At 64.3% G+C, this 461,373-nt stretch carries 374 protein-coding genes, 6 tRNA genes, 4 other RNA genes and 6 pseudogenes (2 of these 390 cut by a window edge); 139 read left to right on the forward strand and 251 right to left on the reverse strand.

All coding sequences use genetic code 11. The features are described 5' to 3' along the window. On the forward strand, window positions 1-2,033 hold the 3' portion of the coding sequence (locus tag HLH45_RS15825; protein ID WP_046932261.1) for a PAS domain S-box protein. It extends 1,369 nt beyond the left edge of the window; only the last 2,033 of its 3,402 coding nucleotides appear in the window; its start codon lies beyond the left edge, outside the window; its stop codon occupies window positions 2,031-2,033. A gap of 180 nt (window positions 2,034-2,213) precedes the next feature. Here HLH45_RS15825 and HLH45_RS15830 read toward each other — a convergent pair whose 3' ends face one another. Together HLH45_RS15830 and HLH45_RS15835 are read right to left on the reverse strand one after the other, a co-directional pair. After that, window positions 2,214-4,577 (reverse strand): Tex family protein, encoded by a 2,364-nt coding sequence (locus HLH45_RS15830; protein ID WP_008573244.1) that lies wholly within the window; start codon window positions 4,575-4,577, stop codon window positions 2,214-2,216. A 102-nt stretch (window positions 4,578-4,679) separates the two neighbouring features. Then, window positions 4,680-4,907, reverse strand: a complete 228-nt coding sequence (locus HLH45_RS15835) for a hypothetical protein (protein WP_008573245.1) — start codon at window positions 4,905-4,907, stop codon at window positions 4,680-4,682. Between the two features lie 192 nt (window positions 4,908-5,099). Here HLH45_RS15835 and HLH45_RS15840 point away from each other — a divergent pair, with 192 nt between their 5' ends. Next, complete coding sequence (locus tag HLH45_RS15840) at window positions 5,100-6,311, forward strand: NAD(P)/FAD-dependent oxidoreductase (RefSeq protein WP_046932263.1); 1,212 nt, start codon at window positions 5,100-5,102, stop codon at window positions 6,309-6,311. Here HLH45_RS15840 and HLH45_RS15845 read toward each other — a convergent pair. The 5 genes from HLH45_RS15845 to HLH45_RS15865 form a co-directional block, all read right to left on the reverse strand. Further along, window positions 6,269-6,745 (reverse strand): hypothetical protein, encoded by a 477-nt coding sequence (locus HLH45_RS15845; RefSeq protein ID WP_033478715.1) that lies wholly within the window; start codon window positions 6,743-6,745, stop codon window positions 6,269-6,271. The two genes, HLH45_RS15840 and HLH45_RS15845, sit on opposite strands and share 43 nt — an antisense overlap. A gap of 8 nt (window positions 6,746-6,753) precedes the next feature. After that, entirely contained in the window at window positions 6,754-6,951 is a 198-nt protein-coding gene (locus tag HLH45_RS15850) for a PspC domain-containing protein (RefSeq protein WP_008573210.1), read from the reverse strand. Between the two features lie 115 nt (window positions 6,952-7,066). After that, a complete protein-coding gene (locus tag HLH45_RS15855; protein ID WP_008573208.1) occupies window positions 7,067-8,143 on the reverse strand; it encodes a class III poly(R)-hydroxyalkanoic acid synthase subunit PhaC in 1,077 nt (358 codons plus the stop codon). Further along, a complete protein-coding gene (phaE, locus tag HLH45_RS15860; protein WP_008573206.1) occupies window positions 8,140-9,369 on the reverse strand; it encodes a class III poly(R)-hydroxyalkanoic acid synthase subunit PhaE in 1,230 nt (409 codons plus the stop codon). The genes HLH45_RS15855 and phaE overlap by 4 nt, the downstream gene beginning before the upstream one ends. A gap of 54 nt (window positions 9,370-9,423) precedes the next feature. After that, a complete protein-coding gene (locus HLH45_RS15865; RefSeq protein WP_008573204.1) occupies window positions 9,424-10,086 on the reverse strand; it encodes a CDP-alcohol phosphatidyltransferase family protein in 663 nt (220 codons plus the stop codon). An 84-nt stretch (window positions 10,087-10,170) separates the two neighbouring features. Between HLH45_RS15865 and HLH45_RS15870 the strand changes: the two genes are divergently transcribed. Beyond that, window positions 10,171-10,929, forward strand: coding sequence for a 3-hydroxybutyrate dehydrogenase (locus HLH45_RS15870; protein ID WP_008573202.1), 759 nt, complete (start codon window positions 10,171-10,173; stop codon window positions 10,927-10,929). A gap of 359 nt (window positions 10,930-11,288) precedes the next feature. Here HLH45_RS15870 and HLH45_RS15875 read toward each other — a convergent pair whose 3' ends face one another. The 3 genes from HLH45_RS15875 to ppsR form a co-directional block, all read right to left on the reverse strand. Then, the gene (locus HLH45_RS15875; RefSeq protein WP_008573201.1) at window positions 11,289-11,777 is read right to left on the reverse strand and encodes an NUDIX hydrolase; all 489 of its coding nucleotides are present in this window, start codon (window positions 11,775-11,777) and stop codon (window positions 11,289-11,291) included. A gap of 70 nt (window positions 11,778-11,847) precedes the next feature. After that, window positions 11,848-12,357 carry a DUF1249 domain-containing protein gene (locus HLH45_RS15880; RefSeq protein ID WP_008573198.1) on the reverse strand — a complete coding sequence of 170 codons (510 nt, stop codon included), beginning with the start codon at window positions 12,355-12,357 and terminating at the stop codon, window positions 11,848-11,850. 188 nt (window positions 12,358-12,545) lie between these two features. Beyond that, window positions 12,546-13,367 (reverse strand): posphoenolpyruvate synthetase regulatory kinase/phosphorylase PpsR, encoded by an 822-nt coding sequence (gene ppsR, locus HLH45_RS15885; RefSeq protein ID WP_003482830.1) that lies wholly within the window; start codon window positions 13,365-13,367, stop codon window positions 12,546-12,548. A gap of 142 nt (window positions 13,368-13,509) precedes the next feature. Between ppsR and ppsA the strand changes: the two genes are divergently transcribed. Both ppsA and HLH45_RS15895 read left to right on the forward strand, forming a co-directional pair. Then, window positions 13,510-15,888 (forward strand): phosphoenolpyruvate synthase, encoded by a 2,379-nt coding sequence (gene ppsA / locus HLH45_RS15890; RefSeq protein ID WP_046932266.1) that lies wholly within the window; start codon window positions 13,510-13,512, stop codon window positions 15,886-15,888. After that, window positions 15,888-16,880 (forward strand): mechanosensitive ion channel family protein, encoded by a 993-nt coding sequence (locus HLH45_RS15895; RefSeq protein ID WP_008577156.1) that lies wholly within the window; start codon window positions 15,888-15,890, stop codon window positions 16,878-16,880. Before ppsA ends, HLH45_RS15895 begins: the two co-directional genes overlap by 1 nt. 220 nt (window positions 16,881-17,100) lie before the next feature. Here the strand turns inward: HLH45_RS15895 and orn are convergent, their stop codons facing one another. The 3 genes from orn to mntR form a co-directional block, all read right to left on the reverse strand. Next, the gene (orn, locus tag HLH45_RS15900; protein WP_008577153.1) at window positions 17,101-17,685 is read right to left on the reverse strand and encodes an oligoribonuclease; all 585 of its coding nucleotides are present in this window, start codon (window positions 17,683-17,685) and stop codon (window positions 17,101-17,103) included. Between the two features lie 71 nt (window positions 17,686-17,756). After that, window positions 17,757-18,272, reverse strand: a complete 516-nt coding sequence (gene tadA / locus HLH45_RS15905; RefSeq protein WP_008577150.1) for a tRNA adenosine(34) deaminase TadA — start codon at window positions 18,270-18,272, stop codon at window positions 17,757-17,759. After that, window positions 18,269-18,736, reverse strand: coding sequence for a manganese-binding transcriptional regulator MntR (mntR, locus tag HLH45_RS15910; RefSeq protein ID WP_011347418.1), 468 nt, complete (start codon window positions 18,734-18,736; stop codon window positions 18,269-18,271). Before mntR ends, tadA begins: the two co-directional genes overlap by 4 nt. A gap of 141 nt (window positions 18,737-18,877) precedes the next feature. Here mntR and HLH45_RS15915 point away from each other — a divergent pair, with 141 nt between their 5' ends. After that, window positions 18,878-20,212 carry an Nramp family divalent metal transporter gene (locus HLH45_RS15915; protein ID WP_008577147.1) on the forward strand — a complete coding sequence of 445 codons (1,335 nt, stop codon included), beginning with the start codon at window positions 18,878-18,880 and terminating at the stop codon, window positions 20,210-20,212. A 770-nt stretch (window positions 20,213-20,982) separates the two neighbouring features. Next, window positions 20,983-21,807, forward strand: coding sequence for an alpha/beta fold hydrolase (locus HLH45_RS15920; protein ID WP_033479267.1), 825 nt, complete (start codon window positions 20,983-20,985; stop codon window positions 21,805-21,807). 304 nt (window positions 21,808-22,111) lie between these two features. On the opposite strand, the gene HLH45_RS15925 is transcribed toward HLH45_RS15920, so the two are convergent. From HLH45_RS15925 to HLH45_RS15955, 7 genes are all read right to left on the reverse strand, one after another. Beyond that, window positions 22,112-22,270: a XapX domain-containing protein gene (locus tag HLH45_RS15925; RefSeq protein ID WP_008577142.1), complete on the reverse strand. Its 159-nt coding sequence runs from the start codon at window positions 22,268-22,270 to the stop codon at window positions 22,112-22,114. After that, complete coding sequence (locus HLH45_RS15930) at window positions 22,267-22,497, reverse strand: DUF1427 family protein (RefSeq protein ID WP_008577140.1); 231 nt, start codon at window positions 22,495-22,497, stop codon at window positions 22,267-22,269. Before HLH45_RS15930 ends, HLH45_RS15925 begins: the two co-directional genes overlap by 4 nt. 4 nt (window positions 22,498-22,501) lie before the next feature. After that, a complete protein-coding gene (locus HLH45_RS15935; RefSeq protein WP_046932269.1) occupies window positions 22,502-24,130 on the reverse strand; it encodes an MFS transporter in 1,629 nt (542 codons plus the stop codon). Between the two features lie 94 nt (window positions 24,131-24,224). Beyond that, window positions 24,225-26,072 (reverse strand): amidohydrolase, encoded by a 1,848-nt coding sequence (locus tag HLH45_RS15940; protein WP_142803182.1) that lies wholly within the window; start codon window positions 26,070-26,072, stop codon window positions 24,225-24,227. Window positions 26,073-26,185: 113 nt separating this feature from the next. Further along, on the reverse strand, window positions 26,186-26,620 hold the full coding sequence (locus HLH45_RS15945) for a DoxX family protein (protein WP_011347412.1): 435 nt from the start codon (window positions 26,618-26,620) through the stop codon (window positions 26,186-26,188). Continuing rightward, window positions 26,617-27,273: a hydrolase gene (locus HLH45_RS15950; protein ID WP_011347411.1), complete on the reverse strand. Its 657-nt coding sequence runs from the start codon at window positions 27,271-27,273 to the stop codon at window positions 26,617-26,619. The genes HLH45_RS15945 and HLH45_RS15950 overlap by 4 nt, the downstream gene beginning before the upstream one ends. Beyond that, a complete protein-coding gene (locus tag HLH45_RS15955) occupies window positions 27,270-27,692 on the reverse strand; it encodes a helix-turn-helix domain-containing protein (protein ID WP_029819527.1) in 423 nt (140 codons plus the stop codon). Before HLH45_RS15955 ends, HLH45_RS15950 begins: the two co-directional genes overlap by 4 nt. Window positions 27,693-28,209: 517 nt before the next feature. On the opposite strand from HLH45_RS15955, the gene HLH45_RS15960 reads away from it, so the two are divergent. The 4 genes from HLH45_RS15960 to HLH45_RS15975 all read left to right on the forward strand — a co-directional run bounded on the left by HLH45_RS15960 (window position 28,210) and on the right by HLH45_RS15975 (window position 33,983). Next, the gene (locus HLH45_RS15960) at window positions 28,210-31,302 is read left to right on the forward strand and encodes a sensor histidine kinase (RefSeq protein WP_029819528.1); all 3,093 of its coding nucleotides are present in this window, start codon (window positions 28,210-28,212) and stop codon (window positions 31,300-31,302) included. Beyond that, complete coding sequence (locus HLH45_RS15965; RefSeq protein ID WP_008577924.1) at window positions 31,295-31,936, forward strand: response regulator; 642 nt, start codon at window positions 31,295-31,297, stop codon at window positions 31,934-31,936. The genes HLH45_RS15960 and HLH45_RS15965 overlap by 8 nt, the downstream gene beginning before the upstream one ends. A 254-nt stretch (window positions 31,937-32,190) precedes the next feature. Further along, the gene (locus HLH45_RS15970; RefSeq protein WP_008577923.1) at window positions 32,191-33,318 is read left to right on the forward strand and encodes a Cache 3/Cache 2 fusion domain-containing protein; all 1,128 of its coding nucleotides are present in this window, start codon (window positions 32,191-32,193) and stop codon (window positions 33,316-33,318) included. 44 nt (window positions 33,319-33,362) lie between these two features. Next, a complete protein-coding gene (locus tag HLH45_RS15975; RefSeq protein ID WP_008577922.1) occupies window positions 33,363-33,983 on the forward strand; it encodes a DUF8082 domain-containing protein in 621 nt (206 codons plus the stop codon). A 209-nt stretch (window positions 33,984-34,192) separates the two neighbouring features. Here HLH45_RS15975 and HLH45_RS15980 read toward each other — a convergent pair whose 3' ends face one another. Continuing rightward, window positions 34,193-35,116 (reverse strand): LysR family transcriptional regulator, encoded by a 924-nt coding sequence (locus HLH45_RS15980; protein ID WP_008577921.1) that lies wholly within the window; start codon window positions 35,114-35,116, stop codon window positions 34,193-34,195. A gap of 115 nt (window positions 35,117-35,231) precedes the next feature. Here HLH45_RS15980 and HLH45_RS15985 point away from each other — a divergent pair, with 115 nt between their 5' ends. From HLH45_RS15985 to HLH45_RS16005, 5 genes are all read left to right on the forward strand, one after another. Then, window positions 35,232-36,362 carry a YeiH family protein gene (locus HLH45_RS15985; RefSeq protein ID WP_033479442.1) on the forward strand — a complete coding sequence of 377 codons (1,131 nt, stop codon included), beginning with the start codon at window positions 35,232-35,234 and terminating at the stop codon, window positions 36,360-36,362. 182 nt (window positions 36,363-36,544) lie between these two features. Further along, a complete protein-coding gene (locus HLH45_RS15990; RefSeq protein ID WP_008577918.1) occupies window positions 36,545-37,456 on the forward strand; it encodes a helix-turn-helix domain-containing protein in 912 nt (303 codons plus the stop codon). 132 nt (window positions 37,457-37,588) lie between these two features. Next, window positions 37,589-38,770 carry a cytochrome P450 gene (locus HLH45_RS15995; protein WP_008577917.1) on the forward strand — a complete coding sequence of 394 codons (1,182 nt, stop codon included), beginning with the start codon at window positions 37,589-37,591 and terminating at the stop codon, window positions 38,768-38,770. A gap of 9 nt (window positions 38,771-38,779) precedes the next feature. Next, entirely contained in the window at window positions 38,780-39,088 is a 309-nt protein-coding gene (locus HLH45_RS16000) for a 2Fe-2S iron-sulfur cluster-binding protein (RefSeq protein ID WP_008577916.1), read from the forward strand. Between the two features lie 22 nt (window positions 39,089-39,110). Next, window positions 39,111-40,331, forward strand: coding sequence for an NAD(P)/FAD-dependent oxidoreductase (locus HLH45_RS16005; RefSeq protein ID WP_008577915.1), 1,221 nt, complete (start codon window positions 39,111-39,113; stop codon window positions 40,329-40,331). A 156-nt stretch (window positions 40,332-40,487) separates the two neighbouring features. Here HLH45_RS16005 and HLH45_RS16010 read toward each other — a convergent pair whose 3' ends face one another. After that, entirely contained in the window at window positions 40,488-41,378 is an 891-nt protein-coding gene (locus HLH45_RS16010) for a LysR family transcriptional regulator (protein ID WP_008577914.1), read from the reverse strand. A gap of 109 nt (window positions 41,379-41,487) precedes the next feature. Here HLH45_RS16010 and HLH45_RS16015 point away from each other — a divergent pair, with 109 nt between their 5' ends. From HLH45_RS16015 to HLH45_RS16025, 4 genes are all read left to right on the forward strand, one after another. Further along, window positions 41,488-43,059 carry a proton-conducting transporter transmembrane domain-containing protein gene (locus HLH45_RS16015; RefSeq protein ID WP_008577913.1) on the forward strand — a complete coding sequence of 524 codons (1,572 nt, stop codon included), beginning with the start codon at window positions 41,488-41,490 and terminating at the stop codon, window positions 43,057-43,059. A 27-nt stretch (window positions 43,060-43,086) separates the two neighbouring features. Next, window positions 43,087-45,525 (forward strand): YbcC family protein, encoded by a 2,439-nt coding sequence (locus tag HLH45_RS16020; protein WP_046933267.1) that lies wholly within the window; start codon window positions 43,087-43,089, stop codon window positions 45,523-45,525. A gap of 597 nt (window positions 45,526-46,122) precedes the next feature. Further along, window positions 46,123-46,326, forward strand: a complete 204-nt coding sequence (locus HLH45_RS21835; protein WP_008571370.1) for an aldo/keto reductase — start codon at window positions 46,123-46,125, stop codon at window positions 46,324-46,326. Beyond that, entirely contained in the window at window positions 46,323-46,859 is a 537-nt protein-coding gene (locus HLH45_RS16025; protein ID WP_008571369.1) for an aldo/keto reductase, read from the forward strand. Before HLH45_RS21835 ends, HLH45_RS16025 begins: the two co-directional genes overlap by 4 nt. Window positions 46,860-47,021: 162 nt before the next feature. Here the strand turns inward: HLH45_RS16025 and HLH45_RS16030 are convergent, their stop codons facing one another. After that, window positions 47,022-47,927, reverse strand: coding sequence for a LysR family transcriptional regulator (locus tag HLH45_RS16030; RefSeq protein WP_008571367.1), 906 nt, complete (start codon window positions 47,925-47,927; stop codon window positions 47,022-47,024). A gap of 96 nt (window positions 47,928-48,023) precedes the next feature. On the opposite strand from HLH45_RS16030, the gene HLH45_RS16035 reads away from it, so the two are divergent. The 4 genes from HLH45_RS16035 to HLH45_RS16050 all read left to right on the forward strand — a co-directional run bounded on the left by HLH45_RS16035 (window position 48,024) and on the right by HLH45_RS16050 (window position 50,935). After that, a complete protein-coding gene (locus tag HLH45_RS16035) occupies window positions 48,024-48,359 on the forward strand; it encodes a nuclear transport factor 2 family protein (RefSeq protein WP_031422926.1) in 336 nt (111 codons plus the stop codon). Then, a complete protein-coding gene (locus HLH45_RS16040; RefSeq protein ID WP_008572364.1) occupies window positions 48,350-49,135 on the forward strand; it encodes an SDR family oxidoreductase in 786 nt (261 codons plus the stop codon). The genes HLH45_RS16035 and HLH45_RS16040 overlap by 10 nt, the downstream gene beginning before the upstream one ends. A gap of 108 nt (window positions 49,136-49,243) precedes the next feature. Further along, entirely contained in the window at window positions 49,244-49,813 is a 570-nt protein-coding gene (locus HLH45_RS16045; RefSeq protein ID WP_031422928.1) for a DNA-3-methyladenine glycosylase I, read from the forward strand. 150 nt (window positions 49,814-49,963) lie between these two features. Further along, on the forward strand, window positions 49,964-50,935 hold the full coding sequence (locus tag HLH45_RS16050) for a zinc-binding dehydrogenase (RefSeq protein WP_008572368.1): 972 nt from the start codon (window positions 49,964-49,966) through the stop codon (window positions 50,933-50,935). Window positions 50,936-51,096: 161 nt separating this feature from the next. Here HLH45_RS16050 and guaA read toward each other — a convergent pair whose 3' ends face one another. The 3 genes from guaA to folD form a co-directional block, all read right to left on the reverse strand. Then, window positions 51,097-52,662, reverse strand: coding sequence for a glutamine-hydrolyzing GMP synthase (gene guaA, locus HLH45_RS16055; protein ID WP_008572370.1), 1,566 nt, complete (start codon window positions 52,660-52,662; stop codon window positions 51,097-51,099). A 121-nt stretch (window positions 52,663-52,783) separates the two neighbouring features. After that, window positions 52,784-54,241: an IMP dehydrogenase gene (guaB, locus tag HLH45_RS16060; protein WP_008572372.1), complete on the reverse strand. Its 1,458-nt coding sequence runs from the start codon at window positions 54,239-54,241 to the stop codon at window positions 52,784-52,786. A 181-nt stretch (window positions 54,242-54,422) separates the two neighbouring features. Beyond that, complete coding sequence (gene folD / locus HLH45_RS16065) at window positions 54,423-55,334, reverse strand: bifunctional methylenetetrahydrofolate dehydrogenase/methenyltetrahydrofolate cyclohydrolase FolD (RefSeq protein ID WP_008572374.1); 912 nt, start codon at window positions 55,332-55,334, stop codon at window positions 54,423-54,425. 49 nt (window positions 55,335-55,383) lie between these two features. On the opposite strand from folD, the gene HLH45_RS16070 reads away from it, so the two are divergent. After that, on the forward strand, window positions 55,384-55,704 hold the full coding sequence (locus tag HLH45_RS16070; protein ID WP_008572376.1) for a DUF1244 domain-containing protein: 321 nt from the start codon (window positions 55,384-55,386) through the stop codon (window positions 55,702-55,704). A gap of 270 nt (window positions 55,705-55,974) precedes the next feature. On the opposite strand, the gene HLH45_RS16075 is transcribed toward HLH45_RS16070, so the two are convergent. The 9 genes from HLH45_RS16075 to cmk all read right to left on the reverse strand — a co-directional run bounded on the left by HLH45_RS16075 (window position 55,975) and on the right by cmk (window position 66,289). Beyond that, window positions 55,975-57,825 carry a monovalent cation:proton antiporter-2 (CPA2) family protein gene (locus tag HLH45_RS16075; RefSeq protein ID WP_008572378.1) on the reverse strand — a complete coding sequence of 617 codons (1,851 nt, stop codon included), beginning with the start codon at window positions 57,823-57,825 and terminating at the stop codon, window positions 55,975-55,977. Window positions 57,826-57,998: 173 nt separating this feature from the next. Next, window positions 57,999-58,892, reverse strand: coding sequence for a UTP--glucose-1-phosphate uridylyltransferase GalU (galU, locus tag HLH45_RS16080; protein ID WP_008572379.1), 894 nt, complete (start codon window positions 58,890-58,892; stop codon window positions 57,999-58,001). Then, window positions 58,892-60,799: a polysaccharide biosynthesis protein gene (locus tag HLH45_RS16085; RefSeq protein ID WP_046931922.1), complete on the reverse strand. Its 1,908-nt coding sequence runs from the start codon at window positions 60,797-60,799 to the stop codon at window positions 58,892-58,894. Before HLH45_RS16085 ends, galU begins: the two co-directional genes overlap by 1 nt. Before the next feature lie 13 nt (window positions 60,800-60,812). Beyond that, window positions 60,813-61,781: an MraY family glycosyltransferase gene (locus tag HLH45_RS16090; protein WP_008572384.1), complete on the reverse strand. Its 969-nt coding sequence runs from the start codon at window positions 61,779-61,781 to the stop codon at window positions 60,813-60,815. Next, window positions 61,781-62,959, reverse strand: a complete 1,179-nt coding sequence (gene lapB / locus HLH45_RS16095) for a lipopolysaccharide assembly protein LapB (RefSeq protein WP_003489647.1) — start codon at window positions 62,957-62,959, stop codon at window positions 61,781-61,783. The genes HLH45_RS16090 and lapB overlap by 1 nt, the downstream gene beginning before the upstream one ends. Window positions 62,960-62,965: 6 nt before the next feature. After that, a complete protein-coding gene (locus HLH45_RS16100) occupies window positions 62,966-63,271 on the reverse strand; it encodes a LapA family protein (RefSeq protein ID WP_008572386.1) in 306 nt (101 codons plus the stop codon). Between the two features lie 66 nt (window positions 63,272-63,337). Beyond that, window positions 63,338-63,649, reverse strand: a complete 312-nt coding sequence (locus tag HLH45_RS16105) for an integration host factor subunit beta (protein WP_008572387.1) — start codon at window positions 63,647-63,649, stop codon at window positions 63,338-63,340. Window positions 63,650-63,737: 88 nt separating this feature from the next. Beyond that, on the reverse strand, window positions 63,738-65,423 hold the full coding sequence (gene rpsA / locus HLH45_RS16110; protein ID WP_003489652.1) for a 30S ribosomal protein S1: 1,686 nt from the start codon (window positions 65,421-65,423) through the stop codon (window positions 63,738-63,740). Window positions 65,424-65,605: 182 nt separating this feature from the next. Beyond that, entirely contained in the window at window positions 65,606-66,289 is a 684-nt protein-coding gene (cmk, locus tag HLH45_RS16115) for a (d)CMP kinase (protein WP_008572390.1), read from the reverse strand. A 172-nt stretch (window positions 66,290-66,461) separates the two neighbouring features. Here cmk and ykgO point away from each other — a divergent pair, with 172 nt between their 5' ends. The 6 genes from ykgO (at window position 66,462) to HLH45_RS16145 (ending at window position 71,206) form a co-directional block, all read left to right on the forward strand. Next, the gene (ykgO, locus tag HLH45_RS16120; protein ID WP_005913193.1) at window positions 66,462-66,587 is read left to right on the forward strand and encodes a type B 50S ribosomal protein L36; all 126 of its coding nucleotides are present in this window, start codon (window positions 66,462-66,464) and stop codon (window positions 66,585-66,587) included. Between the two features lie 240 nt (window positions 66,588-66,827). After that, window positions 66,828-67,169 carry a hypothetical protein gene (locus HLH45_RS16125; protein WP_007970129.1) on the forward strand — a complete coding sequence of 114 codons (342 nt, stop codon included), beginning with the start codon at window positions 66,828-66,830 and terminating at the stop codon, window positions 67,167-67,169. A gap of 236 nt (window positions 67,170-67,405) precedes the next feature. Then, window positions 67,406-68,440, forward strand: a complete 1,035-nt coding sequence (locus tag HLH45_RS16130; RefSeq protein WP_011347667.1) for an agmatine deiminase family protein — start codon at window positions 67,406-67,408, stop codon at window positions 68,438-68,440. A 125-nt stretch (window positions 68,441-68,565) separates the two neighbouring features. After that, a complete protein-coding gene (locus HLH45_RS16135) occupies window positions 68,566-69,450 on the forward strand; it encodes a carbon-nitrogen hydrolase (RefSeq protein ID WP_033478929.1) in 885 nt (294 codons plus the stop codon). A gap of 3 nt (window positions 69,451-69,453) precedes the next feature. Then, window positions 69,454-69,993: a GNAT family N-acetyltransferase gene (locus tag HLH45_RS16140; protein ID WP_008575050.1), complete on the forward strand. Its 540-nt coding sequence runs from the start codon at window positions 69,454-69,456 to the stop codon at window positions 69,991-69,993. After that, window positions 69,974-71,206 carry a TraB/GumN family protein gene (locus HLH45_RS16145; RefSeq protein ID WP_046931923.1) on the forward strand — a complete coding sequence of 411 codons (1,233 nt, stop codon included), beginning with the start codon at window positions 69,974-69,976 and terminating at the stop codon, window positions 71,204-71,206. Before HLH45_RS16140 ends, HLH45_RS16145 begins: the two co-directional genes overlap by 20 nt. A 221-nt stretch (window positions 71,207-71,427) precedes the next feature. On the opposite strand, the gene HLH45_RS16150 is transcribed toward HLH45_RS16145, so the two are convergent. The 10 genes from HLH45_RS16150 to HLH45_RS21840 form a co-directional block, all read right to left on the reverse strand. Further along, window positions 71,428-72,321, reverse strand: coding sequence for an endonuclease/exonuclease/phosphatase family protein (locus tag HLH45_RS16150; protein ID WP_033478931.1), 894 nt, complete (start codon window positions 72,319-72,321; stop codon window positions 71,428-71,430). A 62-nt stretch (window positions 72,322-72,383) separates the two neighbouring features. After that, the gene (locus HLH45_RS16155) at window positions 72,384-75,521 is read right to left on the reverse strand and encodes a discoidin domain-containing protein (RefSeq protein ID WP_008575056.1); all 3,138 of its coding nucleotides are present in this window, start codon (window positions 75,519-75,521) and stop codon (window positions 72,384-72,386) included. Window positions 75,522-75,547: 26 nt separating this feature from the next. Then, window positions 75,548-76,384, reverse strand: coding sequence for a carbohydrate ABC transporter permease (locus HLH45_RS16160; protein ID WP_008575057.1), 837 nt, complete (start codon window positions 76,382-76,384; stop codon window positions 75,548-75,550). Next, window positions 76,381-77,265, reverse strand: a complete 885-nt coding sequence (locus HLH45_RS16165) for a carbohydrate ABC transporter permease (RefSeq protein ID WP_008575059.1) — start codon at window positions 77,263-77,265, stop codon at window positions 76,381-76,383. Before HLH45_RS16165 ends, HLH45_RS16160 begins: the two co-directional genes overlap by 4 nt. Beyond that, window positions 77,262-78,632 (reverse strand): sugar ABC transporter substrate-binding protein, encoded by a 1,371-nt coding sequence (locus HLH45_RS16170; RefSeq protein ID WP_031422949.1) that lies wholly within the window; start codon window positions 78,630-78,632, stop codon window positions 77,262-77,264. Before HLH45_RS16170 ends, HLH45_RS16165 begins: the two co-directional genes overlap by 4 nt. Window positions 78,633-78,635: 3 nt before the next feature. Beyond that, on the reverse strand, window positions 78,636-80,255 hold the full coding sequence (locus HLH45_RS16175; RefSeq protein WP_041469659.1) for a glucoamylase family protein: 1,620 nt from the start codon (window positions 80,253-80,255) through the stop codon (window positions 78,636-78,638). Between the two features lie 103 nt (window positions 80,256-80,358). Next, on the reverse strand, window positions 80,359-83,337 hold the full coding sequence (locus HLH45_RS16180; protein WP_008571807.1) for a TonB-dependent receptor: 2,979 nt from the start codon (window positions 83,335-83,337) through the stop codon (window positions 80,359-80,361). 133 nt (window positions 83,338-83,470) lie between these two features. Continuing rightward, window positions 83,471-84,493, reverse strand: coding sequence for a LacI family DNA-binding transcriptional regulator (locus tag HLH45_RS16185; RefSeq protein WP_008571806.1), 1,023 nt, complete (start codon window positions 84,491-84,493; stop codon window positions 83,471-83,473). A 377-nt stretch (window positions 84,494-84,870) separates the two neighbouring features. Beyond that, entirely contained in the window at window positions 84,871-85,140 is a 270-nt protein-coding gene (locus HLH45_RS16190) for a BolA family protein (protein ID WP_008571805.1), read from the reverse strand. After that, window positions 85,137-85,436, reverse strand: a complete 300-nt coding sequence (locus HLH45_RS21840) for a YciI family protein (RefSeq protein WP_014090321.1) — start codon at window positions 85,434-85,436, stop codon at window positions 85,137-85,139. Before HLH45_RS21840 ends, HLH45_RS16190 begins: the two co-directional genes overlap by 4 nt. A 228-nt stretch (window positions 85,437-85,664) precedes the next feature. Here HLH45_RS21840 and HLH45_RS16200 point away from each other — a divergent pair, with 228 nt between their 5' ends. The 3 genes from HLH45_RS16200 to HLH45_RS16210 are packed head-to-tail and all read left to right on the forward strand — an operon-like array spanning window position 85,665 to window position 89,476. Beyond that, window positions 85,665-86,693, forward strand: coding sequence for a segregation and condensation protein A (locus HLH45_RS16200; protein WP_029819552.1), 1,029 nt, complete (start codon window positions 85,665-85,667; stop codon window positions 86,691-86,693). A gap of 13 nt (window positions 86,694-86,706) precedes the next feature. After that, complete coding sequence (gene scpB, locus HLH45_RS16205) at window positions 86,707-87,843, forward strand: SMC-Scp complex subunit ScpB (RefSeq protein ID WP_008571801.1); 1,137 nt, start codon at window positions 86,707-86,709, stop codon at window positions 87,841-87,843. Continuing rightward, the gene (locus tag HLH45_RS16210) at window positions 87,836-89,476 is read left to right on the forward strand and encodes a pseudouridine synthase (RefSeq protein WP_046931924.1); all 1,641 of its coding nucleotides are present in this window, start codon (window positions 87,836-87,838) and stop codon (window positions 89,474-89,476) included. Before scpB ends, HLH45_RS16210 begins: the two co-directional genes overlap by 8 nt. 341 nt (window positions 89,477-89,817) lie before the next feature. Here HLH45_RS16210 and HLH45_RS16215 read toward each other — a convergent pair whose 3' ends face one another. After that, the gene (locus HLH45_RS16215; RefSeq protein ID WP_003487019.1) at window positions 89,818-90,255 is read right to left on the reverse strand and encodes a hypothetical protein; all 438 of its coding nucleotides are present in this window, start codon (window positions 90,253-90,255) and stop codon (window positions 89,818-89,820) included. A gap of 163 nt (window positions 90,256-90,418) precedes the next feature. On the opposite strand from HLH45_RS16215, the gene HLH45_RS16220 reads away from it, so the two are divergent. After that, window positions 90,419-91,189: a glutaminyl-peptide cyclotransferase gene (locus HLH45_RS16220; RefSeq protein WP_008573815.1), complete on the forward strand. Its 771-nt coding sequence runs from the start codon at window positions 90,419-90,421 to the stop codon at window positions 91,187-91,189. Between the two features lie 86 nt (window positions 91,190-91,275). On the opposite strand, the gene HLH45_RS16225 is transcribed toward HLH45_RS16220, so the two are convergent. Beyond that, window positions 91,276-92,076 (reverse strand): amidohydrolase, encoded by an 801-nt coding sequence (locus HLH45_RS16225; RefSeq protein WP_008573814.1) that lies wholly within the window; start codon window positions 92,074-92,076, stop codon window positions 91,276-91,278. 140 nt (window positions 92,077-92,216) lie between these two features. Next, window positions 92,217-93,365, reverse strand: coding sequence for a pyridoxal phosphate-dependent aminotransferase (locus HLH45_RS16230; protein WP_008573813.1), 1,149 nt, complete (start codon window positions 93,363-93,365; stop codon window positions 92,217-92,219). A 226-nt stretch (window positions 93,366-93,591) separates the two neighbouring features. Between HLH45_RS16230 and ccmA the strand changes: the two genes are divergently transcribed. The 11 genes from ccmA (at window position 93,592) to HLH45_RS16285 (ending at window position 102,824) form a co-directional block, all read left to right on the forward strand. Continuing rightward, complete coding sequence (gene ccmA, locus HLH45_RS16235; protein WP_008573812.1) at window positions 93,592-94,236, forward strand: heme ABC exporter ATP-binding protein CcmA; 645 nt, start codon at window positions 93,592-93,594, stop codon at window positions 94,234-94,236. Then, on the forward strand, window positions 94,233-94,928 hold the full coding sequence (gene ccmB, locus HLH45_RS16240) for a heme exporter protein CcmB (protein ID WP_008573811.1): 696 nt from the start codon (window positions 94,233-94,235) through the stop codon (window positions 94,926-94,928). The genes ccmA and ccmB overlap by 4 nt, the downstream gene beginning before the upstream one ends. A gap of 94 nt (window positions 94,929-95,022) precedes the next feature. Further along, the gene (gene ccmC, locus HLH45_RS16245; RefSeq protein WP_008573810.1) at window positions 95,023-95,775 is read left to right on the forward strand and encodes a heme ABC transporter permease CcmC; all 753 of its coding nucleotides are present in this window, start codon (window positions 95,023-95,025) and stop codon (window positions 95,773-95,775) included. Continuing rightward, complete coding sequence (locus HLH45_RS21845) at window positions 95,772-95,942, forward strand: heme exporter protein CcmD (RefSeq protein ID WP_008573809.1); 171 nt, start codon at window positions 95,772-95,774, stop codon at window positions 95,940-95,942. The genes ccmC and HLH45_RS21845 overlap by 4 nt, the downstream gene beginning before the upstream one ends. After that, window positions 95,939-96,409 carry a cytochrome c maturation protein CcmE gene (gene ccmE, locus HLH45_RS16255; protein ID WP_011347685.1) on the forward strand — a complete coding sequence of 157 codons (471 nt, stop codon included), beginning with the start codon at window positions 95,939-95,941 and terminating at the stop codon, window positions 96,407-96,409. Before HLH45_RS21845 ends, ccmE begins: the two co-directional genes overlap by 4 nt. 171 nt (window positions 96,410-96,580) lie before the next feature. Further along, window positions 96,581-98,518, forward strand: a complete 1,938-nt coding sequence (locus tag HLH45_RS16260; protein ID WP_008573807.1) for a heme lyase CcmF/NrfE family subunit — start codon at window positions 96,581-96,583, stop codon at window positions 98,516-98,518. Beyond that, window positions 98,511-99,113 (forward strand): DsbE family thiol:disulfide interchange protein, encoded by a 603-nt coding sequence (locus tag HLH45_RS16265; protein ID WP_008573806.1) that lies wholly within the window; start codon window positions 98,511-98,513, stop codon window positions 99,111-99,113. Before HLH45_RS16260 ends, HLH45_RS16265 begins: the two co-directional genes overlap by 8 nt. Further along, window positions 99,110-99,541, forward strand: a complete 432-nt coding sequence (locus HLH45_RS16270) for a cytochrome c-type biogenesis protein (RefSeq protein WP_008573805.1) — start codon at window positions 99,110-99,112, stop codon at window positions 99,539-99,541. The genes HLH45_RS16265 and HLH45_RS16270 overlap by 4 nt, the downstream gene beginning before the upstream one ends. Next, complete coding sequence (locus HLH45_RS16275; RefSeq protein ID WP_008573804.1) at window positions 99,541-100,554, forward strand: tetratricopeptide repeat protein; 1,014 nt, start codon at window positions 99,541-99,543, stop codon at window positions 100,552-100,554. Before HLH45_RS16270 ends, HLH45_RS16275 begins: the two co-directional genes overlap by 1 nt. A 301-nt stretch (window positions 100,555-100,855) precedes the next feature. Beyond that, window positions 100,856-102,058, forward strand: a complete 1,203-nt coding sequence (gene metX, locus HLH45_RS16280) for a homoserine O-acetyltransferase MetX (protein ID WP_008573803.1) — start codon at window positions 100,856-100,858, stop codon at window positions 102,056-102,058. Window positions 102,059-102,209: 151 nt separating this feature from the next. Continuing rightward, a complete protein-coding gene (locus HLH45_RS16285; RefSeq protein WP_008573802.1) occupies window positions 102,210-102,824 on the forward strand; it encodes a DUF1294 domain-containing protein in 615 nt (204 codons plus the stop codon). A gap of 72 nt (window positions 102,825-102,896) precedes the next feature. Here the strand turns inward: HLH45_RS16285 and cydC are convergent, their stop codons facing one another. Next, complete coding sequence (gene cydC / locus HLH45_RS16290; protein ID WP_008573800.1) at window positions 102,897-104,582, reverse strand: thiol reductant ABC exporter subunit CydC; 1,686 nt, start codon at window positions 104,580-104,582, stop codon at window positions 102,897-102,899. Next, on the reverse strand, window positions 104,579-106,315 hold the full coding sequence (gene cydD, locus HLH45_RS16295) for a thiol reductant ABC exporter subunit CydD (RefSeq protein WP_008573798.1): 1,737 nt from the start codon (window positions 106,313-106,315) through the stop codon (window positions 104,579-104,581). Before cydD ends, cydC begins: the two co-directional genes overlap by 4 nt. A 151-nt stretch (window positions 106,316-106,466) precedes the next feature. On the opposite strand from cydD, the gene HLH45_RS16300 reads away from it, so the two are divergent. The 5 genes from HLH45_RS16300 (at window position 106,467) to HLH45_RS16320 (ending at window position 110,941) form a co-directional block, all read left to right on the forward strand. Continuing rightward, entirely contained in the window at window positions 106,467-108,089 is a 1,623-nt protein-coding gene (locus HLH45_RS16300) for a cytochrome ubiquinol oxidase subunit I (RefSeq protein WP_046931928.1), read from the forward strand. A 16-nt stretch (window positions 108,090-108,105) separates the two neighbouring features. Next, complete coding sequence (cydB, locus tag HLH45_RS16305) at window positions 108,106-109,257, forward strand: cytochrome d ubiquinol oxidase subunit II (protein ID WP_008573378.1); 1,152 nt, start codon at window positions 108,106-108,108, stop codon at window positions 109,255-109,257. Window positions 109,258-109,345: 88 nt separating this feature from the next. After that, on the forward strand, window positions 109,346-109,456 hold the full coding sequence (cydX, locus tag HLH45_RS16310; protein WP_008573380.1) for a cytochrome bd-I oxidase subunit CydX: 111 nt from the start codon (window positions 109,346-109,348) through the stop codon (window positions 109,454-109,456). Window positions 109,457-109,515: 59 nt separating this feature from the next. Then, a tRNA-Pro gene (locus HLH45_RS16315) sits at window positions 109,516-109,592 on the forward strand. A gap of 83 nt (window positions 109,593-109,675) precedes the next feature. Next, window positions 109,676-110,941, forward strand: coding sequence for a CynX/NimT family MFS transporter (locus tag HLH45_RS16320; protein ID WP_008573382.1), 1,266 nt, complete (start codon window positions 109,676-109,678; stop codon window positions 110,939-110,941). Here the strand turns inward: HLH45_RS16320 and HLH45_RS16325 are convergent. Continuing rightward, window positions 110,922-112,835 carry a CocE/NonD family hydrolase gene (locus HLH45_RS16325; RefSeq protein ID WP_033478746.1) on the reverse strand — a complete coding sequence of 638 codons (1,914 nt, stop codon included), beginning with the start codon at window positions 112,833-112,835 and terminating at the stop codon, window positions 110,922-110,924. The genes HLH45_RS16320 and HLH45_RS16325 overlap by 20 nt on opposite strands. A 323-nt stretch (window positions 112,836-113,158) precedes the next feature. Between HLH45_RS16325 and HLH45_RS16330 the strand changes: the two genes are divergently transcribed. Next, window positions 113,159-115,570: a glycoside hydrolase family 95 protein gene (locus HLH45_RS16330; RefSeq protein WP_033478739.1), complete on the forward strand. Its 2,412-nt coding sequence runs from the start codon at window positions 113,159-113,161 to the stop codon at window positions 115,568-115,570. 100 nt (window positions 115,571-115,670) lie between these two features. Here the strand turns inward: HLH45_RS16330 and HLH45_RS16335 are convergent, their stop codons facing one another. From HLH45_RS16335 to HLH45_RS16390, 12 genes are all read right to left on the reverse strand, one after another. Continuing rightward, window positions 115,671-116,915, reverse strand: coding sequence for a glutamate-5-semialdehyde dehydrogenase (locus HLH45_RS16335; protein ID WP_008573386.1), 1,245 nt, complete (start codon window positions 116,913-116,915; stop codon window positions 115,671-115,673). Window positions 116,916-117,075: 160 nt separating this feature from the next. After that, window positions 117,076-118,230 (reverse strand): glutamate 5-kinase, encoded by a 1,155-nt coding sequence (gene proB, locus HLH45_RS16340; RefSeq protein WP_008573388.1) that lies wholly within the window; start codon window positions 118,228-118,230, stop codon window positions 117,076-117,078. A 13-nt stretch (window positions 118,231-118,243) separates the two neighbouring features. Then, the gene (locus HLH45_RS16345; RefSeq protein ID WP_008573390.1) at window positions 118,244-118,504 is read right to left on the reverse strand and encodes a YciI family protein; all 261 of its coding nucleotides are present in this window, start codon (window positions 118,502-118,504) and stop codon (window positions 118,244-118,246) included. Further along, a complete protein-coding gene (locus HLH45_RS16350; RefSeq protein WP_008573392.1) occupies window positions 118,501-119,799 on the reverse strand; it encodes an argininosuccinate lyase in 1,299 nt (432 codons plus the stop codon). The genes HLH45_RS16345 and HLH45_RS16350 overlap by 4 nt, the downstream gene beginning before the upstream one ends. Before the next feature lie 75 nt (window positions 119,800-119,874). Beyond that, a complete protein-coding gene (argC, locus tag HLH45_RS16355; protein WP_008573394.1) occupies window positions 119,875-120,825 on the reverse strand; it encodes an N-acetyl-gamma-glutamyl-phosphate reductase in 951 nt (316 codons plus the stop codon). Continuing rightward, window positions 120,822-121,433, reverse strand: coding sequence for a GNAT family N-acetyltransferase (locus tag HLH45_RS16360; protein ID WP_008573396.1), 612 nt, complete (start codon window positions 121,431-121,433; stop codon window positions 120,822-120,824). The genes argC and HLH45_RS16360 overlap by 4 nt, the downstream gene beginning before the upstream one ends. Window positions 121,434-121,438: 5 nt before the next feature. Further along, complete coding sequence (locus HLH45_RS16365; RefSeq protein WP_014090341.1) at window positions 121,439-122,782, reverse strand: acetylglutamate kinase; 1,344 nt, start codon at window positions 122,780-122,782, stop codon at window positions 121,439-121,441. A 44-nt stretch (window positions 122,783-122,826) separates the two neighbouring features. Next, window positions 122,827-123,927, reverse strand: a complete 1,101-nt coding sequence (locus HLH45_RS16370) for an acetylornithine deacetylase (RefSeq protein ID WP_008573399.1) — start codon at window positions 123,925-123,927, stop codon at window positions 122,827-122,829. 5 nt (window positions 123,928-123,932) lie between these two features. Then, the gene (locus HLH45_RS16375; protein ID WP_008573401.1) at window positions 123,933-124,385 is read right to left on the reverse strand and encodes a GNAT family N-acetyltransferase; all 453 of its coding nucleotides are present in this window, start codon (window positions 124,383-124,385) and stop codon (window positions 123,933-123,935) included. A gap of 240 nt (window positions 124,386-124,625) precedes the next feature. Beyond that, window positions 124,626-125,864, reverse strand: coding sequence for an argininosuccinate synthase (locus HLH45_RS16380; RefSeq protein WP_008573402.1), 1,239 nt, complete (start codon window positions 125,862-125,864; stop codon window positions 124,626-124,628). Window positions 125,865-125,915: 51 nt separating this feature from the next. Beyond that, window positions 125,916-126,947 (reverse strand): N-acetylornithine carbamoyltransferase, encoded by a 1,032-nt coding sequence (locus HLH45_RS16385; RefSeq protein ID WP_008573404.1) that lies wholly within the window; start codon window positions 126,945-126,947, stop codon window positions 125,916-125,918. A 312-nt stretch (window positions 126,948-127,259) separates the two neighbouring features. Next, window positions 127,260-127,754: a hypothetical protein gene (locus HLH45_RS16390; protein WP_008573406.1), complete on the reverse strand. Its 495-nt coding sequence runs from the start codon at window positions 127,752-127,754 to the stop codon at window positions 127,260-127,262. 177 nt (window positions 127,755-127,931) lie between these two features. Here HLH45_RS16390 and cysS point away from each other — a divergent pair, with 177 nt between their 5' ends. The 3 genes from cysS (at window position 127,932) to HLH45_RS16405 (ending at window position 131,305) form a co-directional block, all read left to right on the forward strand. Then, entirely contained in the window at window positions 127,932-129,356 is a 1,425-nt protein-coding gene (cysS, locus tag HLH45_RS16395) for a cysteine--tRNA ligase (RefSeq protein ID WP_033478740.1), read from the forward strand. A 264-nt stretch (window positions 129,357-129,620) separates the two neighbouring features. After that, a complete protein-coding gene (locus HLH45_RS16400) occupies window positions 129,621-130,058 on the forward strand; it encodes a SufE family protein (RefSeq protein WP_008573408.1) in 438 nt (145 codons plus the stop codon). After that, window positions 130,055-131,305 (forward strand): MFS transporter, encoded by a 1,251-nt coding sequence (locus tag HLH45_RS16405; RefSeq protein WP_008573410.1) that lies wholly within the window; start codon window positions 130,055-130,057, stop codon window positions 131,303-131,305. Before HLH45_RS16400 ends, HLH45_RS16405 begins: the two co-directional genes overlap by 4 nt. Window positions 131,306-131,519: 214 nt before the next feature. Here HLH45_RS16405 and dksA read toward each other — a convergent pair whose 3' ends face one another. Continuing rightward, entirely contained in the window at window positions 131,520-132,008 is a 489-nt protein-coding gene (gene dksA, locus HLH45_RS21850; protein ID WP_223866281.1) for an RNA polymerase-binding protein DksA, read from the reverse strand. Between dksA and HLH45_RS21855 the strand changes: the two genes are divergently transcribed. From HLH45_RS21855 to eutC, 8 genes are all read left to right on the forward strand, one after another. After that, window positions 131,998-132,645, forward strand: a complete 648-nt coding sequence (locus HLH45_RS21855; protein ID WP_033478741.1) for a hypothetical protein — start codon at window positions 131,998-132,000, stop codon at window positions 132,643-132,645. The genes dksA and HLH45_RS21855 overlap by 11 nt on opposite strands. Then, the gene (gene yidD, locus HLH45_RS16415; protein ID WP_011347711.1) at window positions 132,645-132,938 is read left to right on the forward strand and encodes a membrane protein insertion efficiency factor YidD; all 294 of its coding nucleotides are present in this window, start codon (window positions 132,645-132,647) and stop codon (window positions 132,936-132,938) included. Before HLH45_RS21855 ends, yidD begins: the two co-directional genes overlap by 1 nt. Continuing rightward, entirely contained in the window at window positions 132,935-134,284 is a 1,350-nt protein-coding gene (locus tag HLH45_RS16420; RefSeq protein ID WP_008573418.1) for a dihydroorotase, read from the forward strand. Before yidD ends, HLH45_RS16420 begins: the two co-directional genes overlap by 4 nt. Next, window positions 134,284-135,126 (forward strand): M23 family metallopeptidase, encoded by an 843-nt coding sequence (locus HLH45_RS16425; protein ID WP_008573419.1) that lies wholly within the window; start codon window positions 134,284-134,286, stop codon window positions 135,124-135,126. The genes HLH45_RS16420 and HLH45_RS16425 overlap by 1 nt, the downstream gene beginning before the upstream one ends. Before the next feature lie 118 nt (window positions 135,127-135,244). After that, on the forward strand, window positions 135,245-135,745 hold the full coding sequence (locus HLH45_RS16430) for a VOC family protein (RefSeq protein ID WP_046931930.1): 501 nt from the start codon (window positions 135,245-135,247) through the stop codon (window positions 135,743-135,745). A gap of 417 nt (window positions 135,746-136,162) precedes the next feature. After that, on the forward strand, window positions 136,163-137,527 hold the full coding sequence (gene eat, locus HLH45_RS16435; protein WP_008573423.1) for an ethanolamine permease: 1,365 nt from the start codon (window positions 136,163-136,165) through the stop codon (window positions 137,525-137,527). Continuing rightward, window positions 137,524-138,933 carry an ethanolamine ammonia-lyase subunit EutB gene (locus HLH45_RS16440; protein WP_008573425.1) on the forward strand — a complete coding sequence of 470 codons (1,410 nt, stop codon included), beginning with the start codon at window positions 137,524-137,526 and terminating at the stop codon, window positions 138,931-138,933. The genes eat and HLH45_RS16440 overlap by 4 nt, the downstream gene beginning before the upstream one ends. Continuing rightward, complete coding sequence (eutC, locus tag HLH45_RS16445; RefSeq protein ID WP_008573427.1) at window positions 138,930-139,745, forward strand: ethanolamine ammonia-lyase subunit EutC; 816 nt, start codon at window positions 138,930-138,932, stop codon at window positions 139,743-139,745. Before HLH45_RS16440 ends, eutC begins: the two co-directional genes overlap by 4 nt. A 54-nt stretch (window positions 139,746-139,799) precedes the next feature. On the opposite strand, the gene HLH45_RS16450 is transcribed toward eutC, so the two are convergent. The 3 genes from HLH45_RS16450 to HLH45_RS16460 all read right to left on the reverse strand — a co-directional run bounded on the left by HLH45_RS16450 (window position 139,800) and on the right by HLH45_RS16460 (window position 141,688). Next, the gene (locus HLH45_RS16450; protein WP_008573429.1) at window positions 139,800-140,090 is read right to left on the reverse strand and encodes a hypothetical protein; all 291 of its coding nucleotides are present in this window, start codon (window positions 140,088-140,090) and stop codon (window positions 139,800-139,802) included. Window positions 140,091-140,183: 93 nt separating this feature from the next. After that, window positions 140,184-141,065: an MBL fold metallo-hydrolase gene (locus tag HLH45_RS16455; protein ID WP_033478743.1), complete on the reverse strand. Its 882-nt coding sequence runs from the start codon at window positions 141,063-141,065 to the stop codon at window positions 140,184-140,186. Window positions 141,066-141,184: 119 nt separating this feature from the next. Further along, a complete protein-coding gene (locus HLH45_RS16460) occupies window positions 141,185-141,688 on the reverse strand; it encodes a pyridoxamine 5'-phosphate oxidase family protein (protein ID WP_008573434.1) in 504 nt (167 codons plus the stop codon). 461 nt (window positions 141,689-142,149) lie between these two features. On the opposite strand from HLH45_RS16460, the gene HLH45_RS16465 reads away from it, so the two are divergent. Then, window positions 142,150-143,289, forward strand: a complete 1,140-nt coding sequence (locus tag HLH45_RS16465) for a putative acyl-CoA thioester hydrolase (protein WP_031423040.1) — start codon at window positions 142,150-142,152, stop codon at window positions 143,287-143,289. A 330-nt stretch (window positions 143,290-143,619) separates the two neighbouring features. On the opposite strand, the gene HLH45_RS16470 is transcribed toward HLH45_RS16465, so the two are convergent. The 6 genes from HLH45_RS16470 to efp form a co-directional block, all read right to left on the reverse strand. Then, window positions 143,620-144,309 carry an isoprenoid biosynthesis enzyme family protein gene (locus HLH45_RS16470; RefSeq protein WP_008573439.1) on the reverse strand — a complete coding sequence of 230 codons (690 nt, stop codon included), beginning with the start codon at window positions 144,307-144,309 and terminating at the stop codon, window positions 143,620-143,622. A 28-nt stretch (window positions 144,310-144,337) separates the two neighbouring features. Then, a complete protein-coding gene (locus HLH45_RS16475; protein ID WP_008573441.1) occupies window positions 144,338-145,030 on the reverse strand; it encodes a phosphoglycolate phosphatase in 693 nt (230 codons plus the stop codon). 85 nt (window positions 145,031-145,115) lie between these two features. After that, on the reverse strand, window positions 145,116-145,835 hold the full coding sequence (ubiG, locus tag HLH45_RS16480) for a bifunctional 2-polyprenyl-6-hydroxyphenol methylase/3-demethylubiquinol 3-O-methyltransferase UbiG (protein ID WP_008573443.1): 720 nt from the start codon (window positions 145,833-145,835) through the stop codon (window positions 145,116-145,118). A 30-nt stretch (window positions 145,836-145,865) separates the two neighbouring features. Continuing rightward, window positions 145,866-147,203 carry a TRZ/ATZ family hydrolase gene (locus HLH45_RS16485; protein WP_033478744.1) on the reverse strand — a complete coding sequence of 446 codons (1,338 nt, stop codon included), beginning with the start codon at window positions 147,201-147,203 and terminating at the stop codon, window positions 145,866-145,868. A gap of 17 nt (window positions 147,204-147,220) precedes the next feature. After that, window positions 147,221-148,201 carry a PA3715 family protein gene (locus tag HLH45_RS16490; protein WP_455772834.1) on the reverse strand — a complete coding sequence of 327 codons (981 nt, stop codon included), beginning with the start codon at window positions 148,199-148,201 and terminating at the stop codon, window positions 147,221-147,223. Between the two features lie 5 nt (window positions 148,202-148,206). Further along, window positions 148,207-148,773 (reverse strand): elongation factor P, encoded by a 567-nt coding sequence (gene efp, locus HLH45_RS16495; RefSeq protein ID WP_007962665.1) that lies wholly within the window; start codon window positions 148,771-148,773, stop codon window positions 148,207-148,209. Window positions 148,774-148,875: 102 nt separating this feature from the next. Between efp and epmB the strand changes: the two genes are divergently transcribed. Further along, window positions 148,876-149,904: an EF-P beta-lysylation protein EpmB gene (gene epmB, locus HLH45_RS16500; RefSeq protein WP_008573447.1), complete on the forward strand. Its 1,029-nt coding sequence runs from the start codon at window positions 148,876-148,878 to the stop codon at window positions 149,902-149,904. A 99-nt stretch (window positions 149,905-150,003) separates the two neighbouring features. Here the strand turns inward: epmB and HLH45_RS16505 are convergent, their stop codons facing one another. Genes HLH45_RS16505 through HLH45_RS16515 form a run of 3 tightly spaced genes read right to left on the reverse strand, consistent with a single transcriptional unit; the run spans window position 150,004 to window position 153,863 of the window. Continuing rightward, complete coding sequence (locus tag HLH45_RS16505) at window positions 150,004-152,121, reverse strand: putative bifunctional diguanylate cyclase/phosphodiesterase (protein ID WP_008573449.1); 2,118 nt, start codon at window positions 152,119-152,121, stop codon at window positions 150,004-150,006. Next, complete coding sequence (locus HLH45_RS16510) at window positions 152,118-153,047, reverse strand: phosphate/phosphite/phosphonate ABC transporter substrate-binding protein (RefSeq protein WP_033478490.1); 930 nt, start codon at window positions 153,045-153,047, stop codon at window positions 152,118-152,120. Before HLH45_RS16510 ends, HLH45_RS16505 begins: the two co-directional genes overlap by 4 nt. A 51-nt stretch (window positions 153,048-153,098) precedes the next feature. Beyond that, entirely contained in the window at window positions 153,099-153,863 is a 765-nt protein-coding gene (locus tag HLH45_RS16515) for an RNA methyltransferase (RefSeq protein WP_033479051.1), read from the reverse strand. Between the two features lie 117 nt (window positions 153,864-153,980). Here HLH45_RS16515 and HLH45_RS16520 point away from each other — a divergent pair, with 117 nt between their 5' ends. After that, window positions 153,981-154,814: an inositol monophosphatase family protein gene (locus HLH45_RS16520; protein ID WP_005913068.1), complete on the forward strand. Its 834-nt coding sequence runs from the start codon at window positions 153,981-153,983 to the stop codon at window positions 154,812-154,814. A 197-nt stretch (window positions 154,815-155,011) separates the two neighbouring features. Here HLH45_RS16520 and HLH45_RS16525 read toward each other — a convergent pair whose 3' ends face one another. Next, complete coding sequence (locus HLH45_RS16525; protein ID WP_003486056.1) at window positions 155,012-155,623, reverse strand: superoxide dismutase; 612 nt, start codon at window positions 155,621-155,623, stop codon at window positions 155,012-155,014. Between the two features lie 251 nt (window positions 155,624-155,874). Here HLH45_RS16525 and HLH45_RS16530 point away from each other — a divergent pair, with 251 nt between their 5' ends. Together HLH45_RS16530 and HLH45_RS16535 are read left to right on the forward strand one after the other, a co-directional pair. Then, entirely contained in the window at window positions 155,875-156,315 is a 441-nt protein-coding gene (locus HLH45_RS16530) for a guanyl-specific ribonuclease (protein ID WP_008576167.1), read from the forward strand. Next, window positions 156,312-156,737 (forward strand): barstar family protein, encoded by a 426-nt coding sequence (locus HLH45_RS16535; protein WP_008576164.1) that lies wholly within the window; start codon window positions 156,312-156,314, stop codon window positions 156,735-156,737. The genes HLH45_RS16530 and HLH45_RS16535 overlap by 4 nt, the downstream gene beginning before the upstream one ends. Window positions 156,738-157,027: 290 nt before the next feature. On the opposite strand, the gene HLH45_RS16540 is transcribed toward HLH45_RS16535, so the two are convergent. Then, window positions 157,028-158,917: an ATP-binding cassette domain-containing protein gene (locus HLH45_RS16540; protein WP_011347735.1), complete on the reverse strand. Its 1,890-nt coding sequence runs from the start codon at window positions 158,915-158,917 to the stop codon at window positions 157,028-157,030. 110 nt (window positions 158,918-159,027) lie between these two features. Between HLH45_RS16540 and dbpA the strand changes: the two genes are divergently transcribed. Then, window positions 159,028-160,404 (forward strand): ATP-dependent RNA helicase DbpA, encoded by a 1,377-nt coding sequence (gene dbpA, locus HLH45_RS16545; RefSeq protein WP_008576161.1) that lies wholly within the window; start codon window positions 159,028-159,030, stop codon window positions 160,402-160,404. Window positions 160,405-160,505: 101 nt separating this feature from the next. On the opposite strand, the gene HLH45_RS16550 is transcribed toward dbpA, so the two are convergent. Both HLH45_RS16550 and HLH45_RS16555 read right to left on the reverse strand, forming a co-directional pair. After that, on the reverse strand, window positions 160,506-161,066 hold the full coding sequence (locus HLH45_RS16550; RefSeq protein WP_014090366.1) for an adenine phosphoribosyltransferase: 561 nt from the start codon (window positions 161,064-161,066) through the stop codon (window positions 160,506-160,508). A 94-nt stretch (window positions 161,067-161,160) separates the two neighbouring features. After that, on the reverse strand, window positions 161,161-162,717 hold the full coding sequence (locus HLH45_RS16555) for a protein adenylyltransferase SelO (RefSeq protein WP_081397844.1): 1,557 nt from the start codon (window positions 162,715-162,717) through the stop codon (window positions 161,161-161,163). A 281-nt stretch (window positions 162,718-162,998) separates the two neighbouring features. Here HLH45_RS16555 and HLH45_RS16560 point away from each other — a divergent pair, with 281 nt between their 5' ends. Further along, window positions 162,999-163,874: an alpha/beta hydrolase gene (locus HLH45_RS16560; RefSeq protein WP_033479047.1), complete on the forward strand. Its 876-nt coding sequence runs from the start codon at window positions 162,999-163,001 to the stop codon at window positions 163,872-163,874. 213 nt (window positions 163,875-164,087) lie between these two features. Here HLH45_RS16560 and HLH45_RS16565 read toward each other — a convergent pair whose 3' ends face one another. Both HLH45_RS16565 and HLH45_RS16570 read right to left on the reverse strand, forming a co-directional pair. Then, window positions 164,088-164,786: a glutathione S-transferase family protein gene (locus HLH45_RS16565; protein ID WP_008576154.1), complete on the reverse strand. Its 699-nt coding sequence runs from the start codon at window positions 164,784-164,786 to the stop codon at window positions 164,088-164,090. Between the two features lie 171 nt (window positions 164,787-164,957). Further along, window positions 164,958-165,167 (reverse strand): cold-shock protein, encoded by a 210-nt coding sequence (locus HLH45_RS16570; protein WP_008576153.1) that lies wholly within the window; start codon window positions 165,165-165,167, stop codon window positions 164,958-164,960. A gap of 552 nt (window positions 165,168-165,719) precedes the next feature. Between HLH45_RS16570 and HLH45_RS16575 the strand changes: the two genes are divergently transcribed. The 3 genes from HLH45_RS16575 to HLH45_RS16585 all read left to right on the forward strand — a co-directional run bounded on the left by HLH45_RS16575 (window position 165,720) and on the right by HLH45_RS16585 (window position 169,732). Next, complete coding sequence (locus tag HLH45_RS16575) at window positions 165,720-166,268, forward strand: YaeQ family protein (protein WP_008576151.1); 549 nt, start codon at window positions 165,720-165,722, stop codon at window positions 166,266-166,268. Continuing rightward, complete coding sequence (locus tag HLH45_RS16580) at window positions 166,265-167,446, forward strand: BaiN/RdsA family NAD(P)/FAD-dependent oxidoreductase (RefSeq protein WP_008576149.1); 1,182 nt, start codon at window positions 166,265-166,267, stop codon at window positions 167,444-167,446. The genes HLH45_RS16575 and HLH45_RS16580 overlap by 4 nt, the downstream gene beginning before the upstream one ends. 216 nt (window positions 167,447-167,662) lie before the next feature. After that, window positions 167,663-169,732 carry a GGDEF/EAL domain-containing response regulator gene (locus tag HLH45_RS16585; RefSeq protein ID WP_008576147.1) on the forward strand — a complete coding sequence of 690 codons (2,070 nt, stop codon included), beginning with the start codon at window positions 167,663-167,665 and terminating at the stop codon, window positions 169,730-169,732. 99 nt (window positions 169,733-169,831) lie between these two features. Here HLH45_RS16585 and htpX read toward each other — a convergent pair whose 3' ends face one another. Then, entirely contained in the window at window positions 169,832-170,710 is an 879-nt protein-coding gene (htpX, locus tag HLH45_RS16590) for a protease HtpX (protein ID WP_008576145.1), read from the reverse strand. Window positions 170,711-170,807: 97 nt separating this feature from the next. Here htpX and gluQRS point away from each other — a divergent pair, with 97 nt between their 5' ends. The 4 genes from gluQRS (at window position 170,808) to HLH45_RS16610 (ending at window position 173,396) form a co-directional block, all read left to right on the forward strand. Then, window positions 170,808-171,707 (forward strand): tRNA glutamyl-Q(34) synthetase GluQRS, encoded by a 900-nt coding sequence (gene gluQRS / locus HLH45_RS16595; RefSeq protein WP_008576143.1) that lies wholly within the window; start codon window positions 170,808-170,810, stop codon window positions 171,705-171,707. Between the two features lie 82 nt (window positions 171,708-171,789). Further along, window positions 171,790-172,530 (forward strand): beta-ketoacyl-ACP reductase, encoded by a 741-nt coding sequence (gene phbB, locus HLH45_RS16600; RefSeq protein WP_011347745.1) that lies wholly within the window; start codon window positions 171,790-171,792, stop codon window positions 172,528-172,530. Window positions 172,531-172,689: 159 nt separating this feature from the next. Next, entirely contained in the window at window positions 172,690-173,265 is a 576-nt protein-coding gene (gene phaR, locus HLH45_RS16605) for a polyhydroxyalkanoate synthesis repressor PhaR (RefSeq protein ID WP_007965709.1), read from the forward strand. Between the two features lie 56 nt (window positions 173,266-173,321). Beyond that, a non-coding RNA gene (locus tag HLH45_RS16610) (sX9 sRNA) lies at window positions 173,322-173,396 on the forward strand. Between the two features lie 53 nt (window positions 173,397-173,449). Here HLH45_RS16610 and HLH45_RS16615 read toward each other — a convergent pair. The 6 genes from HLH45_RS16615 to HLH45_RS16640 all read right to left on the reverse strand — a co-directional run bounded on the left by HLH45_RS16615 (window position 173,450) and on the right by HLH45_RS16640 (window position 181,164). Continuing rightward, entirely contained in the window at window positions 173,450-174,424 is a 975-nt protein-coding gene (locus HLH45_RS16615) for a TraB/GumN family protein (protein ID WP_033479045.1), read from the reverse strand. Window positions 174,425-174,457: 33 nt separating this feature from the next. After that, window positions 174,458-175,393 (reverse strand): DUF1684 domain-containing protein, encoded by a 936-nt coding sequence (locus HLH45_RS16620; RefSeq protein WP_008576137.1) that lies wholly within the window; start codon window positions 175,391-175,393, stop codon window positions 174,458-174,460. Continuing rightward, a complete protein-coding gene (mutL, locus tag HLH45_RS16625) occupies window positions 175,393-177,270 on the reverse strand; it encodes a DNA mismatch repair endonuclease MutL (protein WP_014090376.1) in 1,878 nt (625 codons plus the stop codon). The genes HLH45_RS16620 and mutL overlap by 1 nt, the downstream gene beginning before the upstream one ends. Window positions 177,271-177,408: 138 nt before the next feature. Beyond that, window positions 177,409-179,109 (reverse strand): N-acetylmuramoyl-L-alanine amidase, encoded by a 1,701-nt coding sequence (locus HLH45_RS16630; protein WP_046931940.1) that lies wholly within the window; start codon window positions 179,107-179,109, stop codon window positions 177,409-177,411. 70 nt (window positions 179,110-179,179) lie between these two features. Beyond that, window positions 179,180-179,680, reverse strand: coding sequence for a tRNA (adenosine(37)-N6)-threonylcarbamoyltransferase complex ATPase subunit type 1 TsaE (gene tsaE / locus HLH45_RS16635; protein WP_008576131.1), 501 nt, complete (start codon window positions 179,678-179,680; stop codon window positions 179,180-179,182). Further along, window positions 179,677-181,164: a bifunctional ADP-dependent NAD(P)H-hydrate dehydratase/NAD(P)H-hydrate epimerase gene (locus HLH45_RS16640; RefSeq protein ID WP_008576129.1), complete on the reverse strand. Its 1,488-nt coding sequence runs from the start codon at window positions 181,162-181,164 to the stop codon at window positions 179,677-179,679. The genes tsaE and HLH45_RS16640 overlap by 4 nt, the downstream gene beginning before the upstream one ends. Before the next feature lie 24 nt (window positions 181,165-181,188). Between HLH45_RS16640 and queG the strand changes: the two genes are divergently transcribed. Both queG and xseA read left to right on the forward strand, forming a co-directional pair. Continuing rightward, window positions 181,189-182,256: a tRNA epoxyqueuosine(34) reductase QueG gene (queG, locus tag HLH45_RS16645; protein WP_008576127.1), complete on the forward strand. Its 1,068-nt coding sequence runs from the start codon at window positions 181,189-181,191 to the stop codon at window positions 182,254-182,256. Window positions 182,257-182,379: 123 nt separating this feature from the next. Continuing rightward, complete coding sequence (xseA, locus tag HLH45_RS16650) at window positions 182,380-183,717, forward strand: exodeoxyribonuclease VII large subunit (protein WP_008576126.1); 1,338 nt, start codon at window positions 182,380-182,382, stop codon at window positions 183,715-183,717. A 292-nt stretch (window positions 183,718-184,009) separates the two neighbouring features. Here the strand turns inward: xseA and HLH45_RS16655 are convergent, their stop codons facing one another. The 4 genes from HLH45_RS16655 to HLH45_RS16670 all read right to left on the reverse strand — a co-directional run bounded on the left by HLH45_RS16655 (window position 184,010) and on the right by HLH45_RS16670 (window position 187,665). Continuing rightward, window positions 184,010-185,272, reverse strand: coding sequence for a virulence factor (locus HLH45_RS16655; RefSeq protein WP_008576125.1), 1,263 nt, complete (start codon window positions 185,270-185,272; stop codon window positions 184,010-184,012). Between the two features lie 54 nt (window positions 185,273-185,326). Further along, window positions 185,327-185,587 carry a hypothetical protein gene (locus HLH45_RS16660; protein WP_216598959.1) on the reverse strand — a complete coding sequence of 87 codons (261 nt, stop codon included), beginning with the start codon at window positions 185,585-185,587 and terminating at the stop codon, window positions 185,327-185,329. A gap of 181 nt (window positions 185,588-185,768) precedes the next feature. Next, the gene (locus HLH45_RS16665) at window positions 185,769-187,514 is read right to left on the reverse strand and encodes a formylglycine-generating enzyme family protein (protein WP_008576124.1); all 1,746 of its coding nucleotides are present in this window, start codon (window positions 187,512-187,514) and stop codon (window positions 185,769-185,771) included. Window positions 187,515-187,589: 75 nt separating this feature from the next. Next, window positions 187,590-187,665: non-coding RNA, sX9 sRNA (locus tag HLH45_RS16670), on the reverse strand. A 207-nt stretch (window positions 187,666-187,872) separates the two neighbouring features. On the opposite strand from HLH45_RS16670, the gene rnd reads away from it, so the two are divergent. Further along, window positions 187,873-188,964: a ribonuclease D gene (gene rnd, locus HLH45_RS16675; protein ID WP_008576122.1), complete on the forward strand. Its 1,092-nt coding sequence runs from the start codon at window positions 187,873-187,875 to the stop codon at window positions 188,962-188,964. Window positions 188,965-189,165: 201 nt separating this feature from the next. Here rnd and ligD read toward each other — a convergent pair whose 3' ends face one another. Beyond that, window positions 189,166-191,784: a DNA ligase D gene (ligD, locus tag HLH45_RS16680; protein WP_008576121.1), complete on the reverse strand. Its 2,619-nt coding sequence runs from the start codon at window positions 191,782-191,784 to the stop codon at window positions 189,166-189,168. A gap of 14 nt (window positions 191,785-191,798) precedes the next feature. Then, the gene (locus HLH45_RS16685; RefSeq protein WP_008576119.1) at window positions 191,799-191,975 is read right to left on the reverse strand and encodes a DUF3606 domain-containing protein; all 177 of its coding nucleotides are present in this window, start codon (window positions 191,973-191,975) and stop codon (window positions 191,799-191,801) included. A gap of 219 nt (window positions 191,976-192,194) precedes the next feature. Here HLH45_RS16685 and HLH45_RS16690 point away from each other — a divergent pair, with 219 nt between their 5' ends. The 4 genes from HLH45_RS16690 (at window position 192,195) to HLH45_RS16705 (ending at window position 194,479) form a co-directional block, all read left to right on the forward strand. Next, window positions 192,195-192,596: an H-NS histone family protein gene (locus tag HLH45_RS16690; protein ID WP_003485983.1), complete on the forward strand. Its 402-nt coding sequence runs from the start codon at window positions 192,195-192,197 to the stop codon at window positions 192,594-192,596. 92 nt (window positions 192,597-192,688) lie between these two features. Beyond that, window positions 192,689-192,764 (forward strand) — tRNA-Ala (locus HLH45_RS16695). A 149-nt stretch (window positions 192,765-192,913) separates the two neighbouring features. Then, entirely contained in the window at window positions 192,914-193,090 is a 177-nt protein-coding gene (locus tag HLH45_RS16700) for a hypothetical protein (RefSeq protein ID WP_008576117.1), read from the forward strand. A 282-nt stretch (window positions 193,091-193,372) separates the two neighbouring features. After that, entirely contained in the window at window positions 193,373-194,479 is a 1,107-nt protein-coding gene (locus tag HLH45_RS16705) for a sensor domain-containing diguanylate cyclase (RefSeq protein WP_008576112.1), read from the forward strand. A gap of 42 nt (window positions 194,480-194,521) precedes the next feature. On the opposite strand, the gene HLH45_RS16710 is transcribed toward HLH45_RS16705, so the two are convergent. Together HLH45_RS16710 and HLH45_RS16715 are read right to left on the reverse strand one after the other, a co-directional pair. Then, entirely contained in the window at window positions 194,522-195,031 is a 510-nt protein-coding gene (locus HLH45_RS16710) for a chemotaxis protein CheW (RefSeq protein ID WP_008576110.1), read from the reverse strand. Window positions 195,032-195,042: 11 nt separating this feature from the next. Beyond that, window positions 195,043-196,701: a methyl-accepting chemotaxis protein gene (locus HLH45_RS16715; protein ID WP_014090388.1), complete on the reverse strand. Its 1,659-nt coding sequence runs from the start codon at window positions 196,699-196,701 to the stop codon at window positions 195,043-195,045. Between the two features lie 297 nt (window positions 196,702-196,998). Here HLH45_RS16715 and HLH45_RS16720 point away from each other — a divergent pair, with 297 nt between their 5' ends. Then, window positions 196,999-197,619, forward strand: a complete 621-nt coding sequence (locus HLH45_RS16720) for a DNA-3-methyladenine glycosylase (protein ID WP_033478434.1) — start codon at window positions 196,999-197,001, stop codon at window positions 197,617-197,619. Here the strand turns inward: HLH45_RS16720 and HLH45_RS16725 are convergent. Beyond that, on the reverse strand, window positions 197,559-201,953 hold the full coding sequence (locus HLH45_RS16725) for a DEAD/DEAH box helicase (RefSeq protein WP_008571308.1): 4,395 nt from the start codon (window positions 201,951-201,953) through the stop codon (window positions 197,559-197,561). The two genes, HLH45_RS16720 and HLH45_RS16725, sit on opposite strands and share 61 nt — an antisense overlap. A 189-nt stretch (window positions 201,954-202,142) precedes the next feature. On the opposite strand from HLH45_RS16725, the gene HLH45_RS16730 reads away from it, so the two are divergent. Both HLH45_RS16730 and HLH45_RS16735 read left to right on the forward strand, forming a co-directional pair. Then, window positions 202,143-202,219: non-coding RNA, sX9 sRNA (locus HLH45_RS16730), on the forward strand. 76 nt (window positions 202,220-202,295) lie between these two features. Continuing rightward, a complete protein-coding gene (locus tag HLH45_RS16735) occupies window positions 202,296-202,676 on the forward strand; it encodes a DUF3301 domain-containing protein (RefSeq protein ID WP_008571309.1) in 381 nt (126 codons plus the stop codon). Window positions 202,677-202,868: 192 nt separating this feature from the next. On the opposite strand, the gene HLH45_RS16740 is transcribed toward HLH45_RS16735, so the two are convergent. The 8 genes from HLH45_RS16740 to HLH45_RS16775 form a co-directional block, all read right to left on the reverse strand. Continuing rightward, window positions 202,869-203,201 (reverse strand): hypothetical protein, encoded by a 333-nt coding sequence (locus tag HLH45_RS16740; RefSeq protein WP_008571310.1) that lies wholly within the window; start codon window positions 203,199-203,201, stop codon window positions 202,869-202,871. Between the two features lie 190 nt (window positions 203,202-203,391). After that, a complete protein-coding gene (locus HLH45_RS16745; protein WP_008571311.1) occupies window positions 203,392-203,832 on the reverse strand; it encodes a ClpXP protease specificity-enhancing factor in 441 nt (146 codons plus the stop codon). A gap of 78 nt (window positions 203,833-203,910) precedes the next feature. Then, window positions 203,911-204,546 carry a glutathione S-transferase N-terminal domain-containing protein gene (locus HLH45_RS16750; RefSeq protein ID WP_005915265.1) on the reverse strand — a complete coding sequence of 212 codons (636 nt, stop codon included), beginning with the start codon at window positions 204,544-204,546 and terminating at the stop codon, window positions 203,911-203,913. Window positions 204,547-204,955: 409 nt separating this feature from the next. Then, a complete protein-coding gene (locus HLH45_RS16755) occupies window positions 204,956-205,714 on the reverse strand; it encodes a cytochrome c1 (RefSeq protein ID WP_033478436.1) in 759 nt (252 codons plus the stop codon). Then, window positions 205,707-206,966, reverse strand: a complete 1,260-nt coding sequence (locus HLH45_RS16760; RefSeq protein WP_008571315.1) for a cytochrome b — start codon at window positions 206,964-206,966, stop codon at window positions 205,707-205,709. Before HLH45_RS16760 ends, HLH45_RS16755 begins: the two co-directional genes overlap by 8 nt. After that, window positions 206,966-207,610 (reverse strand): ubiquinol-cytochrome c reductase iron-sulfur subunit, encoded by a 645-nt coding sequence (gene petA, locus HLH45_RS16765; protein WP_011347774.1) that lies wholly within the window; start codon window positions 207,608-207,610, stop codon window positions 206,966-206,968. Before petA ends, HLH45_RS16760 begins: the two co-directional genes overlap by 1 nt. 506 nt (window positions 207,611-208,116) lie before the next feature. Further along, window positions 208,117-209,100, reverse strand: a complete 984-nt coding sequence (locus HLH45_RS16770; protein WP_033478438.1) for a lytic transglycosylase domain-containing protein — start codon at window positions 209,098-209,100, stop codon at window positions 208,117-208,119. Between the two features lie 190 nt (window positions 209,101-209,290). Continuing rightward, the gene (locus HLH45_RS16775) at window positions 209,291-210,256 is read right to left on the reverse strand and encodes a helix-turn-helix transcriptional regulator (RefSeq protein ID WP_033478440.1); all 966 of its coding nucleotides are present in this window, start codon (window positions 210,254-210,256) and stop codon (window positions 209,291-209,293) included. 103 nt (window positions 210,257-210,359) lie between these two features. On the opposite strand from HLH45_RS16775, the gene HLH45_RS16780 reads away from it, so the two are divergent. From HLH45_RS16780 to HLH45_RS16820, 9 genes are all read left to right on the forward strand, one after another. After that, window positions 210,360-211,004: a glutathione S-transferase family protein gene (locus tag HLH45_RS16780; RefSeq protein WP_008571319.1), complete on the forward strand. Its 645-nt coding sequence runs from the start codon at window positions 210,360-210,362 to the stop codon at window positions 211,002-211,004. A gap of 38 nt (window positions 211,005-211,042) precedes the next feature. Then, a complete protein-coding gene (gene miaB / locus HLH45_RS16785) occupies window positions 211,043-212,497 on the forward strand; it encodes a tRNA (N6-isopentenyl adenosine(37)-C2)-methylthiotransferase MiaB (protein WP_033478441.1) in 1,455 nt (484 codons plus the stop codon). A 423-nt stretch (window positions 212,498-212,920) separates the two neighbouring features. Further along, window positions 212,921-213,904 (forward strand): PhoH family protein, encoded by a 984-nt coding sequence (locus tag HLH45_RS16790; RefSeq protein ID WP_008571321.1) that lies wholly within the window; start codon window positions 212,921-212,923, stop codon window positions 213,902-213,904. A gap of 2 nt (window positions 213,905-213,906) precedes the next feature. Continuing rightward, window positions 213,907-214,452, forward strand: coding sequence for a hypothetical protein (locus HLH45_RS16795; RefSeq protein ID WP_033478442.1), 546 nt, complete (start codon window positions 213,907-213,909; stop codon window positions 214,450-214,452). A 99-nt stretch (window positions 214,453-214,551) separates the two neighbouring features. Beyond that, window positions 214,552-215,037 (forward strand): rRNA maturation RNase YbeY, encoded by a 486-nt coding sequence (gene ybeY / locus HLH45_RS16800; RefSeq protein WP_008571323.1) that lies wholly within the window; start codon window positions 214,552-214,554, stop codon window positions 215,035-215,037. Further along, window positions 215,037-215,555 carry a hypothetical protein gene (locus HLH45_RS16805; protein ID WP_008571324.1) on the forward strand — a complete coding sequence of 173 codons (519 nt, stop codon included), beginning with the start codon at window positions 215,037-215,039 and terminating at the stop codon, window positions 215,553-215,555. The genes ybeY and HLH45_RS16805 overlap by 1 nt, the downstream gene beginning before the upstream one ends. Before the next feature lie 95 nt (window positions 215,556-215,650). Beyond that, window positions 215,651-216,529 carry a CorC family transporter gene (locus HLH45_RS16810; protein ID WP_008571326.1) on the forward strand — a complete coding sequence of 293 codons (879 nt, stop codon included), beginning with the start codon at window positions 215,651-215,653 and terminating at the stop codon, window positions 216,527-216,529. 14 nt (window positions 216,530-216,543) lie between these two features. Continuing rightward, the gene (locus tag HLH45_RS16815) at window positions 216,544-217,797 is read left to right on the forward strand and encodes a lipoprotein N-acyltransferase Lnb domain-containing protein (protein ID WP_134813184.1); all 1,254 of its coding nucleotides are present in this window, start codon (window positions 216,544-216,546) and stop codon (window positions 217,795-217,797) included. A gap of 15 nt (window positions 217,798-217,812) precedes the next feature. Continuing rightward, on the forward strand, window positions 217,813-218,814 hold the full coding sequence (locus tag HLH45_RS16820) for a magnesium and cobalt transport protein CorA (RefSeq protein WP_033478448.1): 1,002 nt from the start codon (window positions 217,813-217,815) through the stop codon (window positions 218,812-218,814). Window positions 218,815-218,986: 172 nt separating this feature from the next. Here the strand turns inward: HLH45_RS16820 and HLH45_RS16825 are convergent, their stop codons facing one another. The 12 genes from HLH45_RS16825 to HLH45_RS16880 form a co-directional block, all read right to left on the reverse strand. Then, the gene (locus HLH45_RS16825; RefSeq protein WP_008571330.1) at window positions 218,987-220,378 is read right to left on the reverse strand and encodes an NAD-dependent succinate-semialdehyde dehydrogenase; all 1,392 of its coding nucleotides are present in this window, start codon (window positions 220,376-220,378) and stop codon (window positions 218,987-218,989) included. A 182-nt stretch (window positions 220,379-220,560) separates the two neighbouring features. Beyond that, the gene (locus tag HLH45_RS16830) at window positions 220,561-221,409 is read right to left on the reverse strand and encodes an ABC transporter permease subunit (RefSeq protein WP_008571331.1); all 849 of its coding nucleotides are present in this window, start codon (window positions 221,407-221,409) and stop codon (window positions 220,561-220,563) included. Next, on the reverse strand, window positions 221,406-222,317 hold the full coding sequence (locus HLH45_RS16835) for an ABC transporter permease subunit (protein WP_029819636.1): 912 nt from the start codon (window positions 222,315-222,317) through the stop codon (window positions 221,406-221,408). Before HLH45_RS16835 ends, HLH45_RS16830 begins: the two co-directional genes overlap by 4 nt. After that, a non-coding RNA gene (locus tag HLH45_RS16840) (sX9 sRNA) lies at window positions 222,309-222,384 on the reverse strand. Before HLH45_RS16840 ends, HLH45_RS16835 begins: the two co-directional genes overlap by 9 nt. 61 nt (window positions 222,385-222,445) lie before the next feature. Then, window positions 222,446-223,579, reverse strand: a complete 1,134-nt coding sequence (locus tag HLH45_RS16845; RefSeq protein WP_008571333.1) for an ABC transporter ATP-binding protein — start codon at window positions 223,577-223,579, stop codon at window positions 222,446-222,448. A 113-nt stretch (window positions 223,580-223,692) separates the two neighbouring features. Beyond that, entirely contained in the window at window positions 223,693-225,183 is a 1,491-nt protein-coding gene (locus tag HLH45_RS16850) for an efflux transporter outer membrane subunit (RefSeq protein ID WP_008571334.1), read from the reverse strand. Window positions 225,184-225,187: 4 nt separating this feature from the next. Further along, window positions 225,188-226,774 (reverse strand): MDR family MFS transporter, encoded by a 1,587-nt coding sequence (locus tag HLH45_RS16855; RefSeq protein ID WP_008571335.1) that lies wholly within the window; start codon window positions 226,772-226,774, stop codon window positions 225,188-225,190. Then, on the reverse strand, window positions 226,771-227,973 hold the full coding sequence (locus tag HLH45_RS16860) for an HlyD family secretion protein (RefSeq protein ID WP_008571337.1): 1,203 nt from the start codon (window positions 227,971-227,973) through the stop codon (window positions 226,771-226,773). Before HLH45_RS16860 ends, HLH45_RS16855 begins: the two co-directional genes overlap by 4 nt. Before the next feature lie 249 nt (window positions 227,974-228,222). Then, window positions 228,223-229,338: a polyamine ABC transporter substrate-binding protein gene (locus HLH45_RS16865; protein ID WP_008571338.1), complete on the reverse strand. Its 1,116-nt coding sequence runs from the start codon at window positions 229,336-229,338 to the stop codon at window positions 228,223-228,225. 219 nt (window positions 229,339-229,557) lie between these two features. Beyond that, complete coding sequence (locus tag HLH45_RS16870; RefSeq protein WP_008571339.1) at window positions 229,558-230,925, reverse strand: aspartate aminotransferase family protein; 1,368 nt, start codon at window positions 230,923-230,925, stop codon at window positions 229,558-229,560. Window positions 230,926-231,140: 215 nt separating this feature from the next. Further along, window positions 231,141-232,526 carry a glutamine synthetase family protein gene (locus HLH45_RS16875; protein WP_008571340.1) on the reverse strand — a complete coding sequence of 462 codons (1,386 nt, stop codon included), beginning with the start codon at window positions 232,524-232,526 and terminating at the stop codon, window positions 231,141-231,143. A gap of 6 nt (window positions 232,527-232,532) precedes the next feature. Next, window positions 232,533-233,288: a gamma-glutamyl-gamma-aminobutyrate hydrolase family protein gene (locus HLH45_RS16880; RefSeq protein ID WP_031423098.1), complete on the reverse strand. Its 756-nt coding sequence runs from the start codon at window positions 233,286-233,288 to the stop codon at window positions 232,533-232,535. Window positions 233,289-233,430: 142 nt separating this feature from the next. On the opposite strand from HLH45_RS16880, the gene HLH45_RS16885 reads away from it, so the two are divergent. From HLH45_RS16885 to HLH45_RS16900, 4 genes are all read left to right on the forward strand, one after another. Beyond that, entirely contained in the window at window positions 233,431-234,810 is a 1,380-nt protein-coding gene (locus HLH45_RS16885; RefSeq protein WP_031423099.1) for a glutamine synthetase family protein, read from the forward strand. Continuing rightward, on the forward strand, window positions 234,807-236,126 hold the full coding sequence (locus HLH45_RS16890; protein WP_171309849.1) for an NAD(P)/FAD-dependent oxidoreductase: 1,320 nt from the start codon (window positions 234,807-234,809) through the stop codon (window positions 236,124-236,126). Before HLH45_RS16885 ends, HLH45_RS16890 begins: the two co-directional genes overlap by 4 nt. A gap of 84 nt (window positions 236,127-236,210) precedes the next feature. Next, entirely contained in the window at window positions 236,211-237,509 is a 1,299-nt protein-coding gene (locus tag HLH45_RS16895; RefSeq protein WP_033478445.1) for a diguanylate cyclase, read from the forward strand. A gap of 129 nt (window positions 237,510-237,638) precedes the next feature. Next, window positions 237,639-238,100 (forward strand): bacteriohemerythrin, encoded by a 462-nt coding sequence (locus HLH45_RS16900; protein ID WP_005915313.1) that lies wholly within the window; start codon window positions 237,639-237,641, stop codon window positions 238,098-238,100. A 119-nt stretch (window positions 238,101-238,219) separates the two neighbouring features. Here HLH45_RS16900 and HLH45_RS16905 read toward each other — a convergent pair whose 3' ends face one another. From HLH45_RS16905 to HLH45_RS16925, 5 genes are all read right to left on the reverse strand, one after another. Next, window positions 238,220-239,500, reverse strand: coding sequence for an MFS transporter (locus HLH45_RS16905; protein ID WP_008571345.1), 1,281 nt, complete (start codon window positions 239,498-239,500; stop codon window positions 238,220-238,222). A 387-nt stretch (window positions 239,501-239,887) separates the two neighbouring features. Further along, window positions 239,888-240,166 carry a hypothetical protein gene (locus tag HLH45_RS16910; protein ID WP_008571346.1) on the reverse strand — a complete coding sequence of 93 codons (279 nt, stop codon included), beginning with the start codon at window positions 240,164-240,166 and terminating at the stop codon, window positions 239,888-239,890. Next, window positions 240,156-242,504: an FdhF/YdeP family oxidoreductase gene (locus HLH45_RS16915; protein WP_008571347.1), complete on the reverse strand. Its 2,349-nt coding sequence runs from the start codon at window positions 242,502-242,504 to the stop codon at window positions 240,156-240,158. Before HLH45_RS16915 ends, HLH45_RS16910 begins: the two co-directional genes overlap by 11 nt. Further along, window positions 242,501-243,346 carry a formate dehydrogenase accessory sulfurtransferase FdhD gene (gene fdhD, locus HLH45_RS16920; RefSeq protein ID WP_033478446.1) on the reverse strand — a complete coding sequence of 282 codons (846 nt, stop codon included), beginning with the start codon at window positions 243,344-243,346 and terminating at the stop codon, window positions 242,501-242,503. The genes HLH45_RS16915 and fdhD overlap by 4 nt, the downstream gene beginning before the upstream one ends. Before the next feature lie 6 nt (window positions 243,347-243,352). Beyond that, window positions 243,353-245,032 carry an OFA family MFS transporter gene (locus HLH45_RS16925; RefSeq protein WP_008571350.1) on the reverse strand — a complete coding sequence of 560 codons (1,680 nt, stop codon included), beginning with the start codon at window positions 245,030-245,032 and terminating at the stop codon, window positions 243,353-243,355. Window positions 245,033-245,547: 515 nt separating this feature from the next. Here HLH45_RS16925 and HLH45_RS16930 point away from each other — a divergent pair. The 6 genes from HLH45_RS16930 to HLH45_RS16955 all read left to right on the forward strand — a co-directional run bounded on the left by HLH45_RS16930 (window position 245,548) and on the right by HLH45_RS16955 (window position 256,593). Further along, window positions 245,548-246,912: an omega-aminotransferase AptA gene (locus tag HLH45_RS16930; protein ID WP_008571353.1), complete on the forward strand. Its 1,365-nt coding sequence runs from the start codon at window positions 245,548-245,550 to the stop codon at window positions 246,910-246,912. Between the two features lie 134 nt (window positions 246,913-247,046). Next, complete coding sequence (locus tag HLH45_RS16935) at window positions 247,047-247,895, forward strand: hypothetical protein (protein WP_008571354.1); 849 nt, start codon at window positions 247,047-247,049, stop codon at window positions 247,893-247,895. Window positions 247,896-248,126: 231 nt separating this feature from the next. Then, the gene (locus tag HLH45_RS16940) at window positions 248,127-249,431 is read left to right on the forward strand and encodes a DUF445 domain-containing protein (protein WP_014090415.1); all 1,305 of its coding nucleotides are present in this window, start codon (window positions 248,127-248,129) and stop codon (window positions 249,429-249,431) included. Between the two features lie 143 nt (window positions 249,432-249,574). Next, window positions 249,575-253,669, forward strand: a complete 4,095-nt coding sequence (locus HLH45_RS16945) for a CHASE domain-containing hybrid sensor histidine kinase/response regulator (protein ID WP_008571356.1) — start codon at window positions 249,575-249,577, stop codon at window positions 253,667-253,669. 30 nt (window positions 253,670-253,699) lie between these two features. Continuing rightward, window positions 253,700-254,686: an HD-GYP domain-containing protein gene (locus HLH45_RS16950; RefSeq protein ID WP_008571357.1), complete on the forward strand. Its 987-nt coding sequence runs from the start codon at window positions 253,700-253,702 to the stop codon at window positions 254,684-254,686. A 479-nt stretch (window positions 254,687-255,165) separates the two neighbouring features. Continuing rightward, complete coding sequence (locus HLH45_RS16955) at window positions 255,166-256,593, forward strand: DHA2 family efflux MFS transporter permease subunit (protein WP_008571358.1); 1,428 nt, start codon at window positions 255,166-255,168, stop codon at window positions 256,591-256,593. Between the two features lie 229 nt (window positions 256,594-256,822). Here the strand turns inward: HLH45_RS16955 and HLH45_RS16960 are convergent, their stop codons facing one another. Then, on the reverse strand, window positions 256,823-261,832 hold the full coding sequence (locus tag HLH45_RS16960) for an NAD-glutamate dehydrogenase (protein WP_008571359.1): 5,010 nt from the start codon (window positions 261,830-261,832) through the stop codon (window positions 256,823-256,825). A gap of 278 nt (window positions 261,833-262,110) precedes the next feature. On the opposite strand from HLH45_RS16960, the gene HLH45_RS16965 reads away from it, so the two are divergent. The 3 genes from HLH45_RS16965 to HLH45_RS16975 are packed head-to-tail and all read left to right on the forward strand — an operon-like array spanning window position 262,111 to window position 267,275. Beyond that, a complete protein-coding gene (locus HLH45_RS16965) occupies window positions 262,111-262,770 on the forward strand; it encodes a TetR/AcrR family transcriptional regulator (RefSeq protein ID WP_008571360.1) in 660 nt (219 codons plus the stop codon). 14 nt (window positions 262,771-262,784) lie between these two features. After that, on the forward strand, window positions 262,785-264,092 hold the full coding sequence (locus tag HLH45_RS16970; RefSeq protein WP_008571361.1) for an efflux RND transporter periplasmic adaptor subunit: 1,308 nt from the start codon (window positions 262,785-262,787) through the stop codon (window positions 264,090-264,092). A gap of 12 nt (window positions 264,093-264,104) precedes the next feature. Next, window positions 264,105-267,275 carry a multidrug efflux RND transporter permease subunit gene (locus HLH45_RS16975; protein ID WP_011347809.1) on the forward strand — a complete coding sequence of 1,057 codons (3,171 nt, stop codon included), beginning with the start codon at window positions 264,105-264,107 and terminating at the stop codon, window positions 267,273-267,275. Between the two features lie 344 nt (window positions 267,276-267,619). Here HLH45_RS16975 and HLH45_RS16980 read toward each other — a convergent pair whose 3' ends face one another. Further along, the gene (locus HLH45_RS16980; RefSeq protein WP_008571279.1) at window positions 267,620-268,618 is read right to left on the reverse strand and encodes a LacI family DNA-binding transcriptional regulator; all 999 of its coding nucleotides are present in this window, start codon (window positions 268,616-268,618) and stop codon (window positions 267,620-267,622) included. Between the two features lie 161 nt (window positions 268,619-268,779). Between HLH45_RS16980 and ptsP the strand changes: the two genes are divergently transcribed. The 4 genes from ptsP (at window position 268,780) to HLH45_RS17000 (ending at window position 275,594) form a co-directional block, all read left to right on the forward strand. Continuing rightward, entirely contained in the window at window positions 268,780-271,296 is a 2,517-nt protein-coding gene (ptsP, locus tag HLH45_RS16985; RefSeq protein WP_033478426.1) for a phosphoenolpyruvate--protein phosphotransferase, read from the forward strand. After that, the gene (gene pfkB / locus HLH45_RS16990; RefSeq protein ID WP_008571277.1) at window positions 271,293-272,249 is read left to right on the forward strand and encodes a 1-phosphofructokinase; all 957 of its coding nucleotides are present in this window, start codon (window positions 271,293-271,295) and stop codon (window positions 272,247-272,249) included. Before ptsP ends, pfkB begins: the two co-directional genes overlap by 4 nt. 153 nt (window positions 272,250-272,402) lie before the next feature. Further along, complete coding sequence (locus tag HLH45_RS16995; protein WP_008571276.1) at window positions 272,403-274,145, forward strand: PTS fructose transporter subunit IIC; 1,743 nt, start codon at window positions 272,403-272,405, stop codon at window positions 274,143-274,145. Window positions 274,146-274,316: 171 nt separating this feature from the next. Continuing rightward, the gene (locus HLH45_RS17000) at window positions 274,317-275,594 is read left to right on the forward strand and encodes a carbohydrate porin (protein WP_008571275.1); all 1,278 of its coding nucleotides are present in this window, start codon (window positions 274,317-274,319) and stop codon (window positions 275,592-275,594) included. 234 nt (window positions 275,595-275,828) lie between these two features. On the opposite strand, the gene HLH45_RS17005 is transcribed toward HLH45_RS17000, so the two are convergent. The 15 genes and pseudogenes from HLH45_RS17005 to HLH45_RS17070 all read right to left on the reverse strand — a co-directional run bounded on the left by HLH45_RS17005 (window position 275,829) and on the right by HLH45_RS17070 (window position 292,055). Beyond that, complete coding sequence (locus HLH45_RS17005; RefSeq protein WP_033478427.1) at window positions 275,829-276,479, reverse strand: hypothetical protein; 651 nt, start codon at window positions 276,477-276,479, stop codon at window positions 275,829-275,831. A 40-nt stretch (window positions 276,480-276,519) separates the two neighbouring features. Further along, window positions 276,520-280,527 (reverse strand): hypothetical protein, encoded by a 4,008-nt coding sequence (locus HLH45_RS17010; RefSeq protein ID WP_074053098.1) that lies wholly within the window; start codon window positions 280,525-280,527, stop codon window positions 276,520-276,522. Between the two features lie 35 nt (window positions 280,528-280,562). Next, on the reverse strand, window positions 280,563-281,201 hold the full coding sequence (locus HLH45_RS17015) for a DUF1629 domain-containing protein (protein ID WP_008571680.1): 639 nt from the start codon (window positions 281,199-281,201) through the stop codon (window positions 280,563-280,565). 198 nt (window positions 281,202-281,399) lie between these two features. Next, the gene (locus tag HLH45_RS21940) at window positions 281,400-281,525 is read right to left on the reverse strand and encodes a hypothetical protein (RefSeq protein ID WP_267459826.1); all 126 of its coding nucleotides are present in this window, start codon (window positions 281,523-281,525) and stop codon (window positions 281,400-281,402) included. Window positions 281,526-281,558: 33 nt separating this feature from the next. Beyond that, complete coding sequence (locus tag HLH45_RS17020) at window positions 281,559-282,200, reverse strand: DUF1629 domain-containing protein (RefSeq protein ID WP_171309886.1); 642 nt, start codon at window positions 282,198-282,200, stop codon at window positions 281,559-281,561. A 320-nt stretch (window positions 282,201-282,520) separates the two neighbouring features. Beyond that, a pseudogene (locus HLH45_RS21860) lies at window positions 282,521-282,691 on the reverse strand (IS5/IS1182 family transposase); the annotation flags it as partial. Window positions 282,692-282,759: 68 nt separating this feature from the next. Continuing rightward, window positions 282,760-283,368, reverse strand: a complete 609-nt coding sequence (locus HLH45_RS17030) for a DUF4145 domain-containing protein (RefSeq protein WP_008571684.1) — start codon at window positions 283,366-283,368, stop codon at window positions 282,760-282,762. A 70-nt stretch (window positions 283,369-283,438) separates the two neighbouring features. Further along, a complete protein-coding gene (locus tag HLH45_RS17035) occupies window positions 283,439-283,984 on the reverse strand; it encodes a hypothetical protein (protein ID WP_008571685.1) in 546 nt (181 codons plus the stop codon). An 83-nt stretch (window positions 283,985-284,067) separates the two neighbouring features. Beyond that, entirely contained in the window at window positions 284,068-284,901 is an 834-nt protein-coding gene (locus tag HLH45_RS17040) for a DUF4238 domain-containing protein (protein WP_008571686.1), read from the reverse strand. 681 nt (window positions 284,902-285,582) lie between these two features. Continuing rightward, window positions 285,583-286,551 (reverse strand): protein translocase subunit SecF, encoded by a 969-nt coding sequence (gene secF, locus HLH45_RS17045; protein WP_008571687.1) that lies wholly within the window; start codon window positions 286,549-286,551, stop codon window positions 285,583-285,585. Window positions 286,552-286,640: 89 nt separating this feature from the next. Then, window positions 286,641-288,485, reverse strand: a complete 1,845-nt coding sequence (gene secD / locus HLH45_RS17050) for a protein translocase subunit SecD (protein WP_014090428.1) — start codon at window positions 288,483-288,485, stop codon at window positions 286,641-286,643. Window positions 288,486-288,675: 190 nt separating this feature from the next. Further along, window positions 288,676-289,029 carry a preprotein translocase subunit YajC gene (yajC, locus tag HLH45_RS17055; RefSeq protein WP_003489768.1) on the reverse strand — a complete coding sequence of 118 codons (354 nt, stop codon included), beginning with the start codon at window positions 289,027-289,029 and terminating at the stop codon, window positions 288,676-288,678. Between the two features lie 131 nt (window positions 289,030-289,160). Next, window positions 289,161-290,306, reverse strand: a complete 1,146-nt coding sequence (gene tgt, locus HLH45_RS17060) for a tRNA guanosine(34) transglycosylase Tgt (protein ID WP_008574416.1) — start codon at window positions 290,304-290,306, stop codon at window positions 289,161-289,163. 81 nt (window positions 290,307-290,387) lie between these two features. After that, the gene (gene queA, locus HLH45_RS17065) at window positions 290,388-291,458 is read right to left on the reverse strand and encodes a tRNA preQ1(34) S-adenosylmethionine ribosyltransferase-isomerase QueA (RefSeq protein ID WP_008574413.1); all 1,071 of its coding nucleotides are present in this window, start codon (window positions 291,456-291,458) and stop codon (window positions 290,388-290,390) included. Between the two features lie 165 nt (window positions 291,459-291,623). Next, window positions 291,624-292,055: an Lrp/AsnC family transcriptional regulator gene (locus HLH45_RS17070; protein WP_008574410.1), complete on the reverse strand. Its 432-nt coding sequence runs from the start codon at window positions 292,053-292,055 to the stop codon at window positions 291,624-291,626. 122 nt (window positions 292,056-292,177) lie between these two features. Here HLH45_RS17070 and HLH45_RS17075 point away from each other — a divergent pair, with 122 nt between their 5' ends. Then, entirely contained in the window at window positions 292,178-293,674 is a 1,497-nt protein-coding gene (locus tag HLH45_RS17075) for an aminotransferase class III-fold pyridoxal phosphate-dependent enzyme (RefSeq protein ID WP_008574408.1), read from the forward strand. Between the two features lie 351 nt (window positions 293,675-294,025). Here HLH45_RS17075 and HLH45_RS17080 read toward each other — a convergent pair whose 3' ends face one another. From HLH45_RS17080 to HLH45_RS17095, 4 genes are all read right to left on the reverse strand, one after another. Beyond that, on the reverse strand, window positions 294,026-294,733 hold the full coding sequence (locus HLH45_RS17080; RefSeq protein WP_008574407.1) for a glycosyltransferase family 32 protein: 708 nt from the start codon (window positions 294,731-294,733) through the stop codon (window positions 294,026-294,028). 369 nt (window positions 294,734-295,102) lie between these two features. Further along, window positions 295,103-296,482 carry a purple acid phosphatase family protein gene (locus HLH45_RS17085; RefSeq protein WP_033478844.1) on the reverse strand — a complete coding sequence of 460 codons (1,380 nt, stop codon included), beginning with the start codon at window positions 296,480-296,482 and terminating at the stop codon, window positions 295,103-295,105. Next, window positions 296,479-297,600: a phytase gene (locus HLH45_RS17090; protein ID WP_008574403.1), complete on the reverse strand. Its 1,122-nt coding sequence runs from the start codon at window positions 297,598-297,600 to the stop codon at window positions 296,479-296,481. Before HLH45_RS17090 ends, HLH45_RS17085 begins: the two co-directional genes overlap by 4 nt. Then, window positions 297,597-300,155, reverse strand: coding sequence for a TonB-dependent receptor (locus HLH45_RS17095; RefSeq protein WP_033478843.1), 2,559 nt, complete (start codon window positions 300,153-300,155; stop codon window positions 297,597-297,599). Before HLH45_RS17095 ends, HLH45_RS17090 begins: the two co-directional genes overlap by 4 nt. 151 nt (window positions 300,156-300,306) lie before the next feature. On the opposite strand from HLH45_RS17095, the gene upp reads away from it, so the two are divergent. Then, entirely contained in the window at window positions 300,307-300,939 is a 633-nt protein-coding gene (upp, locus tag HLH45_RS17100) for a uracil phosphoribosyltransferase (protein WP_008574400.1), read from the forward strand. 375 nt (window positions 300,940-301,314) lie between these two features. Here upp and HLH45_RS17105 read toward each other — a convergent pair whose 3' ends face one another. From HLH45_RS17105 to rsmD, 7 genes are all read right to left on the reverse strand, one after another. Continuing rightward, window positions 301,315-303,075 carry a glycoside hydrolase family 9 protein gene (locus HLH45_RS17105; RefSeq protein WP_008574398.1) on the reverse strand — a complete coding sequence of 587 codons (1,761 nt, stop codon included), beginning with the start codon at window positions 303,073-303,075 and terminating at the stop codon, window positions 301,315-301,317. A 289-nt stretch (window positions 303,076-303,364) separates the two neighbouring features. Beyond that, entirely contained in the window at window positions 303,365-305,143 is a 1,779-nt protein-coding gene (ggt, locus tag HLH45_RS17110; RefSeq protein WP_033478840.1) for a gamma-glutamyltransferase, read from the reverse strand. Next, on the reverse strand, window positions 305,140-305,424 hold the full coding sequence (locus HLH45_RS17115; RefSeq protein WP_033478838.1) for a YfhL family 4Fe-4S dicluster ferredoxin: 285 nt from the start codon (window positions 305,422-305,424) through the stop codon (window positions 305,140-305,142). Before HLH45_RS17115 ends, ggt begins: the two co-directional genes overlap by 4 nt. Next, a complete protein-coding gene (locus HLH45_RS17120) occupies window positions 305,415-305,597 on the reverse strand; it encodes a hypothetical protein (RefSeq protein WP_033478847.1) in 183 nt (60 codons plus the stop codon). Before HLH45_RS17120 ends, HLH45_RS17115 begins: the two co-directional genes overlap by 10 nt. Before the next feature lie 58 nt (window positions 305,598-305,655). Further along, window positions 305,656-306,153, reverse strand: coding sequence for a hypothetical protein (locus HLH45_RS17125; RefSeq protein ID WP_005931897.1), 498 nt, complete (start codon window positions 306,151-306,153; stop codon window positions 305,656-305,658). Window positions 306,154-306,199: 46 nt separating this feature from the next. Further along, window positions 306,200-306,706: a pantetheine-phosphate adenylyltransferase gene (gene coaD / locus HLH45_RS17130; RefSeq protein WP_008574388.1), complete on the reverse strand. Its 507-nt coding sequence runs from the start codon at window positions 306,704-306,706 to the stop codon at window positions 306,200-306,202. Then, the gene (gene rsmD / locus HLH45_RS17135; RefSeq protein ID WP_031423154.1) at window positions 306,703-307,392 is read right to left on the reverse strand and encodes a 16S rRNA (guanine(966)-N(2))-methyltransferase RsmD; all 690 of its coding nucleotides are present in this window, start codon (window positions 307,390-307,392) and stop codon (window positions 306,703-306,705) included. The genes coaD and rsmD overlap by 4 nt, the downstream gene beginning before the upstream one ends. 174 nt (window positions 307,393-307,566) lie before the next feature. On the opposite strand from rsmD, the gene htpG reads away from it, so the two are divergent. Then, window positions 307,567-309,471, forward strand: coding sequence for a molecular chaperone HtpG (htpG, locus tag HLH45_RS17140; protein WP_008574384.1), 1,905 nt, complete (start codon window positions 307,567-307,569; stop codon window positions 309,469-309,471). A gap of 90 nt (window positions 309,472-309,561) precedes the next feature. Here the strand turns inward: htpG and HLH45_RS17145 are convergent, their stop codons facing one another. The 9 genes and pseudogenes from HLH45_RS17145 to HLH45_RS17180 all read right to left on the reverse strand — a co-directional run bounded on the left by HLH45_RS17145 (window position 309,562) and on the right by HLH45_RS17180 (window position 332,289). Continuing rightward, the gene (locus HLH45_RS17145; RefSeq protein ID WP_155767287.1) at window positions 309,562-310,890 is read right to left on the reverse strand and encodes a hypothetical protein; all 1,329 of its coding nucleotides are present in this window, start codon (window positions 310,888-310,890) and stop codon (window positions 309,562-309,564) included. A 292-nt stretch (window positions 310,891-311,182) separates the two neighbouring features. Then, window positions 311,183-311,480, reverse strand: a pseudogene (locus HLH45_RS21865) (integrase core domain-containing protein); the annotation flags it as partial. Between the two features lie 256 nt (window positions 311,481-311,736). Then, window positions 311,737-314,112 carry a glycoside hydrolase family 127 protein gene (locus HLH45_RS17150; protein WP_008574382.1) on the reverse strand — a complete coding sequence of 792 codons (2,376 nt, stop codon included), beginning with the start codon at window positions 314,110-314,112 and terminating at the stop codon, window positions 311,737-311,739. Between the two features lie 147 nt (window positions 314,113-314,259). Next, on the reverse strand, window positions 314,260-317,154 hold the full coding sequence (locus HLH45_RS17155) for a TonB-dependent receptor domain-containing protein (protein WP_008574380.1): 2,895 nt from the start codon (window positions 317,152-317,154) through the stop codon (window positions 314,260-314,262). Window positions 317,155-317,645: 491 nt separating this feature from the next. After that, window positions 317,646-319,958, reverse strand: a complete 2,313-nt coding sequence (locus HLH45_RS17160; RefSeq protein ID WP_008574379.1) for a S9 family peptidase — start codon at window positions 319,956-319,958, stop codon at window positions 317,646-317,648. Window positions 319,959-320,295: 337 nt separating this feature from the next. Continuing rightward, window positions 320,296-321,882 carry a family 43 glycosylhydrolase gene (locus tag HLH45_RS17165; protein ID WP_033478836.1) on the reverse strand — a complete coding sequence of 529 codons (1,587 nt, stop codon included), beginning with the start codon at window positions 321,880-321,882 and terminating at the stop codon, window positions 320,296-320,298. After that, window positions 321,879-326,237, reverse strand: a complete 4,359-nt coding sequence (locus HLH45_RS17170) for an Ig-like domain-containing protein (RefSeq protein WP_033478846.1) — start codon at window positions 326,235-326,237, stop codon at window positions 321,879-321,881. The genes HLH45_RS17165 and HLH45_RS17170 overlap by 4 nt, the downstream gene beginning before the upstream one ends. A gap of 397 nt (window positions 326,238-326,634) precedes the next feature. Further along, window positions 326,635-329,451, reverse strand: a complete 2,817-nt coding sequence (locus HLH45_RS17175) for a TonB-dependent receptor domain-containing protein (protein WP_033478835.1) — start codon at window positions 329,449-329,451, stop codon at window positions 326,635-326,637. Window positions 329,452-329,931: 480 nt separating this feature from the next. Continuing rightward, entirely contained in the window at window positions 329,932-332,289 is a 2,358-nt protein-coding gene (locus HLH45_RS17180; protein ID WP_033478834.1) for a glucosidase family protein, read from the reverse strand. 478 nt (window positions 332,290-332,767) lie between these two features. Between HLH45_RS17180 and HLH45_RS17185 the strand changes: the two genes are divergently transcribed. Then, a complete protein-coding gene (locus HLH45_RS17185; RefSeq protein WP_014090446.1) occupies window positions 332,768-334,339 on the forward strand; it encodes a S53 family peptidase in 1,572 nt (523 codons plus the stop codon). A 286-nt stretch (window positions 334,340-334,625) separates the two neighbouring features. Here the strand turns inward: HLH45_RS17185 and HLH45_RS17190 are convergent, their stop codons facing one another. The 13 genes from HLH45_RS17190 to HLH45_RS17250 form a co-directional block, all read right to left on the reverse strand. After that, window positions 334,626-334,922 carry a hypothetical protein gene (locus HLH45_RS17190; protein ID WP_008574369.1) on the reverse strand — a complete coding sequence of 99 codons (297 nt, stop codon included), beginning with the start codon at window positions 334,920-334,922 and terminating at the stop codon, window positions 334,626-334,628. A 90-nt stretch (window positions 334,923-335,012) separates the two neighbouring features. Beyond that, window positions 335,013-336,650 (reverse strand): DUF5597 domain-containing protein, encoded by a 1,638-nt coding sequence (locus HLH45_RS17195; RefSeq protein WP_074053404.1) that lies wholly within the window; start codon window positions 336,648-336,650, stop codon window positions 335,013-335,015. Beyond that, complete coding sequence (locus HLH45_RS17200; RefSeq protein ID WP_033478833.1) at window positions 336,650-338,989, reverse strand: S9 family peptidase; 2,340 nt, start codon at window positions 338,987-338,989, stop codon at window positions 336,650-336,652. The genes HLH45_RS17195 and HLH45_RS17200 overlap by 1 nt, the downstream gene beginning before the upstream one ends. Then, on the reverse strand, window positions 338,979-340,565 hold the full coding sequence (locus HLH45_RS17205; protein ID WP_008574362.1) for an APC family permease: 1,587 nt from the start codon (window positions 340,563-340,565) through the stop codon (window positions 338,979-338,981). The genes HLH45_RS17200 and HLH45_RS17205 overlap by 11 nt, the downstream gene beginning before the upstream one ends. A gap of 62 nt (window positions 340,566-340,627) precedes the next feature. Beyond that, window positions 340,628-342,505, reverse strand: coding sequence for a DUF885 domain-containing protein (locus tag HLH45_RS17210; RefSeq protein ID WP_008574360.1), 1,878 nt, complete (start codon window positions 342,503-342,505; stop codon window positions 340,628-340,630). Next, entirely contained in the window at window positions 342,502-344,319 is a 1,818-nt protein-coding gene (locus tag HLH45_RS17215) for a DUF885 domain-containing protein (RefSeq protein WP_033478832.1), read from the reverse strand. Before HLH45_RS17215 ends, HLH45_RS17210 begins: the two co-directional genes overlap by 4 nt. 115 nt (window positions 344,320-344,434) lie before the next feature. After that, window positions 344,435-345,634 carry a M24 family metallopeptidase gene (locus HLH45_RS17220; RefSeq protein WP_008574355.1) on the reverse strand — a complete coding sequence of 400 codons (1,200 nt, stop codon included), beginning with the start codon at window positions 345,632-345,634 and terminating at the stop codon, window positions 344,435-344,437. Beyond that, window positions 345,631-347,247, reverse strand: coding sequence for an aldehyde dehydrogenase (NADP(+)) (locus HLH45_RS17225; protein ID WP_008574353.1), 1,617 nt, complete (start codon window positions 347,245-347,247; stop codon window positions 345,631-345,633). Before HLH45_RS17225 ends, HLH45_RS17220 begins: the two co-directional genes overlap by 4 nt. Window positions 347,248-347,457: 210 nt before the next feature. Then, a complete protein-coding gene (locus HLH45_RS17230; RefSeq protein WP_031423185.1) occupies window positions 347,458-348,366 on the reverse strand; it encodes a dihydrodipicolinate synthase family protein in 909 nt (302 codons plus the stop codon). Beyond that, window positions 348,363-349,676, reverse strand: coding sequence for an NAD(P)/FAD-dependent oxidoreductase (locus tag HLH45_RS17235; RefSeq protein WP_008571373.1), 1,314 nt, complete (start codon window positions 349,674-349,676; stop codon window positions 348,363-348,365). Before HLH45_RS17235 ends, HLH45_RS17230 begins: the two co-directional genes overlap by 4 nt. Next, window positions 349,669-349,914 (reverse strand): 2Fe-2S iron-sulfur cluster-binding protein, encoded by a 246-nt coding sequence (locus HLH45_RS17240; RefSeq protein WP_008571374.1) that lies wholly within the window; start codon window positions 349,912-349,914, stop codon window positions 349,669-349,671. Before HLH45_RS17240 ends, HLH45_RS17235 begins: the two co-directional genes overlap by 8 nt. Next, window positions 349,911-351,071 carry an NAD(P)/FAD-dependent oxidoreductase gene (locus HLH45_RS17245; RefSeq protein ID WP_008571375.1) on the reverse strand — a complete coding sequence of 387 codons (1,161 nt, stop codon included), beginning with the start codon at window positions 351,069-351,071 and terminating at the stop codon, window positions 349,911-349,913. Before HLH45_RS17245 ends, HLH45_RS17240 begins: the two co-directional genes overlap by 4 nt. 116 nt (window positions 351,072-351,187) lie before the next feature. Then, window positions 351,188-352,126 carry a proline racemase family protein gene (locus HLH45_RS17250; protein WP_008571377.1) on the reverse strand — a complete coding sequence of 313 codons (939 nt, stop codon included), beginning with the start codon at window positions 352,124-352,126 and terminating at the stop codon, window positions 351,188-351,190. Window positions 352,127-352,286: 160 nt separating this feature from the next. On the opposite strand from HLH45_RS17250, the gene HLH45_RS17255 reads away from it, so the two are divergent. From HLH45_RS17255 to HLH45_RS17270, 4 genes are all read left to right on the forward strand, one after another. Further along, window positions 352,287-353,003: an AraC family transcriptional regulator gene (locus tag HLH45_RS17255; RefSeq protein ID WP_007965956.1), complete on the forward strand. Its 717-nt coding sequence runs from the start codon at window positions 352,287-352,289 to the stop codon at window positions 353,001-353,003. Between the two features lie 205 nt (window positions 353,004-353,208). Next, window positions 353,209-354,828 carry a signal recognition particle-docking protein FtsY gene (gene ftsY / locus HLH45_RS17260; protein WP_033478456.1) on the forward strand — a complete coding sequence of 540 codons (1,620 nt, stop codon included), beginning with the start codon at window positions 353,209-353,211 and terminating at the stop codon, window positions 354,826-354,828. A gap of 337 nt (window positions 354,829-355,165) precedes the next feature. Next, window positions 355,166-356,239 carry an A/G-specific adenine glycosylase gene (gene mutY, locus HLH45_RS17265; RefSeq protein ID WP_008571380.1) on the forward strand — a complete coding sequence of 358 codons (1,074 nt, stop codon included), beginning with the start codon at window positions 355,166-355,168 and terminating at the stop codon, window positions 356,237-356,239. Window positions 356,240-356,262: 23 nt separating this feature from the next. Continuing rightward, window positions 356,263-356,538, forward strand: coding sequence for an oxidative damage protection protein (locus tag HLH45_RS17270; protein WP_008571381.1), 276 nt, complete (start codon window positions 356,263-356,265; stop codon window positions 356,536-356,538). Between the two features lie 374 nt (window positions 356,539-356,912). Here the strand turns inward: HLH45_RS17270 and HLH45_RS17275 are convergent, their stop codons facing one another. Further along, window positions 356,913-358,535 (reverse strand): hybrid sensor histidine kinase/response regulator, encoded by a 1,623-nt coding sequence (locus tag HLH45_RS17275; RefSeq protein WP_008571382.1) that lies wholly within the window; start codon window positions 358,533-358,535, stop codon window positions 356,913-356,915. A 130-nt stretch (window positions 358,536-358,665) separates the two neighbouring features. Beyond that, the gene (locus HLH45_RS17280; protein ID WP_077708967.1) at window positions 358,666-359,277 is read right to left on the reverse strand and encodes an FG-GAP repeat domain-containing protein; all 612 of its coding nucleotides are present in this window, start codon (window positions 359,275-359,277) and stop codon (window positions 358,666-358,668) included. Between the two features lie 335 nt (window positions 359,278-359,612). Between HLH45_RS17280 and HLH45_RS17285 the strand changes: the two genes are divergently transcribed. Next, complete coding sequence (locus HLH45_RS17285) at window positions 359,613-359,813, forward strand: KGG domain-containing protein (protein WP_005914053.1); 201 nt, start codon at window positions 359,613-359,615, stop codon at window positions 359,811-359,813. A gap of 241 nt (window positions 359,814-360,054) precedes the next feature. Beyond that, window positions 360,055-360,909: an excinuclease Cho gene (gene cho, locus HLH45_RS17290; RefSeq protein WP_074053093.1), complete on the forward strand. Its 855-nt coding sequence runs from the start codon at window positions 360,055-360,057 to the stop codon at window positions 360,907-360,909. A gap of 152 nt (window positions 360,910-361,061) precedes the next feature. Here the strand turns inward: cho and HLH45_RS17295 are convergent, their stop codons facing one another. Beyond that, a complete protein-coding gene (locus HLH45_RS17295; protein ID WP_005914051.1) occupies window positions 361,062-361,337 on the reverse strand; it encodes a hypothetical protein in 276 nt (91 codons plus the stop codon). 247 nt (window positions 361,338-361,584) lie between these two features. Further along, window positions 361,585-361,660: transfer RNA gene (locus HLH45_RS17300), tRNA-Phe, on the reverse strand. A gap of 182 nt (window positions 361,661-361,842) precedes the next feature. Here HLH45_RS17300 and HLH45_RS17305 point away from each other — a divergent pair. The 5 genes from HLH45_RS17305 to dxs all read left to right on the forward strand — a co-directional run bounded on the left by HLH45_RS17305 (window position 361,843) and on the right by dxs (window position 368,092). Beyond that, window positions 361,843-362,379, forward strand: a complete 537-nt coding sequence (locus HLH45_RS17305) for a lipocalin family protein (protein WP_008571386.1) — start codon at window positions 361,843-361,845, stop codon at window positions 362,377-362,379. A gap of 114 nt (window positions 362,380-362,493) precedes the next feature. Then, on the forward strand, window positions 362,494-362,970 hold the full coding sequence (locus tag HLH45_RS17310) for an LEA/WHy family protein (RefSeq protein ID WP_008571387.1): 477 nt from the start codon (window positions 362,494-362,496) through the stop codon (window positions 362,968-362,970). A 37-nt stretch (window positions 362,971-363,007) separates the two neighbouring features. Continuing rightward, the gene (locus HLH45_RS17315; RefSeq protein ID WP_008571388.1) at window positions 363,008-364,801 is read left to right on the forward strand and encodes an acyl-CoA dehydrogenase C-terminal domain-containing protein; all 1,794 of its coding nucleotides are present in this window, start codon (window positions 363,008-363,010) and stop codon (window positions 364,799-364,801) included. Window positions 364,802-365,087: 286 nt separating this feature from the next. Continuing rightward, window positions 365,088-365,744 (forward strand): HNH endonuclease, encoded by a 657-nt coding sequence (locus tag HLH45_RS17320; RefSeq protein WP_008571389.1) that lies wholly within the window; start codon window positions 365,088-365,090, stop codon window positions 365,742-365,744. Between the two features lie 431 nt (window positions 365,745-366,175). Beyond that, window positions 366,176-368,092, forward strand: coding sequence for a 1-deoxy-D-xylulose-5-phosphate synthase (gene dxs / locus HLH45_RS17325; protein ID WP_011347886.1), 1,917 nt, complete (start codon window positions 366,176-366,178; stop codon window positions 368,090-368,092). Between the two features lie 34 nt (window positions 368,093-368,126). On the opposite strand, the pseudogene HLH45_RS17330 reads toward dxs, so the two are convergent. From HLH45_RS17330 to HLH45_RS17425, 20 genes and pseudogenes are all read right to left on the reverse strand, one after another. Beyond that, window positions 368,127-369,384, reverse strand: a pseudogene (locus HLH45_RS17330) (glycosyltransferase). Continuing rightward, window positions 369,374-369,985 carry a hypothetical protein gene (locus tag HLH45_RS17335; RefSeq protein WP_008571392.1) on the reverse strand — a complete coding sequence of 204 codons (612 nt, stop codon included), beginning with the start codon at window positions 369,983-369,985 and terminating at the stop codon, window positions 369,374-369,376. Before HLH45_RS17335 ends, HLH45_RS17330 begins: the two are co-directional and overlap by 11 nt. Beyond that, complete coding sequence (locus HLH45_RS17340) at window positions 369,963-371,117, reverse strand: glycosyltransferase (RefSeq protein WP_046931934.1); 1,155 nt, start codon at window positions 371,115-371,117, stop codon at window positions 369,963-369,965. The genes HLH45_RS17335 and HLH45_RS17340 overlap by 23 nt, the downstream gene beginning before the upstream one ends. Beyond that, a complete protein-coding gene (locus tag HLH45_RS17345) occupies window positions 371,108-372,067 on the reverse strand; it encodes an NAD-dependent epimerase/dehydratase family protein (protein WP_008574543.1) in 960 nt (319 codons plus the stop codon). The genes HLH45_RS17340 and HLH45_RS17345 overlap by 10 nt, the downstream gene beginning before the upstream one ends. Next, window positions 372,064-372,912, reverse strand: coding sequence for an MBL fold metallo-hydrolase (locus HLH45_RS17350; RefSeq protein WP_008574545.1), 849 nt, complete (start codon window positions 372,910-372,912; stop codon window positions 372,064-372,066). Before HLH45_RS17350 ends, HLH45_RS17345 begins: the two co-directional genes overlap by 4 nt. Continuing rightward, complete coding sequence (locus tag HLH45_RS17355; RefSeq protein ID WP_008574546.1) at window positions 372,912-373,910, reverse strand: 3-oxoacyl-[acyl-carrier-protein] synthase III C-terminal domain-containing protein; 999 nt, start codon at window positions 373,908-373,910, stop codon at window positions 372,912-372,914. Before HLH45_RS17355 ends, HLH45_RS17350 begins: the two co-directional genes overlap by 1 nt. A gap of 200 nt (window positions 373,911-374,110) precedes the next feature. After that, the gene (locus tag HLH45_RS17360) at window positions 374,111-375,127 is read right to left on the reverse strand and encodes a TraB/GumN family protein (RefSeq protein WP_008574549.1); all 1,017 of its coding nucleotides are present in this window, start codon (window positions 375,125-375,127) and stop codon (window positions 374,111-374,113) included. Between the two features lie 91 nt (window positions 375,128-375,218). Next, the gene (locus HLH45_RS17365; protein ID WP_008574552.1) at window positions 375,219-375,680 is read right to left on the reverse strand and encodes a cupin domain-containing protein; all 462 of its coding nucleotides are present in this window, start codon (window positions 375,678-375,680) and stop codon (window positions 375,219-375,221) included. Between the two features lie 34 nt (window positions 375,681-375,714). Further along, window positions 375,715-376,509: a WecB/TagA/CpsF family glycosyltransferase gene (locus HLH45_RS17370; RefSeq protein ID WP_008574554.1), complete on the reverse strand. Its 795-nt coding sequence runs from the start codon at window positions 376,507-376,509 to the stop codon at window positions 375,715-375,717. Window positions 376,510-376,513: 4 nt separating this feature from the next. Further along, on the reverse strand, window positions 376,514-377,308 hold the full coding sequence (locus tag HLH45_RS17375; protein WP_008574556.1) for a polysaccharide pyruvyl transferase family protein: 795 nt from the start codon (window positions 377,306-377,308) through the stop codon (window positions 376,514-376,516). Between the two features lie 36 nt (window positions 377,309-377,344). Continuing rightward, window positions 377,345-378,541, reverse strand: coding sequence for a GumK N-terminal domain-containing glycosyltransferase (locus HLH45_RS17380; protein ID WP_008574558.1), 1,197 nt, complete (start codon window positions 378,539-378,541; stop codon window positions 377,345-377,347). 63 nt (window positions 378,542-378,604) lie between these two features. After that, window positions 378,605-380,095, reverse strand: a complete 1,491-nt coding sequence (locus tag HLH45_RS17385; RefSeq protein WP_033478864.1) for a lipopolysaccharide biosynthesis protein — start codon at window positions 380,093-380,095, stop codon at window positions 378,605-378,607. A 17-nt stretch (window positions 380,096-380,112) separates the two neighbouring features. Continuing rightward, window positions 380,113-381,162 (reverse strand): glycosyltransferase, encoded by a 1,050-nt coding sequence (locus tag HLH45_RS17390; protein ID WP_033478865.1) that lies wholly within the window; start codon window positions 381,160-381,162, stop codon window positions 380,113-380,115. Continuing rightward, a complete protein-coding gene (locus HLH45_RS17395; protein ID WP_008574563.1) occupies window positions 381,159-382,301 on the reverse strand; it encodes a glycosyltransferase family 4 protein in 1,143 nt (380 codons plus the stop codon). The genes HLH45_RS17390 and HLH45_RS17395 overlap by 4 nt, the downstream gene beginning before the upstream one ends. Window positions 382,302-382,365: 64 nt before the next feature. Next, complete coding sequence (locus HLH45_RS17400; RefSeq protein WP_033478866.1) at window positions 382,366-383,454, reverse strand: acyltransferase family protein; 1,089 nt, start codon at window positions 383,452-383,454, stop codon at window positions 382,366-382,368. A 13-nt stretch (window positions 383,455-383,467) separates the two neighbouring features. Next, window positions 383,468-384,562 (reverse strand): acyltransferase family protein, encoded by a 1,095-nt coding sequence (locus HLH45_RS17405; RefSeq protein WP_008574566.1) that lies wholly within the window; start codon window positions 384,560-384,562, stop codon window positions 383,468-383,470. After that, complete coding sequence (locus HLH45_RS17410) at window positions 384,559-385,848, reverse strand: hypothetical protein (protein ID WP_050541577.1); 1,290 nt, start codon at window positions 385,846-385,848, stop codon at window positions 384,559-384,561. Before HLH45_RS17410 ends, HLH45_RS17405 begins: the two co-directional genes overlap by 4 nt. 94 nt (window positions 385,849-385,942) lie before the next feature. Then, the gene (locus HLH45_RS17415) at window positions 385,943-387,397 is read right to left on the reverse strand and encodes an undecaprenyl-phosphate glucose phosphotransferase (protein ID WP_005920304.1); all 1,455 of its coding nucleotides are present in this window, start codon (window positions 387,395-387,397) and stop codon (window positions 385,943-385,945) included. A gap of 243 nt (window positions 387,398-387,640) precedes the next feature. Beyond that, a complete protein-coding gene (locus tag HLH45_RS17420) occupies window positions 387,641-389,080 on the reverse strand; it encodes a GumC family protein (RefSeq protein ID WP_126952708.1) in 1,440 nt (479 codons plus the stop codon). Further along, on the reverse strand, window positions 389,062-389,760 hold the full coding sequence (locus HLH45_RS17425) for a polysaccharide biosynthesis/export family protein (RefSeq protein ID WP_005914015.1): 699 nt from the start codon (window positions 389,758-389,760) through the stop codon (window positions 389,062-389,064). The genes HLH45_RS17420 and HLH45_RS17425 overlap by 19 nt, the downstream gene beginning before the upstream one ends. On the opposite strand from HLH45_RS17425, the gene HLH45_RS17430 reads away from it, so the two are divergent. After that, the gene (locus HLH45_RS17430; RefSeq protein WP_162483012.1) at window positions 389,669-390,001 is read left to right on the forward strand and encodes a hypothetical protein; all 333 of its coding nucleotides are present in this window, start codon (window positions 389,669-389,671) and stop codon (window positions 389,999-390,001) included. The two genes, HLH45_RS17425 and HLH45_RS17430, sit on opposite strands and share 92 nt — an antisense overlap. 229 nt (window positions 390,002-390,230) lie before the next feature. Here the strand turns inward: HLH45_RS17430 and HLH45_RS17435 are convergent. From HLH45_RS17435 to thrS, 9 genes are all read right to left on the reverse strand, one after another. After that, window positions 390,231-390,307: transfer RNA gene (locus tag HLH45_RS17435), tRNA-Pro, on the reverse strand. Between the two features lie 61 nt (window positions 390,308-390,368). Then, on the reverse strand, window positions 390,369-390,725 hold the full coding sequence (locus tag HLH45_RS17440) for a MerR family transcriptional regulator (RefSeq protein WP_005995911.1): 357 nt from the start codon (window positions 390,723-390,725) through the stop codon (window positions 390,369-390,371). Continuing rightward, complete coding sequence (locus tag HLH45_RS17445) at window positions 390,706-391,005, reverse strand: integration host factor subunit alpha (protein WP_002811076.1); 300 nt, start codon at window positions 391,003-391,005, stop codon at window positions 390,706-390,708. The genes HLH45_RS17440 and HLH45_RS17445 overlap by 20 nt, the downstream gene beginning before the upstream one ends. Before the next feature lie 21 nt (window positions 391,006-391,026). Then, a complete protein-coding gene (gene pheT / locus HLH45_RS17450; RefSeq protein ID WP_008574579.1) occupies window positions 391,027-393,405 on the reverse strand; it encodes a phenylalanine--tRNA ligase subunit beta in 2,379 nt (792 codons plus the stop codon). 126 nt (window positions 393,406-393,531) lie between these two features. Continuing rightward, window positions 393,532-394,527 (reverse strand): phenylalanine--tRNA ligase subunit alpha, encoded by a 996-nt coding sequence (pheS, locus tag HLH45_RS17455; RefSeq protein WP_008574581.1) that lies wholly within the window; start codon window positions 394,525-394,527, stop codon window positions 393,532-393,534. 262 nt (window positions 394,528-394,789) lie between these two features. After that, window positions 394,790-395,149, reverse strand: coding sequence for a 50S ribosomal protein L20 (rplT, locus tag HLH45_RS17460; protein ID WP_003484828.1), 360 nt, complete (start codon window positions 395,147-395,149; stop codon window positions 394,790-394,792). A 10-nt stretch (window positions 395,150-395,159) separates the two neighbouring features. Next, entirely contained in the window at window positions 395,160-395,357 is a 198-nt protein-coding gene (gene rpmI, locus HLH45_RS17465) for a 50S ribosomal protein L35 (RefSeq protein ID WP_002811096.1), read from the reverse strand. A gap of 246 nt (window positions 395,358-395,603) precedes the next feature. Beyond that, on the reverse strand, window positions 395,604-396,146 hold the full coding sequence (gene infC / locus HLH45_RS17470) for a translation initiation factor IF-3 (RefSeq protein ID WP_077708941.1): 543 nt from the start codon (window positions 396,144-396,146) through the stop codon (window positions 395,604-395,606). 48 nt (window positions 396,147-396,194) lie between these two features. Next, the gene (thrS, locus tag HLH45_RS17475; RefSeq protein ID WP_008574582.1) at window positions 396,195-398,099 is read right to left on the reverse strand and encodes a threonine--tRNA ligase; all 1,905 of its coding nucleotides are present in this window, start codon (window positions 398,097-398,099) and stop codon (window positions 396,195-396,197) included. Between the two features lie 322 nt (window positions 398,100-398,421). On the opposite strand from thrS, the gene HLH45_RS17480 reads away from it, so the two are divergent. After that, the gene (locus HLH45_RS17480; protein WP_008574584.1) at window positions 398,422-399,543 is read left to right on the forward strand and encodes a LacI family DNA-binding transcriptional regulator; all 1,122 of its coding nucleotides are present in this window, start codon (window positions 398,422-398,424) and stop codon (window positions 399,541-399,543) included. A 124-nt stretch (window positions 399,544-399,667) separates the two neighbouring features. On the opposite strand, the gene HLH45_RS17485 is transcribed toward HLH45_RS17480, so the two are convergent. From HLH45_RS17485 to HLH45_RS17495, 3 genes are read right to left on the reverse strand one after another with little or no spacing between them, the layout of a single operon-like run. Continuing rightward, entirely contained in the window at window positions 399,668-401,293 is a 1,626-nt protein-coding gene (locus HLH45_RS17485; protein ID WP_033478868.1) for an alpha-amylase family glycosyl hydrolase, read from the reverse strand. Window positions 401,294-401,340: 47 nt separating this feature from the next. After that, window positions 401,341-402,819, reverse strand: a complete 1,479-nt coding sequence (locus HLH45_RS17490; protein ID WP_008574586.1) for an MFS transporter — start codon at window positions 402,817-402,819, stop codon at window positions 401,341-401,343. Beyond that, a complete protein-coding gene (locus HLH45_RS17495; RefSeq protein ID WP_046931938.1) occupies window positions 402,816-405,002 on the reverse strand; it encodes a glucosidase family protein in 2,187 nt (728 codons plus the stop codon). The genes HLH45_RS17490 and HLH45_RS17495 overlap by 4 nt, the downstream gene beginning before the upstream one ends. Before the next feature lie 243 nt (window positions 405,003-405,245). Between HLH45_RS17495 and HLH45_RS17500 the strand changes: the two genes are divergently transcribed. After that, window positions 405,246-407,327, forward strand: coding sequence for a glycoside hydrolase family 97 protein (locus HLH45_RS17500; RefSeq protein WP_008576077.1), 2,082 nt, complete (start codon window positions 405,246-405,248; stop codon window positions 407,325-407,327). Between the two features lie 3 nt (window positions 407,328-407,330). Here the strand turns inward: HLH45_RS17500 and HLH45_RS17505 are convergent. Next, window positions 407,331-407,656: pseudogene (locus tag HLH45_RS17505) on the reverse strand (hypothetical protein); the annotation flags it as partial. Between HLH45_RS17505 and HLH45_RS17510 the strand changes: the two are divergent. Continuing rightward, window positions 407,645-410,419, forward strand: a complete 2,775-nt coding sequence (locus HLH45_RS17510) for a TonB-dependent receptor (RefSeq protein ID WP_008576076.1) — start codon at window positions 407,645-407,647, stop codon at window positions 410,417-410,419. The pseudogene HLH45_RS17505 and the gene HLH45_RS17510 overlap by 12 nt on opposite strands. A gap of 628 nt (window positions 410,420-411,047) precedes the next feature. Here the strand turns inward: HLH45_RS17510 and HLH45_RS17515 are convergent. After that, on the reverse strand, window positions 411,048-412,664 hold the full coding sequence (locus HLH45_RS17515; protein ID WP_008576074.1) for an alpha-amylase family glycosyl hydrolase: 1,617 nt from the start codon (window positions 412,662-412,664) through the stop codon (window positions 411,048-411,050). 472 nt (window positions 412,665-413,136) lie between these two features. Between HLH45_RS17515 and HLH45_RS17520 the strand changes: the two genes are divergently transcribed. After that, a protein-coding gene (locus HLH45_RS17520) for an IS3 family transposase (RefSeq protein ID WP_409350108.1) occupies window positions 413,137-414,251 on the forward strand; the annotation gives its coding sequence in 2 pieces (ribosomal slippage) (window positions 413,137-413,391 and window positions 413,394-414,251; 1,113 coding nt in all). Between the two features lie 15 nt (window positions 414,252-414,266). Here the strand turns inward: HLH45_RS17520 and HLH45_RS17525 are convergent. The 23 genes and pseudogenes from HLH45_RS17525 to uvrB all read right to left on the reverse strand — a co-directional run. Further along, window positions 414,267-414,881 (reverse strand): annotated as a pseudogene (locus HLH45_RS17525) (type IV secretion system protein); the annotation flags it as partial. A 39-nt stretch (window positions 414,882-414,920) separates the two neighbouring features. Further along, entirely contained in the window at window positions 414,921-416,216 is a 1,296-nt protein-coding gene (locus tag HLH45_RS17530) for a peptidoglycan-binding protein (RefSeq protein ID WP_126952760.1), read from the reverse strand. 104 nt (window positions 416,217-416,320) lie between these two features. Then, the gene (locus HLH45_RS17535; protein ID WP_223866256.1) at window positions 416,321-417,124 is read right to left on the reverse strand and encodes an XAC2610-related protein; all 804 of its coding nucleotides are present in this window, start codon (window positions 417,122-417,124) and stop codon (window positions 416,321-416,323) included. A 108-nt stretch (window positions 417,125-417,232) separates the two neighbouring features. Next, on the reverse strand, window positions 417,233-417,721 hold the full coding sequence (locus HLH45_RS17540) for a DUF4189 domain-containing protein (protein WP_005914223.1): 489 nt from the start codon (window positions 417,719-417,721) through the stop codon (window positions 417,233-417,235). 1 nt (window position 417,722) lies between these two features. Further along, window positions 417,723-418,795, reverse strand: a pseudogene (locus tag HLH45_RS17545) (type IV secretion system protein). A 39-nt stretch (window positions 418,796-418,834) separates the two neighbouring features. After that, complete coding sequence (locus HLH45_RS21870; RefSeq protein ID WP_223866255.1) at window positions 418,835-420,148, reverse strand: peptidoglycan-binding domain-containing protein; 1,314 nt, start codon at window positions 420,146-420,148, stop codon at window positions 418,835-418,837. A gap of 35 nt (window positions 420,149-420,183) precedes the next feature. Continuing rightward, entirely contained in the window at window positions 420,184-420,699 is a 516-nt protein-coding gene (locus HLH45_RS17555) for a hypothetical protein (RefSeq protein WP_126952779.1), read from the reverse strand. A 116-nt stretch (window positions 420,700-420,815) separates the two neighbouring features. Continuing rightward, window positions 420,816-421,307, reverse strand: coding sequence for a DUF4189 domain-containing protein (locus HLH45_RS17560; RefSeq protein ID WP_074053087.1), 492 nt, complete (start codon window positions 421,305-421,307; stop codon window positions 420,816-420,818). Between the two features lie 19 nt (window positions 421,308-421,326). Further along, on the reverse strand, window positions 421,327-422,403 hold the full coding sequence (locus tag HLH45_RS17565) for a TrbL/VirB6 family protein (RefSeq protein WP_008571010.1): 1,077 nt from the start codon (window positions 422,401-422,403) through the stop codon (window positions 421,327-421,329). 107 nt (window positions 422,404-422,510) lie between these two features. Continuing rightward, window positions 422,511-423,233 carry a hypothetical protein gene (locus HLH45_RS17570; protein ID WP_033478371.1) on the reverse strand — a complete coding sequence of 241 codons (723 nt, stop codon included), beginning with the start codon at window positions 423,231-423,233 and terminating at the stop codon, window positions 422,511-422,513. A 100-nt stretch (window positions 423,234-423,333) separates the two neighbouring features. After that, window positions 423,334-425,787, reverse strand: a complete 2,454-nt coding sequence (locus HLH45_RS17575; protein WP_005914226.1) for a VirB4 family type IV secretion/conjugal transfer ATPase — start codon at window positions 425,785-425,787, stop codon at window positions 423,334-423,336. Window positions 425,788-425,887: 100 nt separating this feature from the next. Then, window positions 425,888-426,199, reverse strand: a complete 312-nt coding sequence (locus tag HLH45_RS17580; RefSeq protein WP_005914227.1) for a VirB3 family type IV secretion system protein — start codon at window positions 426,197-426,199, stop codon at window positions 425,888-425,890. Then, window positions 426,192-426,602, reverse strand: a complete 411-nt coding sequence (locus HLH45_RS17585; RefSeq protein WP_008571006.1) for a TrbC/VirB2 family protein — start codon at window positions 426,600-426,602, stop codon at window positions 426,192-426,194. Before HLH45_RS17585 ends, HLH45_RS17580 begins: the two co-directional genes overlap by 8 nt. Before the next feature lie 57 nt (window positions 426,603-426,659). Next, window positions 426,660-427,490 carry a lytic transglycosylase domain-containing protein gene (locus HLH45_RS17590; protein ID WP_033478369.1) on the reverse strand — a complete coding sequence of 277 codons (831 nt, stop codon included), beginning with the start codon at window positions 427,488-427,490 and terminating at the stop codon, window positions 426,660-426,662. A gap of 62 nt (window positions 427,491-427,552) precedes the next feature. Further along, window positions 427,553-428,602: a P-type DNA transfer ATPase VirB11 gene (gene virB11 / locus HLH45_RS17595; protein ID WP_005914233.1), complete on the reverse strand. Its 1,050-nt coding sequence runs from the start codon at window positions 428,600-428,602 to the stop codon at window positions 427,553-427,555. Between the two features lie 5 nt (window positions 428,603-428,607). Next, a complete protein-coding gene (locus HLH45_RS17600; RefSeq protein ID WP_008571004.1) occupies window positions 428,608-429,777 on the reverse strand; it encodes a TrbI/VirB10 family protein in 1,170 nt (389 codons plus the stop codon). Next, entirely contained in the window at window positions 429,774-430,541 is a 768-nt protein-coding gene (locus HLH45_RS17605; protein WP_008571003.1) for a TrbG/VirB9 family P-type conjugative transfer protein, read from the reverse strand. Before HLH45_RS17605 ends, HLH45_RS17600 begins: the two co-directional genes overlap by 4 nt. Continuing rightward, window positions 430,538-431,569: a VirB8 family type IV secretion system protein gene (locus HLH45_RS17610; protein ID WP_008571002.1), complete on the reverse strand. Its 1,032-nt coding sequence runs from the start codon at window positions 431,567-431,569 to the stop codon at window positions 430,538-430,540. Before HLH45_RS17610 ends, HLH45_RS17605 begins: the two co-directional genes overlap by 4 nt. A gap of 125 nt (window positions 431,570-431,694) precedes the next feature. Then, window positions 431,695-432,105, reverse strand: coding sequence for a TcpQ domain-containing protein (locus HLH45_RS17615; RefSeq protein ID WP_005914237.1), 411 nt, complete (start codon window positions 432,103-432,105; stop codon window positions 431,695-431,697). Between the two features lie 332 nt (window positions 432,106-432,437). Next, window positions 432,438-434,111, reverse strand: a complete 1,674-nt coding sequence (locus HLH45_RS17620; protein ID WP_008571001.1) for a type IV secretory system conjugative DNA transfer family protein — start codon at window positions 434,109-434,111, stop codon at window positions 432,438-432,440. Window positions 434,112-434,147: 36 nt separating this feature from the next. Continuing rightward, window positions 434,148-434,390 carry a hypothetical protein gene (locus HLH45_RS17625; RefSeq protein WP_008571000.1) on the reverse strand — a complete coding sequence of 81 codons (243 nt, stop codon included), beginning with the start codon at window positions 434,388-434,390 and terminating at the stop codon, window positions 434,148-434,150. Window positions 434,391-434,932: 542 nt separating this feature from the next. Beyond that, window positions 434,933-435,007 (reverse strand) — tRNA-Val (locus tag HLH45_RS17630). A gap of 98 nt (window positions 435,008-435,105) precedes the next feature. After that, window positions 435,106-437,127 carry an excinuclease ABC subunit UvrB gene (gene uvrB, locus HLH45_RS17635; RefSeq protein WP_008570998.1) on the reverse strand — a complete coding sequence of 674 codons (2,022 nt, stop codon included), beginning with the start codon at window positions 437,125-437,127 and terminating at the stop codon, window positions 435,106-435,108. Window positions 437,128-437,268: 141 nt separating this feature from the next. Between uvrB and HLH45_RS17640 the strand changes: the two genes are divergently transcribed. Next, window positions 437,269-437,811: a GspH/FimT family pseudopilin gene (locus HLH45_RS17640; RefSeq protein ID WP_008570997.1), complete on the forward strand. Its 543-nt coding sequence runs from the start codon at window positions 437,269-437,271 to the stop codon at window positions 437,809-437,811. Between the two features lie 46 nt (window positions 437,812-437,857). On the opposite strand, the gene HLH45_RS17645 is transcribed toward HLH45_RS17640, so the two are convergent. The 7 genes from HLH45_RS17645 to HLH45_RS17675 form a co-directional block, all read right to left on the reverse strand. Continuing rightward, window positions 437,858-437,934 (reverse strand) — tRNA-Asn (locus HLH45_RS17645). Between the two features lie 58 nt (window positions 437,935-437,992). Beyond that, the gene (locus tag HLH45_RS17650) at window positions 437,993-438,403 is read right to left on the reverse strand and encodes a type IV pilin protein (RefSeq protein WP_008570996.1); all 411 of its coding nucleotides are present in this window, start codon (window positions 438,401-438,403) and stop codon (window positions 437,993-437,995) included. Further along, window positions 438,403-442,113: a pilus assembly protein gene (locus HLH45_RS17655; protein WP_033478368.1), complete on the reverse strand. Its 3,711-nt coding sequence runs from the start codon at window positions 442,111-442,113 to the stop codon at window positions 438,403-438,405. The genes HLH45_RS17650 and HLH45_RS17655 overlap by 1 nt, the downstream gene beginning before the upstream one ends. A gap of 9 nt (window positions 442,114-442,122) precedes the next feature. Then, window positions 442,123-442,695 (reverse strand): pilus assembly PilX family protein, encoded by a 573-nt coding sequence (locus HLH45_RS17660; protein WP_008570993.1) that lies wholly within the window; start codon window positions 442,693-442,695, stop codon window positions 442,123-442,125. After that, window positions 442,692-443,666, reverse strand: a complete 975-nt coding sequence (locus HLH45_RS22015; protein ID WP_033478367.1) for a PilW family protein — start codon at window positions 443,664-443,666, stop codon at window positions 442,692-442,694. The genes HLH45_RS17660 and HLH45_RS22015 overlap by 4 nt, the downstream gene beginning before the upstream one ends. Further along, window positions 443,663-444,121, reverse strand: coding sequence for a type IV pilus modification protein PilV (gene pilV / locus HLH45_RS17670; protein ID WP_008570992.1), 459 nt, complete (start codon window positions 444,119-444,121; stop codon window positions 443,663-443,665). The genes HLH45_RS22015 and pilV overlap by 4 nt, the downstream gene beginning before the upstream one ends. Before the next feature lie 15 nt (window positions 444,122-444,136). After that, window positions 444,137-444,748 (reverse strand): GspH/FimT family pseudopilin, encoded by a 612-nt coding sequence (locus HLH45_RS17675; RefSeq protein WP_306460193.1) that lies wholly within the window; start codon window positions 444,746-444,748, stop codon window positions 444,137-444,139. A 188-nt stretch (window positions 444,749-444,936) separates the two neighbouring features. Here HLH45_RS17675 and HLH45_RS17680 point away from each other — a divergent pair, with 188 nt between their 5' ends. After that, entirely contained in the window at window positions 444,937-445,881 is a 945-nt protein-coding gene (locus HLH45_RS17680) for a sensor histidine kinase (protein WP_223866254.1), read from the forward strand. Here HLH45_RS17680 and ppnN read toward each other — a convergent pair. The 5 genes from ppnN to grxD form a co-directional block, all read right to left on the reverse strand. Next, window positions 445,863-447,248: a nucleotide 5'-monophosphate nucleosidase PpnN gene (gene ppnN, locus HLH45_RS17685; RefSeq protein ID WP_008570990.1), complete on the reverse strand. Its 1,386-nt coding sequence runs from the start codon at window positions 447,246-447,248 to the stop codon at window positions 445,863-445,865. The two genes, HLH45_RS17680 and ppnN, sit on opposite strands and share 19 nt — an antisense overlap. 106 nt (window positions 447,249-447,354) lie before the next feature. After that, window positions 447,355-450,579: a TonB-dependent receptor gene (locus HLH45_RS17690; protein ID WP_031423301.1), complete on the reverse strand. Its 3,225-nt coding sequence runs from the start codon at window positions 450,577-450,579 to the stop codon at window positions 447,355-447,357. A 627-nt stretch (window positions 450,580-451,206) separates the two neighbouring features. Further along, window positions 451,207-451,806 (reverse strand): YhgN family NAAT transporter, encoded by a 600-nt coding sequence (locus HLH45_RS17695; RefSeq protein ID WP_003485603.1) that lies wholly within the window; start codon window positions 451,804-451,806, stop codon window positions 451,207-451,209. After that, a complete protein-coding gene (locus HLH45_RS17700) occupies window positions 451,803-452,546 on the reverse strand; it encodes an SDR family NAD(P)-dependent oxidoreductase (RefSeq protein WP_008570988.1) in 744 nt (247 codons plus the stop codon). Before HLH45_RS17700 ends, HLH45_RS17695 begins: the two co-directional genes overlap by 4 nt. After that, window positions 452,543-452,863, reverse strand: a complete 321-nt coding sequence (gene grxD, locus HLH45_RS17705) for a Grx4 family monothiol glutaredoxin (RefSeq protein WP_003485599.1) — start codon at window positions 452,861-452,863, stop codon at window positions 452,543-452,545. The genes HLH45_RS17700 and grxD overlap by 4 nt, the downstream gene beginning before the upstream one ends. A 121-nt stretch (window positions 452,864-452,984) precedes the next feature. On the opposite strand from grxD, the gene HLH45_RS17710 reads away from it, so the two are divergent. Further along, window positions 452,985-453,563 (forward strand): superoxide dismutase, encoded by a 579-nt coding sequence (locus HLH45_RS17710; RefSeq protein WP_008570987.1) that lies wholly within the window; start codon window positions 452,985-452,987, stop codon window positions 453,561-453,563. Between the two features lie 140 nt (window positions 453,564-453,703). On the opposite strand, the gene HLH45_RS17715 is transcribed toward HLH45_RS17710, so the two are convergent. Continuing rightward, window positions 453,704-454,849: a 5-(carboxyamino)imidazole ribonucleotide synthase gene (locus HLH45_RS17715; RefSeq protein ID WP_008570986.1), complete on the reverse strand. Its 1,146-nt coding sequence runs from the start codon at window positions 454,847-454,849 to the stop codon at window positions 453,704-453,706. After that, entirely contained in the window at window positions 454,846-455,349 is a 504-nt protein-coding gene (gene purE / locus HLH45_RS17720; RefSeq protein WP_008570985.1) for a 5-(carboxyamino)imidazole ribonucleotide mutase, read from the reverse strand. Before purE ends, HLH45_RS17715 begins: the two co-directional genes overlap by 4 nt. Window positions 455,350-455,407: 58 nt before the next feature. On the opposite strand from purE, the gene HLH45_RS17725 reads away from it, so the two are divergent. The 3 genes from HLH45_RS17725 to HLH45_RS17735 all read left to right on the forward strand — a co-directional run bounded on the left by HLH45_RS17725 (window position 455,408) and on the right by HLH45_RS17735 (window position 457,677). Continuing rightward, window positions 455,408-455,677 carry a Trm112 family protein gene (locus HLH45_RS17725; protein WP_008570984.1) on the forward strand — a complete coding sequence of 90 codons (270 nt, stop codon included), beginning with the start codon at window positions 455,408-455,410 and terminating at the stop codon, window positions 455,675-455,677. After that, window positions 455,674-456,561: a carboxylating nicotinate-nucleotide diphosphorylase gene (gene nadC / locus HLH45_RS17730; protein ID WP_008570982.1), complete on the forward strand. Its 888-nt coding sequence runs from the start codon at window positions 455,674-455,676 to the stop codon at window positions 456,559-456,561. The genes HLH45_RS17725 and nadC overlap by 4 nt, the downstream gene beginning before the upstream one ends. Window positions 456,562-456,624: 63 nt before the next feature. After that, on the forward strand, window positions 456,625-457,677 hold the full coding sequence (locus HLH45_RS17735) for a DUF2272 domain-containing protein (protein WP_008570981.1): 1,053 nt from the start codon (window positions 456,625-456,627) through the stop codon (window positions 457,675-457,677). A gap of 411 nt (window positions 457,678-458,088) precedes the next feature. Here HLH45_RS17735 and pnp read toward each other — a convergent pair whose 3' ends face one another. From pnp to truB, 3 genes are all read right to left on the reverse strand, one after another. Further along, window positions 458,089-460,203 carry a polyribonucleotide nucleotidyltransferase gene (gene pnp, locus HLH45_RS17740; protein WP_008570980.1) on the reverse strand — a complete coding sequence of 705 codons (2,115 nt, stop codon included), beginning with the start codon at window positions 460,201-460,203 and terminating at the stop codon, window positions 458,089-458,091. A 168-nt stretch (window positions 460,204-460,371) separates the two neighbouring features. Then, the gene (rpsO, locus tag HLH45_RS17745) at window positions 460,372-460,632 is read right to left on the reverse strand and encodes a 30S ribosomal protein S15 (protein WP_003485583.1); all 261 of its coding nucleotides are present in this window, start codon (window positions 460,630-460,632) and stop codon (window positions 460,372-460,374) included. A 156-nt stretch (window positions 460,633-460,788) separates the two neighbouring features. Next, on the reverse strand, window positions 460,789-461,373 hold the 3' portion of the coding sequence (gene truB, locus HLH45_RS17750) for a tRNA pseudouridine(55) synthase TruB (protein ID WP_074053084.1). Its footprint extends 342 nt past the window's final position; the window shows 585 of its 927 coding nt (coding positions 343-927); its start codon lies beyond the right edge, outside the window — the gene reads right to left on this strand; its stop codon occupies window positions 460,789-460,791.

Raw genomic sequence — 461,373 nt, forward strand, 5'->3', positions numbered from 1 at the left:
ACGCGCAAGGCGATTGCGTGTACTGGAATCCGCGCTGGTACAACTTCACCGGACAGGGGGAAGACCAGGCACTGGATCAGGGCTGGTGGGATGTGATGCATCCGGACGATGCAGCACGCGTGCGGCATGCCTTTGAACAGGCACTCGAGCAACGCGGCGAATTCCTCGCCGAATACCGCGTGCGCCGCCACGACGGGCAATACCGCTGGTGCATCGACACCGCATCCCCGCACTTCGCCAGCGACGGACGGTTTCTTGGGCACATCGGCTCGCTCACCGACATCTCCGAACGCAAGCACATCGAAGATGCCACCGCTTCGGACCGCGCGATCCTGAGTTTGATCACCACCGGCGCACCATTGCCGGTGGTGCTGGATGCGATCGCATTGAGTGTGGAGGCACGCGGTGAAATCCCGTTGTACTGCTCGGTGATGGTGCGCGATGAGGTCCGCCACACCTTGAGTTTCGGCTCGGCACCGCATTTTCCGATCGAGTACCGCGGGCACTTCGAGCCATCGCCGATCGGGCCGGATGGTCCGCCGTGCGCCCTGTCGGCGCACCTGGGTCGTCAGGTGATCTGCAGCGATCTCCAGGCCGATGCAAGCTTCAGCAGCCACCATGCGATCTCGGCAACGATGGGCATCGCCGCGTGTTGCGTTACCCCGATCCTGGCCAGCAACGGGCAGGTATTGGGCACGCTCAATATCTATTACGACCGCCCTCACCTACCGTCCTTGCGCGAGCAGGCGATGGCGCGCTCGGCCTCGCACCTGGCCGGCATCGTGATCGAACGCACCCGGGTGGATGCCAAGCTCAAGCTGTCGTTGCAGGCGGAAACCGCCGCGCGCGCGCAGGCCGAGCATGCCAACCGGGTCAAGGACGAATTCCTGGCCACGCTCAGCCATGAGTTGCGCACACCCCTCAACGCGATCCTGGGTTGGTCGCGGTTGATGCAATCGGACATCGCCGATCCGGCCAATATGGGCCGGGGCCTGGTGATCATCGAACGCAGTGCGCGCGCGCAGACGCAGATCATCGACGACCTGCTGGATATGAGCGCGATCCTGTCCGGCAAGATCCGCCTGCAGGCCGAGCATTTCGATATCGCCGGGTTGGTGCGCAGCGTGCTGGAACTCATGCAGCCGACCGCGTTGGCGCGCAAGATCGCACTGGAGCTGGATGCGCCTTGCGATGGCGAGCTGTGGTTCTTCGGCGATGCCGGGCGGCTGCAGCAGGTGCTGACCAACCTGCTCAGCAATGCGCTCAAGTTCACCCCTGCCGGCGGTACGGTGCGAGTGGCGATGGATGTCGAAGACGAGCGGCTGCGCCTGTGCGTACAGGACACCGGGATCGGCATTGCGGCGGATTTCCTGCCGCATGTGTTCGACCGTTTTCGTCAGGCCGATGCAGGCACTACACGGCGCGTGGGCGGCCTGGGGTTGGGCCTGTCGATCTCGCGTCAGTTGGTGGACCTGCATGGCGGCAGTCTGGGCGCCTCCAGCGCGGGCGAAGGCCAGGGCGCGCTATTTACCATCGTGTTGCCGTTCCAGCACGGGGTCAGCGATCTGCGGCCTGCCTCGGCAGACACCACCCACGCGGGCGCGCTGCCGGACGAGTGCCGCGACCGCCTGGCTGGCGTGCGCGTCCTGCTGGTCGACGACGATCAGGATTCGCGCGAAGCGGTGATGCAGTTCCTGATGCTGGCCGGGGCGCAGGTGCAGGCTGCCGGGTCGGTGGACGCGGCCGAGCACTGCTTGGCGAACGCGCACTTCGATGTATTGGTCAGCGATATCGCGATGCCCTTGCGCGATGGCTACGACTTGATCCGCACCGTGCGCTCGGGCCGCGCCGATCTGCCGCGGCATATTCCGGCCGTCGCCCTTACCGCCTATGTCCGCGAAGAAGACCGCGACCGCGCGGTAGTAGCCGGCTTCGATGCGCACATGGGCAAGCCGGTGGAACCACCCGGCCTGGTCGACCTGATCGAACGCTTGATCTTGCCCACGCGCGCGGTGCGGGCTGCAGTGGAATAGAAGTGGAGTAGCAGTGGAGCGTGCTCGGTCGATGACTTCGTCACCGATCGGCACACTGAGGATGCTTGCCTGCACCGAAGGCTTTTACTTATAAGCCAAACCGCAGACCATCCATCGCCACAATAGATCCGCGCCACGCCACCCAACCACGCCGATCAACCGACAGATCAAAAACGCGACCTAGCTACGCTTGGCACGCGCAAACGCCGCTGCCAGCGCATTGTCCGCCGGCGGCGCGGTGATCCGCGGTTTGCTATTGGCCTGCGCCTGACCGCGTCCACCACCGTCGCGCCTGCCCTGCCCCGGACCGCCGCTGCCACGGGCTTCGCGCGGCTGCGCTGCGCCATCTGCCGCTGGCGGCGTGTCGGACAGACGACAGGTCAGCGCGATGCGCTTGCGCGCCACATCCACCTCCAGCACCTTGACCTTGACTATGTCGCCGGCCTTGACCACATCGCGCGGATCCTTGACGAAGGTCTCCGACAAGGCCGAGATGTGCACCAATCCATCCTGATGCACGCCGATATCGACGAACGCACCGAACGCGGCCACATTGCTGACCACACCTTCGAGCACCATGCCCGGCTTGAGGTGCTTGATGTCCTCGATGCCTTCGGCGAACTGCGCTGCCTTGAACTCCGGGCGCGGATCGCGGCCGGGTTTTTCCAGCTCTTTCAGGATGTCGCGCACGGTCGGCACACCGAATTGGTCGTCGGTGAACATCTCCGGCTTCAGGCCACGCAGAAAACTGCCGTCGCCCAGCAATGCCTTGATCGGCTTGCCGGTGCTGCTCACGATGCGTTCCACCACCGGATACGCTTCCGGATGCACCGCCGACACATCCAACGGCTCCTCGCCATCGGCAATGCGCAGGAAACCGGCGCATTGCTCGAAGGTCTTCTCGCCCAGCCGCGGCACCTTGAGCAGGTCCTTGCGTCGCTTGAACGGGCCATTGTCGTCGCGGTGACGCACGATATTTTCCGCCACCGTGCCTGACAGCCCGGACACGCGCGACAACAACGCCGCCGAGGCCGTATTGACGTAGACACCGACCGCGTTGACGCAGTCTTCCACCCGCGCTTCCAATGCCTTGGCCAGACGGTATTGATCCACATCGTGCTGGTACTGGCCCACGCCGATCGCCTTGGGCTCGATCTTCACCAGTTCGGCCAATGGATCCTGCAGACGGCGCGCGATCGACACGGCGCCACGCAGCGACACATCCAGATTCGGGAATTCTTTGGCCGCGAACTCCGAGGCCGAATACACCGATGCGCCCGCCTCGCTCACCACCACCTTCTGTACCTTGGCAGCGCCGCACAGCGCAATCGCCTCACCGGCCAGCTTGTCGGTCTCGCGGCTGGCGGTGCCGTTGCCGATCGCGATCAGCTCCACGTTGTGCTGCATGCACAACTTTTTGATGGTCTGCAGCGACTGATCCCACTGCCGCTTGGGTTCGTGCGGATAAATCGTTTCGGTGGCCACCAGCTTGCCGGTGGCATCGACCACGGCGATCTTGCAACCGGTACGGATGCCCGGATCCAGCCCAAGCACCACCCGCGGACCGGCCGGCGCTGCCAGCATCAGGTCCTTGAGGTTGTCGCCGAATACCGCGATCGCTTCGGCCTCGGCCTTTTCGCGCGCCTGGTTGAACAGGTCCAACAGCAAGTGCATATGCAACTTGGCGCGCCAGGTCAGCCGGCACGCGTCCAGCAACCAGCGATCGGCTGGACGGCCTTCGTTGGAGATACCGGCATTGCGCGCCACACGGCCTTCGGCGTACTGGTGGCCAGCCTCGGCATCGCTGCCCGGATCCAGATCCAGATACAGGATTTCTTCGCGGCGTGCGCGAAACAGCGCCAGCAAGCGGTGCGAAGGAATCTTCGCCAATGTTTCGGCGTGATCGAAGTAGTCGCGGTACTTGGCACCGGCCTCTTCCTTGCCCTCGGCGACCCGTGCGCGGATCACGCCATTGTCGCTCAGCCAACTGCGCAGCTCACCGACCAGCGCCGCATCTTCACCCCAGCGCTCCATCAGGATGGCGCGCGCGCCTTCCAGCGCCGCCTTGCTGTCGGCAACGCCTTTCTCGGCATCGACGAAGGCTGCCGCGGCCACGTCCGGGGATTGCGTCGGGTCCGCCAACAGGCCATCGGCCAGTGGCTCCAGCCCGGCTTCGCGCGCGATCTGCGCGCGGGTGCGGCGCTTGGGCTTGTAGGGCAGGTACAGGTCTTCCAGCCGCGACTTGGTGTCGGCTGCCAAGATCTCGTTGCGCAATTCGTCGCTGAGCTTGCCCTGCTCGCCGATGCTGGACAGGATCGCCGCGCGGCGCTCTTCCAGCTCGCGCAGATAGGTCAGGCGCGTTTCCAGGTTGCGCAGCTGAGTGTCGTCCAGCCCGCCGGTGACTTCCTTGCGGTAGCGGGCGATGAAGGGGACGCTGGCGCCTTCGTCGAGCAAGGCGATGGCGGCGTGCGCCTGGGCGGGCTGGGCACCGATCTCATCGGCGATGGTGCGAGCAATCTGCTGGGCGAGCTGGCTATCGTGCATGACGGCGCGGGGTGACCCGCTTCACTGAAAAACGCATTTTCGCAGTGCCGGCCCGCCACGGAAACCCGTTGACAACGCCGCCGTAAACCTATGCTGCCGCGCTCAGCTGACCTGACGAGCGTAATGGGTGGCGGCACGTTCGACCAGAATGCTTTCGTGCAGCGACTCCAGCGCCATCACGCGGATCTTGCCGACATCCTTCAGCGGCACCATGCGTTCGACATACACCTCAGGGCCAGCATCGGTCATCGCACGCGACTTGCTGAAACCGTAAGGCACCACGCCCTTGTCGCCATCTTTGCTGCCACCGACGTACAGGACAATCGACATACCCACACCCTCTTCTGCTGCTGTTGCTGCGTTGTGGCGGCAGGATAACCAGCACGCCGTGAGGAGCTTTCCACGCACGTTAACGCTGGCTGTTTGCCGTTTGGTGACGGCGGCAAGGCCGGGCTCGCCTCACGGCCGCTTCACCCCGCTTGGCGGTCAATCGCCGTCCATCCGCTCGCTGCTCGACACCGCATGGACCTCAAAAGTGGCTACCCGTTCTGGTCGATCCGCAACGGGTTGATGCGCGCGTACCCGCGCCTGGAGCAAGACACCGTCTGCGAAGTGGCCATCGTCGGTGGTGGGGTGACCGCCGCGCTGATTGCCCACGAATTGGTGCGCCATGGGCACGAAGTCGCGGTAGTCGAACAGCGCGACATCGGCTGGGGCAGCACCTCGGCCAGCACCGCATTGCTCCAGTACGAAATCGATACACCGATGATCGAACTGGCCAGACAGCACGGCATGCAGGCAGCGGCACTGGCCTATGGGGCGTGCGCGCAAGCCATCCTCGACCTGCAGGGCCTGTGCAATACCTTCGGCGGCACCGACTTCACGCGCCAGGACAGCCTGTACTACGCCAGCCGCTCGCGCGATATCAAAGACCTGCGCAGCGAGCTGGAGACCCGCCAGGCGCAGAGACTGCCGGTGGAGTGGATCGAACGCGAGCCGCTCTGGCACAACTACGGCGTGCATTCGGATGGCGCGATTCTGAGCCGCCTGGCCGCCAGCGTAGACCCGTACCGCCTGTGCTACCGCCTGTTTTCCGAGTGCGAGCAATACGGCGCACGCATCTATGACCGCACCGCCATTGCCTCGATCGATCCGCACGACGCACATGTCGACCTGCGCACCGAAGACGGTGTGAGCGTGCGCGCCCGTCACGTGATCCTGGCAGCCGGCTATGGCAACCAGCGCTGGCTCTCGCAGCCGGTGGCGCGCAATCGCAGCAGCTACGCCTTCGTGACCGACACCCTGCACGACAGCGAAATGGGCGCGCTTAAGCACACCATGATGTGGGAGACCGCGCGCCCGTATCTGTACCTGCGCAGGACACCAGACGGGCGCGTGGTCGCGGGTGGCGAAGACGACAACATCGACATTCCCCCTCGCCGCGACGCACGCGTGCAGGGCAAGCTCAGGACGTTGCTGAAGAAAATTGGCAAGACCATGCCCGATATGCGCCTGCGCCCGGCGTTCGCATGGGCTGGCACCTTCGCAGAAACTGCCGATGGATTGCCGTTCTTCGGGCCGCATGCCGAACTGGGGCCACGTGTATCGTTCGCGATGGCCTATGGCGGCAACGGCATTACCTATAGCGCCATTGGCGCAGGCTTGTTGCGTGCACAACTAGAGGGCACGCCTCACCCGCTGTCCGAATTGTTCGGCTTCGCGCGCCTGGGTTGAATCCCCCACGGCCACCAACCGTGGCCGTGCATCGCATAGGTATCGGCAGCCCGCTCCAGCGGATTGCGCACGTGGATGCCGCCGCACAGAACATACATGGGCAGGAACAGCGGCCCAAGCAGCATGTACTGATAGACATGCGCGCGCTCGTGGTCGCCCAGGCGCACCGGCGGATGCTGGCAACGGCCTGCGGCGTGCGCGTAGGTGCTGCACTGCAGGTCCAGCGATGCACCTTTCAGCAAGATCACGTTGCCCAACGTCATTGCGCCCCCCGGACCCCACGGCCAGGCGTGGAAGACCACGGCATGTTCCCGCGGCGACCAGACGGGACGCGCACCGAAACACCAGCCGGCCGCGCCGATCGCGAGCCCGATCAAGGTATTGGGCAGCGTCCACAACGCGCCCAGCACCTGCAATGCAGGCAGGCCGCGCATTACCGGCTTCAATCGGCCTGGTTGGGGATCAGCAGCCACAGAATCAGATACACCAGGATGCCGGGAAACGCGGCCGAGGCAATCGACACGATGACGAAAAACACACGCAGCAGCGTCGAGCTCCAGCCAAAACGACGCGCAATGCCGCCAACGACACCGGCGATCATGCGGTCGTTGAGGGAGCGGGACAACGTGGTGGTAGACATGGCAGGACTCCTGCAAGACGTAGCCAACAGTCTAGAAAACGCGGCCGCTGCAGATCGTGATGGCCGCCCGGCCTGCTTGGCGCAGCATCACCTGCGCGGCGTGCAGGCAGCCATCTCAGGCATTGCCGCCGCGTTCCTGCAACCAGCGATGGATTGCCACCGGCACCTCGCGCTGCGCACGCCCGGAGACGTAGATTCCGATGTGCCCGCCACGGAAGCTCAATTCGCTGTAGTCGTCGCTGCCGACCAGCCCTCCTAGCGCCCGTGAGGCATCCGGCGGCACCAAGTGGTCGTGTTCGGCGTAGATATTCAGCACCGGCATGTCGAGCGCCTGCAGATCGACTGCCTGTCCCCCGATGCTCACCTGCCCGGTGACCAACCCGTTGCGCTGATAGAACAACGTGACGAATTCGCGGAAGGCCTCACCGGCCAGGTCGGGCGAATCGAAGATCCACTTTTCCATGCGCAGGAAATCCTCCAGCGCCTGCTTGTCGTCGAGGATGTCGAGCAGGCCCACGTACTTCTGCAGATTCAGCCGGAACGGCTTGAGCATCAGGTAACTGGCGTTCATCAGGTCCGCCGGCACGTTGCCCATCGTGTCCACGAACAGATCCACATCGACCATGCGCGCCCAGTTGGACAGCATGTTGTCGGGAGTATGGAAATCCACCGGTGTCACCATGGTGATCAGGTTGCGCACCTTGTCGCGTTGCAGCGCGGCGTAGCACAACGAAAACGTGCCGCCCTGACAGATGCCGAGCACATCGACCGCCTCCAGCCCGGATTGCGCGCGCAGGTGATCCACCGCGCCATCGATATAGCGCAGCAGATAATCTTCCAGCGTGAGGTAGCGCTCGGAGCGGTCCGGGTAGCCCCAATCCAGCACGTAGACATCCTGGCCGTGACTCAATAGCCCCTTCACCAGCGAGCGATCCGCCTGCAGATCGACCATGTAGGGGCGATTGACCAATGCATAGACAATCAGCAGCGGTGTCTTTGCCACCGGTGCCTGCTCGCCGATGAAGCGGTATAGCACCACCTTGCCATCGCGCCAGATTTCTTCGCGCTCGGTGACGCCATAATCCACATCGTCCACGCCCGGCAGCAACTTGAGCCCTTCGCGCAACTTGCGTTGCATCGACAAGGTTTCCTGCATCAGGTCTTCGGCACTGAATCCCAACGGACCTTTCATGCCTGCGCTCCACGTTTTTTACCTGCAGCGGGTTTACGGTCCGCAGGCTTGGGCGGGGATTTCGCCCCACCGCGCTTCTTGACCGAGGTCGTTTTCGTCGACTTGGAGACCGCTGGCGCCTGTTTCGGAGCCGCCTTTTTCGTCGCGGTCCTCTCGACGGACGCCTTCTTGGATGCACCCGGCTTGACTGCCCGTGCTGCCTCCGCCGGCCGCGCTGCCGCCGCACTGGCGCTGGCGGACGACGCGCGCTTGCCCGCCGCCGATGTCACCGTTTCAGGCTGCGGCGCCGCAGCGGGCTTGCTTGCCGGTGAAGCTGCGTTACGCAGCATCCGCCTGACCAGGCGTTCCAGTTCGGCAATGCGCCGATGCGCGGCGTCCATCTCCGAACGTGTGGGCATGCCGAAGCGTTCGCTGAGTTGCTCGACCTCTTCCTGCAGCGCAGCGCGCAGACGCATGTGCGCATTGGCAAAACCGCCGTACACCTTGCGGAACTGCTCCGACAAGGCGACATCGGCATAGGACTCTTCGGCCGCCTCGATCCACAAATCGAACAGGGCGCGGGCGCTGGTCAGCTGGCTACCGCTGCTCTCGTGCTCGCTCAGCTTGGACGCGAAGCGCGCGAACGCCTGCTCGATCGCCGCCTTGAGTTGCTCGCCATAGGCCTCCGACTGGGCCTGGAACTCCTGCTGTGCGCGTGCCAGTTTCTGCAGGCGCGACTGGTGATTGCGGTTCAATCCGAACGCCGGCATGTCCAGCCAGGGCGCATTTTCCTCGCGCCACTTCTGCAGCGCCTGCGCCGCGTCCTGCAGCCACGGGTCGAACCCGCCCGGGCTGCCGCCGCGCAGCGAACCCAAGGTCCACTGCATCAGCTGTTCGCCCTGCCCTTGTACGGCCTGGCGCCAGGCCTCGGCCACTTCATTGGCCGAGGTGTCGCGCCCGGCAAACTGCGCGGCCACCTGCTGCATGGTCCCGAACCAGTCGCCGGCCTGGGTGCGAAAGCGGTCGATGGCCTCCTGCGCCTGCGGGGCGGCCTGGGTGGGCAGCAACTGCGACCACCAATCCACGGCCTTGCGCCAATCCTGCGGAGCATCGCTACCGGACGCGGGCGGTGGTTGTTGCGCGGCGGCGCCGGCCTGGCCGTGGCGCATGGCATCTCCCCAGGCAGCCCAATACTGGCGCGCCTTGTCGTCGAAGTTGCCTTTGTCCGAACCGCTGCTTGCCATCATCCCGTCCAGTGACCTTTACCCAGCCATCCTACCGCGTGCGTGGCGGTGTGCCGCTCAGGGCTTGGGGATACGCAGCGTCTTGCTGATCATCAGCGAGCCGGACACCGCAAACAGCAGCACCAGCGGATGGAACTGCCACGGCCCCAGTTGCCATTGCCCCCACCACAAGGTGTCGCCGATATGCCCGCTGCTGGCGGCAACGGCGAGCAGGATCACCAATACCAGGCTGGTCGGAATGGGCGTTCCTTCGAAATACGGCACCTTGTCGGCCTCGCCAGCGATCTCTTCGGCGGTGACGTTGTAGCGCGCCAGCCGGCTGACCCCGCAGCAGACGAAGTAGCTCAGCACCAGCCAGTCCCAACCGCCGCGCATGCCGCAGGCGTAGCCCAGCGCCGCCGGCGCCACGCCGAAGGAGATCACGTCTGCCAGCGAATCCAGTTCGCGGCCCAGTGTGGAAGACGCCTTGCGCCAGCGCGCCACGTGCCCGTCCAGCGCATCGAACACGAACGCCAGCGGGATCAAGGCCATGCCAAGCAGCAGATCGCCGCGATGCCCCTCTTGCAGGAACCGCATGGCCGCAAACACCGCGCCGGTGCCGCAGAACGCGTTGGCAAGCGTGAACCAGTCCGCGAGTTGGAAATCGCGCAGCATCGAAAAATGGCGTTTCATGCGGAGCCTGAGGTGAGCAATGCACAAAGGGTAACGCGCGCGCGCCATGCAGGCGACCGTTTCGCTGCACTCGGCTAGGCTGGCGATCCGCGTGACCGCTCCCGGCCGCGCACCACTTCACGAGGACATCCGATGCGCAGCATCCTGATTACCGGCGCGGGCAGCGGCATTGGCGCCGGTATCGCCAGCCAACTGGCGGCCGATGGCCATCATCTGCTCGTCAGCGATGTGCAGCTGGCGGACGCCGAGCGCACGGCCGAGGCGTTGCGCCAGGCAGGCGCCTCAGCCGAGGCGCTGGCGTTGGACGTGACCGATGCAGACAGCATTGCGCAGGCACTGGCCAACGCATCACGCGCCCCGCAGGTACTGGTGAACAATGCCGGCCTGCAGCATGTGGCCACACTGGAGGAGTTCCCGATGCAGCAGTGGGCGCTGCTGGTGGATGTCATGCTCACCGGCGCCGCACGCCTCAGTCGCGCCGTGCTGCCCGGCATGCGTGCAGCCGGCTATGGCCGCATCCTCAATATCGGCAGCATCCACTCGCTGGTGGCCAGCCCATACAAAAGTGCGTATGTCGCCGCCAAGCATGGCCTGGTCGGCCTGGCCAAGGTCATCGCGCTGGAAACCGCCGATTGCGACATCACCGTCAACACGCTCTGCCCCAGCTATGTGCGCACACCGCTGGTGGAGCGGCAGATTGCCGATCAGGCGCGCACCCGCGGCATCGCCGAGGACGCGGTGGTGCGCGATGTGATGCTCAAGCCGATGCCCAAGCGCGCCTTCATCGAGTACGACGAGCTGGCCGGCACGGTGGCGTTTCTGATGTCGCATGCCGCGCGCAACATCACTGGGCAAGCCATCGCCATCGACGGCGGATGGACGGCCCAATGATCACGCTGGCGAAATTTTGACCAGCCCTCGCGCATGCCAGATGGCGCAAGGGGTGCGCGCACTTGTCCACAGACTTGCGCAGCGTCCATCCACAGGGGGTGTGGAGAACTGGGTGAGGCCTGCCGTTCCTTAGAGAGCCGAAAGGCTCTCCAACGTTCGATGTTCAACTCCGGACGGTTGAGCCTGGCTGGAATTGGTGCTGCGCTGCGAGCCGGCACGGCTCGCCGATCGGATGGGAAGCGCTGCTCCGCTGCCCCGTCGCACGTCGAGGACATCGCCCTACAACAGTCGGGCTCGGTTGGGCAGCTGCCGGAACGGTGTCGGCGTCACGTCCCCATCGCGTTGTGCACGCGCAGCGATCAGATCCGCGAATACGTCCACGACTGCATGCGCCCGTCGCGATACGGCATGACGCCGTGGAACGGGCGCGGGTCGCCATCGAACACCAGCGGCAGGAAATGGCGGTCGCCTTCCCACATTGGCACCTGGTCCATCCGCTCGATCGCGATCCACTCCAGCGTCCCCTCCGGATTGGAGGTGTGGGGCGTGCCGTCGAAGCTGTGGATCAGGAACACGAAGCCCAGCCAATCTTCGCCCTGCTTGCCGAAGCCGGGCCAGCTGATGGTGCCGCGCAGCTGCATCTGCCCGCAGTCGACGCCGGCTTCCTCGCGTATCTCGCGGCGCATGCAGGCCAGCACGTCTTCGTCCGGCTCCATCTTGCCGCCCAGGCCGTTGTATTTGCCCAGATGCTGGTCGCCGGGACGGGCATTGCGATGGATCATCAGCACCTGGGTGCCGTCCGGCGACAACAGGTAGCCGAGCGTGGCGACAATCGGGGTATAGGGCATGGCATGCGATCTGACACGAAGCGCATCAGTATGACCGAAGCGGCACGCCGCACGCGGCGGTAACGCCGGCTCAGCCGACGGCAGCCTGCGGATTCGGGCGCGGCGGTGCCACGTGATCGGTATCCAGGCGGAGGGTCGCAACGCCATGGCCGCGTTCGGCCAGGTACTCCAGCCACTTGCCCAGGAACGTATTCATGCGCATGCGGTGGCTGATCAGCTCGGCCGGCGGCGGGAACATGCCCATCACGTCCTGCCAGCGCCGACCGACATAGCAATGCGTGGTCTCGGCCTGGCGCGCATCGCGGTACAGTCGCACATACGCCGATGGGTCCGGCTCGCCGGTAACCGGGTCGCACAGGTCGTAGGTCAGGCGCAGCTCCACCGTGTAGCGGTGGCATTCGATCACGTCCAGCCGCAGGTTCAGGCCATCGCCGATCGAGGACACGTACGAGCCCGGCGCAAGATCGGCCGGGGCGAACAACCGGGTCAGATGTTGGAAGTTTTCTGCATACAAGCCCATCAGCCAGCCGAAGCGGCTCAGTTTGGGAATGCGTTCGAGTTTGCTCAGTGCTTGCGCCATGGACCGATCCTACACGCTGCGCCGCCGCACGGGCAGCATTGACGAGGGCCCAACGGCAGGCCTACCTTGGCGGAGCACTGCCCCGCCCGCTTTGCTCCCACAGCCACCGCCGCAACCGCACCGTTCGCTCTCCGTCCGATGCGCACGCTCGCAAGACCGGCGGGCCGGCGACCACGCCTGATCTCCGATCAAAACATCTCGCGTTGCAGGCCCAGGGTGGACAACACCTTGCTGGAGATTTCTTCGATCGAGGTATTGGTGGTGCTGAGCGAGGGAATGCGCTCCATCTGGAACATGCGCTCGGCGATCGCGACTTCGCGCCGGCAGGTCTCTGCCGCGCTGTAGCGCGAATTGGCGCGCCGCTCCTGACGAATTTGCTGCAACCGCTCAGGGTCAATGGTCAAACCGAACAACTTGCTGCGGTAGTTACGCAACCGCGGCGGCAACTGCTCGTTTTCCAGATCTTCGTCGGTCAGCGGATAGTTGGCGGCGCGGATGCCGTAATGCAAGGCCAGATAGATGCAGGTGGGTGTCTTGCCCGCGCGCGACACTGCCACCAGGATCACATCGGCCTCGTCGTAATTGAGCGCAATGCCATCGTCGTGACTGAGCGCGAAGTTCATCGCGTTGATGCGGCGGTGATAGGTTTCGAAGTCGACCATGCCGTGCGCGCGGCCCACACGCGAATGGCGTGGCGCATTGAGCTCGCGCTCCAGCGGCTCGATGAAGGGCGCGAACACATCCAGCATCAGCGCGCCACTTTCGGCCAGGATCATGCTCAATTGTGGATCGACGCACGAATTGACCACGACCGGCCGCACCTGGTACCGCTCGCCTGCGGCGCGCACACGCATGGCGGCGTCGCGCGCTTTATCTGCATCATCGATGAACGACATGCGGTCGGTGACGAAGTTGAAACCGCTGAACTGCGTGAGCAGGCTATGCCCAATCGTTTCAGCGGTGATACCGGTTCCATCGGAGACGTAAAACACCGGCCGAATTGTTGACATCAAGACCACCTCTTTGAACTGGTGTCCAAAACTTACGGATTCATGCTTGTGCAGGCTCCGCTGTGCACTGCATCATAGCGGCTTCTTCCTACGGTCGCGGCCATTCAGCCCGCTCGGGCGATGGCCTTACGGAGCATCGCGCTTGAACGAGAATATCCTGTGGTTGCATGAGCTACGCCTGGCCGACCTGGCCCGCGTAGGCGGTAAAAATTCCTCACTTGGCGAGATGATCGGCAACCTGGCTGGGTTGGGCGTCTCGGTTCCCGGTGGATATGCGACGACCGCGGAAGCTTTCAAGGACTTCATCGCACACAACGATCTGTCCAAGCGCATCTTCGACAAGCTGGCGACGCTGGATGTCGAGGACGTCAATGCACTCACGCTGGCCGGCAAGGAAATCCGCGGCTGGGTGATCGATGCCCCGCTGCAGCCGGAACTGGACCGCGACATCCGCACCGCCTACGCCCAGTTGTGCGCCGAGAACGGCGGCGGTGACGTTGCCGTGGCCGTGCGCTCCTCGGCAACCGCCGAAGACCTGCCGGACGCCTCGTTCGCAGGCCAGCAGGAGACCTTCCTCAATGTGACCGGCGCCGACGATGTGGTGCACAAGGTCAAGGAAGTGTTCGCCAGCCTCTACAACGATCGTGCGATCGCCTATCGCGTGCACCACGGCTTCAAGCATGAAGACGTGTTCCTGTCGGCCGGCGTGCAGTTGATGGTGCGCTCGGGGGTAGGTGCGGCAGGCGTCTTGTTTACGCTTGACACCGAATCCGGTTTCCGCGACGTGGTGTTCGTCACCTCCAGCTTCGGTCTGGGCGAAATGGTCGTGCAGGGCGCGGTCAACCCGGACGAGTTCTACGTCTACAAACCCACGCTGACCGCGGGCAAGCCGGCAATCCTGCGCCGCTCGCTCGGCAGCAAGGCCATCCGCATGGTCTATTCGGACGTGCCCGGCGAGCGTGTGCGCACCGAAGACACCCCGGTGGAACTGCGCAACACCTTCTCGATCAGCGACGAAGACGTGCATGAGCTGTCCAAGCAGGCGTTGGTGATCGAAACGCATTACGGCCGCCCGATGGATATCGAGTGGGCCAAGGATGGCGTCAGCGGCAAGTTGTTCATTGTGCAGGCGCGTCCGGAGACGGTGAAGTCGCGCAGCCATGCGACCCAGATCGAACGTTTTGCGCTGGAAGCCAAGGACGCCAAGATCCTGGCCGAAGGCCGCGCGGTCGGTGCCAAGATCGGTAGCGGCGTGGCACGCGTGGTGCGTTCGTTGGACGACATGAATCGTGTCCAGGCTGGCGATGTGTTGATCGCCGACATGACCGATCCCGATTGGGAGCCGGTGATGAAGCGCGCCTCGGCCATCGTCACCAACCGCGGCGGCCGTACCTGCCATGCAGCGATCATCGCGCGTGAGCTCGGCGTGCCGGCCGTGGTCGGATCGGGCAATGCCACCGCCGTGATCAAGGACGGCCAGGAAGTTACCGTCAGCTGCGCCGAGGGCGACACCGGCTTTATCTACGAAGGCAAGCTGGCGTTCGAGCGCACCACGACCGATCTGGGCAACATGCCGCCTGCCCCGCTGAAGATCATGATGAACGTCGCCAACCCGGAACGCGCGTTCGACTTCGGCCAGCTGCCCAATGCCGGCATCGGCCTGGCGCGCCTGGAAATGATCATCGCCTCGCACATCGGCGTGCATCCCAACGCTCTGCTGGAATACGACAAGCAGGATGCCGATGTCCGCAAGAAGATCGACGCCAAGATCGCCGGCTATGGCGATCCGGTCAGCTTCTATGTCAACCGCCTGGCCGAAGGCATCGCTACGCTGACCGCATCGGTCGCGCCGAATACCGTGATCGTGCGTTTGTCGGACTTCAAGTCCAACGAGTACGCCAACCTGATCGGCGGTTCGCGTTACGAGCCGCATGAAGAGAACCCGATGATCGGCTTCCGCGGCGCCAGCCGCTACGTCGACCCGTCCTTCACCAAGGCCTTCGCGCTGGAGTGCAAGGCGGTGTTGAAGGTGCGCAACGAGATGGGCCTGGACAACCTCTGGGTGATGATCCCGTTCGTGCGTACGCTGGAAGAAGGCCGCAAGGTGATCGAAGTGCTGGAGCAGAACGGGCTCAAGCAAGGCGAGAACGGTTTGAAGATCATCATGATGTGCGAGCTGCCGTCCAATGCGCTGCTGGCCGACGAGTTCCTGGAGATCTTCGACGGCTTCTCGATCGGCTCCAACGACCTGACCCAGCTCACCCTGGGCCTGGACCGCGATTCTTCGATCGTGGCGCACCTGTTCGATGAGCGGAACCCGGCGGTCAAGAAGCTGCTGTCGATGGCGATCAAGTCGGCGCGCGCCAAGGGCAAATACGTGGGGATCTGCGGCCAGGGGCCGTCCGACCACCCGGAACTGGCCGAGTGGCTGATGCAGGAAGGAATCGAATCGGTGTCGTTGAATCCCGACACCGTGGTCGACACCTGGCTGCGTCTGGCCAAGCTCAAGAGCGAGGGCTGATGGGACTGATGGGTGCGATGTGGGCAGCAGCTGCAGGAGCAGCTGCTGCAAGACCGGTTGCTGCAGCAGGAGCGGCAGCCGCGAAGCCCGCCGCGACCAGCGAGCCGGCATTCAATTGGGCCGCCATTCCGTGGGCGCAGTACGCGGTCAACTGGGGAGTGGCGCTGCTGATCGTCGTGGTCGGCATGTGGCTGGCCCGGCAACTCAGCCAGTGGTTGCACCGCGCGCTCACCCGCGCACGCGTCGAGATCACGCTGACCAACTTCCTGCGCAACGTGATGTACGCGTTGTTGCTGGTGCTGGTCTTCGTCAGCGCATTGAGTCAGATCGGTGTGCCACCGACCTCACTGATCGCAGTGCTCGGCGCAGCAGGCCTGGCGGTCGGCCTTGCCCTAAAGGATTCGCTGTCCAACATCGCTGCTGGCGTGATGCTGATCGTGCTGCGGCCGATGCGCGATGGCGACCACGTGTTGATCGCCGGGCAGGAAGGCATCGTCGACGAGATCCGGATCTTCCAGACCCGGATCCGTTCGTTCGACGAACGCATGATCACCCTGCCAAACAGCACGATTACCACCGCCCCCATCGTCAACTACAGCACCCTGCCCAACCGCCGCCTGGAAGTGACGGTCGGCGTGGGCTACCAAGACGATCTGAAGAAGGCGCAGCAGCTGTTGCTGCAGATCGCCAAGGACAACCCGAACATCCTGGAGTCGCCTGCACCCTTCGTGCAGGTGACCAACCTGGGCGAGAGTACGGTGGACCTGATGTTGTTCGCGTATGCGACCAACGGCAATTTCGGCGCCGCCAAGAGCACCACGCTGGAGCAGATCCGCAACCAGTTGCTGGAAAACGGACTCAACATCCCCTACCCGCAGCGCGACCTGCACGTGTATCACCACGATGCCGATGGCAAGCCGATCTCCGACCTGTTGCTGAAAGGCATCGCCGACGATGGCGACCTGAGCAAGGGGCCTTCGTTGGCGCGCTGACGTACACAATGGCGCGATGGAAAGGCAGAAAAGGCCGCATCGAACGATGCGGCCTTTTTGTTGATGCCTTTCTTGTTGGATGCTTTTGTTGGATGGGTCGCCATCGCGTGGCCTGCACCCCGCGCAGTCGGCTGAGGAGTCAACTGGCGCACGCATGCGTGCCATTGGAATGGGACACCGGCGACACGCCAACAGCCTGCAACAACGCCGTGGCCAACGCTCAGCCCTCCACACCCGCCGCAGCATCGCCACCGAGCGCACCCATGAACTGACGGTAGTGGCGCAACTCGTCGATCGAATCGCGCACATCGCTCAGGGCGGTATGCGCCGAACTCTTGGCAAACCCGTTCGCCACCGAGGGCGCCCAACGTCGCGCGAGTTCCTTGATGGTGGACACGTCCAGATTGCGGTAATGGAAATAGCGTTCCAGGCGCGACATCTGACGGTGCAGGAAGCGGCGATCCTGGCAGATCGAGTTGCCGCACATCGGCGAGGCGCCGGCACGGATCCACTCGCTCAGGAATGCCACCGTCTGCGCTTCAGCCTGCGCGTGGGTCACCTGGCTGTCGAGCACGCGCTGCCACAGACCCGAACGGCGGTGCTGATTGCGGTTCCATTCGTCCATCGCTTCCAGGGTTTCCAGCGGATGCGCAATGGCCAGTTCCGGCCCCTCGGCAAGCACGTTCAACTGCGCATCGGTCACGATGGTGGCGATCTCGATGATGGAATCGCGATCGGTATCCAGGCCGGTCATTTCCAGATCGATCCAGATCAGTCGGTCGTTGCCTGCAAGGTTCTCTGCCATATCGCCGTCCTGTGGAGGCCGTCGCCGGCCGGATGCTGAAGAGGGCGCGCATCATACCGCGGCCACGTCGCTCAGGGCGCAAGTGGTGGCTTGCCGCGCTTGGCCCTGAAGTAATTGGTCAGCCGCAGGCTCGCCTCGGCCGCAAGCACGCCACCGCACACCTGCACGCGATGATTGTGGCGCGGGTCGGCAAGCAGGTCGAAGACGCTGCCGCAGGCGCCGGTCTTGGGATCGCTGGCGGCGAACACCACGCGCGCGATCCGCGCATGAATCATCGCCATCGCGCACATCGCGCACGGCTCCAGGGTGACGTACAGCGTGCAGCCGATCAGACGGTGATTGGCCAGACGGCGCCCGGCTTCGCGCATTGCCACGATTTCGGCATGTGCGCTGGGGTCGTGGCTGGCGATATTGAAATTCCAGCCTTCGCCAAGCACGTTGCCTTGCGCATCGACCAGCAGCGCGCCGACCGGGATTTCGTCATAGTCGCGCTCGGCACGCTCGGCCAATTGCAAGGCATGCCGCATCCAGTGCTCATCGATCGCCGCGTACGGCGTTTCGGTCGGCGCATCGATGGGCACACTCACGTGGCCGCACCGCCCTGGCGGTCCAGGAACGCGGCGAACGCGGCAACCGTGGCTTCGCTGACATGGTGTTCGATGCCCTCCGCGTCGCGGCGCGCGGTGGCTTCGTCGATGCCAAGCGCAAGCAGGAAGCGCTCCACGATCTGGTGGCGCTGCCGGCTGGAGGCGGCCAGCGCCTCGCCGGCCGGGGTCAGGAACACTCCGCGGTAGGGGCGCTGCACGACCCACCCATCGCGCACCAGCCGCTTGAGCATCTTGGCCACGGTGGGCTGCGCCACACCCAGGCGCGCCGCGATATCGACCTGGCGTGCCTCGCCGCCATCCACCAGCAGATCGGAGATGAGCTCCACGTAGTCTTCGACCAGCTCGGCGCGGCGCGCTTCGCGTACCTGACGGAAGCTCTCCATGTGCACCTGCGCATCGATCAGGACCGGCGCGGCCGCTTCCACCTTTTCGCTCTTGCCCACCCTCGTCCTCGTCATCGTCGCCGGCGTCGATGCCGGGCGCATAGTTTGAAGCACACGGCAGATCAATACGATTCAAATTGCCAATGCTCAACAGCATAGCAACTGCTATATGATGCATTGACCCCGTTGTGACCCGAGTGCATGTCCGCCAACACCGCCGCCTCAGCGCCATCGCCAGCCACCGCCAACGGCGGCCTGGGCGACCACCAGGCCAGCGTCTCCGTGCCCAAGGGCGGCCATTGGTGGTTCCGCCTGCTGGCCTTCCTGGGACCGGGCTACATGGTGTCGGTGGGCTATATGGACCCGGGCAACTGGGCTACCGATCTGGCCGGCGGCTCGCAGTTCGGCTACCTGCTGCTGTCGGTGATCCTGTTGTCGAACCTGATGGCGATCGTGCTGCAAGGCCTGTCGGCGCGGCTGGGCATCGCGACCGGGCTGGATCTGGCGCAGGCCTGTCGCGTGCGTTATCCGCGTGGCGTCAATCTGGCGCTGTGGGGCATTTGCGAGCTGGCCATCATCGCCTGCGATCTGGCCGAGGTCATCGGTACCGCGATTGCGTTGAAGCTGTTGTTCGGGATTCCGCTCACCATGGGCGCGATCATCACCGCGGTGGATGTGGTGCTGGTGTTGCTGCTGATGAACCGCGGCTTCCGCGCGCTGGAAGCCTTCGTGATCGCGCTGCTGCTGATCATCTTCGTGTGTTTCGGCATCCAGATCGCGCTGGCCGCACCGCCGGTTGCGGCAGTCCTGGGCGGTTTCATTCCGCGTGCGCAGGTGGTCACCGACCCGCAGGCGCTGTATCTGGCGATCGGCATCATCGGGGCGACGGTGATGCCACACAACCTGTATCTGCATTCCTCGATCGTGCAGACGCGCGCGTATCCGCGGACCGATGTCGGCCGGAAATCGGCGCTGCGTTGGGCGGTCACCGACAGCACCGTGGCGTTGATGTTCGCGTTGTTCATCAATGCCTCGATCCTGATCCTGGCTGCGGCGGTGTTCCATGCGCAGGGCCGCACCGACGTGCAGGAGATCGAACAGGCGCATGCGTTGCTGGCGCCGATGCTGGGCGTCGGCCTGGCCTCGACGCTGTTTGCGGTGGCGCTGCTCGCCTCGGGCATCAACTCCACCGTGACCGCAACGTTGGCCGGGCAGATAGTGATGGAAGGTTTCCTGCAATTACGCCTGCCGCCGTGGATACGGCGCTTGCTCACCCGTGGTATCGCCATCGTGCCGGTGGTCATCGTGACCTGGCTGTATGGCGAAGCCGGTACCGCACGGTTGTTGGTACTCAGCCAGGTGGTGTTGTCGATGCAGCTGCCGTTTGCGGTGATTCCGCTGGTGCGCTTCGTGTCCGACCGGCAATTGATGGGCGCGCTGGTAGCGCCAGCGTGGCTGGTACGCATCGCGTGGGTGATCGCGGCAGTGATCGTATGCCTCAATCTGAAGCTGCTGTGGGATACCGCGCTGCATTGAGATGCGGCATCGGCTCGGGTGTTGCACCGGCGTTCGATCAATTGTTTCGTATCGCCCGGACAGCTGGAAGACGACGTCGCGCTTTCTTGCCTTCAGCGCGCACCATCGCTGTTGGTGATGCTTGAGAGCTTACCCAGCGTGTCCTGCCATGATGGCTGAACACGCTCTCGGCAGCAGACTCGACTGACTCGAGGTGGCGGTGCCCTCGCCGCTCGCAGGACACGCCGCAAGTACCTCCCATGTAGGCTCGATGGCGGGATCCATGCCGCCAACGGTGACCACACCGCACCAGACAGGTGCTCGGTGAGGCGATCGAAGAGCGAAACATCACGCTACCGCTTGAGCCCGTCGCCAGCGCTGTGCGCATGTTTACGCTTCTTCCATTACGGGCTGCGCATCGCTCGAATCGATCACATTCTGCGCCAGTTCGCGCACTGCGCACGCATGTGCAATCTGCCTCGTGCCCCACGCGCTCTACTTGGCGCATGCACCGGTGTGTCTTTTGCCTGCAGTGGCCTTGCGCTGCGTAGGCATGCCTTGCATGACGCGCCAACGCGCGCATGCGACCGTCGGGCTGCATGCCCTCGCCTGCAGGAGTTCTTATGGATCCGTTCGAGGCGTATCCGGCCGATGCCGGGCGCCGCCACTTTCTCATTTCCGGCACGGCAGCCGTGGCAGCGTTATCGCTGCCACATCTCGCCAGCGCTGCCGCGGCCACGCGCATGCCATCCACCTCCTCGCCCCACTCGTCCACTCACGGAGTCAAGCAGATGTCCAATTTCGTCAAACGTCCCGACGGCGCCAACATTTTCTACAAGGACTGGGGCAAGGGCCAACCGGTCGTGTTTTCGCACGGCTGGCCGCTCAGCGCCGATGCCTGGGATGCGCAGATGTTGTTCATGGGCCAGCACGGCTTCCGCGTGATTGCGCATGACCGCCGCAGCCACGGCCGTTCGTCGCAGACCTGGGATGGCAACGATATGGACACCTACGCCGACGATCTGGCCGCGGTGATCGAGGCGCTGGATCTGAAGGATGCGATCCTGGTGGGCCATTCCACCGGCGGTGGCGAAGTGGCGCATTACGTTGGCCGCCATGGCAGCAAGCGCGTGACCAAGGTGGTGCTGGTGGGCGCCGTGCCGCCGCAGATGGTCAAGAGCCCGACCAACCCGGGCGGCCTGCCGATGAGCGTGTTCGACGGCATTCGTGACGGTGTGGCCAAGGATCGTTCGCAGTTTTATCAGGACCTGACCACGCCGTTCTTCGGCGCCAACCGCGATGGCCACAAGGTCACCCAGGGCATGCGCGATGCGTTCTGGCTGCAGGGCATGCTGGGTGGGCATAAGGGTCAGTACGACTGCATCAGGGAATTTTCCGAAGTCGATTACACGCCCGACCTGAAGAAGATCGATGTGCCGGCGCTGGTGGTACATGGCGACGACGATCAGATCGTGCCGATCGATGCGTCCGGCAAGATGTCGGCCAAGATCATCAAGAATGCAGAATTGAAGATCTATGCCGGCGCGCCGCACGGCCTGACCGTGACCCATGCGGACCAGTTCAACAAGGATCTGCTGGCGTTCGCAAAAGCCTGATCGAAGTTGGATGGATCGGCGAAAGGCCGGCTCGACAGAGCCGGCCTTTTTTGATCTGGCGCTAGTGATCGCGCAAGCACCGCTCACGCCCGGACAGGTTGTTGTCGGGCGGTATCGACGCTGCGCTCGGACCTACACCTTGCCAGTGATGGATCCCGATTCGCACACCGGCCAGGTCTGCCTGACGGTGAGAGTCGTTGCTGTTCGCTGCGCTTCTCAGGCTCAGTCGAGATCTTGGTTGACTGAGGGCATCATGCGCTCGCTGCTCTCAGGACACGCCGCATGCTCCCGACACCGTGGCGCTTCAGCGCAGCAACCAGTCGGCCAGCAGGAACCCGACGCTCATCGCCACGACGAGCAATGCACCGGTCAGACGTGGCGGAGCGGGCAACGGCAAGTCAAGCAACCGGCAGCCGATGCCGATCGCCAATGCGAGCAGGACCCCGAGCACTGCCAGGCTCATGCATCGCCCTGCCGGCCAACGCGGCCGCTGGGTCCGCCGCAATGCTCTAAATTCCTCGCGGCACGCCGGGCCAGAAAGTGGTCGGCCAGTGCATAGCCGCACGTCATTGCCAGCACCAGCAGCGCGCCGACGAAGGCCGTTGGTGCAGGCGATGGAATGCCGGCCACACGGCAGCCGAAGCCGATTGCCACACCCAGCGCGACACCGCTGATGAACTTCCAATTCATGGCATCAGATATCCGAGTGCGCGTGCGGCGGCAGCGCAGCACCGCCGCCACCGACGAAGTGGCGCACCACCGGCGCGCGCTCGCCGTGATGCAGGGCGCGGATCTGTTCTTGCAATTGGCGGTCGTCGCCGGTGACGCGTTCGTGCTGCCGCAGATGCTCCAGCCATGAGGCGACGATGAAGTATTCCAATTGCACACCCGGCGTTGCAGCGTCTTCGGCAATGCCCCAGACCACGGCGCCGTCGCGGCGGCGCGCGTTGCCCAGTTGCGTCATCAACTGCAAGAACGCGACGCGTGCCTCGGCAGCGATACGGTATTCCACCGTGACCAGCACCGGGCCGCGGTCGTGCTCGACGCGATCGGTTTGCGCAGGTGCAGGCCAATGTCCGCCGGGGGCGAGGTCCAGCTGTTCGGTTCCGGCAATCCGCGCGCGTTTGACCAATAGCGCGGCGATCACTGCACCGGCAGCGGCGATCTGCAGTGCTGTCGCAATCGACGTGCGTTGCGCCAACGCACCCCATAACAGCGAACCGCCGGCCATGCCTGCGGAAAACACCACGATGTACAGCGACAATGCACGCGCACGCACCCACGCAGGGACGGCGGTCTGTGCGGCGATCTGCAACGACGACAGCACCGTGATCCAGGCCAGACCATTCACCACCATCACCACGCACAACACGCCAAGCAGCCGCGACAACGCCAACCCCAGCAGCGATGCGGCGCACACCAGGGTGGCAACGAACACCAGCAGATCGCGGTCGTAGCGCGCACGCAGGCGCGGCAACAGCAAGGCGCCGCTGATTGCGCCCATGCCGATGCAGCCCAGCAAAATGCCGTAGCTGCCGGCGCCCAGTTGCATATCGCGGCGGACCACCAGCGGCAGCAACGCCGTCAACGCGCTGGCGAACACGAAAAAACCCGCAGCCTTGATCAGCACCGCCTGCAGGCGACCGGCGCGCGCGGCGTAGCGCAACCCTGCGCGCAGGCCTGCGCCAAAGCTCTCCGGCGGCAGCGCCGAGGCACGCACATCGCGGCGCCACCGCCACAGCACGTACAGCATCATCCCAAAGGTCAGCCCGTTGAGCAGGAAGGCCCATGGCGGGCCGAATTGCGCCACGATCAGCCCACCCACGGCCGGGCCGATCGATCGCGCGATGTTCATGCCGATCGAATTGAGCGCCACCGCCGAAGCCAGCATCGGGCGCGGCACCAGTTCCGACACGATCGCTGCCTGCGCCGGCATCGCCATTGCTGCGCCCACGCCCATTGCAAAGGTGAGCGCCACCAAGACCCACGGCGTCAGCAACTGCAGATGCGCCAATAACGCGAGCATACCGGCCACCAGCAGCATCCAGGCCTGGGTCAACAGCAGGTAGCGACGACGGTCGACGATGTCGGCCAGCGTGCCGGCGACCAGTGCCAATAGCACCACCGGCAAGGTGGTGGCCGACTGCACCGCCGCCACCATCAATGGCGAGCCGGTCTGTTCGGCCATCACCCAGGACGCGGCGACATCATTGATCCAGGTACCGACGTTGCTGCCCAGGATCGCCAGCCACAAGGCACGGAAGACCGGCTCACGCAGCGGCGCCCAGGCACCACCTTCGGCAGGTGCGGCAGAAACAGTCATCGCGGCAAGGCTCCAGGCAATGGGACGAAACAGACAACGCACAGGTGTGCCGCGCGCAACGCACAGGCACGCAGATGTGCTGGCGATACCGCCATCAGAACGCGAAGCACGCGCATCCCAAGGCGCCCCAGAAACTACGTAGATCATCGGTGGGGACCGCATGTTGCCCGGCGTGCGCGTGCGCGCCGTGGGCACGACACGCGTGGCCGTGTGCATGCGTGTGCGTTGCAGCGGACAGCCCGCTTACCGCGCCTCCAACCTGATAGCCGTCGAACCGATTCACCGGCGACCAGTCCGGCATGGCAGGCGGCAGCGTGGGAGCGAGCGCGGCAAAGTCGCCATCGCCATGCACAACACGCCCGCCCAGCACGGTCAGCACGCTGGTGATGTCGGCGATGGCCGCATCGTCGATGCGGAAGTAATCGTCAGACAACACGATGAAGTCGGCCAACTGCCCTACCGCCAAGGTGCCCTTGCGGGTCTCGTCGCCGGAAAACCAGGCGCTGCCCTGCGTCCACAAGCGCAACGCTTGTTCGCGATCGAGCAGATTGTCCTCGCCATACAGGGCCAGACCGCCCACCGTGCGGCCGGTGACCAGCCACGACAGCGCCACCCACGGGTTGTAGCTGGCCACGCGCGTGGCATCGGTGCCTGCGCCGACCGGAATTCCCGCTGCGAGCATGCGTCGCACTGGCGGCGTCTGTTTTGCAGCCTGCACACCGTAGCGCTGCACGAACGCCTCGCCCTGGTAGGCCATACGATGCTGCACGGCGATGCCGCCGTTCAAGGCGCGGATGCGGTCGATATTGCGCGGGGTAATCGTTTCGGCATGGTCGATGAACCAATGCAGGCCGTCGAACGGGATGTCGGCGTTGACCTTTTCATAGACATCGAGAATGCGCGCGATGCTTTGGTCGTATGTCGCATGGATACGAAATGGCCAGCGCTTTTCCACCAATAGCCGCACCACCTGCTCCAGCTCGGGCTCCAGCGCCGCCGGCAGCTCTGGGCGCGGCTCGCTGAATTGTTCGAAGTCTGCCGCGGAAAACACCAGCATCTCGCCGGCGCCGTTGTGACGCAGCAGGTCATCGCCCTTGCGCACCGGCAGTAAGTCGGTCCAGCCGCGGAAGTCCTCGACCTCCCTGCCCTTGTTCTGGGTGAACAGGTTATAGGCAATGCGCACGCTCAGTTGGCCGGCTGCGTGCAGCTGTTCGATGACCTGGTAATCCTCCGGATAATTCTGGAAACCACCACCGGCGTCGATCACTGAGGTGATCCCGAGCCGGTTGAGCTCGCGCATGAAATGGCGAGTGGAATTGGCCTGGTATTCCAGCGGCAGACGCGGGCCTTTGGCCAGACTTGCGTAAAGGATCAACGCGTTGGGCTTGGCCAGCAGCAACCCCGTGGGGTTGCCCAACTTGTCGCGCTCGATGCGCCCGCCCGGCGGATCCGGCGTGGTCTTGTCGTAGCCGCAGGCTCGCAGCGCGGCACGATTGAGCAAGGCACGGTCGTACAGATGCAACAGAAACACCGGCGTGTCCGGCGCGATGGCGTTGATCTCCTCGAGCGTGGGCAGGCGCTTTTCAGCGAACTGATGCGCAGTGAAACCGCCAACCACGCGCACCCACTGCGGCGCTGGCGTGCGATCGACCTGCACCTTCAGCATGGCCATGGCGTCGGCCAGCGGGCGCACGCCATCCCAGCGCAGCTCCAGGTTGTAGTTCAGACCACCACGGATCAGATGGGTGTGGCTGTCGTTGAGGCCGGGCAGCAACCGCCGCCCCTGCGCATCGATGGTGCGCATGCCCTGCGCCAAGGCCATGATCTGCGCATCGTCGCCGACTGCCACGATGCGTCCATCGGCAACGGCGATGGCAGTGGCACTGGGCTGGCGCGGATCGAGCGTGGTAATGCGCGCATTGCGAACGACGAGATCGACCATGGGAGACTTCCCTGACGCAGACGAGGCAGCCGGCAATGCACCCAACGCAAGACCGGCTGCGGCGCCCTGCATCCACAAGCGTCGACCGGCATCGTGATTGCCCGCAGTGGGGCTCATGCCGCGCGCCTACGCAGACGATCCAGCGACCAGTCGCCACCACCGACTGCAGCCAGTGACAGCAAGACGACCATCCACATCAGCGGATACTCCATGCCGCCGTGCATCCAGAACCATCCGTTGGGAATGGCAACCAGCACGGTGGTTGCGATGAACAGCGCTGCCAATGCGGCGCTGGCACGCGTCCACATTCCCAGCAAGACCGCCAGCCCGGAGAGGGTCTGCATCAGGGCCAGCAGCAGCGGTAACGGTGCAGCGGATGGAAGGCCGAACTGCTGCAACTCGGCGGCGAACCCGGTCAGGCCCGGTCCACCGAACCAGCCCAGCAACTTGCCCAGCCCATGCGGCAGCAGGAAGCCGCCGCCGGCGATGCGCAGCATCAGCAACGCTGACGAAAGTCCGGCGGTGCCACGTGGTGCCGATAGGTTCAATGCCCGCCTTCCTGCGCACCGAACATGCTCTTGGCGTACTGGATGCCGATCCCGTAGCCGCCAGCATGCGCGCGTGCAATGCCGGTGGTCAGCGCATAGGTGTCGCTACGTGCCCAGTCGCGCTGCAATTCCAGCAGGTACTGCACACTGGTCATGGGCGCAGCGCCGGCCTGCACCATGCGCATAACGGCACGTTCGTGCGCCTCGTCGCTCACGTCGCCGCAAGCATCGGTGATGACGTACACCTCGAACCCTTGGTCGATCGCCGACAGTGTCGGGCCTACGATGCACACGCTGGTCCACAGACCGGCGATCACCAGACGCTGCTTGCCGAGTGCGTTGATGCGATCGATCACGCCCTGGTCTTCCCAGGCGTTCATGCTGGTGCGATCCAATACCGGCTCATCCGGAAAGATGTCCGGCAACTCCGGGAACAACGGGCCGGAGAACGATTTTTCTGCGACGGTGGTCAGGATCACCGGCACCTTGAAGCCTTTGGCGCCCTTTGCAATCAAGGACACATTGTTGCGCAGCGCCGAAATGTCGATGGTGTGCGTGGCGAACGCCATCTGCGATTGATGGTCGATCAGAATCAGGGTGTGATCGCCAGGCGATAGCAAGGATGTGCCGGGCACGGCAATTGCAGTGGTCATGCGGGTTGCTCCATGGAAAGTGACACCGATTCATCGCCGCGCCGCTGCGATGAGGGCATGTGTGCAGCCCCGCATGTCTCCATCGCCGTCTGCGCGGCGAAACGCGCCGGCGTGCACCCGGTGGCGTTGCGAAAGCTGCGAACGAAGTGGCTTTGATCGAAGAAGCACAGATCGGTGGCGATCTGGCTGATGGTGTGGCGGCCTTCGCGCAACATCGCCTGGGCACGTTCGAGCCGACGATGACGCAGGTATTCCATTGGACTGGCGCCGACCGCATCGCGAAATACGCGGGCGAAATGGAAGCGGCTCAGACAGGCAGCTTGCGCGAGATGCGCCACGCTGACAGGTTCGTACAGATGCGTGTCGATGTACTGCATTGCGCGCGCAACAGCGCGCACACGCGGCGCCTGCGTTTGCATGCGTCCTGCAGCACGCGTCTCGGGGCAAGCGATGGCAGTCAGAGGTGCCACGGGGCGTCTCCGGGGGGAATGACCGCATGGTGCCGGGGACAGCCTCGTTGCCCTACCCCTGATGGTGAGGCGAATCTTTCCCTCTTTCGGGGGAGCGCTTGCACGTCTTCGCCACGGGCAGCGGCCTGGATGCAATGCGCGTTCGATCGAGCGCGGCGTCATGCCCCGATGCAGTGCCAGTGCGATCCAGAGAGCGCAGACGCATCGCCACACATCGCGCTGATCAGACGGCGCGCGGTTGTTCAATATCGCGATCAACATGCAACAGCGCGTCGCGGCGACCGCCAAGCAACCGCAACCGCAACGCGGTGCAGTGAGGCTGCAGCATGCCGAGGCGTTGCGCGCCGCCCTACGGTTCGCGCATCACGCGCGCGGCCTGAGTCAGTCGCTAAACGAATTCTTCCCGCACGTCCCTCCCCCGAAAGAGGTGGTGGTGCTTCCCCCGATCCCGCCCGACAATGATGCGATGCCGCATGCGTCCGTCATCCATTCGCTTTGCTTGTCGCGCTTGCGCGCGGCAGCGGTGGTGGCGCTGTGGTGGCTACTCCTGCTCTGTCGTCCTGCCTGCGCAGCCGGCATCGCCGCGACTCGCGACGGGCTGCTGCAGTTCCACCACACGGCCTGGAGCATCGAGCGCGGTGCGCCGGCCGACATCTGGGACATCCAGCAAGCCGATGGCGGCGCGCTGTGGCTGGCGACTGGCTTCGGGCTGTTCAAGTTCGACGGCGAACACTTCACCCGGCAGGCAGCGCCGGAGGGCGAAGCCTATGCATCGCACAACATGACCGCACTGTCGCTGACCACCGACGACGGCGCGTGGATCGGCTATTTCAATGCCGGCATCGATCGCCTGGCCGACGGCCATCTCACCCATTTCGTCCCCGGCAAGGATGTGCCGGATGGAATGGTCTTTCGCATCGAGCGCGATGGCAGCGGCCGTCTGTGGGCCGCCATCGATGGCGGGCTGTGCTGGTTTGACGGACAACGCTGGCATCGCGCCGGTGCCGACTGGGGCTACCCGGAATCCAGCGCGCAATGGCTGCTGCGCGATCGCCGCGGCATCTTGTGGGTGAGCGATGGCAGCCGCATCCTGTCGCTGCAACCGGGTGCACGACGCTTCGAATCCAGTGGCCAGCAGGTCGGGCACTTCACCACCATGGCCGAGCACCCGGGCGGCGCGATCTGGGTCGCCGATCCGCACCGCGGCGTGTTCGCGCTCACCGATGCGCATGGCGTGGTGTTACCCGCCGTGGCACGCAACCGGCTGCAGTTTCCCGGCTTGTTCGCGCACCGCATCCGTTTCATGCGCGATGGCGCGCTGTGGGGCAGCGACTACATCGCAGGCGGGGTGTTCCGTGTCGCCCAACCCACATCGCCGGCGCCGGTGCTCGAACGCTATGGCCCGCTGCAGGGTCTGACCTCCTCCACTGCCGGCCCGCTGCTGGAAGACCACGAAGGCAACCTCTGGGCCGGCACCAATCTGGGGCTCAACCGCTTTCGCCATCGGGCCCTGCTGCCGCTGGCGGCATTGCTGCCCGGCCAGACCACGGCGGTGGCGGTCTTTGCAACCGTCGCCACGCCAAGTGCACCGGTGTTGCTGGCGGTCCTGCGCGACGAGCGCCAGCTGGCATTGACGCGGACCGGCATCCAGGCCCTGCAACGCGGCGCGCCTGTCGGCGTGCTCCAGGTGCCGTCCAACGCCAACGGCTGGTTGCTCGGCGACAACCGCCTGCTGCGCCTGCACGCAGGCCGCACTCACTCCCTGCCCCTGCCGCAGGATGCGCGCACCGGATCGATCCGCGCGTTTGCCGTCGATGCCCAGGGCTCGCCCTGGGCGTGTCCCGATGCCAGCGGCCCGCAGCGCTGGGACGGCCATCGCTGGCAGCCGATTGCGAGCTTGCAGGACCAACCCTGTTCGGTCCTGGTGGCCGCGCCCGATGGCGCGCTGTGGGTAGGCAGCGTCACAGGCGAGCTCAGCGTGCTGCGTGGCGGGCAGGTGCAGCACTACACCGCCAACAACGGCTTGTCGGTCGGCCCGATCACCGCCATTTGGCGCAGCGCAGCCCTCACCCTGGTGGCCGGCGAAAGCGGGCTGGCAGTGCTCGGCAGCGATGGCCGCTTCCAGCAGGTGGCCGATCAGGCCAATCCGGTGTTGCAGGGCATCACCGGCATCGCGCGCGACCGTCACGACACCTTCTGGTTGAACGGCAATCGTGGCGTCGTGCAAATCGGCCGGCAGGCATTGCTGCGCAGCCTGCGCAGCGGCCTGGTCAGCCCCACGCTGCGCCTGTACGACATCATGGATGGCCTGCCCGGCGTCGCCCAGCAGGCCACCCCGGTGCCCACCGCGATCGCCGCGGCCGATGGCCTGCTCTGGTTCACCACCAACCAGGGCCTGGCCTGGCTCGACCCCGAGCAAACCTATCGCAACACAACCGCGCCGAAGGTCTTCATCACCGAGGTGGTTGCCAACGACCGCCCTTACCCGCGTCAGGACGGCCTGCACCTGCCCAAGTGGACCGACCGTCTGCGCATCGGCTACGACGCCATCAGCCTCACCCGCCCGGAGCGCGTGCGGTTCCGCTACCGGCTGGAGGGGGTGGATGCACGCTGGCAGGACGCCGGCAACCGCAACGAGGCCTTCTATACCAACCTTGCACCGGGGCGTTACCGCTTCCGTATTGCGGCCGCCAACAACGACGGCCTGTGGAATGCACGCGGCGACACCCTGGCCTTCGTCATCGAACCGGCCTTCATCCAGACCTGGCAGTTCAAGGCCTGCTGCGCGCTGGCGTCGCTACTGGCGCTGGGTGTTGCCTGGCGCATGCGGACCCGGCAGGTGGCCGGGCGCCTGCGCGCGCGTCTGGAAGAGCGCTACCGCGAACGCGAACGCATCGCCCGCGAATTGCACGACACCTTACTGCAGGGCACCCAGGGGCTGATCCTGCGGCTGCATGCTGCCAGCCGCTCGCTTCCCTGGAACGATCCGCGCCGGCTGGAGCTGGAACAGGCGGTGGATCTGGCCGAAAACGCGCTTGCCGAAGGCCGCGATCGCGTCAACGGCTTGCGCGACAGCCAGTCCCTGCACGAAGACCTGGCCGCCGCCCTGCAACGGGCGCGCAACGCCAGCATGCCGCCGCCAACGGCCGCACTACAGGTCTGCGTCGAAGGCCGGCCCATGCGCCTGCGTCCCCTGGTGGCCGACGAGCTGTTCCAGCTCGGGCGCGAAGCGCTCGCCAATGCCGACCGGCACGCCAACGCCACCGGCATCGCGCTGGAACTGCGTTACGGTTCTCGTGACTTCACGCTGCGCATCCGCGACGATGGCCGCGGCCTGGACCCGGACGTGCTGCACGGCCACGCCCGCACCGGGCATTGGGGCCTGACCGGCATGCAGGAACGCGCGCAGCGCATCGGCGCCAAGATGCAGCTGTGGTCGCGTCCCGGCAGCGGCACCGAAATCCAGATCACCCTGCCCGCCCGTGCCGCCTACCTGCGCGCCAAGCGGTGGTGGTGGCCATTTCACACCGCACGACCCACGGAGAGTTCCAATGGCTGAGATGGCCCGACCAACCGGGGTGCTGGTGGTAGACGACCATCCGCTGCTGCGCGATGGGCTCAGTGCCATGCTCGCCGCCGAGCACGACATGCGCGTGGTCGGCGAAGCGGAAGACGGCGAGCAGGCAGTAGCCTGCTACATCCGCCTGCGCCCGGACGTGGTGTTGATGGATCTGCAGATGCCACGCGTGGACGGGGTCGAGGCCATCCAGCGCATCCGCCAGGTCGACTCCGCCGCCAAGGTCATCGTGCTGACCACCTATACCGGCGACGTGCGCGCGGTGCGCGCCCTGCAGGCAGGCGCCTGCGGCTACCTGCTCAAGAGCGCGCTGCGCCGCGAGCTGGTCGACACCATCCGCGACGTGCGCCGCGGCCAGCGCCGGCACGTGCCGGCCTCGGTTGCCGAAAACATCGCCGCCCATGTGCTCGACGATGCCCTGTCCGCGCGCGAGACCGAAGTGCTGAACCTGGTCGCCACCGGCTGCTCCAACAAGCAGATCGGCAGTGCCTTGAGCATCTCCGAAGAAACCGTCAAGGCCCATATGAAGAACATCCTGGGCAAGCTCGGCGTGCGCGATCGCACCCATGCGGTTACCGTCGCGCTGCGGCGGGGGATCCTGTCGCTGGAGACCTGAGCGGCGGCTCGCCCATCCTGGGCCCAGCCAGCGGCGGCTTTTGCTACGCGGTCGACCATTCTTGAACGCGAGGCGACACGCGCGATAGCTCCGCACGCTCAAACCGATCGGCTTACGCTATCGTATGCACCGCCAAGCGGCATGGGGGCCGCTTCAGCATCTGGTTCGGCAGCCGATAACGGCTACGTCCAACCGCTGCACTGCGCTGCGGCGGCACTCGACTCACTCATTTAAACGCGTTCAGGGGAATTGCGATGCTTCGTCACTCTTTGCGGGTGCGCCTGCTGTTGCCGGTGCTGGCCTTGGTGCTGGTTGTGGTGGTGGCACTGACAGTCGTCCTGTCCATCACGGAAGCCAACCGGGTCCGATCCGAGGCAGAAGCCGCAATCGGCCGGCAATCGCTTTCGCTACAAACGTTGTTCGCTGTCACGCGCACGATGATCCTCGATCGCGTCAATTCTTCGATGCGCCAGCTGCGCAAGGAAGCCGGTACACAAGGCAGCCCCAGCCTGGGTGGCGAAGTTCGCGTAGCCGACCGTAGTGCCAACGATCTGCTGCTGGGCCAGAAGCCGCAGGCCAACAATTTCACCCTGCTGGACGAAGTGACGGCAATCCACGATGGCACCGCGACGTTGTTTTCGCACACCGGCGAAGACTTTGTGCGCATTTCCACCAACGTCAAGAAGAACGACGGCAGCCGCGCGATCGGCACCGTGCTCGACCCAAGCGGCCAGGCGGCCGCCAAACTTCGCAATGGCGAGAACTTCTACGGTGTGGTCGACATCCTCGGCTCACCTTATATCACCGGCTACGAGCCGATCTTTGGCGGCAACGATCGCAAGGTCATCGGCGCCTGGTACGTCGGGTACGAGGCCGATACGCAGGCATTGGAAAACGTGGTCAGCAGCCGTCGCGTGCTCGAGTCTGGCTTCATCGCCGTGTTCGACAGCAAGAACAAGCTGCGCTTCCACTCTTCCACAGGCGCGACCACCGATGCGGCCACCATCGAGCGCATCGTCAAGGAGATGCCCGACGATTGGGTCGTGACCAAGCAGGAAGTACCCGATTGGGGATTTACTCTGGTGTCGGCCTATCCTGAAAGCGACATCAATGGCGTGATCATTCGGCAGTCGCTGTGGATCGCCGGCATCGGCCTGCTGATCTGTGCGCTGCTGGTCGGCGTGCAGTGGGCACTGATCTGGAGCCGGGTGTTGCGCCCCATCCAAAACCTCACCACCGTGGCCGAAGAATTGAGCCTCGGCAAGTGGAACCACACCATCGCAGAGGTCAACCTCAAAGATGAAATCGGTACGCTGGCGCGCGCCATCTCCCGCTTGTCCAACAGCGTCCGGTTGGCCATGGAGCGCCTCAGCAAACGCTGAGTCGCTGTCACCCATTCCGTACCTGATGCTGCAAGGAAGACGCCATGTCCACTGAATTCCGTCCGCTGATCGAGATCCTGCGCGAGCTCAAAGCGCTGGCATTGAAGAAGGCGTCCGGCTTTCTGTTCATCGTCACCGAGGAAAACCACTCCTGCATCGTCCGCATCAACAGCGGGCAGATCGAAGAAGTGGTGTTCCGCATGCTGCGCAATGACGAGGCGGTGCAACGCCTCACCATGGTCAACGCAGCCAAGGCGCGCTTCCAGGCCGACCCCGGGGCGGGCCTGGGCAAACCCTCGCTGTTGAGCGACGACTCGCGGCAGTGGTTGATGGGCGGTTTTGAACAGGATCTCGGCGGCGCACCGTCGCCGGTGCGTGCGCCGGTTGCCCCGACACCGGCTCCTGCCGCAGCTGTCGCAAGCGCGAGTGCGGCGCCGGTCGCCAGTGGCGACAACGCCGGGCCCGACGAGCGCGTTCGCAGTGCACTGGAATCGGTCGCATTGAACTACCTCGGCCCGATCGCCGGCATGCTGTGCGATGAAGCCTGGGACGCCTCCAGCGACATCGAGCAGGTGCTCAGCCAGCTCGCCGCCAACCTGGCGACACCCCAGGAAGCACAGAAGTTCATGGCCGACGCCCGCGTGGCATTGGCCAAGGTTCGCTGAGGAGCATCTCAGTTCGGCTCCTGCATCAAGGCCGCGCACTGCGCGGCTTTTTTTTGTGGGCGCGGCAAGGGCGCCGGCCATGCGTTGCAACATCAAGCCACGTCGAGGAAGGCCGAACATCGGCTATGCGTTGCTGGTCTGCGAGGCGTGCGCAGTGGCCAGCGTGACGATAGATCATGGCATCCGACCCAGGCTCGGCCTGTCGGCTATCAGCAAACGTGCAGCTCATGCAGATCGCAATGCGCCACGAAGCGCTGCAGATTGCCCGACAGACGTTTTTGCCGGTGCTGGATCCGGTAGAAGCGACGGGTCAGCCGCGGCAAGGTGGTCTGCAGAATCACCAGCCGGCCCAGCGTCACCAGGTCCTGCACCGCGCACAGCGATAGGCAGGCCAGCCCCAGTCCTTCCGCCGCCGCCTGCTTGATCGCCTCGGTGCTGCCCGGCTGCAGATCGCTGTGCAGATGATGCAGGTGCGGCAGCAAGACCTGTTCTACCGCCTCGCGCGTGCCGGAGCCGGGCTCGCGAAGCAGCCAGTGCGCCTGTCGCAAGGCCTTCAACGGAACCCGTGCCTGCATGGCGGCCTGCGCCACTGCATGCGTCGGTGCCGCCACGATCACCAACTCGTCCTGTCGCCAAGGCACGACCTGGAGGTCTGCCTCATGGCACGGGCCTTCGATCAAGCCGATATCCACCTCCAACCGGCTCACCGCGGCGGCCACCTCGCGTGTGTTGCCGATGATCACGTCCACCGCCGCGCCCGGCCACGCGCTTCGATAGCTGGCAATCAGCGACGGCAACACATAGTTGCCGATGGTGGTGCTGGCCCCCACGCGAAGGCGCGTGAGCAACGGCGCAGCCGCGGCAGCGGCACTCCCAAGGCCGAACTGGCCTTCGATCTGCTGCATGCCATCGAGCAACGCCCTGGCCTGCGGCAGCAATGCACGGCCATTGTCGTTGAGCATTAAACGCTTGCCGATGCGGTCGAACAGCTGCGCGCCGAGCAGGCTCTCCAGTTCGTTGAGCGCACCGCTGGTAGCCGACTGCGATAGCGCCACGCGCTCTGCGGCCGCGGTAGTACTGCCGGTATCGGCCACGGCCGTGAAGATCAGGAGTTGCCGCAGGGTCAGGCGCATGGGGCTATCGATTACCTGTTTTATCGATAGGTTATAACGAAATTATCCGTTTGTTGGATAGTTCCGGGCAGTCCACAGTGCGCTCCTGCCTGCCGCGCGTTGCGATGAAACCACCATGTACAGCACTCCTGCCCCACCCAACCTTTTGCAAGGCCATGCCGCTGGGGCCACCCGGCGCCTGCGCCACTTGGTGCCCGGTCTTGCATTGACGGGCCTGCTGGCTGGCGCGTCGATGCAGCTGGGCAAGATCGGCGGGCTGCAGGCCAACGGCGTCAGCGCGCTGACCCTGGCCATCCTGCTCGGCATGCTGGCCGGCAACACGTTCTATCCGCGCCTGGCTGCGAACGCCGACCCGGGCGTGCGTTTTTCCAAGGCCACCCTGCTGCGGCTGGGCATCGTCCTGTACGGCCTGCGCCTGACCTTCCAGGACATCGGCAACGTCGGCTGGACTGGCGTTGCCATCGACGCGGCGGTGCTGTGCAGTACCTTCGGCCTCGCCTGTTTCGTTGGCACGCGCGTGTTCGGCCTGGACCGCACCACGGCGATGCTGATCGGTGCGGGTAGCTCGATCTGCGGTGCAGCCGCCGTGATGGCCGCCGAACCCGTCGTCCGCGGCCGCGCCGATCAGGTAATGGTCGCGGTGGCCACGGTGGTGGTGTTCGGCACGCTGGCGATGTTCCTGTACCCGGTGCTGTATCACCTGGTCGCGCACTCCCGCGGGTTCGCCCTGTCGCCGGCGGCATACGGCGTCTTTGCCGGTTCCACCATCCATGAAGTGGCACAGGTGGTCGCTGCGGGTCGCGCCATTGGCGAGCAGGCCGCAAATACCGCAGTGATCGCCAAGATGGTGCGGGTGATGCTGCTGGCGCCGTTTCTTATCGCCCTGTCGGCCTATCTTTCTCGAACCAGGGGACAGCACGCAGATCCCTCAAAGTGCGATGGCGGTACCGACCAGAACGCGCGCACGCAGCCCGGCAGCGTCGTGATGCCCTGGTTCGCGCTTGGGTTCATCGCGGTTGCTGGACTCAACTCGCTGGCGTTGCTGCCACCGACGCTGGTGCACCAGGCGATCGACATCGATACCGTCCTGCTGGCGATGGCCATGGCCGGCCTGGGATTGACGACGCACGTCTCGGCCATCCGCAAGGCCGGCATCAGGCCGCTGGCGCTTGCAGCCATTCTGTTTGCATGGCTGGTTTGCGGCGGCTTTGCCCTCAATGTGGGCATCACCGCAATGTTCCACTGACGTGGAATTCGTGATGGGTGCATCCCATCACGGCATGTGGATCTCACCCCCGCGGAATCAGCCAGCCGCTCGCCAACCTGCAGATTGATGCGCCGCAAAACGACAGGGGCGCAATCGCGTGCATCATCTTGCGACCCGCCCCGGGTCAGCCAGCCGTTGCTTCCGTTCCGGAGGACGTCGCCATGCCAACCACCGAGCTGTTCGACACCACGGCGATCCAGGCCGGCGCGCGCCTGCGCTATTGGAAAGACCTGGTAAGAACGGCCTTCGACAACATGGAGATCGAGCCGGCATCGCAACGCTTCTGCGCGCGCATGCAGAGGCGAGGCTTCGGTTCGATGCACCTGACCACCGTCGAGTCGACTCCCGTGGCGATCGATTCCAGGCGCAGCAGCAAATACGATGGCATCTACCTGATGCGCAACGAGCATGGCAGCTGCGACGTCTATCAGCATGGCCGGCAGGCGCGTTTGCAAGCCGGCGAACTGGTCGTGTTGCGCGCGCGCGATCCGTATCGCATCGAATGCAGCCGCGATCACCGCACACGCGTGCTCTACCTGCCCGGCACCGATCTGGCCGATCAGTTGGCTGCGCAGAGCGCCACCGCTTATCGCGGCGAACAGTTCCAGTTGCTCGGCAATTTCATCACGCATCTCGATCACCTCGGCGCCGGGCAGCACGTCTCGACGCTGCTGACCACCGCCTGTGCCCTGTTGGCGCTGACCTGGCCTGCGGCTGCCGGCACGCATTCGGGAAGGAGCACCGCGCTCGCCTGGCAGGCGCGCCTGCGCCAGCATGTGCATCAGCATCTCGCCGATCCGGGGCTCGGTGCGCAGAGCATCGCCCGGCATTTCGGCATCACGCCCCGCTATGTGCAACTGCTGTTCGCTGCCGCGCACACCTCCCTCGGTGCCTATGTGCTCGAACAGCGCCTGCAGTGGGTGGCCGAGCGCCTGCGCGATCCGGTCGCCGCGCCCATCGGCGAGATCGCGCTGGAGGCAGGCTTCAGCGACGTCTCGCATTTCTGCCGCTGCTTCCGCAAACGCTTCGGCAGCAGCGCACGTGCCTACCGCAACGGCGCAAACGCCGGTTAGCGTGCAGCGCTGGATGCCGATTTCGCTCCTGGTCAAGTTTGCTTCGTCGCTCGCCAAGCGCTGCCGCCGTCGCGCTCTCTAAGCTGCGCGTGCCCATGTCGGGTACGAACCACCAGCCGGAGGCGGCACCGCATGAATGCCTTGAGTCGCATCAGCAGCGATATCGATCTGTTTACCGACGACGCGTTGCACGACCCCTACCCGCTCTATGCCGAACTGCGCAATCTCGGGCCTGCCGCCTACCTGCGCACCTATGACCTCTACTACCTGGGCCGCTACGAGCAGGTGCGCAAGGCGCTGATGGATTGGCAGACGTTTTCGTCCGCGCAGGGCGCCGGGCTCAATCCGGTCATCAACAAGCAGTGGGAACACGCGCTGATCTGCGTCGATCCGCCCATGCACGGTGGCACCCGCAAGCTGTTCACCGAACGTCTCGGTCCACGCCATCTGCAGCACGTCCAAGACACCATCCATCAACGCGCCGACGAACTGGCAAGAAGCCTGCAGCAGCGCGAGCAGTTCGATGGCGTACGCGACGTCGCTCACGATCTGCCGGTCAATGTGATTTTCGATCTGATCGGATGGCCGGAAGAAGCGCGCGGCGAACTGGCGGCGCTGGCCGCCGGCTGCTTCGATGCCTGTGGCCCGGACTCTTTACGCATGCGCGCGGCCCTGCCGCGCCTTGAAGCGATGCGGGCATTCGTCGCCGACACCTACGACCGCGATCGGCTTACGCCCGGTGGCTTCGGTTCCACGGTCGCCGCCGCCGGCAAGCGCGGCGAGATCCCGCGCGAAGCGGCCATCGGCCTGATGGAGGGCTATGTCATCGCCGCCTTCGACACCACGATCAATGCCATCAGCAATGGGCTATGGCAGTTCGCGCAACATCCCGAGCAGTGGGAAAGGTTGCGCCAGGATCCGGGCAAAGCACCTGCCGCCTTCCAGGAGATCATCCGCATCGACAGCCCGCTGCAGCACCTCTCGCGCGTGACCACCCGCCAGGTCGATCTGGGCGAAGGTGTCGTGCTTCCCGCAGGCGCGCGGGTGATCGTGAGCTATGCCTCGGCCAATCGCGACGAACGCCATTATCCGGAACCGAACCGCTTCGATATCGAGCGCAATCCCGTCGATCACCTGGGATTTGGGCTGGCGACGCACAATTGCGCAGGCCAGGCGCTCGCCAAGCTGGAAGGGATGGCCACATTCGCAGCGTTGGCCCGCTACATCGACCACTTCACGCTGACCGGGCCGGTGCAACGCATTCCCAACAGCATCACCCGTGGGCTGTCGCATCTGCCCATGCGCGCGCACTAGGAAGCGACCATGCCCACCATCACCTATATCGAACCGAGCGGCGAGACCGTGGCGGTCGACCTCGCGCCGGGATGGACCCTGATGCAAGGGGCCATGCATCACGGCATCGATGGCATCGAAGCGCAGTGCGGCGGCTCCTGTGCGTGCGCCACCTGCCATTGCTACGTGGAGGCCGGCGGCCAGGACCTGCCACTGCTGGACATGGAGGCCGGCATGCTCGACAGCGTGGCGGCCGAACGGCGCAGCAACAGCCGCCTGGCGTGCCAGCTCGTACCGACATCGGACATGACCGTACGCTTTCCGGATCGGCAGACATGAGCCTGCGCACGGCAGGTGCGCGATGAGCGGCATGGTCATCGTCGGTGCGGGTCAGGCGGGCCTGCAGACCGCCGAATCCCTGCGCAGCGGCGGCTATACGGGCTCCATCGTCTTATTGGGGGACGAGCCCTGCGCGCCCTATCACCGTCCACCGCTCTCCAAGGGGTTTCTGCTGGGCGAGGTGAGCGACACCCAGCTGTACATTCGCGCACCCGAGGCCTTGAACCGCAAGGGCATCCAGTGGCATGCCAGCGCCCGGGTGATGCGCATCGAACACGCCACCCGCACGCTGCACCTGGATGACGGCAGCACCCTGGGCTACACGGGGCTGTGTCTAGCCACCGGCGCACGCGCCCGCCGGCTGGAGGTCCCAGGCGCCGGGCTCGACCATGTCTGCATGTTGCGCGGCATGGCCGACACTCGCGCGCTTGCCGCGATCCTGCCGCACACCTCGCGGGTGGTGGTGATCGGTGGCGGCTTCATCGGGCTGGAATTCGCCTCCATCGCCAGGCGGCTCGGCAAGCAGGTCGTTGTGCTGGAGGCGGCCGATCGGCTGATGGCGCGCGTCGTCAGCCCGCAACTGGCGGACTTCTTCCTTCGCCTGCATCGAGACAACGGCGCGACCATCGAACTGGGCAGCAACGTCAGCGCATTGAGCGGCAATCGCGGCGTGGTGACTGCCGTCCACACCGCGGACGGGCGCGTGTTCCCGGCAGACCTGGTCGTCGTCGGGATCGGCGTCATCCCCAACGGCGAACTGGCCCAGCAGGCCGGATTGGCTTGCGATCGCGGGGCATTGATCGTGGACGCGTGCGCACGCAGTAGCAGCCCCGGCATCGTCGGTGCCGGCGACTGCACGGTGCGGCAGCGTGCAGGCAGCGGTTTGCTGCGGCTGGAGTCGGTCCAGAATGCAATCGAACAAGCCAAATCCGCTGCCGCCTCACTGCTGGGCGAGCATCGCCCCTACCCTGCGTTGCCCTGGTTCTGGTCGGAGCAGTACGAGGTCAGGCTGCAAATGGCCGGCTTTGCCGCAGGCCACACGCAGGCGGTGGTGCGCGGCGACCTGGCGACCAGCACGTTCTCCCTCTTCTACTACGTCGATGGCGAACTCTGCGCCGTGGACTCGATCAATCGGCCACAGGATCATCTGGCGGCCCGCAAGCTGCTCGAACTGGGACGCTCGCCGACGCCGCAGCAAGCCGCCGACCCCAACTTCGCGTTGACCAGCCTCATCCCCGCCTAGCAATGCGGCTGGTCGATCCGGCTCGAGCCCGCGCGCCTGCGCTTCGGCGGTGCGGCTGCACGCGCGCCTTGCGTTCAAGACCGCACTGCAGCGGCTTGGCGCCCCCTGTCAATGCATGGGTCTGCATGCCTGCCCGCAGATGGCAACCGAGCGGCATTACGGGCTGTCTGGCCTGGTCGAGGGCTGCAGCAGAAGCCGGAGCAGAGGATTCGGGAAACGTCGCGACATGGTCACCGCATGGAAAGTCTCCACGATGTCCGGCAATTGATCGCCTTCCATCAACGCGCCAGCGGCGATCTCGTCCTTGACCACGATCGGCGGAAGAACCGCCAGGCCGATGTCCTCGCGGGCAAGCAGTCGCATCATCGCCATGTCCTCCACTTCCGCCACGATCTGCGGCCGCACGCCCAGCCGGTCGGCCAATGCGTCGAAGCCGATGCGCACGCTGCTATCCACCGTCGGCAGGATGATGGGGTGGCTGCGAAGGCGGTCGGCGAAGCTGGCCGCATGGCCCAGGCGATCCGGCGTCCCCACCAGGCTGACCGGGTACTCCGCGAGCCGGTGAGTGACGAAGGGGGACAGCGCGTCGCCGGCAGGTGCCCGATTCAGCAGCACCACGTCGAGATTGAGCGCCTCCAGTGCGCGCAGCAGTTCACCCGCGCTGCCCGAACGCAAAATGAGGTCGATGTCGGTGCGGCCCAGCAGCGGCCGCAGGAATTCCATCTGGAAGTTGCGCGACAGCGTGGCAAGCGAGCCGACCCGCAGCGCCTGCCGCGCCGCACCTGTCTGCCGCAGCGTGCCGAGCAGTTCATCGCCGGTGGCAAAAATCGCATCGGCATGGTCGAGCACGATCTGTCCGGCCTCGGTCAGATGCAGTTGTCGCCCGCGGCGTTCGAACAGCGCATGGCCCAGGCGCTCCTCCAGCTTGCGGATTTGCACCGAAAGCGCCGACTGGGTGAGGTTGAGACGCTCGGCAGTACGGGTGAGGTTGCCGTCGTGCGCGACCGCCCAGAAGTAGCGCAGATGGTTGTAGTTCAAGGCGGCCATATCATTCGATAATAACGAACGAATCTGCAAGAACAATGAATTTTTATTCAACCCCACCGATCGCTATCGTGGCGCGGCCCGCCACCACGTTCGTTCTTAGGGGATTGCCTTGTCGCTCTATCTACTCCCACTGTTCGCACCACTCCTGTTGCTGACCGCCGCTGTCGTCGCCTTGGGGCGCGGCGGTCGGCCTCCACTGAAGATTCCCCTCCTCGCCGAAGGCGCCGCGCTCGGCGCGCTCTGCATCGCGATCGCATCGCTGGCGCTGGTGCTCTTGCGAGGCACCGGCGCCAGCCCGCTGATCGGATGGGGCGATATCGGCCTGTCCGCGCGGCTGGACGCGGTCAGCGTGACGATGCTCCTGCTGGTGGCCTTCGTTGGCTGGATCGTGGTGCGGTACGCGCGCACCTATCTCGACGGCGAGGCACGCCAGGGCTATTTCACCGGGTGGCTGTGCATGGCGCTGGCAGCGGTGCTGCTGCTGGTGCAGGCCGGCAACCTGGTCCAGGTCGTCATCGCCTGGATCGCCACCAGCATCGCGATGCATCGCCTGCTGCTGTTCTACCCCGAGCGCGTCGAGGCGCAGCGCGCCGCACGCAAGAAGCGCGTGTTCTCCACCACCGGCGGTATCGCCCTGACCTGCGGCGCGGTGCTGATCTGGAAAAGCATGGGCACGACCGATATCGCCACGATCAATGCGCTGGCCGCGCGCGGGCAGCACTCCTGGGCGCTGGTCGCGGCGGCCGCCCTGATCGCACTCGCGGCGGTGCTGAAATCGGCGCAGTTCCCGACCCACGGCTGGCTCACCGAGATGATGGAAGCGCCCACGCCGGTATCGGCCTTGCTGCACGCCGGCGTGGTCAACGGCGGCGGCTTCCTGCTGATCCGCTTTGCCGACCTGATGCTCGCCGCCCCCGGCGTGCTCGCCGTGCTGGCCATGCTGGGCGGGTTCACCGCCTTGTTCGGCGCGCTAGTGATGCTGACCCAGCCGGCGGTCAAGACCTCGCTGGCCTGGTCCACGGTCGCGCAGATGGGATTCATGATGCTCCAGTGCGGTCTGGCGCTGTTTCCGCTGGCCCTGCTGCACATCGTGGCGCACTCGCTCTACAAGGCGCACGCGTTCCTGGCCTCCGGCGGCGCGGTCGAGCAAGTGGCGGCCATTCGCCGGCCCGGGCCGGTCGCCGTTCCGAACGGGTCGGCGGTCGGCCGCGCATTTTTGATCGCACTGGCGATCTATATCGGCATCGGCACTGCCTTCGGGTTCACCTTCGGCTTCGAGCACAAGTCGCCACAGGCGCTGGCACTGGGCGCGATCCTGATCTTTGGTGTCGCCTACCTGCTGGCCCAGGGCCTTGCCGATGCCGCGCCACGCCCTCTCACCCGCAGGACGGCGATCTACGCCAGTGCCGCAGCGATCGGCTACTTCGCGCTGCAGACCGCTGCCGAATGGCTGACGGCCGGCGTGCTGCCGGGCACGCCCGCACCGGGGCGGCTGGAGTGGACACTGATGACGCTTGCGGTACTGAGCTTCGGGCTGGTGGCGGTGGCGCAGGCGCTGTTCCCGCTCTGGGCCTCGCACCCCGCTGCCGCCGGGCTCCGCGTCCACCTCTCCAATGGGCTGTATGCCAACGCCACGATCGACCGCCTGCTCGGCGGCTGGTCCATTCGCAAGACCTCCTGAACCCCTTCACCCCAGGCCCCCACGCTGATGACCACCACGCCCACCGCCATGCCTGTGTCCCTGTCCCACGATGTGATCATCGCCGCCGCCCAACGTGCGGCACGCGCCATCCCGCCGCTGTGGCCGCTCGCCTCCAGCGTTGCGGTCAACCCCTTCCTCGGCCAGGCCAGCGAGCCGTTGGAAATGGCGGGGGCGCGACTGCGGCGCGCGTCCGGTATCGCGATCACCATGCCGCGGTCCTGGTATGCAGAGCGGCTACAGTCCGGCCAGATCGCCGAGCAGGATCTGCAAGCCGCCTTGCAGAACGCGCCGGCAGCCCTGCGGCCGCCGAACTTGCCCGCACTGAAACAGGCGATCCAAGCCGCACGCCCTGCCCCGCAGGCGCTCCCCACGGTCGCCGAGCTGGCCCGCGACGCGGATGCGGTCGACTGGCCCGGCATCGTCAACGAGCGCATCGGTCACTGGGCAGCCGGCTATTTCGACCAGGGCCAGGCGCTGTGGGCGGTCGGCCAGTCCGGTGGCGCCTACAGCACCTGGCGGATCATCGCGACCCACGATCTGACTCCGGAAATCGCCGGCCTGGCAGGTTTCGCACGGTATGTGGCGGAGGCGCCAGCCAATGCCGAAGACGCCATCGTCGACTGCGTCGCTCGCCTGGGACTTTCGCAGGACGCACTGGACGGTTATTTCCACCGCTTGCTGACCACGTTGGGCGGCTGGGGCCAGCTCGCCCGGTATCGGCTCTGGCAGGCAGAGTTGAGCGGCGCAACCGATGCATGCGTCACCGATCTGCTCGCCATCCGCCTGCTCTGGGAAGCCGCGCTGCTGGGCAACGGCGCCTGCACGCTGGTGCCTGGCTGGCAGAGGGCCGTTGCCGCCTACGCCGAGCCGGTCGCTGCAACGTCGGACGATGTCATCGACAGCATCCTGCAGGAAGCGGCCGAACGTGCCGCGCAGCGCAAGCTCAACGCCGTGCTGGCCGCGCCATCGCCGGCCCAGGTCGCATCTGGGCGTGTGAAGCTGCAAATGGCGTTCTGCATCGATGTGCGCTCGGAAGTCTTCCGCCGCGCGCTGGAAAGCCTCGATTCGGGCATCCAGACCCTCGGGTTTGCAGGGTTTTTCGGCTTGGGCATCGGGCATCGCCGGTTTGCCTCGGACGTGGTCGAAGCGCGCCTGCCCGTATTGCTCACGCCAGGTGTGACCACCTGCGCGGGAAATGCAACGTCGTCGGCAGCCGCCTCCGACCTCAGCGCACGGATCGCGGCACGTGCCAAGCGCGCCTGGGGCCGCTTCAAGCTGGCGGCCATTTCCTCGTTCGCCTTCGTCGAGGCCACCGGCCCGATCTACGTTGCCAAGCTGCTGCGCGACGGGCTGGCGCTGGCCCGCCCGCATGCACCGGACGAGCCAGCGCCACGCCCTGCCGACGGGCTGGACCTGGAGACCCGGCTGACCATGGCCACGCGCATCCTCAAGGCGATGTCGTTCACCGGCGGCTTCGCCCGGCTGGTGGTACTCGCCGGCCATGGTGCGAAAGTGGTCAACAACCCTCATGCGAGCGCGCTGCACTGCGGCGCATGCGGCGGCTATTCGGGCGAAGTGAACGCGCGGTTGCTCGCGTCGCTGCTCAACGACAGCCAGGTGCGCGCCGGTCTTGCCGCACGCGGCATCGTCATTCCCGCCGACACGTTATTTCTGGCTGCACTGCACGACACCACGACCGATGCGGTCACCCTCTACACCGCCGATCACCCTTCGCCTGGGCATGCCGACGATCTCGCCCAAGCGAGGCAGTGGCTGGCCGCAGCCGGGGCGCTGGCGCGCGGGGAACGTGCCGTGCGCCTGCCCCGCGCGCATCGCAGCCAGGACATCGCACATCGCGCCCGCGACTGGGCCGAGATTCGCCCCGAATGGGCACTTGCCGGCTGCCAGGCCTTCATCGCCGCACCGCGCTCGCGCACTGCCGGGCGCGATCTGGCCGGACGCGCCTTCCTCCATGACTACGACTGGCGCTACGACGACGGCTTCGGCGTGCTGGAGTTGATCCTGACCGCACCGGTCGTCGTCGCCAGCTGGATCAGCCTGCAGTACTACGGATCCACCGTCGCGCCCGAGAGTCTTGGTGCCGGCAACAAGCTGCTGCACAACGTCACCGGCGGCATCGGTGTGGTCGAGGGCAACGGCGGGATCCTGCGCACCGGGTTGCCGTGGCAATCGGTGCATGACGGCCAACGCCTGACCCACGAGCCGCTGCGGCTCTCCGTGCTGATCGAAGCACCGCCCGAAGCGATCGCCACCATCCTCGAACGCCACCCGCAGGTCCGCGCCCTGTTCGACAATCGCTGGCTGCACCTGTTCGCGCTGGACGACGAAGGCCGCATGGCGCAGCGCTATGCAGGCGACCTGCGTTGGGAGCAGAACGCCAGCGGCGCACGCAGCTGCGATCACTCCGTGCCGATGCTTGCATGACACACACTCGCCTACCCCGCCACCGGACCGGAGGCGGGAGGGCAGGAAGTGGATTTTCTCCAAGCCAACGAAAACCCCGCCGGATCGGATCAACACCTTGGAATGATGGGTTGTCCGCCGGCAATGGCCGAAAGCAGCTGAGTTCGTTCAACCCCATCCTCGGCAGAGCTCCGAATCCACATCCTTGAAGAAGTGGCCGTGATGGGCATAGGCCTCTGCCGTCAGCAGCACAGGTCTTGCATTCGTGGGAGATACAGCGAGCCGGCCGGGCAGCGACAGGCTAACGTCAGTGTCTCGTACCACGGCAGCTTTCAATATTCGCTTGGCAGACGGCACGCGTGAGATTGTTGCGGGTGCACTCACCAGCATCTCCGTCTACCGACAGGATGGGAACGCCGTGTCCGGCGCCCCTGCGCATCCCTGCGTGGTCAGCAGGCTGCCGAAGCGGAGCAGCGAGAAGGCGTCGAACAGGGTCCATGCCTGGCCGGTGGATGATGAAATGCGTCGCTTCGATAATGGATTGGAGAGGGCTGCCGCTCGATAATGTGATCTCCCCGTGTCCTGCGATCCTCTTCCCTACGGCAGCGAGGACCTCTCATGCACTACGCCCAGTTTGGTCGCACCGGTCTTTTCGTGTCGAAGTTCTGCCTCGGCGGCATGACCTTCGGTGGTGCCACGACGCCTGCGGGTGCAGCCATTGGGCGCCTGTCGCAGCAGGAGACGAACGCCATCGTCGACCAGGCCCTCGATGCCGGCATCAACTTCATCGATACAGCGGACGTCTACGGCGGCGGCGATTGACGCGGTGCGCCTCCCTTCAGGCCTACTACTCCATCGCGGGGCGGGACATCGAACATGAGCTGGTGCCTGCGGTCATGGATGCACAGATCGGCCTGCTATGTTGGAGTCCGCTGGCCGGCGGACTGCTCTCCGGCAAGTTCGATCGCCATGGTCACACAGACAACACCGCGCGCCGCGCGTCGATCGCCTTTCCGCCGGTTGACGAAACACGGGTGCACGACATCATCGACACCTTGAAGACCGTGGCCGCGCGGCATGACGCGACCGCTGCCCAGATCGCGCTCGCATGGCTGCTCTCTCGTCCGGCGGTCACCAGCGTCATCGTCGGCCTCAAACGCCCCGAGCAACTGACCGAGAACCTCGGAGCGCTGGAACTGACGCTTTCGAGCGAGGACCTGGCCGAACTCGACCAAGTCAGCCGACCCGCTGCCGCATACCCGGGTTGGATCCAACGCTATAACGCCAGAAGCCGGGTTCCAGCCGGTCATGCATTCGAGGGACCGAGTTGGAGCCTTGGCGAGCGTCCGCTCTAGCCCGACCTGCCTGCGTCTGGAGCGGACGTGGTCCGGGCCTAGACGGCGAGAACGCCACGGAGCAGTGAGAAGGATGGCAAGTCCGGGATGCAGCTCCAACACGGAGAGGTCGGCGCACCATCCACAAGTTCCAGGACTAGACGCACGTGATGCCGAAGCGGGCTACGCAAGCCGTCCGGCCGTGTAGTCACGTGCCAGCGCGATGAAGGCCTGGAAGGCCGCAGAAGAATTGCGCCGGTTGTAGTAATACAGGCACAGCGGCGCGAGCGGCGGCGTCCAGTCTTCGAGGATGCGCACGAGCCGCCCTGCGGCGATGTCTTCGCGGATATCGGCCTCCATGAAATAGCCGATCCCCACCCCATTGGCCACCGCGATCCGCGCCAGCGATGCCTCGTCGAGCGTGATCGGTCCCTGGACCTCCAGCTGCAGCTCTTCACCGCCCTTCTCGAACCGCCACCGGAGCAATGTGCCATCAGGAAGCCGCCCGCGAACGCAGGGGTAAACGAGCAGATCCTGCGGCACTTTCGGGATAGCCCGGTTTTCGAAGAAGGCGGGAGAGGCAGCCACCGCCATGCGCCGCCTCTGCCCCAGCGGTATGGCGATCGCGTCGCTGGGCACCAGATCGGCACTGCGCACGGCCAGATCGAAGCCCGCCGCCACCACGTCAACCAGTCGCCCCTCGGTGACGATGTCGACATGCACCAGCGGATAGCGCTGCAGGTAGCTCAACACCAGCGGCGCCATGATCTCCCGCGCGGCGGTGGCAAAAGCATTGATGCGCAAGGTACCGGATGGCGTCTCCTGATGGGAGCGCACCGCGTTCAGCGCATTCTGGATGCCCTCGAAGGCAGGCTTGATGCGGTCGACGAACATCCGCCCCGCATCGGTAAGCGAGACGCTGCGCGTGGTGCGGTTGAACAACCGCACGCCAAGGTCTCGCTCGAGCTTGCCTACCGCGCTGCTGATAGCCGTGGTTGACATGTCCAGTTCCAGTGCCGCCGCACGAAACGAGCCGCAGCGCACGATGGCGAGAACCGCTTCAAGCTCGATCAGCGAATGACGCGTCATTATCCCGCTTTCCGTGATACTCCATGCGCCTTTATCTGGCTTATCAGGCGAAAAGTCCACCGCTAAATTGACGCCATCACCGCCGAGGAGATGACCATGTCAATCAAGCTACCCAATCCGATCGCCGACTACATCGAGGCAAACACCCGTCTCGATCTCGACGGCATGATGAAACACTTCCACGAGGACGCCGTTTTCATCGACAACGGCAAGCAATACGTGGGGCAGGCCACAATCCGCCAACTGCTCGAGGAAGAAGGGATCGCGGTGAAGGCGATCTTCGAGCCCGATACCGTGCGTGAAGAGGACGGCGCCGTGGTCCTCGAAGGCCCCACCCATGGCGACTTCCCCGGTAGCCCGCTGCGCTTCACCTATCGTTTCACGATGGTCAACGATGCCATCAAGACCCTGGAGACAAGGGTATGGGCATGAAGGCAGATCCGACCGAATTCGCCGGCAAGCGCGTGCTCGTCAGCGGTGGCACCAAGGGGCTGGGCCGTGCCACGGTCGAGCGCTTCCTCGCTGGCGGCGCCCGTGTCATCACCGCGGCTCGCACGATCAACGCCCCTATCGAAGGCGTCGAATACGTGCAGGCCGACCTGACGACCGCGGAAGGCGGCCAGGCGTTTGCCACGGCGGCGCTTGAGCGGCTGGGCGGCGTCGACATCCTGGCCCATGTCGTCGGTGGCTCCTCTTCGCCAGCCGGAGGTTTCGCCGCGCTGACGGACGAGCACTGGCTTGCCGAACTGAACCTCAACCTGCTGGCGACCGTGCGACTCGATCGGCTGTTGATTCCGCAGATGCTGGAGCGTGGCAGCGGCGTTGTGGTGCACATCACCTCGATTCAGTCGGTTCTGCCGTTGCCCGAGTCGACGACAGGCTATGCCGCCGCCAAGGCCGCGCTGCGGACCTACAGCAAGTCGATTTCCAAAGAGCTCGGCCCCAAGGGCGTGCGGGTCAATGCCGTCTCACCGGGCTGGATCATGACCGAGGCCACGCAGGACTTTCTGGAAACGCTCAGCAAATCTGGCGGCACGATCGAGCAAGCGCGTCAGTCTGTGCTCGATGCCCTGGGCGGTATCCCGATCGGGCGCGCAGCCGAACCTGAAGAGGTGGCCGATCTTATCGCCTACCTCGCTGCCGATCGTGCGGCGGCGATCCACGGCGCCGAGTTCGTCATCGATGGCGGCACGATCAGGACGGTGTAGGCATGGCTTTGCGGTATTCCCGCAAGCGCGCCGCTCACCTCCCCTTGCCGGTGGATGAAGTGGTTGCCCAATGCCAGCCCGCGGATTGATTGAAGAGAGGCCAACACCATGCCTGAGAACCCATCTTGCGAACGCTGCAGCTGGGCCCAGAACGACCCGCTGATGCGCGACTACCACGATGCCGAATGGGGCGTGCCCCAGCGCGACCCAAGGATGCTCTGGGAGATGCTCATGCTGGAAGGGTTCCAGGCAGGTCTGGCCTGGATCACCATCCTGCGCAAGCGCGAAGCCTTTCGCGCTGCCTTCGCGGGTTTCGATCCGGTCAAGGTCGCCGCTTTCGACGAGCAGGATATCGAGCGGCTGATGGCGAACCCCGGCATCGTGCGTGCGCGGGCCAAGATCGAAGCCACCATCAAGGGCGCGCGAATCTACTGCGACATGCAGGATCGCGGCGAAGACTTCTCGGCCTTCTGCTGGTCCTTCACGGCTGGCGTTCCCATCCTGGGTGACGGTGTAAGCCTGGTGGCCAGTACGCCACTGTCCGAGAACATCTCCAGGGAACTGAAGCGACGCGGCTTCAAGTTCGTCGGACCGACCATCATCCACGCCTGGATGCAGGCGGTCGGCATCGTCAACGACCATTCGCTTGGCTGCTTCCGACGCCATCTCGAGCACTAAGGAACCCGCTAGGGCGCAGGGCTCATCAGCTGGACCCATGGAAGCCAGATTTCAACTGCGGTACCGCAGGGCAAACCCTGTGCGCCAGCGCTCACTTCGACTTCACGTGCGCGCCGCACAAAACGTCCAACCGACTGAAGGAGAACGACCATGTTTGCCGTCTACGCCAAAGAAGCCAACGTCGACGACCCGCTTGCCTCCGTCGTCGTCGGAGAGCGCCCCGAGCCTATCGTGCAAGAGGGCTGGGTACGCGTGAAGGTGACCCACGCCAGCCTTAACCGGCACGACATTTTCACCCTGCGCGGCATGACCTCCCAGGAGCAGCCGATCCCCTTCCCGATGATCCTGGGCAACGATGCCGCAGGCGTGCTCGAAGACGGCACGCCCGTCGTGCTCTATCCGGTACTGGGCAGCGACGACTGGAAAGGCGACGAGACCCTCGACCCGCACTGGCACGTTATCAGCGAACTCGTGCCCGGGACGATGGCCGATTATGTCGCCGTCCCGAAACGCAACGCGGTCCCTATTCCTGACGGTTTGACACCGCTTCACGCCTCGCTGCTCGGCACCGCGTGGCTCACGGCCTATCGCTCGCTCTTTACCAAATCACGGTTGATTCCGGGGCAGACGCTTCTCGTACAGGGCGCTTCGGGCGGTATGTCGACGGCGCTCATACAGATGGGCCGTGCTGCCGGCTTCGAAGTGTGGGTCACCACCCGCAATGATGAAGGAGCCGCCATTGCCGAACGCCTTGGCGCCAACCGGGTATTGCGACATGGCGAGCCCTTGCCACGCCGCGTTGACGCAGTCGTCGACAACGTCGGCGCGGCGACATGGGCAGATAGCCTGAAAGCGGTCAAGCGCGGTGGCGTCCTGGTGATCAACGGCATCACCACCGGGAACATCGCCGAAACCGACGTGCTGCGCATCTTCGTCGAACAGATCGACATCCGCGGCACCATCATGGGCACGCTTGAGGAAATGAAGGCCATGATGCAATTCGTCATCCGCAACAACATCGCCCCCGAAGTCGGAGCGGTGGTGCCGATGACCGAAGCCCGCGACGCGATCCGCAACATGATCGACGGTCGCACCCAGGGCAAGACCGTGTTCACGAGATAATTGGTAGAGCAGCGTAAAGCACAGAAGCAAAAGCCCGCCCAACGGAGCTTTCGCTGGCTAAAACACTACCCGAACTTGCCAGACCCAAAAACCCAAAGCCCGCAGTTACGCGGGTCTCAGGACATTTTGCTAGACCGTGCCGGGCAGTGCCGCACGCGGGATCACTCCCACTCGATCGTCGCCGGCGGCTTGCCGGAGATGTCGTAGACCACGCGCGACACACCACGCAGTTCGTTGATGATGCGGTTGCTCACGGTGCCGAGGAAGTCGTACGGCAGGTGCGCCCAATGCGCGGTCATGAAGTCGATGGTCTCCACCGCGCGCAGCGCGATCACCCATTCGTAGGCGCGGGCGTCGCCGACCACGCCGACCGACTTCACCGGCAGGAACACGGCGAAGGCCTGGCTGGTCTTGTCGTACAGGTCGGCCTTGCGCAGTTCGTCGATGAAGATCGCGTCGGCCTTGGCCAGCAACTCGGCGTACTCGCGCTTCACCTCGCCCAGAATGCGTACGCCCAGGCCGGGGCCCGGGAACGGGTGGCGATACACCATGGTGCGCGGCAGGCCGAGTTCCACGCCAAGGCGACGCACCTCGTCCTTGAACAATTCGCGCAGCGGCTCGACCAGGCCCAGCTTCATGTGCTCGGGCAAGCCACCGACGTTATGGTGGCTCTTGATCACGTGCGCCTTGCCGGTCTTGCTGCCCGCCGACTCGATCACGTCCGGATAGATCGTACCCTGCGCCAGCCACTTGGCATTGGCCAGCTTGTTGGATTCTTCGTCGAAGATCTCCACGAACAGGTTGCCGATGATCTTGCGCTTGGCTTCCGGGTCGCTGACGCCTTCCAGCTTGGCGAAATAACGGTCGGCGGCGTTGACGCGAATCACCTTGACGCCCATGTGCTTGGCGAACATCGCCATCACCTGGTCGCCTTCCTGCCAACGCAGCAAGCCGGTATCGACGAACACGCAGGTCAGCTTGTCGCCGATCGCCTTGTGCAGCAGCGCGGCCACCACCGACGAATCGACGCCGCCGGACAACCCAAGAATCACTTCATCGTCGCCCACCTGTTCGCGCACGCGCGCGATCTGGTCCTCGATGATGTTGGCCGCGGTCCACAGCGTCTGGCAGCCGCAGACATCCACCACGAAGCGGCGCAGCAAGGTCTGGCCCTGCAAGGTATGCGTCACCTCAGGATGGAACTGCACGCCGTACCAACGCTTGGCTTCGTTGGACATGGCCGCCACCGGAATGCGGTCGGTCGTGGCGGTGATGGTGAAGCCCGGTGGCACCTGCGACACGTGGTCGCCGTGGCTCATCCATACATTCAGGCGCGAGGCGCCGGCGTGGTCGGTGAGGCCGGAGAACAAGGCATCTGCCGCCACCACGTCCACTTCGGCATGGCCGAATTCGCGTTGATCCGCTGCCTCGGTCGCACCACCCAATTGCGCGGCGAGGGTCTGCATGCCGTAGCAGATACCGAACACCGGCAGGCCGCTATCGAACACTTCCTGCGGCGCCACCGGTGCGCCCGGCAACGTGGTCGACTCCGGGCCGCCGGACAGGATGATGCCCTTGGCACCGAAACCGGCAATCTCCGACGGATCGTGATCCCACGCCCAGATCTCGCAGTAGACCCCGATCTCGCGAATACGCCGCGCAATCAGCTGGGTGTACTGCGCACCGAAATCGAGGATGAGGATCTTGTCGGTATGGATGTTGGTCATTGAGAGCCGGGAATCGAGAATCGGGATGAGGGAATCGCAACAGCAAACGCAGCGCCGACCGCTATCGGATGAGGAGGCGGCGGGCTCTTACGATTCCCGATTCGCGATTCCCCATTCCCGGTTACCCGGCGCGATAGTTCGGCGGCTCTTTGGTGATCTGCACGTCGTGCACGTGGCTTTCGCGCTGGCCGGCGCCGGTGATCTTGACGAACTTGGGCTTGGTCCGCATGTCTTCGATGGTGGCGCAGCCCACATAGCCCATGGTCGCGCGCAGGCCACCGATGAGCTGATGGATGATGCCGCCGACCGGCCCGCGATACGGCACGCGGCCCTCGATGCCTTCGGGAACCAGCTTGTCGGCATCCGAGGCATCCTGGAAGTAGCGGTCCTTGGACCCCTTTTCCATCGCACCCAGGCTACCCATGCCGCGGTAGCTCTTGTAGCTGCGGCCCTGGAACAGTTCGACCTCGCCCGGCGCTTCTTCGGTACCGGCCAACAGGCCGCCGACCATCACCGTCGAGGCACCGGCCACCAGCGCCTTGCCGATGTCGCCGGAATAGCGGATGCCGCCATCGGCAATCAAGGGGATGCGGTCCTGCAGCGCTTCGGCCACCATGTCCACCGCAGTGATCTGCGGCACGCCCACGCCGGCAACCACTCGCGTGGTGCAGATCGAACCCGGGCCCACGCCGACCTTGACCGCGTCCGCACCGGCATCCATCAACGCCAATGCCGCATCGCCGGTGACGATGTTGCCGCCGATCACCTGCAACTGCGGATAGGTCTTCTTGACCCACGCCACGCGATCGATCACGCCCTGCGAATGGCCATGCGCGGTATCGACAATCACCACGTCCACGCCGGCTGCAGCAAGCAGCTCGATGCGCTGCTCGGTATCGCCGCCCACGCCCACCGCCGCGCCCACCAGCAAACGCTTGGCGCTGTCCTTGGCGGCATTGGGGTTGTCGGTCTTCTTCTGGATGTCCTTGACCGTGATCAGGCCGCGCAGCTCGAAGCTGTCGTTGACCACCAGGACCTTTTCGATCCGGTTGCGATGCAGCAGCTCGAGCACTTCCTCATCGCTGGCGCCTTCGCGCACGGTAATCAGGCGGTCCTTCTTGGTCATGATGTGGCGGACCGGATCGTCGAGCTTCTTTTCGAAGCGCATGTCGCGGCTGGTGACGATACCGACCAGTTCGCTGCCATCCACCACCGGCACGCCGGAGATGTTGCGCGCGCGCGTCAGTGCCAGCACTTCGCCGATGGTCGTGTCCGGGCTGACGGTGAACGGCTCGGTGATCACGCCGGACTCGAACTTCTTGACCCGAGCCACTTCGCCGGCTTGCTGCTGCGGGGTCAGGTTCTTGTGGATGATGCCGATGCCGCCCAGCTGGGCCATGGCCACCGCAAGACGGTGTTCGGTCACTGTGTCCATTGCCGCCGACAGAATCGGCAGTTTCAGGCGCAGGTCGCGCGTCAGCCGGGTTTCCAGGCTGACGTCCTTGGGCAGGACGATCGAATGAGCGGGGACGAGCGAAACGTCGTCGTAGGTGAGAGCTTCAGCCTGGATGCGTAGCATCGGCGGACCCGAGTTTTGGGGAAGCGCGGCATTTTAACGCATTGGAGCCGGGATTGGGGAGTCGGGATTCGCAACGGCGGGCCCTGCACCGTTCGCCGTTCGCTTGTTTGTCAGGATGCCGATGGCCGGCCGATCTCGGATGCAATCCGGATGGGCCGACGCGTGCGCGTGGCCGCTGCGGTTAACCAATCCCCAATCCCGAATCCCCACTCCCGGCGGCATCGGCGGCCTCGATGGTGTTCTGCATCAGCGTTGCCACGGTCATTGGCCCTACCCCGCCCGGCACCGGGGTGATCCAGGCCGCGCGCTGCGCGGCGGCGTCGAAGCCGACGTCGCCCACCAGGCGGCCATCATCGAGCCGGTTGATGCCGACATCGATCACCACCGCGCCCGGCTTGACCCATTCGCCCGGAATCAGGCCCGGGCGGCCCACCGCCACCACCAGGATGTCGGCATTGCGCACGCTCGCTTCCAGCACATCGGGCGGGGTGAATTTGTGGCAACTGGTGACCGTGCAGCCGGCGATCAATAGCTCCAACCCCATCGGCCGGCCCACGTGGTTGCTCACCCCCACGATGGTGGCATTGCGGCCGCGCACCGGTTGGTCGGTATGCCCGAGCAAGGTCACGATGCCGCGCGGCGTGCACGGGCGCAGCCCGAATTCGCGCAAGGCCAAGTGCCCGACATTCTGCGGATGGAATCCGTCCACGTCCTTGCGCGGGTCGATGCGCTGAATCAGCCGGTTGGCATCGGGGATGCCCGGCAGCGGCAGCTGGATCAGAATGCCGTGGATCTTGGGGTCGGCATTGAGCTCATCGATCAGCGACGCCAGCTGGGCTTCGCTGGTGCCCTGCGGCAGGTCGTAATCGAAGGCTTCGATGCCGACCTTCTCGGCCGCGCGCCGCTTGTTGCGCACATACACCGACGATGCCGGATCGCCACCGACCAGCACCACCGCCAGCCCGGGTCGCGCCTTGCCGGCGGCCAGCCGCGCATCCACCCGCAGCTTCAATCCGTCGAGCAATTCCTCGGCAATGCGGCGACCATCGAGAAGGCGGGCCGAAGCGGAGGCGGCTGGCGCAGAAGCGGTCATGGGGCGTCAGGTGTAGAGTCGAAGGCCGTCTATTGTCCCCGATTCCGCCATGACCGACACCACCTCACGCACCGATTCAAGCACCACTTCGATCGAAGCGGCAGCATTTCGCCGGCTCTTGCAGCATCTCAACCAGGACCGTACCGATGTGCAGAACATCGACCTGATGATTCTCGCCGGCTTCTGCCGCAACTGCCTGGGCGATTGGTACCGCGAAGCGGCCGAAGCGCAAGGCCAGGCCATGACCAAGGAACAGGCGCGCGAAGCCGTTTACGGCATGCCATTTGCCCAGTGGAAACAGCAGCATCAGAAAGATGCCACGCCCGAGCAGTTGGAAGCCTTTGCCGCTGCCCAGCGCAAGCATGGCTAGTAGGCATCGGTGAGCGCGGCTGCCAGAACGTCCCGTCAATCTTTGGCGGGATGTGGGCGCACTGAGGAGCCGGAGCGCCCGAGCGATCCGTACCGCATCGAGCAGGGGTGGCGCACCCGACGCCTGCGCAGGCGTGTGTGCCCGCTCCTGGCGGCCAACAAGACCTAGTGAGCAGTCGTCCAATCGCGGCTATCGCGCCGGACGACTGGCGCACCGCATCGCGCACTGGCCATGCCGCGGAGCGCCTGCGCAGCGGTTTGTGGGCCGCCCTTAGTCGCGCGTCTGTGTCTCTGCTGGCTCAGCCTGCGGCACCGCATCGGGATTCAACGTGCGGCTGCCGCGACGCGGCCGCGTGAACGGCGTGGGCCGGGGCGCGGTCGGCACGGTGTTGCCATACATCAGCTTGGCTCCGGCGCGTGCATCGCCGGCAGCAATCTCCAGTTCGAAACGCTCGGCATCGCGGCGGCGGATCTGACGCGAAATCATGCCGGCTTCGTCCTCGTCCACCCCCAGCTCCACCAGCGCCACTTTGCCGAAGAGCACCGCCGACTCGAAGGTCTCGCGGATCTGGTAATCCACTCCCGCAGCGACCAACTGCAGCGAATGCTGGCGGTCGTACGAACGCACCAGCAGCTTGGCATGCGGGAACTCGCGCGTTGCCAGCTCGACGATGCGATTGGCCGCCTCCTGGTTGTCGACGCACACCGCAATCGCACGTGCGCTGTGCGCGCCGGAGGCGTGCAACACATCGAGCCGGGTGCCGTCGCCGTAGTAGATCTTGAAACCAAATTCTTCCGCGCTCTGGATCATCTCGATGTCGTTATCGATGATGGTCACATCCACGTCGCGCGCCAGCAGCGACTGACTGGCCACCTGTCCAAAGCGCCCGAAGCCGATGATCAGCACGCTGCCGGTCTGGCCACTGGCTGCTTCCACGCCATCCAGCGAGACCGCCGCCGCCGGCGTCAGCCGCCGTTGCAGCAGCACGAACAATGGCGTCAGTGCCATCGACAACACCACAATCGCTGTCAGGCTGGCATTGACCTGGGCATCGATGACGCCGGATGCCGACGCGGCGGCAAACAGCACGAATGCGAATTCGCCGCCTTGCGCCATCAACACACCACGGTCCAGTGCCTGGCGATGGTCGCTGCGCATCAGCCGCGCCACCGCATAGATGCACACGCCCTTACCCACCATCAGGGCCAGCACGCCCACCACGATCAGGCGCCAGTCCGCCGCCACCACGCGCAAGTCCAGGCTCATGCCGACACCGAGAAAAAACAGCCCCAGCAGGATGCCGCGAAAAGGTTCGATATCCGCTTCGATCTGATGCCGGAACGTGGACTCGGACAACAGCACGCCGGCCAGGAACGCCCCCATCGCCATCGACAGCCCGCCCACCTGCATCAACAGCGCGGCGCCCAGTACCACCAGCAATGCTGCTGCCGTCATCACCTCGCGCGCCTTGGATGCGGCCAGGATGCGGAACAAGGGATTGAGCAGCCAACGCCCGGCCGCCAGCAAGCCGACGATGCAGGCCAGACCGATGCCGATTCCCTGCCAACGCTGCGATGCCGCCTGCGGGTCGCCGCTGGCTCCCATCCAGGCCACGATCGCCAGCAACGGCACGATCAACAGGTCTTCGAACAGCAGGATCGCCACGATCTTCTGCCCCGGCGGCAAGGCGACGTCGCCACGCTCTACCAAGAGCTGCATCACCACGGCAGTGGATGTCAGCACGAAACCGGACGCCGCCACGAAGGCCACCGGTAGCGCAAAGCCGAGCAACATGCCGACGCCGGTCAACACCAGCGCGCAGACCGCGATCTGCAGCGTGCCGAGTCCGAAGATTTCCTTGCGCAAACTCCACAGGTGCGAGGGGCGCATTTCCAGCCCGATCACGAACAGAAACATCACCACGCCCAACTCGGCCACATGCAGGATGGCTTGCGGCTCGTTGAACAGGCCCAACCCGAACGGACCAATTGCCAGTCCCGCCGCCAGATAACCCAACACCGAGCCCAGGCCCAGACGACGGAACAACGGGATTGCCACCACGGCAGCGCCGAGCAGCACTACCACGTTGATCAGCTCACTGGATTCGGCAGGTTGGCTCATGCCCGGATTCTAGCGGCACTTGCGCGGCCCCAGCCTGCATCAGGGTGCGCATCTTCGTCCCCGCTTGGGCTTGCCAAGCCGAGCTCTGCCGGCGCGGCAAAGCATACGGCAAGCCCCTAAACGACGAACGACGCCAGCTGGCGTCGTTCGTGGAAACAGCGATCAGGCAACACTCAGCCGCGCGCGTCGGCCTGGGCCAGTGCATTGCGCAGGATTTCCTTCGCTGGGCCGCCATGCTTTTCGTGCTCAAGCGCGAAATGCACGGTGGCTTCGATCAGGCCGATGTGCGCGCCGCAATCGAAACGGCGACCTTCGAAACGGAAGGCATCGACTTGCTCTTCCTTCAGCAACTCGGCAATCGCATCAGTGAGCTGGATTTCGCCGCCCGCGCCTGCACCGGTGGCTTCGAGCAGGTCGAAGATCTTGGGGCTCAGCACGTAACGACCGACCACGGCCAGATTGCTTGGCGCGACTTCCGGCTTGGGCTTTTCGACGATCGCGTTGATGCGTCCCTTGCGGCCGTCGAACGCGTCGGTGGAAACGATGCCGTAGCTGGCGGTCTTGTCGTGCGGCACGTCTTCCACGGCGATCACGCTGCCGCCCGAGGCCTCGGCCACATTGGCCATCTGGGTCAGCGCAGCATCGCCGCGGTTCCACATCAGATCGTCCGGCAGCAACACCGCGAACGGCTCGTCACCGACAACGGCCTTGGCACACAACACCGCATGGCCCAGGCCGAGCGCCTCTGCCTGCGTGACAAAAATGGCGCGGACGCCCTCGGGCAATGCATGGCGCACCAGCTCTAGCTGCTCCAGCTTGCCTGCGCGCTCCAGCTTCTGCTCGAGCTCATAGGCTTTGTCGAAGTAATCGGCAATGGAGTGCTTGTAGCGGTTGGTAACGAAGATCAGCGTATCGCAACCAGCCTGGATGGCTTCGTCGACGGCGTACTGGATCAATGGCTTGTCGATGATTGGCAGCATTTCTTTCGGCACTGTCTTGGTTGCCGGAAGAAAGCGGGTCCCAAGACCTGCGACGGGGAATACGGCCTTGCGAATACGCTGGCTCATTACAGTCTTCTGACCTCACGTGCGGGGAATGGAACGACCGTATCAGATCGCGCGTCGACTTTCCGTCGAGCAGCCGCGAAATCCGGCATCAGGCTGCCCAATACAGTCTCCATCGCGTTGATGTCATAGCGGTTAACGGCCTCGCGCAAGCGCGTCACCAGCTGCAGCACCTGCTCATGCGAGAACTCGCGCACACCGGCTTCCAGAATCTTGGGGTGCGCGGTGGGACGATAGTCTTCGTCGGAATAGAACAGCGTCTCATGCAGCTTCTCGCCCGGCCGCAGGCCGGTATAGAGAATCGCCACGTCCTTGCCCGGCTGCTTGCCGGCCAGACGGATCATCTGCTCGGCAAGCAAGCGAATCGGCACCGGCTCGCCCATGTCCAGCGTATAGATCGCACCATGCGATGCAGATGCAGCCGCCTGGATGACCAACTGGCAGGCTTCGGGGATGGTCATGAAGTAACGCGTGACATCCGGATGCGTCACGGTCACCGGCCCGCCCTGGCGGATCTGTTCGCGGAACAACGGCACCACGCTGCCGGCCGAATCCAGCACGTTGCCGAAGCGCACCGTGATGAAGCGCGTCGGCGCATCGCGCGCGTCAAGGCTCTGGCAGATCATTTCTGCATAGCGCTTGCTTGCGCCCAGCACATTGACCGGCTCGACCGCCTTGTCGGTGGAAATGAAGACGAACGTCTCGATACGTGCCCGCTGGCAGGCGCGCGCCACGTTCTCGGTCGCCAGCACGTTGTTGCGCACCGCCTCGCGCAACTGCTCTTCCAGCAACGGCACCTGCTTGTACGCAGCCGCATGGAAGACCGCGTCCGGCGTGGCAGTATTCAACGCATGCGCCACGACCGCCGGGTCGCCGCAATCGCCCAACACGCGCACCACTTCGATATCCGGAAACAGCCGGCGCAGATCCGAGTCGATGGTCAGTAGCGCCAGCTCGTCGATTTCCAGCAGCACGATCCGGCGCGCGCCATGGCGTGCGCACTGGCGGCAGACTTCCGAACCGATCGAACCGCCGGCGCCGGTCACCATCACGGTCTTGTTGGTCAGCCAGTCGCGGATCAGGCGCCAATCGGGCGTGACCGGCTTGCGGTTGAGCAGGTCCTCGATCGCGACCTCCTTCAACTCGCCCGGCAAGGAGCGCCCCTCCAGCACGTTGATCAGCTTGGGCACCATGCGGAACGGCAGGCCGGTGCTTTCGCAAATCGCCACCACGCGCTGCATGCCGGAGGCATCCAGCGATGGAATCGCGATCACCAGCAATTTGGCAGCGGTCTCTTTGGCGATCGCGGCGGCCTGGTCCAGATTGCCCAGCACATTGAGGCCCTGGATCTTGGCGCCATGCAGGTTGCTGGCATCGTCCAGATAGCCAATCGGCACAAACGCGCCGGTACGGCGAAGATCGCGCACCAACCCTTCGGCGGCGCGCCCGGCGCCGAGGATCAGCACGCGCCGCCCCGCATCACCGGAATGCGCGATCTGGTAGTCCTTCCAAGCGCGATACAGCAGACGCGGCGTACCCAGCATGGCCGACAACGCAAAGGGATAGACCACCAGCACCGACAGCGGCACGCCATCCAGACGGTCGTACGCCAACGCCAGCACGATTGCGACCAATCCGAGAAAACTCGACTTGAAGATGTTCCACAGGTCCGGCACCGAGGCGAAGCGCCACAACCCGCGATACAACCCCATCTTCCAGAACACCAGGCCCTGCGCCACCAGCACCACCGCGGTGCGCCAGTCCCACAGCGGCAGATCCGGCGCGTCGCGTAGCATCGAGTAGCGGCCGGCATGCAGGAGCTGCCAGCATACCCACACCATCAGCAGATCATGTACCACGACCGCTATCTGCGGCAGGGCCTTGGTCAAACGGTCACGCCAGGAAATCATAAAAGTCCATTAGTCAGGAATTGCGCAATCCATCGCGCAGAAAATGCCAGATTGCAGTGGTGCCCATGCCCCATGCCAGCGCGCCGGACACCTGCAGCCAGAACGGATCATGACGGATTAACAGGTACAAGCAGACGGCAATGAGGCTGAAAGCGAAATAAACGCACGTTACCGGGACGTGCGTCTCAAGACGACGCGCCAGACGTTGATAGACGTGCTGGGCATGCGGTTCCCACCAGCGTTGCCCGGAAAGCATGCGAGCAAGCAGTGTGAAGCCGGCGTCTACAAGAAAGGCTGTCAACGGGAACCAGCTGATCCACCAGCTCACCTGACCACTCGCTACGTTCAGCGCCAATAGCGCCGCCAGCACATAGCCGAGCGCACCGCTGCCGCCATCGCCCATGAAGATGCGTGCACGTGGGAAATTGAACGGCACAAACCCAAGGCACGCCGCTGCAACCGCCAGACCTGCCCACGACGAGCCGGCAGGCGCTACCAGCGAGAATCCGAGCGCGGCCAACGCCGCCTGGGTGCTGGCCAGCCCATTGATGCCATCCATGAAATTCCAGACATTGATCAATACCACGGACGCAGCAGCAGTCAGCAATCCATCCCACACGCTGCCCGTGTCATGCCAAACCAAGGCGCCCAATGCCGCCGACGCGGCCAGGTGAATCGAAAACCGCAGCCTTGCCGAAAGCGGACGATGATCGTCCCACCACCCTACGCCGGCCACGGCGATCAGGCCCGCTGCGAACCAGCAGACCGTCAGCCGCGACGTCGGCCACAGCGCGCAAGCTGCAACGCAGCCCAGCAAGATCGCCGCCACAATCGCCATACCGCCGCCGCGCGGGGTAGCGACCACGTGGCTACGCCGTTCACCGGGATGATCGAGCAGGCGGCGGTGCAAGGCATAGCGCCGCAGCCCCCAGGTCCCCAGTGCCGCGACCAGCAGGTGCAGCGCGCACCACAGCCACGCCATCAGACCACCGCGTAGTTCAACAGCGGTTTGACCGTACCCCATTCCTTGCAGCTCGGGCATTGCCAATGATGCGTCTTGGCACCGAAGCCGCAGCGCGTGCATCGGTAGCTCGGATTGCGCACCAGCAATTGGTCGGTGATGTGCTTGAGGTCCTGCAAGGTGCCGACCGGGTCGCTTCCCTCGGCCAGGGTGAGATCGATCAACGCCGACTCACCACGCACCGACGGCCGATCCTTGAGCTGGCGGCCAAGATAGGCCAGCGCAGGCGCGACGCCATCCTGGGCTTCCATCAACTGGGTCAGCGCCAGCACCGGAGCGATGCCGCGATAGTGCTCGGTCATCTCCGACAGGAAGTTGCGCGCCCCAGCGATATCGCCGACCCGTCGATACGCGGCCATCAATGCAGGAATGATCTCGGGCAGGTATTCCGGATCATGCCGGGCCGCCCGTTCGAAAGCGCGCACTGCCGCTTCGTCGTGACCGCGCTCGGCTTCGATGCGCCCTTCCAGAATGCCGGCGCGCACGGAGGTGCCATCGGCCTGGTAGGCACGTGCGATGGCTTGTAGCGCATCGTCGGTCTTGCCCAGGCCGCGATAGCGATCAGCCAGTTCGCATTCGAATTGCGAGATCAGTTTGCCCATCGGCTCGCCGGTCACTTCTTCATAGCGGGTGGCGTTGTCGATCGCCTTTTCCCAATCGCGCTCGGCCTGATAGATGCCGATCAGATGGCGCAGCGCCTGCGGCGCACGCTGGTCCAGTTGCGCCAACTCGGTAAAGACCGTTTCGGCACGATCCAGCAGACCCGACTTCATGTAGTCCTCGCCGAGCGCCAGCAAGGCCTGCACGCGCTGCTGATCGGTCAGGTCGCCACGCTGCACCAGGCCCTGGTGCAGGCGGATCGCACGGTCCACTTCACCACGGCGACGGAACAGATGCCCCAACGCGACCTGGGTCTCGAAGGTTTCCTTGTCCAGTTCGGCGATATGCAAGAACAGCTCGATCGCCTTGTCCGGCTGCTCGTTGAGCAGATAGTTCAACCCACGGAAATAAGTACTGGAAAGACGACTGACCTGCGTGTCGCCATGGCGTTGGCCGCCACGACGGCCCACGATCCAGCCACCTAGCGCAGCCAGCGGCACGAACAGGAAGAACCAGATCCACTCGGTCAGAAAGTCCATACGTCGTTACAGTCCATCGATGGGGCGCGGCTCGACGGTCGCAGGCGTGACAGGCCTGGCGTCGCCGCGACTGACCGCAACAGCCTTGTTGGCCTGGCGCAGTTTGGAATAGAGGGGAATGACCACACTGACCAGCACCATGCCGGCACCGATCAACACACCGACCAGCAGCGCGACGATGATCGCGACGCCTGAACTGGTATGCACGCTGGAGAACAGGAAGTCGAGCGTGACGTCCTGGCAATTGACCGCACCGATGATCAGACCGACCAACAGGAAGGCCAACATCACCAGCAAGCGAAGCACCTTCATGGCGAGACTCCGTCGGGAAGCATGCTAGCTTAACCGAGACGACATAAACGCAGCGCCAGACGGGCTTCAGTCTGCCGTATCGACCACATCCACGGGCACCACGGAGCTGACCCGCTCACGCAATTCCTTGCCCGGCTTGAAGTGGGGAACATGCTTGCCCGGCAGCGCGACCGACTCGCCGGTCTTGGGATTACGTCCCAGACGTGGCGGACGGTAATGCAGCGAAAAACTGCCGAACCCGCGAATTTCGATCCGATCGCCATCGGAGAGCGCCTGCCCCATCATTTCCAGCAGCGACTTCACTGCCAGATCCACGTCGTCCGACTTCAGATGCGCTTGGCGTCGCGCCAGGATTTCAATCAATTCGGACTTGGTCATGGGAAGACTTGTTTTTTTCGACTGACACATCGGAATCGGCCCGGGCAAGCCCGGGCCGATCCATTACGCTCTTGCGAGCGCTACGCGCTTACTCGGACTTGTTGTTGTTCAACTGTGCACGCAGCAGCGCGCCCAGCTGAGTCATGCCGCCCGACGCGGAGGCGGACTGGTAGTCCTCCAACGTTTCGCGCATTTCGGCATCGTCCTTGGCCTTGATCGACAGCTGCAGGGTGCGGCCCTTACGGTCCATGCCCACGAACTTGGCTTCGATCTTGTCGCCGACCTTCAGGTGCTGAGTGGCGTCGTCGACGCGCTCGTTGGCGATGTCGCGTGCAGCGACGTAGCCTTCGATGCCATCGGCCAGGTCGATCGTGGCGCCCTTGGCATCCACTTCACGCACCACGCCTTCGACCTTCGAGCCCTTCGGGTTGGACGCCATGTACTGACCGAACGGGTCCTGCTCCAGCTGCTTGACGCCCAGGCTGATGCGCTCGCGCTCCGGGTCCACTGCCAGCACCACGGCTTCCAGCGTGTCGCCCTTCTTGTAATTGCGCACGACATCTTCGCCGGTGGTGTTCCAGCTGATGTCGGACAGGTGGACCAGACCGTCGATGCCGCCGTCCAGACCGATGAAGATGCCGAAGTCGGTGATCGACTTGATCTGACCGGACACCTTGTCGTTCTTCTTGTGGGTGGCAGCGAAGGTTTCCCACGGATTGGCGGCAACCTGCTTCATGCCCAGCGAGATGCGGCGACGCTCCTCGTCCACGTCCAGGACCATGACTTCGACTTCGTCACCGACCTGCACGACCTTGGACGGGTTGACGTTCTTGTTGGTCCAATCCATCTCGGAGACGTGCACCAGGCCTTCCACGCCCGGCTCGATCTCGACGAACGCGCCGTAATCGGTGACGTTGGAGACCTTGCCGAACACGCGGCTGTTGGCCGGGTAACGACGCGCGATGTTGTCCCACGGATCTTCGCCCAGCTGCTTCAGGCCGAGGCTGACGCGGTTACGCTCGCGATCGAACTTCAGCACGCGCACGTCCAGCTCGTCGCCGACGTTGACCACTTCGGACGGATGGCGCACGCGCTTCCAGGCCATGTCGGTGATGTGCAGCAGGCCGTCGATACCGCCCAGGTCCACGAACGCGCCGTAGTCGGTCAGGTTCTTGACGACACCCTTCAGGATCGCGCCTTCCTGCAGCTTGTCCATCAGCTGCTCGCGCTCTTCCGAGTGCTCGCTTTCGACCACTGCACGACGCGAGACAACGACGTTGTTGCGCTTGCGGTCCAGCTTGATCAGCTTGAACTCGAGTTCCTTGCCTTCCAGGTAGGCCGGGTCGCGCACCGGGCGCACATCCACCAGCGAACCGGGCAGGAACGCGCGGACATCCTTGATGTCCACGGTGAAACCACCCTTGACCTTGCCGCTGATGCGGCCGGTGATGGTTTCGTTCTTTTCCAACGCTTCTTCCAGCTCGTCCCACACCATCGCGCGCTTGGCCTTCTCGCGCGACAACACGGTTTCGCCGAAGCCGTTCTCGATGGAATCGAGGGCGACCTTGACCTGGTCGCCTACGCCGACATCGATCTCGCCAGCGTCGTTACGGAACTGCTCGATCGGCACGATGCCTTCGGACTTCAGGCCAGCGTTGATCACCACCACGTCGCCGCGGACTTCCACGACGGTACCGGTGACGATGGAGCCCGGCTTCAGCTTCGCCAGATTGGCTTGGCTGGCTTCGAACAGTTCTGCAAAAGATTCTGTCATTTGAATTTACTCAGTTGAACACACGGGCGCCGATTGTCGGGGTGCGACAGATGCGAACCGCCCAGCCTGTTGGTCGACTCCGGACAGCAAGTCGGTTGGAAGTCATAGAACCGCCACGCAGGATGCGCGACGGAGCTTTGGAACGCCTTACGGTCGGCGGGACAAACCCGCTTGCCAAACGCTTACGACGGCGCACGGTCTGCGAGCAACCCGACCACACGCTGGACGACATCTTCGATTCCCATTCCGCTGGTATCGATCAGCACGGCGTCTTCGGCCGGCCGCAATGGCGCCACCACCCGCTGCGCATCACGGGCATCACGGGCCATGATCTCGCGCAGCAGGTCGTCAAAGATAACCGAAACACCCTTTTCCATCAACTGTTTATGGCGACGGCCCGCACGTTCTTCGGCACTGGCGGTCAGAAACACTTTGTAGGCCGCATCGGGGAAGATCACCGTGCCCATGTCGCGCCCGTCGGCAACCAGGCCGGGGGCGCGCCTGAATGCGCGTTGGCGCTCTTTCAGGGCGCTGCGCACCTCGGGAATGGCGGCAATGGCCGAGGCCAGCGCGCCGGTCGTTTCCAGGCGCAGCTCACTGGTCGCATCTGCGCCATTGACCAGCACGCGCAGCCCCGCCTCGCCCGCATCGTCGAATTCCACCCTGGTGTCGAAGGTGCAACGCACCAGCGCTGCCGGGTCGGAGACATCCAGGTCGGCCCAGCTCGCCGCCACACCCACCGCGCGATACAGTGCACCCGAATCGAGGTAATGCCAGCCCAGCCGGGCGGCCACGATCCGGCTCACGGTGCCCTTGCCGGCACCGGAAGGGCCATCGATGGTGAGAACGGGCGACAGGTCGGTCATTCAGGTTTCCGGAAGGTCATCAGCGCGTAGTGTAGCGCCGCTCGCAGCGATCGCGCTGCAACCACTTGAAAGCACGACGAAAAGCCGGTTAGAATCGCCGGCTTAATTCCGGGTGCACCCTCGACCGTGGGCACTCTTCCATCGAATCCAACCGTTTACGCCGAGGTGTGCCATGAAAGTCCTGTCCTCCCTGAAGTCTGCGAAGACCCGTCACCGCGACTGCAAGGTGGTCCGCCGCCGCGGTAAGGTCTTCGTGATCTGCAAGTCGAACCCGCGTTTCAAGGCGCGTCAGCGCTAAGCCTTTGCGGCGCGTGCAAGACCCGAGAAAGCCGCCTCCGGGCGGTTTTTTCTTGGCCGCTGCTTCACAGTGGTTGACATACGGATCTACCGCCGGCCTGCCCACGCAGGACATCGCCGTCCCTGGGCCAGGGCGCCGGGCAATCGCGGCCCCGACAGGTCAGCCGTGTCGCAACAGCGCCTGTCGTCGTTTTTTGCTGTAATCACCATCTGAAATCTTGTCCACTGGGGAGTAGATGACATGCGTAACCGTTTGTTTGTGATGCCGCCGGTCGTGCTGACAATCGCGCTGATGGGGATCAGTGCCGTCGCTTCGGCCGATACGTTGCTGGTCGACCGCGCACAGCAGAAGCCTGCCGCTGCCCTGCCCTTGCGCGGCGAGAGCATGAGCCAGGTCGAAGGCCGCTACGGCGCGCCACAGGAAAAGCTCGACCCACGTGGCGGCCAGAAGCGCCAATGGCCCACCATCCATCGCTGGGTGTATCCGGCCTTCACCGTGTACTTCGAAAAGAGCAAGGTGATCGACGTGGTGGCCAACAAGGCCGATGCCAACGAGATCGGGCCCAAGCCGCCGATCCGCTGAGGCATCGGTGACGGCTCGACCGGAGGTTTCGGCATCCGGTCTTCGCACGCCGGCCGTCACGATTCGCATCGCAAGGTGCACCGTGTCCGTCAGCAGCCGGACATGCGTTGCTGCAATGCTGTTAGAAGGCCGGCGCGGCGATCAGCGCCTGGATCGCAAGAGCCCGCATCCACCGTGCGGGATATCGATGAACGAGCGGGCGATGGCCTGCACACCAAGATGAGTATTTGCCTGGCATGACCGACCGTCTTCGCTTTCCCGCCGAATGGGAACCCCAATCCGCCGTGTTGCTCGCGTGGCCGCATGCCGGCACCGATTGGGCCGAGCGCCTGGCCGACGTGGAAGAGACCTATATTGCGCTGGTCACGGCGATCTCCCGCTTCGAGCCGGTGGTCATCTGCGTGGCCGACGACGACCTGCAGATCTATGCCGAGGCGCGGCTGCGTTCGGCGCGGGTGGACATGACGCGCGTGCGCTTCGTGATCGCCGCGTACAACGACACCTGGCTGCGCGATTCGGGCCCGATCACGCTGCGCCAGGAAGCCGGCTTCCGGTTGATGGATTTCCGTTTCACCGGTTGGGGCGGCAAGTTCGAAGCCAGCCTGGACGATCAGTTGGTGAGTTCGCTGGATGCCGCGCAAGTGTTCGTGCCGGCGCAGGTGGAGACCATCGACTTCGCGCTGGAAGGTGGCGCCATCGAGACCGATGGTGCCGGCACCCTGCTGACCACCTGGAAGTGCCTGCATGAGCGGCATCCGCAGCGCACGCGCGAATCGCTCAGCAGCGATCTGGCCACGTGGCTGGCGCAAGAGCGCGTGCTGTGGCTGGATCACGGCTACCTGGAAGGCGACGATACCGACGCGCATATCGACACGCTGGCGCGCTTTGCCGGCCCGGATGCGATCGTTTATCAGGGCTGCGACGTGCCCGGCGATTCGCATTACGTCGAACTGCAGGCGATGGGGGCCGAACTGGCCGCGCTGCGCAGGGCCGACGGGCAGCCATATCGGCTGTTTGTGCTGCCGTGGGCACAGCCCATCCTCGATGAAGGCCGCCGGTTGGCTGCGTCGTATGCCAATTTCCTGATCGTCAACGGCGCAGTGCTGATGCCGGCCTATGGCGATGCGGCCGATGCAACCGCGCAGGCGGTGCTGGCGCAGGCATTCCCGCAGCACGAGATCGTGCCGGTGCCGTGCCGTGCGCTGATCTGGCAGAACGGCAGCCTGCATTGCCTGACCATGCAATTGCCGGCCGGCCTGCTCGCGGCCTAAGCGCAGTTGCGTACCTCGCCTGCGTCGCGGCCGCACAGACCGCGCGCGGCTTCCTGTTCCGGCCGGCAGGCCGGTGTTACGCCATGGCGCGCTACCTTAGTGCGCCACTAACGTTGGATGCTGCCATGACCCGTCATCTCCTTCCCGTCGCGCTGATCCAGGAGCGCAACCACGGCGACGCCGAGGCCAACCTGGCCGTCATCGCATCGCGCGTGGCCGAAGCCGCCGCGCAGGGCGCCAAGCTGGTGCTGCTGCAGGAACTGCACAACGGCGCGTATTTCTGCCAGCACGAGTCGGTGGACGAGTTCAACCTGGCCGAGCCGATTCCCGGCCCCAGCACCGAGCGCTTGAGCGCGCTGGCCAGGCAGCACGGCGTGGTGCTGGTCGCCTCGCTGTTCGAGCGCCGCGCGGCCGGCCTGTATCACAACACCGCGGTGGTGTTCGAAAAGGACGGCCGGCTGCTCGGCAAGTACCGCAAGATGCACATCCCCGACGATCCGGGCTTCTACGAGAAGTTCTATTTCACTCCGGGCGATCTGGGCTTCACGCCGATCGATACCTCGGTGGGCCGCCTGGGCGTGCTGGTGTGCTGGGACCAGTGGTATCCGGAAGCGGCGCGCCTGATGGCGCTGGCCGGTGCGGAACTATTGCTCTACCCCACGGCGATCGGCTGGGATCCGGACGACCAGCAGGCCGAGCAGGAGCGCCAGCGCGATGCCTGGATCCTCAGCCATCGCGGCCATGCGGTCGCCAACGGCGTGCCGGTGCTGTCGTGCAACCGGGTCGGCCATGAGCCCTCGCCGCTGGGCGCCTCGGGCATCCAGTTCTGGGGCAACAGCCATGTGCTGGGGCCGCAGGGCGAGTTCATTGCCGAAGCCGGCCAGGATCCGACCGTGCTGATCTGCGATGTCGACCTGCAACGCAGCGAACATGTGCGCCGCATCTGGCCGTTCCTGCGCGACCGTCGCATCGATGCGTACGGCGATCTGCTCAAGCGCTACATCGACTGACGCATGCCATTGGAGCTGCGTGCAGTCCGCGATGCGGACATCCCGGCGATCACTGCGATTTATGCGGAGCAGATCGCCGGGGTCAATACCTACGAATACAACGCGCCATCGCTCGATGAAATGCGCGCGCGGGTAAGCGCGATCGTGGATGCAGGCTACCCTTATCTGGTGGCAGAGCTCGATGGCGTGGTCGCGGGCTATGCCTATGCCAGCGCATTTCGCGCGCGCGCCGGATATCGCTGGACGGTGGAGAACTCGATCTACCTGGCCAGCGCGATGCAGGGCCGCGGCATCGGCAAAGCCCTGCTGGGTGAGCTGATCGCGGTGTGCGAGCAGCGCGGCTTCCGCCAGATGATCGCGGTGATTGGCGATGCCGGCAATCTGGCATCGCGAAACTTGCATGAACGTTTTGGATTTCGCACGGTCGGAGTCTTCAACGGAATTGGCCGCAAACACGGTCGCTGGCTGGACGGCGTGCAGATGCAACGCGCGCTCGGCTCCGGCGACACCGCCCCTCCTTCTGATGAAAAGCCCCATGACTGAGCAGCCCCCCCACGTTCTGGACGATGCGCTGTCCGGCCAGCCGCATCGCATCGTCGAACGCGACGGCGTGCGCTATACCTTGCTCGGCACCGCGCACGTGTCGCTGGCGAGCGTTGCCGCCGTGCAACGGGCGATTGGCAGCGGGCGTTACGACGCGGTAGCGGTGGAACTGGACGCGCAGCGCCTGCAGGCGCTCAGCGATCCCGACGCCCTCGCCCGCCTGGATCTGGTGCAGGTGATCCGCAAGGGCCGTGTGGCCTTGTTCGCCGCGAATCTGGCGCTTGCCGCGTACCAACGCCGCCTGGCCAAACAACTGGGCATCGAACCGGGCGCGGAATTGAAGGAGGCGGTGAACTTGGCACGCGCGCAGGGCTTACCGGTGCATCTGATCGATCGCGAGGTTGGCCTGACCTTCAAACGTGCGTCCGGGCGGCTGGGGTTTTTCGGCAAGATGAAACTGGCCGGGGGATTGCTCGGCGGCCTGTTCGCTGCCGATGAGGTGGGCGAAGAAGAAATCGAAAAGCTCAAGCAAGGCGACATGCTCGAGGCAAGCTTCGGCGACTTCGCCAGCGAAAGTCCGGAGCTGTACGAGACGGTGATTGCCGAGCGCGACCAATACATGGCCACGCGTCTGCGCGAAGAAGTCGGCGCAGAGCAGCGCGAGATCTTGGCGGTGGTTGGCGCTGGACATCTGGCCGGACTTGCGCGCCATCTGGAACAGGACACCGCCGCGCCCGGCCCGCTGCGCGAATCGCTGGAATACGTGCAGCAGCGCAAGCGTATTCCGTGGATCACGCTGGGCATCCTGGCGGTCATCATCACCGGCATCGGCATCGGGTTCTGGCGTGGCGGCCTGAGCATGGGCGCGGACCTGTTGATGCAGTGGGCCATGTATACCGGCGGCATGGCCGCGCTCGGCTGCTTGCTGGCCGGTAGCCACCCGTTGAGCATTCTCACCGCCGCGGTCGTCGCGCCGTTCAAGCCATTTCGCCTGAGCGTGCCGACCGGTGCATTCGCCGCGTTGGTCGAAGTGCATATGCGAAAGCCGGCCTACGGCGACTTTCTGTCATTGCGCGACGACGCGCAGACGCTGCGCGGCTGGTACCGCAACCGCGTCTCGCGGGTGGTGCTGACATTTCTGCTGACCAATTTCGGCAGCATGGCCGGTGTGTGGCTGGCCGGGGTTCAAATCTTCAACCGTCTGCACGGGTGAGTACAGCGGCACTGAGGCCGCCGGCTCAAGACCGTTCGTCGGAGCGCACCCGGGCCAATAGGCCTTACGGTAAATCCCATCGCGCCCGGGTGCGCTCCTACGGCATCCGGTTGCTTGCCGGATGCTCCGGCGCAAGCTGCAGGCGTACCCGGAGCTATGTAGAAACGCCCTGGGCGCGATGAGGCCTTCCCGGTAAATTACTGTCGCGCGCGGGTGCGCTCCTACGGCATCCGGTTGCTTGCCGGATGCTCCGGCGCAAGCTGCAGGCGTACCCACACACCATAGTGATCCGATGCCCAGCGGCCTTCGGCATAAGGCGCCTCGAACAGGATGCGGGCTTCGCGGGCCAGCAGGCGGTTCTGCTGGAAAAACACATGGTCGATGCGTGCAGGCCTGTCGAAGATGTGCATGTTCAAGGTGCTGACCGTGGCGTCGCTATTGCGATGCACGCTGCCGTAGCTGTCGCCGTAGCCCTTGCGTAGCGCTTGCAGATCGAGCGTGTCGGCGGCGGTATTGAAATCGCCGGCGATCACCACCGGCGCCTGCGCGCTGTTGGAGGCGATGAAGTCCAGCAGATCGGCCACCTGGCGCGTGCGTATGCCGGCACCGCGTGCGTCGGCGCGTTCGTTGAGATGGGTGACATAGACGTTGACCGGCTGGCCATCGACATCCACCTGCAGATGCGCGGCGACACGGTAATCGTCCAGCGGCTGCAGCAGGCGCTGGTGGGTGGCCAGCACTTTGCGGCGACTCAGCAACGCATTGCCGTAGCGTTTGGGTGCACCGACCGGATCGACCGAGGCGAAGGTGTAGTCGTAACCGAGCTTGCGCGCGAGCCAGGCGGCCTGGTTTTCCACGCTGCCGCGGCGCTCGATCACTTCCTGCAACGCAATCACGTCCGGCGCCAGTCGCTTGAGTTCCCTGGCGATATAAGCGCGTCGTGCCGGCCAGTCTTCGCGATCGTGGTGCAGGTTGAGCGTGACCAGGGTCATTTCGCGCGACGCTGTGGCGGATGACTGCACGGCGTTCGCTACTTGCTCACGATTGCCGCGCTGCACGGAGGGAACGCCCTGCCCGGCCTGCACGCCAGTGGAGAACAGCAGCAGTGCAACCAACATGAGCAGCCCTTCGGAACCTCGCCGTGCTGGCGCTGCCCGGGACGGCCGCCACGCCTGCCTCATTGCGTGGCGCGCTCGGCCCGCCGCACCGCGCTGGGCACATCGATTTGCACGTTGGCCGGCAGTTGCTGGATGCGCAGCTCGCCGTTTTGCCATTCAGCCGATTCGCCGTTGATCGTGGCCTTGCCCGGGGTGCCCTGATACGGCCACGGCAGCACCACACCGCCCGGCGGCAGGATCAGCCCGGGCTGCAGCTGCAGCACCAATTGCTTGTCGGTGCGTTGCAAAGTGTAGTTGAGGCGCCCGTACGGTGTACGCAGTTCGGCGATACCGATTCCCTTGCCTTCGAACCAGCGCGTCGGCGTGCCGGCCGCGATGACCAGGCTGGCATCGGATTCGCGGCCGTAGGCGAACATGTCCAGCACCGAGCGTACGAAGTCCGAGGCGACCCAGGCATGCGGCAGGTCGCCGACGAAGAACGGCGTGCGTGGCGTGCGCGAGACCACTTCGGCCCACTGGTTCCAGGGTTGTGGAGCGCGGTCCTTGAAGAAGAACGCGGTCGCGTCCCAGGCGCGGTCGCGCCAGCCCAGGCGCACGAATGCGGCCACGTTGCGCCACTCGTAGGGCGTGTAGTCCTTCCATTCGCGCTTGCCGTCGCGACGGTCGGAGAATTCCTTCCAGTAACGCTCGAAGGTCTTGGTCAGCAGATCCTGCGGCAGGCGTTGCTGCTCGCCGCCTGGCGTCAACGCAATGGTGGTCGAGGTCGCATCGAAGTCGCCCAGCTCCGCCGAGCCCGGCAGGAAATCCAGGTTGTGCTGACGCACGGCCGCGCCCAGCGATGCCACCAGATCGCCACTGAATTCATCGCGTGCGGCGCTGAAGCGTGCCGCTTCCTCTGGCTTGTCCAGCGCCCCGGCCAGCATCGCCGCGTCCTTGTAACCGCGCAGTGCCCAGAAATTATCCCAGTACGAATGCACCGGCTTGGCCGAATAGCCTTCGTGGCTGATCGACACCGGCATCATTCCGTAGAAAGCCGGGTTGCGCATGAAGTTTTCTTCGGTACGCTCGCTGGCGCGCAGCGTTTCCATGTAGTCGTAGGCGCCGGTGACATGCGGCCACATCTTTTCCAGGAAGGCCTTGTCGCCGGTATAGCGGTAGTACTCGGCGATGTTGTAGATCAGCTCGCCGTGGCTGTCGTTCTCCGGCACCGGGTCGCTGCCGCGGTCGTCCACGCAGCACGGCACCATGCCATCGGCAAACTGGTATGGCGCGAACCAATCCACATAGTCGCGCACCACGTCTTCGCGACCCAGCCGCAACAGCCCTTCGGAAATCATTGCGCCGTCGCGGATCCAGCTGCGCGAATACGAGCGTGTGCCCGGCTGCAGGCGTGGACCGATGCGTGAGATCAGCATATGCGCCAGCGCGGTGCGCAAGGTATCGACCACCGGCTTGCCTTCGGCCGGCACGCTGATGCGCACCCGATCGAGCTTGCTGCGCCATTGCTGCGCCACCTGCTGCTGCGCCTTGTCGGCATCGAAGCCAGCCGGCAGCTGCGCGGCGCCGGTTTGCGGAATGACCAAGGCCACTTCGCGGCGTTGGCCGGGCTCCAGCTTCCAGCGATACAGCAGTACACCCGATGCTAGGCCGGTTTCGTCCTTGACCTGGGCCACCGTCGGCGGCGTGGCCGCGGTGAGATGGCTGACGTCCATGCCGCTGTCGAAGGCGCTTGCAAAGCCGGCATCCGGCCGCTGTGCAGCGAACACCCGCGGCTTGCCGTTGACGCTGACCTGGCCACCATCCACTGCGAGTTGGTCGATGCGGCTGACGCCACCCAAGGTGTTGAGAAACTGCGCCGGCGGGTTGACCTGGAATGGACGCACGGCCAGCGCCAGGGTGAACTCGCGCGCATCCTTGCCGGTGTTGTGCAGTTGGTAACGCGCGACCAGTTGCGCCTGATCGGGGGTGCCCTGCACGAAGGCGGTGACGCGCAGATTCATCAGGTCGTGGTGCCAATCCACGCTGGGAATCGGCAGGTAATCGTCCTGCAGGCTTTGCTCGCTGCTGACATCGGACCAGTGCAGCACCTTGCCGCCGGTAACCACGAACGGCTCGATGCTGAAACCGCCCTTGCCCACTTCCACCGCACCGTCCTCGCCGATCAGGCCCTGTTCGGTGCCGCCATCCAGGCCCAGGATGGTCCAGTACGGCTGCTCGCCGGAGAAGCCGCGCGGATAACTGCCACGCGGCAGTTGCGCGGCCAGCGACTTGATGAAGTCGTTGGGCGTTGCGGCGAATGCCAGCGGCTGCAGCTGCACTTCCTTGATGCCGTAGCGCCAGTTGGGGCCGTCCTTGAGATCGAAACGCAGGTAGCGCGCTTCGGTATCGGGAAGCGCCAACCAATCGGTGCCGCCCGCGCCGGCAGTGACCGTGCGCAGGTCGCGCCAGCTCCGTCCGTCGCTGGAGGAGCGCACCACGTATTGCGAGGCCTGCAGACCCGGCACCCACTGCACCACGGCGCCGCCGAATTCGCGCACCTTGCCCAGATCCAGCGTGACCGTCTGTTGCTTGACCGCGCCGCTGAGCCAGAACGTGTCCGGCTTGCCATCGGCCAGGCGCTGTTCCAACGCAGGCGCGGTGTCGGTGATGGCCTTGGCCTGCAACGGCGAGGTATCTTCGGGCGGCAGCGGCGTGAGCGTGAGCCGGTCGAAGCACACCGTGCCCTTGCCGCCGACCTTGTTGTAGATGGTGAACTCCACATCGGCGCTGCTGCGCAGTTGCTTGTCCTGACCTGGGCCCCAGGCCTTCTCGATGTTGCGCTTGCGGTAGTTGAACGTTGTCCAGTTCTTCGGGAAGTTGAAGCCCGGCCGGTTGACCCACCAGACATTGTCGCCGCTTGCGTCGATCAGCTTGAGCTGCAGGTCGTTGGATGGCGATTCGCCGCGCACCGCGAACGACATCCGGTAATTGTCCGGATAGGTGATCGGCAAATTGCGACGGATGCCGACATAGCCGGACACGCCGTTGAAGTTGTAGTCCAGGCACAGCGCATGCCCGCCCGAGGGCGTGGCCACCGGGCGCAGCGAACCGCTGACCTGGTTGGACACCACCAGGCGCCAGGCACCGATGTCGTTGAAGCCGTCGAGCACGCGCTCCTGCGCCTGCGCCGCGCCCGCAGACGTGACGAAAGCGGCCATGGCACACAGTCGCAGGAACACTGGTTTCACCCCTTCACACTCCCCAGCAGAAGACCTTGGATGTAGTAACGCTGCAGCGCCAGGAACAATAGCAGCACCGGAATCACCGTCACCACTGCGCCAGCCATCATCAATTCCACATCCATGATGTGCTCGCGCGACAGCGCCGCCAGCGCCACCGGCAAGGTGTACTGCTCCTGGTCGGTCAGCACGATCAACGGCCACATGAAGTCGTTCCACGAACCCATGAAGGTGAAGATGGTCAAGGTGACCAGCACCGGCTTGAGCATCGGCAACACGATCTGGAAGAAGATGCGCATCTCGCTGGCACCGTCGATACGCGCGGCCTCGATCAATTCATCCGGAATGCTGCGCGCGTACTGACGCACCAGGAAGATGCCGAACACCGTGGCCAGCGCCGGCACCACCACCCCGCCGATGTTGTTGACCAGGTGCAACTGCTTCATCAGCAGGAACAGCGGCAGCATCGCCACCTGCGCCGGGATCACCAGCGCGGCCATCAGGATCTTGAAGATGCGCTCGCGGCCGACGAACTGCAGCTTGGCGAACGCATAACCGGCCATGGTGTTGACCAGTAGCGAGCCGAGCGTGATCAGCCCGGACACCAGCAAGCTGTTGGCGAAGTTGCGCGCCATGCCGGTGCGCGCGAACAGCTCGTGGTAGTTGGCGGTGGTGAACGCCGACGGCAGCATCGGTGGCGGAAACCGGCTGGCCTCGCCAGTGGGCATGAACGACACCGACAGCATCCATAGCAGCGGTGCCAGGCTGATCACCGCCAGCACCAACAGGCCGCCGTTGATCAGCACGGCATTCCAGCGCGACTCGCCGACATCACGACTCATATCAGGTCCTTCTTGCGGCCAAAGCGCAGCATCACGGTGGTCACCGCCAGGATGATCAGGAACAACAGGAACGCCACCGCCGACGCGCGGCCGAGGTTCCACCACTTGAAGCCTTCTTCGAACATGAAATACAGCACGCTGACGGTGCTTTGCAGCGGGTCGCCGCGGGTCATCACGTAGGGTTCGGCGAACAGCTGGAAGTAGCCGGAAATGGTGATCACGCCCACCACCATCAGCACCGGGCCGAGCATCGGCAAGGTGATGTGCAGGAGCTGCTTCCAGCGCGACGCGCCATCGATGCGCGCGGCCTCATACAGGTCCTGCGGGATCGCCTGCAGCCCGGCCAGGAAGATCACCATGTTGTAGCCGAAGTTCTTCCACACCGCGAACAGCATGATGGTGGGCATCGCCCAGCGTGGGTCGCCCAGCCAGTCGATCGGGGCGATGCCCAGATGGCTCAGGCCGAAGTTCACCAGGCCGTACTTGATATGGAACAGGTAGCGCCAGATGACCGCCACCGCTACCAGCGTGGTCACCACCGGCGCGAACAAGGCGGTGCGGAACAGCGCCTTGAAGCGCGAGGCCTTGGCGTTGAGCAGCAGGGCCGCGCCCAGCGACACGCCGATCGACATCGGCACGCCCAGCAGCACGAAGTAGGTGGTGTTCCACAGCGACTTCCAGAACAGCGGCGTCTGCAGCAGGTCGATGTAGTTGCCCAGGCCGACGAAGCGCAGATGGCTGCTGTCGGCCAGTGCGTACAGGTCGAAGTCGGTCACGCTGAGCACCAGCGCGGCGAACACCGGCACGCCGAAGAACATGCCCAGCACCATGATCGACGGCGCGGCAAAGACCCAGCCGGCGACGGAATTGCGCTTCATCATCGTGCGGCTCCCTGATCCGCTGCGGCGGCTGGCGCGGTGGTGCCTGCAGCCGCTGGCTTCACTGCCGGCGGAGCCGTGTCACCGGCCGGGCCGACATGCCCGCCCTCCTGCTCGAAGATCCAGCGGCGCTTGGCCAAGATTTCGTCCACGCGTTGATCCAGTTCCTGCACGGCGGCTTCGTGCGATTGCCCGCCGCGTACCACGCGCTCGGTGACCAGACGCATTTCCTGCACGATGCGCTCCCACTCCAGCACCTTCGGCGTGGCCTTGACCCGCTCCAGCTGGTCGCCGAAGGCATGCGCCAGTTCGTCGTTGGCCAGCGAAGGCAGCTTCCAGGTACTGCGACGCGGCGGCAGGTCGCCGATGATGGCGTGGAAACGCGCCTGCACCTGCGGCTGCGACAGGTATTCGATCAGCTTCCAGCTGGCGTCCTTGTGTTGCGAGGACTTGAAGATCACCAGGCTGGAACCGCCGGCGATGCCGGCACCCAAGCCAGTGGGCCCCGGCAACGGCGCGGTGCCCCACTTGCCCTCCATGCCCGGCGGCTGGCGCAGCTTGAACTCGCGCACGTTCCACGGGCCGGACAGATAGAAGGCGTAATAGCCGTTGAAGAATTCGTACCAGACATTGGAGACCTGGGTCTCTGAGACCTTGGGCGCCCAGCCCTGCTGATACATGTTGTCGTAGAAGCCCAGTGCCTTGCGGAAACCGGCGCCACGGAAGTTGCCGTAGTTGTCGTGGTCGCGCAGCAGGCGGTCGTCCTGCTGCAGCGCGAACGACAATTGCTGCTCGAATTCGTTGAGCGGCATCAGGATGGCGTAGCGGTCGGGGCCGACCTTGCGCTTGATCGCGGCCATCACCTGTTCCATCTCGGCCCAGGTCTTGGGCATTTCGCTATAGCCGGCCTCGCGCAGCAAGTCCTTGCGATAGAACAGCAGCCGCGTGTCCACATACCACGGCACGCCGTACAGCGTGCCATCGACCAGATTGGTGTCCCACACGCCGGGGAAATAATCGGCCGGGTCGACAACGCTGGAGCGCGCCACGTACGGCTGCATCGGCTCCAACGTGTCCAGCAGCGCGAACTCCGGCAGCCAGGTGTTGCCGAGCTGGCACACATCCGGCAGGCCATCGGCGGCAAAGGCGGTCAGCAGTTTTTCGTGTGCCGCCGTCATCGGGATGTTCTGCACATCCACGTGGATGGTGGGGTTCTGCTTTTCGAAATCAGCCACCAGCTCGGCGACCACTTCGGCCTCCTTGCCCATCGCCCAGAAGCGCACCGTGGTCTTGCCCGGATCGGAGCGTTCGCATCCCGTCGCACCTGCACACAGGGCGACGGCCAACATCAACAGTTTCAAAAGGCGCACGGATTACTCGGGTTTCTGGCGTTGCGAGGGGTCTTGCTGGGCCTGGGCGGCGGCGGCACGCGATTCGGCCATGCCCAGCGCGCGCGCGGCGGCCTTCTGCTCGTCCTTCTGCGGCGCCGGCTGCGGCTCGCCCTCCGGAGTGAGCCAGCCGCCGGTGAAGCCGGCGCGTTCCAGACCGGAGCGGATGTAGGGGTTCTTCTTCATCACGTTCCAGACGAATTCGTTCTGGTAGTTGGCGATCATCGTCAGGATCGGGCCCTGGTCGATGGCGATGTAGTCGCTGGCCACCCAGCCACGGTCCGGCACCATGCGCCCGGTCTTGATCGGGATGTCGTAGTTGAAACTGGGGTTGAACGAATCCAGGAACCCGTAGCTCGAATACAGGAAGTCGCCATAGCGCTTGTGCATCTCTTGGGTGGCAGGAATCACCACTTCCGGGGCGAACACGATCGAGGAGATCGCCGCAGTCGGGGCGATGGTGCCGTCGTCGAAATTCTCGCGCAGACCGGCGCCGCGCGAAGAGTAATGGCGGAACTGGCGCTGCTCGCCGCGGTATTCCTGGCTGGTGTTCTGCGGACCGTCGCTGGCGGTCAGGCCCCAGACGTTTTCGCCGTAGTCCTTCCACTTCATCGGGTTGTCGATGGCGTAGTCGCGCTGCGCCAACGTGGCGCGGCGGCTGTTGAGGAAGTAGTCGATGCCGCGTTCGCGCATGTACTGGTCCTGGATATCGCGGAAGTCGATCCAGACATGGCTGTATTGGTGGCCGAACAGCGGGCCGAACGACAGGTATTCCTGGCCCTGATACACGCCCCAGTCGTTATTGTAGGTGCGGGTCCAGCTGGTCCAGGCGTCCGGGTCGACGCCATGCGTCGGCGAGCCCAGCGCGAGGATGTACAGCATCATCGCCTCGTTGTAGCCCATCCAGTCGTGGTTGATGAAGCCGCTCTCGGGGAACCAGCCCATCGAGATCAGCGGCGCGCGCTGTTGCAACCAGCGCCAGTCCACGCGCTTGTACAGCGTGTCGGCGATCTGGCGGATCTCCTTTTCGCGCGGGTCGTCGCCGTCGTAGTACGACTGGGTGAACAACACGCCCATCATCAGCAGCGCGGTGTCCACGCTCGACAGCTCGACCCAGCTGTCGTAGCGGTTGCCCTGCTGCATGTCCAGAAAATGGTAGTAGAAGCCCTTGTAGCCGGCCCGGCCGGTCTTCTGCGGACCCATCGGCGCGTCGCGGAAGAATTTCAGCGTGGTCAGGGTGCGGTCGATCGCCTGATTGCGACTGACCCACCCGTTCTCGATGCCGATCGGATAGGCGGTCAACGCGAATCCGACCGACGCAATGCTGGCAAACGGGCGCGACGGAAACCGATCCGGCGACAGGCCGTTGACCTCGTTGGTGGTGTCCCAGAAGAACTGGAATGTGCGGCGTTCGATGTCCGAAAACAGCGGCGGCAGCGGCGGCTTGACCGGTTTGGGCGGCAGTTGCGCCTCAACCAGGATGACTTTGACCGGTGCCTTCTTTTCGGCCACCTTGGGTTCCTCGGCTTGCTTGCACGACGCCAAGACCAGCGCGCCCAGCAAGAGTGGAATCGTCAACCATCGCGACGTGTTGCCCCTATCCATCCGCCCCCCACGTGTGTAATCGATTACATCTGACACGCCAACCTACCCTATCCAGGCGCCGAGTTCGACCGCCCTGGCGTTGCGGCCAGGGCGGTCGAGCACCTCACCAGTTCAGGCCGAAGGCCAGACGGAAGGTACGCATCGGCGACGCCAGCACACCGGTCGGTGTGCCGTAAGCCGTGTTCAAGTCCTGCAATGTTCCGGTATCGCCGTTGAAGGTGGCGTAATTAACCCAGTTGAACACGTTGAGGATATCCGCACGCACATTGAATTTGACACCACCGCCGGTGTCCCACTCTTTATTGGCGGCAATGCTGAATTCCTTGTAGCCCAGCGTGCCATCCGGCTTGAACTGGATGATCTCGCACTGGTCGTTGCCGGCCAGGCAATTCTGGCCATAGCGCGCGGTCTGGCTGGCCAGCGACAGCTTGCCGGACAGCTTGATCTCATACGGCAGCTCGTAGATGCCGGTGACCACCAGGCGGTTCTTGGGGATGCCGCCGGCCTCGCGCCAGCCATAGTCCTGGATGCGTTCGCGGTCCAGCGCATAGTGCTCGCCGAACTGCCGGTTCTCCTTCGCATCGGAATAGGTGTAGGCCACGGTCAGGCCCCAGCCGGATTCTTCGTCGAAGGGCTTTTCCACCTGCAAGGCGAGCTGGTTGTTGCGGGTTTCCACGCCATTGGTGCCCAGCACGATGGCGCTATAGCCGTTCGGGCCGTCGGTCGGCACGCCGGAGGTGGTGCCCGGCTGGAAGAACGACCCGTCCGGCAGGCGGTTGCCGCGCACGAAGGCGAAACCGTCATGGCTTTCGATGCGGCTCAGGGTGACATCGGTGAACCAGTCCTGGCCCCACAACGGCACCATGTTGCGCATGCCGATGCTGAATTGATCGGAGTACGGGGTCTTGAGGTGGTTGTCGATCAGGTAGACCTCACGTCCGCCACCGCCGGTGCTGTTGGCCGTAAGTGTGTTCAAGCCATCCTGACTGTTGTATGCCGGATTCCAGGCCGTGCACGGGTCGCCCAGGCAAGCGGGGTTGTTGGCGCTGGTGAAGTAGTAGCTATACGACTTGAAGGAGTTGTTGAGCTGCTCCAGTGCCAGGTAATCGAAGATGTTGCGGTCATAGGCACGACCGGCGCCACCATAGATCACGTGGGCCTGATCGCCGAACAGGTCGTAGGAGGCGCCCAGACGCGGCTGCCAGGCATTCTTGAACGCCTTGCGGTTGTTGCCGGTGCTGATGAAGTCGTTGATGTTGTAGTTGGCGTTGCGCAGGTTCGGCCAGTTCTGCAGCGCGCTGGCGACATCCGAGGGGGTCAAGAAATCCAGGAATGCCGGGGTTTGCTCGTAGTCGTAGCGCACGCCCAGGTTCAAGGTCCAGTGCTCGTTGACCTCCCAGTCGTCCTGCAGGTAGATGCCGTACTGCTTGTTCTTGGACACCACCGAACCGCCACCTTCCACCAGCGGCGCACCGAAGCGCACGCGGTACGGCGTTTGCACGTCGGTGAGGATGTTGTAGTAGTACTGCGGGTTGGCCGGGTTGAACTGGGTCGAATCCAGGTCGATGCTCTTGAACTTCACGCCCATCTTGACGGTGTGCGCACCGTGCCATTCCAGGCGGTTCAAGGTCAGGTCGTCCTGGAAGGTCCAGCCCTTCTGCCCCTTGCGCTGGAAGCTGCTGCCGGCGCCTGCCGCCAGGATGTCGGTCTCGTTGCCGCGCACCGGTGCGTAGCTGAGGATGTAGCCGTTGCCGTTGTTGATCGGCGCCTGGTTCCAGAACGCGCTTTCGTAGCTCAGGTTGGCCTCGTTGAGGAAGTTGGCGCCGCTGTACTGCCAGCGCAGGTTGGCGCGCTTTTCTTCCTGGCCGTTGATGCTGCCGTGCTCGTAGGTCGAGGTGCGGCCGACGTCGTTGAGCTCGTCTTCCTTGCGGTACTTGCCGGTCAGCTCGAACAGGTTGTTCTCGCCGATGGTCCAGTCGATCTTGCCGAAGTACAGGTCTTCCTTGAACGGCGTACTCGAGGTCACCACCAGCGGCTGCAGCTGGGCCGGCAACTGGTCGACGCGGTCCGAATAGATCGAGCCGGGAATCACCACGTTCGGGGTGGTGTATTCCTTGGCTTCATAGGCGATGAAGAAATGCGCCTTGTCCTTGAGGATCGGGCCGCTGAAGGTGGCGCCGTACTGGGTTTCTTCGAAGTCGTCGCGCACGCCGGCCTTCTTCTCCAGCGGGCTTTCCTCGCGCCAGCTGTCGTTGCTGGTGTCCCAGAAGAAGCTGCCGTGGAAATCGTTGGTGCCGGACTTGGACGAGGCCACGATGGCCGCGCCGCTGACCTGGTCGAACTCGGCCTTGTAATTGGAGGTGATGACCTTGTATTCGCCGATCGCCGACTGCGGGAACGGGTTGCCGCGGCTGGAATCCTGGCCGCTCACGCCGCCGGTGAGCACGTAGTTCTTCTGGCTCACGCCGTCGATGTAGACGTTGGTGCCTTCGGCCGAGGTGGCGCCGGTGCGTACCTTGGTGGTGCCGTTGGCCTCGCGGGTGAACTGCACGTTCGGCACGGTGTCGGCCAGTTCCAGGAAGTTGCGCGTGGCACGCGGCAGGTTCTGGATCTGCACGTTGGAAATGTAGGTGGCGTTCTCGGAGGTGCGCGTCTCCACCAGCACCGGCGGCGCCTTCACCTGCACCGCGTCCAGCGTGGTGGCGTTACCACCCGCGGCGGTGGCCGGCTCGCCGCCGACGCCCAGGTTCAAGGTCGCGGTCTGGCCGACCTGCACGGTGACGTTCTGCGAACTGGTCTGGCCATTGGCGGTGACATCGATGCGGTACGAACCCGGCGGCAGGCCGCCCACCGAATAGCCGCCATTGCTGACCTGCACGGTGCGGGTCAGGCCGGTGGCCAGATTGGTGGCGGTGACCTGCGCCTGGGCGGCAGGTGCGGCATCGACGGTGACCTGCCCGCGGATGGTCGCAGCGGTGCTCTGTGCGAAGGCCGGAGCGGCGCCGAGCAGCAGGCAGCTGGCAAGCGCGCAGCTGAGCAGCTTGCGCGCCGGACGGGCGGAATGGGGGTGGTGGTGGCGCATGGTCGTCCCTCCAGGGATCGGTACAGATTGTTGTTGTGGCAGTGCAGTGGTGCAGGAACAGCCGCTGCGGGGACAGCGGGAGCGGACAGGACGTCCGCGAAAAGGTCGGCCCGGAAACGCGTGGCCGGAAAGGTCAGTGAGCCGATTGGCCGGTACCGCAGGAGGCACGGATCACCAGCTCGGGCGTCAGCAACTGGCGGATGCCGTCGTCGCGGTCAGGCGTTTCGACCAGGCGCATCAGCCGGGTCATCGCCTGCTCGCCCAGCCGGGCGATGCTCACCCGCATGGTGGTCAGCGCGGGATGGACAAAGCGGGCCAGCGGAATGTCGTCAAAACCCGCCAGCGCCACGTCGCCAGGCACCGACACATCAGCCTGGGCGAACGCGTACAGGCAGCCCAGCGCGGTCATGTCGTTGGCGGCGAACACCGCATCCGGCAACGCGCCGGCCGCCAGCATCGCCAGCCCGGCGCGGTGGCCGGAGGCTTCGTCGAAGTCGCCCGGGTATTCCACGCCCTGCGCCTGCGCACCGAACGCAGCAAGCGCATCGCGGAAGCCGCGCAGGCGTTCGCGCGCATCGAAGTTCAGCGCCGGGCCACCGATGAAGGCGATGCGGCGGTGCCCGGCCCGCAACAGGTGCTCGGTCATGGCCATGGCACCGGCGTGGTCGTCGATGCTCAGCACCGGATAGTCGGCACCGGGCAGGTGCGCATTGATCAACACCGTCGGCAGCGACTGCGGCAGGTTGTCGGTGAGGAACCCCGGCTGCTCGGCGTAGGGCGAGAGCACCAGCAGGCCATCGACGCGCCCGCGCATCGAGCGCAGCGCCCTGCCCTGGGCTTCCGGATCGCCGTGGTAGCTGGACACCAACAGGTGCTGGCCGGCCGCGCGCGCTGCGCCGTCGATGCCACGGATCAATTCGGAAAAGAATTCGCCATACAAGTCCGGCAGCACCACGCCCAGGGTCTGCGAGCGCCGGCTGCTCAGGCTGCGCGCGGCCGCATGCGGGCTGTAGCGCAGCCGCTCGGCCACCTCCAGCACCTGCTGGCGCACCGGTCCGGCAACGTTGTCGTGCCCGTTGAGCGCACGCGACACCGTTGCGACGGAGACCTGCGCTTCCCGAGCGACATCTTTGATGGTGACCGCACCCTTGGCCATTCGTGTCGCCCTCCGCGACCGACTTCCCAAAACTGGCGCGGACTGTAAGCGTTTTCATACAGAGGCGTAAACCCCTATCTTCACATGCGTGAAAACGCTTACAGATCAATCAGCTGCAGGTGAGGAGCACGTGAAGCAATGTGCTGCGTCGCAACAAATATGCACCCATGCGTCCACATGCGAAGCAGGATGCAGGTCACGATTTGCTGGTCAATCCAGTCTTGCCAGGACCGCACGGACCGGCGCCTGCACCGGCACTCCCGCGGCCTTGCCGGCTGCACCCTGACGCTCGCTGCCGAGAAGGCAATCACCGCTGAGCCCGGCAGTTCTGATCACAGCAGACGGCCCGGTACGACCGCCGGCGTTCCCCGCGACGTTCAGCCAACCTCGCCCGGCGCGAAGGCCTCGATCGACAAGGCATGAATATCGGTCTGCATCATCTCGCCCACCGCGGCGTACACCGCGCGATGCCGTGCCAGTGGCGGCTTGCCGACAAATGCGGCGCTGACCACGCGCACATTGAAGTGCCCGCGCCCGTCGCGCGCACCGGCATGGCCGGCATGCCGCGCGCTGTCGTCGACGACGTCCAGTTCGGTGGGCGCCAGTGCCGCCTGCAACGCTGCGCGGATCTGCTCGACCCGGCTCATGGCAATACCCGGCGGAATGGGCGGACCTCGGTGCGCGTATACACGCCCGCTTCCACATAGGGGTCGGCATCGGCCCAGGCGCGCGCATCCTCCAGGGCGTCGAACTCGGCAATCACGACGCTGCCGGTGAAACCGGCCGGACCTGGATCTTCGGCGTCGATGGCCGGACACGGGCCCGCCACCAGCAACCGCCCAGCAGCCGCAAGCGCCTGCAGACGCGCCAGATGCGCCGGCCGCGCCTGCTGCCGTGCCGCCACTGCGTCGGCCCGGTCATATCCCTCGATTACGTACCACACACGCCACCTCGCCCAAGACTGGAAGATCACCGCACCGATTCTAGCCGCGTCGGCGCTGGACACCGCCCCCGCGCACGCATTACCCTTGGCACCACTGCACACGCAACCGGACGCAGCGGCCCGTCGGCCCAGGCGCAGCGCTCTTCCCGACGACCGATTCGCTGCCCACCGCCGGTCCGCGTAGACGACCTCCTCGCTGTTCCGTCGCCGCATGCCACGCGGCGGACGTTGTATGTGGATTTGTGGGATCGTGCCGGCACAGGCACGACATTGATCGCAATAACTCAAGGCAAAGCCCTGCAGGCGCGGCTTAAGACCGCCGCCGGCGACCGCAAGACCGATGTCGACCTGATGAATTCCGAACTCGCGCACGTCGCGACTCCGCCAGCCACGAGCGCGCCGCCACAGCAGCAGGAAATGCCGCTGGCGGTGGTGCATGGGCAACCGGTGCTGCAGATTCCGCAGGATCTGTATATCCCGCCGGATGCGCTGGAAGTCATCCTGGATGCCTTCGAAGGCCCGCTGGACCTGCTGCTGTATCTGATCCGCCGCCAGAACCTGGACATCCTGGACATCCCCGTCGCCGAGATCACCCGGCAATATGTGGACTACATCAATGTGATGCAGGAGCTGCGCTTCGAACTGGCAGCCGAATATCTGGTAATGGCGGCAATCCTGGCCGAGATCAAATCGCGCATGCTGTTGCCGCGCCCTCCCAGCCAGGATGGCGAAGAAGAAGATCCGCGCGCCGAGCTGGTACGCCGCCTGCAGGAATACGAACGCTTCAAGCAGGCCGCCGAGGATCTGGACACCCTGCCCCGCATGGGCCGCGACAGCGCGCCGGTGCAGGCGCATCTGCCCGAGCGCGCAGCGGTGAAGCTGCCGCCGCCGGTGGAGCTGAAAGAAATGCTGATGGCGCTGTACGACGTGCTCAAACGCGCCGAGCTGTTCACCGGCCATGCGATCAAGCGCGAGGCGCTGAGTGTGCGCCAGCGCATGGGCGATGTGCTCAGCCGCCTGGACGATGGCAAGTTCTACCGTTTCGAATCGCTGTTCACTGCCCAAGAGGGCAAGCTCGGCGTGCTGGTCACCTTCCTGGCGCTGCTCGAACTGGCCAAGGAGCAGTTGCTGGACATCGTGCAGGAAGCGCCGCTTGCGCCGATCTACGTGAAGTCGCTGGCGTTGGGCAATACCAATGCGCCGTTGCAATTCTCCAGCGAATTCGACGATAGCGATGCCGCCAACGAACCTATCTGAAGCCGATCACCGAATGGATCAAGCGCTGATCACCCGCATTATCGAAGCCGCCCTGTTGGCGAGCAGCCAGCCGCTGACGCTGGCGCAACTGCAGGGCCTGTTTCCGGAAGAAGAGCCGGCACCGCCCGGCAGCGTGGAGCGCGCGCTGGAACTGCTGCGCGAGGCCTGCGCCGAGCGCGGCGTGGAACTGGTCGAAGTGGCCTCCGGCTTCCGCTTCCAGGTCAAGGCCGATGTGCATGGCTGGGTCGCCCGGCTGTGGACCGAGCGCCGCACCAAGTACACCCGCGCCACGCTGGAGACCCTGGCGCTGATCGCCTACCGCCAGCCGATCACCCGCGGCGAGATCGAGCAGGTCCGCGGCGTGGCCGTCAGCAGCAACATCATCCAGGCGCTGGAAGAGCGCGAATGGATCCGCGTGGTGGGCCACCGCGACGTGCCCGGCAAGCCGGCCCTGTTCGGCACCACCAAGGGCTTTCTGGATTACTTCGGGCTCAAGCGATTGGACGAGCTGCCGCCATTGTCTGAGTTGAAGGACATCGCCGAGCTGGAACCGCAGCTGCCGCTGGACCGCGACGGGCAACTGGATGGCGCCGTGCCCGCGGCGGCAGCGATGGACGCGGCGCAGGATCAGGCCGATGCAGATCAGGCTGACGCCGAGGGCGGCGATACGGGTGCTGACGATGCGGATGCTGGCGGTACCGACGCGGATGTGGAAGCTGGCGCTGCGGCTGACGACAGCGGCACCGGCGCTTTGCAAGATAGTTTGGAAATGGACGAGGCCGACGCCGAGCGCGATACCGAAATTGAAAGTGACGCCGACGCCGACCAGCATGCACAGCAATCGCCTGACGATGCCGCAGTCGACCAGCAACACCACGGTCTCGATGAGGCGATCGACACCGAAGCGGTCGACGCAGTAAACGACCAGACACCGCAACACCCCGAGCATGGCTCGGCGCACGAGAAGAACACGCAGGACCCAGACGACGCCCGTGAGGGCGACCCCGACACCGCGCCGGGAACGCGCGCGGATGCAGTGAACGAAGACGAAGACAACGCCGTCGCGACGACGACCGTGGCTGTTGACGAAGCCGATTCCGACCCAGAGGCCGACCCGCAACGCGGCGGCCGGAGCCAGACACATGAGTGACACCCCCCGCAAGCTGTCGTTGAACAAGCTTTCTCTCAAGCGCGACAGCGCGCCCGAAGCGCCCAAGCTGGAAGAGCGCCTGCACAAGGTGCTGGCCCAGGCCGGCCTGGGTTCGCGCCGCGCGCTGGAACAGCGCATCGCCGACGGCCTGATCAAGGTCAATGGCGCCGTCGCGCAGACCGGCATGTCGGTGCGCAGCGGCGACAAGATCGAGTTGGACGGCCGCAGCTTCGTGGCCAGCGCGCTGACCGAGCCCTCGCGCGTGCTGATCTACAACAAGCCCGAAGGCGAAGTGACCACGCGCGAAGATCCCGAAGGCCGCCCGACCGTGTTCGAGTCGCTTCCGGTTTTGAAGGGCTCGCGCTGGATCGCCATTGGCCGCCTGGACATCAACACCACCGGCCTGCTGCTGCTCACCACCGACGGTGAGCTGGCCAACGCGATGATGCACCCCTCCTACGAGGTCGAGCGCGAATACGTGGTGCGCGTGCGTGCACCGGAAGGCGAAGAAAAAGTCTCCGATGCCATCATCGAGCGCCTGTCGCGCGGCGTGCTGCTGGAAGACGGTGGCGCCAAATTCGACGAGATCGAACGCATCGGCGGTACCGACTCGCACGACTGGTTCCGCGTGGTGGTCAAGGAAGGCCGCAACCGCGAAGTGCGCCGCCTGTGGGAATCGCAGGGTTGCCAGGTCAGCCGCCTCAAGCGCAGCCGTTACGGCAAGATTTCGCTGCCGCGCGAGTTGCTGCGCGGGCACTCGGTGGAAGTGGCGCAGGACAAGGTCGACGCCTTGCGCGCCGAACTGAAACTGGAAGAAGGCGCGCCGTCGGCACTGACCCTGCAGCCTGTGATCGGTCAGCGCCGCGCCGCCAAGTCGACCGTGCACGTCTCACGCGATGGCCGCAGCAATGCCTACGTCAACGGCCAGACCTCTGGCGCAGATGAAGGCCGCGAACTGCGGCGTTTCGACAACTTGCGCGAAGATCGCGGTCGCGGCGGTCGCGGCAAGCCCGGCGGTTTCAGGGGCGGCCTGACAGTCAGCGGCGAAGCGGCCGCCAAGCAATCGCAGCAGCGCCCGTTCAAGCAGCGCGGCCCGGCCAAGGGCGACCGCGGCGCGTTGCCAGACGGCAACCCGGCCGCGTTCCGCAGCTGGTATGTGCCCGATGGCGTGAGCACCGGCCCGAGCGGCCACCGCAATGCCGGCCCGAGCGGCCCGGGCACCGGTCAGGCACGCCCGTATGCCAAGAAAGGACCGGGTGGTGCGCGACCGGGCGCTGGCGGTCCAGGCGGCGCCCGCCCGGGTGGTCCGGGACGCGGCGCTGGCGGCGGACAGGGTCAGTCGCAAGGCCAGGGGCAACGCAAGCACCCGTATGGCCACCCGGGCAACGCACCGAGCTTCCCCTCCGATCACGCCAACCCGGGCTTCAGCCCGTACGGTGCCGCACGCCCTGCTGGTCGCCCGAGCGGTGGGCGACCGGGTCCGGGTGGTAATCGCGGCCCCGCGTCTGCCAACCGTGGCCCCGGCGGTCCCGGTGGCGGCGCTCGCGGCCCGGGTGGCGCACCGCGTGGCCCCGGCGGTCGTCCGCCGGGCGGCGGCAATCGTCGTCCTCCCGGCGGTAATCGCGGTCGTTGAGCGTCAACCGATCCGCGCAATAAAAAACGGCCCTGCAAAGGGCCGTTTTTATGTGGCGGACGGTATAGGACATCGACTGAAGCAGAGAAGCTGCCGCGTATCCGGTCGTACAGTCGTTTAACGAAAGCCATTCCCTTGCAGCGCCATCGCGATGCAGACACCGCACCGACCGGTTGAATGAGCGCGATCCCGATGCTGCGACCTGGATCGGCAACACGACTGCGCGGCCTTCGGGTGGGCGCGACCGTTGCTCGACATCGACACCTGCCACCCGTGCGCTCCGGTGTCGGGCGCGCAGCGCACGCCCATCCGGGGACAGCCCGCTCAGCTTGTTACCGCTCTTACTTGCGACGCTCGATCACGAAGTTACCCACGTTGACACCCAGGTCCACGCCCTCGCCTGTGCCTGCCAGCGCAAGCGAGATATCGCCCTTGGTGACGACCTGTGCGGTGCTGGACTTCACGACGCCCGCGTGCGCTTCGGCGGCGGCATACGTGCCGAACAGGTCGTTGAGGCTATAAGCACCGCTGAAGGTGCCGCGGCCGCCGACGATCTTGGATTTACCGACCGTCAGGCCACCGCCTTTGCTGGAGATCTTGACCGGAATGACCGCACCGTTATCGCACTTGATGGTGCCGGTACCGCTGGCGGTTTTGTAGAACACCGACCAGCCGGACAAGTTGAACGACAGCTGGCAATCGATGTTGCCGGCGGCCTGCGCCTGCGGAGCCAGCGTGGCGGCGCCAAGCAGCGCGATGAGCGAAAGTGACTTGATCATGTGAGCAGTGCCAGTGGTGGACGTGGCGCGAGACTAGCAGCGCCGATGTGGCAGCCGCGACAAGATTCCAGCGCGGCGCAGGCGTTTGTTCAGCGGGGTCTTAGCCAAGTCCGACAGGGCAACAGAGCTGCCGCCTGCGGCCGCGACATGGGATGATTGCCGCATGCCACGCATCGTCTACAGCCTGCTCGCCAGCGCACTGCTGCTGCCCGCCCTCGCCCACTGCGGCGAGGCGATTCCCACCCAGGGTTACACCGTCGTCAAGACCTATCCGCACGATACCGCTGCCTTTACCGAAGGCCTGTTCTATCTGGACGGGCATCTCTACGAGAGTACCGGCGAGCTGGGCCAGTCCAGCGTGCGCAAGGTCGACCTGGACAGCGGCAACGTCCTGCAGCAGGTCAATACGCCGCCGCCTTTCTATGGCGAAGGCATCGTGGCCTGGAAAGATCGCCTGATCCAGCTGACCTGGCGCAATCAGCGCGGCTTCGTCTACGACCTGGCCACGCTGGCACCGCGTACCCAATTCACCTATTCCGGCGAGGGCTGGGCGCTGACCAGCGATGATCGCCAGCTCTATATGAGCGACGGAACCGCCAACATCCGCCGGCTGGATCCGCAGAGCCTGAAACAGATCGGCAGCATCAAGGTCACCGCCCGCGGCAAGCCGCTGGACAACCTCAACGAGCTGGAATGGGTCAAGGGCCAGTTGCTGGCCAACGTGTGGCTGACCACCCGCATCGCACGCATCGACCCCGCCAACGGCAAGGTCATCGCCTGGGTCGACCTCAAGGCACTGGTGCCAGACCCGGACACCTTGACCGACCCCACCAACGATGTCCTCAACGGCATCGCCTACGACGCCGCGCACGATCGCTTGTTCGTCACCGGAAAGCGCTGGCCGAAGATCTACGAGATCAAGCTGGCTCAGTAGCCGGGATTAGAGATTCGGGATTCGGGATTGGCGACAGCGGCCGGGCTTGCAACTGCCCGGCAGCAGCCTGTGCCGATCCCGGATCGCTAATCCCCAATCTCGAACCGATCTGCATCCAACATCGCGGGAAAACGGGCGCGGTGCTCGGCCAGCGCAGTTGCGCTGATGGTGGTGGTGACCACCTGCTCGCGTTCGCGGATTTCCACCTGCGGCTGACCGAGGAAATCGATCACCGCGCTGTCGCCGGCGTAATGCAGTTGGTTGCCATCGATGCCAATCCGGTTGACCGCCGCCACGAAACACAGGTTTTCGATCGCGCGTGCGCGCAGCAACGTCTTCCACGCGTAGGCGCGGGCGGACGGCCAGTTGGCGACGAACACTTGCAGATCAAAATCCATCTGCCCCGGGCGTTCGACATCGAAGCGGTTGCGGCAGAACACCGGAAACCGCAGGTCGTAGCAGACCTGCGGATTGATCCGCCAACCCTTCCATTCCACCGTCAGCCGCTCGCGCCCGGCCGCATAACGCAGATGCTCGTTGCCGAAGCGAAACAGGTGGCGCTTGTCGTAGTACTGCAACGCCCCATCGGGCGTGGCCCAGAGCAGCCGGTTGAATACCCCGGCATCAGTGCGCAACTGCACGCTGCCGGTGACCGCTGCACCCAGGCGTGCGGCTTGCGCACGCACCCACGCCACGGTCGGCCCGTCCATCCCTTCGGCCTTGTCGATGGCGTCGTTGGAGAATCCGCTGGTGAAGGTTTCCGGCAGGATCACCAGATCGGTCTGCCCGGCCAGCGGCTCCAGCAGCGCAGCGTAATAGTCGCGGTTACCGGCCGGGTCATGCCAGCGGGTGTCGCCTTGGATCAGGGAGATGCGCAGGTCGTTCATAGAGAGGCGGGATTTGGGAGGCGGGATTCGGGATTCGAAACAGCGGATGTCGGGCGGCTTGGTGCTATCGGTTTCGTGTGGATTCAAAGCAACGAACAGCGCGCCGCCGTTGCCAATCCCGAATCCCGAATCCCCGCCCGTCAGAGCTTCTGCAGGCGCTCGATCGCCGCATCCAGCGTCGCATCGTTCTTGGCAAAGCACAGCCGCGCCAGGCGCTGCCCTGCAGGCGCGTTCTGGTAGAACGGCGACAATGGGATCGCGGCCACGCCCTTCTCGATCGTCAGCCACTTCACGAATTCGGTATCGGGCAGATCGCTGATGGCTGAGTAGTCCACCAGCTGGAAGTAGCCGCCGGGCACAGGCAACGGCTTCAAGCGCGTGGCCAGCAGCCGTTCGCGGAAGCGGTCGCGCTTGGCTTGGTAGAACGCGCCCAGTTGCTCGTCGTGTTCGGGCTCGTCGCGGATCATCGCAGCAAAGGCGTGCTGGGCCGGGCCGAAGCTGGTGAAGGTGTTGTACTGGTGCACCTTGCGGAATTCGGCCGTGAGCGCCGGCGGTGCGATGGCGTAGCCGATCTTCCAGCCGGTGCAGTGGTAGGTCTTGCCGAAGCTGGAAATCACCAATGCGCGCTCGCGCAGTTCCGGCCAACGCAGCACCGATTCGTGCCGGCGGCCATCGAACACGATGTGTTCGTAGACCTCATCGGACAGCAAAAAGATGTCGGTGCCGCGCAACAGCTCAGTCAGCGTCTGCATGTCCTCGGCCGACAGCATCGCGCCGGACGGGTTGTGCGGCGAGTTGATCATCAACAGGCGCGTCTTTGGGGTGATCGCGGCGCGTAGCGCAGCCCAGTCGACCGCAAAGGTCTGCGGGTGCAGCGCCACATGCACGGCACGTGCGCCGGCCAGATCGATCGCCGGCTCGTAGCAGTCGTAGGCCGGGTCCAGCACGATGACCTCTTCGCCGGCGCGCACCACCGCGTGGATGGCGTTGAAGATCGCCTCGGTGGCACCGCTGGTGACGGTGATCTCGGTGTCGGCATCGACCTGCGCGCCATAGCAGCGCTGTGCCTTGCCGGCGATGGCCTGGCGCAACGCGGCCACGCCGGTCATCGGTGGATACTGGTTGTGGCCGGCCGCCATGGCCTTGCTCAGTTCGTCGACCAGCCGCTGCGGCACCGCGAAATCGGGAAAGCCCTGGCCCAGATTGACCGCGCCGTGCTCGGCCGCCAGCTGCGACATGACGGTGAAGATGGTGGTGCCCACCTTGGGCAGCTTGGTCGTGAGGGGCATGGTGCCTGTCCGGACAAGAAACGGGGGACCGCGAGTGTACGCAAAGCCGCCAGCCGGTTGCGCCCGGACGCTGCAAAACAGCGTTCCCTGACACATCGCGGCGCCTGCGGCGATGCCGCAGGCGTCCCCGGCATGCCACCATCGTCGCTACAATGCGCGCCCGGTCCGGCGCGTGCCTGCCCCGGCCCTTCCCCATGCCGTCCTGCGACCCGAGCCTGCTGCACCGATGATCGAACCGCTGCACACCGCACCGCCGCTGCTGGCGGCGCACGCCCTGGCCTTCAGTCGCAACGAGGAGCCGGTGTTTGGCCCGCTCGATTTCCATGTCGATGCCGGCGAAGCGTTGCTGGTGCAAGGCGACAACGGCGCCGGCAAGACCACGTTGCTGCGCGTACTGGCTGGCCTGCTGCACGTGGAGCGCGGGCAGATCCAGATCGATGGCAAGACCGCCAAGCGCGGCGACCGCAGCCGCTTCATGGCCTACCTCGGCCACCTGCCCGGCCTGAAGGCCGACCTCAGCACGCTGGAGAACCTGCACTTCCTGTGCGGCCTGCACGGCCGTCGCGCCAAGCAGATGCCCGGCAGCGCGCTGGCGATCGTCGGCCTGGCCGGTTACGAAGATGCACTGGTGCGGCAATTGTCGGCTGGCCAGCGCAAGCGGCTGGCGCTGGCACGGCTATGGCTGTCGCCGGCGCCGCTCTGGTTGCTGGATGAGCCGTACGCCAATCTGGATCTGGATGGCATCACCCTGGTTAACCGAATGATCTCCGCGCATCTGCGCGGCGGTGGCGCGGCGCTAGTCACCACGCACGGCGCGTATGCAGCGCCACCGGTGCGCACCCGCATGCTCACGCTGGAGGCAGCGGCATGAGCACGCATTCGCCGCAACCCTCGCTCTGGCAGGCGGCCCGCGCCCTGCTTGCCCGCGACCTGCACCTGCTGTGGCGACGCCGCAGCGATGCATTGCAGCCGGCACTGTTCGCATTGCTCATCGTGGTGTTGTTCGCGTTGGGACTGGGCGGACGCCCGGACCTGCTTGCGCAGGCCGCGCCGGCGGTGCTGTGGCTGTCGGTGTTGCTGGCTGGCCTGCTGTCGCTGGACGCCTTGTTCCGCAGCGATGTGGAAGACGGCTCGATGGAGCAGTGGCTGCTGGCACCGGTGCCGTTGGCCTGGTTGATCGCAGTGCGCGTGCTGCTGCATTGGGCGACCAGTGCGCTGCCGCTGATTGCCGTGACGCCGCTGCTGGGCGAATTGCTGCACCTGCCGCATGACCAATTACCGGTGCTGCTGGCATCGTTGGCGCTGGGAACGCCGCTCCTGAGCCTGCTCGGCGCTGTCGTTGCGGCACTGACGGTGACGATGAAGCGCTCTGGTATTCTCGTGGCGTTGCTGGCGTTGCCGCTGTACGTGCCGGTGCTGGTGTTTGGTGCCGGCAGCGTGGCGGCCAGCGGACAAGGGCAGGATGCGGTGGGTGCGTTGTTGTTGTTGGGCGCCGGACTGGTGATCGGCGTGGTCCTGGCACCGCTGGCTGCGGCGGCCGCGATCCGCATTTCGTTGAGTTGAGCGCTGCACTCGATGCATTGTCGATAGCACGTCCCGCACAACGCGTTGTTGCTGTTTCGAGAGCCAATGCCATTCCAAAGGCTACTGCCATCGCATGAACGTCGTCGTCCGCTGGTTCCATCAACTCGCATCGCCCCCGATCTTCGACCGTTTTACTGCGCGCTGGGCACCCTGGTGCTACGCGCTGGCCGCGTTGCTGCTGGGTGTGGGCATCTGGCAGGCCTTGTTTGCGGTGCCGGCGGATTACCAGCAAGGCGACAGCTTTCGTATTCTCTACATCCATGTGCCGAGCGCGTGGATGAGCCTGTTCGTGTTCGGGCTGATGGCGCTGTATGCGGCCATCGCGTTGATCTGGCGCATCAAGATCTGCGAGATCCTGGCGATGGCGTGCGCGCCGATCGGCGCTGCGTTTACCGTGATCACCTTGCTGACCGGCAGCATCTGGGGCAAACCGATGTGGGGCGCCTGGTGGGACTGGGACCCGCGCCTGACCACCGAATTGATCCTGCTGTTTCTGTATCTGGGCGTGATCGGCCTGTATCACGCCATCGACGACCGCCGTCAGGCGGCGCGCGCGGCGGCGTTGCTGGCCATCGTCGGGGTGGCGCTGCTGCCGGTGATCCGCTATTCGGTGGTGTGGTGGAATTCGCTGCATCAGGGCCAGAGCATCCGCCTGCTTGGGCCGTCCACCATCGACGCAAGCATGCTGCTGCCGCTGTGGTTGATGGTGATCGGCACCAAGTTCTGGTTTGTCGGGTCGCTGTTGACGCGCGCTCGCGCCGACAACCTGCGCCGCGAGGCGGGCAAGGCCTGGATCGTGCGCGATGCGCAGGAGAGTGCGGCATGAGCTACCTGCCTTACGTCATCGCCGCCTATGCGGTGTTCGTGCTGGTGCTGCTGTGGGATCTGATTGCCGGCCGTTGGCAGGTACGTCGCGCCCTGAAGACCGCCCAGGCGCGCCGTCTGCGCGAGCGCAAGCGCGCGGTGCCCAGCGATGCGGAGCTGATCCGGTGAACCCGCAACGTCGCCGCCGCCTGTGGCTGGTGCTGGCCTTGGTGCTGGCCGGCGGGCTGGCAACCACGCTGGTGGCCATGGCCTTGCAGCGTAACGTGGCCTACCTGTACACGCCCTCGGAAGTGCTGCGTGGCGATGCCGGCGCGCATTCGCGCTTCCGGCTTGGCGGCATGGTCGAAAAAGGCTCGTTCAAACGCGCCTCCGGTGCATTGGAAGCGCAATTCCGCGTCACCGATGGCGATGCGCAATTGCCCGTCAGTTACGACCGCATCCTGCCGGACCTGTTTCGCGAGGGGCAGGCAGTGGTGGCCACCGGCCGCATGCAGAACGGCATCTTCGTCGCCGAAGATGTGCTGGCCAAGCACGACGAAACCTATATGCCGAAGGAAGTCGCCGACAAGATGGGCAGCGCGCATCGCAAGCACGATGTGCCGACAGCTGCGGGCCAAGCTGGAGAGCTGCATTGATGGCGTGTGTCAGGAGATCGGCATTTCTGCAGACAGGTGGCTTGCGCGGCGGGTGCGTGGCTAACGATGTCGCCGTGCGTTGGCAAGCAGGTGCAACCGCTGCAGTAATGCGAACTCTGCAATGCACCTTCCGTCGTGGCACGGACCCACGCTCGACAACGCGCCGACCCGATGCTTCCTGAACTCGGGACGTTCCTGCTGGTGCTGGCCCTGCTGGTGGCGCTGGTGCAGGCCGTGGTGCCGCTGGCAGGCGCACAACGCGGACGCAGCAGCTGGATGGCCGTGGCGCGGCCGGCAGCGCTGGTGCAGCTGGCACTGATCGCATCGGCCTTTGCCGTGTTGACGCATGCCTTCTTGGTGCAGGATTTTTCGGTGCGCTACGTCGCCGAGAATTCCAACAGCCTGCTGCCGGTGATGTACCGCTATTCGGCGGTGTGGGGCGCGCACGAAGGCTCGCTACTGCTGTGGACGCTGGTGCTGGCGTTGTGGACCGGCGCGGTGGCGATCTGGTCGCGGCAGCTGCCGGCGCATGTGATCGCGCGCGTGCTCGGCGTCATGGCGCTGGTGAGTATTGGGTTTCTGGCGTTCCTGCTGTTCACCTCCAACCCGTTTGCGCGGTTGTTTCCGGTGCCGCCGGAAGGTGGCGACCTCAATCCGCTGCTGCAGGATCCGGGGCTGATCGTCCATCCGCCGATGCTGTATTGCGGCTACGTCGGCTTTGCGGTGCCGTTCGCGTTCGCCATCGCCGCGCTGCTGGAAGGCCGTATGGATGCGCGCTGGCTGCGCTGGACGCGGCCGTGGACCAATGTCGCCTGGTCGATGCTCACCGTGGGCATCGCGCTCGGTAGCTGGTGGGCGTATTACGAGCTGGGCTGGGGGGGCTGGTGGTTCTGGGACCCGGTGGAGAACGCCAGTTTCATGCCGTGGCTGGTGGGCACCGCACTGCTGCATTCGCAGGCGGTGACCGAAAAGCGCGGCAGCTTCGCCAGCTGGACCTTGTTGCTGGCAATCGCCGCCTTCGCGCTGTCGCTGCTGGGCACCTTCCTGGTGCGCTCGGGCGTGTTGACCAGCGTGCATTCGTTCGCCGCCGACCCGTCGCGCGGGCTGTTCATTCTGGTATTCCTGCTGGCCGTGGTCGGTGGTTCGTTGCTGCTGTATGCCCTGCGCGCGCCGCTTCTGTCGGTGGCGGACGATCCGCGTCGCGCATTCGCCGGCAGCTCGCGCGAAACCCTGCTGCTGTTGAACAACCTGCTGCTCACCTGCGCCTGCGCCATGGTGTTGCTGGGCACCTTGTACCCGCTGCTCGCCGATGCGTTGGGACTGGGCAAGTTGTCGGTCGGCCCGCCCTACTTCGGCACCTTGTTCGTGGTGCTGATGGCGCCGCTGGTGGCGCTGCTGCCGTTCGGCCCGCTCACCCGCTGGCAGCGCGAACAGGCCTCGCGGCCGGTGGCGATGCTGGCGCCGTGGGCAGGCCTGGCGCTGGCGGCCGGCGTGCTGGCCTGGTTGGTCGCGCCGCAGGGACAGTTGAAAGCCGCCTTCGGTGTCGCCGGTGCAGCCTGGGTGCTGCTGGGCACCGCGCGGTTCCTGTGGACGCGGCGGGCGGCCAAGGGGCGCAGATTCACCGCCGAGATGCTGGGCATGGTGCTGGCGCACCTGGGCGTTGCGGTGTTCCTGTCCGGTGCCCTGCTGGTGGAGGGATTGAGCCTGCAGCGCGAAGTGGCGCTTGCGCCCGGGCAGCAGGTACAGATCGGCCGCTATGCCCTGCATTTCGACGGGCTGGAAGAACTGCGCGGGCCCAATTACGTGGCCGACCGTGCCAACCTGCAGGTGCTCAAGGACGATGCGCCGGTGGGCGCGCTGCAGGCCGAAAAGCGCCGCTACGCCAGCGGTGGCCAGACATTGACCGAGGCGGCGATTCGTCCTGGCCCGTTTGGCGACCTGTATGTCGCCCTTGGCGAACCGCTGGGCAACCAGGCCTGGGCGGTGCGTGTCCACCTCAAACCGTTCGTCCGCTGGATCTGGCTGGGAGCGCTGCTGATGGCGCTTGGCGGCCTGGTGACCGCGGCCGACCGGCGTTTTCGTCGTTCTCCGGAGATCCAAGATGGTTGAGTCACGTTCGCCCCGCCTGCCCACTGCGGTTCTCGTGGGCGCCATCGTGCTGCTGCTCGCCCTGGCAGCGCTGCTGGTCTACGCGGTGGTGCGCTCCGGTCAGGACGATCGCGATGCCCTGCCCTCTGCGTTGATCGGCAAACCGGCGCCGGAATTCGCGCTGCCGCTGCTGCACGACCCGGCCATCGTGGTGCATGCGCGCGAATTGCGCGGCGCGCCGTACATCATCAACGTGTGGGGCAGCTGGTGCCCGGCCTGCCGCGAAGAACACCCGGTATTGAGCCGCTTCGCACTGACCAAGCGCGTACGCGTGATCGGCTACAACTGGAAGGACGAGCGCAACGATGCGCTGCGCTGGCTCGAACAACTCGGCAACCCGTATCTGCTGGTGGTCGCCGATCAGGATGGCCGCACCGCCATCGATTTCGGCATTGCTGCCGCGCCGGAAACCTTCTTGGTCGACGGGCGTGGCGTGGTGCGTTGGAAGTACAGCGGCATGCTGACCCAATCCATCATCGACACCCAGTTGATTCCGGCGCTAAGCAAGATCGAACGTTCGCCCACCGCCGCACCGGACCTGCACGCCAAACAATGACCCGCTGGCTGCTGACGCTAGTGTTACTGCCCTGGCTGGCATTCGCCCAGCCGGTCGGCGATCCGGCGCCGCTGCGCTATGCATCGGCCGAAGAGGAGGCGCGTTTTCACGCACTCACCGCCGAGTTGCGCTGCGTGCAATGCCAGAACCAGTCGCTGGCCGATTCCAACGCGCAGATTGCGCAGGACCTGCGCCGGGAGGTGCTGGCGCTGATGCACGAGGGCCGCAGCGATGCGCAGATCCGCCAGTTCCTGGTCGCGCGCTATGGCGAGTTCGTGCTGTATCGCCCGCGGGTGGAGTCGCGCACCTGGCTGCTATGGTTCGGTCCGCTGCTGGTGTTGCTGCTGGGCGCGGGCGCCGTGGTGCGGGTGGTACGCAAACGCAGCGTGGCCGCGCCCGCCGTGCCTGCCGATGAGCAGGAGTGGTGATGGCCGGCTTTGTCGTCGCGGGGATCGTGATTGCGCTACTGGCCTTCGGCGTGGTGTTGCGCCCGCTGTGGCGCGAAGCGCGCGGCCTGGCCGCAAGCGTGGCAGTGTTGCTGCTGGCCGCGAGCACGGCGTTGTACTGGCTAGTCGGAGCGCCAGGCGCCATCACGCAGCCGACCGATCGCCCGGCCACGCCACGTTCGCTGGATGAAGCCATCGTGCAGCTGCGCGCGGCGCTGGCCAGTCACCCCGAACAGGCCGAGGGCTGGGTGTTGCTGGGGCGCTCACTGTCCAGCCAGCAGAAATTTGCCGAAGCGCGCGATGCCTTCGCACGCGCGGTCGCACTCCGTCCGGACGAAGCGGACGTGCTGGTCGCCGCGGCGCAGGCGCGCATGCTTGCCGACGACAGCGGCCGCCCGGACCCGGAAGCCATGCGCCTGCTCGAACATGCGCTGGCGGTGCAACCGGACCACCAACGCGCGCGCTGGTTCCTGGGGGTGGTGCAGCGCCAAGCCGGTGAGCCGGCCAAGGCCAGTGCGACATGGGAGCCGCTATTGCGCGTGGTCGATGCCTCCACCCGCCCCGGCCTGCTCGAACAGATCAATGCCGCCCGACAGGACGCCAGGCTCGAGCCGATCCAGGCACCGGCTGCGCCTACCGCCGCTGCAGCGAGTGGCAAACGCCTTCAGGTGCGCGTGACGCTGGATGCCGAATTCGCCAAGCGCGCCGGACTGCCCGGCGATACCAGCGTGTTCGTGATCGCGCGCGCGGCCGACACGCCGATGCCGGTGGCGGTGGAAAAACACGCGCTGCGCGAGCTTCCATTGACCATCACGCTGGACGATGGCGACAGCCCGATGCCGACGCGCACGCTGTCGTCGCTGGACAACGTACAGCTGCTGGCACGGCTGTCGCGCAGCGGCAACGCCATGCGCCAGGCCGATGACGTGGAGAGCGCTCCGGTGACGGTCGCACTGCCTGCGGCCGCGCCGGTGGAACTGGTGATCGGCCGCTGATGGCCGACGCAATGCGTGTGATGGGCGAGGTCATCGACCTAACTGATGCGGGCAAACACTCGATCTTCGTGCAGCCATGCCGCTGTACTGAAGGTACATCACGCGTGCATCGACACAGATCGAGCGGCGTTTGCGATTGCCTGCTGAGCCGGATGTTCCGTTGTCTACATGCGCATGCAGACGAATGTACGCACCGCCGGCCAGCAGCCTAATCGCGTATCAAATGAGCGCCCCTCGCTTCGTGTATTTCCCATCTCACATGCCCCCAGCACCCTCGCGCAGTGCCAGCTAGAATTGGCCCATGACTGAATTCATCCCTGCCGGCACGCTGTACCACGCCCTGCCCTCGCCGTTTCCGATGAAGCGCGGTGGCGTGCTGCATCAGGCACGCGTGGCGTACGAGACCTGGGGCACGCTGGCCGCAGATCGCAGCAACGCGATCCTGATCGTCACCGGCCTGTCGCCCAATGCGCACGCGGCGGCAAACCAGGCCAACCCCGAGCCGGGCTGGTGGGAAGCGATGCTGGGCCCGGGCAAGCCGATCGATACCGCACGCTGGTTCGTGGTCTGCGTCAATTCCTTGGGCAGTTGCAAGGGCTCGACCGGGCCGGCCTCGGTGAACCCTGCAACCGGCGCGCCGTATCGCCTCACCTTTCCGGATTTGTCGATCGAAGACGTGGCCGACGCCGCAGCCGATGTGGTACGCGCACTGGGTATCGCGCAACTGGCCTGCCTGATCGGCAACTCGATGGGCGGCATGACCGCGCTGGCGCTATTGCTGCGTCATCCCGGCATCGCGCGCAGCCATATCAATATCTCCGGCAGCGCGCAGGCATTGCCGTTTTCGATCGCAATCCGCTCGTTGCAACGCGAGGCGATCCGGCTGGATCCACACTGGAACGGCGGCCACTACGACGATGCCCGCTACCCGGAATCGGGCATGCGCATGGCGCGCAAGCTCGGCGTGATCACCTATCGCTCGGCGCTGGAATGGGACGGTCGTTTCGGCCGCGTGCGACTGGATTCCGAGCAGGCGGCAGATGATCCGTTCGGGCTGGAATTTCAGGTGGAAAGCTATCTGGAAGGCCACGCGCGCCGCTTCGTGCGCTTCTTCGACCCCAACTGCTATCTGTACCTGAGCCGCTCGATGGACTGGTTCGACCTGGCCGAGCATGTCGACGAGCAACCGGCTACCGACTCTGCCATCGACCACGCCCATGCAGATGCCCTGCCCGCCTCCGCCAAGCCGCAGACCGGCGTCTCGACCGCCGACACGGTGCTTGCCGGCCTGGCGCGTATCCGCATCGCGCGTGCGCTGGCGATCGGTGCCAACACCGACATCCTGTTCCCGGTGCAGCAGCAGGAGCAGATTGCCGACGGCCTGCGTGCCGGCGGCGCCGATGCGCACTTCATCGGCCTGGATTCGCCGCAAGGCCATGACGCGTTCCTGGTCGATTTCGCCCGCTTCGGCCCAGCGGTCCGCGATTTTTTGCAGGACTGTTGAGTTCCTTGAACGTCGCTCTGCGCCGCCGGATCTCGGCCGATGCTGCTGGAAGATGACGACCGTCACCGCTGTTTTTTCCGGCTGGGCAGTTGATGCGTGATATGCGCGCAGATCGCACCGGCAAGCCACACCATCCAACAGAGCAACGCGAATGCGCTATCAGGGACGTCTCAGCGACTGGAATGATCACAAGGGCTTTGGCTTCGTCACGCCCCATGGTGGTGGCGACCGCGCATTCGTCCATATCAGCGCATTTGCACAGCAGACGCGTCGCCCGCGCGATGGGGAGATCATCACGTATGCAATCGAACGCGATGCGCACAAACGCCTGAATGCCACGCAAGTGCGGTGGGCAGACCGTACCACCGCCGCCAGGACCGAACAGCGTCGCAGCGGCTTGCCACGCAAGACGCTGGCTGCGGTGTCGATGCTCGCGTTGGCGGCGGCCACGCTGATGCACGTGGTACCGGTGATCGTCCCGCTCTGGTACGCGGCGGCCAGCCTGGTCACCCTGCTGATCTATGCGATGGACAAGTCGGCCGCGCAACGCAATCAATGGCGCATACCCGAATCCAGCTTGCACCTGCTGGCGCTGATCGGTGGCTGGCCAGGTGCATTGCTGGCGCAGGAAATCTACCGGCACAAGTGCAGCAAGGCGGCGTTTCAGCTGAGGTTCTGGCTCACGGTAGCGTTGAACGTCAGTGCACTGGTACTGGCAGTGACCGAGACCGATCTGATGGCCGCGCTTGCGGTGCTGTTTGATTGAACGCGATCAACAACGCGCGGCCCGGCGATCAACTCCCACCCTGTGACCACGTTCGAGGACCTCGGTGATCGGCTATGCGTTCTGGTCGAGCAACTCCAGCGTTCCCTCACGCATCCGGTAATGCCGTTGCACGACACCGGGCGGCAGCGCGTCGTGGGTGATCATCACCAGCGAGCGTTCGCCGAGTGCGGCGGCCAGGTCGACCAACAGCGCGTGGGCGGTATCCACGTCCAGACCATCGGTGGGTTCGTCGAGCAACAGGATCGGGGCATCGCGCAGCAGTGCCCGCGCGAGGGCGAGCCGGCGCGCCTGGCCGGCAGACAGCGTGGCGCCGTTTTCGCCAACCCAGGTGTCCAGACCGTCGTTCGCGCTGGCCCACGCGCCCAGGCGCACCTGTTGGAGCACCTGCCACAGTGCGGCATCATCGGCAGCGGCGTCGCCGATGAGCAGGTTGTCGCGCACGCTGCCGGCAAACACCGGCGCGTTCTGTGGCAGCCAGGCGATACGCTGGTGCCATTGCGCCTGTGCGAGGTGGCGCAGGTCGATGCCCGCGTAGCGCAGCTGCCCGGCCTGCGGATCCCACAGGCGCAGCAACAACGCCAACACTGTGCTTTTACCGCTGCCGCTATCGCCACTGATGGCAATGCGCTCGCCCGGCGCCAGGGTCAGATCGAGCGCGTGCAGCACCGGGCGCACGCTACCGGGCCAGGCAAACGACACCTGCTGCAATTGCAACGTGCCGGTGCGCGGCACGTCGATCGCGTGCGCCGGATCGCTCACCGATGGCGCTTGATCGACGATGGCCTGCAGGCGCCTGGCGGCAACGCGTGCGCTTTGCAGCGCCTGCAATGCCAGCCCTGCACCGGCCCAGACTTCCAGCAACGCCATGGTCAAAAACACCAACCCCGCAGCGAGCTCGGCGGCGATCAGCCCGCGTTCGGCCGCGCCAAGTGCCAGCCACAGCATGCTGGCCAGCCCCAGCCCGCCGCAGAGCGCATGCAGCAGGTTGCCTGTGATCAGCCGTCTGCGCTGGATGCGATCGCCGCCGGTGACGGCGGCGGCGGCGGCGTCACTGCGCTGCAGCCAGGCGCCCTGCGCGTCGACCGCAGCAAGGTCGGCCGCGCCCTCCAGGCCTTCGAAGGCCTGCGTGCGCAAGGCCGTGCGCTGCTGTGCACGCAACTGCTCGCGCTGCGCGCCGCCACGTGCCACCTGCCACGGCACCAGCCCGCCGATCAACAAGCCAAGCACCAGCAACAAGCACGCAGCGGGGAGATAGATCAGCGCAGCGGCGGCGACACCACCTAACCAGATGCCGAGCAATGCGGCCAGCGGTGCCAACGCGCGCACGCTCAGGCCGTCGACCTCGCCGATGTCGGACATCAACCGCGCCAGCAGATCGCCGGTCCGGGTGGCCGACAATCGCCCGGGCGCCAGCGGCAAGGCGCGGCGAAAGAACCACACCCGCAGATCGCGGGCGATGCGCAAGGTGGCATCGTGCCCGATCAACTTTTCGCCGTAACGCGACACGATACGCGCGAAGGTCAAGGCGCGAATGCCGGCCGACGGCGAGAAAAAGTTGAAACCGGTCCCCATGCCGGCAACGCCTGCCAGCGCAGCGGCGGTCAGGAAGCTGCCGGACAAGCCCAGCAGGCCGACACCGGCAAGCATGGTGACCAGCACCAGCACTGCCGACAACAGCAGGCGCCAGGCATGCAGACGAAACACATCGCGCAAACGATCAGGCTGGGGGCGGCTCATGGTGCCTCCAGCGTGACCGGCACGCCGCGCAGATCGATCACCGTGTCGGCCCAACGCATCGCCGCAGCGCTATGCGTCGCCAGAACGACCGCACGGCCGCGCGCAAAGATGCCCAGCGTCCGCAGCAATTCCGCTTCGGTGTCCGGGTCCAGAAAGGCGGTGGGTTCGTCCAGCAGCAACACCTCCGGCTCGCGCAACAACAATCGCGCCAACGCCACGCGGCGGGCTTCGCCACCGGACAAACCAAAGCCACGCTCGCCGATCACGGTGTCCAGGCCGGCCGGCAAGTGCGCGGTAAAGCGCAGCACCTGCGCCGCCTCGGCCACCGCGTGCAGGCGCGCATCGCTGGCCTGCGGGTCGGCCAGGCACAGGTTGTCGGCAATGCTGGCGTGAAACAGGTAGGGCCGCTGCGTGGCATATCCAATGCGCGCCCCCGGGCGCACGGCCACGCTGCCCGCCTCGGGTGCAAGCCAACCGGCGAGCCCTTCCAGCAGCGTGCTCTTGCCGCTGCCGCTGGCACCGATCACCGCAACGCGCTGGCCGGGCTCCAGCGTCAGTGCGAACTCCTGGACCACCACCTGCGGCGCGCCGGCAGGACGCAGCGCCAATCCACGTGCCTGCAACAAGGGCGCATGCGCTTGCGCCGGCTCCAGGGCACGTGCGGGTAGCACTGCGGTGTGCGCGGCGGCATCCGGCTGGAAACCCTGCAGCAAGCGCTCGGCTTCGGCCACGGCAGCCAAGGCGTTCGCGCGGTCATGGTAATGCGCGGCCAAGCGCCGCAGCGGTGCGAAGAATTCCGGCGCCAGCAAGAGGCAGAACATGCCGGCACCCAGCGACGGCATACCGTGCAGATGGAGCATGCCCAGATAGCTCAAGCCGAAGTACAGCGCTACGATCGCAACGCTGACGGAGGCAAAAAACTCCAGCACGGTGGAGGACAGGAATGCGATGCGCAACACCTTCAGCGAGCGCTCGCGCACGCCCTCGGCAGCGGCGGCAATGCCCTGCAATTCAGCCTGGCCGCGGCCATACACGCGAAGCAATCCCAGGCCCTTGAGGCGATCGGCAAAATGCCCGCCCATGCGCGCCAGTTCGCCGAGTTGTTCGCGCCCTGCGGCCTCGGCGCCCCAGCCCACCAGCATCATGAAGAACGGAATCAGCGGCGCGGTGAGCAGCAACACCAGCCCGACCACCCAATCGACCGAAAACACCGCGATCAGAATCAGCGGCGGCACCAGCACCATTTCGATGCGAGCGAGCTGGTAGCCGACGAAATAGCCTTCCAGCGCATCGGTATGCGCCAGGCTCAACTCGCCCAGTTCGCCACTGCGTTGCCGGCGCAACCATAGCGGCCCGTGCTGCACCAGGCGTTGCGCAATGCGTGCGCGCAGTTCGCGCTTGGCCACGTCGGCCACATCGCCGGCCAACGATTGCGCCCAGGCATTGAGTAGCGCGCGCCCGATCAGCGCAACCAGCAACCCCGCGCCCACGTTGCGCAATTGCGCCAATGCCAGGTGCTGCACCAGCACCGCCTGTACCAGCCAGGCGATCGCAGCCGATTGCACAAGCAGCAACGCACCCGACAACGCCACCGCCACGCCGGCGAGCCGCCGCGCGCGCGTGGCCGATGCGGCCAGCGCATCCAGCCAGTGGCCGCGTTGACGGCGCTGGGCGGGCGTTTCGCTGGCTTGCACGCTGGGCTGGCTCACGTCGCTCTTCTGAAGACTGCGCATTGCACGCGATTGTAAGTCGCCGCCTCCCGGTCGGGGATGGACAGTGTGACGCACCTGTTCAGGACCGCATTGATTTGGATCAACGCGGCCGGCGCGATAGCGGCAGATGATCGCCACATTCCTTACCGACCCTCAACCAGGCCCACCCGCCATGATCGACTCGACAGTTGTCGAACTGTCGCGGCTGCAGTTCGCAGTCACCGCGATGTACCACTTCATCTTTCCACCGCTCACCATGGGTCTGTCGTTCCTGCTGGGCATCATGGAAAGCGTCTACGTCATGACCGGCAAGCAGATCTGGCGGCGCATGACCATGTTCTGGGGTGTGCTGTTCGGCATCAACTTCGCCATGGGTGTCGGCACCGGCATCGTGATGGAATTCGAGTTCGGCATGAACTGGTCGTACTACAGCCATTACGTGGGCGACATCTTCGGTGCGCCGCTGGCGATCGAGGGACTGATGGCGTTCTTTCTGGAAGCCACCTTCTTGGGCCTGTTCTTTCTTGGCTGGAATCGCCTGAGCAAGGTACAGCACCTGATCACCACCTGGCTGGTGGCGCTGGGCAGCAACTTCTCCGCGTTATGGATCCTGATCGCCAACGGCTGGATGCAGAATCCGGCCGGCGCGGTGTTCAACCCCGACACCATGCGCATGGAAGTGGTGGATTTCGTGGCAGTGCTGTTCAACCCGGTGGCGCAGGCCAAGTTCGTGCATACGGTAAGTGCCGGCTACGTGCTGGGCGCGGTGTTCGTGATGTCGATCAGTGCGTTTTATCTCTTGCGGGGCAAGCATATTGAAATGGCACGGCGTTCGTTTGCGGTGGCTGCAGCGTTCGGCCTGCTGTCGTCGCTGTCGGTGGTGGTGCTGGGCGACGAGAGCGGCTATGCCGCCAGCGAACACCAGAAGATGAAACTGGCCGCCATCGAAGCGATGTGGGAAACCGAAGCCGCACCGGCCGACTTCACTGCATTCGGCATTCCGAACCAGACCACCCATCGCAACGATTACGCCATCAGGATTCCGTACCTGATGGGCTTGATCGCCACGCGTTCGCTGGATGAGCCAATTCCAGGCATTCTCGAACTGGTCGGCCGTGCCGAACACCGCATCCGCGGCGGTCAGATCGCCTACGGCGCACTGCAACGCATCCGCGCCGACAAGAACGACGCCCAAGCACGCAAGGTTTTCGATGCGCACTGGCAGGACCTGGGCCACGGCCTGCTGCTCAAGCGCTATCGCGACGATATCGGCAACGCCACGCCGGAGCAGATTGCCCAGGCCGCGATGGACACCGTACCGCGCGTGCTGCCGCTGTTCTGGACCTTCCGCATCATGGCCGCCATCGGCATGTATCTCATCGCGTTTTTCGCTGTCGCCTTCTGGTTTGCCTGCAAGCACAACTTCCAGGAAAAACGCTGGTTCCTGAGCTTGGCCCTGTGGACCTTGCCGCTGCCGTGGATCGCGATCGAATGCGGTTGGTTCGTTGCCGAATACGGCCGCCAGCCGTGGGCGGTGGAAGGGGTGCTGCCCACGTTCTACGCCGCCTCGGGGCTGGACCTTTACGAGATCGTGATGACGCTGGTGGGCCTCACCGCGCTGTACACGACGTTGTTGGTGATTGCGATCAAGTTGTCGCTGAAGACCATCAACAAGGGCCCGGAGGTGTTGTTCCCACCGATGCTGTCCAACGCATTGCCCGCCGCCCTGCAGGACCATGCCCCGTCGCGTCACGCACCGCTGAGTTCCGGAGCCGTGGCCGGCAGCGCACCGTAAGCAAAGGAGAGACATCATGGATTTCGTATTGCTCGATTACACGACCCTGCGCGTGATCTGGTGGCTGCTGCTCGGCGTGCTGCTGTCCGGCTACGCGGTGATGGGCGGCTTCGATCTGGGCGTGGGCGCGCTGCTGCCGTTCGTCGCCAGCAACGATGCCGAACGCCGGCTGGTGATCAACACCGTCGGCCCGGTCTGGGAAGGCAACCAGGTGTGGTTGATCCTGGGCGGCGGCGCGATCTTTGCCGCGTTTCCGCCGTTGTATGCAGTGAGCTTCTCCGGGTTCTATCTGGCGATGTTCCTGATCCTGTTCGCGCTGATCCTGCGCCCGGTCGGTTTCAAGTTCCGCGGCAAACTGGTGAGTCCGCGCTGGCGCAGCACTTGGGACTGGGCGTTGTTCGTCGGCGGCTTCATTCCGGCGCTGATCATGGGCGTGGCGGTCGGCAACGTGCTGCTGGGTGTGCCGTTCCACTTCGACGACAGCATGCGCACGTTCTACACCGGCAACCTGCTCGGGTTGCTGACGCCGTTCGCATTGCTCGCCGGCTTGCTCAGCGTGGCGATGCTGCTCGCGCATGGCGCCGCGATGCTGGTGCTCAAGACCGATGGACCGGTGGCCGAGCGCGCGGCACGTTTCGGCGGCATCGCCGCGCTGTGTGCGCTGGCACTGTTTGCAGCAGGCGGCGCATGGGTGGCGCTGGGTCTGCCCGGCTATGCGGTGACCTCGGTGCTGGCCACCCATGCGGCCACCAACCCGCTCGGCAAGACCGCTGCGCTCACCGCCGCGGGCGGCTGGTTGCACAACTACAGCAGCATGCCGGCCACATTGATGGCGCCGCTGGTGGGCCTGGTCGGGCTTGCGATGAGCGCGGTGTGCTTACGCCTGCGGCGCGGCGGCCTGGCCTTCATCGCCTCCGGCAGCGCCATCGTCGGCATCGTGTTCACGGTGGGCTTTGCGTTGTTCCCGTTCCTGCTGCCCTCTTCCAGCGCGCCAAGCGCGAGCCTGACGGTGTGGGATGCATCCAGCAGCCGTCTGACGTTGTGGATCATGTTGCTGGCCACTGCCGTGTTCATGCCAATCGTGCTGGCGTACACGAGCTGGGTGTATCGCGTGCTCAAGGGCAAGGTCACCGACGATGCGGTCACGGCCAATCCCAACGCGTACTGAGCGCCGCGGCAGCGATCGCAGTGCCTGCGCTGCCGTTGCCGCACCGCGCGCCACCATCATCCTGTTCAACGATTCGAGGAGCACACCAATGTGGTATTTCGCATGGATACTTGGCACCGGCCTGGCGGCATTGGCCGCGGTGCTCAACGGCATGTGGTTCGAAGCACGCGAGCCCGAGCGTGGCGAGCCGCCTCAGTAAAATAATTTCATCAGATGCTTGCCGATTCCCCATTCCCTATGTAACATACGCGGCTCCTTCGGGGTGTAGCTCAGTCTGGTAGAGCGCTACGTTCGGGACGTAGAGGTCGCAGGTTCGAATCCTGTCTCCCCGACCAGTTTCAAAACACAAACCGGCCTCGTGCCGGTTTTGTGTTTTCAGGCGTCGTTGCACGCACGTGCGCGACGCGGATGGTCTGTCATGTCTGTTGTCACTGCCGCGTCTTCTTCGTCCGCCCAGTTGCGTGGTCGCGGCCTGGTGCTGGCCGCGATCCTGCTGTCCGCATTCAACTTGCGCACCGCGGTGACGTCGCTGACGCCGCTGCTGGAACGCATTGCCGACGAGTACGCCTTCGGCGCGCCCACCATGGGTGCGCTCGGCATGTTGCCGACCGCAGCGTTCGCACTCACCGGCGTGGCAACGCCCGCATTGCTGCGCCGTTTCGGCTTGCTGCGCGTGGCGCTGTTGTCGATGGCGCTGGCCACGCTGGGGTTGGTGCTGCGCCCGCTGCTGCCGGGCACCGCCGGGTTGCTGGTCGGCTCGCTGGTGGCGTTGGCCGGTATGGGCATGGGTAACGTGGTGCTGCCGCCGCTGGTGAAGCGCTACTTCGGCGACCGCGTGGGTCGGGTGAGCACGCTGTACATCACCGTGCTGCAGGTCGGCACGCTGCTGCCGGCCCTGCTGGCAGTGCCGGTGGCCGATGCGCTGGGTTGGCGCAGTTCGATGGTGGCGTGGGTGCTGCCGGCCCTGCTGGCAACGGCGGCGTGGGCCCTGGTGCACGCCAACCATCGGCGCATCCGCGCCACCGGCCCGGCACCGGTCACACCCACGCCCGAAGCCGAAGGCCGCGTCGCGCGTACGGCGCTGGGTTGGAGCATGGCGGTGACCTTCGGCATGACCTCGCTGGTGACCTATTCCATGTTCACCTGGCTGCCGACGCTGCTGCGCGAAGCAGGTGCATCGCCTGCGTTCGGCGGCACCATGGTGGCGTTGTTCGCGGCATTGGGCATGGTCGGCGCGCTGACCATGCCGGCGCTGGCGGTGCGCATGCGCAATCCGTTTCCGATCGTGCTGCTATGCGCAGCCTGCCACCTGGTCGCGTTCGCCGGGCTGTGGTGGGCGCCGCTGGCCGCACCGGTCCTGTGGGTGACCCTGCTCGGCCTGGGGCCGAGTACGTTTCCGCTGGCGTTGGTGTTGGTGAATCAGCGCAGCCGCACGGCGGCCGGTTCGGCTGCGCTGTCCGGTTTCTCGCAGGGCGTGGGCTATGCGGTGAGCTGCCTGGGGCCGTTCCTGTTCGGCTGGCTGCACGCGCACAGCGGCGGCTGGACCTCCCCGTTCGTGTTCCTGGTCATCTGCCTGCTGGTGCAGCTGGCCGCCGCCTGGGTGGCCTGCCGCCCGCAGTTGCTGGAAGATGCGTGGACGCCGCCGGCACGCGGCGTCCGCGCGCTCAACGTACCGGCAGACTGATGTAACTGGGCTGCTCGGGGGACACGTACACCCGCTGCGTGGCCTTCTGATAATCGCCGGGCTTGGCGAAGAAGATATTGGGCACGTAAGTCTGCGGGTTGCGGTCGTACAGCGGGAACAGGCTGGACTGCACCTGCACCATCACCCGGTGGCCCGGCTGGAAGGTGTGGTTGGCGGTTGGCAGGCCGAACTGGAATGCCAGCGGCTGATTGGAGGCCAAGGGTTTGGGCGTGCTGAAGCTCTCGCGGTAGCGGCCGCGGAAGATGGCCAGCGACACCGGCAACTCGTAGCCGCCCATCTTCGGGTTCGACGCCATCTCCTCCGGATACACATCAATCAGCTTCACCACCCAATCGCTGTCGCTGCCGCTGGTGGAGGCCTGCAGATGCACTTCGGGGGCACCGGCGATCTGCAGCGGCTCGGTCAGCGGCTCGGTGACGAAGGTCAGCACGTCAGGGCGGCCATCGACAAAGCGCTGGTCGTGCACCAACCAGGTGGTCCACATCGCGCGGTCGGCAAAATCCACCGGGCGCGGCACGAACGGCACCGGCTTGGCGGGGTCGGACACGTACTCTTCAAAGCCCGCCTGCCCGGCCACCGGTTGCTGGAACGACAACTTGCCGCCGGCCTGCAGATACAGCGGCCTGTTGGACGAGGCGCAGCCCTTGTCGCAACTGCGCGGCCATGCCTTGAGGCGGTCCCAATGGTTTTCGCCGGTGTTGTAGATGAACACCGGCGGCGTGTCTGCCTTGGGCGCGCCATCGACCAGGTACTGGTCCAGGAACGGGCGCAGCACCTCGGAACGGAACTGGCGCGCGGTATCGCCTTCGAAATTCAGCGCGCCCAAGGCACTGCCGTCGTAGTTCACCTGACTGTGGCGCCACGGGCCCATCACCAGGTAGTTGAGCGTATTGCGCTTGTCGCGCGGCTCCATCGCCGCGTAGCTGTGGATCGCTCCCCACATGTCTTCCTGATCCCACAGGCCTTGCAGCCACATCGTGGGCACCTTCAGCGGCGTGCGCGCCATTACCTTGTCGAGCGCCTGCTCCTGCCAGAACGCGTCATAGGCGGCGTGTTCGGTGAGCTTGTGCCACCACGGCAATTGCTCCAGACCTGCGGCCTTGGCGAAGTCGCCGGCCGAGCCGGCCTGCAGGAAGTTGCTGTAATCGTCGTGCCCCTGACGCGCGATGCCGGCGCCCTTGCCGCGCTTGCTGAGCTGGCCGGTGAAATAATCGAAATTCACCTGGCGGAACGCGCCGTAATTGAACCAGTCGTCGCCCATCCAGCCGTCGATCATCGGGCTTTCCGGCACCGCCACCTTCAACGCCGGATGCGGGTTGGTCAGTGCCATCACCACGGTGAAGCCTTCGTAGGACGAGCCGATCATGCCGACCTTGCCATTGGTTTCCTTGACGTTCTTCACCAGCCAGTCGATGGTGTCCCAGGCATCGGTGGCATGGTCGACCTCGCTGGGATTAAGCGGTCCACGCAGCGGGCGCGTCATCACGTAATCGCCTTCGGAACCGTATTTACCGCGCACATCCTGAAACACACGGATGTAGCCGCCTTCCACGAAGACGTCGTCGCCGGCAGACAGCAGGTCCTTCATATGCGGCGAGGCCAGCCGTTCGGTGCGGCCACTGGCGTCGTAAGGCGTGCGTGTCAGCATGATCGGTGCGTTCCTGGCGCCCTTCGGCAGCACGATCACCGTGTGCAGCTTGACCCCATCGCGCATCGGAATCATCACCTCGCGCTTGATGTAGTCATTGCTCGCATCGGCAGCCACGAACGGCTTGCCGGTGATGTCCGGCGTCATCGGCGAGGTTTGCGCCCAGGCGCTGCCGGTGGCGGCGGCAATGGCGGTGGCGAGCAGGCAGGCGGCAAGGCGGCGCATGGAATCTCCGGCAGCAACGGTGGGCAGGATGAACAACTGCAGCAGCGTAGGCACAGACAACTGGCTTGCGGGAGTGTCGAAGGTACCGGGTCGGCCACGCTGCGCAGAGCACGCGCCGCGGATCGGCGGCAAGGCAACGCCTTGGTGTTGTCCTGAAATGACCACGCCGTGCATTGCATCCCTTGCACGCCAGACTTCGATCGGTGCGCGCAGGCCACCCCCAAGCCAAGCAAACGTCATTGGCAGACCGGCAAATCGCACGCTTCCGCAGGCGCGGCAGATGCTTTACAACGTTTGATCCCACGATTGCAGCGACCGCTCGTATGCGCGATATCCCCTCACACGCCTGCGCCGACCCACACCGCCGCCGTCTGCTCACCCACCTCGGTGCGGCCGCGCTGTTGCCGTTGCTCGGCCGTGCAGGCGGTAGCGACGCGACCACGCCACCGGTACGCCCCACCCGTTCGCCGTTGCTGCCGCCCGAGCAGGCGCTGCGCCTGCCCTATGCGGCACCTGCCGCCGATGCCCAGCTGTTGCGTGAAGGACTGCCGATCGGCAATGGCCGGCTCGGTGCGCTCTGCGGCGGGGCTCCTGCCTGCGAGACGCTGTTCGTTTCCGAAGGCAGCCTCTGGTCGGGCGGCAGCAACGCAGCGCTGCAGGACGATGGCCAGTTTGCGTATACCAAGGAAGATTTCGGCAGCTTCATGCTGCTGGCCAAACTGTTCGTGGAACTGGAAGGGCATGCGCAGGCGCAGGTGTCCGATTACCAGCGCGAACTGGACATGAGCAACGGCTGCGTGCGCGTGCGCTATCGCATCGGCGAGACGCGTTATACGCGCACGCTGTTCGCAAGCCACCCGGATGCGGCCATCGTGTTGCGCCTGGATTGCGAAGGCGCAGGCAGCCACCGTGGCCGCATTCGCCTGATCGATACGCATGCCGGCGCCGGTCGCGCCGACGGCGACGCTGGGCTGCGCTTCGCCGGCCAGCTCGATAACGGCCTGCGCTATGCCGCAGCGCTGCGCGTGCACAGCGACGATGGCAGTCTCGAAACAGGCGACGGCCTCCTGCAGTTTCGTGACTGCCGTGGCCTGACCATCGTGTTGTGCGGCGACACCGATTACGCCGCCGATGGCGCACGCGGCTGGCGCGACCCCACGCGCGACCCGCTTGCGCGGGCGCGCCACCGCGCACAGGCCGCCGCTTCAGTGCCTGCGGCGCTGTTGCTGGATACTCATGTCGCCGATCACCGTGCGCTGTTCGACACGTTGCAGGTGGAGCTTGGCCAGTCCAGCGATGCGCAGCGCGGCCTGGAAACCTGGCAGCGAATCCAGGCCCGCGCCGCGGCACCTGCGCTCCCCGACCCGGAACTGGAAGTGGCCTATCTGCAATTTGGCCGCTACCTCACCATCGCCGCCTCGCGCGATGGATTACCCACCAACCTGCAGGGCCTGTGGCTGGAAAACAACGACCCGCCATGGATGAGCGACTACCACAGCGACGTCAATCTGCAGATGAACTACTGGCTGGCGGACCCGTCCGGCTTGGGCAACTGCGTCGATGCGCTGACACGCTATTGCCTGGCGCAGTTGCCGTCCTGGACACGCATCACCCAGACCCATTTCAACGACCCGCGCAATCGTTTTCGCAATACCTCCGGCAAGATCGCCGGCTGGACCGTGGCCATTTCCACTAACCCGTTCGGCGGCAACGGCTGGTACTGGCACCCGGCTGGCAACGCATGGTTATGCGACAGCCTCTGGCAGCACTACGAGTTCACGCAGGACCGGGGCCAGCTCACGCGCATCTATCCGCTGCTCAAGGGCGCCTGCGAATTCTGGCAGGCGCGCTTGATCGCGATGGAGGTCACCGATGCAGACGGGCACACGCGACAGTGCCTGGTCGACGACCATGACTGGTCGCCCGAGCACGGCCCGGAAAATGCGCGCGGTATTGCCTACGCGCAGGAACTGGTGTGGACGTTGTTTGGGCAATATCGCCAGGCCAGCGCCCTGCTTGGCCGCGACGCGGCCTACGCCGCCACTGTCGCCACGCTGCAGCAGCGTCTGTATCTGCCGGAAATCAGCCCGCTAAGCGGCCAATTGCAGGAATGGATGTCCCCCACCGACCTGGGTGAAGCCCATCACCGGCACCTGTCGCCGCTGATGGGTTTATTCCCCTGCCATCGCCTGCATCCGGATCTGGGGCCGCCCGCGCAGGTGGAAGCAGCGCGCAAGCTGTTGGAAGCGCGCGGCATGCAGAGCTTTGGCTGGGCCTGCGCGTGGCGGGCGCTGTGCTGGGCAAGACTGGGCGATGCGGAGCGTGCTTATGCGCTGGTGCTGACCAATCTGAAATCCTCGATCGGTCACAGCAATGGCACCGCGCCGAATCTGTTCGATATCTACGATCTCAGCCAGCACGGCGACCCCACCCTTGGCGGGGTGTTCCAGATCGATGCCAACTTCGGCACCCCGGCCGCAATGCTGGAAATGCTGCTGTATTCGCGCCCTGGCCAGATCACGCTGCTGCCCGCACTGCCCAAGGCCTGGGCCGCGCAAGGCCGCGTTACCGGCCTGGGCGCACGCGGTGGATTCACGGTGGACATGGCGTGGCGCAACGGCGTGCCGACGCAGGTCAGCGTGCGCAGTGTCGGCGGCACCCGCACCCGCATTGCCTGGGGCGCCCAGGCGCACGACATTACGCTTGCACGCGGCCAAGTGCGGCGCGTGCTGTGAGCCGGCCCCGCAGGCCGGCAGCGCCTGCAGCATGACGCCGTTGCAGGCGGCGTCTGTGTGGCGGCCGTTGATGGGTGTTCGCTAGGGGTGCCCAGCGTTCCTAATGCCGCACCTGGCCTTCGCCACGCACCACGAAGCGCTCCACCGTCAGCGCTTCCAGGCCCATGGGGCCATAGGAATGCAGGCGTGTGGTGGAGATGCCGATCTCCGCGCCCAGGCCCAGTTCACCGCCATCGGAAAAGCGCGAGGAGGCGTTCACCATCACCACCGCAGAGCGTAGCGACTGCACGAATCGCTCGGCGTTGTCGGCATCCTGCGTGGCGATGACTTCGGTGTGGTCCGAGCCGTACTGGCGGATGTGCGCCAGCGCCGTGTCCAGGTCCGGCACCACGCGGATGGCCAGAATCAGATCCAGGAATTCCGCGGCATAGTCGTCGTCGCTGGCAGCAGCGATGTCCGGCAGCACCGCCTGCGTCGCCGCATCGCCACGCAGTTCCACCTTGCGTTCGCGCAATGCCTGCGCGGCAAGCGGCAAGAAGCGCTCGGCGATGCCTGCATGCACCAGCAAGGTCTCCAGCGAATTACAGGCCGACGGCCGCGTCGCCTTGCCATCGATCAGCAGGCGCAGCGCAAGCTCCATCTCGGCGGATGCATCCACAAACAGGTGGCACACCCCCTTGTAGTGCTTGATCACCGGCACGCGCGCGTGCTCGGCGACAAACCGGATCAGGCCTTCGCCGCCGCGCGGAATCGCCAGATCGACGATGTCGCTGAGCTGCAGCAGTTCCAGCATGGTCTCGCGGCGCAGATCCTCGACCAGGGTCAGCGCCGCGTCCGGCACATTGGCCTCGCGCAAGGCCCGCTGCAGTGCGCGCGCAATGGCGGTATTGGAATGGATCGCCTCCGAGCCACCGCGCAGGATCACGCCATTGCCGGCCTTGATGCACAGTGCCGCAGCGTCGGCCGTGACGTTGGGCCGCGCCTCGTAGATCATCGCGATCACGCCCAGCGGCACACGCACCTTCTGCACGCGAATCCCGTTGGGGCGCACATCTTCGCGGGTGATCCGACCCACCGGGTCGGGCAGCTGCGCCACCTCGCGCAGTGCGGCCGCGATGCCGGCCAGGCGCTTGTCGTCCAGCGCCAGCCGATCGAGCATGGCACTGCCGGTGCCCTTGGCACGCGCGGCCTCCAGATCGCGCGCATTGGCGGCCAGAATCGCCGCCGCATCGGCTTCCAGCGCGGCCGCCATCGCGTCCAGCAAGGCATGCTTGGCCGGTGCAGACAATTGCGACACCACCTGCGCGGCGTCACGGCATTGCAGAGCGAGCGTTTTGATGGTCATTTGGGAGCCGGGATTTGGGAGTCGGGATTGGAGATTTGCAAAAGCAGGCGACATCGTTTTATTAGCACAACGGACTCATTCACTGTAACAAAGCGGCAAAAGGTGAAACGCGCAGCACACATGCTTTTGCGAATCCCCAATCCCAAATGTCGAATCTCTGCTACAACACCACCAGATCATCGCGATGCACCACGTTTTCGCCGTAACTGTAGCCGAGCACGTTCTCGATCTCGCGCGAGTGGCGGCCTGCGATACGACGGATATCCAGGGCCGAATACTGACTGACGCCGCGTGCCAGACACTGGTCGCCCGCGGTGTCGCGCAGACGAATCTCCACCATGTCGCCGCGACGGAAATCGCCCTGCGCGCCGGCCACGCCGCCTGGCAACAGCGAGGCGCCCTTGCCGGTCAGGGCCGCTGCGGCGCCGTCGTCGATGAGGATCGCACCCGCTTCCACCGGTGCGTGCCGCAGCCAGTATTTTCTCGCAGCGATGCGCGTGCGCGCGGCGTGGATGCGTGTGCCACGCAGGCGGTCCTGCGCCAGGGCGCGCACCACCTCGCCACTTCGGCCGTTGAATAGATAGGTTTCGATGCCGGCCGCACCGGCCTTTGCTGCGGCTTCCAGTTTGGTGCGCATGCCGCCGGTCCCCACGTTGCTACCGCTGCCGCCGGCCATCGCCAGCACTTCAGGGGTGAGCTCGGGCACATCGTCGAGCGGGCGCGCCAGCGGGTTGCTGCGTGGGTCGGCGCTATACAATCCATCGATGTCGGTGGCGATGAACAACGCGTCGGCATCGACCAGCGCAGCCACGATCGCGGCCAGGTTGTCGTTATCGCCCAGCTTCAACTCATCCACCGAGACGGTGTCGTTTTCGTTGATCACCGGCAGCGCGCCCAGCCGCAGCAACTCGCCCAAGGTGGCACGCGCGTTGAGATAGCGGCGACGGTTGCGCAGGTCGTCATGCGTGAGCAGTACCTGCGCCACCGGCCGCTCGAAAAAGCGCTGCCATAACGCAATCAGCTGCGCCTGGCCCAAGGCGGCCAGTGCCTGCCTCGCCGCGATCGGCGCGCCGACATCTGCCGCTTTGGGCAGGATGGCGCGACCAGCGGCCACCGCGCCCGACGACACAATCACCAGCTCGCGCCCGGCTGCCAGATTGGCGGAAACGAACTGCGCCAGACCCAGCGCGAAGCGCGGGGACAGGCCACCGCCATCGGCGGCGAGCAGGCTGCTGCCGACCTTGAGCACCGCACGGCGCCACGGCGGCAGCGCCTGCTCGGTAAACGGCGACAACGTGCTGGCAGGCGTGCTCATGGCAATGGCGTCCTCAGTGCGTGTTCCACTCATACACGGTCAATGCAGAGGCATCGCGCAGCACCAGCGGGTCGCGCGCAACGATCTGCTGCGCCTGTTGAAGCGTGGCCACGTTGACCAGCACATACGCGCCACCGCTGCGATCGCTGAAGCCGCCGGTCAGCTCGAGTTGCCCGGCGGCGCGCAATGCATCGAGAAAGTCCAGATGCGGCTGCACCACATCGGCGGGAAACCCCGGCTTGCGAAGCGCAAGCACCAGATAGCGGGTCGTCATGCGCGCAGCGCCTGCCAGCGCGCCTGCAGCACATCCAGTTGCAGGTCGGCTGCCGCACCGGGCGACACGCGCGCAGCCAGGCTGCCTTCCGGCGTGCGTCCCTGCCCTGCGGTCTCGGAGGCCTGCGCTGCGGCCTTGTAGGCCTCGCGGAACGGCACGCCGGCTACCGCGGCTTCCACTGCCACATCGGTGGCATACATGCCCGAATCGATGGCTGCGCGCAGTTTGTCCGGGCGCCATTCCAGGTTGGCCAGCAAGGCCGGCAGCAGTTCCAGCGCTGCAAGTCCGCGGCCAAAGCCGTGCACGATCGCGCCCTTGCTGCTCTGCAGATCGCGGTGATAACCCGACGGCAGCGACAGCAGCTGTTCGATCTCGGTGCGCGCTGCCGCCACGCTGGCATGCGTTGCGCGCATCAGCTCGATCACGTCCGGGTTGCGCTTGTTCGGCATGATCGAACTGCCGGTGGTGTATTGGGCCGGCAAGGCGACAAACGCGAATTCGCCGCTGGTGAACAGCGACAGATCCCAGGCGATGCGGCGCAGATCCAGGGTGGCGCTGCCGAGCGCTTCGAGCGCGGCCAGTTCGTACTTGCCGCGCGAAAGCTGGGCGTAGATCGGCGAGACCAACAGGCGTGCAAACCCCAGTTCGGCGGTGGTATGCGCACGATCCAGCGGCAGATTCACGCCATAGCCTGCGGCGGTGCCGAGCGGGTTGCTGTCGACCAAACGGACGGTGTCGTCGGCGCGCACGGCGTTGTCGATGAACGCTTCCGCCCAGCCCGCCCACCACATCCCGGCCGAGGACACCACCGCCCGTTGGATGTGCGTATAACCAGGCACCGGCAGCCCGGCCTCGGCCTGTGCGCGGTCCAACGCCACCTTGGCGATCTCCGCGCTGAGCGTGGCAACGCGCTGCAGCTTGTCCTTCAGCCACAGCCGCGTGGCGACCAGGATCTGGTCGTTGCGGCTGCGCCCGGTGTGGATCTTGCGGCCTGCATCGCCCAGACGCTCGGTCAATCGCGCTTCGATGGCGGAGTGGCAATCTTCGTATTGCGCATCGAGCACGAAGGCGCCGCTGCGAAAATCGGCGGCCAGCAGGTCGAGCTGTTCGCTCAAGCCGCCCAGCTCCTGCAACGACAAGATGCCGATGTGCTGCAGCCCCTGCGCATGCGCCTTGCTGGCAGCGATGTCGTACAGGAAGAATTCGCGATCCAGGATCACATCGTCGCCGGCCAGGAAACTCTGGATCTTGGCGTCAACGGCAACGCCAGGTTTTTGCCACAACAGATTGGTCATCGGAAAGCGTCTCGAGTAAGTCGTCCAGTTTCGATCCCCGCACATGGATGCGCGGGCTGTTGCGAGGGACTCGCATCAACGAATTGCCATCAACTCGTCCCAGCCCAGCGCAAGGTTGAGGTTTTGCATCGCCTGCGTTGCCGCACCCTTGAGCAGATTGTCCAGCGTCGCCACCACCACCACGCGCTTGTTGCCGGGCGCCAGCGTTACTCCGCCAATCTGCACACCGTGCTTGCCGGCGATGCGGCTCACCCAGGGCGCCTCGTCGACGATTTCGATCAACGGCTCGTCGGCATAACGCTGCGTATAACGCGCCTGGATCTGCTCGCGCGTCAGCGGCTGCTGCAGCCACAGGTTGACGGTCATGGTGATGCCGCGGAAATGCGGCGCCACATGCGGCATGAACTCCACCGGCACGCCAAGCTGCGCAGACACCTCGCGCTCGTGCATGTGGTTGGTCAGCGCATAGGGCATCACGTTATTGGAGAGCAACGCAGGATTGTTCTTGTCCGAAGGCGTGGTACCCGCGCCCGAATACCCGGAGACACCGAAACACTGCGGTGGCCCGGCCAGCTGGTCGAGCAGTGGCGCGATGGTCAGCTGCATCGCGGTGGCATAACAGCCCGGGTTGCTGATGCGTTTTTGCCCGGCGTAACTGCCGCGCGTCAACTCAGGCAAGCCGTAGTACCAGGCCGGATCGAAGCGATAGTCGGCCGAAAGATCGATCACCAGCGTCTGTGGCGCTGCCGCGTCGATCGCGGCGACAAAGGGCTCTGCCATGCCATTGGGCAGCGCCAGGATCACCACGTCGGCCGCCTTGGCGGCCACTGCGGCGGCATCCAGGTTCTCGTAGCGCAACTGGCCCTGGTAGGCATCGTTATGCTCGGCCACGCGCTGCCCGGCCAGCTCGCGCGAGGACACGAAGCTCAAGTGCAGCTGCGGATGCGCCGCCACCAGTTTGATCAATTCCGAGCCGGTATGCCCGCGGGCGCCGACAATGCCGATGGTCTTTTGTTCAACAGTCATGCGTTTGCTTCCAGGCGGAACTGTAGGTGGCGTTTGACCCCGGCCCATTCCGTATCGATGATGGAAAACACCACGGTATCGCGCGGCGTACCGTCGGCGTGGCGGGCGTGGTTGCGCAGCACGCCGTCCTGTTTTGCACCCAGCCGCGCGATCGCCGCGCGCGAGGTATGGTTGAACCAGCTGGTCTCGAACACCACGCTCAGGCACCCCAATGTTTCGAAGGCGTATTGCAGCAGCATCAGCTTGGTTTCGGTGTTGACGCCGCTGCGCTGCACGCGTGGTGCGTACCAGGTGTAGCCGATCGACAGCCTGGGCACTGCGGCATCCAGCGCGTAGTAGCGCGTGCAACCGACGATGTCGCCGGCCGCATCGCGCACCACATATGGCAACGCCGCGCCATCGGCGCAGGCGGCCAGGGCCGCAGCGATATACGCCTCGACCTGCTCCGGTGCGGGCACGCTGGTGTACCACAGCCGCGATAGCGCGCCGTCGCCCACCACCTCACGCAACCCATCGGCATGCGCTGTCTGCAGCGGCTCCAGGCTCGCATGCCGTCCACGCATGTTCGGCTGCTCGCGCCAACGTGCTGGCAAGGTGACGACGCTCATCGCAGTCAGCCCAGCAAGGTCGGCTGACGCGTCGCGCAGTGCGCAACGCAATGCTGGATCTGCTCGAAGTTTTCCAGCCCGTACCAGAACACCTTCCACTTCTCCTGCTTGATGCAACCGTCGGATTCGGCGTAGTAAAAGATATTGACCTGGTTGTTATGGCGCGAGCGCCAGAACAGCTGCGGGGTCTCTTCGCGCATCACATTCCATACCGCCCGGCCAAGACCTTCGCCCTGCGCATCGTCGAGCACGGCGAACTTGTCCAGATAGGTCAGCCTGCCCGCACCGAACTGGCCTTCGTCGGTCAGGATCACCGCCGCGCGGTAGTTTTCGCTGACATACGCGCGCAGCAACGTGGTGGTCTCGAAATACTCCGGCACCAGCGTGCGGCCGAAGCTGGATTCGATCAGCGACTTCAGGCGAGGCAGATCCAGTTCGTCCCAGGAGGTGGCGCGCAGCACGCGCTCGCCGCGCCGCACCAGCGTACCCGAGCCCTTGTGGGTGAACAGCTCCTTGGCCAGGTCCGACGGCCGGGTGATCGACACCGACGATTCCAGCGGCAGGCGATCGAGCAAGTCCTTGATCTGCTCGATCTTCACCCGCATGCCGCCGTTGATCCACGGCTGCTGCATCAGGTGGTCGAACTCGGTAGACAGGTTGATCGAATCGATCAACTTGCCATCGGCATCCAGCAGGCCGCCGGTGCCGGTGAGAAAGATGATCTTGTACGGCTGCAGCTCCTGCACCAACTCGTTGGCGGCAAAATCCGCATTGACGTTGAGGATCTGCCCGCTGGGCGTTTCGCCCAGGCTGGTGATCACCGGGATGGAGCCGGCCTGCAGACTGGCTTCGATCGGCGCCAGATTCACCGCCTTGACCTCACCGACCAGGCCGTAGGTGTCGCGATCCAGATACTCGGCCTCGAACACGCCACCGGTGATCGAGGTCGCACGCGCGCCGTTTTGCTGCAGCGCTTCCACCAGTTTCAGGTTGGAGGCCTGGAACACCTTGCGCACGATCGCCAAGGCTTCGGGCGAGGTCACGCGCAGTCCGTTGACGGTGTGCTTTTCGATACCGGCGGCGGCCAGCTCTGCATCCAGCTGCGGGCCGGCGCCATGCAGCACGATCGGGGTCAGCCCAACTTCCTGCAGGAACGACAACGACGAGGTCAGCGCGTCCAGATCGTCGCGCAACACCGCGCCCCCCACCTTGACCACCGCAAAGCGCTTGGCATCGAGCTGCGAAAACCGCTTGAGGTATTGGCTGATTTCCTTCGCGCTGGCCATGCTGGAGAGCAGGCGCACGATGGTTTGGCGGGTTTGTTTGTGGGGTTGTGCGGAAGGGGACATTGCCGTGTTCGAAAGAGGAAAGGGAGCGCCAGGCGCGTGTCGGTTCAATGCGAACCGTTGATGATGCGATGGACCGATTCGGCGTAACCCTGCAACTGCGCCAGCGTCACGAATTCGTCGGCGGTGTGCGCCTGGGCGATGTCGCCAGGACCATACACCAGCGCGGTATAGCCGCCGGCCGAAAACAGCGAGGCCTCGGTCCAGAAGTCCACTGCGTTGCCGATCGGCAGGTCCAGCGCATCGGCCACATCGCGTGCGGCCAGGCGGCGTTCTTCCGCGCGTGCGATGTCGCCCGACGGCAGGCTCGGCCCGCGGAAGGTTTCTTCGAAATGCGCTGCCGCCGGTTCGGCGAAGCCGGCAAAGCTTGCCAGCAGTCCATCCACGTCCATCGACGGCAACGGACGAAAGCCGAAGCGCACTTCGGCTGCCGGCGCGATCATGTTGGCCTTGATGCCCCCCTCGACGCGGCCGATGTTGAAGCGCAATCCGGTCAACCCGCCGAAGCGCGCATGCGCCAGCGATTGCACATGGTCCAGGGCATTTGCGCCCCAGCGCATTGCCTGATGGAGCGCGCTGGCCGAGGGATCCTGCTTGCCCGATGCATGCCCTGCGCGCCCGGCAAACCGCATCAGCACCGAACTGATGCCACGATGCGCCAGCACCGCTTCGCCCATGGTCGGCTCGGCCACCAGGACAGCTTCGTACGGCACGCCGCGCGCCAGGAACGCGGCGATGCAGCGCGGATCATTGGCCTCTTCGTCCGAAGAAAACAGGAACGCGGCATCGCCGTTACCGGCATTGGCCGCGGCAACCAGCGCCGCCGCCGCGCCCTTGATGTCGCACACGCCCAGGCCCACCACGCGGTCGTCCAGGCGCCGCATCGCGTGCGGGTCGGCGCTCCAGTGCGGCGAATCCGGCACGGTATCCAGATGCACGTTGAACAGGTACTTCGGCGTGCCGCGCACCGCGTACAAGCTCACCGCCCCTGCACCGTGATCGACCACCTCGACCTGGAACCCCGGCAGCTGCGCGCGCAGATAATCGAAGATGCCGCCTTGCGCGGCAATCGCACGCGGCGGATTGCGGGTGTCGAATGCCACCAGCGCCTGCAGGTGGTCGAGCGTGGAGGTGAGCAGGTCAGTCATGTGGGTCAGGCAGCCGTGGTGGTGGTGCGGTAGAGATCGGGATAGGCGATTTCCATCAACGCCTGCGGCCGTGCCGGCGCGGCGAAGCCGTGCTGTGCGTACAGCGCATGCGCATCGGAGGTGGCGAGCATGAAGCGACGAAGACCTTGCAGATGCGGATGGGCCATCACTGCTGCCACCAGTTGCTTGCCATAGCCGCGCCCACGGTGTGCATCGAGCACGAACACATCGGCGAGATAGCCGAAGGTGGCACCGTCGGTGATCACGCGCGCGAACGCCACCTGCCCTACGCCCGCGCAATAACCGCCGAAACACAGCGAGCCGGCGACCGCCCGCTGCACCGTGTCCAGCGGGATGCCCAGGCACCAATAGGCCTGCTCGCTGAGGAAGCGATGGATCAACGGCAGATCGAGTTCCTGCTTGTCGGTACTGATGCGTAATGCGGGCATGGGTTCCATCGCAGTGGCCCTCTTCTCCCACCGGGAGAAGGTGGCCCGAAGGGGCGGATGAGGGGCGCCTCACGAAACTTCGCGAAGCAACCAGGTCGAACGCGTCGCCACGTGCCCAGATGGAGAACGATGGACGCAATGCTGCAGTAGTTCCCCATGACTGGCGCGTGGCGACGCGTTCGTCATGATCGATCTTGGAGGTTTCTGCGGCACCCCAAGCCCCTCTCCCCGGGGGAGAGGGGCTTTTGCTCAGCGGTTGACCTGCGCGTACAGCGTCGAGCTCATCCCGAACAGCTTGATGAAGCCTTCCGCTTCTTCCACGCCCCAGTCGGCCGATTGCGCGTAGGTCGCACCCTTGGTGTTGAGCAGGTGCGGCGAGCGTACCGCCACCGCATCGACGCGGCCGCCGCGAGTTTCCAGCGTCACCTCGCCATTGACCTTGGACTGCGAGGACTTCAGGAACGCCTCGATATCGCTCTTGAGCGGGTCGTGATAGAAGCCTTCGTACACCAGCTCCACCCACTTGCGCGCCACGTCCGGCTTGAAGCGGTTCTGCTGCTTGGTCAGCACCGCATCTTCCAGTGCACGGTGCGCGGTGAGCAGCGAAATCAGGCCCGGCGCTTCGAACACGATGCGGCCCTTCAAACCGATCACGGTGTCGCCGGTATAGACGCCGCGGCCCACGCCGTATTGCGCAAACAAGGTGTTGAGCTTGGCCAGGATCTTGGCACCCGGCAGCGGCTTGCCGTCCAGTTCCACCGCTTCGCCTTCGACGAACTTCAGCGTCACCGTCAACGCCTCGCTCGGCCAAGCACTGCGCGGCGCGCACCAGCCGCGCGCGCCCTCGCCCGGCGCTTCCCAACGATCGATCTCGCCGCCGGACATGGTCAGGCCCAGCAGGTTCTCGTTGATGGTGTAGGCCTGCTGTTTGGCACGCACGCCGAAACCACGCGCTTCCAGATACTTCTGCTCATAGGCGCGGGTCTGGGTGTGCTCTTTCTGGATCTCGCGGATCGGCGCCACGATCTGGTAGTCGCCCAGCGCCTTCACTGCCAGGTCGAAACGCACCTGATCGTTGCCCATGCCGGTGCAACCATGCGCAATGATGCGCGTGCCCAATTCTTCGGCACGCTTGAGCGCAGCATCCACGATCAGGTAACGGTCGGACACCAGCAACGGGTACTGGCCCTGGTACCCCTCGCCCGCCCACACGAACGGCTTGACGAAGCCTTCCCAGATCGCCGGGCCACCGTCCACGGTGACGTGGCTGGCCGCGCCCAATTCGGCGGCGCGCTTCTCGATGAACTCACGCTCTTCGGCATCCACACCACCGGTGTCGGCAAACACGGTGTGCACCGCATAGCCGCGCTCCTGCAGATACGGAATGCAGAAGCTGGTGTCCAGACCACCGGAAAACGCGAGAACGATGTCTTTGGTGCCGGAAGTCGGGAGTCGGGATTCGGGATTGGTGGAAGCAGCGCTCATCATTGTTCCTTAGTACGTAAATGTGGGGGCCAAGTGTGTTGCTGTTGCGATTCTCTAATCCCGATTCCCGATTCCCGCTTGCGAAGCAAGCGCCGCCATGATCGCCTTTTGCACATGCAGCCGATTTTCGGCTTCATCGATGGCGATGCAGTTGGGCGAATCCATCACCGCATCGGTCGCCTTGACGTTGCGGCGCAGCGGCAGGCAGTGCGAGAACACGCCGTTGTTGGTCAGCGCCATCTTGCGTTCGTCGACGATGAAATGCTGGTACTGGTCGCGGATCGGCTTTTCTGGTTCCCAGTTGCCGAAGAACGGCAACGCACCCCAGCTCTTGGCGTAGACGACATCGGCGCCGGCGTAGGCGCTGTCGATGTCATGGCTGACCTGCAGCGAGCCACCGCTTTCGGCCACGTTTTGCGCGGCCCAGTCCATGTAGCGCTGATCCAGGATGTAGTCCGGCGTCGGGCACAGCAGGGTCACGTCCATGCCCATGCGCGTGGCGATGGTCAGCGCCGAGTTGGCCACCGCTGTGTTCAGCGGCTTGGGGTGGTAGGTCCAGGTCAGCACGTACTTCTTGCCACGCAGATCCTGGGTACCGAAGTGTTCCTGCAGCGCCAGCGCATGCGCCAGCTCCTGGCATGGGTGGGTGATGGTTTCCATGTTGATCACCGGCACCGGCGAATACTTGGCAAAGCTCTTGAGTACCTGGTCTTCGCGGTCCTTGGACCAGTCCACGAACTTCGGAAACGCGCGCACGCCGATCAGGTCGACATAACGCCCCAGCACGCGCGCCACTTCGGCGATGTGCTCTTCGGTGTCGCCGTCCATGACCGTCCCCAGATTGAACTCGATCGGCCACGCATCCTTGCCCGGCTGCAAGACCACCGCATGCCCGCCCAACTGAAATGCGCCCAGCTCGAAGCTGGTACGGGTGCGCATGGACGGGTTGAAGAACACCAGCGCAATCGACTTGCCCTTCAGCTCGCTTCCCAGCTTGTTGCGTTTGAACAACGCGGCCTGGGTCAACAGCGCGTCCAGCTCGGCGCGGCTCCAGTCCTGGGTGTTCAAGAAGTGCTTCAGTGACATCGATCGATCCTTTGCTGCGTGCTACTGCTGCGTTGGTCCGCCAGGAGCGACGGGGTGCGCGACATGCGCGTTTCTTGCCGTTGAAACTTTTGTGACGCCAAAACGAAAAAACCCAGCCTGGGGGCTGGGTCTTCAACGTCGGAACAGCAAACGCCCCGGCTTACCCAGCGAAAATGTGGGATTCCGGTCGGCGGGCACGCGAGGTCATGCCGGAGGCCATCCGGGCGGCGCTGGTGTCGTGCTGAAAGGCGTTTGCTTGCATAGGGCGCGAATCCTCGCACGCATGTGGGCACGGCGCAACCGCTGCGCATCTCAGCGCGGCGGCGCGACGATGGCGTCGGGAATGTACGGCGTCACTGAGACCCGGATGCGCAGCCGATTGCCCGGATCTTCGGGCAGGCGCGAACGGTATTTGGTGCCCTTGTAGACATAGTCCACGTCGAAGGCGATCGGCCGGCGGAACTCGCGCGGCACTTCCACCACCTTGCAGTTGCGCCGCGTGCTGGTCGGCGGCACCGCAGCGGGCGCGGCCGGTTCGGGGCGACGTGAGAACATTTCCTTGACCGAATCGACCATGCGGTTGATGCGGCCCTCGTCCTCGGCCGGCGCTGCCGCAGCCTGTGCCGCCTGCTCGGCTTCGCATTGCTCTTCGATACGCGTGGCGCGAAGCGTCTGGTAGACCGGCTCGACATTGAGCACCTGCGCATAATCCAGTTTCACGTTCTCGATCACCACGACCCGGTTCTTGGGGTCGGGCTCTGCCGCAAACGCCGGAATCACTTGCCCGGCAAACGTACACAGCAGCATGAAGAACGGAGAAGGTCGCATCAGTACCGGGAACGCGCAGCCAGGCAGTACGTAAGTGTATGGAGCTTGCGGCCGCCTGGGCTGAACGCAACCCATCCGGTGGCCATCGTCGGGCTGGCGATTCGCCATCCCGCCACAACGGGCTAGAATCGCGCGATTGCCCTTTTTCGGATGCCGATGAGCCTGCGCCTGCACAACAACCTGACGCGGCGGGTCGAGCCGTTTGCGCCGCTCGATCCGTCCAGCCCCACCCTGTACGTCTGCGGTCCCACCGTCTACAACTACGCGCATATCGGCAACGCTCGCGGCCCGGTGGTCTTCGATGTGCTTGCCGCGTTGCTGCGCCGACGCTACGGCGCGCTGCGCTACGCGCGCAACATCACCGACGTGGACGACAAGATCAACGCCGCCGCGCAGGCGCAGGGCGTGCCGATTTCGACGATCACCGACCGCTTCGCGGCGATCTACCGGCAGGACATGGCAGCGCTCGGCGTGGCTCCACCGGACATCGAACCGGAGGCCACCACGCACATCCCGCAGATCGTGGCGATGATCGAGCAGCTGATCGCCACTGGGCATGCCTATGCCGCGGAAGGCCACGTGCTGTTTTCGGTCTCCAGCTTCGAGGACTACGGCAAGCTCTCGCGGCGCGACCCGGACGAAATGTTGGCCGGCGCGCGCGTGGACGTGGCGCCATACAAGCGCGACCCCGGCGACTTCGTGCTGTGGAAACCCTCCAGCGACGACCTGCCCGGCTGGCCATCGCCCTGGGGCCGCGGCCGGCCGGGTTGGCATATCGAATGCTCGGCGATGGCCGCCGCCCATCTGGGGCCGACCATCGACATCCACGCCGGCGGTGTGGACCTGCAGTTCCCGCATCACGAAAACGAGATTGCGCAGAGCGAGTGCGCGCATGGCGGTGCCACCTTTGCGCGCTTCTGGCTGCACAACGGCATGCTCAATTTCAGCGGCGCGAAGATGAGCAAGTCGCTGGGCAATATCGAAACCGTGCACGAGCTCATCGCCAGGCATCCGCCCGAAGCGCTGCGCTATGCGCTGTTGAGCGCGCACTACCGTCAGCCGCTGGACTGGTCGGATGGGTTGATCGAGCAGGCCAAGAACACGCTGGACCGCCTGTATGGAACGTTGCGGGATCTGGCTGCGCTGGAAGCCGAAAGCGGCAGCGATCCGGCGGTATCCATGACGATTCCCGCCGAGGTGGAGTCCGCTCTGGATGACGATCTCAACACGCCGCTGGCCTTGTCCGTCATGGCAAGCATCGCCTCCGATGCGCGTGCATTGCGCAGCGACCTGATGCAAAGCGGCCAAGCATCGGCGCGCATGATCGAGCTGCATGCGGCGCGCGCCAAGTTGCTCGGTGCCGGAATGGCACTGGGGTTGCTGCAACAAGACCCGGCTGCATGGTTCTCGCGCGGCACCGACGCCGGCGACGATGCACGCATCACCGCATTGGTGGAAGAACGCAGCGCGGCGAAGAAAGCCAAGGATTTCGCCCGCGCCGACGCCATCCGCAAGCAACTTGCCGAAGAGGGTATCGTGCTGGAAGACACGCCGCAGGGCGTGCGTTGGAAGCGTGCTTGATCCTTCTCACGTCTTCCTGCGGGAGAAAGTGCCCCGCAGGCGGATGAGGGTGCGCTGCGGCGACAATCAACCGTCGGTCATGGCAAACGCGTCGCCACGCGCCAGCCAGAAAGAATGACCGACGGCCCTCGCAGGCTGCCCCGCCCTGGCACCTGGTGAAAGATGCAGTGGCCACAGCGCTCCAAGGCCAGGTGCCAGTGGCGCACACCGTGCCTTCTCGCCCCGCGGGAGAGGGACTTGATCGAATTGATTCTGGATTTTTAGATGACCACCTCCCCCTTCCCGCTTGAACCGACTGCTACCGAGGCGCAGGCCGCCATTGCCGAGGAATTTTCCTTCTTTGGCGACTGGTCCGAGCGCTACCAGTACCTGATCGACCTTGGCCGCAAGTTGCCCGCCTTCCCGGAACAGTGGAAAACCGAAGAGCACCGCCTGCACGGCTGCCAATCGATGGTCTGGATCGTGCCGGAGGGCAACGCCGAGCGGCTGGATTTCCATGCCGTCAGCGATTCGGCCATTGTCTCCGGGCTGATCTACCTTGCGCTGCGCGTGTATTCCGGGCGTAGCGCGCAAGAGATCCTGGCTACCGAGCCTGACTACATCGCCGGGATCGGCCTGGCCAAGCATCTGTCGCCGACCCGCAGCAACGGCGTGGCAGCGATGCTGGCCTTCATCCGCGATACCGCGCGCGCGCAGCAGTGAGCACGCCCGCCCCATCGCCCGCCGATTCGCTGCGGACGCTGCTCGCCCATCCAGGCTTCGGCCTGGTGCTGCTGTACCGCGTGGCGGCGATGCTGTCCTACCAGATCGTCGCGGTGACGGTCGGTTGGCATATTTACGAAATGACCGGCAACCCGCTCTCGTTGGGGCTGATCGGCCTGGCGGAAATCCTGCCGTTCTTCTGCATCGCCCCCTTTGCCGGCTACCTGGTCGATCACCTGCCGCGCCGCCGGCTGGGCATGGTCGCCGTGCTGGGCTTGGTCGCAACCGCGCTGTTGCTGTTGGCGATCACGCAAGGCTGGCTGCCGGTCAAAGGCGTGTGGCCCATCTATGCCGCCATCTCGCTCACCGGCGCGGCGCGCTCTTTCTTGTCGCCGGTCTACAACGCCTTGTTCGCACGGGCGCTGCCGCGCGACGCATTCGCACGCGGCGCCAGCATCGGCAGCGTCACCTTCCAGGCCGGCATGGTGATCGGCCCGGCGCTGGGCGGCGTGCTGGTCGGCTGGGGCGGCAAGGGCCTGGCCTACGGGGTCGCCGCCAGCGTGGCGATGCTGGCGATCCTGGCGTTGGCTTTATTGCGTGTCAGCGAGCCCGTCAGCGCCGGCCCGCGTGCGCCGATCTTCCGCAGCATCGCCGAAGGCGCGCAGTTCGTACTGTCCAACCAGATCATGCTGGGCGCCATGGCGCTGGACATGTTCTCGGTCCTGCTTGGCGGCGCGGTATCGATGTTGCCGGCCTTCATCCACGACATCCTGCACTACGGCCCGGAAGGCCTGGGCATCCTGCGCGGTGCGCCGGCGCTGGGTTCGATCGTGGTTGGCGTGTGGCTGGCGCGGCACCCGCTGCAGCGCAATGCCGGACGCGTGCTGCTGCTGTCGGTGGCCGGCTTCGGGCTCTGCACCATCGCCTTCGGACTGTCGCGCCATTTCTGGCTGTCAGCGGCGATCCTGCTGGTGTACGGCATGTGCGATGGCGTCTCGGTGGTGGTGCGCCAGACTATCCTGCAGTTGGCCACCCCCGATGCCATGCGTGGCCGGGTGTCTTCGATCAACGGCATCTTCATCGGCTCGTCCAACGAGTTGGGCGCGTTCTACGACGGCGTCATGGCGCGCCTGGTCGGCCTGGTGCCGGCGGTGGTCATCGGCGGCTGCGTCACCCTGGGCGTGGTGGCCACCACCGCCTGGAAGGCGCCGCGCCTGCGCAAGCTGGACCTGCGCGATCTGCAGTGAGCGGCGCGATCGCGTGATTGCCGGTGCCCACGGCGCCGCTGTGGTGGCAAGGGGCTCGTGTTGCGGACCGCGCTCACGTGCCGTATGCAGCTGCGTGCGGCGGCGTCTCGCCAATGGGCGCTGCCTGACTCTCGGCCAGGCGCCAATACAACGGATCAGGCGACCATAAAAAACCCCGCACATGGCGGGGTCTTTCGGTGAGCCAGGCGGACGATCAGTCGCCCTGCTGCTTCTGCAAGTGCTCCCAACGCTCCTGGGCATCGATGGTGCGCTCGGCAGTCAGACGCGCTTCCAGGCGGTCCAGGCCAATCTCTTCACCGGTGTCCACGCAGTAGCCGTAGTCACCGTCTTCCAGACGCTTGAGCGTGCTGTCGATCTTGGAAATCAGCTTGCGGGCGCGATCACGGGCACGCAGTTCCAGCGAGTTTTCGGTCTCGCGGGTGGCACGTTCGGCTTCGTCGCCGATGTCGCGTACTTCTTCGCGCAGGTTTTCGATGGTCTGCTTGGATTCCTCCACCATCTCGTTGCGCCAGCTCTGCAGACGCTGGCGGAAATATTCCTGCTGCAACTTGTTCATGTACTCCTCGTCCGCGGAAGGCTTGTAGCCCTGCGGCAGGATCGGGCGACCGGTTGCTTCGTCGGTCTTGTACTCGACCACCTTGTACTTGGTCTTGGGAGCCGCGCTGGACGGCTTGGACGTCACGGCCACGGCCACCTTGCCGACCGGACGGGTCGCAGCAGGCTTGGCGGGGGCTTCGGTTTTAGTTGGCGTTTTTGCGGAAGATTTCGAAACGGGCACGGGATTCTTAGATGACGGGGTCGCAGGCTTTGCCGGCTTCGCAGGGACGGCCTTGGGGACCGGTGCGGGCGCGGGCTTTTCAGCCTTGACCGGGACTGACTTGGCCGGAGCCGGCTTGGTGGCCGGCTTCGGTACGGACTTGGACGCCACCGGCTTGGCGGCCGGTTTGGCGGCAGCCGGAGCTGCCTTTTTCGCCGCCGGCTTGGCAGCACTCTTGGCGACGGGTTTCACTGACTTGGGGGCTGCGGACGCGGTGGTCTTGGAAGCCGGCGCCGGCTTGGCAGCGGCTTTCTTCGCAGGTGCCTTCTTCGCGGGTGCCTTCTTGGCAGCCGGCTGCTTGGCCGGCGGTTTTGCGGCCGGTTTCGCAGCAGCGGACGTCGCTGCCTTTTTCGCAACGGGTTTGGCGGACTTCTTGGCGGCCTCTACGGCCTTTTTTGCAGGTTTTTTAGCAGCCACGAAACGCTCATCCTTGGTTCCCCCGGGGCCCGGGAAAGCGGGACTTTATAACGTACCCCGCGGACCCCCGGCAACCACCTATTAATGCAAGTGGCATATCATTGGCAAGTGATCTCACGCCTGCTCATCGCGCTGCTGCGCGTCTACAAGCTCGTCATCAGCCCCCTGCTCGGGCCGCGTTGCCGTTTTGCACCAAGCTGCTCGGACTACGCGATGACCGCCATCGGCCGCTTCGGCCCGCTGCGCGGCAGTTGGCTTGCCGCGCGCAGGCTCGGCCGCTGTCATCCCTTCCATCCGGGCGGATTCGATCCGGTGCCCGATGCACCCGCCTCGCCCTCCCCGTCTTCTTCCTGCAGCTGCAAAGGACCCCATCCATGAGCCGAACCGTCATCGTCAATGCCCGCCTGGTCAACGAAGGCAAGGAGTTCGACGCCGATCTCCTGATCGAGGGCGGCCGCATCGCCAAGATCGACAGCAAGATCGCCCCTGCCCCTGGTGATACCGTCGTGGATGCCGCCGGACGCTGGGTGCTGCCAGGCATGATCGACGACCAGGTGCACTTCCGCGAACCTGGCCTGACCCACAAGGGCGACATCGCGACCGAATCCGGCGCCGCGGTGGCTGGTGGCCTGACCAGCTTCATGGACATGCCCAACACCAATCCGCCGACCCTGGATGCCGCCGCACTGCAGGCCAAGTACGACGCCGCTGCCGGGCGCGCCTGGGCCAACTACGGCTTCTACATGGGTGCCAGCAACGACAACCTGGCCCACATCCAGTCGCTGGACCCCAAGACTGCACCGGGCATCAAGGTGTTCATGGGCGCCTCCACCGGCAACATGCTGGTCGATAACCCGGAAACGCTGGACGCCATCTTCCGCGACGCACCCACGCCGATCATCACCCACTGCGAAGACACCCCGACCATCGACGCGACGATGGCGCAGTACAAGGAAAAGTATGGCGATGCGCTGACACCGGAGATGCACCCGGACATCCGTTCGCGTCAGGCCTGCCTGAAGTCCTCGCAGCTGGCGGTCTCGCTGGCGCGCAAGCACAACACCCGCCTGCACGTGCTGCACATTTCCACCGCCGACGAGCTGGCGCTGTTCGAAGCCGGCCCGCTGGTCGATGCCGATGGCAAGCTGCGCAAGCGCATTACCGCCGAGACCTGCATCCACTTTCTGCGCTTTGATCGCAGCGATTACGCACGACTGGGCAACCTGATCAAGTGCAACCCTGCGATCAAGGACGCCGAAGATCGTCTGGCGCTCATCGATGCGCTGGCCGAAGATGTCATCGACGTGCTCGCCACCGACCACGCCCCGCACACCTGGGAAGAAAAGCAAAAGCCCTATGCGCAGGCGCCCTCGGGCCTGCCGCTGGTGCAGTACGCGCTGGTCGCGGCACTGGAGCTGGTGCACGAAGGCAAGTTGCCGATCACCCGTATCGTGCAGAAGTTCGCGCATGCGCCGGCCCAGTTGTTCGATGTGCAAGAGCGCGGCTTCCTGCGCGAAGGCTATTTCGCCGACCTGGTGATGATCGACAACACCCCGTTTACCGTGAAGCGCGAGCAGGTGCTGTCCAAGTGCGGCTGGTCGCCATTCGAGGGCACCACCTTCCGTTCGCGCATCGCTGCGACGTGGGTCAACGGCCAGCAGGTGTGGGATGGCGAACAGCTGGTGGGCAGCGCTGCCGGCCAGCGCCTGACCTTCGACCGCTGATGCGCGCAGCCCTGTTTGGTGCCTGGTTGATCCTGGCGCCGGTCGCGCTGGTTGCAGGTCGCGCCCAAGCGCAGGGTGCGGCCGCCGCAACCGATGTCGTATTTCCGCAAAGCGCGTCGCAAGGCGCGCTGGTGATCGGCAAGGTGCCGGCAGGCAGCAAGGTGCAATATGCCGGCCGCAGCTTGCGTGTGAGCGGTTATGGAAGCGTCGTGTTCGGGATCGGCCGCGATGCGACCGGGCCCTTGCAGGTGCAGATCACCCAACCCGATGGCAGCACGCGCACCGTGAGCATCGCAGTAACGCCGCGCGACTGGCCGGTGGAACGCGTCAATGGCGTGCCGCCGAAGACGGTCAACCCGCCGGCCGAGATTGCCGCGCGCATCAAACGCGAACAGGCGCAGGTCACGGCGGCGCGCGACCGCGATGACGCACGCACCGATTTCGCCCAACCCTTCATCTGGCCGGTGCAGGGACGTATCAGCGGCCGCTTCGGCAATGCACGCGTGTACAACGGCCAGCCGGGCGCCGGCCATTCGGGCATGGACATCGCCGTGCCCACCGGCACCCCGGTGAAGGCACCGGCTGCCGGCGTGGTGACGTTCGCGGCGCCGGACCTGTATCTCACCGGCGGCACGGTGCTGCTGGATCACGGCTTCGGGGTGAGCTCGAATTTCCTGCACTTGTCGCGTATCGACGTGAAGGTGGGCGACCGGGTCGAGCAAGGCCAGGTGATTGCCGCGGTTGGTGCCACTGGGCGTGCCACCGGGCCGCATCTGCATTGGGGGATGAACTGGTTCGACACCCGCATCGATCCGTTGCTGGTGCTTGAGCGGACGAAGTAGAGCGTTCGAAAGATCGCCTCTTTGACGTGCGGTGGCATTGAAGACGCTGTTCTACGCTTCCTAGAAGAGCCTGCTTGGCCAGCCCGGTCTTCTGCTGACTCGAGTTTCCCTCACACCAATTATCGCGTCCCGGACGTACTGGAACGGAGCCGCAACAGTGGATGGCAATGCAGGCGTGGCCAACGTTGATCCCATCGGGTTTGCCGTTTCATCTCTTGACGAGGCTATCCGGTTCTGGACCGAGGCCCTGGGGTTTACGCTCGAACGACAGGCACAGATGGGCGGCGATTTCCTGCATCAGGTCACCGGCGTGGATGATCCGAGCGTGCGAACGGCAATCGTGAAGGCTCCGGACGGATTCATCGTCGAGTTGCTGCAATATTCCAAAGGTCGTCGGAATGGGCAGTCGCCGGACAGCGCGGGTGCGATCGGGGCCGCCCATCTGGCGCTGACCGTCCGGGACATCCATGCGGCCATCTGCCGTGTCGAGGCGGCCGGATGGAAGGCGAAGGGCAAGCCGCTGCCGATTCCGGGAGGTCCGAGAACAGGAACGCTCACCGCCTACGTGTCCGGTCCCGACCATATTTCCATCGAGTTCATGCAGCCCGCTGGACCGTGACAGAACCGGCGCGCCCCGACTACCGGCGCAGTCGTCAGGGGGATGACACCGAATGGTCGCATCCCCGCCCCGTTGATGGACCATGATCCCGATCCGCCTTAGCGTGCGGCTGCAGAGTCATTCTGCGATGACCCCACTATTTGATGCATCGCGACCACTGGATCAGGCCCCCTCGATTTAACAACGGGCCACACCCTGCGACGACAGAAGAAAAACGCAACCCACGACCATTGCGCCGGAACGCTACACACCCGGTCGGCGGCGACCTACCCGTCGTGCTTGTGTCCGCCAGCGGGCTTTGCGGTATAACCGAAACGACCGTCGTGCGTCGCTGCAGGTGGACGCTTGGGCTGCCGACGGTCGGTCCGTCGCTTCGGCGTCGGGCGTGCTTCATCTCCCCTCCCCCGACTGCAGGAGATGTGCGACATGCGCAACGAGCACCTCAAACCGACCCTGGGTACCTGGCAGTTGTGGGGCATCGCGGTGGGGCTGGTGATTTCAGGCGAGTATTTCGGCTGGAGTTACGGCTGGGGCACCGCCGGTACGCTCGGCTTTCTGGTGACCACGCTGCTGGTCGCAGTGATGTACACCTGTTTCATCTTCAGCTTCACCGAATTGACCACCGCCATTCCCAATGCGGGCGGGCCCTTCGCCTATAGCCTGCGCGCGTTCGGGACCTATGGCGGCATGCTGGCCGGCCTGGCCACGTTGATCGAATTCGTCTTCGCGCCGCCGGCTATCGCGATGGCGATCGGCGCGTATCTGAATGTGCAGTACCCCACGCTGGATCCGCGTCTTGCAGCGGTTGGCGCCTACCTGGTCTTCATGAGCTTGAACATTGTCGGCGTGGCGATTGCAGCCACCTTCGAGCTGATCGTGACCTTGCTGGCGGTGATCGAACTACTGGTGTTCATGGGCGTGGTGGCACCGGGTTTCAGCGTGGCGCGCTTTGCCGCCAACGGCTGGGCCGGCAGCGACGGCTTCGGGCCGGCCGCCATTTCCGGCATCTTCGCTGCGATCCCGTTTGCGATCTGGTTCTTCCTGGCGATCGAAGGGGCGGCGATGGCGGCCGAAGAAGCCAAAGACCCCAGGCGCACGATTCCGCGCGCCTACATCGCCGGCATTCTCACCCTGGTGGTGTTGGCGCTGGGCGTGATGGTGTTTGCCGGCGGCGTCGGCGACTGGCGCCAGCTTTCCAACATCAACGATCCGCTGCCGCAGGCGATGAAGGCCGTGGTCGGCAACAGTTCCACCTGGTTGCACATGTTGGTGTGGATCGGCTTGTTCGGGTTGGTGGCGAGTTTCCACGGCATCATCCTGGGCTATTCGCGTCAGTTCTTTGCGCTGGCGCGTGCCGGTTTCCTGCCACATGGGCTGGCCAGGCTCTCGCGTTTTCGCACGCCGCATCGCGCCATCCTGGCCGGCGGCGTCATCGGCATCGCCGCGATCTGCAGCGACAGCGTGGTCAAGATCCAGGGCATGTCGTTGACCGCAGCGATGATCACCATGTCGGTGTTCGGCGCGATCGTGATGTATGTGATGAGCATGCTCAGCCTGTTCAGGCTGCGTCGCGCCGAACCGGGATTGGAGCGTAGTTTCCGCGCACCGTGGTACCCGGTGGTGCCGGCCATTGCGCTGCTGCTGGCACTGGTGTGCCTGGTGGCGATGGTGTGGTTCAACCCGATCGTGGCATTGATCTTCCTGGGCCTGCTGCTGTTCGGCGCGGCGTGTTGCGTCCTGAGCCTGCGCACGCAACACACGCCTGTGGCCAGCGCCGGATGAGCGGGTTTGCCTTCACCGCAGGCGGCGAACGCTTTCAGTTTGCCGATCTGAAGCAGCTGCTGGCCAAGGCGACGCCTGCGCGCTCCGGCGACCAGCTGGCCGGTCTTGCCGCCGACTCCGGTCTGCAGCGCGTGGCCGCACAGATGGCGCTGGCCGATCTGCCGCTACGGCACTTCCTCGACGAAGCAGTGGTACCGTATGAAGCAGACGAAGTCACCCGGCTGATCATCGACCAGCACGATGCCGCTGCATTTGCCGCCGTGGCGCATCTCACCGTGGGCGGCTTTCGCGATTGGCTGCTGAGTGCGCAGGCCGACGAAGCTGCATTGACCGCGTTGGCACCCGGCCTGACGCCGGAAATGGTGGCCGCGGTGTCCAAATTGATGCGGGTGCAGGACCTGATCCTGGTGGCGCAGAAAACCCGGGTCGTCACCCGCTTTCGCAACACGCTGGGGTTGCGCGGACGCCTGTCGACACGCCTGCAGCCCAACCACCCCACCGATGATGCCACCGGCATCGCCGCCAGCGTGCTCGACGGCTTGTTGTACGGCAACGGCGATGCGGTGATCGGCATCAACCCGGCCAGCGACAGCCTGGCCGCAACCACGGCCCTGTTGCGCATGCTCGATGCGGTGATCAGTGGGTATCAGATTCCCACGCAATCGTGCGTGCTTGCGCACATCACCACCACCATCGAAGCGATCGGCCGCGGCGTGCCGGTGGATCTGGTGTTTCAGTCCATCGCCGGCACCGAGGCGGCCAATGCCAGCTTCGGCATCAACCTGGCCTTGCTGCAGGAAGGGTATGAAGCGGGCCTGTCGTTGCGTCGCGGCAACGTCGGCGACAACGTGATGTACTTCGAAACCGGCCAGGGCAGCGCGTTGTCGGCCAATGCGCACCACGGCGTGGATCAACAGACCTGCGAGGTGCGCGCCTATGCGGTAGCGCGCCACTACAAACCGCTGCTGGTAAACACCGTGGTGGGCTTCATCGGGCCGGAATATCTCTACGACGGCAAGCAGATCGTCCGCGCCGGGCTGGAGGACCACTTCTGCGGCAAGTTGCTCGGCGTGCCGATGGGCTGCGACATCTGCTACACCAACCATGCCGAAGCCGATCAGGACGACATGGACGTGTTGCTCACCCTGCTCGGCACTGCCGGCATCAACTTCATCATGGGCATCCCCGGCTCGGACGATGTGATGTTGAACTACCAGACCACCTCGTTTCACGATGCGCTGTATGCGCGCCAGGCACTCGGCCTGCGCGCCGCACCCGAGTTCGAACAGTGGCTGGAGCAGCACGACATCCTGCGGCTGCGCGATGGCCGCTTCGAGCTTGGCAGCGAGGTACCGGCGCCATTTCGGCGTGCATTGGCACAGGCCAGCGGTAGAGCGGCGCCATGAGCGCCCCCTCAACACCGCCCCGCGATGCCTGGGCGCACCTGCGCCAACTGACGCCCGCGCGCATTGCGCTGGGCCGGGTGGGGACCAGCCTGCCTACGGACGCGCACCTGGAGTTCCAGCTGGCGCATGCGCAGGCACGCGACGCGGTGCATTTGGCCTTCGACCCGGCACCGCTGCAGGCCGCGCTGGAGCAACGCGGGCGCAGCAGCATCCTGCTGCAGAGCGCTGCCACCGATCGTCATCAGTATCTGCAACGTCCCGATCTGGGAAGGCGCCTGGCCGAAGATGCCGCCGCCCAGCTACGCGGCCTCACGGCCGTGCATGGCGGCGGACAGGATGTTGCGGTGGTCATCGCCGATGGACTGTCTGCGCTGGCCGTGCATCGGCATGCCGCGCGCATGCTAGACCAGATCGATGCACTGGCATCTCGGGAAGGCTGGTCGCTCGCGCCGGCGGTGCTGGTGGCGCAAGGGCGCGTGGCGATCGGCGATGAGGTCGGCGAACTGCTCAACGCGCGCGCCGTGATCGTGCTGATCGGCGAAAGGCCGGGCCTGAGCTCGCCCGACAGCCTGGGCCTGTATCTCACCTACACGCCCCGCGTCGGGCTCACCGATGCAGCGCGCAACTGCATTTCCAACATTCGCGCCGAAGGACTGAGTTACGCCGAGGCGACCCACAAATTAGCGTATCTGCTGCGCGAGGCATTTCGCCGCAGACTCTCTGGCGTGCAGTTGAAAGACGAAGCCGAACAACCTGCGTCGCTGGCAGGGCCTGCCGACATCGCGCCGCGCACGTTCTTGCTGCCGGACTGAACTGCGCGGCGTGTGCTGACCAGGAGTCACACCGCGCAATTCGCAATCAATCCATCACTTCAATGCCCCATCCTGCGTATTGCTAGCGGCATAGGTGCTGGTCTGCAGTTCGTTGTCATGCGGATGACGTAAGGCGTTGCGTACATCATCGGGAAGCTTGTCGACATCCAGCATCACCTTTCCCGAGTGCACATCACGCACCACCGAGGCAGGCAGCACGAAGTCGCCGCCATTTTCGATATTGATGACCAGTTCGTCCCCATCGTTGCGGATGTCGCGGACGGCACCGACGCCGACTTCGCCATCGCGTAGAAATACCATCTGGCCAATTTCGATCTGCTGCATGTTCAATCTCCTGGAATGGCGTCATCACGCAAGCGCGCTGTGCCGGTGGCAGATCATCGCGCTGCGGTGCGTTGGCGCGTGGTGAAGCGCGGATCACTGCGGCGTGGGTGCGTGCAGCAAGGCGCCGCTCGGCAGGCGGGCCGGCTGCCCGACGATACGCTCGAACTCGCTCACATCGTGCGAACAGAACACCTCCACCTCACCTGCATGCTGTTGCCGTAGAGCGCGCAGGCGCTGCTGGTTACTCAAGCGCGCGGCGCGGTCCTTCTCCAACATCCATTGATATGCGCGCAGCCCTGGCGTGCAGTAAGGCGCGTCCGGATCCATTTCGCGATGGAAGAAATATGCATCGCCTGCCAGCAGCAGCCATCGTGCCGGCGTGTGCACCGCAACCGCGGCATGACCCAGCGTGTGCCCGGGAAGCGGTACCATCAGCAGCTCTGGCGGTAATCCATGCAGGTCGCGCACGCACTCCAGCCCCATCCAGCGCTCGCCTGCTGCACCGTCGTAGGTGCGCCACTGCCCGCGCGTAGACCACTGTTGCGGACGAAAGCGTTGGCGATCCATCCAGGTGCGCTGTGCCAGTGCGGCATCGCGTTCGCTCGTCATCAGGTGCACGCGCGCATGCGGAAAGTCGTCCAGTCCGCCGGCGTGGTCGAAATCCAGATGGGTCAGCACGATGTGCCGCACATCGCGCGGGTCCAGCCCTAGCCGTTGTATCTGCCGGATTGCGGTCATCTCCTCGCGCAAATCCGGCTTGACCAGGGCCAGAAAAAACCGACTCAGGCGCGCACGTGGCTCGGCCACATCGCGCAGGCCGAAACCGGTATCGATCAGTACCAACCCGGCGCTGGTTTCCACCAACAAGCAATGGCAACACAGATGGCCGCGATCCAGGACGCCTGGCGTACGTCCGTCCATGAGATGGCCGCCCAGCGGACAGGTGGAGATGCAGTTGAGGTGATGCACGCGCATCGGCAGGCTCCGCTTGGCGGGCCAGCGTGGCAATGCGGCCGTCGCACAGCGGTGAGCGGAGCAAATCGCGCAACCAGCGCGCACACGCCACCTTGACGGTGGCGCGTGCGCGCCAGATTTCAGCGCAGCGGAACGTCCGCCACCTTGTCCTGATAATCCTTCTTCGGGTCGACGCCCAACAACACCTTGATCCCTGCCAGCAGGCTCGACTCGTTGAGCCAGATCTGCGCATGGTCGGCGTCCAGGCGCAGCAGCGCCAAGTTCGGATCGGTCTTGCCGCCTTCGTACCACGCAGCGACATATGGATTCCACAACCGGTCGACCATGGCCGGGTCGGTGTCTTCGCGCAGCGAGCCGCTGATGCTGGCGAACAAATCGTGGCCCTTGCTGCTGAAGGCGCCGATGACGCGGCGGCCCTGCCCCAGCATGGCGATCAACGCGTTGTCCTTGGATGTAAAGAACCAGATCGGTCCACCGCTATCGCCTTCGATCTGTGCGGTCATCGGACGCGCGTGACCGTCTTCGACACCGTCCAGGCCCAGCATCACGGTGCGATCGGATTTGAGCGCCTTCCAGAATTTTTCCTGCAACTCTTTGGTGTCTGCCATTTCGATTCCTGACATGCGCGCGTACGCGGGTGAGTCAGTCTGAAAGGCCCTGCGCCCACGGCATGTGAGGACGCATCTCGAATCGCCGTCATTGTGCAACCGCAATATGGTCGGCGTGCGACATGGCCTGTAGCGCCAGTACCGGCCCGCAAAGCGTGACCGATTCGCAGTTCCGGCACATTGGCCGATACGTCATCAGCCGAAAAACGAACACGGCAGTAGGATCGGCCGGCCGCTGGTGCGGCACGAACGAGAACCGCGCATGGCAACGACCGTCGTTGCACCTGCGCTGCATTGCTTCCGAATCCCGAAGCGGCCGGACACCTGTTGCGATCGTTTATCAGGCGAGCGCGCACCGGCGTCGTCGTCGCTCCTGGCTTGCCGGCATCTGCAGCGTATTGCGCATACGTCCCCTTCTGAGAGAGCGCCACCACATGTCTGCAACGCACATCCGTTCGACCTGTCTCGCTGCCGCAGTGCTGAGCCTTGTTAGCGCCACTGCGCTGGCATTGACCGGCACTGCCACACGGCCGCAACTCACCAGCAGCGAAGCGAGCAGTTATACGATCGCCAAAGCCTTGGCCAAAGCCGGGCCGATCAGCGCACTGGTGACCGATAACTGGAACCCCACCGCAGGTGTCGCCCTACTCAGTGCCGATTACGCAGTGGCGGCCGACGGCTCCACACGCTACCGCACCGTGCAATCTGCCATCGACGCTGCCGTTGCTGCCGGCGGCACCACACGTCGCTATATCAGCATCAAGGCGGGCACTTACACCGAGCTGGTCTGCGTGCCGAACAATGCGCCACCGCTGACGCTGTTCGGGCTGGGCACAAATACCGGCGACACCGTCATCCGCTTCAACAATGCCAACCCCACTCCCAAGCCAGCCGGCACCGCAAGCCATCCGTGTGCGAGCAATGCGTCGGCGACCACGGTTGGCACCTCCAACAGCGCGACGTTCACCGTGCGCGCGGCGAATTTCGAGGCGCGCCACCTGCGCGTGGACAACAACTATGTGGAAGGCACCTACACCGACAACAATCAATCGGCGGTGGCGCTGGCTGTGCGGGGCGACAAGGCCAACTTCCAGGATGTTCTGGTGACCGGCAACCAGGACACCTTGTTGATCAGCGCGACCAGCGCGTCCAATGTGATCCGGGCGTATTTCAAGAACAGCACCATCGAAGGCGATGTCGATTTCATCTTCGGCTCCGGCGTCGGTGTTTTCGATGGCGCCACCATCCGTTCCACCGGCGCACGCCTGGGCAGCAGCCGCGGCGGCTATATTTTTGCGCCCAGCACGCGTCCTGGCAGCAGCTACGGATTTCTGGCGATCAACAGCAGCTTTACCGGTGTCTCCGGCTCCCCGGACAACAACACCTATCTTGGACGTGCGTGGGACGAGAGCGTCGGCAGCCTGAGTTCTTACGTCAACGGCACTTCGCCCAACGGCCAGGTGACGGTACGTGACTCGACCCTGGGCAGCCATATCCGCAAGACCGCGCCATGGAATGCATCAACGGTCGGCCGCCCGTATTGCAGCAGCAACTGCACCAATTCGGCCAACCGTTTCTACGAATACAACAATAGCGGTCCCGGCGCGGCCAATTGAGTCGGCGCTTCACCGCAACTGCGCCGCAAGCCGGGCATTGCCCGTGCTTGCGGCCTCGCGCGTCGAGCTGGAATTCCTGCCGGGATCCCTGCGTGCGCGTGGCGTCGCGCGGCACTCGATCATCTCGGCCGCGACAACGGCAGCGCACCGGCTGCCGATAAGAGGGCGTGCGAACGGCCTGACTGCGTCGCAAGGCCTACGCACGATTGGCGCTGTCATTACCTTAGCGCCGTGCTGCCGTTCGACACGCTCCGAACACGACAGACTGGGCCGCCGCGCCCGTCACGCCACACACGCGCATGCTGCACGCAGCTGACGTACCGGCGCCGCTTAATCGGTGCCGCTGGCGGCACGCCAGCTATGCCAGAGCTGTTGCATCGGCGGCGGGTACGCAGGCTTGCCCGCCAGCTCGCGCTGCAGGCGCAGCCGTGCCAGACGCGACCACACCCGGTGCGGCCGCGCCAACGCGACCTTGCGCGGCCAGGCCTGCAGCAGCTGCGTGCGCCAGGCGGACGTGGCAACGCCACCGGGCGCTGCGCCGTCGCCGGCCACGCGTTGGCGTGCATCCAGCCATTGCACCGCCACCGCACTGGCATCGCCAGGCCGTGCCCGTGCGAACAGCACCGCTTCCACCGCAATCACCGCCTCGGCGAACGTGCGCAGTGCCCCTAGCGCGTGCTGCAGCGATTGTGGCTGGACGCGCGCGGCCTGCATGGCCGGCAAGGTGTCGGCCAGCTGTGACCACGGCGCACGCACCGGCTCAAGCACGCGCCCCAACGGATGGCGCGAGCGCTGGCTCGACCAGTCACGCAGCTCCTGCTGCCACCACGCCAGCTTGGCATCGGCCGGCAACGGGTCGCCGGCGATATTCATGATGTCTTCCCATTCCTGCAGCAACGCGAACCAGGCAACTGCCAGACGGCGTTGCGGCTCAGGCACGAACGGTTCGGCAACCGACCATTCCGGCCAGCGGGTGGCCCACTTGTCGAGAAAACTGTCGAGCGCGCTGGATTGGCTCATGGCGGGTCCGGAAAAATACGAAGAAAGATCAGATCTGCGGCCACGTTGCCGCATTCCAAAGTGCCTGCGGCTGCTCGACCAGCACATCGGCCTGCCAGTGCGTCGGGTCGTCGTCGTCTAGACGATAGCCCCACAACGCCGCGACCGACGCCATCGCCGCCGCGCGCGCAGCCACGATGTCGCGCTCATCGTCGCCCACATACACGCATTGCGCAGGTGCAACGCCGATGCGTTCTGCGGCTATCACCAGCGGCAACGGATGCGGTTTGCGCTCGGCCAGCGTGTCGCCACCGATCAGCACCGCGCAGCGCTGCTCCCAGCCCAACTGCGGCAGGATCAGGCGTGCCAGATATTCGGGCTTGTTGGTGACGATACCCCACACGCAGCCGGCATCCTCCAGCCGCACCAGCATCTGTTCGATGCCATCGAACAGCTGCGATTGCGTGCCGATCAGGCCTTCGTAGCGCTGCAGGAATTCCGGCACCAGCGCCGCGCACGCCGCGGCATCGAGCTCGGCAAAGGCCACGCCGAGCATCGCACGCGCACCTTTGGAAACCACCGGGCGCAGCGACGCCAACGCAAGTGGTGCACGCCCACGCGCATCCAGCATGGCGTTGACTGTCGCCAGCATGTCCGGCGCGCTGTCCAGCAAGGTGCCATCCAGATCGAACAACACCGTGCGCGGGAAACTCACCACAGCGCCACGGGCCTGCAACTGCATGCACTCCACCCGAAACGAGAAAATCTCAAACCCTCAGCCAACCGCCTTTGCGATTCCCGATTCCCGATTCCCGAATCCCCGCCCATCACGGCTTCACCGCATACGCCAGGTAATTCACTTCGGTACGCGAGGACAGGCGGGCGCGATTGCGCCACGGCTCGTACAGCATGCCGCTGACGTCTTCAAGCTGCAGCCCGGCGTTGCGCAGCCACGCCGCAAGCTCGGCCGGCTTGATGAAATCCTTGTAGTGGTGCGTGCCCTTGGGCAGCAGACGCGCGATGTATTCGGCGCCCACCACCGCCAACGCGAACGCGGCAGGGGTGCGATTGAGCGTGGACAGGAACAGCTTGCCGCCCGGCTTGAGCAGGCTGGCGCAGGCACGGATGATCGCGGTCGGATCCGGCACGTGTTCGAGCATTTCCATGCAGGTCACCGCATCGAAGCTGCCCGGCTGTTCGGCGGCCAGGTCTTCCACCGATTGCACGCGATAGTCGACCTGCACGCCCGATTCCAGGCTGTGCAGACGCGCCACCTTCACCAGTTCCGGCGCCAGGTCGATCGCAGTCACCTGCGCGCCCAGACGTGCCATCGATTCGCTGAGCAACCCGCCACCGCAGCCGACATCGAGCACGCGCGCACCGGCAAGTTCCAGCCGCGCGGACACATACTCCAGACGCACAGGATTGAGCGCATGCAGCGGCTTCTGCGGGCCGTCGGCATCCCACCAGCGGTTGGCCAGCGCGGCGAATTTATCCAGCTCGCTCTGATGGAAATTGCTGGATTTGGCGTGCGTATTCGAATTCATGCGGGGGCTCCGTGATGCGGTGACGCGCGCTCAGGCGCGGACGGTGCGGATGCGTTCGCGCCACTGCCGCGCATTGGCGAGAAGGGCGGCGGTATCCATGTCGATGAGCTCGCGCTGCACCAGTTTGGGCTTTCCGGCGATCCACACATCGGTGACCTGATGGCGGCCAGCCGCGTAGATCAGCTGCGACAGCACATGATGCAGCGGCTGGGTTTCCAGTGCGGACAGGTCCACGCAGACCAGGTCGGCCTGCTTGCCGACCTCGATCGAGCCGATCCTGTCGCCGAAGCCCAAGGCGCGCGCGCCGCCTAACGTGGCCGCACGCAAGGTGGTCGCGGCGTCCAGCGCGGTCGCATCGTTGGCCACGGCCTTGGCCAGAATGGCGGCGGTACGGTTTTCGCTGAACATGTCCAGGTCGTTGTTGCTGGCACAGCCGTCGGTGCCGATGGCCAGATTCACGCCCGCACGCTGCAGCGCGCATGCCGGGCAAAAGCCCGAAGCGAGCTTGAGATTGGATTCGGGGCAATGCACCACGCTGACGCCGCGCTCGGCGCACAGATGGATTTCCGCATCGGTGAGCTGGGTCATGTGCACCGCGATCAGGCGGTCGTTGACCAGGCCCAGGCGATCCAGCCGCGCCAGCGGGCGCTGGCCGTACTGCTTGATCGAATCGGCCACTTCCTGCGCGGTTTCGTGCGTATGCAGATGCACCGGGATGTCGAGCTGGTCGGCCAGCATGCGTACGCGTTCGAAGTTGGCATCGTTCACGGTATACGGCGCATGCGGCGCGAAGGCGGTGCTGATCAACGGATCGTCGCGCCATTGGTCGTGCAGCTCGCCGGCACGCGCGAAGTATTCGTCGTCCGACGATGCCCATGCGGTCGGGAAATCGATGATCACCGCGCCCACCAGCGCACGGAAACCGTGCTGCTTGTAGACGGCCGCCTGCACATCGGCGAAGAAGTAGTTTTCGTTAACGCAGGTCGTACCACCGCGCAGCATTTCGGCGATTGCCAGCGTGGTGCCATCAGCCACGAATTCCGGCCCGATCACCGCCGCTTCCACTGGCCAGATGTGCTGCTGCAACCACACCATCAGCGGCAGGTCGTCGGCGACGCCGCGCAGCAGCGTCATCGGATTATGCGTATGCGCATTGACCAGGCCCGGCATCAACGCCGCATCGGGCCGCGACACGGTCTGCTTGGGCACAAAACGCGTGCGTGCTTCGGCAGCCGGCAGCACGGCAACGATGACGCCGTGATTGACCGCGACCGCGTGGTCTTCCAGCACCACCGCATGCGGTTCGATCGGCACGACGTAGCCGGCCTCGATCAGCAGGTCGCAGGGTTCGGGCGGAGCGTTGGTCATGAGTGGATCCATTGAGGTTAGTTGCCGAACGGCCAGGAGTCGTCGGAGCGTGACACAGGCGCATACCGCGTGCCGTCGTAGCGCAGCACCTGGCGCTGGCGGTACGTGCGCTCGATGTCGTCTGCATCCTCGACGGTGGTGGAAGTCACCAGGTTGGCAGTGACTGCGATGTCGGCATAGCCCGCGTGGACCGGCGCGTCCATCGACAGGGTGAGCGTGCCGCGTTCGGTCACCACACCCGTCGCGCCCCAGTTGCACGGTTCGCCTTTTACCCGCCGCCAGACAGTGAGATCCCGCTGCAGCACCGGGCGCAACCGGCGCTGTTCGCGCACCAGCAAGGTCAATGCATCGTTGCTGTCGAAATCCGGACAACTGGGCCCGCGCGCAACGCTGTGCACCACCACGCCAACCGCACGCACGCCCTGCGCCAGGTCATAGCGTGCGGTATCCAGGCGCAGACTGTCGGCAGCAAGTTCGAAGCCGGCATCTTCGCCCATGTCCTGCGTGTACAAGGCAACGACCTGGGCAGTGCGGGCATCGAGCATGGCAACGCGCAACTCAAGGTTGCGTTCGCCTGCCTCGGTGGTGGCATCGCTGGCGAACGCAATGGCCGCCAGTCGTATCGATGGGTCGTACGGCCACGGCTTGCAGGTCTGTGCCACGGCATGGTCGACCGGCACCGCCCCTGCGGCGCCGGACACCGCACCAGCTGCCACCGCCGCCACGCTTTGCGCGTCGCAGGCAGTGGCGGCGGCGGTTTGCGCAAGCACCGGACACGCCGCCAGCAGGCCGCTCAGCCCGGCCAGCAACGCGACGCACGCGGCCGTCAGGTGCGAGCCAATGGCGCACGGGACCGGCAGTGCACGCGTGGCCCATGCAGATTCCAGACACCGGCCGCCCAAGCCTGGCAACGGCGCAGTCGTTTCTTCGGCTGCTCCTGGCGTCGTCAGGACACTGGCGCTGCGTACTGCTCGACCGGACCGGCGTCCCAGGCGCATCTGGATTACTTGACGCGCGCCGAGTATTCGCCCGAACGGGTATCGACCTTGATGATCTCGTCCTGGTTGACGAACAGCGGCACGCGCACCACCGCGCCGGTTTCCAGCGTGGCCGGCTTGCCGCCGCCGCCGGAGGTGTCGCCGCGCACGCCCGGATCGGTCTCGGTGATCTTCAGCTCGACGAAGTTCGGCGGCTGCACCCAGATCGGGGTGCCGTTCCACAAGGTCACGATGCAGTCTTCCTCGCCCTTGAGCCACTTGTCGGCGCCGCCCATGCCGGCCTTGTCGGTCTGCACCTGCTCGAAGGTTTCCGGGTCCATGAAGTGCCAGTACTCGCCATCGCTGTAGAGGTAGCGCATGTCGGTATCGACCACGTCGGCCACTTCCACATCGTCGGTCGCCTTCATGGTCATTTCGACCACGCGACCGGACTTGATGAAGCGGTACTTCATGCGGGTGAAGGCCTGGCCCTTGCCCGGCTTGACGTATTCGGTCTCGGTGATGACCGCCGGCTCGTTGTTGACCAGGATCTTCATGCCGTTCTTGACGTCGTTCATGCCAACAGTGGCCATGGTGCAGCTCCTCGATAAGACCACGACCCGCCACGCGGTAGCAGGTCGGATTAGAATGGGGCGCCCGCCGCAACCGGCGGGCATTTGGTTTTGTGACCGCACATGATAACCGCAGCCCCCCTCGCCTTACAGCCATCCCCGCCCCCCGCCCTGCAGCCAGCGCGCTGGCAACAGCAGTGGCGCGACGCCGTGCGCGACCCGCGCGTGCTGCTGCAGCTGCTGGGCCTGGATGCGCAAGCGGCATCAATCAGCGCTGCCGCCGCCGCCCAGTTTCCACTGCGGGTGCCGCGCGCCTTCGTGGCGCGCATGCGCCATGGCGACCTGCACGACCCGCTGCTGCGCCAGGTGCTGCCGCTGGATGCGGAAATGCAGCCGGTGCCGGGCTTCGGCCTGGATGCGGTGGGCGATGCCGCCGCCCGGACCGCTGCCGGGGTGATCCAGAAATACCGCGGCCGCGCCCTGCTGATCGCCACCGGCAGCTGCGCGGTGCACTGCCGCTACTGCTTCCGCCGCCACTTTCCGTATGCCGAAGAGACCGCTGCGCGCGATGGCTGGCGTGAGGCGGTGACCGCGATCGCCGCCGACCCCGGCATCGAGGAAGTGCTGCTTTCCGGCGGCGACCCGCTCTCGTTGGCCACACCCAAGCTGGTCGAACTCACCGACGCCCTGGCGGCCATCCCGCATCTCAAGCGCCTGCGCATCCACAGCCGCCTGCCGATCGTGCTGCCGGAGCGCGTGGATGCGCCACTGCAGGCCTGGCTGCGCAGCCTGCCGTGGCCGGTGGCGTTCGTACTGCATGCCAACCATGCCAACGAATTCGACCCCGCGGTAGACGCCGCCGTGCAGGGGCTGCGCGACACCGGCGCACACTTGCTCAACCAGGCCGTGCTGTTGCGTGGCGTCAACGACAGCGTGGATGCGCTGGCGGCGCTGAGCGAGCGCAGCTTTGCCGCCGGCGTGCTGCCCTACTACCTGCATCAGCTCGATCGGGTCGCCGGGGTGGCGCATTTCGAAGTGGACGATGCGCGCGCGCGCGCGCTGCATGCCGAGCTGGCTGCCCGCCTGTCCGGCTACCTGGTCCCGCGGCTGGTGCGTGAAATCCCCGGCGATACAGGCAAGCGGCCGCTATAACCGCCCTGACCTCAGCGCAACCGGTCGTAGGAGCGCACCCGGGCGCGATGGCGCTTTACCGGTAACGCCCGGTCGCGCTCAGGCGCGCTCCGAGGGCACTCACCCCGCCGCGATCAGCTTGACCATATCGGCCGGGCTCAACGGCCTGCTGAACCAATAGCCCTGCCCCAGGTCGCAACCGCGCTCGCGCAACAGATTGAATTGCGCTTCCTGCTCGATGCCTTCGGCAACCACAGTGATTCCCAGCGAGTGCGCCATGTTGATGATCGCGGTGGTCAGCGCCAGATCGTCCGGGTCGCGCTGCAGGTCGGCAACGAAACTCTTGTCGATCTTGACCCCGTCCACCGGCACCTGACGCAGATGGCTCAAGCCGGAGAAGCCGGTGCCGAAATCGTCCAGCCATACCTTCACGCCGGTGCGGTGCAGTTGGTCGAGCAGGCTGGCCGCCATCATCTCGTCGCCGATCACCGCGGTCTCGGTCAGCTCCAGATGCAGGCGCGCGGCCGGCAGCCCCGACTCGGCCAGGCACCCGGCCACGGTGTCGATCAGCGCACCGCTGCGCAGTTGCCGCGGCGAAACATTGACCGACACGAACAAACCCTCGCCCACCACTGGCCACTGCGCCGCCTCCAGGCAGGCCGCGCGCAGCACCTTGGGGCCGATCACTTCGATCAGGCCGCTCTGCTCGGCAATATCGATAAAGGTGGACGGCGCGATCGTTCCCAGCGCCGGATGCTGCCAGCGCAGCAGCACCTCCACGCCCACCAGCACACGGTCGCTGGTGCGGTAGATCGGCTGGTAGACCAGGCGCAGCTCGTCGCGTTCCCAGGCCCCGCGCAACTCGTGCTCCATGTGCACGCGGCGCTCCACCGCGTGATCGGCGGCGCGGCTGTAGAAGCGATGGCAGTTCTTGCCGGCGACCTTGGCCTGGTACATGGCGATGTCGCCGTTCTTCAGCAGCGCGGTGGCATCGCGCGCATCATCGGGGAACAGCGTGATGCCGATCGAGGTCCCCAGGAACACCTCGCGGCCCTGCACGTTCAACGGCCGGCTCAGTTCGTGCACCAGCCGGTCGGCCAGTTGCGCCGCCAGCAGGCTGACATCGCCGCTCTGCAGCAGGATCACGAACTCATCGCCGCCAAAGCGCGCCAGAATCGCATCGTCGCCGCCCAGCGCGGCAACTGCGCGGCTGATGCGGCTGGCGAACTGCAGCAAGGCCTCGTCGCCGGCCTCATGGCCAAGCGTGTCGTTGACGCGCTTGAAGTCGTCGATATCGGCAAACAGCAAGGCCAGCTTGCTGTCGGTGCTGCGCGCGGTGTGGAGCAGATGATCCAGACCCTCGCGAAAGCCCAGCCGGTTGGTCAGCCCGGTCAACGCGTCGGTGTAGGCCATGTGCCGCACTTCGCGGTCGTGCCGGGCGATGCTTTCGCTCATGCGCCCGAACGCGGAAATCAACTCGCCGATCTCGTCGTTGCGGGGGTGCGGCGGCAGCTGCACCGCATAGTCGCCCCGTTCGATCTGCCTTGCCGCTGCCGCCAGCAACCGAATCGGCGCCACCAGCGTGCGCTGCACGTAGATGGCCAGCAACACGCCCAGCCCGACCAGCGCAGCCAGCAGGACCAGCAACCAGCCCAGATCACGCTTGCCGATGGCGTTGAGGTTCTGCACCAGGGTGAGATTGGCGCCGGATTCGATCTTGCGCACCCGCTCGCGCGACATGCCCACGCGCACGCCACCGATGCGCTGGTCGCCGATCTTGATCGGCACCGTCACATCCAGCACCTCCGGCGAGGACTGCAACACCATCGCCTGCGCCGCCAGCGCTTTGGCGGCGAGCGGATCGGTCATGGCCTGCCCGTAACGCTGCAAGGTCGGCGTGCCGTCGTGCACCAGCCGGCCATGGCGGTCGAACACCAGCACATAGCTCACCACCTGCTGGCGCGAGGCATTGCGCACCAGCGCACCCACCGCGCCCAGGTCCGAGTAATACAAGGGGTTGGCCAAGCCGGAAGCCAGCTCGGTCGCCAGCGTTTCGCCGCGCGTGCGCAGGCTGCGATCGAACAGCTCGTGCAGGATCTGCGCACTCAAGCCGCGCACCTCGCGCTGCATCGCGCTTTGTCGCTGCAGCAGCGAAGCCAGGATCGCACCGACCAGCAGCAGCGTCAGCGCCATCACCAAGAGAAAGCGTGCCTGCAAGCCGAAGCGCACCTGAGTCATTCCACGTGATCCCTGACGCGTTGCACGCCCGCGCTCAACTCTTGCAGACGTCGGCGGCTAGCGGGATCCAGCGGATGGAACCCGGTAGTGTCGAAAAAGCGCTTCAGCGCCGGGCCCGCCTTGGGGTCGGAGGCGGCCTGCAGCAACACCACCCGCAGACGCTGCTCCACGGCCGGGTCCATTCCTGCGCGCACCATTTCCACCGCGCGCGGCACCGGCGCAGTGCGGTGCACGATGCGGAAGTCGCGCTTGAACACCGGTGGCATGTGGCGTTCGTCGTCCCAATCGACGTTGCTGAGCGCGCCCACGTCGATCAGATGTTTGTGCACGAACGCGGCAACGTTCAATTTCGACCCCACCATCAGATAGCCGGCCGATCCGCGTGCCGGGGTGTCGTCGGCCGACAGCAGCACATCGCATGCGATGCCGTTGCGCAGCAGTTCGAGCACCGGTAGCAGGTAGCCGCTGGTGGACGAGGCGTTCTGCAATGCCAGGGTATGGCCGCGCAACTGCGACAGCGACTGGATCGGGCTGTCGCGGCGCACGAAGAACACCGTGTGGAAGTCGCGCAGTCCGCCACGCTCGGTCATGAGCAAGGGATGCGCGCTGCCGCGCTGTTCCAGCAGCATCGCCGCACCGGTCGTTTCGCTGACCCAATCGACCCGGCCGCGCCGCAGATAGCTGGACATCTGGCGCGCATCGGGCGCCATCAGGATTTCGCCGCGGCGGATCCCGACCTCGCGCATGCGCGGCACCACGTAATCCAGCAAGGGCTTGAGCTGCTCGTAATGGCTGGCGGGATCATCGCTGATCCGTCCAAGCACCAGGACCGAGGAAGGCGCTGCCGCAGCCGTCACGGCCAAGCCTGCCCCGGCAATCAGCCAGCAGGCAATCAGACACCATCGTAGACCGCGCAAAACGGACACTCCCCTAGAGCCGCGGACAGCCTAGCCGAATCTTCGAAGATGTGACAGACGTCAGTTTCCGGCCTGCTTGGCAAGCATGGCCATGCGCTGCGCATCGGACAGGATGCCGCGAATCAGCCGCACCTCCTGCTCGGTCATCTCTGCGCGCAGCAACAACCGGCGCAACTTGCGCATCGCCGACTCCGGCGCACGGCCCTTGTGGAAGTCGATCTCGTCCAGCGTGTCGCCCAGCTGGCCGAACATCCCTTCCAGCTGTGCGTGGCTGGCCGGCCCGTCGCGCAAGCCCGGAGCCGCTGCCGGCGCGCGTTCGGCCTCGCCTGCCGCCAGCTGCGCCAGTCGCACCTCGTACGCCAGCACCTGCACGGCCGCGGCCAGATTGAGCGAACTGAACTGCGGATCGGAGGGAATGTGGACCGCGGCGTGGCACAGCTGCAGCTCGTCGTTGGTCAGACCGGTACGCTCGCGGCCGAATACGAAGGCCACCTCGGCCGGCTCGCCCGCCTTGGCCAGGGCACGCTGCGCGCCCTCGTCCGGCAACAGTTCTTCCAGCGCCACCCGGCGCGCGCGCGCAGTGCAGCCAATCACCAGCGTGCAGTCGGCCACCGCCTCGCCCAGTGTCGCGAAGATCGGCGCCTGGCTCAGCACGTCTTCAGCGCCGGCCGAGCGCCGATAGGCGTCTTCGTCGAGTGCGCGCTCCGGCGCCACCAGCACCAGGCGCGAAACCCCCATGGTCTTCATCGCACGCGCTGCAGCGCCGATGTTGCCTGGATGCTGGGTACCCACAAGAACAAATCGGATGCGCTGGCTGACGGACATGAACGGAGATCGGGAAGCTGTTCGGCCGTAGATGGTAAACTGCGCGGCCGGCTTTCGCGCCGGACCGCTCTTTTACCTTCGCCATTGTCCGATTCTGCCTTCACGGGAGCTTTCACCATGCAGAAACCCGCCGTCACCGTCATGGTCAAAGCCGCCCGCCTCGCCGGCAATGTGCTGTTGCGCGGTATCAACAAGCTCGATGCGCTCAATGTGGTGCAGAAAGGCCGCATGGACTACGCCAGCGAAGTCGATGCCGATGCCGAGAAGGTCATCATCAAGGAACTCAAGCGCGGCTACCCCGAGTACGCCGTGTTCGGCGAAGAAGGCGGCGTGCAGGGCGGCAAGAGTGGCCGCTACACCTGGGTGATCGATCCGCTCGACGGCACCAGCAACTATCTGCGTGGCTTTCCGCATTACTGCGTGTCGATCGCGCTGGTGGAAAACGGCGAACCCACCGATGCGGTGATCTTCGACCCGCTGCGCAATGAGCTGTTCACCGCCAGCCGCGGCGCAGGCGCGGTGCTCAATGACCGCCGCATCCGTATCGCAGAGCGCAAGGATTTGGAAGGAGCCATGGTCCACACCGGCTTTCCGCCGCGCGAACGCGCGCGCGCCAGCGCCCAGCTCAAGTGTGTGGACGCGCTGCTGGTGCAGGCCGAAGACGTGCGCCGTACCGGCTCGGCGGCACTGGACCTGGCCTACGTGGCCTGCGGCCGTGCCGATGCCTACTTCGAAGCCGGCGTCAAAGCCTGGGACATTGCGGCCGGCGTGCTGCTGGTGCGCGAAGCCGGTGGCCGTGTCTGCGACTACAAGGGCGCCACCCCGCCGCGCATGGACAACATGGGCCCGGAAACCCAGCAGATCGTGGCCGGCAACATCAAGATCAGCGATGCGTTGCAGAAGGTCATCGTCAACACCGGCTACGCCCGCGAGTTCGACGCCAAGTTCTGATCGACCCGTTCGCACTACCGCTGCCCGGCAGACATCGGAGCACGCCCGAGCACGGAGGCTTCCCTGCAAAGCCTCTCGCGACCGGGGTCGCTCCTACCCACAGCGCAGTAAACGCACAAGGCCGGGATCGCTCCCGGCCTTGTACGTTGGGTGCCGCTGTCACAGCGCTAGGCAGTGCCTGGCGCCGGTGCAGGACCTTAGGCGATCGCGGCGTGGTAGCGGCGCTCGACTTCTTCCCAATTGACGGCGTTGTAGAACGCGCCGATGTATTCCGGGCGACGGTTCTGGTACTTCAGGTAGTACGCGTGTTCCCACACGTCCAGACCCAGGATCGGGGTGTTGCCCTCGAACAGCGGGCTGTCCTGGTTGGCGGTGCTTTCCACAACCAGCTTTTTGTCGGGGGTCACGCTCAACCACGCCCAACCCGAGCCAAAGCGGCTGACGGCGGCCTTGGTGAAGGCTTCCTTGAATTTCTCGAAACCACCAAGATCCTTGTCGATCGCCTTGGCGACCTCGCCCTTGGGCTCGCCGCCACCGTTGGGCGACAGCACGGTCCAGAACAGGGAATGGTTGGCGTGGCCGCCGCCGTTGTTGCGCACCGGGCCCTGCAGGTTTTCCGGCAGGCTCTTCAGCTTGGAGACCAGTTCTTCGATCGGCAGATCGGCGTACTCGGTCCCTTCCAGCGCCGCGTTGACGTTGTTGATGTAGGTCTGGTGATGCTTGGTGTGATGGATTTCCATCGTTTGCGCATCGATGTTCGGTTCCAGCGCGTCGTAGGCGTAGGGCAACTGCGGAAGGGTGTAAGCCATGCGTATCTCCTGGACTTGCCGCCCGGCGAAGACCGGGCGTTGCGGGGTGAATGGTAAGGACGGCGGCAGCGGTTACCAAGGGTGCTGGCAGGGAAACTTCATCCCATCGCATGCCGCACGATGTTCGCCGCACACCTTGCACCAGGTCCCGGTTACTTGGGCGTGAACCGTCCCGGCGCCGGCCACGTTCAAAGTCGACACAGTCGCGCATCGGCATACTTGCTCTGCCGTACCCATTTCGGACCGTCTTCATGCGCAAGCCCGCTTTGCTCGTTGTCGCCATCGCGCTGCTCGTCGCCGGCCTGTGGGGCATGCGTGCGATGCAGACGCCCAAGCCGCAGTTCGCGCCGCAACTCAACGCCCCGATCGCCGCGGACACGCCGACGCGCGAGGTGCCGCGTCTGCCCGCCTTTCTGCCGACCGAGGCGATGGCCACCATCGTGCTGATCCAGCGCGGCGGCCCGTTTCCGCATCCGCAGGATGGCGGCGTGTTCGGCAACCGCGAGCATCGCCTGCCCGAACGCCCGCGTGGCTATTACCGCGAATACACTGTCGATACCCCCGGCAGCCCGGATCGCGGCGCGCGCCGCATCGTCACCGGCGGCACTCCGCCCGAGGCGTGGTACTACAGCGACGATCATTACCAGAGCTTCAAGGCCTTCGATGGCCCGACCCCGGACCAGGCACCATGAACGCTGGCGACTTCGCGCTGGATCTGTCCGATCCGCAGCAGTCGGGGGTGTATCAGGCCGAGACCGACGATCTGGACACCATGGCAGCGCTTGCGCGCGATGCCGGCCTACGCATCGTGCGCGTGGATCTGGCCGCCTGCAGCGACAAACGCATGCTGCTGATGCGCCTGGCCACGCAACTGGATTTCCCGGCCAGCTTCGGCCGCAATTGGGACGCGCTCAGCGATGCCCTGCGCGACCTGGCGTGGCTGCCTTCGCCACATGGCTATGCGCTGCTCATCGACGGCGCCCAGGCGCTGGCCAGCACGGCACCCAACGACCGCGACACCTTGCTGGACATCCTCGATGAAGTCGCCAACGCCTGGGCAGCACGCGGGCTGACCTTCGCGGCGTTCGTTGCGCCCGCAAGCGCCTGCGACTGAGAGCAGCCAACAGCACGCCTGCGCAGCCGGCGGAGCGGACACGCCTGGCGCCGGCACCACATGCCCCGTACAGAAGCGATGGCTGCCTGCATGCCGCCCGCACCGACCTGATGAGCGCTCGCGATGTTTCCCAGGCACCATGCGGCGCTGTCGATCAGCGCTGGTATTTCCGGCGAACACGGATCGCTACGCACCCGCATCGGCCTGCATCCAGGCGCGATGGCAGACCACCATCGCCCTTCGTCGCGCCAGACGCGCGAACGGCACGCATTGCGCGTGCCGACCGACGATCAACTATCCAGCTCGCTCCAGCGCGCGTACGCCGCATCCAGGTGCTTTTGCGCATCGGCCAATGCTGCGGTGTGGGCCGCCATCGCCGCACTGTCGCGCTGATAGAAGGCCGGCTCGTTCATCGCCTCGGTGAGCGTGGCCACTTGCTGCTCCAGCGTCTCGATCAGGGCCGGCAGTTGCTCCAGCTCGCGTGCATCCTTGTAGCTGAGCTTGCGCTTGGGGGCGGTGTCCGCCGGCACTGCAGCCACGGGCGCGGTCGCCACCGCAGTGGCCGATGCCTTGGCCACCGCCATCGCATTGCCGACCGGCGTACGGCGCTGGCGCAGCGAATCGCTGTAGCCGCCGACGTAATCGCCGATCAGGCCATCGCCCTCCATCACCAGCGTGGAGGTCACCACGTTGTCGAGGAAGTCGCGGTCATGGCTGACCAGCAGCAAGGTTCCGGTGTATTCGCCCAGCAATTCTTCCAGCAGCTCCAGCGTTTCCACGTCCAGGTCGTTGGTCGGTTCGTCCATCACCAGCAGGTTGGACGGCTGCGCGAACAGGCGTGCCAGCAGCAGGCGATTGCGCTCGCCACCGGACAGGCGCGTGATCGGCGCGCGCGCGCGCTCGGGCGTGAACAGGAAATCCTGCAGATAGGCATGCACGTGCTTGCGCTTGCCGTTGATTTCCAGGAAATCGCGGCCCTCGGCCACGTTTTCGATCGCGCTCCAGTCTTCGCGCAGGGTGGAACGGTATTGGTCGAAATACGCAATCTGCAGATTGGTACCGATACGGATTTCGCCCTGCTGCGGCTGCAGATCGCCCAGCAACAGCTTGAGCAAGGTGGTCTTGCCGCTGCCGTTGGGGCCGATCAGGCCGATGCGGTCGCCACGCTGGATGATGGTGGAAAAATCCTTGACCATCGTGCGCGCACCGAACGCGAAGCCAACCTCCTTGGCCTCGATCACCTTCTTGCCGGACGACTCGCCCTGCGAGACTTCCATGCGCACGTTGCCGGTGAGCTCGCGCCGCTGCACGCGCTCGTTGCGCATCGATTCCAGGCGCCGCACGCGGCCCTCGTCGCGGGTGCGCCGCGCCTTGATGCCCTGACGGATCCAGATCTCTTCCTGCGCCAGCAACTTGTCGAAGCGCGCATTCTCCTGCGCCTGCGCATTGAGCCGTTCCTCGCGGCGGCGCTCGTAGTTGGCCCAGTCGCCCGGCCAGCTGGTGACCTGGCCGCGATCGATCTCGACGATGCGGGTGGCCAACGCACGCAGGAAGCGCCGGTCGTGGGTGACGAACAGCACGCTGCCGCTCCAGCCCTTCAGGAAGGTTTCCAGCCAATCGATGGCTTCGATATCCAGATGGTTGGTCGGTTCGTCCAGCAGCAGCACATCCGGCGAGGACACCAGCGAACGCGCCAACAGCACGCGTCGCTTCATACCGCCGGACAGCCGCGCGAACTCCGCATCGCCGTCCAGTTCCAGCTTGGTCAGCGTCTCGGTGACGCGTTGATCCAGCGCCCACCCGTCGGCCGCATCGATCTTGGCCTGCACCTTGCCGAACGCATCGGCGTCGAACACCTCGGCATGGCTGAGCTGATGGAATTCGGCCAGCCAATGACCCAACTCGCCCAGACCATCGGCCACCACGTCGAACACGCTGCCGCCGGTCCCTTGCGGTACCTCCTGCTCCAGCCGCGCGATGCGCACGCCCTGTTGCACGCGCACTTCGCCGTCGTCGGGCTTGAGCTCGCCGGCGATCAGTTTCATCAAGGTCGATTTGCCGGCGCCGTTGCGGCCGATCAAGGCGATACGCTCGCCCGGCTCGATCGTGAGGTCGGTTTTTTCCAGCAACAAGGGGCCGCCGACGCTGTAGTCGACGCTTTGCAGAGTGATTAAAGGCATGGCGCAATTGTACGGGATTGGTGATTGGGGATTCGGGATTGGCAAAAGCGCACGCTGTCACGGTGACGAATCCCGAATCCCTACTCCCCAATCCCGGGCTAAAATGCGCCATGAACGAATTCTCCGCGCTGCCGCTGTCGCCGGCCCTGGCCCCCGGCATCGACGCCCTTGGCTACACCGTCCTGACTCCCATCCAGGCGCAAAGCCTGCCGCCGATCCTGCAGGGGCTCGATGTCATCGCCCAGGCGCCGACCGGCAGCGGCAAGACCGCCGCGTTCGGGCTTGGCCTGCTGCAAAAGCTCGACCCTGCAGTGACCCGCGCACAGGCGCTGGTGCTCTGCCCCACCCGCGAATTGGCCGACCAGGTCGGCAAGCAGCTGCGCAAGCTCGCCACCGGCATTCCCAACATGAAGCTGGTGGTGCTCACCGGCGGCATGCCGCTGGGCCCGCAATTGGCCTCACTGGAAGCGCACGACCCGCAAGTGGTGGTGGGCACGCCCGGTCGCATCCAGGAACTGGCCCGCAAACGCGCCCTGCATCTGGGCGGCGTGCGCACGCTGGTGCTGGACGAGGCCGACCGCATGCTCGACATGGGCTTCGAAGAACCCATCCGCGAGATTGCCGGCCGTTGCGACAAACACCGCCAAAGCCTGCTGTTTTCGGCCACGTTCCCGGACAGTATCCGCACGCTCGCACGCGAGCTGTTGAAGGAGCCGGTTGAGATCACGGTGGAAGGCGCCGATAGCGCACCGGAGATCGATCAGCAGTTCTTCGAGGTCGACCCGACCTATCGGCAAAAGGCCGTTGCCGGCCTGCTGCTGCGTTTCAATCCCGAGTCCAGCGTGGTGTTCTGCAATACCCGCAAGGAAGTGGACGAGGTGGCTGGCTCGCTGCAGGAGTTCGGCTTCTCCGCACTCGCGCTGCACGGCGACATGGAACAGCGCGACCGTGACGAAGTGCTGGTGCGCTTCGTCAACCGCAGCTGCAACGTGCTGGTGGCCAGCGACGTGGCCGCTCGCGGGCTGGACGTGGAAGACCTCTCGGCGGTGGTCAACTACGAGCTGCCCACCGATACCGAAACCTACCGCCATCGCATTGGCCGTACCGCACGTGCCGGCAAGCATGGACTGGCGCTGAGCCTGGTCGCCCCGCGCGAAACTGCCCGCGCGCAGGCACTGGAAGCCGAACAGGGCCAACCCTTGAAGTGGTCGCGTGCGCCGCTGGCCACCGCGCGCCCGGCGCAACTGCCGCAGGCGGCAATGACCACCTTGCGCATCGATGGCGGCAAGACCGACAAGCTGCGTGCCGGCGACATCCTGGGCGCCCTGACTGGCGAAGCCGGGCTCTCGGGCGCGGCAATCGGCAAGATCGCCATCTACCCTACCCGCTCCTACGTGGCCATTGCCCGCGCGCAGGTCGCCAAGGCGCTGGCACATCTGCACGCAGGCAAGATCAAGGGACGCCGGTTTCGGGTCAGCAAGCTCTGAACGCAGCGCGGCCGGCATTGTGCCGGCGGCCTATATTTCAGCTAGAGCAATCCTGGAAGCGCGCACGTCCACGCATCCAGGGTCGCTTCCAGCGCTTGGACTCAGTAAGAAAGTGTCGCCAACAGCGGCACATCGTTCGCCCATTTCTGGCGACCCTGCAGCACCTGCAATTCCACCAGCACGGCTGCGCCAACGACTTCCAGTTCGAGTTGGGCAGCAAGCCCCAAGGCCGCACGCAGCGTGCCGCCGGTGGCCAGCACGTCGTCGACAATCAGTACGCGCGCCCCGCGTGGCAGCGCATCCTCATGCATTTCGATGCGATCGGTGCCGTACTCCAGCGCATATTCCTGGATCAGCGTGCGCCCCGGCAGCTTGCCCGGCTTGCGCACCGGCACGAAGCCGGTCCGCAGTTCGCGCGCCAGGGCAGCGCCCAGAATGAAACCGCGCGCCTCGATACCCAGCACCGCATCCAGCGGCGTGGTGCGCCACGGCTGCGCCATTTCGTCCAGCGCAGAGGCGAAATCCGGGCCGTCCGACAGCAACGGGGTAATGTCCTTGAAGACGATGCCCGGCTTAGGGAAATCGGCGATGTCGCGAATCCGCTCTGACCAATGGTTGGGTCCGGAAGTCGTGGTGCCGGCGCAGCGGCTGCAGTCAGTCATGAGGGCGGTGGCGTGGTGGCCGGTGGAGTTGCGCCTATTCTAGGCTGCGCACGCCATCCACGCCGGATTTACGGCATACCTGCATCTGAGCGCGTCAGGAACTGCACGACAGCATCGAACACCCGGCGCGATCGCGTGCCCAGTCCGGCCGCCGCGCCGCAAATGCGTCGCGCCAGGGCTGATCGTCGTAAGGGCGGCGCATGACTTCCAGCAACTCCTGCACCCCGGACGGGTCACCCTGCTCGGCACGGTCGATCGCCTGCTGCGCCAGATAATTGCGCAACACATAGCGCGGGTTGGCCAGGCGCATGCGCGCGCGCCGCTCTTCTGGCGACAGCGGATCCTGCTGCAGGCGCGCGGCATAGCGCTGCAGCCATTGCTGCAGCTGCGGCGCATCCGCCAGGCGTTTGTCTTCGTCGTAAAAGGCGTCGCGCAGCTGCGCGGGGTCCGGATGTTCGGGCGACAGGTCGATGAGCCCACGGAAGGTCAGCGTCATGTCCATCTCGGATTCGCGCATCAGGGCGCGCAGCGCGTCGATCAGCTGCAGATCCTCGTCGCGACACTCTGCCAAGCCCAGCTTGGCGGCGGTGTCGCGCCGGTCGCACGCCAGGTAGGTATCGCGAAAACGATCCAGCCCATATTGCAGCAGGGCCTGGTCGGCAAACAGCGGCGCCAGCGCCTGGGCAAGCCGGCCCAGGTTCCAGTAGGCCACTTGCGCCTGGGTGCCGAAGCGATAGCGCCGCCCCTGCGCGTCGGTGGTGTTGGGCGTCCAGTCCGGGTCATAGTCGTCAACCCAGCCATACGGGCCGTAGTCGATGGTCAGACCGAGGATCGACATGTTGTCGGTATTCATCACCCCATGCACAAACCCGACCCGCATCCAGTGCGCCACCATCACCGCGGTACGCTCGCAGACCTGCGCAAACCAGTCGGCGTAGAGCGCCTCGCTGGCACCGGCCAACGCCGGGAAATCGCGGGCGATGGTGAAATCCACCCACTGCTTCAGCAATGCGATATCGCCGCGTGCGCTGGGCAATTCGAAGTTGCCGAAGCGGATGAACGAAGGCGCCACCCGGCACACGATCGCGCCCGGCTCGCGCTGCGGGTGGCCGTCGTAGAACATGTCGCGCACCACCGCCTCACCAGTGCCGACCAGGCTCAACGCACGCGTGGTCGGCACGCCCAGATGATGCATGGCCTCGCTGCACAGGAATTCGCGGATCGACGAGCGCAATACGGCGCGCCCATCGGCACCGCGGGAATACGGCGTCGGGCCGGCACCCTTGAGCTGCAATTCGTAGCGCCCACCGTCGGTTCCGATCGCCTCGCCCAGCGAAATCGCCCGCCCGTCGCCAAGCTGTCCGGCCCAATGCCCGAATTGATGCCCACCGTAGTTGACCGCCCAAGGCTGCATTCCCGGGTACAGCGCGTTGCCGCCGAACACCTGGGCGAACTGCGCACTGGCGATCTCGGCCGCCTCCAGGCCCAGCACCTGCGCCATCTCCGCCGAATGCGCGATCAGGTACGGAGCGGCGACCGGCGTCGGCAAGACTGACGACCAGGCCGCGCCCACCTCGCGCCGGCGCGCCCCCTCTTCCGGGTCGCCAGGCAGCTGTTGACGCAGACGATTATCGAAGTGCAAATGTGTCATGCCGGCAAGCCTAGGCCACCGGCGGTGAACCTGACATGGGCGAAGCCGCATCCGGCGCTGCGTGCGTACCGTATCTTCACTCGCTTGGCGTGTGCCGAGCGGGCTCGTCCTGCACATGCTTGCGACGTGCGATAGCGGCTAATGGCCGCCGGCTGCCGATCAGATGCGAACCAGACAGAGGCGAACGTTGCCGGGACGCCACTCTCTGGTCTGCACTTGCCCGCCTGTTGCGTTCGTGCCTGGTCCCCACCACCCTTCCTGCCCCCGTACCGATATTGCCCATGCCTTCGCGCGCTTCCCACTGGTTCCGTCCTGCCCTCCTGTTGCTCGGTTCGTTGACCATGACGGCCTGCAGCAGCGTCTTTTTTGGTGGCATCAATGCCGCATCCAGCCGATCGGGCATCGTCGAGCATCGCGACCAGGTGTTCGATTCCGCGCACGGCCTGGCGCTGGATGTCTACCAGCCGCGCGGCGCAAGCGACGCGCCAGTGGTGGTGTTTTTCTACGGCGGCACCTGGAAGCGCGGTTCACGCGCCAACTATCGCTGGGTGGGCCGCGCACTTGCGCGCCAGGGCGTGGTGGCGATGGTGGCCGACTACCGCAAGTATCCGCAGGTCGGATTACACGGTTTCATGTCCGACGCGGCAGGCGCCACCGCATGGAGCTACCGCCACGCGCACGAGTACGGCGGCAACCCGAATCGCCTCGCGGTGATGGGTCATTCGGCAGGCGCGCATATGGCCGCGTTGCTTGGCACCGATGCCCGCTGGCTGCAGGCGCAAGGTCTCAAACCTCACCAGTTGTGCGGCGTGGTAGGCCTGGCCGGGCCGTACGACTTCATGCCGATGACCGATCCCGAATTGGTCGAAATCTTTGGCGATGCGCCGGCAGCGCAACGGCAATCGCAACCGGTGCGTTACGTCGGCGGCGACGAACCGCCCATGTTGCTGCTGCATGGCGATGCCGACCGCGTGGTCGAACTACAGAACAGCGTCTCGCTGCAGCAGGCGCTCAAGCGCGAAGGCGGCAGTGCCGAACTGAAGGTCTACCCCGGCATGGGCCATCTCGGCATCCTGCTGGCGCTGCGCAAATCGCCCGAGCGCTCGCAGGTGCTGAACGATACGCTGCAGTTTGTGCGCCAGTGCCGGGTGCCCTGAAGCGCAATCCGCCCTGACGTCGCTGGGGATTGAGTGACTGCTGCGAACGGCTGATGGGCAGCGATACCGACGACGGTGTCGCTGGGTAGCCATTCGGATCCGGAATGAGCGGAATACATCGCGATGAGAGACGCCATGTCGTAGCAGCAGACAGCGGGCGAAACACAGTCCCGCCCACCTACTCGCACCCCGCTCTCCCTACTCCCCGATGCCTCAATTGGCCGGCTTGCTTCCCATCAGCTCGAACGGGCCGCCTTTCTTCAGCGCAGCCTGATACGCCGGACGCGCTTGGATCCGTTCCAGAAACGCGCGCAAACGCGGGTAGTTCTCCAGACCGCCGCCGCGTGCGGCCGCCGCCTGTACCGGGAAGCTCATCTGGATGTCGGCGGCGGTGAAGCGTTCGCCAGCGAACCAGTTGCCGGCCTGCAACGACTGCTCCATCCAGTTCAGATGCAAGGTGAGCTGCGGCCCCACGAAACCCGACATCGCCTTGTCCACGATCGCACGTGCGATGGGCTTGGCGAAGAACGGCATCGGCGCGCTGCGGATGCGACCGAAGATCAGCGTCATCAGCAACGGCGGCATCGCCGAGCCTTCGGCGTAATGCATCCAATAGCGAAACTGCAGGCGCTCGGGCGAATCCAGCGGCCGCGGCGATGGCGACAGCGCGCACTCGGTGTCGTAGCGCTCGGTCAGGTACTCCAGGATTGCCCCAGATTCGGCTACGACCAGGTCGCCATCGACCAGCACCGGCGATTTGCCCAGCGGATGGATCGCGCGCAGCGCCGGCGGCGCCAGCATGGTCTTGGGGTCGCGTTCATGGCGCACGATCTGGTAAGGCAGCGCCAGTTCTTCCAGCAGCCACAGCACGCGCTGGGAACGGGAATTATTGAGATGGTGGACAGTGATCATGAGATAGCTGCGCGCGGAAAGCGCACATCCTACCGATCCAGGCGTCGTCGCTGTGCGCAAGCAGCGCCTGGTGGACGCGCCAGCGAGGCTGACCGCCTGTCGTGCAGACAATAAAAAACGCCAGCCGCTTGCACGGCCGGCGTTTTTGGCAACCCTAAGGTTGCAGGCGGATTAGACCGCCTGCACCTGGTCAGCCTGCATGCCCTTCTGGCCCTGCACGGCGACGAAGGTGACCTTCTGGCCTTCCTGCAGCGACTTGAAGCCGGTGCCCTGGATGGCGCGGAAGTGCACGAACAGGTCCGGGCCGCTTTCCGGGGTGATGAAGCCGAAGCCCTTGGCATCGTTGAACCACTTCACGGTACCGCTCTGACGCTCTGACATTTACTAACTCCTGAACTATTGATGGATAAATCGCAGCGTCCGAAAAGCCGGAGCTGAGACTGAGTTGCAGGCGTTGGTAAAGCGGAACGATGAAGCGAGATCTGTAACGATCCGGCTGCACCAGGCCACGATTCACGGTGACCCTTGCAAACACAGTGCGTGCACAGTACTCGTGTTTTCTGCAAAAAGCGACACCCTGCGTCAAATCTTTTGCAGTCGGGTCCAATCCGACGGCCTGTCGGGACTGTCCCCATCCCAATTGCCCGGATGCCACTGCCTGACGCCCCCACAGCTGCGCAGATCATGGGGGCCGTTAACGACACCTGCCCGGCCATGGTCCGCGACGTCCTGGACCGCGCCTCAGCGCCTGTCGCCCCGCCGTGGCCCTTGCAGCCAACCGGCCTCTGAGCCAAGCCCACCCTGCCCTTGCTCGCACCATCCAGCTGTCAGCCAGCCCAGGCCCGGCCGACGACGCACCTCTGCCAGATGCGGGCAACACCCGGCGCATGAACCGGCCGCGTATCATAGGCGCCCTTTGCAACCGGCATCCTGATGGCCCTCACCGCCACCGTCCGCAGGGCGGAACTTCAGATCAGCGACATGGACCGCGGCTATTACGCCAACCATTCGCTGACCCTGGCCCAGCACCCTTCCGAGACCGACGAGCGCCTGATGGTGCGGCTGCTGGCGTTCGCGCTATTTGCCGACGACCGTCTGGAATTCGGCCGTGGCCTCAGCAACGACGACGAGCCGGACCTATGGCGGCGCGACTACACCGGCGACCCGGATCTGTGGATAGACCTCGGCCAGCCGGACGAAAGCCGCGTGCGCAAGGCCTGCAACCGCTCGCGCCAGGCGGTGGTCATCGGCTACGGCGGCCAGGCCACCGAAACCTGGTGGAAGAAGCACGCCAACGCCATGGGCCGGTACCGCAATCTGCGCGTGATCGAGCTCGACTCGCAGGCCACCGAAGCACTCGGCGCACTGATCCAGCGCGGCATGCGTTTTGACGTGATCATCCAGGACGGCGAAGTGCAGATGCTGGCCGACCACGGCAGCGTCACCCTGACCCCGATGGTGCGGCAAGCCCCGGCCGAATGAGCATGCGTTGCGACGTGCTGGTCATCGGCGCCGGCGCTGCCGGGCTGATGAGCGCCTTCACTGCCGGCCAGCGTGGCCGCAAGGTGGTGGTGATCGACCATGCCAACAAGGTCGGCAAGAAGATCCTGATGTCCGGTGGCGGGCGCTGCAATTTCACCAACACCGGCACCACGCCTGGCAACTTCATTTCGGCCAATCGGCATTTCTGCAAATCCGCCCTGGCGCGCTACAGCCCGGCGGATTTTGTGGAGATGGTCGAACGGCATGCCATCGCCTATCACGAGAAAGAGCTGGGCCAGTTGTTCTGCGACATCTCCTCCAAGCAGATCGTGCGCATGCTGCTGGACGAATGCGATGCGGCCGGCGTGCAGATCCGCACCCAGTGCGACGTGCTGTCGGTCCAGCGCGGCAGCGACGGCTTCCAGGTCCAGACCAGCCAGGGATGCGTGCAGACGCACTCGTTGATCGTGGCGACCGGCGGGCTGTCGATTCCCAGCATGGGGGCCAGCGGCTTCGGCTATACCCTGGCCAAGCAGTTCGGCCATGCGCTGCTGCCCACCCGCGCCGGGCTGGTGCCACTCACATTGAGCGGCAAGCATCAGGAGCGTCTGCAAGCGTTGTCCGGGCTGGCGTTGCCGGTCCAGGCGCAGTGCAACGGAGTCAGCTTTCGCAATTCCATGCTGCTCACCCATCGTGGGGTCAGCGGCCCGGCGATCCTGCAGATCTCCTCGTATTGGCAGCCGGGCGACGATTTGCGGCTGGATCTGCTGCCCGGTCGCGATGCAGCGACGTGGCTGCGCGAACAAAAGCAGCAACGCGGCGCCACCGAGCTGCGCAACGTGCTGGCCGACGTGCTGCCGAAACGGTTTGCGCAACGCTTGTGCGAGCTCTGGCTGCCAGACAAGCCGGTGCGTCAGCTGGATCCGCCGCAGCTGACAGCCGCCGCCGAGCTGCTCGGCAGCTTTCCGCTGATCGCCAGCGGCACCGAAGGCTATCGGACAGCTGAAGTCACCCTGGGCGGGGTCGATACCCAACAGGTCTCCAGTGCGACCATGGAGTCGCGCCTGGTGGCAGGCCTGTACTTTGTCGGCGAGGTACTGGATGTCACCGGCTGGCTTGGCGGTTACAACTTTCAGTGGGCGTGGGCGTCCGGCCATGCGGCGGGGAGCGTGGCGTAACGGCGATGGCGGGGGGCTCGCCCACCGATCAGGTCAGGCGCCTTGAACGCGCCGTCGCGGCATGGACAGCACGCAGTGAAAACGGTCGATGCGCGCCAGAAGGCATCTTCCACGCGCAAATATTGTTCTACGTCTCACACTTGATGCGGCATGCTCCACACACATGGACGTGTCAAACCCCTTCGTGTATTAAAGCCCGTCTCTAGGGAGCCGCGCATGCAAAAAGGCAAAGATCTCACCCTCCGCCTGATGATCGTCGACGACAGCGTGGAGAGTGCGGAGACCATCGTCACCGCGCTGCGCAATGGCGGCATTGCGGTGCGTCCATCGCGACCGCAAAGCCAGGAGGAACTGGCCAGCATGCTGTCGGGCCAGATCGATCTGGCCATCTTGGGTCAGGCGCAGCAGATCCCCATGAGCGCCTTGCAGACCCAGATTGCGGGCAGCGGCAAGGACATCCCGATCATCTTGCTGGCCGAGCGGATCGAAGAGAACGCCCTGGTCGAGGCCGCTTCGCACGGGGTGCGCGCCATTGCATTGCGCCACCGCCCCGCGCATTTGCTTGCACTGGTGCGCTCGGAATGGGACGACCTGCAGGCCCGCCGCGGACTGCGCCGCATCGAAGCGCAGATGCGCGAGACCGAGCGCCGCTGCGACGCACTCATCGCATCCTCGCGCGACCCGATCGCCTACGTGCATGAAGGCATGCATATCCGTGCCAACGATGCCTATCTGGAAATGTTCGGCTTCGAGTCGTTCGACGATGTCGAAGGCATCTCGCTGCTGGACATGATCGCCGCGCAATACGTCGACGATTTCAAACAGCTGCTCAAGGCGATGTCCAAGGGCGAACCGCCGCCGGCACAGTACAAGCTCGATGCACGCCGCGTGGAAGGCGACACCTTTCCGGCCACGATGGAGTTCGCCACCGCCACCTATGAAGGCGAGCCGTGCATCCAGGTGGTGTTCCGGCGCCGCGAGGAGTTCGACCCGGAACTGGCGCGCGAGGTCGAAGACTTGCGCCAGCGCGACCAGGTCACCGGCCTGCTCAATCGCCCCACCTTCATGGTGGCGCTGGAACAGGCCGTGGCACAGGCCGGCCGCAGCGAGGGCCAATCCGGCTTCCTGCTGATCGAGCCGGATCACTACGCACGCATCCTTCCGGAGTTCGGGCTGGATTCGGCAGATGCGCTGATTGCTGCGCTTGCCGCGCATGTGGCGAGCGTGCTGGACGACAGCGTGTTGGCCGCGCGCTTCGGCGAACACAGTTTCGCCCTGCTGTTGAACGGAAATTACGCGCGCACGCATGCGCTGGCCGAAACCGTGCGCAATGCGTTCGCGCAGCACGTGGTCAGCGTGGGGACGCGCTCGGCCACGGTGACGGTCAGCATCGGCGGCGTGCAGATCGGCGAAAAGATCGCCAGCATCGGCCAGGTACTCAATCGCGGCACCGAGGCGGTGCGCACCACTGCCGAGCTCGGTGGCAACGCGGTCAGCATCTACGACCCGGCTGCGGCGGATCGGGCCGAAGAAGAACGCATCGAACGTTGGGTCGAGCAGCTGCGCGAAGCGCTGGTCGGCGACGGTTTCCTGCTGCATTACCAGCCGGTGCTCAACCTGCAAGGCGAGCCGCTGGAGCTGTACCAGGCCTTCCTGCGCCTGGAACGCAATGGCGAAATGATGTCGCCGAACGCGTTCATGGCCATCGCCGAAGAGCACGACCTGGTCACCGAAATCGACCGCTGGGTGGTGGCGCGGGCCATCCGGCAACTGGGCGAACGCCAACGTGCCGGGCACAAGACCCATCTGCTGGTACGCATCGGGCCAAACTCGTTCTCGGACCCGCAGATGATCGACACCATCCGCGAGCAATTGGCGGTTTACGGTGTCCCCGGCGAACGGCTGTGGCTGCAGACGCCGGAGTCGAAGGTGTTTACGCACCTGCGCAACGCGCAGCAGTTCCTGGCGGCGGTGTCGGCGATGGATTGCAAGGTCGGGCTGGAGCAGTTCGGCTCGGGTCTGGATTCGTTCCAGTTGCTGGCGCATTTCCACCCGGCCTTCCTCAAACTGGATCGCGGCATCACCGGCGACATCGCCTCGGCGCGGGAGAGCCAGGAAAAGATTCGCGAAATCACCTCGCGGGCGCAGCCGGCCGGCATTCTGACAATGGCCGAGTTCGTCGCCGATGCGCAGTCGATGAGCAGCTTCTTCAGTGCCGGAGTGGACTACGTCCAGGGCGATTTCGTGGCACCGACCGGGCCATTGATGAATTACGAGTTCGGCTGAAAGCCGGCGCGCCCGCTCGTTCGCAACCTCGCTAAGCAACAAAAAACCCGCACTGCGCGGGTTTTTTGTTGTCTGCCAGGCAGCCGGAGATCCGCCCCCTTACATTGCACTACCGCTGGCGGCGCGCAGTGCAGCGATGCGCTCGGTGAGCGGCGGATGGCTCAGGAACAGCCGGCGCAAGCCCTCGCCCACCCCACCGGAGATGCCGAACGCCTGCACTTGCGAGGGCAAGGTGTTCTGGCCATGGTTGAGCGACAGCCGCTCCAGTGCAGCGATCATCTTGCTGCGGCCGGCCAACTGCGCGCCACCGGCATCGGCGCGGAATTCGCGGCGCCGCGAGAACCACATCGCAATCATGGTCGCGAACAGGCCGAACACCATCTCCAGCGCGAACACGATGATGTAGTACGCAAAGCCACGACCGCCCTCGCGGTTGCCCGACAAGGCGCTGTCGATAATGCCGCCGACCACGCGGGCGAGCACGATCACGAAGGTATTGAGGACGCCCTGCAGCAGCGCCATGGTGACCATATCGCCGTTGGCCACGTGGGCGATCTCGTGGCCAAGCACCGCCTCGGCTTCATCCTGGTCCATGTTCTGCAGCAGGCCGGTGGACACCGCCACCAGGGCGTTGTTGCGGTTGGCGCCGGTGGCGAACGCGTTGATTTCCGGGCCGTCGTAGACCGCTACTTCCGGCATGCCGATGCCGGCAGCCTGGGCCTGGCGGCGCACGGTCTCCAGCAACCAGCGCTCGGTCGGCGTGCGCGGCTCGGTGATGACCTGCGCACCGGTGCTGCGCTTGGCCATGAACTTGGACAGCAGCAAGGAAATGAACGAGCCGCCGAAACCGAAGATGGCGGCCATCACCAACAGGCCACTCATCTGCGCGGGATTGACGCCCAGCAACGACATGACGATGCCGGCGAGCATCAGCACCGCAAGATTGGTCAGCAGGAACAGGAAAATGCGGTTGAACATGGCGCGATGGCTCCACGGATGCGGGGTGAACTGGTGCGGATCTGCGGGTGTTGCGGCTTGAAATCAAGCAAGCACCTGACCGACGATTCAGCTGCCCATGCCATCGCCCCCTTATCTCGGCCGCTTCGCGCCCTCGCCCACCGGCCCCCTGCACTTCGGCTCCCTGCTGGCTGCATTCGGCAGCTGGCTGCTGGCCCGGCATGACGGTGGGCAGTGGTGCGTACGCATCGAAGACATCGACCCGCCGCGTGCCGAACCCGGCGCCAGCGAACGTCAGCTGCGCACGCTGGCCGCATTCGGGCTGCACTCGGACCTGCCGGTGATGCGGCAGTCCGAGCGCGATGCGGCCTACACCGACGCTATCACTCAGCTGCTGGAAACCGGCCAGGCATTCGAATGCAGCTGCAGCCGGGCCGATCTGGCCGGCATGGGCGGCATCCACCACGCCTGCCTCGCGCCATTGGGCGAGCGCCGTGCGGTGCGCCTGCGGGTGCCGCCGCAATCGCCGGTCGGCTTCGAGGACGCCTTGCAAGGACCGGTGCTGCAGGATGTCTACGCCGAGGTGGGCGATGTGGTGCTGCGCCGCGCCGACGGGTATTGGGCGTACCAACTGGCAGTGGTGGTGGACGATGCGGCGCAGGGCATCACCGATGTGGTGCGCGGCGCCGACCTGCTCGACTCCACCCCGCGCCAGATGGTGCTGCAGCGCGCACTGGGCCTGCCGCAGCCGCGCTACCTGCACCTGCCGCTGATGCTGGATCGCGACGGCCGCAAGCTGTCCAAGTCACACGATGCACCCGCACTGGACGACGCCGATCCACTGCCGGCCCTGCACGCCGCCTGGGTCGCCTTGGGCCAACAGGCCGACGCACTGCCGCGGCATGCAGCCGTGGAAACCCTGCTGCAGCACGCCGTGCAGCATTTTTCGCCACGGCTGCTTCCACGCCAACGCCAGCTGGACCTCGATGCGCGCGCATCCGGCCTCCAGCGTGACTAGAATTGCGGCCCAGCACCGGCGTCCGGGCGCAGCAGTCCCGCACCCGAATCGCCCTCAGCCTCACTTGTTGATTGGAGTCGTCATGACATCTCGCGTCACATTGGTCACCGGCGGCACCGGCGGTATCGGTACTGCCATCTGCAAGCGCCTGGCCGACCAGGGCCACCGGGTCGCCAGCAACTTCCGCAACGAAGAAAAGGCACGCGACTGGCAGCAGCGCATGCAGGCGCAGGGGTACGAGGTCGCCCTGTTTCGCGGCGATGTCGCCTCGTCCGAGCATGCGCGCGCGCTGGTGGAAGACGTCGAATCCTCGCTGGGGCCGGTCGAGGTGTTGGTCAACAACGCCGGCATCACCCGCGACACCACCTTCCACCGCATGAGTGCCGAGCAGTGGCACGAGGTCATCAACACCAACCTCAATTCGGTCTTCAACGTGACCCGCCCGGTGATCGAGGGCATGCGTAAACGCGGCTGGGGCCGGGTGATCCAGATCAGCTCGATCAATGGGCTCAAGGGCCAGTATGGCCAGGCCAACTACGCTGCCGCCAAGGCTGGCATGCACGGCTTCACCATCTCGCTGGCGCGCGAGAACGCGGCATTCGGGGTCACCGTCAACACGGTCTCGCCCGGTTATGTGGCCACCGACATGGTGATGGCCGTTCCGGAAGAAGTGCGCGCCAAGATCGTGGCCGATATCCCCACCGGACGCCTGGGCCGTCCGGAAGAGATCGCCTACGCGGTGGCGTTTCTGGTTGCGGAAGAGGCTGCCTGGATCACTGGCTCGAATCTGGACATCAACGGCGGCCACCACATGGGCTGGTAACGTTTGCTGCAACTTTGCGGTGCAGCATGGATTTTGCTCAAAAACCATGCTGCGCAACATTTTTAATGTGTCCGCTTAGGCAAATAAGGCCTTTTGGCTGTTGCAAGCGCTGCTGCGGTGCGCCATCCTGCGCGCACTATCAGTGTGGGTGAACGTTCCATGGCCGGACTTCGCATCATCAAGAAGTATCCCAATCGCCGTCTCTACGACACGGAAATCTCCAGCTACATCACCATCGAAGATGTGCGCCAATTGATCATCGATGGCGAAGAATTCGAAGTACGCGATGCCAAGAGCGGCGAGGACCTCAGCCGCGCAGTGCTGCTGCAAATCATCGCCGACCGCGAGCAGGACGGCGAGCCGATGCTCTCCACCCAGTTGCTGAGCCAGATCATCCGGTTTTATGGCGACTCGCTGCAGGGCTTCATGGGCAATTACCTGGAGCGCAGCATGCAGGTGTTCCTGGATCAGCAGCAGCAGTTCCGTCAGCAGATGGGCAACCTGCTCGGGCAGACCCCGTGGGCGATGATGAACCAGTTGACCGAGCGCAACCTGGAGTTGTGGCAGGAGTTCCAGCGCAACTTCGGCGCCGGCTTCGGCCGCCCGGGTGGCCCGGGCACACCGCCGAGCCCGCCTGGGGCGAGCGGCCTGGGCAGCGGCCCGATGGGAACCGGCACGCATGGCTCGGCTGGCGGCAATCACGGCACGACCGGCAAGGCCCGCAACCGCGGCTAATAGACAACACGCCATTGCGCAGCCGCCAGGCAGGTGCGGCCGGTGCCGGAATCCTCAGGCGCTGCTCGGACACCCCGGCTCCGCTGCGCCGGCCATGCCAGCTGACGGCTGGTCGCGGTGTGATGTCGACCGCTTGAGATACCGAACGCTGCGCCAGGAGCCTCAGGCTCCCAGGCGCAGCCAATCAGTGGCCGGCCTGCGTTGTGCAGGCAGAGCAGATCCGCTCCACGTGGTAGCCGCGCGCACGCAGACGCTCCACTACCCCGTCATTGCCCAGCAAATGCAGCGCACCGACCACCACCAGCGTGGTTCCGCCGCCCTTGCCGAGCCGCTGCTCCAGCCGCGGCACCCAGCGCGCATTGCGCTCGACATTGATGTCCTGATACAGCGCCGGATACTGGCGGCGCATGTCTTCGGCCATCTGCGTGGACAGCGTATGCACATCGCCATTGCGCCAGGCTGCATGCAGCTGGCGTAGCTGGTCGGTGGCATCGGCCTCGTCCAGCGACTCTTCCAGCAACTGATGCTGCTCGGTCGGCGACATGCCGTCGAGCAAGGCGATTTGCTCGGCGGCGCGCTCCAGGCCGTCGGCCGGTTTGCCGCGCGCCTGCGCTTGTTCCATCAGGTAATGGTCCAGCCCCGCGTTCGGGTCCATGCCTTGCCGGGTCATCTCCGCCAGGCTGATAGTCAGCGCCACGAACCAGGGCTCGAGCGGCTGCAGGCTCGCCAGCGACATGCCGTACTTGCGCGCGTAGGCGCTCAGCGCCTGCCAGGTCTTCGCATCCAGCGTGTCCTGCAGCGTACGCCCGTCGGTGCGCCGCGCCGCCTGCAGCATGCGACTGGCCAGCTCGGGCGATTGCGCATCGTCAGGCGGCAATTCGAACAGCAGACGGTCGGCCTTGGCGAAGGCCTGCATCACATCCGGCGATAGCGGGTAGTCGCTGGGCTTGAGCACATGAAACGAGCCCAGCAGATACAGCGTGCCGCCCTTGCCATCGACCTTCCACAGCAGCGGCACCGGCGGGCCTGCCGGCGCGTGGCCGGCACCACGCGCCCACACCGGTACGAGCGCGCCGCTCCACAAGGCCAGGCCAAGCAGCGCGCCGCTGCACCAGGTGGCAATCCGCTGGCGCGTCAACGTGGTCCGTCGCCCGGTCACCAGGCTTCTCCGCACATGCGAATGGCGCGCATGTCAGTGCGGCACCTTGTAGGCCTTCTCGCCTGCCGACACCGCCAGATCGATACGGTTTTCCGGCGGCGGCAGTGGGCAGGTGGCGAATGGGGTGAACGCGCATGGCGGGTTGTAGGCGCGGTTGAAATCGACGATGACATGCCCCGAGGCATCGGGCACGTCCAGATCCAGAAAACGTCCAGCCGGATAGCTGCCGTGACCGCTGGTGCGGTCGGCGAATACCACGAACATCGGCCGCCCTGGCTCGCCGATGGTTTCCAATCGGTAGGTCTTGCCGTCGCGCTCGAACTCGATCGCGCCCGCGTTCGGCTGCTCGCTGCTGATCCCGACGATGTCGACGATCGGGATGGTCTTGCCGACGGAGTTGGGCACATAGCGCGCGTTGATGCGCCAGGATGGATCCACGGGCCAATAGTCCAGACCCGCGAAGTGCGTGCGCGAGCTCGCGTCGGCATGCTTGACCCGTAGCGCATACCGGTCGCCGCGATGGATTAGGCTCAACACGCCCTTGCCCTCGTCGAAATGGATCAGGGTGGGCTGCGGATCGCGATCGGACTGGAAGCGGATCCGGCTGGTCAGCGGCTTGCCATCGAGGGTCAGCGCGGCACCACGCTCGGGCACGAACCAGACCGCGTTGTTCTCGGTGGACACCATGCCCATCTTCGGTGGGCCTACCGCGAGTCTGATACCGCTGCCGGCGCTGCTGCCGATGTAATGCGCCTTCAGCGACAGCCAATGCAGGCCAACCAGGCTGGTCCAGCCATCGGGCGCGCGCAGTTCCTTCAGCCGCGCTTCGCGCCAGGCGGCGGTGTCGGCCAGAAATGTCTTGTCGAGTGCGACCGGCGCAGCCGGCGGTGGCGCATCGCGCCCGCAACCGAATAACGCCGCTGCGACCAGCATGCCGAGCAGCCAGCCCTTCCCCCCGTGCACTGCCATCAACGCCCCCTCAGAAACCAACGATCGATATCGCTCAGCGTAAACCGCGCCCAGGTCGGTCGGCCATGGTTGCACTGGCCCGAGCGTTCGGTGGCTTCCATATCGCGCAGCAACGCGTTCATTTCAGGCACGGTGAGGCGGCGGTTGGCGCGCACTGCACCGTGGCACGCCATGGTGGAGAGCAGTTCGTCGCGTGCGCTGGCGATGCGGCGGCTTTGACCATGCTCGCGCAGATCGCCCAGCACATCGCGCAGCAGCGCCTCCGGCTCGGCATTGGCCAGCAGCGCGGGAATGCTGCGCACGTGCAGCGACTGCGGGCCGGCCCGGGTGATCTCGAAGCCGAGCGTGGCCAAGGTCTCCGCTTCGCGCTCGGCGGTGTCGGCTTCGCGCTCGCCCACTGCCAGCGTCATCGGCACCAGCAAGGGCTGCGCGTGCAGGCCGATGCTGTCGTGCGCATTTTTGAGCCGCTCATAGCCGATGCGCTCATGCGCCGCGTGCATGTCGACCACGATCAAGCCTTCGGCGTTTTCGGCCAGGATGTAGATGCCGTGCAACTGCGCGACGGCATAACCGAGCGGCGGAACACCGCTGTCTTGCGCAGTTGCCGGCAACCCGGTGCCGGCCATGCTCGGCATGCCTGCCGATTGCTGCGCACTGCTGGGCGGCGGCGCGTACAGCGCGCTGTAGGCGGCGCGCGCCTCGTCCACACGCAGTCCCAGCGGCGTTTGCGAAGGCGTCCAGCTCGGGTAGTTGTAGCCGCTACCGCTGCTGCCAGGTGCGTTGCCGTGGTTCGGAACACCGCTGCCAGCAATGTTGCCCAGCCCGCCAGCGGTCGCCCCTGGGTCGCCGGCACCATCGCTGCCGATACTGTTTGGCGTGACGCCGGCACGGGTATGCGCCAAGGCATCCTGCAGGGTGCGATAGACGAAATCGTGGATCAGCCGCGCTTCGCGGAAGCGCACCTCGTGTTTGGCAGGGTGCACATTGACGTCCACGCGTGCCGGGTCCAGCTCCAGAAACAGCACATACGCCGGCTGACGGCCATGAAACAGCACATCGCCGTAGGCCATCTTCACCGCATGCGCCACGCTGCGGTCCCTGACCGAACGGCCGTTGACGTAGAGGTACTGCTGGTCGGTGCTGGCACGCGAGTAATGCGGTTGCGCAACCCAGCCGTGCAGGCGCAGACCGGCGCCGCTGTGGTCCACGCGCAAGGCCTGGCGCGCAAAATCGTCGCCGAGGGTTTCGCCCAGCCGCGCGTCCGAATACAGATCGCCCGGCTTGTACCGCCGCGACGGCTTGCCGTTGTGCGAGACGCGCAATTCCACATCCGGCCGCGCCAGTGCCAACGAACGCAACCACTCTTCGATATGGCCGAGTTCGGTGCGTTCGGCACGCAAAAATTTGCGCCGCGCCGGCACGTTGAAGAACAGTTCGCGCACTTCGACCGTGGTGCCCGGCGCATGCGCGCGCGGCACCACCTCGCCCAGGCGACCGCCGTCGATTTCCAATGCGGAGCCGTGCTCGGCGTCGTGGCGACGCGAGGTCAGGGTAAAGCGGCTGACCGAGGCGATCGACGGCAAGGCTTCGCCGCGAAAGCCCAGCGTGGCGACGGTTTCCAGGTCGTCCAGCGAAGCGATCTTGCTGGTGGCATGCCGCGACACGGCCAGCGGCAGTTCGTCCGGGGCGATGCCGCCCCCGTTGTCGCGGATGCGGATCAGCCGGACGCCGCCCTCCTCGAGCTCGATATCCACGCGCGTGGCGCCGGCGTCGAGTGCGTTTTCGACCAGTTCCTTGACCACCGATGCGGGCCGCTCGACGACTTCGCCGGCAGCGATCTGGTTGATCAGAATCTCGGGCAGCTGGCGGATCGCCATCAGCGCACGCTCCATTGCAGCACGCGCGAAACGCGGTAGATCGGCGGTGTGACAGGCAAGACAGACCTCGGCACGGCAATCCGGCGGCGCACAGTCGCCGTCATCTAAGGAATCAGTGCGGGATGATAGCCGAGCGGGTCAGCGGCTGCCGCCGGCCACGGTGCCGACTGCATCGGCTTCGGCTTGCGCACGTGCTGCGAACAACGTGCCTGGCGGCGGTTGGCGGGTAAAGAAGGTATCGATGCCGTCCAGCACGGCGCCAGCGATCTTGCGCTGATAAGCCGGATCGATCAGGCGGCGTTCTTCGTCCGGATTGGAAATGAAGGCGGTTTCCACCAGCATTGCCGGCATGTCGGAGGTGCGCAGCACCGCGAAGTTGGCGCGTTCCAGTTGCGGCTTGTGGTTGTTGCCGATGCGCTTCAATCCTCCAAGCACATGGCCGGCGGCATCTTCGGAGGCCTTCATATGGCCGCTCTGAGCCAGGTCCAGCAACACGTTGGCCAGGGTGCTTTCGGTCTGCTGCAGGCGCACGCCGCCAACCAGATCGGCCGCGTTTTCCTTGTCGGCCAGCCAGCGCGCACGTTGCGACGAGGCTCCCTTGGTCGACAGTACGTACACCGAGGAGCCGGTGGCGCTGCGGTTTTCGGCGGCGTCGGCGTGGATGGAAATGAAGATGTCGGCCTTGGCGGCGCGGGCTTTTTGCGCACGCATCGGCAACGGAATGAACACGTCGGTATCGCGGGTCAGGTAGGCCTTCATGCCTGGCGTGGCGTTGACCTGGCGTGCCAGTTCACGGCCGACCGCCAGGGTGACGTCCTTCTCGCGCTTGCCGGTGGGACCCATGGCGCCCGGGTCCTGGCCGCCGTGGCCCGGGTCGATCGCCACGATCAACGGCCGCATGCCCGGCGCCATCTTGACCCGCGACGCTTCGCTTGGCAGCACGGGGCGCGGCGGCAGGTCGTCGTCGCCTGCAGCAGCCACCGCGCTCGAGGCGCTATTGGGGGCATTTGCCGCGGCATTACCGGAGGTTGCGCCCATCGGTGCGCTGCCGCCATTCAAGATGGCAGCTGCAGATGCGCTGCTGCCCGCCACCACCGCGCCGGACGTAACGTTGGCAGCGGCCCCGGCGGCGCGGTTCGGCGTGTTGCCGGCAACGCCGGTCGGCGCTGGTGCACCGGAGGTGGCAGGCCGAGGCGTCGGCACACCGGTAGCGACAGTGGTCGGTACCGGGGCCTGAGTGACAGTGGGCAGCGCCGATGCCGGCACAGACGGTGCAGGCGGCGGAGTCGACGGCTGGGACGGCGGCACCGAGGAGGCACGTTGCGCAGATGCGGCCAGGGCGGCCGTTGCGCGTGCAGCTTCGGCCTGCGCATTGAGCGGACGCGGCGCCGGGGCTGCCGTCAGTGCAGCCGCAGCAACGGCGGAGGCCGCCGCCGGCGCCGGATCGCCAGGCCATTCGATCACCAATGTCGACACGCTACCCAGCGTCTGCATCTGCGGCTTGAGCGGCGTCACCGGCGTTGCCAGTTCGAACACCACACGGAATGTGCCAGGCACCGGCTGACCGGTGCGTACCGAGGTCACCAATCCGGCAGCGGACGGCAGCTTGAGACCGCGCATGCCCGAGGATTCGGGAAAATCGACAACCAGGCGCGTCGGGTTCGCCAGCGAGAGCGTTTTGAAGCCGCCGCTGCCGGCCAGTTGAATTTCTGCACGGGTCCCGGTGGCCCCGGTACTGACGCCAACCCCCTTGATTTCGCCGCCCCATGCAGCAAAAACCGCCAGGCTCAAGCTGGCGGTCAGGGTGGAAAGACAGAGCTGGCGGATCCCCGGTGTCATGGCGCTGGATTCAAGCATCCAACTGTGTGAATTGCAAGGCAATTTCCCTTAATAATCCATAACCTGGCGTTCATTCTTCTCGTGAGGAGGCAAAAAGGGCCTGCAACTGGGGCTGCTTGGACAGCCTTTCCATCCAGGCATGCCCGATCGCACTGCGGCCCAGCAACCGAACGCTGCGGCCTTCGCCAGCCACGGCCAGTTCAACGTCCAGATCGACTGGCGGCAGCACGCCAGCACCGCGCTCCGGCCATTCGACCAGCCACAAGCTCGCACTGCCCTCGTCGAGCCCGAGAAAATCCAGCTCGCCCGCATGGCCAATGCGGTACAGGTCCAGGTGCCAGGCTTCATCGCCGGTTGCCAGCGGATAGCGTTCGACCAAGGTGTAGGTGGGGCTGCGAATCGGCCCGGTGACACCGAGTGCGCGCAACAGCGCGCGCGCGAGCGTGGACTTGCCCGCGCCCAGGTCGCCATGCAGCTGCACCACCGCGCTGGCCGGTCGCACGGCGGCCAGCGCCTGGCCCAGGGTTTCGGTGGCCTGCACGTCGTGCAGCTGTCCGTTGAGGTCGATCATGCGATGGCTCCAGCGTTGGCGAGGCGGCGCAGCTCGGCAAGCAGGTCGGTGGGCAGCAGGCCGCGCTCGCCTGCGTGCGCGGCCGCATCGCCGGCACAGGCGTGCAACAAGGCGCCAAGGCTGGCGGCATCGAACGGCGAGAATCCCTGCGCCAGCAATGCCGCGATGACGCCGGTCAACAGATCGCCCATCCCGCCGACCGCCATGCCGGGATTGCCCGCATCGATGATGCGCGGCAAGTGACCTGGCGACGCGACCACGGTGCCGGCGCCCTTGAGCACCACCACGGCGTCGTAGCGTTTTGCGAGTGCAGCGGCAGCAGCCGGACGATCGCGCTGAATCTGTCGGGTCGAAAGGCCAAGCAGACGACCGGCTTCGCCCGGATGTGGCGTCAAGATGCGCGGACCACACGCTGCAACGTCGGTGGAGGCCAGCAGATTCAGCCCATCGGCATCGATCACCACCGCCGTAGCGGCGCCCAGCGCCGCACGCCACAACGCCTGCGCCCAGGCGTCCTGCCCTAGCCCGGGCCCGAGCGCGACTGCATCTGCCGCCTCGGTCAATGTGGCGATGTCGTCATCGGCCTGCACGGCACGCGCCATCGCTTCGGGGCAGCGCGCCAGCAGCGGCGTGACATGCTCGGCGCGCGTTGCGACCTGCACCAACCCGGCGCCGCTGCGCAACGCCGCTTCGGCGGTCAGCATGATCGCGCCACCGCTGCCGAGATTGCCGCCCACGCACAGCACCCGCCCCGATTCGCCCTTGTGCGTGTTGCGGCGACGCGGGCGCAATTGCGCCGCAAGGGCCTCGCCACTCCAACTATGTGCGGCTGGCGTGAGCCCGTCGAACGCTGAAAGCGGCACCTCCAGCGCGGCGATCTGACGCTCGCCGGCATGTTCCAGCGCATCGCCGGTGTAGAGCCCCAGATGCGGCACGATGAACTGCAAGGTCAGTGCTGCGCGTACCGCCGCACCGAAGGCCACCCCATGGTCGGCATCGATGCCGCTGGGCACATCCAGCGCAAACACCGGCACGCCCGCCGCGTTGATGGCGTCGATCAGGGCGGCGGTTGCATCATCGGGTGCGCGATTCAGGCCGATGCCGAACAGCGCATCGACGATCACATCGACCTGCGCCAGCGGATACGGAAACAATTCGATTGCCCCACCGACGGCGAGGTAGTCGGTACAGGCGCGCTGCGCCAGATCCGAGCCGGGGCCGTGTTCGGTCAGGTGCACCACGCGCACCTGACGCCCTGCGCGGTGTGCCAGGCGCGCCAGCACATAGCCGTCGCCCCCATTGTTGCCGGTGCCGCAGACCACCACGATGCGGCGCGCCTGCGGCCAGCGCTCCAGCAACCACTGCCAGGCCGCCTGCCCGGCGCGTTGCATCAGGGTGTAGCCATCGCCGCCGAGCAGCGTGGTGGCCTGCGCATCGAGCGTGCGCGCGGCGGTGGTGTCGTAAAGATCGAGCGGTGCGTACATGCAGGGAATTCTATACTTGTCGCCATGTCTGCCGCCCTTGCCCACCCCGACCCTGCCGATACCGCTGCGCGCATTCGCGTGCTTGCGCGCGAAGCCGGCTTTCAACGGTGCGGCATCACCGGCATTGAGCTGGGCGAGGATGAGGTGCATCTGCGTAGCTGGCTGGAGGAAGGACTGTACGGGACCATGCACTGGATGGCCCAGCACGGCGACAAACGCTCGCGCCCGCAGGAACTGGTTCCCGGCACCCTGCGCGTGTTGTCGGTTGGCATGGATTACGGCCGCAAGGACGACACCGAAGCCTGGAACACCTTGCACGACGGCAACCGCGCCTATGTGGCGCGCTATGCGCTGGGGCGCGACTATCACAAGCTGATGCGCAACCGGCTGCAGAAGCTCGCCGAGCGCATCCAGGGCGAAATCGGCCCATTCGGGTTCCGCGTGTTCGTCGATTCGGCGCCGGTGCTGGAGCGCGCATTGGCACGCAATGCCGGCCTGGGCTGGATCGGCAAACACACCTGCCTGATCGATCGTCATGGCGGCTCGTGGTTCTTTCTCGGCGAGATCTACCTCGACCTGCCACTGCCGATCGACACGCCCGCCACCGCGCATTGCGGCACCTGCACGCGCTGCATCGACATCTGCCCCACGCAAGCCATCATCGCGCCCTACCGGCTGGATGCGCGCCGCTGCATCGCATACCTCACCATCGAACACGACGGCGCAATTCCCGAAGACATGCGCAAGCCGATCGGCAACCGCATCTTCGGCTGCGACGACTGCCAGCTGATCTGCCCCTGGAACAAGTTCGCCAAGCGCACCGACGAAGCCGATTTCCGCGCCCGCAACGACCTGGACGTGGCCACGCTGCCGCAGTTGTTCGCCTGGAACGAGGACGAGTTCCTGCGCCGCACCGAGGGTAGCCCGATCCGCCGCAGCGGACACGAGCGCTGGCTGCGCAATATTGCCGTGGGCCTGGGCAATGCGCCTGGCACGCCAGAGGTCCTGGCCGCACTGCAAGCGCGTCGCCACGACGACTCGGCGCTGGTGCGCGAACACGTTGGCTGGGCGCTGGCGCAACACGACCTCTGACCCGCACGCGTCGCGCATGCAGCAGCCGCGGCCTGCACGTGCACGCGATCGGCGCAGCCACCGGCGGCATCGGCATTCGCAGCAGATCACCCATGACCGTCGTCGCTACGGGATAATGCAGCGATGGCCGACCGCAACGATCAGATCCTCACTCCCAGCCAGCTCAATTCACTGGCGCGCGACCTGCTGGAAGGCAGCTTCCCGCTGGTGTGGGTAGAAGCCGAACTGAGCAGCGTCACCCGTCCCGCGTCGGGACATCTGTATTTCACACTCAAGGATGCGCGCGCGCAGATCCGCTGCGCGATGTTCAAGCCCAAGAGCACCTGGCTGAAATTTCAGCCGCGCGAAGGCCTGCGCGTGCTCGCGCGTGGGCGCGTGACCCTGTACGAAGCACGCGGCGACTATCAGCTGGTGCTCGACCATATGGAAGAAGCCGGCGAAGGCGCCCTGCGTCGCGCCTTCGACGAACTGCGCGCGCGTCTTGCCGCCGAAGGCCTGTTCGATGCCGAACGCAAGCAGGCACTGCCTGCGCATGTGCAGCGGCTGGCGGTGATCACCTCGCCCAGCGGCGCGGCGGTGCGCGATGTGCTCAGCGTGCTGGCGCGGCGTTTTCCGCTGCTCGAAGTGGATCTACTGCCCTCGCTGGTGCAAGGCGACAGCGCTGCCGCACAGATCACCTCACTGCTGCAACGCGCCGATGCTTCCGGGCGCTACGACGTCATCCTGATCACCCGCGGTGGCGGCTCGCTGGAAGATCTGTGGGCCTTCAACGACGAACGCCTGGCGCGCGCGATCGCCGCCGCGCAGACGCCGGTGGTGTCTGCAGTCGGCCACGAGACCGACTTCAGCCTCAGCGATTTCGTGGCCGACGTGCGTGCGCCCACGCCCTCGGTCGCGGCCGAATTGCTGGTGCCCGATCAACGCGAGCTGGTCGCGCGCGTGCGGCGTGCGCAGGCACGCATGACCCAACTGCAGCAACACGCCTTGGGCAATGCCATGCAACGCGCAGACAGACTGGCACTGCGGCTGCGTGCGCAGAGCCCGCAGGCGCGCCTGCAACTGCTCCATCGCCGCCAGCAAGACGCCGGTCGCCAGCTGCGTGCGCGCATGACGCAGGTGCTCGAACGCTTGCAGGCGCGTTTACAGCGTGGGCAAGCGCAGCTGCAAGCACACAACCCGCAACGCCAGCTGGCCGGCTTGCAGCAACGCCTGCGGGCACTGCACCCGCAGGCGGCGATGCAACGCCGCCTGCAGCATGATCAGCTGCAACTGCGCAGCATTGCACGCTCGCTGGAAGCGGTCAGCCCGCTGGCCACAGTCGCGCGCGGCTACGCCATCGTGACCCGCCCTGCCGACAGCAGCGTGGTGCGCAGCGCCGCCGAGGTGGTCACGGGCGAACGCCTGCGCGCGCAGCTGGCCGATGGCAGCATCCAGGTGCGTGTGGAGTCTGGCGAAAGCTGACCGCAAGCCATGCGCAGCGCCGTCGCTCCCGCAGCAAGGCCGGCGCTAAGCGCTGACATGAACTCTTCGAAGATGCCCATTGCACGGAGTGCCACAAGGATAGGCGCGGTGCCAGAGAGCGCCTTCGAAACACGCCACAGGGCCGGGCGAGTCCGCGATTTCGCTGGAGCAGGGCCGCCAGCAGGACTTCAACGTTGAGCACCTACGCAAGAAGGTGCTCAGTGCCGATCACCGCTTGTCGATCAACCGCTCCAGAAAACGTTATGCAACGCTTCGTCGGTTGCAAGCGGCTTCAGGAGCGGCTTGCTGTTTCCGCCATCGGCGTCTGCGCTGCATGCTGCCAGCCCTCCATCAGCAGATTGGCCAGCACCACCGGATCATGGTCGAAGTGATGCCCACCCGGACGCGCCAGCACCTGCACGCCACGTGCGCGCAGCTCCGGGCACAGCGTGTCCTTTTCTTCGTTGCCGTAGATGCATTGCAGGCGGTGCGCGTCCAGCGCCTGGATGGCCGGCTCCACATCGCGCTCGGCGTCGTTATGCCAGCCCAGCCAGCCACCGACGCGCACCTTGAAGTCGGCCTCGTGGCCCAGGCCGAGCAGGCTGACGAACTGCACCGAAGCGCGTTGCTGGGGCGACAGTTCCGGATAGGCGAACGGCAACACATCGGCACCGAACGAGTACCCAACAAGGGCGACGTGCTGGATATGCCAGCGCTGGCGATAGCTGGCGATCACCCGATCCAGATCCGCCCCGACCTGCTGCGGCGTGCGGCTGCCCCAGAAGTAGCGCAGGCTATTCCAGCCCACCACCGACACGCCCTGCTGCTGCAACTGCGCGGCAATGCCTTTATCCAGCTCGCGCCAGCCGCCATCGCCGGACAACATCACCACCAGACGGTCGCTGCCAGGTGCGTGGAGTTCCACTAGCGGCAGGTCGCCCAGGCCCTGCGACTGCGCAGCCAGGAAGTGCCCGCGTGTGGCCGCTGCGATCTGCATCGGGCTGGATGCATCGGCCAGATCGTCCAGGAAGCCCTGACTGGCATTGGGCAGATCGCGCGAGCACGCCAGGCCTGGATCCTTGGTGCCGGCGTCGGCAACCACCGCGCCGCCCAGCACGTCGGGCGCGGCCGAGGCCACCGCCTGACGCGCCAGCACCGCGCCATCGCCCTGCCCCACCAGCACCGGCGGCAGGAACGCATCGACGTGTTCGGCGCGCAACAATTTCTTGCCCAGTCGCTCGGCATCGTCGGCCAGCGAGCTGCAGGCGGCTTGGTGCGAGCGCACGTGTTCACGATAGTTTGCGGTGTCGACCACTGCCACCAGCGCGCCATCGTCGCTCAGCAGGTCGGCCAGCTTCTGGCTGTCTTGCGGATGAGCGCTGTCGGGCAGCAGGATCACCATCGCCTTGGGCGTCCCTTCCGGGCGGAGAACTTCGACCGAGCCGTAATGCCCAGCCGTATTACTGTCCTGCAGATGCCGCGCCACGGCATAGCCGCTGCCGCCGATCAGCAAGATCGCAATCACCCAACGAAACATTTTGATCCCCATGCCCATGACGGCAGTCCCTTGATAGCGGTTGCGATTTGACCACAGCAGACACGGCCGGTTTCACTGCGCATGCACGCGGTGTTCATCGCTGTTAAGCCAACTGAACCCCACCTTGCGCACAACGCTTGGTCCGCGCGGCGCATCGCCTGCAAGCGCCCACTGCACCGCTAACGGCCGGGGATTGCCGCCTCGGAAATTTCGCTTGCGTTCGTCGTCCTCGGAACGTTGCTGGATGGAAGCGCCCGCCGTCCGCGGGTCCTCGATCCCCAGAGGCGCTCGCGCGACTGCAGCGCTCTTTTGGCCGAGTTTCTCGTCGTGCACGACAGATGCCTTTCTCGCCTAGCCGCGCCCCGAGCCGACTCTGTCGGAGCGAACACGCCCCCGCCAAGGCGTCCCCAGATTTTAGGGCCGAGCCGAAAGCGCTCGCGGCGACAGCGACGGCAAGCCGAAGCCTGCAGTCACGAACCGCACGATCGACGCGCCCATCCGCCGTAGGTCGTCGCTAGATTCCGCGTGCCACGCGAAAGCCGATACGGGCACTGGTGGTGTCCGAATCCTGCGACTGCCGCCAGGCCGCGCGCGCCTGTTGCGGCGAATTGGCCCAGCTGCCGCCACGGATCATGCGTTGCCGGCAGCCCGGGTTGTACCAGGCAGCGCCATCGGCCGGTGCACGCCGGTAGCTGGCGTGCCAGCAGTCGGCCACCCATTCGCTCAGGTTGCCGCCCATATCGTGCAGACCCCAGGCGTTGGCGCGAAAACTGCCGACCGGCGCCGGACCCCAGAAGCCATCGCCGTAGCCGACGAAGCCGTTGTTCCAGTGCCGGCCGCTGCGCGAAACGTCGTTGCCGCCGGTGAAATTACCGGCGTCGGCCGGCGGCGAGCCCGCGTTGCCCCACGGGTAACGTCCGGTGGTGCCGGCACGGACCGCATACTCGAACTCGGCCTCGCTGGGCACGTGGTAATGGCGGCCGGTCTGTTCCGACAGCCAGCTCGCATACGCTTCGGCGTCGCGAATGCTGACGTGCATCACCGGGCTGTTGGGCGCGGCCTGGGCGCCGTTGTAGTCGGACTGCCAATCCACGCCGCTGCGGCGGATGAAGTTGCCGCTGCGCTCGTCGTAAACCACCGAATGCCCACGCCGGGTGGCACGCGGGCGTGCGCCGGTGGCATCGACGAACTGGCGGAACTCGGCAACCGTGACCTCGGTGATCGACAACGCAAAGCCGCGTGCGAAGCGCACGTAATGGGCGGGGCGCTCGTTGTCGGAAGCGCCCGGCTCCGCATCGCCGGCTCCCATCTGGAATGCGCCATGCGGCACCACGATCATCTGCGGCCCGCGCCCGCCGACCTTGAGCCCGTCGGTGAACACCTGCCCGGGACGGAAGCTGCCGTAATGCGTGGCCAGTTCCAGCCGGCGGCGCAGATCGCCGGCCACTGGGTCTCCGGGGTCGGCGATGCGCAACACTTCGGCAAGCTTCTCGCCGGCCGCCTTGAGCCCGCGCGGCGAGGTCAGATCGTGCAGACCGGCGTCGTGCAACGCCGCGATCTGCGCCCGGCGCACGCGTTCCACCCGCGCGCGCGCATCGGCGATGGTGGGCGCGCGATCGCGTACCTGCCCCGCCATCTGCAGCCAGTAACGTGCACCGATGAAGTCGCTCGCCTGCGCCGCCTGTTCGGCGCGCTCCAGCAGGCCGCTTTCCACGGCGGCCAGGCCCTGCCGGGTGCGCGGGTTGTCGGGATCCAATTGCGCGGCATCGCGAAAATTCACCAGCGCGCCATTGCCGTCTTCGCCCAGCCGCCCGCCGCGCAGGTCTTCTTCACCGGCGCGGTTGAACGCCAGCACGCGCTGCGCGGTTTCCACCTCGCGCTGCAGTGCGCGCACCTTCGGGTCCTGTGGCGCAAGGGCAAGCGCGACGAAGGCCACCTCACGCGCCTGCTCCAACGCGTCGTCCTGGCGCTCGGTTTGTGCGATCAGCGCCGCGCCGCGTTCGAGCAACCGGTCACGCGCCTGCTCCAGGCCACGCCGGCTGGCTGCATCCTTGCCACCGGCGCGCTGCTGGATCGCCAGATACAACGGGATCGCATCGCCGGCGTCGCGATAGAGGCGGTCTTCCCGCAATGCCTGGTCGGCACGCTTGCGCACCTGCGCCAGGGGCTCGTCGCCCAACTCCACCACCGGCGGTTGCCATTTCGCCACGGTTTCGGCGGATTCTTCGCCACCGATGGAAACGTTCGGCTTGCTCGGCACGGCGGCAGGTGCCGGTTGCGGCGCGACCGCAGGCGCGGGCGTGGGCGTGCGCGAACAGGCGCACAGGCTAAGAGCGGCCAACAAAACGCAGCGCGCAGCGCTCGGGCGGGCAAGGCGGGCGCGCAGGAACCGGAGCGTAGGCGTGCCAGATGCCGATTCCGCACAGCGGCCGCGCCCGCCTGCTGGCTGCGCAGGAATTTTGCCAGTCGCCCTCAGCGCGACCATTGCCCACGCTGCCATCCGGTCACCGCACTCACCCACCACCTGCTCCTTCCAGTGCTCTGCCGCACGACAGGCGATCGCGACGTTAGGCTATTCTGCGCGCTCTGCGCAAACCCTTGCCGCCGACGGAAATCACGTGCCCCATTGGATCATCCACCCCTCCGAGCTGACTGACCGCCTGCAGGCAGCGCGACCGTCGCGCATCGGCCTGGATACAGAATTCATTCGCGAACGCACCTACTGGCCGCAGCTGGCCCTGGTGCAGATGGCCATCGGCGATGAGATCCTGCTGATCGACCCGCTGATCCCCGGCATGAATGCGGCGCTCAAGGAGTGGTTGACCGCCACCGACATCGTCAAGGTGATGCATAGCGCCAGCGAAGACCTGGTCACATTCAAATGCGCGTGTGGCGCCTTGCCGCGGCCGTTGTTCGACACCCAGATCGCCGCGGCCCTGGCCGGTGTCGGCGGCGGCATGGGCTACCAGAAACTGGTGCAGGAAGTCACCGGCACCTTGCTGACCAAGGGCGAGACACGCTCGGACTGGATGCGTCGCCCGCTGTCGCCGGCGCAACTGGAATATGCCGCCGACGACGTTCGCTATCTATTTGCGATCCACGACGCGCTCACCCGCCGCCTCGCCGAGCAGGGCCGTCTGGAGTGGCTGGCCGAAGATGCCGAGCGCCTGCTCGCCACGGTGGAGCACGACGATGGCGAGCGCTGGCCGCATGTGAGCCTGCGTGCCGCACAGTTCCTGGAACCGGCGGCGCAACGACGCCTGCTGCGCCTGCTGCGTTGGCGCGACCTGCAGGCGCGGCAGAGCGATCGACCGCGCAGCTGGATCCTGGACAACGAGCTGGCCAGCCAGCTGGCGCGGTTTCCGCCCGCCGATCTGGAAGCCTTGCTGCGCCAGTTCGATAAATTCCCCAAGGCGCCGCGCAAGCTTGCCAACGCGGTGTGGGATGCGCTCAACACCCCGCTGCCGGACGAAGAGCACGCGCCGCTGGCGCAGGCCGCCACCGACGGCAACAAGGCCGTACTCAAACGGCTGCAGGACGCGGTGGCGCAGCGTAGCCGCGAACTCGGCCTGCCGGACGGCCTGCTGGCCTCGCGCCGCCACCTGGAAACCCTGATGGAACAACGCAGCTGGCCTGCGGCGCTGGGCCAATGGCGTCGTGCCCTGCTGGAATCACAGCTGATGCCGCTGCTGGACGACACTGCGGCGTAGGATTGCGGCGGTGATGGCACAGAAGCCCGCAGCGATGCGGGCTCTTCGTCAGATGCGGACAGGCGGCGCCGAGCCGGCGAAGACCGCCTCGCAAGCAGTATTGGAAGGCGTGAGGACCTTGCGAAGCGCCTGCGTCGCACGGCGATTTCATTACCGGTCGCACCCGCGCGGCGATGCCGGCATTCTCTGCGCCGTAGCACGTCACTCCTCGTCCTGCTCTGCCCAGCGCGCCAGGTTTTGCCGGATGCCGTCCATGTCTGCCCAGGGATCCTTGCGCCGACGGCGCAGCTTCTCCGGGACATCGCGCAAAGTGAATGCATCGGCGCGCTGCAGCTTGGACAGGTCCGACCACGCCAGCGGCAAGGCGACTGGCGCCCCCGGGCGGCCGCGTAACGAATAGGACGCAACCGCAGTGGCGCCACGGCCGTTGCGCAGGTAGTCCACGAAGATGCGCTTGTTGCGCAGTCGCTTGGTGGCAGTGGCGATGAACCGCTGCGGCTGCGCCTGTGCCAGGGCATCGGCAAATCCCTTGGCGAAACGCTTGGTCACCTCCCAATCGCAGCCGGGGTTCAGGGGCACCACCACGTGCAGCCCCTTGCCGCCAGACACACGCAAGAACGATTCCAGCTCCAGCTGCGCCAAAAGCTTGCGAATATCGTTGGCCGCACGTTTGACCTCGGCAAACGGCACGTCCGGGCCCGGATCGAGATCGAAGACCACCCGGTCGGCCACATCCGGGCGGTCCGCATGCGAGCCCCAGGGGTGGAATTCCAGCGCATTGAATTGCACCAGTTCCAGCAGGCCAGGCGCGTCTTCGACCACCAGGTAATACGCGTTGGTTCCGGTCTCTTCGGTCAGCTTGACCGAGCTCACTCGCTCGAGGCCGGCAGTATGGTGCTTCTGGAAAAAACACGGTTTTTCCGCGCCGCTGGGGCAGCGGATGATGGACAGCGGCCGTCCCACGATCTGCGGCAACAGGTGGTCCATCACCGCCTGGTAATAGTCCCAGACATCGCCCTTGGTCGCGCGGATATCCGGGTAGATCAGCTTGGTCGGGCTGGACAGCGTCGGCAGCGCAGCCGAGGAAGGTGTGGCAACCGCAGATTTGCGCGCAGGCGCTGTTGCCCGCGTCGCTGCACGTTTGGGCGCCTGCGTTGCTGCGTCTTTGGCAGCACGCGTTGTTGCCGAACGCCTGGCAGAGGACGGTGTAGCCGGGCCATTTCCGGCATCGCTGTCGGCCAGATCGGCGATGCGCTTATCCGGGCGCAGCGCCTTGAACGATGCCTGGCGCAACAACTGTTGCCCACCAATGCCGCGATAGAACACCTCCACCACAAAGCGCGGCGCAAACCAGGTGGCGCCGCGCAGGTCGGTGTCTTCGGTGGGAATATGCGCGGTGGGTTTGCGCCCGCCACCTTCCAGTTGCGGGGTGACCTCGCGCATCAAGGCATCGGAGAACCCGGAGCCCACACGGCCCACGTACAACCAGCCATGCACCGGATCCGGCGCGGCCAGCAACAGCGAGCCGAAGCCACTGCGGCTGCCCTTGGGCGCGGTGTAGCCGACCACCGCATACTCCTGGCTGGCCAGTTGCTTGGTCTTGCGCCAATCGTCGCTACGCCCATCGCGATACGGGCGATCTGCGCGTTTGGAAATGATGCCTTCGAAGTGCTGTTGCCCGGCCACCCGGAACGCCTCGGTGCCATCGCCTTCGACGTGCGAGCTATAGGCCAGATGCGTGTGAGGTGCAGCCTCCAGCACCTGCTGCAACAGCCGCTTGCGTTCGCGCAGCGGCGCCTCGCTGATGTCCACCCCGTCCACATGCAACAGGTCGAATACCGCCAGCGCCAGCGGCACCTGGCGCTCGCCGGACAAGGTGGCCTGCAGCAGGTTGAAGTCGTCCTTGGTGCCGCGTCCGGCGATCAGTTCGCCATCGATCTGCGCGCTGCGCAGGCCCAGCGACCGGATGGCATCGGCAATTTCCGGCGTCTTGTCGGTCCACTCCAATGCATTGCGCGACCATAGCCTCACCTTGCCGTTGGTCACGGTGGCCAGGATGCGATAACCGTCCCATTTGATTTCATGCAGCCACTGCGCCCCTTCTGGCGGGGACTGCCCCAGCTTGGCCAGCTGCGGTGCAAACGGGGCATCTTCCATCTCGGCGCGACGTGCATTGCTCAGCGCCAGCGCCTGTTTCGCCCAGGTACCACGCCTCTTCGCCGCCGGCGGCGGCACGGTCGTCAGCGCCTTGCGCTGGGTCTTGCCGGCGCCTGCGCGGCGTACATCCTCGGCAGGCGCGGCAGCGACGTCGGCCAGCAGGTCATCGGCCTCCAACGTGCCGGCGTAGGCATCGTCGTCCTTGAACAACAGCCACTGCGGCTGCCGCGCCGGCTTGCCCGAGCGCACCAGATGCCAACCGCCCTTGAGCTTGTTGCCGAACAACTCAAAGCGCAGATGTCCCTTGGCTAATTGCGCTTCGGGGTCGCCCGCGGTGGCCCACACGCCATGATCGAACTGCGCCACATGCCCGCCGCCGTATTCGCCTTTGGGAATCTCGCCCTCGAAACTGGCGTAATCGACCGGGTGGTCTTCCACCTCCACTGCCATGCGCTTGACCTTGGGGTCGTAACTGGGACCCTTCGGCACCGCCCAGCTCTTGAGCGCATCGCCCACCTGCAGGCGAAAGTCGTAATGGCGGCGGCTGGCGTGGTGCAGTTGCACCACGAAGATCGCACGCTGCCCCGGCGGCAGGGCCTTGCCCGGCTCCGGCTCGCGGGTCTTGTTAAAGCTGCGCTTGCGGCGATATTCGCTCAGGCTCATGACGGACCTTCCGCTTATTTGCCCAGGTGCTGGCGTACGCTGGCGGCCATTGGCCCCACCTTCTGCACGGCCGCGCGCAACTCCTCGGCGCTGACGCCCAGGGTCTTGGTCCAGTACTGCAGCTCATAGGCTTCATTGACGTTGATGCGGTCGCGGTCTGGCGAACCGACGTTGCGTTTGTCGTCACTCATGACATGCTCCTGTATCGTCGTGGTCGGGTCTGCTAACGTGAGCCTTCGGCCCAGCAGCGCCCGTAGCGACAATGCGAAAGCGTTCGAACAGGCGTCGTGAAAGGCCTGTTCACGCCATGTGCAAGCCCCTGTTCCACAACGGCCGCTCCCGGGCCACATGCCATAATGTCGCGCGCCCTTCGGGCGGCGTGTCCACTCTTATTCCGAGGCCATACCTCTGTGAGCAATACCTCTTCGAAACTGGATTCCATCGCGCAAGCCAAAGCCAAGCTGCTGGACGAATTGCAGAAGCTGGAAGAACAGGAGAAAACCGAGCGCGCGAGCGAGGCATCCTCTGCGCATGCCACCATCGTTTCGCTGCTCGAGCAGTTCGCCGGTCACTTCAACACCAAGCAGCGCAACGACATTGCCGCTTACCTGGGCACCACTGCCGCGCGCAAGGAAGTGGTCAAGAGCGGCCGCAGCGAAGTGAAGCCCAAGTACGAGCTACCGCACACCGGCGAAACCTGGTCCGGTCGTGGCCGCACGCCGAAGGCTTTCGCTGCCTGGGAAGGGTCGGTGTCGTACAAGGAATGGAAGGCCAAGAACCCGGACCTCAAGTTTCCGCTGGTTCGCGAGTAAGGCGATAGCCCGCACGACAGTGCCGCCTCGCACCGTCGGCCGCGCCCTTCGCTTGGCGAACCGCGCGGCTTGTGGGTAGAATCGAAGCACGTGGGGCGGTAGCTCAGCTGGGAGAGCGTCGCGTTCGCATCGCGAAGGTCGAGGGTTCGATCCCCTTCCGCTCCACCATCGAGTCAAACGCACAAGCCCTGGAGACGTCATGTTTCCGGGGCTTGCGCGTTTTGAGGGTGTTGCGGTGCAGGGCCGGCCGGTCGCCGTGGCGTGGGGATCACATCGCGCGCGCTAACGTCCGGCTTCACTCCACAGCGGACCACACCATGAGCAAGAAAGACCAGCAGCCCGATGACGTCGCCGACGATGCGCACGGCGTGACCGAGAGCCAGCAAGACCGCAAGCACGACGATGCCGCCAAGCAACGCCCGGGCCAGGAAGATCTGAAGGTGCACGACGAGCAAAGCCGTCGCCCCACTGGCAAGGCTGGCCAGGGAGAGTGAGTTGGCCAAGCATGCTGCCTGGCATCGGGCAGCGCCGCGGCACGCCGATGCGGTGAACTTCCGTGCTGCATCGCCGGAGGCGCGTTGCATCCTGTCGTGCAGCTGAGACCGCTGCATCCGTGGGACTGAAAGCCCTGCACCGGCCAGCCACGCGTTCCTGTGGCAAGATCCGGACAGGCGCTCGCCGATATGCCGCTGCCCTGGGAACCGGTGCCTTGCCAAGGTTGCAGTCGCATCGGCCAGTGCGTTGTCGCGTCAACCCCTCATCGCCTTGATGGCGCCTTGTTCCCGGTGGTGCTTTGCATGCAGATACCCGATGCACCCGCGTTGAACCTGATCCAGGCAACGTTACTGCCAGGAGGCGTCAACGCCATTCCGGGGGCGCGCCTGCCGGCCAACGAAGATGAGCGCGTGGAGGCACTGCATGCCTACCGCCTGCTGGACACCGCACCGGAGCCGAGCTACGACGCGTTCACCTCGATCGCAGCCGCGCTCTGCCGGATGCCGATGGCGCTGATCTCGCTGGTCGATACCCATCGGCAATGGTTCAAATCCAGGCTCGGCATGCAGCAGAGCGAGACGCCGCGTGAATTGTCGTTTTGCGCGCATGCCATCCTCGAACCCGATCAGGTGATGGAAGTCGGCGATACCCACCTGGACAAGCGGTTTGCGCGCAACGCGCTGGTGACAGGCGAGCCGCAGATCCGCTTCTATGCAGGCGCGCCGTTATTGACCCCGGACGGCATCGCACTGGGAACCCTGTGCGTGCTGGATCGCGTTCCGCGGCGCCTGTCGGTGACCGAGCGCGACGCGCTGCAAGCCTTGGCCAGGCAAGTCGTCAGCACCATCGAACTGCAACAGGCCGCGCGGCTGGTGGAGCTGGATGCACTGCGCGATGCGCTCACCGGGCGATGGAATCGTGCCGGGCTGGAGCACGCCTTGCACGCGCTTGCCGACGCACCCAGCTCTGCCGCCGATGCGCCCCTGGGTTTCATGCTGCTCGAACTGGACGGCTTCAAGCGGCAAAAATTGCAGGCCGGCGCGGCAGTGGCCGATGCCACCTTGCTGCAGGTCGCTGCATTGCTGGAAGCGCAGCTTCCGGCTGATGCACTCGTGGCGCGTCTGGCCTGCGATCAATTCTGCGTGGCGCTGCCGGAGACCGCTGCATCTGCAGCCCTTGCCACTGCCGAAGACTTGCGCAAGGCAGTGGAAGACGCGCACTGGCCCACCGGCCCGTTGACGCTCAGCGCAGGTGTGGTGGACGTTGCCACGCCAACCGCGCTCGACAGCAATACCCTGCTGGCCCGTGCGCGGCACGCGTTGCAGCAGGCGCGTGGCGATGGCCGCAACCGCGTGCACGGCTTTGACGGTTGGCAACTGCGGGCCTGATCGACGCAGACTGCGCCGATCGCCCTGCTGCACGGCTGTCGCTCAGGCCGCCAGTGCGTCGGTGTTTCCGGCGATCTCGTCCACTTGCAGCACCTGCTCCATCTCCAGCAGTACCACGAAGCGCTCGCCGACCTTGCCCATGCCGCGCAGCAGATCGCGGCGGATATGCGTGCCGAACGACGGCGCCGCTTCGATGTCCTGATCGGCCAGTTCGATCACTGCATTGACCGCATCCACCAGCACGCCAATCACCTGCGTGCCCTGCGCCTGTTCGCTGGCCACAATCACGATGCAGCTGCGTTTGCCGATCGTGCTGTCTGCGCGCCCCAGCCGCGATTGCAGATCCACCACCGGCACCACCGCGCCGCGTAGATTGATCACCCCGCGCACGCAATCCGGCATCGACGGCACCGGTGTGGGAGCGCGGTATTGAATGATCTCGCGAATGCCCAGAATGCTGGTGGCGAAGGTTTCGCCATCCAGTTGAAAGGTCAGATATTGCGCGGCGACATCGGCGTCGCCGGGCATCACATCAAGCGTCGGTGCGGTCATTGGTCGCTCTCTCAGAAACGCGCGAACTGGCCTTCGTCCGGGCCCTCGGACATCGCATACGCCGGCGCTGCGTTGCTGCGCCAGCCACGCGTGCCCGCCGCACGCGCCGGCCGCGCAGCGACCTGCTTGCCGCGCTTGGGCGGCGCAGTCGGCGCGCCCTGCCCGCCCAGCCGGAAGAACGCCATGCTCTGCTGCAGCTGTTCGGCCTGCGCGCTCATTTCCTCGGCAGTGGCGGCCAGCTCTTCGGATGCGCTGGCGTTCTGCTGCGTGGTCTGGCTCAACTGCACGACCGCCGAATTGATCTGGCTGACGCCGGAAGATTGCTCCTCGGAGGCAGCGGAAATTTCCTGCACCAAGTCGGAGGTGCGCTTGATGCTGGGCACGATCGAATCCAGCAAACGACCGGCGCGGTCGGCCAATTCCACGCTGGAACTGGCCACCTCGCCGATTTCCTGCGCGGCCACCTGGCTGCGTTCGGCCAGCTTGCGCACCTCGGCGGCGACCACGGCAAACCCCTTGCCATGTTCGCCGGCGCGTGCGGCTTCGATTGCGGCATTGAGCGCAAGCAGGTTGGTCTGGTACGCGATGTCGTCGATGATGCCGATCTTCTGCGCGATCTGCTTCATCGCCTGGGTGGTGGCCACCACCGCTTCGCCACCTTCCACGGTTTCTTTTGCGGCCTGGGTGGCCATGCCGTCGGTGATGCGCGCGTTCTCGGTGTTCTGGCTGATCGATGCGGTCATCTGCTCCAGCGACGCACTGGTTTCTTCCACACCGGCGGCCTGTTCGCTGGCCGCCTGCGACAGCGACTGCGCAGTGGCGCTGACTTCTTCCGACGCGCTGGCAAGGGTTTCGGCACTGGTATTGACCTCGCCGACCACCTGCGACAACTTTTGCACCATGGTGCGCATCGCTTCGAGCAGTTGCGCGGTTTCGTCGCGGCCATGCACATCGATGCGCATGGTGAGATCGCCTTCCGACAAACCGTTGGCCACCGCCACCGCGCGGCGGATCGGCCCGGTGACGCTGCGGCTGATCACCACGCCGAGAATGGCACCGAGCAACACGCCGCTGCAGATGATGGCCACCAACAGCCTGGAACTGCGTGTGTGGATCGCATCGGCTTCGGCGTTGGCCGCCGCGGCGCTGCGCTCGCGCAGGCCGCTCAGGTCGGTCATCAGGTTATCCACTTCGTCCGAGCTGGCGCGTACCGCGCGCGATAGCGCGGCCAGTTCCGGATTGGCCTCGCGCAACGCTTCGCGGTTGGCGACTTCGATGAAGCGGCCGCGCTCGTCCAGATACTTCTGCCAGGCGCGATCGAATTGCGCCAGCTTGTTCTTGCCTTCCTCGCTCTGGAAGCTCTCCCGCGCACGGGCCATGTGATCGACCACCTTGGCGGTGTATTTGTCGATGTTCTGCACATGCGACTGGCGCTCTTCTGCACTGCTGGCCAACAACAGGTTGGCGCGCGCGCGGCCGGCATAGATGAGGTTGATGTTGGCTTCCTTGACGTGGGACATGCCGAGCAACTCGCGCTCGTACAACGACGTCGACAGCGCGCTGATGCGGCCGGAGTTGGAATAGCCCACCCACCCGATGCATGCGCCGATGGCCGAGACGATCAGGAATGCCACGATCAGTCTGGTTCCGATTCTGAAGTTGCCTAACATTGGGGAGTTCTCTCAAGAAGGATGCGTGGGCGACATGCGCTACAGGAAGGCGATGGCGCTGCGCGTACCGCGCATGGCGATACGGCTGGTCTAACCCATCGCTAATGGCTATCGGCGACGACAAAACGCGCTTGAGATGCATCCAGGGCCGGAGTGCCTATTCATCAAATCGAATCTGCGCTTTTGTGACAGATCACGCGCTCATCACCGCCCATATTCGGAAAAACCCTACCCCCGCCCGTGCGCTGTCCAGGCCACACCGCTGGGACATCACGTCTGCGCAGCTATGCTTCGACCATGCCTGCAAAGCCCTTGCCCCGCACGTTCTATGCCCACGATGCCCGCCACGTCGCGCCGCAATTGCTCAACAAGGTGTTGGTCAGTGCGGACGGACGCCGCGGGCGCATCACCGAAGTGGAAGCCTACTGCGGCAGCGACGACCCGGCCGCGCACTCGTTCCGCGGCATGACTCCGCGCACGCGGGTGATGTTCGGTGCGCCGGGGCACCTGTATGTGTATTTCATCTATGGCATGCATTGGGCAATCAATGCGGTGTGCGGCGGTGCGCCCGGGCATGCGGTGCTGCTCCGCGCACTGGAACCGCTGGCCGGTATCGATCGCATGCAGGCCGCGCGCGGCGCCGCGCCGGTCACCGCCTTGACCACCGGCCCAGGCCGCCTGGCGCAGGCGTTCGGCGTGACCGCCGCCGACAATGGGCTGGATCTCAGCACTGCGGCCGCGCGGCTCTGGATCGAAGACGACGGCGTGCCGCCCCCCTCCCATCCAGTGGCAACGCCGCGCATCGGCATCCGCAAGGCCGTGGACGCGCCATGGCGCTGGGTGGTTGCAGATAGCCGCTATGTGTCGCGTCCGCTTCCGCGCGTGACCGGAAAAGGCACGCCGCCCGCGGGCGATTGAGCCAACCAGCGCTCCATCGGCGATTGCTCGGCCGCGCCCGGTCCGCGCTGTAGCAGACGCAACGCCTGCTCGGCCTGCTCGGGGGTGAGCTCCTGCAAGGCCTGGAAGCGGTCTGCCGCCCAGACCGCCATCGGTAGCCCATCCAGCGAAGCGACGCGATTGCCCGGCACGCGCGCGACCCGCTCGCCCGGCAGCAGACTGCCGAGCAGATTGCTTGGGTCGCTGGCACTGACGCAGATCCACTGCTGCGGCAAGGGCTGCGCGCGCACACGGCGCAGGGCCGCAATCGCGTCCGGCAACGCAAACTGCTCGCCGGACAGCCCGGCGATAAACCGCCCGCCGCGGATTTCGCCGCGCGCTTCCAGCCGTTGATACATGCGCAGCAATTCCCGCCATGGCGGCAGCCATGCGGCCTCGCGTTCGAGCAGCCGCCAGCACACCACGCCGTAGCGCCGCAGCAGCGTGCGCGCGACGTGTTCGAGCATGTCCTGATGGCGCTGCGCGGCTTCGGCAAGCGGCAGGTCGGGCAGCGCCCGCACCGGCGCCCAGCGGCCCGCATCGCGGATGCCCAGTGCGCTGGCACGGCGACGCTGCCGCGACAGTGCCGACGGCCGCTTGGACGCCGGCACCAGCAGCGCGCGCAGGCCGGCATAGCTGTCGCAATGCGCGCGGCCACGCATCACCAGCTCGCTCAAGGCATCTTCCAGCTCGGTGTTCATCAGATGTGCCGCGTCGGCGATTTCGTCGAAGAACAGCGCGCCTTGCTGCTGCAGCACCTGCATGACCCGTTGCGCGCGGGAGCTCAATGGCGCGTCGTCGGCATCGCGCGCCAACGCGCTCCAATGCTGCGCTTCGCGTCGTGGCAGCAGCACGATCGGCGTACTGCGCAGTGCAGCGCCGCTGCGGCCGCCGCCGGGCCGCAGGCGTGCCCACAGCGTGCGCCCGGCAGTGCACAACTCATCCAGCCAGGCCGGTTGATAGTCGCGGATGCGCGCCGGCAATAGCTCGCTCTCCCACAGCACCGCAGGCGCCTCGAAGCCTTCGAGCTGCCCCACCACACCGGCCAGCGCATCTGGCCCAGCCACCCGGCTGCTGCTGTCCACGTGCTGCCACTCGAACAGAAAACGCGCGTAATCGCGTTGCGATACCGGTTCGATCTCGCGGCGCAGGCGCCCCAGCGTGTAGCGGTGGATGCGTGCCAACAGATGGCGCTCGCACCACTCTTCGCCCTGCACATGCGCATTGAACTGCCCGGCCATGACGTAGCCCTCGCGTTGCAAGGCTGCCAGTGCGAGCGCGATTTCTGCTTCCGGCACCTGCAATGCGTGAGACAAGGCCGGCACCTGTGCCGGGCCGACCGCGGACAAGCGCCCGCGCAGCAGTTCGCGTACCGCCCAGTCGCGCTGCCAGTCGGCAACGCGGCAATCGGCCGGCGCCTGCAACGGCGGCTGCACAGTTGCTTGCCGATACAACGGCAAGAACCAGTCGATACGCTCGGCGCTGACCCACAGCGCCGGGCTGCCGTGCAAGGCAATGCAGCTGGCACGACCCGCTGCGGCCAGCGCGGCCAGCCATGCCTGCCACTGCGCGTCGGTAGCCTCTGCGACCGGCAACACGCCCAGCACCACCAATGCCTCGTGCATTTCTTCGGCATCGCGCGGCTGTGGCCAGGCCTCTTCGCGAACGGCCTCGATGGCCTGCGGATCGAGCTGGCCCAGGTCGTCGCTGGTCTGCGGCGTGTAGCGCCGACTTTGCACGGCCTGGGTACGGCGTTCTTCCAGTGGCGCATCGTCGAGAAATGCATACGGACGCGCATTCAAGGCTTCGGCGGCCAGCGGCGACGGCGCCGCCAGGTCGCGCGCGACCAGCGTCACCGCGCCCGATTCCAGGCCGCGCAACACCTGCAGCCAGCCGTCGCTATCCATGGCGTGATGCAGGCAATCTTCCAGCGTCTGTGCCACCAACGGGTGGTCGGGCACCTCGCGTTCGCCGACCAGATTCTCCGCACAGGCCACCTGGTCCGGGAATACCGTGGCGAGCAAATCTTCGGACTTCATGCGTTGCAACTGCGGCGCCACCTTGTTGCCGCCACTGAAGCGCGGCAGCGCCATCGCGTTGGTGGCGTTCCAGCGCCAGCGCACGCCGAATAGTGGTGCGTCCAGCAATGCCTGGATCAATACATGCTCGGCCGACGACGAATGCAGGTAACGGCCAACCTCTTCCAGCGCAAAGCTATGACTGGTCGACAGCGACAACACAATCGCATCTTCGGTGGCCGCCGCCTGCAATTCGAAATTGAAGGTGCGGCAGAAGCGCTTACGCAGCGCCAGCCCCCACGCACGATTGATGCGGCTGCCGTACGGCGAATGGATGACCAGCTGGGTACCGCCGCTGGCATCGAAGAAGCGCTCCATCACCAGGCACTGCTGGGTGGGCATCGCGCCCAATGCCGTGCAAGCGTTTGCCAGATAATCCACCAGTTGCCGCGCCGCTTCGGCGGACATCTCCAGCTCGCGCTGCAGCCAGTCGCGCGCGGCTTGGTGCGGCGCGGTGTCCAGCCGCGCGGCAATCTCGCCACGCAGGCGCGACACCGCCGCAGACAGCTCATCGCTGCGACCCGGCGCTTCGCCCAGCCAGAACGGAATGTTCGGCGGCGCGCCCTTGGCGTCTTCCACGCGCACGCGCCCGGCCTCCACGCGCAGGATGCGGTAGCTCGCATTGCCGAGCTGGAACACATCGCCGGTGAGGCTTTCAACGGCGAAATCCTCGTTCACCGTGCCGATCTTTTCGGCCTGCGGTTCCAGCACCACGCTGTAGTCGCCGGTTTCGGGAATGGTGCCGCCGGAAGTGAGCGCCGTCATGCGCGCACCGCGCCGTGCATGCAGGCGCCGGTGCACGGCATCGCGATGCAGATACCCGGCGCGCGGACCGAGGCGGGTGCTGAAGCCATCGCATAACATGCGCACCACGCTGTCGAAGGTGGCACGGCTCAACCCGGCGAACGGCCACGCGCGCCGCACCAGCGCGAACAGCGCATCTTCGTCCCAGTCTTCGCATGCGGCTTCGGCAACGATCTGCTGCGCCAGCACATCCACCGGCGCCGTCACAATGCGCAAGGCATCCAGTTCGCCGCGGCGGATGCTGTCCAGCAGCGCGGCGCATTCGACCAGTTCGTCGCGGGTCTGCGGAAACAGGCGCGCCTTGGGCGTACCGCCGACCTTGTGTCCGGACCGCCCGGCGCGTTGCAGGAAGGTGGCGATCGAGCGCGGCGAACCGAGCTGGCAGACCAGATCGACATCGCCGATATCCAGCCCCAGTTCCAGCGATGCGGTCGCCACCAACACCGTGAGATCGCCGGCCTTGAGCCGTTGCTCGGCCAGCAGGCGCGTCTCGCGCGACAGGCTGCCGTGATGCGCCGACACGCGCTGCTTGCCGAGCAGATCGCCCAGATGCCGCGCCGCGCGTTCGGCCATGCGCCGTGTGTTGACGAACACCAGCGTGGTGCGATGTTGCTGCGCCAGTGCAGCCACATCGGCATACACCTGCAGCCACTGGTCGTTGGACATCACCACGCTCAGCGGCGTGGGCGGCAACGCCAGGGCCAGATCACGCTTGCGTGTGTAGCCGATATCGACGATCTCGCACGGCGGCGGCACGCCGTCTGCGTCGACACCGACCAGGAATTGCGCCACCGTTTCGATGGGCTTCTGGGTGGCCGACAGCCCCACCCGCGTGATCGGCTGCGCGACCAGCCGCTGCAAGCGCTCCAGCGTCAGGCTCAGGTGGCTGCCGCGCTTGTCCGACGCCACCGCGTGGATTTCATCGACGATCACGGTGCGCACATGCTGCAGCGACGCGCGCCCGGATGCCGACCCCAACAGTACGTACAGCGACTCCGGGGTGGTCACCAGAATATGCGGCGGCGTGCGACGCGCCTGCGCGCGCTCGCGCTGCGGGGTATCGCCGGTACGCACCGCGGTACGAATCGGCACATCCGGCAAGCCGCCTGCGACCAGCGCCGCACGGATGCCCTGCAAGGGCGCGTCCAGGTTGAGGTGGATGTCGTTGGACAAGGCCTTCAACGGCGAGACGTAGACCACACGGGTTTCGTCGGGCAACGCACCGCCGTTGGCCAGCCCGTCGCGAATCAATGCATCGATGGCGGCGAAGAAGGCCGTCAGCGTCTTGCCCGAGCCGGTCGGCGCGGCCACCAGCGTGTGGCGTCCGGCCTGGATCGCCGGCCACGCGGCGACCTGCGCCGGTGTCGGCGCAGGGAAGGTCTGCGCGAACCACGCAGCGACCACAGGATGGAAGTGTTGCAGGACAGGATGCATTGGCAATGCCCGACACCATTGCTCATCATGACGGCAAGGCGCGCGGATATAACTCGGCGTGAACCATAATCAATGGGGCTGCGCAGCGGTCCAGACAAGCCACGGGCCAGGCCGGCAGTGAACGATTTAGCGCGGCTACAAAACGACTGCACAGCCGCCAGGCGGGCGCGGCCGGTGCTCGGAATCGGCATGTACCGCTCGTACACTCCGGTTCTGAGCGCGCCGTCTGCGCCCACCCGACAGCTGCTCGCTACGTTTTGTTAGCCGCTGTTAGCGCAATGGTGGCGGCCTCTGCCGTCGGCAAGGCGACGCCTTCGCAACGTTGCGGCACCGGCCCGGCGATTGTCCGCCGGCCACGTGCCGTGGCACATTGGCGGCATGCCCAGCCTGATTCTTTTCATGATCGCCGGCGCCGCGCTGTTCGCGTTCTGGAACTCCTCGCGCGCGGCTGCCGAACGCGCCGACATTCTTGGCCGCAATGCCTGCCGCGCGGCCGACGTGCAATGGCTGGACCAGAGCGTGCATTCCACCAATATCCGCGTGTGCAGGATGCCCAGCGGCTGGCTGGGCTTCGAGCGCACCTTCCGCTTCGACTATTCCTACGACGGCGTGGATCGCCATAGCGGCAAGCTGGTGCTGCGCGGCGATCAACTGATTGCCTTCACCGGGCCGCAGGTCGCTACCGTCAGGGCATTGCACCCGGAGCATGAGCGTCTGGAGTGAGGCGCGCAGCTGCAGCTCACCGCACGCTGACACCTGACATACCTGCAGCTTCACCTGTCTGGGTTACAGTGATTGGCCGGCCAGCTTCCCTCTGGATTCCAGCAATCATCGAGCTGTTGCTGCGCGCTGTCGCCGTCTGTGCACGCGGCTGGCCATTGCATCAGTCGGCGGCACTCCACACAGCCGGCCACTTCATTCCAAAGACGTCGAATCCGCGGGAACGGGCTCGTAGCCATTGTCCCTGCCGCTCAGCCAGCACAATTGCAGCTTGCCCTCTCGACGCAGCTGCGCCTGGGCGAACAGCCACAGCGGATCCAGCAGGTCGGCATCCTTCAATAGACGCGACTTGCCGGCAATTTCCATGCTGAGAAAATGCGCCTCACGCGGCGTGTCGATGTAGCTGCGCGCAATCAGACAACGCTCGCCATCCACGAAGCGATAGATGTCGTACTCGTACGCGTCGTCGAGTGCGCCGGACGGATCCGGCGCGCTGCAATCGACATGACGGGTGCGCTCTACGTGCAATCGAACCCTCCACTTGGCGAGTCTGCAGGTCATACGCTTGCCGCTTTCAGCGCAGCCAACAGAACCTGGGACGCCGTCACCGGTAGCCGTGGACGGCACGCAGGAACTTCAGCTTACACGTGGTCCCTGCTGATTCCGCGCACCGGCCTGCACTCGCCTTGCGGCGGCGCAGGCGTGTGGTGTGCTGTCCTTACTTCACCACGCGAAGATGCGGGCGCTTGCCACCGCTGGACGGTTCGTCCGGCGTCGGCGCACTCGGTGGGGGCGAGCCCGGATCCGGCGGCTCGCTGTTGGTGCCGGGGATGTCGTCCGGCAGCGCCATGCCCTGCCCGGTTTCGCGCGCATAGACCGCCAGTACGGCGGCCATCGGCACCATCACCGGGTGGCTCACGCCACCGAAGCGCGCAGTGAAGCTCACGCTTTCGTTGTCCACCTGCAGGCCGACCACGGCACGCTCGGCGATATTCAAGACGACGCGACCGTCCTTGACGGCACTGGCAGGCACCTGCACACCGGGCAGGCCGGCATCCACCAAAACGTGCGGCGTCATGCCGTTGTCGTTGATCCATTCGACCAAGGCCCGCAACAGGTACGGGCGATGGCTAGTCATGCGGGGGAAATCTTCGCTCATTGCGTCATTTTACCCGCACATGGCCCGTCGCGGCGGCCACGCGATCGGAAGTCGGTCTGTTGGCATACAGCCGTCGCATCAGCCCGGCAGATCGCGCAGCTTCTTTTCCTGATCGGTGAGGCTGCGGATAAAGCCCGGGTTGCGGAAGATCCGGTTGCCGTAATCCTCGATCGCCTTACCGTCCTTGGGCAGGCTGATTTCCAACGCGTCCAGTCGCCAGATGATCGGCGCCATCGCGCAATCGGCCAGACTCATTTCCGGATTGAGGAAGAATTTGCTGGCCTTGAACAACGGCACCGACGCGGTAAGCAGTTCTTTCAGACGCTTGCGGCCGGCCTCGGCCTGCGTCTTGTTGCCGAGCTGGATCGCCTGCACTTGCGGCACCCAGTCATGCTCGATGCGCAACATCGCCAGGCGCAGACGCGCGCGCGAAAGCGGGTCGACCGGCATCAGCGGCGGATGCGGATAGCGCTCGTCCAGGTATTCGCTGACCACCGAGGCGGCGTACAGCACCAGGTCGCGTTCGACCAGCGTCGGCACCGAATGATAGGGATTGAGATCGATCAGATCTTCGGGAGGATTTTGCGGGTCGACCGGCACCAGGTCGTAGGTCACCCCTTTCGCCGCCAGGACCAGACGGACCCGGTGGCACAACACGTCGTCGTTGGACGAAAACAAAGTCAAGGTATTCCGCATACGCACACTCGTCGCCATTCAAGGCTCTCCGACGACCGGAATCCGCCGGCCGCATCGGCGCGGCCGGCCCAACGCCGACAGTCACCACGGTCTATCGAGTGTGCAATCACGTCACGCAAAAGCCAAGAGTGATAGGGCTTATTAATGTTCCGATAAGCCGGTTGCTGCGCTGCTCCCCCGAGACCGCAGGACATGTAGGCGCTGCAACCCTGTTGCAGGGATCTACGCTGACGGCCCCGATCGACATGCTGTTCGCTCGCCAACCATCACCCCGCCCCCTCTTCCGCACGGGAGGTGGGGGCTAGCGCTTTCTGCTGGAAGCGCCCGCAAGGCTCGGCGACAAATAGAGGTATCCAAGCACCTGCGATACCTGCCTGCCCTGCACTGCATTGTTCGCTCCCGCAGCCGATGACGGCCTACGCAGCGTTCAGTGCACGTCCTTCCAGTATTCCTTCTTCAACAAATAAGCGATGAAGGTGAGCAGCGCCAGGAACAGGACCACCCACACGCCCATGCTCTGGCGCTTCAATGCGGCCGGCTCGCCGGCATACTCGAGGAAGTTGGCGATATCGCGCACGGTCTGGTCGAATTCCACCGGTGTTTGACGCCCTGGCTGCCCAAGCTTCAATGCCTCTACCGGCTTGTCGCCGGTGGCCTTGTCGGCCGGGCCGAATTGCGCCTGCTGCAGGCCTTGCAACTCCCATAGCGGGTTGGGCATGGAGGCGTTCGGAAACAGCTTGTTGTTCCAGCCCAGCGGGCGTGTCTGGTCCAGATAGAACGACTTGAGATAGGTGTAGACCCAGTCCGTACCGCGCACGCGTGCAATCAAGGTCAGATCCGGCGGCGCCTTGCCGAACCACTTGGTCGCCGCGTCGTGCGGCATGGTGCCTTCGATATGTTCGCCGACTTTGGCGCCGGTGAAGTTGAGGTTGGTCATGACCTCCTCTTCGCTCAGGCCCAAATCGCTGGCCATGCGCGAATAGCGCAGGTACTTCAACGAATGGCAGCCGGAGCAGTAGTTCATGAACAACTGCGCACCACGTTGCAGCGATGCGCGATCGCTCAGGTCATTACCTGCTTGCTGCACCGCCCCGCCTTCGGCCGCCATCGCACCACCAGCGATTACCAGGCCGCAGAGCAAGGCGAGCACGCGCGACTTCCATGACGTCACGTTGGAATTAGTCATGGGTCGTCACCCGCTCCGGAACCGGCTTGGTCTTGTCCAGCCGCGTCCACACCGGCATGGTGATGAAGAAGGCGAAGTACAGGAAGGTCAGCACGCGCCCGACATAGGTCTCGTGCGCGTCGGTGCCGGGGCCGGAACCGATCACACCCAGCCAGACGAAGCACACCACCAGCACGCCCAACGCCAGCTTGGAAATCCAGCCGCGGTAGCGCACCGAGCGCACCCTGGCGCGATCCAGCCAGGGCACCAGGAACAGGATCGCGATGGCCGAGAACATCACCAGCACCCCGCCTAGCTTGTTGGGCACCACGCGCAACATGGCGTAGTACGGCGTGTAGTACCACACCGGCTTGATGTGCTCCGGCGTCACCAGCCGGTTGGCTTCGGTGAAGTTGTCGTGCTCCAGGAACAGGCCACCGAACGCCGGCGCGAAGAAGATGATGAAGGCAGCGATCAACAGCAGGAATCCAACGCCGACCAGGTCCTTGACCGTGTAATACGGATGGAACGGAATGCCGTCGGCCGGCTTGTGCGCATCCCAGCGATTGCCCTTTGGACCTTTCTTGATGTCCACCCCGTCCGGATTATTGGAACCCACTTCGTGCAGCGCACCGATGTGCAGCACGATCAACAGCAGCAACACCAACGGCAATGCGATCACGTGCAAGGCGAAGAAGCGATTGAGCGTGGCATCGCCGGGCAGGTAGTCGCCCATGATCCATTCGGTCAGCCCGTTGCCGATCACCGGAATGGCGCCGAACAGCGAGATGATCACCTTCGCGCCCCAGAACGACATCTGCCCCCAAGGCAACACGTAGCCCATGAAGGCTTCGGCCATCAGCACCAGGTAGATCAGCATGCCGAGAATCCACACCAGCTCGCGCGGCTTCTGGTAACTGCCGTACATCAAGCCGCGGAACATGTGCAGATACACCACGATGAAGAACAGCGAGGCACCGGTGCTGTGCATGTAGCGGATCAGCCAGCCCCACTCCACGTCGCGCATGATGTATTCGATCGAAGCGAATGCATCGGCGGCGCTGGTCTTGTAGTGCATCGTCAGGAAGATGCCGGTGACGATCTGGTTGACCAGCACCACGATGGCCAGCGAGCCAAAGTAGTACCAGAGGTTGAAGTTCTTCGGCGCGTAGTACTCGCTGATGTGCTTGCGGTACATGGGCATCAGCCCGGGCGCGCGCTCGTTGACCCAATCGAACACGCCGTTGGCGGTACGGACCAGAACATTGCTCATCAGGCAGCCCCCGTGGTTTTGGCCGACGCACCGGCATCGTCAGGATCGACGCCGATCACCAAGGTGTTGTCGTCCACGTAGTGGTGTGGGGGCACCAGCAGATTGATCGGTGCCGGCACGCCGTCGAAGACGCGGCCGGACATGTCGAAGCGCGACTTGTGGCAAGGGCAGAAGTAACCGCCCTTCCACTGCGGGTCGTAAGGCTCGGGGCGGATTTCGGCGACCATCTCCGGCGAGCAACCCAGATGCGTACACAGCCCCACCAGCACCGAAATGTCGGACTTGATCGAGCGATATTCCGGGTTTTTCAGCACGTACTCCGGCTGCTGATCCTTGTTCTCGGACTTGGGGTCCTTGAGCCGGTCGTCCAGCGACGGGAGTGCGTCGAGCATGGCCTTGGAGCGCTTGACGATCCAGATTGGCTGACCGCGCCATTCAAGGACCATGCGCTGGCCTTCCTGCAAGGCGCTGATGTCGGCGGTGACCGGTGCGCCAGCCAACTTGGCACGCGCACTGGGATTCCACGACTTCACGAACGGAACTGCAACGAATCCTGCTCCGACCGCACCGACCACGGCCGTTGTCGCGGTTAAAAACCGACGACGCCCGATATCAGCAGGTGCGTTAACCCCATCGTTGGCCATCCGGCTCTCCGATCTTGATTAGGTAGCGTGAGGCTGCCAACGGCTGGCGGGGGGTCCAGCCGCGATGAATCGACCGCAGTGTAGCGGAACGCTTAATGCACAGACAACGCAATGTACGCAGTCGGCCCTATGCGATGCAACGGCCGATGCAAGCGGCAGCCGATCCGATGGAGTTCAACGCGCGTGGGAGACGGATGGCTGTGACGTAGTGCCCTTGCGTGGGCTGCAACGGCAATGCGCGCGTGCGGTGGATGCGTGGATATGGTGCAAGCGCAGCAATACGATTGTTCGCGACTGGCTATGGGCGCTGCAACCAATGTTGCGGAGACCGAAGTACTTGCCCCACCGCACTCGGCGCAGCGCCGTGGCAAAGATTCCCAAGAGCAGCGACCACGACGTCAAGCGGGGGGCCGGGAATGGATCGCGCAGACGCCGCGGTGCTTATGACATGCCAGGAGCACCGGCCGCGCCCGCCGGGCGGCTGCACGGGCGTTTTGCCAGCCGCTTTAGTTGGCTGCTGTGGCCTGGCCACGATAGCGGCCGGCCAATACGCCCACGCGTTGCACGTAACGCTGGGTTTCGCTATACGGCGGTACGCCGCCGTAACGGTCGACTGCGCCCTCGCCGGCGTTGTAGCCGGCAGCGGCCAGGGTGAGGTCGCCATTGAAGCGTTTCAGCAGCCAGGACAGATACTGCACGCCGCCACGAATATTTTGCGTTGCATCATAGGCATCGCTGACACCGAAGCGGCGCGCGGTGCCCGGCATCAACTGCATCAGGCCTTGCGCGCCGGCACGACTGAGCGCAAGCGGGTTGTAGGCCGATTCGGCGTGGATGATTGCGCGCACGATCGATTCTTCCACCCCGAACTCGCGCGCCGCCGCTGCGATTTCCTGCTGATAGGCGTTGGTGTTGAGTCGGATCGCACCAAAATTGACCCCCGGCTTGGCACCGCAGGCGTAGCAGGTTTCGATAAAGCTGTAATGGATGGTGCGCAGGCCTTCGATGCTGGCGACCTGGCGCGGCCGGGCGCTGGTGTAGTGGCGCACGCCGTCCTTCATATAAGAGTACACCTGCCCGCTGACGACCCGGCGCGGATTGGTTGCTGCTGCCGCTAGCGGCGTGACGACAGAGACGGACGACTCCGGCAAGGCACGCGGAGCCGGCGCCGAAGCGACCTCGGCAGCGTGCCGCGGCGGCTGGCTGACTGGCTGGCTGATAATGGTGGCCGGCGCGCCGCTGTCGATACTGGCCATGCGGGGCGCGGGGCTGACGGCCAGACGCCCGGCCGAGGGAGATGACGGCAGGCGGCGGGCCGCACGATCGGGGGTATAGCTGCTGATGACGCTGCAGGTGGAGCCGCTCTGGCGCTTGCTCAGGTAACTGGTGATACCGTCAGCGCCGACGCACTTGTACAGCGTGCCGGCGCTGACCGGCGCAGCCGACAACGTGACGAGCATCAGCCCCAGCAATCTTGACATCCCCTTCATGCGCGGAGTGTCCCAGCTTGCCCAGGGCTTGCCAAGTGTCGGCCAGCGTCTGGAGTAGCCCGCAAGGCGCCCGCGCCGCGGCCAGGCGTGCGGGACCGGTGCTCGAAATCCTCAAGTACCCATCCCGCACTCCCGATAACGCGTTCGCCGCGCCCACCTGACGCCCACGCGCGATGGCCTGTTGGCCGCCTCACTGGGGCAGCCGGTCCAGCTGCGTGCGCAACGTGTCCAGCGCCTGCGTCAAGGTGCGGCGGGCTTGGGCCGGCGCAATCGCGTCGAACGGCAGGTCCAGCAACAACAGGTTGGCCGCCAGCGCAGGCATGCTCGGGGCGCCAAGACCCAGCCAGCAATGTGCGGGACCATCGGCCTGCAAGGCACCCAGCCAGGGCGGAATGCGCGCTGCCAATGCCTCGACCGTGCCGGCCAGACGCACCCGCGCCCGGCACGGAAACGGCGCTTCGCCGATCGCCTTGCGCAATAGCTGTAGCGGCTCTTCGGGCAATGCGCGGGGGGCGAACCGCGCGCCGGTGGCGACCGCCTGATCGATCCGGTCCGCGCGCAGGCTGCGCCAGTCCTGGCGTTCGCAGTCCCAGACCAACAGGTACCAGCGCCGCCCGTAGTTCACCAGCAGCGCCGGCTCGACGCTGCGGGTGATGGCCGTACCCGAATGGCGCCGATAGTCCAGCCGCAGCGTGGCCCGGTCGCGGCAGGCGGCAGCCAACTGGGCAAGCAGGCCCGCATCGACCAGCGATTCCGTTTCGGAAGCCGGCATGCTGGCCATGGCGGCATGCGCGGCACTGGCGCGCTGGCCGCTGCGGCGCGGCAGCAGGGGATCCAGCTTGGCCATCACGCGTGCCGCCGCGGCGTCCATCCCGCGCACCGCTGGCGCGGCGGCGCGCAAAGCGACCGCCACGGTCAGCGCCTCGTCTTCTTCCAACAACAGCGGCAATGCCGCACCGCCCTGCCCCAGCCGGTAGCCGCCGCCGCTGCCGGGCGCTGCATGCACCGGATAACCCGCTTCGCGCAGGCGCTCGATATCGCGCCGCAGGCTGCGCGGATGGATGTCCAAACGTTCTGCCAGCGCCACACCGGACCAACTCCGGCCACCTTGCAGCAGGGAAAGCAGACGCAACAGGCGAGCAGCGGTAGAAGCCATCGCGCCACCGTATTGCGGACAGAAACTGTCCGCAAGTGGTCCGTAAGATCGCGATACCCGCCATCCCACTCGCTTCGCCACCGCAGCCACCCTGGAGACCGCAATGTCCGACGACCGCCACGTCACCCTGTTCCACAACCCCCGCTCCCGCTCGCGGGGGGTCCTGGTCTTGCTGGTAGAATTGGGCGCACGCTACAGCCTGCAGCCCATCGATCTGGAAAAGGAGCAGCAGCGCACGCCGGAATTCCTTGCGATCAACCCGATGGGCAAGATACCGACCATCGTCCACGGCACCAGCGTGGTCACCGAGCAGGGCGCCATCTATCAGTACCTGGCCGAGCTATATCCGGAAGCCGGCCTGTCACCGGCGCCGGGCGATGCCGATCGTGGCGCCTACCTGCGCTGGCTTGCGTTCTACGGCTCGGCCTTCGAACCGGCGATCATCGATCTTGCGCTCAAGCGTAGCGCCCCGCCGCGCTCGCTCTCGCCTTATGCCGACGCCGACACGGTGCTGCAGGTGGTTGATGCGCAGCTGGCCAAGGGCGATTACCTGCTGGGCGAGCGCTGCAGTGCGGCCGATGTGCTGTGGGGCGGCGCCTTGGCGTGGATGGTGGAGTTTGGCCTGATCGACCCGCCCGCCCCGACCCGCGCCTATATCGCCCGGATGGCCGCGCGCCCGGCAGTGGCGCGCGCCGAAGCCGTCGACGCCGGGCGTGCGGCCGCGGACGGCGCCAGCGCAAGCGGGTAAACTGCGCGGCTCTCTTCTACCCGCCTGGAATAAGCGCCATGCCCGGGACACCCGTTTCCGACCTGTCCGCGGCAGCTGCCGTGGACGCACCCGCCCTGTTGCCCTTGCCCGTCGCGCGCCCATCGGCGCCTGCCGTGGTACGCGGCAAGCTCTATATCAAGACCCACGGATGCCAGATGAACGAGTACGACTCGGCCAAGATGGCCGACGTGCTTGCCGCTTCCGAAGGCCTGGAGCTGACCGACAACCCCGAGGAAGCGGATGTGGTGCTGGTCAATACCTGTTCCATTCGCGAAAAAGCCCAGGAAAAAGTCTTCAGCCAGCTGGGTCGCTGGAAGGCGCTCAAGGCCGGCGGCAAGCCGGTGATCATCGGCGTCGGCGGCTGCGTGGCGTCGCAGGAAGGCGAAGCCATCGTCAAGCGTGCGCCCTACGTGGACCTGGTGTTCGGCCCGCAGACCCTGCACCGGCTGCCGGAACTGATTCGCGCGCGACGCGAATCGGGCAAGTCGCAGGTGGACATCAGCTTCCCGGAAATCGAGAAGTTCGACCGTCTGCCCGAGCCGCGTGCCGAAGGTCCGTCGGCCTTCGTCTCGATCATGGAAGGCTGCTCCAAATACTGCTCGTTCTGCGTGGTGCCCTACACCCGTGGCGAAGAAGTCAGCCGGCCGTTCGAGGACGTGCTGGTGGAAGTGGCGCAATTGGCGGCGCAAGGCGTGCGCGAGATCAACCTGCTTGGCCAGAACGTCAACGCGTACCGCGGTGCGTATGGCGCCGATGCCGGCGACGCCGCGCAGTACGCCGATCTGGGCCTGCTGATCCGCACCATCGCGCAGATCGACGGCATCGGCCGCATCCGCTTCACCACGTCGCATCCGCTGGAGTTTTCCGATTCGCTGGTGGATGCCTACCGCGACGTACCGCAGCTGGCCAACTACCTGCACCTGCCGGTGCAGGCCGGCAGCGACCGCATTCTGTCGGCGATGAAGCGCGGCTACACCGCGCTGGAATTCAAGTCGAAGATCCGCAAGCTGCGCGCAGTGCGCCCGGACATCTCGATCAGTTCGGACTTCATCGTCGGCTTCCCTGGCGAGACTGAAGCGGACTTCGAAAAGACCATGAAGCTGATCGAGGACGTGGGCTTCGACCAGAGCTTTTCGTTCGTGTATTCGCGCCGCCCCGGCACCCCGGCATCGGACCTGCAGGACGACACGCCGGAGGCGGTGAAGCAGGCGCGTCTTGCGCGTCTGCAGGCGCATATCAACGCGCACGCGGCGAGCATTTCGCAATCGATGGTGGGCAGCGTGCAACGCGTGCTGGTGGAAGGCCCCTCGCGGCGCGACCCGAACGAACTGACCGGCAAGAGCGAGAACATGCGCCCGGTGAATTTCCCAGGCAACCCGCGTTTGATCGGACAGTTCGTCGATGTGTTGATCACCGAGGCGATGAGCAATTCGCTGCGTGGCCGGATTCAACTGGACGACAGCGCACATTGATGGCGCGCGGGCGCTGCGCAATGCGGCGCCCCTTCAAGCAAGGCGACCACGCGCCGAAGCGTCTCGCGGGAAATGGTCAAAATTTCACCACACATCCGTAGCGCCTTGCAGCGCAAGGCCTCGTCTTACTTACCCACAGGCTTTGCCGAATTCGATCCACATCCTGTGTGGACAACCCTGTCGGTACTGGCGTTTTTTTCGCCACCAACCCGGCAAACCTTGCGCCAGTAAGCGCGGCGAGTTTTATCCACAGGTTAGTGATGCGTGACTCCACAGCGGTTGTGGAAAACCTGCATGCCTGTGCGGACCGGCGCGTCGCCGAGGTGCCGCGCCGCCCGCTGTGTTGGTGGGATCACATGCCGCGCGCTACCCTTTCGCTCCCGCCCTACCGACGCGCACCCAGGTGCGCCGTCCGATCCAACCATGAACGCACCCGCACATCGCGATTTCACCCTGGAACCCGAGGACATCGAGCGTCTGGCCAATCTGGCCGGTCCGTTCGATGCGCATCTGCGCCAGATCGAACTCAAGCTTGGCGTCGAGATCGCCAACCGTGGCAACGTCTTCCGGGTGACCGGACCGGAGCCGGCCATCGCCGCCGCCCAGTCGCTGTTGACCGCGTTGTACGACGAGGCCGCAACCACCACGTTCGACACGCACGCAATCCACCTGCGGCTCAACGATGCCAACCTCGAGCATGTGGCCGAGCGCGCATATCAGGCCCAGGATGTGGCGATCAAGGTCAAGCGCGGCACCGTGCGTGGCCGTGGCGCCAACCAGGCCAAATACCTGCACGCGATCGCCACCCACGACATCAATTTCGGTATCGGCCCGGCCGGCACCGGCAAGACCTTCCTGGCGGTAGCAAGCGCGGTTGAAGCACTCAACGAGTCGCGGGTGCAGCGGTTGATCCTGGTGCGCCCGGCAGTGGAAGCCGGCGAAAAACTCGGCTTTCTTCCGGGCGATCTCAGCCAGAAGGTCGACCCGTACCTGCGCCCGCTCTACGATGCGCTGTACGAAATGCTCGGCGTGGAAAAAGTGGTCAAGTTGCTGGAGCGCAACGTCATCGAAATCGCGCCGCTGGCCTATATGCGCGGTCGCACGCTCAACGATGCATATGTGATTCTGGACGAAGCGCAGAACACCACCATCGAACAGATGAAGATGTTCCTGACCCGCCTGGGCTTCGGCTCCACGGCGGTGGTCACCGGCGACCTCACCCAGATCGATCTGCCCAAGCACGTCAAATCCGGCCTGCGCGATGCGATCGAAGTGCTGCGCGATGTGGAAGGCACCAGTTTCACCTTCTTCGAAGCGCGCGACGTGGTGCGTCACCCATTGGTGCAGCGCATTGTCACCGCCTACGACAAGCGCGATAACGCGCTGCAGCCTCCTGCGGCCGACTGACCGTGCAAGGCCGCGCCCTACTGTTGGGAGTCTGGTTGGCGCTGGCTTGCCATGAACCTGCGCATACGCAGGCACGCCAGCAGGCCGACACGACCACGCACGTCATGTTGCGGCAGCAACTTGCCGCGTCCTGTGTCTCGGTGGCCGCTGGGCAAGCGACCATCCTGCTGGATCGGGCCGAACTGGAACACCTGGCAGTGGCGAAGGCTGCAGCCGGTGCGGGGGTTGATGAGGATGCGCAGCGACAAGCGCTGCTTGCCGGCACGCGAGCGCAGGCGCTACTTGCCTCTACCGGCAAAGCGCACGACCGCTTCGGCTGCGCGGTGGCTCAAGATGACAAGGAAAGCGCCGACACGCGCTATCTGGTAGGTCGCCTGCTGGAGCGCGGCCAAGCCGCAATCTGGACACAATCGCCACCAGGTTTCGCGCCGGCCCTGGAAGTCAACCGGGTCGATCCGCATTGCCAGAACGGGCCGATGGGCAGTGCGTTTTATCGTGTTGCCAACGGTGGCGCGCTTGTCATGGTGCTGGTCGAGTGCGTTCGCTGATCCCGGACCGGCGGGCCAAGCACGCACACGCAGGCGTCGCCGCAAGACGCTACTCGGGCGATACTGTCACCTCTGTCTGATCTGAATGCTGGTGTTCCCATGACCAAGGGCCCTGTCCGCCTCGACGTTGCCGTCAGCTATGCGCTGCCGCGCGCCGGCCTGCCGTCGGCGGTGAGTTTTCGCAAGTGGGTGGCCGCGGCGTTGAAGGGACGCATCCGCGAGGCCGATCTGGCAGTGCGCGTGGTCGACGAGAAGGAAGGCTGCTCGCTCAATCACCATTACCGCGGCAAGGATTACGCCACCAACGTGCTGAGCTTCCCTGCCGAACTGCCGGAAGGCCTGCCCAAGGGCATCAAGATGCCGCTGCTGGGCGATCTGGTGATCTGCGCACCGGTGGTGGCGCGCGAGGCCGCAGAGCAAGGCAAATTGCTGGCTGCGCACTATGCGCACCTGACCGTGCATGGCACCTTGCACCTGCTTGGCTGGGATCACGAAGACGACAAGGAGGCCGAGGCGATGGAGCAACTGGAGCGCGAGATCCTGGCCGACCTCGGCATCGACGACCCTTACGCAGGAGAACACTGATGCGTTTTTGCATTGCCGGCGCCCTGCTGCTGTTGAGCGCGCTCGGCGCCTGGGCGCAGACCGCACCGGTGCGCCCGGACCTTGCCGCCTTGATCGAATGCCGCCAGCGCATCGGCGATTTCAGCGCGTTGGCGCCGGTACTGGCCGACCCGCTCAAGGCGGTGGCGCTGGGCTGGACGCCGCTGGACCAGTCCAACCTGTTCATGACCGAGTACACGCTCAACACGCCCATTCGCGTGTTCGGCCACAGTACCAATCACATCGCGTTTTCCGGCGCCAGCATCATGGCGATCCTGGACCTGCCCGACCCGCGCCCGCTCGCCAAGCAGCTGGATCTGGAACTGGGCGTGGATAACGCCGAGAAGGTCATGTACGGGCGCGAGCTGGTCAGCGAAGACACCACCAATCCCAAGACCGGCGAGGCCATGATCGAATCGGTCGTGCTGAGCGTGACCAACGTCAAATCGCACCCGGGCAAGACCGTTGTCGGCTGCGGCTACAGCCTGGATCTGCCCTGAGACCGGCCAGGTAACGGCGCATCCACAGCGCCTTGCCGGCTTCCTGCTAGACTGATGGCTAACGCCTGGTTTGCCGGGTGCCCTTCCCCGTCACGATGTCCGAAGACGACAGTAGCCAATCCCCAGAAACACCGGAAAAACGCCGTAGCTGGCTCGAGCGCCTCAGCGCTGCCTTCTCCGGCGAACCCCACACCCGCGACGAACTCGTCGCCTTGCTGCGGACCGCCGAACAGGACGGTCTCATCGCCGCAGACACCTTGCGCATGATGGAAGGCGCGATCTCCGTGTCCGAGCTCACCGTGGGCGATGTGATGATCTCGCGCTCGCAGATGGTCTCGCTGCCGGTGGAGGCGCGTTTCATCGACCTGATGAAGCAGGTGGTCGAATCGGGCCATTCGCGCTTCCCGGTCCACGGCGAGAACAAGGACGAAGTGCTCGGCATCCTGCTGGCCAAGGACCTGTTGCGCGGCGTGGTGGCCGACAACGGCCCGGGCAACGTGCGCGAACTGCTGCGCCCGGCGGTGCTGATCCCTGAGTCGAAGAAGCTCAACGTCCTGCTCAAGGAATTTCGCCTCTCGCGCAACCACATGGCGATCGTGGTGGACGAATACGGCGGTGTTGCCGGGCTGGTCACCATCGAGGACGTGCTGGAGCAGATCGTCGGCGAGATCGACGACGAGCACGACGATGCCGAAGAAGAGAATTCGCTCATTGCGATCCAGGCCGATGGGCGCTATGTGGTCGATGCGCTGACGCCGATCGAAGACTTCAACGAACGCTTTGGCGCCGAGTTCCCCGACGACGAGTACGACACCGTGGGTGGGCTGGTCACCGATGCGATCGGGCACCTGCCCGAAACCGGCGAAGAGTTGACGCTGGGGCGCTTTGCATTCCGCGTGGCCAAGGCCGATGCGCGGCGCGTGCACGCCTTCCACGTCACCATTCTGCCGCCAGATCCGCAGGACGACGCTTGAACCTGTCGCATGGCATGACCGCTGCAGCGCCGGCGCGCTGCAGTGCCCGGCGTTGGGCTGCGTGCTGGCTGCTGGCGTTGCTGTCGCTGTTGGTGACACCGGCGTCCTTCGCGCAGGCGCCCGCCCCGGAAGCCGCCCCTGCGTCCCAGTCGGCGCCGCGGATCGGCGTGGTGACCATGCAACCGGGCGAAGTGTTTTTCGAACGTTTCGGCCACGATGCCATCGTGGTGGTCGATCCGCGCACGCAGCAGGCCACCTCGTACAACTTCGGCTTCTTCGACCCGAGCGAGCCGGACTTCGTACCGCGTTTTGCGCGCGGCGAAATGATGTATTACCTGGTCGCGCTGCCGCTGGAAGAAGACCTGTCGCAATATCGCGATGCCGGGCGCGGTGTCAGCATCCAGTGGCTGGATCTGCCGCCAGACCAGGCGCGCGCGCTGGCCGAGGGCTTGGCGGTGCGTAGCCAACCGGAAAACGCGCGCTATCACTACGACTACTTCATGGCCAACTGCGCCACCATGGTGCGCGACACGTTGGACCGTGCGATGGGCGGCGCGCTCAAGTCGCAGCTGGCCGGTCGTTCGCGCGGCAACACCTTCCGCAGCGAAGCGGTACGCCTGGCCTCCCCTGCCCCGTGGATGTGGCTGGGCTTCGACCTGGGCCTGGGACCGTACGCCGATCGCCCCTTGTCGCGCTGGGAAGAAGCCTTCGTGCCGATGCGGCTGGCCGACAGCCTGACCCAGGTGCACAACAGCGCCGGTCGCCCGTTGGTGCAATCCACGCAGGTATTGCTGCCGCATCGCATCGCGCCCGAGCCCGCCGAACAGCAGCGACACTGGTGGCCGTGGTTGCTGACCGGGCTCATCGTGGCCGCAGGCGTGCTGGCCTTGGGCCGCAGGCAGCGCCTGCTGGCTGGACTGGCGTTACCGTTCTGGCTGGTGTGCGCCATCGGCGGCGGCCTGCTGGTCTATCTGTGGGGATTCACTGCCCATCAATCGGCATGGGCCAACCGCAACCTGCTGCTGGTCAACCCGCTGTGCGTGCTGCTGTGGTTCGGAGGCATACGGCTGCAGCTGGGCCATCGGCCGGGCCGCTGGTTCAACGTGCTGTCCTGGGTGGTGGCGGCGTGCGCGCTGGCGGCGTTGGTGATCCATTGGCTGTCCTTCCAGGCGCAGGACAACCTGCAATGGGTGATGCTGCTGTTGCCGATCCACACCGCACTTGCCATTGCCCTGCGACCGCGTGACGTGCCTGCACGTACGCGCTGATTGAAGGATGCGCTCATGAACAGCAACGGCCGTCATCCCGATAATCCGTCCTGCGTCATCACCTGCGCTTATTACGACGGCGACGGCAAGCGCCACGACATCAGCCTGGAGCACATCAGCGACGTGCTGCAGCGGCCGGATGGCTTCGTCTGGGTGGGGCTGTACGAGCCGCAGGAATCGGTGCTGCGCAAGTTGCAGGACGAATTCGGCCTGCACGATCTGGCGATCGAAGACGCGCTCAAGGCGCATCAGCGCCCCAAGGCCGAGAGTTACGGCAACTCGCTGTTCGTGGTGGTCAACACCGCGCAGCTGGTCAACGAGCGCATCCGCTATGGCGAGACGCACGCGTTCCTGGGAAGGCGCTTCCTGTTGACGGTACGGCATGGCGCGTCACTGTCGTACGCGCCGGTGCGGCATCGGGTCGAACGCGAGCCGGCGATGCTGCACATGGGCGCGTCGTTCTGCCTGTACGGCGTGCTCGATTTCGTGGTCGACAATTACCTACCGATCATGGACGAGTTCCGCGACACGCTGGAACGTCTGGAAAAAGACATCTTCGCCGACGACTACAAGCGCGAGACGGTGGTGCGCCTGTATGAGCTCAAGCGCGAACTCAACAAGATGCGGCTGGTGGTGGCGCCGTTGCAGGACGTGCTCTCGCACCTCAAGCGCAACCCCGGCTCCCTGATCCACGAAGAAGTCGGCATTTACCTGCGCGACGTGCTCGATCACGCAGTGCGCATCAACGATGCCATCGACACCTTGCGTGAAATGCTGGGCACGGCGCTCAGCGTCAACCTGTCGATGGTGACGCTCGCCCAGGGCGAAACCGTCAAGCGCCTCGGTGCCTGGGCCGCCCTGTTGGCCGCCCCTACCCTGATCACCAGCTGGTACGGCATGAACTTCGCCCACATGCCCGAACTCGATGCCCGCTACGCCTACCCATTGCTGGTCGCCGGCGTCGTGGGCTCGTGCCTGGTGCTGTATCGCCTGTTCAAGCGCGCCAAGTGGCTATAGGGCCGCTGCGCGGCCCGGGATTCGGGATTGGGCATTCGGGATTGGTTTGAGCAGTTGGCCGGTTGTTGATTTTCAACCTAGGCCAGGGTGCTCATAAGTCGCGAGCGCCTGCTCTTGCGAATCTCCAATCCCAAATCCCGATTCCCGATTCCCGATTCCCGATTCCCCGCCATCAAGCCACATAGATCGTCTTGACGTTCATGAACTCATGGATGCCGTGCTCGGCCAGTTCGCGGCCGAAGCCGGAGCGCTTGATGCCGCCGAAGGGCAAGCGCACATCGCTCTTGACCACTGAGTTGACGAACGCCGCGCCGCACTGCAGCTGCTGCGCCACGCGCTCGCCGCGCTTGGGGTCGGCCGTCCACACGCTGCCCCCCAGCCCGAAGCTGGTGTCATTGGCCACGCGCACCGCTTCGGCCTCGTCGGCCACCCGGATGATCGAAGCGACCGGGCCGAAGAATTCTTCGTCGTATGCCGGCATGCCGGGGGCGACGTTGTCGAGGATGGTGGCCGGATAACCGGCATGCGAGCCGGCGACCGGTTCGCCGCCCAGCAAGACCTTGGCGCCCTTCGCCACGCTGGCCTGCACCTGCTTGTGCAATTCCTCGCGCAAGTCGGCACGGGCCATTGGCGCCAGCGTGGTGCTGTCCTGCTGCGGGTCGCCCACGATGCGCTTGGCTGCCGCTGCCACGAAGCGCTCGATGAACCGGTCGGCGATCGCATCCACCACGATGAATCGCTTGGCGGCGATGCAGGTCTGCCCACTATTGTCGAAACGTGACTGCACGGCCGATGGCACGGTGTGCTCCAGATCGGCGTCTTCCAGCACCACGAAGGCATCGCTGCCGCCGAGCTCCATCACGCACTTCTTGAGCTGGTCGCCCGCATTGGCGGCCAGCGAGCGACCGGCGCGTTCGCTGCCGGTCAGCGTTACCGCAGCAATGCGGTCATCGCGCAGTACATCGGCAGCCTGGTCGTTATCGATATGCAGGACATCGAACACGCCCGGCGGAATGCCGGCGGCGTCCAGCACCTCTTTCATGGCGTCAGCGCAGCGCGGCACGTTGCTGGCGTGCTTGAGCAGCGACACGTTGCCGGCCATCAGGCTTGGTGCCAGGAACCGGAACGCCTGCCACAGCGGGAAATTCCACGGCATCACTGCGAACACGCAGCCCAGCGGTTCGTAGCGCACATAGCTGGATTGCGCTTCGGTGGGAATGTCGCGCGGCGCCAGATAGTCGGCGGCGTGCTCGGCGTAGTACGCGCAGGCCTGCGCGCACTTGTCGACTTCGGCCAGGGCCTCGGCGCGCAGCTTGCCCATCTCGGCGGTCATGATGCGTTGCAGGTCCTCGCGGCGCTTGGTCAGCTCCTCGCCAATGCGGCGCAGCAAGGCGCCACGCTCGGCCAGCGGCAACGCGGCCCAGGCCGGAAATGCCTTGGCGGAAGCGGCCAGACGCGCTTCGATGGCAGCGGCGTCCAGGGTCTGCTGGGTGTGCTCGACCTGGCCGTTGGCGGGGTTGACGGTGTCGTAGGACATGACGGTCTCCTGTTGCGAGGCGGTCATGCTAGACGCCGGCAAGTTCGGGGCGCGTCACAATCGCCTGAAACTGCTGCAACACTGTGTTCGCAAGCACCACGGCCGCCAGCCAAAGTGGGTGCATGCAGCCGCATCGGTTTTCGAAGCAGTGCTGCCGAAGGCTGGCCTCGCACGCCTCTGCACCTTTCGCGCCCCCCCTGCTGAAGCGCTCAACCTTCGCGTTGCAACGCCAGCTGCGCATCGCGCATGCGGCGTTTTTCGCTGCGCGCCAGCAGCCACCAGCCAATCACCGCGGCAATCGACACCGCCAGCACCATCACCGTGGCCAGCGCATTGATCTTGGGGCTGATGCCCAGCCGCACCGACGAAAACACCTTGATCGGCAAGGTGGTGGAACTGGGCCCGGCCAGGAAACTGGCGATCACCACATCGTCCAGCGACAGCGTAAAGGCCAGCAGCCAGCCCGACGCCAGGGCCGGCGCGATGATCGGCAAGGTGATCTGGAAAAACACGTGCAGCGGCGTGGCACCGAGATCCATCGCGGCTTCTTCCAACGAGCGGTCCAGTTCCTGCAGCCGCGAAGAAATCACCACGGTCACGAACGAGACGGTGAAGGTGACATGCGCCACCCAGATCGCCACTGCGCCGCGCGGCGCGATGCCGAGCACGCCCCCCATCGACACCAGCAACAGCAGGATCGACAGACCGATGATGACTTCGGGCATCACCAACGGCGCGGTGATCAATGCGCCGAACAGGGTTTTGCCGGGAAACCGCCGCAGGCGCACCATCGCCATGGCGGCCATCGTGCCCAGCACCGTCGATGCGCAGGCCGTCCAGAACGCCACCTCCAGGCTGACCCAGGCTGCGTCGAGCAATTGCCGGTCGCGCACCAATTCGCCGTACCACTTGGTCGAAAACCCGCCCCACACCGTTGCCAGGCGCGAGGCGTTGAACGAATACACCATCAACAACAGGATCGGCAGGTACAGGAAGCCGAAACCCAGCGCGAGCACGCTGCCGCCGAGCAGGCGCCCACCGCGCGAAGCGCGCATCATGTCAGCCGCCCTTCCAGCTCACGCTGCTGGTAGCGGTGGAAGATCACGATCGGCAGCAACAGCAGCAACAGCATCACCGTGGCCACGGCCGCTGCCACCGGCCAGTCGCGGTTATTGAAGAACTCGCCCCACAGCACGCGCCCGATCATCAGGGTGTTCGGCCCGCCGAGCATTTCCGGGATGACGAACTCGCCCACCGCCGGAATCATCACCAGCATGCAGCCGGCCACGATGCCGTTGCGCGATAGGGGCAAGGTGATGCGCGCGAACGCCTGCCATGGCCGCGCGCCCAGGTCGTAGGCCGCTTCGAGCAGGCGCTGATCGTGCTTGACCAGGTTGGCGTACAGCGGCAACACCATGAACGGCAGATAGCAGTAAACGATGCCGATATAGGCGGCGATCGGCGTGTACAACAACTGCAACGGCTGCTTGATCACACCCAGCGCCAACAGCACCTGATTGAGCACGCCATTGCCATCGAGAATGCCGATCCACGCGTACACGCGGATCAAAAACGAGGTCCACGACGGCAGCACCACCAGCATCATCGCCACGTTGCGTGTGGCCAGCGGCAGGCGCGCGATCACATACGCCATCGGATAACCGATCAACAACGCAAGCGCCGTGGAAATGGCCGCGATCTTGATCGAACTCAGGTAGGCAGCCACGTACTGGCTGTCGCGCAGCAAGGCCAGATAGTTGCCCAGATGCAGCTTTAGGCTTACCGCACCGTCGGCAGCAACCGCCAATAGCGGCGTATACGGCGGCATCGCGGTGGCGCGCTCGGCGAAGGAAATCTTCAGCACGATCAAAAACGGAATCGCGAAGAACACCAGCAGCCATAGATACGGTGCGGCGATCACGCCCCAGCGCGCGCCCGGCAACCCACGGCTAAGAGTGGCTAGCAGAACGTAGCGAGCAGCCGCCAGGGGGGCGCGGACGGCGCGCAGGAACCGCAGTGTACGAGTGGTACATGAGGATTCCGAGCACCGGCCGCGCCCCCCTGGCGGCTGCGCAGTAGTTTTGCTGGCCGCTCTCATGCGGTGAGCACCACGCCGTCGTCTTCGCCCCACCCGACCCACACGGTGTCGCCCCAGGTCAGCGCTTCGCTGGCCCAGCGCTGGCGATTGGCGAAATTGGCCATCAGCTTGACCCCGCTGGGCAAGCGCACGTGGTAGACCGAGTGGCTGCCGAAATAGGCGATGTCTTCGATCACGCCCTGGGCCTTGTTGCAGGCCTGGGCCGGCTCGTCCTTGCCGATGGCGAGCTTTTCCGGGCGCAGCGCGAACGCCACCGCCTGCCCTTCGAAGCCGGTGATGCCGTGGCCGATGCGGATGCAGGCATCGAACGCAGGCGTTTTCAAGGTGACGTACTCGGGCGCGTCGTCGGCGATGAGCGCATCGATCAGATTGACCGAGCCGATGAACTCGGCCGCAAACCGGTTGGCCGGCTGCTCGTAGATTTCATCGGGCGTGCCCACCTGCTGGATCCAGCCCTGGTCCATCAGCGCGATCCGGGTGGCCATGGTCATGGCCTCTTCCTGATCGTGGGTGACCATGACGCAGGTCACGCCGGAGGTTTCGATGATGTTGACCAGTTCCAGCTGCATCTGCGAGCGCAGTTTTTTATCCAGCGCACCCATCGGTTCGTCCAGCAACAGCAGCTTGGGGCGCTTGGCCAGCGAGCGCGCCAGGGCCACGCGTTGCTGCTGCCCGCCGGAGAGCTGGTGCGGCTTGCGCTTGGCCAGCGCGCCAAGCTGCACCAGTTCGAGCATCTCGCCGACGCGGCTGGCGATCGCAGCCTTGGGCAAGCCTTCCTGCTTCAACCCGAAGGCGATGTTCTGCTCCACACTCATATGCGGAAACAGCGCGTACGACTGGAACATCATGTTGATCGGGCGCTCGTACGGCGGCAGTGCGTCGATCGGTTGACCATCCAGGACAATGCGCCCCTTGGTCGGCCGCTCGAACCCGGCAAGGCAGCGCAACAGCGTGGATTTGCCGCTACCGGAACCACCGAGCAACGCGAAGATCTCGCCCTTGCGAATCTGCAGGCTGACGTCGTCGACCGCGACGAAGCCGTCGAACTCCTTGCGGACCGCGTCGATGCTCAGGTAGCCGCCGTCGCCAGCGGTGAGGTGGGGCTGCGGGGTGGCCTCGGGTGATGCCATTGAACCTCTCGATTGCGCATTGCATGCGCCACAACGGCCAATGCCGACCATGATGGCAAAACCCGGACGCGGCCGCGCATGGGCTGCCGCGTCGCAGATTGCCCTGGCTGCTCTCAGCGCGCGTCCTGCGCCGGTGCGCTCCAGCCCAGCCCCAGACTCTTCTGCAGGGCCACGTAATTCACCAGCAACTGCACCTGCGCCTGTGCGGCAGCGTCCTGCGCCGACAACTGCTGGCGCTGCACATCCAGCAGATCGATCGATGAGGTGGCACCGGCATCGCGACGCTGCTGCATCAGCCCGGCCGAGCGCGTGGCCGAGGCTTCGGCCTGGCGTGCGACCACCAGCTGCTTGCGTGCCGAACCGAAGCGCGCCAACGCCGAATTGGCATCCTGCAAGGCAGCCAGCACGGTCCCTTCGTACGCTGCCGTACGCCCCGCATTGCCGGCACGCGCCTGCTCCACCTGCGCGCGGGTCTTGCCGAAATCGAAGATCGACCAGCGCAGCATCGGCACCGCCAATGTGGTCAGCGCGTCGGAATTGAAATCGCTCGGCGAGCCGGCGACCCAGCTCAGCCCGCCCAGCAGACTCACCTGCGGGAAGTAGCCGTTCAACGCCTCGCCGATCTGCGCGCTGGAGGCGGCCAGCTCGCGCTCGGCCTTGCGCACGTCCGGGCGCCGGCGGATCAACGCACCGGCATCGTCCACGCGCACCTGTGTCGGCAGCATCGGCAAGGGCTGCGGCGTGCTGAGCTGGGCATCCAGCGCGCCGGGCTCGCGCCCGACCATCAGGGCCAGCTGGTCCTGCGCTTCCTGCGCCTGCATTTCCAGCGGCAGGCGTTGCGCCTCCTGCTGCTGCACTTGGGTGGCGATCTGCTCGACCTGCAGGTCCGAGGCGGCGCCCTGCCCGCGACGTTGCTGCACCAGCTGCAGCGACTGGCGGATCTTGTCCAGGTTGGTATCGGCAATGGCCAGGCGCGCCTGCAAGCCGCGGTAATTGAGATAGACCTGCCCGACTTCGGCGGCCAGCTGCACCTGCGCATCGGCCAGCTCGGCTTCGGAGGCCTGTGCCTGCGCCAGCGCGCCTTCGGCGGCGCGACGGCGGCGGCCGAAGAAATCCAGCTCCCAGCTCGCATCGAAGCCGGCGCTGTAGATCTGCGTCTCTTCCAGGTTCAGCGCCTGGTTGCCGGCTGCCGGCGGCTGGCCGGGTTGACCCTGTTGCAGCCCGCCGAGCGTGTCGACAATGGTCTGCGGCGGTTCGGCGTAGGCATACAGTGCGCTGGCGTTGAGCTTGGGCAGGCGCTCGGCGCGGCGTTGCTGGGCCAGCGCGCGGTTGGCACGCAGCCGCGCCTGTGCCGCTCGCAGGTTGGGGCTGTCGGCCAATGCCTGGGTGACCAACTGGGTCAGGAGCGGGTCGTGCAATTCCTCCCACCAATGGTTCAGCGGTGCGGCGGCGACCACGTCTGCGCCGCTGGCACGATGCAGGGCGGGTGCCTGCATCGCCGCGTCGGCAACCGCTGGCGGCTTGGTGTAGTTGGGGCCGAGCATGCAGCCGCCAAGCAGCAGCGTGCCCAACGCCGCAGCCAGCGGCATGCGGATCAGGCGCATGGAATCAGTGCATTGCAAGGTGCGCCCCCTTGGGTAACGGCTTGAGCAAAAAGGCCAGCGGAATCGTGCAGACCACGATCACGCCAAAGATCCAGAACAGGTCGCTATAGGTCATCACCAGGGACTGCTGCTGCACGACGCGGGCGAACTGGGCGATCGAGCGGGCTGCCGCCTCGCCGCCGGCGCTGCCCTGCATCTGTGCGGTCAGGCCGGCCAGCGCCTCCTGTGCACGGCTGGCATTGGCGGTGATCGAGCTGCCGATGGTTTCGGTGTGGAAGGTCATGCGGCGCTCCTGAAAGGTGGAGATCAGCGCCAGCCCGACCGAGCCGCCCAGGTTGCGGCCGGCATTGAACAGGCCCGAGGCATCGCCCGCCAGTTCCGGCGGCACCGACGAGATCGCCGCCTGGTTGAGCGACATCATCGCCAACGCCAGGCCGCAGCCCTGCAGCAGCTGCCCGGCGACAAAGTGCGTGCCCACGGTGTCGGCAGTCAGCGACAGATTGACGAAGCAGGCAGCGGCAAAGCAGATCAGCCCGGCAATGACCAGGATGCGCACATCCACCGTTTCCAGCAGCTTGGGCATCATCGGCATCAGCAGCACGGTCGGCAGGCCGGACAGCAGCAGCACGTACCCGGCCTGCTCGGTGTTGTAGCCGGAGATCACCGCCAGGAACTGCGGAATCATGTACATGACGCCGAACAGGATCATGCCCACCGCCATGACCATGATGAACACCGCGCCGAAGCTGCGCTGCAGCAGCAGCGACAGCCGGATCACCGGAGGGCGCCGCCGGAACTGGCTGATCACCAGGGCGATGAAGCCGCTCAACGCAAGCAGGCTCAGGGTATTGATCTCGCTGGATTCGAACCAGCGCTCGCGCTGGCCTTCTTCCAGCACCACGGTCAGCCCGCCCAGACCCGCGGTCAACCCGTAGATGCCCAGCCAATCGGCGTCGAGCAGGCCTGCCCAGTCGCCCTTTTCGTGCTTGAGGCCGAGCAGCAGCAGCGCAACCAGGCCAACGCAGATGGGCACGTTGATGAAGAACGCGTAGTGCCAGCTGACGTTTTCGGTCAGCCAGCCGCCGAGCAGCGGGCCGATCACCGGGCCCATGATCACGGTCATGCCGAACAAGGCGGTGCCCATGGTCTGCTGGCTGGGCGGCAACCGCGTGGCGACGATGGTCAGCGCGGTCGGAATCAGGGCGCCACCGGCCAGACCCTGCCCGACGCGGCCGATGATCATCATCGAAAGCGACGTCGACAGCCCGCACACCACCGAGAACGCGGTGAACATCACCGCGCAGATCAGCAGGAAATTGCGCAGGCCCAGCGTGCGCACGAACCAGCCGGTCAGCGGGATCATGATGATCTCGGCCACCAGGTAGGCGGTGGAAATCCAGGTGCCTTCTGTACCGCTGGCGCCGACCTCGCCCTGGATGGTGGGCAGCGCGGCATTGACGATGGAAATATCCAGCGTCGCCATGAACGAGCCGATGGTGCCGGCCAGCACCGCCAGCCAGGCGCCCGGCTCGGCCTTCTCGCGCTGGGCGCTGCCGCCGGCACGCGGGCCGGTGGCGGCCGCTGCACTCATCGCGCGCGCTCCTGCTCCTGCACGCGGTCGGATTCTTCTTCGGCACGCTGCTTGGCGTCCTTGGCCGAGCGCGTGTCCACGGTGACCTCCACCGACATGCCCGGCACCAGCACCTTGCGCGCCTCTTCACCGGCCAGCACACGGATGCGCACCGGCACACGCTGTACCACCTTGGTGAAATTGCCGGTGGCGTTTTCCGGCGGTAGCAAGGCGAACTGCGAGCCGGTGCCCGGCGACAGGCTCTCGACCTTGCCGTGCAACTTCACTCCGGACAGCGCATCGACCTCGATCTCGGCCGGCTGGCCGGGACGCATCAGGCCGACCTGGGTTTCCTTGAAATTGGCAACCAGATACAGCGATTCCTGCGGCACGATGGTCATGGTGCGGGTGCCGGCGCCGAGGAACTGGCCCACCTGCACGGTCTTGTCGCCCACCCGGCCGTGGATACGGCTGGTCAGACGGGTGTCTTCCACCGCCACCCGCGCCTGGTCGGCATCGGCGGTGGCCTGTTTCACGCCGGCCTGTGCCTGTTCCAGTTGCGCGCGGCTGGCCTGGATCTGGCTCTCGCCGGCCTTGGCCTGCGCCTGCGCGGCGTCGTACTGCGCACGTGCGCGTGCCAGATCGTGCTGCAGGCTTTCCTGATGTTCGTGGGTGTCTGCGCCGGAGGCGGCCAACGGCGCGAAGCGCTTCACTTCGGCCTGGGCGAACTTGAGGCTGGCAGCAGCGGCGGTGACCTGGGTACGCGCCTGCAGCAGCGCCGATTCCTGCGCGGAGACATTGGCGGTGGCGGCGACGATATCGGCCTGGCGTGCGGCAATGGCGGCTTCGGCCTGCTGCAGGGTGGCCTGGTAGGTGCGATCGTCGATCTGCAGCAACGGCTGTCCGGCTTCCACGATCTGGTTGTCGCTCACCAGCACCTTGGTCACGTAGCCGCTGACGCGCGGTGCCACGGCCACCGAATCGGCCTGCAGATAGGCGTTGTTGGTGTCCTGCATGTAGCGGCCCTTGATCAGGTAATAGGCCAGCCACACCACCAGCAGGATCAGCACCAGCACCCCGACCAGGATCAGCGTCCACTTCACCTTGGGGTTCTTCAACGGCGAGGGCTTGGGCGCCTGCTGCTCGTCGCGCGCGCCGGCGCCCTGCGCATCCGTGGCCGAGGACTGGCCGTCATTGGACTGATGGTCGTGGTTGCTCAAAAGGATGCATCCTGTGTGATGGGCGAGGCGCGCCACGCAGCGGCCGTCTCGGCGGCGTCGGCAATGGCGGCGCAACCATACAATTATTTGAACTGCCCGGTACAGATTGCGTGATGACCCGACCGGCCGACAACCGGCCCACCAAGTCGCGATGGTGCCATTCCTACGCAGTGCGCTTGGCCCCTGGGATGGGCCGTCGCACGGGGCAGCACTGCGCTCGGGCGCAGCACCCGCCGCCGACGCAGCCGGTCAATGCCCGGTCTTGATCTCGGTCCACAGCCGCGTGTACAGCCGGTCCACGTCCGGCGGATTGATCGCGTAGGTAAACATCTTGGCCGTCACTTCCGGCGGCGGGTAGATGGTGGGGTCGTTGCGGATCACCGCATCCACCAACGGCGTGGCCGTGCGCACCGGGTTGGCGTAATGGATGAAGTTGGTGTTGGCCGCGGCCACGTCCGGCTTCAACAGATAATTGATGAAGGCGTAGGCGTTGTCAGGGTGCTTGGCATCCTTGGGAATGGCCAGCATGTCGAACCACTGCGGCGCGCCTTCCTTCGGAATGGCGTAAGCCACCTTGATGTTGTTGCCGGCTTCCACGGCACGGTCGCGCGCCTGGATGATGTCGCCGGACCAGCCCACCGCCAGGCAGGTATTGCCGTTGGCCAGCGAGGTCACGTACTGGCTGGAGTGGAAGTTCTGCACGTACGGGCGAATGGCCTTGATCAGCGCGGCGGCCTTTTCGATCTCGGCCGGCGCCGTGCTGTGCGGATCGAGCCCGAGATAATTGAGCGCGATCGGAATCATGTCCGAAGGCGTGTCCAGGATGGTCACGCCGCAGTCCTTGAGTTTGGACAGATTCTCCGGCTTGAACACCAGATCCCAGCTGTTGGCGACATCGGTGTTGCCGAAGATCGCCTTGAGCTTGTCGACGTTGTAGCCGATGCCGGTGGTGCCGATCATGTACGGCACGCCATAGGCATTGTTCGGGTCCTGCGCGGCGATGCGGCGCATCACGTCCGGATCCAGATTGACCAGATTGGGGATCTTGCTCTTGTCCAGCGGCAGGAAGACGCCGGCCTGGATCTGACGGCCGAAGAAGTTCAGCGTGGGCACCACCACATCGTAATCGCTGCCGCCGGCCAGCAACTTGGTTTCCACCATTTCGTCGCTGTCGAAGACGTCGTAGGTGACCTTGATGCCGGTGCTCTTTTCGAACCCGGGAATGGTGTCCTCGGCGATGTAATCGGAATAGTTGTAGACGTTGAGCACCTTGGCCTGCGCGTCGGTCTTGCCGGGCGCGCCAGCGCCGCCACAGCCGGACAACAGGGTGATGGACAGCGTCAGGGCGAGCAGTCGCAGCGTCATGTGGGTCTCCAGGCAGCACGATGGGGCGGCCGGTATCGAATCCGGTCTCTTCCCAGCCTACTCACCACGCCCGGGTTTGCCCAGCGCAGCGGGACCGGCACGGACCGACCTTGCCGGCTGACCAGCGCGGCAGCCGCCACGAAGGCACCGCTGCGCGCATGCGTGCTCACCGACCTCGTCACTGCCCGCTGCCGTGCGGTGGGACGGCTTGTGCAGGAGCTATCGACCCAAGGCCTGCGCGGTGTCGTCCAGCGCGGCCCAGGCCTTGTCGAACAGTTCGTCGACCTGCTCCCGGGTAATGATCAACGGCGGCGACAGCAGCATGGCATCGTAGGTCGCGCGCAGGATCAGCCCGCGGCGCAGCGCGAAATCGCGGCACATCGCCCCTACCCGCCCGCGCCCGGGGAAATACACACCACGGCGCTGCTTGTCCGGCACCAGCTCCAGCGCCCCGACCAGCCCGGCGATGCGTGCCTCGCCCACCAGCCGGTGCTCGCCCAGCGCGGCCCAGCGCTGCGCCAGGTACGGCGCAACCTGCGTGCGCGCGGTCTCGACAATGCCCTCGTCCTGCAGCAGGCGCAGGTTTTCCAGCGCCACCGCCGCGCACACCGGATGCCCGGCATAGGTACCACCGTGCGCCAGCTCGCCGCCTTGGGTCTTGAGCACGCCGGCCACGCGGTCGTTGAACATGGCTGCCGCCAGCGGGATGTAGCCGGAAGTGATGCCTTTGGCCAGCGTCATCACGTCGGGCTGGAAGCCGAAGTACTCCGCACCGAACCACTCGCCGGTGCGGCCGAAACCGCAGATCACTTCATCGGCGACCAGCAGGACGTCGTAGCGCCGACAAATCCGCTCGATTTCCGGCCAGTAACTGCGCGGTGGGATATAGACGCCGATCGCGCCCATGATCGGCTCACCGATGAACGCAGCCACATGTTCGGGGCCGAGTTCCAGAATCTTGTCCTCCAGACGACGTGCCGCCAGCAACCCGTAGTCCTCCGGATCCATCTGCCCGCCATCGCCGAAGTGATACGGCGGTGCGATGTGATGGATATCGGCAATCGGCAACCCGCCCTGCTGGTGCATCCCCTTCATGCCGCCCAGGCTGGCGCCGGCCATGGTGGTGCCGTGATAGCCATCGTGGCGGCCGATGAAGATGCGTTTTTGCGGCTGCCCCTGCACGGCCCAGAAATGCCGCACCAGGCGCAGGATGGTGTCGTTGGCCTCGGACCCGGAGTTGGCGAAGAACGCATGATTCAAATCGCCCGGCGCCAACGCCGCCAGCTTGGCCGCCAGCTGGATGGTGGGTTCGGTGGTGCACTGGAAGAAGCTGTTGTAGTAGGCCAGCTGCTCCATCTGACGCGCCGCTGCCTGCGCCAGTTCCTTGCGCCCGTAGCCGACATTGACGCACCACAGTCCGCCGAACGCATCCAGCAACTGGTTGCCGTCGGCATCCCACACGTACACGCCCTCACCGCGCGTCAGGATGCGCGTGCCCTTGTGCGCCAATGCCGCGTTGTCGTTGAACGGATGCAGATGATGGGCGGCGTCGAGCCGCTGCAACGCCTTGAGCACCGAAGGATCCACGACCTGCTCCGCGCGTGAGGGGTTACAAGCATACCCAGGCCCTGTTGCCGGACCGTGGACGGTTTTGCAGAACGCCCGGCTAATCGCTTGCACACCGGGCAGGCAGCTTGGCCGCGAGAACTTCCGTTGCCGCCGAGGTCGCCCTCATCCATCCTTCGGGCATTTTCTCCCGGGAGGAGAAGGAACACAGCACGCGCGTGAGATGCAAGAACGCCTCACACATTCAACAACAAGAACTCCCGTTCCCACGAACTGATGACCCGGAAAAACGTCTCGTACTCTTTCCGCTTCACCGAGATGTATGCACGCACGAACCGCCGCCCCAACATCTCCTGCAACGCCTCGCAGCCTTCCAGTTCATCCAGCGCTTCGCCCAGCGAGCGCGGCAAATCGTAGCCCTGCTCCTTGCCATTGCTGCTGATCGGCGCGGTCGGTTCGAGCTTTTCGCCGATCCCCAATAACCCGCAGGCCAAGGTCGCTGCCATGGCCAGATACGGGTTGGCGTCGGAGCCGGCAAAGCGGCTTTCCACCCGCATGTTCTGCGGCGCATCGATGGGCACGCGCAGCCCGCAGGTGCGGTTGTCGAAGCCCCACAGCACATTGCTCGGCGACACCTCGCCGAACATCAACCGCCGGTATGAATTGACGTTGGGCGCCAGCAGGCCCATCGCCATCGGAATGTATTTCTGCAAGCCGCCCAGATAATGCGCGAAGGTATCGCTGAAACCGCCCTCGCGCTTGCCGCTGAACACGTTCTTGCCGGTGCCGGCATGCAACAGGCTCTGGTGGATATGCATCGCACTGCCTGGCTCGGTTTCCATTGGTTTGGCCAGGAACGTGGCATACACACCGTGCCGCAGCGCGGCTTCGCGCATGGTGCGCTTGAACAGGAACACCTGGTCCGCGCGCGACATCGGGTCGGCATGGGTGAAGTTGACTTCCAACTGCGCGGCGCCGGATTCGTGGATCAGCGTGTCCACGTCCAGCTCCATCGCATCGCAGTAGTCGTACATCAGGTCCAGGATGGGGTCGAACTCGTTGACCGCGTCGATCGAGTACGACTGCCGCGCCGTTTCCGGCCGCCCGGAGCGCCCTGCCGGCGGCAGCAACGGGAAGTCGGGGTCGGTATTTTTCTGCACCAGGAAGAACTCCAGCTCCGGTGCCACCACCGGTTGCAGCTTGGCCTGGGCATAGGCGTCCAGCACGCGGCGCAGCACGTTGCGCGGGGCAAGTTCGTGCGGCTGGCCATCCTTGGTATAGCAGTCGTGGATGACCTGCGCGGTGGGGTCGGCCGCCCACGGCACCATGCGCACGGTGCTGGCATCCGGGCGCAGATGCATGTCCGAATCCGACGGTGAGGTGAGCGCGTAATAATCGTCGGGGAAATCGCCGGTCACGGTGGTGGCGAAGATGCCTTCCGGCAGGCGCGTCCCGTAGTCATGCGAGAACTTGTCGGCGGGAATGATCTTGCCGCGCGCGTTGCCGGTAATGTCCGGCACCAGGCATTCCACCTCGGTGATGCTGCGCTCTTTCAGCCAGCGGCGCAGCGCGCTCTCCGGCTGCTTGGACGGGGTCTTGCGCGAACGCGTGCGGATGGACATGCAACCTCACTTGCCGCGTCGCGCGGCGTATTGGCGACAAGCCTCGCCGAAGGCCTGAAAGATGGCACGGTAGAACGGATGCTGTGTGACACGCCATTCCGGATGCCATTGCACTGCCAGCAGAAACCCCGGGCCGGAGCCGCGGAACGCTTCGATCAGCCCGTCCGGCGCGGTGGCTTCGATCAACAACCCCTCAGCCAGCGTGGCAATGCCCTGCCCGTGCAGGGAATTGACCCAGACCTGGGCGCTATCGCTCATGCCCGCCAGCCAGCCGCCGGGATGCAGGTGCACCACATGCGCCGGGCCATATTGCATGTCTGTCGGTGTGCCGCGGTCTTCCCGGTGGTCGGCCAGGCCGGGCACGTCGTGCACGCGCTGATGCAGGCGCCCGCCCAGTGCCACATTGACCTCCTGCAGCCCGCGGCAGATCGCCAGCACCGGCAGGCCACGCGCAAGCGCCTGCGGGATGAGTGCAAGGCTGGTGGCATCGCGCGCCGGGTCGTGCGGGTTGCCTTCCCAGCTGGGCTCGTCGCTGTAGTGATGCGGCTCCACATTGCTGACCGCCCCGGTCAACAACAGCCCATCCAGCCGCTCCAGCCACGCGCCTGCATCCAATGCCGGCTGCAGGCTGGGCAACAGCACCGGCATCGCGGCGGCTGCCTCGACCACCGCGCGGATGTACTTCTCGCCGGCAGCCAGAAACGGATGAGGCCCTTGCAGGATGCGATCGGTCGGCAGGCCGACCAGCGGAACGACTGCCATGCGCGAAATCCGATACGTTCGGTGGAACGTCGATACGCTCGAAGTTACCGCGCCATTGCCGGCATTGCCAAGCGTGCCACTGCGCTTGCGATTACTCACGCGCGCTTTGCTACGCTGGGCGGCGACTTCGCAGGTGTTGCCCATGGCTTCCGAAAACTCCATCGCCTCCCTGCCCGCTGCCGATGCCCACACCCTCTCTCGCATCGCCGGGTGCGAGTCTGTCGATCTGTTATTGCCCGACACCAACGGCGTGCTGCGCGGCAAGCGGGTGACCGCCGAGGCCCTGGGCAAGGTGTATCGCGAGGGCGTGTGCCTGCCGATGTCGCTGATCGCCACCGACATTACCGGCAACACGGTGGAAGAAACCGGGCTTGGCTACGCGATCGGCGACGCCGACCGCATCTGCCGGCCGATCGAAGGCTCGCTACGCCCGGTGCCCTGGGCGCCAAGGCCGATGGCGCAACTGCTGCTGGCGATGCATACCCCCGAAGGCGCGCTGTTCGAAGTCGCCCCGCGTGCGGTGTTGCAGCGCGTGTTGCAGGGGTTTGGCGCACTCGGCCTGACCCCGGTCATCGCAGTGGAGCTGGAGTTTTACCTGTTCGACGCCATCGCCGATGCACAGGGGCGCCCGCAGACCCCGCGCGACCCGATCACCGGCGAACGCAGCAACAGCACGCAGGTGTATTCGCTGCAGGATCTGGACGACCAGCGTGGTTTCACCGATGCGGTCACCGCCGCTTGCAGACAGCAAGGCATTCCGGCCGACACCGCCGTGGCCGAGTACGCTCCCGGCCAGTTCGAAATCAATCTGCACCACCGTGCCGATGCGGTGGCCGCCTGCGACGAGGCGATTCTGCTCAAGCGCACCATCAAAGCCATTGCGCAGCAGCAGGGCAAGCTGGCCAGTTTCATGGCCAAGCCTTTCCCCGGCCAGGCCGGCAGCGGCCTGCATCTGCATGTGAGCCTGCTCGATGCCGCCGGGCACAACGTGCTGGCCAGCGCCGCCGACGCGCCTGCGCAGCCGCTACGCCACGCCATCGCCGGGCTGCAGCGGCATGCGGATGCCTCGCTCCTGATGTTCGCCCCGCATGCCAACAGCTATCGCCGCTTCGTCAGCAACGCGTTCGTGCCACTGGATGCAAGCTGGGGTTTCAACAACCGCACCGTGGCGCTGCGCATCCCGCACAGCGATGCGCACAACACCCGCATCGAACACCGCATTGCCGGTGCCGATGCCAACCCGTATCTGGCCGCTGCAGCCGTGCTGGCCGCGATGCTGGACGGCCTGCGGCAGCCGGCCGAACCCACCGCGGCGGTCACCGGCAATGCGTACGCGCAGTCGGTGTTCACCCCGCGCAGCTGGCAAGGCGCGGTGGATGCGTTCCTCGGCAGCGACTTCATCGCCGAGCAGTTCGGCATGCAGTTCCAGCACGTATTCGGCCAGCAGAAGCAACGCGAGCTGCTCGACTACCAGGCGCAGGTCCCCGACCTGGATTACGCGCGGTACCTGCGCACCGTGTGATGGCTTCCCCCCACGCGCCACCGCCGCACAGCGATTCAGCGGGCAACCGGTATCCGGACAGCTGGTATGCACGCAGCACGCCGGCCCTGCCCCAACAACCGCGCCTGCAAGGCGCCGAGCACGCCGACGTCTGCATTCTCGGCGGTGGCTATACCGGCCTCGCCGCCGCGCTGGCGCTGGCCGAGGCCGGTTACGCCGTCATCGTGCTGGAAGCCCGGCGTGTGGGCTGGGGCGCGTCCGGGCGCAATGGCGGCCAGGCCATCGTTGGCTATGGGTGCGAGCAGGAAACGCTGGAAGCGCTGGTCGGCAACGACGATGCTCGCCTGTTGTTCGATTTCTCGCGCGACGGCATGCGCCTGCTGCGCGAGCGCATCGCGCGCCATGCCATCGCCTGCGACTGGCGCGACGGCCACGCGCATGTGCCGCTGAAGCCGCGTCAGGTGCAGGCGCTGCAACACGGCATCGTGCGCATGGCCGAACGCTACGACTACCCGCTGCAATGGTGGGACCGCGCACGCACCCGCCAGGTGCTGGACAGCCCGCTGTACCTGGGTGCCATGTTCGACCCTGCCAGCGGCCATCTGCAGCCGCTGGCCTATGCACTGGGCCTGGCACGGGCCGCGCTGGCCGCCGGCGTGCGCATCTACGAGGACTCGGCCGTGACCAGGCAGCAGCCCGGCGCGCGCGTGGTGATGCATACCGCCCACGGCAACGTGACTGCCGCGTTCGGTGTGATCGCCGCCAATGCACTGCTGCGCGGCATCGCCCCGACGCTGGAGCAGCGCATCATGCCGGTCGGCACCTATGTCGGCGCCACGCCGCCGCTGGGCCAGGCGCGTGCACGCGCCCTGATCGCCAACGACATGGCGGTGGCCGATACCAACTGGGCACTGGATTACTATCGGCTCAGTGCCGATCACCGCCTGCTGTTCGGCGGGCGCGCCAGTTACTCCTCGCGTCCGCCTGCGGGCTTGCAGCGCCTGATGACCCAGCGCATGCATACGGTATTCCCGCAGCTGCACGACGTACCGCTGGAAACGCTGTGGGGCGGCTACGTGGACATCTCGCGCAACCGTGCGCCGCACTGGGGCCGGCTGGCGCCCAATCTGTACTTCGCACAGGGCTTTTCCGGACATGGCGTGGCGGCCACCGGCCTGGCCGGCCAGGTCATTGCCGAGGCCATCGCCGGCCAGAGCCGGCGTCTGGACGTGTTCGAACGCATTCCGCACCGCCCGTTCCCCGGCGGGCAGCGGCTACGGACCCCGCTGCTGGTGGCGGCGATGAGCTGGTATCGGCTGCGCGATGCGCTGTGGTGAGCGCCACGCTTTGGAACGTGGTGCTCAAGTTTTGGCGAGCAGGGCCGTTAGCTGACCTGACGGTTCGATCCAGACGGCCAGCCGATGTCCCCAGGTACCCTACATCGCAATAGTGAAAGTGCAGTCCTGCCGCAGCGCGTGCTGTTGGTGGAGAACTCGCGCACGTTCACCAGCATGCTGCGCGAAGCCATCGAGCAACGCGTGGAACTCCCGGTCACGGTCGTCTCGACCCTGGCCGAAGCCGCGCGCGTGCTCGACGAAGAGGACGGCTGGTTCCTGGTCCTCACCGGCCTGGTACTGGTGGACGGCGACCGCGACAAGGTCGTGGAATTCTTTCTCTCGCGCAAACTGCCCACCGTGGTGGTCAGCGGCGTGTACGACGAAGACTTGCGCCAGCGCGTGCTGCAGCAGCAGATCATCGATTACGTGCTGAAAAATGCACCGGGCAGCATCGAATACCTGGCATGGCTGGTGCAGCGCCTGGAGCGCAATCGCCGGATCGCCGCCCTGGTGGTGGACGACTCGCTGTCGGCACGCACCTATGCCGGCGCGCTGCTGTCGATGTACGGCTACCGCGTGGTGCTGGCGGCCGACGGTGCCGCCGGGCTGGACGCGATCGAACGCGACCCCGGCATCCGCCTGACCATCGTCGACCAGGAAATGCCTGGGATGGATGGCGTGGAATTCACCCGCCGGCTGCGCGCGATCCGCTCGCGCGACAAGGTGGCGGTGATCGGCATTTCCGGCAATAGCGATTCGTCGTTGATTCCGCGTTTCCTGAAGAACGGCGCCAACGACTTCCTGCGCAAACCCTTCTCGCGCGAAGAATTCTTCTGCCGCGTATCGCAAAACGTGGACCAGTTGGAACTGATCGGCACGCTGCAGGATCTGGCCACCCGCGACTTCCTCACCGGCCTGCCCAACCGGCGCTATTTTCTGGATCAAAGCCAGCGCGTCATTCCCAAGCTGCTGTTGCAGGACCAGACGGTGACCGCGGCGATGGTGGATATCGACCATTTCAAGCACATCAACGACACCTGGGGCCACGAAGCCGGCGACCAGGCGTTGCGTGCGGTGGCCGCTTCGGTGTCCGGGCATGCGCGGCCGCAAGACCTGGTCGCACGCTTCGGCGGCGAAGAGTTCTGCCTGCTGGTGCCCGGGCTGGATGCGGCCAATGCCACCAGCTATTTCGAAACCCTGCGCGAACGCATCAGCGCCTTGCGCGTGCGCGTGGGAGACGAGACGTTGAGCATGACGGTGAGCATCGGCGTATGCACCGCCAGCGAAAGCGACCAATCGCTGCATTACCTGCTGAACGAAGCGGACAAGCACCTGTATCTGGCCAAGGCCGGCGGCCGTAACCAGGTGCGTCTGGCAAGCTGATCCAGCGTCGCCTGCAGGCCCAAGCGGCGCGTGCGGATGACGCGCCTGCCGACATGCCTTGATCCAGATCAACGCACTGCCGGCGCGCGCGGCTTACCGTATGCCCATCGCATTGGGCAAGGTACTTCGATGGCACTGCTGGTCTGGCAGGACGACCTCAACACCGGGATCGAGGTCATCGATCATCAACACCGGCGCATTGTGGACATGATCAATCAGCTGCATGTTGCGCAGACCAGTCTGCAGCAACTGGCAGTGGCGGAGGTGATCGACGAACTGATCGATTACACGCTCTCGCACTTCGCCTTCGAAGAAGAACTGATGCAGGAAGCCGGCTATCCCTTCAGCCAGGCGCACCAGCGCGTGCATGCGGTGTTCGGCAAGCGTGTCGGCGAATACCGCCTGCGCTTCCAGGCCGGCGAAGACGTCAGCGACGAACTGCGCAACATGCTCTCACGCTGGCTGTTCAACCATATTCGCGGTGACGATCAGGCCTACGCACCGCAGGTGATCGCACACCTGGACCGGTTTTCGCGCACCCATCAGCATGGTGGCTGGCTGGGCCGCACGCTCAAGCGGATCTTCGGCTAGCAGCCAGATCAACGCCTCGGCTCTGCAGCAGCGCACCGAAGCGCGCACGCCATCGCGTCATCGTGGGCCGCCGCGTTGCTGCACGATCGCAGACTCCATCAACCGTTGCGATCTGCCGCTCAGCGACGCCAGCGCCGCGCCACGACCAGCGCCATCAGGCTCAGCACGGCCGCCCCGCCCAGGTAATACCCTACCGATTGCACGCCGTAACTGGCCGCCAGTTGAGTGGCCACGTAGGGCGCCGGCGCCGCGCCCAGGATGCTGGCCAGATTGAACGACAGCGATGCGCCGGTGTAGCGCACCTCGGTGGGATACAGCTCGGCCAGCAACGTGCCGCAGGGACCATAGGTCAGGCCCATGAAGAAAAATCCCAGCGACAGGAACGCCAGCACCTGCAACGGGTGACTGGCCTGAAACAGCGGCGCAAACGCCAGGCCGAATGCCACGATGGCGATGCTGGCCAGCATCATCGCCAGCGGCGCGCCGTGCCGGTCGCCAAACTTGGCCGACAGCGGAATGCCGAGCGCAAAAAATACGATGCCGGCCATCTGCAACAACAGGAATTGTTCCTTGTCGTAGCCCAGCGTCTTGGTGCCATAGCCGAGCGCGAACACCGTCATCAGATAAAACAGCACGAAGGTGGCGAACGCGCCCAGCGTGCCGACAATCAGCGCCGGCCAATGCTGCGCGACCACGGTGCCCAGCGGCAGCCGGACACGCGTCTTGCGGTCCAGCGTCTTCTGGAAATCGGGCGTCTCGGTGATGCTCAGGCGCACCCACAGCCCCGTCAGGACCAGCAATGCACTGGCCAGAAACGGCACGCGCCATCCCCACTGCATGAACTGCGCATCGTCCAGCACTGCGCCCATGCTCAGAAAGGTGCCGGTGGACAACAAGAACCCCAGCGGCGCGCCCAGTTGCGGAAACATGCCGTACCACACCCGCTTGCCCGGCGGCGCGTTCTCGGTGGCCAGCAGCACCGCCCCGCCCCACTCGCCGCCCAGGCCCAACCCCTGGCCGAAGCGGCATAACGCCAGCAACGCAGGCGCAAACACGCCGATCTGCGCGTAACTGGGCAGCAGGCCGATGGCCACGGTGGACAAACCCATCGTCAGCAGCGCTGCCACCAGCGTGGCCTTGCGCCCTACCCGGTCGCCGAAGTGACCGAACACCGCCGAGCCCACCGGCCGCGCAACAAACGCGACCGCAAAGGTCGCCAACGACTGCAGCATCGCCGCACTGCCATCGCCGGCGGGAAAGAACAGCGTGGGAAACACCAGCACTGCGGCGGTGGCGTAGATATAGAAATCGAAGAACTCGATGGTGGTGCCGATCAGGCTGGCGAATAGCACGCGCGCAGGTGAATTGGTGGGTGCGGCAAGCGGCGCAGCGGCAGTCATGGTTGATCGGCATCCGGGAAGCAAGACGGCCGATTCTGGCAGATCGCGGCACTGCTTTGCGCAGGCCAGGCGGGAGCAAAAAGTTGCAGGCGTGACCGATGGTGCTGTGGATCGCGCCCGACTCGTCTTGGAGCAGACGCGTTCGCAGAGGAGAGGTGTCCGGCAACGCGTAGCCGGAGATCGTCAACTGCTCAGCCTGCAAGGTGCGAGGTCTTCGCGTTTGCTGCAGGCCCTTGCGCGCCCACCATCGCAGGACACGCCGCAGGTACGCACTTGTAGGCTCCGTGGCGGGCACCCATGCCGCCAAGGGTCCCGCGACGATGGGCCGGCAAGGACCAGTTGAATTGGTCGGTCTGCAGAGCTTCAATCAAGCAGCGGGAAGCTCGCTCAACCGCCCTGCAACGTTTGCGCAGCTGATCGCTGCGCATGCTCGGCCAAACCAACCGGCGTCAGTACTGCAAACTGCCGCTCGCCGCGATCTTCCACGCGCACCCAATCCGGACCCGGCTGGCCGTCCAGGTTCGCCGTCCCCAACCAGGCGAGCGTGCGCAGCAGCACGCTCATGCGCACGCCCAGGTGCTTGCATAGCCGGGCCAGCGACACGCCATCGGGCGCGTCGGCAAGCGCATGCAACAGCTGTACGGTGAGCTGTGGATCAGCGGACAAGCACCGCTCCGATATCGCGCGGCGCCGCATCGGCGGTTTCGGCGCGGTGCGGCAGCACGATGACCGGAATCGACTTGGAGGTCGGCGTACGCGCCTCGTCGGCGAAACTGGACAACGGCACCAGCGCATTGGTTTCCGGGTAGTACGCGGCCAGGCAGCCACGCGGGATGTTGTAGTCCACCAACAGGAAACGCCGCGCCTCGCGGCGCACGCCGTCCTCGCACAGGCTTTCCAGGTCCACCCAATCGCCGGCCTTCATGTTCAACGCCGCGATATCCGCCCCATTGATGAACAGCACGCGGCGCTCGCCGAACACACCGCGATAGCGGTCGTCCAACCCATAGATGGTGGTGTTGTATTGATCGTGCGAACGCGTGGTGGCCAGCGTAAACACCATCTGATCGCCACGCGAACGCCTCGCACGATGGATCGGGTTGTCGGTGGGCACCGCATGCGACTTGAACACCGCACGCTGCTCAGGTGTGACCCAGTTGCGGTCGCGCGCGGTATTGGACAGGCGGAAGCCGCCCGGCGTACGCACGCGTTCGTTGAACCCGGCAAAGTCCGGAAACACCTGCGCGATGAGATCGCGCACGCGGTCGTAATCGCCCACCAGCCAGCGCCAGCGAATCGCGCTGCGTGCGCCCAGCGTGGCTTCGGCCATGCGCGCCACGATCGCCGGTTCCGACAGCAGATCCGGCGAGGCCGGCGGATTGATGCCGGCCGACAGGTGCACCATGCTCATCGAATCCTCCACCGTCACGCCTTGTGCGCCGGCATCCTGGATGTCGATCTCGGTGCGCCCAAGACACGGCAGGATCAACGCATCGCGCCCATGCACCAGGTGGCTGCGATTGAGCTTGGTGGTGACATGCACGGTCAATTCGCAGTTGCGCAACGCGCGGTGCGTGGCATCGGTATCCGGCGTGGCGGCAGCAAAATTGCCGCCCATCGCGAAGAACACCTTGCCCCGCCCATCCAGCATCGCCTCGATCGCACCCACGGTATCGAACCCGTCTGCGCGCGGGGGCGCGAAACCGAACACCGATTGCAGCTTGTCCAGGAACGCGGCCGGCGGCTTTTCATAGATCATCATCGTGCGGTCGCCCTGCACGTTGCTGTGCCCGCGCACCGGGCAGACGCCCGCGCCGGGCCGGCCCAGGTTGCCGCGCAGCAGCAGCAGGTTGGTGATCATGTGGATGGTCGCCACCGAATGCTTGTGCTGGGTGATGCCCATGCCCCAGCAGGCAATCACGCGCTCGGCATTGAGATAGATCTCGCCGGCCTTGCGCAGCGCGGCTTCGTCCAGCCCGGATTCTTCGACGATGGTGTCCCAGCGCTCCGCGTGCACGTCGGCAGCGAACGCCTCGAAATTGGCGGTGTGCGCCTGGATGAACTCCAGGTCCAGCAAGCGCGGCGTGCCATCGCGCTGCGCCTGCGCATCGCGCTCCAGCACGTGCTTGATGATGCCCTTCACCGCAGCCAGGTCGCCGCCGATCTTGAGCTGGAAATAATCCGAAGCGATGCGCGTGGAGCCGTTGTGCAACATCTCCAGCTTGTCCTGCGGGTCGGCGAACTTTTCCAGCCCGCGCTCGCGCAGCGGGTTGAACGCCGCAATCGCAGCACCGCGCTTGGACGCCTGACGCAACTCGCCCAGCATGCGCGGATGATTGGTGCCCGGGTTCTGCCCGAAGATGAAGATGGCGTCGGCCAGCTCGAAATCGTGCAGCGACACCGTGCCCTTGCCCACGCCGATCTGCGACCGCAGCGCGGTGCCGGAGGGCTCATGGCACATGTTGGAGCAATCGGGGAAATTGTTGGTGCCGAACTCGCGCACGAACAACTGATACAGGAACGCTGCCTCGTTGCTGGTGCGCCCGGAGGTGTAGAAGATCGCCTCATCCGGCGTTGCCAGGCCATTGAGATGCCGCGCGATCTGCGCAAAGGCATCGTCCCAGCTCACCGGCACGTAGTGGTCGGTCGCAGCGTCGTAGCGCATCGGGTGAGTCAGGCGACCCTGCCCTTCCAACCAGTAATCGCTGTATTGCGACAGCAGGCTGACGGTGTGCGAAGCGAACAGCTCCGGCCCGGCGCGACGTGCGGTGGACTCGGCCGCCACGGCCTTGGCGCCGTTTTCGCAGAATTCGAACGTGGACGTGTGGTCGCGATCCGGCCAGGCACAACCGGGGCAGTCGAAACCGTCCGGCTGGTTGGCGTGCAGCAGCGTCTTGGCGCCCTGCACAGCGATGTCCTGTTCCATCAGGTGCTTGGCCACCGAGCGCAATGCGCCCCAGCCGCCCGCGGGATTGTCGTACTGCTTGATGGTTTTCTTGCTCATGCGGGCTCTCCCACCGCAACGCCCAGATCCAGGCGCTGCGGATGGCTGTAAACGACACAATCGTGATCGCGGGCAAACCCGATCAGGGTCAGTCCCGCACTCTCGGCCAGGCTGATCGCCAGCGCAGTTGGCGCCGAAATCGCTGCGAGCAGCGGAATTCGGGCCTGCGCGGCTTTCATGGCCATTTCGTAACTGGCGCGGCTGGTGACCACCGCGAACCCGTGCGATGCATCGATGCGCGCGCGCGCCAATGCACCGATCAATTTATCCAACGCGTTATGCCGGCCCACGTCTTCGCGGACCAGCTGCACATTGCCCTGCGCATCGGCCCAAGCAGCCGCGTGCACGGCGCCGGTCTGCGCGGCGATGGGCTGCCGTGCATGCAGCGCATCCAGCGCATGCGGCAAGGCACCCACGTCGATCTGCAGCGACGAGTGCAGCACCGGCGGCACACGCAGCACCGCTTCGATGGACTCGTTGCCGCACACCCCGCAACCGCTGCGCCCGTCCAGATTGCGCCGCCGTTGGTCCAACGCGGCTGCGCGCTCGGGCGGGATTTCTATTTGCAGCGAAGCGCCTTCCAGAAACGTCTCCACCGCGATCACGCGCAAGTCCTGCGCGTGATCGACGATGCCTTCGCTCAACGAGAACCCCAGTGCGAAATCCTCCAGGTCCTCCGGCGTGGCCATCATCACCGCGAACGGCACGCCGTTGTAGATGAAGGCGACCGGCATTTCGGCCGCCACCATGTCCTGCACCGTGGCGCTGCGGCCGCCTCGATGGCGACGGACCGTGCGTACCACACTGCCCGGACGCACGGAGCGGGAAGACGGACTGGTCATCTCACCTCAATGGAACAGCACGAAGGCTTTTTGCAGCGTGACCCAGATACCGAACAGCATCGGGATACCCACCGCCAGCCAGGCAAACGCGACCAGCGCGGGGTTGCCGCCATGACCGATGCGCGCCATTTGTTCCGGTGGAATCGTGCCGTGCCCGGTGCGGTCGACCTTTTCGTGCGCCAGCTGCTTTTCGCGTGCCAGTTCGTCGGGCGTCATGAAGTGACGTGCGGCCACCGGGCGCACCAACAGATTGCAGATCAGGCCGAGCACGAGCATGCCGGCAAGGATGTACATGGTGGTGTTGTAGACCTGTGACGGCGGGCTGCCGTGCGCCAGCTGGTACTCGCGCATGTAACCCACCACCACCGGACCCAGGATGCCGGCGGTTGCCCAGGCAGTCAGCAACCGGCCGTGGATGGCGCCGACCATCTGGGTACCGAACAGGTCGGCCAGATACGCCGGAATGGTGGCGAAACCGCCGCCGTACATCGACAGGATGATGCAGAAGATGCCCGCAAACAGCGCGATGCCGCCAATACCGCCAGCCGACGGCGCCGCTGCATACAGGCAGATGCCCAGCACGAAGAACAGCGTGTAGGTGTTCTTGCGGCCGAGCTTGTCGGACATGCTGGCCCAGAAGAACCGGCCGCCGATGTTGAACAGGCTGAGCAGACCGGTGAAGCCGGCCGCGATGGCCGCGATGCTGGCCAGCTGGGTGGGATCCAGGCTGGCGAAGCCCACATCCACGCCGATCAGACGGCCGCCGAACACTTCCTGCAACATCGGCGAGGACATGCCGATCACGCCGATGCCGGCCGAGACGTTCAGGCACAGCACGCCCCACAGCAACCAGAACTGCGGGATGCCCCAGACCTTTTTCACGTGCACGTGGTTGGCGGTGATCATGGCGTTGCTGCTGGCCACCGGCGCGGTCCAGCCGGCCGGGGTCCAGCCGCTCGGCGGCACGCGGTAACCGAACGCGCCGGCCATCATGAAGACGAAGTACAGCGCCGCCATCACCAGGAAGGTTTCCATCACGCCCACCGAGGTGGGGGTCGCGAAATGGCGCATCAGCGCATCGGCCAAGGGGCTGCCGATCATCGCGCCGCCGCCAAAGCCCATGATCGCCATGCCCGTCGCCATACCGCGTCGGTCCGGGAACCACTTGATCAGCGTCGACACCGGCGAGATGTAGCCCAACCCCAGGCCGATGCCGCCGATCACGCCCGAGCCCAGCCACAGCATCCAGATCTGATGGAAGTGGATGCCGACTGCCGAGATCACCAGCCCGCCGCACCAGCACAGCGCCGAGACCACGCCGGCCTTGCGCGGGCCGGCCCGTTCCAGCCAGCCGCCCCAGATCGCCGCCGAGCACCCCAGCAGCACGAAGAACAGCGTGTACATCCACTGCAATTCGCTGATCTTCCAGTCGCAGGTGGTGGCCACCATGCGCGCGAACAGGCCCATATCGGCCGGGCATGCGATCGACTCGGTGATGCCCAGCGCCTTGGACAACGGCAGCCAGAACACGCTGAAGCCGTAGGCCATGCCGATGCACAGGTGGATCGCCAGTGCTGCCGGCGGTACCAACCAACGATTGAACCCCGGCCGCGCAATGATGCGCTCCTTGGACAGTAAACCGGCGTCTGCGCCGCTGGCTGTCGCCACGGTGGACCCTTGCGTCATTCTCATTTCCCCCAAAAAACCAACGATGAACTGCGAAAACACGGCTGACAGGACTACCACCAACGCCTGGCGGGCGATGGCGACGTCCTGTCGGCCGTTCCGAATACGATTGATAGCTGCAATCAAATAACGCGTTGCGATATGGGCAGCGACACCGACCAGGCCCAACTGGCGGTCGTCTGGCGCATCATCGGCGATCCCTGCCTGTTTGCAATGCTTGCCGGCGCCCTGCAGTGTTGCAAAGCGCCGCCCATGCCCATGTCACGTAAGCGTGCCTTGGTGTTAGCGGCCGCAGCTGCGACTAATTGACTAGTCTGTCTGCACTTCGCCAACCGCGTCGCGAAACCCGTCCCCGCGCCTGCTGCACGCGCAGCGCTGTGGCGGGTGCCGGCATCATCCGGTCCTGGTGTCGCTCGACCGGAATACGCACGATGCGCCTGCTACTCCTGTGCGCCTGCCGGCCTGTCAGGTGACGGCCGAGGCGCCAGCTGCGTACAGTCGGGCGATCCTGCACGATGGAGCCTGCCATGCCCCACCACCTTCCCAGCGACGCCGCCGATGCGCTGCAGGCACCGACGCAGCTGGATGCCTTCTGGATGCCGTTCACCGCCAATCGCCAGTTCAAGGCACGGCCTCGCCTGCTGGCCTCGGCGCAGGGCATGCATTACCGCGATGTCCACGGCCGCCAGATTCTGGACGGCACGGCAGGCCTGTGGTGCTGCAATGCAGGACATGGCCGCGAGCGCATCGTGGCCGCCATTCGCGAACAGGCCGGCACGCTGGATTTCGCGCCGACCTTCCAGATGGGCTCGCCGCTGCCCTTCGTACTGGCGCAGCGGCTGGCCGCAATCGCCCCGCCCGGCTTGGGCCATGTGTTCTTCACCAACTCCGGCTCGGAGGCGGTGGATAGCGCGATGAAGATCGTGCTGGCCTACCACCGGTTGCGCGGCGAAGGCCAGCGCACCCGTTTTATCGGCCGCGAAAAGGCTTACCACGGGGTCGGCTTCGGCGGCATGTCGATCGGCGGCCTGCCCAACAACCGCAAGTGGTTCGGCCCGCTGCTGTCCGGTACCGATCATCTGCGGCACACGCTGGATCTGCAGCGCAACGCCTATGCGCGTGGATTGCCCGCACACGGCGCGGAGCTGGCCGACGATCTGGAACGGCTGATCACCCTGCACGATGCATCCACCATCGCCGCAGTGTTCGTCGAACCGGTGTCCGGTTCGGCCGGCGTGATCCTGCCGCCGGAAGGTTACCTGCAGCGGTTGCGCGCCATTTGCGACCGCCACGGCATCGTGCTGGTGTTCGACGAGGTGATCACCGGTTTCGGCCGCGTGGGCGACGCATTCGCCGCGCAGCGCTTCGGCGTCACCCCGGACATCATCACCGCCGCCAAGGGCCTGACCAGCGGCACCGTGCCGATGGGCGCGGTGCTGGTGGCCGATGCGATCTTTGATGCCTTCATGCACGGGCCGCAAAACGCGATCGAGCTCTTTCACGGCTATACCTATTCCGGCCACCCGCTGGCCTGTGCAGCGGCGATTGCCACGCTGGACACCTATGCCGAGGAAGAGCTGTTCACGCGCGCGATCACGCTGGGCCCGCAGTGGGAAGACGCACTGCACGGCCTGCGCGGCTCGCCGCATGTGATCGACATCCGCAACATCGGCCTGATCGGCGCGATCGAGCTGGCACCACGCGACGGCGCCCCGGGCGCGCGCGGTTACGAGGTCTTCGAGCGCTGTTTCCACGAGGGCGGCCTGCTGGTGCGCGTCACCGGCGATGTCATCGCACTGTCACCGCCGCTGATCGTCACCCCGGAGCAGATCGGGCAGATGGTGGAGACGCTGGGCAAGATGCTTCGCCAGGTGGACTAGGCTCGGCTGGCCATAGGCAACGACCGCAACGTCGGCGACGGGCGCCCGCGTGTCACGCATGCAGGCAGCCGTCAAGCGCGCAAAGCCGGGGCCGGCTCACTACAATGCCCGCCCCGCATCCCAGCAGTTGCCGTATGAACATCGTTGTCAAAGAAGAACTCAAGGCCTATATCGACCCGCTGACGCCCGACGAGCACGAGGCGCTGGAACGCAGCCTGCTGGCCGAAGGCTGCCGCGATGCCTTGGTGCTGTGGGGCGATGTGCTGGTGGATGGCCACAACCGCTACGGTATCTGCCAGAAACACGGGCTGCCGTTCCAGACGGTGCAGAACCCGCGCTTCCAGTCCATGCAGGACGTGCACCTGTGGATGATCGAACAGCACCTGGGCCGGCGCAGCGTGTCCGACTTCCAGCGTGGCGTACTGGCGTTGCGCAAGCGCGAGATCCTGGCCGCACGCCAACGCAGCCAGCGCGACGCCGAAGCCGAAGCGCCGGCGGTGGCCGGCGACCAGCCGGACACTGGCCTGGAGCAGAGCAGCACGCACACCGCCGACGACACCGACAGCCCGCCGTGGGACGAAACCTCTACCCCGGTCAGCCGTGCCGAGCTGGCCCGCGAAGCGCGTCTGAGCAGCAACCAGGTGGTGATGATCGAACGCATCCACAAGCAGGCCGCGCCGGAAGTGGTGCAGGCGGTCAAGGCGGGCGAGATTTCGATCAGCGCCGCCGCTGCGGTGGCCACGCTGTCGGAGGACGAACAACGCGCCGCCGCGCAGGCCGGCAAGGCCGAGCTCAAACAGGCCGCCAAGCGTGTACGCGATGCCAAGCGCAAACCCAAGGCCGACGAGGCCGAAGGTGGCGAAGCCGAACGCCGCGACATCAAGGCCCTGCAGCGCCGCGTCACCGAGCTGGAAAACGAGAATGCCGCGCTGCAATCGAAGGTGACCGCACTGCAGGCGCAGCTGGAACGCCTGCGCGGCTGAGTGCACCCGACAGTCGACAGCAGCACGTAGGAGCGCACCTGTGTGCGACAGGCATTCCCGATAAAGCCCGTCGCGCCCAGGTGCGCTCCCGCGACAGCAACAGCCGCTGGGTCGCCCCAACCCAGGCGCAGCTGGAGCACAAGGCACGCAAGACGCGGCCACAACCTGCACACGCGATGGCGCCACCTGCCGTGGACATGCCCTGGTCAAACGACTGGGTACACTTCACCGATGGAACCCAGTCTCAGCACTCCCCGTCCGATCGATCCTCGTCGTGCCCAGTTGCAGCGCATGAAGCTGCTGGCGGTGGCCTTGTTGCTGGCAATGTTCGCCGGCTTCGTCGTCAGCCACCTGATGGGCGAACACGGCATCTGGGCCTGGGTGTCGGCCTTCTGCGAAGCGGCCACGGTGGGCGCATTGGCCGACTGGTTCGCGGTGGTGGCGCTGTTCCGCCACCCGATGGGCCTGCCGATCCCGCACACCGCCATCCTGCCGCGCGGCAAGGAACGGCTGGCCGACGGGTTGGCAGTGTTCGTGCGCGACCAGTTCCTCGCCCCGGATGCGTTGATGGAAAAACTGCGGGTATTCGATCCCGCCAGCCGGCTGGGCGATTGGCTGGCCAAACCAGAGCAGGCACGCATGCTGGCGCAGATGACGCGCGGCTGGATGCTGCAGGCGCTGGAACTGCTCGACGAGGCAGCCGTCCGCCGCGCGATTCAAGGCTTCGTGGTCGACCGCCTGCGCAAATGGAACGCCGCCGCCACCATCGGCGATGTGATGGCCCTGCTCACCACCGACGGCCGCCACCAGAAGCTGCTGGATGAAGTGCTGCTGCGGCTGGGCGAATGGCTGGACCAGGAGCAGGTCAAGACGCGCGCGTCTGCATTGATCGTGCGTTACGCGCGCCGCGAATGGCCCAAGCTGGTCGGCACCGTGAATTGGGTCAAGCCGATCGAAGAGATCGGCGACAGCCTGGCCGACCGCATGGCGCGTGCGGCGATCGAAGAACTGCAGGACATCCTCAAAACGCCCGAGCATCCAATCAGGCTCGACTACGAAGCGTGGCTGCAGGGCTACATCACGCGCTTGCGCGACGAGCCGGAGATGGCCGTGCGCGTGGAAGAACTCAAGCAACGCGCCATCGAACACCCGGCACTGCAGGACTACGTGCAAGGGTTATGGGGCGAAATTCGCGACGCACTGCGCAATGACCTGGCGCGCGAACAATCGTCGATGGCCGCGCATGTGGAGCGTTCCATGCAATCGCTCGGCCGGGCCTTGTCGCAGGATCCCTCGCTGCGTGAAGCGCTCAATCAACATATGTTGCAGGCCGCCGACAAACTCACCGCGCGCTTGCGCACATCGGTCACCGACCATATTGCGTCGACGATGAAAAGTTGGGACGAACGTCACCTCGTCGAACAATTGGAATTGGGGGTGGGACGCGATCTGCAATACATTCGGTTCAATGGAACGTTGGTCGGTGGACTGATCGGACTGATTCTTCACGCGTTGTCGATCTGGCTGTCGTTTTGATGCGGGAACGTCGATCGCCCATCCGAAAATGACGTGCAGGCTTGGGGGACTGCACACAGCCGCCGGATATCGGGCGGCACCACGAGGTCGACGCAGGTCGGCCAGCACTCTGGGCACGTAACAGGCAAGGCGAAGGAACGAACATGCCGAAGGGCCGCTGGGATTTGCGCAGGACATACGGGCGTCGCGCATTCTTTGGTGCACTGCTGATTCTGAGCGCCGGCCTGGTTGCCGCCATCGTCACCGGCGTGTGGCTGCAACGGCAGAACGAGCTCGAGCGCCAGCAACGCTTCGACTACGTAGTGCGTACGCTGGCGCGCAACATCAGCGAGCGCATGTCCACCTTCGAGCATGGCTTGCGCGGCGCACGCGGTGCGGTGATCGGCGCGGGCAGCGACATCATCAGTCGAGAACGCTTCACCTTGTATAGCCGCTCGCGGGATTATCCGCGCGAGTTTCCCGGGGTGCTGGGTTACGGCTACATCCATCGGGTCGCCCCGGCCGACGAAGCCGCGTTTCTGCAGGCCGCGCGTGCCGACGGTGCGCCGGACATCCATCGCCGGCCGTTGGCGCCATGGGATGGCGAGCGTTACATGGTGCTGTATTTCGAGCCGGAATCCTCGGGCAACCGCCCGCTCGGCATCGATATCGCCTCCGAGCCGCGCCGGCGTGCCGCCGCCCTGCAGGCCGCACGCAGCGGCGAGCCGGTCATGACCTCGCCGATCTCGCTCTCCGGTTACCGCGTTCCCAGCGAAAGCGGCTTTCTGGTGCTGCTGGCGGTCTATCGGGAAGGCATGCCGTTGCAGACCCCGCAACAGCGCATGCTCGCCACCAGCGGCTGGGTGTATGCGCCTTTCAGCGTCGAGCAGATGGTGCGAAGCGCATTGGGTGAGCGCGACGACGTGGCGCTGGATCTGTCCGACCGCAATGAGCCCACCCACAATTTCTATCGCAGCGGCACGCCAGCCAGCGACAGTGCGCTGCGTCCGCCGGTGGTGCGGCTGTTGCCGATCTACGGCCGCACCTGGGTCATCACCGCCCACCCCACCGCCGGCTTCGTCGCATCGCTCAACCAGAGTTCGCCCTGGTTGATCGGCGGGCTGGTGATGGCCGCCGCGGTCCTGTTTGCCGCCCTGCTGGTGCTGTATTTCAGCAATGGGCTGCGCCGCGAGGAAGTGCTGCGCAAGCAGATGGAACTGGCCGCGCTGGTCAGCCATTCCAGCGAAGCCATCGTTGCCGAAACCCCGGATGGCCGTATCACGCACTGGAATCCGGCCGCCGAGGCGATGTTCGGTTACACGGCCGACGAGGCGATCGATCAGGACCTGACCATGCTGCTGTCGCCGCAGCCGTATGCGATGCCTGAGGTCGACCATGCCGACGCGGCACTGGCGGGCAACGCATCGGCGGCGCAGACCATGCGCCATCGCGACGGGCATCAGGTGCATGTGCTGGCCAGCAAGGCGCCGATCATCGAAAGCGAAGGCACGCTCAGCGGCCATTCGCATTTCTTCCGCGACATCTCCGACCGCGTGCGCTCGCATCAACGCATCATCGACCTCAATGCCTCGCTCGAACACCAGGTCGCCGAACGCACCAGCGAGCTGGTGAAGTTCTCGGTGCTGCAACGCGCGATCCTGGCACACGCCGGCTACGCCATTATCGCCATCGATTCCAGCGGCTTCGTCACGCTGTTCAATCCGGCCGCCGAAAAACTGTTGGGCTACAGCGCGGCAGAAGTGATCGGACGACGCAAGGCCAGCCAGTTCGTCGAGCCCGAGGAACTGCAGGAGCGCGCGCACATGCTGGCCGAACAGACCGGTACGCCGGTGGCGCATACGCTGGAGGCGATCGCCGCACTCACCAGCCTGGGTCGCAGCGACACCAGCGAGTGGACCTACGTGAGCCATGACGGGCGCCGCCTGCCGGTGCTGCTGACCTTGAGCACCCTGCGCGACGACCACGACCAGGTGATCGGCTATCTCGGCGTGGCGGTGGATCTCACCGAGCAGAAGCTGCACGAAAAACAGCTGCGCCTGGCGATGGATGCGGCCAAGAGCGCCAACCAGTCCAAATCCGATTTTCTGGCCAACATGAGCCACGAAATCCGCACGCCGATGAACGCCATCCTGGGCATGCTGTACCTGCTTCAGCGCAGCGAACTGCCCGGCGCCGCGCAGGACATGGTCGCCAAGATCGATCGTTCCGCGCGCACGTTGCTGGAGATCATCAACGACATCCTGGACTTTTCCAAGATCGAGGCCGGGCGTATCGACCTGGAATGCGCGCCGTTCGATCTGAACCAGCTGTTCGATAACATCGCCGACCTGATGCGCTCCTCGCTCAGCGCCAAACCGGTGGAAATGATCGTCGAACCCCTGCCACGCGACAGCCGTTGGCTGCTGGGCGATGCGCTGCGCATCAACCAAGTGTTGGTCAACCTAGTCGGCAATGCGATCAAGTTCACCGAACAGGGCGAAGTGGTGCTGTCGGTACGCCGCTTCCCCAGCGGCGACCCCAACAAGTTCAAGCTGCTGTTTTCGGTCCGCGACACGGGCATCGGTATTTCCAAGGAAAAGCAGAGCGTGATCTTCTCGCCGTTCCTGCAGGCCGACACGTCCACCAGTCGGCGTTACGGCGGCAGCGGCCTGGGTTTGACCATTAGCCGGCGCCTGGTCGAATTGATGGGCGGCGAACTGGAAGTGGAAAGCGTGCCCGGCCGCGGCAGCGAATTCTATTTTGTGGTGACGCTGGAAAAATCCGCGCCACCGCAGGCACAGCGCGAGTTGCCGGCCTTGCCGCCGGAAGCGATGCCGCGCGTGCTGATCGCCGACGACCACGATGCAGCGCTCAACAACCTGGTGCGCATCGCCACCGAACTTGGCTGGCGCGTGGATGCGGTGGCCAGCGGACAGGCCGCACTGCAGGCCATCGAACACGCTGCAGAGCCCTACGATATTTTCCTGCTCGACTGGCGCATGCCCGATATCGACGGGGTGGCCATCGCGCGCGAGATTCGTGCACGCGCCACGCCCGGCCCGCATCCGGTCATCGTGATGGTCACCGCCTACGAGCGCCGCCTGCTGGAGCAGCATCCCGAGCAGCAGGATCTGGATGCGGTGATGACCAAGCCGGTGACCGGCGCGGCCCTGCACCGGCTGGTCGAACAACTGCTCGAGCAACGCCCGGGTACCCGCCCTGCCACGCCGACATTCGTTGCGCGACGCCTGGAGGGCGCCCACCTGCTGCTGGTCGACGACAGCGACATCAATTGCGAAGTCGCCCAGCGCATTCTGGAGGGCGAAGGCGCCATGGTCACCGTCGCCCACGATGGCGAACAGGCAGTGAGTACGCTCAAACGCGCGCCCAACCTGTTCCACCTGGTGCTGATGGATGTGCAGATGCCGGTGGTGGACGGTTACGAGGCCACGCGCCGGTTGCGCCAGATCCCGGCCCTGGCCAGCCTGCCGGTGATCGCGCTGACGGCCGGCGCGTTCCGCCCGCAGCAGGAAAAAGCGCTGGAAGCAGGCATGAACGGCTTTATCGCCAAGCCATTCAACGTCGAAGAACTGGTCACTGCCATTCGTCATTTCCTGCAGCCGGGCACACGGCGCATTCCATCGCTTCCGCACGAGGCGCAGGCGCACGCCGGTCCCGAATGGGAATACAGCGACCCGGAACTGCTGGACGCCGCACGCGCGCGCAGCCTGTGGCGCGAGCGCGAACCCTATGCGCGCTATCTGATCAAGCTGCTGCGCGACAACCCGGACCCGGCTGAGGTAGCCGCCGAGCATCTGCGTTGCAACGAACTGCCGGCCATCGGCGCGATGGCGCACAAGCTGCGCGGCGCGGCCGGCTCGCTCGCGCTGCCGGCCCTGGCCGGTGCAGCCGGCGATCTGGAGACGCGTATCGAGGAAGGACACGACATCACCGCATCGCTGATTGCGTTGAAGGACGTCATGCAGCGCACCGCCGACGCGATCCGGGCATTTTTGCAGCATGGCGACAGCGACGTTGCCGCCGACGAGGAGGGCGTTGCGTTGGATGCAGACAGCGTGCAGATCCTGACATCGGCCTTTGCCAGCGACGATGCCGACCAGATCGACCATGCGCTGTTGATCTGTGCGCCACGCTTGCCGCGCGCACTGCAGGAAGCCCTGCAACGCGCGGTCGAAGATTTCGACTTCCGCCGCGCCGAAGCCACGTTGCGCGAGTGGCAGGCCACCCACCCGCACTGATCGCTCCCCGAGCGTCTGGCAAGGATCACCATGCCGTCCCGCCCCCTGCTCTGTGTCGACGACGAGTCCAGCAACCTGGCCACCCTGCGCCAGCTGCTGCGCGATGACTTCGCGCTGGTATTCGCCAAATCCGGCGGCGAAGCCCTGGATGCGGTCAGCCGCCACGCCCCAAAGCTGATCCTGCTGGATGTCGAATTGCCCGACATGGACGGCTATGCGGTGGCGCGCGCGCTCAAGCAGCAGCCGTCCAGCAACGCCATCCCCATCCTGTTCGTGACCTCGCGCAACAGCGAACACGACGAACGCCTCGGGCTGGAAGCGGGCGCGGCCGATTACGTCAGCAAGCCCTACTCGCCTGCGCTGCTCAAGGCACGCATCGGTACCCAGTTGAAGCTGGCCGAAAACGCACGCCTTGCCCAGCAATACCGCGAGGCGATCCATCTGCTCGGCACCGCCGGCCAGGGCCAGGACGCCGACACCGGCGCGCATATCTGGCGCATGGCGGTGTATGCGCGTGTCCTGGCCGAGGCGGTGGGCTGGTCGCCGCAGCAGGCGCAGACTCTGCAGGACGCTGCCCCGTTGCACGACGCCGGCAAGATCGCAGTGCCAGGCAGCATCCTGCAAAAGCCCGATTCGCTGGACGAACACGAACGCTCGGTGGTGCGCCAGCACCCGCAAGCCGGCCATGACCTGTTGCGCCACGGCCGCGGTCCGGTGTTTCAGTTGGCAGCGGAAATCGCGCTGCATCATCACGAATGCTGGGACGGCAGCGGGTATCCGCAAGGCTTGTCGGGCGAGGCGATTCCCGAATCGGCACGCATCGTGGCGGTGGCCGACGTCTTCGATGCGCTCTGCGGACGACGCGCCTACAAGGCGCCCTGGACGGTGGAAGACGCCCTGCGCAAGCTCGACAGCATGGCAGGCAAGCAACTGGAACCGCGCCTGGTGCAGCATTTCCACGACGCGTTGCCGCAGATTCTGCAGATCAAGGACGCTTGGGACAGCCCTGCGGCCTAGCGCTGATTTGGGCAGGTCAGGCAACCGCCCATTCGCGATGTCAGGTGGGCTGTCTTTCGCCTTACCCTCACCCCAACCCCTCTCCCGCAGGAGAGGGGCGTTCCCCAGCCGCGATCACTGTCCGCGTGCCGCATCTTGATTCTTCTCCCTCTGGGAGAAGGTGGCGCGTCGCGCCGGATGGGGGTGCGGGCAGCTCGGGGACAACCACCCCACGATATATCACTTCGCGCATCCCACATCGCCATCGCGCGCTCACGTCAGCGCCAGCCGCGTTAGCCGCCACGTTTTGCATCACGCCAACACCCGCCAGCAAGACGCCGCGTCTGCATCCACAAGCACGGACTGTTACCCACGTGCGCTTGAACCCCGCCCCACACCAGCAGACAATACCTATGTTGCGCCGCACAACACCGTGCGACGCGGGCCGCTCCTGCTGTCGTCTGCCGCGCAGGCGGCGCGGCCCCGCAACCGAGAGTCCGATGTCCTCCAGCGTGTCCGAGGCAGGCGCTACGCCGCCGCGTTATCCCGATTACCGCATCATCTCGCTGATCCTGGCGTGCGCCATCTTCATGGAGCAGATGGATGCCACCGTGCTGGCCACCGCGCTGCCGACCCTGGCGCGCGATTTCGGCGTGGCCGCGCCGGCCATGAGCATCGCCATGACCAGCTACCTGCTGGCGCTGGCGGTGCTGATCCCGGCCAGTGGCGCCATCGCCGACCGCTTCGGCCTGCGCCGCGTGTTCGGCGCCTCCATCTGGGTATTCGTCGGTGGCTCGATCCTGTGTTCGCTGGCCGACAGCTTGCCCACCATGGTCGCCGCACGTGTGTTGCAAGGTGCGGGCGGCGCCATGATGGCCCCGCTGGGCCGGCTGATCCTGCTGCGCACGGTGGAACGACGCCACCTGGTGTCGGCCATGGCCTGGACACTGGTGCCGGCCTTCATCGGCCCGATGCTCGGCCCCCCGCTGGGCGGTTTTTTCGTCTCGTACCTGGACTGGCGCTGGATCTTCTACATCAACGTGCCGATCGGTATTGCCGGTTTCCTGCTGGTGCGGCGTTTCATTCCGGAGATTCCCACCGAATCGACGCCGGCGCGTTTCGATCTGCGCGGCTTCGTGCTGTGCGGTACCGCACTGGGCTGCCTGCTGTTCGGCCTGGAAATGGTCAGCCAGCAAAACGGCATCGGCGAAGCCAGCTGGCTGCTGGCGATCGGCGGCAGCGCTGGGTTGGGCTATCTCTGGCACGCACGTCACCACCCCGCTCCGCTGCTGGACCTGAGCTTGTTGCGCATCGCCTCGTTCCGGTTGTCGGTGATCGGCGGCGCGCTAATGCGCATCACCCAGGGTGCGCAGCCATTTCTGTTGCCCTTGCTGTTTCAGATCGGCTTCGGCATGAGCGCCGCGCACAGCGGCCGGTTGATCCTGGCCACCGCGCTCGGCGCACTGCTGATGCGCAGCATCACCCCGCAATTGCTGCGTCGCTTTGGCTATCGCAACAGTCTGATCGGCAACGGCGTACTCGCCAGCCTGGGCTATATGGTGTGCGCGTTCTTCCGCCCCGATTGGCCGCCGGCATTGATGTTCGGCCTGCTGCTGTGCTGCGGCGCCTTCATGTCGTTTCAATTTGCCGCCTACAACACCATCGCCTACGAGAACGTACCGGCCGCGCGCATGAGCCGCGCCAGCAGCCTGTATACGACCTTGCAGCAACTCATGCTCTCGGTCGGCGTGTGTGCTGGCGCGATGATCCTCAACCTGGCGATGCTGGCCGGCGGCCACGCAACGCCGCATCAGAGCGATTTCTCGCTGGCCTTTTGCATCGTCAGCCTGATTTCGCTCAGCGCCACCTGGTGGCACGTACGCTTCGACAAGCACGCCGGGCAGGAAATGAGCGGGCATCGGGCGTAAGCCAGGCCCGCCTGCAGGGCGCCGTATGCTGGCCCTGTGCTTGAGCCGCACAACATAGCGCCTGGACATCCACCAGGCGCCGCACTCAGGGCACGTGGGCGTACGCCGTGCACCATGCCCTGCACGCAAGAGGCCGCCCGGAGGCGGCCTCTGCATCGACTCAATCACGGCGCTGTCGCGACCACCACGATAGCGAAGCGTTCGCTCCGCCACCGCGGCACTAGGCCACTTACACCCCGTGCGCAGCCAATTGGCCCAACCGCTGCACTGCCACCGACACGGTCGGGTAGTCCAGGGTCTTCTGCTCGGCGACGTCGGCGAGCATGGCCAGGGTGAAGCGCAGGCTGGAATCGTCGCGCGCCATCCAGTTGGCGACCTTGTCCTCGGCACTGCTGCCGGACATGGTCAGCACCTGGCCCACCAGCGCACGCTGATGCGCGGCCAGCTCGTCGCGCAACACGCCACGTGCCACGGCATGCCAGCGGCCGTTGACCTCCAGCGCGTCGATCTGTTCGAACAGCCACGGCAGCCGCAGCGCTTCGCCCAGGCGGAAATGCACCTTGGAAACGTCCACCGGCTTGAGCTTGCGGGTGCGTGCGGTTTCGATGATGTCGAAGGCCGGTTCCAGATACCGCAGCTCGGACAACTGCTGCGCCAGTGCCGGGGTCAGGCCCTTGTCCTGCCACTCCTGCACGCTGGCTTCGTACTGCGGGCGCTGTGCGTCCGACAGCACGCCCGACGCCACGCGGATGTCGTTGAACGGGCCGTGGTAACGCTCCACCGCCGCGGTGATGCCGGGCATCTGGCCGGGGCGCAGCAGCAACCAGCGCACGAACGAGCGTTGCAGGCGCCAGATCACTTCCAGCGCGTCGATCTGCACCGACTCGGGTACCTTGCCGTCCAGGGCATCGATCTGCGTCCACAGCGCGCGCGCATCCAGCGTTTCGCGGCTGATGGTATAGGCCTTGGCGACCTCGCCGATGCTACGGCCGGTGTCTTCCTGCATGCGCATCAGGAAGGTGGCGCCCATGCGATTGATGGTGGTGTTGGTGACCGCGGTGGCGATGATCTCGCGCTTGAGGCGGTGACGCTCCATCGCATCGGCGTACTTCTTCTGCAGCGGCTGCGGGAAGTAGCGCTGCAATTCCTTGGACAGGTACGGGTCTTCGGGAATGTCCGATTCCAGCAGCTGCTGGAACGCCACCAGCTTGGAGTACGACAACAACACCGACAGCTCCGGCCGGGTCAGGCCCTGGCCGCGCGCCTTGCGTGCCGACAGCTCGGCATCGGAGGGCAGGAACTCGATCTGCCGATCCAGCAGGCCCTGCAGTTCCAGCGTGCGGATGAAATGCTGCTTGGAGCCGAGCCGCTTGACGCTCATGCGCTCCATCAGGCTGATGGCCTGGTTCTGGCGGTAGTTGTCCCACAGCACCAGATCGGCCACTTCATCGGTCATCGACGCCAGCAGCTTGTTGCGCGCGTCATAGGTCAGCTTCTTGGCCTGCACCATGTCGTTGAGCAGGATCTTGATGTTGACCTCGTGATCGGAGGTGTCCACGCCGGCCGAGTTGTCGATGAAGTCGGTGTTGAGCAGCACGCCGGTCTGCGCCGCTTCGATACGCCCCAGCTGGGTCAGGCCCAGGTTGCCGCCCTCGCCCACCACCTTGCAGCGCAACTCGCCACCGTTGACGCGCAGGCCGTTGTTGGCGCGGTCGCCCACATCGGCGTGCGATTCGCTGGCCGCCTTGACGTAGGTGCCGATACCGCCGTTCCAGAACAGGTCCACCGGCGCCTTGAGGATGGCGTTCATCAGCTCGTTGGGCGAGAGCTGCTTGACGTTGGCGTCCAGGCCCAGCGCTTCGCGCACCGGTGCACTGATGTCGATGGATTTGAGCGTGCGCGGATAGATGCCGCCACCGGCGCTGATCAGCTTGGCGTCGTAATCGGCCCAGCTGGAACGCGGCAACTTGAACAGGCGATCGCGCTCGGCGAAGGACACCGCTGCATCCGGGTTCGGGTCCAGGAAGATGTGGCGGTGATCGAACGCGGCCAGCAGGCGGATATGTCTTGAAAGCAGCATGCCGTTGCCGAACACGTCGCCGGACATGTCGCCGATACCGACCACGCTGAAGTCCTGGCTCTGGCAGTCGCGGCCCATGGCGCGGAAGTGGCGCTTGACCGATTCCCACGCGCCGCGTGCGGTGATGCCCATGCCCTTGTGGTCGTAGCCAACCGAGCCACCGGAGGCGAAGGCGTCGCCCAGCCAGAAACCGTGGTCCAGCGCCAGACCATTGGCGATGTCGGAGAACGTGGCGGTGCCCTTGTCGGCCGCGACCACCAGGTACGGGTCGTCCTGATCGTGACGCACCACCTGCGGCGGCGGCACGATCTTGCCGCCGACGATGTTGTCGGTTATATCGAGCAGGCCCTGGATGAAGAGCTTGTAGCAGGCGATGCCTTCTGCCTGGATGGCATCGCGATCACCGCCGACCGGCGAGCGCTTGACGTAGAAACCGCCCTTGGCGCCGACCGGCACGATGACAGTGTTCTTGACCATCTGCGCCTTGACCAGGCCCAGCACTTCGGTGCGGAAATCCTCGCGGCGGTCAGACCAGCGCAGGCCGCCACGCGCCACTGCGCCGAAGCGCAGATGCACGCCTTCCACGCGCGGGCCGTAGACGAAAATTTCGCGATACGGACGCGGCTTGGGCAGGTCCGGCACGCGCGCCGAATCCAGCTTGAAGCTGATGCAGTGGGGGTGCTTGCCGTTCTTGTCGGTCTGGTAGTAATTGGTGCGCAAGGTCGCATCGATCACATCGATGAAGCTGCGCAGGATGCGGTCCTCGTCCAGGCTGGAGACGCGGTCCATCAGCTTGAGCAAGGTGGCGCGGGTAGCGTCCTGCTGCGCGTTGCGATCGCCGCCACGTGCTTCCAGCACGGCGTCCAGCGCCTTGAGCGTGGCCTCGTCGCCGCCTGCCAACGCAGACAGTTCTTCGCGCAGGCGCTCCTGGCCGGCGAAGATCTGCGCCTTGGTTTCAGAGCCGGTGGACGGATCGAAGCGTGCTTCGAACAATTCCACCAGCAGGCGCGCCAGCAACGGATAACGGGTGAAGGTGGCTTCGACGTAGGCCTGCGAGAACGGCACCGCCGTCTGCAGCAGGTACTTGCAGTAGCCGCGCAGCAATGCCACCTGGCGCCAATGCAGGCCGGCCGCCAGGATCAGGCGATTGAAGCCGTCGTTTTCGGCATCGCCGTTCCAGATGCGCTCGAACGCTTCGCCAAAGCTGGCATCGGCGTGTGCGGCATTGATCTTGCCGGACGTCGATTCAACCTCGAAATCCTGGATGTAGACCGGGGTGTCGCCGACCTGCAGCCGATACGGCCGCTCGGAAATCACCCGCAGGCCCATGTTTTCCATCATCGGCATCGCATCGGACAGCGGAATGTCGTCGAGCTGGCGGTACAGCTTCAGGCGCAGGCCTTCGCCCGCGTCCAGACGCATGCCGTCGTCGCGACGGATTTCCTGCAGGCTCAGATGCAGGTCGTCCGGGCCATCCAGCGAGGCGAGATGCTCGACGTCGGACACCGCCGATTCGATCGAGGAATCTTCGATATAGCCGGCCGGCAGTGCGCGACCGAAGTTGGCCGCCATGCGCAGGCCGTTGGCCTCGCCATGCCGCGCAACCAACGCCTCGCGCAGGGCATCGCGCCAGTTGCGCAGCAGGTGCGCCAGCCGCGATTCGAGTTCGGTGGTGTTGAACTCCAGCGCCTCGCCGCTCTTGGGGCGCACGATCAGGTGCAGCTGCGCCAGCGGCGATTCGCCCAGCACCACGCTGGAGTCGATGTATTCGCCGTGCAGCGCATCCTTCAACAAGGCTTCGATGCGCAGGCGCACATCGGTGTTGAAGCGTTCGCGCGGGATGTACACCAGCGCCGAGATGAAACGCCCGTACTTGTCGCGGCGCAGGAACAGGCGGCTACGCACACGCTCTTGCAGCCCGAGAATACCCATCGCGGTGCGGTACAGCTCTTCTTCGTTGGACTGGAACAGCTCCTCGCGCGGCAGCGTTTCCAGGATGTGGCGCAAGGCCTTGCCGCTATGGCTGCTCGGGGTCAGCCCCGATTTGCTCATCACGTATTCGTGGCGCTGACGCACCAGCGGAATTTCCCAGGGGCGGCGGTTGTAGGCGCTGGACGTGAACAGGCCCAGGAAGCGCTGCTCGCCGACGATGCGGCCCTTGGCGTCGAATTCCAGGATGCCGATGTAATCCATGTAACCGACCCGATGCACGCGCGAGCGTGCATTGGTCTTGGTCAGGATCAACGCATCCTTGAGCTTGGACGAGGCATTCAGGCCATGCGCGGCCAGCGTGGTCACCGGACGCGCCGGCGAGGTGTCGCGACCGCGCAGCAGGCCCAGGCCGGTCTCTTCCAGCGGTGCCAGCACATCCTGGCCACCCTGCTTCTCCACCCGGTACTCGCGGTAGCCGAAGAAGGTGAAGTGGTCGGCCGCGGCCCAGCGCAGGAACTCCTGCGCCTCGTGCCGGTTGATGTCGTCGATCGGCAGGCGGCGGGTCGCCAGATCGTCGGCCAGCATGACCATGCGCTCGCGCATCGCCGACCAGTCCTGCACGATGGCGCGCACCTCGGCCAGCACCTTGCGCACGGCCGCTTCCAGCTTGGGCATTTCTTCCGGCGGCTGGCGGTCGATCTCCAGCACCATCAGCGATTCGCCCTTGCCCTCGCCCACTGCGGTGAGCTTGCCGGACTTGTCGCGCGCGATGCGCAGTACCGGGTGGCCCAGCACGTGCACGCCGATGCCCAGGTCGGCCAGGGTCATGCTGACCGAATCCACCAGGAACGGCATATCGTCGTTGACGATCTGCAGCAGGGTATGCGGCGACTCGTAGCCGTGGCTCTTCAAGGTCGGGTTGAAGACACGCACGTTGACCGTGCCGGCCTTGCGCGCGCGCGCGAACTCCAGCATGTCCGATGCCAGCGCCGCCCACTGCTCCGGCGGATGGTTCGGGAATTCGTCTTCCTCCATGCGCCGGTAGAAGTCGGCGGCGAACGCCTGGACTTCGGCCTGACGGGCGGCCGGGTAGCGCTTGCGCAACGCGGCAAACACCGGCTCGAGGGTAACCGCCTGCGGTTCGGTGGCAAGCACGGGGACGGCACGTTCGGCGACCGGTTTGACCGACGTCGTGGACGATTTCGAAGCGGCTTTCTTGGCTGTCATGAGTAGAGCTGGAATGCTCGGTGGAAAACCTGAATTGTACCGGTGCGCGGTGACGACGCCTTGCTGCATAGCGCAAATGTGCGGCCCACGATCGCCCCCGGCGGCATGCAAAAGCACGACATCCATGTAGCGACGAGAACGCAGCGGCGGGAAGGCGGGGCTGGACCGCCACAACCGGCAAAGTCCGGCCAAAGGCTTGGCACAGAAGGCGTTGTGCAGACAACGCTGCGGCCGTCAAGCCTGTTTAAAAACTAAACTGGACGGTATAGTCTACCGCCATGATCCCTCGTTCCCACCGTGCTGCCCGGCGTTCGGACTGCGACCGCCGCATCCATGCGGCCGTGCATGCGCTGCTTGCCGAGCGTGGCATGCGGCTGAGCATGGACGCGGTGGCCGAGCGGGCCGGCTGTTCCAAGCAGACCCTGTACAGCTACTACGGCTGCAAGGAAAACCTGCTGCGCGACGTGCTGCAGGACCACGTGCACCTGGCGGCCGGGCCGCTAGGCACGGTCTCGGGCGATCTCCGCGCAGATCTGCTGGCCTTCGCGCTGGCCCATCTTGACCGTTTGAACAACCCCGATGTGCTACAGACCTGCCGTCTGGTGGAGGCCGAGTCGCACCGGTTTCCCGACCAGTCGCAGCAGATCTTCCACGACGGCGTGGTCGGCATGCAGCAGCGCCTGGCGCATCGCTTCGAACAGGCGATCGACGCCGGCCAACTGCGGCATGACGATCCGCACTTCATGGCCGAACTGCTGCTGAGCATGATCGTCGGGCTGGATTTCGACCGCCAACGGTTTCAAGTCCCCCATCGCGCCGGCCTTCCCGCCAGGCAGCAATGGGCGCAGTTCGCCGTGGACACCTTCCTGCGTGCGTTTGCTCCGGCTCCTGCCGCGCCGACGTCGCCACCACCTTCGCTTCTCACTTCAAGACCCTAACGGAGTTCCCCCTGATGATTGCCCCGCTCCGCACATTCGGCCTGGCCTGTGCCATCACCGTGGCGCTGGCTGCCTGCAGCAAGCCCGAACAACAGCAGGCACCGCCGCCGCCGGAAGTCTCGGTGCTGGAGATGAAGCCGCAGACGCTGCCGCTGGAACGCGACCTGGTCGGCCGCCTGTCGGCGTACCGTTCGGCGGACGTGCGCGCGCGCGTGGACGGCGTGGTGCTCAAGCGCCTGTACACCGAAGGCGCCAACGTCAAAGAGGGCCAGCCGCTGTTCCAGATCGACCCCTCGCAGCTGAAGGCCACGCTGCTGCAGGCGCAGGGCCAGCTGGCCGCCGCCGAAGCGACCTATACCAACGCCAAGATCGCCGCGACGCGTGCACGCAGCTTGGCGCCGCAGCAGTACGTCTCGCGCGCCGACATCGACACCGCCGAAGCCAACGAGCGTTCGTCCGGGGCCAACGTGCAGCAGGCGCGCGGCGCGGTCGAAGCTGCGCGCATCCAGCTCGGCTTCGCCACCGTGACCTCGCCGATCACCGGCCGCGCCGGCATTCAGCGCGTGACCGAAGGCGCACTGGTCGGTGCCGGTGAAGCCACCCTGCTCACCACCGTGGACCAGATCGACCCGCTGTACGTGAACTTCGCCATGAGCAGCGAAGAACTGGCCGCCCTGCGTCAGGCGCAGAGCAACGGCAACGTGCAGCTGAGCGGCGACGGCAAGTCGTCCATCAACGTGGAGCTGGGCAACGGCACGCAGTACCAGCACCCCGGCACGCTGGACGTGTCTGCGGTGACGGTGGACCCGAGCACCGGTGCGGTGTCGCTGCGCGCCACCCTGCCCAACCCCGAACAATCGCTGCTGCCAGGCGCGTTCGTGACCTTCAAGGCCAGCCTGGGCCAGCGCAACAATGCCTACCTGCTGCCGCAGCAGGCGGTGCAGCGCGATGCCACCGGACCCTACGCCCTGGTGCTGGGCAAGGACGGCAAGGTGGTCCGCAAGAACCTGACCGTCGACGGCCAGCAGAAGGGCCAGTGGATCGTCACCGGCGGCATGACCCCGGGCGATCAGGTCATCGTCGATGGCGTGCAGAAGGCCAAGGAAGGGCAGCCGGCCAAGGGCGTGCCGTGGGATCCGAACAAGCCGGCACAAGGCGGCCAGCCCGGCGCAGCGGGCGCGGCGCCCGGCGCGGCACAGGGCGGCGACGCGAAAGCCGCACCGTCCGCCGACAAGGCCGATGCAGCGGCGCCGGCCGCCCAGCAACAGCTCACGCAGGATGCGGCCGCGCAGCCGGCCGACTCCCAGTCCAAGCAGCAGTGACGGAACCCGGACATGCCTAAGTTTTTTATCGAACACCCGGTCTTTGCGTGGGTGGTGGCGATCCTGATCTCGCTTGCGGGCGTGATCTCGATCCTGAATCTGGGTATCGAGTCGTACCCGACGATCGCCCCGCCGCAGGTCACCGTCACCGCCAACTTCCCCGGCGCCAGCGCCGACACCGCCGAAAAGGCGGTGACCCAGGTCATCGAACAGCAGCTCACCGGCATCGACCACCTGCTGTACTTCAACTCGTCCTCGGCCGCCAACGGCCGCGTGACCATCACCCTGACCTTCGAAACCGGCACCGACGCGGATATCGCGCAGGTGCAGGTGCAGAACAAGGTGTCGCTGGCCACGCCGCGCCTGCCCTCGGAAGTGACCCAGCAGGGCGTGGTGGTGGCCAAGGCCAACGCCGGCTTCCTGATGGTGGCCGCACTGCGCTCGGACAACCCCTCGATCGACCGCGACGCGCTCAACGACATCGTCGGTTCGCGCGTGCTCGAGCAGATCTCGCGCGTGCCCGGCGTGGGCAGCACCAACCAGTTCGGCGCCGAGTACGCGATGAACATCTGGTTGAACCCGGAGAAACTGCAGGGCTACAACCTGTCGGCGACCCAGGTGCTGACCGCGGTGCGTAACCAGAACGTGCAGTTCGCTGCCGGTTCGGTGGGCGCCGACCCGACCCCGGAAGGCATCAGCTTCACCGCCACGGTGTCGGCGGAAGGCCGCTTCAGCTCGCCCGAGCAGTTCGAGAACATCATCCTGCGTACCGACAACAATGGCGCCACCGTGCGTTTGAAAGACGTCGCACGCGTCACCGTCGGGCCAAGCAATTACGGCTTCGACACCCAGTACAACGGCAAGCCCACCGGTGCCTTCGGTATCCAGCTGTTGCCGGGCGCCAATGCATTGAACGTGTCCGAGGCGGTCGGCGCCAAGCTCGACGAACTGCAGCCCACCTTCCCGCAGGGCGTGACCTGGTTTGCGCCGTACGAATCGACCACCTTCGTGCGCATTTCCATCGAGGAAGTGATCCACACGCTGGTGGAAGCCATTGTGCTGGTGTTCCTGGTGATGCTGCTGTTCCTGCAGAACTTCCGCGCCACCGTGATTCCCACGCTGGTGATTCCGGTCGCGCTGCTGGGCACGTTCTTCGGCATGTACATGATCGGCTTCACCATCAACCAGCTGACGCTGTTTGCGATGGTGCTGGCGATCGGCATCGTGGTGGACGATGCGATCGTGGTGATCGAGAACGTCGAACGCATCATGAGCGAGGAGCACCTGGAGCCCAAGGCGGCCACCCAGAAGGCGATGACCCAGATCACCGGCGCGGTGGTGGCCATCACCGTGGTGCTGGCAGCGGTGTTCATCCCCTCCTCGCTGCAGCCCGGCGCCTCGGGTGCGATCTACAAGCAGTTCGCGTTGACCATCGCCATGTCGATGGGGTTCTCTGCGTTCCTGGCGTTGAGCTTCACGCCGGCGCTGTGCGGCGCGTTCCTCAAGTCGACCCACTCGACCAAGAAGAACTGGGTCTACCGCACCTTCGACAAGTACTACGACAAGCTGGCGCATCGCTATGTCGGCGTGGTGGGCCATACCCTCAAGCGCTCGCCGCCATGGATGATCGCGTTCGTGGCGCTGGTGGTGCTGTGCGGCTTCCTGTTCACGCGCATGCCGGGCAGCTTCCTGCCGGAAGAAGACCAGGGCTTTGCCGTGGCCATCGTGCAGCTGCCGCCGGGCGCGACCAAGATCCGCACCAACGAGGCGTTCGCGCAAATGCGTGCGGTGCTGGAGAAGCAGCCGGCCGTGGAAGGCATGCTGCAGATCGCCGGCTTCAGCTTCCTGGGCTCGGGCGAAAACGTCGGTATGGGCTTCATCCGGCTCAAGCCATGGGAAGAACGCGACGTCACTGCCGAGCAGTTGATCCAGCAACTCAATGGCGCCTTCTACGGCATCAAGGGCGCGCAGATCTTCGTGGTCAACCTGCCCACCGTGCAGGGCCTGGGGCAGTTCGGCGGCTTCGACATGTGGCTGCAGGACCGTTCCGGTGCCGGCCAGGAAGCGCTGATCAATGCGCGCAACATCGTGCTCGGCAAGGCGGCGGAGAAGCAGGACACCCTGGTCGGCGTGCGTCCGAACGGCCTGGAAAACTCGCCGCAGCTGCAGTTGCACGTGGACCGCGTGCAGGCGCAATCGATGGGCCTGGATGTCAGCGATATCTATAGCTCGATCCAGCTGATGCTGGCGCCGGTGTACGTCAACGACTACTTCGCCGAGGGCCGCATCAAGCGCGTCAACATGCGTGCCGACGATCAGTTCCGCGCCGGCCCCGAGTCGCTGCGCAACTTCTTTACCCCCAGCGCCACGGCCACCGGTGCCGACGGTCAGCCGGCCATGATCCCGCTGAGCAACGTGGTCAAGGCCGAGTGGAACTACGCCTCGCCGGCCCTGAACCGCTACAACGGCTATTCGGCCGTGAACATCGTCGGCAACCCGGCTCCGGGCGGCAGTTCCGGCCAGGCGATGAGCGCGATGGAAGATATCGTCAACAACGATCTGCCGCCGGGCTTCGGTTTCGACTGGAGCGGCATGTCCTACCAGGAAATCATCGCCGGTAATGCGGCCACGCTGCTGCTGGCGCTGTCGGTGGTGGTGGTGTTCCTGTGCCTGGCCGCGCTTTACGAGAGCTGGTCGATTCCGGTGGCGGTGCTGCTGGTGGTGCCGATCGGCGTGCTGGGCGCGATCACCTTCTCGATGTTGCGCGGGTTGCCGAACGATCTGTACTTCAAGATCGGCATGATCACGGTGATTGGTCTGGCGGCCAAGAACGCGATCCTGATCGTGGAATTTGCAGTGGAGCAGCGTGCGGCGGGCAAGACCCTGCGCGAGGCCACGCTGGAAGCGGCGCACCTGCGCTTCCGCCCGATCCTGATGACCTCGTTCGCGTTCATCCTGGGTGTGTTGCCGCTGGCCATCTCCACCGGTGCCGGCGCCAACTCGCGTCACTCCATCGGTACCGGCGTGATCGGCGGCATGGTGTTCGCCACCGTGCTCGGCGTGATCTTCATCCCGCTGTTCTTCGTGGTGGTGCGCCGCATGCTGGGCGACAAGCTGGACGAGCAGTCCAAGGAATATCTGGCCGTGCAGAACGATGGCGGAACCCACCGCCCGGATCGCTGAGTCAGGCAGTAGATGCAAATCAAAGCCCCGGCAATGCCGGGGCTTTTTTTGTGCAGCATCGGTGGAAACCATTGCGAATCCGCCCCTTGTAGGAGCGCACCGGAGCGCGAACGCACTACCGAAAACGCCCGTCGCGCCCAGGTGCGCTCCTACGAGACGGCGATGTCGGCAGGTTGCAGTGATCGGCGCGAGGGGCCTGAACAATCACGGCAAGTGACACCTCCGGTTCGCCGGCATCGCGCAGGTCCGCAATCCACGGCAGACGGCCCTCTTTGTAGGAGCGCACTCGGGCGCGAACGCATTCCCGTCAAACCCACCGCACCCAACAGACCCTCGCCGCCGCTCTACACCACGCCCGGCATACGCGCAGCAGTCGACCCACGCACCACGCAACGTCCAGTCATGACCAAGCGGCGGATCGGCAATTGCCGATTGCTTAACCGTTCCAGCAGCAGCGACATCGCCGCCCGGCCCATGTCTTCCACCGGCTGCTCGACCACAGTGATGCCCGGCTCGACCAGATCGGTCCAGCGCTCGTTGTCGAACCCGGCCAGGGCCAGATCCTGCGGCAGGCGCAGGCCGGCGGTGCGTGCAGCCTTCAGTGCGCCCATCAGCAGCAGGCTGTTACTGGTCACGATGGCCTCGGGCCGCTGGTCGTTGGCCAGCCATGCACCCAACTCGGCAATCGCCGCCTCGGCGGTGGGCGCCACTTCGCGGTAATCCGGCTGCAGCCCCTGCGCGCGCATCGCGGCCAGGTAACCATCGCGGCGCTCGGCCGCCGTGGTGCTGGTGCTGCCGAACAGCCCGCCGATGCGCCGGTAGCCCTGCGCCTGCAGATGCGCCACCAGCTCGGCCATGGCCGCGCCGTTATCCAGCACCACACTGTCGTAGCGGCTGCCGGGGCCGGCGCGATCCACCAGCACGGTGGGGTAATCCAGCGCCAGCTCGTGCATGCGCCCCACCGTGACCCGGGTCGGCGCAAAAATCAGCCCGGTGATGCGTTCTTCCTGCATCAACTCCAGGTATAGCGCCTCTCGCTCGGGATCTTCATCGGTATTGCACAGCGTCACGCGCATACCGGCCCTGTAGGCGACCTCTTCCACCGCACGGATCAGCGCCGTGAAGTACGGGTTGCGGATGTCGGCCACGATCACCCCCAGGATGCCGGATTGCTGGGATCGCAATCGCCGCGCCATCAGGTTGGGCCGATAGCCGGTCTGGCGCACCGCCGCTTCCACCTTGGCACGCACTTCCTCGCTGACCGGGCCGCTGCCCAGCGCGCGCGACACCGTGGACTTGGACACTCCGGCCACGCGGGCCACGTCATTGATGCTGATACTCACTGGGACCGTTCCCGCTCCATTTTGCGCACCCTGACCCAGGCGCGGTGTCGGTCTTGATGCTAACCCGAAAGCACTACAGCGTTTTTGTGCACCGCACATTGACCTGGATCGTGGGAACGTTCCCACTATACTTCCCAGCCCGACCTCATCCGGAGCCCGCCTTGTCCTCTCCGTCGCCCGCCCCCGTCACCCCCGACCTTGTGCGCCTGCGCGCTTCTGCCCGCGACAAGGACGACGCCATCGCCCAGGCCGCCCAGTTGCTGGTCGCGGCCGGCTGCGTCGCGCCGGGCTACGACGCCAGCATGCGGCGGCGCGAAGGCCTGGCCAATACCTTCCTGGGCCACGGCCTGGCGATCCCGCACGGCGTCGGCGAAGACCGCCACCTGGTGCGCCGCGACGGCATCGCGGTGCTGCAGCTCACCGATGGCGTGGAATGGAACCCCGGCCAGATCACCCGGCTGGTGGTCGGCATCGCCGCGCAGTCCGATACCCACATCACCCTGCTGCGCCGGCTGACCCGGTTGATCCAGGACCCGGCCCAGCTCGAAACGCTGTTCAGCACCGACGACCCCGGCGTGATCGTCGCCGCGCTCACCGGCGACCGCGCGCCCGAGACCAATGCCGCGCCGGCCACCGATCTGGCCGAAACATTCGAATGGACCATCGCCTACCCCAGCGGCCTGCATGCGCGCCCGGCCACCCGCTGGGCCGAAACCGCGCGCGGCTTCTCGGCCCGTGCGCAGGTGCGCGCCGGCGACCAGGCCGCCGATGCCAAGAGCCTGGTCGGCTTGCTGCAGTTGGGCCTGCGTGCCGGCGACAGCATCACCGTGTCGGCCGAAGGCAGCGACGCAGCGGAACTGCTCAAGCGCCTGCGCGCCGTCATGGACAGCCTCACCGCGCAGGAAAAAGCCGATGCCGAGCGTGCCGCGCAACGCCGCGCCGCCCCGGTGGCCGGCTGGACGCCGCCGCAGGCGCAGCCGGCCATCGTCGGCATCGGCGCCAGCCCGGGCGTGGCGATCGGCATCGTGCACCGCCTGCGCGCCGCGCAGACCGAGGTCGCCGATCAACCGGTCGGCCTGGGCGATGGCGGCGCATTGCTGCACGACGCACTGACCCGCACCCGCCAGCAACTGGCGGCGATCCAGGACGACACCCAGCGCCGGCTCGGCGCCTCGGACGCGGCCATCTTCAAGGCCCAGGCCGAACTGCTCAACGACACCGACCTGATCACCCGCACCTGCCAGCTGATGGTCGAAGGTCACGGCGTGGCGTGGTCGTGGCACCAGGCGGTGGAACAGATCGCTTCCGGCCTGGCCGCCCTCGGCAACCCGGTACTGGCCGGCCGCGCGGCCGATCTGCGCGATGTCGGCCGCCGCGTGCTGGCCCAGCTCGACCCGGCCGCCGCCGGCGCCGGACTCACCGACCTACCCAACCAACCGTGCATCCTGCTCGCCAGCGACCTGTCGCCTTCGGACACCGCCAACCTGGACACCGCGCGCGTGCTCGGCCTGGCCACCGCGCAGGGCGGGCCGACCTCGCACACCGCCATCCTGTCGCGCACGCTCGGCCTGCCGGCACTGGTCGCGGCCGGCGGCCAGCTGCTGGAGATCGAAGACGGCGTCACCGCCATCATCGACGGCAGCAGCGGGCGCCTGTACATCGACCCGTCCGAGCAGGATCTGGATGCGGCCCGCACCCATATCGCCGAGCAGCAGGCCATCCGCGAGCGCGAAGCCGCGCAGCGCGCGTTGCCGGCCGAAACCACCGACGGCCACCACATCGACATCGGCGCCAACGTCAACCTGCCCGACCAGGTCGCGATGGCGCTGACCCAGGGCGCCGAAGGCGTTGGCCTGATGCGCACCGAATTCCTGTTCCTGGAAAGCGGCCGCACGCCCAGCGAAGACGAACAACATGCCACCTACCTGGCGATGGCGCAGGCGCTGGATGGCCGCCCGCTGATCGTGCGTGCGCTGGATATCGGCGGCGACAAGCAAGTGGCGCATCTGGAATTGCCGCACGAAGAAAACCCGTTCCTGGGCGTGCGCGGCGCGCGCCTGCTGCTGCGTCGCCCCGACCTGCTGGAGCCGCAACTGCGTGCGCTGTATCGCGCCGCCAAGGACGGGGCGCGGCTGTCGATCATGTTCCCCATGATCACCTCGGTGCCGGAACTGGTGGCGCTGCGCGCCATCTGCGCACGCCTCCGCGCCGACCTCGACGCACCGGAGGTGCCGATCGGCATCATGATCGAAGTGCCGGCCGCCGCCGCGCAGGCCGACGTGCTGGCGCGCCACGCAGACTTCTTCTCGATCGGCACCAACGACCTCACCCAGTACGTGCTGGCGATCGACCGCCAGAATCCGGAACTGGCCGCCGAAGCCGACAGCCTGCACCCGGCGGTGCTGCGCATGATCCGCAGCACCATTGACGGTGCGCGCAAGCACGATCGCTGGGTCGGCGTCTGCGGCGGCCTGGCCGGCGATGCGTTCGGCGCCAGCCTGCTGGCCGGCCTGGGCGTGCAGGAATTGTCGATGACGCCCAACGACATCCCGGCGGTCAAGGCACGCCTGCGCGGCGCCGCGTTGAGCCAGCTGCAACACCTCGCCGAACAGGCGCTGGCCTGCGAAACCGCCGAACAGGTGCGCGCATTGGAAGCCAAGCGCGAGGACAAGGCATGAGCCTGCAGGCCATCACCGTCACGCTGAACCCGGCGATCGACCAGACCATCCAGCTCGAACACCTGCAGCCGGGCGCCGTGCACCGCGCCAGCAGCGTGCGCAACGATGCCGGCGGCAAGGGCATCAATGTGGCCGCGTGCCTGGCCGACTGGGGCAGCCAGGTTGCCGCGCTGGGCGTGCTCGGGGTCGGCAACGCCGGCGTGTTCAAAGCGCTGTTCCGCGAACGCGGCATTGCCGATCACTGCCAGCGCGTGGCCGGCGAAACCCGCACCAATCTCAAGCTGGTCGACGCGCGCAGCAACGACACCACCGACATCAACCTGCCCGGCCTGCGCTTGGGGCCTGCGCACCTGCAAGGCGTGGCCGACCATCTCGCCCCCCTGCTGCGCCCCGGCCTGCCGGTGGTGCTGTCGGGCAGCCTGCCGGCCGGGCTGCCGGACGACAGCTGGGCGCGACTGCAGGCCCAGGCCAGCGCGGCCGGTGCGCGCGTGCTGCTGGACACCAGTGGCATGCCGCTGGTTAGAGCGCTGGAAGCCGCGCGCCAGGCGCTGCCGTACGCGGTCAAGCCCAATCGCGACGAACTCGCAGCCTGGACCGGCCGCCCGTTGAACGATCGCGGCGCACTCAGCGCCGCCGCGCACGAACTGATCGCCCGCGGCATCCAGCTGGTGGTCATTTCGATGGGCACCGAAGGCGCCCTGTTCGTGCAACGCGACCAGCGGCTGATCGCCCGCCCGCCACGCCTGGCGCACGGCAGCAGCGTGGGTGCAGGCGATGCGATGGTGGCCGGCCTGGCCGCCGCCTCGCTCGATGCCGCGACCACGCTGGAGCAGTGCGCACGGCTGGCCACGGCGTTTTCGATGTGCCGGCTGGAAAGCGGCGACGCGCGCCGGATTACGCCAGAGGGCGTGCGCCGCGCCGCAACCAAGGTCGTGATCGAAATGCTGTCATGAGCCGCCATTGGCCACTGCCGATGCATGCACCCAGGCGGCCGTCGGGCCGGCAGTTGCATGCCGCGGCAGATCGCGCGCGTCACCGCCACGCATAACGCTTGAAATTCCCCCCGCCGACAACACCGGCGACCGCAACACAGCAGGAGTTTTGCCATGTCCTCTTCCATCGTGGTCATCGCCGCTGGCGAACGCAGTACCGAAGCCGTCCTGGCGGCCGAAGCGCTGCGCCGCGCGGCCACTGCCGCCGGCCGTCGCGTGACGATCGAAATCCGCAGCGACCAGGGCGTGCTCGGCGCCTTGCCGGGCGAACTCGCCAGCAGTGCCGCCCAGGTCCTGGTGGTCGGCGACGCCGATGCCGACACCACCCGCTTTGGCGATGCGCAACTGGTGCGCCTGAGCCTGGGCGCGGTGCTGGACGACCCAGCCGCTGCGATCGGCAAGCTGGCCGCACACGCCGACCCGGCCGTCGCCGGCAATCCCGGTGGCACCGCTAGCGGCAACAAGCGCATCGTCGCCATCACCTCCTGCCCTACCGGCATCGCGCACACCTTCATGGCCGCCGAAGGCCTGCAGCAGGCCGCCAAGAAACTCGGCTACCAGATGCGGGTGGAAACCCAGGGCTCGGTGGGTGCGCAGGACGCGCTCACCGACGACGAAATCCGCGCAGCAGACGTGGTCATCATCGCGGCCGACCGCGAAGTGGACCTGGCCCGCTTCGGCGGCAAGCGCGTGTTCAAGAGCGGCACCAAGCCGGCGATCAACGATGGCCCGGCGCTGATCAACAAGGCGCTGGCCGACGCCAGCGTGCAGGGCGGCGCGACTCCTGCCACCGGCACCGCCGCCAGCGGCACCGCGAACAAGGGCACCGGCCGCACCGGCGCCTACAAGCATCTGATGACCGGCGTCTCGTTCATGCTGCCGTTCGTCACTGCCGGCGGCCTGCTGATTGCTTTGGCATTTGCCCTCGGCGGCATCTACGCCGGCGACGATGCGCACCAGGGCACGCTGGCTTGGTCGCTGTTCCAGATCGGCGCCAAGGCCGGCTTCACCCTGATGGTGCCGGCCCTGGCCGGTTACATCGCCTACTCCATCGCCGACCGCCCCGGCATCGCGCCCGGCATGATCGGCGGCCTGGTCGCGGCCAATCTCAACGCCGGTTTCCTCGGCGGGATCATTGCCGGCTTCATCGCCGGCTACGGCGTGGCGGCGCTCAACCGCTACATCAAGCTGCCGCGCAACCTGGAAGGCCTCAAGCCGGTGCTGATCCTGCCGGTGCTGGGCACCCTGCTGGTCGGGCTGGCGATGATGTACGTGTTCGGCCAGCCCGTGGCCGACCTGCTGGCCTGGCTCACCGCCTGGCTGCGCGGCATGCAGGGCAGCAGCGCCTTGCTGCTGGGCCTGTTGCTCGGCGGCATGATGGCTTTCGACATGGGCGGACCGGTCAACAAGGCGGCCTATGCGTTCTCCACCGGCCTGATCGCTAGCCAGGTCTACACCCCGATGGCCGCTGCCATGGTGGCCGGCATGACCCCGCCGCTGGGCATCGCGCTGGCGACCTGGGTGTTCCGCAACCGCTTCACCGTGGAAGAGCGCGGCTCGGCCACTGCCGCCGGCGTGCTCGGGCTGGCCTTCGTGACCGAGGGCGCCATCCCGTACGCTGCGCGCGACCCGTTGCGCACCATCCCGGCGCTGGTGATCGGCTCGGCCGTGGCCGGCGCCATCTCGATGACCGCCGGTGCCGAATTGAAGGCACCCCACGGCGGCATCTTCGTGCTGCTGATCCCCAACGCCGTCACCCACCTGCTCAACTACGTGCTGGCCCTGGTGGTCGGTGTGGTGGTCACGGCCATCGCGCTGCGCCTGCTCAAGAAGCCGGTGACCGACGTCGTTGCCTGAGGCACCTCCGGCGGCACGGACCTGCCGCCGCACCTGACGCGCCCGCGTTTTCCCGCGCGCCCCTGACCTGCTTCACCGCTGCGCGCACCCAGGTGCGCTGCCAGCGGCATGCCCACCCACATGTTGTCGCGTTCGCCACCACGGCCACGCCCTTTTGTCCGGAGTCCTGCCATGACCGCTCTCGCCCCCCGCCGTGCCCGCCCCCGCCTGCTGTGCCTGTCGCTGACCTTGGCACTGACCCCGCTCGCCCACGCGCAGGATGCCGCCGATGCCTTCAAGCTCAAGCTGGGCTACACCGGCGAAGCCGCCTCGATGATCGACGGCGGCCGCAAAAGCGGCGACGCCTACGCCGGCCAGTTGATGGTCGGCACCGATGTCGACATGGACCGCCTGTTCGGCTGGAACGGCGCCACGGTGAAGTTGTACGTCAGCAACCGCCACGGCACCAACCTGGCCAACAGCAGCATCGGCAACAGCACCTCGGTGCAGGAAATCTACGGCGGCCAGGGCACGCGCCTGGCCAACTTCACCCTGCTGCAGAAACTTTTCAACGACCGTCTGGAACTGGAAGCCGGCCGCAGCGTGGCCAACATCCACTTCCTGGGCTCGGACCTGTGCCAGTACTTCCAGGGCAACTCGGCCTGCGGCAACCCCACCTTCGTGTTCCGCACCAGCAACTTCACTTACTGGCCGGTCTCCAGCTGGGCCGCGCATGCCACCGCCTGGGTCACACCGAAGGTCTATCTGCATGTCGGCGCCTACGAGGTCAACCCCATCCAGGCACAGGACGGCCAGCACGGCCTGAACTGGAGCACCAACGACACCACCGGCGTGGTGGTGCCCTATGCCGGTGGCTACAAGAACAAGGGTGGCGACGGCAGCATGGCCGCCATGTACGAACTGGGCGGCTGGCAGGACAACTCCGACTACACCGACCCGCTGCGCGACCGCAATGGCAACCCGGCCGTACTGAGCGGCTTGGGCTATGAAAACAAGCAAGGCCGCTCGGGCATGTTCGCCCGCTTCGAACAGCAGGTGACCAACCCCGACCCGTCGGGTACGCGCGGCCTCACCGTCTTCGGCGCCATGCTCAAGAGCACCGGCGGCCAAGCCATCGAAGACCATTTCATCCAGCTCGGCCTGGTGCAGAAAGGTACCTTCGCCAGCCGCCCGCAGGACAACATCGCTTTCGTGATCACCCAGCAGAAATACAGCGACGAAGCGATCGAAAACCTGCGCCTGGCCCGCGCCTCCGCCGGCGGCACCGGCACCCCCGCCGACAACCAGATCATGATGGAGCTCAGCTACGGCATCCAGGTCACCAAGCGCCTGCGCATCGCCCCGAACCTGCACTACGTGATCAACCCCGACCAGTTCAACGAACCGACCCGCACCAACGATCTGAAGAACGCGTTGATCGCGGGCATGCGGATCGACTGGAATCTGTGAGCCGCAGAGAAGCTGCGCGCGTTGCGCGCATGCTTGGCGGGCACCATTGCCTGCAGTGGGTGGTGGGTGCGTTGCACTTACTGCAGTGCAACGCATTGCGTCGACTCGGTTGGCCTGGGCATTTGCCGGATTTGGCCAATGAGTTCGATGAGCCGCTTAGGCGCGACCGCACGCGAGGTGGCTTTTTCGACCGCCCCTGTCGCGCAAGCCAGTGGCTGTAATGACGACGTCGCATCATTGCGAATCTGATTTTGCACGCAGATTGATCGCTCTGTATTGCCGCTGGTTGCCGTAACGCGGCCCATTCTTCTCCAAGGTGGCACAGAGCCGGCCTTCGCCACAGGGAGCTAGGTCCGCACGGGACACGCGATCCAGGTAGTCGATGGACGCTCGGAGCTGTGCGAGTTCGGTTCGCTTTTCGGTAACGATGCCAACCGAATAGGCCACCGCCCCCAGCGCTAGCAAGCCCGCCAAGAGCATCGTGGCCGATGCGATCCACATGCGCCGAGTGCTCCGCGTTTCCAAGGACTGCTGGGCCTGCGCGTAACGTCGCGTGGCTTGCTGCAATGTCTCATCCGCAGTCGCCATTTCTTTGTTGAATCGCTTGGCGGCTGGCTCCAGCGTCTGCGTCAACGCCTGATTGGTCAGCTGCGTCAGTCTCGGCAGTGCGTTGTCCAATGCCCTAGTGACCTTGGCATCGGCATTGCTGGCGGCGTTCTGGAGCACATGGAGTTGCTCGGCGACCACCTCGCGCAACCGTTGTTCGCGCTGCTGCATGGATGCCACCAGCGTCGTCAGCACTTTGACCGTCTCTTGCAACGAAGCGTTCGATGCATTCAACGTGGCCATCATTTCCGCCATTGCGGCGGCGTCTTGCCTATCCATGAGGTTTCCTGAGCTCGGCTGGTCACGGAAGCGATTTTGACTAACCGCCGCCCCCTCCACCACCACCACCTCCTCCCCCGCCTCCACCGCCGTCTCCACCCCCACCGCCGTCCCCTTGGGGACCGCTCTGCATCGGTCCCTTGGCAAACTCCGGCAGCGTCATCACCATGACCGGCCCGCGGCTGGTGTTGATTTCCGCTGAGACATCCATCCCCAGCGCCTGACGTGTGGTGGCGAGCTCCTGGGCCTCCTGCTGGGCTTGAGCCTCAAGGAACTCGTTGCCTCTTTTGATGAGCGCCTGCGTCGCTGCGCTGTTGGCGACCCGATTCAGCGCTTGCTCGATCGCCAACTCGTTCTTGCTGTCGAGCGCATAGAGCACTTCGTCCACGTCAGGGTCGCCCGTGATCGATTTGCGCTCGGCCTGCGAAGAATCGTTTGGCGCATCCCCTCCCCCCGGATCGACCGAGCGCTGAGCTAGAGGTGGAAAGGCATCGGTTTGCTCAGCAGCTTCACTAGGCGAGCGGTGACTTGGTGGGTGGGCGCTGAATGCATCCATGCTTCCACCCTCCTGGTCTAGCGCCCTCTTTTGAGCGAAGGGATAAGGTTCTCCGCGCTCGCGATACTCCCTCCATTCCTGGTGGAAGCGTTCGTCTTCCCGATCCGCCGCCTCAATCTCCTGTTGCAGTTGACGCAGCGAGCGCATGGTCTCTTCCAGGAACAGGGCGCCACCCGGGTCTGCGGCGCTGCGTTCCCGCGCGGGGGTCGATTGGGCTTGCTGGTTTTCCGCGCCTGATGGCTCTGAGGGAAAGCGATTTTCTACTCTATTCCCCAGCGATCGCCCGTGTGTTTGCGCGAGAGTTGTTGGGGCCAGCAAAGCCACCCCATGCTCAGCGAGCGAGCCACCTGAGAAACAGGCCTGCTCTGTCTCCGCATGCCGTTCAGAAGTGGAGGAGTCCGCGGATTGCGATGCAGTCAACGGTTCTGCTGCCGTAGGCGTTGTTGCGGATATGACGCGAACCGGCGCTGCCTCCTGCTCACGCGCCACGTCTTGCTGACGGACCGACGCTTGCTCCATCTCTGCTTGCTGCGTTTGCACCTGGGGATGCAGTGCTGGCGGCACCACGTCGGCCTGCACGCTTTGCATAGGTTCGTCGCCGGATTCCCTGCCCCCAGAGGGAGGCCCATGGAGGTGCGCAGCATCGCGACTCTCCAACGCATGCGTTTCCAGCGCGCGTGCCGCTTCTTGTGCTTGATGCGGCTGTGCGTCGCCTGGACCAGGCGCCTGCATCCGTGGGTCAGGTGTGGTGTGAGCCGGGTGTTCGCCTGCCCATTGGTTATGCGCTTCTAGCTGCTGGTAGGCGTCTGCCTGCTGCAACTCGGGCTGCGGCGTTTGCTGAGCCAGCGCCGCATCCGGAGCGTGCGGCTGAGGATCGGCTTGCTGCGAGGAGTGCTGGCTGGGGTCTTGCTGCTGCGCTTGCTGAGCCTGACGTTCCTGGACTTCGACCCGCGTGGCTTCTTGAGCCTGGCGCTCTTGCTGCTCCCGTTGCTGGTTGTCTTGGGCTTGGCGCTCCTGCGCCTGACGTTCCTGGAAATTCCTTTCCTCACGCTCCTGCAGTTCGCGTTGCTGGCTGGTCTGTGCTTGCTGCTCCTGCACTTGCCGCTCTTCTGACTCCCGCTGCTGCTCGGCTTGGCGCTGACCTTCCAGCACGGCGTGGGCCTGGATTGCTTGTTCGTTCTGCGCCCGCTCTTCGCGCTCCGGCTGTGCCTGTTGGAGGTGCTCGCGCACCTGCGCGGCGTGCTGCTCTTGCGCGAGGCGATCTTGCTGTTCGCGTTCTTGCCGCGCCTGCGCCGCGACAGAGGCTTGCAGGTGCGCTTGGATATCCAGCACCTGCTGCGGATTGGACGACTCGGAGGCCGAGGTGTCCGCCTCTGCCGTTCCCTCAGGCGCGCGCCCTAGGCTTGGCGACTGTAGTCGATTGCCTTGCGCCTCGCTCAACGCCTGCCGGATGGCTTCGCTGCTGGTCACGGCCACCACACGAGTGATTCCATCGCTGTCGCGCTGGAGGTGCGCGATGGGGCTGTCATACCCGTATTGCCCCGACGCATTGCGTTGTAGCTGCTGCATGGTCGGCCCGGTGATGCCATTGGCGTCCCTAGTCCGCTGCGCGGCCAGCGCCACTGCCTGCTGAGTCTGAGGGTTCACGTTCAAATCGACGCCTGCGGCCCGGTAACGGTGCAGCAGCTCGTTGTGCTCTATCTGCGCAGCCGTAGGGGCGGGAAGCGCCTGGATCGCTGCCAGGGTCTCCTGGGCACGCTCCACCGACGGCTGGCGCACCTGGTTCGTCAACTCCAGTTCCACCGCCAGGTTTCCAGTAGCCACCCCATCCTTCCCAGCCCACTGTCCAGCGTCGTTCCGCTGGTAGACCTGCCCGTCGTGTCCCTGCACCTGACCTTGCTTGGCGAGGACACTTTCCACGGCTGCCGGCACTTCCACTCCATAGTCGCGGGCGCGCTGCGCGGCATGGTTTTCCAGGTAAGCGGCGGCGATGGCTTCGCGTCCGGTGGCGATGTTGCTCTCGATGCGACTGAGGGCTTCTTGGTTGAGCTGTTGCGCGCGTTCCGGAGAGGCGGTCTGGTGCTCGTAGCTGCCCCGGTCGTTGGCACCGGACACGGCGGTTTTGACTTGGCGTTCCCATGCCTGGCTCTCAGGATTGCGGTGCCAGTTCTGGTTGTCCAACCCGACTTGGTCGCTGGCCCGTGCAGGGAGGTTGAACGGGTCCTGCGGTGCAGGAGCTTTGCCCAGCGCCAACTCCACTGCCTTGGCGTTGGCCAGCGCGCCCAGTTCCTGGGATTTCTCATAGCTGGCGACTACGGGCTGCTCGCCGCTTGTGCGCCGGCCATCCGGAGCGAGCTCGATGGCCGCGTCGCGCTGCCAGTTGCGACCGTTGAACTGCCACTCCACGCCAGCTTTGTCGGTCTGGTGGTAGATGGCGCGGTTGTCCAGCAGATCGGCGCCTTTGTCGAACGCCTTGCTCATCAACAGCGCGTCGCCAACCATCAACGCAGCCGGCACGAAGCCGCTTCCTCCCAAGGCTGCTGCCGTGGACGCACCACCGGCCCAGCCACCGACATTGCGGGCCAGTGCATGGGTAACCTCAGACTGCGCGGCCGTGGCATTGCCTTGTTCCAGCAGCTCGGCCGAACGGCGCGCGGTCAGCACTGCATCAGCACCTGTCGCCAACAAGCCACCCGAGCGCACCAAGGTACTAGCCGACGCATTGCCCAGCAGCATTTCTATGGATGCGGCACCGCTTTGACCGCGAGGAATTCGCAGCGATCTGGCGGCTTCTTCGCCCAAGGTGTTCTCAACAACAGCAACACCCCCCGGCGATATGGTCAAGCGTCCACCGTGGTAAGCGTTTGAAATAGCCTGAGACAAACCATGCCGCTGGAGTTCGACTGCACCACCGCGGGTCAGAGGATTGGGGACGCTCTGGATATGTTGGAGTGTGGCCACCACACGGCCTTCGGTGTGGGTGACCACAGCCCAACCATGATCTCCTGGCACGTAACCCTTCAGGCTCAGAAGTTGCGCAACATGGGCCTGTCCGTAGGCGACTTCGTCGCGAAAGAAATTCTGGACGCCTGGACGGATGTCGTCGGCGCGAAGGCCAAGTGGCGCATTGGTGTGCAAATCGCCATTAATCAGTCCCACACGCACTGTGTCGCGGAGGGTCTCTACGCGACCTGAAATTCTTCCAAGTGCGTCCAAGTCACCTGATAGGGCCTTGATGCCATCAGGGGTTTGCTCAAGGCGCCCCAAGCGATCAATTAGCCCATTCTGGTAATCAGAGATGGGTCCACCGCTATGCGGCGTGGTCCCCAAAGTCTGAGCAAACGCGGGATCTGCAGGCAGAAAAATGCGATTCTCAGGGGCATGAATATCAAAATATCCCGCGTCCGAGAGCCCCTTAAGTAGCTGGCTTCGCTCTAGCGTTTGTTGCTCAATGGCGTGGTGGTCTTGGAAAATAGGTCCGTTGCGTGGCATGGATCAGATCCTTCCTAGAAGCCATTGCTGCGCGGCTAGATGTCCGAAGCATCGATAAACCAAAGCCCATCAGCATCGGTGTCGGTCTCGATACCTGCCGCTGCGGCTGCATCCTTAAAGACTTGATCGCAGAATACCCGGCCGGTGTAAGGCGTCTTGAAGACATGCGCCGGACCCAAACGCACGCGGTCGAACGTTACACTGGCGCCGCCGGTCAGATCGTAAAACTTGCCATTGACGAAGTCTTCGGTTGTGTCAATGAAGAGCTTGGACGCTTCTTCGTCCAGTGCGTCAATCTCTTGGATCACGTCACAGAGAAAGTAGGGTGGCCCTTTCGCACCATCAGCCAACCGATAGTCCACCTCTGCGAAAGCGAACGCAGTGGGATCGACCGAGGTCATGACTTGAAAGAGTCGTTCGGATACAAGCCAGTATCCACTGAAGCCAGGCTCCAAGTCCTTAGGAGGTGGGCCTTTGCTGGGGTGATAGACCAAACGCGGCGTTTCGCGCAACGGAGGGAAACCACCGCCTTCAGGCCTCAGAATCAGGCGCGGGGGTGACAACAAATTCTTGACGTTCTCAAAGACAACGCCGTTCACCGGTCCGTTGATCGTGCCCGCTTCGAGGATAAAGAACTCACCAGCCTTGGGCTGATTGGCTGTCGTCGTTTCCATCGGTTGTATCCGTCATTGATTTATGTCGCCGGGATCATTGCGGCAAAGTTTAGCGCCGCAGTCTCATTTCTGGGCAGATGGTGCAACGGTGGTGTCCTGTCCGCTGCTCTGACGCTCCCAGGTCTGACAATCGGAATTGCGGCACAAGTTTAAGATGCCCATAGCCTGGGCATGCCCTTCGTCATGCGGCATGAAGAATCAATTTTCAGGTGAATCAATGTCGAAGCGATCTGAGTTCGACAGCACCCGCAAGATGCGGCTGTAACGAAGGGTTTGCTGCTCGAACCCATGATGATCATGAAAAATAGGGCTGCTGCGCGGCATGCTCCCTGCTCCTTATGTGTTGCCCAGATGCGGCTAGACGTCTGATGCGTCGATAAAAGAGATGCCGCTTTCACCAGCATCATCAGGAATCCCCGCGTCATGGACCGCATCTTTGAAGGCTTGGTCGCAAATCAAGAATGAGCTGAACGGCGTAAGGAAGACGTGTGCTTGACCCAGGACTTCCGGCCTAAAGGCCAAGCTGGCTCCCCCTCCCACCGAGTAGAACTTGCCATTGACGTAGTCGTCGTCTACTTCAATTTGTAGCTTCGAAGCAACTTCGTCCAAGGCATCAAGCTCGCGAACAACGTCGCACAAAAGGTGGCGCGGACCTCTGGCACCGTCGGCCAAGCGGTAATCTACCTCCGCAAAAGCAAAGGCGTCGGAGTCCACCGACACCATGACATCGTGGAGTCGCTCAGAAACCAGCCAATAGCCACTAAATCCCGGCTCTAGATCCCGCGGGACTGGACCTGTCTTTGGGTCGTAGGTCAGCTGAGGTGTTTCGCGGAGCGTCGGAAATCCTCCTTCCTCCGGCCGCAGGATCAACCGCGGAGGGGAAAGCAGGTTGCGAACATTCTCGAACCTCACCCCACAGGGCGGTCTGTTGCTCTCCATGTCTGCTTCGACCATGTAAAAGCTCCCGGCCGTCGGCTGATTTGGCGTCGTTGATGGCATGCGTTTCATCCCTTCCGTGCGGTGTGGTCTCAGCTGACAGAAAGAGCTTAACTCGACCGCTTTGCCGACCCAAGCAATAAGGCAACGGAGAGGCCACATTCCACTTGCCGCCCGGATCGCAGGCTCCTGCCACCGATTACCAAATGATCCACCACCCAAATATCGAGAGATGCCAGCGCCTGCTCTCGCAAAACCTGGGTGGGAAAAGCCCCCCCGCTCTGAGCGTTCGCCAAATCTGAAGCTACGTGGCCATCGCCAATTTCATTGCTAGGGTGATGCCGCCTAGCGCCATGTTGGGGCGCTAATGGTTGTACGTCCATAGCCAGCGCATACGGCTGCCAACCGGGCAGTCCCGACAACGGATAGTATGATTCGGCCGGGGCAAGCAGTTGCTTCCACGGAACGATGCGCTCCATCTCCGCAAGGAAGATCTCGCGCCGGATCTGCTTGCGCTTGCCCAGGCCTTCAGCGTCACCGAACTTCAATTGCATGGATGCCTCTTCACTCCGAACCAATAGGGTTGCGCATTTGTGGCACGTTGTTCAGAGGTTCCTTAGACCTACAGCAGCGCATCCAACGCAGCCAAGATTTCCGGCCCGGTGGTAATTGCCCAATCAGCCACCCGAGGATCGACGCTTGCGCCGTGCGCAGCCTGATTTCCGGCTGCGACTAGGTCTTCCAAGCCGCTAGCGACGCCATAAGGAATTATCTCGCGACGTGTTAGCTCGCGAATCAACTTCGATAGCGAGCCCCAATTCATAGGCAGGTCGTGGCGCTTGGATAGTTGCCGAATGCGTTGCTCAATCTCGATGCGTAGGCCGACTAGCGCAAGATTTGGATCCTGATCTGCTACCGAAACGTAGCTTGGCTGGGATTGTGTAACGGGCGGTGGCTGATGGGAAGCCGTGGGAGGAGGCTCTGAGGAAGACGTTACCTTTTCACCAGCCTCTCGAAGGTCTCTAAATTTGACTTCCCAGCCGCCCGGGAATTTTGCACTTTCGATCAGTTCCGACAGCCACGGCAGCACCGCTACGATCATCAGACCGAGCGTAACCAAGTCAATCTTGATCTCAGGAAAAGCGATACGCACTGCGATAGCAGAAACCGCCACAACGGAGATGACTGCCTTCAACCAGTTGATGGAAATTTCCTTGTTTCGCCAAGACATGGTGTTTGGTCTGCAGGTCTAACGCCTGAATTAAGCCGAGCCGAGAATCGGCTTCTGCTTGCATGAATTGTTAGGTGGCACTTTGCAATGCATAACGAACCGCCCAATAAAGAATGTACGAAAGCCCTACCATCGAGAGGACGACGCTGGAGTAACGCACTAGTTTGTTGGGGCGCGGCGCCGGAATTGCCTGAACAATCTCTGCGAGTCCGTCATCACTCTTTGATGGCCATGAGACTTGATTCCATACGGTTGGCTCCTCATACAAATACGAGATCGTGACCTGCTCTTTTGGCGCGAGGGTCGGGATCAAAATCTGAAAAGTTCCGGATGGACTGAATTCAAAGTTGTAGTGCATTGGGGGATTGACTTTAACGCTTACGCTGGCCAGAGGCACCCCGTGTGGGACACGTACATTAGCCGCCGACTTTTTGCCAGCGTTCTGAAGCACGACGCTATGCATGTGCGTCTGCGGTGCGTTGTTGCTGGGAAAGGCTGCTACGTTACCAATGTATGTCACTAAGCGCGATTTGCCCTCCAAGTAATGCTTGATGAGCACCGCAACAATGAGCGACAAGAGCGGCGCGGCGATCTTTGCTATTAGGTCAATGTCCATTGAACTCCCCTGTGCCGCCTAATGATTGAATTAAGTCGCGCCATGAAGTGGCGTCTCGTTGAAGGAGTGGTTAGGCGGCGACCTCACAACAACCGATGCAGCGGATGTTTCTTTGCTGCAAAGCTGAGTACCCAAGGCGCCTCCTCACGGGTGTAGATAAAGCGCTGCGTGTTGTGCGCGGATCTGCGGTTGAGTTCCAGAACAATGGAGCGGTCAGTCGTAAAGTATTGGGGTCTTTCCGAATTAGCCCTGTTTGCCCAAAAGCAAACCTCCGAACTAAGCGGAAAGCTCAGTTCGGATTCGTGCGCGGCGATGCCCACTGACCTGAAGAAAAAAGTCGGATTGTCACAGGTGATGAAGCTTTCGCCAGGGCTGACTAGGAAGTGCCAATTCATTGATAAGAGCCCTTGCACAGTTCTGGGTGTCGCTCCGCTTTTCAGTGTGTGGTGCCAGAAGTAGTCCGGCGGGTCTTCCTTGTATGCGGAGATGATCCGACCTACTTCTTCCTTGCGCCTAGTTGCGGACTCTGCGAGATCCGGTTCAGACGCGGCTATTGCGTCCAATTGCTGCACGACCTGCATCTTGATCGTCTCAGCTAGGCTCGGTATGTACCCTGCCACTCGCTTGCGCCCAGCAGGCACGCGCTGCCACATGGCGATGATGTAGGCGGCAAGTACCTCACGATCCTCGTCTCTGAGCTTGAGCCGCTTACGCGCTCGGTCGATCACGTCTTGGGCTGGCCCTTCGACAACGTTTGCTAGGTGCTTTTCTAGCTCCTCGGTGTACATGACGGTTTCATTAGCTAGCGACTTGACCTGTGTACGGAAAGATCGGCGCGCCCGAACGTCATGTCCCCACACCCTGACTCCATCAGCGAATCCGAGCAGGTAATGCTGGGGCAAGTAATGGTGTCCCATAGCCACCTAACGCCTGAGTTAAGCAGTGCCGCGAAGCGACACGGCTTGAATGAATTGTTAGGCCCTTACTCGCGCGGGTACCAACCGTCTTTGTTGCGTTCTGGCAAAGGCACCCCTTTGCTATGCAAGTGCTCGACAAATCGATCCTCTACGATCGGACCCCATCCGTCATGGTTGCTCTCCCAGCACGTGCGGCATACGGCTAGCTGGTAGCTAGGAATAAACTTGCCAGCATAAATATGCGGCCCGAACTGGAACGAAGAGCCGCACAAATCGCAGTTGTACATGACTTGGGCTTGGGCATCTGCGGATCTCCTTTGTGCGGCCTAACTACTCTTGGACCGCCGAAATGCGGTGTTGCACTGAGTATCTTCGATCGCTAGCACTTTGTGAATGGGAAAAATCCTGGCCGCGATCACGGGATAGCATGATGGAGAGCAGCCTCGGCCATGCAGATGCTTGGAGTGTTATCCAGCAAGGACGCAGACGTAGGCGGTGCTGGTGTTTCTCTCCCGCGAACTATCGCGTATCGATCGGCATCACTTGTCCGACGAAATCCCTGGCGTTCACAATCTTGAGTAGTGGCGTCACAGCGCATAACCGTGCAGTCACGACGTCCACCGCCAGAAACGAAAAAACCGCGCAATGCGCGGTTTTTTCGTCACACCTTTTGCCAACCCATCAAGGACGGCGCGCCAGCGCCTCCACGTCCTTGGCCTTGGGCAGCAGATCCTGCTTGGTCACCGCGAACGGCCCGATGCTCAGCATCGGCACGGCTACGATCACCGAGGAGATCACCACGATCACCGCGCCAATCATGTGCGTCTCGGCCAGGCCTTCCATCGACTCGCCACCATAGATGTACAACGCCAACGCCGACAGGAAGAACATCACCGCGGTGATCACCGTGCGCGACAGCGTCTGGTTGATCGAACGGTTGAGCACTTCCAGCGGCTCCACGCGCAGGGCGCGGAAGTTTTCGCGCACGCGGTCGAACACCACGATGATGTCGTTGATCGCAAAGCCCATCACCGACAGCAGGCCGGCCAGCACGGTCAGGTCGAACTCGCGGCCGGTCAGCGACACGAAGGCCACGGTGACCAGCAGATCGAACAACGCGGTCAGACTGGCGACCACCGCGAACTTCCACTCGAAGCGGAATGCGATGTAGATCAAAAAGCCTACCAGCATGAACACCGTGGCATACACACCGTTCAACGCCAGATCCTTACCGACCTGCGGGCCGACGAATTCGCCAGGCTGCACGGTGGCCGGATTCTCATCGCTGGTCACCGCCTTGCGCACATCTTCGGCAACGGTGCGAGCGGCGTCGTCGCGATTGTTGTTCTGGCCATGCGGCTGCAGGCGAATCATGACTTCATTGCCGCCGCGGGCGTTCTGCACCTGGGCGTTTTCGAAGCCGGCCTTGGACAGCCTTTCGCGCACCTGGTCCACGTCCACGGTCTTCTGGAACGAGGTCTGCACCAGCGTGCCGCCGGTGAATTCCAGCGCGTAGTTGAAACCCTTGCCGACGATGATGCCGACCGAGGCGACTGCCAGCACCAGCATCAAAATGAGCACCGGCTTGCGCCAGCTCATGAAATCGATCTTGGTGTCGTTCGGAATCAGATGAAGCGGAAAAATTTTCATTGAAAGATCTTCCTAAGCAGTCCGCACATGGATGTGCGGGCTCTCGCGAGGGACTCGCATTACAGACGGGCTCTTGCGAGGGACTCGCATTAAATAGCGACAGACTTCAGCTTCTTGCGGCTGCCGTAGATCAACACCGCCAGCGCACGCGAGACCGTGATCGCGGTGAACATCGAGGCGAAAATACCGATCATCATGGTCAGCGCGAAGCCCTTCAGCGGGCCGGTGCCGAACGCATACAACGCCACCGCCACGATCAGGCCGGTAAGGTTGGCGTCGAGGATGGTGCCGCCGGCCTTTTCGTAACCGGCCGCGATCGCCGATTTGGCCGGTACGCCCAGGCGCAACTCTTCGCGGATACGCTCGTTGATCAGCACGTTGGCGTCCACCGACAGACCGACCGACAGCGCCAGGCCAGCAAAGCCCGGCAACGTCATGGTGGCACCGAACAGCGACATCACCGCCACCACGATCAGCAGGTTGAACAGCAGCGCCACCGAGGTGATCGCGCCGAACACGCGGTAGTAGATGGTGAAGAACACCAGCGTAAACAGGAACGAGTAGACCACCGCCGTGACGCCGCGCTCCACGTTCTCCGCACCCAGGCTCGGTCCGATGACGTATTCCTCGACGAAGTCCATGGGCGCGGCCAGCGAGCCGGATTTCAGCAGCTTGGCCAGGTTCTCGGCTTCGGTCTTTTCCAGACCGGTGGTCTGGAAGTTCTTGCCGAACACGCCGGCAATGCGGGTCGGCGACAAGGCTTCTTCCTTGACCCGTACGCTGCGCACTTCCTTGCCGTCGACCATGGTCACGGTGGGAATGCGCTCGATGTAGACCACCGACATCAGCTTGCCGACGTTGGCGCTGGTGTAGTCGAACATGCGCTGGCCGGCGACGTTGTTGAGCGTCACCGCCACTGCCGGCATGCCGTTCTGGTCGGTGCTGACCGATGCGCTGACCATCTGGTCGCCGGTCACCAGCGCGCGCTTGTTCAACAACACCGGCGCGTTGCTGTCGCGCAGGCGATAGACCTTGGCCTCCGGCGGAATGTTGCCGCTGCGCACGGCATCGTCGGCATTACCGTCGACCACGGCGCGGAATTCCAGCGAGGCGGTGGCACCGATCAGGCGCTTGGCTTCGGCGGTGTCCTGCAGACCGGGCAGTTCAACCACGATGCGGTCCTCGCCCTGGCGCTGGATGGTCGGCTCGGACACGCCCAGTGCGTTGACGCGGTTGCGCAAGGTGGTGAGGTTCTGCTCGATCGCACCGCTGGCGATCTGCTTGAGCTCGGCCTCCGGCACCTTCACGGCGATGTTCTGGCCGCTGACGTCGTAGGTCAGGGTCGGCTGCGCCTTGGCCAGCGTCACGCGCGCGGCGTCGGCATTGGCGCCCTCGCCCAGGTTGACCTGGATACTGTTGTCGGCGCGACGTTCCACCGAGCGATACGGGATACGCGCATCGCGCAAGGTGGTGCGGATGTCTTCGGCAAACCCGTCCAGGCGCTTTTCCAGCGCGGCCTTCTGATCGACCTGCATGGCGAAGTGCACGCCGCCCACCAGGTCCAGACCCAGCACCATCGGCCGGCCGCCCAGCTTGGCCAGCCAGTCCGGCACGGTGGAGGCCAGGTTCAGCGCCACGGTGTAGTTCTCGCCCAGCTGCTGACGCAACACGTCGTTGGCGCGCGTCTGCGCCTGCAGCGAAGGCAACCGCACCATCAGGCTATCGCCTTCTTTTGTGATCGCCTTCGGGGTGATACCGGCGCTCTTGAGCTCACCGTCGATGCGGCTGCGCAATGCGTCGTCGAGCTGCGCACCGCGGCTGGCGGTGATCTGCACGGACGGGTCCTTCTGGTACACGTTGGGCAACGCATACAGCGCGCTGACGGCCAGTACCAGCAGGATCAGGAAGTACTTCCAGCGAGGAAATTCGAGCATTGCGACAGTCCCGCGTGGCACCATCCCGGCGCCGCGCCTAGCAGTGAGAACGACTTCAAGCGACCGGTACAACGTCGCCAATGGTCTTCAGATGGATACGGGCGGTACAGCGGAACCGGTGGGTCACAACCTCCGGTTCCACCTGGCGACTGCGCCTGCCTGACAGCGGCGCAGCCGTGGCAAGACGCGTTTAGCTTGCCGACTTCAGCGTGCCCTTCGGCAGCACATGGCCCACGGCGCTCTTCTGCACGCGGATACGCACGTTGTCGGCCACTTCCACGCTGATGAAGTTGTCGCCGATGTCGGTGATCACGCCCGCAACACCGCCGGAGGTGATCACTTCATCGCCGCGCGCCAGCTTGTCCAGCAGCGCCTTGTGTTCTTTCTGACGCTTCATCTGCGGGCGGATCATCAGGAAGTACATCACGGCGATCAGGATGATCGGCAGCGCGAAGGTGGACAGGCCTCCCATCGGGCCGGGTGCCGGCGCGCCGCCGGCGGCCTGCGCCTGGGCAGCGGGGATCAGGAAATCGAGCAGATTCATTCAGTGCATCCTAGTTTGGTGCCAGCGCGCCCATGGGCCCGCTCGCTATTCAGGTACCGCCGGGGCGGAACAGCCGGGAATTATGCCACGCAGGTTCCACGCCGTCCGCGCCGGGGCGCGGACGGCCGGTCTCAGCTGGTTTCCCCCGGCAACGGCGGCGTGGTGGCGCCGCGTGCCGCATAGAAGGACCGCCGGAACTCCACAAAGGTTCCCGAAGCGATCGCCGCACGCATGTCGGCCATCAGTTTTTCGTAATACCAGAGGTTATGCAGGGTTCCCAGCATCGGCGCCAGCATTTCGTTGCAGCGGTCCAGATGGCGCAGGTAGGCGCGCGTATAGCCGCTGCTGCAGGCATGGCAGCCGCAGCCCGGCTCGATGGTGTCCAGGTCGCGTTCGTACTTTGCGTTGCGGATGCGCACGGTGCCGAAGGAGGTGAAATAGTGGCCGTTGCGCGCATTGCGGGTGGGCATGACGCAATCGAACATGTCCACCCCGCGTGCCACGCCTTCGACCAGGTCTTCCGGGCGGCCCACGCCCATCAGGTAACGCGGGCGCTCGGCCGGCAGGCGCGGATGCAGGTGTTCGAGCATGGCGTTGCGCTCGTGCTCGGGCTCGCCCACTGCCAGCCCGCCGATCGCATACCCGTCGAAACCGATGCCTTGCAGGCCATCCAGCGAGCGGCTGCGCAGGTCCGGATGCACCCCACCCTGCACGATGCCGAACAGCGCCGCATCGTTGCCCAGCCCGTCGTGCGCGTCGCGCGAGCGCTGCGCCCAGCGCAGGCTCAGCTCCATCGAGCGTCGCGCGACGTCCTCGGTGGCCGGGTACGGCGTGCACTCGTCGAAGATCATCACGATGTCCGAATCGAGCACCTTTTGAATTTCCATGCTCTCTTCGGGGCCCAGGAACACCCGCGCGCCATCGGTCGGCGAGGAAAAGGTCACGCCCTGCTCGGTGATCTTGCGGCGATGCGCCAGCGAAAACACCTGGAACCCGCCGGAATCGGTGAGGATGGGCCCATCCCAGCGCGCAAATCCGTGCAGCCCGCCGTGATCGCCGATGACCTCCAGGCCCGGGCGCAGATACAGGTGGAAGGTGTTGCCCAGGATGATCTCCGCACCCAGCGCGCGGATCTGCTCGGGCAGGATGCCCTTGACCGAGCCATAGGTGCCGACCGGCATGAACGCAGGGGTTTCGACCGTGCCACGCGGAAAGGTCAGGCGCCCACGCCGGGCATGCCCGTCGGTGGCTTGGAGCTGGAACTGGAGTCGGGACATTGAGGGGCCGGGAATGGGGAGTCGGGAATCGGGAATGGGAAGAGCGGTTGGCAGGTGGCTGATCGTTCGGCGGGTCCCGCCTTACGATTCCCGATTCCCGACTCCCGATTCCCCGCCCCATAACAACATCGCATCGCCGTACGAAAAGAAGCGATAGCGCTGCGCGATGGCGTGGTGGTAGGCGGCGAAGATGCGCTCGCGGCCGGCGAAGGCGCAGACCATCATCATCAAGGTGCTTTCGGGCAGATGGAAGTTGGTGACCATCGCGTCGACGCTGCGGATGCGGTAGCCGGGCAGGATGAAGATCTGGGTTTCGCCAGCGAATGGCTGCAATTCGCCTTCGGGCGCGGCCTCGGTCTTGCGCCAGGCGCTTTCCAGCGAGCGCACCACTGTCGTGCCCACCGCGATGACGCGGCCGCCGCGGGCGCGGGTGCGCCGCACCTGTTCCACCAATGCGGCACCGACATTCAGCCATTCGGTGTGCATGACGTGCTGGTCGAGCTTGTCCACCCGCACCGGCTGGAAGGTGCCGGCGCCCACATGCAAGGTGACGTGGCCGAACTCCACCCCGCGCTCGCGCAGGCGCGCCAGCAGCGGCTCGTCGAAGTGCAGCCCGGCGGTGGGCGCGGCGACCGCGCCGACTTCGCGCGCGAACACGGTCTGATAGCGCTCGCGGTCTTCGACACCCGGCTCGCGGCGGATATACGGCGGCAGCGGCAGGCGGCCAGCCTCCAGCAGCCAGTGCTCCAGCGGGGTCGGGATCTGGAAACGCAGCAGATAGAACTCGCCATCGCGGCCCAGCACCTCGGCCTGGCCGCCGGCATCGAGCGCGATCACGCTGCCGGCCTTGGGCGACTTGCTGGCGCCGATCTGTACGCGCGCCTCGCGCTCGCCAAGCAGGCGCTCGATCAGGATCTCCACTCGCCCGCCGCTGGCCTTCTGCCCGAACAAGCGCGCCGGAATGACCCGGGTGTCGTTGAAGATCAGCAGATCGCCGGGCTGCAGCAGCTCGGGCAGATCGCGCACCTGGCGGTCGCCGAAGGCCGCTGGCGCCGGCGGCACCACCAGCAGGCGGCTGGCGGCACGTTCGGCCAGCGGCGCCTGGGCGATCAGTTCTTCGGGCAGCTCGTAATGGAAATCGGACTTCTTCAAGGCCGCAGGATCGTTGGCGGAGTAGCCGCATAGTGTAACTGCGGCGGGGATTGGGGATTGGGGATTGGGGATTCGTAAGAGCAGGGTCCAGGGACCGAACGCTGTACGACGCAAGCTGGCCCGCTTTTACGAATCCCCAATCCCGAATGCCCAATCCCGGCTCATTCACCGCTCGAACTTGGTCGACAGGATGATCGCGCTGGTCGTGCGCTCCACGCCGTCGATGGCGCCGATGGCGTCGGTGAGCACGTCCATCTCGTTGACGCCGCCGACCACGCCCAGGGCGACCAGGTCGTAGGCACCGCTGACCGAATGCAGCAGGCGCACTTCCGGGATATCGCGCAGCGCCTTCACCACGGCCGGCATCTTCTTGGGCAACACGGTGATCAGGATGTGCGCACGGATGCGGCCCTGTTCGTAGTCGTCATGCGTGCGCACGGTGTAGCCGCTGATCACGCCGTCGCGCTCGAGCTTTTCGATGCGGCTCTGCACGGTGGTGCGCGAGAGCCCAAGTCGCCGCGCGATCTGGGCGGTGGACGCGCGCGCGTCCTCGCGCAGCAGCGACAACAGGCGTTCGTCGGAGGGGGTGATCTTCACTATTGCGCATTCGTTTCGGCGAATCGACGAAAATACCGCACTTCCTGCCCAGATTCACGCTGCCAAACGCCGATCTTCTGCCGATAATAGGAAGGGAACGCCACCTTTGAAGGAGATGCGCCATGTCCGTCCTTGCCCCGCTCGCCCCGCTGCGTGCCCATGCCGGCCGCCGCCTGACCGAAGGCCTGGACGACGCGACCATCGCGCGCCTGGCCGTCAGCCACCCTGACCTGCAGCAGGCCATCCATGCGGCAGCAGCCGAGTACGCGCTGGTGCGCGATGACGCCGCCGACCTGCTGGACCTGGACGAAGAGGCCCAGATCGGCGCGGTGCAGGAAGGTTTCATCAATTTCTATGCCGACGACGCAGTGACGCCTTACGTGGCACTGGCCGCACGCGGGCCATGGGTGGTCACGCTCAAGGGCGCAGTGCTCTACGACGCCGGCGGCTACGGCATGCTCGGCTTCGGCCATACGCCGTCCGCGGTGCTCGAGGCCATGGCGCGCCCGCAGGTGATGGCGAACGTGATGACGCCCAGCCTGGCGCAGCGCCGGCTCGATCGCGCCCTGCGTGCCGAGATCGGCCACAGCCGCGGCGGCTGCCCGTTTGCACGCTTCATGTGTCTCAATTCCGGCTCCGAAGCGGTGGGCCTGGCCGCCCGCATCGTCGATACCAACGCCAAGCTGCACACCGACCCCGGCGCGCGGCACGCCGGTGCCACCATCAAGCGCCTGGTGGTCAAGGGCAGCTTCCATGGCCGCACCGATCGCCCGGGCCTGTACTCGGATTCCAGCCGCAAGACCTACACCAAGTATTTGGCCAGCTATCGCGACGAGGATTCGGTCATCGCAATCGCCCCGTACGACGTGGCCGCGTTGCAACGCGCCTTCGATGAGGCCGCGCGCAATCACTGGTTTATCGAGGCGGTGTTCCTGGAGCCGGTGATGGGCGAAGGCGACCCGGGGCGTGCGTTGCCGGCCGAGTTCTACGCCGCGGCGCGCGCGCTGACCCGTACCCATGGCAGCCTGTTGCTGGTCGATTCCATCCAGGCCGGGCTGCGCGCGCATGGCGTGCTGTCGGTGGTGGACTACCCGGGATTCGAGCAGCTCGACCCGCCGGACCTGGAAACCTATTCCAAGGCGCTCAATGCGGCGCAGTACCCGCTGTCGGTACTGGCGGTGACCGAGCACGCCGCGCAGGTGTATCGCAAGGGCACCTACGGCAACACCATGACCACCAACCCGCGCGCGCTCGATGTGGCCTGCGCCACCCTGGCGTTGTTCACCCCGCAGGTGCGGGACAACATCCGCATCCGCGGTGCGCAGGCGATTGCCAAGCTGGAGGCGCTGCAGGCCGAACTCGGCGGCTTGATCACCAAGGTGCAAGGCACCGGCCTGTTGTTCTCCTGCGAACTGGCACCGCAATTCAAGTGCTACGGCGCCGGTTCCACCGAGGAGTGGTTGCGCCACCGCGGCGTCAACGTGATCCACGGCGGCGAGAATTCGCTGCGTTTCACCCCGCACTTTGCGATGGATGAAGACGAACTCGATCTGCTGGTCGGCCTGATCGCACGTGCGCTCAAGGAAGGCCCGCGTCAGGTGCAGGCCGCAGCGGCCTGATTTGCTCCACGCGGCACGCCGGCGCGCATGTCGTCGGCGTGCGGCAGATGGCTGACAGGTCTTCCACCAGCTCTCTGCGCGGCGCCCTGGAACCGCGATCAGCGCCGGCGACAGTGGCGCAAGTCTTCGGTTGCGTCCAGCCGATCCAGGCTGGGTCATCAGCCATTGTCCCGACTGCGTTGCCTGGTCTGAATTTGCGCAATACCTGCAACACACGATGCGAAGCCACGAGAACATGCAAGCTTGCGCTTGCATAAATCGCCTGCAGCATGCAGGGCGATGACCTCACCCAGATTCGACCTGAGCGGCCCTGCCCCAGGTCGATTGCCGTATCACCGTGCACGCTGCCACTCAGATCGGCACCGCATTCAACTTGCGGCGCAGGTAGTTGGTGAGCGCACGCCGCGGCGACTTGCCGCGCCACGATGCCCAGCACAGGTGCGAGCCGACCGCGATTTTGCCGCCACGATGGCCAAGCCCGAACCAGGTGCGGTCCGGATGGAAGGCGTCGCGTGGCGGGAACAGGATGTCGGCGAACTGCCCACCATGCGCGTTGTAGAAGCGCGTCAGCCCACGCGGGCCCGAAATCATCGGGATCTCGCGGTGATCCTGCAGCGTTTCCGGGGCATGCGCGGTAAAGATGTGCTCGATGAACGCGCGCCAGAACGGATGCCCGGGCTCGGAGCCAAACACGGCATTGCCGATCTTGAAGTCTTCCTGGCCCGGCGCACCTTCCTCGACGGGCAACACGCAATGCTGCGACAGCACCTGCGCATCGAGCGGTCGTAGTAGTTTGTAGTCGGTGTCGAAGTAGAAGCCGCCATGTGCGTGCATGTACGCGCACCGGGCGATGTCGGCTTTCATCACGCCGAAGCGGATCTGCTCGTAGCGCTGGGCAAACTCGGGAAACGCACGCCGCATCAGTTCTGCGTTATCGGCATCGTCCCAGACGTAACAGGTCCATCCAGGCAACAGGCGCTGCAGGCGATCGCAGATCCTGCGCTCTTCCCACAGCAGCTGCTTGGTGGGTGCGGTCAGGTGAATCAATTGGGGAATCATGGGGGCGACTCGGGCGGTGGGGGAACCGAGCCGCCACCGCAGTGCCGCATCGATTCGGCTACCTGGTCGCTGGCCCGGCCGTACCAACCGTAGTCGCACTATCGACGTGACATAAATCGCAGTACATGATGATCAACTGCAAGCTCATAGAAACAATCTATGCAAATGCGAAGTTTTGAAACAACGCATAAATACAGTCGAAATCCGGATTAAACCGCGTGCTGCCCTGTCATATTCAAGGCGGCGGTCGGGCACCTCGAAGAAGCTGGCAGCGGACACGCAACCACGTGCAGCTTGCAGATCGTCTGCGCACTGCTGCCCAGCCACCAGTAGCACGGTATTGCCGGGCAGGCTGTTGCCTGCCCTCGCTCATTCCCAGCATCGATCCGCACGCCCTTTGAGCGTTGCACTGCGCGGGCAATTGCGTGGCGCGATGCGTCCCGCCTCGCGTTCGATCAAGCGTTTGCTGCCGTCGCTGTCGCGTTGCAGTTCGAACGCGTCGTAGAGACGGCCGGTGGCCGTGCGCGATTCGTACACCAGATGCTGGCCGTCCAGACGCAGCACCTGATAGAGCTGGGTGTCTTCGCCCACCGGGCGCATGGTGGTGCGCGCCATGTCCGACAGGCGGTACTGCTTGGGCCCGGCGACCGAGACCACGAAGACCGGCGTCGCCTGCCCGGCCGCATCGCCGCGTCGGCCGTAGGTGTGGTCGTGGCCCTGCAACACCAGATCCACCTTGCGGCGTCGGATCACCGGCAGCACCTGTGCGACCAACTTTTCGTTTTCGCGATCGGCACGCGGCGAAAAGAATGGCTGGTGGATCAGCACGATCGACCAGGGATGCGGGTTGTCGGCCAGCACCTTGTCCAGCCACTGCGCCTGCGCGGGGCCGGTCCCCAGGTCCAGCGCCGAGGTGCCGTCGAGCACGGCAACGCGCACGCCCTGGTAGTCGAACCAGTAGCTGGTGCGCGCAGTGGCCGAAGGCCCGTTGCGCGGCAACGCAAAGGTCACCGGCCAATGACTGCCGAGCACGCGGGTTGCCTGCGGCGTGTCTTCGCCCTCTTCGTGATATTCGTGATTGCCCGGCGCCGGCGCCACTGCAGTGCCTTCCAGCAGCCAGCGCCCGGCCTCGAACCACTCGGCCCATTCGTTGTCGTCCTGGCCGTCCTTGCCGCTGACCAGGTCGCCGGCGAACAAGGCCAGCCGCGCGTCCGGCGCCGAGCGCCAGGCCTGACGGATCACCCGCGAGACCAGACTGAGATTCTTGTTCTGGGTATCGCCGAAATACAGCAAGGTCAGCGGCGTGGTGGCTGTGGCAGCCGTGCGGAAGTGATTCCACGCGCCCCAGGTCCCCTGCCCCTGCACGCGGTACGCATACATCGTGTCCGGCTGCAGCCCGTCGACATCGGCGCGATGGTGATGCGAACTGCCGTTTTCGCTGGCAAGCGTCAGCGTGCTCGCCCGAATGCGTCGTGGCGTGCCTACATCCGGCGAATCGCCGGCGACCACCAGTTCCAGCCACGGTCTGTCGACACTGGCATCGGTGCGCCAGGCCACCGCAAACCCTGTGGCCGCGTCCTGCGCCGGCGTGGCGACGATGCGGTCCGGGAAGCCATCGGCAACATAATGCGTCGAACCCGCCGGCACCTGCGTATTGGGTTCGGCAGCATGGTCGGCAGCCGAGGCGGGAACGCTTATGGTTGCGATCGCCGCAAGCAACGCAGAGACCGATCTGCGCGCGGCCATCATGGTGTGCACTCTTTCAGGCGCAATGTCCGCGCGATATCGCGCCAATCGAACGCGGCCACTGCCTGGTCGTCATGCAACGCATAGAACACGCCACCCGGAAAGCGCGTATCGCTGCGTTGATCCAGCCACACGCCATCGGTGTTGGCGGTCACACGGCCGGCAAAGGCGCCGACATGCGCCAGCGTCTTGCGATCGAAGACCTGGAACACGCTGCGGTCCTTGAACTGATCGGTGGCGATCCAGTAGCCGCTCCCGTCGCTGCATGCGAACAAGCTGATGCCCTCGGCCTGCGCCTTGAACAGCCCGGCGCCGACGTTGCGGCCGCGATACCGCCCGTCCATGCCGTAGTCGCGCAACTGCGTGCCCACGGCCACGTCTTCTTCGGCAATCATCAGCCGCGCATTGGCTTCATCGCCGAACACCGATTCGGCAATCCGTACCGCGCCCGCTTCGCTGGTGTCGCCAAAACTCTGCGTCAGTCGTGCCTGCCAGCCCTGCCCTGCAGCATCGAGCTGATAACGCCGAAAGCGCTGGCCAAGCTCGGCCAGCGGCGGCGGCAGATCCTTGTTGGCCGGCGACATGTAGTTGTCGCTGACCACCACCTCGTAGCCGCCCTCGTGCTTGCGCACCCACAGGCCGTAGGGCTCGCGCAATTGGTTCTGGCCAAACGCCGTCACCGGCGTCAGATCGGGCAAGGAGAAGACCTGCACGCGCCGGTTGTCGCGCTCCACCACGAACACCAGGTCATCGACCACCGAAATGCCGTTGGGGCGGTCGAGCTTGCCCAGGGCCTTGCCCTTGCCGCCGACCACGCGCAGCCGCTTGCCGCTGTCGCCGTCGAACACCACCAGCGCATGCGTGCCCTTGGCCGTGGCGATCACCCAACGGCGACCATCCGGCGCCATCCAGCTGGCCGGCGAATCCAGGTTGTCCGCTGGCGTCAGCGCGGTAATGAAGGCTTCCGGCACCACTTCGTGCGCTACCTTGGCCTTGCTGAGCAAGGGATCCTTCAGCAGCGCTTCGTCGGCTTCGCGGCCGGCCGGGGCACTGGCGCAACCGACCAATGCGGCGGCAGCGGACAGCAGCGTGATCTGCACGAAGGTGCGTGGTGCGATCACAGCGCCACCTTCAGGCCAAGCGCGTAGGTGCGGCCGTACTCTTCATTTTGCAGGGTGCGCGAGCGGATGCCCTGATACAGCTCCAACGGCTCGTCCAACAGGTTCTGCGCTTCCAGATACAGGCTGACGTGGCTGTTGAATTGATAGTTCATGCTGAAATCCAGCTGCGTGTGTGGGGCAACGTAGATATCGTACGCACGGCTCTGCCCGATGGTGTCCAGATATTGGCTGCGATACACCGCCGCCACGCGCGCACTGAACCCGTATTTTTCGTAGCCCAGGTGGCCGCTGTAGATGCGCTTGGACGAACGCGGCAGGGTGAAGTCGTCGCCGGCACGATTTTCCAGACCCGGATTGAAATCGCTGTCCAGCACCGTGGCGCTGGCACCAACCAGAAAACCATTCCAGCCCTCGGGCAGGAAGTCCAGGGTCTGCTGCCAATTGAATTCCGCACCGCGCACCTTTGCGGTGTCGCCATTGATCGAGCGTGTGACCTGCAGACCCGGAAATTCCGCATCGTTGGTGTTGATGGTCTGCACGATGTAGTCGTCGATCGACTTGTGGAACACGCCCAGCGAGATCACGCCGGTACTGCCGAGGTATTTTTCGAACGACAGGTCCAGGTTCTGCGAACGGTACGGATCGAGATCGGGGTTGCCCAGACTCACCTCGTTATCGCCACGGTTGATGCTCACGCGTGGCGACACATCGCCGAATGCCGGGCGCGACAAGGTCTTGTTGGCCGCAAAGCGCAGCACCCAATCGTTGCCACTGTCGTAACGCAGATGCAGGCCGGGCAGCACGTTGGTGTAGCTGCTGGAAGCCTCGCGTGGCGTCACCGTGGCGGTGCGGCCATTGGCTGCCACGTCCACCTGGTTGCCGGTGGCATCGAACTGGGTATTTTCCACGCGCACGCCGGCGATCATGCGCAGTGCGCCGATGTCCCAGGTGCCCATCGCATAGGTCGCGAAGACATCTTCGGTGGCCGTGTAATCGTCCTGCAGCGAGGTCTGCAGATTGCCGCCCACATCCTGCGGACGTGCACTGTACAGATCGCCGGAGGTGTTCCAGTAGCGGCGCATGCCGTCCGAGCCGATGCTCTGGCCCAAGGTGCCGCCACGGTGCTCGGGCGCGGCAGTGGTCCAGTCGCTCAGGTCGATGGCCGGCCCACGACGCAGCTCGTTTTCGTCCACGTTCACCCCGCGCTCGCGCCAGCGGCCGAGCACGCCCATCTTCAGGCTGGAATGCTCGCCGTCAAAGCGCACATTGATCTGTGCGCTGCGCTCGCTGTCGTCCACCTGCGTGGGCGCAATCACGAAGCGATCGAACACGAAATCATCGTTGCTCTGCCAGCCGTTGTCGGAGAAGCCCAGCTTCGGAATGCCACTGCGCTGATCCACCGTGGCCGCCAGATCGTCGCCGTCGTAATTGAAGCGCGCCTCCTTTTCATCGTTCACGCGCTCGCGGGTCTTGGTGTAGCCCAGCTTGTAATCCACGGTGGCGGCGCTCAGGCGGTTTTCGCCACCCACGCTCAACGCCATGGTGTCTTCCTTCTTGGTGCGGTAGCGCACGCGCTTGGAAATGCTGTCGGCTGGCAGGTCGTCCACGCGATAGGTGCCGTCGCCATTGGCACTGACCTCGCCATCGCTCAACCCGAAGATGGTGCGCTGACGCGTTTCGGCATCGTCGAAACGGCTGTAGAGCGTGCGCAGGTAGTAGCGGTTATCCGCGTCCGGGCGCCAGTCCAGATTGAGGTTCGCGCCCATGCGGGTGCGTTCGATGAAGTATTTGCGGCGTTGCACTTCGCCGGCGAACAGATCGTCGTCCGCGCCACCGTCAAAGGTGTCGTAGGCCACTTCGGTATTGTCCGATTCGAACTCGCGGTCCTGATAGTTCACGCCCACGGCCACCCCGAAGGTGCCATTGAAGATGTCGCTGTAGTTGAAGGCGCCCTTCGGGCTGGTCTTGCCCGACAGCGACTGGTGGCTGGCTTCGATGGAGCCGCGCAAGGTGCGTCCGTCGCGATCGAAGGCGGAGGTGGATTCCACCTGGATCGCGCCGCCGATGGAATCGCCCGGCATGTCCGGGGTCGGCGACTTGACCACCTTCAGGCGCTCGGTGGAATCGGAAGGAATCACGTCCAGCGGTGCCGAACGCGTGCCGTCTTCCGGCGTGCCCATGGTCATGCCGTCGATAGTGACGCTGTTGAGCGACGAATCCAGTCCGCGGATGACCACAAAGCGGCCTTCGCCCTGGTCGCGCGTCACGCTGACGCCGGGCAGGCGCTGCAAGGATTCTGCAACATTCTTGTCCGGGTAACGTCCCATCGCATCGGAGGCGACGGCGTCCTGGATGGCATCGGAGGCGCGTTTGAGATCGACTGCGCGCTCCTGCGCTTCCAGCTGCGGGCGCACCTCCAGCCGCTCCAGGTCGATTGCCGCAGCGCTGGCAGCGCCGCCCGTGGCCGCACCCTGGGCCGCGTGCGCCAGCGGACTCCACGTGGCCGCAGCCAACGTCAGCGTGATCGCCAGGCAGAGCGGAGTCTTGTTCAACACGGGTGCTTCCCCAATCGGTTAAGAATGGGTGGGCACACTATGTCTACGACGTTTCACTGACATGACATATGCATCAGCGATCACACCCGAAGTGTGGCGACACACCGCGCGGCTGCGGCACACTGTGCCCCTCTCCCGCCTGCCGCTGCCCATGAAAATCGTCGAAGTCCGCCACCCCCTCGTCCAGCACAAGATCGGCCTGCTGCGCGATGCCGCGTTGAGCACCAAGGGCTTCCGCGAACTGGTCACCGAACTGGGCACGCTGCTGGCTTACGAGGCCACCGCCAATCTGGATACCGAATCGCACACCCAGCCGGGCTGGGCCGGCCCGGTGACGGTGCAGCGCATTGCCGGCGCAAAGATCACCTTGGTACCGATCCTGCGCGCCGGTCTGGGCATGCTGCCCGGCGTACTGGCACTGATTCCTGCCGCACGCGTGAGTGTGGTCGGTCTGCAGCGCGATGAAGAAACCCTGCAACCGGTGCCCTATTTCGAACGCCTCACTGGCCGCCTGGAAGAACGCGACGCCCTGATCCTGGACCCGATGCTGGCCACCGGCGGCACCCTGATCGCCACCATCGACATGCTCAAGCGCGCCGGCGCACGGCGCATCAAAGGCATCTTTCTGGTCGCCGCGCCGGAAGGCCTGAAGGCGCTCGAAGCGGTGCACCCGGATGTCGAGGTCTATACCGCGGCCATCGACGAACACCTCAACGACAAGGGCTACATCCTGCCCGGCCTGGGCGATGCAGGCGACCGGATTTTTGGAACGCGGCTGGAATGAGTTTAAGCCCCTCTCCCGCCCGGGAGAGGGGTTGGGGTGAGGGTACGGCATGCCAGTGTTCTTGCTGCCGCCTACCCTCATCCAGCGCTACGCGCCAGCTTCTCCCGAAGGCAGAAGGAAATGCCGCAGCGCGTCCGACCTCGATCATGTTGCTGGCATGGCCAAAAGCGTCATTCAGAGCTGCTGGTGACCGAACCTTTGGTACGCAGGCAGCATGAATTGCAGCAGCTTAAGCCCCTCTCCTGCGGGAGAGGGGTTGGATGAGTGTACGGTGTATCAGTATTCCTGCCGACGCCGTACCCTCATCCGGCGCTGCGCGCCACCTTCTCCCGACGGGAAAAGGAACAGCCGCGGCATCGGCTTGATAGCGACGCTTTAGCGCGTCGACGCCTCGATCGCCGCGCTCACATACACCAGCGGCGCATTCCAGTTGATCGCCACCTCGTTGGTGGAGTAGCTGCAGAAGTTGTCCAGGTACGACAACGCCGGCCGTTTGGAGGGGTACGGCACCTTGCACTCCTTGGCATCCTGCTGCCCCGGCTGCGGGCCGCCGACCAGCCAACCCGGCACCGGCGCTTCGATCCCATCGGCCTCTGAGGGTCGGTGATGGATATGCATCGGGGTGCGTTTGCCTATCCCGGTCACGAACGACAGCCCCAGCGGATTGCGGCCCAGGATGTAGTCCAGCTGCGATTGCGCCGCATCCAGAAATTGCCGCTGCTGCGTCAGCCGGTAGCCCTGCAGCAGCATCATCGCGCGGTTGAGCACCCCTGCATTGCTGCCCCACACGAAATCGCTGTCGTTCATCGCCAGCCGCCATGCCGATGACTGCCAGGTGTCGGCCAACCGCTGTGCCAGCCCGGTGATCTCCCGTGCGATCCGCGCGCGATCGGCATGCGGCGTGAGTCGGTCGCGATGCGCGGCCAACGACATCCAGGCCAGCCCACCGACATTGCCCCATGAGGGCACAGTGGCCGGCACGTTGCGCGCGATCATCGCGTCGTAGAACCCATCCTCGCCGGTGGCGATGTACAACTCGGCCGCCGCCCAGGCGAATTCGTCATCCAGGTGTGCATCGTCGTAACCGCCGGTGCGTACGTCGCTGGGCTGTTGGTAGATCACGTCCGGATGCTGCTTCGCCCACGCCCACGCAGCCCGCGAGGCTTTCAACATGCGCGCCGACAGCCCCGGATACTGCTTTTCAAATGGCGCATATACGCGACTGGCGACGGCCATCACCGCAGCGAAGTCCAAGGTCGCGGCAGTGGTCTTCATCACCACGTAGCGTTGCTGCGTGGCCTGATCCGGCATCACCAAGCCATCGAACTGCTTGTCGGTGAGCTTGTGGTACACGCCGCCATCGGCCGGGTCCTGCATGGCGAGCATCCAGTCCAGATTCCACCAGGCCTCCTGCAGGATGCCGGGCACGCCGGGCGCATCGTCGGGAATGGTCAGCGGCTTGGACCTGAAGAACGCCGGATACTGCTCGTAGGCCGCCAGCAAGGTGTAGGTGCTGATGCCGGAATTGACGATGTACTTGTTGTAGTCGCCCGCGTCGTACCAGCCCTTGGGCGCGCTGATCACGCTATCGGTCGGACGCGTTGCAGACGCTGCGGACGGATGGATGCGCACCTGCGTATCCGGGTGCCCGGCCGCGCGCGCATAGCGCCCGGCGTAGCGTGCCGGCAGCGCGGTGCTGGCACGGTTGAAGTAGAACGCCTTCAACGCTGCATCGACCAGGGGCTGATAGGCATGCGCGTTGATGGCGAAGGTCTCCGATGCCGGCAGCCCGTCGACTTTCAACCGATAGGTTCCGACCGCACGCAGCCCGGAAAAATCCGCCACCCGCGCCTGCTGACCGGCCGGCGACCACATCGCGGCCGGCTGCAGGGTTCCCTGCAACACGCTGCGTCCCTGTGCATCTTCGACGGTGAAGCGGTCCGAACGGTTCGCGGTGCCCTGCGGCGGCAGCCCGACGATCGCCATTTTTGCCGAGCCCGGCAGATAGCCCAGCTGGTTGACGTGGATGGCGTCGCTGGCCGCCACGGCCTCCTGCCTGCCGGTTGTCTCTGCAGCGCAGGTGAGCACGGGCGAAACGATCATCAGGCTGGTGAGCAGAGTCTTGAAGATAGTCATGCCACGATGGTCGCCGCATTATCTTGCAGCGACAAGTCCAATGCCGGCATAGCCGATGCGTCAATCCGCATCGCTGCAGCAATGCGCCCCTTGCGCGGATTGCCCCGCACGCAGCCATGCCGCGCTCATCATCACCGCATGCCAGCAATCAAGCGCATGCTGGGCGGGCAGCAAACGCGCCAGCCCAGGCAACCACGGTCGCATTGCATCGATGGCGCTTGATTGAAACAACGAACAACGCCCGGCCGCCTTGCCGGCTACCGGGCGTCGACGCAATCGGATTCACGCCTCAGCGTGCCGTCGCGTCCAACTGCACTTGCGCCTTGCCCACCGGGTTGCGCGGGTCGCTGCCGCCGCTGAGCACGTTGCGGCGCTTGTCCCACTCCACCGTTTGCAGGTTGCCCCACACATGGCTGGAGCCACGGCCGCCTTCGGCGGTGTCGCCAGGCATTTTCAATGCATGCCCCATCGCTTGCAGGCCCTTGGCGGTCTGCGCCGAAAACGCGTCGGTCTCGGCGTCGATCACGTCCGGCAACCACTGGTGGTGATAGCGCGGCAGCGCACTGACCGCCTGCGCATCCAGGCCGGCGTCGTAGCCCAGGATCCCCAGCAGCACCATGGTGATGATGCGGCTGCCGCCCGGGGTGCCGAGCACGATCGCCTTGTCGGCCGATTCCATGAAGGTGGGCGTCATCGAACTGAGCATGCGCTTGCCCGGCTTGGGCGCGTTGGCGGCGTAGCCCATCACGCCGAACGCATTCGGAGTGCCCGGCTTGAGCGCGAAGTCGTCCATCTCGTTGTTGAGCAGCACGCCGGTGCCCTTGGGAATCAGGCCCGAGCCGTACAGCAGGTTCACCGTCTGGGTGGCGCCGACGCGGTTGCCTTCGCCATCGATGATGGAAAAGTGCGTGGTCTCGTCGTCTTCCAGCGGCGTGGGGTTGCCCGACAGCAGATCGCTGGGCGTGGCCTTGTCCGGGTTGATGGTGGCACGCAGGCCTTGCGCGTAGTCCTTGCTGGTCAGCACGCGCTGCGGCACGTCCACAAAGTCCGGGTCGCCCAGGAAGAAGGTGCGATCGCGGTAGGCGCGGCGCATCGACTCCACCACCAGATGGGTGCGATGCACGTCATCGAGCGTGTTCAAGTCCCAGCCTTCCAGGATCTGCAGCATCGCCGCCAGCGCAATACCACCAGACGACGGCGGCGGCGCAGTGGTGATCTTCCAGCCGCGGTAGTCGAACTGGATCGGCGCGCGCTCCTTGACCCGGTACCCGGCCAGCTCGGCCGCGCTCCACTGGCCGCCGGCCTGCTTCACGCCGGCCAGCAACTTCTTGGCGGTCTCGCCCTTGTAGAACCCGTCGAAGCCCTTGTCGCCGAGCAGCTGCAGCGTCTGCGCCAGTTCCGGCTGCTTGAAGGTGTCGCCTTCGGCAATGGGTTTGCCGCCGCGCAGATACACCTCGCGTGTACCGGGGTAACGCTCCATCACCTCGCGCCGCGAGGCATAGCCCTTGGCCATGCGCGCGTAGACAGGAAAACCCTCCGTCGCGATGCGGATCGAGGGTGCCAGCGACTGCTTCAGCGGCAGCCGGCCGTGTTTGGCAGCCAGCTCCACCAGCGCTGCGGGCAAGCCCGGGATGCCCGCCGACCACGGGCCATTGACCGAGCGGTCGCGGTCCAGCTCGCCTTTCTTGTCGAGAAACTGCGCTTCGGTGGCCGACGCGGGCGCGGTTTCGCGCGCGTCCAGCATCACGTCCTTGCCGGTCTTGGCATCGTGCAACAGGAAGAAACCGCCGCCGCCCAGCCCTGAGCTGATCGGCTCGACCACCGCCAGCGTGGACGACACCGCCACCGCGGCATCGAACGCATTCCCGCCTTCGCGCAGGATCTGCAGGCCGGCATCGGTGGCCAGCGCATGGCCGCTGGCGATCGCCGCGCCGGGCGGATGCGCGGCAACCGCTGCGGTGGTGGCCGTCGCCGGCTTGGCGGCATCGGCGCACCAGGCCGCTGGCGCCAGCACAAAGGCCAGCAGCAACACGCCGCGCGAAGAAAAACGTCGGGAAAAAGTGCTCACGGGGCGGGGGGCTCCTGATCGTACAGTTCGGGGTGATCGCGCTGCAATTGCATCAGCTTGGCCAGCAACTGGTCATGGGTTTCCGGAATGGCCGGATCCGGATCGATGCATTCGACCGGGCACACCACCACGCACTGCGCTTCGTCGAAATGGCCCACGCACTCGGTGCAACGTGCCGGATCGATGACGTAGATGGTTTCGCCCATCGAGATGGCGTGATTCGGGCACGCAGGCTCGCAGACGTCGCAGTTGACGCAGAGCTCGTTGATTTTCAGAGACATATCGGCACTACGATGCGACGCGACGCGACGCGCTGCAACCGCAGGCGCTGGAACGCAATGTGCTGCTGCAGCCGGGCGCCCATGGCGCGCAGCGGCAGGTAGATAGCGCCCTGGGCGCTGTCGGACACCGGCCTGGTGCGGCCGGCTCCGATGGAGTGCGAACTCGGCAGCATGGTGCATTCCCAGGCTGCGGCCGGATGCGCCCTCCCGCGCATCCGGCCTGCTACGGCATTACTTGGCTTCAACGAAGATGTATTCCGCGCCCTTGGGCTGGACGATGGTCTGCACGCGCGCGTTGTCGGCAGCATTGCCGATGAACAGCACGCGCACACCCTTCATCGAGTCCGGTGCCACGTCCTTGAACGCCGCATCGATCAGGTCGGCCATCTTGCTGGACGCCGACGAACCGAAGGCCAGCATGTTGCCCGGCTGCACGCCACGCGCGAGCGCGGTCTTGACGCTTTCCAGCTGACGCTCGTAGCTGCCGGCAAATTCGGCGTCCGACTCTGGCGGCAAGTAGTACAGGAACGGGCTGTTGGTGGTGGTGCCCAGGTTCTGGCCGACCACTTCCTGCAGGTACTTCTTCCAGCCGGCGTTGTCGTCCTTGGCCGGTGCGGTCAACGGGGCCGGTGCGGCGGCAGCGGTCGGTGCCGGCTCTTCTTTCTTGCAGGCGGTGACCGCCAGAGCGGCGATCGAAGCGAGCGCCAGAGCGCGCATGGTGTGTTTCATGAAACTCCTCCCTTTGAAATGCATGTGGTGATGTAACTGCAGATGATCAGGCCTGCGCGCGGGACTGGCGCACCTGCCGCAAGGCCTCGACAACCGATGCCGGCACGAAGCCGGACACATCCCCGCCCAGCCGCGCGATTTCGCGCACCAGCGAGGACGAGATGAAGCTGTATTGCTCGGCCGGGGTAAGAAACAGCGTTTCCACCTCCGGGATCAGATGGCGGTTCATGCTGGCCATCTGGAATTCGTATTCGAAGTCGGACACTGCCCGCAGGCCGCGCAGCAGCACGCCGGCACCCATCTCGCGCACGAAATGCGCCAGCAGGGTATCGAAGCCGCGCACTTCCACATTGGTATGCGCCGCCAGCGCTTCCTGGGCCAGCGCCACGCGGCGCTCCAGCGACAATGCCGGGCCCTTGGAGGGGCTATACGCCACACCCACCACCACGCGCTCGAACAACGGCGCGGCGCGATTCACCAGGTCGATATGCCCGTTGGTGATCGGGTCGAAGGTACCGGGATAGACGGCGGTGCGGCTGTTGGCAACGCTCATACGGAGACTACCGGGGTCGGATCGCTCTTCAGTGTAGCAGCGGCCCGGCGGTACAGCGCATAGCGCACCTCACGGGTGGCGCCCTCGCGGTGCAGATGCCAGCCGGCCGGCAGCAGCGGCGGCGCATCGGCGGGCGCTTCCAGGTACAGCCAGGCGTCGGCCGCCACATGCGCCGGCAGGTGCTCCAGCACTGCCGGCCACAGCCCGGCCGCGAATGGCGGGTCGACGAAGACGATATCAGCCAGCGCTGCGGGCGCACGCTCCAGCCAGCGCACCGCATCTTCCTGCAGCACCTGCACCTGCGTGGCGGCATCCAGCCGGGTCACGTGCTCGCGCAGCCGCTGCACCAGACCGGGGTCGCGTTCGATCAGGGTGGCATGCGCAGCGCCGCGCGACACCGCCTCCAGGCCCAGCGCGCCGGAGCCGGCGAACAGATCCAGCACGCGCGCGCCGGGCAGGCGCGGCATCAGCCAGTTGAACAGCGTTTCGCGCACGCGGTCGCTGCTGGGGCGCAGGCCGGGCAAGCTGGGCACCGCCAGCCGCGTATTGCGCCAGCGCCCGCCAACAATACGCACCTGGCCTTCCGCGCCACGCGAGGCCGGGCGCTGCAGGCGGCTCATCGCCCCGCACCTGGCGAGGGCGGGCGGGTGCAGCACGGCAGCAGCGCAGTTGGCGACATGGCTCAAGGCAGGACGAATGGCCGGCCATGATACCGCCGCCATCGCCGCAGCCGCCCTGCCCCGCGCCAGCCGCCGCGGGCGGCACATTCGCGCAGGCCCGCCTTGAAAAATCGGCAGAAGGCCGCATCCCCCAGGCCATCGGCCGCGTTGCGGCCTGGACCACCACGGAGCACGACCCCAATGACCGTTGAAACCGACAAGCAGACGCTCGGCTTCCAGACCGAGGTCAAGCAGCTGCTGCAGCTGATGATCCATTCGTTGTACTCGAACAAGGAAATCTTCCTGCGCGAGCTGGTCTCCAATGCCGCCGATGCCGCCGACAAGCTGCGCTTCGAAGCCTTGGTCAAGCCCGAGCTGCTGGAAGGCAGCGGCGAGCTGCGCATCCGCGTCGATTACGACAAGGACGCGCGCACTGTGACCATCGACGACAACGGCATCGGCATGAGCCGCGAGGAGGCGGTCTCGCACTTGGGCACGATCGCCAAGTCCGGCACTGCCGATTTCCTCAAGCACCTCAGCGGCGACCAGAAGAAGGATGCCAACCTGATCGGCCAGTTCGGCGTGGGCTTCTATAGCGCCTTCATCGTCGCCGACCAGGTGGACGTGTATTCGCGCCGCGCCGGCCTGCCGGCCAGCGAAGGCGTGCACTGGTCCTCGCGTGGCGAAGGCGAATTCGAGATCGCCAGCGTCGACAAGCCCGAGCGCGGCACCCGCATCGTGCTGCACCTGAAGGAAGGCGAAGAATCGTTCGCCGATGGCTGGACGCTGCGCGGCATCCTCAAGAAATACTCCGACCACATCGGCCTGCCGATCGAGATGCGCAAGGAGCATTACGGCGAAGCCGCCGACACGCCGGCAGAGCCCGAATGGGAAGCGGTCAACCGCGCCAGCGCGCTGTGGACGCGCCCCAAGTCCGAGATCAAGGACGAGGAGTATCAGGAGTTCTACAAGCACATCGCCCACGACGCGGGCAACCCGCTGGCCTGGAGCCATAACAAGGTCGAAGGCAAGCTGGAATACACCTCGCTGCTGTTCGTGCCCGGCCGTGCCCCGTTCGACCTGTACCACCGCGACTCGGCCAAGGGCCTGAAGCTGTATGTGCAGCGCGTTTTCATCATGGACCAGGCCGAGCAGTTCCTGCCGCTGTACCTGCGTTTCATCAAGGGCGTGGTGGATTCGTCGGACCTCTCGCTCAATGTCTCGCGCGAAATCCTGCAATCCGGCCCGGTGGTCGATTCGATGAAGTCGGCGCTGACCAAGCGCTCGCTGGACATGCTGGAAAAGCTGGCCAAGGACAAGCCGGACGACTACGCCACGTTCTGGCGCAACTTCGGCCAGGCATTGAAGGAAGGTCCGGCCGAGGATTACGCAAACCGCGAAAAGATCGCCGGCCTGCTGCGCTTCTCGTCCACGCACGACACCACCGGCGCACAAAGCGTTGGCCTGGCCGATTACGTGAGTCGTTTGGCTGAAGGCCAGGACAAGCTGTACTACCTCACCGGCGAAAGCTACGCGCAAATCAAGGACAGCCCGCATTTGGAGGTGTTCCGCAAGAAGGGCATCGAAGTGCTGCTGCTCACCGACCGCATCGACGAATGGCTGATGAGCTATCTCACCGAATTCGACGGCAAGTCGTTCGTGGACGTGGCGCGCGGCGACCTGGACCTGGGCAAGCTGGATTCGGAAGAAGACAAGAAGGCGCAGGAAGACCTCGCAAAATCCAAGGAAGGCCTGGCATCGCGCATCAAGGCCGCCCTCGGCGACGATGTGGCCGAAGTACGCGTCTCGCATCGCCTGACCGATTCCCCGGCGATCTTGGCCATCGGCCAGGGCGACCTGGGCCTGCAGATGCGTCAGCTGCTAGAAGCCAGCGGCCAGGCGGTGCCGGAAAGCAAGCCGGTGTTCGAGTTCAATCCCACCCACCCGCTGATCGAGAAACTCGACGCGGAACAGGATATGGATCGCTTCGGCGACCTGAGCCGCGTGTTGTTCGACCAAGCCGCATTGGCTGCAGGCGATAGCCTGAAGGATCCGGCTGGGTATGTGCGGCGGTTGAATAAGTTGTTGTTGGAGTTGTCGGCTTAGGACTTCTCAATTCCAAGGAATAAATATAAAAACCGGCCCAACGCCGGTTTTTATATAAGGGAATCAAATCACGAATCCTCAACACAGCTACTAATCAGGGAGGGATGACGCCGTAGATTCGACAGACGTCCCACCTGAGGTCTTGGCCTCGCGCCTAAAAATGGAATCAAGCCGTCTGCGTAGACCAGGCACAGCGTCCATTGCCGCAGAAAATTCAACAGACTTTATAAGCTCATGAAGAGGACTACCAGCAACATGATTGTCAACTAAACGCAACGGAAGCTCATCGAGTCTAGTCAAAGCTATAGAAAAAAGCTGTCCTTCCATTAAAGGATCCAATCGGGCAGCTTCGCTCCGATAGCCCTCATACGCTGCGGCAAGCGCAGCTTTGTAGGCGTAATCTTCAGCCAACCTGAAACGCTGTCCGATCTGAGTGGTTGCCACCCAAGCTAGCCAAACTGGCGCCCCTAGCGATAAGGCCGCTAAAATAACCTGCACTAACACCGCACTTATATTTATAGACTGACCCGATTGATTAACCGAAGCGGCCAATATCGATGGAAATCTTGTCGCACCAATACATATAGCACCAACAAGCCCAACCAGCAATGCGACCATCCACAAATATATCGATTTATTTAGATTTTCAGCCTTGCTTGAAAAGGCCTTCGCAAGCCCTTCAGAAGTCGACGCACGGTAAGCTGCTGCGACACGCGCCATCGTTTTCTCAGCCTCTGCAAGATGCCCCTTCAGCTCGACCGACGCTGCATCTGCATGTTCCGCAGCAGCCTTAGCCGCCTGCTCATGCCGGAGCGAGCTAGTCTTGGCAGATTCCACCTCCTTCAGAGCAGCTTCCAGATCTTCTTGGGTAGCCCCGAGATTTTCAGCAAGCTCTTTAGCGGCTGCAATCTTAGCCAAAACCGTCTCAATACCCTCAATTTTACCAGAAGCATTTGACAGACGATCCGCTGCACGCGATGCGTCTCGCTGAATTTTTTGGGGTAATTTAAGCATCTCATCTACGACTGATAATTCGACCAGAGAATCAACATGAATTTTTATAGTTGTCAGTAGAGCCTGAATTCCTTCAGCAACATGCGCAGAACTAAAAAGATTTGGAAGAACAGTCTTTGCTAAATCAACCTTGACCGCCAGATCGTTAAACCACTCTGCCGCATGCTCGTGCCCACAGGCCGTCCAGTTATAAGATTCATAACGCTCTGCAAGTGCAGTCGCGCTGATCTTTAAGTCAACCGGCTGTATGACGGAGCCATTGTAGTTGAAACCAGCATAAAAGGACTGGGTGCCACTAGGATGGCGTGCACCCAATTCTTCTGCAAACTCGCGTAGCGAATTGCATAGCTTCGCTGCCATCACAGAAACGCCTTCGTTATCGCTGACAGCTACGGTTTCCGTCATTTTTTTCTCCCCATTCGAATGATGATCCTAGTTCGACCGCGCGTTAACAGCAACAAGCACGCCCACGGATGTGATCGCTTGCCCATGGAAGGCCGGAACAATGCACCGGATGCCTCAATCCCAACCTGAGGTACGTCGCTGACGCGCAACTTGACTGCAAACGAACTAATTTTCAGATTTCCTCGCGGATTTTGATGTCGCCCATCAGTTTTTTTTATTTCTTGGTCGGCAACAATTACCGGCGTACCACCCACAGATTGTGACGCCCAGCCTCTCTGAATAGTGGTCGAGCTTAGGTGCTTGGGTTGCTGATATCGCTGTTGGTCAATCGTTGGGCACAAGCAGCTGGTGTTGTGGCCCCCGATCGTTTTATTAAGTTGGCGCTCGTTGTAGTCGCGTCGCCGACAATCGATCTCGGCGCGCGGGAACCGATGCTCGTTGAGGCATTCGTCGTGCGGCCTGCCGTTGAAGGATAGACGTAAGAGTTCTGGTTCGGCTTGCTAGGTTGGATCAGACTTCGCTGCACACTACGCGCATGCGCCCATAGCCTCGCCTCATAACTCCTTTCCGTCGTCCGTGCGAACCAGTTCTTCGGTCGAACACCTCTTCACTTCAACGCTACTGCGGGATTCAATTCGGTGACGCGAGGGGTTTGTGCCAGTGAAAATAGGCTGCGGCTTCACCGCCGTACCCTTAACCCACCCCCTCTCCTGAGCGGAGAGTGGTTGATGTTGCATGTCTGAGTTCTTGCGAGTGGCTGCGGGCGTGGTCTCTTTGCTCTCCGTGCCATGCTCCCTTCAAAGTTAAGGTGGGTTCCCATCCCTTCGACATGCGTTGGCTACAAGCTCACGCCGACTCCAGCACCCAACACCCAAACGCAGGCCCGGCCGAGTAGCCTTTCTCCGGTTCGATGCGAATCTGCAGGGTGTCGCGACCGGCGATCGTTGCTGGCAATGCGTAGTCCACATCGACGAACTCCAGGCCGCGGTTGCCGTCAAGGCGTTCGTTGGCGATGAGTTCGCCGTCGGCGAGGAGGCGGAAGCGACGGCGGGTTTCGTCACCCCAGTAGCGCAGGCGCAGGATGCGGGCCTGGGCGGTATTGCGCAGGGTGAAGGCCATGAAGCCGCCAGTCCGCACGTCGCGGCCGGGCCGGCGGCGGTAGCTGAGCGGGTTGGAATTTCCCCCCTGCAGTGCATGTGCCTTTTCGGAGGCCTCATCGCCTAGCGCGATGCGATCGAGCGCGCGGGTGTCGAGTGCGTGTTGCGCCGCCGCTACTGCCGCCAGTTCGGTCTGGCGTTGCTGCCATGCGGCGGCGTCGCGGTGTTCCAGGTAGACCGCGCTGCGGCGGTCGAACTGGGCGTAGAACGGGGACAACTGCCACTGCTGCACGCCATCGTTGTAGACGAAGGCTGTCTTGCCCGGCACCGGCTGCAGGCGTTGCAGGATGTCCTGCCCCCCGATCAATGCCGGGGTCTTGCCCGACCAGGGCTTGGCGGCATCGCCCAGATCCACGGCAAGCACCAGCGGCCCGCGCAGCACCGAGACCCAGGCGGGATCGTCCGAGGTCGCTTCCAGGCGCAGCGGCATGTCGAACGCCAGGCTCAGGGTGTCGCCGCGCTGCCAGACGCGCGTGATGCGCAGATAGCCATCGCTGGCGGCGGTATCGACAGGCTGACCATTGAGTTGCAGGCGCGGCTGTTGCGCCCAACCTGGCACGCGCAGTGCGAGGGTGCGTTGCTCGGCCGGCGCGGCATCGATGCGCAGCGAGGCGCTGCCCTGCTCTGGCAAGGCGCTGTGCAAAGTCATGTCCAGGCCGGCAGCATCGTGCACCATGGAGGGCACATACAAATTGACGTAGACGCCCTGCCCGTCCTGCCAGTAGATGGAATCGCCGAATTGCGCGTGCGCTTCCATGCCGCTACCAACGCAGCACCAGAAATCGTCGAACGGCGACGACCAGCCGCGCGCTTCGCCGGCCAGCAATGGCGTCATATACGTGAACATGCCGGTGCGTGGGTGCTGCTGCGCCATCACGTGGTTGAGCAAGGTGCGCTCGTAGTAGTCGAACAACTCCGCTTGCGGGCCCCATTGATACAGGTGGCGGGTGAGCTTGAGCATGTTGTAGCTGGCGCAATGCTCGCAGGTCTGCTCGGTGAGGAACTTCGAAATGCTGTCCGGCTGCTGGAAATATTCGCGGTCGCCATTGCCGCCGATCACATAGGTGTGGTGGTCGGTAACGGTGTGCCAGAAGAAGCGCGCTGCGGCACCGGATGCGGCATCGCCGGTGACTTCGTACTCGCGCGCCAGGCCGATCAGTTTGGGGATATTGGTATTGGAATGCTGGTGGGCCAGCTCGTCGCGCTGGGCGACCAACGGGTCGAGCACGGCGTGGTGATGCAGGCGCTGCGCCAGCGCCAACCATTGCGCATCATTGGTTCGCACATGCAGTTCGACGAACGATTCGTTGAGGCCGCCGAATTCGCACGACAACACCTTTTGCAATTGCGCCTCGTCAAGCGCGGAGAAGATGCCTTGCAGGTATCCAGCCAGACCCACCGCCACCTGCAGCGCTTGCGCATTATCGCAATGCGCATGCACGTCGAGCAGGCCGGCGAACAATTTGTGCCACGTGTACAGCGGTGCCCAGCTGCCGTTGAGATAGAACGGCGCCGGGTCGATCTTGCCGCGTTTGAGCTCGTCGAAGACCGCGCGCCCGCTTTCGATCTGCCCGGCTGCGTTCTTGCGCGTGAAGCCGGCCACGTAGCCATCGCCGGCATGCGCCTGGCAGCGCGCCAGTTCGCCGACCAGATACCCGGCGCGTGTGCGGCACTGCGCATCGCCGGTTTGCGCGTGCATGAGCGCCAGCGCACTGAGGTAGTGGCCGAGCGTATGCCCGGCGATGGTGTCCGCCTCCCAACCGCCATACGCTGGCGCCTTCGGGTCGAGGCCGGCATACAGCACGAAGTTGTGCAGCAAGCGGTCCGGCTGCAGCCGCATCAGATAGCGCCGGTTGGTGTGCAGCGCATCCAGGAACAGCGATGGCGTGAGCCTGACCTGGGCAAGCGGCACCGCGCGCACGCTGCCCGGTTGTGCAGCGCTGGCCTGGGCCGGGAACCTCAGGAAGCCGGCAGCTACCGCCAGGCTGCTCCAGGCCAGAAAGCGCCGCCGCGACAACGACGGCGTGTGGTTGCAGGTCGATTCGCCTAGGTGTGCTTCCGTCATGGGATCAGCTTAGCTCCTGAGAGCGCGCATGCTCGCGCGCGTGGTCGCAACAATGCGATCGCAACTGCCCTGGCAACGCTTGCGGTGACGTGGCATTTGCACAACCGATCGCACCCGGCCACGCAGCGCAGCGAGACAACCGCGCACTCAGAACTTCACCGTCGCGCGTGCCCAGTAAAAGCGGCCGAGCAGATCGTAGGTGGCCACATCGGTGTTCGCATTGCCCACATTGTTGGCGTAGTACAGCGGCGGCTGCTTGTTGGCGATGTTGTCCACGCCGACCTCAAAGCGCGTATGCCACGGCTCAACGTTATAGCCAAGCTGCAGGTTGTTGTAGACGTAGGCACCGATATTGCGCACCACGGTCGGTTCGCTGGAATCGGCCGACAGGCTCTGGTCCGGATCCGAGTTGCCGATGGCGGTATGCCCCACATAACGGATGCGCCAGGTGGCGCTCCAGTCATCCAATGCCCAGCTGACCGTGCCCAGTGCGCGCCAGCGTGGGAAGTTGCCGTAGGCCTGGGTGTAGCGGCCCACGTTGTGGATGGTGACCGAGCTGGGGTCGGTGGTGTCGGGCAACACGTCGTAACGGGTGAGATAGGTGCCGTTGAGGCCGGCGGTGACATTGCCCCATGCCATGGCAGGCAAGCGGTAGGTCAGGTTGAAGTCCATGCCCTTGGCCCACAGCTTGCCCAGATTGACGGTGGGCTCGGCGATGTAATTGATGGTGCCGTTGCCGTTGCGATGGATCAACGCGCAGAACGCGCTGGCCGAGTTGGCGAAGCATTGATTCAGCACCGTCTGCGCCGACACCGTGGTGATGGTGTCTTCCAGATCGATGCGCCACCAGTCCGCACTCAGCGACAGGCCGTCGATCCACTGCGGGTCGTACACAAATCCGACGTCGTAGGACTTACCGGTTTCCGGCTTGAGCTGGTAGCCGGCGACTGCCGCGCCGGAGACCTTGCCCGACACCTGCCCGTCCGATTGCTGGTAGCTGCCATCGGTGGGCACATTGGCGCAGGCCACCATGTTGCCGCCGGTGTAGCCGTTGCACGGGTCGTTGACGGTGGCCGCGTCGCCGGCCACGCCGGCATACAGCTCGTTGATGTTGGGTGCGCGAAACACTTGCGAGACGGTGCCGCGCAACAACAGGTTTTCGACGGGGCGGTATTCCAGCGACAGCTTGCTATTGGTCTTGCTGCCCACCGAGCTGTAGTCGGAAAAGCGCGTGCCCACGGTGATGTTCAATGCATTGATGCCGGGCAGATCCTTGAGCAGCGGGAACAGCGCTTCGGCATAGGCCTCCTTGACATCGAAACTGCCGCTCAAGCTGGACGAACAGAATTCGATCACGCCGCACAGGCCATTTTCATCGCCGGTCCATAGCGGGTCCGAGGCGGTGGTGGAGCGTTCCTTGCGGTACGAAATGCCAGCCGCCAGACTGGCCTCGCCCGCCGGCAACTCGAACAATGTGCCGTTGGCATTGGCTTCGAATTGCTTGACCGTGTACACGCTGGTGACAATGGGGTTGACCACCATGCCCTGCAACGTGGCCAGGTTGGCGCTGTCGTTGAGGTTGAAGAAATTCAACGGCGTACAGCCGGCAATCGCTGCACCCGCGCTGCCGCACTTGACCACGCCATCGCTATCCAGAAACGAGGGACCGATGGCCTGATTGAACGCGGCATAGTCGAGAAAGCCGTTGTTGATCGACTTCTGCTTGACCTTGCCGTAATTGAACGTGGCATCCCACTGCCAGGAGCTGTCGCCGAAACGGCCGCGCAGACCCGGGCTGATCTGGAAGTTGTAGGTGTTGTATTGGTAGCGGCGGTTGCCCAACACGGTGGCGCGCGTATTGAGGTCGTTGTAGGAGGTGCCGGTGGTGCGATCGGTGCCGAAATTGACGCCGAACGGGTTGTAGTAACTCTGCGCCGAGACCAGGATGTTGTCGCCGTTGGAAAAGATCGGAATCGGCGCAATGATCGAGGCCGATTCGGTTTTACTGAACCAGGTATTGACGTAGCCCTCGACGCTGTCGCTGAAGCGATACGTGCCCAGCAGGAAGGCATTGGTGCGTTTTTGCGGGGTCTGCAACAGGTTGAACGGCTGGTAGTTGTAGGAATCTGCAGCAGCGTTATAACAGTGGAAATCGCCAGGACTCGCCCGCCCGCTGACACCGCTGTTGAGGGTGACGCGACCGCAGCCATTGGATTGTGTAAGTAGTTGCGATTGGTCCGACCCATCATTGAAGTTGACCGTGCCGGTGGGCGTGGCCGAGGAGCCCTGCTTCACCGGTTGGCCATTGGTCAGCGCGAGCGCATCCTTGGAGTAATCGCGCGCCGCTGCCGAGACGGCATCGATGTTGTGATACGAGAGGCCACCGATCAGGCTGCCGCGCTCCCAGGTCTTGCCGGCGGTCAAGGTGAAGTTGCGGCGGTTGCCATCGCCTTCGCTACTGGTGCCGAAGTCGCTGCTGAACTGCACGCCGTCGAAGCGCGAACGCAGGATGAAGTTGACCACACCACCGATCGCATCGGAGCCGTACACCGCAGACGCACCGTCGCTGAGCACCTCGATGCGTTCGATCATGCTGGAAGGAATGGCGTTGACGTCGTTGTAAGCCAGGCGGATACCATTGACCAGCACCAGCGTGCGCTTGTCGCCCAGGCCGCGCAGCGAGATCGCCGAGGCGCCGGTGCCGCCGCCGTTGTTGGTATACGGGTTGGTCGCATTGCCGGCGATGGACGGCAGTTCCTGCAACAGATCGCCCACGGTCGCCTTGCCGGTGGCAGCGATCTGCTCCTGGCTGACGGTAACCACAGGATTGGCGGTCTCGGTATCCACCCGGCGCAAACGCGAGCCGGTGACCACCACGCTGTCCAGCGTCTGCGTCGCATCGCCACCGGCAGCTTGCTGCGCAGCCACCGGCGCAACCGCACCTGCCGACAGCACCAGCAGCAGCGCGGTGGTGAGCATGCTCGGCAACGGCCGCGTGGTGGCGCTGGTCGTGCGAGTCAGAGGCAACGGCAACATCGGCATGCAAGGCTCCTGAGTGTGACGAAAGACAAACCGTGGGCAATACCTGCCCGTGCCGGCGTACAGCGGCGCAGGGCGACGTAGATGGCAGACGTACGCTGCAACAAACCGCTGGCACGGTCGTGTTGCAGAGGCGCAGACAACGTGCGACGCAGGCGACCGAACAGTCGCGCAGCAACGCGTGTTACCGGAAAGGTGGTGCATTCCTCACTGGATGCGCTTATGCGCTCCAGTTTTCATCAGCTGGTCACAATGTGCCTGTGCGCAGACGCCACGTCTTGTCGCATTTGGCGAACGCGCATGCGGAAAACAGCATGGTTCGCAACTGAACGATCACGTGTGGCGGCATGAGCGCGCTCGAGCCCGCACGCATTGGCACCGCTTGCGGCGATGGGAGTGCAGATGAAGCTGACAACGATCGATGCGCGGACGGGGGCATTGGGCCCGATGTGCCGCGCACGTCAACTCGCTGCACGCGACCGGCAGCGCGCGCATCACCGCACCGATGCGGCCGGCGCTGCGACGTTGCGATTCCACTCCGGCGTTGGTGCCTGCTGCATCCAGCGCAGGAAGAAATCCAGCAGGCGGCGCCTGCCGTAGTCGCCACCGGCACCGTGATCGCCGCCCGGCACGACCAGCAGATCGAAATCCTTGCCGGCCTTGATCAGGCGGTCGGCCACCTGGAAGGTACTGGCCGGGTCGACATTCATGTCCATGTCGCCGGTGACCAGCAACAGATGCCCCTGCAGGCGCGCGGCGTTCTCCACATTCGACGATGCGGCGTACCACGGGCCGACCGGCCAGCCCATCCACTGTTCGTTCCACCAGATCTTGTCCATGCGGTTGTCATGGCAGCCGGAATTGGCCACACCCGCCACATAGAACTCCGGATGAAACAGCAGCGCCCCCGCGTTCTGCCCGCCTGCCGAGGTGCCGTACACACCGACACCGCCGCCGATGTCGTACCACGGGTAGTGCGCCGCGGCGGCCTTGTGCCAGGCGATACGATCCGGCAACCCGGCGTCCTTGAGGTTGCGCCAGGCCACATCGTGGAAGGCGCGCGAGCGGTTGTTGGTGCCCATGCCATCGATGGACGCTACCGCAAACCCCATCCCGGTGAGCGATGGTGTGGCGGTGGTAAAGCTCTTGGGAACGAACGAGCCCTGCGGTCCGGCATAGATGTCTTCGACGACCCGGTAGCGCTGCTGCGGATCGAGCTGCTGCGGGCGATGGATGACGCCCCAGATCTCGGTCCTGCCGTCGCGCCCGGTGGTGTGAAACGGCAGTGGCGCCTGCCACCCTGCCGCCAGCAGGCGGGTCAGGTCGGTGCGCTCCACCGTGCGTGCCAGGCTGCCATCTGCGCTGCGCCGCAACTCCAGCACCGGGCCCAGATCCACGCGCGAGTAAAGATCCAGTAGCCAGGTTCCATCCGGCGAATAGCGCACCTCATGATCGGCAGCCAGCGGCGTCAATGCGGTAAGCCCGCGGCCATCCAGCCCGATGCGATAGGCATGGCGATAGTACGGGTCCTCGCCGGGCTGCATACCCGAGGCGGTGAAATACACCTGCCCCGCTGCTTGGTCGATGCGATCGAGCTTGCGCACCACCCAGTCGCCACGGGTGACCTGGCGAATCACCTCGCCGTTGTGGCCGTCGTACAGATACAGATGCTCCCAGCCATCGCGCTCGGATGCCCACACGATCTGCGCGCCATCGTCCAGATCCTGGCGTGCGTGCTTGCCGCCGTTCTCATGCTCGCCACTGAGCTCGGAGTATTCGATGAAGGTGGGCGATGTCTCTTCGATCAGCGTGCGCGCGGCGGCTGTGCGTGCATCCACCTCGATCACCCGGTACAGCTGGTGACCGCGTGCGTTGTATTCGAAGGTGAAACCGCGACTGTCCTTCCACCAGACCATTTCGCTCAAGGTGAAGGCATTGGGCAGCAAGGTCATCGCCACCGGATGCGCTGCGTGCGTGGCAAGATCGAACAAGACCGGCTGCATCACCGGCAACGCATCGCCTGGCTTGGGGTAGACCTGCTGATGCAACTTCGGCTGCACCTGATCGGTGGGCGCCGACTCGATGTAATAGACCATGCGCGGCGGCGGTGCCTTGACCCGATATGCCGCCAGATGTTGCGAATCCGGCGACCACACCACGCTGTCGAGTGCGTAGTAGTCATCCGTGCTGCCGTCGTGGCTGAGCACGCTGCGCTCGTGACTGCCAACCGGCGCAATGACCAGATTGCCCTGCTCCACCCAGGCACGCCAGCGGCCATCCGGCGACGTCCTGGCCTGGCGTTCGCCCTGCTTGAGCGGCAGGCGCATGTCCATCGATTCGGCCGGCAGGTCGCGTTCGGGCAGGTGCGCGCAGCGATAGCCCAGCAGGTCGCATTGCCAGCCCAGTTTCGCCAACTGGAAACTCAGGCGCTGCCGTTCCAGGGTGGGCTCGTCAAGCTGCAGTCGCGCTGCGTCGACCGCCTTGGCACCGGCCCGCGTCAATGCTGCGGCCAACCGCGCGTGATCGAAGGCCAGTGTGTTGCGGCCACTGGCCGCCTCCACCAGGCGGTATTCGATCGCCGGCAGCTGCGCGCTGCGCGCCACTCCACGCCGATAGAGAAAATGCCCGGCATCCACCCACACCGGCGCCGTAGGCCGCCGGTCCACCAGCGAGGCGTAGTGATCGGACAAGCCCATTGCCTGCGTGTACTGCGCCGGCGTGGGAGCGAAGAGTGGCGCCGCAGTCACCGGCACGATGTGCGCCAGTGCGAGAGACACGCACCAGATTGCGACGTTGCGTAAGCGCATGGCAGGGATGTGTGGCACCTGTGACCTCAATTCGAGAAGACAGCGTGGCGTTGATGGACGATGGCTGGGCCGCTGACTGCAATCGCTGCGGCAGACACACACCAAGGAAGGTGCGCAGACCGTCGGGTACAGCAGACGCGACGGCTGCACCCGTGCGCCACATCTCCTGGCCATGCGTGGTCATTCACGTCAGCGCGACTGAAACACTTGGGACACGTTCGCAAGGCACGCGCGGCCAGCACGCAAAAGCCGATGTGTCACCCCCACCGGTGCACTCCACTGCCTGCGCACCGTCAGCCAACGTTCGACTGCCGCATGCGGCGCTTTGTCGGCTGCTTCACGGCGCATCGCAACGCTGGCTGTCAGCGGCCGTGGCAGAGGGCAGGCGGTGTGGCTGTGGTGCCAGCACTTCCCATTCCTGCACTGCCAGCGCGGCATAGCTGGCCGCGTTGCCAGAGGCGTCCATGACCACACGCACGCAGCGCGTTGTCACCGGCGCGAACGACACCGCTTCTTCGTGATCGGGACGCGTGCCATACCCATCGCGCGGCTGCACGGGCTGCCATCGCCCAGCGTTCCGGTATTCCAGATGCCAACGCGCTGGCGGTGCCACGCCGACGTCGGCACCGGCCGGGTGGTCGGCCCAGAACACGATGCGCGTGCGATCCACGGTGATCGGTTGCGCCCAGCTGTACTGCAGCCATTGCTGCGGTGGATTGTTGTCCGTCCAGCTGGCCCACATCTCCGGTGGCAATGGATTGGCCTTGACCACGCCGTCGTTGAGCGCGGCAATCCAGTACTGCACCGGAATGTCCGGGCCATTGGACGCGGTGGCGTAGGCCGATGGCGCCTGATTGCGCGTGGGCGGCGCGGGAGGCGTTGGACGCCGCGTCGGCACCACGGTGCGGATGCTGGCCGGCTGCGTGCTGTCGTCCCATTCCAGCCGGTCGATCGCCACGCTGCGGCGAAAATGCCCGCCGCCCGTTGCGTCGGCGGTGTGATACACCAGATACCACTGCCGCTGAAATTCGACGATGCCCGGATGCGAGGTGGTCGAGGACACCGGCGGCAACACGATGCCGCGGTACGTCCATGGCCCTAGCGGAGTGGGCGCGCTCGCGTAGGCGATGCAGGCGTGATACAGCGTGGGCGTGCATGGCGAAAGACGTCCGGCGTTGTTGGCCGCATATGCCAGGTAGTAGGTGCCCTTGCGCTTGAATAGCCAGGGCGCTTCGAAATACCCGTCCAGCGTGTCCACCAGGACCGGCGTGCCCTTGAAAGTGACCATGTCGCGCTGCAGCTCCACGCCGTACAACGCGCCGAAGGTGCCCCAATACAGATACACCCGTCCGTCATCGTCGACCAACACGGTCGGGTCGATGTTCTGGATATCGTTGCGGCCCGGCACCGACTGCGAGACCACCGGACCTTGCGGATGCGCATCGGTCCACGGGCCAAGCGGACTGTCGGCCACCGCTACGCCGATCGCGAATGGGTCGGCATTGGGCGAATCGCGCTGCTGCACTGGTGCATACAGGTAATAGCGCCCATCCGGGCCCTGCACGATCTGCGACGCGTAGGCATAGCGCTTGTCTGCCCAGGCAAAGACCTGCTGGGGTCGCAGCAGATCGCGGTAGTGGATCCAGTCGCCGCTGGCCGGATCGCTGCTGACGAACAGTTGCCAGCCAGGCATGACGAACGCATTGAGATTGGGAGCCGCGGTGTCGCGGCCGGCAATGATGTACAGCTTGCCATCGGCCACCAGCGGCGCAGGGTCGGCGGAATATTCGCTGCCATCGGCGAGGATGGGATTGCCCGGCGCATGCAACCACGTTCCCTGCGGCGGCTGCATGGCACAGGCCGGAGCGGCAGCCAGCAACAACCCGCACGTCAGCACCAGCAACCGTGAGAACGTACGCGTCATGGCGCGGCCGCCTTGATCTGCACCACCAGCGGCACCGACACGTTACCGGTGGGTGCACGCCCTTGCGCCGTGCCGGTGAGCTGGAGTTCGCCGGGCTGTGCGTAACGCGCGGGCTGCAACGTGGGCCATTGCACCGGCAAGCGTTCACGCGAGCCGTCGTTGTATTGCACCGTGACGAAGCCCGGTAACGTCGGTGCATGCCCGACCACCGCGGTCACCGTCGGCAACGGCTGCACGGTATTGATCTGCCCCGGTGGCGTTGCGCGCACCCAGATGGTGGCCTTGACGGGAATCGCACCTTCGACCAGGCCTTGCAGTTCCACTGCACCTTCGCGGCCCAGGCGGCTGGCGGCAAGCTCGGACCATTGCACGGCCACCGGCAGCACACTGCCATCGGCAAAGAAGGCGGTGATCTCCTGCGGCAGCGTCGGCAGTTGCCCGGGGGCCGTGCGCAGATGGATCGCCTCCACCTGTTTGGGCAGCTCGGACAGCGCCTGCCATTCGTCCACCCCAATGGCGGCGTGTCCGTTGGCGGTGGTCTGGGTCGTCAACACCACGCGCAGCGCGGTGGTGACCACCGGCGCAAAGCTGGCGGTGCTCGCCGCGCCGGTCGCCGCTGCCGCAATCGGGTAGCCGCTCTTGCTGACGATGTCCTGCCAACGTCCGTCCTGCAGCATCTGCAACTTCCAGCCGGCAGGCGCGGCGACTCCGCCGTTGGGCTGGTCGTTCCACAGGTAGAGCGCACTGGAGGACAGCCGCACCGGGCGCGGCCACTGATACTGCAACCACACCGTTGCCGGCTGGTCGAGCCCATAGCTGCCCCAGCGCAGGCTGCCACTGGGGAAGCTACCTGCCTGCGGGATGAACCCATCGTTCAAGGCCTGCACGCGGTACTGCATGCCGGTGAGTTGCGCACTGACACCGGCCATGGCCTGCAATGGAAGGCTCTGCAGCGGGCGCGAGGCCGGTGCGCTGACCTGTACATCGGCATGCCCCATCAGCGCCCCGTCGTTCGCAGCCAGACGCAAGATGTAGTGCCCGGCACGGGTGAAACGCACGGATGTCTGCAGCGCAGCGGCATCGGCAAACACGGCATCGCCGCCTTCCGGCGCCTGCTGCACGCGCCAGCGCACCTGCAGCGTGCCATTGGGCAAGCCGTCATCGCCAACGCGCCCTTGCACCACCACCGCGACATCGGCGCCCGGCGTGTCCAGCTGCCATGCCTGTACCAGCGGCGGCGTGTTGCCCACGGACGCAGGTGCCGGCAAACCGCTGTCGAACAGCTGGATTTCCTTGATGCCGGTGCGCGCCGTACCGGCATGCGTCACCACCACGCGCAGCGCTGCCGCATGGATTGCCGGGAAGCGCACCCGGTTGCGATTGCCCTCCGCCATCGTGGCATCGCGTACCTGCCCGGGAACGTTCTTCCACACACCGCTGCCATCGCGGTATTGCACGGCGTAGATCCACGGTGCCGCGTAGCCAGGCCGCGTCCCGGACGGAAAGCCATTCTGATCCCCGCCCGGCGAGGAACTGCGATAGAAGTACAGCACCACCTGATCCAGCGTGCGCGTGCCGCCCAGGTCCAGCGCGATCCAGTCGCTGGCCGACGGCGAGCCCGCGGTGCCCCAGAACGGCGTACTGGCGGTACTGCCATCCACCGCCGCCGTTGCCGGCAACCCGGCGGCGGCAAAACTGGCGCTGACACGCGCCCCCTGCGCCAGGTTGCGGCTATGCGCTGGCGGCAGCGTCACATCCACACCGGCCTTGGCCAGGATCTGCGCCACCCGCGTGCCCGCAGCGAACGGTACCTGCGTCATCGACGCCAGTGCCGCGGGATGGGCTTGGAGCACTTGCGCTGCGCCATTGCGATTGACCGCATCCGGCGCGGCACTGACCTGCCCGCTGGCCGGGTCGTAGATCACGTGTGCCAGCCGATCCACGCAGAACGCCAGGCGACCATCGAGATAGACGCTGTAGCCCTTCGGCAAACGGCCACCGTAGTGGCTGCCATCGCGATCCCAGACGATGCTCAGGTTGCGGTCGCGATAGCGCAGATTGTCGGCGGCGAAATGGTCCCAGCCGATATCGATCGGATACAGCTCGATCTTGTCGTCGCTGCGCGGGCGAAAACCCATTGCATCCTCGATCATGCTGAAGTTGGTCGCGCCCAGCTGGGTATGGTGGATCCAGGAGCGATAGCCGATCTTGCCGCCGCGGCCGGCAGTGCCCTTGGCCCAGAATTCGTTCTGGTCCGGATAGCGGTTGTCGCCGTTGATAAAGGGCGCCCAGGCGTTCCAGTAGAGCAATTTGCGATAGCTCTGCGCGTTCAGATACGGGCTGGGGTAATCGCGCAAGGCCGAGCCGAACAAACGAAACGCCACGGTGGCATTGATGGTGGAAAAATTATTGCTGCCCACATCGGCGCCGCTGCCGCGCGCCTGCATGTCCACCTGGTTGGCGGTGTAGAACGGAAACAGCGGGTATTGCGCCGCGTCGGCAAACAGCCGCAACGCGCGCACGTACTTGGGATCGTAGTCGGCATCGCCCTGCTTGGGCATCAGGCCCACGCTGAAGGGATAGTAGTTGTTGGTTTCCTTCCAATCGACCGCCAGCCGCGGCCCGTCGGCCTGGCGATGCTTGAGCAGATCGCCGTACAGGCCGACCGAGTCGGGGGCATCGCTGCGATCCTGCCACAACACCTCCAGCACCGCCTTGCGAATGCGGCGCGCGGTGGCCTGCATGCGCTGTGCGGTCGCCGTATCGCCCGCGAGCGTCGCCGCCTGCGCCGCTGCCTGCGCATTGGCGTACACGTAGGCGCTCTCGGTGCGGTCCATGCGGATCTGGCCGTGCTGGTCGGCCCAATCGAACGACACCGCATCGGCATCGTTGCCGGTCATTGCCGCCCAGTCGTATTCGATCAGCCCATTGTGGTTGAGATCGTAGGCCGCCAGCACGCCGTCCACGTCACCGCTGCCATAGCGTGCCAGCTTGCCCGCCAGCGTCGCCGGCCCGCCGTGAATCTGCATCGACCGCCATGCTGCGGCCGTGATGTATTGCGCGTAGGAATTGGACCAGTTCTCCGGCGAACCAGGGTTGTCGGTGTACTTGCCACCGCCGGCGGTTTCGCCCGCACTGAGCCAGGTGCCATAGGCATACAGCGGATTGCGCAGGTATTTCAGATCGTCCAGGAACATGCCGGCGGTCAGCACGATGGCGTTGTCGTAGCCAAGCACACTCTCGATGGCGACCGGGAACTGGTAATCGTTGCCGGGCACATTGGCATCGAGGAAGTTGAAGCGCAGTACCCACCAGCGATAGAACAGGCTCTTGCTGATGTTCTCGTTGGGCGTGTCCAGGTATGGCAGGTTGTCCACCCACCAGCGGTTATAGCTGGCCACGTGCTGCTGGTAGGCCTGCTGCGGCGTTTGCGCGGCAATGCGCGTGTACTCGGCGCGGGCTTCGGGCAACTCGCGGGTGAGCATGCCGAGCTGCACCTTGACTGGCGCGGTTTCGCCGCTCGCGGGGATGTCGATGTCGCGCACCAGACGCTGCCCCTCGACATGGAAGCCATCGCCGGACAGGCGGGGGAAGACCGTCGTGATGTGGTTGTACGCGTCAAATGCACCGGTCAGCTCATTGCCGTCTGCGTGCGGGGCGATCGGCGAGACTGCTTGCAGCGATACCGTATGCGCCGCACCGTCCAGGCTGGACAGCACCACGCTGGCCACCGCCACGTTCTGCTCGGTGATGTATTTGACCAGCCGCATGCGCACGCCGGCGCCGGCGTCTTCGAACACCGTCGTGAAATAACTCGGCGTCTGCCGCCGCTGCTGCGCACGCTCCTTCCATTGCACATGACGCTTGCCCAGCGTGGCATGGATGTGGAACAGCGCGTCGTAATCGGTGGAGTGCCAATACGCCACCTGCCCGACGAATCCCGGCGCATCTGGCGCGTGATAGCTCAGGTATGCGGCGCGGCCACGGGTAAACAACCAGTCGTTGTGATCGTCGAAACCACCGCCAGTTCCCTCGCGGGCCAGCAGGCGGTCGATCCAGAAATCGTTGCCGGGCGCCTGCCCTGCCCCGTGCGCGACATCGGCCGCGTAGATGCGTGCCAGTTGTCCGCCGGGCGCAAACGGCACCGCGGTGGGAGGCATCGGGTGGTCCAGGCCGCGGAAGAGCGGCTCGCCGATCATTGCGTTGGGCTGGGCGATCGGCGCTTCCTGTGCGACTGCAAGTGACCAGCCCAGCATGATGCATGCCCACAACAGCCCAGCCACGCCGGTGCGCCGCGTCACGCGCAACCAGCGCCGGTGCCGCGCCAGAAATGACTTCCAGCGTAACTCCCTCATGACATCCATCCCATTAACGTGCAAGACAGCGCGATCGATGCGGCGGCTGGCGCGCATCGGACAATAGACAGCTGCGGTACTCCCCCTGCATCGCAAACCGATGTGATGCAGCCGTCTCACCATAGTTGTTTGCGCTGGCGACACCCGCGTCAACACGAAGTGCAGCGATGCAAAGCGAACCTCACTGTGCGTGCTTCGCCACCACACGCACCGACTGTTGCAAATGACGCGAACCGCCGGCCGCGAGCCTGCCGGCTGACGCAGGCCGTGCAGGTCAACTAAAGCTCTCCGCCAGGTCCACGCAGCGTCGCTCGATGCGGCATGTCCCGCGCGTCCGCTGCGTTGCAGATGCACCGCCTACTCTGCCTAACCCCTGCCGGCTGCCTTTCTAGACGTGCTAGAACTCCACTCGCAGCCGGCTCCAGACATAGCGCCCGAGCGTGTCGTAGGTGCTCGCTTCGGTATTGGCCGCATTGGAGTAGCTGTAGAACCGTGGCGGCTTGCGGTCGCCCAGGTTGTCGATGCCCACCGCCAGCGTGCTATGCAGCGATGCGATCTTCCGGCTCAGCGAGGCGTCGTGATACACCACCGAGCCGATTGGGAAATAGGCGCAGCTACCATCGGCATTGGTGTCGACGCAGAAATTTTCGTACTGGCTACCGTTGACCGTGCGGCCCAGGTAACGGGCGTTCCAGCTCGCATGCCACGGGCCATTGTCCCAGGCCAGATTGGCCACGGCGCGCCAGCGCGGCATGTTGCCCCAGCTGGAATTTTCGCCGACGTAATTATGCGGATCGCCCGCAAAGCGATAGCTGGAGAAGAACGTTGCATCCAGCCCCGTCGCAAACGTGCCCCAGGCGGTGTCGGCCAGCGTGTAATGAATGCCGGCGTCGTAGCCGCGAATATCGACCTTGCCGCTGTTGTACGCGAACGGCACCGACACCCGCGTCAGCTGTCCGGTGGCATCGCGCTGAATCAGCGGACAGAAGGCCGCTTCGCTGCCGTCGAAGCAATCGCTGACGACCTGCTGGTAGCCGACACCGGTCAGCATGTCGTCCAGCACGACCCGCCAGCTGTCGACGTTGAGCGATAGCCCGCGCACCTGATCCGGGTCATAGACCAACCCGACATTGTAGGAGCGGCCACGCTCGGGCTTGAGCTTGAAGCCCACGTTATTGGCACCGGAGGTCACCACGTTGAACTGCGCGGTGTTGGTGAAGCTGCCATCGTTGGGCACGTTCGCGCAGGCCGGATTGGGTGCGCCGGTAAAGCCTGTGCACGGGTCCTGGAAATCGCCGGTGTTGTCGATCACGCTGTTGTAGGGCGAGCCATACAAATCGCCCAGCGCCGGCGCCCTGAACACCTGCGAGCCGGTGGCACGCACCAAGAGATTCGCAATCGGCCGCCATTCGATCGCAACCTTGCTGTTGGTGGTGTTGCCCCAGGCGTCGTAGTTGGAATAGCGCGAGCCCAGGTTCAGGTTCAACACGTTTGCGAACGGCACGTCCTTCAACAGCGGCACCAGCAATTCCGCATAGGCTTCCCTGACCGACTCCTCGCGCCCCTGCTTGAGGATGCAGCCATCGTTGTAGTCGCAATTGCCATCGGCATCGGCAGCGGCCACGTCGCTGGTCGTCCCCTGCGCGAACTTGTTGGTGCGATACACCAGGCCGACGGCCGCCTGCACCCTTCCGGCCGGCAGCTTGAACAGATCGCCATTGGCGCTGATATCGACAAAGCGCATCTGGCTTTCGTCGATCAGATCCACCGGCCGCTGCGTGCCACGCAATGCGGCGATGGTAGCCGGGTCGTTGGGGTTGAAAATATTGATCGGCGTGCAGCCGACGATCACGGCGTCCGGCGCGCCGCATTTCACGACCCCGTCGCTGTCCAGGAACGAAGTGCCTACCGCGTTATTCAACGCCGAGGTGATCGAGAAGCCGGTGCGCACCAAGGTGTCCTTGTAGCGCGCATAGCCGGCCGCCGCATCCCACTGCCAGCTGGTGCCATCCACGCGCCCGCGCACGCCGGCCACGACATTGGTCTGGAACATGGTGGAGGTGTAGACGCGCGTGTTGGCCTGCGGCGAGCGCAGATAGTAGGCGTCCAGTTGATCGCCGAACGGGTTGTAGTAGTTGTCTACCGCATCCGGCATTTCCAGCCCGTAGGCATCCAAGCGCGAGACCGTCTTGCTGCGCGTCCAGAACACGTCCATGTAGCCCTGCACGCTGGGGGTGAAGTCGAAACTGCCGTGCAGCGAGGCATTGGTGCGCTTGATCGGGGTGATCAGGTACTGCGCGTCGTAGACGTTGTAGCTGTCGGTGGCGCGATTGTAGGGGCGAAAAGCCTCTTCGCCGACCGGACCCGGCGCGACGCCGTCCACCGGCGTCAGCACGCGCCCGTCGGTCAGGAAGGCACGGGTGTTGGCACCGCGAACCTCGCTGACCTGCCCATCGAGATATTCCACCGCCTTGGCCGCATAACTGCGGTCGCGATTGAACACCGGGTTCATCGAGTTTTGGCTGAGCCCCACGATCAGCCCACCGCGGTCCCAGGTCTTGCCCCATTCCAGCCCGAGCGTGCGCCGATTGGCATCGCCATGCGTACTCTGCGCGTAGTCCGCGGTGGCGGCGAATCCGTCGTACGTGTCCTTGAGGATGACATTGACCACGCCGCCGATCGCATCGGAGCCGTACACCGACGACGCTCCATCGGTGAGCACTTCCACGCGCTCCACCATCGCGGCGGGGATTGCGTTGACGTCCACGCCGGGTGCCGACGCCACGCTGCTGGCAGGCCCTGCCATGCGATGGCCGTTGACCAGCACCAACGTACGCTCGGGCCCGAGATTGCGGAGCGACACCAGCGCGCGGCCGTGACTGAAGTTGGAGTTGAGCGCAGGCCCGGTCTGGAAGCCGGCCATCATCGGCAAGCGCTGCAGCAGCTGCCCCAGCGTGTTCTGCCCGCTGTCTTCGATACGCTGCCGGTCGATCACCACGACCGGGCTGGCGGTTTCGGCGTCGACGCGGCGCAGATGGGTGCCGGTGACGTTGATCTGATCCAGCGTCTGGGTGGCTTCGTCTGCACCATCGCCACGCTGTTGCGCGGCAGCCGGCACGGCGGCGACCGCCAGTGCAAACAGCAGCGCGTTGACGAGCCGGGTGGTCTGCAAGACGCGCCGTTTGGGAACAACAGCAGGGCGGCTGGACGACATCGGAAATCCTTGTACTGACACAGGGTACGGCCCACCTTCCTGCATGACCGCGCACGGCCAAGCCGCACCGCCGCGGCGCACAGATGGAGGGAACGATCACGACAGAGACTGCACCGGCCTGCCATCTCAACGGCAGGTCTCTCCGCATGCAAGGACGGCAACTGCAACGACACCGCTCTCCCCTGAGAGCGCATGCTTGGCACACGCGTTACGTTAAAAAAATCTTGCGACAACGCCACTGCGCCGTCTTGACGAATTTAGGCGGGACGCATGCGGAAAATCGCGTGCTTGCGCCTGCTTTCGGGCATGCCTGCATTGCCCAAACAGCGACATCTCGGCACGATCATGCGATGTGCCCTGGTCTCTGTGATCGACCACAGCACCTGCATGCGAACAGCGAAGCGGCACTGCGGTGCGCTCTGTCCAGCAACACTGCAACAACGGCAACAACGGCAACGCCTGATCATCGCATCGCCGTTGTCAGGCGTACCACGCCTGCACCTTCACCAGTGCAGCAGCGCCAGGCAAGGCCACCCGATCTGCATGCGGGCCCTGTACTTGCGCCGGTCTGCCATCGACCAGCACGCGCTGCAGGCGTGTGCCTGCGGGCGTGCGCAAGATGAGCCAGGTACGTGCAGGTGCGCGTTCCGGCAACTGCACATCGGCACTGATGCAACGCGCCGCAGTCTCGGTGCGCAGCGTCAAGGTGACCGTGCCCCAGCGCGTTGGCGCTGCGGTGATGCCCACCGGCGCACCGCTGCCCAGCCACGCGCGCGGCAGCGCACGCGCGAGAAACAACTGCTCGCCGGCGCCATCGTCGCTGACCAGCATCCAGCGCAGCAGCAAGGGGATGGTCATCTGCGCCGGTATGCAGAACAACGGCATGCCGCCGGTGATGCCGCTGACTTCCCCGGCCGTCCAACTGCCGCGCGTGTGCACCTGATAGCGATGCGCGTAGACGAACAACAGATATTCTTCGATGCGATCCAGCCGCAACAGCTGTTGCGCATAGCCGTAGGAAATGAAACCGAGCAGATCGCGGCTGCCCGGCTCCGGCGGTGCGATGTTGGCCACCACGCCAATGCTGGTGCCGCCGTGGCCACGCAGGCAATCGATCACCAGGTGGGCCAGATCGTCCGGCAACACATCGGCCTGCAGCAGTTCGGCATACGCACGGTGCGGCCATTGCTGTTCGCTGGGCTTTTCCTGCAGCAACGATTGGCGGAAGGTCAATGTGGTCCCGGGTAACGGGCCCACGTACGGCGGGGAGAGGTCGCGACGCACGTTGGCACGCAGGCTGGCTTCCAGCCGCGTACGCAGTTGCTTGGCGCGGCGTTGCCATTGCGCGGCCTGGCCAGCATCGCCATCGAGTGCGCTCCACACCTGTGCGATGTCTTCCCAGCCGCGGATGGTCAACGCGCTGTTGGCGTAATACGGTTTCCACCATCGCGATGGATCGGGAAACAGGCAGGCATCGGATTCGTTCCAGCCGTGCAGCAACCCATGCCCATGCGCCGTGCGCGGCAATGCCAGCGCCTGGTCGTGCAAGGCGCACAACACCTGCGCGGTGGCGGCGATCTTGGGCAGCAGACGGCGCAGACGTGGCGCATCGCCGGTGTAACGCAGATACCGCGCCAGCAACGACAAGGTGAGCCCGAACTGCCCGACTTCCGGCCCGCGCATGTTCGGCAGGCCATCGTCCTGCACGAACTCATCGAAGTAGTTATCGAGTACCGCCGCGGCTTGTGCAAAACGTCCCCACTCAAGATTGGCATACAGCGAGCTGGTCAACGTGTCCTGGAAGCCGTCGTATTCGTTGCCGTAGTAGTCGCGTTCCACCGCGCCATACTTGGGGTAATCGCCGCCGGGGCGCACCACCAGCTCGCGCGCAAACGCGAACTGCGCCATGTCGTTCCAGCTGGCATCGGGAAATTGCGCCTGCACGGTGCCGTCCAGCGCCTGCTGCCAATACGCAGCAAAATCGATCAGTGCCGCGTAGAACTGTTCGGCGGTGGCGGCGCTGCGCGAGGGCGCAAATTCCGGGTAGCTATGCGTGTAGTGCACCGCGACGATGGCGCCGGCTTTCACCTTCATCGTACGGTGCCAGGTTTGCACCACGAAGCGATCGCGTGCCCGCACGTCGGCAAACACCAGCACGTCGTACCAGCTGTCGGGCTCGCCCTCGCGGCGCATCACCTTGCGCACGGCCGGCATCCAGCCGCCAAGCATGCCTTCTTCGCGGCGTTTGATCAGCGCCTCTTCGCCCAGTTCGGCAAACGCGTGTTCCGGCCGCGAGGTGCGGCTGCGGCCGTTGGGCAGGATGGGCATGGTGTCCAGGCTTTCGCGTGTACCGACGAAGGTGGTCCACGGCCAGCGCCCGCCATTGTCCTTGGGATCGAGCAAGGAGGCGGGCGGCGGTGCCACCTCGCGCACCTGTGCCTCGTCCGGGTCGCCATCGCGCAGCAGGCGGTCGGCCAGCAGGTCGGCTTCGGCCATGGCCACCTGCGCCAACGGCAGCCCGAAATACGGCGTGCCCGCGGCCGGATACGCCGGCTCGGTGCGCTTGTCCAGCCGCAGCATGCCGCTGTCGCTCCACAACGTGAGCTGGCCTTGTGCATCGTCCAGATGCTCGTAGACGGTCCAATGCTGCTGCAGGTGGGTGAAGCTGCACAACGTGCTACCGACATGCGCGGCCGAAGGCAGCGGCTCCAGACGGGGCAGTGCCGGCGCCGGCGGCGTGCTCGCAGCCGGCGCCGTGGCCGGCGTTGCCAGCGCGGCACCTGCACCGACCGCCGCGGTGGCCGCCATGCCCTGACGCAGAAAGGTTCTACGGTCCATCGTTGCTCCCTCGAATGATCGTGGCCCATCGTGCGCGCGTTCATGCACGACGTCTTGTGACAGCGGTCGGACACCCGTGCGGAAATCCGCACATCACGCCCAGGCAGTGACGCCCGCCGTCGTCCGCGCCGGCGCCTGGATGCGCCAGGCCGACAGCGCCGCAAGCCACGCGGCCACGCGGCCACGCGGCACGCTGTCGCAGGATCTGAGGCGCAGGCAGGCAATGCTGATCTTGCTGCAACCGCTTGCCGTTGCGTGCCATTGGCCGGTGGCCCACCAATCGATGCGTCCGTGCTTCGTATTGCAGTCCATCGCACGCGGTACCCCGCTGCACAGACAGCTCGCGCATGGCATTGAATGCACACTGCCGTGCTACTGGCAGCCGCGCGTGCCGCGGTGGTCGCGCAGCACGCGACGGCTACATTTGGATCTGCACCAACCCACTTTGGCTCACCACTTCGATGGAGTTCTCCCCTGCATGCACACGATCCTGGCTGGCAGTGAGCGCCGTATCGCCCCCTCCACCATCGAGGCCGGACAACCGCCGCAGGACGAACGCCTGCGCGTCCTGCTCGCGGTGCGGATGCCGGCACTGAATGCCGCTGCCGATGCGCTGCTGCACCTGCAGCCCAATACGCTACCGATTGCGCTCACGCGCGCGGAGTTCAGCGAACGCTTCGCCGCCAGTGCGACAGATCTGCAGGCCGTTGCCGACTTTGCCGCCCGCTATGGTTTGACGATGGAGCACGCGCACGCAGACAGCGGCAACGTGATCCTGGAGGGCACCGTGCAGCAATGCGAGGCCGCATTCCAGGTCAGCTTGCGCGACTATGTCGATGGTGCGATGCGCTATCGCGGACGCACCGGCCCGGTATCGATTCCACAGACCCTGGGCGGCATCGTCACCGCCGTGCTCGGGCTGGACGCACGCCCGCAGGCTCAGACGCTGCCCAGCGCGCCCGAGGCGACTGCATCCTCGCCGCCTGCGCTACAGGCCACTGCACCGGCCGGCAGTGAAGATGGTCCGATCATGCAATACACCCCGCCGCAGCTGGCGCAGCTCTACGGCTTTCCCGAGCACGACGGGCAGGGTCAATGCATCGGCATCATCGTGCTGGGCGGCGGCTATGCACGCGCGCAGATGGCCGCCTATTTCGCGCAGCTGCGCGTCCCCATGCCGACACTGGTCGATGTGCTGTTGCCCGGGGCCACCAACAACGTCAGTCGCGGCAATGCAGATGCCGATGTCGAAGCGCAGATGGATATCCAGATTGCCGGGGCAATCGCGCCGGGCGCCAAACTGGTGGTGTATTTCGCGCCCAACACCGACAACAGCTTTCTGGAAGCGATCAACGCCGCCATCCACGATGCAGAGCATTCTCCCGGCGTCATTGCCATCAGCTGGGGTTTCACCGAATCGCAATGGACGCCGCAATCGCGCCAGGCCTACAACTGTGCGTTTCAGGCCGCTGCACTGATGGGCATCACCGTATGCATTGCCGCTGGCGACGATGGCGCCAGCGACGGGCAGCCAGGATTGAATGTCTGCTTTCCCGCATCCAGCCCGTTCGTGCTCGCCTGCGGCGGCACTCGGCTCCAGGTCACGGCCGACAGCGCCAACGAACAAGCCTGGGCGAACGGCGGCGGCGGAGAAAGCAGGTTCTTTGCACGCCCTGCCTGGCAGAAGGATCTGCGCATCACTGATGCACGGCACCAGTCGCGCCAGCTGGGCATGCGCGGCGTTCCCGATGTGGCGGCCAATGCCGACGCGCAGACCGGTTACTACCTGTCGATCAACGGGCAGCCTGCCGTGATGGGCGGCACCAGCGCCGCCGCGCCGTTATGGGCGGCCTTGCTGGCACGCATCTACGGCGCAAACCGCATGCAACCCCATTTCGTGTTGCCGCGCCTGTACGGTCGACCGGACGCATTCCGCGACATCGTTGCCGGCGATAACGCCGGCTTCCGTGCATCCACCGGCTGGGACGCCAATACCGGCTTGGGCGTGCCCGACGGTGCACGCCTGACGGAGGTGTTGCGACCCGATTGACCGGCGCGCACATCGTGTGAACGGCCGGGGCCATATGCGGGTTGGCGTTGAATGCCGATGCACCGGCCGCAAGGGCACCACTCCACTGCGCAGTGGCATGAAGGCGCTGCATTGGAAACGCGAACGGCGGTGGCGTTACAAGCAAGGTATGTGCAGCGCGTCCCGACGCGAAACGACGACGGCATGACGGCCGGGCCGCACCACGTGGCACTGGGCGGGCCATCAGACGGGGACCCGTGCCCCTGGGGCAACGGGTCGGTGGCAGCTTTCATCCACTTCGAACTGCTTAGGTCACCACATCCAGCAAGCTCCCCAGCATCTCGTCGGAGCGCCGCAACACATTGGCATTCGCCTGGAAATCGTTGCGTGCCGATAGACCTTCGACCAGATCGCCGGCTGGCGCAGATGGATCGGCGTTGGCATTCACCACACTGGCCGCCACGCCGCCATTGGCCTGGGTCGTGGCCGCGACAGACTGACGTGGGCTGGCGTCCACTGGCTGACGGGCCACATTGCTGGCCGCCACCTGCTGGCGCAGCGCGGCGACCTGCATTCCGGAACTTGCGATGCTGCTGATGCTCATGGTGGCTCCGGCATGGCGGTGAGGATTCGAACAAGGCTCAACCCATTGCAGACAACAGGCCGAAGGCAGCAGCGACACGGTCAGCAAGGCTCAGTAAGTCCCTACCCGCACCCGCAATACCACAGGCACATTGCCGTTTGCATCCACACGCCCGAAGTTGAGGCCGTAGTCGGTCTGGTCGCCGTTGAGCTGCCTTTCCATCTGCCAGCGCCCGTCGACATACCGTCCCTGCTCCACCCGCAACAGTTGTCCATGACGGGTATCGGCCGCGTCGCGAAAAAATTCAATGCGCGCAGCCATACCGGTCACCAGGAATTCCTCCGGCCCCAGTTGGGCCACCAGCAGCCGGCCGGCGTGGTCGTCGTTGCCGGGCAGAATGGGCGGCGCATCGCCCCACATGGGCGCACCGAACGACACCTTGGCCTCCCACTCGCCGAAGCGCAGCGTGCGCTGTGGCGCGCCGGGCTGCTCGGCCACCGCCTGCAGGCGGCCGTCGAAGGCGGCCTGCGCCAGGATCCGCTGCATCGGCGCCAGCAGCGTGAAGTTGGCCGCATGGGCTGCAACCGCTGCGCGGTTGGCCTGGCTGTCGGGGTTGCCATCCATGCCGAACACCGAAAAGCCGACCCCGCCCTGCCCCAGCACATGGAACAGATACGGCGCAGTGGCAGCTTCGAAGCCGGTTTCCGAGACCCAGGCCGGATTATCGGGCCGCGCGTATTGGCCGACGACCTTGGTGTATTCGGTGTAGTCGCTGGTGTAGATGTCGGTACCAATGAAATCGATCGACGGCGTGGCCGCGCGCCACAACGCGAATACGTTCACCGTCGCGCCGCCGGACGGATAGTCCATGCCCGGATAGCGCTTGCCCTTGTAGCGCAGCCAGGTGTTGACGTAGAACGGCAGCGGATAGACACGCTTGCCCGCGGCGGCCACCTGTTCGATGTAAGCAGCGGTTGCATATGCGTTGAACGCTTCGGCAGCTTCGGCGCCGAACAGTTGCTGCCAGCTGCCCTGCGGTTTGCCGAGTGCGCGCGCAATCGCGGCTGGTACCGGTTGCGCAAACGCTGCCTCGCCTGCCGGGCCGTGATCGCGCACGGTGCCGATCGCGCCGGGCTCGTTTTCCACCTGCACCAGAATCACCGTGTGGCGGTCGCCATCCACCTTGCGCAGATGCTGCATCAACGCGGTGAACGCCCGCGCATCGGCCTGCATGTTGGCGGCCACATGGGGCGACAACACATCCACCGGCTCGCCATTGGCATCGCGCATGCGCGGGTACGTCGCCTCGTCGCGCTTGATCCATTCCGGCACGTAATGCATCTGGCCATTCTTCCAGCTACCGAACCACAGGAGCGCGACACGCAGGCCCCGCTTGCGGGCGCCGGCAATCAGCGCGTCCACATTGGTCGTGTCGAAGCGGCCCTGTGCCGGCTCGAACTGCTCCCAGTACACAGGCGCTTCCACCGTATTGGCGTGCAGGGCAACCACATCGTCCAATGCCTTGGGTAATACCGCCGGCCATGCGCTGGAGTTATGCAACTGCGCGGCCAGGATGGTATACGGCGCACCATCGACAAACAGCGCGTGGCGGCCATCCTTGGTGACGAGGCGCGGCAGTTCTTCGGCGGCCGCAAGCAACGGTGCGTTGCCAGCCAGCAATGCCAGCGACCACAGCAGACCCGCCACCCGGCTGCGCCGCTGCGGCTTGAATCGAGCAAACAAACGCATCATTGCGCCTCCGATGGCAGGGAATTCCAGTGCGGCGTAGGCTCGTTGCGCAGGTGGCGCACGAAGAAGTCGTACTGGCGACGTTGCACGTAATCGATCGGCCCGCTGGAGCGCCCAACCGAATGCTCGCCACCCGGTACGGTGAGCAGGTCGAATTCCTTGCCGGCCTTGATCAGGGCATCGACGACTTGTGCGGTGGACGCCGGATCCACATTGCTGTCCTGCTCGCCCACGATCAGCAGCAGGTCGCCCTGCAGCTTGCTCGCATTGACCACGCCCGAGGCTGCGGCGTAGCTGGCATCCACCGGCCAGCCCATCCACTGCTCGTTCCAGCTGATCTTGTCCATGCGGTTGTCGTAGCACCCGGCGAACGCAACGCCCACCTTGTAGAACTCCGGGTGACGCTCGAGCGCTCCCAGCGTGCTCTGCCCGCCGGCCGATGCACCGTAGATGCCGACGCGGCTGATGTCGTAAGACGGGTCCTTGGCCGCCAGCGCACGATGCCAGGCAATGCGGTCGGCAAACCCTGAATCGCCCAGGTTTTTCCACGCGACATCATGAAACGCCTTGGAGCGGTTGGCGGTCCCCATGCCGTCGATCATCACCACGATGAAACCCAGATCGGCCTGCGCCTGCATGCCGATCTGCTTGTCGCCGCCGGAGTGATAACCGAACGGCCAGAACGTCTTGGGCACGAAGGAATCGTGCGGCCCCGCATAGATGTTTTCGATCACCGGATAGGTCTTGCGCGGATCGTAGTCGCGCGGACGCACCACCATGCCCCAGATATCGGTGGTGCCATCGCGCCCCTTGGCCACGAAGGTCTCCGGCGCGCGCCAGCCGGCGGCCTGCAGCTTGTCGATCGTGCCACACTCCACGGTGTGCAGCAGCTGGCCATCGATGGCGTGCAACTCCATCACCGGCGGCAGGTCCGGACGCGAATAGACATCGACGTAATGCAGGCCATCATCGGCAATGGCCACGTCGTGGTCGGCATCGGCGTGGGTCAGGCGGGTCAACCGGCGGCCGTCGAAATCAACGCTGTAGAGCTGCCGGTCGTACGGGTCCTTGCCCGCCTCCATCCCGCTGGCCGTGAACCAGATGCGGCGTTGCGCATCGTCCACGCGCAGCACTTCGCGCACCACCCACGGCCCGCGGGTGAGCTGGCGCTTCACCTTGCCGCTGCGTCCATCGAACAGATACAGGTGCCGCCAGCCATCGCGCTCGGAGATCCACAGCACCTCATCGCCACGCCCGTCTACGTCGTGGCGAAAGCTGCGGTCGGCATACACGAAGGTGCGGGCGTCTTCGCCGACTGCCACGCGCGCGCGCGCGCTGCGTGCATCCACCGCAATCACGCGCATGCGCTGGAAGCCGCGTTGCACATAGTCGAACGCGACACTGCGCCCGTCGCTGCGCCACTGCAGCGGCGACAACGAATACGGGTTGTCGAACAACGCCGTGTCCACGTCGCGACGTGTTCCGTCCAGGGAGAACAGCACCGGCCGTTCCACATCCACCGCATCGCCCGGCTTGGGATACAACTGGGTGTGCACCACCGGTTGCCCAGCGCCGGCAGGCGCGGCTTCGACGCGGGTGACACGGCGAGCCAGCCCCGGACGCACGCGATACACCGCCAGCTGCCGCGAATCCGGCGACCAGGCAACACTTTCCAGATCGAAATAGTCATCGGCACGGCCGTCACTGCTGAGCCGGGTGACCTGCCCGTCGGCGACACGGCGCAACACCAGGTTCCAACCATCGGCCAACACCTCCCACCTGGCATCCGGCGAGCGACGCGGCGCGGTGTCGGCCGGCACCAGCGGGTCGCGCACCACGCCGAAACCGCGTGGGCGTGAAGTGGCCTGCAGCCGAGCATCGGGCGCGCAGTGGTAGGTGGTCAGCGTGCAACGCCAGGCCGCATCGTCCAGTGCGAAGACAATGGCGCCATCGCTGCGTTCGCCCTCGGTTGAAAACGAAAACTGCTCGAACGGCAGACGCAGCGCCGCATAGGGCTTGCCGGTTGCCGCACTCAGGCCCTGCGCCACGCGTGCCTGATCGAAGGCCGGCTGCTTCTGCACGGTGGCCACATCGGCACTGACAAACGCAAAGCCGCCCGGCACCGTCTTGCGGTAATAGAACCTGCCATTGTCCTGCCATTGCGCCGGCCAGGCGACATTCTCCGTCAGCGTGATCCACTGCTCGCGCAAACCCAGCGAACGTTGGTAATCGGCAACGCTGGGCGCAGCCTGCACAGCACCCGACAACACCATCATGTACCCGGCCAGCGCAGACCATCGACGCAAACCAAATGCGCGGCGGCGCGCATCACTCACCATCGTCCTCCTCCAGCGCAAGCTCGTCGCTGCGCAAGCCGCTGCGTGCGCCCCAGTGATAGATGCAGAACGCGATGACCGCCACGCTCAACGTATCGAAGGGATGCGCAATCCAGCCATGTCCACCGAACGTGCCCGCCCACGACACCAGCATCACCAGCACGAAGAACACGATCAGCCACAGCGACGCGCGTACCTGCCGCACCAGGCGCGCGCGGCCCTGGCGCGAAGGCAGGCGAAATAGCACGTAAAGCACGAACGCCAGCACCTGCAAGCCGAGCAACCACGACAAGGTCGGCCAGGTGGACCAGTACACGATCAACGCCGCAACCATGAACGACAGCGGCCCCATCACCGGCAGGCCACGCACGAAAAATGGGCGTGGCAAGTCCGGCGCGCTGCGGCGCAGGGCCGCCACCGTGATCGGCGCCACCGCATAGCTCAGCACCAAGGCGGCCGACACCACCCCGATCAGCGTTTCCCACGAGGGAAACGGCAGCGTCCAGAAGATCGACAACCCCAGGCTCAACCACAGTGCCGGACGCGGGATACCCGACGCCGGGTCCACCCGCGTCAGCACCGGCAAGAACCCGCCACTGCGCGCCCAGCCGTACACCACGCGCGGCGTGGCATTCATGTAGATGTTGCCGGTGCCGCTGGGCGAGACCATCGCATCGCAGATCACCAGCGCAGCCAGCCACGCCATGCCCAAGGCCAGGGCGATGTCGTGATACGGCAGCGAGAAGGCCTTGTCGATGCCCGCCCAGCCTTGCGCGAGCTGCGCGGCCGGGATGCTGCCCAGGAACGCCAGCTGCAGCAGCACGTAAATCACCGTGGACAGCGCCACCGACAGGATCAGCGCAATCGGAATATTGCGCTGCGGGTCGCGCACCTCACTGGCCACCGACACGATCGGCGTCAACCCCAGATACGCGAAGATGATGCCCCCGGCCGAGATCGCCGCTTCCACACCCGCCATGCCAGAGGGCGCGAACCCATGCACGCTCAGATTGCCGGCATCGAAGTGCTGCATCAGCAGCACGATCACCAGGATCGGCACCAGAAACTTGAAGATGCTGACGATGTTGTTGGCCAGCGCGAAGGTCTTGACGCTGAAATAGTTGAGTACGAAGAACAGCACCAGCAAGGCCAACTGCACCAGCCAACCCGCCACGCTGGGATGGGTGCTGTGCGGCTGGCTCAACCACGGGAACCACGCCGCTGCGTATTGCCGCGCCGCCTCCACTTCGATCGCGATCAGGCTGGAGAATGCGATCAAGGTGATGAAGCCGGTCAGCGAACCGAGCAAGGCGCCATGCGAATACTCCGGGTAGCGCACCACTCCGCCGGCGCGCGGCAATGCCGCGCCGAGTTCGCAATACACCAGCCCGAGCAGCAGCACCGCGATACCGCCGAGTATCCACGACACGATGCCGGCCGGCCCCGCGATCGATGAGACGTGGCTGGCCGAAAACAACCACCCGGAACCGAAGATCGAACCCAGCCCGATAAAGGTCAGGTCGGTGAGGCTGAGGCGCTTGTGGAACTTGCCTTGCGTGGTCGCAGCGTGTGTGGTCATACGTCGCCCCGAAGTGTGGAAAGCGCGGTTACTGCACTTAGAGCATCACGTGCGCGCACGTGTCAGTCGCTGGCAGAGGCCTTCGCCTCTGCCGATGCCTCTGCCGATGCCTCTGCCGGGTCATCCGGCGGGTAAGGCGACACGCCGCCATCGGCGATGAAGCGGTCGATGCGCGCTTCCAGCACCGGTAATGGCACCGAACCGGTCTGCAGCACCGCATCGTGGAAGTTGCGCAGGTCGAACTTTTCGCCCAGCGCGGCTTCTGCCTTGCGGCGTAGCTCCAGTATTTTCAGCTCGCCCAGGTAATACGACAGCGCCTGCCCCGGCCAGGCGATGTAGCGGTCCACCTCGGTGGTGACTTCGTGCTCGCTGAGCGCAGTGTTGTCGCGCAGGTAGGCCTGCGCCTGCTCGCGCGTCCAGCCCTTGTTGTGGATGCCGGTATCGATCACCAGACGGCAGGCGCGCCACATCTGGTAGGTCAGGTAACCGAAGCGGTCATAGGGCGTGTCGTACATGCCCATTTCCTGGCCCAGATACTCCGAATACAGCGCCCAACCTTCACCGTAGGCGGAGATGAAGCCGTAGCGACGGAACTCCGGCAAGCCTTGCGCCTCTGCCGCGAGCGGCATCTGCAATGCGTGACCGGGCGAGGATTCGTGCAAGGTCAGCGCGGTCAGGTTGTACAGCGGCCGCGACGGCAGGTTGTAGGTATTGACCAGATAGATGCCCGGCCCACCGCGACCGCCGGTGTAGAACGGCGCCAGCTCCGGCGGCACCGGCTCGATGGCGAAGCGACGGCGCGGCAGCCGGCCGATGTAATCGCCCACCTTGGCGTCCACGCGCTTGGCGATCCAGGCCGCCTGCTTGAGCAACTCTTCCGGCGTCTTGGCGTAGAACTGCGGGTCGGTCCGCAGGAAGTGCAGAAACGCCGGGAATACCGCCTGCCCGGCCGGCGGCTTGAAGCCGCTGGCCGCGATGGTCTGGTCCATCTGCGTGCGCAGCTTGGCCACCTCCTGCAAGCCGATCTGATGGATCTGGTCAGGGCTCAAATCCAGCGTAGTGAACTCGCGAATCTGCGCACGGTAATACGCCTGGCCGTCCGGCAACGCTTCGCCGGCCAGCGTGGTGCGTGCGCGCGGCTGGTAGTCATTGCGGATGAAATCCAGCAGCTTGGCGTATGCCGGAACCACCTGTGTATCGATGGCCTTGACTGCCTGCTGGCGCAGCTGCGCCTGCACATCGGCCGGCAGCGTCGCCGGCATCTGCTTGAACGGCGCGTAGAACGGGTTGGCCTCGCCTTTGGCCTGCGCCACATCGGCGATGGACTGGTCGCGCCCGGTCATCGTGACCCGCGGCTGGGTGAAACCGCGCGCCAGCCCGGCGCGCATATTGTCGGTGTGCTCGGCGAAATAGCGCGGGATGTCGGCCAGCATCTTCAGATAACGCTGGTAATCCTCGCGCGTACGCAGCGTGGCCTCGGCGCTGAAGCCCAGATCGCTCCAGAACGCCGAATCGCTGTTGAACGGCATTTCCCAGGCGCGAAAATGCTGCTGGTCCAGCAGTACCTGCAATTGCTGCCGATACACCTGGTAGCTCACCTGGTCTTCGGCCGACAACTGTGCCTGCGGGATGGCATCCAGTTCCTTCAACACCTGTTGCCAATACGCCGTGCGCTGGTTCTGCGTGGCGACATCGACCTTGGGCAGATGGTCGGCCTGTTGCTCCTGCGTGGCCTGGTTGTCTTCATCCACCGCGCCCGACGCCTGCGCCTGGCGCCAGCGCCACTCGCGTGTGTACAAGGCCTTGAAGCGTGCCGCTGCGGTGTTCTGCGTGGCCGCAGCCGCAGCCTCGGCCGCGTGCACAGGCAGGGCCAGCCCGCCCAGGCAGGCTGCAATCAACAGGGTCAATGTGCTCGCGCGTAACGCGCTGGTGGTGCTCATGGGTGTGCCTCCGGCGCCGCCTTGGCCTGCGCAATCCACTGCCGCACCCGTTGCTGCAACAGTGCCAGCGGCATCGCGCCGCCGCCCAGCACCGCATCGTGGAAGGCGCGCACATCGAAGCGCTCACCGAGTTCCTTCTCGGCTTCCGCACGCAGCGCCAGGATCTGCAGCTGGCCGAGCTTGTACCCCAGCGCCTGGCCCGGCCACACGATGTAGCGATCGGTTTCGGACTGGATGCTGGGCTCGTCATCGGACGGATGTGCGTGGAAGAAATCCACCATTTGCTGGCGGTTCCAGTGCTTGTAGTGCACGCCGGTGTCGAGCACCAACCGGTTGGCGCGCAGCAATTCGCCGGACAGGCGCCCATAGTCGTTGTACGGGTCCTTGAAGAAACCGATCTCCTTGCCCAGGCGCTCGGCATACAGCGCCCAACCTTCGATATAGGCGTTGTAGCCGGCCTGCTGGCGGAACGGCGGCAACGGCAATGTCTGCGCAAGCGAGATCTGCAGGTGATGCCCGGGCACGCCTTCGTGGTAGGCGGTGGTTTCGATATTGATCAACGTGCGGCTGGCGAAGTCGCTGGTGTTGACCTTCACGATCGCCGGCTTGGTGCCTTCCGGATTGCTCTGCCAGTATTCGGCGCCCGGTGCGGTACGCCGGAACGCCGGCATCGCCTGCACTTCCAGCGGGGTCTTGGGCAGATGGCCGAACAACTTCGGCAGCTGCGGTTCCATCGCTGCGATGTACTGGCGGTATTGCTGCAGGATCTGGTCGCCCGAGGTGGCGAAGTGTCGCTTGTCGGTCTCCACGGCCTTGCGGAAGCTGGCCAGATCCGCAAAACCCTGCGCCTTGGCGATCTGCGTCATCTCGCCTTCGATGCGCGCCACCTCCTTCAGACCAATCTGGTGGATTTCCTCCGGCGCCATGTCGGTGGTGGTCTGGGTGTGGATGGCGTAACGATAGCGGCGCTCGCCATCGGGCAGCGACCAGACACCTTCCTGCGCGCGCCCCTGCGCGGCATATTCGTCGCGGACGAACGCGGCCAGCTTTGCGTAAGCCGGGCGCACCTGTTGGTCGATCGCGGCGAGCAGCTGTTGGCGCAGCACATCGCGTTGATCGGCCGGTACGGCGGCGTCGAGCTTTTTCAATGGCGAGGCGAACGGGCTCTGCTCCCCGGTCAAGGCCGCAATCTTGTCGATCTGCTCGGGTAGGCGCTCCAGCAGATAACGCGGCTGGGTGAGGCCCTCCTTCGCCCCCTGCCGCGACACCGCGATCACCTGGTCGATCACCGTCGGAATCGCCTGCAGCCGCTTGATGTAGTCCTGGTAATCCTTGGCATTTTCGAACGGGAAGGCATCGCCGTAGCCGGCCAACGCCAACTGTATGCCGCCGATCGGTTCCAGCGGCATTGCATAGGTCTTCAGGTCGATCCCTTCCAGCTTGTCGCGCAACTGGCCCAGCATCATCTGCAGGCTGAGCTGGCGTTGCTCGTCCAGCGTCTTGGCATCCACCGCTTCGAACTGCTTGAGCAGGTCGGCCGTTGCGCTGCGCTCTGCCTGCACGGCCTCCAGCGAGTAATCGCTCCAGCGGTCGTTGTAGCGCTTGTCGCCGATGATGCTGGCGAACTCGGGGTTGTGCTGCAGTTGGTACTGCCACTGCTTGTCCAGCAGCGCATCGAAGGCCTTGGCAGCCTGCTCGCCGGTCGAGGCGGAGGCAGGTGTAGCCGCCCGCTCCGCTGCGGGCGGCGCCGGCTTGCAGGCGGTGACCAAGGCCGCGGCGAGTAGACCGATGGCAACGGGACGCAGGTGTTTCATGCATTCACTCCAAGATGCAATGGCGGCTGCAGGAGCGCGCCTGAGCGCGACGGCTTCATCGGGACTGCCCGTCGCGCCCGGGTGCGCTCCTACGCGTGCGTGAACCTGTAACGGCTCACGCAAACGGTTGATCGATCGCCACCGACGGCGGCGTGAACCACTGCGCGCCATCGTCGGTCACGTGGAAATGGTCTTCCAGGCGCACGCCGAACTGTTCCGGCACCACGATCATCGGCTCGTTGCTGGCACACATGCCCGGCTGCAACGGCAGCGCATTGCCGCGCACCAGGTAAGGCGCCTCATGAATCGCCAGGCCGCAGCCGTGACCGGTGCGATGCGGCAACCCGGGCAATCGATAGTCGGGGCCGAGCCCGGCTGCCTCCAGCACCTTGCGCGCGGCCTGATCCACCGCCTCGCATGCCACGCCCGGGCGGATCGCTGCGAATGCCGCCGCCTGCGCGGCCTGCTCCAGGTCCCAGATGCGCTGCTGCGCGTCGTTGGCCGCGCCATAGATCCAGGTGCGGGTGATGTCGGAGTGGTAGCCCTGCACGGTGCAGCCGGTGTCGATCAACACCAGTTCGCCTTCGCGCAGGTGCTGCACACCCGGGATGCCGTGCGGAAACGCAGTGGCGTGGCCGTACTGCACGATACAGAAGGTCGATCCGTTGTCGGCGCCCAGCGCGCGATGCGCCTGGTCGATGAAGCGCACCAGTTCATCGGTCCCGATGCCCTCGTGTGCGATACCGGCCGCCAGCCGCTGCACCAGCAAGGTCATATCGCAAGCCTGCTGCATCAATGCCAGCTCGGCCGGCGACTTGCACATGCGGCAGCCATCGATGATCGCGCCGGCATCACGAATGGCCTTGCCCAGATGCGCACGCAGACCGGTATGCACGGCGAACGCAATGCCCGGGTCCAGCGCCAGGGCATGCGCATGGCGCTCGTCCATGGCCTGTACCACCAGTGCGTACGGGTCGTCGTGCTCTTCCCACAGGTATTTGGTCACCGGGATCTTCAGCACCGCATCCAGCGAGCCTTCCTCGAACATCGGGCAGATCAGCACCGGCTCGCCATCCAGCGTCAGCAGCAGGGCCACCAGACGCTCGCTCGCCCCCCACGGCACGCCGGTGAAATAGCGCAGCGACGTGCCGGCACCGATCAACAGCGCATCCACGCCATGCGCGCGCATGAGGGTGCGCGCACGCTCGATGCGGCGCTCGTATTCGTCCGTGGCGATCGGCGCGGCGCATTGTGTCCACGGCGTCAGTTGCGCACGCGCTTGCGCAAGCGACAGCCCGCCGATCTGGCTGCTCATGCGCCGGCTCCAAGATCGGCCGTGCTCCATTGCCCATCGACCAGACGTGCCACGCCGCCCGGATTGCGCTGGCGCAGTTCGGCAGGCAGCAGTGCATCGGGCACCGCGTCGTAGCTGTGCAAGGCGGCAAAACGGCGGATGGCGCCGGGCATGCCCACCGCCGTGAAGCCCGGATGCCCGGTGCTCGGGAACGGGCCGCCGTGGTTCTGCGCCGCGCTCACGGCCACGCCGGTCGGCATCTTGCTGTTGATCAACCGCCCCACCCGCGCGCGCAATACCGGGGCAATGGTCTGCCACGCCGCATCGTCGCTGCCGTCGGCCGCGCGGTACAACGTGCCGGTCAGGTTGCCTTCGAACGCGGCAGCCACCTGTGCCATCTGCGCCACATCGGCTGCGCGCACCAGCAGGCTCACCGGGCCGAAGGCTTCGGCCTGCAGGGCGTGCGGGTTGGCCAGAAAGGCTTGCGCATCCACGCTCAACAAGGTCGGCGCATAACGGTAGCCATCCTCGCCGGTGTGTCCGCCGGCCAGCATGCTGGCGCCGGCGGCACGCAGGCTCGCCACACCGCGTTGCACGCCTTCTACACCGGCGGCGGAGAACAGCACCATCGGCATGGCCGCTTCGAAATGCGCCTTGGTGGCCGCAACGAACGCCTCGCCAGCCGCGCCATGCGGCACCACCACCACACCGGGGTTGGTGCAGAACTGCCCGCTACCCAGCGTGCAGGAGGCGAAGAATTCCTGCGCAAGCGCGTCGCCGCGTTCGGCCAGCGCGCCCGGCAACAGGAAGACCGGGTTGACGCTGGAAAGCTCGGCATAAAACGGCACGCCCGCCGCGTCTGCGGCCACCTTCAGTGCCAGCCCACCGGCACGGCTGCCAGTGAAACCGATCGCGCCCAGCCGCGCATCGCCCGCCAAGCGCAGGCCGACGGCAGTGTCGAAGTGATACAGCAGTTGCACCGCCGCCGCAGGCAGACCGGCCCCAACCAAGGCCTGATGCGCGAGCTGCGCCATGCGCTGGCTGGTGGCCGGATGCAACGGATGCGCCTTGGCAATGACCGGGTTGCGCGCGGCAATCGCCGAGGCGAAATCGCTGCCGGCAATTGCATTGAACGCGAACGGAAAGTTGTTCGGGCCGAACACCAGCACCGGTTTGCCCAGTGGCGCCAGGTGCGAACGCAGGTCTGCCGCGCTGTCGATGATGGGCTGGGTCCAGCTGTAGCTGCGCGCGGCCTGTGCGGCCTGCCGCAGTTGGCCGCTGGTGCGCGGCAGTTCGTTACCGCGCAAGCGTGTGGGCGCCGGTAACGCCGTCTCGGCATGCGCCAGCGCGACCAGGGTCTCGGCATCGGCATCCAGCGCGTCGGCATAGCCTTCCAGAAAGGCCGCGATCCGCTCGACCGGTGCGGCCGCCAACGCCGCCGCCACTGACTGCGCCGCAACCACGGCCGCTTCCACATCGTCCGCACCACTGACCGGAAAGTACGGCCCGATCGGCTCGCCGGTGGCCGGGTCGGCAGCGCGGAAACTGCCGGTGGCGGCGCGGCTGGCTTGCCATTGCCCTGCCAGCAGGATCTCGGCTGCGGCCGCGGGAATGGAGTGGTTCGTCTCGTTCATTGCGGCACCTTCGGTGACAGGGAGGCAGGACCTGCGCTCGGTGCGCTGGCGGCAGACCAAAAAGACGATGAGGATGCAGCACTGGATGCCACATCCGCATCGGCCAACGCATCGCGGCGCGCGCAGGCAGGGCGCGTGCTACGAATCGGCACAACTGGCACCTGGCGCTCACCCGCAGGCACGACGGACCAGGGCAGCATCAGTGCGCCATCAAGACAATGTAGGCGCGGTGGCGATGGCATGGTCGATCACCTTCAAGGCGGCATCGCGCTCGGCGCCGGCCACCACCAGGCGCGGCGCACGCACCTGCTCGCTGCCCATGCCGACCTTGGCCTGCACCAGTTTGATCAGCTGCACGAAGGTGGGCACCGTATCCAGGCGCAGCAGCGGCAGGAACCAGTGGTAAAGCTCCCTGGCCGCCGGGTAACCGCCATCGCGGGCGAGTTCGAACAGGCGCACCGATTCCTTCGGATACGCATTGACCAGGCCGGCGATCCAGCCCTTGGCGCCCATGCTCAGGCCTTCGACGATGGCATCGTCCATGCCCACCAGCAGCGCCAGGCGATCGCCCAGCAATTCCTGCAGCGCAGCGAAGCGGCGCACGTCGCCGGAGGATTCCTTCACGGCCTGCAGGTTCGGGAATTCGGCGGCCAGCTCGGCGATCTGCGCCGGGCCGAAATCGGTCTTGTAGGCCACTGGGTTGTTGTACAGGATCACCGGCAGATCGGTTGCACCGATCACCGCGCGCACATGCGCGCCCATCTCGCGCCAGTCGGTGGAATACACGTACGGCGGCAGCACCATCAAGCCGCCGCAGCCGATGTCCTTGGCCGCCTTGGCCAGCGCGACCGCTTCGCCGGTGGCCAGGCTGGCGATGCCCGGCACCACCGGCACGCGGCCGTTCAGGGCGGTGACTAGTGTGCGCAGGATCGCCAGCTTGTCTTCCACGCTCAAGGTCGCGGCCTCCCCCAACGAGCCCAGCGGCACGATCGCGGTGCAACCGGCATCCACCAGTTGATTTGCGTGCTTGCCGAGGAAGTCGTGGTCGATGTCGCCGTTGGCGGTGAACGGGGTGGTGATGGCCGGCAGCACGCCGTGCCAGAACGCAGCATTGCTCATGGATGTTTCCCTTGCGAGTCGGAAGTGAACGAGTCGGCCAGCGCCACGAGGCGGACCGGGAACAACGGCGGCCGGCGGCCGGCGTCAGTGGAAAGATCGGGCGGGCAGCGCCCCAGTTCGGCCAGCGCAGCGCCGCAGATACGGCCCTGGCAGGCGCCCATGCCGCAGCGCGAGGCGAGCTTGGCGTCGCGCGCATCGTCGAAGCTGTCCAGGGCGGCCAGCGGTACGTCTTCGCAGCGGCAGATCAAGGTGTCCGCCTGCGCCAGCGTGCGGATGCGCGGGTCAAGCGCGAAATGCTGGTGCAGCAGATCGGCAAACGCACGCGCGGCGTCACGCCGGGGCTGCAGACGCAGCGCCGCCTCCGGTGCATCGGCCGCCATGTGTCCGGCCATCGCTCCTTCGATCAATGCGCAATCGCGCCCGCCGATGCCGCAGACTTCGCCGGCGGCAAAGATCTGGTTAACGCTGGTACGCAACAGCGCATCCACCTGCACCTGCTGGTGCGCGCCGCAGGCATGCAGCTGACAACCCAGCAATTGCGCAAGCTCGGTGTTGGGCACCAGGCCATAGCCCACCGCCAGTTGATCGCAGGCCAGACGCGTGCGGCCGCCGGGCCCGGCGAGCTCCACTTCGCGCAGCTGTGTGTCGCCATGCGCGGCAACCACGATGCTGCCGGCGCGATATGCCACTGCACGCAGCTGCAGGCGCAAGGCCACCGCCTGCGCGGCCTTGCCCGGCCAGCGCCACAACTGCAGTGCGAACTGGCGCAAGGCGGCCGGCGAGGTCTGTTCGTGAATGCCGAGCACCTGCGCGCCATGCCGTTGCAACGTGTCCGCACTGGCCAGCAACAACGGGCCACTGCCGGCCACCAGCACGCGCTTGCCCGCCAGCGGCCAGCCCTGCTTGGCCAGCGCCTGCGCGGCGCCGGCACCGGTGACGCCGGGCAAGGTCCAGCCTGGAAATGGCAACAGCAATTCGCGCGCACCGGTGGCCAGCACCAGGGCGGCGTAATGCAGTTGCAGCGTGCCGTCGGGGCCATCGGCCAGCAGCCAGCCCGGCTGCGCCAGCACAATCTGCGTGCGCGTCAGCACGGTGATCGATGCATTGCCCGCCACCTGCTGCCGCAATGCGCGCGCATCGGCCGGCGCGCCGTGTTGCACATCGCTGCGCCACACCTGACCGCCGGTACGTGGCTGCATGTCGACCACGCCCACGCGCACGCCTTGGCTGGCCGCCGCCTGCGCCGCCGCCAGCCCGGCCGGGCCGGCGCCGATCACCAACACATCGAAATGCAGCACGCGCTCAGCCATCGGTGCGCACCTGCATGCCATCGCATGCGTCCACCAGGCAGGCGCGTTGCTGTCCCACGCCATCGATGCGCACGCGGCATTCGAAACACACGCCCATGCCGCACAGGGGCGCGCGCGCTTGCCCACTGCTCGATTGGCGAAACTGCAACGTCGCCTGCGCCACGGCCGCCGCCACGCTGGCACCGGCCGGTACCTCGACCATGCGCCCGTCCACCTGCAGACGCACCGTCGCGCTCATGCGGGCGCTCCTTGCACGGCACGCGCCGGTGCGTAGGGCGCCGGGTCGATGGCCGGGGTGCGCCCGAGCAGGCTGTCCACGATCAGCCGTGCGCTCCCCAGCGCCGTGGTGACCCCCAACCCCTCGTGACCGGCGGCCACCCACACATCGCGTCGGCCGGGCACCACCCCCAGATACGGGCGCCCGTCCGGCGTGGCCGGACGCAGGCCGGTCCACACGCGGATCGCCTGCAGCTCGCGCAGGACCGGCAGGTACGCAAAGGCGCGCTGCAGCATCTGCTGCAGCACCGGCATCGACAAGGCGCGGTCGTGTTCGCCGAACTGGCGCGAGGAGCCGATCAGAATCTGCCCGGTGGGCCGCGGCTGCACATTGAAGGCCACGCTGGTGTCGTCGGCCCCGTGCGCCGAATCCGCATAGCCCAGTTCCAGCAGCTGATGCCGGATCAGCCCCGGGTGCCGGTCGGTGATCACCAAATGGCCCTTGCGCGGGCGCAGTGCCAGCTCGGGCAGCAACTGCGGCAAGGCCACACCGCTGGCCACCAGCACCGGCCCGGCGAGCGTCTGCCCATCGTCCAGACGCACCGCATGCGCCTGCAGCTGCACCACGCGGCGGCCGGCAAACAAGCGTGCACCGGACGTGCAGGCCACGCCCACCAAATGCCGCGCGACCCGCGGCGGATACACCACGGCTTCATCGGGCACGCGCATGCCGCCAGCCAGCCCGGGCACCAGCTGTGGCTCCAGCGCATACAGCTGCGCGGCATCGATCGCTTCGGCATGCAGGCCGGCCGTGGCCAGGCGCGCGATCTTGGCTGGCACCGCCGCCAGTTCGCGCGCATCGCGGGCCACCCACAGCGTGCCGCAGCGGCTGAATTCGGCGTCGCTGAGCGTGGCGAAGCGTTCCCATAGCCGCAGCGAATACGCCGACAACGCCAGCTCGGCCGGGTCGTCGTCCATCGCCACCAAATGCCCCATCGCCGCGGCGGTGGCGCCGCCGCCGATCGGTCCCGGCTCGACGATCGCCACGCGAAGGCCCTCGCCCGCCGCCGCTTCCGCGCAAGCGGCGCCCACAATGCCGGCGCCGATCACGATCAGGTCGTAACTACGTCGCGTGTACGCGGCAGACGCGGCGGACCCGGATTCGGCAACCGCACCCAATCCAGGCGCCGCTGCCGACGCAGGCGTTGCAGCAGCAGTTCCTGCCATCGCAGCAGACAGTGCTGCGCCAGACGGCGTGACCGACGCAAGCACCGGTGCGGGCCGCTGGGGTTCCATCAGGCCACGATGCCCCAGGCGAACGGGTCCGCCGGGTCGATCACCAGTTGCGCGCGCGCGGTGATGTACGCCCGCCCACTGATGCGCGGTGCGATGCCACGCCCGCTCAACCGATAATTGCCTTCGAAGGCGCTGCCCAGAATGCCTTGCTGCACCCAGCGCTCGCCTTCGGCCAACTTGCCGTCCGCCGCCAGGCAGGCCAGCTTGGCGCTGGTGCCGGTGCCGCATGGCGAGCGGTCGTAGGCCAAGCCCGGGCACAGCACGAAATTGCGCGCCACGCCGCTACCGTCGGGCGCAGCGCCGTTGACTTCGATATGGTCGATCTCGCCACCGGCCTCGCCAGTGATCCCGGCCGCTTCCAGGGCCAGCCGAACCGCCTCGGTGTAGGCGGTCAGCTCGCGCTGGTGCGCCAGGTCCAGCGCGCACGGCGCCTGCTCGGTGATGAAGAACCAGTTGCCGCCCCAGGCCACGTCGCCGCGCACCCGGCCATGCCCCGGCACCTCCACCTCCACCCCGCTGGCAACGCGATAGCTCTCGACATTGTCCACCCACACCGTGCCGTCGTCGGCCAGCTCCACGCCCACCGTGCCGACCGGCGTCTCGATCCGGTGCTGGCCCGGGCCGATGCGCCCCAGCTCGGCCAGCGTGCGGACCACCCCGATGGTGCCGTGCCCGCACATGCCCAGGTAGCCCACGTTGTTGAAGAAGATCACCCCGGTGCAGGCGCCTGGGTCGCGCGGGGGCAGCAACAAGGCGCCCACCATGGTGTCCGACCCACGCGGCTCGCAGGCGATGGCGCTGCGCCAGTGGTCGAACTCGCTGCGAAAGCGTTCGCGGCACTGCGCCAGGTCGCCATCGCCCAGATCTGGAAAACCGGAAAGGACCACGCGGGTAGGCTCGCCAGCCGTGTGGGAGTCGATGACGTCGATGGTATGCATACCCCATGCTCCCACTGCCGACCTGCGGGCGACTAGCGTTCAATGCCAAGTGAAAATGCGGAAATCCGCACAATCATCAACCCGAATCACAACCGCGCGTTTGCGCTAGGATCATTGCTGGGCTGCACCGTCGTGCAACCGTCTAATCGTGACCGCTACCATGACCCTGATGGACCTCAACCTGCCCGCCCTGGAAATGCAGACGCTGTTCGATGCACTGCCGGATGTGGTGTTCTTCATCAAGGACAGCGAGGGCCGCTACACCCATTGCAACCTGACCCTGGTGCGCCGGTTGGGACGCAAGCTGCGCAGCGAGATCATCGGCCGCTCGCCGCTGGAAGTGTTCCCGTTGCCGCTGGGCGGCAGCTACATGATGCAGGACCGCCGCGTGCTGTGCGGCGAGCTCATCGACAACCAGCTCGAAGTGCATCTGTACCCCAACCGCCTGCCGGGCTGGTGCCTGACCTTCAAACGCCCGCTGTGCGAGGCCAATGAGGTGATCGGCGTGGTCGGCATCTCGCGCGATCTGGGCCAGCCCGACAGCCGACATTCCGCGTACGAACGCTTGAGCCAGGTGATGGAACACATGCAGGCCAACTTCGGCGACAACCTGCGCGTGCAAAGCCTGGCCGACCTGGCCGGGTTGTCGGTGGCGCAGCTGGAACGCCACTTCCGCCGCGTGTTCCAGGTCACCCCGCAGCAATTGCTGACCAAGTTGCGCATCGAATCGGCGATGCGGCTGCTGTACGGCGACGACAGCATCGCCAGCATCGGGCAACGCTGCGGGTTCGCCGACCAGAGCGCGTTCGCGCGTCAGTTCAAGGCCACCGTCGGCATGACACCGCGCGATTACCGCGCGCTCAAGGGTCAGTTATAAGGACACAACTTCGCGTTGACACATCGCTGGCACAAATGCCGAATTCGGCAGGATTTGCCATGCGCTGGCGCAGCCGGGGCAGTCGCCAGACCTGCGGGACTGCGCTGCATGCGATGCGCCCGGACGCGGCGCCGCGCTAAAGGCAGCGTCAAGGTGTCAGCAGGCCCGGATGATAGAATTTCGGGTTTCCCCTACTGCGTTGCCAATGGCCAGCTTTTTTCGCCGTAACAAGCCAACCACGCCCGACAGCTCGCGTACCTCGCGCTACAGCCTGGAAGAACTGGCAGCCGCATTCCCCACCGCGCCGTCTGCCGCCACCCCGGCATCGCCGGTCGACGCGCTGCCCACGGCCGAGCCAGGCAGACAGACGGCCGCAACGCCGGCTATTGCGCCTGTCACTCCTGCTCCGGCAGGCAGCGAGCCTGCGGCGCCAGCACCGCCGCAGACCACCGCCGCGCCAGCCGACCAGCTGGCGCAGGAAATCGCTGCACGCACTGGCCAGGCGCAGAGTATTGCCGCCGTCCCCAGCGCGCCTGCAACTCCTGCGGCGCCCGCGCCGACCGCATTGCAGGCGCTACCAGACCCAATGCCCGCCAGCGCGCCCGGCGCGCCGGTCGTGGTGGTGCCGCCGGTCGTGGCGCAGCCGCAGACCGTTCCAACGCCGCCTCCCGTCGTGCCTGCCCAGCCGGCCACACCTTCGCAACCCGTCGCCCCTGCCGTGGTCGCACCGCCGGTGGCCGCTGGGCCGGTCTCGACGCCTGCACCGGCTGCTTCAGCTCCCGCCAGCGCGCCCCCGACCAGTACCGCGCCGACGGTCACCGCACCGGCCATCGTCAGTGCACCGCTGGCGAGTACGCAGGACGACAGCATCGTCGGCCAGCGCGACGCCCTCCCCGCCGCGCCGGCGGGAAAACCCGGCTGGCGCGAGCGGCTGCGCAACAGCACCTTCGCACGCAGCTTCGGCGGCCTGTTCTCGCGCAATCCCAAGCTCGATGACGACCTGCTGGATGAAATCGAAACCGCACTGATCACCGCCGACGTCGGCATCGGCGCCACCACTGCGTTGATCGACGGCCTGCGCAAGCGGATGAAATCGCGCGAATTCGTCGACGCCCAGGCTCTGTTCAAGGCCTTGCGTGCCGATCTCATCGCGCTGCTGCAGCCGGTCTCCAAGCCGCTGGTGATCGACCGCTCGCTCAAACCGTTCGTGGTGCTCACCGTCGGTGTCAACGGCGTCGGCAAGACCACCACCATCGGCAAGCTGGCCAAGCGCTTCAAGGACGAAGGCAACAGCCTGATGCTGGCCGCCGGCGACACCTTCCGTGCTGCGGCGGTGGCGCAATTGCAGGCCTGGGGCGATCGCAATGGGGTGGCCGTGATCGCGCAGGGGCAAAACGCCGATGCCGCGTCGGTGGCGTTCGACGCGCTGCAGGCCGCCAAGGCGCGCGGCACCGATGTGTTGATCGCCGACACCGCCGGCCGCCTGCACACCCAGACCGGGCTGATGAACGAGCTCGGCAAGATCCGCCGCGTGCTCGGCAAGATCGATGCCGCCGCGCCGCACGAAGTCCTGATGGTCATCGACGGCACCACCGGCCAGAACGCCATCTCGCAGCTGCGCCAGTTCCACGCTGCCGTGGGCGTCACCGGCCTGGTCTTGACCAAGCTCGACGGCACCGCCAAGGGCGGCGTGGTGTTCGCGCTGGCGCGCGAGTTCAATATTCCGATCCGCTTTGCCGGTATCGGCGAGCGTCCGGAAGATCTGCGCGTCTTCGACCCGGTCGCCTTCGTCGACGCGCTGTTGCCCGACGCTTTGGGCGGCTGATCGGAAGATGCCTGCCCGCACCTGCAACCGCTGTGCGCTCAGGCGCTACAGGCAGGTTGCACGGTGCGGCGGGTGCCATGCGATTGGTTGCAGGCAAGATGCGTCCTGGAGGTTGCCCAGCCCTTGCGCGCAGGACGCTGAAGGCAAGGTCGCGCGGATGCGTCAGCGGCCTGCTCCCATGCGCCGACACCACCGCATCGGGCTGGCGATGAAGGATCTTTCTGCGAACGGTGCCTGGGCGGAATGACGTTTGCGCTGTAGCGAAGGGACGACACGCGCAGCAGATCCACTCCCCCGTCCCGCCACTCTCGCCTCGCGTCCATCGCCCGCAAAGCTCATGCCAGCCGACCACGCCACTCCCTCCGCCGATGCCTTTGTCGACCGCCTGTTGCACTGGTTCGACGGCCATGGCCGCCATGATCTGCCCTGGCAGCACCCACGCACGCCCTACCGGGTGTGGCTGTCGGAAATCATGCTGCAGCAGACCCAGGTGGCGGTGGTCATTCCGTATTTCCACAAGTTCATGGCGCGCTTCCCCGCGCTGGCCGATCTGGCGGCGGCCGACAACGACACCGTGATGGCGCAGTGGGCCGGACTGGGCTACTACGCCCGCGCGCGCAATCTGCATGCCGCCGCCAAGCAATGCGTCGCGCTGCACGGTGGGCAATTGCCGCGCGACTTCGATGCACTGCTTGCGCTGCCGGGCATCGGCCGCAGCACGGCAGGCGCGATCCTGAGCCAGGCCTGGAATGATCGCTTCGCGATCATGGACGGCAACGTCAAACGCGTGCTCGCCCGCTTCCACGGCATTGCCGGGTATCCCGGCCTGCCGGCGATCGAAAAACAGTTATGGCAACTGGCCACCAGCCATGTTGCGCATGTCCCGGCTGGCCGCCTGGCCGACTACACCCAGGCGCAGATGGATTTCGGCGCCACGCTGTGCACGCGCGCCAAGCCCGCCTGCGTGCTGTGCCCGCTGCAGACCGATTGCATCGCACGCCGCGATGGCCTGGTCGAGGCATTGCCCACTCCCAAGCCCGGCAAGCAGCTGCCCGAACGCGAGGCCACTGCGCTGCTGCTGCAGAATGCCGAGGGCCACATCCTGCTGCAGCGACGCCCGCCAACCGGCATCTGGGCCGCGCTGTGGACGCTGCCGCAGGCCGATACCCACAGCGGCATGCGCGCCTGGTTCGCAGCGCATATCGACGGCAACTACGAGCGCGCCGACGAGATGCCGCCGATCGTGCACACCTTCAGCCACTACCGGCTGCATTTGCAGCCCTTGCGCCTGCGCAAGGTCGCGCTACGTCCGGCGGTGGGCGACAATGACGATCTACGCTGGGTAGCGCCTGCCGATCTTGCATCGCTGGGCCTGCCGGCGCCGATCCGCAAGTTGCTCGACGCGCTGTAAACGCGTGTCCCAAAGGAATCCGCATGTCCCGCACCGTGTTCTGCCACTACCAGCAAAGCGACGCCGAAGGCCTGGATTTCGTGCCGTATCCGGGCGAGCTCGGCCAGCGCATTTTCGCGCAGATCGGCAAGACCGCCTGGCAAGCGTGGCTGGCGCATCAGACCATGCTGATCAACGAAAACCGGCTGTCGCCGCGCGACCCAAAACACCGCGCCTTTCTCGAAGCCGAACTGCAGAAGTTCCTGTTCGAGCGCAATGCCGACAAACCCGAAGGTTATGTGGCGCCGGTGGGTGACTGAGCGCGCGGAGGTGGGATCGGCAGCAGTAGTGACTGCCTTTACGGGACCAGTGCGTTTTCGGGAGTGATCGCGGGAACCTGCCTGTGGTGCAGCGCGTGCCGGAACGGCCAGCCACTCACCGACGTGCTATTCACCGATGTGGCCTGGATGTTCTCGCCGCAAGACAAGCCTGGTGATCTGGCCAACGCCCCGTGCAGAACGCGGGTGATCTGGCGGAGGCGACAGGCGCCCAGCTCCGCGGGCCTCACGGCTGCCAGGCTGCTCCCCACGCCTGCGGCTGCGGGCGCCGCGCTGGCGAACTGACGCAATCTTGAAACTGCAATCGCGGCTGCAGTGCGATGCCGCAGCGGCATCGCACTGGCGGTCTGCCGGCCTCAACCAACCCCGGTCGGCCCATCCAGCAACATGCGGATGCGCTTGAGCAGTTCCTTCTGCGTGTAGGGTTTGTCGACCACATCGAATTCGGCGCCGCCCACATCGGTGCGCTGGATGCTCGCATCGGCGTAGCCGGTGGTGAGCAATATCTTGATCTTCGGCAACATGCGGCGCGCCTCACGGGCGAGCATCACCCCGTTCATACCGCCGGGCATGATCAGGTCGGTGAACAGCGCATCCACCTGCAGGGTCTTCTCCAGGATCTCCACCGCCTCGCGTCCGCTGGATGCAGACAGGACGCGGTAACCGGCGTTTTCCAGAAACATCCGCGCCACCACCGCCACGTCCTGCTTGTCTTCCACCACCAGGATGGTTTCGTTGCCCCCCTTGTCGATGGCGCGGCTCTTGGCGGCCTGCAAATCGTTTTCGAATTCGCTGGAGGCGGGGAAATACAGCCGCACCGTGGTGCCTTCGCCCACCTCGCTATAGATGCGCACGGTGCCGCCAGACTGCTTGACGAAGCCGTACACCATCGACAGGCCAAGGCCGGTGCCCTGCCCTTCCTCCTTGGTGGTGAAGAACGGTTCCATCACCCGGCTGACCACCTCCGGCGGCATGCCCGAGCCGGTGTCGGTCACGGCGATGCTGACGTAGCGGCCCGGGGACAGCTGGTGATACATCGCCAGGTCGTGGCCTGAGATCTCCACGTTCTGGGTCTGCACCGTGACTTCCTTGCGTTCTGCCTGCGCCATCGCGTCGCGCGCATTGATCAACACATTCAACAGCGCCACCTCTGCCTGGGTGGTGTCGATCTGGCAGTTCCACAGCCCTTCTTCCAGCGTCTGGCGCAGGGTGACGCCGCCCCCCAGCGCGCGCTCGGCCATGTTGGTCATGCCGGCCACCAGCCCGTTGAGGTTCACGACCCGCCCGCGCAGTTTCTGCTTGCGCGAAAACGCCAGCAATTGCTGGGTCAAGGTGGCCGCCTTGGCAGCGGCGGCCGCCGCGTGTTCGGCACTGAAGGCAATCCGCTCGGCATTCCCCGCGCCGGCGCTGGCCATCATCTGGATCACTTCCAGATGTCCAGACATCACCTGCAGCAGATTGTTGAAATCGTGCGCGATGCCGCCGGTCAGCTGGCCCAGCGCTTCCATCTTCTGCGCCTGGCGCAGCGCATCTTCGGCATCGCGTCGCCGGCTCACATCCAATTGCGAGCCGAAGAAATAGACCAGGTTGCCCTTGTCGTCGAACACCGGCGAGATGAAAAGCGCATTCCAGAACGAGGAGCCGTCCTTGCGGTAGTTCAGCACCTCGGTGGCAAATTCGCTGCGGCTTTCGATCGATGCGCGCACATCGCTGATGCTGGCCGGATCGGTCTCGGGCCCCTGCAGGAAACGGCAGTTGTTGCCGATGACCTCATCGGCGGCATAGCCGGTCATCTCCAGGAACGCGCGGTTGGCGAACACGATGGGGTTATCCGGAAGATGGGGGTCGGTCACCGTCATCGGCATGCGCGTGGTTTCCACTGCGGCAAAGAAAATGTCCGAGCGGTGCTTCTCGACAGGCAGGCCGCGTGTGTCGCTGATCTGAGGCGCCCGCAGCTCTCCGTGACCGGGATCGTTCAAGTGATGTTCTCCGCGGGGCCATTCCCGTGGCTACAGTCTAGTTGGGTCCGGTGAGGCGATTCGTCACATCCATGAGCCTTTCCCGTACGGCCGCGCCCGCCATCGAACCGGATGCGCTGCGATAGCGCCGTCACGGTGCAGGCGTATAGGCAGAGAGCAGGACCGGCTTACGCGGGTCGGCGGCAATTTCCTTGTGCTCGCTCAGGCGCAGCGCTTGGGCATCGGGCGTGTCCTGGGTGTTCATTTCCCATGCTTCGATCACGCGCTTGTGGAACACGAAGACGCCGCGGCGGCGGTCGTAACGAAAGGTGATGTAGTCGGTCCAGTGTTGTCCGCACGCCACCGCGTTTTGCACGGTGAAATACGCGCCCTTCGCGACCAGGCCCTGGTCGCTGTCCAGAAATGGATCGCACTGCCCGCCTTCGTCGGCGTTGAAGATCACCCGCGTGTTGCGCGCGGCTTCCACAAACCCACCGCCGGCGTTTGCAACCAGCACCAGCAGGGTACGCGGCGGTGCTGCATGGCCAGGGCCGCGCAGCGTTTGTTCTGCGGATGCACGCAACGCAACCACGTAATCCTGGCGGCCATCGCCGGTGAGATCGGCGCTAGCGACACTCATCACCGACTGCCCGGCAGGTAACAGTCTGGCAGCACCGGCGGGCAGCGTGGCGGCGCCGGCTGACATGGCCAGCGTCGCGGTCGTTGCCAGCACGGTTGCCCACCATCGGCATCGTGTCGTCATCGCGGTGTCCTGGTCTGCGTCGGGGCTGCCAGCATAGCCGGCCGCTCCTGCCCCGCGCGCCGGCATCGGCGCGCAACACCTAGGGGCGTGTCGTCGCACGGTCGCCGCATGCCATTCGGCGCACGCGCGCGATGGAGCCGCAATCCTGTCGAGCGTCTGCCGCATTGCGTCGCCACACCGCGTTTTTCGCCAGTGAAGATCGCTCCTCAAGCCCGCTTGCTGGCTCACGCCCGGCTGTCGAAATCCCCACGTCCGATTGATGCCTCCACCGCGATGCTGGCCCTGCACCACGGCGTCCAGTGGTGCATTCCCCAACCGACGAGTGAGAATCTGCAATGGCAAATCAGAACGACAACAAGGGTGGCACCAGCAACCGCGGCTTTGCTTCGATGGACGAAGACAAGCAGCGCGAAATCGCTTCCAAGGGCGGCAAGGCGGCCCACGAAAGCGGCAACGCCCACGAGTTCACCTCGGAAGAAGCACGCGAGGCCGGCAAGAAGGGCGGCCAGGCGAGCGGTGGCGGCAACAACCGCTGAGCTGCGCAACACGGCAGGTACCAAGGCGCTTCCGCAAGGGCCGCAGCTCTTTCCGGAAGCGCGTTCTTTTCAAGAATCGGGCGGCGTCTCAGCTGATGCGACAGCACATCGGCACGCTGCCGCCCGATGACCAGGATGTTCCGCACACACTCGCACCCCACCGTGCATGCAGCAGCGCCAGGCCCCCTGGATGGTTGCGCACGCGTCGATCCACTGACGCAGCAGCAGACCAAGGTCCGCCGTGGCACGCAGTGAACGCGTTCGCCGCGGGCTCGGTGCGGTCGAATACGCCTACCCCGACCATTTGCGCAGCACGCTCGAAACCTTGCCGACGACTGCCGGGGTGTATCTCTTCCACGGCCAGGACAGCGAACTGCCGTTGTATATCGGCAAGAGCGTCAACTTGCGGGTGCGGGTGATGGATCACTTCCGCACGCCACGCGAAGCCTCGCTATTGCGCCAGACCCGTCGCATCAGCGTGTTCGAAATGGCCGGCGATCTCGGTGCGCAGCTGCTGGAATCGCAGCTCATCAAATCGATGCGCCCGCTGTACAACCAGAAGCTGCGGCGCGTCCCGCGTCAGTTTTCGATCCGGCTGTATTGCGGCGACGTGTCCATCGTGCATTCGGCCGAGCGCGACCCGGCGGTCATACCGTGGCTGTATGGGCTCTATTCCAGCCCACGCGCCGCCCAGGAAGCGCTGCGGCGGCTGGCCGATCGCGACCGCCTTTGCTACGGGCTGCTCGGCCTGGAACGCGCCACCGATGGTCGCCCGTGTTTCCGCGCCATGTTGAAGCGCTGTGCCGGTGCCTGCCATGGCGCCGAATCGCTGGGCGACCACGAGATGCGTTTACGCGCCGCCCTTGAGCATCTGGAACAGGCCGTCTGGCCGTTTCCGGGCGCGGTGGCGTTGAAGGAAGAGGGCAAGCAGTTGCGTCAGTTTCACGTGCTGCGCAACTGGCACTATCTGGGCAGCGCCACCTCGCTGGCTGCGGCCCGCAAACTGAAGACCGCACCCGGCGACTTCGATCGCGATTGCTACCAGATTTTGCGCAAGGGCCTTCAAACGCATTTGCACAATGTGGTGTTGCTGTAGGCACGACATGCGTGGGCGCGCTCACTTGGGCACGCGTAGCAGGTACTGAGTTCATGCGAGGCATCGCGCGGCGCGACGCCAGCCTGTCCTGTTCCCCCATCAACAACGGTCCCGCCGCCTACGCTCTCCAAGCGCATGCGAGAGCCCGCGATTCAGCCACTCTGCCTCTCGCAGCTGCGGTATTCCTTGGGGTCCAGAAACTCCGCCAGACAAGAACCGACGCGCAGCGCCTGCTCGCGTGCGTCGCCCCGGTATTCGCCCTGCCCTGCGCCCTCGATCGTGGCCACGGGCGCGGCACGGTCACGGTGGTAGACGAACGCGGTGGAAAGCCACAGCGTCGCGCCAGGCGCCTGGCTTTCCAGGGTCTCCACGCGGAATTCACCGCAGTAACCGTGGATCAGGGTGCGTCGAAGTGTCTTGTGCGTCATGCGCGCAGTATCGCCATGCGCATTTGAAGACCACGTCGAAATCGATTGCATTGCGTGCACATAGGACCTACGCGGATGAACGGGTGGCCGAACCAACGCGCGAGTCTGCGTCCACGCTGGATCACGTCAGCGCAAGCACGCGCGCATGCAGCACAAAGACTGCGCAGCGCGCGCAAGATCGAGGCAGTGACGGAGGAACAACAGATCCGGTGAGAACCGGGAAGCCTTGCGAACGAAGGCTTGGATATGGTGGCCGAGGACGGAATCGAACCGCCGACACGGGGATTTTCAATCCCCTGCTCTACCAACTGAGCTACTCGGCCACTTAACCTGCAACACGATGCCTGCGTTGCGAGGACGCGCACTATAGCGAGCAGGCGCAGTTTGGGCAAGCGTTGCGAGCAACTTTGTTGCCGGCCGCCGTGGGGGGCCGCGATTCTTGCACCGCTTCACGCCGCGCGGCCGGCGACATGGCCTAGCCTGCGCGCGTTCACCGGAGATTGTCATGCGCCTGCCCCGCCTGCTGTTGTCGTTCGTCGCCCTGCTGCCGCTGACAGCGTTTGCGCAACAACCGGTGCGCGCGGTACCGCAGCTGGACATCTCGCGCTATGCCGGCCAGTGGCATGAGATTGCGCACCTGCCGGTGTCGTTCCAGAAAAAGTGCCGCAGCGACATTACCGCCAGCTACACCTTGCGCGACGATGGCTTGATCGGCGTGCGCAATGGCTGCCGCACCGCCGATGGCAGCCTGACCCAGGCCGACGGCGTGGCGCGCCCGGTCGCCGGCCAGCCCGGGCAGTTGCAGGTGCGCTTTGCTCCCGAGTGGCTGGGTTGGTTGCCGCTGGTGTGGGCCGACTATTGGGTGATCGCGCTCGACCCGGATTACCAATGGGCGGTGGTCGGCGAGCCGGATCGCAAGTACCTGTGGATCCTGTCGCGCTCGCCACAGATGCAGCGCGCGCAACTGGAACGGCTCAAGGCGCAGGCGACCGAGATGGGCTACGACCTGTCGCCGTTGATTGTGGCCGCGCCGTTATTGTGAGGCTGCGTATCACCTGGCGTAATGATTCGGCACCCGCGCTTCGCGCACTCGGGAGCGGCGACCGTACTGCGTAGTATTCTTGGCGCCGCCTCATTCCGCCAAGGACCCGAGTCCATGCGTCGTGCCTATCGCCTTCTTCTTGTGTCGCTGGCCTGCGGGCTGCTGCTGAGCGCCTGCGGCGGCGCAGTCCGCCGGGTGTCCGAGCCGGCCGCCAGCATCCAGCAACTGACCGTGCGTGCCGACGGCTCCTGGTCGGTGGACCTGCGCCTGCAGAACTACAGCAGCATCCCGATGCAGTTCGAACGCGTGGCACTGGAAATCTCTGCCGGCGATCAACCGGCCGGCAAGCTCGACCAGGCCGTGGGCATGTCGATCGGCCCGGAAACCGCAGACGTGGTCACCGTCACCGTGCAACCCACCTCGCTGGGCCGCATCACCGCGGCCGACGTGCTGGCCGGCGGCCGCTCGTTCCCGTACACGCTCAAGGGCACGGTCTGGGCGACCCCACAGGACAAGAAACAACGCGAGTTCAGTGTGGAATCGCGCAATACGCTCAGCCCGGCTCCCGGCCTCAACGGCGTGCTGCGCTAATGCGCACGCCTCCCGTACCCGCTTCCAAGGATCCCGCATGAGCAGCTATACCGCCCCGCTGACCGATTTCCGCTTTGCCCTGCACGACGTGCTCGGCGCGCACGCCCTGTTCGCCCGGCTCGGCTACACCGAGGCCAGCACCGACATCATCGACGCCGTCCTCGAAGAGGCCGGCCGCTTCACCTCGCAAGTGCTGGCGCCGCTCAACAGCGTGGGCGACGAGATCGGTTGCGCGTTCGACAAGAGCACGCACGCAGTGACCACCCCGCCCGGCTTCCGCGCCGCCTACGATCAATTCGTGGAAGGCGGCTGGAACGGGCTCACCGCCGAACCGCAATTCGGCGGCCAGGGCATGCCGCACACGCTGGGCGTGCCGCTGAGCGAAATGATCAACGCCGCCAACCTGGCCTGGGGCAACTTTCCGCTGCTGTCGCATGGCGCGATGGAAGCCCTGCGCCAGCACGGCGAGACCTGGCAGCAGGACGTCTTCCTCAAACCCCTGATCGACGGCCGCTGGACCGGCACCATGTGCCTGACCGAACCGCATTGCGGCACCGACCTGGGCCTGCTCAAGACCCGCGCCGAACCCAATCCCGATGGCAGCTACGCCATCACCGGCACCAAGATCTTCATCACCGCCGGCGAGCACGACCTCACCGACAACATCGTGCACCTGGTACTGGCCAAGCTGCCGGACGCACCGGCCGGCGCCAAGGGCATCTCGCTGTTCGTCACCCCCAAGTTCAAGGTGGGCCGCGACGGCAGCGTGGGCGAGCGCAATGCGCTGCATTGCGGCTCCATCGAGCACAAGATGGGCATCAAGGGCTCGGTCACCTGCGTGATGAACTTCGAGGGCGCGCAAGGCTACCTGGTCGGCCAGCCCCACAAGGGACTGCAGGCGATGTTTACGATGATGAATACCGCACGCCTGAGCGTGGGCCTGCAAGGCATCGGGTTGTCCGAGCGCGCCTACCAGAACGCCCTGCGCTACAGCCGCGAGCGGTTGCAATCGCGGGCGCTCAGCGGGGCCAAATTCCCGGACAAGCCGGCCGACCCGATCATCGTGCACCCGGACGTGCGCCGCATGTTGCTGACCATCAAGTCGCTGACCGAAGGCAGCCGCCTGCTCGCGTTGCATGCGGCCAGCCTGGTCGACGTCGCCCATCGCGGCGAGAGCGAACGCGAACGCGCCGACGCCGAGACCCTGGTGAGCTTCCTCACCCCGATCTCCAAGGCCTGCCAGACCGAATGGTCGATCGAGAACACCTACCACGCGCTGCAGTGCTTCGGCGGCCACGGCTACATCCGCGAATACGGCATGGAGCAGCTGGCCCGCGATGCGCGCATCACCACCATCTACGAAGGCACCACCGGCATCCAGGCGCTGGACCTGATCGGCCGCAAGACCGCCGCCAGCCAGGCCGCCGGGCTAAAGCTCTTCCTGGCCGATGTGGAAACCTTCGCCAACGCCCAGGACGGCAACGCTGCGCTGGCCGAGTTCATCAAGCCGCTGCGCGACAAGTGCAGCGAATGGGCGATGCTGACCCGCGATGTGCTCGACCGCGCCGCGCGCAACCCGGACGAACTGGGCGCGGCCAGCCACGACTACCTGTTTTATTCGGGCTACGTGGTGCTGGCGTACTGGTGGGCGCGCAGCGTGGCCGCTGCCGATGCCTCCGCGCACAGCGAGGACTTCAAGCGCGCCAAGCGGGAGACGGCGCGGTTCTACTTTGCCCGCATCCTGCCGCGCACCCTGACCCATGCCGCCGCCATCCGCAGCGGCGCCGCACCGCTGATGACCCTGGAAGCGGAGCTGTTCGGCGAAGGCTGAGCGCCTCGCGCCGGGTGCGCTCCTACGGCTCACGCCGCGGAATCCTGCCGCTGTCGCAGGAGCGGACCTGGCCGCGACAGAGCGGTATCGCTCGACAAAGCCTCGCGCCCGGGTGCGCTCCTACGGATCACCAACGCCATCACTGCGTTCGATGAGCGATTCCGCAACGCGGCGGCACGCAATAGCGGGCAACGGGACTTGCCGAGCCAGTGCTTTGAGGACACGCGCCAACGCCGTTCGCTGCGATACACAAACTGTCAACGATCGGGTATAAGCTGTTTTCCCGATGGAGACAGACACGCACGTTCGTGATGTGATCGTCCCCGGAGGCAGCGCTGCCCCGGACGCGGGCAGCGCTGTCGCCGCAATCCACCAACTCCCCACGCTTCGCCTGCTGTCGCTCGATGCGCATGGCCGCGTGCTGGACTGGATCAACTGGCAAGACGCTGCCTGCCTGTACGCCCGCGATGCGGTGTCGTGGACGCTGGGCGAGCCATGCATGCAGATCCACGGCGGCATCTCGCGGCTGACCGGCGAGCGCAGCACGCTGGAACTGCACCCCATCATCGCCGCGCGCGGGCATGCCCGGTCGCGCGCGCTGGACCCGACCCCGACCCTCAGCAACACCGCGTTGTTCGCGCGCGATTCGCAGCTGTGCATGTATTGCGGCCAGCATTTCAGCCGCCCGCACCTGACCCGCGACCACGTCATGCCGGTGTCCAAAGGCGGTCGCGACAGTTGGGAAAACGTGGTGACCGCCTGCTTCCAGTGCAATTCGCGCAAGGCCAACCGCACGCCGCAACAGGCGCATATGCCGCTGCTGGCAGTGCCCTATCGGCCGAGCTGGATCGAGCACCTGATCCTGTCCAACCGCAACATCCTGTCCGATCAGATGGCCTTTTTGCGCGCGCAACTGCCCAAACGCTCCAAGCTGTCGCTGTAAGCCGGCTGGCCACGCGTTGCGCCTGCCGGCTGGTGAGTGGCCGCGCCACCCTTCGGCCGAGTGCCAAGACAACCACGGGCGCTTGGGCCTGGATGCGCGTGCGGTTGCCCCACTCGCGCCGCAGCGCTGGCGGCTCCACTGGCGCACGGGGTCCGACGTGACATCGAACCCGGCCACGGCGATCCAACGCATGAGGCACCCGGACACGGCCGAGTGTCCCATCCCACGCAGGCGAGGGCCAAGTGATCTAGAGGACTCGGGGCAATCGGTCCATCGAACGGTGCGGCAGATTGCCGCAGGTGTGGGTAAGCATCGCGCGCGCCAGGCGTGACGGTGCGTGTGCCCATCACTTCCCGCTGACAGCTGAACCGGTTTGCTTGCCGGGCCTTCGCATGGGGAGGACAATACGGCTTCAGAAGATTGACACGATGATGATCGACACCACCCGCTATCCGCGCCTGTCCCGCATCCAGACTCCCGACGATCTGCGCCGCTTCGACGAAGCCGAGCTGACCGCGATCGCCGAAGAACTGCGCTCCTATCTGATCGAATCGGTGGGCAAGAGCGGTGGGCACTTCGCGGCCGGCCTGGGCGTGATCGAGCTCACCGTCGCCCTGCACTACCTGTATCAGACGCCGGTGGATCAACTGGTGTGGGACGTCGGGCATCAGACCTACCCGCACAAGATCCTCACCGGCCGGCGCGACCAGATCCACACGGTCAAGCAAAAGGACGGCGTGGCGCCGTTTCCCAAGCGCGAAGAGAGCATCTACGACACCTTCGGCGTGGGCCATTCGTCGACCTCGATCTCGGCCGCGCTCGGCATGGCCATCGCTGCGCAGCGCAACGGCGACGACCGCAAGGTGGTGGCGGTGATCGGCGACGGCGCGATGACCGCCGGCATGGTCTACGAAGCGCTGAACCACGCTGGCGGCATGGACCCGGAACCGAATCTGCTGGTGATCCTCAACGACAACCGCATGTCGATCTCCGAAGCAGTGGGCGGGTTGACCAAGATGCTGGGGCGCGCCAGCGGCAGCCGCACGCTCAATGCGATCCGCGAAGGCGGCAAGAAGATCCTCGGCGACAAGAAGAACAACCCTACCGCGCGTTTCGTGCGGCGTTGGGAAGAACACTGGAAAGGCATGTTCGTGCCGTCCACGCTGTTCGAGGAAATGGGCTTCCATTACACCGGCCCGATCGATGGCCACGACCTGCCCAGCCTGGTTGGCGCACTGAAGACCCTGCAGACGCTCAAGGGCCCGCAGCTGCTGCACGTCATCACCACCAAGGGCAAGGGCTACGAGCTGGCCGAAGGCGATCAGATCGGTTATCACGCCGTTGGCCCGTTCGATCCGAGCAAGGGCCTGGTGGCAAAGGCCGGCGCCAAGAAGCCGACCTATACCGACGTCTTCAGCGACTGGGTCTGCGACATGGCCGCCGCCGAACCCAAGCTGTTGGTGATCACGCCGGCGATGCGCGAGGGCTCGGGCCTGGTGCGCTTCAGTAAGGAATATCCGCAGCGCTATTTCGATGTGGCCATTGCCGAGCAGCACGCGGTGACGCTGGCCGCTGGCATGGCGACCCAGGGCGCCAAGCCGGTGGTCGCGATCTATTCCACCTTCCTGCAGCGCGGCTACGACCAACTGGTGCACGACGTGGCGGTGCAGCAACTGGATGTGCTGTTTGCGATCGATCGCGGCGGCGTGGTCGGCCCGGATGGCGCCACCCATGCCGGCAATCTGGATCTGAGCTTCCTGCGCTGCGTGCCGCACATGGTGGTGATGGCGCCGGCCGATGAGGCCGAATGCCGTCAGATGCTGAGCACCGGCGTGCAGTACCAGGGCCCGGCAGCGGTGCGCTACCCGCGCGGCACCGGCCCGGGTGTGGCGCTCGATGCCTCGCTGGCCACCCTGCCGATCGGCAAGGCGCAGCTGCGCCACAGCGGCACCCGCATTGCCCTGCTCGGCTTCGGCGCGACGGTGGATGCGGCAGAGGCGGTCGGCCGCGAACTGGGGCTGACGGTCGTGAACATGCGCTTCGTCAAGCCGCTGGACAAGGCGATGCTGCTGGAGCTCGCAAAAACCCACGACGGCTTCGTCACCATCGAAGACAACGTGGTTGCCGGCGGCGCAGGTGCTGGCGTGTCGGAACTGCTCAACGCCGAAGCCATTACCATGCCGATGCTGCACCTGGGCCTGCCGGACAGCTTCCAGCATCACGCCAGCCGCGAAGACCTGCTGGCCGAGGCCGGCATCGACCAGGCCGGCATTCGCGCCGCCGTGCTCAAGCGCTGGCCGCAGCTGATGACCAGCAAGACGCCTGCGTTGAACGCTGCGGCAGGCTGAGCGCGCCAACAGATTCGTTGTGGCGCGCGCCGCATTACACTGGCGGCACCGCGCCAGTACGCGCGAAACCCTCCACCAGCTGCGCGATGCGCGCCTGCGATTGGATCAGTTGTAGCGCCGCCTGCAGGCGACGCACGCCGTGTGGCACCTCGCCGGCGCCGAGCGCCTGACGCAGCAACGCCGGCAAGCCATCCAGATCGCGCAACCACCAGGCAGCACCTGCCACCTGCAGGCGCGCGGCGTGATCGAACTGGTCGTAATCCAGCGGGTAGACGATGGCCGGCAATCCCGCGGCGAGGCAGGCGTAGAGAATGCCGGCACCGCCGTGATGGATCACCAAGGCGTAGCGGTGCAGGTGCTGGGCGTAATCCACATAGGGCAGCCGCTGATAGTTGCCCTGCCCCGGCTGCGGCGAAGCGCCGGTGTCGCCGTCGCTGAAATGGAAGACCACCTCCGGGAACTGCGGCGCCAGCGCACGCAGCACGCCATCCATGCGCTGCTTGACCCATTGCAGATGCGTGCCCAGCGTCACCAGCACATGCCGGCGACCGTCGACAAAGGTGGGCGCCGGCACCGACGAAGGCGGCGTGCACAACTGCGGCCCGACAAAGCGCACGGCCGTCGGCCAGCGTTGCGCCAGCTCGAACGACGGGACTCCCAGGGCCAGGATGCACTGCGGCGAATACACCGCCTCGCTGCGATCGCGTCGATAGATTGCCGGCAACCCGCACGCGCGCATCTGGCGCCGATAGCAAAGGTGCAGGGTCCGTTTGAAGCCACGTGTGAGCCGGCGTGCCGCTGCATGCCAGAACACGCTGCAAGGGCGTGGTCGCAGGCAGCAACCCGCCAAAGTATGCGGGCGGCCCATCCGTGGTTTCGATCACGCATGGCGACGGCATGCTGGTCCACCAGGCAATGCCCATCGTCTGTGCGGCCAGTCCTGCGCTGGGCAGGGTGAAGTCGACGATCACCAGATCCGGCCGCCGCGCGCGCCAGCGCTGCTGCAGCGCTTCGCCGAGCTGCGCCATGAGCCTGAGTGCGTTGTGCAACTGCCGACGCAGGCGCACGGGGTTGTGGCCCACTGCATGCGGCGGGTTGGCGATGGAAAGCAGCAAGCGATCGGCATGCGCATCCAGCACGCTGGCAGCGGCGAGCCCACATGCCTCGATGTGCGCCCGCGCAGCAGGCGTGCTGATGACGCAGACCTCGTGCTGCGCGGTGAGCTGTTGCGCGATCGCCAGGATGGGATGCAAATGGCCGCTGTAGGGCGGTGCGATCAGATCAATGCGCATGCGCTGCGCCCTGTCGCATTCGTTCGATCTGCGCGACAAAGCGCTGGCACTCGGCAAGCACCTCGGCGTTGCGCAGGTACGCCATGTGTCCGCACGCAGGTCTGGCATCGACCTGCCCATCGAACAGTGTTCGAGAGATCCAGTCGCTGCGGCCCTGTACCACGCGCAGCTGGCCGAACACTGAGGGCGCATGACACACTGGGCCGTACGCAAAAACCGCCAGGCGTGCACGCAGCGCATCCGGCAACTGCAATGCGGTCAACAGCTGCAGTCCGCAGCTGCCGGCAAGAAGCAGCGTCATCGGCGCCTGATCCAGCAGCGCATGGACACGCTTGCGATCGGCTTCGGCAAGGCGGGCATGTCGGGCCGCAAGATACTGCCGTGCATTGGAGAGGCAGGCACGCCACAACGGCGTACGCCGGTGCGGCGCGCCGTTGCGGTGGTACGGGTAATTGCAATCCAGCAGCTGCCGGCCTGCGCCCTGCAGCTGTTGCAGAAATGCGCCCTGCTCCGCACTCAAGGCGCAGCTTGCCGGATCGCTTTGCCCGGTGAGGAAGGCGATCTGCAGCGGCACCGACTCACTCCGCACGAAAGCACCCATTCGGTAGCACGCGGTAACGCCGCGTGCGCCAGCGGATCGTGCGCACCAGCGCTGCGTGCAGCAGATGCAGCGGCTGCAGGCATTCGGCGCATAGCGACACCAGCAGGCGGTGGCGAACGGCGCCGGTGACGCGCCATTGCACAGCGCACAGCAGCAGCGCGCGCACCAGCAAGACAATCAACACGCAGAGTGCAGCCGGCCAGGTGTGCTGCACGCAAGCGCAGACCAGCATGGCCACCAGCAGCAACGGCGGCAGCCCCTGCAACACGCCGATGGCACTGCGTACGTGCAGGCGTTGACGGCCTAGCAGGATCGATGCGAACAGCATCCAGCGATGCATCTGGCGCACATAGCCACGCAGGTCGGGCATGGCGGTACGCATCGCCACCGGCGCAGTGGATTGCCAGAGCCGCCCGCCGCGGTCGCGCACCAGGGTGGCGAAGGCCAGATCGTCGGTCAGCTGCTCCAGCAATGCAGTAAATCCACCCCAGCTGCGCAGCTGTTCGGTGCGCGCGGCATAGCACATGCCATTGATGGTCAGCGGCGCTGCGAATGGCAGCCAGCCCAAGTACGTGAGCGCGGCATTGTTGTTGACGAACTGCGCCAACAGGCGCCCGGCCAGCGTGGCGCTGTCGCGGTAATACGGCAGTGCGGTGACCACATCGGCATGCGTGAGGTCCGACAACAGCTGCGACAGCGCATGGCCGCCGAGGTGCGCATCGTCGTCGAGAATCAGGCTGACAGGCGCATCGATGTGCGGCAGCGCGTAATCGAGTTTCCAGGCCTTGGGGTTGATGCCTGGTGGCGCCGCGGGCACGAGAATGCGCGCGATCCGCAGCTGCGGATATTGCGCAACGACAGCAGCGGCAGCGGCGTTTCCCGGGCCATCGTCGGCATCCAGCAACCAGACGAACTGCGCCTGCGGCAATGCCTGCGCGTTGGCAACAAGCACCTCTTGCAAATGCGCATCGCCACCAAGAATAGGCTGCAGGATCGCCACCTCGGCCGGCGTGGCAACGGCACGGCGCGCCGGCCTCGCACGTTCGCCACGCATCACCCACAGCACGGCCGCCGTCTTGACCAGCAGCACGGCCAGATACAACGCCGCCAGGATGGGAACGATCAGGTCCACTGCGCTGCCTGCCAGCGCACGAAGGCGTCCACGCCCTCGTCCAGGCCGACGCTGGGCGGGCCCAGATCGGCAAGCGTGCGGCGCGGATCGAAGGTCTTGGAATATGCGAACACGCCAACGCCGAAGCGCGTGATCGGCGGCTCGCCCCGCAGCCGCAGCCCGCGATACACCGCTTCCACCACGCTGGCCATGCGCAATGCGGTGCCGATGCGCACCTCGCGCCGTGGCAACGGCAGCTGCAGGCGCGCCAGCACCTCCAACAACAACTGCTGCAGGTCCACCGGGTGTGCGTTGGTGAGATTGTAAGCAGCCTGCAACTGCGGCGCGGTGGCCGCGCGGTACAGGTAATCGCACAGCGTATCGATATAGATCAGGTCGCCGATCACCGGCTGGGTCTGGCCAACGAAACGCGGCAATGCACCCTTGCGCGCGGCGGCGATCACGCGCGGAAACAGCACCGTGTCGCCGGGCCCGAACACCGCACGCGGGCGCAACACGCTCTTTTCCCCGGGATAGTCATCCAGCAACGTCTCGCCAAGATATTTGGTTTGTGCGTATGTATTGACGAACGCCGGGCCGATCGGGCTGTCTTCATCCAGGCCGTATTGATGCGCTTCGCGATAGAACACCGAACTGGAGGAGACATATAGCAGGCGCGGGCAGCCGTTGCGCTTGCAGAAGTCGATGAGGTTGGCGGTGGCCTGGACATTGTGCCGCTGAAACTGCGCACGCGTGCCCCACGGCGAGGCCAACGCAGCTGCATGAATCACCACATCCGGTTGCCAGTCCAGCGAGAAGGCCTGGCTCAGATCGATGCGATGGTAGTTGGGCAGGTCGCTGGCGCGGCGGCCGATACCGTGAATCTCGACGCCCGGCTGCCCCTGAAAGCGCCGCAGGAATGCACCACCGACAAAACCGGACGCGCCGGTCACGAGAATGCGCAGGCTCATCGCCACTCCGGTTGATATCGGTCAAGACTCGGCTGGCAATGCGAAGGCAGGATGACCAGTTCCGGATGGGCGTGCGACAAGGCGTGCAAGCGATGCACGGTGTGCTGGAATGCGTGCCAGTCGTGCATCAGCAGACGCGTGGGCCAGGCCGGCCATTGCAGCGTGGCCCAGGTGGCCGAGGACCATACCGCGTCCGCACACAGCAACACCTCGCGGTCGTGCTGGTCGCGTACCCACAGTCCCATCTGGCCGGGCACGTGCCCGGGTAGCGATACCGCGAGCACGCTGCCGTCCTCGAACAGATCGTAGGGCGGGCCGAGCTCCTGCCAGGCTCCAGTCAACGCGCGCTGCGGTGCCTGGTCGGCAAACTGCAGCCGCTGGTCGAAGTCGTCCGGCAGCAGCTGCGGCAGCAAGGCGCGGCGCAACCCACCCATGCGCGAACAGCTGCGCAGCTGCTGGTAATCCGCGCGCAGGCAGAGAAAGCGCGCATTGGGCAGATCGCGCAGGCCGCCGACATGGTCGGCGTGGAAGTGCGAAATCAGGCACCAGGCGATGTCATCCAGCGATACGCCACGTTTGTTCAACTGCGCGCCCAGGGTTTGGTCGGCGGGCAAGCTGACTGGCGTGGTCCAGCGGTACAGGCGCTCCGGCCAGGGATCGGTGGCACGAAAAAAATGCGCGGCATAGCCGGTGTCGTACAACAGCGCGCCACGCTGCGGATGCCGGATCAGCACGCTCAGTGCGGGGAATTCCACCGCATGCCAGTGACCATCTGCACGCACCATGCGTTCGCAATGGCGGCAGTGGCCCACGCGCAGCAGCTCGAGCGACACGCGGACCGGCATCAGTAACGCAACACCATGCCGCCGATGGCAAGCCCTGCCCCGGTGCCGAGCAGCGCGACCAGATCGCCACGCTGCAGGCCCAGGTCGACGCGTGCGTGATGCAGCGCATGCGGCAACGACGCGGCGACCTGGTTACCCGTGTGTTGCAGGATGCGCACCACCTGTTCGGGGCGCAGTCCCAAGGTCTGCACCACATGATCCAGGCCGCCGCCGGAAGCCTGGTGCGGTACCAGGCAACGCAAGGCTGCGGTGGCGGTGCCGGCCTCGTGCAGCAGCTGTTCCCAAAACGCCGGCAGATGCCGTGCGGCGAAACGGTAGGCGCCGCGTCCATCCATGCAGAACACGCGCGAGGCATCGGGCGCGCTGTCTTCGCCATGCGGGTAACGCGTGCCACCGCCGCGAATGCGGCACAGCTCGGCGCCATTGCCATAGCTGGACAGCCGGCTGGAGAGCAGCGCCGAGCCCTGCCCTGCGTCGCTGCGTCCAACGACCACTGCGGCTGCGCCATCGCCGAACAAGCCGGCCGTGGCCGGCGTCGCCGCATCCAGCCCGGCCGATGCGACTTCGCTGGAGACGATCAGCACGCGCTCGTAGCGACCTAGCGCCAGTGTGTTGGCCGCCATGTCCAGGGCCACCAGAAAACTGAGGCAGGTTGCATTGACGTCGAATGCGGGGATGCCCGAATCGCCGAGGCCGAGCGCGCGCTGGATCAGCACCGCCTGGCAGGGAATCGGCTGCTCCATGACGCTGCAGGCGGAGATCAGGCAATCGATCCGGCTGGCATCGAGCCCGGCGCTGGCCAAGGCCTGCTGTGCAGCGGCTGCCCCCATCGACGATGCGGTCTCGCCCTCGCCCACGTAATGGCGCGTCTCCACGCCGAGACGCGCGAACGTGGTTCCGGCCGGCAACTGCCAGCGCTCGTCCAACTGGCGCGATGTCACTTCCGTCGCCGGAACATGGCGCCCGGTGCCCAGGATGCGCAGCGGCAATGCGTTCAACGCGGAGCTCTCAAAACATGAAGGCGCGCAGCATACCGTGGCCGCATCGGTAGGCCCACCGCCGTGCATGCCGATACACCTTTAAGCGCATGCACCGCGAGGCACGCCGCGCAACAGCCGCCTGCCGCATCCATTGCGTCTCTGCCAACTGCTGTGCTCGTGCTCGGCATGACGCGCCAGGCGCACGCGGCGACATCGCCTCAAGGCGCTTCCACCTCATAGCCCAGCGCTTGCAGGCGTGCCAGATAGCCATCCGGCGCGGTCAACCGGCTGATCGGCAACACCGCGAACGTGCTGCGATTGCGTTGCAGCGCAGCGGTGGCGATACCCAGCCAATGCTCGCGCATGCGCCGTTCCAGATCGTCGATGCCGCGTTTCCTTGCAGCACCGGAGCTGGCCATTGCGTCCATGCAGGCGGCCTGCGGGTCTTCGCGCGGCAGCCGACGCAAGGCCTCGACATCGCCCACCGACCAGGCATTGGCGCGCTCCACCATCGTCGGCAGGTCGCGCTCCACGGCCACCAGAATGCTGCGGAAACATGCGGTATCGTCCATTCCGCCGGCACGGAATTCCTTGAGCGCCTGGCGCGGGTCCTTGATCTTGTAGTCCAGCGCGGTCGGTGTGGGTTTGATGCCGGCAAGCTTGGCAGCGCGTTCCACCACTGGCCAAACCACCGGCGAACGGGCCAGGCCGGAGCGCTTGATCGCCGCCTGATACAACTCGCCGGCAGCCAGCATCGGGCGTTTGCGCTCAACGCCGCGGTCGCTGCCGAGATAGCGAGCCTTGGACACGCTCCAGCGCGCATACAGGTCGGCCGGCAAGATGTCGCGCAGCTCGCGCCCGTCTTCGTTCTTCATCGCTTTCATGGCCGACGGCAGCAAGGTCAGCTTGCCGAAGAATCCCATGTCCGCATCCACCTGCACGGTTGGCGCTGCCAGCACCTGCTGGGACTGGCCGATGATGGTTTCCACTTCGGTCGACTGCCACTGCAGCCGCTTCGGCAAGGGCGACAAGGTACCCAGGATCCACAACACATGATCGCCCTTACTGACCTTCCACAAGCCCGGCCCGGGCTGCACGCCGCGCACGACCATGGCCTCCAGATCCACCACTGCTGGTGCCGGCGTCGCCACCTTGGGCGGCACGGCTTCCCCGGCGGTCGCCAGCAGCGACACCAGCATCAAACCCATTCCCCATCCCGCGACCTTGCGTTGCATGGTGTCTTGCCCCCTGTTTGAGGCGGACAGTACGCCAAGCCGGCAGCAGCCGCGTTAGGGAAGCGTTCGGACGCGCAAGCGCGGTCGATGATCAGCGTGGCAGCAGCGTCGCCAGGCGTGCGGCCAGCGGCGAGGCCTTGTCGAGCAACGCAAAGCCTTCCCAGACGAATCCCGGCGATACCGTGCAGCCCACCAGGGTGAAATCGCCGAGCGAGCGCGCCGCTTGCCAGCAGCCTGCCGGCACCACATGCATCGGCTCGCCGCGTTCGGCGGCATCCACGATCACACGCTGCACTTGTTCGGTACAGGTGTCATAGATCAGCAGTTCCAAGGCATCGCCCAGCTGCCAATGCCAGGTTTCTTCCGCATCCACGCGGTGCCACGCACTGCATTCGCCGGCACTCAGCAAAAAACGGATGGCGGTCATTGCCGGGCGGGTCTGGCCGTTGTCGGTCACCTGACGCGCAGAGGCATGGATGCGGCGGTAGTGCCCGCCTTCTGGATGCGGGGCGAGGTCGAGCGAGCGGATCAGGGCGGCGGCGGTCGGATGCATGCAGGCATGCTAGGCCAGACACGCCTGCGCTGCATCAGGGCAGCTGCTTTCCCGCGCGCAAGCAGGTGCGGAAGAACACCAACAGATCCCAGCTATAGCGCTTGAGCAAACGGCGTGGCTCGTTGAGCAGCCGATACATCCACTCCATGTGCAGGCCTCGCACCCACTCGGGCGCGCGCTTTGCGGTACCGGACAAGAAATCGAGCAATGCGCCCACCCCGAACACCAGCGGCACGCTCAGCGCATGGCTGTGGTCCAGGATCCAGCGCTCCTGCAGCGGATTGCCGAACGCCACCAGCAGCACATCGGCACCGGAGCGATTGATGCGCTCGGCCAGGCCCTCGCCCGCCGCCGCAAATTCGCCATAACCATCGCACATGCCGACCACCTGCTGCCCCAAGGTCCCGGTCAGCGTCGCCGCAGCGGTCTTGCCCACACCCGGACGGCCGCCCAGCAGAAAGAATTTCAGCGGTTGCGCACTCTCACGGCACAGATACGGAATCAGGTCGGTGCCATTGAGGTTGCCGGCAAAGCGGCGGCCGTGGATCAGCCGCGCAGCCAGATCCATGCCGATCCCGTCGTTGACGATGCGCACGCTGGGCTCGCGCATGCGCGTCCGCAGCGCCTGGCATTGCACGATGAAATTGGTATTGGCAAAGAACACCCGTCGCGGCTGACGGGCGGCCAGCGCGTGGAATAGATCCAACGCAAAGGCTTCCTGCGTGGTGGACAGGACCGGAAAGCCGCCCAACGGAATCACCACACCCGGCGGCGTGGTTCCGCTGGCAATCCCCGTTGTTTCCACATCCACGCGCTGGCCCTGCATCATCGAATCACCAAAGGTCGTAAGGGAAGGCAGCCAACAGCCCGGCCTGCAGCTTTTCCAGATCGAAATCGCCGTTGCCGCCCAGTTGCAGACACTCCTCCACGCTGTTGCCGGAATGCCATTGCATACGCCCGGTGCCGTTGTAGTAGTCGTCGTACTTGAAGCGATCTTCGCCATTGCCCCAATCCAGATACACCGCCGGGATTCCATAGGCTTCGGCAAGGATCAGGCCGTGCAGCGAGCTGCTGATCACCAACTCGGCGCCAAGCAACGCGCTCATGAAGGTTGCGGGCTTGACGTTGGGAAAGACCAAGTGATCCTTGTACGCGCTGTACTTTTCAACCGGCTCGTTGAAGTGCGGAACGATGGCGAACGGGCGCTTGTTGATCGCACCGAGCGCATCGGCCGGGAAGAACATCGGCGTCAGCAGCCCGGGATCGCCATACACTTCCGGCACTGCGATGCCGCGATCAAGCAGAAACTTGCGCGTCTTCGGCCCACGCACTGCACGGACATCGAGCGTACTGAAGGTGTTGCGCTCGGCAGGAATCTTGCCGTTGATGCCACTACCCCAGACGGTATCGCCGTCTTTGGCGAAGTGCAGTACCGAACCGATCGCGATCAGCTTCTTGCTCAGATCCTGCTTTTCGATCAGCGTCTTGTCCTGCAGGGACAGCACGCAGGAGACGATCACCTTGGACAGGTGATCTCCCATATTCACGCCGGCGTTCTTGGGCTGCCACCAGAACAGCGCACGACGTTCTGCATGTTCTATCCACTTCTGCAGCAAGGCGTTGGCCATAACGTGTGAGTCTCCTAAAGAAAAAATGTGCGCGCATCAATGCGAGAGCGCAGCCTCCGACGAGGCATGCACCGCTGCGCTTTGCTGTGGATACAAACGGGTTTCCGGATACGCACTGGGATCCAGCACGCGATCGGTGGTGTCGGACCAATTCAGGCACTGGCGATAACGCACGCGCGGTGCTTCCAGGGCGCGGCCGATTGCTGCAACGACAGAATCGGCGTTCCCCGGAGTGTAGCCGAAACGCGACTGATACGGCCCCACCACGGCGTTCGGGCACACCGCAGGCAAGCCGAAAAAGTCGTATTGCAGCAACTTCATCGAACTGTCGGCCAGGTAGACCGGCACTTGCTCGGAAGCATACGGCGCAATCCCGAACCGCGCGTGCTTGATATAGCCAATGGTCTCGGCGTGTTTCATCTCGCCATAGACCACCACGTTATCGCCGTAGCCCGGATGCCGGCCCATGCCCGAACCGATCACATGAAACGTCACCTGCGGGAACGCCTTGCTGGCAACGACGAAGAATTCCGGATCGAACAACATCGAACCGACCGCCACTGCGTGGATGCCCTCCCCGTACGGCGACGGGTCGCCGAGTTGATCCAAGTTGTGATCCACGCCATGGCCAACGTGATAGACATTGTCGCGGCTGGCGATCTCCTCTGCCATTGCCGGCGATACCAGTGCAATCACATCGAGCTTGGGCGCCACGCGGTCGAACTCGCGTTCGATATACGACGCAACATTGATCGTGCTCAATCCGTCCGACGCGCGATAGACCAGCTTGGCTGCAGGATTGACGCGCTTGGCCAGCTCGATGAAAGCGACCGCAATGCCGCTTTCGAACACGATCACATCCGCCTCGCGCATCCAGTCGAGTAACTGGCGCGGCGGATGCGCAGCATACCAACGGAACATCGCATCCTCGACCGACCGCAGCCATGGACGACGCGTATTGAACGGATGCACCGTCGTGCGCCACAGGTAGCAGTCGACGCCCTTGTGCGAGACGACCGTGTTCGCGGTTTCGTCGAGCGGCAGCCGCATATCGCCCTTCATGCGCGACAACCGGCTGTAACGCAGCGAGAAGAACCGCGTGGTCCCGCGCAACGCCAGTTGATCGGTGATGAAGTGGATATTGGCGCGCCGTGGCGTGCGGTAATCGTGGGCGGACAAGACCAGATAGCAAGGCCGGCGGATGCCGGAAGCGGCGGCGGGTGTGTCGCTCATGGGCCGTGTCCTATGAATGAGTGAGAGAAAGCATGACCGACTGCAGGCGAAGACAATGTCGACTCATCGACGTGCCTTGGCCTGCGTCAGCAGCTTGCGGATGTTGATGATGGCAATCACATCGCGACGGAATGCCGGCCAGATCGCCAAGGCAAGCAGGCAAACGCCAAGCATCGTCACTGCGCCGACAGCCAGTTGCTCCCACAGCGGGCCGCCAACCGTCATGGAGGCGTAATACGCACAGCCACCTGCCACGCCGTAGGCGACCATGGCGCGCAGTGCATTGGTGAACAGGGCTCCGACCGGCGCGTCTGAAATCTTGCCGATCCACAGCAGCGACAGCGGCCACGTCAACAACAGCCCGAACGAATAGCCGATCGCCACACCCATTGCGCCCCAGCGCGAGCCGACGAAGATGCAGGCAATCAGCAGGACGCGACTGACCAGCGAATACACCAGCTGCGCGCGCATCAGTCCCCGCGCAAGGAACACCCAATACGTTGCATAAGCGGCCGTCTGGAAGATACCGCCCAGTGTCAGCACCTGGAAAAGCGGCACCGCCTCACGCCACTGCTCGCCCAGTACCAGCACAATCAGCGGCATCGCCAGCGCGCAGGCGAACGCAAACAGCGCAAAGATCAGGTGCACCATCACGGTCTGCCCGCGCAGCAGGAAGGCACTGAAGCGCTCGCGGTCGTCCTGCAGCTGCGACAACACCGGCAGCGCCACGCTGGTGGCAGGCGCATTGATCTGGTTCAACGGCATCATCAACAACTGGAATGCGCGGTTGTACAAGCCCAGCGCGTCCGGTCCGGTCCGCCAACCGATGATGACCTGGCCCACGTTGCGACTGGCATACCCCAGCAACTGCGCCGCCATCAGGTTCCAGCCGAAACTCATGAAATCGCGCATCGGTGCAGAACGCTGGTAGCCACCCGGCAACCAGCGCGCGCAGCTGGCGGCGATGATGAAATTGACGCCGGCCTGCACCACCTGCTGTACCACCAGCGCCCAGTAGCCCCAGCCCAGCAGCGCAGCAGCAACCGCAGCGCCCAGACCGAGCACCTGCGAGCCCACATCGCTCAGCGCCACCTGCCCGAAGCGCAGCCCGCGGCTCAGATGCGCGCGGTACTGCGTGGTCATGCCGTTGATCAGGAAGGTGATCGCCAGCGCCTGGGAAATCGTCACCAGGGCCGGCTCCTTGTAGAAGTTCGCAATCAGATGCGCCGAGGCGAACACCACCAGCGACAGCAGCAGGCCAATGCCGCTGTTGATCCAGAACAGGTTGTCGCGCTGCTCGCGGCTCACTTGCTTGGCTTGCACAGCCGCGGCCGACAGACCGAAATCGCGCAGGATCTCGGCGGCGCCGACGATGGCGGTCACCATCGCCATCAGACCGTAGTCGTAGGGCGTCAGCAAGCGCGCCAACAGGATGATGCCGCCGAACTGCACCACCATCTTGGCCGACTGCCCCAGCATGGTCACCGCTGCGCCGCCGGCAGCGCGCGACCCCAGGCTGCGCTGTGGCGGTGGCGGCGGTGTGGAAGATGTCATCGTAGGTGTCTCTGCGGTCACAGCGCGGCGTCTCCATCCTTGCCCAACGCTTCCAGATAGGTGCGGTAATGCAACTGCCCGATCCGCGGCCAGTCGCGCTGCGACAGATCCGGTGCCGGGCCGCGTGGCGCAGCACGCACCTTGTCCAGCATGCCGGTCAGCAGCGCGGCATCGAACTCGCCTTCATACAGGAACACCCAACCGGGGCCGACTTCCTCGGCGATGGCCGCGTTGGATTCGCTCCACGGCGCCAGCACCGGGCGCGCCAGCGACAACGCCAGCAGCAAGGTGCCGGAGTTATGCATCTGCCGATATGGCAACACCACCAGTTCGGCCGCGCTGACTTCGCGCGCCAGCACCGGCTCTTCCACGTAGGCCAGCAATGCGCTGATCCGCGGATCCTGCGCGCAGGCGTCCTCCACCAAGCTGCGCATCTGCGGCGTGGCCGGGTTGCCGACGATACGCAGGTTGAGGCGCGCATCGTCGACCTCGCGCATGACCTCGATCAAGGTTTCCACGCCTTTGTACGGGCGGATCAGGCCAAAGTGCAGCAGCCGTCCGGCCACCGTGCTGCCCTGCGCCATGGTCGCGAACCAGTCGCGATAATGGCCGTGCAGAATCGTATCGGTGAACGGCGGACGTGGCGGCGTGGTCGCATTGATGCGAATCCAGCGCCGCGTCAGCCGGTCGATCCAGCGCAGCAGGCTACGTTCGCGCCAGCCGCGGTCCTCATGCGGCGCAAGATTGTGCAAGGTGCGCACCACCGGCGTGCCGGTCAGCTGCAGCTTGAGCAACAACAACGCAGCGCAGGCCTGCTTGGCCAACGTGCCGGCAGCGGTCGGATGGCGCAGCAGGTATTCGGGCCAATGCAGATGCAACACGTCGTAACGCGACAGCAATGCATCGCGCATCGAAAAGAAGCGCGGATGCACTGCGGCAGGCAGCGCGTCGTAGAGCTGAGTCAGGTACGGATTGGTGTTGGCATTGGGCTTTTCAGTGGAAAACAGCACCGTCACCTGCGGCTGCGTTGCCGCATGCGTCATTGACGCAGGAGCAAGCGCGCTCATCGCACAGCCTCCTGCACGCGCGGAATGCCCAACGCATCGTGGTATTCGTCGACGTAGCGCCCGACCACATGCTTCCAGTCATAGCGGCTCACATAGGCCATGGACGCCGCGCGACGGGTGTCGAAATCGCTGTCGGACTGCAACGCAAGCGCCTGCACCTGATCTGCCGCCGCTTCGATTCTGTCGCGGCTGACGATCACGCCCTGCCCCGATTCGCTGGCGAGCCGCACGAATGGCGGGATATCGCTGAGGATCGGAATCAAGCCCGCACTCATTGCCTCCACTGCCGCGATACCAAAGCCTTCATGCCGCGACAGGCACACGAAGAACTGCGCCTGCTGCATCAATGCGCGCAAATGCTCCTGCGAGGGCGACATGCTCAGCTGCACCTTCTCCTGCAGCCCGCGTTCGGCAATTGCCTTGCGCAGATCCGCTTCGTTCAGATCGTACTCGCGGCCGGCAATGATCAGCCGCCAGTGCGGGTCGCGCTTGAGCGCTGCCTGCAACAGCTCCAGGGTTTCGATCAGCCCCTTGTTGACCGACCACCGGCCGAAATACAGCATGGTCCGGCCGGGCGCGGTCGCTCCCTGCCCTGCATATTTCTCTACATCCACCCCGTTTTCGATCACCCGCAGCCGCGCCGGTGCCACCACCTTGGCGAACAGATCGCCATCGTTTTCGCTGGTGGCGATCACCCGTGCATAGGCCAGCGCCGAGGTGCGCGTGAGCGTCTGGAACCACAGCTGCTTCATGCGCGATGCGTAGGCGGTATGGAAAAAACCGCCGTGCGTGGACACCACCATCGGCTTGCCGTGCAGCGGCTTGGTCAATGCCAGATAGTCGTAAAAAAAATCGATGCCATGCAGATGCACAACGTCGGCCGAACGAATCGCACCGAGCACCGAGGGCGCCAGCGGGTAGCGCGACGAGCCGCGATAGCCAATCCGCCGGATCGGCAGCCCTTGGTGCGTGTCCTGCGCCGCAAGCGGCGTACCGGGATTAGTAAACACACGATCCAGCGTCACGATCTCGACCGTATCGGCGCTCGTGGCCTGATGTTGGCGGGCAACATTGAGAACGACCTCTTCCATGCCCCCGATCGAAGGATGGAATTGGCGGACGACATGCACCACTTTCATTACGCCACTCTCCTTTGCCAGCGGCGCGCACTCAGTTGCTGCGACGGCTGATTCTGAAAACTCGTCATTTGCGTTTCAACCCCAACATCCACGGTGCGATCGGCACCAGCACCGCGCGCATCGGCACGCTTACAGCAATCGCGAACGCGCTCAGCCCCAACGCCCAGGCAGGTGTACCGATTGCGCTACGTGCGATCAGGCCCGTACGCGCCACCACGCTGGTGGCCACCAAAAAAACCAGGGTATGCGTGCACAGAATCAGCAAGGTATTGCTACCGATCCATTGCACCCAGCGCAGACGCCGAATGAAATAAGCGACGCAAAACGTCATCGCCGTCCCGAGCAGACTGGCCAGCAGGAAGACGGCCGCCGACTGCCCGAACTGCAGTTTGTTCACGTCCACCTGCCCGTTCCATCCCGCCAGCCACCACCACAGTGCAGCCAACGGCAACAAGGCAAGCGCCCACACCTGCGCGCGCAATGATCGCAACGCATCGGCAAAGCGCGATAGCCAACCGCCGACTGCAATGAAAAACAGCGCCACCGGCAGCACATCCAGCGCGAGCGGCAAGCGCTGCTGCAGCGAAGGGAACCAGCCCGCCCACGCCAACGCGATCGGCAGGCTGATCGCCGCCACTGCGGCCGCACTCAATCGCGCACGCAACGCAATGTAGGCCAGCGTCGTGACAAAGAGCGCTGGCAGAAACCACAGCGCCGGAAGCACATACAGGCGTGACCCGTTGGCCCACAGCAATCCCGTCAGCGGGTGCCACCACGGGCGCGTCTGCGGATGACCTGCATGCCCATCAATCGCAGCAGTCAACAACCACAGCGCATAGGCCACCATGAAAAAAGCGAGATACGGCACCAGCAGCGTGCGCGCCAGCTTCGCGACGGATGCCCCCGTCAATGCCCGATGCCCGAATCGCTCGCCAACCCAACCCGACAACACGAAAAACAGCGGCACATGGAAGCTGTAGGCGAATAGCTTGTACGCTGCCGGCATGCCGCTGGCATGGCCCAGCACCACCAGCGCGATGGCCAACGCTTTGGCGGCGTCGATCTGCCAGTCACGCGTCGGCGCACGTGCCGTTCTGGCGTCCGCCAAGTGATGCGCACGCGCAGCGTGCGGTGAAGAGGATGTGCTTGTCATGCCAAGGCGCCGCTCATGCCGCCACCCGGCGCGCGCCCAGCGCCCACGGAGCGAAGCGCATCAGGATCCAACGCAGCGGCACGCTGGCGGCCAATGCGAACAGCGTGACAAAGACCGCCCAACCCAGCCCCGGACGCGCCCCACCGAATCCACCAGCCAAGGCAGCAACACCGGAGAGCACGAAGAACACCAACATATGCGTACAAAGAATCAGCAAGGTATTGCGGCCGATCCACTGCAGCCACGCCCAGCTCTGTACCAGCCGCGCCGCGCAGATCACCATCAACGAACCAAGCAACGCGCTAACCAGGAACAGCGCGTGGTTACGTCCGAATTCGAGCATGTTGACGTCGATTCGCCCATTCGCGACAGCCAGCCAGGCCACCGCCAATCCCAACACGACCGTCGCCAGGGCACTGCCGACCAAGGATGTCGGCAGGCGTGGCGAAACGTGGATCAGCAAGGCGCCCAATGCGTAAAAGCACAGCGACACCGGTAGCACATCCAAACCGAAAAAAATCCGCACGTGCTGTGTTGGGAACCAGTTCATCCAGAACCACGCCACGATCAATGCCAGCCCCGCGATCAGGATCGGCGCCAGCAGGCGGCGCAAGACCATGTAACTCACCACGGTCACCAACATGACGGGCAAGAACCACAGCGGAGGCTGCACATACAGGTCCGGGCCGATGCCGGTGAACATCGCCACGATCGGCTCCCACCACGGGTGACTTCCCCAGCGCGCAGCCTTTTCGCCGATATTGCGGGTCAATAGCCAATAGGCATAGCCAAGCAGATAGAAGGTGACGTACGGCAGCAGCAAGCTGCGTACATGCCTGCCGACTGAGCGCCTGTCCAGCCCAGTCGTGGTCGACGCATAACCCGCTGCCAACCAGCCTGATACCAGGAAAAACAGCGGCACATGGAAGCTATAGGCGAACAAGGTCATGCCATGTGGGACGCCCTTGGCATGACAGAACACCACCAACAGGATCGCAATGGCCTTGGTGGCGTCGATGCGCGGGTCGCGGACGCGACCGCCTGTTGCAACCTGCGCGTCGGCGGCCGGCAAAGCCGACGGCGATGCCGGCATTGCCGACACGCTCATCGTGCTGCTCCCGCAGGCAATGGCAACTGCGCGCCATCTGCCGTTGGATCGTCCTTGATCAAGGCGGTTTGCGCGTCGGACGCAGACCAGGTCGGCAGCATGTGCCACATGCAACCGCAGACAAACCACCACAATGCCGATGTCTTGATCGAGAAGTAACCGTTGGAGACAAGCAGGCTCAAGGCGAACGCAAAGATCGCCAGGTTCTTGAACAGCTGCCCTTCCTTGCTCGGCATCAGCAGCAGGAACGAATAGGCCAGCAGGAAGGCCAGCACGCCCACGATCGATTGCGATGCGATGAAGTACGAAATGCCACTATCGAAGTAACGATACGCCTGCGCAAAATCCAGCCCCATCCAGGATTCGAACGACAGGTTATTCATCGAATAAACGGTGAAGAACACGCGCCCCATCGTGGTGTCCTGGTATGCGGTGATGCCCGTGACCCAGACCAGCAGCCATGCGCTCATGATCACCAGCAGGAACACCAGGAAGGCCAGCCGCTGATCCAATCGTTTCAATAGCGGCGTCAGCAGCACCATCAAGACACAGGTACCCGCTGCCAATCGTCCGTCTGATGCCACGATCATGAAACCGATCAACCCCACCGACAGGATCAGCGCCGCCGGTCGCATCCAACGCCAGAACACCAGCACGATCGCGGTGAAGAAGCAGATGTAATTACCCATCGTCACCGGCTCGATGAACATCGAAGAGGCGCGCGGCAGATTGGAACCCGGCAGGAAGTTACGCTCGCCCGGCCGTGTTGCGCTGACGAACAGATTACTGTCTTCGTTCCAAAAGCCTTCGGCGCTCATGCCGCGCGCGTTGACGAAGAAGCTCTTCGGATTAATCAGATCGCCGTATTTGACTGGCATCGCCAGCTCGAATGCGGCAACCAGTGAGACGATGATGGTCATGCGGATGAACAGCTTGGGCACCGAGCCCGTGTAGGCAGAGCCAAGTACGACGAAGGCGAACACCACCAGCGCGTCGCGGAAGAACTTGGGGTCGATCTGCCAGTTCACCAAAAACCGCACGAACATCAGCGTGACGATCAACCCGAGCCCGCTGACGATCAGGGCAATGCGCTTGCGGCTCAACGAACCCATGCCAAGCAGGAAGCACGCCGCGTAGACCATGAATTCGACCGCGTAGGTGATCACCGGTCGCACGGTGAACACGTTCGCGTTGATGAACGCAAGCACCAGGTTATAGCCCACGCCGACCAGCAACGTGAGCTCGATCAGCAGGTTATGCCAGCGCACGCGAGTTTCCTCGCTCATTCGAATCAGCATGCAGATGCCCGCTTGAAAGGAGCGGCTGCAATGCAGCCGCCCGCGGCGCCGAACGCGCCTGCTCGCACGCTCCCCACCATCATCAGTACGCGGTCTTCTGTCCGAGCACGCGCACAGCGGTCAGCACGATGATGCGGATGTCCAGCCACAACGACCAACGGCGGATGTAATCGAGGTCGTACTGGATACGCTTCTTCATCGTCCGCAGTTCCGGGGTTTCGCCACGGAAGCCGTTCACCTGCGCCCAACCGGTGATGCCAGGCTTGACGTAGTGACGCTGCATGTAGTGGTTGATCAGCTTTTCGTAGTGCGTGTTGTGCTGCGCAGCGTGCGGGCGCGGCCCGACGATCGACATGCTGCCACCCAGCACGTTGAAGATCTGCGGCAATTCGTCCAAGCTGCTACGACGCAGGAATGCACCGAAACGGGTAATACGTGCGTCATTCTTGGTCGCCTGCTGGATCGTCGTGCCATGGTCGTCGTGCACACGCATCGAGCGGAACTTGAACATGTAGAACTCGCGGCCACCCAGGCCATGACGGCGCTGGCGGAAGAACACCGGGCCGGGCGAGCTCAACTTGACGCCCACGGCAATGGCGGCCATCAGCGGCCACAGGCCAAGCAGCGCGATAACGGCCAGGATCTTGTCCTGCAACGCCTTGGCCACCACGAAGTAATTGTCACGGTCCACCCCGCCCTGGCGCAGATTGATCACCGGCACGTTGCCGATCTGTTCGCCAGACTGATTGAGCAGACCGAAATCGAACAGGTCAGGCACCAGCTTGACGTTGATCGGGTAACGGTCCAGGCGCTGCAACAGCTGCTTGATGTGGTCGCGTTCGCCCAGCGGTAGCGAGATCCACACCTGCTCGACCTGGTTTTCCTTCAGATAATCAATCAACGCGTCCGGCTCGCCCAGGCACGGCAACGACTGACGCTGCTCGGTCACGGCAATATCGTAAGGGGTGCGGAAATAACCGACCAGGTTCATGCCGACCCACGAGTTACGGCTCAGGTAGTGGTTGATTTTCATCACCGGGTGACGCAGCCCCACCACCACCACGCGTTGCACGTCCACGCCCTGGGTACGCAGATGGTTGAGGAAGCCGCGCAGCACCGTGCGTGCTGCCACCAGCGAGGCCAGGCCACCGACGAACCACAAGCCGATCCAACCGCGCGACACCTGCTCGCCCACCTGCACGATCAGCGCATGCACGGCAAACAGCGCGAACACACCGCCGAATGCGCCGCCCAGCACCATCAGTTCGCTCAACAGTCCACGGCCGCGCCAGCTGCGGTACAACGGGAACAACGCAAAGCAGATCACCGAGTACAGCAGCGTGGTGGCGATCGCCAGCCGATACGGCGCGGCTGGCACCCAGGAACCAAACACGATGCGATAAGCGACCAGACCGGACACCACAACCATGGTCAGGTCGAAGACGCGCAAAACCAGATCGGCCGCAGCCGAATATTTGGACAACAATCGCGGCGAGGAAGTTGTGTAAGTCGCGCTACTCAAGTCTGCCAAAAGCATGGGGATGTCCTCCAAACTCGATACGACGCATGCGGGGGAACATACGAATCGCACGCGAGCTTTCAATCATCTCCGCCAAGCGATCACCGCGGTAGAACCTACCGACCCCAGATCACTCGACAGCCCTTTGTTTCAACAGAGACAAACTTTCAAACGAAGGAGCCCGAAACATACGGGATCCCACCTTTTCCACGCTGAATCAGTTGTCACTTTAATTAACCATCGTTTTGCAACATCACGATGTCAGTTCGGCCGCGTTTCCCGCCCATTGACGCGCAGGAAGTACCGCACCAGAGCCACAGCCAAACCTAGGAATACGCCAAAGATCAGGCCCAACGCGAGGTTCAATTTCAGTTTCGGCGAAGTCTTCGACGTAGGCACATCTGCGGTATCGACGATGGTCACGTTGTTGGCGCCGACATTGCCTGCCACACCGATTTCCTTGTAGCGCTGAAGCAGCGCATCGTAGAGCTGACGGTTGGTGTCGACGTCGCGCTTGAGCATGTTGTAACGAATGCTGCGGCTCTGCAGATCCAGCTCGTTGTTCCGCAAGCCGGCGATGCGCTCATTGAGCAACTGCTCCTGATGCACCGACGCATCGTAGGTCGCCTTCAGCGACTGGCGCACGTTGATGACCTCGCCATTGATCTGCCGGCGCGACTCTTCGATTTGCGCCTTCAGACGCTGCATTTCCGGGTAGTCCGGCTTGAAGGTCGACAGCTTCTGCTGGTATTCGGTGGTGAGACGCACCTGCTCGCTCCGCAGGCTCTGGATCAACGGACTGCTGAGCACCTGAGGCAACGACATGCCATCGCCACTGGATGCCTGACGCCAGGCGGCCTCGGCCTTGATACGGGCGTCCTGCGCAGAAGCCAGCAAGGCGTTGAGATCGGTCAGGTTCTGCGCCGGCAACGAGGGCTTGTCGTCGCCCACCGACACAATCTGCTCATCGGTCGAGTACGCAACCAGCGACTTCTCCGAATCTTCGACCTTGCTGCGCAACTGCTCCAGTCGCTCGGCAAGGAACTTGGTCGCGAACGAGGACGCCTTCATGCGGCGTTCCTGCGTACTGATGATGAACATCTTTGCGTACGTGTTGGCGATCTTGGCCGACAGCACGGGGTCCGGCGAATCGTAGTTGACGTAGACCAGGCGCGAATTGAGGATGGGTTCGACCACCAGGCCGGCCAGCAACGTATCGGTGAGGCTGCGCTCGATGATCGCCTGACGCGAATCAACCGATTTGCCTGCTTCGGGATTCTTCGCTGCGGCCTTCTCCAGTGCCTCGTCCACCTGGTCCTTGAATGCCGGCTCCTTGTCGAGCTTGGCTTCGCGGATCACTGCACGTGCCAGTGAACGGCTCTGCAGCAGCTGATACTGGGTCTGGTAGAAATCGCGATCCTGCGGCGACTCCACCGGCATCAGGTTGTCGACGTTCACCACGTTCAGCGAATCGCGTTCGATCTGCAGCGTGCTGGTCGCGCGGTACTTCTCCGGCATCAGCAGCGTGATGGCCAGCGCCAGCAGCAATGCGCCCAGTGCGATTGCGATAATCAACCAACGCTGCGACACCAGGGCGCGCCAGTAGTCGAGCAACCCCACATCGGCGAGTTCGAGATGCCCGTGACGCTGCGACGAAGAGGAACGATTGTCGGAATTCATGCTCATCGGTAAGCGCGCCACACCATCACAAGAGGAGTCAGTTCCAGCATGGTGCGCAACCACACGCGCGCATCCGAGCGGTACACCACCACGATGTCGCCGCCGTAAATCTCAGGATCGGGGTTGGTTCCCTTCTCGATTTCGGTCAGGTCGAACCGCGCGAGCATCTTTTGCCCATTGACCATGCGGAACACGATGACATTGCCGCGGCTGGCGACCGTGCTCACGCCCTTGGCCTGCGCGATGGCTTGCTGCAAGGTCAGGTTGGCCCCGATCACCGGATAAATGCCCGGCTCGTCGACCGCTCCGGTCACGGTGACGCGACGGCCGTTGGATTCCTGCACGAACACCGACACCTGCGGATTTTGCAGGTAGCCATTGCGGTACCGGTCGGCCACCATCTTTTCCAGCTCGCCGACGCCCATGCCGGCCGCATTTACGTCGCCAATGAGCGGCAACGAAATGTGGCCGTTCTGATCGATACGGACCTGCCGTTCCAGATCGTCGATCTGGAACACCTTGACCAGCAGCAGGTCGCCTGGCGAGAGCCGATACTCGGGCTGCACTGCGGACATTGCGAGCGGGTCAGGCAGTGGCAACGAGGTCGCCATGTCCTTACCGGTGCTGCAAGCGCCCAGTGTTATCGAGCAGATCAACGCCAGGCTGAGCGCTTGGCAAAATCGTCCGATCAGTTTCTTCATGCGTGTGGCTGGCTGCCTCGGTTGGGTGGGACAGGAGCTCGCGCAGCATTCAACCGGCCAAACACGCCAGCACGAACGTACGACAGAGGGTTCATCCCGGGACATCGGGATCACGACAGGTAAGGCGTGTTGCACTGCACTATGGCACAGAAAAATCGCACCGCAAGAGACCGCACGCCATTTTTTTGACAGCGTTGGCCTATTGATTCAAGTTCGTCGATATCGCGTTAACGAACCGTGATCCACGTTTGAATCTGGAGAAAATGTTTCGGAGTGTTTTCGGACACTTAGCACCATTGCGTGATCCAAGTCCATAGCGAACCGGACCGCAAAAAGCGGGCGCTAGTGCGCCGTTCATGCTGCATCGCGATATGCCGATATGCGTATTCGCCCAGGCCGTCGCGGACACAAAAATGCAATGTTGCGACGCAACAAAAAAGCCCATGACGCGACGTCATGGGCTCGGTGTTTGGTCGGGGTAGCCGGATTCGAACCGACGACCACTAGTCCCCCAGACTAGTGCGCTACCAGGCTGCGCTATACCCCGAAGATGTTGCGCTCCGCCGCGAGGGCGGCCTGCGATTATAGCGGCTTTGTGAAACGTTTTCCTAGCGGCGCAGCAGTTGCAGGACTTCTTCCAGCTCCATCCGCACCTGCTTGATGATCTGATTGCTCAGCGCCGACTCGCTCTTGGCGCCATCGCCCTCCAGGCGCAAGCGCGCACCGCCGATGGTATAGCCCTGTTCGTACAGCAACCCGCGGATCTGACGCACCATCAGCACGTCATGGCGCTGGTAGTAGCGCCGGTTCCCGCGCCGCTTGACCGGCTCCAGGCTGGGAAACTCGGTTTCCCAATAGCGCAGCACATGCGGCTTGACGTCGCATAGCTCGCTGACCTCACCAATGGTGAAATAGCGCTTGGCCGGGATCGGCGGTAGCTCGCGATTACTGCCCGGATCCAGCATAAGCCTCCACCCGTTCCTTGAGTTTTTGGCCAGGGCGGAACGTCACCACCGTCCGTGCCGAGATCGGAATTTCTTCGCCGGTCTTGGGATTGCGACCGGGCCGTTGGTTCTTTCGCCGCAGATCGAAGTTGCCGAAACCCGACAGCTTCACCTGACGGCCCTGCTCCAGCGCATCACGCAGCACATCGAAGAACGCGTCGACAAATTCCTTTGCCTCACGCTTGTTCAGACCGACCTCGTCGAACAGACGTTCGGCCATCTCCGCTTTCGTCAATGCCATGCCAATCCCCTGGTTACCGCCTCAACTCCGAATCCGGGCGCGATGCTCGCGCTCGATCACGGCCACCACGTCGGTGACGACCGCATCGACGTCCCGGTCGGTGAGAGTGCGCGAGTTATCCTGCAAAATCAAGCCCATAGCCAGACTCTTGAAACCTGGCTCGACCCCCTGCCCGACATAGCGGTCGAACAATTGCACCTCACGCAACAATGGCCCGACCGTGGTGCGCACGCTGGCCGACACTGCCGCCCAGCTCACCTCGTCGGACACCAGGAAGGCCAGATCGCGGCGCACCGAGGGGAACCGCGACAGCTCGCCGGCGCGCGGCAGGGCCCGCTGGACCAAGGGCATCAGCTGCAACTCGAACGCGATCACGTCCACGTCGATGTCCAGCGCCTTGGCCAGACGCGGATGTACCTGCCCGATCCAGCCGATACAGACGCCGTCGCGATAGATATCGGCCGACCGGCCCGGGTGTCCGAACGGCTGCGTCGACGGCTGGAACTCCAGCTGCGCGCCGCTGGCCGCAGCCAGCGCCATCAGGTCGCCCTTCAAATCGTGGAAATCCACCTTGCGCGCTGGCTCGCCCCACTGCAGCGCCAGCGCATCGCCGCACACCGCCGCGGCAACGTGCTGCGACTCTCCGGGTGCCGCACCGGCATCGGCCGCAGCTGCGAACACCTTGCCCAGCTCGAACAAACGCACCCGCCCAGCCTGGCGTGCAGCATTGCGGCCCAACGTGGCGACCAGGCCCGGCAACAGGCGCGGACGCATGATCGCCAACTCCGCACTGAGCGGGTTGGCCAGCGGCACCAGGCCTTCGGTAAGCTGCCAACGCTCCAGCAAGGCCGCATCGACGAAGGCGTAATTGATGGTTTCCTGCAGCTCGCGCGCCACCAGCTGGCGCCGCACACTGAGCTCGTCCAGCTGGGTTTCGCTCGGCATCGCGATGCGACTGGCGCCACCAGGCAGTGTGGTCGGCACCCGGTCGTACCCGTGGATACGCGCCAGCTCTTCAATGAGATCTTCTTCGATGGCGATGTCGAAGCGACGGCTCGGGGCCATCACTTCCCAGCTTTCGGCAACCGCCTCGACGTGCATGCCGAGCGCCCGCAGCATGCGCACGACGTCGGCATCGTCGATCTGGATACCGAGCACGCGTGCAATGCGCGCACGGCGCAAGCGGATGCGCGCCGGCTGCGGCAGATGCTCCGGCAGCTGCGCATGCACCACCGGGCCAGGCGTACCGCCGGCCAGTTCCAGCACCAGGCGTGTCGCCACTTCAATTGCCTGCGGCGGCAATGCCGGATCCACGCCACGCTCGAAACGGTGCCCGGCATCGGTATGCAGGCCGAGTTTGCGGCCACGGCCCATGATGGCCGCAGGGGCGAAGTACGCCGACTCCAGGAACACATTGCGGGTGGTGTCGGTGACGCGTGTGTCCAGCCCGCCCATCAAGCCGGCCAATGCAACCGGACGCCCGGCATCGGTGATGGTCAGAAAACTCTCGTCCAACGTGACCTGGCGCCCGTCCAGCAACGCTAGCTGCTCACCGCTGCGCGAATGGCGCACGCCGATCGGGCCTTGCAGCGTGTCTAGGTCGAACGCGTGCATCGGCTGGCCCAGCTCCAGCATCACGTACTGGGTGATGTCCACCAGCAACGACACCGGACGCACGCCGCTGCGGCGCAGCCGCTCGGCCAGCCACACCGGCGTCTTGGCGGACGGGTCGATTCCTTCGATCACACGACCGCAATAGCGCGGCGCATCCTTACCGGCGTCCAGTTCCACTGCCAGCGTGCGCGTGGACACCGGCGCCACCATGCCGGCGTCGAACGCCACCACTTCGCTGGCGCACGCGGCGGCCACGTCGAAGGCGATGCCGCGTACGCTGAAGCAATCGGCACGGTTGGGCGTGAGCTTGATCTCGATGCTGGCATCGGGCAGCCCCAGATACTCGGCCAGCGCCTGCCCCACCGGCGCATCGTCGGGCAACTCGAACAGACCCGACGCATCGCTGTCCAGTCCGAGCTCCTTGGCCGAACACAACATGCCGTTGGACGCCACACCGCGCAGCTTGGCCGCAGTGATCGTCAGCTCGCCGATCTTCGCACCGACCAGCGCCAACGGCGCCACCAGACCCGCACGCGCATTCGGCGCGCCACACACGATCTGCAGCAACTCGCCCTGCCCGGCATCGACGCTGCAAACCTGCAGACGATCGGCTTCGGGATGACGCACCGCTTCGACGATACGCGCCACCACCACCTGACCAAGCGACTCGCCCAGCGGCGTGACTTCTTCGACTTCCAGACCGATCGCCGTCAGCGTCGCGGCCAGTTCATCGCGCGTGGCCTGGATCGGAACGTGGCTGCGCAGCCAATTTTCAGAGAATTTCATGAGAGGCCGGGAATCGAGAATTGGGAATGGGGAATCGCAAGAGCAGGGTTGCCGGGCCTTCGGAACCGGACCGATGGAGCCAATGGCTCTTGCGATTCCCGATTCCCAATTCCCGACTCCCCGCCGTCAAGCAAACTGCCGAAGAAAACGCACATCGTTCTCGAAGAACGCGCGCAGGTCGTTGACGCCATAGCGCAGCATCGCGAAGCGCTCCACGCCCAGGCCGAAGGCGAAGCCGGTGTAGCGCTCAGGGTCGATGCCGACGCTGCGCAGCACATTCGGGTGCACCATGCCGCAGCCCAGCACTTCCAGCCAGCGCGTGCTGCCGTCGGGCTGCTGCCAGGCGATATCCACTTCCGCGCCAGGCTCCACGAACGGGAAATAGCTGGGGCGGAAGCGCATTTCGAAATCGCGCTCGAAGAACGCACGCACGAACTCGGACAAGGTGCCCTTGAGGTCGGCGAAATTGGAATGCTCGTCCACCAATAGGCCTTCGACCTGATGGAACATCGGCGAGTGGGTCTGATCCGAATCGGAGCGGTACACCTTGCCGGCCGCGATCATGCGCAGCGGCGGTTTGTGCGCGTCCATGTAACGCACCTGCACGCCTGAGGTATGTGTGCGGAGCAGGCGTCCGTCGCCGAAATAGAACGTGTCGTGCATCGCGCGCGCCGGATGGTGCGGCGGAAAGTTCAGGGCTTCGAAGTTGTGCCAGTCGTCCTCGATCTCCGGGCCGTCCGACAGCTCGTAGCCGAGCCGCGCGAAGATTTCGACGATGCGCTCCAGCGTGCGTGTCACCGGATGCAGACCGCCGCGTTCGCTTCGACGCCCCGGCAAGGTGACGTCGATGCGTTCACCGGCAAGACGGGCATCCAGCGCGGCGGTTTCCAGCGTGTGCTTGCGCTCGGCCAGCGCTGCAGTCAGCGCATCGCGCGACAGGTTGATCGCCTCGCCAGCTGCCTTGCGTTGCTCGGCCGGCAACGTCCCGAGCTGCTTGAGCTGGGCAGTGATGCTGCCGCTCTTGCCCAGCAATGCGACACGCAAGGCTTCCAGTTGGTCCGGCGTCTGCGCCGCGGCAACATCGGCCAGCGCGCGCTCGGTCAGGGATTGAATCTCACTCATTGCACTTGCGCCTCAACTGCGTCTACCGAACGGTGTTTCCGGATGCACCGGAACGCATTGCCACTCAAATCTGGTCTAGCCCGGCATCCAGTCAGCAATGCCGGCCATCTAAAAACGCAAAAGGGGAAGGACTCGCGCCCTTCCCCCTGCATATCTGCTTGCCCTCGCCGGAAGCCTGTACACGAATGCGCAACCCCCTTCGAGACGCTATCCCTTCAAAAGTCCGCACATGGATGTGCGGGCTCTTGCGAGGGACTCGCACCTATGCCGCCAGCGCGCCCTTGGCCTTCTCCGCCAGCGCGGCAAAGCCGGCGGCATCGTGCACGGCGATATCGGCCAGCACCTTGCGGTCCAGGGTGATGCCAGCCTTGAGCAGGCCATTCATGAAACGGCTGTAGCTCAAGCCGTTGATGCGGGCAGCCGCATTGATGCGGGTGATCCACAACGAACGGAAGTTACGCTTCTTCTGCTTGCGGCCAATGTAGGCGTACTGCTGCGCCTTGATGACTGCCTGCTTGGCAACGCGGAAGACCTTGCGGCGAGCGTTGTAGTAACCCTTCGCCAGGGTCAGAATTTTCTTGTGGCGGCGACGCGCCTGTACGCCACGCTTTACTCGTGCCATGGGTCAGTCCTCAGAGGTAGGGAAGCATACGATCGAGACGGCCAGCGTCCTCGGCACGGACGTGGTTCGTCTGCCGCAGGTTGCGCTTCCGCTTGGTCGCTTTCTTCGTGAGGATATGGCTACGGTTTGCGTGGCCGCACTTGTACTTGCCGGAGGCGGTTTTGCGGAAACGCTTGGCCGCCGCCCGGTTGGTCTTGATCTTGGGCATTGCAATGTCCTTGATGGTGTTTTGTCACTGACACGGGCGGCAGTCTTGCGACCACGCTTTCCATCCTTGCCCTTGCCTGCTTGTAAGTCCTTGATCGAACACGATCCGGACAGGTCCTGGTGCCGCTTGCACGGCGCCCCGGTAAAACCGGGCCGCGCAGTCTACCCGTTGCCGGGAATTGTTGCAAATCGTGGAGCTTGCACTGCAACAAACCTGTCGGGCCCGTTGCAGTGCCGAATCGGATCCTCAGACCTTCTTCTTGGGCGCGATCATCATGACCATCTGGCGCCCTTCCAGGCGCGGACGCGACTCGATGACGATGTCGTCGCCCAGATCGGCCTCGATCCGCGCCGCCATCTCGCGGCCCAGCTCCTGATGGCTCATTTCACGGCCACGGAAGCGGATGTTGACCTTGACCTTGTCGCCCTCTTCCAGGAAACGGCGCATGTTGCGCAGCTTGATCTGGTAGTCGCCCTCGTCGGTGACCGGGCGGAACTTGAGTTCCTTGATCTCGACCTGCTTGGTCTTCTTCTTGGCCTCGTTGGCCTTTTTCTGCTGCTCGAACTTGAACTTGCCGAAATCCATGATCTTGCAGACCGGCGGATCGGCCTGCGGCTGGATTTCGACCAGATCCAGGCCTTCTTCTTCGGCCTTGGCGAGCGCTTCGTCGCGCGACAACACGCCGACCATCTCTCCGTCACTGCCGATCACGCGAACGCGCGGCACACGGATTTCTTGGTTTTTGCGGTTCTGTTTGTTGTCAGGGGTACTGATATTGCAATCTCCCAGAGGAATCGAACCGGCGCATCCGGATCATCCAGACCGGCCGGGGTTGGCTCACGCTGCCTGCTCTGCCTGCAGACGTTCGATGAAGGCCGAGACCGTCATGGTCCCAAGGTCCTCGCCTGAACGGGTCCGCACGGCGACAGCGCCATTTTCCTTCTCGCGGTCGCCGACCACGAGCAGATATGGCACGCGTTGCAGCGTATGCTCGCGAATCTTATAACCGATCTTCTCGTTACGCAAATCTGCGCTGACACGGAAGCCTTGATTTGCAAGGGTTTTCCGCACCGAGTCGACATATTCAGCCTGAGCATCGGTGATGTTGGCGACAACGACCTGCACCGGGGCCAGCCAGGACGGGAAGGCGCCGGCGTGGTGTTCGATCAAAATGCCGATGAAACGCTCCATCGAGCCGACGATGGCCCGGTGCAGCATGACCGGATGCTTCTTCTGGCTGTTCTCGTCCACGTACTCGGCGCCGAGGCGGCCCGGCATCATGAAGTCGACCTGCATGGTGCCCAGCTGCCAGGTGCGGCCGATGGCGTCCTTGAGGTGGTACTCGATCTTGGGGCCGTAGAAGGCGCCCTCGCCCGGCAACTCCTGCCACTCCACCCCGCACACGCCCAGCGCACTGCGCAGCGCAGCTTCGGCCTTGTCCCAGGTGGCATCGTCGCCCAGGCGCTTTTCCGGGCGCAGCGCGATCTTGATCTGGATGTCGTCGAAGCCGAACGCGGTATAGACCGCCAGCGCCTGCTGGTGGAAGGCGGTGACTTCGGATTCGATCTGCGATTCCAGGCAGAACACGTGCCCGTCGTCCTGGGTGAAGCCGCGCACGCGCAGGATGCCGTGCAGCGCGCCGGAAGGCTCGTTGCGGTGGCAGGCGCCGAACTCGCCGTAGCGGATCGGCAGGTCGCGGTAGCTGTGCAGGCCCTGGTTGAACACCTGCACGTGGCCGGGGCAGTTCATCGGCTTGACCGCGTAGGTGCGCTTCTCCGACTCGGTGAAGAACATCGCGTCCTGGTAGTTGTCCCAGTGGCCGGATTTCTGCCACAGCGACACGTCCAGGATCTGCGGGCAGCGCACTTCGCCGTAGCCGCTGTCGCGGTAGACCTTGCGCATGTACTGCTCGACCACCTGCCACAGCGACCAGCCCTTGGGGTGCCAGAACACCAGGCCGGGTGCTTCTTCCTGCAGGTGGAACAGGTCCTGCGCCTTGCCGATGCGGCGATGGTCGCGCTTGTCGGCTTCTTCCATGCGCAGGATGTAGGCATCCAGCTGTTTCTTGTCGGCCCAGGCGGTGCCGTAGATGCGCTGTAGTTGCTCGTTCTTGGCATCGCCGCGCCAGTAGGCGCCGGAGATGCGGGTCAGCTTGAAGGCCTTGAGGAAGCGCGTGTTGGGCACGTGCGGGCCGCGGCACATGTCCACGTATTCCTGGTGGTAGTACAGGCCCATCGCGGTGATGTCCTCGGACATGTCCTCGATCAGGCGCAGCTTGTACTCTTCGCCGCGCTGGGCGAAGACCTCGATCACCTCGGCGCGCGGGGTGACCTTCTTGATCACGTCGTAGTCCTGCGCGATCAATTCCTGCATGCGCTGCTCGATCGCGGCCATGTCGTCCGGCGTGAACGGGCGTTCGCTGTAGATGTCGTAATAGAAGCCTTCGGCGATGACCGGGCCGATCACCATCTTGACCTCCGGGTACAGCTGCTTGACCGCATGCCCGACCAGGTGGGCGCAGGAGTGGCGGATGATCTCCACGCCTTCGGCGTCCTTGGCGGTGATGATGCGCAGGCTGGCATCGTGGTCGATGACGTCGCTGGCATCGACCAGCTGGCCGTCGACCTGGCCGGCGATGGTGGCCTTGGCCAAGCCGGCGCCGATCGACTGGGCGACCTGCATGACCGAGACGGGGGATTCGAATTCGCGGCGGCTGCCGTCGGGAAGCGTGATGTTGATCATGGGCAAGAATGAGGTCTGGTCTGGCTGCAGCGGTCGGCTGCCATGGGAGATCTGGCCATCGCTGGTCAGGCTCGGAGGGGAATGCGGGACGAGAGGCAAGACAGCGCCATGCAGGCGCTCTGCGCGCTGGCGCAGGCAAGGATCAGCGGTGGGCGGTGGTAGTGCTCATGTCGCACGCTGGGCCGGCGCCGGGCGCGGGCCACCTTCTCGCAGGGGGTCTTGGGCGTGAATGGTAAACCAATCAGCCGTCCGCTGCGTACGGCGGCGCGGCGCTGGCGGGCGCATGGCATGATGCCGGCCACCTGTCCTGCCGTTGCCGACCATGACCATCAAGGGTAAAGCCACCTCGCTGGATATCGCCTACCTGGCCGGCGTGTCGCAGCCGACCGTGTCGCGCGCACTGCGCGGCAGCCCGATGGTCAACGAGGAAACCCGCAAGCGCATCCTGCGCATCGCCCGCGAGCTGAACTACAAGGTCGACAAGAACGCCTCCTCGCTAAGGCTGCGCAATGCCGGCACGCTGGCACTGCTGTTCTTCGAAGACCCCACTGCCGACGACTCGCTGATCAACCCGTTCTTCCACTCGATGCTGGGCTCGATCACCCGCGCCTGCGCGCTGCAGGGCTACGACCTGCTGGTGTCGTTCCAGCAGTTGTCCAAGGATTGGCAGGCCGATTACGAAGACAGCAACAAGGCCGACGGCATCATCCTGCTGGGCTATGGCGACTATCAGGAATCGCGCCAGCGGCTGCAGCTGCTGGTCGAGCAAGGCACCCACTTCGTGCGCTGGGGCGCGGCCCTGCCCGGCCAGCCCGGCATTTCGATCGGCAGCGACAATTACCAGGGCGGGCTGGACATTACCGACCATCTGCTGGCGCAGGGCTGCCGGCGCATCGCGTTCGTCGGACACGCGTCCAACCACTACCCCGAATTCGAAGAGCGCTACCGCGGCCATGCCGCTGCGCTGGCGCAGCACGGCCTGGTAGCCGACCCGGCACTGCAGTTCGATGCGATCACCACCGAGTTGTCCGGCTACACCGCATGCCTGGCACTGCTGGACAGCGGCAATGCGTTCGATGCGGTGTGCGCAGCCAGCGATCTGATTGCGATCGGTGCCATGCGCGCCCTGCGCGAGCGCGGCCTGCGGGTGCCGCAGGACGTGGCGGTCAGCGGCTTCGACGATATCGCGTTGGCGGCGTCGGTCGCGCCCGCGCTGTCGACCGTGCAGCAGGACACCAAGCAGGCCGGCACATTGCTGGTGGAAAGTCTGGTGGCCCTGATTCGTGGCGAGGCCGCGCAGAGCCGCACGATTCCGGTGCGTCTGGCGCTACGCGATTCCTCGCGCAGCAGCGGGCTGCAGCCGCCACTGGGATGGGCGCCGTCTGGCGCAGAGACCGGCGATGCGCTGACGGGTCGGGCGTCGGATGGGACGGTCAGGCGCTGATTCGGGATTCGGGATAGCGCGCCCGTTGGGTCGCGAGATCTCGCGACCCGCTGCGTGCGGCGCAAGAGCGCAACCGGGCGCGACAGGCGTCAGCGGCAATGCCTGATCGCGCCCAGGTGCGCGCCTACCTGTTGCGTGCGTCGCGTGCAGCCTGCTCGGCCATTTGCAGGTCGAGCTGCTTGCGCAGGGCCGGGTCGGTGATCGGCGCATCCGACAGCAACACGCGCACGCCGTGCGCCGGCACCGCTGTTGCGAAACCACGCTGCACCTGCAACTGCTCGCCACTGACCGCATCGCGCCACGCGCCAGGCTGCAGGAAGCGCGTCACTTGAATGGTGGCTGCGGTATCGGCCTTGTTGAGCAGCACCAATGCGGTCTGGGTTGTACCTGCATGCTGATAGACGCGCAGGAACGCGGCTTGATCGCCGTGTAACCGCACATCGACCTGCACGCCACGCTGCAATGCCGGGGTGTTGCGACGCACCTGGGCGATGCGTTGCAGCGGGCCGAAGATCGGGCTCTGCGGTGCAGTGCGAATGCGCTCGACGCCGAAGTAGTTGCGATTGCCGGCATGTTCGGCACGCCCACGCATGAAGCCGATTTCCGAGCCGTAATAGATCACCGGAATGCCGCGGGCGGTGAACAACCAGTTGTGCGCATCGATAAACCCGTTATCGGTGGCATCCAGGCGCGCCATGTCGTGGTTGTCGTAGAAGCTCATCAACTCGTAGGGGTTCGCGTAGGGCCCTTGACGCAGGAACAAGGGCGCGGCGAGTTTTTCGAAGCCGGCCTGTTCATGACCGAATACCGCGGCAAGCTGCTGCTTGAGCGGGAAATCCAGCACGCTGACGCCGGCATTGCGCGTCCAGGTATGCCCGGCGATCTTGTTGGCGTCGTAATCGAAGGCTTCGCCGAACATGAAAAAACCCGGACGTTTTTCGCGAATGCGCGCCACGAAGGCATGCCAGAAGCGATCCGGCATCCAGCCGATGGTATCGATGCGAAAAGCATCGGCGCCCTGCTCCATCCACTGCAGGTACGCGCCGGCCAGATAATCCAGCACCGCCGGATTATTTTCGTTGAGGTCGGACAATTCCGCCAGGCCGCCGCCGGTGTTGTAGAAGGCATGCAATGGGTTGTGCTGCGGATCCAGTTGCGCAGGCGCGAGATTCTGGTGGTCGGCGACCAGGCGCCCTTGTGCATCGTAGAGCTTGCCAAAGCCGGGTTGCGCCTGCGGCATGGTGTAGGCCGGCGAACCATGGTTGCCCACGATGTCCAATACGACCTTCAGCTTGTTGGCGTGCATGGCGCGGGTAAAGCCGGCGAAATCAAGTCCCGGGCTGGGCAGATGTTCGTCGAGCTTGTAGAAGTTGACGCCCCAATAGCCGTGATAGCCGGTCTTGCCATGGTCGCTGAGCGTGCTGCCGCAGGTGATCGGCTTGCCGCCGGTGAACGCTTCGTCGGGGTTATCGACGATCGGGGTGATCCACACCGCCCCGAAGCCCAGGTCGCGGATGTAATCGGCATGCTCGACGATGCCTTTGAAGTCGCCACCGAGATAGCCGATGTTGTCCTCGCTGCCATCGGCGCATGGTGTGGGCACATCGAAGGTGCGATGCGCACCACCCTGATCGCGATGGTCGTTGCCGGTATCGCCGTTGACGAAGCGGTCGGTCACCACGAAGTACACCGCCTCGGCGGCAAACGGCTCCAGGGTGCCGTAGTAGTCCTTGGCTGCAGGCGCCGCCATTGCCGCGCCCGCGTACATCGTCAACGCTACATACATCGCACTGCGCATCACTGCCCTCCCGAGGCCACTGGAACCCGCACCACGCACACGCCTGCAATCAACAGGCTGAGCCCGCCAATGGCCAATGCATAGATCGGCTGCCCGCCCAGCCACACGCGCAGCACAAAGCCCAGCGCGCTGGCGGCGACCAACTGCGGAATCACGATGAAGAAATTGAAGATGCCCATGTACACGCCCATCTTTGGAGCAGGCACACTGTCTGACAGCAAGGCATACGGCAGCGACAGGATCGAGGCCCAGGCGAAACCGACCCCCACCATCGACAGCAGCAACCACTGCGGGTCGCGGATGACCAGCATCGACAACAATCCGGCGGCACCCAGCCACAGGTTGCACAGATGGCCCCAGCGCAAGCCGACCGCACGCACCAGCAGCGGAATCACCACTGCAGCCAATGCAGCAAACCCGTTATAGGCGCCGAACAACACGCCGACCCAGTTTGCGCCATCGTTGTAGGCCGCCGAAGCGGTGTCGTTCGCACCGAAATGCACTTGCGTCACTGCGGCAGTGGTGTAGATCCACATCGCAAACAAGGCAAACCACGAGAAGAACTGCACCCAGGCCAGGCGACGCATCGTCATCGGCATGCTGCGCACGTCCTGCACGATCGCCACCAACATGCTGGTGGCGGGCAACATGCGGGCCAAGGCAAGCAACACGCCGTAGGCAAGACACAGCCCGGCCAGCACATACAGCATGCGGTCGCCGTGCTGCCAGGCGATGGCCGTGGCGAGCAGCACGCCCAGACCGCACCACAACACGCTTGCCATGGGTGTCGGCGCCATGCCAGTGCGTGCCACCTGTGCGAGAGGCGGATGCGCATCGTCAAAACCGGCCAACTGCTCTGGGCTGTACTCGCGCGTACGCAGCACCGTCCAGGTGATCGACAGGAACAATACCGCCGCGCCGAGGTAGAACGCGTAGCGCACGCTGTCGGGCAACTGGCCTGGCGGCGCGGTGTTGGCAATGCCCCAATGGGTCAGCAGCCAGGGCAGAAAACTCGCGACGATCGCGCCGATGCCAATGAAGAAACTCTGCATCGCGTAGCCGGTCGGCCGTTGCGACGGCGGTAATTGGTCACCCACCAGCGCACGGAAAGGCTCCATCGAGATGTTGATCGATGCATCCAACACCCACAGCGTCCCGGCGGCCACCCAGAGCATCGGCGCGTTGGGCATCACCAGCAAGGCCAGCGTGGTGAAGACAGCGCCCACCATGAAGTACGGACGCCGGCGGCCCCACGGGGTCCAGGTGCGATCGGACAGGTAACCGATGACCGGCTGCACGATCAGGCCGGTGAGCGGTGCAGCGATCCACAGGCCTGGCACGTCGTCGACCTGCGCGCCCAGCGTCTGGAAGATACGGCTGGCATTGGCGTTCTGCAGTGCGAAGCCGAACTGGATGCCGAGAAAGCCGAAGCACATGTTCCAGATCTGCCAGAAATTCAAGCGTGGCTTGGCGTTCATGGCGCGGCCTCCACGCGTGCTGCAGGCCCGACCAACAACGCACTGACCTGCGCCGCATTGACCACACCATCACGGCCGCCGCGGCCGCCGTTGTACTGCGCAAAGTGCGCCAATGCGCTCATATTGAAGCCGTTCTCGAGCCGGAACGTACAGGCCTGCCCCGCCACCGCATCGAAAGTCACTTGTGTGGAGAGCTGCTCGCCTACGCTATGCGGCATCACGATGACCTGCGATTGTGCGGGTTTCCCCGGGCACTCCAGCACCAGGTGTTTCACCGCTGCCGTGATCCCGGTATTGATCGGGCCATTGTCATTGCGGTAACGCAGCGATACCCGATGCACGCCTGCATGTGCCGGACGCCAGCTCCAGCGCTGGCTGCCCGGCAACTGCTGCAGTGGGCCGAGCGTCAACGACGGGCTATGCAGCGACTCCAGACCATCGCGCCGCCGGGTCAGGCTGAGCACATGCAGCACGCCATCGTCGGGAAGATCCCAGTGCGCGCTGGCATCGAGTGCGCGGCCGTCCAGATACAGCGTTGTTCCTTCCGGAATATCGATGCGATACCTGTTGCCGATCTGTTGCGCGACCGGCGCCGGTGGCATCTGCGGTGCGAAGACCTGCTTCGGTCGCGGCGGCGGCGTCAGGTCGGCATTGTGCCCAACCAACTGCACCAGCGTGGTCTGCCCCTGCCGTTCGCTGCGTCCTGCCACCAGCAACTCGCCGGCATCGTTCGCCGGGCGCTGCAGCACGTACCGTCGTGCGCCCTGTTCCAGCACGATCTGCTTGGCGTCGCCAAACAACAGGGGCAGCAAGGACCGCGGCAACTTCGGTTGTAGCTTGCCATCGGCCGACAGCCCGAACACACCCTCCTGCACTGCAGACAGGTAGCCCGCCACCGACCACAGCTGGCGTGGCGAGTTCACCACCGGGCCACTGCGCGCGCCCTCTTCCACGTGCACCGCAAGGCGCTGCATCTCGTAGTTTTCCATGTTGGAGCCCGCCAGCGCGCTACCACGCATCAGCGATTGCAGCTCCAACGCGATGCGTGGCGCATCGTCCAGCGTGCGTGCAGCGCGTAGCGCATAGGCACTGACGAACGGCCAGACAGCGCGGTTGTGGTAGATCGGCTGCGCGGCCTCTTGCGGCCACACCACCGGGCTGCCGCCCGCGACCATCGGGTAATTGCGCAGCGCAAGGCGCGCCCGCTGCGGCGGAAACACATCGGCCAGTACGCCCAGCGAGAGGCCGAGCAGATCCACCTTGGCGTAGCGCACCGGATGCGCTGCGCTGCCGAGATAGCTGACGTATTGGCTGCTGCGCGCATCCCAGAAACGCCTATCGATGGCCTGGCGGAGTGCATCGGCCCACTGCGCATATTGCACAGTGCGTGCATCGCCATGCTGGCGCGCCAACTGTTCGGCCAGCCGCAACGCCTGGTAATGCAGCACGTTGGTGGAGAGCGCGAAGGATTCGGCAATGAATCGCACGTCCTCGCGCGTCCAGTCCGGGTAGGTCTGTTCTCGCCAATCCAGAAACGAAGTTTCGCCGCGGTAGAGACCGATCTGCGCATCGAACACGGCATCGCGGTCCTGCGCGATCGTTGCCTGTAGTGCCTGCCACACCTCTTCGGCAAACGGCTTGTCGTCCAGCAGGCCGCGTGCGGCAAGGAACCACACCACCCGGTCGCTGCTGATCGGCCAACTGCCGCCGGAGCCGGTGTCCTGCGCCACGAACAGTCCCGGCGTGCGCCCATCGCGTGCGGCCGAGAGCTTGAAGCGCAGTGCATTGCGCGTGCGCTCCGGCTCCAGCTGCGCCAACGCAAGATCGGCTGCAAAGCTGACATCGCGCGTCCAGACGTAGGGCCAGCGTTCGCCGGTTTCGAAGCAGGCGCACGGCACCGGCTTGCCATCGTTGAAGGCGGGGTCGCGGATCGCCTCGACGCGGTCGTCGGCCATTTCCTGCTGTGCCAGCGCGAACAAGGCGTCGAACAGCGGGCTGGCGGTGTGCGTGCGCATCGGTTGTGCCGCAATGCGGCGTTCGCCCTGCGGCCAGCGCAACACGAAGCTGCCGTCGTCCAATGCCTGCGCTTGGGCCCGGCGTCCTTGAAATTCCAGTTCGTCGGCCAGTGCCGGCGAGCTTGCCGCAACGCCCAGCGTTGCAGCCATGCAGATCATCTTCAACATCGAAGCGGCAAGACAGCTTGCGCCGTCGGCCTTCCTCCCTCGTTGCACGCGTTGTGGTGCGCGGCACGGACGTGCCACGGGCGCGGACCCTCCCAGGTGCCGTGGCGCCATGGTAGACGCGCACTCTGCTGTTCCGCACCACTGCATACGTATTCATGGGTTTCCAGCAGTGCGCAGCACGGCGCATCCACTGCAAGGCACTGCATAGTCACTGCTTGCGCAACGGTCACCTTGGGAGGGGATATGCCGCTGTCTTCACGTCGAGCGCACTCGACACTGGGCGCCGCATGGATCGCCCAGCTGCTGGTCCTCACGCTGTTCGGCGGTGCCGCGCCGCAGCTGCATGCCGAAGTCACCACCGTCAGCGTGGAGTCGCCGAACAAGGTGCTGCAAGTCAGCCTGGAGGTGGATGGCGGCACGCCTTATTACCGCGTGCAGCGCCTCGGCGAGGCGGTGGTGCAACGCTCGCGGCTGGGGTTCGAGCTACGCGACGGCCGGCTGGACCGCGGCATGGCGGTGCTTGCCCAGGCGCGCCAAAGTCACGATGACACCTGGGAGCAGCCCTGGGGCGAGACGCGGCTGGTGCGCAATCACTACAACGAGTTGCGCGTGAGCCTGGGCGAGCGCGACGGTGCGCAGCGCATCTTCGACGTGATCTTCCGCGTCTACGACGACGGGCTGGGCCTGCGCTATCACTTCCCCAAGCAAGCAGGCATGCGCGAGGCGCTCATCGACGAGGAAGTGACCGAATTCGCCATCGCGCAACCGGCCGATGCCTGGTGGATTCCCGCAGGCGAGCCGATCCACTACGAGTATCTGTATCGGCACACGCCGTTGAACCAGGTTGCGCTGGCGCATACGCCGCTCACGCTGCGCACCGACAGCGGGCTGCACATCGCACTGCATGAAGCGGCCTTGGTCGACTACGCCGGCATGTGGCTGCGCCGCACCGACAACCAGCGCCTGCGCGCGCAGCTGTCGCCGGCTGCCGAAGGCTGGAAGGTGCGCCGCAGCCTGCCCTTCGATACGCCATGGCGCACGCTGCAGATCGCCGATCAGGCCACCGGCCTGGTGGAATCCAACCTCATCCTCAACCTCAACGAACCCAATGTGCTGGGCGACGTGAGCTGGATCAAGCCATCCAAGTACGTGGGCGTGTGGTGGTCGATGCATCTCAATCAACAGACCTGGGCCACCGGGCCCAAACACGGCGCAACCACCGCGACGACAAAACGCTATATCGACTTCGCCGCCGACCACGGCTTTCGCGGCGTACTGGTCGAAGGCTGGAATCCCGGCTGGGACGGGGAATGGTTCGGCAATGGCGGCAGCTTCGATTTCACCCGGCCCACGCCGGATTTCGACCTGCCAGCACTCAGCAGATACGCCGCCGCCAAGGGCGTACATCTGATCGGCCATCATGAAACCGGGTGCGCAGTGGACCATTACGAAGATCAGATCGCCGAAGCGATGGACTTGTATGCGCGCTTCGGCGTGGACTCGGTCAAGACCGGCTATGTCTGCGACGACGGCCAGGTGGAACGGCGCAACCCCGCGGGCGGCACGCCGCTGCGCGAATGGCACGACGGGCAATGGATGGCACGTCACCACCTGCACGTGGTGCAGGAAGCGGCGCAGCGCCACATTGCGGTCAATGCGCACGAGCCCATCAAGGACACCGGGCTGCGCCGTACCTATCCCAACTGGATCTCGCGCGAAGGCGCGCGCGGCATGGAATACAACGCCTGGGGCCAGCCGCCCAATCCGCCCGAGCACGAAGTCAACCTGGTGTTTACCCGGCTGCTCGCCGGGCCGATGGATTACACGCCCGGCATCGTCAGCCTGAAGGGCCGCAACGGCCAGGCCATTCCCAGCACGTTGGCGCGGCAGCTGGCGCTGTATGTGACGCTCTACAGCCCGATCCAGATGGCCGCCGATCTGCCCGAGCATTATCTGCAACACCGCGATGCGTTCCGCTTCATCGAAGATGTGGCGGTGGACTGGGACCAGAGCCGCGCGCTGAATGGCGAAGTGGGCGATTACGTCACCATCGCACGCAAGGACCGGCACAGCCGCGACTGGTTCCTGGGCAGCATCACCGACGAACACGGCCGCCTGCTGCAGGTGCCACTGGGCTTTCTCGAACCCGGCGTGCGCTACATCGCGCAGATCTATCGCGATGGCGACGGCGCGGACTATGCCAGCAACCCGTTCGCCTTCGTGCGCGAAGAACGTCAGGTCAGCAGTGCCGATACGCTGGAGCTGCGTCTGGCACCGGGCGGTGGTCAGGCCATTCGCTTTGTTCCGATGGGTGGCAAACGCTGACCACGACATCGCTTGGGCGCCAACGCGCACAGCCAGCACGATCGATTGCACGGCGCAGCGGTCATACCGCCACTGCGCATCGCGCAGCATGTCGTTGCTGAGCGCAATCACCTTGCCGTCGCCGGCGTGGCCCTGGGTGGAATCGATTTCATCGCGCAGCACCGCAGTGAATACGTATGCAGTGCACGTTTGCACCCAGGTGCCGTGTCTACCATACGTCGCAGTCGTTTGACGTCCATCGTGGCACGCGACGCATGACATCCAGGCAGCCCTGCCGGATCAAAAATCAAAAAACAACATGTACCTGGGAGGGGAAAATGTTGAAGCACAAGCGCTCCGCGCTGAGTATCGCCCTGGCCGTTGCCATGGCACCGACATGGGCCGCCGCGCAAACGGCAACGCCTGCACAAGCAAGCGACGCCCAACAAGGTGCGTCCGAACAGACTGCCGGCGCGGTCACCGACTTGGACAAGGTCCAGGTCACCGGCCTGCGCCGCGCAATCGAAGGCGCCATCTCGGTCAAGCGCGATTCCACTTCGATCGTGGAAGCCATTTCAGCCGAAGACATCGGTCGCCTGCCTGACGTCAGCATCGCCGAATCGCTGGCGCGCCTGCCCGGTCTGGCTGCGCAACGCGTTGCCGGCCGTGCGCAGGTGATCAGCGTGCGCGGCCTGTCGCCGGACTTCTCCACCACGCTGCTCAACGGGCGCGAAGTGGTCAGCACCGGCGACAACCGCAGCGTGGAGTTCGACCAATATCCATCAGAACTGGTCAGCGGCGTCACCGTCTACAAGACACCGGATGCCGGCCTGGTCGGTCAAGGCCTGTCGGGCACGGTAGACATGCAGACCGCCCGCCCGCTGAGCTACAACGAGCGCGTGATCGCCATCGGTGGCCGCTACCAGCGCAACTCCTTGGGCAAGGCCGCCAACGTCGACCCCTACGGCAACCGCTTCAATGTCAGCTACATCGACCAATTCGCAGACCGCACCATCGGCCTGACCATCGGTTACGCGCATACCGACATGCCGATCCAGGAAAACCAGGTAGGCCTGTACGAACCGTGGCAGCAGGTCAACGCGCAGCGGCAGCGTCCTGGTGTCGCCGATGGCGTGTATTTTTCCGATGGCATCAAGGCGCTGCGCCGCACCGGCAACCAGAAGCGAGACGGCGTCATGGCTACGCTGCAGTATCGCCCGTCCAATGCCTGGACCAGCACGCTCGATGCCTTCCACACCGAAGCCGAGCAGATCGACACCGCCAACCAGTTCGAGCTCAATCTGAGCAACTACAACGGCGGCTACACGCCTGGCCTGAACATCAGCAACGTGCGCGTCAACGATCGCAATACCTTCATCGGCGGCGATGCCAGCGGCGTCTATCCGTTGGTGCGTGGCATGTACAACAAGCGCGAAGACAAGATCGACGCCTTCGGCTGGAATAACGAAATCACGGCCGGCTCCGTCAAGATCGTCGCCGACCTGAACTACTCCAAGGCCACACGCGACGAACTGAACCTGGAAAACAATCTCCAACGCGCACCGATGCCGCAGCTGGATACCGTGGGCGTGTCGGTTGTCGGCAACGGCTTCTCGCAGCTGACGCCGGGCATGAATTATTCCAATCCGGACGAGCTGTTCCTCACCAACACCATCTATGGCTCCGGATACGGCAAGGTGCCGAGCGTGGAAGACGTGCTCAAGGGCGCGCGGCTGCAGGCCAGCTTCCCGATGCCCGAAGCGCTGAGCTGGTTCTCGGACCTGGATGTGGGCGTCAACTACGCCAATCGCGAAAAGCAGAAGACCCAGCCCGAAGGCAATATCACCCTGGGCGCACAGGGCGAGGCCACGGTGGCGGCAGACCTGCAATACGCGCCGGTCAATCTCGGCTTCGCCGGTCTCGGCTCCCTGCCTGCGTGGAATGTGCCGGCCACGGTGGCGCGCTACATGTTGTTCAACCCCAGCGACGACGCCTCGTTCCTGGTGTCCAAGGCCTGGACGGTGGAAGAAAAAATCACCACCGCCTGGCTGCGTGCCAATATCAATACCGAGTGGGGCGAAGTAGGCGTGCGCGGCAATATTGGCGTGCAGCTGCAAAGTGCAGACCAGTCCTCGCAGGCCAACTACTGGGACGCCTCGCAGCCGGCCGGTAGCGAAGTGCGGCCCATCGACGATGGCAAGACCTATCGCGACTGGCTGCCCAGCTTGAACCTGGCATTTCAGTTCCCGTACGAGCAAACGCTGCGCTTCGCCATGGCCAAGCAGGTCGCACGCCCGCGCGTGGATCAACTGCGGGCATCGCTGGAATTCGGTGTCGACACCTCGACCGGGCGCCCCGGCGCCAGCGGCGGCAACCCCATGCTGGATCCGTGGCGCGCCAATGCCCTGGACATCTCCTACGAGAAGTATTTTGCCGACCGTGCTTACGTGGCCGCGGCGTTCTTCTACAAGGACCTCAAGAGCTACATCTACACCCAGAGCCGCGACAACTACGATTTCTCCGCACTGGTGGCCGGCTACGTGCCGCCGCCAGGCTCTGCCCCGGTGCTGACCACCGGCACCTTCAGCGCCCCGTTCAACGGCAAGGGCGGCACCTTGCGCGGTGTCGAACTCACCGCCTCGCTGCCGCTGGAGCTGATCTTCGCGCCGTTGGAAGGCTTCGGCATCCAGGCCAGCGCCACCTTCAACGACAGCGACGTCAAGATCCGCGACCCGGAAAGCGCCTCCAGCGTGGGCGACGGTGAAATCAGCCTGCCGGGCTTGTCCAAGCGCGTGTACAACCTGACCGCGTACTACGAGCACAAAGGCTTCGAAGCACGCGTCAGCCAGCGTCGGCGCTCGGACTTCATCGGCGAAATCGGCAACTTCAACGGCAACCGCACGTTGCGCTACGTGGTCGGCGAAAACATCACCGACGCGCAGATCAGCTACAACTTCAGCGAAGCCAGCAGCCTGTCTGGCCTGACCCTGTTGCTGCAGGCAAGCAACCTCAGCAACTCCCCGTATCGCACGTACGCAGAAACCAAGGACCGCCCGCTGGAATACATCGAGTGGGGCCGCACCTTTGTGCTGGGTGTGAATTACAAGTTCTGAGCCATTGCAGGGATAAATGGCGCTGTTAGCCCCTCTCCCTCCGGGAGAGGGGTTGGGGTGAGGGTACGGATCCCACGCGAACACCCTCGGCATCCAAAAAGCCCTGCTTTCACCTCCTAATCGATCTCCCGACAGGAGCGATGATCTATTACGCGCCATGCAATCACGGCGTCTCGCTCTAGAACTTCGAAATCTCCACCAAGGAAAAGCCGCCGGCTAGACACCGGCGGCTTTTCTTTGAACAGCATTTTCCCTTCGGCTCGGATCGTCTGGTACAGGCTGGAAGGAATCGAGCGCAAGGCCCACACGCGCGCACTTCACGTCCTGCAGTTTCCGAGCGCCAGACATCCTATGAAATGTTAGCCGCGGCATCGCTTGGGAATATGCTTTCGCAATCGATTTTCATCAGGCAGCCGATTCTTCAAATTTGATCGACCAAGAGGAGATACCTAACCCTCTCCTACAGCGGCGCCACTACATAACTCATCTCGATTCGCCTACCAGGCACCGCGCATCGCATGCACGCCAACTCGGATCTAACACCCACCACAAAAAAGCGAGGCATCCCAAGGGAACGCCTCGCCGGTATCAATCAAACACACCCATCAAGCTTTCTGAAGCGGTAGCGTCACTCCCCGCCCATTGCACAAACCACAGCGTGCCTCGGCAAGCGCACGCGACCATGATCGATCACCCCGTGCTCCACCCCCGGCACATCGATCTGGCGCCATGCACCTGCAGGCAGTGCCAGCTCGGTGATGTCGGCAGACAAATTGAACGCCAACAGCATGACCTGGCCGGCATGCTCACGCCGGAACATCAGCACCGGCTCTGCGGTGTCGTAGAACGCGATCGCCCCTTCCCGCAAGGCCGGCATGCTTTTGCGCCAACTCAGGAATGCCCGCACGGCGCTCAGCACAGACTGGGCATCGTCCTGCTGCACACTCACTGCAGCCAGACGATGCGGCTCGGACAACGGCAGCCACGGCTTGCCGCTGGTGAAACCCGCCGACGGCGCATCGGTCCACGGCATCGGCGTACGGCATCCATCGCGCCCCTTGAAAGTTGGCCAGAACGTGATGCCATACGGATCCTGCAGATCCTCGAATGCCACATCCGCCTCGCCCAGCCCAAGCTCCTCGCCCTGGTACAGGCAAACCGAACCACGCAACGAACATAGCAGCGCCACCACCATGCGGGCGAACGCAGGCGACGCATCTTCGCCGCCCCAACGCGTTACCGCACGCACCACGTCGTGATTGGAAATCGCCCAGCACGGCCAGCCTTCCAGCATGGTCGCCTCGAGCCGGCTGACCGTTTCACGGATATAGGCAGCACTGTAATCCTGCACCAACAGCTCGAAGCTGTAGCCCATGTGCAGACGGCCCTTGGCGGTGTACTCGGCCGTGGTCGCCAACGAATCTTCCGAAGAAATCTCGCCCAGGCTTACCGCATTCGGATAGCGATCGAGCAGCGCACGCAGGCGCTCCAGGAACGCCAGGTTTTCCGGCTGCGTGTTGTTGAAGTAGTGATATTGATAGGCATACGGATTGTCCGCACTGAAGCCACGCCCTACCCGCTTGTCGGCCGGCTTGGCGGGGTTATCGCGCAGCTGCGCGTCATGGAAGCAGAAGTTGATCGCGTCCAGGCGGAAGCCATCCACTCCACGGTCCAACCAGAACCGCACATTGTCCAGGGTTGCCTGCTGCACCTCGGCGTTATGGAAATTGAGGTCGGGCTGATCGACCAGGAAGTTGTGCAGGTAGTACTGCTCGCGCCGCGGCTCCCACTGCCACGCCACACCACCGAATAGCGACAACCAGTTGTTGGGCGGCGTCCCGTCCTCGCGCGGATCGGCCCACACATACCAATCCGCCTTCGCGTTGGTCCGGTCCTGACGGCTTTCCTGGAACCACGCATGTTCGATCGAGGTGTGGCTCAACACCTGATCGATCATCACCTTCAGCCCGAGCGCATGCGCCTTGTCGAGCAGACGGTCGAAATCGTCCAGCGTCCCGAACAACGGATCCACCGCACGATAGTCTGCGATGTCATAGCCGAAATCGGCCATCGGCGACTTGAAGAACGGCGAGATCCAGATGGCATCCACGCCCAGCCCAGCGATGTAGTCGAGCTTGGCAATGATGCCCGGCAGATCGCCGACCCCATCGCCGTTGGAATCCAGAAAGCTACGCGGATAGATCTGATAGATGACCGCCCCGCGCCACCATGGTGTCTGCAACATGCACGCCCCTCCCGGGCCACTGCGGGCAGCCAACACGGCCGCCGACTAAGGGCGTTAGCCTAGCGGCGTGGCACTCCAACAGCGTGGGCGTGCATACGTATTCATCGCTCTTGCTGAGAGATCGCGAAGCGTTGGTCAAAATTGGGGGCGTCGGATCCACATCAAAGCCTTCGGTGCTTCGACCACATCCATGCCTCATAGTATTCTCCGTACGTGCATATCGTTAGAATTTTTTTGCATCATCGGCATTTCACACCCCAAGATGGTTGTATGTACTTACTACAAATTACCAATCGCCTACTAATTGGACACCTCCTTCATTTTTCTATCCTGCAGCTTTCTATCCTGCAGCCGCTCGATCCTTTTCTTCGGGTTGGCCGGGTCATTCGTGTCTTCGGTTCGTAAGCTCCCCCGATCCGCAGACACCGCATAAGTAGATCTTTCTGGCATCGTTCCCAAGTCAGGAGGTTCCATGCGCACATCGAAGTTCACCGAGACACAGATCATCGCCACGCTCAAGCAGGCCGACGCAGGCGTTCCAGTCAAAGACATCTGTCGCCAAGTCGGCATCAGCACGGCGACCTATTACCAGTGGAAGAGCAAGTACGGCGGCTTGGAGGCGTCCGAGCTGCGGCGGGTCAAGGAGCTCGAGTCCGAGAACGCCAAGCTCAAACGGATGTATGCCGAGTTGGCGCTCGACAACGCGGCAATGAAGGACCTGATCGCAAAAAAACTCTAGGGCCGGCGCGTAAACGCGAGGCGGTGCGGTTCCTTATCGAGGTCCACGCGCGGCCGTTGCGCCGGTCCTGTGCATGCGTCGGGCTGTCGCGTGCCGCTTGGTATGCACCGCCTCTGGACTGGACGGTGCGCGATGCCGAGCTGATTGCCGAGATCGCGCGTTACGTTGAAGCGCACCCCAGTCGTGGCTTCTGGAAGTGCAGCGACTACCTTCGCAAGCAGCAACCAGGTTGGAATCCCAAACGCATCTATCGCGTTTACAAGGCCATGAAGCTCAACCTACGCCGCGCTGCAAAGCGTCGCCTTCCCAAGCGTGAGCGGGTGCCGCTCTACGTGCCGAGGCTGCCAGACACGGTCTGGTCGGTCGACTTCATGAGCGATGCGCTGGCATGCGGACGACGCTTTCGCACCTTCAACGTGGTGGATGACTTCAATCGCGAGGCGCTGCACATCGAGGTTGACACCTCGATCAACTCGCAACGGCTTGTGCGTGTGTTCGAGCAGATCAAACGCGATCATGGCTTGCCGCAGGTGGTGCGCTCGGACAACGGCCCCGAGTTCCTGGGCGAAGCGTTCACCAGCTGGCTCAAGACCAATGGCGTCGCACTACAGTACATCCAGCCGGGAAAGCCAAATCAGAATGCCTTCATCGAGCGCTTCAATCGCACGTTCCGCGAGGAAGTGCTCGACCTGAATCTCTTCGCCTGCCTCGACGATGTGCGCGAAGCCGCCCACTGGTGGATGATCGACTACAACGAAGCAAGATCCCATGATTCGCTCGGCGGAATGACCCCGGTCGAGTACCGCAACAAGTACGCCGAAAGCTCTACTTTTGAAGTGCCTGCTTGACGGGGGAGCTTACGCATATAGCAGCCATTTGCTGAACAACGACTTCGTCGCCTGGAACAGCAGACACAGGATGAACAACGGCCCAAACCCCACAACTAACGCCATGGCCAGCTTGTTGAGCAGCAACATCGAGCCGGCAACGACACCTGGACCGGCCATGCCGATGCCGGTGAACCACCGAGCCCGGTCTTTTTCATCCTTGCTTTCTGCATCGCCACCGGTGTTGATCTGGTCCAGACCCGACATCGCCACTTGCATCAGCATCAGATTCTTGTCGATCGCCTCGTACGGGCTATCGGAGTCGCCCGTCACCGTCTTAGTGATCGCATGGCTGACCCCGTCGGTCAACGCCCAGTACAGCCGCGAGGACCCTTGGGCCATGCTCGTGGCAAGACCGATGATCAACGCTGCACGCAGCGCGGTCACCACCAGGCCCATCGCCGCCTCGCGCGACTGACCGGTCACGATCCGGTAGCCCTGGATAAAAATCCAAAGCGTCAACATCGTCAGGGACACCATGCCCACCCAAGCCGTCGTTCGCTGCAACAACTCCCGTTAAAAGATCGCAATCTCACCGCGCAGGTCGTTGCAAGTAGAGCCAAGGCAAGCAGTCCTGACCGCCTTGGCGATTTACCAGATCGCTGAAGCGCAACGACCGACACGCCAGACTTACATGGACATCGAGCGCGAAGTAGTTTCTTGAGTCTGCACCTGGGTGGCCTGACGCTGGCTTTCCTCGGCCGCTTGCCGGCTGCTGTTTTCCAACGGCTGCTTCTGCGCTTGATTGCGATCCACAAAAACCCGCTGCATTGCCGGGTCGGTCAGCTCGCCCTGCACTGCGAAAAAGCCGTCGCCGCTCTTGTTCGGTACCACATGGTCGATGCGTTGCAAACCACTGACCTTGGACTCGAACACGATTTGGCCGGCTGCCTGCTCGAGTTCCTTGCGGTTGGCAAAGCCGCCACGTTCACCCAGCGCCTCGAGCTTGCTCACTGCGCCGTTGTACATCGCGTTGTCGGGATGGCGCGGATCAGACAACAAGGGGCTGGAGGCTGCCTGTGCCGGCGCAGCAGGCGCGGCCGTGTGCTCAGGTTGCTTGGGTGTCGCCTGGGCCAACACCTTGGCCAAAGCGGCCTGGGTCTGCTGACCTGCGACGCCATCTATCTGCAACCCGTGCTCGCGCTGGAATTGCTCGACCGCATATTTGGTGTTGCCGCCGAAATCGCCATCCGCGCGCAACGGCTTGCCATCGCGACCAACGGCGCCAAGCTGAGCAAGCTGGCCTTGGAGCTGCTTCACCTGCTCGCCGCGCTCGCCTTGTTCGAGCTTGCCATCATTGGACTTCGAAACTTGATGGGATGTCGAACCAGACGTCACGCTGTGCTTGAGATCGACACCATCGCGCTTGACGCTTTCTATCAAATCGGGAACGCGACGTTCCCAATTGCCCGCATATTCCTCGCATTCCTTGGCTGCCTTCACGCTCCAGGGTTTGCTAGGAGTAACTCCGTTGACAACGCGTCGCGCGTTGTAGACGTCGTGGCTATCATGATCGATGTAGCGATCAAGAGGCTTGCCTGTAAACAAGCCGTCACGCATACCTACAACTAGAACTTTTGCAGCGATTTCCGGTTGCTTGGCCATGTCCGGGTTGCGGACCATTTCACCGTTAAGGCCTAGCAACTTATCGAACTTCGCATAGTTGTAGTCGTGGGTAAGATGCACGTAACCACGCCCATAGAACTCCTCGCCGCCGCTATATCCAAGCTTGCGCGCTTGGCTGCGTCCGAAATCTTCTTCAGGCGCCTGAAAATTACGCGTCTCATGTTGAGCCGTCGCCAACATGTACGATATTTGCTTTGGATCTGTCACACCGTTCTCAAGAGCGGTTTTGACGATCAACCTAACAGAAGACTCCCGATCCACACCAAAGCCTTCAGTGCTCCGACCACGTCCATCGCTCATAGTATTCTCCGTACGTGCATATCATTAGAATTTGTTGTTGCATCTACCGGCATTGCAGACCCGAAGATGCGTTGCATGTACTCACTACCAATTACCACTCACTTCTAGTTGGACACCTCCTTCATTTCACCGTCTTGAAGCCGCTCGATCTTTTTCTTCGGATTAGCCGGATCATTCGTGTCTTCGGTTAACCGCTCTATCAGCACTGCCTCGTTATTCTTAAGCTCGTAGGTATCGAAGACGTGGATACAACATCCATCACCAGAAGTAGACGTCAGCATATTTCCTTTCACGGAGAATAGACCGTTGGCCATTACCGTAATATCGGATAGCGACTGATTGAAAACAAGGGTTTTCTGCGCAGCATCGAAAAGATAGACACTGTAAGAGGGACCACCATAATTACCCTCTTTTCCAGACCACACCACTACATCTTCGTGCCCATCGCCATTGATATCGGTCAAAATGATTGAGTGGCGGTTCTTCTTGTAAGTGTCGTCTAGCGGACCATGATAGAACGTGGAATTACTATCCACGTACAAAGCCTCAGGCTCCAGTGCAATCGGCTTGGCTCCGGGGAATGTCACCTCCACGACCGGCGAACGGTTACATAGCATGATCCCCGGGCTATCTTCGCTACAACGCTGCGCCTTGATTGAAATAGCAATGCCGTTGATATCTGCGTTTATCTCGCCTTGGTCGTTGAGCTTGGCATTGACGGTAGATGGCATTTTCAAGTCCTTTTGCGGCGAGGATTCAGGCTTTTTACCAGCTTGATCTTCAGCGGATAATTTCGCTCCGTCAGCCTCTGCGGACGGAGTATTGCCAGGACTGCACGCTGTGATCGAGATGACGCAAGCTAAATACAGCGCCCCCACGACCGCTCTTGCTAATGTACGTTCCACCATAGAAAATCCTTCCAATTCAAATCAATATTTCTTAAATACCGGCTCCGAACAAGTTGTGCCCGCCTCTCGGTTCGCGACACTTTGCTAGCGGCATTTATGACAGAAAAATCAAAACTTCTTAAAGATGGGATCGCTGCAAGTTGACATTGCAATTTTACAATCCCCTCCCGAATTCTTCTCGCAAGTTTTCGTTGCTCTGGATTCCACATCATTCAAGGATGGCCCTCCAGTTATCGCCCCCTTACCACGACTAGAAGCAGGCGACGCAATGGCAGCACACTGATTATGAAAAGTCAACGCGATGGCACATCGCATGCCAGCCAATTTTTGGCAGTTTTGCAGGGCAGCATCTTCAGCCTCTTTGCTAGTGAGACGCCCCTTAGTGTAACCAGCATCACCATTGTCGGCGATGGCAATGGCACCCCATGTTTTTATCCACTCACCCGTAGGCCGCGGCGGCGGAGCAGGAATGTCTCCTCTTGACGTCCCAGAATCAGGCCCACATTGCGGACTGCCAGGCGCAACACCAACTGGACACGCCGTTTGCGCAAACGCGAATACAGGAATAACCGCCAATAATAAAATAATTTTACGCATTTTAGCCCCGCTGCCTATCGACGTTATTAGCGTTGCCCATTTTACCGCTTGCGGTCTGGCTAGAATTGGACTCATCGCCCGAAACTCGGCCACTCACTTGAGGGACAGGAGTAACTTCAGAACGTTGATTATCCCTAGCCGGCGCCCCCGGCTCATAAGGCCGCCCAGCAGCCGGAGCTGACTGACCGCCTCGATCCAGCTGCCCCAGGGCAGAATACGCCGTGAACTGGCCCAACGTGCCCTGGAAGAAGGCCGCGGCCATCGGTGGTGCGGTGATGATCAACGTCGTCAACACCAGTCCTAATCCTCCCTGCTGCAGCGCCATGCTGCTGATGCCTTCGCCCGTAAACCCATTCATCGCCCACTTGGCGACGAAGGCAGCGCCCACTGCGCCGACCACCTTGGTCGCCAAGCTCACCGTGAAGGTCAACACCGACAACGAGAACACAGTGCCCAATCCGTATAGCAGCCATTTGCTGAACAACGACTTCGTCGCCTGGAACAGCAGGCACAGGATGAACAACGGGCCAAACCCGACCACCAGCGCCATCGCCAGCTTGTTGAGTAGCAACATCGAACCGGCAACGATACCTGGCCCGGCCATGCCGATGCCGGTGAAACACCGGGCCCGGTCTTTTTCATCCTTGCTTTCTGCATCGCCACCGGTGTTGATCTGGTCCAGACCCGACATCGCCACTTGCATCAGCATCAGATTCTTGTCGATCGCCTCGTACGGGCTATCGGAGTCACCCGTCACCGTCTTGGTGATCGCATGGCTGACCCCGTCGGTCAACGTCCAGTACAGCCGCGAGGACCCTTGGCCATGCTCGTGGCCAGACCGATGATCAACGCGGCACGCAGCGCGGTCACCACCAGGCCCATCGCCGCCTCACGCGACTGCCCGGTCACGATCCGATAGCCCTGGATCAAAATCCACAGCGTCAGCGCCGTGAGCGCCATCACCCCCACCCACGCCGTCGTGCGCTGCAACAGATTCCGCTGGAAAATCGCAATCTCATTACGTAAGTCTTTGCAAATAGAGCCAAGGCGGAGATTGCTGACCACCTCGGCGATTTAGCAGATCGCGGAAGCGCAACGACCAACACTTCCGAATTACATGGACATCGAGCGCGAGGAAGTTTCCTGGTTCTGCACCTGGTCGGCCTGACGCTGGCTTTCCTCAGCCGCTTGCCGGCTGCTGTTTTCCAATGGCTGATTCTGCGCCTGCATGCGATCCACAAAAACCCGCTGCATCGCCGGGTCGGTCATCTCGCCCTGTACCGCGAAGAAGCCGTCACCGCTTTTGTTGGGCACCACGTGGTCTATGCGTTGTAGGCCGCTGACCTTGGACTCGAATACGATTTGGCCTGCTGCCTGCTCAAGTTCCTTGCGGTTGGCAAAGCCGCCACGTTCACCCAGCGCCTCGAGCTTGCTCACTGCGCCGTTGTACATCGCGTTGTCGGGATGGTGCGGGTCAGACAACAAGCGGCTGGAGGCTGCCTGTGCCGGCGCAGCAGGCGCGGCCGTGTGCTCAGGTTGCTTGGATGTCCCCTGGGTCAACGCCTTAGCCAAAGCGGCCTGGGTCTGCTGACCTGCGATGCCGTCTATCTGCAACCCGTGCTCGCGCTGGAATTGCTCGACAGCGTGCTTGGTGTTGCCGCCGAAATCGCCATCCGCGTGCAGCGGTTTACCATCGCGACCAACAGCGCCGAGTTGCGCAAGTTGGCCTTGCAACTGCTTCACTTGTTCGCCGCGCTCGCCTTGTTCCAATTTGCCGTCCTTTGCGGCATCGCGTTTGTGTTGTTGGGTTTGTGCAAGCTGCTGGGGAGGCTGAGAATTGATTTGCTTCCATGCCTGCTCAGGCGCTACGCCGCTTTCGATTGCCTGACGATATGACTGACGCATCGCATTTAGCGCATTCTCTGTCTCTGCACTGGTAATCGAAGCATGATTTGAGCCACCCGGCTTGTCGTAATAACTCTTACCAGTATCAGGGTCAGCAATACTTGCCCATTCTTGCGCGAGCGCAGTTTGCGCACCATCCAGCGATGAACCGGGCGCGTCAGTAATATAGTTTCGAACTGCAGACTTCTTATGGGTAATCAGATAGTCTGAAAAAACTTGGTCTTGGACCTTTGGCGTAAACGCCTCAGACCGTTCCAGATCCAACTTATTAACCGCATCATTCATCGTGGAAGGGATGACCTGGTAGCGCCCTACTGCAAAAAGTCGCTCTTGATCGCCCCTAGGCAACGCTTGCGCATCCATGACGTCACCGACAGTCATAGACGAAAAATCTACAGGCCCTGTACTCCCACGAATGTGTTCACGCCCATCCGCCCCGATGTAAGTACCCCGGTTATAGGCGTTGTAATTAGTTCGCCCGGATTCACCGCGCTGAATCAAGTCTGCCAAGGGACTACTCATATCTAGCACCTCCTGCGAAATTAACGACAATCCAATCAGTCAGCTTTAGTCGATACATCCCACCAAGAAACGAAAAGCCTCGATTTATCACCCTCTACTAGCCCGTCTTGAATTTCGCCGTACGTGGAAACCTTCAACACTTGACGACCGTCGACGCTGGAAAATTCCGTTATACAATGCCCGTCGCCGCTACAGATATTCAACTCTGGCAACTCATCGCAAATAGCACATCGCTTTGGATCCTTGGAGCACACACCTTCGAAGTCATCGCCAACCACGTTTTTTTTGCATTCAGCACTGACAACTGGTTTCCAGTTACCGCCGATAACTTTTTTTCGGAGATCGCCGTAGGACATGCCCTCTTTGAATTCGGTCGACAGTTTAGCAATCTCAACAGATTCCACTGATGATTTTTTTTCTTCGCTAGAAACTTCAGTTAAAACCTGGGTTTTACTCAAATCTTGACCAGCAATTACTGCATCGCTGACAGCCGAATGGCTTTGCGGTGCGTTTTCTTGACTGCAAGAGCTAAGAGTTAATAGCGCAACCACTACTCCAGTAAACCTAATATGCCTCGAGAGCCTAACCATATAAACCCAAAATAGAAAAATCAAAATGATGGGAATTTAATTTCCAATTAAAATTGGATTTTTAATGTCAATTAAAATTAGTATTTTTTGAAAAGCGGCTTCGTGCAGTCTTTATATATCACCGAACAACCGGCACCACCATTTTCTCGGCACGTGTTAAGTGCATTACGCGATGCAATCGAAATATTGGCAGCTGAAGAGACGCCGCTCTCTGAAGTACCAGATGCAGAGGATGCCATTGCAACACACTGGTTAAAATAAGTAAAGGTAACGTAGCAGCCCTTAAAGCCTGCAGATTTACATTGATCTATAGCATCTTCTTCTGCAGACTCTTTTGACGTTTGCTCCAATGAAGCCCATGCCTGAGACGTTTCTCTTGAGTTGACAATTGCCCCCCAAGTCTTTATCCACTCCCCTGTAGGCTGAGGAGGGGGAAGCGGAATTTCACCTCTCGATGTACCAGAATCTGGCCCACATTGTGGGCTTCCAGGAGCCACACCGTTGGGGCAAGCCGTTTGTGCATAGGCATTGTTCGCAAGAAACAAAAAAACAAAAATAAAATAGCGCATTAATCCTCCAAAGGATCAGTTAGGAGCCCTGATTATTATTAGCAGCACCACGTGAGCCAGCATTAGCCACAGGAGCATTTAATTCACCACCTGCTCTAGTATTAACTTGCGCTGTATGTTGCACCCTATCGTTAACTTGACTATTTTCACGTTGAGGCTCCGCCGGCTGATAAGGCCTACCCGCCCCCGGCTCCTGATTGGCTCGATCCAGCTGACCCAGCGCCGAGTACGCCGTGAACTGACCCAGCGTGCCCTGGAAGAATGCGGCTGCCATCGGCGGTGCGGTGACGATCAAGGTTGTCATGACCAAACCTAGCCCTCCTTGTTGCAATGCCATGCTGCTGATGCCTTCACTGGTGCCTCCGGGAAGGGCGTACTTCACCAGGAACCCCACAGCTACCGCGCCTACCACCTTCGTCGCCAGACTCACCATAAAGCTCAGCACCGCCAACGAGAACACCATGCCTACGCCGTATAACAGCCACTTACTGAACAGCGACTTCGTCGCCTGGAACAGCAGGCACATAATGAACAAAGGACCAAACCCCACAAACAGCGCCATGCCGATCTTGTTCAACAGCAGCAGCGAGCCGCCCACTACGCCCGGACCGGCCATGCCTACCCCGGTGAACCAGCGCGCACGCGTCTTCTCGTCATTGCGCTGCTCGTTACCTGCTGTCTGGATCTGATCGATGCTCATCATCGCGATCTGCATCAATCCCAGGTTCTTGTCGATCGCATCGTAGGGACTCTTAGAGTCCCCCGTCACCACCTTGGTGATGGCCTGGCTAACACCATCAGTCAGCGTCCAGTAAAGCCTCGACGAGCCTTGCGCCATGCTCGTCGCCACAGCAATGATCAGCGCCGCACGCAGCGCCGTCACCACCAGACCCATCGCCGCCTCGCGCGACTGGCCGGTCACGATGCGGTAGCCCTGGATCAAAATCCACAGTGTCAACAGCGTGAGGGCCACCATCCCGACCCAAGCCGTGGTGCGTTGTAATAGCGTCCACTGAAAAATATCGATCTCATCGCGCAGGAAATCGTTGATCAGCGAGAAAAACGCGTAATTGCCAAGACTGTTCAGAAAATCCATATGTCACCACATTCCACTATACGGCCAGGCCGTGGAGCACTCACTGCTCCGGGTTCGATTACACGCAAGCCCCGCTACGGCACGCCCATCCTGCGCGTGCCCACACATCATTTGCCCATTTCCAACCGATCCATTCCACTGGGCTTCTCGGATCTGACCGAATCCAACGCCGCCTTCATGGCGACCCCGGCGACCACCGACTTGCCGAACTCGCCCAAGGTGTTGCCCAAACTCTCGAAGAAGCTGCCGATCCCTCCTTGACTGGAGGGATCGCCGGAGGGCGCCTTCTTGCCACGCATCGCCGCCCACGCCTGCGCGTCCTGTTGCTTGGTCAAGAAGCCCAGCCGCGTTTGATACGCAAACATCGCCGACTCCATTTGCTGGCGATCAATATCCATCAGTGTCTTCAGTGCGATCAGCTTGTTGGTGTTGTCCTCCAACTTACCGAGTTCAGTGTCTTTGATCTCTGCGCGCTCTTGTTCAATCTTGCGCAAGCGCTCAAGACGCTTTTTGGTGATGTCGTACATCGCCACCATATAGTTGTACTGCGAATTGCGCGTGCGCTGAATCAGCTCGCACCCTTCTTTCTGCTGGGTCGCCACCGGCGTCCCCGCCGTTGTGCTTGAACAATCGGCAATCCCGTAGTCATCCGGGACCACCTTGATCTCTTCCTTGGGTTTGTCGACTTCTGTCCCGCTGTCCTTGTCTTTGGGCTTTTTGCCTAGCTTCAGTGAATTCTGGATCTCTTTTACTTTGGTGTTGAGGTCCTTGTCGACGACTTCCCACTGCGCGCTGGCGGCTCCGGCCATGCAGAACAGCACCAGCCCCATGAACACGCAAGAAAAATGTCTGAACTTGGTTGCCATGATGTTTTTGCCTCCTGACACAGATGAAGTTGATACGTGGAAAGTGTGCTGCCGATGATGGTGACTATGCATCTTCGACCTCCTTGTCCTTGGCGGACTTGCGCTTGCCCGAGCCCTTGCGGTTGGCATAGAAATCGGCCAACCACTGCTCCGGGGTCAGTTGGTCCACGGTGACGCCAAGCTTGCCGGCCTTGCCCGCCAGGATCTGGTGCATGATTTCGATATTGTCGGTGGACGAGGAAATCACCGACAGGGCGTCATCCATCCCGCGCAGGTTGAGCTGGCACACCGCCGAGGCATGCCCCTGCTTGACCAGGAAACAGCGCGAGCGCTCATCCAGCGACACCACCACCTGGTATTCGGCGTCGGTGAGCTTGAGCCCTTCCATGTAATCGTCGCGGCTGGCATTCGGGTTCGGCAGCAGGATCATGGTCGCCGTCTGCTCGATCAATGCGGCGGCAATGTCGCTGGCCAGCGCGTCTTCGGGGCTCTGCGTGGCGAAAATCCCCAAGCCATTCTGCTTACGGATGGTCTTCTGCTTGTTCTTGGCAAATTCCTTCAGGCCACCCTTGCCGTCCAGGATCTTCCAGAATTCGTCCATCACGTAGATCAGCGGGCGGCCGTCGATCAGCGCTTCCAGGCGGTGCAGCAGGTAGTTGATCACCGGCACGCGCACTTCGGCGTTGTCGATCACGTCGGTATAGTCGAACCCGATGATCGACGCCCGCGTCAGGTCGATCGTGTCCACCGGATTGTCGAACACCCAGCCCAGCGAATTGCCCGCCGTCCAGCGACGCAGGCGCGCGTACAGGCCGTCGTCGCCCATGTTGGGCAGGCTCTTGCGGAAGTTGCTCATGCTGCGCAGATGCATCGGCGTGTCCAGCATGCCCTCCACCGCGCGATAGATGTCTTCCTCCTCGCGGGCGCTGTATTCGGCCTTGCCGCCCAGCACCTTGATCAACTCGGCCAGGAATTGGGTGTTGGCTTCATTGCGCTCGCACTGGAAAGGATTGAAGCCAGTCGGCGAACCATTTTCCAGCGCCAGGTAGTTGCCACCGCACGCGCGCACAAAAATCTCCGCGCCGCGGTCCTTGTCGAAGAAGAAGATGGTCGGAATCGGGTCGAACTTCTGCACCTGACTCAACAGGAAGTTGATCAGCGCCGTCTTACCGGTACCCGACTTACCGATCACCATCGTGTTACCGATGGCCTTCTCTCCCAGGGAGTTTTCAGACGGATGCGTCGCATGGAAGTTGAAGTAATACGGCTGCCCATTGGTTGTCTGCAGGGTAGTGACGCAGTCACCCCATGGGTTATTGTGCTGCTTGCCCTGGGCGAAATTGTGCAGCGGCGACAAGCCGAGGAAATTGAGCGAGCTCAGGTTGGCGATGCGCGTACGGAAGCGCCAGTTGCCTGGCAGCTGCGAATAAAATGACGAGGCGATCGCAAGATCTTCCTTGGCCGAGACGAAGCCTGCATTGGACAATTCGGCTCGGGTGGTTGCGATCTGCCTAGCCAGCTTCTCCTGGCTGTCGGCGTAGACCGCCAAGGTGAAATGGTATTCGCCGAGCACGAAGTTTCCTGAGGCGACATCGTCCATCGCGACATCCAGATCGCGGATCTGGGTCGACGACTTGTCTCCTGAAGAAATCATCATCCCCTTGGTACGTTCCAACACCTTCAGCGCATCGTGTCGTCCGACCGGGCTGAACGAGTGCGTCATGACGTATTCGAAGTCCAGGTACTTCAGGCCATTGAGAATGCCCGGATAGGTTCCATCCGCATATTCCTTGATATTCAAGATGGCGCCAAAGTGATTGATTCCGTCTGGAGTACGAATGACGAAATCGCCGGTCTTGTTGGCGAACATGTGCTTGCTGACGGGCAAATACGCGGGCACCGGAGCTGGCAAGACCGGCACCGGCTCATCGATTCTGTTCAACAGGTAGCCAAGAAACTCCAATGTCTCGGAGAAAACCACGCCATTTTTGGCCTCGTACATACCGAGACGGTACGGAGCATAGTCCTTGAGCACGGCTTCGACGTTAGTAGCCAGTTCGACAACCTTTGCGACAGCCTGTTCTTCCTCGGCGCGAATCTTATCCGGGTTCGCGGATTTCTCCACCAAGCGACGCCCCGTGACTACAGGCCGGTAAATCATGCTGAAATACAGCTCGTTCTGCATGATCTTTTGCGATGAAAGTGCCGTGTAATATTCGTCAGACAGATTTTGATTGAATGCCTGCTTGAAACGTCCGCCTGTGCCGATTCTGCGCCGACGCCGTACATCGTGGACCCAGAATGCAACGTTAGCGAAATCCGGGGCGCGGAGGGTCTGCAAAAGACGGTTAAACGTGTTATGCCGCTGCTCGAGCTCGAACTCGTCTCGCCCCACGAACGGCAACCCGCCCAGATGCCAGATCAACAGGTAGTCGCCGGCGGTCGTCTTGACGACGGACGGCGCAACATGCGTCGAGATGGAAACAAACTCGCTGATCGGACTGTCTGGGCTGAACATGGTCTTACCAAATTTAGAGAGGAAGCATCACACCAAGCGACTATCGCAAACACCAACCCCACGCGGGTTGTCTGCGTGGGGTTGGTAAACGGCTACGTGCTCATCGCGATTTTCCCGGGGGATTCTTGCGATATTCATTTGGGCTAAAGACCCACATTCCTGAATAACGCTGAAGGTTTCGCGCACGCATTCGGAACAGCCAGCGTAATCCCAGCAACCTGAAAATCATCTCATCACGCTTGGCCATCTGCTGCATGGCAAAGATGATGACCGGAATGGTCAGCAGGTACCAAAGATTGATGTACATCCCCAACAGCAAGCCACCGCCCGCACCAATGAAGAAGGGGATGTAAGGCACCCCCAAAAACATGGCGGGGCGGGTGCATCCGCGGAAGAGTACGTCTTTATGCATAGTACTGAGCGATCTGCACTAGCGAAGCGCCGATTCCCGAACAGTCTCCAGAATTCGATTCTTTGTTCTGCAAGATCATATTGGCGATCTGACCAGCGGCGCCAATGAGTACGCCACCGATGAGAATGGGCGAAACTTCTGAGATGCGCTTGTGTGCGAAAGCGATCTGGTAGCCAGCCACGATGACTGCGATGGTGACCACTGCGATCGAGCCCATGTTCAACAGCTTGGTCACATTGTTCAAAAAGCCACACACGCGGGTGTCGGTGTCTGCAAGACCATTGCCGTCTGCGGATGCACCGCCGGCCACCATCAGCAACGAAATGAATAGCAATGCCTTTACTGCCTGGGTGCCGACCATTTTGGCATCGGCGATCGTCTTTTTGTCGATTTCAAACTTCATGTCTAACTCCTTGGGAACAGAGGGGGTCCAGCAGCCATATCCTTGGCAATTTCCATCCTAAAAAACGAATGCACTATCCACTTGCGGAACTGTTTGCGGTGCTCGCTGCATAGAAACGGGTGCAGATTGGTCACTCGGCGTCGAAGCCTGCGGACCGGAAGCCGGTACCGCCACCCCACGCCCCTGCCCCGTTGCCTTCACCACATACAGCTCGTTTTCTGCCGGAGCAGCTACAGGAGCCACAGACGCTACCCGACTCGGCGAGGAATACGCTGTTGCAGGCTGAGATAGCATAGGCCCTTGTGGTGAAGCCGCCGTGTGGCTCGCCCCGGAAAATTCCTGAATGCGGCGAGCCACAATCGCGTCTGCCAACTCGGCTGCAGCCTGTCGCAGGGGATTTGCAGGCTTCAATTGCACCTGGCGGGTTGGCACGACCGCGATGGGCTCGGCGCCGGAAGACGCGACCGACTGACGAATGGAGGCATAGATCTTCTGCACGTAGCCATGCTTGAAGCCGGTTTCAAAATTTCCAGAGTAGTAGCAGCTAAACGACTTTCCCCAATTGGCGCCAGAACGCGAGTGGCATTCGGCCAGAATCTTTGAGGCAGCGACCAAGTTGGGGCATTTGTCGAATGCCATCTCATAGGTAGCCAAACCGTACTTCTGCAGGTTGTACCGATTGACCTGACCTAGACCCAGCGAGAAGTTGTAACCCTTCTGCTCCAGCATCTTCGCGGTGGCGACCGCCTCAGCCAGACCGCGTGGCTCGCGCACCAAGCGTCCACCAACGACACCAATGGCGTAGGGATTACGCGACGACTCGACACGGACAACGTGCTGCATTACCTCGCCGGGGACGGCGAGTCCTGTGCACCCCATCAGTTCCATGCCAGGCAACATGTCAGTACTCCTTCCAAAACCAGGTCAAGATCAACGACGAACTCGATGTCCTAGCCGCCGCGCAGCGTGCGAAGAGGATCGAAATCGATACCCGTGATGAAGCGCCGTCCAGCGTGCGCCTTGATGTGAACCACGATGTCGATGGTCATTCTTAACAGACGTTTGATCACCTCGAACTCCAGACCGGAGCCCTCGTTGGAGGCCTTCACCATCAACGCAAGCTGGTCCCAGGTCTGCTCAACACTTCCGGCATGGCAACTGGTGATGGAGCCGGGATGGCCCGACGCGCAGTTACGAATGAAGTAGAAAGATTCATCGCCGCGCAACTCGGCAAGGATGATACGGTCTGGCTTCATACGCAGGCAGGCCTCCATGCAGCTCTTAGCAGTCACGTTGCTGGCGCTTTGACCGCCCTTGGAATAAAGCAGGTGCACAGCGTTGGGCTGACTAATGAATAGCTCCCGGGCGTCCTCAATCGTCACCAGGCGCTCTTCGCTCGGAATATGGTTGACCAGCGCCTTCATGAAGGTTGTCTTGCCGCTGCCTGTCGCCCCAGCAACGACCACGTTTTTCTTGTAAAGCACGCACTTCTTGAAGAACTCTGCGTAATCGCGCTTGCGGCGCAGCTCAAGCAATTCTTGGTCGTGATCGCTTACATCTGCCGATTGCTCGAGCACTTCGTCGAAGAAACCGTCGTGCTTGTACTGCTCCAGCGACTTTGTATGCTTTGAAGGAAGTCGGATCGTGATGGACACCTTGCCCGCATCGCACGCAGGCGGCATCACGAACTGCGCACGTTGCCCGGTCGGAAACGTTAGCGACACCACAGGGTCGGCATCGGTGATTCGTTGCCCGGTGTTGCTCTCATTGACGACCGCCGTGCAGAACTGCCGAGCGCGGTCGTAGGTGAGGGATGGCACGTCGACCCGCTGCCATCCATGGATCGTTTCCAGGTACAGCTCACCAGGACGATTGATGCAAATTTCGGTCACGTCAGGCGAATTCAGATAGTCCAGGATTCCCAGCACGGAGTACTGGTAGTCCAGAAAGTCGTTCGAAATGCGCGCTGTCGGGGAGTCATCGATCGTCATGGCAACCATTTCATTCACTTCGGCAGGACAGCCGAGAAATCGACGTCCTTGGCAACGTAGACGTTCAAAACCGTTCCTTGGTTGATCGTCAGTGTGGCAGGACGACGTCCTGATTTTTCAACCGCCTGCTCCGCAAGCTGCTGCATGCTACGTGCGGTATTACTCTCGAACGGCTGCTGGGTAATGATGCCGGAGCCCACGCCGATTGTTGTGGTCTCGGGGCCATATTCGGCCGCTGCGTACTTGAATGCGTCGCTCAGCAGACTGATGAATAAGGCTGAAGCAATCTTGTTACCCCAATGCGCATTGTAGTTACCCGGATGACCGGAGCTTCCAAGCGTATCGATGCCTGGACCCATGAGCGTGACATCCAAACCGGTAGGCGTAGTGACGCGGTCCCAGACGACTTGGAGACGATGAGAGGTCGGTTCACCGGCGCTGTACTGACCCAGCATCTTGGACCCCTTCGGAAGAAGCAAGTTATGCCCATTGATGGAGTAGACCGGCTCGGTGACGATGCACGAGGTGTAGCCGCCGAAATCGGAGATGATGCGGGTCTCCAGGATGCAGCGAATATAGGTCCCGCGCACCAACAGACCGTCCGGGTTGCTGATCGGCTTGGCCAGCGTGACCGGGCCATCTTCCTGAGCAGGTGCAGGCTGTGCCCCAAGTTGACCAGGAACCCCGCCGCTATTTGCAGCAGACTCAGCAAGGATGCGACGCTCCAACAGCGTCGGGCCGCGCTGACGTTCCGGTGCGGAGCTGACCTCTTCACTATTGTCGGTCGGCATTGGCGGCAGTGGCGGCAAACTGGGCTGCTGAGCTAGCGGGACTGGCGCTTCCTCAACTGGCGCCGTCATGCTCTGCGGCAACGCAGGTGCCACCACCGTCTCAGTACGTGGCTTCGGAGGCGCGGAATCCTCCCCGCTTTGTGTCGCTAGCCAGAAGATTGCGAGAATCAAAAGAGCTGCAATGGCTGCGAGAAACACCAGGGCCTTGCGATTAAGTCGCTTGATGTCGCTCGATCTTAAGATCGGCTCATTGGCATCCAGGTCCGGTTCTGCACTGGCCTGCTGGCGCGCGAAGTAAGGATTGTTGCGCTCGTTGTGCTCGCCGTTGCGCTGCTCATCCCCGCCATGGTTCTGGGTGCGCTCATCAGGACTGTTTGGAATATTCGAGTTCACTTTTGCTTGTTCCTTCGCAGACCGACGACGTTATCGCCATGACGAACCACCAGGAAAGGGTAGGTTCCGTGCACGATCAGAGTATTACCCTCTACCGTCGTATTAACGAGAAAATCTTCGGAGTGCTCTTTCTCGCGAGCGAAGACCGCAGGAAAATTTCCAGTCGGAAAACGCGTCAGATCCATATTGATATAAGTGAATTTACCATCATCGTAGACACGACTCGGAATCAACCAGGATTTCTTGGTTCGTGTCGCATAATCGTAATCGTAGTAGTAACGGCGATCCTTCAAGATTTTGGCATTCAACAGCGGGCCGTTCTTCGAAGCATCCGCATCCTCGACATTATTGAAGCTCGTGTCCTTCGGGTAGGTAAATACAACCTTATATTGGACACCCGCTTGCTTCGCCTGCTCAAGACGTTGCCAATCTGTTGCCACTACCTTGAGCTCAAGAATATAAGAATGCGTCGCGGTACGAATCATCATGTTCGTATCGACATCGACGTTTTTAGGCTTGAGATAAAATACATTCTCTCGCCGCGTAAGCTCCCATCCGCCGGTGAAACCGGTGCTGTAATCAAGAATTTTTTCGTTCGGACTCAGCTCCACTTGAGTGGTAATGCCAAGGCCTGTGCGCACCTGATAGATACGGTCCGGTGCATACTCATATTCCTGGACCACCTGAGCAGCTGCTGACAAAGCACACAGCGCAAGTGGTAGCGCTGACAACAACGCAACCCTATATCGGTTAAAAAGTTTCATCGACCACTTGCTCCATTGACATTCTTGGGCATCCCTTGGGGTTGCATTGCAGGCTGCGCTTGCAGCTGACCGGCCGGCTGCATTTGATCAGGAAATGCTGGCTGCGCCTGTTGCTGAGGCGCGCCACCTTGCTGCTGCATGCCTTGTTGCAGCGGAACGCCCCCCTGAGGTGCAATGGTGGCACCTGCTGCATTTGGATCGGTCATCCCAGTCATCGGCTGCTGCATTGCCTGCTGCTGCACTGCTGCCTGAGTTTGAGCATTGATGACCGCACCAGCGGCTGGGGCAACGGGCAGCGCGGAGTAATCATTATCTACGCGGTAATCAGTGACCCGGAAACCCAGGGGATTTTCAACCCTCAGGCTATCGCTCATCTCAAGATTATCCTGGTAGACAAACCCCATCGTGGCAATTTTGTTATCCAGTAGCGTCGAAACCGTGGAGTTCTTGTCATAAACGGTTCGCTGAAAGCGCACGGTTGCCCCGGTATATGCCTTCCCATTGCCACCAATCAAGGTGATACTCAAAATATTGACGCGAATTGCACGGAGCTTGCCGTACGTATTCAGCGGCCTCGACGGATTGTTGGCAGAATGCAGCGCGCGATATTCACTCACGACGTTTGTTGCCCCCATTGCCGAGACTGTGTTCCAGTCACGCTGGCCAATAATGGAAAGATCAAACGACTCACGCGCAATAATGAAACGCGCGATATTGCTACGCGCCAGCGCCTCGCTGGTACTGATTGTTCGACCACCAAAGTTGGGCTCAAGCTTGGCGATGGTGCTAGTACCCGAATACGCATCTGCCATGACGAGATATGGCACTTTCTCCTTCAACGGCAGCATGTAGTAGTAGCCACCCGCCGTCATGACGGTGACCAGCATCGACAGCGTCGCCACGATCCAGGCACGCTTTTCGCTGCGGCGCGCGAGGTCGGCAATGCTGACCTCATAATTCACCGCTTTTTGGACGGCCGCACCCACTTGGGCGGAACCGTCCTTTTCACTGACCTTCTTACGCAACATGTCTAGATCCGTCACCGTGGGGCCTTGTCAGGCCTGAAACCATTGCCGCAACGCGTCGCGGGTACTTGAGAAGGTAGGAACACCGCCGGCTCCATGCCTGAAAGGCATCGAGCAGGAGGCAGTCCTTAGAGCTTGGCGCCAGACGACACCGGCACTGGTTGGACCAGCAACTTGTTGGCAGAAACCGACACCGAAACTCCTTGGGCTGCGTACACGGCACTCAGCTCGGTTGCGGCCTGTTGGACGCTGGTCGTGCTGATTGCGGAAACCGGCCCGATCAAGGTGTAGTCCGATGGCAAGTTGTAGGACAGCTGCATATTGGAATCCGCAGCCCAGCGTTCCAGCATGGTCTTCAGCGTACCGTCCATGGGCGTGGCCTGATACGTGTACGAGGTGTAGAGCGGAATTTCGGTGGGCGCCTCGTCAAAGTGGTTGACGTGCTTCCAACGACCACCAAAGTCAGGAGCAGGCTTGGTCGCGCACGCGCCTACCAATGCTGCAGCCACTAGCACCAACGACAGCTTGGACACATACATCGGATTCACTCTGACTTCTCCAACTCATGAAATTTCGGGCTTAAGACGGACAGCACTAAGCCTCCGCGCACCAGTGGGTACCGGAGGAAACGTGTTATTGATGCGTTTCTCGCGGCTCTACCACCCGCTGGGTCGCCCCAGTTGCGAGTGCGTGCTGCCGAGAAAAATGAATACGCTGATAAACCATCCATAGCCTTACTCCAGTACGGCCCATCCGGCGCCGCTCCCCTACGACCATCTATCTACACCGCAGATTCTTGCTAACTTTGCCCTTAACAAGCAGATCCGTCAAGAATTGCGCACCAGGCACCGCACTGCAAATGTGACATCAATCACACTTTGATGGTAAGCGTTTTCACTTCAGTTTTTGGCAGTAAGCGCGCAGTGAAGTAGCGATCCTCGTAGTAGCGAATCTTGTCGCACTTCACCGGATGCGGGATCCCTTCGTACAGGAACACTTCCTTCTCGTTGCCCATGGCCTTGAGCTCCTGGGGCAACATCAGAGCCCGCCGCTCTTCTGACACGCTATGGGTGGTCTCCCGCCCTCGGGTGACATTCTTCTTCTTGATGGTGGTGTAACCCAGCATCTCGGAGTAGTCGTTGGCGTCCTGCTGTTCGCGCGGCGCGTAGAGGATCTGCAGGGCGTGGTTGGTGATGATGGTGCGTGACAGATCTTTGCCGTAGGTTGCGTCCAACTGCGCCATGCTCTGGATGATGGGCAGCAGGCGGATGTTGTAGCCGGCCATGTAGGCTACCGCGGTCGCGATGATGTCCACCTTGCCGATCGAGGTGAATTCGTCCATCAGCAACAGGCACTGATATTTGAGCTCAGGGTTGGACTTGGGCAGTTCGCGGGTATTGAGGTTGATGATCTGGCTGAAGAGCAGATTGATGATCAGGCGGCTTTCGGCCAGCTTGTTGGGCTGGATGCCGATGTAGATGGTCATCTTCTTCTTGCGAAGGTCCGTGAGCAGGAAGTCGTCCGCACTGGTGGCGGCGTCCAGCACCGGATTGATCCATGCATTGAGCGGCTCCTTCAAGGTGCCCATGATCGAGGCGAAGGTCTCATCCGCCTGGGAGAGCATGTTGGCAAAGGCCGACTTGGCGTTGCTGCTGAGGAACCGCCGCTCGGACAGCGACTTCAGATATTTCTTGAGATCGGTACCGTCGCCCGAGGACAAGCGATAGATCCCGCCTAGCGTGGGCGCCCCTGCCCCACCCGGGAAACCGAGCGACAGCTCCTCGTCCCAGTTCTCGAACAGGTACAGCGCGAATGCCATGAACGCGTTGCGCGCCTGGCTGACCCAGAACTTCTGGTCGTCGGAGCCGTCCGGGTACAGCATCGCCGCGATGCTCATCAGATCCGAAACGCGGAATGCGGGGTCGTTCGACACATAGGTCAACGGGTTCCAGCGATGCGTGCGACGGTCTTCGGCGAACGGGTTGAACAGGAAGACTTCATGGCCCTGACTGGCGCGCCACCCGCTGGTCAGGTCGAAGTTCTCCTGCTTGATGTCCAGGACGACGATCGACTCTTGATACTCCAAAAGGTTCGGGATCACGACACCGACACCCTTGCCCGAGCGCGTCGGCGCAGCAAGAATCACGAATTGCTGGCCGCTCAGTCGCACCAGCTTGCCATTGAACTTGCCGACGACAATGCCGTTTCCGGCGGGCTTGAACAGCCCATGCTTGGAGAGGTCGGCGGCGCCAGCGAAGCGCGCGTCACCGTGCAGGGCGCGCGCCTTGGGCTTGACGATGAGCACAACGGCAATCGCCCAGACCAGCACCGGCAGGCCAAATCCAAGCGCGCCCGCAATCTTGATCTTGGTCGCGTAAGGCGCCACTTGGGGCAACCCAAGCGCGCTGAAATAGCGGTAGTAGGTGTCCCACCCGTACAGACCGGTGTCGAGCCGCAGCAACAGCAGGGTGAGATAGCCAGACAGGCAGTATCCGACTAGCACCGCCACCAGCGTGGCAATTGCGATGATTTTGGGTTTGGACATGCGCCCTTCTCCTTAGGCTTGCATCACGATGGCGGGCTAGCGACGCACGACCGGCTTATGGTCGACAAGCTCGGACTTGCGTCCGCCGCTCTCGCTCTCCACCAGCGAATCGATCCAGACCTTGGCCTGGTCCAGAGACAAATCCGGCGTGATCCGCGTACCCGCATCGGTCACGATGGCGTATGCCACGACCGCGTCGGGTGCATACACCTCGTCACGCGTAATCGCCACAACACGATATCCGCCCCTGGTCAGCACGGTGTGCTGATATTCGTCCATCGCCAGCCTTCCTTTCCGTCAGCGCGGTGGCGATGCTAAAGCAAGACGTGTGACGGTGAAAGCGGTATCGGCTAACCGGGCGGCGGTGGGCCGCGCTAACCCGCAAAACAGCCGCACTGAACACTTATTTCCGACACTCGAGGCACTTTCGGTGCGCTTGGGAGGAAGAGAGCGGCATTGGGAGTTCGTCCATCTGGGGGGGCGATACGCCCATGGCATCGCGCATCGTCCGAAACGGGCAGATCAGACAAATGGCGCGGCACGATTCCGCATCGCCGCGCACCTGGCTGGGGACGTTTTGACCGAAGACAGCCAACATCCATATGCGAGCGACATGCTTCAACATTGCCAATCGACACGCAACGCGCAGGCAGGCGGGCAGAGATGAAAGCACAGGAAGGCCGTGATTCCAGTAACGCAGACCCGAACTGACACATGCCAAAGCTGCAAGAGCTTTTGCGTTGGGTCACTTTGGGGGTCAATGGCAGACGTCGCTGCCGATCTTGAAACCACTCAAGCCTCTGTACCATCTGGACTTAGAGTGGTGGGCGGTACAGGGTTCGAACCTGTGACCCCTACCATGTCAAGGTAGTGCTCTACCGCTGAGCTAACCGCCCGAATCCTGCGTCAGCATTGCGCTGTGCAGGGCGCGCATTCTAGCGCAGGGTTTTACCGACCACAAGTCCTATCGTGTCTGCAGGGCGAGCCATCCGCCCTATCCCAAGCTGGCAGCCTTCAACTTCTGGATCTGGTCGCGAATCTGGGCTGCGGCCTCGAACTCCAGATCCTTGGCGTGCTGGTACATCTTCTGTTCCAGACTCTTGAGCTTGCCAGCGATTTCCGCAGGCTTCATGGCACGGTAATCGGGCGTCTCCTCTGCGACCTGGCGCGATTTCGAACGGCCCTTGCCCGACTTCTTCTCGGCCGCATCGTCGCGCGCGCCTTCCATGATGTCGGCGATCGGCCGCTCGACGGATTTCGGTGTGATGCCATGTTCCAGGTTGTACTCGACCTGCTTCTCGCGGCGACGATCGGTCTCGTCGATTGCCGCCTGCATCGAGCGCGTTATCTTGTCGGCATACAGAATGGCCTTGCCGCGCAGATTGCGTGCGGCACGGCCAATGGTCTGGATCAGCGATCCGGTCGATCGCAGGAAGCCCTCCTTGTCGGCATCCAGGATGGCCACCAGCGAGACTTCCGGCATGTCCAAACCCTCGCGCAGCAGGTTGATGCCCACGAGCACATCGAACTTGCCCAGGCGCAGGTCGCGGATGATCTCCACGCGCTCGACGGTGTCGATATCCGAGTGCAGGTAGCGCACCCGAATCCCGTGCTCGCCCAGATACTCGGTGAGGTTCTCGGCCATGCGCTTGGTCAACGTGGTCACCAACACGCGATCGCCGAGCTTGATGCGCTCGTGGACCTCGGACATGAGGTCGTCGACCTGCGTACCAACCGGACGGATTTCCACCACCGGGTCGATCAGACCGGTTGGGCGCACCACCAGTTCCGTGACTTCGCCGGCAGACTCGCGCACCTCATAAGGCCCCGGCGTTGCCGAGACATAGATGCTGCGTGGCGAACGCGCCTCCCACTCTTCGAAACGCAAGGGGCGGTTGTCCAAGGCAGACGGCAATCGAAAACCGAACTCCACCAGCGTTTCCTTGCGCGAACGGTCGCCCTTGTACATCGCACCGATCTGCGGAATGGTCACATGCGACTCATCGATGACCAGCAGCGCGTCCGGCGGCAGGTAGTCGAACAGGGTCGGCGGCGGCTCGCCGGGCGCCTTGCCGGTGAGATGCCGCGAGTAGTTTTCGATACCGTTGCAAAAACCCACCTCGGCCATCATTTCCAGATCGAATTGCGTGCGCTGCGCCAGACGTTGCGCCTCGACCAGCTTGTTCTGCGCGTAGAGCTGTTCCAGGCGTTCTTTCAGCTCTTCCTTGATGGTGTCCACCGCACTCAACGTGCGCTCACGCGTGGTGGCGTAATGGGTCTTCGGGTACACGGTGTAGCGCTGCAACTTGCGCAAGGTTTCGCCAGTGAGTGGATCGAACAAGGTCAGCTGCTCGATGTCGCCATCGAACAACTCTATGCGCAAGGCTTCGGTATCCGACTCGGCCGGGAACACATCCAACACCTCGCCGCGCACGCGAAAGGCACCGCGCGTCAGTTCGAACTCGTTGCGGGTGTATTGCAGATCGGTGAGATGGCGGATCAATTGGCGCTGATCGATGTGCTCCCCAACCGACAGGATCAGGCGCAGCGATAGATAGTCCTCCGGCGCGCCGAGGCCGTAGATTGCCGACACCGTCGCCACCACCAGCGAATCGCGCCGAGACAGCAAGGTCTTGGTCGCCGACAAGCGCATCTGCTCGATGTGTTCATTGATCGAACTGTCCTTCTCGATGAAAGTGTCCGACGACGGCACATAGGCCTCCGGCTGGTAGTAGTCGTAGTAGCTGACGAAGTACTCGACCGCGTTATGCGGGAAGAACGACTTGAACTCGCCGTACAGCTGCGCCGCCAACGTCTTGTTAGGCGCCATCACCAGCGTCGGCTTCTGCACCTGCTGGACCACATTGGCAATGGTGTAGGTCTTGCCCGAACCGGTCACCCCCAACAGCGTCTGTTTGGCCAGCCCAGCCTCGAAGTTGGTCACCAACTTGTCGATGGCGGCAGGCTGGTCGCCCGCTGGCGAGTATGGGGATACGAGCTGAAAACGGTCGGTCATGGAGCGGATCTCGGGGGGGAGGCTGCACGAATTTACGGAGGCCAGCATCGGTAGAACCCTGACAGCCACGCAAGGAAAGACAGGGTTACCTGGCAAGCAACCAATGTTGAGACTGCTTGCTCCACTTCAAGGAGACGCGCAATGGACGCAGCAGGCTATTCGAGCGCGAGAGGGTACACCGCAGTCCAGTTGCTCATCGTGATGGCGATCATCGGAATCGGCGCAGCCATCGGCATGCCGAGCTTCAAAAGCCTCATCGAGTGGCAGCGAGCGACCACGCGCGTGCACCTGCTAACTGCGCACCTTGCAATGGCCAGAAGCCTTGCCGTCACCCAAGGCGGGCCTGTCAGCCTTTGCCCCTCCATGGATGGCACACGTTGCCGAACAGATCGCATCTGGAGCCAGGGATGGATTCTCTTTAAGGATCCAGGGCGCGATGGGCATCCGCCAAACGCTGCATCCGTGGTCAGAGTGGAGCAAGACTCCGCCACCGGCGGCATCGATATCGTCAGCACAGCTGGACGATCAATCGTTCGCTTCCTGCCGAACGGCCGCAGCAGCGGCACGAACATCACCATCAGCCTCTGCAGCAACGCCAGGCGACTCGCTGACGTGGTGGTCAACAACTCCGGAAGAGCACGCACTGTGCGCTACACCAGCCCTACCAGCTGCGCAGCCCGATGACCAGGCAAACAAAAAGCCGCGACACGTCGCGGCTTCTTGAACATCTTGGCGCCCGAAGTTGGACTCGAACCAACGACCCCCTGATTAACAGTCAAGTGCTCTAACCGGCTGAGCTATTCGGGCGGGGAGGCGAATCATAGGGGACTATCAGCCAAGTTGCAAGCCCCTTACGGAGCAACCATCACCAACAGTCGGATGCACCACCGGATGCCGAACGCACTCCCTTTTCATCGATGGTTAACGTACCGCAGCTCGTGTCTCCGCTTTGCGCGCCCTTAGGAACCGCACGGATTCTGAAGGCGGTCGCAGTTGGATTACCGTCATAAGAAACTTCGTAGAACGATGAGAGGCCTCCACCGCAAGCAGGAGGCGTGGGCGCCGCTGCGTAAGTCATCTTTGTCGTGTAGTAACGCTCCATGAATTGGGCACGCTCTTGCAGACAAGCAGCAGCAGAAGACCGTCGCGTTTTAATGACCGAATTCTTGTAGCTCGCCATTGCGATTGCGGCAAGGACACCAACGATCAGCACCACAATCATAATCTCGATCAGAGTAAAGCCCCTCTGACGTCTCGTCATTACAGAATAGTTCATCACTCGCTCCTGATCAGCTCACGCCAAGATACCCGCCGCATGCTCAACGCACTGCTGTTAGTACCCAGGCTAACGGTACTCGCATTATCAAGGGCCACCTGCATGATGTTACCGACAAAAATCGGATTATTGGGACTGCTATTCATCCCCAATCCGGAAACCGGACTGCCATTGAGCGTGTCACCCGTACTCGACCCGCCACTACCATCAAGATCGAAAAATGATTGAGGCAAACGCCCACCAGTAAATGGGTTGATCGCCATTACAAAGCCCTTACCACTGGGACTGCAGACATCGCCCGCATCAGGTATGCGGGTTGTGCCGATTAGTGCAGTACCCTGGAAGAAGTTAGGGACGACCATCCGCTCGCCTTGCCTGCCAGACACCGGCGAAATCAAATCCATATACCAGCCATTGATGCCCGGATTTGCCTGATCTTCGATGACACGCGCAGTAAATCCATTTACCGTGCCTTCGCTTAAAATATCAACTGAATTCAAAGTCGAACGATTTGCGATCGCTGCACCACTTCGGTCGACCAATCCGTACCAAGACTGCACATCTTTATTGGATAAATCGCCATCCGAAATATATTTTCCTGTCCCGAAGAACAGCCATGTCAAGCCAGTCGCCGGATCTTTTGCAGCGGTCGGAGCTGCAGTGATTGGCTGAGTCTGACCTCCATATGTCGCGGTAAACAACTTTGTCACCGTTGCAACGGTACCTACCATCGCAAAGCGCCACATATTTCCTTTTAAATCGCCCGCATAGATCCGATCCACGATCGAATTATTCGTGGACGACCAACCCAGCACGCCGGAGAGGCCATTAGCACCCGTTGCACCAGTTGCTATTTCTGTCACGGTCCCCGTCAGAACTCCGATGAGCACCAAACCAGCCCCATCATTACTGCTGTTAGGTCCATTACCTATCATCGTGAACCAAGCACCAGATGCAAGTTGCCCGATGATGGGCTTACCAAGGTTATTGCCCATGGATGAAATTTCGCCCGAAGTCTTATCCCACAATAACGAAATATTCCCCGGGTCTGTGACATCTAATGCAAAAGCGCCCCGACCACCTCGCCCAAGCGTGCCTACAAGCACTGAACGCCAGCGTCCTAATGAGACGTCATAGACATCTGAAACCGTGAGTTCGCCATCAACGTAATAACGATGCTCGTAATTCTGATTTGTATAAGACAGCAGATTAGTCATCGCTCCTTTGGGAACAAACGCAAACCTCTCGGCACCCGTGGCCGCATCGAACGCGTGAAGCATTCCGTCGTTGGCGCCGACATAAATGGTGGCAGATCTCGACGCTTGAGCAGCAGCAAAATTAGGGTAGATCGAGGCCCCCGCAAAAGTAGCGCCCGCATAAAGCCTCGCGTTCGGCGCACCCACATACACAGGCTGTGAATTCACAATATCACCCATGATACCGGTTCGCGTTCGCAGCGTACCACCATTGGCTTTTTCTGATGAACGGTCGCCGCGCAAATAATTTATCTGCGCCTGGCTTGCCGAGGATAGAGGCGTGGTCCCCAGATTGCCAAAGGTAAAATTGGAGAGCAAAGCAGGGCCTGCAAACTTAATTACACGCTGATCCCAGGCGGGAAATGCGCTGTTCGCACTCCAGGCTTGTGTGAGGCCTCCCGTAGCAGGATTCACATCATAGGCAACCATATCTCCACGCCAAGTGCGACTATAAAAAATCGACTGGTAAGTCCTTGCACCAGCTTCAAGCTTAGTCGTATTACTAGCCAACGAAGACCCGGAACCTTTCATTTCATCAATGATGCGCTCAAAAGCACGTTTGAGGCTGGTCACCATCTTGCCCGCGTCGGCAGCTATGTAGTAATTATCCGCACGTTGATAACCCGCCGTGTTATTGACGAGCTCGTTTGTAGTCCACCAGTCTGCGTTAGATAGCGGCGCCGTTCTAGTGGAAGAGTCGTAGCCTGTGGGAACTGTAAACCCACCATACTTAGCAGCCAGCCAGTACTGATTAGTTAGCTTACCCTTGTAATCGCCGTTTTCGACTACGTCAACCCAATGTGTGGATATATTTTGCTGCCCTTGCAAATCAGGACGAAGGTCTGTCGTATGCGCATGATAAGCTAGAGAAGCAATGTAGCCAGAATTTAACAAACCATTAAAATTGGCAGTTGTAGATCGGGAGAATGCAGTTGCCCGAGTTTGACCTTCCATTATTAAAATGTTTGTTAACAACTTAACAACATCGACTGTGGTGTCAGCGGTAACTTCAGGAGGCACGCGCGGTGTCGCATCCACAGCCCCACCATTTGCCTCCACGCCGGGAAGATTTTTGTCACTATGCGTGTTGGTATCACCAATGCCCAAAATCACATTTGTCTGACACCAATAAGAAATAGGATCCAGTCCCTTCTGATTCCAGCCGGTAATTACGGGAAAGGCATCTGCCTGCTGATACTTTCCTGTAGCAGTCGTCGCAGTAAAGTTAGAATAAGCGGGAATATCACCCTGTTTTTTAAAGTAACGCAGAGCCGCATAATACAGCTCACTCACGTCATCGTTACTCTTAGTGTTCTTGCCAGTACTCATCTGACCAAACTTATTCAAATAATTGATAACGCCACTATTTGAGATGGTCATTCCTACCGCTGCGGTAGTGGCAGCTGCATCTGCCGTATCCGGATTCTGATAGAGGACGCCGGTAACAGGGTCCCACTCCTTTGCAACGTTGTCAGCCACGCCCTCTTCAGGATTATAGGTTTTTGGACCGACAAATTTCTGCCTCGCTCGCAAAACCCCCGTATCGACGCCATTCCCATCAATATTCAGGTAACCGAAAATACTATACTTTATCCGCTGCGAATACTCCTGAATAAGCCCTTCTGGTTTATAACCCTGAGAGTATTTAACGCAATTATCTTCCAGCCCGGCGGCATTATCGCAAACCTTCACGCGCACACTTAATTCAAAAACCGCGTCCGTGTCGTAGCGATCACACTGACGACCCGTTCGTTCCAAGCAACTTCCGTCTAGCGCATGAACGCTGGGGTTATACTCGTAACGCGGGCCTGTAGCGTTAGTATTTCCACCCAAATCAAGGTCTTGTGTGATCCACATCTTGTTCTGTAGACCATCAATGCGAATCATGACCTTATTCCACTTCGAAGCCATGACGCCAGCAATGACTGTACTACCTGTTACAGTACGACGAGGAAAATTCCCTGTATTTACTCGTTCACCGACTGCTTTCTCCAAAATCGTTGTAGTCGGCGTATCGACTACTCGATATCCACCCGTCATGGCCGAGCGAAAAGGATCAATTGTCTGAGTTGCTGCCCAGTTCAGAAAATTACCGGACCACAACGTGGCATCATTACAACGAAAGGAGGCATCTGGCGCTGGTGATGCTACCGGATAGAAATAACGCTTCGTCTCGTCTGCATCATAATTATATTTATAGCATTTTGCTGAATTAAAATACCCGACATATCGCGATCCAGTCGTAAACCCGCCAAGGTTAGCAACGCTAATTACAGTCGGAAATTCGACTGATGGGACTAATGCAAGATTCCCAGGAACATTACTTCCTACGAAGAGGGGCGACTGCGAAACATCGACTTCAGCGCCAGCGGCACCAGTAAAAGCGATAACAATGCCGGCGACCACTAGTAACAACCGGTCCTTGAGCGTAGATTGACTTCCGGAAGTTTTCATAGCGACGCCTTATTTCACTGTAACGTTGGTTTGCAAAACGACGAGCGCGCGCTGCCCAGCAACAGCTGGATTGACGCTTCTCGCAGTAACGCGATAGTAGTGCTCTAAAGACGTCCCACCAGAACCACCATATTGATTCTGATTAACGCTAGAGTTGAGACTCAGCTGATCCTCACTGGTTCGCTGTCCAAGGTATTGAATATAATACTGCGCCGAGCCAACCTGAAGTTTTTGCACCATACTTGCATCGACCCAGCATTCTTGAGTTCCAGCGGCACAGCCCGCGCCGTTGCCTGTATAGGTATTACTAGGCAGCGCATCGCAAACAGCCGCAGTGGGGCAGACATAGCCTGCCACCTGACCCGCACCCGCTGCTGTTTGAATTACTTTTTCGGCTTCACGCAAGGCTCCTTCCGTTGCCTGGAACGCCAAACTGCGATCATACATATTTGCCGACATACGCTCTTCCATCAGCGTACTGCGCAAGACAGCCAAGCCTAGCAACGTCATTACTAGCAGCAACAGCAGCACTACAATGAGCGAAATTCCTGTTTGCTTGTAAACTCCACTACTCCGGCTCATGGGTTGCGATTCCTGATGCTGACGACAGAGGTCATTGTCCGGGTGAGTGGCTGCCCATCCGTACCTACAGAATCTGGTGATCGGACTGTAATGCTTAAGCGAACTGCAAGAACCGAACCCCAGTTGGATACTCCAGACGCATTTACATAAGTCGCGTCAGCGAGAGCGCCACCAGATGCAGTCAGGTACTCAATCTCCAGATCGGAAACATTTTCAGCCACCTCATTGCTTGATATGACCCCATTCGAACCAACCACATCTTGGTATAGGGAACTCCCCCCCCTTGGCGGCGCTTTAACGTACCAACGAACTGCGCGAAGATTGGTGAGGATGGAGTTTCTTTCATATGTATAGCTGTTTGAGCCCGCCACGCAGACGCCCGGCAGACGCCCAAACCGATTACATGCGTTCTGCGAGGCCGAGCTGTAATTAACGCTAGTGCCGGAAACAGTCTGCATCTGAAATATTGCCAATTGCTGGCGATCACAAAGCAGTGCAACGTTTCCGCTCTGAAGCTCCAGAGCGGAGGCTGAAAGCGTGAGAATTTGGGTGGCCGCGATATGGGTGTTTACAGTGGCTCCGCCGGTGGCAGCCTCAAGGATCTGCACGGCATCAGTACCTGCGGATGAGCCGGCCAGCGCTCCATCCTCATAACCTTGCAATGGTTGCGCCCAGTTCTTCCACCACGTGGCAGTAGGCGCCGTTAATACATTTGCGACCGGCAGTGCTTTATCACATGGATTGGCGCCCGCCTCGCGAATATCTCGAGCGATTAGTTCAAAGCCGAGGCGCGCTGTCTCCTGGATTCTACCGACGCCTTCCGTCGCTGCATAAGCTTGGCGATTTGAGAGAAAAATTCCTATTGCCGCCCCTACCACAAGCAGGCCAAGAACCATCGATATCATCAGTTCGATTAAATTAAAACCGCCCTGTGATTTTACGAAACCTACTGAAAAATAATGGCTTTTCACAGTTGAGTCACCGTGGCCACCTGTTGCGCAGTTTCTCCTGCGCCATCCAGGTTTTGAGCGCGACTATCATCCCACTGGATAGTAACTTCGCAGTTACCATCCAAGCAAGCAATAGATCCGCATGTGGACGCGCTATCCCCAAGTGCGCGCTTAAGACTGGCGATCCAGAGAGCCTTATCTCTATCGGGCAAACTGGTCCCCGTCGGCACGTTACACAGCAAGCTACCGGTATTATATCCGCCAATCATTGCAACGTCTCTGTTCGCACGCATTGCATCGAGAATAGTGTACGTCTGCATTACGACCTCGCTACGCCGGAGTGCGCCCTGATTGTTGCGTAAAGCTGTTGTCTGCATAGCGGCAATGCCAAGCATCCCAATCCCCATTACCAAGACGGAAATCATCACCTCAATTAGGGTTACGCCGCTCATTTTTTGTGGTGTAGTCATTTTCATGAGTTTCTGAGTGACTTAAGAGTCCGTAGGTGTAGGGCAAGATGCGCCCACTGCGCGCTCAATTGAGACTCGCCCGCCCCCGCTTATAACAACATTGCGAATGTTTTGAGCTGGGGACGTTGTCGTCATACAGACGGAAATCTTTCCGACTAAAGGAGCTCCTGCGCCTGTTCTTGCGATTCCGTCGGGAGAGAAAGAAATACGGTCATTCAGGGAGTTGACTGCCGGACTAGCATCTACCACCAAGCCTGATCGAATTTGACTTACCCGAAGTACCTGACCAGTCCGCACCACAACTGTGATGGATTGCGTCCAAGCGCCTCCCGTCGCACATGTGCTTCCGTTATCACTTCTGCAGACTGCCACCGTTGAATTCTGCCGAACCGCCTCGGATCGAGCCAGTTGGAGCGCCGCGACCATTTCGTTTGCGCTAGCGGTCAACCTGCTGCTGCGAATCAATGTGCCGAATGCAGGAACAGCGACAGCCATCACGATCGCCAGGACCGCCACCGTAACCATAAGCTCAATCAGCGTAAAAGCAGATTCACGCCTACCAAAGGCGGCCTTGCGAATAAGAGTGCCCATTTGCCCCCCAGATTTCCCCGTGCTGACGGTATCGAAGACCATCTCCACACGCCACTTGTGCCCGACGGGCGGCTTGACGCGACAGGCAAACGGCGCGACTAGCTGTTCTTGCCTTATGATTTGTTATGCCCGAGCCGTCCACTCAGCCCCTGATGCAAGCGCAAAGGGATCCTCTGGAATCTCTCAGCCACCCAGCAAGTCTCCTGTGGGTACTGATAGCAGGAGAGTGCGTGGCAGCGATTTTGGCGATGGCTCCCGGCTACTCTGCAAACCGTTGGGTGTATTTCGGTCTTGCTTCGCTCGGAGTTCAGTGGGTGTCACTACTGACATTGGCAAGCTTGATGGTGTTAAGGAAAGTGCTGTCGGGACGCCATGCGCTGTTGATCGCTTGCACAGCCCTGGCGCTTATGCAGGTTGTGACCCTGGCTGTAACAGCATTGGTGTTCTGGACGCTGGGTGACTATCTACACTTGGGCGATCACCATTGGCGTGCGCTTGCATTCCAGCTTTCAGGAGTAGCGCTGCTGATTGCAATGTTAGGCATGGGCGCCTTGCACAATCATCTCCGGCTACGGCAACTGGCCGTACGTGCAAAACAAGCAGAACTCGACGCGCTGACGGCTAGAGTTCAACCGCATTTCTTGTTCAATACCCTGAACATGGCGGTCGCGCTGGTGCATGCGAAACCTCAACAAGCAGAGCAATTACTCCTAGATCTATCGGAACTGTTCAGAGCAGCATTGGGCGGACCAGACGACGTACATCTTGCAGACGAGATCATGCTAGCCAAGCGCTATCTAGATATCGAATCGTTAAGATTCGGAGCGCGCCTACGTGTTCGCTGGATCCTTCCCGCTCCCCTACCAAACATTTTACTTCCGCGATTGACGTTACAGCCGCTCATAGAAAACGCTGTACACCACGGCGTCGAAGGAACAACCGACGGAGGTGAGATAACAATTGCGGTCATCGATAGCCTGGGCTCGGTCAGAATTGAGGTAAGAAATACGCTATCCAACATAGCGAATGGCAGACCAAATCCGGGCCACGGCATTGGTCTTCCCGCGTTACGCGGCCGCTTGGCGGAGAGCGGCCGCGCGACCCTATCGATTCAAAAATCCGAATTCGCGTTTCTTGCGACCATCAGCCTGACCAATCAAGTCACCACCCGATAACAAGGCCGATAGTCCCCCGAGATCTTCATCCGGCGCTGCTCGACAAAGCCGCGCAGCAGCTCATCCAGGGCCTGCATGATCTCGGGATCACCGTGGATTTCGAAGGGGCCGAATTCCTCGATGCGGCGCATGCCGTCTTCCTTGACGTTGCCGGCGACGATGCCGGAGAAGGCGCGGCGCAGGTCGGCGGCCAGGGCCGGCGCCGGGCGGCCGTGGTGCAGGTCGAGCGCGGCCATCGCTTCGTGGCTGGGCTCGAAGGGCTGCTGGTACTCGAGCGGGATGTGCACGGACCAGTTGAAGTAATACGAGTCCTTCTGGTCCTTGCGGTGCGCGCGCACTCCGTGGACCCCTTCGGCCATACGGCGCGCGACGGCGACCGGGTCGCCGACGATGATCTCGTAGCGCGAGGCGGCAGCGTCGCCTAGGGTGAGGCGAATGAAACGGTCGATCTGCTCGAAGTACGGCGCGGCGATGGTCGGGCCGGTGAGGATCAGCGGGAACGGCACGTCCGCGTTTTCTTCGCGTAGCAGGATGCCGAGCAGGTAGAGAATTTCCTCCGCGGTGCCGACACCGCCCGGGAACACCAGGATGCCATGTCCGATGCGGACGAAGGCCTCAAGGCGCTTCTCGATGTCCGGCATGATCACCAGATGGTTGACGATCGGGTTCGGCGATTCGGCGGCGATGATGCCTGGCTCGGTGACGCCGATGTAGCGGGTATTGTGCTTGCGCTGCTTGGCATGCGCGATGGTGGCGCCCTTCATCGGCCCCTTCATGGCGCCCGGGCCGCAGCCGGTGCAGATATCCAGCCCGCGCAAGCCAAGCTCGTAGCCGACCTGCTTGGTGTAAAGGTATTCATCGCGCGAGATGGAATGGCCGCCCCAGCACACGACCAGGTTCGGATCCAAGGGCTGCAGGATGCGCGCATTACGCAGCTGGCCGAACACGGCATTGGTGATGCCTTCGCTGGTGTCGAGATCCGCGCGTTGCGCTTCGAGCTCGATGGCCATGTAAGCGAGATCGCGGACGACGGCAAACAACAGTTCGGCCACGCCGCGGATGATCTCGCCATCGACGAAAGCCATTGCCGGTGCGTTGATCAGATCGATGCGGATGCCGCGATCCTGCTGATTCACCTGGATGTCGAAATCCGGGTAGAGATCGCGCGCAGCGCGCGGGTCGTCCGATGCGCTTCCGCTGGTCAGCACGGCCAGCGCACAGCGGCGCAACAGCTCATGCATGCCACCGCTGGATGCGTCGCGCAACCGGGCCACTTCTGCCTTGGATAATACATCCAGACCACCACTCGGGTAGATCCGCGCATCCACCACCGGCAGCGCCCGTGCTGCCGTACTGCTGAGTTCCATAGCATGCTCCTGTCGTATGCACGGAACTTTAGCGTACTCACCCGCACAAAAGAAAACGGCCGGGTGACCCCGGCCGTTTTTGCAAACATCGACACGCTAGCCGGCTTTAGAACTGGTAGCGGAAGCCCAGCTGCAGCGCCCAGCGGGAGATGCCCTTGTCGTCGTAGACGGTCGCGGCATCCGGCTCATTGAAGCGGTAAACATACTTGCCAGTCGCCGCGTCGATACCGCCGTATTCAGCAACACCCTTGAAGCCCGGGAATGCGTACTCATCGACGCGGCCCCACTTCTTGTTGAGCAGGTTGCCCACGTTCATGACGTCGACCCAGATCTGCGCCTTGTTGCCATCGAAGAAGCCAGGCAGCTCCTGCTCGATGTGTAGATCGAACTGGTTGACCCAGGAATTACGTACCGCATTGCGGCCAGCAACCTGGCCCTTGTGCGTGGACAAGTACTGGTCATTGTTGACGTAGTTCCAGAACGCGTTTTCTTCGGCCGCGTTACGGAACAGCACATCGCCGCGCGCCGCCGGGATGTACAACAGGTCATTGGAGCGACCGTCGCCATTGGCATCGTTGTCGAACGTATAGCTGTAGGGACGACCGCTGCGGCCTTGATACACCAGACCGACCTTCGTTGCAAAATCGCCGAAGAAATTATGCTTCCACTGCAGCGTACCCAGGAAACTGTCCTTGATTTCGTATGCCGAGGTTGCATTGACCTCTTCATTCGCCTGGAAGGTTGCGGTGTTGAGCAGCTGCGACCCCGAAGTGGAACTGGTCAGACCGCTGACTTCCTTCGCGTTCGAGTAGGTGTAAGCCAAGCTCCACGACCAGTCGCTGTCGTTGAACGGCTTGTTCAAGCCGACAGTGAAACTTTGCGAGCCACCCTGATCGGTGGGGCGCGCAATGATGGCATCGTTGAAGCTCATGTTGCGACCAGCACGGATATCGGTACCGCTGTTCACACATGACGAACCAGCCGCCACACCCGTTTCGCGGAGACATGCATTACCCAGGGAATTCCAGTTAGCCGGATTGCGGCCATTGGCATTCCAGTAGATATCACGACCATCCTGGCCAACTGCCGTCGGATTACCGAGATTGAGCTGCTGGTAATAAATCGCTTCCTTGACCTTGGTCACCACACCTTCCATCGAGGCGACGATGCCGTACCACGGCAACTCGGTATCGAAGGCGAGGTTTGCTTTCCAAACGGACGGCTGGCTCAGATCCTTGTCAACAAAGTCGACCGACTGCGTGGCGCCCGATGTTCCGCGCGGCTGGTTGTTGATATCCGGCGTGAAGCGGATACCACTGTTGGACGCGTTGTTGAAGTTGTAATCGGTATAAGCCAAACCAGTATTGGAATACGGATTGGACAACCAAACCGACGCGGCAGCACCCTGGAACAGGCCAACGCCGCCACGCAGCTGGGTCGGACGATCTGCATCGAAGGTGTAGTTGAAACCAAAGCGCGGCTGCCACAAGCCGTTGCCGTCAATGGTTTCATCATTGCGAAGACCGAATGCGTTAAACGCAGCCTGGTTGAACTGCGGCGAGTTCTTCACCATCGGCTCGTCATAACGCAGGCCGAAGTTCAGTGTCAGGTTGCTATTGACGGCCCAAGAATCCTGCAAGAACACGCCCACGTTCCGCATGCCCCACTTCGCAGCGATATTGTCGATACCGGTGGGCGAATACGAGTAACGATACGCGTTCGGCAAATTTGCCTGGTAATTGGCAACCGAGTTGAAGGTGTAGCTACCGAAAACACGCGGACCATATAAGTTGTAGATGTCGTTGTCTTCGTAGTCGAACCCGAACTTGACCGTGTGGTCATTCAAGAACAGCGTGCCGGCGAAGAAGGCGTTCCAGGTTTCGGTGCGCAACTCGTTAGCCTGAGTATTGGCTTCAGTACCCAGATTTAAAGTGTTGTTGCCGAAACGCACGGCGATGGCCGGCAACTGCGATGCCGCAGTACGAACTGCCGAGTAATCGCGATAAGACACCTTGGCTTCGGTCGAAAAAGTATCGGTCCAGTCGCTGAACAACTGACCGGTGTAGGTCTCGAGTTCGAAGTCGCGCACATAGTGGTACGAGTTCAACGCCAGCTGATTGTTGCCGAACCCATTGAGATTGGCCGTGCTCTGCTCGGACTTGCCATAGCGGAACGAACCACGATGCTTGTCGCTGATGTTCCAATCCAGCTTGAAGCCCTTCTCTTCTGAATCAGAATCCAATGCCGGCAAGGCCAGGGTCCCAGGGTCGAAGCCATAGACATTGCGCGAGATATCGATCACCTGATCGACCTGCGCCTGGGTAATACCGACTTCATTGCTGGCACCAGAACCGGCTGGACCGTAGCCACTGTTACCGGTAAACACACCCTTACCCTTGTACTTCTCATAGTTGGCGAAGAAGAACAATTTGTCCTTTACGATCGGGCCGCCCAGAGTCAGACCATACGTCGCTTCGTTGTCGAACAGCTGCGGGCGGATGTTGTTCTGATTCTTGCCCGACCAGTCGTTCTCGCGATAAGTGCCGTAGACCGAACCATGGAATTCGTTGGTGCCCGACTTGGTGACGGCATTGATCACGCCACCGGTGCCGCCACTGATCGTCACGTCGTAGTTGGCCACGTCCACCGAGATTTCATCGATGACGTCCATCGAGAACGGCTGGCGCGGGGTCGGCAGACTGTTGGATTCCAGACCGAAGGCGTCGTTGGTGCTGATGCCGTCGACGCGGATCGCGTTGTAGCGCGGGTTCTGGCCGGCGATGGAGATTTCGTTGCGCGCCTTGTCGGTTTGCGCAACGCGCGGATCCAGACGCACATAGTCCTGCAGGTTACGGTTGATCGACGGCAGCGACTCGATTTCTTCGCGGGTCACGTTGGTGCCGGTACCCATCTTGTTGGCGCTGAAAATGGCCGAGCCGTAATTGCCGGCGATTGCCTGCACGGTGCCCAGCGTCGCCAAATCGCCGCCCAGAGCGGCATCGACCTGGTTGACCTTGTCCAGATTCAGATACACGCCTTCGCGGGTGGTGTTGCCAGCGCCCGAAGCGGTAATGGTGATGGTGTACGGCCCGCCCACACGCAAGCCGCGCGCGTTATAGCGTCCGCTGGCATCGGTGGTGGCGCGGCTGACCGTTCCGGACTCCACGTGCGTAATGGTGACTTCGGCGTTCGGGACGGGCTGGCCGCCACTGCCGGTCACCAGGCCGGCGACGCCAGCCGAGGTGCTTTGCGCAAACACAGGAGCGGCGGCGAGCGCGGCAACAAGGCCAAGCGTCAGCTTGGACATGCGGAGATAACGGGGGTGGGTCATTTCGGTAGCCTCGATACAGGTTGGGCAGTGACAAAAAGGCGCAGTCAGCCCAACCGTTCCCGGGGGTGGGCTGCCGATGATCTGGGGTCCCTTGCCGCGCGACTGGTTGCTGCCGCAACGGTTAACAACAGATTAACACGCTAAGCCCTGATTGTGACGACGGCGTGACAAACTTCGCGCGCTGCTACATGAACTGCGAAGGTCAAGGCGTAATCGCCAGATCGTGCAAGGTCGCAACTTGAGCGAGACGCCTGTCGCGCCTTTGAAGCTACGAAGTGACCAAATTGGGGCAAATCGCCCAAACGCTTGCATTCGGCCATGGCGTGCGTGCTGCACATGGGGTTGCCATCTGTCGATGCGCCCCACCGAATATGACATTCCACCTGCACTCTTGGGTCAGTGGAGGATCAACCTCAAGACAGTCGCCAGCAGCCAAGGGCTGCGCCACCTTCATCGTCCAGAGCCCATTGCGTCGCACCGCTAGATGTCCGGACGCGACGGCGCGCTGGTTGCCGGCACCATGGACCGTGCGCACGTAACCCACGGCCAGTGCGGATTGAAACCCCGGGCCATCGACGCATGTCGACGCCCACACGCGGCGCGACTGGCAAACCGCCCGGAGCTGCGCTAGATCGACACCGGCAGCTTGAAGTACGTGCCCAGTCCGTCCAGGAACATCTGTACCGAGATGGCGACCAGCAGCATGCCCATCAGGCGCTCGATGGCCGTCAGGGCGCGGTGGCCGAGCAGTTTGTACAGCAGCGGCGCGGCGGCCAGGATCGACGAGGCGCCGATCCAGGCGATCATCAGCGCAAGGCTCCAGTCCCACAGCCGCGTCGGCTCGTTGCTGCCCATGAGCATCACCGCGGCCATGCCGGACGGGCCGGCCACCAGCGGGATGGCCAGCGGCACGATGAAGGGTTCGCCGTCTGGAATTTCGCCCATCAGGCCTTCGGGCCGCGGGAAGATCATGCGGATGCCGATTACAAACAGCACGATGCCGCCGGCAATGGCCACCGATTCCTGGCGCAGGTGCATCAGCTCCAGCGCGTACTTGCCGCCCCACAGGAACGCCATCAACACGCACAGCGCGATCAGCAGTTCACGCGCAAGCACGAAACGCTGGCGCTTGGGCGGCAGCGGCTTGAGCACGCTGAGGAACACTGGAATGTTGCCCAGCGGGTCGAGAATCAGAAACAGCAGCAGCGCCGCAGAAAGAATGGTCATACCTGCGGACTCCAGATCGCACCGCGATGCGTCGCCCCTGCGGCTGACAGCATGCTGACGCATGCAGGTGCGTAACGTGCGGCATCGACCGCGTCGTTGTCTTCGTGATGGGTGAAAGCGCGTGCGCGCAATGCGGTGCGCATCGGGCCGGGCTGCATGCCGCCGACGCGTACCGGGCCGGCGGCGGTTTCATGATGCAAGGTGGCGATCAAGCCGCGTTGCGCATGCTGGGCGGCGCCATACGCCCCCCAATAGGCCTGACCCACGCGCGCGGGGTCGTCCACAACGAAGACAGCTGCCGCATCGTCCTGCTGCCGCAACAGCGGCAGGCATGCCTGGGTCAGCCAGGCGCGCGCGGTCAGGTTGACATGCAGGGTGCGTGCGAAATCTGCGGGTGAGACGAGTTCGGTTGGCGTCAGGCCGGAAAAGTCGGCAGCGCACTGCAGCAGACCATGCAGGCCACCAAGCTCGGTCTGCACCCGTTGCGCAAGCGCGGCGTAGTCGTCCGGGGTGGCGCCGGCCAGATCCAGCGGATACAACAGCGGCTCGGCACCCAGCGCTGCAACCGCGTCGTAGACGCGCTCCAGCGGGCGCACCTTGCGACCAAGCAGCACTACCGTGGCGCCTGCAGCCGCGCATGCCTGCGCCGCGGCGGCGCCCAGGCCGCCGGCGGCGCCGGTGATCAGCACGACGCGCCCCGACAAGGCAGCCGACTGCGGCTGGGCCTGCACCGAACTCACGGCTGGTACGCCTCGCTGACGATGCGCTTGAGCTCGCCGGCTTCGAACAGTTCCAGCGTGATGTCGCAGCCGCCGATCAGCTCGCCATGGATGAACAGCTGCGGAAACGTGGGCCAGTTGGAGTAGCGCGGCAGATTGGCGCGCACTTCAGGCTCTTCCAACACGTTGACCGTACGCAGTTGGTCGGCACCGGCGGCCACCAGGGCCTGCACGGCGCGACTGGAAAACTCGCACATCGGAAATTGCGGGGTGCCTTTCATGAACAGCACGATCGGGTGTTGTTCGACTTCGGCCTGGATCCGTTCCATCACCGGCATTGGACTCTCCTGACTGGGAGCGGCAGGCCCGACCGCCGGGTCGGATAGACTTCCGCAAAGGCGCGCATTGTAAGCCTTCAGCGCGACCTGTCGCCGCACTCCCTTCGCTGCCACTGCCATCATGCCGATCGAACACGTTGCACTGCCCTATTCCCGCGCCGCCCTGGAACCGCATCTTTCGTCTGCGACGCTGGAGGCGCATCACGGCGTCTGTCACCGCAGCGAGGTCGAACAGCTCAACGCACGCCTGGAAGGCAGCGAGTTTGCCGAGCTGACGCTGGAAGACATCATCGCGCAGGCGCAGGGCACGTTGTTTCATCTGGCCGCGCAGGTGTGGAACCACAATTTCTATTGGCAGTGCCTGCGTCCGCGCGCTGGCGGGGAGCCGCTTGGGCGGCTGGGCGACGGCATCGCCAAATCGTTCGGCGACTTCGTGCATTTCAAGCAGGAGTTCAATCGCGTGGCCCTGAGCACGTTCGGCTCGGGCTGGGTGTGGCTGGTGCAGCGCCCGGACGGCGCGCTGGCAGTAGTCGCCACACCCAATGCCTCCACCCCGCTCACCGGGCCAGACATTCCGTTGCTCGCCTGCGATATCTGGGAGCACGCGTATTACCTGGACTACCAGCAGGATCGTGCGCGCTATCTGGAGGCTTTCTGGAAGCTGGTCAACTGGGATTTCGTCGCAAGCCGGCTGGGCTGACCTGGCCGCTCAGTTTCCAGCCGCAGATGCGGACCGGCTCATCTGCTGACACATCGCAGAACGGGTCCGCGTCCGACACCGACGCGCCCGCGCAAACGGAGGTGTCGTCGCGCGTGATCGCAACCGAAACGCTGCGCGCCTCACCCTTCGTTCAAACGCGCAACCACCGGCCGAGCTTGCGCATCGCGCTGCAACGCCGCGCCGGCATCGCTCACCGCCAGTGCCAGCGCCTGCGCTGTCTCCGCGCGCAGCGTTGCGTGCCCCACCTTGCGTCCATCGCGCGCTTGCTTGCCGTAGTCGTGCCAATGCCCACCGGGCACCGCCAGAAACGCCCTGGCCTCTGGCATCGCGCCCAGCCAGTTGAGCATGCAGGCGTGGCCGCGCATCGCAGTACTGCCCAGTGGCAAGCCAAGGACGGCCCGCACATGATTTTCGAATTGCGAGGTCTCGGCACCTTCGATGGTCCAGTGCCCCGAGTTATGCACGCGCGGCGCCATTTCGTTGGCCAGCAACTCACCGTCGCGCACGAACAGTTCCAGCGCAAATACACCGACATAGTCGAGCTTTTCCGCCACGGCACGCGCGTGCGATTCGGCCGAGGCTTGAAGGGCCGCCTCCACGCTCGCCGGTGCCAGGCTGGCCGACAGCACACCGTCCACATGCCAGTTTTCGGTCAACGGCCAAGCGCGGAATTCGCCATCGCGGCCGCGTACTGCAACCACGCTGACCTCGCGCTGGAACGGCACGAACGCTTCCACGATCAACCCGACGTGCGCCGCCTGGGCGCCAAGCGCGTCCCACGCTGCATCGGCATCGGCGAGCGTCTTGATCCGGAACTGGCCCTTGCCGTCGTAGCCGAAGCGGCGCGTCTTCAGCACGCAGGGCGTACCGATCCGCGCGAGCGCTGCGTCCAGGCCGACGCGGTCGTCGATCGCGGCAAACTCGGGCACCGGAATGCCGAGTTCGCGGAACAAGGTTTTTTCGCTGAGCCGGTCCTGCGCAACCGCAAGCGCCGCCGGACTCGGAAACACCGGCACCTGCGCGGCAAGTTGCTGCGCGCTGGCGGCCGGCACGTTTTCGAAATCGAAGGTGATCACGTCCACCTGCCCGGCGAATGCGGCAAGGGTCGCCACGTCATCGAACGCGCCAACCTGCAGCGGTGCCACCTGGCCTGCGCAGGCATCGACTGCCGGATCGAAGACCGCAAAGCGTATGCCGAGCGGCGCACCGGCCAGTACCAGCATGCGCGCCAGCTGGCCGCCACCGAGAATGCCAACCGTGCTCATTGGCGCGGGTCGTCGCTGGCCATGACATCGTCGGTCTGCTTGGCGCGGAACTGCGCCAGCGCCTGACCGACCTGCGCCTGCTCGGGCGCCAGCATGGCCGCCGCAAACAACGCCGCATTGGCCGCGCCCGCATTGCCGATGGCGAAGGTGGCCACCGGAATGCCTGCAGGCATCTGCACGATCGACAGCAGCGAATCCATGCCGTTCAGCGCCTTGGACTGCACCGGCACGCCGAGCACCGGCACTGCGGTCTTGGCGGCCAGCATGCCCGGCAGGTGCGCCGCGCCGCCGGCGCCGGCAATGATCGCGCGCAGTCCGCGTGCGCCCGCCTGCTCGGCGTAGGTGAACAAGACGTCCGGGGTGCGGTGCGCCGAGACCACCTTGACTTCGTACGGCACGCCCAGCGCGTCGAGCTTCTGAGCTGCATGTTGCATGGTCTCCCAATCCGAACGGGAACCCATCACGATGCCGACCAGCGGCGCGGAGTGGTTGGAGGTCATGGCCCTGCCCTGCGGTAAAGACGTATTCTAGCCAATCTCCACGCAAGACAAGACTTCGATGGATCGCAAATTGCTCGACCTGCTGTGCTCGCCCGACACCCGCCAGCCGCTTTCGCTGCTCGACGGCAAGGGCCTGGAAGCACTCAACGCCGCCATCGCAGGCGGAACCCTGCAGCGCGCCGACGGCGCCGCACAAACCCAGCCGCTGCGTGAAGCGCTGATCACCCGCGACCGCAAGCAGATCTTCCGCGTCGACGACGGCATTCCGGTGCTGCTGGCCGAAGAAGCCATCGCCACCGCACAAATCGCCGACTTCCCCGAGAAGTGAGCCTGTCTCAGCACACCAACGTGCCGGCCGCGCCGCCCGCCGAATCGATCGACGCCGACGTAGCGCGTGCTTTGGCCGAAGACATCGGCAGCGGCGACGTCACCGCCGCACTGCTACCCGACCAAGCCGACAGCGCCTACCTGCTGTGCAAGCAGGACGCGGTCATCGCCGGCCGCCCCTGGTTCGATGCCACCCACCGCGCGCTCGACCCGCAGGTACGCATCGACTGGCACGTGCACGAAGGCCAGCACGTCGGCGCCGGCACGGTGCTCGCGCTGTTGCAGGGGCGCAGCCGTAGCCTGGTCAGTGCCGAACGCACCTCGCTCAATTTCATGCAGACACTGTCTGCCACGGCGACCACCACCGCGGCGTATGTGGCTGCGGTGGCCGGGACGCGCGCGCGCATCCTGGACACGCGCAAGACGCTGCCGGGCCTGCGCGCCGCGCAGAAATACGCCGTGCGCTGCGGCGGTGGCGACAATCACCGCATCGGCCTGTTCGACACGGTGATGCTCAAGGAGAACCACATCCGCGCCGCCGGTTCGCTGAGCGCGGCCGTGCGTGCCGCACGTGCGCAGCAACCGCAGCTGCCGCTGGTGGTGGAAGTGGAAACGCTGGAGCAACTGCACGAAGCACTGCAGGTTGGCTGCACGCGCATCCTGATCGACGACTTCGACCAGGCCATGCGCCGAGAAGCGGTGCGTCTCGTTGCTGCGCTACCGCTGGAACGACGCATTCCGCTGGAAGTCTCAGGCAGCGTGGATCTGGCCGGCATTCGCGCAATTGCCGAAGACGGGGTGGACTGCATCTCGATTGGCGGACTCACCAAGCATGTGCAGGCAGTGGATCTGTCGCTCAAACTCGGCCCACCGCCAGCGCGCTGATTTCACGCGTGCGCGCAGCCGGCTCTGGCAGCCTGCTGCGATTGTTTCCGTGCAGGACCTGCAATGACCGTCAAACCTTGGCCGTGGATCTGCTTCTTGCTGGCAGGTATCGGAAGTAGCGCTGCGGCTGCGGAGGTGTGCGATATCCCGCCACGGTTCGGAACGAGTCCCGCCGCGATCGCCATCGTGCGCAGCGCCTGCAATGAGCATCGGTTGTGGCAACGCCCGTTTATCGATGCCAAGGGACGCCTGGCCAGCCTGGGCGTCACCGAAGCCGAATCGGGCTATCTCGCCGATCACGGCGTGGTCGCCTGGCAACGCGTTGCAGGCTACTGGCGCGACAGTGGCACGCTTGCGTCCATGGGCGGACGCCCCGGCGCATCGAGCTGCGCGGCACTGGATGGTACGCGCTACACCGCCAGCGACTGCCGCGCATTTCTGATCGACAACCCATGGTCGGCCGCTTTCATCTCCTGGGTGATGACGCAGTCGGGGCTGAGCGGTTTTCATCGCTCCGCGCGCCATCTGGATTACATCCGCAGCGCCTACAACGACGGCACTACCGGACCGTACCGGTTCACCGATCCAGCGGTCGAGAAGCCGGCGCCCGGCGATCTGCTGTGCCTGCTGCGCGGCCGCAGCACCGCGTTGGGCTATGCCGGCCTGAAGGCCGCGCTGGGCGGCAGCGCGCCGATGCCATGGCAGTCGCATTGCGATGTGGTGGTGGCCGCCAACGTCGGCGGCGATCGCACGCTCTATCTGATCGGCGGCAACGTATTCAACACGGTGATGATGCGCAAGATGCCGCTGGATCGCGCCGGCCGCGTGGTGTTGCCAACACCGCAATCGGACAGCAGCCAGGACCAGAACGAAGACAGCCTGGGCATCGCCAGCGAATGCACGCCGGCGCACGAAGACCTGTGCGACTTCAATCGACGCGACTGGGCTGCGCTGTTGAAGCTGCGTCCTGATGCGGCGATGGTTGCGCCGCTACCCACTGCGCCGCTGCCGACACCCGACACCGCACCCACAGAACAAACGATGCCGCCGGGCTTCCCACGCGTCGTGCCGCCGCGTCCGCAAACGCAGCAAGCGCCGACGCAGCAGCAAGGATAGATCGAACCAGTAACGCCGGGCGTACCCTCGTCGGCCCCTGCGGGGTACCTTCTCCCGATGGGAGAAGGATTCAAAGCCCCTCTCCCGCGGGAGAGGGCTTGAAGTGAGGGTACGGTGCGAAGCTCCTGCTCGCCTTCACCCCATTCAGCGTTGCACGCCCCCGTCCAGCGCTGTGCGCCCTTCTCTCGGGATGAAAAGGAATCCAAGCCCCTCTCCTGCAGGAGAGGGGTTGGGGTGAGGGTACGGGCAAGCCACTTACGTTCCGAATATCACCAGGCCTTGCACGTACCTCATCCGCCCCCTTTTGGGCACCTTCTCCCAGAGCGAGAAGGGGTCAAGTGCACAACAAAAAAGCGGGCCGAAGCCCGCTCTTTCGTCATGCATCACGCATGCTGCATCAGCACGCCGCGATTACTCGGCCGACGCCTGCACGCCTTCGCCTTCTTCCACTGCCTTGATCGACAGACGGATGCGGCCCTGCTTGTCCACTTCCAGCACCTTGACGCGGACCAGATCGCCTTCCTTCAACTTGTCGCCGACCTTCTCCACGCGCTCGCTGGAAATCTGCGACACGTGCACCAGGCCGTCCTTGCCCGGCAGGATGGTGACGAACGCACCGAAGTCCATGATCTTGGCGACTTTGCCTTCGTAGATGCGGCCCGGCTCCACGTCCGAGGTGATCTGCTCGATGCGCGACTTCGCAGCCTGCGCGGCAATGGCATTGACCGAGGCGATGATGATCGTGCCATCGTCCTGGATGTCGATCTGCGTACCGGTTTCCTTGGTGATGGCCTGGATGGTCGAGCCACCCTTGCCGATCACTTCGCGGATCTTGTCCGGGTGGATCTTGATGGTCAGCAGGCGCGGCGCGTAGTCGCTCAATTCCTGACGCGGGGTGGTCAGCGCATGCGCCATCTCGCCCAGGATGTGCAGGCGGCCAGCCTTGGCCTGCTGCAAGGCCTGCTTCATGATCTCTTCGGTGATGCCTTCGATCTTGATGTCCATCTGCAGCGCGGACACGCCTTCGGCAGTACCGGCCACCTTGAAGTCCATGTCCCCGAGGTGATCTTCGTCACCCAGGATGTCGGAGAGCACGACGAAGTCGTTGCCTTCCTTGACCAGACCCATTGCGATACCCGCGACCGGCGCCTTGATCGGCACGCCGGCATCCATCAGCGCCAGCGAGCTGCCGCAGACCGATGCCATCGAGGACGAACCGTTGGACTCGGTGATTTCCGAGACCACGCGAATGGTGTACGGGAATTCTTCCAGGGTCGGCATCACAGCCAGCACGCCACGCTTGGCCAGGCGGCCGTGGCCGATTTCACGACGCTTCGGCGCACCGAAACGACCGCACTCGCCCACCGAGTACGGAGGGAAGTTGTAATGGAACAGGAAGTTTTCCTTGTACTCGCCCGACACTGCGTCGATGACCTGACCGTCGCGCGCGGTGCCCAGGGTGGTGATCACGATCGCCTGCGTCTCGCCGCGGGTAAACAGCGCCGAGCCATGGGTACGCGGCAACACGCCGGCCTTGGCGCTGATCGGACGCACGGTGTCCAGTGCACGGCCGTCGATACGCACCTTGCTGCTCAACACCGAACCACGCATGGTCTGGTATTCCAGCTCGCCGAATTCCTTGGCCAGATCGCCGGCAGCCCAGCCTTCGATGGTGGCGCGCGGCGCCAGTGCGCCCAGCACGTCCTTCTTGATCGCCGAAATCGCATCGCGGCGCTGCAGTTTGTCGCGCACCTGGAATGCCGACGCGAGCTGATCGCCCACAGCTTCCTTCAGTGCGGCGATCATGCCCTCGTTCTTTGCCGGAGCCACCCAGTCGGACGGCTTGGTGCCGGCTTCGACGGTCAGCTCGTTGATGACGTTGATGACCTTCTGCATCTCGCGATGACCGAACGTCACTGCGCCCAGCATCACTTCTTCGGACAGCAGCTCGGCTTCGGACTCGACCATCAGCACCGCGTTGGCGGTACCGGCCACGACCAGCTCCAGCTGCGAATCCTTCAGCTCGGTCACGGTCGGGTTGAGGATGTATTCACCGTTCTTGTAGCCGACCTTGGCAGCGCCGATCGGGCCCTTGAAGGGGGTGCCGGCCAGCGACAGTGCAGCCGAGGCGCCGATCAGCGCGGCGATGTCGCCGTCGATGTCCGGGTTCATCGACATCACGGTGGCGATGATCTGCACTTCGTTCTTGTAGTCCTCCGGGAACAGCGGACGGATCGGACGATCGATCAGGCGCGAGATCAACGTTTCCTTCTCGGTCGCGCGTCCTTCGCGCTTGAAGAAGCCGCCCGGGATGCGGCCGCCAGCGTAGAACTTCTCCTGATAATCGACCGTCAGAGGAAAGAAGTCCTGCCCTTCGCGCGCGCTCTTGGCGGCGACGGCGGTGACCAGCAGTACGGTGTCGTCGAACTTGACGATCACGGCGCCGCCTGCCTGGCGAGCGATTTCGCCCGTCTCAAGAGTGACGGTGTGCTTGCCGTACTGGAAGGTTTTGGTGATTTTTGCCACGGAGGTTTTTTCCCTTAGGTATTGCTGTCTGCGTTGGACCGTCGTCGACCCATGCCGAGAACGGGCGGCCGGGAGGCTCCGGCCCAAGAGTGCGTATTGCTTAAGACGTAGTGCGATTGACCAAAACAAAACCGCGGCGCATCGCTGCGCCGCGGCGGTAGGACTCGATTAGCGGCGCAGGCCGAGCTTCTCGATCAAGGACTTGTAACGCTCGTTGTCCTTCTTTTTCAGGTAGTCGAGCAGGCTGCGGCGACGATTGACCATCTGCAGCAGACCACGACGGCTGTGGTGATCCTTCTTGTGGGTCTTGAAGTGACCGGTCAGCAGCTCGATGCGGGCGGTCAGCAGAGCGACCTGCACTTCCGGCGAACCGGTGTCCTGGGCGCTGCGCTTGTTGTCTTCAATAACTTTCTGGGTGTCGACGGACATGATGTTTTCTCGATAGATGCGTGGTCGACAGGAACGTGCGTGACGCACCGTCGGACTCGCCGTTTGCTTAGGATGAGCGCGCTTGGCGCTGAGGTGCCCCGATCGGGGCCGCGAAATTGTAACGTCGCCCGGCCCAGGGAACAAGTTGACAAAATCTTAACAGGCCGTAATTTCGTTCAGTCCATTGAACAATCGCTGCGGCGACAAGCGCCCGTCGGCGTCGACCAGGCCTAGCCCCGAGGGGGTTCCGTCAGGTCCGAATACAGCGACTTGCCCCGGTGGAAATGCGGCATCACGCAGGCGCTGGCCCATGCGGAAACGCGCCGCATGGGCCTGATCGAGCACGATTCGCGCAAAATCGGCCAGGCCGGCCTCGATCGGCAGCAATAGCGTCCGTGCTTCGGCGCCCGCCTCCAGCGCCGCCGACAATGCCTCGAGCGTGATCATCTGTGGAGCGCGAAACGGCTCCACCCACAGCCGACGCAACGAGGCGATGTGCGCTCCACATCCCAGCACCTCGCCCAGGTCACGTGCCAGGCTGCGGATATACGTGCCCGAGCCGCAGGTCACGCGCAGCCGCAGACCTGGGGCGCTGTAGCCCAGCACATCGATCGCCTGCACATGCACCTCGCGCACCGGCGCTTCGATACGTTCGCCGCGTCGCGCCTTGGCATACAGCGGCTCGCCGCCCTGCTTGAGCGCGGAATAAATGGGCGCTTGTTGCTGGATACGGCCGATGAA

Origin of the sequence: Xanthomonas euvesicatoria (assembly GCF_013112235.1) — a bacterium.
Classification (GTDB): Bacteria; Pseudomonadota; Gammaproteobacteria; order Xanthomonadales; family Xanthomonadaceae; genus Xanthomonas; species Xanthomonas euvesicatoria.

Coding starts and splice junctions, on each gene's coding strand:
- HLH45_RS15830 (WP_008573244.1), bottom strand. CDS start 4,577: ATGCACGATAGCCAGCTCGCCCAGCAGATTGCTCGCACCATCGCCGAT.
- HLH45_RS15835 (WP_008573245.1), bottom strand. CDS start 4,907: ATGTCGATTGTCCTGTACGTCGGTGGCAGCAAAGATGGCGACAAGGGC.
- HLH45_RS15840 (WP_046932263.1), top strand. CDS start 5,100: ATGGACCTCAAAAGTGGCTACCCGTTCTGGTCGATCCGCAACGGGTTG.
- HLH45_RS15845 (WP_033478715.1), bottom strand. CDS start 6,745: ATGCGCGGCCTGCCTGCATTGCAGGTGCTGGGCGCGTTGTGGACGCTG.
- HLH45_RS15850 (WP_008573210.1), bottom strand. CDS start 6,951: ATGTCTACCACCACGTTGTCCCGCTCCCTCAACGACCGCATGATCGCC.
- HLH45_RS15855 (WP_008573208.1), bottom strand. CDS start 8,143: ATGAAAGGTCCGTTGGGATTCAGTGCCGAAGACCTGATGCAGGAAACC.
- phaE (WP_008573206.1), bottom strand. CDS start 9,369: ATGATGGCAAGCAGCGGTTCGGACAAAGGCAACTTCGACGACAAGGCG.
- HLH45_RS15865 (WP_008573204.1), bottom strand. CDS start 10,086: ATGGCGCGCGCGCGTTACCCTTTGTGCATTGCTCACCTCAGGCTCCGC.
- HLH45_RS15870 (WP_008573202.1), top strand. CDS start 10,171: ATGCGCAGCATCCTGATTACCGGCGCGGGCAGCGGCATTGGCGCCGGT.
- HLH45_RS15875 (WP_008573201.1), bottom strand. CDS start 11,777: ATGCCCTATACCCCGATTGTCGCCACGCTCGGCTACCTGTTGTCGCCG.
- HLH45_RS15880 (WP_008573198.1), bottom strand. CDS start 12,357: ATGGCGCAAGCACTGAGCAAACTCGAACGCATTCCCAAACTGAGCCGC.
- ppsR (WP_003482830.1), bottom strand. CDS start 13,367: ATGTCAACAATTCGGCCGGTGTTTTACGTCTCCGATGGAACCGGTATC.
- HLH45_RS15895 (WP_008577156.1), top strand. CDS start 15,888: ATGGGACTGATGGGTGCGATGTGGGCAGCAGCTGCAGGAGCAGCTGCT.
- orn (WP_008577153.1), bottom strand. CDS start 17,685: ATGGCAGAGAACCTTGCAGGCAACGACCGACTGATCTGGATCGATCTG.
- HLH45_RS15915 (WP_008577147.1), top strand. CDS start 18,878: ATGTCCGCCAACACCGCCGCCTCAGCGCCATCGCCAGCCACCGCCAAC.
- HLH45_RS15920 (WP_033479267.1), top strand. CDS start 20,983: ATGTCCAATTTCGTCAAACGTCCCGACGGCGCCAACATTTTCTACAAG.
- HLH45_RS15925 (WP_008577142.1), bottom strand. CDS start 22,270: ATGAGCCTGGCAGTGCTCGGGGTCCTGCTCGCATTGGCGATCGGCATC.
- HLH45_RS15930 (WP_008577140.1), bottom strand. CDS start 22,497: ATGAATTGGAAGTTCATCAGCGGTGTCGCGCTGGGTGTGGCAATCGGC.
- HLH45_RS15935 (WP_046932269.1), bottom strand. CDS start 24,130: ATGACTGTTTCTGCCGCACCTGCCGAAGGTGGTGCCTGGGCGCCGCTG.
- HLH45_RS15940 (WP_142803182.1), bottom strand. CDS start 26,072: ATGGTCGATCTCGTCGTTCGCAATGCGCGCATTACCACGCTCGATCCG.
- HLH45_RS15950 (WP_011347411.1), bottom strand. CDS start 27,273: ATGACCACTGCAATTGCCGTGCCCGGCACATCCTTGCTATCGCCTGGC.
- HLH45_RS15955 (WP_029819527.1), bottom strand. CDS start 27,692: ATGCAAACGCAGGCGCCGCGTGTGCGCGCTGTTGCGCGCGCAATGCAG.
- HLH45_RS15960 (WP_029819528.1), top strand. CDS start 28,210: ATGCCGCATGCGTCCGTCATCCATTCGCTTTGCTTGTCGCGCTTGCGC.
- HLH45_RS15965 (WP_008577924.1), top strand. CDS start 31,295: ATGGCTGAGATGGCCCGACCAACCGGGGTGCTGGTGGTAGACGACCAT.
- HLH45_RS15970 (WP_008577923.1), top strand. CDS start 32,191: ATGCTTCGTCACTCTTTGCGGGTGCGCCTGCTGTTGCCGGTGCTGGCC.
- HLH45_RS15975 (WP_008577922.1), top strand. CDS start 33,363: ATGTCCACTGAATTCCGTCCGCTGATCGAGATCCTGCGCGAGCTCAAA.
- HLH45_RS15980 (WP_008577921.1), bottom strand. CDS start 35,116: ATGCGCCTGACCCTGCGGCAACTCCTGATCTTCACGGCCGTGGCCGAT.
- HLH45_RS15985 (WP_033479442.1), top strand. CDS start 35,232: ATGTACAGCACTCCTGCCCCACCCAACCTTTTGCAAGGCCATGCCGCT.
- HLH45_RS15990 (WP_008577918.1), top strand. CDS start 36,545: ATGCCAACCACCGAGCTGTTCGACACCACGGCGATCCAGGCCGGCGCG.
- HLH45_RS15995 (WP_008577917.1), top strand. CDS start 37,589: ATGAATGCCTTGAGTCGCATCAGCAGCGATATCGATCTGTTTACCGAC.
- HLH45_RS16000 (WP_008577916.1), top strand. CDS start 38,780: ATGCCCACCATCACCTATATCGAACCGAGCGGCGAGACCGTGGCGGTC.
- HLH45_RS16005 (WP_008577915.1), top strand. CDS start 39,111: ATGAGCGGCATGGTCATCGTCGGTGCGGGTCAGGCGGGCCTGCAGACC.
- HLH45_RS16010 (WP_008577914.1), bottom strand. CDS start 41,378: ATGGCCGCCTTGAACTACAACCATCTGCGCTACTTCTGGGCGGTCGCG.
- HLH45_RS16020 (WP_046933267.1), top strand. CDS start 43,087: ATGACCACCACGCCCACCGCCATGCCTGTGTCCCTGTCCCACGATGTG.
- HLH45_RS21835 (WP_008571370.1), top strand. CDS start 46,123: ATGCACTACGCCCAGTTTGGTCGCACCGGTCTTTTCGTGTCGAAGTTC.
- HLH45_RS16030 (WP_008571367.1), bottom strand. CDS start 47,927: ATGACGCGTCATTCGCTGATCGAGCTTGAAGCGGTTCTCGCCATCGTG.
- HLH45_RS16035 (WP_031422926.1), top strand. CDS start 48,024: ATGTCAATCAAGCTACCCAATCCGATCGCCGACTACATCGAGGCAAAC.
- HLH45_RS16040 (WP_008572364.1), top strand. CDS start 48,350: ATGGGCATGAAGGCAGATCCGACCGAATTCGCCGGCAAGCGCGTGCTC.
- HLH45_RS16045 (WP_031422928.1), top strand. CDS start 49,244: ATGCCTGAGAACCCATCTTGCGAACGCTGCAGCTGGGCCCAGAACGAC.
- HLH45_RS16050 (WP_008572368.1), top strand. CDS start 49,964: ATGTTTGCCGTCTACGCCAAAGAAGCCAACGTCGACGACCCGCTTGCC.
- guaA (WP_008572370.1), bottom strand. CDS start 52,662: ATGACCAACATCCATACCGACAAGATCCTCATCCTCGATTTCGGTGCG.
- guaB (WP_008572372.1), bottom strand. CDS start 54,241: ATGCTACGCATCCAGGCTGAAGCTCTCACCTACGACGACGTTTCGCTC.
- folD (WP_008572374.1), bottom strand. CDS start 55,334: ATGACCGCTTCTGCGCCAGCCGCCTCCGCTTCGGCCCGCCTTCTCGAT.
- HLH45_RS16070 (WP_008572376.1), top strand. CDS start 55,384: ATGACCGACACCACCTCACGCACCGATTCAAGCACCACTTCGATCGAA.
- HLH45_RS16075 (WP_008572378.1), bottom strand. CDS start 57,825: ATGAGCCAACCTGCCGAATCCAGTGAGCTGATCAACGTGGTAGTGCTG.
- galU (WP_008572379.1), bottom strand. CDS start 58,892: ATGAGCCAGCGTATTCGCAAGGCCGTATTCCCCGTCGCAGGTCTTGGG.
- HLH45_RS16085 (WP_046931922.1), bottom strand. CDS start 60,799: ATGATTTCCTGGCGTGACCGTTTGACCAAGGCCCTGCCGCAGATAGCG.
- HLH45_RS16090 (WP_008572384.1), bottom strand. CDS start 61,781: ATGGCGTGGCTGTGGTGCGCGCTGCACCTGCTGGTCGCGGCACTGGGG.
- lapB (WP_003489647.1), bottom strand. CDS start 62,959: ATGGACTTTCTGACCGAGTGGATCTGGTTCTTCCTGTTCGTGCCGCTG.
- HLH45_RS16100 (WP_008572386.1), bottom strand. CDS start 63,271: ATGAAGGTGCTTCGCTTGCTGGTGATGTTGGCCTTCCTGTTGGTCGGT.
- HLH45_RS16105 (WP_008572387.1), bottom strand. CDS start 63,649: ATGACCAAGTCCGAATTGATTGAAATCCTGGCGCGACGCCAAGCGCAT.
- rpsA (WP_003489652.1), bottom strand. CDS start 65,423: ATGACAGAATCTTTTGCAGAACTGTTCGAAGCCAGCCAAGCCAATCTG.
- cmk (WP_008572390.1), bottom strand. CDS start 66,289: ATGACCGACCTGTCGCCCGTTCTCACCATCGATGGCCCTTCCGGTGCC.
- ykgO (WP_005913193.1), top strand. CDS start 66,462: ATGAAAGTCCTGTCCTCCCTGAAGTCTGCGAAGACCCGTCACCGCGAC.
- HLH45_RS16125 (WP_007970129.1), top strand. CDS start 66,828: ATGCGTAACCGTTTGTTTGTGATGCCGCCGGTCGTGCTGACAATCGCG.
- HLH45_RS16130 (WP_011347667.1), top strand. CDS start 67,406: ATGACCGACCGTCTTCGCTTTCCCGCCGAATGGGAACCCCAATCCGCC.
- HLH45_RS16135 (WP_033478929.1), top strand. CDS start 68,566: ATGACCCGTCATCTCCTTCCCGTCGCGCTGATCCAGGAGCGCAACCAC.
- HLH45_RS16140 (WP_008575050.1), top strand. CDS start 69,454: ATGCCATTGGAGCTGCGTGCAGTCCGCGATGCGGACATCCCGGCGATC.
- HLH45_RS16145 (WP_046931923.1), top strand. CDS start 69,974: ATGAAAAGCCCCATGACTGAGCAGCCCCCCCACGTTCTGGACGATGCG.
- HLH45_RS16155 (WP_008575056.1), bottom strand. CDS start 75,521: ATGGCCGCTTTCGTCACGTCTGCGGGCGCGGCGCAGGCGCAGGAGCGC.
- HLH45_RS16160 (WP_008575057.1), bottom strand. CDS start 76,384: ATGAGTCGTGATGTCGGCGAGTCGCGCTGGAATGCCGTGCTGATCAAC.
- HLH45_RS16165 (WP_008575059.1), bottom strand. CDS start 77,265: ATGATGAAGCGCAATTCCGTCGCCGGCTGGGTCTTTGCCGCGCCGTCG.
- HLH45_RS16175 (WP_041469659.1), bottom strand. CDS start 80,255: ATGGATAGGGGCAACACGTCGCGATGGTTGACGATTCCACTCTTGCTG.
- HLH45_RS16180 (WP_008571807.1), bottom strand. CDS start 83,337: ATGCGCCACCACCACCCCCATTCCGCCCGTCCGGCGCGCAAGCTGCTC.
- HLH45_RS16185 (WP_008571806.1), bottom strand. CDS start 84,493: ATGGCCAAGGGTGCGGTCACCATCAAAGATGTCGCTCGGGAAGCGCAG.
- HLH45_RS16190 (WP_008571805.1), bottom strand. CDS start 85,140: ATGAGCCGGGTCGAGCAGATCCGCGCAGCGTTGCAGGCGGCACTGGCG.
- scpB (WP_008571801.1), top strand. CDS start 86,707: ATGGATCAAGCGCTGATCACCCGCATTATCGAAGCCGCCCTGTTGGCG.
- HLH45_RS16210 (WP_046931924.1), top strand. CDS start 87,836: ATGAGTGACACCCCCCGCAAGCTGTCGTTGAACAAGCTTTCTCTCAAG.
- HLH45_RS16215 (WP_003487019.1), bottom strand. CDS start 90,255: ATGATCAAGTCACTTTCGCTCATCGCGCTGCTTGGCGCCGCCACGCTG.
- HLH45_RS16220 (WP_008573815.1), top strand. CDS start 90,419: ATGCCACGCATCGTCTACAGCCTGCTCGCCAGCGCACTGCTGCTGCCC.
- HLH45_RS16225 (WP_008573814.1), bottom strand. CDS start 92,076: ATGAACGACCTGCGCATCTCCCTGATCCAAGGCGACACCCGCTGGCAT.
- HLH45_RS16230 (WP_008573813.1), bottom strand. CDS start 93,365: ATGCCCCTCACGACCAAGCTGCCCAAGGTGGGCACCACCATCTTCACC.
- ccmA (WP_008573812.1), top strand. CDS start 93,592: ATGATCGAACCGCTGCACACCGCACCGCCGCTGCTGGCGGCGCACGCC.
- ccmB (WP_008573811.1), top strand. CDS start 94,233: ATGAGCACGCATTCGCCGCAACCCTCGCTCTGGCAGGCGGCCCGCGCC.
- ccmC (WP_008573810.1), top strand. CDS start 95,023: ATGAACGTCGTCGTCCGCTGGTTCCATCAACTCGCATCGCCCCCGATC.
- HLH45_RS21845 (WP_008573809.1), top strand. CDS start 95,772: ATGAGCTACCTGCCTTACGTCATCGCCGCCTATGCGGTGTTCGTGCTG.
- HLH45_RS16260 (WP_008573807.1), top strand. CDS start 96,581: ATGCTTCCTGAACTCGGGACGTTCCTGCTGGTGCTGGCCCTGCTGGTG.
- HLH45_RS16265 (WP_008573806.1), top strand. CDS start 98,511: ATGGTTGAGTCACGTTCGCCCCGCCTGCCCACTGCGGTTCTCGTGGGC.
- HLH45_RS16270 (WP_008573805.1), top strand. CDS start 99,110: ATGACCCGCTGGCTGCTGACGCTAGTGTTACTGCCCTGGCTGGCATTC.
- HLH45_RS16275 (WP_008573804.1), top strand. CDS start 99,541: ATGGCCGGCTTTGTCGTCGCGGGGATCGTGATTGCGCTACTGGCCTTC.
- metX (WP_008573803.1), top strand. CDS start 100,856: ATGACTGAATTCATCCCTGCCGGCACGCTGTACCACGCCCTGCCCTCG.
- HLH45_RS16285 (WP_008573802.1), top strand. CDS start 102,210: ATGCGCTATCAGGGACGTCTCAGCGACTGGAATGATCACAAGGGCTTT.
- cydC (WP_008573800.1), bottom strand. CDS start 104,582: ATGAGCCGCCCCCAGCCTGATCGTTTGCGCGATGTGTTTCGTCTGCAT.
- cydD (WP_008573798.1), bottom strand. CDS start 106,315: ATGCGCAGTCTTCAGAAGAGCGACGTGAGCCAGCCCAGCGTGCAAGCC.
- HLH45_RS16300 (WP_046931928.1), top strand. CDS start 106,467: ATGATCGACTCGACAGTTGTCGAACTGTCGCGGCTGCAGTTCGCAGTC.
- cydB (WP_008573378.1), top strand. CDS start 108,106: ATGGATTTCGTATTGCTCGATTACACGACCCTGCGCGTGATCTGGTGG.
- cydX (WP_008573380.1), top strand. CDS start 109,346: ATGTGGTATTTCGCATGGATACTTGGCACCGGCCTGGCGGCATTGGCC.
- HLH45_RS16320 (WP_008573382.1), top strand. CDS start 109,676: ATGTCTGTTGTCACTGCCGCGTCTTCTTCGTCCGCCCAGTTGCGTGGT.
- HLH45_RS16325 (WP_033478746.1), bottom strand. CDS start 112,835: ATGCGCCGCCTTGCCGCCTGCCTGCTCGCCACCGCCATTGCCGCCGCC.
- HLH45_RS16330 (WP_033478739.1), top strand. CDS start 113,159: ATGCGCGATATCCCCTCACACGCCTGCGCCGACCCACACCGCCGCCGT.
- HLH45_RS16335 (WP_008573386.1), bottom strand. CDS start 116,915: ATGACCATCAAAACGCTCGCTCTGCAATGCCGTGACGCCGCGCAGGTG.
- proB (WP_008573388.1), bottom strand. CDS start 118,230: ATGAGCACGCCTGCCAGCACGTTGTCGCCGTTTACCGAGCAGGCGCTG.
- HLH45_RS16345 (WP_008573390.1), bottom strand. CDS start 118,504: ATGACGACCCGCTATCTGGTGCTTGCGCTTCGCAAGCCGGGGTTTCCC.
- HLH45_RS16350 (WP_008573392.1), bottom strand. CDS start 119,799: ATGACCAATCTGTTGTGGCAAAAACCTGGCGTTGCCGTTGACGCCAAG.
- argC (WP_008573394.1), bottom strand. CDS start 120,825: ATGACTGTTGAACAAAAGACCATCGGCATTGTCGGCGCCCGCGGGCAT.
- HLH45_RS16360 (WP_008573396.1), bottom strand. CDS start 121,433: ATGAGCGTCGTCACCTTGCCAGCACGTTGGCGCGAGCAGCCGAACATG.
- HLH45_RS16365 (WP_014090341.1), bottom strand. CDS start 122,782: ATGTCCCCTTCCGCACAACCCCACAAACAAACCCGCCAAACCATCGTG.
- HLH45_RS16370 (WP_008573399.1), bottom strand. CDS start 123,927: ATGACTGACCTGCTCACCTCCACGCTCGACCACCTGCAGGCGCTGGTG.
- HLH45_RS16375 (WP_008573401.1), bottom strand. CDS start 124,385: ATGGAACCCATGCCCGCATTACGCATCAGTACCGACAAGCAGGAACTC.
- HLH45_RS16380 (WP_008573402.1), bottom strand. CDS start 125,864: ATGATGAGCGCTGCTTCCACCAATCCCGAATCCCGACTCCCGACTTCC.
- HLH45_RS16385 (WP_008573404.1), bottom strand. CDS start 126,947: ATGTCACTGAAGCACTTCTTGAACACCCAGGACTGGAGCCGCGCCGAG.
- HLH45_RS16390 (WP_008573406.1), bottom strand. CDS start 127,754: ATGCTGCTGTGTACGTTTGCCGGGCAAGTGATTCCGGCGTTTGCGGCA.
- cysS (WP_033478740.1), top strand. CDS start 127,932: ATGAGCCTGCGCCTGCACAACAACCTGACGCGGCGGGTCGAGCCGTTT.
- HLH45_RS16400 (WP_008573408.1), top strand. CDS start 129,621: ATGACCACCTCCCCCTTCCCGCTTGAACCGACTGCTACCGAGGCGCAG.
- yidD (WP_011347711.1), top strand. CDS start 132,645: ATGCAAGTGGCATATCATTGGCAAGTGATCTCACGCCTGCTCATCGCG.
- HLH45_RS16420 (WP_008573418.1), top strand. CDS start 132,935: ATGAGCCGAACCGTCATCGTCAATGCCCGCCTGGTCAACGAAGGCAAG.
- HLH45_RS16425 (WP_008573419.1), top strand. CDS start 134,284: ATGCGCGCAGCCCTGTTTGGTGCCTGGTTGATCCTGGCGCCGGTCGCG.
- eat (WP_008573423.1), top strand. CDS start 136,163: ATGTGCGACATGCGCAACGAGCACCTCAAACCGACCCTGGGTACCTGG.
- HLH45_RS16440 (WP_008573425.1), top strand. CDS start 137,524: ATGAGCGGGTTTGCCTTCACCGCAGGCGGCGAACGCTTTCAGTTTGCC.
- eutC (WP_008573427.1), top strand. CDS start 138,930: ATGAGCGCCCCCTCAACACCGCCCCGCGATGCCTGGGCGCACCTGCGC.
- HLH45_RS16450 (WP_008573429.1), bottom strand. CDS start 140,090: ATGCAGCAGATCGAAATTGGCCAGATGGTATTTCTACGCGATGGCGAA.
- HLH45_RS16455 (WP_033478743.1), bottom strand. CDS start 141,065: ATGCGCGTGCATCACCTCAACTGCATCTCCACCTGTCCGCTGGGCGGC.
- HLH45_RS16460 (WP_008573434.1), bottom strand. CDS start 141,688: ATGTCAGGAATCGAAATGGCAGACACCAAAGAGTTGCAGGAAAAATTC.
- HLH45_RS16470 (WP_008573439.1), bottom strand. CDS start 144,309: ATGAGCCAATCCAGCGCGCTCGACAGTTTTCTCGACAAGTGGGCCACC.
- HLH45_RS16475 (WP_008573441.1), bottom strand. CDS start 145,030: ATGCAGTTGCAGGCCCGTGGCGCTGTGGTGAGTTTCCCGCGCACGGTG.
- ubiG (WP_008573443.1), bottom strand. CDS start 145,835: ATGAATTCGAATACGCACGCCAAATCCAGCAATTTCCATCAGAGCGAG.
- HLH45_RS16485 (WP_033478744.1), bottom strand. CDS start 147,203: ATGACCAACGCTCCGCCCGAACCCTGCGACCTGCTGATCGAGGCCGGC.
- HLH45_RS16490 (WP_455772834.1), bottom strand. CDS start 148,201: ATGCGCCTGGGACGCCGGTCCGGTCGAGCAGTACGCAGCGCCAGTGTC.
- efp (WP_007962665.1), bottom strand. CDS start 148,773: ATGGCCACTGTTGGCATGAACGACGTCAAGAACGGCATGAAGATCCTG.
- epmB (WP_008573447.1), top strand. CDS start 148,876: ATGATAACCGCAGCCCCCCTCGCCTTACAGCCATCCCCGCCCCCCGCC.
- HLH45_RS16505 (WP_008573449.1), bottom strand. CDS start 152,121: ATGACTCAGGTGCGCTTCGGCTTGCAGGCACGCTTTCTCTTGGTGATG.
- HLH45_RS16515 (WP_033479051.1), bottom strand. CDS start 153,863: ATGTCCGTCAGCCAGCGCATCCGATTTGTTCTTGTGGGTACCCAGCAT.
- HLH45_RS16520 (WP_005913068.1), top strand. CDS start 153,981: ATGCAGAAACCCGCCGTCACCGTCATGGTCAAAGCCGCCCGCCTCGCC.
- HLH45_RS16525 (WP_003486056.1), bottom strand. CDS start 155,623: ATGGCTTACACCCTTCCGCAGTTGCCCTACGCCTACGACGCGCTGGAA.
- HLH45_RS16530 (WP_008576167.1), top strand. CDS start 155,875: ATGCGCAAGCCCGCTTTGCTCGTTGTCGCCATCGCGCTGCTCGTCGCC.
- HLH45_RS16535 (WP_008576164.1), top strand. CDS start 156,312: ATGAACGCTGGCGACTTCGCGCTGGATCTGTCCGATCCGCAGCAGTCG.
- HLH45_RS16540 (WP_011347735.1), bottom strand. CDS start 158,917: ATGCCTTTAATCACTCTGCAAAGCGTCGACTACAGCGTCGGCGGCCCC.
- dbpA (WP_008576161.1), top strand. CDS start 159,028: ATGAACGAATTCTCCGCGCTGCCGCTGTCGCCGGCCCTGGCCCCCGGC.
- HLH45_RS16550 (WP_014090366.1), bottom strand. CDS start 161,066: ATGACTGACTGCAGCCGCTGCGCCGGCACCACGACTTCCGGACCCAAC.
- HLH45_RS16555 (WP_081397844.1), bottom strand. CDS start 162,717: ATGACACATTTGCACTTCGATAATCGTCTGCGTCAACAGCTGCCTGGC.
- HLH45_RS16560 (WP_033479047.1), top strand. CDS start 162,999: ATGCCTTCGCGCGCTTCCCACTGGTTCCGTCCTGCCCTCCTGTTGCTC.
- HLH45_RS16565 (WP_008576154.1), bottom strand. CDS start 164,786: ATGATCACTGTCCACCATCTCAATAATTCCCGTTCCCAGCGCGTGCTG.
- HLH45_RS16570 (WP_008576153.1), bottom strand. CDS start 165,167: ATGTCAGAGCGTCAGAGCGGTACCGTGAAGTGGTTCAACGATGCCAAG.
- HLH45_RS16575 (WP_008576151.1), top strand. CDS start 165,720: ATGGCCCTCACCGCCACCGTCCGCAGGGCGGAACTTCAGATCAGCGAC.
- HLH45_RS16580 (WP_008576149.1), top strand. CDS start 166,265: ATGAGCATGCGTTGCGACGTGCTGGTCATCGGCGCCGGCGCTGCCGGG.
- HLH45_RS16585 (WP_008576147.1), top strand. CDS start 167,663: ATGCAAAAAGGCAAAGATCTCACCCTCCGCCTGATGATCGTCGACGAC.
- htpX (WP_008576145.1), bottom strand. CDS start 170,710: ATGTTCAACCGCATTTTCCTGTTCCTGCTGACCAATCTTGCGGTGCTG.
- gluQRS (WP_008576143.1), top strand. CDS start 170,808: ATGCCATCGCCCCCTTATCTCGGCCGCTTCGCGCCCTCGCCCACCGGC.
- phbB (WP_011347745.1), top strand. CDS start 171,790: ATGACATCTCGCGTCACATTGGTCACCGGCGGCACCGGCGGTATCGGT.
- phaR (WP_007965709.1), top strand. CDS start 172,690: ATGGCCGGACTTCGCATCATCAAGAAGTATCCCAATCGCCGTCTCTAC.
- HLH45_RS16620 (WP_008576137.1), bottom strand. CDS start 175,393: ATGGCAGTGCACGGGGGGAAGGGCTGGCTGCTCGGCATGCTGGTCGCA.
- mutL (WP_014090376.1), bottom strand. CDS start 177,270: ATGGCGATCCGCCAGCTGCCCGAGATTCTGATCAACCAGATCGCTGCC.
- HLH45_RS16630 (WP_046931940.1), bottom strand. CDS start 179,109: ATGACACCGGGGATCCGCCAGCTCTGTCTTTCCACCCTGACCGCCAGC.
- tsaE (WP_008576131.1), bottom strand. CDS start 179,680: ATGATCGACCTCAACGGACAGCTGCACGACGTGCAGGCCACCGAAACC.
- HLH45_RS16640 (WP_008576129.1), bottom strand. CDS start 181,164: ATGTACGCACCGCTCGATCTTTACGACACCACCGCCGCGCGCACGCTC.
- queG (WP_008576127.1), top strand. CDS start 181,189: ATGTCTGCCGCCCTTGCCCACCCCGACCCTGCCGATACCGCTGCGCGC.
- xseA (WP_008576126.1), top strand. CDS start 182,380: ATGGCCGACCGCAACGATCAGATCCTCACTCCCAGCCAGCTCAATTCA.
- HLH45_RS16655 (WP_008576125.1), bottom strand. CDS start 185,272: ATGGGCATGGGGATCAAAATGTTTCGTTGGGTGATTGCGATCTTGCTG.
- ligD (WP_008576121.1), bottom strand. CDS start 191,784: ATGAGCCTGAGCGAATATCGCCGCAAGCGCAGCTTTAACAAGACCCGC.
- HLH45_RS16685 (WP_008576119.1), bottom strand. CDS start 191,975: ATGAGTGACGACAAACGCAACGTCGGTTCGCCAGACCGCGACCGCATC.
- HLH45_RS16700 (WP_008576117.1), top strand. CDS start 192,914: ATGAGCAAGAAAGACCAGCAGCCCGATGACGTCGCCGACGATGCGCAC.
- HLH45_RS16710 (WP_008576110.1), bottom strand. CDS start 195,031: ATGACCGCACCGACGCTTGATGTGATGCCCGGCGACGCCGATGTCGCC.
- HLH45_RS16715 (WP_014090388.1), bottom strand. CDS start 196,701: ATGTTAGGCAACTTCAGAATCGGAACCAGACTGATCGTGGCATTCCTG.
- HLH45_RS16720 (WP_033478434.1), top strand. CDS start 196,999: ATGCCTGCAAAGCCCTTGCCCCGCACGTTCTATGCCCACGATGCCCGC.
- HLH45_RS16725 (WP_008571308.1), bottom strand. CDS start 201,953: ATGCATCCTGTCCTGCAACACTTCCATCCTGTGGTCGCTGCGTGGTTC.
- HLH45_RS16745 (WP_008571311.1), bottom strand. CDS start 203,832: ATGAGCGAAGATTTCCCCCGCATGACTAGCCATCGCCCGTACCTGTTG.
- HLH45_RS16750 (WP_005915265.1), bottom strand. CDS start 204,546: ATGGCGACGAGTGTGCGTATGCGGAATACCTTGACTTTGTTTTCGTCC.
- HLH45_RS16755 (WP_033478436.1), bottom strand. CDS start 205,714: ATGACTAATTCCAACGTGACGTCATGGAAGTCGCGCGTGCTCGCCTTG.
- HLH45_RS16760 (WP_008571315.1), bottom strand. CDS start 206,966: ATGAGCAATGTTCTGGTCCGTACCGCCAACGGCGTGTTCGATTGGGTC.
- petA (WP_011347774.1), bottom strand. CDS start 207,610: ATGGCCAACGATGGGGTTAACGCACCTGCTGATATCGGGCGTCGTCGG.
- HLH45_RS16770 (WP_033478438.1), bottom strand. CDS start 209,100: ATGAAGGGGATGTCAAGATTGCTGGGGCTGATGCTCGTCACGTTGTCG.
- HLH45_RS16775 (WP_033478440.1), bottom strand. CDS start 210,256: ATGGCTTCTACCGCTGCTCGCCTGTTGCGTCTGCTTTCCCTGCTGCAA.
- HLH45_RS16780 (WP_008571319.1), top strand. CDS start 210,360: ATGTCCGACGACCGCCACGTCACCCTGTTCCACAACCCCCGCTCCCGC.
- miaB (WP_033478441.1), top strand. CDS start 211,043: ATGCCCGGGACACCCGTTTCCGACCTGTCCGCGGCAGCTGCCGTGGAC.
- HLH45_RS16790 (WP_008571321.1), top strand. CDS start 212,921: ATGAACGCACCCGCACATCGCGATTTCACCCTGGAACCCGAGGACATC.
- ybeY (WP_008571323.1), top strand. CDS start 214,552: ATGACCAAGGGCCCTGTCCGCCTCGACGTTGCCGTCAGCTATGCGCTG.
- HLH45_RS16805 (WP_008571324.1), top strand. CDS start 215,037: ATGCGTTTTTGCATTGCCGGCGCCCTGCTGCTGTTGAGCGCGCTCGGC.
- HLH45_RS16810 (WP_008571326.1), top strand. CDS start 215,651: ATGTCCGAAGACGACAGTAGCCAATCCCCAGAAACACCGGAAAAACGC.
- HLH45_RS16815 (WP_134813184.1), top strand. CDS start 216,544: ATGACCGCTGCAGCGCCGGCGCGCTGCAGTGCCCGGCGTTGGGCTGCG.
- HLH45_RS16820 (WP_033478448.1), top strand. CDS start 217,813: ATGAACAGCAACGGCCGTCATCCCGATAATCCGTCCTGCGTCATCACC.
- HLH45_RS16825 (WP_008571330.1), bottom strand. CDS start 220,378: ATGACCGCCTCGCAACAGGAGACCGTCATGTCCTACGACACCGTCAAC.
- HLH45_RS16830 (WP_008571331.1), bottom strand. CDS start 221,409: ATGATGCGCGCTTCGCGCGGTGGGCGCCTGCTCGGCGGCAGCGTGCTC.
- HLH45_RS16845 (WP_008571333.1), bottom strand. CDS start 223,579: ATGGCATCACCCGAGGCCACCCCGCAGCCCCACCTCACCGCTGGCGAC.
- HLH45_RS16850 (WP_008571334.1), bottom strand. CDS start 225,183: ATGCGCCTGATCCGCATGCCGCTGGCTGCGGCGTTGGGCACGCTGCTG.
- HLH45_RS16855 (WP_008571335.1), bottom strand. CDS start 226,774: ATGAGTGCAGCGGCCGCCACCGGCCCGCGTGCCGGCGGCAGCGCCCAG.
- HLH45_RS16865 (WP_008571338.1), bottom strand. CDS start 229,338: ATGACGCTGCGACTGCTCGCCCTGACGCTGTCCATCACCCTGTTGTCC.
- HLH45_RS16875 (WP_008571340.1), bottom strand. CDS start 232,526: ATGTCCATCCGCACGCGTTCGCGCAAGACCCCGTCCAAGCAGCCGGAG.
- HLH45_RS16880 (WP_031423098.1), bottom strand. CDS start 233,288: ATGGCAGTCGTTCCGCTGGTCGGCCTGCCGACCGATCGCATCCTGCAA.
- HLH45_RS16885 (WP_031423099.1), top strand. CDS start 233,431: ATGGCTTCCGAAAACTCCATCGCCTCCCTGCCCGCTGCCGATGCCCAC.
- HLH45_RS16895 (WP_033478445.1), top strand. CDS start 236,211: ATGTCCCCAGGTACCCTACATCGCAATAGTGAAAGTGCAGTCCTGCCG.
- HLH45_RS16900 (WP_005915313.1), top strand. CDS start 237,639: ATGGCACTGCTGGTCTGGCAGGACGACCTCAACACCGGGATCGAGGTC.
- HLH45_RS16905 (WP_008571345.1), bottom strand. CDS start 239,500: ATGACTGCCGCTGCGCCGCTTGCCGCACCCACCAATTCACCTGCGCGC.
- HLH45_RS16915 (WP_008571347.1), bottom strand. CDS start 242,504: ATGAGCAAGAAAACCATCAAGCAGTACGACAATCCCGCGGGCGGCTGG.
- fdhD (WP_033478446.1), bottom strand. CDS start 243,346: ATGACCAGTCCGTCTTCCCGCTCCGTGCGTCCGGGCAGTGTGGTACGC.
- HLH45_RS16925 (WP_008571350.1), bottom strand. CDS start 245,032: ATGACGCAAGGGTCCACCGTGGCGACAGCCAGCGGCGCAGACGCCGGT.
- HLH45_RS16930 (WP_008571353.1), top strand. CDS start 245,548: ATGGAGCCTGCCATGCCCCACCACCTTCCCAGCGACGCCGCCGATGCG.
- HLH45_RS16935 (WP_008571354.1), top strand. CDS start 247,047: ATGAACATCGTTGTCAAAGAAGAACTCAAGGCCTATATCGACCCGCTG.
- HLH45_RS16940 (WP_014090415.1), top strand. CDS start 248,127: ATGGAACCCAGTCTCAGCACTCCCCGTCCGATCGATCCTCGTCGTGCC.
- HLH45_RS16945 (WP_008571356.1), top strand. CDS start 249,575: ATGCCGAAGGGCCGCTGGGATTTGCGCAGGACATACGGGCGTCGCGCA.
- HLH45_RS16950 (WP_008571357.1), top strand. CDS start 253,700: ATGCCGTCCCGCCCCCTGCTCTGTGTCGACGACGAGTCCAGCAACCTG.
- HLH45_RS16955 (WP_008571358.1), top strand. CDS start 255,166: ATGTCCTCCAGCGTGTCCGAGGCAGGCGCTACGCCGCCGCGTTATCCC.
- HLH45_RS16960 (WP_008571359.1), bottom strand. CDS start 261,832: ATGACAGCCAAGAAAGCCGCTTCGAAATCGTCCACGACGTCGGTCAAA.
- HLH45_RS16965 (WP_008571360.1), top strand. CDS start 262,111: ATGATCCCTCGTTCCCACCGTGCTGCCCGGCGTTCGGACTGCGACCGC.
- HLH45_RS16970 (WP_008571361.1), top strand. CDS start 262,785: ATGATTGCCCCGCTCCGCACATTCGGCCTGGCCTGTGCCATCACCGTG.
- HLH45_RS16975 (WP_011347809.1), top strand. CDS start 264,105: ATGCCTAAGTTTTTTATCGAACACCCGGTCTTTGCGTGGGTGGTGGCG.
- pfkB (WP_008571277.1), top strand. CDS start 271,293: ATGAGCCTGCAGGCCATCACCGTCACGCTGAACCCGGCGATCGACCAG.
- HLH45_RS16995 (WP_008571276.1), top strand. CDS start 272,403: ATGTCCTCTTCCATCGTGGTCATCGCCGCTGGCGAACGCAGTACCGAA.
- HLH45_RS17000 (WP_008571275.1), top strand. CDS start 274,317: ATGACCGCTCTCGCCCCCCGCCGTGCCCGCCCCCGCCTGCTGTGCCTG.
- HLH45_RS17005 (WP_033478427.1), bottom strand. CDS start 276,479: ATGGATAGGCAAGACGCCGCCGCAATGGCGGAAATGATGGCCACGTTG.
- HLH45_RS17010 (WP_074053098.1), bottom strand. CDS start 280,527: ATGCCACGCAACGGACCTATTTTCCAAGACCACCACGCCATTGAGCAA.
- HLH45_RS17015 (WP_008571680.1), bottom strand. CDS start 281,201: ATGGAAACGACGACAGCCAATCAGCCCAAGGCTGGTGAGTTCTTTATC.
- HLH45_RS21940 (WP_267459826.1), bottom strand. CDS start 281,525: ATGCCGCGCAGCAGCCCTATTTTTCATGATCATCATGGGTTCGAGCAG.
- HLH45_RS17020 (WP_171309886.1), bottom strand. CDS start 282,200: ATGCCATCAACGACGCCAAATCAGCCGACGGCCGGGAGCTTTTACATG.
- HLH45_RS17030 (WP_008571684.1), bottom strand. CDS start 283,368: ATGTCTTGGCGAAACAAGGAAATTTCCATCAACTGGTTGAAGGCAGTC.
- HLH45_RS17035 (WP_008571685.1), bottom strand. CDS start 283,984: ATGGACATTGACCTAATAGCAAAGATCGCCGCGCCGCTCTTGTCGCTC.
- HLH45_RS17040 (WP_008571686.1), bottom strand. CDS start 284,901: ATGGGACACCATTACTTGCCCCAGCATTACCTGCTCGGATTCGCTGAT.
- secF (WP_008571687.1), bottom strand. CDS start 286,551: ATGAAAATTTTTCCGCTTCATCTGATTCCGAACGACACCAAGATCGAT.
- secD (WP_014090428.1), bottom strand. CDS start 288,485: ATGCTCGAATTTCCTCGCTGGAAGTACTTCCTGATCCTGCTGGTACTG.
- yajC (WP_003489768.1), bottom strand. CDS start 289,029: ATGAATCTGCTCGATTTCCTGATCCCCGCTGCCCAGGCGCAGGCCGCC.
- tgt (WP_008574416.1), bottom strand. CDS start 290,306: ATGTCCCGACTCCAGTTCCAGCTCCAAGCCACCGACGGGCATGCCCGG.
- HLH45_RS17075 (WP_008574408.1), top strand. CDS start 292,178: ATGTCCGTCCTTGCCCCGCTCGCCCCGCTGCGTGCCCATGCCGGCCGC.
- HLH45_RS17080 (WP_008574407.1), bottom strand. CDS start 294,733: ATGATTCCCCAATTGATTCACCTGACCGCACCCACCAAGCAGCTGCTG.
- HLH45_RS17085 (WP_033478844.1), bottom strand. CDS start 296,482: ATGATGGCCGCGCGCAGATCGGTCTCTGCGTTGCTTGCGGCGATCGCA.
- upp (WP_008574400.1), top strand. CDS start 300,307: ATGAAAATCGTCGAAGTCCGCCACCCCCTCGTCCAGCACAAGATCGGC.
- HLH45_RS17105 (WP_008574398.1), bottom strand. CDS start 303,075: ATGACTATCTTCAAGACTCTGCTCACCAGCCTGATGATCGTTTCGCCC.
- HLH45_RS17115 (WP_033478838.1), bottom strand. CDS start 305,424: ATGTCTCTGAAAATCAACGAGCTCTGCGTCAACTGCGACGTCTGCGAG.
- HLH45_RS17120 (WP_033478847.1), bottom strand. CDS start 305,597: ATGCTGCCGAGTTCGCACTCCATCGGAGCCGGCCGCACCAGGCCGGTG.
- HLH45_RS17125 (WP_005931897.1), bottom strand. CDS start 306,153: ATGAAACACACCATGCGCGCTCTGGCGCTCGCTTCGATCGCCGCTCTG.
- coaD (WP_008574388.1), bottom strand. CDS start 306,706: ATGAGCGTTGCCAACAGCCGCACCGCCGTCTATCCCGGTACCTTCGAC.
- htpG (WP_008574384.1), top strand. CDS start 307,567: ATGACCGTTGAAACCGACAAGCAGACGCTCGGCTTCCAGACCGAGGTC.
- HLH45_RS17145 (WP_155767287.1), bottom strand. CDS start 310,890: ATGACGGAAACCGTAGCTGTCAGCGATAACGAAGGCGTTTCTGTGATG.
- HLH45_RS17150 (WP_008574382.1), bottom strand. CDS start 314,112: ATGACGGAAGCACACCTAGGCGAATCGACCTGCAACCACACGCCGTCG.
- HLH45_RS17155 (WP_008574380.1), bottom strand. CDS start 317,154: ATGCCGATGTTGCCGTTGCCTCTGACTCGCACGACCAGCGCCACCACG.
- HLH45_RS17160 (WP_008574379.1), bottom strand. CDS start 319,958: ATGCGCTTACGCAACGTCGCAATCTGGTGCGTGTCTCTCGCACTGGCG.
- HLH45_RS17165 (WP_033478836.1), bottom strand. CDS start 321,882: ATGACGCGTACGTTCTCACGGTTGCTGGTGCTGACGTGCGGGTTGTTG.
- HLH45_RS17170 (WP_033478846.1), bottom strand. CDS start 326,237: ATGAGGGAGTTACGCTGGAAGTCATTTCTGGCGCGGCACCGGCGCTGG.
- HLH45_RS17175 (WP_033478835.1), bottom strand. CDS start 329,451: ATGTCGTCCAGCCGCCCTGCTGTTGTTCCCAAACGGCGCGTCTTGCAG.
- HLH45_RS17180 (WP_033478834.1), bottom strand. CDS start 332,289: ATGGACCGTAGAACCTTTCTGCGTCAGGGCATGGCGGCCACCGCGGCG.
- HLH45_RS17185 (WP_014090446.1), top strand. CDS start 332,768: ATGCACACGATCCTGGCTGGCAGTGAGCGCCGTATCGCCCCCTCCACC.
- HLH45_RS17190 (WP_008574369.1), bottom strand. CDS start 334,922: ATGAGCATCAGCAGCATCGCAAGTTCCGGAATGCAGGTCGCCGCGCTG.
- HLH45_RS17195 (WP_074053404.1), bottom strand. CDS start 336,650: ATGCGTTTGTTTGCTCGATTCAAGCCGCAGCGGCGCAGCCGGGTGGCG.
- HLH45_RS17200 (WP_033478833.1), bottom strand. CDS start 338,989: ATGGTGAGTGATGCGCGCCGCCGCGCATTTGGTTTGCGTCGATGGTCT.
- HLH45_RS17205 (WP_008574362.1), bottom strand. CDS start 340,565: ATGACCACACACGCTGCGACCACGCAAGGCAAGTTCCACAAGCGCCTC.
- HLH45_RS17210 (WP_008574360.1), bottom strand. CDS start 342,505: ATGAGCACCACCAGCGCGTTACGCGCGAGCACATTGACCCTGTTGATT.
- HLH45_RS17215 (WP_033478832.1), bottom strand. CDS start 344,319: ATGAAACACCTGCGTCCCGTTGCCATCGGTCTACTCGCCGCGGCCTTG.
- HLH45_RS17220 (WP_008574355.1), bottom strand. CDS start 345,634: ATGAGCAGCCAGATCGGCGGGCTGTCGCTTGCGCAAGCGCGTGCGCAA.
- HLH45_RS17225 (WP_008574353.1), bottom strand. CDS start 347,247: ATGAACGAGACGAACCACTCCATTCCCGCGGCCGCAGCCGAGATCCTG.
- HLH45_RS17230 (WP_031423185.1), bottom strand. CDS start 348,366: ATGAGCAATGCTGCGTTCTGGCACGGCGTGCTGCCGGCCATCACCACC.
- HLH45_RS17235 (WP_008571373.1), bottom strand. CDS start 349,676: ATGGCTGAGCGCGTGCTGCATTTCGATGTGTTGGTGATCGGCGCCGGC.
- HLH45_RS17240 (WP_008571374.1), bottom strand. CDS start 349,914: ATGAGCGCGACGGTGCGTCTGCAGGTGGACGGGCGCATGGTCGAGGTA.
- HLH45_RS17250 (WP_008571377.1), bottom strand. CDS start 352,126: ATGCATACCATCGACGTCATCGACTCCCACACGGCTGGCGAGCCTACC.
- HLH45_RS17255 (WP_007965956.1), top strand. CDS start 352,287: ATGACCCTGATGGACCTCAACCTGCCCGCCCTGGAAATGCAGACGCTG.
- ftsY (WP_033478456.1), top strand. CDS start 353,209: ATGGCCAGCTTTTTTCGCCGTAACAAGCCAACCACGCCCGACAGCTCG.
- mutY (WP_008571380.1), top strand. CDS start 355,166: ATGCCAGCCGACCACGCCACTCCCTCCGCCGATGCCTTTGTCGACCGC.
- HLH45_RS17270 (WP_008571381.1), top strand. CDS start 356,263: ATGTCCCGCACCGTGTTCTGCCACTACCAGCAAAGCGACGCCGAAGGC.
- HLH45_RS17280 (WP_077708967.1), bottom strand. CDS start 359,277: ATGACGACACGATGCCGATGGTGGGCAACCGTGCTGGCAACGACCGCG.
- HLH45_RS17285 (WP_005914053.1), top strand. CDS start 359,613: ATGGCAAATCAGAACGACAACAAGGGTGGCACCAGCAACCGCGGCTTT.
- HLH45_RS17295 (WP_005914051.1), bottom strand. CDS start 361,337: ATGACGCACAAGACACTTCGACGCACCCTGATCCACGGTTACTGCGGT.
- HLH45_RS17305 (WP_008571386.1), top strand. CDS start 361,843: ATGCGCCTGCCCCGCCTGCTGTTGTCGTTCGTCGCCCTGCTGCCGCTG.
- HLH45_RS17310 (WP_008571387.1), top strand. CDS start 362,494: ATGCGTCGTGCCTATCGCCTTCTTCTTGTGTCGCTGGCCTGCGGGCTG.
- HLH45_RS17315 (WP_008571388.1), top strand. CDS start 363,008: ATGAGCAGCTATACCGCCCCGCTGACCGATTTCCGCTTTGCCCTGCAC.
- HLH45_RS17320 (WP_008571389.1), top strand. CDS start 365,088: ATGGAGACAGACACGCACGTTCGTGATGTGATCGTCCCCGGAGGCAGC.
- dxs (WP_011347886.1), top strand. CDS start 366,176: ATGATCGACACCACCCGCTATCCGCGCCTGTCCCGCATCCAGACTCCC.
- HLH45_RS17335 (WP_008571392.1), bottom strand. CDS start 369,985: ATGGGTGCTTTCGTGCGGAGTGAGTCGGTGCCGCTGCAGATCGCCTTC.
- HLH45_RS17345 (WP_008574543.1), bottom strand. CDS start 372,067: ATGAGCCTGCGCATTCTCGTGACCGGCGCGTCCGGTTTTGTCGGTGGT.
- HLH45_RS17350 (WP_008574545.1), bottom strand. CDS start 372,912: ATGCCGGTCCGCGTGTCGCTCGAGCTGCTGCGCGTGGGCCACTGCCGC.
- HLH45_RS17360 (WP_008574549.1), bottom strand. CDS start 375,127: ATGCAACGCAAGGTCGCGGGATGGGGAATGGGTTTGATGCTGGTGTCG.
- HLH45_RS17365 (WP_008574552.1), bottom strand. CDS start 375,680: ATGCATCCGACCGCCGCCGCCCTGATCCGCTCGCTCGACCTCGCCCCG.
- HLH45_RS17370 (WP_008574554.1), bottom strand. CDS start 376,509: ATGATGCAGGGCCAGCGCGTGGATGTGGAAACAACGGGGATTGCCAGC.
- HLH45_RS17375 (WP_008574556.1), bottom strand. CDS start 377,308: ATGGCCAACGCCTTGCTGCAGAAGTGGATAGAACATGCAGAACGTCGT.
- HLH45_RS17380 (WP_008574558.1), bottom strand. CDS start 378,541: ATGAGCGACACACCCGCCGCCGCTTCCGGCATCCGCCGGCCTTGCTAT.
- HLH45_RS17385 (WP_033478864.1), bottom strand. CDS start 380,095: ATGACATCTTCCACACCGCCGCCACCGCCACAGCGCAGCCTGGGGTCG.
- HLH45_RS17390 (WP_033478865.1), bottom strand. CDS start 381,162: ATGAGCGCGCTTGCTCCTGCGTCAATGACGCATGCGGCAACGCAGCCG.
- HLH45_RS17395 (WP_008574563.1), bottom strand. CDS start 382,301: ATGAAAGTGGTGCATGTCGTCCGCCAATTCCATCCTTCGATCGGGGGC.
- HLH45_RS17400 (WP_033478866.1), bottom strand. CDS start 383,454: ATGACAAGCACATCCTCTTCACCGCACGCTGCGCGTGCGCATCACTTG.
- HLH45_RS17405 (WP_008574566.1), bottom strand. CDS start 384,562: ATGAGCGTGTCGGCAATGCCGGCATCGCCGTCGGCTTTGCCGGCCGCC.
- HLH45_RS17410 (WP_050541577.1), bottom strand. CDS start 385,848: ATGAGCGAGGAAACTCGCGTGCGCTGGCATAACCTGCTGATCGAGCTC.
- HLH45_RS17415 (WP_005920304.1), bottom strand. CDS start 387,397: ATGCTTTTGGCAGACTTGAGTAGCGCGACTTACACAACTTCCTCGCCG.
- HLH45_RS17430 (WP_162483012.1), top strand. CDS start 389,669: ATGTCCTTACCGGTGCTGCAAGCGCCCAGTGTTATCGAGCAGATCAAC.
- HLH45_RS17425 (WP_005914015.1), bottom strand. CDS start 389,760: ATGAAGAAACTGATCGGACGATTTTGCCAAGCGCTCAGCCTGGCGTTG.
- HLH45_RS17440 (WP_005995911.1), bottom strand. CDS start 390,725: ATGCTGGATCCGGGCAGTAATCGCGAGCTACCGCCGATCCCGGCCAAG.
- HLH45_RS17445 (WP_002811076.1), bottom strand. CDS start 391,005: ATGGCATTGACGAAAGCGGAGATGGCCGAACGTCTGTTCGACGAGGTC.
- pheT (WP_008574579.1), bottom strand. CDS start 393,405: ATGAAATTCTCTGAAAATTGGCTGCGCAGCCACGTTCCGATCCAGGCC.
- pheS (WP_008574581.1), bottom strand. CDS start 394,527: ATGAGTGAGATTCAATCCCTGACCGAGCGCGCGCTGGCCGATGTTGCC.
- rplT (WP_003484828.1), bottom strand. CDS start 395,149: ATGGCACGAGTAAAGCGTGGCGTACAGGCGCGTCGCCGCCACAAGAAA.
- rpmI (WP_002811096.1), bottom strand. CDS start 395,357: ATGCCCAAGATCAAGACCAACCGGGCGGCGGCCAAGCGTTTCCGCAAA.
- thrS (WP_008574582.1), bottom strand. CDS start 398,099: ATGATCAACATCACGCTTCCCGACGGCAGCCGCCGCGAATTCGAATCC.
- HLH45_RS17480 (WP_008574584.1), top strand. CDS start 398,422: ATGACCATCAAGGGTAAAGCCACCTCGCTGGATATCGCCTACCTGGCC.
- HLH45_RS17485 (WP_033478868.1), bottom strand. CDS start 401,293: ATGGCGGCGCCTGCAGCCAAGGACTACTACGGCACCCTGGAGCCGTTT.
- HLH45_RS17490 (WP_008574586.1), bottom strand. CDS start 402,819: ATGAACGCCAAGCCACGCTTGAATTTCTGGCAGATCTGGAACATGTGC.
- HLH45_RS17495 (WP_046931938.1), bottom strand. CDS start 405,002: ATGTTGAAGATGATCTGCATGGCTGCAACGCTGGGCGTTGCGGCAAGC.
- HLH45_RS17500 (WP_008576077.1), top strand. CDS start 405,246: ATGCCGCTGTCTTCACGTCGAGCGCACTCGACACTGGGCGCCGCATGG.
- HLH45_RS17510 (WP_008576076.1), top strand. CDS start 407,645: ATGTTGAAGCACAAGCGCTCCGCGCTGAGTATCGCCCTGGCCGTTGCC.
- HLH45_RS17515 (WP_008576074.1), bottom strand. CDS start 412,664: ATGTTGCAGACACCATGGTGGCGCGGGGCGGTCATCTATCAGATCTAT.
- HLH45_RS17530 (WP_126952760.1), bottom strand. CDS start 416,216: ATGAGCGATGGACGTGGTCGGAGCACTGAAGGCTTTGGTGTGGATCGG.
- HLH45_RS17535 (WP_223866256.1), bottom strand. CDS start 417,124: ATGGTGGAACGTACATTAGCAAGAGCGGTCGTGGGGGCGCTGTATTTA.
- HLH45_RS17540 (WP_005914223.1), bottom strand. CDS start 417,721: ATGCGTAAAATTATTTTATTATTGGCGGTTATTCCTGTATTCGCGTTT.
- HLH45_RS21870 (WP_223866255.1), bottom strand. CDS start 420,148: ATGAGTAGTCCCTTGGCAGACTTGATTCAGCGCGGTGAATCCGGGCGA.
- HLH45_RS17560 (WP_074053087.1), bottom strand. CDS start 421,307: ATGCGCTATTTTATTTTTGTTTTTTTGTTTCTTGCGAACAATGCCTAT.
- HLH45_RS17565 (WP_008571010.1), bottom strand. CDS start 422,403: ATGGATTTTCTGAACAGTCTTGGCAATTACGCGTTTTTCTCGCTGATC.
- HLH45_RS17570 (WP_033478371.1), bottom strand. CDS start 423,233: ATGGGGCTGGTGCTGTTCTGCATGGCCGGAGCCGCCAGCGCGCAGTGG.
- HLH45_RS17575 (WP_005914226.1), bottom strand. CDS start 425,787: ATGTTCAGCCCAGACAGTCCGATCAGCGAGTTTGTTTCCATCTCGACG.
- HLH45_RS17580 (WP_005914227.1), bottom strand. CDS start 426,199: ATGCATAAAGACGTACTCTTCCGCGGATGCACCCGCCCCGCCATGTTT.
- HLH45_RS17585 (WP_008571006.1), bottom strand. CDS start 426,602: ATGAAGTTTGAAATCGACAAAAAGACGATCGCCGATGCCAAAATGGTC.
- HLH45_RS17590 (WP_033478369.1), bottom strand. CDS start 427,490: ATGGAACTGATGGGGTGCACAGGACTCGCCGTCCCCGGCGAGGTAATG.
- virB11 (WP_005914233.1), bottom strand. CDS start 428,602: ATGGTTGCCATGACGATCGATGACTCCCCGACAGCGCGCATTTCGAAC.
- HLH45_RS17605 (WP_008571003.1), bottom strand. CDS start 430,541: ATGAAACTTTTTAACCGATATAGGGTTGCGTTGTTGTCAGCGCTACCA.
- HLH45_RS17610 (WP_008571002.1), bottom strand. CDS start 431,569: ATGTTGCGTAAGAAGGTCAGTGAAAAGGACGGTTCCGCCCAAGTGGGT.
- HLH45_RS17615 (WP_005914237.1), bottom strand. CDS start 432,105: ATGTATGTGTCCAAGCTGTCGTTGGTGCTAGTGGCTGCAGCATTGGTA.
- HLH45_RS17620 (WP_008571001.1), bottom strand. CDS start 434,111: ATGTCCAAACCCAAAATCATCGCAATTGCCACGCTGGTGGCGGTGCTA.
- HLH45_RS17625 (WP_008571000.1), bottom strand. CDS start 434,390: ATGGACGAATATCAGCACACCGTGCTGACCAGGGGCGGATATCGTGTT.
- uvrB (WP_008570998.1), bottom strand. CDS start 437,127: ATGACCGACCGTTTTCAGCTCGTATCCCCATACTCGCCAGCGGGCGAC.
- HLH45_RS17640 (WP_008570997.1), top strand. CDS start 437,269: ATGGACGCAGCAGGCTATTCGAGCGCGAGAGGGTACACCGCAGTCCAG.
- HLH45_RS17650 (WP_008570996.1), bottom strand. CDS start 438,403: ATGAACTATTCTGTAATGACGAGACGTCAGAGGGGCTTTACTCTGATC.
- HLH45_RS17655 (WP_033478368.1), bottom strand. CDS start 442,113: ATGAAAACTTCCGGAAGTCAATCTACGCTCAAGGACCGGTTGTTACTA.
- HLH45_RS17660 (WP_008570993.1), bottom strand. CDS start 442,695: ATGAGCCGGAGTAGTGGAGTTTACAAGCAAACAGGAATTTCGCTCATT.
- pilV (WP_008570992.1), bottom strand. CDS start 444,121: ATGAAAATGACTACACCACAAAAAATGAGCGGCGTAACCCTAATTGAG.
- HLH45_RS17675 (WP_306460193.1), bottom strand. CDS start 444,748: ATGGTCTTCGATACCGTCAGCACGGGGAAATCTGGGGGGCAAATGGGC.
- ppnN (WP_008570990.1), bottom strand. CDS start 447,248: ATGGAACTCAGCAGTACGGCAGCACGGGCGCTGCCGGTGGTGGATGCG.
- HLH45_RS17690 (WP_031423301.1), bottom strand. CDS start 450,579: ATGACCCACCCCCGTTATCTCCGCATGTCCAAGCTGACGCTTGGCCTT.
- HLH45_RS17695 (WP_003485603.1), bottom strand. CDS start 451,806: ATGACCATTCTTTCTGCGGCGCTGCTGCTGTTTCTGATTCTCGACCCG.
- grxD (WP_003485599.1), bottom strand. CDS start 452,863: ATGCCGGTGATGGAACGGATCCAGGCCGAAGTCGAACAACACCCGATC.
- HLH45_RS17710 (WP_008570987.1), top strand. CDS start 452,985: ATGCCGATCGAACACGTTGCACTGCCCTATTCCCGCGCCGCCCTGGAA.
- HLH45_RS17715 (WP_008570986.1), bottom strand. CDS start 454,849: ATGAGCACGGTTGGCATTCTCGGTGGCGGCCAGCTGGCGCGCATGCTG.
- purE (WP_008570985.1), bottom strand. CDS start 455,349: ATGACCTCCAACCACTCCGCGCCGCTGGTCGGCATCGTGATGGGTTCC.
- HLH45_RS17725 (WP_008570984.1), top strand. CDS start 455,408: ATGGATCGCAAATTGCTCGACCTGCTGTGCTCGCCCGACACCCGCCAG.
- HLH45_RS17735 (WP_008570981.1), top strand. CDS start 456,625: ATGACCGTCAAACCTTGGCCGTGGATCTGCTTCTTGCTGGCAGGTATC.
- rpsO (WP_003485583.1), bottom strand. CDS start 460,632: ATGTCCGTCGACACCCAGAAAGTTATTGAAGACAACAAGCGCAGCGCC.